The organism is Paenibacillus motobuensis, from assembly GCF_039521865.1.
Taxonomy (GTDB): domain Bacteria; phylum Bacillota; class Bacilli; order Paenibacillales; family Paenibacillaceae; genus Fontibacillus; species Fontibacillus motobuensis.
Map to the genome: position 1 here is coordinate 115,343 of NZ_BAAACX010000008.1, position 410,497 is coordinate 525,839.

362 protein-coding genes, 4 pseudogenes, 2 riboswitches and 1 other annotated feature (1 of these 369 only partly in view) are annotated in these 410,497 nt (G+C 47.2%); of the genes and pseudogenes, 277 read left to right on the forward strand and 89 right to left on the reverse strand.

The genetic code is table 11. The features are described from left to right. Positions 1-352: the end of a discoidin domain-containing protein gene (locus tag ABD014_RS08700; protein ID WP_343859975.1), read on the forward strand. It extends 3,629 nt beyond the left edge of the window; the window shows 352 of its 3,981 coding nt (coding positions 3,630-3,981); the start codon falls outside the window, past its left edge; the stop codon is at positions 350-352. Between the two features lie 162 nt (positions 353-514). On the opposite strand, the gene ABD014_RS08705 is transcribed toward ABD014_RS08700, so the two are convergent. Beyond that, a complete protein-coding gene (locus tag ABD014_RS08705) occupies positions 515-2,101 on the reverse strand; it encodes a sensor domain-containing diguanylate cyclase (RefSeq protein WP_343859977.1) in 1,587 nt (528 codons plus the stop codon). A gap of 150 nt (positions 2,102-2,251) precedes the next feature. On the opposite strand from ABD014_RS08705, the gene ABD014_RS08710 reads away from it, so the two are divergent. From ABD014_RS08710 to ABD014_RS08820, 23 genes are all read left to right on the forward strand, one after another. Beyond that, on the forward strand, positions 2,252-2,422 hold the full coding sequence (locus ABD014_RS08710; protein WP_343859979.1) for a hypothetical protein: 171 nt from the start codon (positions 2,252-2,254) through the stop codon (positions 2,420-2,422). Between the two features lie 113 nt (positions 2,423-2,535). After that, positions 2,536-2,979: a GNAT family N-acetyltransferase gene (locus tag ABD014_RS08715; protein WP_343859981.1), complete on the forward strand. Its 444-nt coding sequence runs from the start codon at positions 2,536-2,538 to the stop codon at positions 2,977-2,979. A 197-nt stretch (positions 2,980-3,176) separates the two neighbouring features. Beyond that, the gene (gene uxuA / locus ABD014_RS08720) at positions 3,177-4,247 is read left to right on the forward strand and encodes a mannonate dehydratase (RefSeq protein ID WP_343859983.1); all 1,071 of its coding nucleotides are present in this window, start codon (positions 3,177-3,179) and stop codon (positions 4,245-4,247) included. Positions 4,248-4,489: 242 nt separating this feature from the next. Beyond that, positions 4,490-5,806 carry an ABC transporter substrate-binding protein gene (locus ABD014_RS08725; protein WP_343859985.1) on the forward strand — a complete coding sequence of 439 codons (1,317 nt, stop codon included), beginning with the start codon at positions 4,490-4,492 and terminating at the stop codon, positions 5,804-5,806. A 59-nt stretch (positions 5,807-5,865) separates the two neighbouring features. Continuing rightward, positions 5,866-7,947: an alpha-glucuronidase family glycosyl hydrolase gene (locus tag ABD014_RS08730; protein ID WP_343859987.1), complete on the forward strand. Its 2,082-nt coding sequence runs from the start codon at positions 5,866-5,868 to the stop codon at positions 7,945-7,947. A 150-nt stretch (positions 7,948-8,097) separates the two neighbouring features. Then, on the forward strand, positions 8,098-9,057 hold the full coding sequence (locus ABD014_RS08735; RefSeq protein WP_343859989.1) for a carbohydrate ABC transporter permease: 960 nt from the start codon (positions 8,098-8,100) through the stop codon (positions 9,055-9,057). Next, a complete protein-coding gene (locus ABD014_RS08740; RefSeq protein WP_343859991.1) occupies positions 9,054-9,896 on the forward strand; it encodes a carbohydrate ABC transporter permease in 843 nt (280 codons plus the stop codon). The genes ABD014_RS08735 and ABD014_RS08740 overlap by 4 nt, the downstream gene beginning before the upstream one ends. 105 nt (positions 9,897-10,001) lie before the next feature. Further along, positions 10,002-11,729, forward strand: a complete 1,728-nt coding sequence (locus tag ABD014_RS08745) for a cache domain-containing sensor histidine kinase (protein WP_343859993.1) — start codon at positions 10,002-10,004, stop codon at positions 11,727-11,729. 256 nt (positions 11,730-11,985) lie between these two features. Continuing rightward, on the forward strand, positions 11,986-13,605 hold the full coding sequence (locus ABD014_RS08750; RefSeq protein WP_343859995.1) for a response regulator transcription factor: 1,620 nt from the start codon (positions 11,986-11,988) through the stop codon (positions 13,603-13,605). A gap of 78 nt (positions 13,606-13,683) precedes the next feature. Then, positions 13,684-14,097 carry a hypothetical protein gene (locus ABD014_RS08755; protein ID WP_343859997.1) on the forward strand — a complete coding sequence of 138 codons (414 nt, stop codon included), beginning with the start codon at positions 13,684-13,686 and terminating at the stop codon, positions 14,095-14,097. 105 nt (positions 14,098-14,202) lie between these two features. Continuing rightward, positions 14,203-14,325, forward strand: a complete 123-nt coding sequence (locus ABD014_RS08760) for a hypothetical protein (protein WP_343859999.1) — start codon at positions 14,203-14,205, stop codon at positions 14,323-14,325. 185 nt (positions 14,326-14,510) lie between these two features. Further along, positions 14,511-14,768: a hypothetical protein gene (locus ABD014_RS08765; protein ID WP_343860001.1), complete on the forward strand. Its 258-nt coding sequence runs from the start codon at positions 14,511-14,513 to the stop codon at positions 14,766-14,768. Positions 14,769-14,938: 170 nt separating this feature from the next. After that, on the forward strand, positions 14,939-16,768 hold the full coding sequence (locus ABD014_RS08770; protein WP_343860003.1) for an adenine deaminase: 1,830 nt from the start codon (positions 14,939-14,941) through the stop codon (positions 16,766-16,768). 71 nt (positions 16,769-16,839) lie between these two features. Continuing rightward, positions 16,840-16,944, forward strand: a riboswitch (TPP riboswitch). 232 nt (positions 16,945-17,176) lie between these two features. Beyond that, complete coding sequence (gene tenA / locus ABD014_RS08775) at positions 17,177-17,878, forward strand: thiaminase II (RefSeq protein ID WP_343860005.1); 702 nt, start codon at positions 17,177-17,179, stop codon at positions 17,876-17,878. A gap of 223 nt (positions 17,879-18,101) precedes the next feature. Beyond that, complete coding sequence (thiM, locus tag ABD014_RS08780; protein WP_343860007.1) at positions 18,102-18,947, forward strand: hydroxyethylthiazole kinase; 846 nt, start codon at positions 18,102-18,104, stop codon at positions 18,945-18,947. After that, positions 18,944-19,753, forward strand: coding sequence for a bifunctional hydroxymethylpyrimidine kinase/phosphomethylpyrimidine kinase (gene thiD / locus ABD014_RS08785; RefSeq protein WP_343860009.1), 810 nt, complete (start codon positions 18,944-18,946; stop codon positions 19,751-19,753). The genes thiM and thiD overlap by 4 nt, the downstream gene beginning before the upstream one ends. Before the next feature lie 176 nt (positions 19,754-19,929). Next, positions 19,930-20,634, forward strand: a complete 705-nt coding sequence (thiE, locus tag ABD014_RS08790) for a thiamine phosphate synthase (RefSeq protein ID WP_343860664.1) — start codon at positions 19,930-19,932, stop codon at positions 20,632-20,634. A gap of 728 nt (positions 20,635-21,362) precedes the next feature. Beyond that, a complete protein-coding gene (locus ABD014_RS08795) occupies positions 21,363-22,037 on the forward strand; it encodes a response regulator transcription factor (protein ID WP_343860011.1) in 675 nt (224 codons plus the stop codon). Beyond that, a complete protein-coding gene (locus ABD014_RS08800; RefSeq protein WP_343860013.1) occupies positions 22,034-23,410 on the forward strand; it encodes a sensor histidine kinase in 1,377 nt (458 codons plus the stop codon). Before ABD014_RS08795 ends, ABD014_RS08800 begins: the two co-directional genes overlap by 4 nt. Positions 23,411-23,492: 82 nt before the next feature. Further along, positions 23,493-24,608 (forward strand): ABC transporter permease, encoded by a 1,116-nt coding sequence (locus tag ABD014_RS08805; protein WP_343860015.1) that lies wholly within the window; start codon positions 23,493-23,495, stop codon positions 24,606-24,608. Further along, positions 24,609-25,385 carry an ABC transporter ATP-binding protein gene (locus ABD014_RS08810; RefSeq protein ID WP_343860017.1) on the forward strand — a complete coding sequence of 259 codons (777 nt, stop codon included), beginning with the start codon at positions 24,609-24,611 and terminating at the stop codon, positions 25,383-25,385. 596 nt (positions 25,386-25,981) lie between these two features. Then, positions 25,982-27,865 (forward strand): molecular chaperone HtpG, encoded by a 1,884-nt coding sequence (gene htpG, locus ABD014_RS08815; RefSeq protein ID WP_343860019.1) that lies wholly within the window; start codon positions 25,982-25,984, stop codon positions 27,863-27,865. Positions 27,866-28,062: 197 nt separating this feature from the next. After that, positions 28,063-28,563, forward strand: coding sequence for a CYTH domain-containing protein (locus ABD014_RS08820; RefSeq protein ID WP_343860021.1), 501 nt, complete (start codon positions 28,063-28,065; stop codon positions 28,561-28,563). Positions 28,564-28,661: 98 nt separating this feature from the next. On the opposite strand, the gene ABD014_RS08825 is transcribed toward ABD014_RS08820, so the two are convergent. Both ABD014_RS08825 and ABD014_RS08830 read right to left on the reverse strand, forming a co-directional pair. Next, positions 28,662-29,654: a chitosanase gene (locus ABD014_RS08825; protein ID WP_379337556.1), complete on the reverse strand. Its 993-nt coding sequence runs from the start codon at positions 29,652-29,654 to the stop codon at positions 28,662-28,664. A 434-nt stretch (positions 29,655-30,088) separates the two neighbouring features. Then, a complete protein-coding gene (locus ABD014_RS08830; protein ID WP_343860025.1) occupies positions 30,089-30,922 on the reverse strand; it encodes an SGNH/GDSL hydrolase family protein in 834 nt (277 codons plus the stop codon). 133 nt (positions 30,923-31,055) lie between these two features. Here ABD014_RS08830 and ABD014_RS08835 point away from each other — a divergent pair, with 133 nt between their 5' ends. Then, positions 31,056-32,042, forward strand: a complete 987-nt coding sequence (locus tag ABD014_RS08835) for a Gfo/Idh/MocA family protein (RefSeq protein WP_343860027.1) — start codon at positions 31,056-31,058, stop codon at positions 32,040-32,042. Between the two features lie 162 nt (positions 32,043-32,204). Further along, positions 32,205-32,666, forward strand: a complete 462-nt coding sequence (locus ABD014_RS08840; RefSeq protein ID WP_343860029.1) for an AraC family transcriptional regulator — start codon at positions 32,205-32,207, stop codon at positions 32,664-32,666. Here ABD014_RS08840 and ABD014_RS08845 read toward each other — a convergent pair. The 3 genes from ABD014_RS08845 to ABD014_RS08855 form a co-directional block, all read right to left on the reverse strand. Beyond that, entirely contained in the window at positions 32,653-33,813 is a 1,161-nt protein-coding gene (locus tag ABD014_RS08845; RefSeq protein WP_343860031.1) for a phosphodiester glycosidase family protein, read from the reverse strand. The genes ABD014_RS08840 and ABD014_RS08845 overlap by 14 nt on opposite strands. A gap of 271 nt (positions 33,814-34,084) precedes the next feature. Continuing rightward, complete coding sequence (gene glgP, locus ABD014_RS08850; protein ID WP_343860033.1) at positions 34,085-35,701, reverse strand: alpha-glucan family phosphorylase; 1,617 nt, start codon at positions 35,699-35,701, stop codon at positions 34,085-34,087. Positions 35,702-35,749: 48 nt separating this feature from the next. Continuing rightward, positions 35,750-36,337, reverse strand: a complete 588-nt coding sequence (locus ABD014_RS08855) for an SLOG family protein (protein WP_343860035.1) — start codon at positions 36,335-36,337, stop codon at positions 35,750-35,752. 249 nt (positions 36,338-36,586) lie between these two features. Between ABD014_RS08855 and ABD014_RS08860 the strand changes: the two genes are divergently transcribed. The 3 genes from ABD014_RS08860 (at position 36,587) to ABD014_RS08870 (ending at position 39,911) form a co-directional block, all read left to right on the forward strand. Next, entirely contained in the window at positions 36,587-37,462 is an 876-nt protein-coding gene (locus ABD014_RS08860; protein ID WP_343860037.1) for a DUF6612 family protein, read from the forward strand. A gap of 185 nt (positions 37,463-37,647) precedes the next feature. Then, positions 37,648-38,589, forward strand: a complete 942-nt coding sequence (locus tag ABD014_RS08865) for a DUF6612 family protein (RefSeq protein WP_343860039.1) — start codon at positions 37,648-37,650, stop codon at positions 38,587-38,589. 143 nt (positions 38,590-38,732) lie between these two features. Then, the gene (locus ABD014_RS08870; RefSeq protein ID WP_343860041.1) at positions 38,733-39,911 is read left to right on the forward strand and encodes a YecA family protein; all 1,179 of its coding nucleotides are present in this window, start codon (positions 38,733-38,735) and stop codon (positions 39,909-39,911) included. A 204-nt stretch (positions 39,912-40,115) separates the two neighbouring features. Here ABD014_RS08870 and ABD014_RS08875 read toward each other — a convergent pair whose 3' ends face one another. Beyond that, the gene (locus ABD014_RS08875; RefSeq protein WP_256872382.1) at positions 40,116-40,238 is read right to left on the reverse strand and encodes a hypothetical protein; all 123 of its coding nucleotides are present in this window, start codon (positions 40,236-40,238) and stop codon (positions 40,116-40,118) included. 375 nt (positions 40,239-40,613) lie between these two features. Between ABD014_RS08875 and ABD014_RS08880 the strand changes: the two genes are divergently transcribed. Beyond that, entirely contained in the window at positions 40,614-41,240 is a 627-nt protein-coding gene (locus tag ABD014_RS08880; protein ID WP_343860046.1) for an SGNH/GDSL hydrolase family protein, read from the forward strand. Positions 41,241-41,346: 106 nt separating this feature from the next. After that, positions 41,347-42,342: a Gfo/Idh/MocA family protein gene (locus tag ABD014_RS08885; protein ID WP_343860048.1), complete on the forward strand. Its 996-nt coding sequence runs from the start codon at positions 41,347-41,349 to the stop codon at positions 42,340-42,342. A gap of 110 nt (positions 42,343-42,452) precedes the next feature. Here ABD014_RS08885 and ABD014_RS08890 read toward each other — a convergent pair whose 3' ends face one another. Further along, positions 42,453-43,286, reverse strand: coding sequence for a methyl-accepting chemotaxis protein (locus tag ABD014_RS08890; protein WP_343860050.1), 834 nt, complete (start codon positions 43,284-43,286; stop codon positions 42,453-42,455). A 345-nt stretch (positions 43,287-43,631) separates the two neighbouring features. Beyond that, positions 43,632-43,844: a hypothetical protein gene (locus ABD014_RS08895; protein ID WP_343860052.1), complete on the reverse strand. Its 213-nt coding sequence runs from the start codon at positions 43,842-43,844 to the stop codon at positions 43,632-43,634. A gap of 228 nt (positions 43,845-44,072) precedes the next feature. Between ABD014_RS08895 and ABD014_RS08900 the strand changes: the two genes are divergently transcribed. The 6 genes from ABD014_RS08900 (at position 44,073) to ABD014_RS08925 (ending at position 49,285) form a co-directional block, all read left to right on the forward strand. Continuing rightward, complete coding sequence (locus ABD014_RS08900; protein ID WP_343860054.1) at positions 44,073-44,414, forward strand: sigma-70 family RNA polymerase sigma factor; 342 nt, start codon at positions 44,073-44,075, stop codon at positions 44,412-44,414. Beyond that, positions 44,366-44,587: a helix-turn-helix domain-containing protein gene (locus ABD014_RS08905; RefSeq protein ID WP_068782494.1), complete on the forward strand. Its 222-nt coding sequence runs from the start codon at positions 44,366-44,368 to the stop codon at positions 44,585-44,587. Before ABD014_RS08900 ends, ABD014_RS08905 begins: the two co-directional genes overlap by 49 nt. A 235-nt stretch (positions 44,588-44,822) precedes the next feature. Beyond that, positions 44,823-45,815, forward strand: a complete 993-nt coding sequence (locus ABD014_RS08910) for a hypothetical protein (RefSeq protein WP_343860058.1) — start codon at positions 44,823-44,825, stop codon at positions 45,813-45,815. Between the two features lie 15 nt (positions 45,816-45,830). Continuing rightward, positions 45,831-46,094 carry a helix-turn-helix domain-containing protein gene (locus ABD014_RS08915; RefSeq protein ID WP_343860060.1) on the forward strand — a complete coding sequence of 88 codons (264 nt, stop codon included), beginning with the start codon at positions 45,831-45,833 and terminating at the stop codon, positions 46,092-46,094. Positions 46,095-46,671: 577 nt separating this feature from the next. Then, positions 46,672-48,576, forward strand: coding sequence for an endonuclease MutS2 (locus tag ABD014_RS08920; protein WP_343860062.1), 1,905 nt, complete (start codon positions 46,672-46,674; stop codon positions 48,574-48,576). Positions 48,577-48,826: 250 nt separating this feature from the next. Then, positions 48,827-49,285: a hypothetical protein gene (locus ABD014_RS08925; RefSeq protein ID WP_343860064.1), complete on the forward strand. Its 459-nt coding sequence runs from the start codon at positions 48,827-48,829 to the stop codon at positions 49,283-49,285. An 82-nt stretch (positions 49,286-49,367) separates the two neighbouring features. Here ABD014_RS08925 and ABD014_RS08930 read toward each other — a convergent pair whose 3' ends face one another. Genes ABD014_RS08930 through ABD014_RS08945 form a run of 4 tightly spaced genes read right to left on the reverse strand, consistent with a single transcriptional unit; the run spans position 49,368 to position 53,999 of the window. Next, positions 49,368-50,948: an ROK family protein gene (locus ABD014_RS08930; protein WP_343860066.1), complete on the reverse strand. Its 1,581-nt coding sequence runs from the start codon at positions 50,946-50,948 to the stop codon at positions 49,368-49,370. Then, on the reverse strand, positions 50,948-52,060 hold the full coding sequence (locus ABD014_RS08935) for an S-methyl thiohydantoin desulfurase family protein (RefSeq protein ID WP_343860068.1): 1,113 nt from the start codon (positions 52,058-52,060) through the stop codon (positions 50,948-50,950). Before ABD014_RS08935 ends, ABD014_RS08930 begins: the two co-directional genes overlap by 1 nt. 7 nt (positions 52,061-52,067) lie before the next feature. Continuing rightward, the gene (locus tag ABD014_RS08940; RefSeq protein WP_343860070.1) at positions 52,068-53,384 is read right to left on the reverse strand and encodes a cytosine permease; all 1,317 of its coding nucleotides are present in this window, start codon (positions 53,382-53,384) and stop codon (positions 52,068-52,070) included. Between the two features lie 33 nt (positions 53,385-53,417). After that, positions 53,418-53,999 carry a TetR/AcrR family transcriptional regulator gene (locus tag ABD014_RS08945; RefSeq protein WP_343860072.1) on the reverse strand — a complete coding sequence of 194 codons (582 nt, stop codon included), beginning with the start codon at positions 53,997-53,999 and terminating at the stop codon, positions 53,418-53,420. 250 nt (positions 54,000-54,249) lie between these two features. Here ABD014_RS08945 and ABD014_RS08950 point away from each other — a divergent pair, with 250 nt between their 5' ends. Together ABD014_RS08950 and ABD014_RS08955 are read left to right on the forward strand one after the other, a co-directional pair. Beyond that, on the forward strand, positions 54,250-56,541 hold the full coding sequence (locus tag ABD014_RS08950) for an ATP-dependent DNA helicase (RefSeq protein ID WP_343860666.1): 2,292 nt from the start codon (positions 54,250-54,252) through the stop codon (positions 56,539-56,541). A 955-nt stretch (positions 56,542-57,496) separates the two neighbouring features. Further along, a complete protein-coding gene (locus ABD014_RS08955; protein WP_343860074.1) occupies positions 57,497-58,132 on the forward strand; it encodes a DUF1919 domain-containing protein in 636 nt (211 codons plus the stop codon). A 253-nt stretch (positions 58,133-58,385) separates the two neighbouring features. Here ABD014_RS08955 and ABD014_RS08960 read toward each other — a convergent pair whose 3' ends face one another. From ABD014_RS08960 to ABD014_RS08985, 6 genes are all read right to left on the reverse strand, one after another. Further along, positions 58,386-59,108 (reverse strand): glycerophosphodiester phosphodiesterase, encoded by a 723-nt coding sequence (locus tag ABD014_RS08960; RefSeq protein ID WP_343860076.1) that lies wholly within the window; start codon positions 59,106-59,108, stop codon positions 58,386-58,388. Next, positions 59,101-59,964 (reverse strand): HAD family hydrolase, encoded by an 864-nt coding sequence (locus ABD014_RS08965; protein WP_343860078.1) that lies wholly within the window; start codon positions 59,962-59,964, stop codon positions 59,101-59,103. The genes ABD014_RS08960 and ABD014_RS08965 overlap by 8 nt, the downstream gene beginning before the upstream one ends. 742 nt (positions 59,965-60,706) lie before the next feature. Further along, positions 60,707-61,564, reverse strand: a complete 858-nt coding sequence (locus ABD014_RS08970; protein ID WP_343860080.1) for a carbohydrate ABC transporter permease — start codon at positions 61,562-61,564, stop codon at positions 60,707-60,709. Next, positions 61,554-62,522, reverse strand: a complete 969-nt coding sequence (locus ABD014_RS08975) for a carbohydrate ABC transporter permease (protein WP_379337552.1) — start codon at positions 62,520-62,522, stop codon at positions 61,554-61,556. The genes ABD014_RS08970 and ABD014_RS08975 overlap by 11 nt, the downstream gene beginning before the upstream one ends. Before the next feature lie 2 nt (positions 62,523-62,524). Further along, positions 62,525-63,871, reverse strand: a complete 1,347-nt coding sequence (locus ABD014_RS08980; protein ID WP_343860084.1) for an ABC transporter substrate-binding protein — start codon at positions 63,869-63,871, stop codon at positions 62,525-62,527. A gap of 438 nt (positions 63,872-64,309) precedes the next feature. Then, complete coding sequence (locus ABD014_RS08985) at positions 64,310-64,861, reverse strand: glycerol-3-phosphate responsive antiterminator (protein WP_343860086.1); 552 nt, start codon at positions 64,859-64,861, stop codon at positions 64,310-64,312. A 153-nt stretch (positions 64,862-65,014) separates the two neighbouring features. Here ABD014_RS08985 and ABD014_RS08990 point away from each other — a divergent pair, with 153 nt between their 5' ends. The 3 genes from ABD014_RS08990 to ABD014_RS09000 all read left to right on the forward strand — a co-directional run bounded on the left by ABD014_RS08990 (position 65,015) and on the right by ABD014_RS09000 (position 66,914). Then, positions 65,015-65,653: a Vat family streptogramin A O-acetyltransferase gene (locus tag ABD014_RS08990; RefSeq protein WP_343860088.1), complete on the forward strand. Its 639-nt coding sequence runs from the start codon at positions 65,015-65,017 to the stop codon at positions 65,651-65,653. 164 nt (positions 65,654-65,817) lie between these two features. Next, positions 65,818-66,228, forward strand: a complete 411-nt coding sequence (locus ABD014_RS08995; protein WP_343860090.1) for a CidA/LrgA family holin-like protein — start codon at positions 65,818-65,820, stop codon at positions 66,226-66,228. Next, positions 66,228-66,914 carry an LrgB family protein gene (locus tag ABD014_RS09000; RefSeq protein WP_343860092.1) on the forward strand — a complete coding sequence of 229 codons (687 nt, stop codon included), beginning with the start codon at positions 66,228-66,230 and terminating at the stop codon, positions 66,912-66,914. The genes ABD014_RS08995 and ABD014_RS09000 overlap by 1 nt, the downstream gene beginning before the upstream one ends. A 53-nt stretch (positions 66,915-66,967) precedes the next feature. Here the strand turns inward: ABD014_RS09000 and ABD014_RS09005 are convergent, their stop codons facing one another. From ABD014_RS09005 to ABD014_RS09030, 6 genes are all read right to left on the reverse strand, one after another. Beyond that, positions 66,968-67,828 carry a MurR/RpiR family transcriptional regulator gene (locus ABD014_RS09005; protein ID WP_343860094.1) on the reverse strand — a complete coding sequence of 287 codons (861 nt, stop codon included), beginning with the start codon at positions 67,826-67,828 and terminating at the stop codon, positions 66,968-66,970. A 98-nt stretch (positions 67,829-67,926) separates the two neighbouring features. Next, the gene (locus ABD014_RS09010) at positions 67,927-68,604 is read right to left on the reverse strand and encodes a hypothetical protein (protein ID WP_343860096.1); all 678 of its coding nucleotides are present in this window, start codon (positions 68,602-68,604) and stop codon (positions 67,927-67,929) included. Between the two features lie 51 nt (positions 68,605-68,655). Next, a complete protein-coding gene (locus tag ABD014_RS09015; RefSeq protein ID WP_343860098.1) occupies positions 68,656-70,800 on the reverse strand; it encodes a hydantoinase/oxoprolinase family protein in 2,145 nt (714 codons plus the stop codon). A 125-nt stretch (positions 70,801-70,925) separates the two neighbouring features. Further along, entirely contained in the window at positions 70,926-72,221 is a 1,296-nt protein-coding gene (locus tag ABD014_RS09020) for a citrate transporter (RefSeq protein WP_343860100.1), read from the reverse strand. A 229-nt stretch (positions 72,222-72,450) separates the two neighbouring features. After that, entirely contained in the window at positions 72,451-73,800 is a 1,350-nt protein-coding gene (locus ABD014_RS09025) for an FAD-dependent oxidoreductase (protein ID WP_343860102.1), read from the reverse strand. A gap of 231 nt (positions 73,801-74,031) precedes the next feature. Then, complete coding sequence (locus tag ABD014_RS09030) at positions 74,032-74,952, reverse strand: copper amine oxidase N-terminal domain-containing protein (protein ID WP_343860104.1); 921 nt, start codon at positions 74,950-74,952, stop codon at positions 74,032-74,034. Between the two features lie 406 nt (positions 74,953-75,358). Here ABD014_RS09030 and ABD014_RS09035 point away from each other — a divergent pair, with 406 nt between their 5' ends. From ABD014_RS09035 to ABD014_RS09065, 7 genes are all read left to right on the forward strand, one after another. Then, the gene (locus ABD014_RS09035) at positions 75,359-75,568 is read left to right on the forward strand and encodes a helix-turn-helix transcriptional regulator (protein WP_343860106.1); all 210 of its coding nucleotides are present in this window, start codon (positions 75,359-75,361) and stop codon (positions 75,566-75,568) included. Then, the gene (locus ABD014_RS09040; RefSeq protein ID WP_343860108.1) at positions 75,565-75,996 is read left to right on the forward strand and encodes a hypothetical protein; all 432 of its coding nucleotides are present in this window, start codon (positions 75,565-75,567) and stop codon (positions 75,994-75,996) included. Before ABD014_RS09035 ends, ABD014_RS09040 begins: the two co-directional genes overlap by 4 nt. 249 nt (positions 75,997-76,245) lie before the next feature. Next, the gene (locus ABD014_RS09045) at positions 76,246-76,773 is read left to right on the forward strand and encodes a GNAT family N-acetyltransferase (RefSeq protein WP_343860110.1); all 528 of its coding nucleotides are present in this window, start codon (positions 76,246-76,248) and stop codon (positions 76,771-76,773) included. 290 nt (positions 76,774-77,063) lie between these two features. Next, positions 77,064-77,651, forward strand: coding sequence for a YkoP family protein (locus tag ABD014_RS09050; RefSeq protein WP_343860112.1), 588 nt, complete (start codon positions 77,064-77,066; stop codon positions 77,649-77,651). Positions 77,652-77,653: 2 nt separating this feature from the next. After that, positions 77,654-78,382: a polysaccharide deacetylase family protein gene (locus ABD014_RS09055; protein ID WP_343860114.1), complete on the forward strand. Its 729-nt coding sequence runs from the start codon at positions 77,654-77,656 to the stop codon at positions 78,380-78,382. A gap of 149 nt (positions 78,383-78,531) precedes the next feature. Next, a complete protein-coding gene (locus tag ABD014_RS09060) occupies positions 78,532-79,197 on the forward strand; it encodes an MBL fold metallo-hydrolase (RefSeq protein ID WP_343860116.1) in 666 nt (221 codons plus the stop codon). Between the two features lie 176 nt (positions 79,198-79,373). Then, the gene (locus ABD014_RS09065) at positions 79,374-82,271 is read left to right on the forward strand and encodes an S-layer homology domain-containing protein (RefSeq protein ID WP_343860118.1); all 2,898 of its coding nucleotides are present in this window, start codon (positions 79,374-79,376) and stop codon (positions 82,269-82,271) included. A 282-nt stretch (positions 82,272-82,553) separates the two neighbouring features. Here the strand turns inward: ABD014_RS09065 and ABD014_RS09070 are convergent, their stop codons facing one another. Further along, positions 82,554-82,766 (reverse strand): helix-turn-helix domain-containing protein, encoded by a 213-nt coding sequence (locus tag ABD014_RS09070; RefSeq protein ID WP_343860120.1) that lies wholly within the window; start codon positions 82,764-82,766, stop codon positions 82,554-82,556. A gap of 160 nt (positions 82,767-82,926) precedes the next feature. On the opposite strand from ABD014_RS09070, the gene ABD014_RS09075 reads away from it, so the two are divergent. The 7 genes from ABD014_RS09075 to ABD014_RS09105 all read left to right on the forward strand — a co-directional run bounded on the left by ABD014_RS09075 (position 82,927) and on the right by ABD014_RS09105 (position 89,699). Continuing rightward, complete coding sequence (locus ABD014_RS09075) at positions 82,927-83,196, forward strand: DUF6809 family protein (RefSeq protein WP_343860122.1); 270 nt, start codon at positions 82,927-82,929, stop codon at positions 83,194-83,196. 772 nt (positions 83,197-83,968) lie between these two features. Beyond that, the gene (locus ABD014_RS09080) at positions 83,969-84,223 is read left to right on the forward strand and encodes a hypothetical protein (protein ID WP_343860124.1); all 255 of its coding nucleotides are present in this window, start codon (positions 83,969-83,971) and stop codon (positions 84,221-84,223) included. A gap of 15 nt (positions 84,224-84,238) precedes the next feature. Further along, positions 84,239-84,469 (forward strand): hypothetical protein, encoded by a 231-nt coding sequence (locus ABD014_RS09085; RefSeq protein WP_343860126.1) that lies wholly within the window; start codon positions 84,239-84,241, stop codon positions 84,467-84,469. A 600-nt stretch (positions 84,470-85,069) separates the two neighbouring features. After that, positions 85,070-85,375 carry a YjcQ family protein gene (locus ABD014_RS09090; protein ID WP_343860128.1) on the forward strand — a complete coding sequence of 102 codons (306 nt, stop codon included), beginning with the start codon at positions 85,070-85,072 and terminating at the stop codon, positions 85,373-85,375. A 1,143-nt stretch (positions 85,376-86,518) separates the two neighbouring features. Continuing rightward, positions 86,519-87,148 carry a hypothetical protein gene (locus ABD014_RS09095; protein WP_343860130.1) on the forward strand — a complete coding sequence of 210 codons (630 nt, stop codon included), beginning with the start codon at positions 86,519-86,521 and terminating at the stop codon, positions 87,146-87,148. A gap of 41 nt (positions 87,149-87,189) precedes the next feature. After that, positions 87,190-88,209: an SIR2 family protein gene (locus ABD014_RS09100; protein WP_343860132.1), complete on the forward strand. Its 1,020-nt coding sequence runs from the start codon at positions 87,190-87,192 to the stop codon at positions 88,207-88,209. A 347-nt stretch (positions 88,210-88,556) separates the two neighbouring features. Continuing rightward, positions 88,557-89,699: a DUF6602 domain-containing protein gene (locus tag ABD014_RS09105; protein WP_343860134.1), complete on the forward strand. Its 1,143-nt coding sequence runs from the start codon at positions 88,557-88,559 to the stop codon at positions 89,697-89,699. Between the two features lie 605 nt (positions 89,700-90,304). Here ABD014_RS09105 and ABD014_RS09110 read toward each other — a convergent pair. The 5 genes from ABD014_RS09110 to ABD014_RS09130 all read right to left on the reverse strand — a co-directional run bounded on the left by ABD014_RS09110 (position 90,305) and on the right by ABD014_RS09130 (position 95,091). Further along, the gene (locus ABD014_RS09110) at positions 90,305-91,243 is read right to left on the reverse strand and encodes a hypothetical protein (protein WP_343860136.1); all 939 of its coding nucleotides are present in this window, start codon (positions 91,241-91,243) and stop codon (positions 90,305-90,307) included. 275 nt (positions 91,244-91,518) lie between these two features. Next, the gene (locus ABD014_RS09115) at positions 91,519-93,318 is read right to left on the reverse strand and encodes a hypothetical protein (RefSeq protein ID WP_343860138.1); all 1,800 of its coding nucleotides are present in this window, start codon (positions 93,316-93,318) and stop codon (positions 91,519-91,521) included. Between the two features lie 71 nt (positions 93,319-93,389). Continuing rightward, the gene (locus ABD014_RS09120) at positions 93,390-93,716 is read right to left on the reverse strand and encodes a hypothetical protein (protein ID WP_343860140.1); all 327 of its coding nucleotides are present in this window, start codon (positions 93,714-93,716) and stop codon (positions 93,390-93,392) included. Positions 93,717-94,457: 741 nt separating this feature from the next. Further along, the gene (locus ABD014_RS09125) at positions 94,458-94,847 is read right to left on the reverse strand and encodes a retropepsin-like aspartic protease (protein WP_343860142.1); all 390 of its coding nucleotides are present in this window, start codon (positions 94,845-94,847) and stop codon (positions 94,458-94,460) included. Between the two features lies 1 nt (position 94,848). After that, positions 94,849-95,091 carry a hypothetical protein gene (locus ABD014_RS09130; protein ID WP_343860144.1) on the reverse strand — a complete coding sequence of 81 codons (243 nt, stop codon included), beginning with the start codon at positions 95,089-95,091 and terminating at the stop codon, positions 94,849-94,851. A gap of 258 nt (positions 95,092-95,349) precedes the next feature. Here ABD014_RS09130 and ABD014_RS09135 point away from each other — a divergent pair, with 258 nt between their 5' ends. From ABD014_RS09135 to ABD014_RS09155, 6 genes are all read left to right on the forward strand, one after another. Next, the gene (locus ABD014_RS09135; protein WP_343860146.1) at positions 95,350-95,607 is read left to right on the forward strand and encodes a hypothetical protein; all 258 of its coding nucleotides are present in this window, start codon (positions 95,350-95,352) and stop codon (positions 95,605-95,607) included. Continuing rightward, a complete protein-coding gene (locus ABD014_RS09140) occupies positions 95,597-95,860 on the forward strand; it encodes a hypothetical protein (protein ID WP_343860148.1) in 264 nt (87 codons plus the stop codon). Before ABD014_RS09135 ends, ABD014_RS09140 begins: the two co-directional genes overlap by 11 nt. 222 nt (positions 95,861-96,082) lie before the next feature. Next, on the forward strand, positions 96,083-96,178 hold the full coding sequence (gene comI, locus ABD014_RS09145) for a competence inhibitor ComI (RefSeq protein ID WP_343860150.1): 96 nt from the start codon (positions 96,083-96,085) through the stop codon (positions 96,176-96,178). Between the two features lie 442 nt (positions 96,179-96,620). Further along, complete coding sequence (locus tag ABD014_RS09150) at positions 96,621-97,025, forward strand: hypothetical protein (RefSeq protein WP_343860152.1); 405 nt, start codon at positions 96,621-96,623, stop codon at positions 97,023-97,025. A gap of 254 nt (positions 97,026-97,279) precedes the next feature. Next, complete coding sequence (locus ABD014_RS24840) at positions 97,280-97,441, forward strand: phosphotransferase (protein WP_449290192.1); 162 nt, start codon at positions 97,280-97,282, stop codon at positions 97,439-97,441. A gap of 396 nt (positions 97,442-97,837) precedes the next feature. Then, positions 97,838-98,521, forward strand: a complete 684-nt coding sequence (locus ABD014_RS09155) for an MOSC domain-containing protein (protein ID WP_343860154.1) — start codon at positions 97,838-97,840, stop codon at positions 98,519-98,521. 186 nt (positions 98,522-98,707) lie between these two features. Here ABD014_RS09155 and ABD014_RS09160 read toward each other — a convergent pair whose 3' ends face one another. From ABD014_RS09160 to ABD014_RS09175, 4 genes are all read right to left on the reverse strand, one after another. Next, on the reverse strand, positions 98,708-98,791 hold the full coding sequence (locus tag ABD014_RS09160) for a putative holin-like toxin (protein ID WP_220687457.1): 84 nt from the start codon (positions 98,789-98,791) through the stop codon (positions 98,708-98,710). Positions 98,792-99,059: 268 nt separating this feature from the next. Next, positions 99,060-99,671 carry a stalk domain-containing protein gene (locus tag ABD014_RS09165; protein WP_343860156.1) on the reverse strand — a complete coding sequence of 204 codons (612 nt, stop codon included), beginning with the start codon at positions 99,669-99,671 and terminating at the stop codon, positions 99,060-99,062. 21 nt (positions 99,672-99,692) lie between these two features. Next, on the reverse strand, positions 99,693-101,141 hold the full coding sequence (locus ABD014_RS09170; RefSeq protein ID WP_343860158.1) for a M56 family metallopeptidase: 1,449 nt from the start codon (positions 101,139-101,141) through the stop codon (positions 99,693-99,695). Then, positions 101,138-101,518 (reverse strand): BlaI/MecI/CopY family transcriptional regulator, encoded by a 381-nt coding sequence (locus ABD014_RS09175; protein ID WP_343860160.1) that lies wholly within the window; start codon positions 101,516-101,518, stop codon positions 101,138-101,140. The genes ABD014_RS09170 and ABD014_RS09175 overlap by 4 nt, the downstream gene beginning before the upstream one ends. Before the next feature lie 214 nt (positions 101,519-101,732). On the opposite strand from ABD014_RS09175, the gene ABD014_RS09180 reads away from it, so the two are divergent. From ABD014_RS09180 to ABD014_RS09220, 9 genes and pseudogenes are all read left to right on the forward strand, one after another. After that, a complete protein-coding gene (locus ABD014_RS09180) occupies positions 101,733-101,906 on the forward strand; it encodes a tryptophan RNA-binding attenuation protein (protein ID WP_343860162.1) in 174 nt (57 codons plus the stop codon). A gap of 128 nt (positions 101,907-102,034) precedes the next feature. Beyond that, positions 102,035-102,718: a response regulator gene (locus ABD014_RS09185; RefSeq protein ID WP_343860164.1), complete on the forward strand. Its 684-nt coding sequence runs from the start codon at positions 102,035-102,037 to the stop codon at positions 102,716-102,718. 18 nt (positions 102,719-102,736) lie between these two features. Next, positions 102,737-103,771, forward strand: a complete 1,035-nt coding sequence (locus tag ABD014_RS09190; protein WP_343860166.1) for a sensor histidine kinase — start codon at positions 102,737-102,739, stop codon at positions 103,769-103,771. A 454-nt stretch (positions 103,772-104,225) separates the two neighbouring features. Continuing rightward, the gene (locus ABD014_RS09195) at positions 104,226-105,011 is read left to right on the forward strand and encodes an ABC transporter ATP-binding protein (protein ID WP_343860168.1); all 786 of its coding nucleotides are present in this window, start codon (positions 104,226-104,228) and stop codon (positions 105,009-105,011) included. Further along, positions 104,998-106,926: an FtsX-like permease family protein gene (locus ABD014_RS09200; protein WP_343860170.1), complete on the forward strand. Its 1,929-nt coding sequence runs from the start codon at positions 104,998-105,000 to the stop codon at positions 106,924-106,926. The genes ABD014_RS09195 and ABD014_RS09200 overlap by 14 nt, the downstream gene beginning before the upstream one ends. A gap of 54 nt (positions 106,927-106,980) precedes the next feature. Beyond that, the gene (locus ABD014_RS09205) at positions 106,981-107,310 is read left to right on the forward strand and encodes a YxeA family protein (RefSeq protein WP_343860172.1); all 330 of its coding nucleotides are present in this window, start codon (positions 106,981-106,983) and stop codon (positions 107,308-107,310) included. A 324-nt stretch (positions 107,311-107,634) separates the two neighbouring features. Further along, positions 107,635-108,324, forward strand: coding sequence for an MOSC domain-containing protein (locus ABD014_RS09210; protein ID WP_343860174.1), 690 nt, complete (start codon positions 107,635-107,637; stop codon positions 108,322-108,324). Between the two features lie 334 nt (positions 108,325-108,658). After that, positions 108,659-108,994, forward strand: a complete 336-nt coding sequence (locus ABD014_RS09215; RefSeq protein ID WP_343860177.1) for a DUF3024 domain-containing protein — start codon at positions 108,659-108,661, stop codon at positions 108,992-108,994. Between the two features lie 546 nt (positions 108,995-109,540). Beyond that, a pseudogene (locus ABD014_RS09220) lies at positions 109,541-109,687 on the forward strand (transposase); the annotation flags it as partial. A 67-nt stretch (positions 109,688-109,754) separates the two neighbouring features. On the opposite strand, the gene ABD014_RS09225 reads toward ABD014_RS09220, so the two are convergent. Beyond that, positions 109,755-110,684: an ArsR/SmtB family transcription factor gene (locus ABD014_RS09225; protein WP_343860179.1), complete on the reverse strand. Its 930-nt coding sequence runs from the start codon at positions 110,682-110,684 to the stop codon at positions 109,755-109,757. Positions 110,685-111,089: 405 nt separating this feature from the next. Here ABD014_RS09225 and arfA point away from each other — a divergent pair, with 405 nt between their 5' ends. The 22 genes and pseudogenes from arfA (at position 111,090) to ABD014_RS09330 (ending at position 135,481) form a co-directional block, all read left to right on the forward strand. Continuing rightward, positions 111,090-112,577 carry an arabinosylfuranosidase ArfA gene (arfA, locus tag ABD014_RS09230; RefSeq protein ID WP_343860669.1) on the forward strand — a complete coding sequence of 496 codons (1,488 nt, stop codon included), beginning with the start codon at positions 111,090-111,092 and terminating at the stop codon, positions 112,575-112,577. Between the two features lie 98 nt (positions 112,578-112,675). Further along, the gene (locus ABD014_RS09235; RefSeq protein WP_343860181.1) at positions 112,676-114,070 is read left to right on the forward strand and encodes an ABC transporter substrate-binding protein; all 1,395 of its coding nucleotides are present in this window, start codon (positions 112,676-112,678) and stop codon (positions 114,068-114,070) included. Between the two features lie 119 nt (positions 114,071-114,189). After that, positions 114,190-115,083, forward strand: a complete 894-nt coding sequence (locus tag ABD014_RS09240; protein WP_343860183.1) for a carbohydrate ABC transporter permease — start codon at positions 114,190-114,192, stop codon at positions 115,081-115,083. A gap of 25 nt (positions 115,084-115,108) precedes the next feature. Further along, a complete protein-coding gene (locus ABD014_RS09245; protein ID WP_343860185.1) occupies positions 115,109-115,951 on the forward strand; it encodes a carbohydrate ABC transporter permease in 843 nt (280 codons plus the stop codon). Between the two features lie 65 nt (positions 115,952-116,016). Next, positions 116,017-117,420, forward strand: coding sequence for an arabinan endo-1,5-alpha-L-arabinosidase (locus ABD014_RS09250; protein WP_343860671.1), 1,404 nt, complete (start codon positions 116,017-116,019; stop codon positions 117,418-117,420). Positions 117,421-117,451: 31 nt separating this feature from the next. Further along, entirely contained in the window at positions 117,452-118,936 is a 1,485-nt protein-coding gene (locus ABD014_RS09255) for an alpha-N-arabinofuranosidase (RefSeq protein WP_343860187.1), read from the forward strand. Between the two features lie 125 nt (positions 118,937-119,061). Then, positions 119,062-120,351 (forward strand): glycoside hydrolase family 27 protein, encoded by a 1,290-nt coding sequence (locus ABD014_RS09260; protein ID WP_343860189.1) that lies wholly within the window; start codon positions 119,062-119,064, stop codon positions 120,349-120,351. A gap of 67 nt (positions 120,352-120,418) precedes the next feature. Then, entirely contained in the window at positions 120,419-121,369 is a 951-nt protein-coding gene (locus ABD014_RS09265) for a glycoside hydrolase family 43 protein (RefSeq protein ID WP_343860191.1), read from the forward strand. A 398-nt stretch (positions 121,370-121,767) separates the two neighbouring features. Further along, positions 121,768-121,962, forward strand: a complete 195-nt coding sequence (locus ABD014_RS09270) for a DUF6366 family protein (RefSeq protein WP_343860194.1) — start codon at positions 121,768-121,770, stop codon at positions 121,960-121,962. A 111-nt stretch (positions 121,963-122,073) separates the two neighbouring features. Continuing rightward, positions 122,074-122,190 (forward strand): annotated as a pseudogene (locus ABD014_RS24845) (zinc-ribbon domain-containing protein); the annotation flags it as partial. A gap of 24 nt (positions 122,191-122,214) precedes the next feature. Then, positions 122,215-122,973: a DUF2628 domain-containing protein gene (locus ABD014_RS09275; protein WP_343860196.1), complete on the forward strand. Its 759-nt coding sequence runs from the start codon at positions 122,215-122,217 to the stop codon at positions 122,971-122,973. 437 nt (positions 122,974-123,410) lie between these two features. Further along, positions 123,411-124,307, forward strand: coding sequence for a copper amine oxidase N-terminal domain-containing protein (locus tag ABD014_RS09280; protein WP_343860198.1), 897 nt, complete (start codon positions 123,411-123,413; stop codon positions 124,305-124,307). A 12-nt stretch (positions 124,308-124,319) separates the two neighbouring features. After that, positions 124,320-124,889, forward strand: a complete 570-nt coding sequence (locus tag ABD014_RS09285) for a hypothetical protein (RefSeq protein ID WP_343860200.1) — start codon at positions 124,320-124,322, stop codon at positions 124,887-124,889. Positions 124,890-125,113: 224 nt separating this feature from the next. Continuing rightward, entirely contained in the window at positions 125,114-126,010 is an 897-nt protein-coding gene (locus ABD014_RS09290; RefSeq protein ID WP_343860202.1) for a copper amine oxidase N-terminal domain-containing protein, read from the forward strand. A gap of 11 nt (positions 126,011-126,021) precedes the next feature. Continuing rightward, complete coding sequence (locus ABD014_RS09295) at positions 126,022-128,808, forward strand: hypothetical protein (RefSeq protein WP_343860204.1); 2,787 nt, start codon at positions 126,022-126,024, stop codon at positions 128,806-128,808. A 187-nt stretch (positions 128,809-128,995) separates the two neighbouring features. Continuing rightward, positions 128,996-131,278, forward strand: coding sequence for a deaminase domain-containing protein (locus ABD014_RS09300; RefSeq protein ID WP_343860206.1), 2,283 nt, complete (start codon positions 128,996-128,998; stop codon positions 131,276-131,278). A gap of 15 nt (positions 131,279-131,293) precedes the next feature. After that, on the forward strand, positions 131,294-131,644 hold the full coding sequence (locus tag ABD014_RS09305; protein ID WP_343860208.1) for an Imm3 family immunity protein: 351 nt from the start codon (positions 131,294-131,296) through the stop codon (positions 131,642-131,644). Positions 131,645-132,002: 358 nt separating this feature from the next. Continuing rightward, a complete protein-coding gene (locus ABD014_RS09310; protein ID WP_343860210.1) occupies positions 132,003-132,200 on the forward strand; it encodes a preprotein translocase subunit TatA in 198 nt (65 codons plus the stop codon). Between the two features lie 60 nt (positions 132,201-132,260). Then, a complete protein-coding gene (locus tag ABD014_RS09315) occupies positions 132,261-132,491 on the forward strand; it encodes a hypothetical protein (protein WP_343860212.1) in 231 nt (76 codons plus the stop codon). 390 nt (positions 132,492-132,881) lie between these two features. Continuing rightward, on the forward strand, positions 132,882-133,454 hold the full coding sequence (locus ABD014_RS09320; protein ID WP_343860214.1) for an RNA polymerase sigma factor: 573 nt from the start codon (positions 132,882-132,884) through the stop codon (positions 133,452-133,454). After that, positions 133,423-134,427, forward strand: coding sequence for a DUF4367 domain-containing protein (locus ABD014_RS09325; protein WP_343860216.1), 1,005 nt, complete (start codon positions 133,423-133,425; stop codon positions 134,425-134,427). Before ABD014_RS09320 ends, ABD014_RS09325 begins: the two co-directional genes overlap by 32 nt. A 274-nt stretch (positions 134,428-134,701) precedes the next feature. Beyond that, positions 134,702-135,481, forward strand: a complete 780-nt coding sequence (locus ABD014_RS09330) for a DUF4367 domain-containing protein (RefSeq protein WP_343860218.1) — start codon at positions 134,702-134,704, stop codon at positions 135,479-135,481. 180 nt (positions 135,482-135,661) lie between these two features. Here ABD014_RS09330 and ABD014_RS09335 read toward each other — a convergent pair whose 3' ends face one another. Further along, on the reverse strand, positions 135,662-136,585 hold the full coding sequence (locus ABD014_RS09335) for a S66 peptidase family protein (protein ID WP_343860220.1): 924 nt from the start codon (positions 136,583-136,585) through the stop codon (positions 135,662-135,664). A gap of 235 nt (positions 136,586-136,820) precedes the next feature. Here ABD014_RS09335 and ABD014_RS09340 point away from each other — a divergent pair, with 235 nt between their 5' ends. Next, the gene (locus tag ABD014_RS09340; RefSeq protein ID WP_343860222.1) at positions 136,821-137,171 is read left to right on the forward strand and encodes a RidA family protein; all 351 of its coding nucleotides are present in this window, start codon (positions 136,821-136,823) and stop codon (positions 137,169-137,171) included. Between the two features lie 115 nt (positions 137,172-137,286). Here the strand turns inward: ABD014_RS09340 and ABD014_RS09345 are convergent, their stop codons facing one another. Next, complete coding sequence (locus ABD014_RS09345) at positions 137,287-137,745, reverse strand: hypothetical protein (protein WP_343860224.1); 459 nt, start codon at positions 137,743-137,745, stop codon at positions 137,287-137,289. A gap of 324 nt (positions 137,746-138,069) precedes the next feature. On the opposite strand from ABD014_RS09345, the gene ABD014_RS09350 reads away from it, so the two are divergent. From ABD014_RS09350 to ABD014_RS09360, 3 genes are all read left to right on the forward strand, one after another. Next, positions 138,070-139,356 carry an S-layer homology domain-containing protein gene (locus ABD014_RS09350; protein WP_343860225.1) on the forward strand — a complete coding sequence of 429 codons (1,287 nt, stop codon included), beginning with the start codon at positions 138,070-138,072 and terminating at the stop codon, positions 139,354-139,356. Between the two features lie 189 nt (positions 139,357-139,545). Further along, complete coding sequence (locus ABD014_RS09355) at positions 139,546-141,825, forward strand: outer membrane protein assembly factor BamB family protein (RefSeq protein WP_343860227.1); 2,280 nt, start codon at positions 139,546-139,548, stop codon at positions 141,823-141,825. Between the two features lie 21 nt (positions 141,826-141,846). After that, positions 141,847-142,359, forward strand: a complete 513-nt coding sequence (locus ABD014_RS09360) for a hypothetical protein (protein ID WP_343860229.1) — start codon at positions 141,847-141,849, stop codon at positions 142,357-142,359. Positions 142,360-142,380: 21 nt separating this feature from the next. Here the strand turns inward: ABD014_RS09360 and ABD014_RS09365 are convergent, their stop codons facing one another. Further along, entirely contained in the window at positions 142,381-143,250 is an 870-nt protein-coding gene (locus tag ABD014_RS09365; RefSeq protein WP_343860231.1) for a LysR family transcriptional regulator, read from the reverse strand. Positions 143,251-143,466: 216 nt separating this feature from the next. Between ABD014_RS09365 and ABD014_RS09370 the strand changes: the two genes are divergently transcribed. Together ABD014_RS09370 and ABD014_RS09375 are read left to right on the forward strand one after the other, a co-directional pair. After that, complete coding sequence (locus ABD014_RS09370; RefSeq protein ID WP_343860233.1) at positions 143,467-145,224, forward strand: ABC transporter ATP-binding protein; 1,758 nt, start codon at positions 143,467-143,469, stop codon at positions 145,222-145,224. Further along, complete coding sequence (locus ABD014_RS09375; RefSeq protein WP_343860235.1) at positions 145,221-146,966, forward strand: ABC transporter ATP-binding protein; 1,746 nt, start codon at positions 145,221-145,223, stop codon at positions 146,964-146,966. The genes ABD014_RS09370 and ABD014_RS09375 overlap by 4 nt, the downstream gene beginning before the upstream one ends. A gap of 97 nt (positions 146,967-147,063) precedes the next feature. On the opposite strand, the gene ABD014_RS09380 is transcribed toward ABD014_RS09375, so the two are convergent. Next, complete coding sequence (locus ABD014_RS09380) at positions 147,064-147,510, reverse strand: hypothetical protein (protein ID WP_343860237.1); 447 nt, start codon at positions 147,508-147,510, stop codon at positions 147,064-147,066. A 207-nt stretch (positions 147,511-147,717) separates the two neighbouring features. On the opposite strand from ABD014_RS09380, the gene ABD014_RS09385 reads away from it, so the two are divergent. From ABD014_RS09385 to ABD014_RS09420, 8 genes are all read left to right on the forward strand, one after another. Continuing rightward, entirely contained in the window at positions 147,718-148,722 is a 1,005-nt protein-coding gene (locus ABD014_RS09385; protein WP_343860239.1) for a LacI family DNA-binding transcriptional regulator, read from the forward strand. Between the two features lie 195 nt (positions 148,723-148,917). Beyond that, entirely contained in the window at positions 148,918-150,357 is a 1,440-nt protein-coding gene (locus ABD014_RS09390) for an ABC transporter substrate-binding protein (protein ID WP_343860241.1), read from the forward strand. 172 nt (positions 150,358-150,529) lie between these two features. After that, the gene (locus ABD014_RS09395; protein ID WP_343860243.1) at positions 150,530-151,612 is read left to right on the forward strand and encodes a carbohydrate ABC transporter permease; all 1,083 of its coding nucleotides are present in this window, start codon (positions 150,530-150,532) and stop codon (positions 151,610-151,612) included. Beyond that, positions 151,613-152,704 (forward strand): carbohydrate ABC transporter permease, encoded by a 1,092-nt coding sequence (locus tag ABD014_RS09400; RefSeq protein WP_343860245.1) that lies wholly within the window; start codon positions 151,613-151,615, stop codon positions 152,702-152,704. A gap of 21 nt (positions 152,705-152,725) precedes the next feature. Beyond that, positions 152,726-152,896 carry a hypothetical protein gene (locus tag ABD014_RS09405; protein WP_343860247.1) on the forward strand — a complete coding sequence of 57 codons (171 nt, stop codon included), beginning with the start codon at positions 152,726-152,728 and terminating at the stop codon, positions 152,894-152,896. A gap of 388 nt (positions 152,897-153,284) precedes the next feature. Further along, positions 153,285-154,094 carry a histidinol-phosphatase gene (locus ABD014_RS09410; RefSeq protein ID WP_343860249.1) on the forward strand — a complete coding sequence of 270 codons (810 nt, stop codon included), beginning with the start codon at positions 153,285-153,287 and terminating at the stop codon, positions 154,092-154,094. A 194-nt stretch (positions 154,095-154,288) separates the two neighbouring features. Continuing rightward, positions 154,289-154,903, forward strand: a complete 615-nt coding sequence (locus ABD014_RS09415) for a TetR/AcrR family transcriptional regulator (protein WP_343860251.1) — start codon at positions 154,289-154,291, stop codon at positions 154,901-154,903. Position 154,904: 1 nt separating this feature from the next. Then, positions 154,905-155,669: a prolipoprotein diacylglyceryl transferase gene (locus ABD014_RS09420; protein ID WP_343860253.1), complete on the forward strand. Its 765-nt coding sequence runs from the start codon at positions 154,905-154,907 to the stop codon at positions 155,667-155,669. A 42-nt stretch (positions 155,670-155,711) separates the two neighbouring features. Here ABD014_RS09420 and ABD014_RS09425 read toward each other — a convergent pair whose 3' ends face one another. Together ABD014_RS09425 and ABD014_RS09430 are read right to left on the reverse strand one after the other, a co-directional pair. After that, on the reverse strand, positions 155,712-156,122 hold the full coding sequence (locus tag ABD014_RS09425) for a DUF4064 domain-containing protein (protein ID WP_343860255.1): 411 nt from the start codon (positions 156,120-156,122) through the stop codon (positions 155,712-155,714). A gap of 227 nt (positions 156,123-156,349) precedes the next feature. Next, positions 156,350-156,922, reverse strand: coding sequence for a TetR/AcrR family transcriptional regulator (locus ABD014_RS09430; protein ID WP_343860257.1), 573 nt, complete (start codon positions 156,920-156,922; stop codon positions 156,350-156,352). A gap of 198 nt (positions 156,923-157,120) precedes the next feature. Between ABD014_RS09430 and ABD014_RS09435 the strand changes: the two genes are divergently transcribed. From ABD014_RS09435 to ABD014_RS09460, 6 genes are all read left to right on the forward strand, one after another. Next, positions 157,121-158,545 carry an RICIN domain-containing protein gene (locus ABD014_RS09435; RefSeq protein ID WP_343860259.1) on the forward strand — a complete coding sequence of 475 codons (1,425 nt, stop codon included), beginning with the start codon at positions 157,121-157,123 and terminating at the stop codon, positions 158,543-158,545. Positions 158,546-160,490: 1,945 nt separating this feature from the next. After that, positions 160,491-163,538, forward strand: coding sequence for an S-layer homology domain-containing protein (locus tag ABD014_RS09440; RefSeq protein ID WP_425542068.1), 3,048 nt, complete (start codon positions 160,491-160,493; stop codon positions 163,536-163,538). 669 nt (positions 163,539-164,207) lie between these two features. Continuing rightward, on the forward strand, positions 164,208-164,984 hold the full coding sequence (locus tag ABD014_RS09445; RefSeq protein WP_343860261.1) for an ABC transporter permease: 777 nt from the start codon (positions 164,208-164,210) through the stop codon (positions 164,982-164,984). A gap of 191 nt (positions 164,985-165,175) precedes the next feature. Further along, on the forward strand, positions 165,176-165,913 hold the full coding sequence (locus ABD014_RS09450) for an ABC transporter permease (protein ID WP_343860675.1): 738 nt from the start codon (positions 165,176-165,178) through the stop codon (positions 165,911-165,913). A 19-nt stretch (positions 165,914-165,932) separates the two neighbouring features. Further along, positions 165,933-166,901, forward strand: a complete 969-nt coding sequence (locus ABD014_RS09455; protein ID WP_343860263.1) for an ABC transporter ATP-binding protein — start codon at positions 165,933-165,935, stop codon at positions 166,899-166,901. 399 nt (positions 166,902-167,300) lie between these two features. Beyond that, positions 167,301-167,467: riboswitch (FMN riboswitch) on the forward strand. 140 nt (positions 167,468-167,607) lie between these two features. After that, entirely contained in the window at positions 167,608-168,570 is a 963-nt protein-coding gene (locus ABD014_RS09460; protein WP_343860265.1) for a DMT family transporter, read from the forward strand. Between the two features lie 439 nt (positions 168,571-169,009). Here ABD014_RS09460 and ABD014_RS09465 read toward each other — a convergent pair whose 3' ends face one another. Beyond that, complete coding sequence (locus ABD014_RS09465) at positions 169,010-171,121, reverse strand: glycoside hydrolase family 52 protein (RefSeq protein WP_379337541.1); 2,112 nt, start codon at positions 171,119-171,121, stop codon at positions 169,010-169,012. A 157-nt stretch (positions 171,122-171,278) separates the two neighbouring features. On the opposite strand from ABD014_RS09465, the gene ABD014_RS09470 reads away from it, so the two are divergent. From ABD014_RS09470 to ABD014_RS09595, 26 genes are all read left to right on the forward strand, one after another. After that, positions 171,279-172,199, forward strand: coding sequence for a helix-turn-helix domain-containing protein (locus ABD014_RS09470; RefSeq protein ID WP_343860269.1), 921 nt, complete (start codon positions 171,279-171,281; stop codon positions 172,197-172,199). Positions 172,200-172,374: 175 nt separating this feature from the next. Continuing rightward, complete coding sequence (locus ABD014_RS09475) at positions 172,375-173,133, forward strand: hypothetical protein (RefSeq protein ID WP_343860270.1); 759 nt, start codon at positions 172,375-172,377, stop codon at positions 173,131-173,133. Between the two features lie 17 nt (positions 173,134-173,150). Next, positions 173,151-175,337, forward strand: coding sequence for a peptidoglycan-binding protein (locus ABD014_RS09480; RefSeq protein ID WP_343860271.1), 2,187 nt, complete (start codon positions 173,151-173,153; stop codon positions 175,335-175,337). A gap of 12 nt (positions 175,338-175,349) precedes the next feature. After that, positions 175,350-175,718, forward strand: coding sequence for a ribonuclease toxin immunity protein CdiI (gene cdiI / locus ABD014_RS09485; protein WP_343860272.1), 369 nt, complete (start codon positions 175,350-175,352; stop codon positions 175,716-175,718). Between the two features lie 212 nt (positions 175,719-175,930). Then, positions 175,931-178,120 carry a tetratricopeptide repeat protein gene (locus tag ABD014_RS09490; protein ID WP_343860273.1) on the forward strand — a complete coding sequence of 730 codons (2,190 nt, stop codon included), beginning with the start codon at positions 175,931-175,933 and terminating at the stop codon, positions 178,118-178,120. A gap of 307 nt (positions 178,121-178,427) precedes the next feature. Then, a complete protein-coding gene (locus ABD014_RS09495) occupies positions 178,428-179,807 on the forward strand; it encodes a CpaE/TadZ family protein (RefSeq protein ID WP_343860274.1) in 1,380 nt (459 codons plus the stop codon). A gap of 4 nt (positions 179,808-179,811) precedes the next feature. Further along, on the forward strand, positions 179,812-180,687 hold the full coding sequence (locus ABD014_RS09500) for a hypothetical protein (protein WP_343860275.1): 876 nt from the start codon (positions 179,812-179,814) through the stop codon (positions 180,685-180,687). Continuing rightward, positions 180,666-181,493: a CpaE/TadZ family protein gene (locus ABD014_RS09505; RefSeq protein WP_343860276.1), complete on the forward strand. Its 828-nt coding sequence runs from the start codon at positions 180,666-180,668 to the stop codon at positions 181,491-181,493. Before ABD014_RS09500 ends, ABD014_RS09505 begins: the two co-directional genes overlap by 22 nt. Positions 181,494-181,507: 14 nt before the next feature. After that, entirely contained in the window at positions 181,508-182,977 is a 1,470-nt protein-coding gene (locus ABD014_RS09510) for a TadA family conjugal transfer-associated ATPase (RefSeq protein ID WP_343860277.1), read from the forward strand. Then, the gene (locus tag ABD014_RS09515) at positions 182,955-183,938 is read left to right on the forward strand and encodes a hypothetical protein (protein ID WP_343860278.1); all 984 of its coding nucleotides are present in this window, start codon (positions 182,955-182,957) and stop codon (positions 183,936-183,938) included. Before ABD014_RS09510 ends, ABD014_RS09515 begins: the two co-directional genes overlap by 23 nt. Further along, complete coding sequence (locus ABD014_RS09520; RefSeq protein WP_343860280.1) at positions 183,935-184,816, forward strand: hypothetical protein; 882 nt, start codon at positions 183,935-183,937, stop codon at positions 184,814-184,816. Before ABD014_RS09515 ends, ABD014_RS09520 begins: the two co-directional genes overlap by 4 nt. Before the next feature lie 30 nt (positions 184,817-184,846). Beyond that, positions 184,847-185,053: a hypothetical protein gene (locus tag ABD014_RS09525; RefSeq protein WP_343860282.1), complete on the forward strand. Its 207-nt coding sequence runs from the start codon at positions 184,847-184,849 to the stop codon at positions 185,051-185,053. A 12-nt stretch (positions 185,054-185,065) separates the two neighbouring features. Further along, complete coding sequence (locus ABD014_RS09530; RefSeq protein ID WP_343860284.1) at positions 185,066-185,575, forward strand: hypothetical protein; 510 nt, start codon at positions 185,066-185,068, stop codon at positions 185,573-185,575. Continuing rightward, entirely contained in the window at positions 185,572-186,072 is a 501-nt protein-coding gene (locus tag ABD014_RS09535) for a hypothetical protein (RefSeq protein WP_343860286.1), read from the forward strand. The genes ABD014_RS09530 and ABD014_RS09535 overlap by 4 nt, the downstream gene beginning before the upstream one ends. Positions 186,073-186,089: 17 nt before the next feature. Continuing rightward, positions 186,090-186,320, forward strand: a complete 231-nt coding sequence (locus ABD014_RS09540) for an EsaB/YukD family protein (protein WP_251417659.1) — start codon at positions 186,090-186,092, stop codon at positions 186,318-186,320. 14 nt (positions 186,321-186,334) lie between these two features. Continuing rightward, complete coding sequence (locus ABD014_RS09545) at positions 186,335-187,156, forward strand: DUF5050 domain-containing protein (RefSeq protein WP_343860290.1); 822 nt, start codon at positions 186,335-186,337, stop codon at positions 187,154-187,156. 2 nt (positions 187,157-187,158) lie between these two features. After that, the gene (essC, locus tag ABD014_RS09550; protein WP_343860292.1) at positions 187,159-191,040 is read left to right on the forward strand and encodes a type VII secretion protein EssC; all 3,882 of its coding nucleotides are present in this window, start codon (positions 187,159-187,161) and stop codon (positions 191,038-191,040) included. Between the two features lie 43 nt (positions 191,041-191,083). Then, positions 191,084-191,410 carry a WXG100 family type VII secretion target gene (locus tag ABD014_RS09555; protein WP_343860294.1) on the forward strand — a complete coding sequence of 109 codons (327 nt, stop codon included), beginning with the start codon at positions 191,084-191,086 and terminating at the stop codon, positions 191,408-191,410. Positions 191,411-191,442: 32 nt separating this feature from the next. Next, a complete protein-coding gene (locus tag ABD014_RS09560) occupies positions 191,443-191,742 on the forward strand; it encodes a hypothetical protein (protein ID WP_126996315.1) in 300 nt (99 codons plus the stop codon). A gap of 154 nt (positions 191,743-191,896) precedes the next feature. After that, positions 191,897-192,781 carry a copper amine oxidase N-terminal domain-containing protein gene (locus ABD014_RS09565; protein ID WP_343860298.1) on the forward strand — a complete coding sequence of 295 codons (885 nt, stop codon included), beginning with the start codon at positions 191,897-191,899 and terminating at the stop codon, positions 192,779-192,781. Positions 192,782-192,874: 93 nt separating this feature from the next. Then, positions 192,875-193,765 carry a copper amine oxidase N-terminal domain-containing protein gene (locus tag ABD014_RS09570; RefSeq protein WP_343860300.1) on the forward strand — a complete coding sequence of 297 codons (891 nt, stop codon included), beginning with the start codon at positions 192,875-192,877 and terminating at the stop codon, positions 193,763-193,765. Between the two features lie 9 nt (positions 193,766-193,774). After that, positions 193,775-196,579, forward strand: a complete 2,805-nt coding sequence (locus ABD014_RS09575; RefSeq protein WP_343860303.1) for a hypothetical protein — start codon at positions 193,775-193,777, stop codon at positions 196,577-196,579. Positions 196,580-196,656: 77 nt separating this feature from the next. Then, entirely contained in the window at positions 196,657-198,963 is a 2,307-nt protein-coding gene (locus ABD014_RS09580; protein WP_343860305.1) for a CHAP domain-containing protein, read from the forward strand. Between the two features lie 30 nt (positions 198,964-198,993). Next, positions 198,994-200,304 carry a hypothetical protein gene (locus ABD014_RS09585; RefSeq protein ID WP_343860307.1) on the forward strand — a complete coding sequence of 437 codons (1,311 nt, stop codon included), beginning with the start codon at positions 198,994-198,996 and terminating at the stop codon, positions 200,302-200,304. Positions 200,305-200,459: 155 nt separating this feature from the next. Then, entirely contained in the window at positions 200,460-200,699 is a 240-nt protein-coding gene (locus tag ABD014_RS09590) for a papain-like cysteine protease family protein (RefSeq protein WP_343860309.1), read from the forward strand. After that, on the forward strand, positions 200,700-201,263 hold the full coding sequence (locus ABD014_RS09595; protein ID WP_343860311.1) for a DL-endopeptidase inhibitor IseA family protein: 564 nt from the start codon (positions 200,700-200,702) through the stop codon (positions 201,261-201,263). A gap of 113 nt (positions 201,264-201,376) precedes the next feature. Here ABD014_RS09595 and ABD014_RS09600 read toward each other — a convergent pair whose 3' ends face one another. Continuing rightward, positions 201,377-201,730, reverse strand: coding sequence for a hypothetical protein (locus tag ABD014_RS09600; protein WP_343860313.1), 354 nt, complete (start codon positions 201,728-201,730; stop codon positions 201,377-201,379). 325 nt (positions 201,731-202,055) lie between these two features. Between ABD014_RS09600 and ABD014_RS09605 the strand changes: the two genes are divergently transcribed. Next, the gene (locus ABD014_RS09605; protein ID WP_343860314.1) at positions 202,056-202,982 is read left to right on the forward strand and encodes an EamA family transporter; all 927 of its coding nucleotides are present in this window, start codon (positions 202,056-202,058) and stop codon (positions 202,980-202,982) included. 241 nt (positions 202,983-203,223) lie between these two features. On the opposite strand, the gene ABD014_RS09610 is transcribed toward ABD014_RS09605, so the two are convergent. Beyond that, positions 203,224-204,846: a glycoside hydrolase family 9 protein gene (locus tag ABD014_RS09610; protein WP_343860316.1), complete on the reverse strand. Its 1,623-nt coding sequence runs from the start codon at positions 204,844-204,846 to the stop codon at positions 203,224-203,226. Between the two features lie 271 nt (positions 204,847-205,117). Between ABD014_RS09610 and ABD014_RS09615 the strand changes: the two genes are divergently transcribed. Both ABD014_RS09615 and ABD014_RS09620 read left to right on the forward strand, forming a co-directional pair. Continuing rightward, a complete protein-coding gene (locus tag ABD014_RS09615; protein ID WP_343860318.1) occupies positions 205,118-205,873 on the forward strand; it encodes a YwaF family protein in 756 nt (251 codons plus the stop codon). Continuing rightward, positions 205,870-206,394, forward strand: a complete 525-nt coding sequence (locus tag ABD014_RS09620; protein ID WP_343860320.1) for a mismatch-specific DNA-glycosylase — start codon at positions 205,870-205,872, stop codon at positions 206,392-206,394. The genes ABD014_RS09615 and ABD014_RS09620 overlap by 4 nt, the downstream gene beginning before the upstream one ends. Positions 206,395-206,519: 125 nt before the next feature. On the opposite strand, the gene ABD014_RS09625 is transcribed toward ABD014_RS09620, so the two are convergent. Further along, positions 206,520-207,527, reverse strand: coding sequence for a LacI family DNA-binding transcriptional regulator (locus ABD014_RS09625; RefSeq protein ID WP_343860322.1), 1,008 nt, complete (start codon positions 207,525-207,527; stop codon positions 206,520-206,522). A gap of 373 nt (positions 207,528-207,900) precedes the next feature. On the opposite strand from ABD014_RS09625, the gene ABD014_RS09630 reads away from it, so the two are divergent. The 5 genes from ABD014_RS09630 (at position 207,901) to ABD014_RS09650 (ending at position 216,457) form a co-directional block, all read left to right on the forward strand. Continuing rightward, complete coding sequence (locus ABD014_RS09630) at positions 207,901-211,659, forward strand: carbohydrate-binding domain-containing protein (protein ID WP_343860324.1); 3,759 nt, start codon at positions 207,901-207,903, stop codon at positions 211,657-211,659. 336 nt (positions 211,660-211,995) lie between these two features. After that, on the forward strand, positions 211,996-212,772 hold the full coding sequence (locus tag ABD014_RS09635; protein ID WP_343860678.1) for an amino acid ABC transporter substrate-binding protein: 777 nt from the start codon (positions 211,996-211,998) through the stop codon (positions 212,770-212,772). Between the two features lie 21 nt (positions 212,773-212,793). Continuing rightward, positions 212,794-213,453: an amino acid ABC transporter permease gene (locus ABD014_RS09640; RefSeq protein WP_343860326.1), complete on the forward strand. Its 660-nt coding sequence runs from the start codon at positions 212,794-212,796 to the stop codon at positions 213,451-213,453. Positions 213,454-213,470: 17 nt separating this feature from the next. Next, positions 213,471-214,214 (forward strand): amino acid ABC transporter ATP-binding protein, encoded by a 744-nt coding sequence (locus ABD014_RS09645; protein ID WP_343860328.1) that lies wholly within the window; start codon positions 213,471-213,473, stop codon positions 214,212-214,214. Between the two features lie 167 nt (positions 214,215-214,381). Next, positions 214,382-216,457: a GTP-binding protein gene (locus tag ABD014_RS09650; RefSeq protein WP_343860330.1), complete on the forward strand. Its 2,076-nt coding sequence runs from the start codon at positions 214,382-214,384 to the stop codon at positions 216,455-216,457. Between the two features lie 106 nt (positions 216,458-216,563). Here ABD014_RS09650 and ABD014_RS09655 read toward each other — a convergent pair whose 3' ends face one another. From ABD014_RS09655 to ABD014_RS09665, 3 genes are all read right to left on the reverse strand, one after another. Beyond that, positions 216,564-217,295: an HAD family hydrolase gene (locus ABD014_RS09655; RefSeq protein ID WP_343860332.1), complete on the reverse strand. Its 732-nt coding sequence runs from the start codon at positions 217,293-217,295 to the stop codon at positions 216,564-216,566. 321 nt (positions 217,296-217,616) lie between these two features. After that, complete coding sequence (locus ABD014_RS09660; RefSeq protein ID WP_343860334.1) at positions 217,617-218,432, reverse strand: TPM domain-containing protein; 816 nt, start codon at positions 218,430-218,432, stop codon at positions 217,617-217,619. Beyond that, entirely contained in the window at positions 218,429-219,100 is a 672-nt protein-coding gene (locus tag ABD014_RS09665) for a LemA family protein (protein ID WP_343860336.1), read from the reverse strand. The genes ABD014_RS09660 and ABD014_RS09665 overlap by 4 nt, the downstream gene beginning before the upstream one ends. Before the next feature lie 331 nt (positions 219,101-219,431). On the opposite strand from ABD014_RS09665, the gene ABD014_RS09670 reads away from it, so the two are divergent. Then, positions 219,432-219,608 (forward strand): hypothetical protein, encoded by a 177-nt coding sequence (locus tag ABD014_RS09670; protein ID WP_343860338.1) that lies wholly within the window; start codon positions 219,432-219,434, stop codon positions 219,606-219,608. A gap of 225 nt (positions 219,609-219,833) precedes the next feature. On the opposite strand, the gene ABD014_RS09675 is transcribed toward ABD014_RS09670, so the two are convergent. The 4 genes from ABD014_RS09675 to ABD014_RS09690 all read right to left on the reverse strand — a co-directional run bounded on the left by ABD014_RS09675 (position 219,834) and on the right by ABD014_RS09690 (position 222,081). Then, positions 219,834-220,289: a threonine/serine exporter family protein gene (locus ABD014_RS09675; RefSeq protein WP_343860340.1), complete on the reverse strand. Its 456-nt coding sequence runs from the start codon at positions 220,287-220,289 to the stop codon at positions 219,834-219,836. 30 nt (positions 220,290-220,319) lie between these two features. Beyond that, the gene (locus tag ABD014_RS09680) at positions 220,320-221,066 is read right to left on the reverse strand and encodes a threonine/serine exporter family protein (protein ID WP_343860680.1); all 747 of its coding nucleotides are present in this window, start codon (positions 221,064-221,066) and stop codon (positions 220,320-220,322) included. A gap of 88 nt (positions 221,067-221,154) precedes the next feature. Beyond that, complete coding sequence (locus ABD014_RS09685) at positions 221,155-221,493, reverse strand: L,D-transpeptidase (RefSeq protein ID WP_343860342.1); 339 nt, start codon at positions 221,491-221,493, stop codon at positions 221,155-221,157. Positions 221,494-221,760: 267 nt separating this feature from the next. Continuing rightward, positions 221,761-222,081, reverse strand: a complete 321-nt coding sequence (locus tag ABD014_RS09690; RefSeq protein WP_343860344.1) for a hypothetical protein — start codon at positions 222,079-222,081, stop codon at positions 221,761-221,763. Between the two features lie 194 nt (positions 222,082-222,275). Here ABD014_RS09690 and ABD014_RS09695 point away from each other — a divergent pair, with 194 nt between their 5' ends. The 4 genes from ABD014_RS09695 (at position 222,276) to ABD014_RS09710 (ending at position 230,223) form a co-directional block, all read left to right on the forward strand. After that, complete coding sequence (locus tag ABD014_RS09695; protein WP_343860682.1) at positions 222,276-223,280, forward strand: LacI family DNA-binding transcriptional regulator; 1,005 nt, start codon at positions 222,276-222,278, stop codon at positions 223,278-223,280. A 77-nt stretch (positions 223,281-223,357) separates the two neighbouring features. Further along, positions 223,358-224,692 (forward strand): glycoside hydrolase family 30 protein, encoded by a 1,335-nt coding sequence (locus ABD014_RS09700; protein WP_343860346.1) that lies wholly within the window; start codon positions 223,358-223,360, stop codon positions 224,690-224,692. A gap of 23 nt (positions 224,693-224,715) precedes the next feature. After that, positions 224,716-227,937 (forward strand): cellobiose phosphorylase, encoded by a 3,222-nt coding sequence (locus tag ABD014_RS09705; protein ID WP_343860348.1) that lies wholly within the window; start codon positions 224,716-224,718, stop codon positions 227,935-227,937. A gap of 390 nt (positions 227,938-228,327) precedes the next feature. Then, a complete protein-coding gene (locus ABD014_RS09710; protein WP_343860350.1) occupies positions 228,328-230,223 on the forward strand; it encodes an ATP-binding protein in 1,896 nt (631 codons plus the stop codon). A 45-nt stretch (positions 230,224-230,268) separates the two neighbouring features. Here the strand turns inward: ABD014_RS09710 and ABD014_RS09715 are convergent, their stop codons facing one another. The 3 genes from ABD014_RS09715 to ytaF all read right to left on the reverse strand — a co-directional run bounded on the left by ABD014_RS09715 (position 230,269) and on the right by ytaF (position 232,508). Next, on the reverse strand, positions 230,269-230,517 hold the full coding sequence (locus ABD014_RS09715) for an NHLP leader peptide family RiPP precursor (protein WP_343860352.1): 249 nt from the start codon (positions 230,515-230,517) through the stop codon (positions 230,269-230,271). Between the two features lie 81 nt (positions 230,518-230,598). Further along, on the reverse strand, positions 230,599-231,537 hold the full coding sequence (locus ABD014_RS09720) for a hypothetical protein (protein WP_343860684.1): 939 nt from the start codon (positions 231,535-231,537) through the stop codon (positions 230,599-230,601). 359 nt (positions 231,538-231,896) lie between these two features. Next, positions 231,897-232,508 carry a sporulation membrane protein YtaF gene (ytaF, locus tag ABD014_RS09725; protein ID WP_126996374.1) on the reverse strand — a complete coding sequence of 204 codons (612 nt, stop codon included), beginning with the start codon at positions 232,506-232,508 and terminating at the stop codon, positions 231,897-231,899. A gap of 181 nt (positions 232,509-232,689) precedes the next feature. Between ytaF and ABD014_RS09730 the strand changes: the two genes are divergently transcribed. From ABD014_RS09730 to ABD014_RS09740, 3 genes are all read left to right on the forward strand, one after another. Further along, complete coding sequence (locus ABD014_RS09730; RefSeq protein WP_343860355.1) at positions 232,690-232,890, forward strand: twin-arginine translocase TatA/TatE family subunit; 201 nt, start codon at positions 232,690-232,692, stop codon at positions 232,888-232,890. A 217-nt stretch (positions 232,891-233,107) separates the two neighbouring features. Further along, positions 233,108-233,500 carry a DivIVA domain-containing protein gene (locus ABD014_RS09735; protein ID WP_343860357.1) on the forward strand — a complete coding sequence of 131 codons (393 nt, stop codon included), beginning with the start codon at positions 233,108-233,110 and terminating at the stop codon, positions 233,498-233,500. 283 nt (positions 233,501-233,783) lie between these two features. Further along, entirely contained in the window at positions 233,784-234,227 is a 444-nt protein-coding gene (locus ABD014_RS09740) for a Dps family protein (protein WP_343860359.1), read from the forward strand. Between the two features lie 268 nt (positions 234,228-234,495). On the opposite strand, the gene ABD014_RS09745 is transcribed toward ABD014_RS09740, so the two are convergent. Further along, positions 234,496-236,190: a methyl-accepting chemotaxis protein gene (locus ABD014_RS09745; RefSeq protein WP_343860361.1), complete on the reverse strand. Its 1,695-nt coding sequence runs from the start codon at positions 236,188-236,190 to the stop codon at positions 234,496-234,498. A gap of 154 nt (positions 236,191-236,344) precedes the next feature. Between ABD014_RS09745 and thpR the strand changes: the two genes are divergently transcribed. The 6 genes from thpR to ABD014_RS09775 all read left to right on the forward strand — a co-directional run bounded on the left by thpR (position 236,345) and on the right by ABD014_RS09775 (position 247,193). Further along, positions 236,345-236,914 (forward strand): RNA 2',3'-cyclic phosphodiesterase, encoded by a 570-nt coding sequence (gene thpR, locus ABD014_RS09750; protein WP_343860363.1) that lies wholly within the window; start codon positions 236,345-236,347, stop codon positions 236,912-236,914. Positions 236,915-237,110: 196 nt separating this feature from the next. Continuing rightward, positions 237,111-237,689 (forward strand): TetR/AcrR family transcriptional regulator, encoded by a 579-nt coding sequence (locus ABD014_RS09755; protein WP_126996384.1) that lies wholly within the window; start codon positions 237,111-237,113, stop codon positions 237,687-237,689. An 81-nt stretch (positions 237,690-237,770) separates the two neighbouring features. Further along, positions 237,771-239,957, forward strand: coding sequence for a YhgE/Pip family protein (locus ABD014_RS09760; protein WP_343860366.1), 2,187 nt, complete (start codon positions 237,771-237,773; stop codon positions 239,955-239,957). Between the two features lie 295 nt (positions 239,958-240,252). After that, positions 240,253-244,893, forward strand: coding sequence for a glutamate synthase large subunit (gene gltB / locus ABD014_RS09765; RefSeq protein WP_343860368.1), 4,641 nt, complete (start codon positions 240,253-240,255; stop codon positions 244,891-244,893). Between the two features lie 619 nt (positions 244,894-245,512). After that, on the forward strand, positions 245,513-246,424 hold the full coding sequence (locus ABD014_RS09770) for an ABC transporter ATP-binding protein (RefSeq protein ID WP_127004409.1): 912 nt from the start codon (positions 245,513-245,515) through the stop codon (positions 246,422-246,424). Continuing rightward, positions 246,408-247,193 carry an ABC transporter permease gene (locus ABD014_RS09775; protein WP_343860370.1) on the forward strand — a complete coding sequence of 262 codons (786 nt, stop codon included), beginning with the start codon at positions 246,408-246,410 and terminating at the stop codon, positions 247,191-247,193. The genes ABD014_RS09770 and ABD014_RS09775 overlap by 17 nt, the downstream gene beginning before the upstream one ends. Positions 247,194-247,255: 62 nt before the next feature. Here the strand turns inward: ABD014_RS09775 and ABD014_RS09780 are convergent, their stop codons facing one another. The 3 genes from ABD014_RS09780 to ligD form a co-directional block, all read right to left on the reverse strand. Then, positions 247,256-247,660, reverse strand: a complete 405-nt coding sequence (locus ABD014_RS09780; RefSeq protein WP_343860372.1) for a bactofilin family protein — start codon at positions 247,658-247,660, stop codon at positions 247,256-247,258. A 77-nt stretch (positions 247,661-247,737) separates the two neighbouring features. Then, entirely contained in the window at positions 247,738-248,742 is a 1,005-nt protein-coding gene (locus ABD014_RS09785; protein WP_343860374.1) for a peptidoglycan DD-metalloendopeptidase family protein, read from the reverse strand. Positions 248,743-249,134: 392 nt separating this feature from the next. After that, the gene (gene ligD / locus ABD014_RS09790) at positions 249,135-250,028 is read right to left on the reverse strand and encodes a non-homologous end-joining DNA ligase (RefSeq protein ID WP_343860376.1); all 894 of its coding nucleotides are present in this window, start codon (positions 250,026-250,028) and stop codon (positions 249,135-249,137) included. 149 nt (positions 250,029-250,177) lie between these two features. Here ligD and ABD014_RS09795 point away from each other — a divergent pair, with 149 nt between their 5' ends. Beyond that, positions 250,178-251,140 (forward strand): ATP-dependent DNA ligase, encoded by a 963-nt coding sequence (locus ABD014_RS09795; protein WP_379337338.1) that lies wholly within the window; start codon positions 250,178-250,180, stop codon positions 251,138-251,140. 19 nt (positions 251,141-251,159) lie between these two features. Here ABD014_RS09795 and ku read toward each other — a convergent pair whose 3' ends face one another. Further along, positions 251,160-252,101 (reverse strand): non-homologous end joining protein Ku, encoded by a 942-nt coding sequence (ku, locus tag ABD014_RS09800; RefSeq protein ID WP_343860378.1) that lies wholly within the window; start codon positions 252,099-252,101, stop codon positions 251,160-251,162. A 286-nt stretch (positions 252,102-252,387) separates the two neighbouring features. Here ku and tsaE point away from each other — a divergent pair, with 286 nt between their 5' ends. The 4 genes from tsaE to tsaD are packed head-to-tail and all read left to right on the forward strand — an operon-like array spanning position 252,388 to position 255,313. Further along, on the forward strand, positions 252,388-252,882 hold the full coding sequence (gene tsaE, locus ABD014_RS09805; protein WP_343860380.1) for a tRNA (adenosine(37)-N6)-threonylcarbamoyltransferase complex ATPase subunit type 1 TsaE: 495 nt from the start codon (positions 252,388-252,390) through the stop codon (positions 252,880-252,882). Beyond that, a complete protein-coding gene (gene tsaB / locus ABD014_RS09810) occupies positions 252,879-253,745 on the forward strand; it encodes a tRNA (adenosine(37)-N6)-threonylcarbamoyltransferase complex dimerization subunit type 1 TsaB (RefSeq protein WP_343860382.1) in 867 nt (288 codons plus the stop codon). The genes tsaE and tsaB overlap by 4 nt, the downstream gene beginning before the upstream one ends. A gap of 15 nt (positions 253,746-253,760) precedes the next feature. Further along, positions 253,761-254,252, forward strand: coding sequence for a ribosomal protein S18-alanine N-acetyltransferase (gene rimI, locus ABD014_RS09815; RefSeq protein WP_227011718.1), 492 nt, complete (start codon positions 253,761-253,763; stop codon positions 254,250-254,252). Positions 254,253-254,281: 29 nt separating this feature from the next. Beyond that, the gene (tsaD, locus tag ABD014_RS09820; RefSeq protein ID WP_343860385.1) at positions 254,282-255,313 is read left to right on the forward strand and encodes a tRNA (adenosine(37)-N6)-threonylcarbamoyltransferase complex transferase subunit TsaD; all 1,032 of its coding nucleotides are present in this window, start codon (positions 254,282-254,284) and stop codon (positions 255,311-255,313) included. Between the two features lie 252 nt (positions 255,314-255,565). Here tsaD and ABD014_RS09825 read toward each other — a convergent pair whose 3' ends face one another. Both ABD014_RS09825 and ABD014_RS09830 read right to left on the reverse strand, forming a co-directional pair. Further along, a complete protein-coding gene (locus tag ABD014_RS09825; RefSeq protein ID WP_343860387.1) occupies positions 255,566-255,967 on the reverse strand; it encodes a bactofilin family protein in 402 nt (133 codons plus the stop codon). Beyond that, on the reverse strand, positions 255,967-256,962 hold the full coding sequence (locus ABD014_RS09830) for a peptidoglycan DD-metalloendopeptidase family protein (protein ID WP_343860389.1): 996 nt from the start codon (positions 256,960-256,962) through the stop codon (positions 255,967-255,969). The genes ABD014_RS09825 and ABD014_RS09830 overlap by 1 nt, the downstream gene beginning before the upstream one ends. 265 nt (positions 256,963-257,227) lie before the next feature. Here ABD014_RS09830 and ABD014_RS09835 point away from each other — a divergent pair, with 265 nt between their 5' ends. Next, the gene (locus tag ABD014_RS09835; RefSeq protein WP_343860391.1) at positions 257,228-258,037 is read left to right on the forward strand and encodes an AAC(3) family N-acetyltransferase; all 810 of its coding nucleotides are present in this window, start codon (positions 257,228-257,230) and stop codon (positions 258,035-258,037) included. A 64-nt stretch (positions 258,038-258,101) separates the two neighbouring features. Here the strand turns inward: ABD014_RS09835 and ABD014_RS09840 are convergent, their stop codons facing one another. Continuing rightward, on the reverse strand, positions 258,102-258,479 hold the full coding sequence (locus tag ABD014_RS09840) for a rhodanese-like domain-containing protein (RefSeq protein ID WP_343860393.1): 378 nt from the start codon (positions 258,477-258,479) through the stop codon (positions 258,102-258,104). Positions 258,480-258,732: 253 nt separating this feature from the next. Between ABD014_RS09840 and ABD014_RS09845 the strand changes: the two genes are divergently transcribed. Beyond that, positions 258,733-259,242: a hypothetical protein gene (locus ABD014_RS09845; RefSeq protein ID WP_379337331.1), complete on the forward strand. Its 510-nt coding sequence runs from the start codon at positions 258,733-258,735 to the stop codon at positions 259,240-259,242. A 430-nt stretch (positions 259,243-259,672) separates the two neighbouring features. Here ABD014_RS09845 and ABD014_RS09850 read toward each other — a convergent pair whose 3' ends face one another. Continuing rightward, positions 259,673-261,643, reverse strand: coding sequence for an ABC-F family ATP-binding cassette domain-containing protein (locus ABD014_RS09850; RefSeq protein ID WP_343860395.1), 1,971 nt, complete (start codon positions 261,641-261,643; stop codon positions 259,673-259,675). A 314-nt stretch (positions 261,644-261,957) separates the two neighbouring features. On the opposite strand from ABD014_RS09850, the gene ABD014_RS09855 reads away from it, so the two are divergent. From ABD014_RS09855 to tatC, 5 genes are all read left to right on the forward strand, one after another. Further along, positions 261,958-262,599: a 5-formyltetrahydrofolate cyclo-ligase gene (locus ABD014_RS09855; protein WP_343860397.1), complete on the forward strand. Its 642-nt coding sequence runs from the start codon at positions 261,958-261,960 to the stop codon at positions 262,597-262,599. A gap of 21 nt (positions 262,600-262,620) precedes the next feature. Beyond that, positions 262,621-263,109 carry a cyclic pyranopterin monophosphate synthase MoaC gene (gene moaC / locus ABD014_RS09860; protein ID WP_343860399.1) on the forward strand — a complete coding sequence of 163 codons (489 nt, stop codon included), beginning with the start codon at positions 262,621-262,623 and terminating at the stop codon, positions 263,107-263,109. 95 nt (positions 263,110-263,204) lie between these two features. Next, positions 263,205-263,690 carry a MogA/MoaB family molybdenum cofactor biosynthesis protein gene (locus ABD014_RS09865; protein ID WP_343860401.1) on the forward strand — a complete coding sequence of 162 codons (486 nt, stop codon included), beginning with the start codon at positions 263,205-263,207 and terminating at the stop codon, positions 263,688-263,690. Positions 263,691-263,866: 176 nt separating this feature from the next. Further along, complete coding sequence (locus ABD014_RS09870; RefSeq protein ID WP_343860403.1) at positions 263,867-264,082, forward strand: twin-arginine translocase TatA/TatE family subunit; 216 nt, start codon at positions 263,867-263,869, stop codon at positions 264,080-264,082. A gap of 109 nt (positions 264,083-264,191) precedes the next feature. Beyond that, positions 264,192-264,944, forward strand: a complete 753-nt coding sequence (gene tatC / locus ABD014_RS09875) for a twin-arginine translocase subunit TatC (protein ID WP_343860405.1) — start codon at positions 264,192-264,194, stop codon at positions 264,942-264,944. A gap of 64 nt (positions 264,945-265,008) precedes the next feature. Here the strand turns inward: tatC and ABD014_RS09880 are convergent, their stop codons facing one another. Continuing rightward, positions 265,009-265,755 carry a MerR family transcriptional regulator gene (locus ABD014_RS09880; protein WP_343860407.1) on the reverse strand — a complete coding sequence of 249 codons (747 nt, stop codon included), beginning with the start codon at positions 265,753-265,755 and terminating at the stop codon, positions 265,009-265,011. An 89-nt stretch (positions 265,756-265,844) separates the two neighbouring features. On the opposite strand from ABD014_RS09880, the gene ABD014_RS09885 reads away from it, so the two are divergent. From ABD014_RS09885 to groL, 3 genes are all read left to right on the forward strand, one after another. Continuing rightward, a complete protein-coding gene (locus tag ABD014_RS09885; protein ID WP_343860409.1) occupies positions 265,845-266,549 on the forward strand; it encodes a CPBP family intramembrane glutamic endopeptidase in 705 nt (234 codons plus the stop codon). A gap of 241 nt (positions 266,550-266,790) precedes the next feature. Next, positions 266,791-267,072, forward strand: a complete 282-nt coding sequence (gene groES, locus ABD014_RS09890; protein ID WP_126996428.1) for a co-chaperone GroES — start codon at positions 266,791-266,793, stop codon at positions 267,070-267,072. Positions 267,073-267,137: 65 nt separating this feature from the next. Then, positions 267,138-268,766, forward strand: a complete 1,629-nt coding sequence (groL, locus tag ABD014_RS09895) for a chaperonin GroEL (protein ID WP_343860413.1) — start codon at positions 267,138-267,140, stop codon at positions 268,764-268,766. Between the two features lie 276 nt (positions 268,767-269,042). On the opposite strand, the gene ABD014_RS09900 is transcribed toward groL, so the two are convergent. Further along, positions 269,043-269,270: a hypothetical protein gene (locus ABD014_RS09900; RefSeq protein WP_343860415.1), complete on the reverse strand. Its 228-nt coding sequence runs from the start codon at positions 269,268-269,270 to the stop codon at positions 269,043-269,045. A gap of 120 nt (positions 269,271-269,390) precedes the next feature. Here ABD014_RS09900 and ABD014_RS09905 point away from each other — a divergent pair, with 120 nt between their 5' ends. Continuing rightward, entirely contained in the window at positions 269,391-269,585 is a 195-nt protein-coding gene (locus tag ABD014_RS09905; protein ID WP_343860693.1) for a YwbE family protein, read from the forward strand. 133 nt (positions 269,586-269,718) lie between these two features. Here ABD014_RS09905 and ABD014_RS09910 read toward each other — a convergent pair whose 3' ends face one another. After that, positions 269,719-270,276 (reverse strand): SH3 domain-containing protein, encoded by a 558-nt coding sequence (locus ABD014_RS09910; protein ID WP_343860417.1) that lies wholly within the window; start codon positions 270,274-270,276, stop codon positions 269,719-269,721. Continuing rightward, on the reverse strand, positions 270,267-270,494 hold the full coding sequence (locus ABD014_RS09915) for a M14 family metallopeptidase (RefSeq protein WP_343860419.1): 228 nt from the start codon (positions 270,492-270,494) through the stop codon (positions 270,267-270,269). The genes ABD014_RS09910 and ABD014_RS09915 overlap by 10 nt, the downstream gene beginning before the upstream one ends. A gap of 204 nt (positions 270,495-270,698) precedes the next feature. Between ABD014_RS09915 and ABD014_RS09920 the strand changes: the two genes are divergently transcribed. The 8 genes from ABD014_RS09920 (at position 270,699) to ABD014_RS09955 (ending at position 280,947) form a co-directional block, all read left to right on the forward strand. Continuing rightward, positions 270,699-272,264, forward strand: a complete 1,566-nt coding sequence (locus ABD014_RS09920; protein ID WP_343860421.1) for a PucR family transcriptional regulator — start codon at positions 270,699-270,701, stop codon at positions 272,262-272,264. 124 nt (positions 272,265-272,388) lie between these two features. Then, on the forward strand, positions 272,389-273,654 hold the full coding sequence (locus ABD014_RS09925) for a cytosine permease (protein ID WP_343860423.1): 1,266 nt from the start codon (positions 272,389-272,391) through the stop codon (positions 273,652-273,654). After that, positions 273,655-274,758, forward strand: coding sequence for an S-methyl thiohydantoin desulfurase family protein (locus tag ABD014_RS09930; protein WP_343860425.1), 1,104 nt, complete (start codon positions 273,655-273,657; stop codon positions 274,756-274,758). Further along, entirely contained in the window at positions 274,751-276,301 is a 1,551-nt protein-coding gene (locus tag ABD014_RS09935; protein ID WP_343860427.1) for a hydantoinase/oxoprolinase N-terminal domain-containing protein, read from the forward strand. Before ABD014_RS09930 ends, ABD014_RS09935 begins: the two co-directional genes overlap by 8 nt. Before the next feature lie 143 nt (positions 276,302-276,444). Beyond that, positions 276,445-277,350, forward strand: coding sequence for an aldo/keto reductase (locus ABD014_RS09940; protein ID WP_343860429.1), 906 nt, complete (start codon positions 276,445-276,447; stop codon positions 277,348-277,350). An 86-nt stretch (positions 277,351-277,436) separates the two neighbouring features. Next, positions 277,437-277,520: a hypothetical protein gene (locus ABD014_RS09945; protein WP_343860694.1), complete on the forward strand. Its 84-nt coding sequence runs from the start codon at positions 277,437-277,439 to the stop codon at positions 277,518-277,520. 30 nt (positions 277,521-277,550) lie between these two features. Next, positions 277,551-277,770, forward strand: a binding site (T-box leader). Between the two features lie 98 nt (positions 277,771-277,868). After that, complete coding sequence (gene tyrS / locus ABD014_RS09950) at positions 277,869-279,149, forward strand: tyrosine--tRNA ligase (RefSeq protein WP_343860431.1); 1,281 nt, start codon at positions 277,869-277,871, stop codon at positions 279,147-279,149. A gap of 124 nt (positions 279,150-279,273) precedes the next feature. Continuing rightward, the gene (locus ABD014_RS09955) at positions 279,274-280,947 is read left to right on the forward strand and encodes an S-layer homology domain-containing protein (protein ID WP_343860433.1); all 1,674 of its coding nucleotides are present in this window, start codon (positions 279,274-279,276) and stop codon (positions 280,945-280,947) included. 69 nt (positions 280,948-281,016) lie between these two features. Here ABD014_RS09955 and ABD014_RS09960 read toward each other — a convergent pair whose 3' ends face one another. Then, positions 281,017-281,607, reverse strand: coding sequence for a hypothetical protein (locus ABD014_RS09960; RefSeq protein WP_343860435.1), 591 nt, complete (start codon positions 281,605-281,607; stop codon positions 281,017-281,019). Positions 281,608-281,931: 324 nt separating this feature from the next. On the opposite strand from ABD014_RS09960, the gene ABD014_RS09965 reads away from it, so the two are divergent. From ABD014_RS09965 to ABD014_RS09990, 6 genes are all read left to right on the forward strand, one after another. Then, positions 281,932-282,873, forward strand: coding sequence for an ABC transporter permease (locus ABD014_RS09965; RefSeq protein WP_343860438.1), 942 nt, complete (start codon positions 281,932-281,934; stop codon positions 282,871-282,873). Positions 282,874-282,886: 13 nt separating this feature from the next. Further along, positions 282,887-283,816, forward strand: coding sequence for a carbohydrate ABC transporter permease (locus ABD014_RS09970; protein WP_251413142.1), 930 nt, complete (start codon positions 282,887-282,889; stop codon positions 283,814-283,816). An 84-nt stretch (positions 283,817-283,900) separates the two neighbouring features. Beyond that, complete coding sequence (locus tag ABD014_RS09975; protein ID WP_343860442.1) at positions 283,901-285,412, forward strand: ABC transporter substrate-binding protein; 1,512 nt, start codon at positions 283,901-283,903, stop codon at positions 285,410-285,412. A gap of 173 nt (positions 285,413-285,585) precedes the next feature. Beyond that, positions 285,586-287,343 carry a sensor histidine kinase gene (locus tag ABD014_RS09980; protein ID WP_343860444.1) on the forward strand — a complete coding sequence of 586 codons (1,758 nt, stop codon included), beginning with the start codon at positions 285,586-285,588 and terminating at the stop codon, positions 287,341-287,343. Continuing rightward, positions 287,318-288,073, forward strand: coding sequence for a response regulator transcription factor (locus ABD014_RS09985; RefSeq protein ID WP_343860446.1), 756 nt, complete (start codon positions 287,318-287,320; stop codon positions 288,071-288,073). Before ABD014_RS09980 ends, ABD014_RS09985 begins: the two co-directional genes overlap by 26 nt. A gap of 36 nt (positions 288,074-288,109) precedes the next feature. After that, positions 288,110-289,645, forward strand: a complete 1,536-nt coding sequence (locus ABD014_RS09990) for an ABC transporter substrate-binding protein (protein ID WP_343860448.1) — start codon at positions 288,110-288,112, stop codon at positions 289,643-289,645. A 92-nt stretch (positions 289,646-289,737) separates the two neighbouring features. On the opposite strand, the gene ABD014_RS09995 is transcribed toward ABD014_RS09990, so the two are convergent. Next, positions 289,738-290,610, reverse strand: coding sequence for a YitT family protein (locus ABD014_RS09995; protein WP_343860450.1), 873 nt, complete (start codon positions 290,608-290,610; stop codon positions 289,738-289,740). Positions 290,611-290,954: 344 nt separating this feature from the next. Between ABD014_RS09995 and ABD014_RS10000 the strand changes: the two genes are divergently transcribed. From ABD014_RS10000 to sigK, 30 genes are all read left to right on the forward strand, one after another. Beyond that, positions 290,955-291,752: a carbohydrate-binding protein gene (locus ABD014_RS10000; protein WP_343860452.1), complete on the forward strand. Its 798-nt coding sequence runs from the start codon at positions 290,955-290,957 to the stop codon at positions 291,750-291,752. Positions 291,753-291,829: 77 nt separating this feature from the next. Then, positions 291,830-292,231: an NUDIX domain-containing protein gene (locus tag ABD014_RS10005; protein ID WP_343860454.1), complete on the forward strand. Its 402-nt coding sequence runs from the start codon at positions 291,830-291,832 to the stop codon at positions 292,229-292,231. Positions 292,232-292,382: 151 nt separating this feature from the next. Next, positions 292,383-292,976 (forward strand): glycerol-3-phosphate responsive antiterminator, encoded by a 594-nt coding sequence (locus ABD014_RS10010; protein ID WP_343860457.1) that lies wholly within the window; start codon positions 292,383-292,385, stop codon positions 292,974-292,976. Between the two features lie 137 nt (positions 292,977-293,113). Further along, on the forward strand, positions 293,114-293,926 hold the full coding sequence (locus tag ABD014_RS10015; RefSeq protein ID WP_343860459.1) for an MIP/aquaporin family protein: 813 nt from the start codon (positions 293,114-293,116) through the stop codon (positions 293,924-293,926). A gap of 78 nt (positions 293,927-294,004) precedes the next feature. Then, positions 294,005-295,495: a glycerol kinase GlpK gene (gene glpK / locus ABD014_RS10020; RefSeq protein WP_343860461.1), complete on the forward strand. Its 1,491-nt coding sequence runs from the start codon at positions 294,005-294,007 to the stop codon at positions 295,493-295,495. 164 nt (positions 295,496-295,659) lie between these two features. After that, positions 295,660-297,330, forward strand: coding sequence for a glycerol-3-phosphate dehydrogenase/oxidase (locus ABD014_RS10025; protein ID WP_379337312.1), 1,671 nt, complete (start codon positions 295,660-295,662; stop codon positions 297,328-297,330). A gap of 162 nt (positions 297,331-297,492) precedes the next feature. After that, on the forward strand, positions 297,493-298,725 hold the full coding sequence (locus tag ABD014_RS10030; RefSeq protein ID WP_343860463.1) for a hypothetical protein: 1,233 nt from the start codon (positions 297,493-297,495) through the stop codon (positions 298,723-298,725). A gap of 301 nt (positions 298,726-299,026) precedes the next feature. Beyond that, entirely contained in the window at positions 299,027-300,454 is a 1,428-nt protein-coding gene (locus tag ABD014_RS10035; protein WP_343860465.1) for an amino acid permease, read from the forward strand. Positions 300,455-300,670: 216 nt separating this feature from the next. Further along, positions 300,671-301,189, forward strand: a complete 519-nt coding sequence (locus ABD014_RS10040) for a VanZ family protein (protein ID WP_343860467.1) — start codon at positions 300,671-300,673, stop codon at positions 301,187-301,189. 391 nt (positions 301,190-301,580) lie between these two features. Next, the gene (locus tag ABD014_RS10045) at positions 301,581-301,823 is read left to right on the forward strand and encodes a hypothetical protein (protein WP_343860469.1); all 243 of its coding nucleotides are present in this window, start codon (positions 301,581-301,583) and stop codon (positions 301,821-301,823) included. A gap of 1,044 nt (positions 301,824-302,867) precedes the next feature. Continuing rightward, positions 302,868-308,342 (forward strand): type I polyketide synthase, encoded by a 5,475-nt coding sequence (locus ABD014_RS10050; protein ID WP_343860471.1) that lies wholly within the window; start codon positions 302,868-302,870, stop codon positions 308,340-308,342. Positions 308,343-308,362: 20 nt separating this feature from the next. Continuing rightward, positions 308,363-311,395, forward strand: a complete 3,033-nt coding sequence (locus tag ABD014_RS10055; protein WP_343860473.1) for a type I polyketide synthase — start codon at positions 308,363-308,365, stop codon at positions 311,393-311,395. Between the two features lie 48 nt (positions 311,396-311,443). Then, positions 311,444-316,084 carry an amino acid adenylation domain-containing protein gene (locus ABD014_RS10060; protein ID WP_343860475.1) on the forward strand — a complete coding sequence of 1,547 codons (4,641 nt, stop codon included), beginning with the start codon at positions 311,444-311,446 and terminating at the stop codon, positions 316,082-316,084. A 19-nt stretch (positions 316,085-316,103) separates the two neighbouring features. Next, positions 316,104-326,342: an amino acid adenylation domain-containing protein gene (locus ABD014_RS10065; protein WP_343860477.1), complete on the forward strand. Its 10,239-nt coding sequence runs from the start codon at positions 316,104-316,106 to the stop codon at positions 326,340-326,342. A gap of 18 nt (positions 326,343-326,360) precedes the next feature. Beyond that, positions 326,361-328,412 (forward strand): condensation domain-containing protein, encoded by a 2,052-nt coding sequence (locus tag ABD014_RS10070; protein ID WP_343860479.1) that lies wholly within the window; start codon positions 326,361-326,363, stop codon positions 328,410-328,412. Positions 328,413-328,431: 19 nt separating this feature from the next. Next, a complete protein-coding gene (locus ABD014_RS10075; protein WP_343860698.1) occupies positions 328,432-328,671 on the forward strand; it encodes an acyl carrier protein in 240 nt (79 codons plus the stop codon). Next, complete coding sequence (locus ABD014_RS10080; RefSeq protein WP_343860481.1) at positions 328,655-329,617, forward strand: thiamine pyrophosphate-dependent dehydrogenase E1 component subunit alpha; 963 nt, start codon at positions 328,655-328,657, stop codon at positions 329,615-329,617. The genes ABD014_RS10075 and ABD014_RS10080 overlap by 17 nt, the downstream gene beginning before the upstream one ends. Beyond that, positions 329,589-330,635, forward strand: coding sequence for an alpha-ketoacid dehydrogenase subunit beta (locus ABD014_RS10085; RefSeq protein WP_343860483.1), 1,047 nt, complete (start codon positions 329,589-329,591; stop codon positions 330,633-330,635). Before ABD014_RS10080 ends, ABD014_RS10085 begins: the two co-directional genes overlap by 29 nt. Beyond that, complete coding sequence (locus ABD014_RS10090; protein ID WP_343860485.1) at positions 330,632-331,738, forward strand: 2-oxo acid dehydrogenase subunit E2; 1,107 nt, start codon at positions 330,632-330,634, stop codon at positions 331,736-331,738. Before ABD014_RS10085 ends, ABD014_RS10090 begins: the two co-directional genes overlap by 4 nt. Positions 331,739-331,776: 38 nt before the next feature. Beyond that, positions 331,777-335,166, forward strand: a complete 3,390-nt coding sequence (locus tag ABD014_RS10095; RefSeq protein WP_343860487.1) for a thioester reductase domain-containing protein — start codon at positions 331,777-331,779, stop codon at positions 335,164-335,166. Between the two features lie 27 nt (positions 335,167-335,193). Further along, complete coding sequence (locus tag ABD014_RS10100; protein WP_343860489.1) at positions 335,194-335,964, forward strand: hypothetical protein; 771 nt, start codon at positions 335,194-335,196, stop codon at positions 335,962-335,964. A 34-nt stretch (positions 335,965-335,998) separates the two neighbouring features. Then, positions 335,999-336,484 carry a hypothetical protein gene (locus tag ABD014_RS10105; RefSeq protein WP_343860491.1) on the forward strand — a complete coding sequence of 162 codons (486 nt, stop codon included), beginning with the start codon at positions 335,999-336,001 and terminating at the stop codon, positions 336,482-336,484. Between the two features lie 19 nt (positions 336,485-336,503). Continuing rightward, entirely contained in the window at positions 336,504-337,307 is an 804-nt protein-coding gene (locus ABD014_RS10110) for a thioesterase II family protein (RefSeq protein ID WP_343860493.1), read from the forward strand. Between the two features lie 15 nt (positions 337,308-337,322). Then, the gene (locus ABD014_RS10115; protein WP_343860495.1) at positions 337,323-338,246 is read left to right on the forward strand and encodes an ABC transporter ATP-binding protein; all 924 of its coding nucleotides are present in this window, start codon (positions 337,323-337,325) and stop codon (positions 338,244-338,246) included. Between the two features lie 29 nt (positions 338,247-338,275). Beyond that, positions 338,276-339,409: an ABC transporter permease gene (locus ABD014_RS10120; RefSeq protein ID WP_343860497.1), complete on the forward strand. Its 1,134-nt coding sequence runs from the start codon at positions 338,276-338,278 to the stop codon at positions 339,407-339,409. Continuing rightward, complete coding sequence (locus tag ABD014_RS10125; protein ID WP_343860499.1) at positions 339,406-340,554, forward strand: ABC transporter permease; 1,149 nt, start codon at positions 339,406-339,408, stop codon at positions 340,552-340,554. Before ABD014_RS10120 ends, ABD014_RS10125 begins: the two co-directional genes overlap by 4 nt. Positions 340,555-340,633: 79 nt before the next feature. Then, positions 340,634-341,170, forward strand: coding sequence for a hypothetical protein (locus tag ABD014_RS10130; RefSeq protein WP_343860501.1), 537 nt, complete (start codon positions 340,634-340,636; stop codon positions 341,168-341,170). Between the two features lie 24 nt (positions 341,171-341,194). After that, positions 341,195-342,853, forward strand: coding sequence for an FAD-dependent oxidoreductase (locus ABD014_RS10135; RefSeq protein WP_343860503.1), 1,659 nt, complete (start codon positions 341,195-341,197; stop codon positions 342,851-342,853). A 15-nt stretch (positions 342,854-342,868) separates the two neighbouring features. Continuing rightward, positions 342,869-343,630 carry a 2Fe-2S iron-sulfur cluster-binding protein gene (locus tag ABD014_RS10140; protein ID WP_343860505.1) on the forward strand — a complete coding sequence of 254 codons (762 nt, stop codon included), beginning with the start codon at positions 342,869-342,871 and terminating at the stop codon, positions 343,628-343,630. Between the two features lie 797 nt (positions 343,631-344,427). Further along, positions 344,428-345,129, forward strand: coding sequence for an RNA polymerase sporulation sigma factor SigK (sigK, locus tag ABD014_RS10145; protein WP_343860507.1), 702 nt, complete (start codon positions 344,428-344,430; stop codon positions 345,127-345,129). A 150-nt stretch (positions 345,130-345,279) separates the two neighbouring features. On the opposite strand, the gene ABD014_RS10150 is transcribed toward sigK, so the two are convergent. Further along, the gene (locus ABD014_RS10150; protein WP_343860509.1) at positions 345,280-346,236 is read right to left on the reverse strand and encodes a helix-turn-helix domain-containing protein; all 957 of its coding nucleotides are present in this window, start codon (positions 346,234-346,236) and stop codon (positions 345,280-345,282) included. A gap of 214 nt (positions 346,237-346,450) precedes the next feature. Here ABD014_RS10150 and ABD014_RS10160 point away from each other — a divergent pair. Beyond that, positions 346,451-348,641 (forward strand): annotated as a pseudogene (locus ABD014_RS10160) (heavy metal translocating P-type ATPase); the annotation flags it as partial. 117 nt (positions 348,642-348,758) lie between these two features. Here ABD014_RS10160 and ABD014_RS10165 read toward each other — a convergent pair. Both ABD014_RS10165 and ABD014_RS10170 read right to left on the reverse strand, forming a co-directional pair. Next, a complete protein-coding gene (locus ABD014_RS10165) occupies positions 348,759-349,145 on the reverse strand; it encodes an ArsR/SmtB family transcription factor (RefSeq protein ID WP_343860515.1) in 387 nt (128 codons plus the stop codon). A 163-nt stretch (positions 349,146-349,308) separates the two neighbouring features. Further along, the gene (locus ABD014_RS10170; protein ID WP_343860517.1) at positions 349,309-350,112 is read right to left on the reverse strand and encodes a lipase family protein; all 804 of its coding nucleotides are present in this window, start codon (positions 350,110-350,112) and stop codon (positions 349,309-349,311) included. 314 nt (positions 350,113-350,426) lie between these two features. Between ABD014_RS10170 and ABD014_RS10175 the strand changes: the two genes are divergently transcribed. Together ABD014_RS10175 and ABD014_RS10180 are read left to right on the forward strand one after the other, a co-directional pair. Continuing rightward, positions 350,427-351,506 carry a Gfo/Idh/MocA family protein gene (locus ABD014_RS10175; RefSeq protein WP_343860519.1) on the forward strand — a complete coding sequence of 360 codons (1,080 nt, stop codon included), beginning with the start codon at positions 350,427-350,429 and terminating at the stop codon, positions 351,504-351,506. 99 nt (positions 351,507-351,605) lie between these two features. Further along, positions 351,606-352,292, forward strand: a complete 687-nt coding sequence (locus ABD014_RS10180) for a DNA alkylation repair protein (RefSeq protein ID WP_343860521.1) — start codon at positions 351,606-351,608, stop codon at positions 352,290-352,292. A 59-nt stretch (positions 352,293-352,351) separates the two neighbouring features. Here ABD014_RS10180 and ABD014_RS10185 read toward each other — a convergent pair whose 3' ends face one another. After that, positions 352,352-353,281, reverse strand: coding sequence for a YusW family protein (locus tag ABD014_RS10185; protein WP_343860523.1), 930 nt, complete (start codon positions 353,279-353,281; stop codon positions 352,352-352,354). Positions 353,282-353,461: 180 nt separating this feature from the next. On the opposite strand from ABD014_RS10185, the gene ABD014_RS10190 reads away from it, so the two are divergent. Beyond that, complete coding sequence (locus ABD014_RS10190) at positions 353,462-353,863, forward strand: DUF2871 domain-containing protein (protein WP_343860525.1); 402 nt, start codon at positions 353,462-353,464, stop codon at positions 353,861-353,863. A 79-nt stretch (positions 353,864-353,942) separates the two neighbouring features. Here the strand turns inward: ABD014_RS10190 and ABD014_RS10195 are convergent, their stop codons facing one another. The 3 genes from ABD014_RS10195 to ABD014_RS10205 all read right to left on the reverse strand — a co-directional run bounded on the left by ABD014_RS10195 (position 353,943) and on the right by ABD014_RS10205 (position 356,370). Then, on the reverse strand, positions 353,943-354,473 hold the full coding sequence (locus tag ABD014_RS10195) for a methylated-DNA--[protein]-cysteine S-methyltransferase (protein WP_343860527.1): 531 nt from the start codon (positions 354,471-354,473) through the stop codon (positions 353,943-353,945). Further along, positions 354,470-355,060, reverse strand: coding sequence for a bifunctional transcriptional activator/DNA repair enzyme AdaA (locus ABD014_RS10200; protein WP_379337535.1), 591 nt, complete (start codon positions 355,058-355,060; stop codon positions 354,470-354,472). Before ABD014_RS10200 ends, ABD014_RS10195 begins: the two co-directional genes overlap by 4 nt. A 128-nt stretch (positions 355,061-355,188) precedes the next feature. Next, the gene (locus ABD014_RS10205; protein WP_343860531.1) at positions 355,189-356,370 is read right to left on the reverse strand and encodes an oxalate decarboxylase family bicupin; all 1,182 of its coding nucleotides are present in this window, start codon (positions 356,368-356,370) and stop codon (positions 355,189-355,191) included. Positions 356,371-356,605: 235 nt separating this feature from the next. Here ABD014_RS10205 and ABD014_RS10210 point away from each other — a divergent pair. Continuing rightward, positions 356,606-356,821 (forward strand): annotated as a pseudogene (locus ABD014_RS10210) (extracellular solute-binding protein); the annotation flags it as partial. Positions 356,822-356,909: 88 nt separating this feature from the next. Here ABD014_RS10210 and ABD014_RS10215 read toward each other — a convergent pair. Beyond that, complete coding sequence (locus tag ABD014_RS10215; protein WP_343860533.1) at positions 356,910-357,836, reverse strand: aldo/keto reductase; 927 nt, start codon at positions 357,834-357,836, stop codon at positions 356,910-356,912. Between the two features lie 160 nt (positions 357,837-357,996). Between ABD014_RS10215 and ABD014_RS10220 the strand changes: the two genes are divergently transcribed. Then, complete coding sequence (locus tag ABD014_RS10220; protein WP_126996643.1) at positions 357,997-358,374, forward strand: MerR family transcriptional regulator; 378 nt, start codon at positions 357,997-357,999, stop codon at positions 358,372-358,374. Between the two features lie 69 nt (positions 358,375-358,443). Here the strand turns inward: ABD014_RS10220 and ABD014_RS10225 are convergent, their stop codons facing one another. The 6 genes from ABD014_RS10225 to ABD014_RS10250 form a co-directional block, all read right to left on the reverse strand. After that, positions 358,444-358,986, reverse strand: a complete 543-nt coding sequence (locus tag ABD014_RS10225) for an NADPH-dependent FMN reductase (protein ID WP_343860541.1) — start codon at positions 358,984-358,986, stop codon at positions 358,444-358,446. 351 nt (positions 358,987-359,337) lie between these two features. Further along, positions 359,338-360,726: a glucuronate isomerase gene (gene uxaC, locus ABD014_RS10230; RefSeq protein ID WP_343860543.1), complete on the reverse strand. Its 1,389-nt coding sequence runs from the start codon at positions 360,724-360,726 to the stop codon at positions 359,338-359,340. A 301-nt stretch (positions 360,727-361,027) separates the two neighbouring features. Beyond that, complete coding sequence (locus ABD014_RS10235; protein ID WP_343860545.1) at positions 361,028-362,026, reverse strand: LacI family DNA-binding transcriptional regulator; 999 nt, start codon at positions 362,024-362,026, stop codon at positions 361,028-361,030. Between the two features lie 113 nt (positions 362,027-362,139). Next, entirely contained in the window at positions 362,140-362,484 is a 345-nt protein-coding gene (locus ABD014_RS10240) for a hypothetical protein (protein ID WP_343860547.1), read from the reverse strand. A 3-nt stretch (positions 362,485-362,487) separates the two neighbouring features. Further along, positions 362,488-363,057, reverse strand: a complete 570-nt coding sequence (locus ABD014_RS10245) for an ImmA/IrrE family metallo-endopeptidase (protein ID WP_343860549.1) — start codon at positions 363,055-363,057, stop codon at positions 362,488-362,490. Positions 363,058-363,212: 155 nt separating this feature from the next. Further along, on the reverse strand, positions 363,213-363,590 hold the full coding sequence (locus tag ABD014_RS10250) for a helix-turn-helix domain-containing protein (RefSeq protein WP_343860551.1): 378 nt from the start codon (positions 363,588-363,590) through the stop codon (positions 363,213-363,215). Positions 363,591-363,888: 298 nt separating this feature from the next. On the opposite strand from ABD014_RS10250, the gene ABD014_RS10255 reads away from it, so the two are divergent. Continuing rightward, positions 363,889-364,392: an ArpU family phage packaging/lysis transcriptional regulator gene (locus ABD014_RS10255; RefSeq protein WP_343860554.1), complete on the forward strand. Its 504-nt coding sequence runs from the start codon at positions 363,889-363,891 to the stop codon at positions 364,390-364,392. 251 nt (positions 364,393-364,643) lie between these two features. Continuing rightward, positions 364,644-366,353 carry a DUF4127 family protein gene (locus ABD014_RS10260; protein WP_343860556.1) on the forward strand — a complete coding sequence of 570 codons (1,710 nt, stop codon included), beginning with the start codon at positions 364,644-364,646 and terminating at the stop codon, positions 366,351-366,353. A gap of 107 nt (positions 366,354-366,460) precedes the next feature. Here ABD014_RS10260 and ABD014_RS10265 read toward each other — a convergent pair whose 3' ends face one another. Beyond that, positions 366,461-367,273, reverse strand: coding sequence for a copper amine oxidase N-terminal domain-containing protein (locus tag ABD014_RS10265; RefSeq protein WP_343860558.1), 813 nt, complete (start codon positions 367,271-367,273; stop codon positions 366,461-366,463). Between the two features lie 366 nt (positions 367,274-367,639). Between ABD014_RS10265 and ABD014_RS10270 the strand changes: the two genes are divergently transcribed. The 40 genes from ABD014_RS10270 (at position 367,640) to ABD014_RS10465 (ending at position 398,212) form a co-directional block, all read left to right on the forward strand. Then, positions 367,640-367,816 (forward strand): hypothetical protein, encoded by a 177-nt coding sequence (locus ABD014_RS10270; RefSeq protein WP_343860560.1) that lies wholly within the window; start codon positions 367,640-367,642, stop codon positions 367,814-367,816. Next, positions 367,813-368,271 (forward strand): phage tail terminator family protein, encoded by a 459-nt coding sequence (locus tag ABD014_RS10275; protein WP_343860562.1) that lies wholly within the window; start codon positions 367,813-367,815, stop codon positions 368,269-368,271. The genes ABD014_RS10270 and ABD014_RS10275 overlap by 4 nt, the downstream gene beginning before the upstream one ends. After that, positions 368,249-368,479, forward strand: a complete 231-nt coding sequence (locus ABD014_RS10280) for a hypothetical protein (protein WP_343860564.1) — start codon at positions 368,249-368,251, stop codon at positions 368,477-368,479. Before ABD014_RS10275 ends, ABD014_RS10280 begins: the two co-directional genes overlap by 23 nt. A gap of 1 nt (position 368,480) precedes the next feature. Continuing rightward, positions 368,481-369,809, forward strand: a complete 1,329-nt coding sequence (locus ABD014_RS10285) for a phage tail sheath family protein (RefSeq protein WP_343860566.1) — start codon at positions 368,481-368,483, stop codon at positions 369,807-369,809. A gap of 13 nt (positions 369,810-369,822) precedes the next feature. Continuing rightward, positions 369,823-370,290: a phage tail tube protein gene (locus ABD014_RS10290; RefSeq protein WP_343860568.1), complete on the forward strand. Its 468-nt coding sequence runs from the start codon at positions 369,823-369,825 to the stop codon at positions 370,288-370,290. Between the two features lie 11 nt (positions 370,291-370,301). Beyond that, positions 370,302-370,721, forward strand: a complete 420-nt coding sequence (locus ABD014_RS10295; RefSeq protein ID WP_343860570.1) for a phage tail assembly chaperone — start codon at positions 370,302-370,304, stop codon at positions 370,719-370,721. Between the two features lie 259 nt (positions 370,722-370,980). Next, positions 370,981-373,044, forward strand: coding sequence for a tape measure protein (locus ABD014_RS10300; RefSeq protein ID WP_343860572.1), 2,064 nt, complete (start codon positions 370,981-370,983; stop codon positions 373,042-373,044). A 1-nt stretch (position 373,045) separates the two neighbouring features. Then, positions 373,046-373,729 carry a LysM peptidoglycan-binding domain-containing protein gene (locus tag ABD014_RS10305; protein ID WP_343860574.1) on the forward strand — a complete coding sequence of 228 codons (684 nt, stop codon included), beginning with the start codon at positions 373,046-373,048 and terminating at the stop codon, positions 373,727-373,729. A gap of 17 nt (positions 373,730-373,746) precedes the next feature. Beyond that, the gene (locus tag ABD014_RS10310) at positions 373,747-374,700 is read left to right on the forward strand and encodes an XkdQ/YqbQ family protein (RefSeq protein WP_343860576.1); all 954 of its coding nucleotides are present in this window, start codon (positions 373,747-373,749) and stop codon (positions 374,698-374,700) included. After that, complete coding sequence (locus ABD014_RS10315) at positions 374,700-375,041, forward strand: DUF2577 domain-containing protein (protein WP_126996692.1); 342 nt, start codon at positions 374,700-374,702, stop codon at positions 375,039-375,041. Before ABD014_RS10310 ends, ABD014_RS10315 begins: the two co-directional genes overlap by 1 nt. Further along, a complete protein-coding gene (locus ABD014_RS10320; protein ID WP_343860579.1) occupies positions 375,038-375,436 on the forward strand; it encodes a DUF2634 domain-containing protein in 399 nt (132 codons plus the stop codon). The genes ABD014_RS10315 and ABD014_RS10320 overlap by 4 nt, the downstream gene beginning before the upstream one ends. Then, entirely contained in the window at positions 375,429-376,508 is a 1,080-nt protein-coding gene (locus ABD014_RS10325; protein WP_343860581.1) for a baseplate J/gp47 family protein, read from the forward strand. The genes ABD014_RS10320 and ABD014_RS10325 overlap by 8 nt, the downstream gene beginning before the upstream one ends. Then, the gene (locus tag ABD014_RS10330) at positions 376,501-377,085 is read left to right on the forward strand and encodes a putative phage tail protein (RefSeq protein WP_343860583.1); all 585 of its coding nucleotides are present in this window, start codon (positions 376,501-376,503) and stop codon (positions 377,083-377,085) included. Before ABD014_RS10325 ends, ABD014_RS10330 begins: the two co-directional genes overlap by 8 nt. Further along, a complete protein-coding gene (locus tag ABD014_RS10335; RefSeq protein ID WP_343860585.1) occupies positions 377,082-377,375 on the forward strand; it encodes a ketopantoate hydroxymethyltransferase in 294 nt (97 codons plus the stop codon). Before ABD014_RS10330 ends, ABD014_RS10335 begins: the two co-directional genes overlap by 4 nt. Continuing rightward, complete coding sequence (locus ABD014_RS10340) at positions 377,368-378,432, forward strand: phage tail protein (RefSeq protein WP_343860587.1); 1,065 nt, start codon at positions 377,368-377,370, stop codon at positions 378,430-378,432. Before ABD014_RS10335 ends, ABD014_RS10340 begins: the two co-directional genes overlap by 8 nt. 233 nt (positions 378,433-378,665) lie before the next feature. Next, positions 378,666-379,490 carry a hypothetical protein gene (locus ABD014_RS10345; RefSeq protein WP_343860589.1) on the forward strand — a complete coding sequence of 275 codons (825 nt, stop codon included), beginning with the start codon at positions 378,666-378,668 and terminating at the stop codon, positions 379,488-379,490. Between the two features lie 5 nt (positions 379,491-379,495). Next, a complete protein-coding gene (locus tag ABD014_RS10350) occupies positions 379,496-379,702 on the forward strand; it encodes a YqzN/YkzM domain-containing protein (protein WP_343860591.1) in 207 nt (68 codons plus the stop codon). Between the two features lies 1 nt (position 379,703). Next, positions 379,704-381,167 (forward strand): phage tail sheath family protein, encoded by a 1,464-nt coding sequence (locus tag ABD014_RS10355; protein ID WP_343860593.1) that lies wholly within the window; start codon positions 379,704-379,706, stop codon positions 381,165-381,167. 24 nt (positions 381,168-381,191) lie between these two features. Further along, positions 381,192-381,608 (forward strand): phage tail tube protein, encoded by a 417-nt coding sequence (locus ABD014_RS10360; protein ID WP_068782244.1) that lies wholly within the window; start codon positions 381,192-381,194, stop codon positions 381,606-381,608. Between the two features lie 48 nt (positions 381,609-381,656). Then, a complete protein-coding gene (locus ABD014_RS10365; protein WP_126996714.1) occupies positions 381,657-382,118 on the forward strand; it encodes a phage tail assembly chaperone in 462 nt (153 codons plus the stop codon). Positions 382,119-382,318: 200 nt separating this feature from the next. After that, the gene (locus ABD014_RS10370; protein WP_343860597.1) at positions 382,319-383,995 is read left to right on the forward strand and encodes a hypothetical protein; all 1,677 of its coding nucleotides are present in this window, start codon (positions 382,319-382,321) and stop codon (positions 383,993-383,995) included. 14 nt (positions 383,996-384,009) lie between these two features. Next, complete coding sequence (locus ABD014_RS10375; RefSeq protein ID WP_343860599.1) at positions 384,010-384,642, forward strand: LysM peptidoglycan-binding domain-containing protein; 633 nt, start codon at positions 384,010-384,012, stop codon at positions 384,640-384,642. Next, a complete protein-coding gene (locus tag ABD014_RS10380; RefSeq protein WP_343860700.1) occupies positions 384,642-385,619 on the forward strand; it encodes an XkdQ/YqbQ family protein in 978 nt (325 codons plus the stop codon). Before ABD014_RS10375 ends, ABD014_RS10380 begins: the two co-directional genes overlap by 1 nt. Then, positions 385,609-385,986, forward strand: a complete 378-nt coding sequence (locus ABD014_RS10385) for a hypothetical protein (protein ID WP_343860601.1) — start codon at positions 385,609-385,611, stop codon at positions 385,984-385,986. The genes ABD014_RS10380 and ABD014_RS10385 overlap by 11 nt, the downstream gene beginning before the upstream one ends. Continuing rightward, positions 385,979-386,434, forward strand: coding sequence for a DUF2634 domain-containing protein (locus ABD014_RS10390; RefSeq protein WP_343860603.1), 456 nt, complete (start codon positions 385,979-385,981; stop codon positions 386,432-386,434). The genes ABD014_RS10385 and ABD014_RS10390 overlap by 8 nt, the downstream gene beginning before the upstream one ends. Continuing rightward, complete coding sequence (locus ABD014_RS10395) at positions 386,434-387,552, forward strand: baseplate J/gp47 family protein (RefSeq protein WP_343860605.1); 1,119 nt, start codon at positions 386,434-386,436, stop codon at positions 387,550-387,552. Before ABD014_RS10390 ends, ABD014_RS10395 begins: the two co-directional genes overlap by 1 nt. Further along, complete coding sequence (locus ABD014_RS10400) at positions 387,545-388,132, forward strand: YmfQ family protein (RefSeq protein WP_343860607.1); 588 nt, start codon at positions 387,545-387,547, stop codon at positions 388,130-388,132. Before ABD014_RS10395 ends, ABD014_RS10400 begins: the two co-directional genes overlap by 8 nt. Next, a complete protein-coding gene (locus tag ABD014_RS10405; RefSeq protein ID WP_343860609.1) occupies positions 388,122-389,615 on the forward strand; it encodes a phage tail protein in 1,494 nt (497 codons plus the stop codon). The genes ABD014_RS10400 and ABD014_RS10405 overlap by 11 nt, the downstream gene beginning before the upstream one ends. Before the next feature lie 174 nt (positions 389,616-389,789). Further along, a complete protein-coding gene (locus tag ABD014_RS10410; protein ID WP_343860611.1) occupies positions 389,790-390,476 on the forward strand; it encodes a hypothetical protein in 687 nt (228 codons plus the stop codon). After that, positions 390,476-390,883: a hypothetical protein gene (locus tag ABD014_RS10415; protein ID WP_343860613.1), complete on the forward strand. Its 408-nt coding sequence runs from the start codon at positions 390,476-390,478 to the stop codon at positions 390,881-390,883. Before ABD014_RS10410 ends, ABD014_RS10415 begins: the two co-directional genes overlap by 1 nt. After that, on the forward strand, positions 390,880-391,020 hold the full coding sequence (locus ABD014_RS10420; RefSeq protein WP_343860615.1) for a hypothetical protein: 141 nt from the start codon (positions 390,880-390,882) through the stop codon (positions 391,018-391,020). The genes ABD014_RS10415 and ABD014_RS10420 overlap by 4 nt, the downstream gene beginning before the upstream one ends. A 76-nt stretch (positions 391,021-391,096) precedes the next feature. Continuing rightward, positions 391,097-391,357, forward strand: a complete 261-nt coding sequence (locus ABD014_RS10425) for a hemolysin XhlA family protein (RefSeq protein ID WP_343860617.1) — start codon at positions 391,097-391,099, stop codon at positions 391,355-391,357. A gap of 55 nt (positions 391,358-391,412) precedes the next feature. Then, entirely contained in the window at positions 391,413-392,321 is a 909-nt protein-coding gene (locus ABD014_RS10430; RefSeq protein WP_343860619.1) for a glycoside hydrolase family 25 protein, read from the forward strand. A gap of 1 nt (position 392,322) precedes the next feature. Then, on the forward strand, positions 392,323-392,544 hold the full coding sequence (locus ABD014_RS10435; protein WP_343860622.1) for a phage holin: 222 nt from the start codon (positions 392,323-392,325) through the stop codon (positions 392,542-392,544). A gap of 434 nt (positions 392,545-392,978) precedes the next feature. Next, positions 392,979-393,062, forward strand: a complete 84-nt coding sequence (locus tag ABD014_RS10440; protein WP_220687457.1) for a putative holin-like toxin — start codon at positions 392,979-392,981, stop codon at positions 393,060-393,062. A 399-nt stretch (positions 393,063-393,461) separates the two neighbouring features. Beyond that, positions 393,462-394,652: an amidohydrolase/deacetylase family metallohydrolase gene (locus ABD014_RS10445; RefSeq protein WP_343860624.1), complete on the forward strand. Its 1,191-nt coding sequence runs from the start codon at positions 393,462-393,464 to the stop codon at positions 394,650-394,652. Further along, positions 394,618-395,736: a DgaE family pyridoxal phosphate-dependent ammonia lyase gene (locus ABD014_RS10450; protein ID WP_343860626.1), complete on the forward strand. Its 1,119-nt coding sequence runs from the start codon at positions 394,618-394,620 to the stop codon at positions 395,734-395,736. Before ABD014_RS10445 ends, ABD014_RS10450 begins: the two co-directional genes overlap by 35 nt. After that, complete coding sequence (dagF, locus tag ABD014_RS10455) at positions 395,723-396,478, forward strand: 2-dehydro-3-deoxy-phosphogluconate aldolase (RefSeq protein WP_343860628.1); 756 nt, start codon at positions 395,723-395,725, stop codon at positions 396,476-396,478. Before ABD014_RS10450 ends, dagF begins: the two co-directional genes overlap by 14 nt. Next, on the forward strand, positions 396,471-397,487 hold the full coding sequence (locus ABD014_RS10460) for a sugar kinase (protein ID WP_343860630.1): 1,017 nt from the start codon (positions 396,471-396,473) through the stop codon (positions 397,485-397,487). The genes dagF and ABD014_RS10460 overlap by 8 nt, the downstream gene beginning before the upstream one ends. A gap of 11 nt (positions 397,488-397,498) precedes the next feature. Further along, complete coding sequence (locus tag ABD014_RS10465) at positions 397,499-398,212, forward strand: GntR family transcriptional regulator (protein WP_343860632.1); 714 nt, start codon at positions 397,499-397,501, stop codon at positions 398,210-398,212. A 167-nt stretch (positions 398,213-398,379) separates the two neighbouring features. Here ABD014_RS10465 and ABD014_RS10470 read toward each other — a convergent pair whose 3' ends face one another. Then, positions 398,380-399,012, reverse strand: a complete 633-nt coding sequence (locus ABD014_RS10470; protein ID WP_343860635.1) for an NADPH-dependent F420 reductase — start codon at positions 399,010-399,012, stop codon at positions 398,380-398,382. 177 nt (positions 399,013-399,189) lie between these two features. Between ABD014_RS10470 and ABD014_RS10475 the strand changes: the two genes are divergently transcribed. The 3 genes from ABD014_RS10475 to ABD014_RS10485 all read left to right on the forward strand — a co-directional run bounded on the left by ABD014_RS10475 (position 399,190) and on the right by ABD014_RS10485 (position 401,207). Then, the gene (locus ABD014_RS10475) at positions 399,190-399,426 is read left to right on the forward strand and encodes a hypothetical protein (RefSeq protein ID WP_343860637.1); all 237 of its coding nucleotides are present in this window, start codon (positions 399,190-399,192) and stop codon (positions 399,424-399,426) included. Between the two features lie 379 nt (positions 399,427-399,805). Then, positions 399,806-399,946: a hypothetical protein gene (locus tag ABD014_RS10480; RefSeq protein WP_343860639.1), complete on the forward strand. Its 141-nt coding sequence runs from the start codon at positions 399,806-399,808 to the stop codon at positions 399,944-399,946. 4 nt (positions 399,947-399,950) lie between these two features. Further along, entirely contained in the window at positions 399,951-401,207 is a 1,257-nt protein-coding gene (locus tag ABD014_RS10485) for an acyltransferase family protein (RefSeq protein WP_343860641.1), read from the forward strand. A 319-nt stretch (positions 401,208-401,526) separates the two neighbouring features. Here ABD014_RS10485 and ABD014_RS10490 read toward each other — a convergent pair whose 3' ends face one another. Beyond that, a complete protein-coding gene (locus tag ABD014_RS10490; protein WP_343860644.1) occupies positions 401,527-402,378 on the reverse strand; it encodes an AraC family transcriptional regulator in 852 nt (283 codons plus the stop codon). Between the two features lie 121 nt (positions 402,379-402,499). Then, positions 402,500-403,282: a VanW family protein gene (locus ABD014_RS10495; RefSeq protein ID WP_343860702.1), complete on the reverse strand. Its 783-nt coding sequence runs from the start codon at positions 403,280-403,282 to the stop codon at positions 402,500-402,502. Between the two features lie 933 nt (positions 403,283-404,215). Here ABD014_RS10495 and ABD014_RS10500 point away from each other — a divergent pair. From ABD014_RS10500 to ABD014_RS10520, 5 genes are all read left to right on the forward strand, one after another. After that, positions 404,216-406,006, forward strand: a complete 1,791-nt coding sequence (locus ABD014_RS10500; protein WP_343860646.1) for an L-fucose isomerase — start codon at positions 404,216-404,218, stop codon at positions 406,004-406,006. A 57-nt stretch (positions 406,007-406,063) separates the two neighbouring features. After that, the gene (locus ABD014_RS10505) at positions 406,064-406,723 is read left to right on the forward strand and encodes a class II aldolase/adducin family protein (RefSeq protein WP_343860648.1); all 660 of its coding nucleotides are present in this window, start codon (positions 406,064-406,066) and stop codon (positions 406,721-406,723) included. A 15-nt stretch (positions 406,724-406,738) separates the two neighbouring features. Next, complete coding sequence (locus ABD014_RS10510) at positions 406,739-408,244, forward strand: rhamnulokinase (protein ID WP_343860650.1); 1,506 nt, start codon at positions 406,739-406,741, stop codon at positions 408,242-408,244. Continuing rightward, positions 408,238-408,675 (forward strand): L-fucose mutarotase, encoded by a 438-nt coding sequence (gene fucU / locus ABD014_RS10515; protein ID WP_343860652.1) that lies wholly within the window; start codon positions 408,238-408,240, stop codon positions 408,673-408,675. The genes ABD014_RS10510 and fucU overlap by 7 nt, the downstream gene beginning before the upstream one ends. A gap of 384 nt (positions 408,676-409,059) precedes the next feature. Further along, positions 409,060-410,037, forward strand: coding sequence for an aldo/keto reductase (locus ABD014_RS10520; RefSeq protein WP_343860654.1), 978 nt, complete (start codon positions 409,060-409,062; stop codon positions 410,035-410,037). The last annotated feature ends 460 nt before the right edge of the window (positions 410,038-410,497 follow it).

Here is a 410,497-nt window from a genome sequence, read left to right on the forward strand (position 1 = left end):
CGAATACCAGAACTTCGGGGCGATATGGTTGTTTGGAGCAGACAGAGCCTTCAAGAACATTCTGGTTAAGAACGTTGATATCAACAACCCAGTATACTTCGGTCTGATGTTCCAGACGAAATCGCCAGAGAATCTGGCGATGCAAAACGTCCGCATTGAGAATGTCAACATCAACAATCCAAGTCGTTACGGAATCAAGCTCGTAGTCAGTGCGGAGCAAGGGCAAGGCCCGGTCGTCGGCCAAGCAAGCTTCACGAATGTGAAAGTGAATAATCCGGGCGTTCGCGCGATTTATGGCGAGGATAAGAGCCCGAACTTCACGGTGAACAGAGTATCGGGCAATAACTGGTGATTGCTCTACCGCACGGCTAATATCCGGGGGGAGGAGCCGCGAGCGGTCCAGTTCAGGTGGAGGTAATTACAGCAGGGATGACATATAGAACAACAGGTGCAGCGCGAATTTTTGCGCTGCACCTGCATTTTTAGGCTCGAATATCTTGATATACACTAATGGTCAAACTTCCTGCAATTCCTTGATCGTAAATACAGTAGTCTGGTTTCTGCCGTTCTCTTTGGAATAATATAGCGCCTCATCCGCCCGCATCACCAACTGTTCGGCGGATTGGCCATGGGCCGGGAACGAAGAGATGCCTGCAGAGACCGTAATCGATTGGCCTGTCGGACTGATCGTTGAGACAAGCTGCTCGCGCAGCCGCTCTGCCAGAGCTTCGGCTCTGTCCAGTTCGCCATGCCTGATCAAAATAGCAAACTCCTCGCCACCGTAACGGCAAGCCACATCCCCGTTGGAGAAGATCTGTTGCATCTGCTGCGCCAAATAGCGCAGTACTGCATCACCGACGACATGTCCATATGTATCGTTCACCTGCTTGAAGTGGTCGATATCGAACAGAATTAGAGCAAAAGGGATCTTGCTCTCTATCCAGTCGGCGATCAGGCTGTCGAAGCCTCTTCGGTTGACAAGGCCGGTCAACTCGTCAATGTTCACTTTATGCCTCAAATATGTTAGATCCTGATTCATGCTCTGCAACGCTATTTTGACGCTTCGCGATAATAGACTGACCTCATAATAGGAGGAATGAATGTCCGGAATGTTCTCGGCAGGCACGGGATTCAGGATAGCTTGATCTGAGAATTGTGCCAGAGTATTCAATGGCTTGGCGATCCGGCTTGCGATCCACCAGCCAAGGACCAGAATCAACAACAGGAATGGCATTGCATAGAGCAGCATCCTATGGACCAACTGCCGCAACGGTTCATTGATTACCTCGTAAGGAGTCTGTGAGACGATTCCCCAGGAACTGTTTGGCTCGTATGCATAGCCTACTAAGAAGACATTACCTGGAGAATTTGCGACCTCCTGGGAACCGCTTTGGCCCGAGATAACCTTCTGTACGGCTTCATTCTTAATATGCTGTCCCACTCGCTCTTGCTCCGAATGAAAGATCAAATCTCCCTTTTTATCTACCACATACACATAAGAACCGTCCCCGAAAAAATGCTTCTTAAGCATCGTGCTCAGGACATTTTCTTCCTCCAGATAGATCGTTCCCCCTACGAATCCTTTATAAGTCCCATCATGATCTATGATAGGTGCTGACACCAGAATGATCAGTCGACCTGTTTTCGTCGTACGGTAAGGCTCGGAGATTAAGGGATTCTTCGTTATTACAGCTTCTTCGCTTTGCTTGGAGTTTAACTTGTCCCCAATGGATATTCCAATGTTATGCGGGCTATAAGCCTGCACTACCCGATTAGCATCTGCAATGACGATAGAGTTGAAATATTCGCTATTAGCTTGATAGAGATCATCAATCATTTGATGATTCAGCTCACTCGCACGCACGGATATGGAGGCAATCGCCGCAATGTTCTCCTGCATCGTCTTCAATAGCTCATCTGTGTTGGAAGCCAGCTTCTTGGAATAGGACTCATTCTTATTCAAATAATTGTCGATCAAGGAAGTACGGTTAACCTGTAAAGCAGATGTAATGCTGGTTAGCATCGTAAGCAAAATGGCTGAAATAACTAGTAGAGAAATGGTGAACCGGAGAGTAATACCTTTTTTGATAATTGGTTTCAAAGCCTCATCCCGCCTGATTAATTATGATGTAGAGGACAATCATGCCCTGAGTTATAACACATTATATAACAGAGCGCATGCTAGGAATATAGCCAAGGCAAATTCATGTTATTATGGAAGCAGATTCCCGAAATGGAGGAGGGCTCGTGAATGAGGAATTGGTTCGCCAAGAATAAGGAGGACAAGCTAGCCCAGAAATGCTCTCGATGCAAGCAGGCGAAGAAGCTGATATTCTATGCGAACAACTTTGGGGTGGTCAGAGGCCTGTGCAAACCGTGTAGAAAAGAAATCGGCGACAAGGAGGAGCTATTTCCGATATAGGGAGCGTTCGTTTCCTGCGGTAAAACGGAGAAGCATCCATTTGATTCCAACAAATCCGTCGAATATAATAGTTGAATAGACATGTCCATCAAATACTAACGAAGAGGTACAGAATGATGATTAGAAAAATGGAACAAAAAGACAGAGAAGCTTTCGTTGAAATGTCCAATGAGTTCTATCACTCAGATGCAGTGCTGCACAGCATTCCCGAGAGCTTCATTCGGAAGACCTTCGATGAGTTAATGGCTGGCAGTCCTTATATTGACGGCTATATCTTTGAATGCGACGGCGAGAAAGCGGGATATTCCCTGCTCTCGATTACTTATTCGAACGAGGCCGGAGGCCTGGTTGTCTGGGTGGAGGAAATTTACATTCTTCCGAAATTCCAAGGCAGAGGTATCGGCAAGGAATATATGGACTTTATCGAAGAAGCCTATAAGGGAAAAGCAGCCAGAATCCGTCTTGAGGTTGAGGAAGCGAACGAACGGGCTATCAATATCTATAAGAACAAGGGATATAAACAGCTCGACTACGTTCAAATGTACAAAGGGAAATAATACGGTTAAGACGTTGAAATTATTACGTCTCCTTAGAACAGGGATCATCTTGAAGAGCCTTCCATTTGGCTTCGGGATGGTCCCTGTCTTGTTGTAAATTCTGTTGACTTACACGCCTCAGGGAACAATAATAGGCTTAAGCAACAATATGTATTATCATTTTTGCACACGTGAACATTGTTGAGGAGGAAACAATCTTGAAGATGACATTCCGGTGGTATGGGCAAGGCAATGACTCGGTGACGCTGGATCAGGTACGGCAAATCCCGGGTGTAGAAGGTATCGTGTGGTCGCTGCATGATTTAGCTGCAGGCGAAGAATGGCCGATGGAGCGCATTATGGCTGAGAAAGCTTATATCGAGAAGCATGGCTTTCACATCGATGTTGTAGAGAGCGTGAATGTACATGAGGATATCAAGCTTGGACGGCCGTCACGCGAGAAATATATAGAAAATTATAAGCGCACGATTGAGAAGCTCGGACAGGCAGGCGTTAAAGTAATCTGCTACAATTTTATGCCGGTATTTGACTGGACGCGTACGGATATGTTCAAGGAATTGGAGGATGGTTCGACGGCGCTTTTCTTTGAGAAAGCGATTGTCGACAACATCGACCCGTTCGAACTGGTACGCAGGATGGAGAGCTATACTTCGGAAATAACTATGCCAGGCTGGGAGCCGGAGCGCCTGCAGCATTTGGGTGAGCTGTTTGAAGCCTACAAGCAAGTGTCGGAAGAGGATCTGTGGGCAAACCTACAGTATTTCCTGCAGGAGATTGTCCCGGTCGCTGAAGCTAGTGGCATTAAAATGGCGATTCATCCCGATGATCCTCCATACTCGATCTTTGGCTTGCCGCGCATTATTACGAATAAAGAGAATATCAACCGTATGCTGAATCTCGTCGACAGTCCGTCCAATGGATTGACGATGTGCACGGGCTCCTTGGGCTCAAGCCGTGATAATGATGTCGCTGATATGATCCGTACCTATGCGGACCGCATTCCTTTTGCTCATATTCGTAATGTTCGAGTATACGATAATGGAGACTTCATCGAGACCTCGCACCGGGCCAAGGACGGCTCTGTTGACATCACGGATGTTGTTAAGGCTTATCATGAGAACGGATTCACCGGTTATGCTCGTCCTGACCATGGCCGTCATCTGTGGGGAGAGAAGTGTCGTCCAGGTTATGGGCTATATGATCGTGCATTAGGCATTATGTACTTATGGGGTGTGTGGGATTCCCTAGAGCGAGAGAAGAATCGGTAATTTGAATCATCTGTCTCCCGACAGAAATCTGATCGAAACTTTCAATCAGGATAGATGTCGGGAGTTTTTTGGGATATATTGTATTTCAAATCCTATTAATTACAGGTATTCGTATCATTATGAGTTATTTTCGGGCTATTTTAAAATAAATCGTGGATCATTCTTATATGAACCTTCATCTTGAATTGATAATATAAAAACGCAGCAAGAAATTATTGATTCAAAACAGGAGGGGTTTAAAGATGTTTAAATGGAAGCGTTTCCTGACAGTTTTGGCAGCTACAACTCTGCTGGGATCGCTGGTTGCCTGTGGTGGCGGAGGAGAAGCAAAGAACAACAAGCCATCAGACAAAGCTGGCAATTCGACAGCGGCAGCAGGGGATCAGCAAGTAAAGCTACGCATTATGTGGTGGGGTTCACAACCACGTCATGAAGCGACATTGGCAGCTTTAGAACTATACACAAAGAATCATCCTAACGTTACATTTGAACCTGAATATTCCGGTATGGACGGTTACTTGGACAAGTTGTCTACACAGGCAGCAGCTAAGAACGCACCGGATGTCGTTCAATTGGATCCAGGCTGGACTCCAGACTGGGCGGCACGCGGTCAATTGATTGATTTGGCTCCTGAAGTTGATGTGAGCAAGGTTGATGAGAAGGTATTGGCTGGCGGCAAACTCGATGGCAAGCAATATGCGGTTCCGCTCGGATCCGTAGCTTATGGAATGATCTATGACAAAGCAGCGATGGATAAGCTGGGTCTCAATAATCCACAAAACGGATGGACTTGGGATGATTTCTTCGCTCTTGCTAAAGAGTCTAAGTCCAAGCTTCCAAGTGGACAATATTTCTCACAGGATCTTGCCGGCGACTACTTTGCTTATTCTGCATTCCAATACAGTAAAGGCAAAGGTCAAGTGATTACAGATGACGGCAAATTCAACATCGACCAGGATGCTTTCTTGGATTGGACGAGAAGATTTGAAGAACTGCGTAAGGATGGAATCGTACCTCCAGCAGATGTGAACTCTTCGGACGTACAATTTGACCCGCAAATGGATCTGATGGCTTCAGGTAAAATCTTGATGCGTCTGAGCTTCTCCAACAACTACGGTTCTTGGGATAGTCTGCATCCAGGAGCATACGCATTAGTTACGATGCCTCGTTCTGAAGAAGCAGGCGGCTGGTTGAAGCCTTCCATGTATTTGGCAGTAACCGAAGGTACGAAGCATGAGAAAGAAGCGAAGGAATTCGTTAACTGGTTCCTGAACGATCCTGAAGCAGCGAAGATTCTAGGAACGCAACGCGGATTGCCTGTTAACAAAGACAATGCTAAGGCGCTTGAGGAAGACATGAGCGATGTCGATAGAGTCGGTATGGAATTGCTGCGTGCAACCGAGCCTGATGGTCAAACTTGGTCTGCTGGCGCTGGCGGCTGGACGAACTACATCGATAAAGACTGGTTGCTCGTTCGCGATCAGCTCAGCTTCAATAAGATTACTCCAGAGCAAGCTTTCGACCAACTGAAGGATGCTGCTAAGGCATACGAAAAATAATATAGAGCTGGAGCCCGGGACGAATTCGTCCCGGGTCTTGGCATTAGGAGGACTACTCTATGAATACACCTGCATTTCCACATACAGGGGACGGCTATCAGGCCTGGCTCGGGTATCGTAGAATACCATCTAGTGATCTACGCGAGCAGTACTTGCCATATAATCGCATCATGATAGAGGAACATGCGGAGCGTGACGTGATCATCCAAGCTGCCATTGCTGAGCTGATCCGGGGTCTCGAAGGGATGCTAGGTCAAGCTCCTGCAGTATTAAGCAGCTGTGAACAATCTCCCTGTGTTGCGCTTGGGATCTTTGGCAGCAGCGCTGTGATTGATGGAGCAATTCAGGAAGGGACCTCCTCGAAGGTTTGCGAGGAAGGTTATGTCATTCGAACAGACAACTTGACTGGCTGCATCGTGATCGGCGCGGTATCCTCCGTCGGTATTCTATATGGAGTCTTCCATCTGCTGCGTCTGCTTAGCACGGGCGCTGATGTTGACGGTTTGGACATATTAGAGAATCCGGTTAATCAATTGCGGATGGTCAATCAATGGGACAATATCGACGGCAGCATCGAGCGTGGCTATGCCGGCAAGTCGATCTTCTATGCAGACAACAAGATTACGAGCGATTTGGAGCGCATCCGCGATTATGCGAGGCTGCTTGCATCTTCCGGAATTAATGCGATCTCCATGAATAACGTTAATGTTCATAAATATGAGACGATGCTTATTACACCGGAATATTTGCCTGATGTAGCCAGAGTGGCTGATATTTTCCGCGCCTACGGCATCAAGCTGTTCCTTAGTGTGAACTATGCCAGCCCGTTAGAGATTGGCGGACTTACTACCGCCGATCCGCTTGAACCGACTGTACGCGAATGGTGGCGCAATGTGGCATCTGATGTGTATGCAGCGATTCCTGATTTCGGTGGCTTCCTGGTGAAGGCTGACTCGGAGAATCGTCCGGGACCGTTCACATACGGGCGTAATCATGCTGAAGGAGCGAATATGCTCGCCGAAGCGCTTGAACCCTATAGCGGCATCGTGATCTGGCGCTGTTTCGTCTATAACTGCAAGCAGGACTGGCGCGACCGGAAGACAGATCGGGCTCGGGCCGCTTACGATCATTTCAAGCCGCTGGATGGACAATTCAAGGAGAATGTTATTCTGCAAGTGAAGAATGGTCCAATTGATTTCCAAGTTCGTGAGCCTGTATCTCCGCTGATTGGCGCGATGCCTGCGACGAACCAGGTGATTGAATTCCAGATCACACAGGAATACACAGGACAGCAGCGCCACGTATGCTATCTTGTTCCGCAGTGGAAAGAAGTGCTTGACTTCGACACCCATATCAAAGGCGAGGGCTCTACAGTGAAGCGTATTGTTGACGGCAGTCTACATGGAAGTCGTTACAGCGGCTTTGCTGCCGTATCGAATATCGGCGATGATGCCAACTGGACCGGTCATCTGCTGGCGCAGGCAAACCTGTACGGCTACGGCCGTCTGGCCTGGAATCCAGAGCTGTCCTCGGAGCAAATCGCGGAGGAATGGATTCGTATGAGCTTCGGCGGAGAGTCCGACCTGGTTGATGCGATCCTGCGGTTGTTGATGGATTCCTGGGGCATTTACGAGGCGTATACCGCCCCGCTTGGCGTAGGCTTTATGGTGAGTCCGAATCATCATTATGGCCCGGACGTCGAGGGATATGAGTATTCGATGTGGGGAACCTATCATTTTGCGGACTGGCAAGGGGTCGGTGTAGACCGGACTCAGGCAACGGGTACGGGGTATACCACGCAATATACCGGGGCGAACTTCGATGTCTATGAGTCGCTGGACACTTGTCCCGACAATCTGCTGCTCTTCTTCCATCACGTGCCATATACCCATGTGCTGCACTCTGGCAAGACTGTCATTCAACATATCTATGATACGCACTTTGAAGGTGCGGAGCGGGCTGCCGAACTTAGGGACAGATGGGCGAAGCTTGCGGATCGTATGGATGAAGGACTGCATCAGCAGGTGGCGGATCGTCTTGCCGAGCAAGCCGAGCACGCCAAGGAGTGGCGCGACCGGATCAATACGTATTTCTATCGCAGATGCGGCATTGCTGATGAGCAAGGTAGAGAGATTTATTAATTTTGCATAGTTTCCAATAAGAAGGAGAAGCGTGAATGCTTCTTCTTTTTTTCGTTATATTTTGAAAGATTTCGAGGATTCCTCTCCTTTAGTCCCCATTGGGGCGCCTATATACTTAATATATAAATTGACTACAAGAGGTGAGCACATATGAAAAGTTCTACGGCCGTCACCGCAACTGCGGTCAAGACTCCTAAGAAACGCCGTCCTTTTCTAAGTAGATGGAACGCCCCCATCGCAGGCTATTTATTCATTTCGCCTTGGCTGATCGGATTTTTCTGTCTTACGGCATATCCGTTATTTCTATCCTTGTATTATTCCTTTACAGACTATACCTTAATGGAACCTATCAACTGGATTGGACTTAAGAATTACGATCAAATTTTCACTTCCGATGCGAAATTCGTCCAATCCGTTAAAGTCACCTTCATGTATGTACTGGCTTCCGTTCCGCTTAAGCTGATCTTCGCCTTATTGGTGGCGATGATACTTAACCGGGCGATTAAGGGGATTACCTTCTACCGCACGGCGATCTATTTCCCTTCACTAATCGGCGGCAGTATTGCGGTTTCGCTCTTATGGCGGAATATTTTCGGCGTAGACGGTGTGTTCAACAAGATTATTGCCGTATTCGGCATTGCGGGGAAGGGCTGGATCACGAACCCGGATACGGCGCTCGGAACGCTGGTTCTGCTGAGCGTGTGGCAGTTCGGCTCAACGATGGTTATTTTCCTGGCGGGGTTGAAGCAGATTCCATCCGACCTGTATGAGGCGTCCGGGGTGGATGGCGCGAACAAGTTCGTACAATTCTTCAAGATTACCTTGCCGATGCTCTCGCCTATCATGTATTTCAACCTGATCATGGCGGTCATCAACTCGTTCCAAATGTTCACCTCCGCGTTCGTCATTACGAACGGAGGACCGATGAACTCGACGTATGTCTATGCTCTCTACTTATATGAACGTGCATTTAGCCGTTATCAATTAGGCTACTCTTCTGCTCTAGCGTGGATCATGCTTATTATGATCGTCGCGGCTACACTCATTATCGCAGGTACCTCGAAATACTGGGTATTCTACGAAGAAACAGGAGGGAAGAAGAGAAAATGACAAAACAGTGGAAAACAGCCTTCCGTCATATTTTTATGATCCTGTTCAGCCTTATAATGGTGTATCCGATTCTTTGGTGGATTGGAGCAGCCTTGAAGGACAACACCGAGATGAGCTCACCGAATATATTCCCTACCGTACCGATGTGGAGCAACTTCACAAAAGGCTGGAATTCGGTGCCGGGACATTCCTTTACCGATTTCTATCTCAACACCTTCGGGCTTGAAATTGCTGTGTTGATCGTTACGTTGCTATCTTGTACGCTTGTGGCATTCGGATTCGGCAGATTGGATTTTCCGCTCAAAAATTTCTGGTTCTCTCTGCTGATGCTGACGATTATGATGCCTGGACAAGTACTGATTATTCCGCAATACGCCTTGTTCCATAAACTGGGCTGGGTGAATACGTATCTGCCGTTCATCGTACCTCACCTGCTTGCAACGGGTGCTGGCGGAACCTTCTTCGTCTTCTTGCTGATTCAGTTCGTACGGGGGATTCCGAGAGAGCTGGATGAATCGGCCAAAATCGACGGCTGCAGCTGGTTTGGCATTTACTGGCGGATCGTTATGCCGCTGACGAAGCCGGCGATCGTAACCGTTATGATCTTCTGCTTCCTGTGGAACTGGGATGACTTCCTGGGGCACTTACTATATATCAACTCCGTTGATAAATATACAGTAGGTTTGGCCCTGCGGATGATCAACGATTCCCAATCTGCTCAGGAATGGGGACAATTGCTGGCCATGTCGCTCGTCTCTATTATGCCTGCTACACTCGTGTTTATGTTCCTGCAGAAGCACTTCGTAGAAGGTATTGCGACAACGGGAATTAAAGGATAAAATGAAGGGCATCATCCCTATGCTTACATGCGGTAAAGCGATGAACAATTCTGTTCGCTGCTTTACCGCTCTTTCTCATTTCGCGATTGGAGGAAGTAGACTAGCATGACTAACCCTTTCAAGAAATTCAGGATCGATCGGCTCTTTTTTTATCTATTCTCAGCTGTACTCGTGATTGTCATCGCTTTGATTGCTTGGGCAAGCTACAGCATCTCATCGAAAGCGCTGGTACGGACTACCTCTCACTACCAGCAGCAACTGCTGGATGAATTGAACAATGAGATTACGACGAGACTCCTCACGATCGAGCAGATCTCGTTATCGACCTCCCGTAACAATGAGCTGATTACTCTTCTTATGAACAGAGAGGATGAATATGATCGTTACCGGAGATATGTCGGTGTGCAGGAGGCACTGGCTAATTTAACTTACTCGATCCCCCTGATACAGGGGATTGATCTCTATATGAACCGTCCTTTCCAGGGAGAGTCCAAATACTATATTCAATTTCGGGATATTAACGATTTGAGTAAGCAGTACTGGTCCCATATGCTGGATAAGAATGATTTTGCCTGGAGCAGTGAGCATGAAGTGACTGGCTTCGAAGGCGATGTTCCAGTCCTTAGCTTCGCCCGTAAAATCATGTATAACGATAATTATCTTGGTGTTCTCATCATCCATATCAAAGCTGAACAGATTCGCTCCCTGCTGTCGGGGAAATCGACCGATTCGAACCGGATGATGACGAATTCGGCGGGCGAGCAGATTGTGAAGATCGGTCAAGTACTAGATCAGAACGAGTTGTCCAAGTGGATTGATCTGAAGGATCAGCAGTCCGGTTATGTCCATATTCGCGGCAACTCGAAGGTAGGCGATTCTCTGTTAGTGTATTCGAAGCTGGACAATTCCAACTGGACTCTAATCGAGATGACGTCCTGGAACCAGATCACACAGGACAGCTTCAGATTGGCCGAGGTGATCGCGCTGATTGGTATTGCTGCTGTCCTGATCGTCTTACTTCTAACGCTGTATATGAGTCGACAGTTTGCGAAGCCGATCAAAGAATTGGTGGCGGCGATGAGAATGTATTCGGTAGAGGGCAACAATGTGGAGCTATCTGCGGATTATGAGAATGAATTCGGTTATTTGTTCTCAGGTTATCGTAAGCAGAATGAACGGATTGAGGAGCTGTATCAGTCTGTGCAGCTTCGTTATGAGCAGCAGCGCAAGGCGGAGATTGAGGCTCTGCAAGCTAATATTAACCCTCATTTTCTCTATAATATGCTAGATCAGTTGAATTGGATGGCGATTGAAGCCGGGCAGGATGAGCTAAGTCGAATCCTGGAGCTGATGGGCCGCATGTTCCGAATCGGCTTGTCCAATGGAGACATCTTCATTACGATTGGCGACGAATTGGAACATATCAAGAGTTATCTGGAGATCCAGCAATTGCGCTGGGGTGGAGGGTTGCAATACGCGATAGATGCACCGGCAGAGCTTCGGCCATTCTTCATTCCGAAGTTAACACTTCAGCCTTTTGTAGAAAATTCGATCGTTCATGGCTTCAATAAAAGGCTGCACGGCTATGTCCATATCAAGCTGACAGCCTATGAAGATTCGCTATTCATTATCATCGATGATGATGGCAGCGGCTTAACGCGAGTGGTTGATGAACAGCAGAAGCGTCGTACCGGAGGCTACGGCATCCGCAATGTCAGAGAACGGATCGCTGGCTATTTTGGCGAGGAATACGGAATCACTCTCAGTGAACGGGAAGAGGGCGGGACCAGAGTCGAGATTATCCTCCCCCTATTAACGAAGCCGCCGGCATAGGGTATAGAGAAGGAATTTTTCACCCAACTGCCTTCATCGTATTAAATCATCAGAAGCTCATATACTTCGGTTTATTTTTAAATAAATCGTGCATCTCTCTTATACCCATGGAAGATGCCGATAGGTAATATAGTAATTGAAAGCGGTTTATTTACCGCTGGCCTTGTTATAAATCTTTCAGTCTAGAACTGAATTATATAGCGGACTTTGTACCCTGATACGATGAATCTTTGTATAGCTTAAGGAGGTAAGTATCGTGCGGAAGATCGCCATTATTGATGATGAACGCCAGGTGCTGCAAGGGATGAAGCGGGTCATCCCTTGGGGGGAGCTGAATGCGGAGTGGGCCGGAGAAGCGCTGAACGGACAGGACGGATTAGAGATGATCCGGGAGACACAGCCGGATATCGTCATAACGGATATCTATATGCCGGTGATGAGTGGACTGGATATGATCGAGCATTTAAGAAAGGACGGATTCGGCGGGAAAATTATCATCCTGAGCGGATATTCCGACTTTGAGCACGCGAGGCAGGCGCTGCGCTTCAATGTTAGCGATTATGTGTCGAAGCCGATCAGTGTCCCTACTTTAAAGAGCGTCTTATATAAAGTCATTCAAGAGCTAATTGAAGAGGAAGAGAAGCTCAATATCCAGGTGGAGCTTAAACATAAGCTGATGATCTATGAGCCTTTTATCGAGAAGGAGTGGGTAAGATCTGCCGCAGTAGGTACGCTTAACCGTTACTATCAAGATGGCGCCCATCTGCCGGAGGCTTATCAGTATTGGGCCGATTGCAGTCATGCGGCGATTGGTATTGATCTGGTTCGCGATGGCCGGGCAAATGAGTTATCCGTGTCCGATTGGAATTTGTTCCGCTTCGCCATCAGCAATATTGTCTGCGAGGTCGCGCGAAAGGTATTTCCCATTATCGAGTATACAGAGCTTCACAGTACGAGGGCTGTGTTGATTATCCATCCCAAGCGTGGCAGCTCCTGCGATCAGTTGGAGGATGCGTTGAGGGAGCTCGGCGTCAAGCTGATCGACAATGTCAAAAGCTACTTAAGGCTGGCTATTTGTGTGGGAATCGGAAGGATTCGCGGGGAGTGGACGAAGCTGCCGGAATCGACAGAGGAAGCATTTCGAGCGATCGATCGCCGAGAACAGAGAATAGTCCCTTCCTACGATTTGTACAAGTATAAAGGACAGATGAGAGAAGATTCGGAGCAGATTGCTCTGTTCCCGGTTAAGTTCTCCTTCAAGCTGGCTAGTGCTATGAAGACGGCCCAGGAGGCCGAGGCGCAGCAGATCGTTGCCGAGTATATTGAAGAGCTTGGGAAGCAAGATGGGATCTCCAAAGATTATGTACAGATGCTAGGCAGCGAATTGTGGGGCATCATGACCTATTGCTTGTATGAGGCAGGTATTTTCCTCGACGATCTATTCACGAATGACCAGATTGCCAAAGAACTGTTAACGTTATACCAGCCCGAGCAGCTGGCGGAATGGCTGTCAGCAAAAATCTCACTGATATGCAACAGCCGGCAGATGAAAGGAAGCAGCAAGCACAGACAGGTTGTCGACTTCATGACCCAGTATATTCATGAGCACTATGCTGAAGATTTGACGCTTGCCGATTTGTCAGACAAAGTGTACATTTCCCGGAATCATTTATCGATCATCTTCAAGAATATTACCGGCGAGACCTTCAACAACTATTTAACCCGGGTACGGATGGAGAAAGCGCGTGAGCTATTGCTGGAACGTAATCTGCTCGTCTATGAGGTAGCGGAGCAGGTAGGCTATAAGAATGTTCCTTACTTCAGCACGCTATTCAAGAAGGTTACGGGAATGAATCCAACAGAACTTATTAAATAAAGAGACAGCATTAGATATGCAGGAGGCTTATGTCAGGAGGGGAACTATGAAACCGGTGAAATTCAGTATTCGAACCATTTGTCTGTCAGAGGGGAACGAGGAGAAATCTTCGACAGTCGCATTCTGATCCAACAGGAATCGACGATACCGCTCCAATTGGAGCTGAAGCGGATTAACAAGGGGGAGCTGGAGAATCAGGAGGGCTACTTCCTGCAAGGGATTTTGTGCGGGGAGAATTGGCTGTACGAGAATCCGTATGCTCCGGCTAGGTTATATGATGACGAGATCGCTGTCGCCCATTGCTTACAGAAGATGGCTGATTATATAGCCGGTGGACCTGAGTTCTACAGCGTGGCGGAGGCATCGCGGGATCATTATCTCGGCATGATGATCGAGAAGGCGATATTATCAGGGCGAGGTTGTCGAGACCCAGCATCAGCGCTGGGCCAGATAGAGAATCGGATAAGTGGAGAAGCGGCGGACCCAACCTAGACAAGTATTCCGACAATTGGGCGAAGTATACAGAGATAGATGCCTAATCATTTGTGGCAATAGCGGAATATGATGCTGTGTACTCTTAATAAGGAGGGATACACGTTGGGCGAAGTAGTTGGCGGAATAGGTTGTGGATCTGGAGTTGGCGGATTATGGACTTCGACTGGAGCCATCTTAGTTCTGTTTATATTGCTGGTAATTATTACAGGAAGTTTTTGTTTCTAATTAAACATTGACATCTAATAAACAGGCTATATTGTAAGCAAATGTGGAAGCTACGAAATAAGAGAAGCCTGCTGACCTTAATTGGGTTAGCGGGCTTTTTTTACATATTAATGATCTCACATATTGATTATCTTGCTGGAAGAGGCATATAATACAAACATATGTTCCTATATGGGGTGAGAGTAATGTTAAATGATCTGGAACGCAAGGTACTTCGAATTCTGTACAACTTCTCAACGCAGCGGCACCGAATGCCGACGAAGCCTGAGTTAGAACGCACGACTGGCCGTCAATACCGGGATATTAAATCCGCTCTGGATGTGTTAGTACAGGAGAGGTATATTTTCTGGCCGGATAACCCTCGACTTGATACGATTGTGATCCTGGAAGGATGGGAACGGGATGCATTTATTCCTAAATCCAAGCCAACTATATTTGAGTAACATCGATTCTATGGACTATCGCTAACGGTAGCTAATGAAGGTAGAATCGGGATTAAGAATTGCAAAACTAAAATGTATTGTATATGCTTGTTTCATCTAGAAACTGTTGGCTCCAATGAGATTAAGGGCATTAGAGCAGCACAATTACTAAGTGGGAGGATTTCATAATCATGAGTACATCACAGTTTTTTGCCAGACCACAGCTTGCTGATTGTGTGCCTGACCTAGTTGCTACGGCGCGGGGAGATAAGAAGGCTACACTGGTTATTAAAAATGCGAAGCTGGTCAATGTATGTTCTGGAGAGATTCAGGATGGTATATCGATCGGTGTTCAAGGCAGCCGGATTGCCTTCGTAGGGGCGGATGCCAGCCATATGATCGGTGCAGATACGAAGATCATCGATGCTGCCGGACGTTATGTCGCTCCTGGTTTGCTGGATGGTCATTGTCATATTGAGAGCAGTCAGATCACACCAACCCAATTCGCCAGAGCCGTGCTTCCAAAGGGTACGACGGGCGGATTTTTTGATGCTCATGAGATTACAAATGTATTGGGACTACCTGGGCTAAGACTCATGTTGGACGAAGCCAGACAAACCCCGCTTGCTGCTTATATGCAGGTTGCTTCATGCGTTCCGTCTACAGGCCCGGATATGGAGACGGCAGGCGCTGAGATCGGCCCGGCAGAGGTTGCTGAAGCCTTCACTTGGGGTCCTGATATGATCGCTTTGGGCGAAGTCATGAACTTCCCGGGCGTGGTATTCGGAGACGAGAAGATGATTGGAGAGATTCAGGCTACGCTGCGTGCTGGCAGAGTAGCGGACGGACACTATACGTGGCCGGTGGATGACTGGAGAATATCTGCTTATGCGGCTAGCGGAATTACTGGCTGCCATGAGAGCGTGAACGCCGAGGATGTTATTGAGCGTGTCAGAAGAGGCATGTACGCCAAGATGAGACGCGGTTCGGCCTGGCATGATGTCGCCGAATCGATTAAGGCTCATACAGACTATGGCATTGATACGCGCCGCATGATGCTCGTCACAGACGATCGCAGCCCGGAATCTCTCGTCGATGAAGGACATATGGACTTTGTAGTCCGTCATGCGATCTCGCAAGGCGTGCGTCCAGTAACAGCTTTCCAGATGGCAACGATCAATACGGCAGAACGCTTTGGGGTTGCCCGGGATGTAGGCACTATTACGCCGGCTTCCATCGCTGACATCATCATCCTTGATGGTAATCTGGCCGACGTGAACGTTGTAATGACGATTGCGGCTGGACAAGTTGTGGCTGAGAACGGCAAGATGACCGTAGAATTGCCTGAGTTCGAATATCCGCAGGAGGCTATCAATTCGGTACACCTTACTCGTGCGGTGACTGAACAGGACTTTGTTATCGAAGCCCCAATCCAATCCGGCGAATTGACGGCGCGAGCTATCGGTGTACGCGAGAACCATGTGGATACGACGGAAGACCTCGTGTCTGTACGGATCGAGAATGGACAGGTTGCGCTTAAGGTAGAGGATGGCATCTCCAAACTGGCGGTCATCGAGCGTCACAAAGGAACAGGCAACAAGACGGTGGGGCTGGCATCGCGCGTTGGCTTCAATGTACCGGCTGCGATCGCAACGACTGTTGCTCATGACTGTCATAATGTGATGATCATCGGGAATTCCGATGCTCTGATGGCCCAGGCTGCGAACGCCGTAGCAGAAATGCAGGGCGGTATCGCTGTCGTCACCGAAGACAAGATCGTCAAGCTGCCGCTGCCAGTGGCTGGACTGATGTCGAATGCGCCGTTCGAGCAGGTTGCCGAGCAATCTCGTGCGGTAAGCCAGGCGTTGTATCAGGCAGGCTGCACGATGAACTATGCGTTCATGACCTTGTCACTGCTGGCGCTGGTTGTTATTCCTGAACTGCGTATCTCCGATCTCGGTCTGTTCAAGATGACAGAGCAGGGCTTTGTGAAGGTTCCTTTGTTCATCGAAGAGCAATAAGACAGCCATCAGGGATTGTCACTATTTGACATAAGTCTGCTGCCATAGTTAAATAATAAGTAATTGAATAGGAAATCCACTAGGGGAGTCGTGATAACGACTGAGACAAGATAAATCTTGGACCCTTTGAACCTGATCTAGTTAGCACTAGCGTAGGAAAGTGGAGCCGGACTGAATTGCTATAGCTATATTTGTTAAAGTGACAGGCCGCTCCATATCCGGAGCGGCCTTTTTGCTGTGTAAATCCGACCGAGATTTGCAGCTGTATTTGATATATTCGTGCAAATCAAGGGGTTCCATCAGCCCACACAGGGGATTTCTTCATTCAAGAGGTATGCAAGTTGAACAAATGAAAACTTAGAGAGTAGGGAAGAAGTTCAACTTTTAAAAAATTTGGAGGTGGAGATCATGAGTTTTACGAGACAGCTTCGTCAGCAGGCAGATCCTATTTTTCAAGCTATTTATGAACATCCATTTGTACGTGGGATCGCCGACGGGAATTTGAAGAAGGAGCAGCTGATCCATTATGTGAAGCAGGATTTTGAGTATTTGAACGCCTTTATGCGGATATATGGCATTGCCATATCCAAGAGCCGTACGCGTGAGGAGATCGAGATGTTCAACGAGCAGATCAACTTCGTGCTTCATAGCGAAGTGCACCCGCATAACAATTTTTGCCGCGTGGCTGGTGTTACTTATGAGGAACTCCAGGGCTTTCCGCTCGCGCCCTCGGCACATCACTATACCCGCCATATGCTAACCGTTGCGCATGAAGGAAGCCTGGGTGAGATTGTGTCCGCATTGCTGCCTTGTCCCTGGACGTATATCGAAATTGGTCAGCGTCTGCTGGAGGAAGTCAAACCGGATGAATCGCATCCGTTCTACGATTGGATCGATTTCTACGGTGGGGGAATGTCGGATCTGACCGAACGATTCTGCCGTTATGTAGATGACTGGGCTGAGCGTGTGACCGAAGCCGAGCGGCTGCGGATGAGAGAGCATTTTCTACTGAGCTGCCAACTGGAATATATGTTCTGGGATATGGCCTTCCGCCAGGAAGAATGGCCGGTTGCCATGGATTTGGGAATCGAGGCTATGGGCCGGAACTGAACGGGTACAAGAGCAGAATTGGGTATGTATGTGAGCTGGAAGCCGTGTGGGCATAGTAGGTTGAAACTGCTATTCAGCGAATCGGAGCTTTGGTATGCGAGCCGGGAATAATCTGGCCTGGCCTGATCCACCGAAAAGCGGAGTGAACTACGAAGTTGTTGTAGCATCAGATCTCAGATGGGAATGATGCAGAAATAAAATTTGGGAATGGGGTTGATCTAGAATGAGTACACTCGAACAGGATATTGCTGCACTCTTAACTAAGGTACAGAAGGCACGGCCGCTCGTACATAATATGACGAACGTGGTCGTTACCAATTTCACCGCGAATGGTCTGCTTGCGCTTGGCGCTTCGCCAGTGATGGCTTATGCCCGGGAGGAGGTAGCGGATATGGCCAAAGTGGCTGGTGCACTGGTACTGAATATTGGCACGCTGTCGACTGAGCAGGTGGATGCAATGATCATCGCCGGGAAGTCAGCCAACCTTCATGGAGTTCCCGTATTGCTGGACCCTGTAGGTGCGGGGGCGACCCGTCTTCGTACGGAGTCAGCTCAGCGAATTCTGCGTGAGGTGAAGATTGCCCTAATTCGCGGCAATGCTTCGGAGATCGCCAATCTAGTCGGTGAGGTCTCGGAGATTAAAGGAGTAGATGCGGCTGAAAGCAGTGCGGGAGCAAATGCGGAAATCGCGCTCCGGGCGGCCCGTCAATTCAATGCAGTAGTAGCCATTACTGGCAAAGAGGATGTCATAGCCGATGGGGCTAACTACCGGATCATCAGCGGCGGAGATGTGCTACTGACCCAGGTGACCGGAGCTGGCTGCTTGCTGACATCTGTGCTGGGGGCTTTCGCAGCGGTCGAGCGGGATATGATGCTTGCGGGCACGGCGGGATTGGCTTATTACGGTGCGGCCGCAGCTCGTGCTGCGGAACGGACCGCCCCGTTAGGTCCGGGCAGCTTCCAGGTTGCTTTCCTGGATGAACTGGCCAAGCTTCACCCTCATTCGGTGAAGGGGTATGCAGCTATAGCTGAGGCGAGTAGCATGGCTGCCGGAGGTGAATCAAGATGAGTATACCTAGAGCTCTGACGATCGCCGGTTCGGATAGCGGCGGTGGTGCCGGAATTCAGGCCGACCTCAAGACTTTTCAGGAGTTGGATGTGTTCGGGATGTCGGCGATCACCGCGATTACAGTTCAGAATACGATCGGTGTTGAGAAGGTGTATCCATTGCCGCCTGAGGCATCGGCCGAGCAGATCAGCGCGGTAGGTTCGGATATCGGCGTCGATGCGCTCAAGACAGGAATGCTCTTCAATGCGGAGATTATTGAACAGGTTGCGGGACAGATTGCCAGCTTCGGCTGGCGAAATGTTGTCGTTGATCCGGTGATGATCGCCAAAGGCGGGACATCGCTGCTGCTCACCGAAGCGATTCAGGCGATGAAGGAGCATTTGCTCCCGCTTGCCCTGATCATTACGCCGAATATTCCAGAGGCGGAAGTGCTGTCCGGCATTCAGATCCGTACGATGGAGGATCGTCGCGAAGCTGCGAAGCGTATCTCCGAACATGGAGCGCGAACCGTGGTCATCAAGGGCGGTCATGATCAAGGGGAGCGAGTAATAGATCTGTTGTACGATGGCTGCGTATTTACAGAACTCGCTGGTAGACGTATCGAGACCAAGCATACGCACGGAACCGGCTGCACATTCTCGGCCGCAATCGCGGCTGGCCTGGCAAAGGGGCTGACCGTAGAGCAGGCTGTTGAGGAGGCGCGCGCCTTCATCCAAGCGGCGATTGAGGACACGCTGGAGCTGGGGCAGGGTCATGGACCAACCAATCATTGGGCCTACTGTCGAAGGAGGGTACAAGTCTGGTGAATGAAGATGGGACGTCTGTCGAGGCAATCGCTGGCGAAATCGTTCGTGGATACATGCGGGAGGAACCGCGAGAGAAAGATGGAATGGGGAAAAGCAAGCAGGAGGTTAACAAGCTCAAGTCAGTGAATCAGGGCTTAATAGACAATGGTACGGAGGAAAATAGAGAATGTGTTGGAATACACGGAAGAATCTCCTCCGACCGAATGCGTGAGTATTTGCAGCTCTATTTGGTCGTAGGTTCTGTAGACTGCAAAGAAGATCCCGTCAAGGTCGTGAGTGAGGCGCTGGAGGGCGGAGCCACGCTCGTTCAGTTTCGGGAGAAAGGGCCCGGAAGTCTGACGGGGGAAGCCCGGCTGGAGCTGGCCGGGCGGCTGCGGGCCCTGTGCCACAGCGCGGGAGCTCTGTTCATCGTCAATGACGATGTGGAGCTGGCGCTGGCGGTGGATGCCGATGGGGTTCACATCGGCCAGGAGGATGAGGCGGCGGACTGCGTGCGCGCCCGTATCGGTGAGCGGATACTGGGGGTATCCGCGATTACGGCCTGCGAGGCAAGGTCCGCCATCCACCAGGGGGCCGATTACCTCGGTATCGGCCCGATCTATCCGACGAGCTCCAAGAAGGATGCTCGTGCTGTGCAGGGCCCGCAGGTGCTTAAGACGCTGCGGGCCCAGGGCATTGCCGCGCCGATCGTCGGCATCGGCGGGATTACCGCGGCGCGTGCGGCGGAGGTCGTGTCCGCCAGAGCGGATGGTGTCGCCGTGATCTCGGCGATCACCCAGGCGGACGACGCCCAGGGCGCCGCGGCCACGCTCAAGCGCGAAGTGCTTCGCGCTCTAGCAAGCTCGAGCTCAGCCTCAGCCTCGCAGGGTTCAGAGGCATAGCGGCTTTTTGCTAACGACAAACTACAGAACGCTATTTCCGCCAAAACAGCGGCAAAATATATTGTAAAAATCTAACGGACATAACTGTCCCTTAGAGGGGAATTTTCCGATATTCTGATGTCTAACAGACATAAGTGACCGTTACAATATGAAAATACCCTTTTGCCGCTGGTTGGCAGTGTTTAAGAGACATAAGTGTCCGTTAGAATTGGACGACGGAGGGTTTTCGCTTCTAACGGTCATCGTTGTCCGTTACAAATCGAATTATTGGGTGCGCACTTCTCCCTGTGTACACGGTGATTGTCAACCCGCAGGGGACGGATCTAACAGACATAACTGTCCCTTCGGGGGATTTTCGAAATTATATGTCTAGCGGACACCCCAGTTCCTTAGGAAGGAAGTTTCGGACGCTTTGATCCCTGACGAGCCCGGTTTTATTACAATTTGGGTCAGCCGCTTATGCAACCAAATAGCGATACCACGTTTCGTTAGAGGCGGCATACAGCACAATAGATCAGATCATCATCAGGATGTATCAGGACGTCACAATAGGGCCTTCTTCGGAAGTAGAACACTACCGGAGAGGCCCTATTTTTGTGCCGGGATTAGAATGGACAGGTGCATTGATCATCATACTTAGCCCCCGATTAGCCTATTTGAGATATCGCATAGAGTGCGATATATTGACTGTATTCACGGACGATCTGTACAGGGGGATGCTAGTAATCATGTTAGATATATTAATCGTTGATGATGATCGGCATATTCGCGAGCTGGTGGGCTATTATTTGCAGAAAGAGGGATATCGGGTGATCGAGGCTGCGGATGGCAATGAGGCCTCAGAGCTTCTCTTCTCCCGGAACATTGACCTTGCCATCGTAGATGTCATGATGCCCGGTAAGGACGGATTTCAACTATGCGAGGAAATCAGACGGTATTATGATTTTCCGGTTATTCTGTTGACGGCCAAGGATCAGCTGGCCGATAAGGAGCGTGGGTTCTCGGTAGGGACCGATGATTATTTGACGAAGCCTTTTGAACCGCAGGAGCTGTTATTTCGGATCAAAGCGCTGCTCAGACGCTATCAGATGGTGAGCGCGGAGTCAATCAAGCTCGGAGACACGATCATGAACCGTAAAGGATACGAAGTACATTGCAAGGGCAAGCAGCTTATGCTGCCTTTGAAAGAATTTGAACTGCTATTTCAGTTGGCCAGTTATCCGGGGCGAATCTTTACGCGCGAGGAGTTGATCGAGCTGATCTGGGGCATCGATTTCAACGGGGATGACCGTACAGTGGATGTTCATATCAAAAGATTGCGCGACCGCTTCAAGGACAATCAAGATATCATCATTACTACGATGCGGGGCGTTGGCTATAAGCTGGAGGCGGCCAGCTCATGAGATCGCTGTACATCCGTATTTTGTTCACGTCGATTCTTGTTATTCTTGTCAGCAGCATCACGGCCTTTATCGCTTCGAACATTTATTATCAGCACAAGCTGAAGCCGTATAACGACCAGAAGATCAGTAAGATGGCCGAACAGATTCAAGCTTTCTACGAGACGAACCGCGAGGTTAATCTGAGTGACTATCTGACGCATGTTGGCGATCTCGGCTATCAGCTATACATTGTGAACGAGCAGGGAAGCGGTTATTTCTACGGAGGGTCGTTCCGCGGAACAGAACTGGATCAGCAGGTGGTTAAGAGCGTCATTGACGGACAAGTCTATCACGGGATTGCGAATTTCCCTCCAGGATTGTTCATTACCGGGTTCTTCGACAATGATCTGAAAAATACAATTGGCGTTCCACTCAAGACGGCCGAGGATTCCTTCGCGCTATTTATCCGCCCTAATGTAGAGGTGCAGTTCGGGGAATTGCGGAATTTCTTCGCTATCATTCTGGTCCTCACCATCGCGATGAGCATCCTTCTGTTCGTATTTAATACGCGTTGGGTCGTTCACCCGATCATCAAGCTAACGGAAGCGACCAAAATGCTGGCCCAAGGGAAGTACAATTTCAAGCTGGATTTGAAAAGAAAGGATGAGATCGGCGAGCTGGCCAATCGCTTTACCCATATGACGCGAAGTCTAGAACAGTTGGAAGAGATGCGGCAGGAGTTCGTCTCCAACGTATCGCATGAGATGCAGTCGCCACTTGCCTCTATCCAGGGCTTCTCACATACGCTGCTTCATGCAGATTTACCGGAAGAGCAGCGGCGTCATTACTTGTCCATTATCGAGGACGAGAGCAAGCGGATGTCGCAGATAAGCAAGCAGCTGCTCATGCTGGCCTCACTGGAAAAGGAGGAAGCAATCCTGGAGAAGAGCAGCTTCGATGTTGGCGATCAGATCCGGCAGGTCCTGTTCATGACCGAATGGAGCTGGCGCGAGAAGGAATTGGCTATCGATATGGACCTCCCCTCTATCATGATCTATGCCGATAGCAGACTTATGCAGCAGGTGTGGATTAATTTACTTACGAACAGCATCAAATATACTGAAGAAGGTGGCACGATCTTCGTTCGTCTGAAGCCGCACGATGACTGTGTCGTTGAGGTAGAAGATACGGGGATCGGCATTGCCGCGGAGGATATCTCGAATATTTTTCAGAGATTCTATCGCGCGGACAAGACGAGAAGCCGCAAGGAAGGCAGCAGCGGTCTGGGGCTCGCGATCACGAACAGAATCATCACTATGCACGGTGGACGAATTGAGGTAGAGAGTGAGCTTGGCAAGGGATCAGTATTTCGTGTTATTTTGCCGATGAAGTAATTGTTGTTCATATTGTGTTCATATTCCAGCCCTATAGTTATTTGCATAAAGAGATCAACTTATAGGATAGGAGATGAACACAATGTTTCTAGCAATTCGAGAGATGAAGCATGCCAAGACGCGCTATTTGCTCATTTCACTCATTATGGTTCTCATTGCTTTTCTCGTTCTGTTTGTAACTGGGCTGGCGCAGGGGTTATCTTACGCTAATGCGTCATCCATTCAAAATATGAAGGCGGACTATATAATTCTTCAGCAGGATGCGGATCACCGCTTGAACCGTTCGATGATCACAGAAGATACCTGGAAGCAGATCCAGCAGGCATCCAGCGATCAACAGGACGTCGAATTAAATCCACTAAGCGTCAAAATGACCTCAATCGCCAAAGTGGACGACACCAAGAAAATTGACGCAACCTTCTTCGGTGTTGATCCGGAAGGCGCGCTGGCCCCGGCTATCACGGAAGGGCGGTTGATGGCTGCCGGAGCGGACAATGAAGCGGTCGCTGACAAGACTTTTGCTGATAAGGGACTTAAGCTTGGAGACATGATCGAGGATCAGGCATCGGGGCAGCAATATGAGCTCGTGGGCTTCACGGAGGGCCAATCCTACAGCCATACTCCTGTCATTCTGATGAGCTTCAAAGGACTGGAAGCAACCGAGGCCGGCAGGCCAGCCACTGTGGAGAGCGCAGCATATAATGCGGTTGCCCTGAGCGGCAGCAAGACGATTGCGGATCAGATCACCAGCGAGGTGCAAGGCATTGAAATCGTGAATAAAGATACGGCGCTGAAGGGAATCCCGGGTTACCAGGAGGAGCAGGGCTCTCTGCTTATGATGATTGCGTTCCTGTTCATAATCGCTGCCTTCGTGCTGGCTGTCTTCTTCTATGTTATTACGATCCAAAAAATGAATCAGTTTGGTGTTCTCAAGGCAATTGGCGCCAAGAATAGTTATCTCGCTCGCAGTCTGGTGCTGCAGGTGCTGACTTTATCGTTGGTCTGTCTCACTATCAGTATTTTGCTGACCTATGGCGTCGCTATGGTGCTTCCAGACAGCATGCCGTTCCAATTGAATTCGTCGGTGGTTGCCGGATGTGCGGTATTATTCATCGTGGTGTCCTTACTGGGCTCGCTGTTGTCCTTGTACCGCGTTGTTAAGGTAGATGCGATTGAAGCGATTGGGAGGGCGATGTAAATGAGTACAGTAATGAATAGTGCGACAGATTACTTGAATGAGCAAATCGACAATAGTGAAAATAGTGCTGCTAAGATTGCAGGTGCGCGAGGCGCTGCCACGAATACCAAGCTGCTGCTGCAAAATATCAGCAAGCTGTACGGTGACGGGGACACCTCTGTGAAGGTGCTGGATCAAATTTCGCTAGGGGTCAAGGCAGGCGAATTTGTCGCTCTCGTGGGACCTTCGGGCGCGGGAAAGAGTACCTTCCTCTCGATTGCCGGAGCGCTATTGTCGCCGACCAGCGGACAAATCTGGATCGGCGATCAGGAGATTAGCCAACTGCCTGAGAAGAAGTTGAACCAAATCCGGCTCGACAAGATTGGCTTTGTCTTTCAATCAGCCAACCTGATCCCTTATCTCACGGTCATCGATCAATTGATTCTGATTGGTGAATTAGCCGGCAAATCACGCAAGGAATCACACGCCAAGGCAGAGAAGCTGCTGCGTGAGCTTGGTCTGGGACATCGCTTGAAGCATTATCCAGACAGCTTGTCTGGCGGCGAACGTCAGCGTGTGTCCATCGCCCGGGCATGGATGAATGACCCGGAGATCATTCTCGCGGATGAGCCGACGGCCAGTCTGGACTCGGAGAGAGGCAGAGCCGTCGTAGAGATGCTGGCGGATGAAGTGAAGCAGCGCGGCAAGGCAGCGGTTATGGTCACTCACGACCAACGGATGCTCGATCTATGTGATCGCATCGTGTATATCGAAGACGGCAAGCTGTCGGAGAGATAGCTGTAACAGTTATTCACTCGGGGCTTTGGCTAGTCTGCATATGGCTTCTTCTAGGGGACGTCTCAAAGGTCGATCATCCGACCCGGAGACGCCCTTTTTGTGTGTCCAAACATGTGGATATATCCAGGTTTTCGAACCGGATTCAATGGACAATATTGACCGTTAGCGTGGATCCATGGATACGCCTCCCTTGTAATGGACACTTATGTCCGCTACAAGAGGATAATGGATCAGGACGCCGCGTTTTTCCCTCTAACGGTCATTTTTGACCACTAGGATAGCGAAGTGGCTTCTTAGTTGCTCTAACGGTCATTTTTGACCCCTGGATAGATGCGATCAGGCTGATTTTAGAATTTCTATGTGATTTCCACGTCTATCTAAACATGCTTTTGCTGTTGAAATGCTCATGCCAGGCTTGTGACCGGAAAATCCTGATAGAAATGCACGAATATCACAATGAGATATTGACATTGAAAATTAGGATATTTAATATAAAGTTATGTGTTAGCACTCTGGAGGTATGAGTGCTAAGAGGGGCAATATGGAATTTTAACAGTGTGATCCTAACGATAATATTGAAGGGAGATTATTCATTCATGGCTAAGAAAGAGTTCAGAGCAGAATCCAAAAGATTGCTGGAAATGATGATTAATTCCATCTACACGCAAAAGGAAATATTTCTGAGGGAATTGATCTCCAATTCGAGCGATGCGATTGACAAGATTTATTACAAAGCTTTGACCGATGATAACCTGGTCTTTAACAAAGACGATTACTATATTAAGCTCGCGGTGGATAAAGAGAACCGTACCCTGACCATCTCCGACACAGGTATCGGGATGACGAAGGAAGAACTGGAGAATAACCTGGGGATTATCGCCAATAGCGGTTCTTTTGCTTTCAAGAATGAGAATGAATCGAAAGATGGACATAACATTATCGGCCAGTTCGGCGTAGGCTTCTATTCTGCATTTATGGTAGCCGATGACGTTACTGTTATCAGCCGTGCTCTGGGCAGCAGCGAAGCCTATCAATGGCATTCTGCTGGTGCAGATGGTTACACGATCGAGGCTTGTGAGAAGGATAATGTCGGTACCGAAATTACACTTAAGATTAAGCAGAATACGGAAGATGAGAATTACGACGAGTATCTCGAAGAATATCGTTTGAGATCGATCATCAAGAAGTATTCCGACTTCATCAGATACCCGATCAAAATGGATATTCAATCGAGTCGTCCTAAGGAAGGCAGCGAGGATGAATTTGAGAATTTTGTCGAGGAACAGACAGTTAACAGCATGGTACCGATCTGGCGCAAGAACAAGAGTGAATTGACCGATGAGGATTACGAGAACTTCTATATGGAGAAGCGCTACGGGTTCGACAAACCGATCTCGCATATCCATATCAAGGCGGATGGCGCTATCGTCTACAATGCGATCCTGTTCATCCCGGAGAAGACGCCTTTCGATTATTACACTAAGGAATATGAGAAGGGTCTGGAGCTCTATTCCAACGGCGTGCTGATCATGGACAAATGCAGCGACCTGCTGCCGGATTATTTCAGCTTTGTCAAAGGGATGGTGGATTCTGAAGATCTGTCGCTGAACATTTCTCGGGAAATGCTGCAGCATGACCGTCAGCTGAAAATGATCGCCAAAAACATCCAAAGCAAAATCAAGAGCCAACTGCAAACCTTGCTTAAGGATGATCGCGACAAGTATGAGAAATTCTATGAGTCCTTTGGCCGTCAATTGAAATTCGGTGTTTACAATGATTTTGGCATGAATAAGGAAGTACTGCAGGATCTGCTTCTGTTCACGTCCTCCGGGGAGAAGAAGCTGGCTACTCTGGATGAATACGTATCGAGAATGCCAGAGGATCAGAAGTATATCTATTATGCTGCCGGCGAGTCGGTTGAGCGTCTTGAGAAGCTGCCACAGACGGAAATGGTAGCCGATAAGGGCTATGAAATTCTGTATCTCACCGATGATATCGATGAGTTTGCGATTAAAGTGATCATGAATTACAAGGATAAGGAATTCAAATCCGTATCCAGCGGCGATCTTGGTATCGAAACAGATGCCAATGATGAAGCGGCCAAGGCGGACGAGTCGGAAAATAAAGATCTGTTCGAATATATGAACAGCTTCCTTGGCGGTAAAGTGAAGAAAGTAAAAGCGTCCAAGCGCCTTAAATCCCATCCGGTCTGCCTCTCCTCCGAGGGTGAAGTGTCGATCGAAATGGAGAAAGTGCTGAATGCGATGCCAAGCGGTCAAGAAGTGAAGGCCGACAAAGTGCTGGAAATCAACGTGAATCATGAAGTGTTCCAGGCGATGAAGGATGCTTTTGCTGTGGAAAATAAAGATAAATTGAATCTCTACACGAACCTGCTCTACAATCAGGCCCTGTTGATCGAAGGCTTGCCGATAGAAGATCCGGTAGACTTCACCAACAATATTTGCAAAATCATGCTGTAAGCATGTAGTGAAGTGCGCAGTCAGATTTATAATGCTGGATATGTGTAGTTTGGCTAAGGCTGATTTGGCTGCGATATCCTGTCTCACTGATCGAAGTGGGACAGGATATTTTATTTTCAAGGGCGGTGTTATACTTAAGGACAATGAGATAATATGGAATGGTTTAGAGCTTAGATTGAGGACTAAGGAGAATTGTGATGTCACTTGAAATTGAATGTAAATTTCTATTGCCGGAGTATCCGGCGAATAGGATCAAAGAAGGCGAGATCCGGATTGAAAAAGAGCAGATCATCGAACAGACATACCTCGCCCTGCATGGGGACCAGGAGCTGAGAGTCCGTAAAATCCATGATCTGACAAGCGGGAAAGTCGAATATACGCATACCTTCAAAAAGGGTCACGGGATTGCCCGTGAGGAAGTGGAGTATTCCATCTCCGAAGGGTTATACGAACAAATAATTGATATCCATCAAGCTGTGCCGCTTATTAAAAAGCGGACTACGGCGTTATGGGGAGACTATGTGATCGAAATGGACGATTACGAGCAAATTCAGCTGCTGGTGTTGGAAGTGGAATTTGCTTCGCTGGAAGAGGCGGAGAGCTTTGCTGCTCCCGAATGGTTTGGCAAAGACATCAGTTCAGACAAGCAGTACAGCAATAAAAAAGTATGGCAGGAGCTTCAGGCCCGGAAAGGGTAAGGAGCAGAGGAAGCGTAAAAGAGAAAAAGCAGGAGCATCTTCGGTGATGCCCCTGCTTTTTGTTCTACTATAACGGCTTGTTTACCTGGACATCGGGTTTATTTCATTATCCAATTGGTTACTTGCTTAATAGCAGCATCGGCGTTTTTCAGATCGGTCTCACCCATGCTCAGAAGCGTGCTCCATTGTTTGACGCGATTTTTACCGTTTGGAGGTGTGTTGTATTGGTTAGTGTCAACCACTTTGGTGCGCTCTGCATAAAATTTCGTCATAAACGTCTTTTCGTCCTTGCTGCTGCCCGATTTGGACAGAAGGCCTTGCAGACTGTTGGAACCGCCCGTTGCGCCTTGGTTCAATGCGGTGTCGACAAAAGAACCGATGGTCAAGGCCGTATTAAAGCCGCGGTTTTTGGCCTGATCGACACTATATTTAATATAGACATTATAGAAGGTGCGCCACATAGCTTCTCTCCAGGCAGAATCATTTTGCAGACTGTTGATTTTTTTAACAAATGTGCTGTTGCTGTCCGATATGACCAGGATGCTACCTTTCATTTTACCGTTGATTCCGAGCCGTTTGAGCGCCCCTTCAACACTTGGGTTACTGGCTCCTTTGACCCGGTCATATTCTTTGAATAAAGCGGGAGCATCCGGCCCCTGGTCGTTTGGCCCGCCTGTGGTGGCTCCGAAAATACCGATTGTATAGCCGCGGTCATCGTCAATATTTTCGCAGTAACCGTAATATTTGGTCCAGTTAAGGTCGTCCTGCTCCGGCTTGTTGACGAGCTTCATGATGTTATCCCACTGTTCTGCGTTAAGGCCCGTATTGGTTTTTAAAAATTGAAGGGTTTGCGGTGAAAATTTTGATTCAGGGGTTTCAGCCGCCATGGGTGCAATCTCCTGACCGTTAGTCTGTCTTTCCGTAAGGGTCAAAGTTTGAGTAGCCTTCGTATCCGTATCGTTATCAAGAAGCTCGGCATATGCCTTGGTTTGCACAGGGCCGGAAAATGCTACAATCGAACTGAGCAGGGCAAAGCTGAGCATAATCGCTGTAAGTCTTCCTTTGGGATTGGTTCTTTTTTCGGTTGTCATTTTCATTCCTAATTCCCTCCATCATTTGTTTTTGGCGAATTTAATAATCGGATGTAGATGTTAATTCAATAATTAAAGCGCTTTAACTTTTGGGATGAAGAATAACTTCCGGTTGTTTGATTGAACCTCACAAAAATATAGAAATAAAATACTTAGGATGATCAGCCTCCTCACAATTTAAATTTAAGCGCTTAAACTTTGTTGGGATAAAAAACATCCGTCTCTAACGGATCTGCATGGAGCGGGAAGTATTTTTATCCCGATCTGCTTATCTATGGTGCAATATGATTATAATGGATAATTATGGATATGTATAGAACTATTTTTTTAGATTAGGATTGAGGCCGTAACCCCATATATCGATTATTTCAGACAGCAAAAAGACCCATTCTCGAATTTGCGTTTATCGGGGATCTGGGTCTTTGTCTTTAGTTCTATTCCAAGGCCAGGTTGTTGGTGGAGTCCAGCAGAAGGTATTGGTAATTGCTCTTCACGAATTCGAGCACCTTCTCGCTGATGATGCGATGGCCTTCCTGATTAGGATGAATTCCGTCCGAGCACAGGAACTTGGTGAAGTCAGGGTGTTGCAGAAATGCGCCGCGCACGTCGATATACTTGGTCTTAGTCATTTCAGAGACTTTCAGGATGGTAGAGTTGTATCTCTCCTGCCACCAGTATATTTTCGTTACACTGCCGAGCCATCTTAGAATGTTCTTCTCGGCATCCGGATTGCTCCTGCTAACCCATTTGAAATATTTATCTGCATTCAGAGGCGGCAGGTTCATCAGAATCGGAGTAATCTGCTGCTTCTTCAAATATTCAATGGCTTCCGTAAGCATCTTCTCAAATGTATTGAAATCCGTCTTGGGGCTATGCTCCGCGTCAGGATTATCGGCGATCTCATTCCAATTGAAGTCGCAGTCATTGCCGCCATATTCGATCAAGACGACATTTGGCTTATCTTTATCCACATCTCGCTTCAGATTACTGAAGCCCTTCATCAAGGTATTGCCGAATCGGGCCGTATTGCGGACCGCACCCTTCAATTTCTGCTGCAGGAGTGAGACATAGTTGTCCTCCAGAATGACATATTTGTTGCGTTCTTCATCATAGATGACCCCTTTGGAAATGGAATCACCGGAAATCATATATTTAGTATCTCCGCTCATCAAGTCAACGTCGCGCTCACCCATCGTACTCACCTCATTTTCATGCTTCATGATCTTGGTTCTATTGTAGATTAGTGCCCAAGCAAAACGCAAGTGCATTGGCGGCCGATTCATTCTATATTGATGAAGGGTTTGTGAAAGGTGGACATGTGATGTTTCTCATGAGAGAATGTTGATAGCGTGTTCAAAATCGGATATTTTATTAATACTAGAGAAAAAGGGGTTGAATAGTATGGTGCGATTCGGAATTATCGGAACGAACTGGATTACGGAGCGCTTTATTGATGCGGCGATGGAAACGGAACGCTTCGCCTTAACAGCGGTATGTTCTCGTACAGAAGAGAAAGGGAGAGCCTTTGGCGCCAAATACGGAAGTCCGACCGTATATACAGATGTGTCAGCCATGGCGTCAAGTCCGGAAATAGATGCCGTATATATTGCCAGCCCGAATTCTCTCCATATGGAACAGGCCATTATATGTATGGATCAGGGGAAGCATGTATTGTGTGAGAAGCCGATGGCATCGAATACGGCAGAGACTCGGAAAATGATCGAAGCTGCAAGACGTAACAATGTATTGTTAATGGAAGCGATGAAATCCACGCTGATGCCTAATTTCCGGGTAGTTCAGAACAATTTATATAAGCTGGGGCAAGTGCGCAGATATTTTGCGAGCTATTGTCAATACTCCTCACGTTATGATGCATTTAAGCAGGGGACGATATTGAACGCCTTTAATCCCGAATTTTCGAACGGAGCGCTAATGGATCTCGGAACCTATTGTATCTATCCGATGGTTACCTTGTTCGGGAAGCCCCAACAGATTAAGGCTAACGGGATTCTATTGCCGTCCGGTGCGGATGGCGAGGGCAACATTATCATGAATTATGATGAGATGGATGCGGCGGTGATGTATTCGAAGATCGCTGATTCCTATCTCCCGGCAGAGATTCAAGGTGAGAACGGAACTCTGGTGATAGAACGGATTAATCAGCCTTATGATGTGAAAATCATTTATCGCGACGGCACGATCGAGGATTTGCGGCAGCCGCAAATGCAAGAATCCATGTTCTACGAAGCTCGTGAGTTCATTGATCTGATCGAGACCGGACTTCGTGAGAGCAGTGTAAACTCGCTTACCCATTCTCTGCTTGTGGCAGAGATTATGGAGGAAGCAAGACAGCAAATTGGCATACGATTCCCTGCGGATCTGAATTAGTGAATACAAAATACGGATGACAAAAAGTACGAGACCATCATAAATGGCTCGTACTTTTTTGATATTCAGAATTGGATATTAGAAAAAAAGTTATGAATATTTTTTTATACCATGATAGGATTCGAAATGTATCAGAAATTCCCAATGAAAGGAAGAGAACACATGAGTATTAAGGTCGAAGTTATACCGCAATATCGTATTGCATACGTTCGCCAAAGGGGTCCATATGGCCCAGCCAACATTCAAGCGATGGAGACACTGAAAAAATGGGCTAAGGAGAACAACTTGCTCACGGCATCGACGATTCTACTCGGAATTCCCCAGGATAACCCTGAAACCACGCCCCCTGAAAAGTGTAGGTTTGACGCATGTATTGTCCTATCCGAGGACTATCCACTGGATGACGCTATTTGTGAAGGTATTTTACCTCGTGGCGAATATGTGATTTTCAAAGTCAAACATACGGCAGAGGATATTCAAAAGGCATGGTCCGATATATTCCCCGCTCTACAGAACGGAGGCTATCAAATGGATAGAAGGCCAATTATAGAAAGATACATTGGTGATATGACACGCAACGAGTTTTGCGAAATATGTGTACCTGTCCAACCTACTGAACCTTGACTACTAGAGCGTTGCTGATCTTGCGCCCTGGAGTGGTCAGATATTTGCCGTTATAGTACAATCCGCTGGACGCACCGCCGTCCAGATTCATCGCCTGGTAGGCACCAGCCTGCTTCATGATCTCTGCCAGCTGAGGGATCGTAGCTCCGCCAGTTGTCAGCAGGATTAGCTTATGGTCGCGGGTTACACCGAGCGCGCTGCGGGCGCCGCCGCCAGTCAGAATCTTCGGATCCTTGAAGCCTTCATCCACCACATTAAGGGCTACCTTGCCGTTAACGATCAGACGAGGTCCAGCCTGCAGCCCGCCTTGGATGCTTCCTTCAGCAAATCTGGCCGGGAAGTCCGAGCCGGGTATTAACTCAGCCAACAGATTGTTGTCGAAGGTAAATACCGTACGACGGTCACCAGAGCTCTTATGAGCTATGCTTCCTTCACGAATGATATAACCATAAGGACCTTTATAGCTTCCTGTCGTATAGGCGTCGAAGAAGGTTCCGTTGATGGCTACGGTCGCTTTACTGCGCTTCGCGATGCTGCTGAGATCCTCCACATTGCCTGGCTTATCTCCGGCAAGGACAACATCGAGTGAGACCTTCGGATGCAGGAGCGATATGGTGACCATTTGCGTGTTATAGGATTTGCCGCTAACCTTGAACGTTTTCCGTTCGCTGATGATTGGCTTGTCCATTTTGCCATAGGTAGATTTCGTTATGTAAGGAAGTGAGGCGGTAAGCAGGTTCTCTGTCGAAGCCTCGGGTGCCTTACTATGTATAGTGAGCGAAGAAGTATCCTTCGACCATTCCAGCGATACTGGAAATGAATCTTTAATAACCTGTAAAGGCACGAAGGTTATGCCGCCTTCAGTGAACGGAGCATCGGACAGTTTAATGGCCTCGTCATTACGGATAGCTTGTGTCTTTCCCAAGTGCATCGTAAGCTGAGTCTCGTCTCGGATGAGGTCGATCCGTTTCTCAGCCGGTGTCCATACGGTCTTGATGCCGTCCAAGCCGTTCAAGGAGCGTAGTGGGATGAAGGAATGATTGCTCTTGTCATCCATGATTACGAAGTTCTTGGCAGGGGGCGCGGCATAGCTGGCTGGAATTATACTGACGAACATTAGTGACGCAAGTAGGATTGCTTTTTTCATGAAGCTGAATCTCCTTTATAGGTATTGTGTATTAGTATATTATACCTGAAAAGGTGCGAGAAAAGGGAAATTTTGTCGAATGATTGGTTTTCTTGGGGGCGCGCTCATACTTGACTTCTAATAAAAAAGATCGCTATTTTAGGCTAAAGTCAGGAGCTTAACGCCCCTTATCTAACCCAATAGCGATCTTCAGTATCATAAGCGGTTTGGCATAGCGCTTTTAGTACGAGTGCTGATATCGCTTCGTAAGAACTTACGGGAGCTTAGCCTCCTACGCTTTGATATACATTTTATTGTAATATTCTTCAATCATGCGCTTGGTAGCGAACGGCTCGCGTGTCGTCTCGATGCTTCTGCGCATCATCTCGACCCACTTCGGTCTGTTCTCATAATAGGTAGGTAGCACTCGCTGCAGCAGCGTCTCGTATAACGCTTCACTGTCATGACGATCCAGCGCTTCGGTATTGTCTGTCTCCAGGCCGTCGCCGAACTGCCAGCCGTTCTCACCGTCGAGGCAGGCCTCAGGCCACCAGCCGTCAAGGATGGAGCAGTTGAGTACGCCGTTCATCGCTGCCTTCATCCCCGATGTACCGCTCGCTTCCAGCGGCCTTCGCGGATTGTTGAGCCAGATGTCCGAGCCGCGGGTCAGCCCTGCCCCGATCGTCATATCGTAATTTTCCAGGAAGACGACGCTTCCCGGGTATTTCTTCATCATGGCGACGAGGTTGCTGACGATCCTCTTGCCAGTATCATCGAGCGGATGGGCTTTGCCGGAGAAGACGATCTGGATCTTGCCGGATTCGAGATAAGGCGCGATCAGCTCTGGCTTGGAGAAGATGAGGTCGCTCCGTTTGTATGGGGCTGCTCGGCGCGAGAAGCCGATTAATAAGTGATCGGCATTCAGGCTTATGCCGGAACGCTCTTCGATGAAGCGGATCAGTTCACGCTTGATCTCCATATGCGCGGCCCACAGATCCCCATTGCTTTCGTAAGCTTCGGTTATTCTCGGATCAACCCAGGTTGGCGTATGAATGGCGTTCGTGATGCTGATGATAGCTGAGCGGCCGGACACATCCTGCCACATTTTATTAGCCGTGATGCCGTGCAGCTTGGCGACGCCGTTGGAAATGCGCGACAGCCGTAGCCCGGCGACCGTCATGTTGAAGGGATTGCCGCCGATGCGTTCCATTTGCTCGCGGGTCAGATTGTTGAAGGCAGACATATATTCAAGCCGCTCCAACGGATGGGATTCATTGCCTTCTCGGATCGGTGTATGAGTGGTGAATACGACCTCGTCCCGAGTGGCCTGCCAGGCTTCCTCGAAGGAACGGCCTGCACTCATTTTCTCACGGATCAACTCGGTTGCCGCTAACGCCGCATGTCCTTCATTGAAATGATATACATCGACCGGAATCTGAAGCGCCCGAAGTGCTCTGACGCCCCCGATGCCAAGCACAATCTCCTGGGCGATTCGCTCCTCACCGAACCATCCGTATAATTGTCCGGTAATCCAGCTATCGCTGTTCTGCGGAATATCGGTATCAAGCAAATATAGCGGGTTATTGCCGAATTTCTCGGTTCTCCACACTTTGCAGTGAACGTCAATGTTGCGAATTGTTACGCTGACTTGTACCCCTGTATCCTCAAGGAACTCATACATGTAGTTATGATAAGTATCGTAGGGCTTGCCATCGGGATCGATATGCTGATCGGTATATCCCTGCTTCCATTTGATACCGATGCCTATGATCGGGGCCCCCACATCTCTGGCGCCCTTGATATAATCGCCGGCGAGAATACCGAGACCTCCCGCATATATTTTGAAACTGGATTCAAGTCCGAACTCCATACTGAAATAAGCTACAGTCGGCAGGTGCTGTTGAGTCATTGCCAATCGCCTCCTTATATCCCATGATATGAGGCCGACATCCGGGCGTTACCAGAGGATATCATCCTGTGCTGTACTTTCTTCCTCCAAATTTTGACGATCTTCATCGGCAATGGCCTGAATTTCCTCCGCGCCGATCGTAATCACAGTGTAATCCTCCATAGCTTGCTTCTTCAGGGCCCGCTGCTTAATGTATTTTGGACTAGCTTCACCCATCTCTTCGTCATAGACCAGTAGAATACCATCGGTCTTGCGGAACAGCAGCTCATCCCTGGCTGCGAATTGCCATGGACCTTTATAGGGCTCTTTGCTGACAGGGGCATAGAAATCAACCTTGGAGATCAAATCTTGGTAATAAGCCTTCTTATCCTCTTTCCATTGCTCTTCAGGATTGCCGAAGGCAGTAAGTATTGAGCACTTGAGCGCCGGATATTGTCTTCTGAGCTCGATCGCCGCTTCGCAGGCCCATAGGTCTACGCCGTATTGTCCTGGCGTAATGACCCATTCCAGTCCTTCCTCCAGCAGCGGTATTAAGCGCGAGATAATCGCCTTGCGGATGTACGGAATTCCTTCATGTTTATTGTTATATATTCCGAGTTCATGTGCGCGGTAACCTGTGACTAGAAGATTTTTCAAGATATTACTTCCTTTCCGAGCTATACAGATTCGTGTCTATTATATATGTCTTGGCCCAGGAAGGCGATTCATGAAGGTCGAGGACCTATGCGCTTCATGAGAAAATCTGGCTATATTTAGGAAAAAGGTACCTTTTCTTTTCCATGCTGTTTTGGTTAATATAGGGTTTATGTTCTAATCGAGTCCAAAAAGGCCGGTTTTCAGCGGACTTTTGGGATTACCTTTTTTAGAAATAGGGGGAGAAACTGTATGAAGAAGATGGTTGTATTATTATTAGGGGCGGTTCTGGCCTTCGGATTAACAGGATGTGGCCAGGATAAGAAAGTGGACAACAATTCGAGTTCTGGTGCGGGATCAAATGCACCGGCAGTTGTGGAGACAAGTGAAGATGTGGCTGTACCAGCGGCGGATGAGCTTTTAACGAAGCTGACAGATGCAACCAAGGATCTTAAGAGCCTCTCGATGACTGCAAGCTCCAAGCAAAAGGTAGTTATTAAGGTGGGCGAGGAGACTCAGGAGCAAAACATCGAGATGGAAATCAAGTCTGATATTATCCAGGATCCGCTCGCAATGATGCAGGAATTGCATATGTCGATGGGAGAGCTAGGAAATCAGGATGTTACGCAGTATATTACTGCGGATGGCATTTACATGCAAACAGGCGGAGCCTGGGTGAAACTGACGGATGAGACCATGATGGCCACTCTTAAGGATGCTGCGAAGCAATCGGCTGATCCTAGCCAACAGATCGAGCAATTCAAATCGATCGCCAGCGAAATGCAAGTAACTGAAGAAGGCAGCGACTTCGTATTGAAGGCCAATCTGTCCGGCGACAATATGAAGGAGCTGGCTAAATCGCTAATGAGCCAAAGCGGTGGCGAGAACCAAGCAGATGCTATGGCTGCGATTGATCAAATGAATATCGATAATATTAATATCGTATATTCCATCAATAAGGAGACGTATCTGCCTTCCAAGATGTCTGTTGAAATGAAGATGGATATGGAAGCGGAAGGACAGCAGGTATCGATGGATATGAAAATGGATTCCAGCTTCTCCAAGTTTAATGAGATCGAAGCGATTGAGGTTCCACAAGAAGCGTTGGATAACGCAATTGTTCAATAAGATTCAATAGCCTGAAGACGCATCATTCATTTGGCAGCAGCTTGCCGTGAATGATGCGTCTTATTATTTGCCAAAACGTTACAAAAAGCGCACTTTGTCTACATACTTAGGTATAAAGTCCCTATCTCTAGTTTTGGAAATATGATTAATTATTAGGAAGTAAGCTTATCGTTAGGAGGATTTAGATGAATAGAGGGTTGCGGATACTTGGAACAGTCATACTCGCTATAAGCCTGTCAGGCTGCGGATGGCTGGGGGGAGACAAGGAACAGGCCGGGGACGTGAATCACGCGGTTAACCATCAGACTTCCGAGAACGAGCAGAACGAGGAGAACGGACCTGAGAACGAAGAGCGAAATGCTTCCGATGATCGGGAAGAAGAGAAGGAGACTACGGCAGCTGTCAGTGACATTCCTAGAGTGGATGAAATTTTTCAGCGGGCAAGTGAGGCGACAGGGGCCTTATCCAGCTATTCCTCTACATCGATCCTTCGCATGAATATGACAGGGACGTTTGATGGACAGAGTGAGGAGCAGGCTTATGAGGTCAGGACCACGATGGATTTGATTCGTGAGCCGCTGCAGTTATTCCAGTCGATGAGAATCTCTATGGATGGCGGTACCCAGGATTTGAAGCAGTATGTGACGGATGAGGGAGTATATTCCCATGTTGATGGAATGTGGATCAAGCATTCAGAGGATACGAGCTCGGAACTCATATCGGCGATGAAGGAAGCGTTGGTAGATAAGCAATTGGAGCAGTATAGACTGTTCGACAAGGATATGAAGGTTTCAGTACAGGATAAAGCTTATGAACTTCACGCAGATTTTAGTGGCGAGATACTCGATAATTTCCGCAGCGCCTTGATTCAGCAAATGGCCAACGGAAATCGTGATATATCCGATATGCTCAATAAGATGGAGATCCAGAACGTCAAATTGTCGTATGTCGTCGATAAAAATACATATTTACCTACAAAATTGTCCATGGTCCTCTCCGTGGGAATGGACGTTGATGGGCAGGGCTTCTCCATGCGTTTGATGCTGAATTCGACCTTCTCTCAATTTGGGGAGATTAAACCTATTCACGTACCACAGGAAGCTATTGATACGGCTTATCAAGAATAGAAGAGTAAATAATTGGAATTATCAGTGATTTACAGCCCGGACTTGCGCCTATCGTGTATAATAGATAAATAGAGTGCAGCCTGACTAATTTCTGTTGGGATGTTTGGGCTGCGCATAAGGATTGGATTGGATGAGGTGTATACATGTTAGACAACAAAGCCCAATTTGAAGCAACGAACATACAGCATGCTATCATTGGCGAAGTAATGACTAGCCTGAAGGAAATTCTCCATAGTCTTACCAAGACAAGGCTTGCTGCATTAGCGTCGGTGTACAAAGTCCCTGGGCGTTCTAAATTGAAAAAGGGCGAGCTTGCCGACAAATTGCTGGAATGCATTACAGATCGGGAGGTTCTGAAGACAACGCTGCTACTGGCCAGAGCTGAGGAATGGAAAGTGCTCAAAGCGATCGCGGAAGATTCCGTATTACAGGACAATTATGTCCCTTACGGATATTATGCGTATTGGCTGGAGCGTGGGTTGGTCTTTAGCTACTTCACGGACAACAAGCTGTATTTGCTTATACCAGATGAAGTCAAGGCTGCATATGCAGAGCTGGAAGCAAGCTCGTTCGGTAAGGTTCTGAACAGATATCAGCTCGTATTTCGCTATATCTCGGCAGCTACGAATTTATATGGTGCGATCAAGCCAGACAAGCTCGTAGAGATCTTCAATGAGCAGAATGATGACAAGCTCACTGCTGAGGAACTCAAAGCTTTGTACGAAGAGTTCAGCGGCAGAGACCAGCTATTCCGTTTGTACAAGGGGTACTTGATTGTTGAGGATCTGGTCTACTCCGATGATGCTTCTGAATTTAAGCAACTGCTGGAGAAGATGAAGGGCAAGAGCTACCATGTGCCTGAGAAGGACGAATTGTTGAAATATTCGAATGGTCTCTATTATGAGATGACTCCTCAGCTTACGGCATTAAGAAGCTATATTATTAAGGAATTGCGTCCTGATCCTGAATTTGTGGATGATTTGATCGACGACATTCAATTGGCTTGCTCTATGGAAGCGCCAATTCAGGAGATCATGCATGAATTTGAACGAAGAGATATTGAATTCGATAGTATGGAGCAGGTGCAAATGGTCGTCTATCTCGTGACCGAAGCATACAACCATACACGTCTGGCTTCGAATGGCGGTTATACACCGGTAGAGAGACGCGCGATATCGAAGGATCTGGAGTCAGGCTACAGAGCAGCGGTGCCTCCATTCCGGGCACAGGTCAAGAATCAGGTCATTTCCAAGAAGATTGGCCGTAATGATCCTTGTCCGTGCGGAAGTGGTCTGAAATACAAGAAATGCTGCGGTAAATAAAAAAGAATGATAAACCTGAGGCATGTTGCCTCAGGTTTATTCTAAATTATGAACTGTGCTGTTTTGGGTACGTGAGCACCGGAAGACCCGGCTGAATTCAAGATTCGATGCCGATTCCACTTCTTGATTCACTTCGTGATCAAAGGCGGACTTTTTGAACATCCTTATAACATATTTTGACAACGGTTACATATCCCGTTTACATTAGTGATGAACTGCCATAAGGGTAAACGCGATATAAAATGCAGCGTAGAAAATGCCTAGACCAATAATTAGTCCGAAGACATTGCTCTTTGCTTTGCTGCTTCCTGGTTCCCACATCATCATAATCAGCCCCTTTGTCGCTGTTGATGTAATTGTGAACAATCTGTGTCTAATCTAATTATTGAACATTTTGTGTCTAATTTCAAACATTTTTTTGAACTTTTTTAAAATATTTTTCTCTTGTGCCTAAATACATATACTTTTATCGAGTTCAAAAGAGCCGATTTTCAGCACCGAGAAGGTTGGATGAAGCTAGGGTCTGAGGAGCGGAGCGTACGTAATGAGTACGTGAGCACCGGAAGACCCGGCTGAATTCAAGATTCGACGCCGAATCACTTCCTGTCTGGCTCCGTGATCAAAAGTGGACTTTTTGAACAACCTCTTTTATTCTAAATTTGGTTGAATGTTTGTAATTGAAGATTAAAAGGAGACGAGAAAATGCTGCTGAATAACAATGAAATCGTACTCTTTCAGGGTGACAGCGTTACGGATTGCGGTAGAGATTACTCTGACCCGGCATCACTTGGAAACGGTTACGCCAATTTGGTCGCTTCCCGTCTGGGCTATCTATATCCGGAGAAGAAGCTAACTTTCTACAATCGGGGGATTAGCGGCAACCGGGTAGTGAATCTGCAGAATCGCTGGGAAGAGGATTGTCTCGCTCTAAAACCGACCTGGGTATCTATCCTGATCGGCATCAATGATACTTGGCGGCGATTTGACAATAACGATGAGACCTTGGTTGAGAACTATGAAGCAGGTTACCGTGAAATTCTGGAGCGTACGAAGGAGCGGCTGGGAGCGAAGCTGATCCTCATGGAACCATTCGTATTGCCAACACCGGAAGACCGTTTGGCCTGGCGCTCTGATCTGGACCCCAAGATCCAGGTAGTGCGCAAATTGGCGAAGGAATTTGATGCACTGCTTGTTCCGCTTGATGGATTGTTTGCAGGCGCTGTATCTCAGGCAGACGCTGCTTATTGGGCACCGGATGGCGTGCATCCGTCTGCAGCAGGTCATGCCTTGATGGCTGAGGCGTGGCTTCATGCGGTTAAGGCTCTGTGAGACCGCTAAGATTATACAAGCCCAACAGAATTCAGGATTCGATGACGAACAGACTTTTGAAACACCTCTAACAGGAAATTATTCTATGGAAGAAGGGTAAAAGGTTATGGGAGAGTTCGCAGGGAAGAAATTGAAGTGGGGAATTTTGGGTACAGGCTGGATTGCTGAGCAGTTCACGCAGGATTTGATTCATGTGACTAACGGAGAAGGATTTGCCGTAGGCTCTCGAACACAAGAGAAGGCGGATGACTTCGCCAAGAGACATGGGCTTCCTCGTGCTTATGGCGACTATGAACAGTTATTGCAGGACCCTGAGATTGATGTGGTCTATGTAGCAACGCCGCATCCGCAGCATCATGACAATGTGATAGCAGCCCTACGAGCGGGTAAAGCTGTGTTATGCGAGAAGCCTTTCACGGTGAACAGCTCTGAGTTGGAAGAGATAATCAAGCTGGCTGCTAAGAAGGGCTTGTTCCTTATGGAGGCGATGTGGACCCGCTTCCTGCCAGCGATTGTGAAGACAAGAGAATGGATCAAGGATGGACGGATTGGTGAGATCAAGCTGTTGAAGGCGGAGTTTGGATTCTGCGCAGACTGGAACCCGGAAGGCAGGCTATTTAATCCGCAGCTTGGTGGGGGAGCCCTGCTGGATGCTGGGATTTACCCGGTCTCCTTCGCTTCAATGATTTTCGGAACTCATCCTGTACGCATACATAGTGCAGTGCAGATGGGGAAGACGGGCGTGGATGAGCAATTCTCTGTTCTGCTGGATTACGGTGTTGGCCGAAGCGCGTCTTTGCACGGGGCAATCCGGCTCAATATGAACAATGATGCGCATATTTATGGAACAAAAGGCATGATTCATGTTCCATCCTTCCTGAATGCAAGAACAGCTTCGCTGCGGGTAGAAGGTGCGGAGGAGGAAGTGTTTACGGATGATCGGACTTCGATCGGCTATGCCTTTGAAGCCCAAGAGGTGGGCGAATGTCTGCTTCGAGGGGATAAGGAGAGCTCGCGTATTTCGTTAGAAGAGTCTCTGACTATAATGGGCATACTCGATCAGTTAAGGGATGATTGGAAGCTGAAGTATCCGTTTGAGTAAGCGATAGGATCATTTTATATAAAAAAGCCGTTGGTTCAGATCATCCGTTAAGATGAGAGTGAACCAGCGGCTTCTTTTTTTACATGGATAGATACTGGGTTATAGCTGTTCTACTCATGGGAGAAGCGGAGCAAACCTTCGATGAAGCTCTTCATATTGTTATTGGACTCATTCAACTGTTCGATGACATTCATGAAGTCAGTCACGAGCTCGGCCTGTTCCTGAGACGAGTGGGCGATCTGCTCGAATTCTCTCTCCAATTGCAGGATGGACTCCTGGACACTTCGTAGTGTTGCAGCGATATTTGCGCTAGCGTCCTTGGTGCTGACAGACAGCTTCCTCACCTCTTTGGCAACTACGCCAAATCCAGCTCCCGCTTCACCCACTCGCGCCGCTTCAATAGCGGCATTCAATCCGAGCAGGTTCGTCTGATTGGAGATCTCTTGAATGAAACCGACGGTCTCGTTAATCTCTGACGAATTCTCCACAGCGTGCCTAGTGTTCGTCATAATATGCTCGCTCGTAGCCGTGAGCTCTTCGGCATGTGCCGCGACGGTCTGTACCATATCAACCAACTGCCCGGTGATCCCGTTCATGACCTGCATGCCTTCCTCTAGCCTTTGTCTATTCTCATAAGACTCTGCTGTCGCGATGGCGCCGATTATGACTCCTTGTTCATCGTAGACCGGAGAGGCTGTAGCTATAATGGGGAATCCGTAAATATGCTCCGCAATATGGGTAATGGAGTTCTCCCCATTCAGTGCTTTGCGCAGGTTCTCATCTTCTTTGGGGATAGGAGTACCTGAAGTAATGCCAAAATCTATTTTTTGCGAAGGCATATAGAATAGAAATTTCTCCAAGTCTGTTATACCGATCATAATATCTTCTTTGACCAGCTTCTTGATATAAGGTACCGCAGCGATAAGGATGTCCAATTGATTCATATACCGACCCGCCCATCTCATAATTTTTAAGTAATTATATCTTTTCTCGACATTATTTGACAATGATAGTGTAGGCCTATTTGCAACAAAATTAATGCATAAAACGTCAAAGACGAATAAATAACCAGTATATGCGGTACTTCTAAAATTATTGATCGGGTCATACGCTAAATATATACGATATGATGAACATTCGTTATAGAACTGAATGCAGCAGGATGAGGAAGTAACCCATGGACAGTGAGTAAGTGGCTGCTGCGGATTACTTCCTCTTCGACACCTTATTATGGCTTCTAAGCGATAAGCGGAACGTTGCGGGATTTATGTGCAGATGGAGATCAGCGTTCATTCTTTTTTGGAGTCGGCTTGTTCCATGGCTCTCGCTTCATGAACCTTCTCATCCAGGCTTTTGATCTCCTGGGAGAGAACTTGCAGTACACTATCCATGCTGTTGAGTTTGTCGTTCACATTTTGCAGCACATATTTAATTAGGATGAAGCACAGAGTGACGGGGAATCCAACATTAGCGACCAGGGATACGATATCAGCAACTTGCATGTTCACGCCCTCCTCTCATGGAAGTTCCCTTTCATAGAGCTATTCAAAAACCATCTTCTGATCTTTGAAATTATCGCTCTCACTATATAGAGAAAATAATAGCCCCAAAACACAACCATAAATTAGAAAAAATGTTATAATGATAAGCATCCGACATATTAATGGTTGTAAGACTACCCTCAAAAATGCCCTATAGGTAGAAGATGAAAGTGGAAGGGGGAGGTAGTTTTGAAAGAACAAAAAACCGCTTATGAGCAATATCGCAAAGAAGTGTACAGAATCGCTTGGAGGGTGCAATATCGGGCAAAAGTTGTGAAAAGACGGGAATGTTCATTAGGCGTATACGAGCCAGCCATAACCAATTTTGCTACATCTTCTGATGATAAAATTGTAGTGCAGCAGTTGATCAACGATCTTCCCTCCAGTACTGGAAGGGCGATTATTTTCAAGCTCTTTATGCAGGACAAGACGGAAGGAGAAGTAGCCCGTGAGTTAAACATGACTCAGCAAGGGGTGAGCAAATGGAAGCGCAAAATGCTCCAAGAGATGTCCCGGATGATGAGTTCCTGAGTTTGCTGCAGCTAGCGAAGCAGAATGATGAAGAAGCCATTTTGAAATTGATCGATTTGTTCAAAGGGGATATTCTGCGAGTAAGCAAGTACATTTACACTTCGGAGGAAGACGCCGTTTCTGATATTATTTTAGAGTTTCTAGAAATGATCAAAGAAGAGAATAAGGAATGAGATCATGGCTCCCCTGACACCAGGGGAGCTTTTTTTGAATGATTGCTAACGTAGGGGAATGCCCCATTCATAAAGTTATTTGTCGTGGATCCCTTGACAAAGTAAGAAAATTACATATATTAAATAGTAAGTAGTAAGTGATAAGTAGTAAGTAATAAGTGGGACTCAACTGATTCCTCGCACTAAGCAGACATCAGAGTACTTTAAGAAAATGATGATCAGAGGAGGATTTTAAATGACAAATCTAAAATTGGGACAAAGTTTTTCAATGATAGCGTTAAACGCACAGAGAAGTCTTGAGATGACTACTGCGAAGAAGGCGGCTCTTCGTTGCATGGCAGCTGCGGTTATTCTAGAGATCTACTTAGACGGCGGATTCACACAGACTGGGAAGCAATTAGTTCTGAACAAAGATGTGATAGAGCAATCTCAGGCGATGCCCTATCGGGAAGTCATTTTAACATCCATCGTGCGCAAAAATGCTGAGACAACGGGTGAACTGAGTTGGTGGTTGAAGAAGGCTTCCAGGCTCCCGGAAAGAAGATTGAGAAAGTTAGAACGCGTAATAACGGATTCTCTAAAGGAAATGAACCTGCTTGAGGAAATCCCCCATATTTTGGGGTGTGATCTCTATTTTCATTCCGCAGGCGTTGATATTAAAGAATACCGCAGCGATATTCAAGCATTCTCAACAATTACAGAGAGTACACGGGCAGAATTGTTGGAAGATGGCCTAGTTACTGATGAGACCGTTTGTTTAGTATGGCTTCTTCGTGAAAGTGGATGTATGCATGATTTCTTCTCGCGGAGCGAATTGGCCAGCATAAGTGCCGGAATGTATAAGTTATATCAAAATGAACCATTGGCCAAAGTATTATTCCCTATCCGAATCCATAGTGGGATCGAATTAATCCTCAAGAAGCTTCTACGCATGAAGACAGGGGTAGTCAGAACACAGGTGGGCAGCGGTATGAATTTCCTTTTTCCAATGCTGGAGCGTTCACAGGCTATATTCATTGACACTGAGCAAATGCTGCCTAATGCAGTGAAAAGGTTGCATGATGTGAGGGTGCGGCTAGAGTCCAAGGGCCATACGGTTACGGTGCTGCATAAGGGGCAGATTCCGACGATTAAGGTGGATAATATTGTCTACGAAGCGATCCCGCATGCCATCTACGGAAGAGTGCCGATCCATGGGGTGCGTCTAATTCCGAAACCGTTATTTTAAAGGAGTTAAATAATCATGTCCAGACAACGTTCCATGGAGACGATACTAGCCTCTGAGTACGTATCTATAGGCGAATTAGTACGTCTTACGGATTCGCGCTATAGTACGTTGAAGTTTTACACGGAAGAGGGGATGCTTCCTTTCGAGCAGGCAGAGGAAAATCTGACTCGAAGGTATAAAAGGGAGGAGACGGTCGCTCGTATTCTGCGGATTAAAGAACTGAAGTCCAGCGGATTATCCATCCCTCAAATAAAAGAAGCGTTTAGCATGGGGGAATGAGGATACCCTCTCTTGGGGATTGATAAGAACATGACGCAGTCTAAGCGAGCGGCTGCAGCTTTACACGGATTCCAGATTGTTATATGATATTCTCATCATTAGATTTCGATAAATATCTGTTGAACAATATGAGGTGCTTTATGAGTGTGTTAGGTTCTAAATAGTCGTAATTGAATAAATAAACGGTACGATATAGGCACGGACAATGGACGTGTGAAATTCCCCTATATTGTAGGTTTATTTGTGTTACCTATGAAGAACCCTACGATACGTCATGAGGCTTGGGTGGATCTCTATTCATATGTTGGAGATTTCCAGATCAAATATGCCTAGAACATGAATGTAAAGCTGTGGGATTCCTGCAGCTTTTTTTGCTGTCTATATAGTGCGTGTTCAAAAAAGGTCGGTTTTCAGCACCGAAGGTTATGCTTCCGATGTACGTTTTTTCAAAACGCTTCAGTTGGATGAAGCTATGGACGAATGACTTTTTTGAACAACCTCTTAGACATATTTGTTGAAATCTATTGGGGTAGGGTTTCTTCTTGTCATGATTAATTTACGTGAGGAGAATAAACCAATGAATATTAGTACGTTTGACAAATTACAGTACGGCGAACTAAAAGAAATCGTAAAAAGCTTTTGCGTAAGCGGATTAGGAAAACAATTAATTGATAAATTACAACCAAGCGCAAGCCTGAGTGTTGTAAAAGCTCGTTTGAACGAGACGACAGAGGCTAGGGCGATTCTCGATACTGAAAGTCATGTCCCGTTAGTGGGCATATCAAATATCCAGAACTTTATGGATAAGCTTGATAAGGGCATGATTCTTGACCCTTCTGAGCTCGTAGCCATCGCAGATTTCTTGCGCGGCTGCCGCAAAATGAGGGGCTTTATGCGGGATAAGGAGCTTCTGGCCCCGAAAATTAGCGCATATGTCTATTCCATGACGGAGTTCGCACATATTGAGGACCGGATTCATGCAAGTATCAAGGGAAATCAGGTAGACTCCGCAGCAAGTAAAGAGCTGAAGCGAATTCGCAAACATATCGATATAGCGGAAGCGAAGATTGAAGAGCAGCTTCAACGTTTTTTGAAAAACAGTGCAAATAAAGAATATATTCAAGAGTTTTTTGTAAGCAAAAAGAATGACCGATTTACGATTCCCATCAAAGCAGCCTATAAAAATCATGTACCGGGTGCGATTGTGGAGGTATCTTCGAAGGGGGCTACGGTATTTATTGAACCGATCTCCGTATCGAAATATAATGCGGAATTAGCCAGTTTGAAAGCCGAAGAAGCAATGGAGGAATATCAGATCCTTGCAGACTTATCTAATTTAATATTTGAACATGCGCAGAGCATGAATATCAATATTGAGTTAATCAGTCAGTACGATATGATTTTTGCCAAGGGCAAATTCAGTCGCAGTATCGATGGTATAGAGCCTCTCATCAACGATCATGGCTATATGAAGCTGGTGTCGTGCCGACATCCTCTGCTTACTGGCAAGGTTGTACCGCTTGATTTTGAGATCGGCGATTCCTATCGAAGTCTCGTTATTACGGGACCGAATGCTGGCGGAAAGACTGTGGTACTGAAAACGATTGGACTCATTACCCTGGCCACGATGTCAGGCTTCCATATTGCGGCTGCTCCGGGTACTGAGGTCGCGCTGTTTCGCAATGTTTTTGTAGATATTGGGGACAATCAAAGCCTTGAGAACGCGCTCAGCACATTTTCATCCCATATGAAAAATATATCGGAGATTATGTACGCGGCAGATCGTCATACCTTACTGCTATTCGATGAAATCGGCAGCGGCACCGAGCCGAACGAAGGCGCAGCACTGGCGATTGCCATTCTCGAGGAGTTCTATCATATGGGCTGTATCACGGTAGCGACCACACATTATGGCGAGATCAAGCAGTACTCGGAAATGCACAGTGATTTCATGAATGCCGCGATGGAGTTTAATCAGGAGACATTGGAGCCTCAATATAGGCTCATGATTGGTCAATCGGGTGATAGCAATGCGCTGTGGATTTCACGGAAAATGAAGCTGAAGGAGCATGTGCTGGAGCGAGCAAAAAGCTATATGCAGCGAAAGGAATATCGCTTGGACCGACTTCAAAGCAGCAAGGTTGGCAAGCCGAAGAATATGGATATCGCAGCGGAAGCGGAGATTCCTACCTATACCATGGGTGATAAGGTTAAGCTGCTGGATCGGAATGAGAGTGCTATCGTGTATCGTGGACTTGATTCCTTTAACAATCTGATCGTATTTGTTCAGGGCACGATGCTGGAGGTTCATTATAAACGTGTAGCGCTGGAGCTGCAAGCAAGTGAACTGTATCCAGAGGGATATGATCTGAACATGCTCTTCACGAACTATCAGGAACGAAAATTTCAGCATGATATGCAGCGCGGCTCGAAGAAGGCGCTCCGGAAGGTACAGAAGGAAATACGGAATCAGCGCCGATAAGACACTGAAGAGCAGAATTGATGATTCCGGATAATAGATTTTAGCATACAACCCAGCCTAGATAGGAGAACTATCGATGGCTGGGTTGTTTATTAACAATGTAGAGATTTCGGTGCTAAAGATTATAGATAGAAAGATAAAATTTGTCGGGGAAAGGAAAATATTGATGTTTTGTAGAATATAATCTTTTATTGTGATTCTTTTGTAAATCAAGGGTTATCACATATCAGAATGAGGGAGGAAATAATGAATGGAGAAAGGCAAGGTGTTAATGCCAGCAGTTGCCGCGCTACTTGCGGCGATTGTTGGCGCAGTCGTATGGGCTCTTATCATCGTATTAGCGGAGTATGAGCTCGGAATTATTGCATGGGGGATTGGATTACTAACCGCTTTTGCTGTTAGTTTCTTCTCGCCAAGAATTACTCCGGTGCAGCAGATTATTGCGGTTATTGCCAGTCTGATCGGGATCGTGTTAGGGAAATTTTTTGCGCTATCCTACATAATGAATGACGGAATGGACGGAATGTTCAGCAGTTATTCGATTACGTTCTTTACGGATAATATTATTGAGGTGTCTCAACCGATTGATATTCTCTTTGTCGTATTGGCTGTTGTGACGGCATGGCAATTGCCGGCAAGATGGTCCAAGCGCAAAGTGGAGGCAAATGCTGTGCAGAACAACGAAGCTCCTACCGCACCGGTGGAATAATCTATACATCATCGTAAATACATAATAGTAAAGGCGTCCCTACATTTTCATAGATAAATGTAGGGACGCTGTTTTTTTACAATTACAAACGTCCTGCTGCCTTTACTTTTACGAGTAGGGCGTTACCTGGGAGATACGCGATCGGAATATCCTCAGACAATACGATCTGTACCGTATCGCGATTTGCGCCGGCAAGAACCGCTTGGTCTATAGCATGGCTGCGCGCATCCTCCATCGCTTGGTCGTAAGTCATCTCGTCCAGCGAATAGATCCGCTCGGTCTCGCCGCTGACTTCACCCAAGGCGGCGCCGATCGCATTAGCGGCATCATAATGCTCCGGTCTTACGATCTTAGCCACACCCTCGAGCTTGTCGGCAACGAGAATGCTTCCGCCACCAACGAGAACCACATCGACAGCTTCTGCGCTAGTCTTCATCCGATCGATCGCATCCTCAATATGCTGCGTAATAATCTCATCGGCTCTGCGACAGATCGCTTCATCCAGTTCATCCGCTTGGACACCTTCCCACTGATAGCGTCCCAGCTTGACCGCTACGTCCGTAGCTGTAAGAGTGTTCCCGCCAAAAATACGGCCGCGCTTCAGAAGCTCATACCCGACGCTGTCCGGGCCAACTGTGACTTGATCCTTCCCGGTATCCGCGCGGACAATCGTGCCGCCGCCGATGCCGATCGATAGAATGTCCGGCATACGGAAATTCGTGCGGACTCCGCCGATCTCAACAGCCGCCGACGACTGACGCGGGAAGCCCTGAGAGAGGACTCCGATATCCGTCGTGGTGCCGCCAATATCTACAACTAGGGCGTTGTTCAAGCCAGACAGATGCGCCGCGCCGCGAATTGAGTTCGTTGGTCCACAGGCGATCGTCAGAATCGGGTAGCGCAGCGCATATTCACTGCGCATCAGCGTCCCGTCATTTTGACAAATATATACGCCAGCATCGATGCCAAAGCCTTGCAATGCATCCTCAAATCCCTTGACCACCCCAGCGATTACGTTCAGTAAGGCGCCGTTGAGCAAAGAAGCATTCTCCCGCTCAAGCAGACCGATGCTTCCAATCTCGTGAGACAAGGTTACAGGCATGTCCGGCCCTAATACTTGCTTGGCCAGTTGTTCTACCCGTTTCTCCTGAGAGGTGTTCACCGGCGAGAATACGCCGCATACGGCGATGGCCTCAACCTCGCCTTTCATCTTCCTGAAGCAGTCCAGGATCTCTTGTTCATTCAAATCGACAATCGTTCGACCGTCATATTCATAGCCGCCATGGACGATATAAGCATGCTGTCCTACCGCTGCTCGTAAGGTGTCATCCCAATCGGCCAGCGGTGGAACCGCTGTTGTCGCCGGTGCTCCGAGGCGGATCAACCCGACTTTGCCAAGATGCTTGCGTTCCACAATGGCATTCGTACAATGTGTAGTCCCTAGCATTGCATAACGGACCTGTGCCGGATTAACATGGCTCTCAGAGAGCAGACGGCGAATAGACTCGATAATTCCTTCATTAACATCACGTGTCGTGTGGACTTTTACCGTATGAATCGTGTTCAACTTCGAATCGAGCAAGGCTGCATCCGTATTTGTTCCGCCGACATCCACCCCGATGCGGTAAATTTCTTCGTTGTTATTCAGGTTTGTATGAGACATTACCGTGCATCCCCTTTCTGTGTTGTCAGCTTCTCAATCGGAACATAAGGCACATCATAGCCAAAATATTGCGGGCCAACCGTTTCAAGCCCTTTAGCGGTACGCCATTTCGGATCACAAGGGAATCCAACCGCGGTCACCCGGGCCCCGTATTTCAAATTCTCTGTCGTAATCGGCATACCTGTATCCTGGTCCAGTAGCGAGATCAAATCCGGAGTCACGGCCAGAGAATGTCCATCCTCTGTGGCGAGGAGGAACTCATTCTGGAAGAACAATCGCATCGTGCGACCCTTCTGCGCATCCGTTCCTTCAAATACGGCTTCCCCTCGTGTAAATCCGCCTTCTGTACGACGGCGAATGTCCACCGCTTTTCCATGAAACAATGCATAACCATGCAAGTGCTTCAGCAGGGCGTCGATCGGATTTTGCCGCATATCCTTGGACTCGTACAGTATCTTGCCGATCTCATAAGCAAGCGTTAATGTGTGGTGAACGGCGCTCTGTTTCACTTGCGCTCCTGTTGCTGGATAATCACAGATCGAAGCGGATCCGCCCATCTGGATCGTAATGGCGCGCGCCATCCGCTCCTCCCAGACGCCGTCGATTGCATGCATCAACACGGCGTTGCCGCGTTCATCAGCCATCGTAATCGGACTGCAATCCATGCCGTCCAGATAGAAGGTGACCATTTGCGATTCAGGAAAAGCCCGTCCCATGGCATCCGCATCCAGCAGCGGAATACCGCGCTCCGCGGCTGCGATGACAGGAACTAGTGAATTTCCACCACCGACCTCAATCGGCATAATGGCGTTTACCTTGCGACCGAGTTCTTTTTCGATCAGATCCAGAGGCTTCGTCATCTGCTCCGTTGAAGGAATCTTCTCGTTCATTACGGTTGGCGCCCCGATCATGGACAGAGGGACGACGAGAGCGTCGTCCTCTAGATCCTCTGGGCTGACTACACGCACAGGACCATATTTACGAATGGCCTCCAGCGCCATCAATTTACCGATATGGGGGTCGCCGCCCCCGCCGGTACCAAGGACTGCCGCACCTACGGCAATATATTGAATCGCTTGTTCATTTAACTCTGTTAGCTTGAAGTTTGTCATGATGATGTTATCCTTTCTTCGTCATGATCTTGCCGACGATCCACTGCACAATAAAGGCGAAAATAAATGCGTCCAATGCCGGAACCCTCGTTAGCTCGAACCAGCCAAATCCGTCTGGAGCAGCTGTTGTCATATAAGCGAAGAACGTAGCTGCAACCCAGACCACCAGGGAACGAATAACCCAGTTCTTGTTGCGGTCGATCCCTTCAAAGGTGAATTTCTTGGAATTCACGAGTAAATACTCTGCCGTGTAGATCCCGCCGATTGGCGATACAAAGCTTGTAATTACATTCAGGAAGGACAAGAATTTATCATAGATACCGAACACGGCGAGCAGTGTAGCAATAAGACCGGCAATGACCGTAATCAGCTTCTTCGGAATCCGGTTGAACACGACGGAGAATCCGAGCGATGCCGAATATAGATTGTTCGTATTCGTGGTCCACTGCGCTAGCGTTAAGACGATAATGGCGGGAAGTCCCAATCCCAGCATAATGAAAATATTCGTCAGATCATCTGTATCCATTAACCGGGACAAGAAAATAGCGATGACGGTCATGAAGCTGTTGCCAACGAAAAAGCCGATAAAAGCAGCGGTAACCGCATGCTTCGGAGTACGTGCCCAGCGGGCAATGTCCGGTGAGAGCACCGTGCCGACAATAAAGATTCCGATAACTAAGGAGATCGCTGTCCCCATCGGAATTGGCGAACTGCTGATCGGCTCCCAAACAGCAGAAGTTCCTTTTTGATAGAAAGCTGTAAAAATGGCGATAGCAATAAAGATCACCAGCAGCGGCACTGACCAAGTACTTAATCGTTCAATCGAACGATATCCCCAAATGGCCGTCGACATCATCAGCATGCCGCCGATGAACGAGAGTACGCCTAAGGACAAATCGATTCCCCATAATTTATGAAAAGCCGTCTGCATATTCGAGGCGAAGAATCCGGCCTGCACACCGAACCACCCAAGCGAGAAAATACCTAGAACAACCGATACGATTCGTGCTCCCATGTTACCGAATAAGAAGCGGCTGATCATTGCCGTAGATAATCCCGTCTTGGCTCCAACATACGCACAAAGTGCGCCGATGAGCCCCAGAATCAATGAACCGACCATCGTGGCTGTAAGCGAGTCGGCGAGATTCATGCCATTGCCTAGTTCCGCCCCCAGGAACATGGCTGACAGGTCAATCCCAATCGCAATCCAGACTAGCGACATGGATAGCCATTTTTTCCGCAGATGCGCGGGAACGGGCTCTCTTTCAAAATCTTGCGCCTTCGAATCATTACTCTGTACTTGACTTACTTCTGACTCTGACATTGTCCCATCCCCTTGATGTTCTTCTAGTAGTCCCTATGAGCCGGCTCCGTTCCAATACATCTCAAATGCATGGTTCAGCTTGCGCTCATAAACTTCTCTGGAGGTGTAATAGAAATATTGCATACTTAATCCATCCATCAAGTTGAGGAAAGCATCAACCAGCAACTGCACAGGTTGTTCGCGAATAGCGCCTTCTTCGATTCCTTGCGTGATCAACTGTTCAATGATGTTCGTAAGCAGCTCGTCCGATTGCAGAAACGCTTCCTCGATCGTCTCCTTCAGAAATGTCGGCGGAAAAATTACATATCGCAGTACGATTAAGCTTGCTTCCGGATTCTGCTGATAGAATTCATACTGTCTAGTCAGAACTCGGTGGAGACTCTCCTTCGCACCAAATGATCTCTGGTCCTTGAGCAGCTCCTGAATGAACGTATTGTACAGCTGCATCGCTTCACGAAAGACAGTCATGAATAAATCCTCTTTGTTCTCGTAAAACGCATAAATCGCTGGCGTCTTCACGCCTACTTCCTTGGCAATTTCAGAGAGCGCTGTACCGTCGTACCCTTTCTCCCCAAAAAGCTTCATCGCTGCTTCTCTCAACTTATTTCTGGTCATGAATATTCTCACACTCCGTACTTAATTAACGTTAATTAAAAAGTAATATACATCCAACTGAATAAAAATACAATAGTTTTTTTGAAAATACACCAACTGGATAGTTAGGAGCGTGAGGAAAAAATCGCGGGGCAAGGGGAATCTACTATTTTATGTTATAATATAGAACAAATGTTCCATAATAGTGAGGGATCAAAAGCGAGCGGCCATTTTGAACAACCTTTAATAGAAGTCGGCGGGTGAAGCAATGATGAAGGATCAAGTGAAGATCGCTGTAAGGCCACTAGTTGAATATGTGTTCCGCAGCGGGGATCTTGACAGCGGGTTCAGAACAGGAACGGCCTTGACCGAAGGGACGAAGGCGCATCAGCAGGTACAGCGGAGCTACGGCGAGGCAGATCAGAAGGAAGTATATCTAGCAGCGGAGATTCCCTATGGAGATCTGCTGTTTATCATAGAGGGAAGATGTGATGGGCTTCTGGTTCTGGAGGATGGCTCGGTGATGATCGATGAGATCAAATCGAGCTCCAGCGACATTCCGGCGGCGATGGAGGAGAGCTATCCGGTTCATTGGGCACAGGCTAAATGCTACGCCTATATGTATGCGAGAGAGCACGGAGCCAAGCGAATGAAGGTCCAACTGACTTATGTACAGGTTATAACAGGAGAACAGCGACGGTTCCAGCAGGAGGTGGATTTTACCGAGCTAGAGGCTTTTGTAAATGAGATTGTTGAGCAGTACGCGCCTTATGCACAAATGCTTCGAGATCATCAGATTGCAAGGGACAAGAGCATTAGCGAGCTGGATTTCCCGTTTGCGTCATACCGGGACGGACAGCGAAAATTGGCGGGCGCGGTCTATAAAGTGATCGGCGAGAGAGTGCATTTATTTGCCAAGGCCCCGACGGGGATCGGCAAGACGATCTCGACGACTTTTCCAGCAGTAAAGGCGATGGGAGAGGGGCGGCTGGAGCGTATTTTCTATTTGACGGCCAAGACGATTACCCGTACAGCTGCGGAGGATACGTTCTCTTTGCTGCAATCCAAAGGTTTACATCTGCATGTAGTTACGATTACCGCTAAGGAGAAGATCTGCCCTCAGGACCGGGTGAGCTGTCGCAAGGAGGATTGCCCCTTCGCGGACGGGTATTATGATCGGATTAACGGGGCTGTTCTTGATATATTGGCGAATGAGACGCTGATTGGACGTAAGACGATTGAAGATTATGCGCGCAAGCATCGGGTATGTCCCTTTGAGTTCTCGCTTGATCTTGCCTATGCGGCGGATGTGGTGATTTGCGATTATAACTATATTTTCGATCCGAGAGTATCTTTGAAAAGAATGTTCGCGGAGTCCAAGAGCCGCACCGCGCTGTTGATCGATGAGGCTCATAATTTGGTGGACCGGGCACGCGAGATGTATTCGGCGTCTCTGAATAAAGGAGATTTCCTAAGTTTACAGCGGGAGTATAAAAGCCTTAATGCGGAGGTGCATCAGGCTGCCAAGGCCGTGAATGGCTTCTTCATTCAATTGCGTAAAGATGCCTTGGATTCGGGCAGGAAGGAGCAAGTATCGCAGCAGGTTCCGGCGCAGTTGATTGAACAGGTTGAGCATTTCATCCTTGCAGCGGAGCAGGAGCTGAGTTTACATCAAGATGGGGAACAGGGGCAACTTCTGCTGCAGACGTATTTCACAGCACAGAGCTTCGTCAGGATCAGCAAGCTGTATGACGATAGATTCGTGACCTATGCGGAGATCTCCTCAAGGGAAGTGTCTATAAAGCTGTTCTGTCTCGATCCTTCTCATCTACTGCGGGAGATGGGTAAGGGCTACTGCTCGCATATATACTTCTCGGCGACGTTAATACCGATGTCTTATTATCGGGATATGCTGGGGGCGAGGGAGCAGGACTATACATTATCGTTACCCTCACCCTTCCATCGTGAGCAGCTTGAAGTACAGATCGAGCCGTTGTCCACACGATATCATGACCGTGAGGGGACGAAGCTGCAAGTGGCAGAGCTGCTTAGACGGATGATGGCCGGGCGTTCGGGCAATTATCTGTTCTTTTTCCCTTCCTATGCTTATATGAATCTGGTCTATGAAGCGTTTATCGCTAATTTTGCTGATGAGACAGGATTGCGCTTAATGCTGCAACAGGGGGATATGACGGAAGAAGAACGGGAGGGCTTTCTAGCGGCGTTTGATGCTGACAATGAGGGGACTTTGGCTGGCTTTGCGGTCATGGGCGGCATTTTCTCCGAGGGAATTGATCTGGTCGGCGATCGTCTGACAGGCGTAGCGATTATTGGAGTAGGCTTGCCGCAGATCGGTTTGGAACGGAACATTATCCGCGATTACTTCAATAGCGGAGGCAAGAACGGGCTCGACTATGCCTATGTCTATCCCGGGATGAACAAGGTGCTTCAGGCCGGAGGCCGCCTCATCCGCACCGAGACGGATCAAGGAAGACTGCTGCTGATCGACGACCGTTACCTGCAGCCGCATTATGTGGCATTGCTACCCGATGAGTGGAAGTGAGCTGTAAAAAAATATATTTTACAGCTCTTTTTTGCCGATAAGCGCCAACTACTTCAAGATACCGTACTGTGAGCCATGTTCAGTTGCAGGCTCAGGTCCTTCAGCGATATTCCCGGTGAATCGTACAATTTATGCATAACGGTGACTTGAGACTGCGGCGACAAGTGGATTTCACGACACGTTATGGATACTGCTCATGCTATCTATAGTCGGGCTTCTGTTGGCATTTGAATTAAAGAAGGGAGATAGGGCGCCCAATTTCGGAAAGTAATTCGTTTTTTTCATATAGGATTCGGATACTATTGATCAACGATCGCTACCTGCAGCCGCATTACGCGGGGCTGTTGCCGGAGTAGTGGGAGTGTGAGTGAAAAGTGTCATAAATCGTAGGAGAATCCTATATGAAAAGAAATATGAATTGGTTAATATTGCTTTATATTGAGGAGTATAGCCCATTTTTGACAGAAAGACCTGTAACGGGGCCATTAAAAGATGAGCGGCCGCGACATGCGAGCTAAGTTAGGTTTACTTAATAGCCGTTGTCGTTGAAGTGTTTTATGCTCGCCTCGTATAGTGAAAGCCTGCAAACATGCAGTTATTTCGCGAGTATTACGACCAAGGAGGTGAAATTCCTGCAAACTTGCAGTTTTTTCTCTGGATCGACTTGAATTCAAGGGAAGCGATGCAAATAAGATGCATATTTGCAGGAATTTAGTAAATCTAGCTGATTGGGGGGATAAAGCCTGCATATTTGCAGTTTTTTAGTTTACATGGGCAAGGAGCGAGTATTATAGAAGCATCAGTGCTGATAGACTGGCTTTTTGAAAAAGTAATTATATACTGACTGACAGGGATGCTGCAGAAGGAGTAATCGGCACCACTTTTCGGCGTTTATTACGGTACATACGGTAGTATTGAAAGATACTCAGTCGATGGAGGTAAAGGAGACGGTATAATGGCGTTACGATTACATTGGAGTCGAAATATTGAGCGCAGGAAGAAACAAGAGAGGTTAATCAATAAAGATCCCACGATCATATCCAACAACTGTATTGCTGGTATCATGTACTACGATTTGAACATCAGGTATAAATCCCCGACTATTAATTTGTGTTTTTCTCCAGAAGACTTCATAAGATATATTCATCATTTAGCAGACTATTCGAACACAGAATTAATTAAAGAGGTGGATCCGGCGGTATCCTACCCGATTGGCGTTTTACATAACAGATTTGGAGAAGTCAGGATTCATTTCATGCACTATCGATCCTTTCAAGCGGCTAAAGTAAAGTGGGAGGAACGTACACGTCGCATAGACTATGACAATACATACATTATTATGGACGCTGGATTAGATTGCCCCAGCGAAATATTGGAGCAGTTCGATCAGTTAGAGTATTCCAACAAAGTTATTCTTACCAACGGCAAAGTGAATAACGTTCGATCATTCTTTCCGATGACTTTTTATGATGAGAGGTATTTTTTCGGCAAAATGCTGTCATATAAGAGTTGGTTCAGTGCCAAAAGATATTTGGATGAATTTGATTATGTTCATTTCTTGAATACGGGGGAGATACCGATGGGGAGGTAGTATATGAAAAATCTATTTCTCTACTTCATAGCTAGTATAATAATATCTATTTCTTTATGCTTTATTATATTTTTTTTTGCTGCTGACGTTATATTAGCAGTGGCGATTACTATTTCATTGCAATTGTCATTGATTACAGGAATATTGATTGCAAAACATAAGAGATAGACAGCAACTGGCATTTTTCGAGTTGGTCATACTACTAACCAACTCTGAAAGAATGCCAGTTGTTGTTTTAAATACAATATTGATCTTAAGAAAGCTGAGCTTGTCTTGCTTCTGTGACGGAAATCCAGCCCTCTAAATTGTTCGTGCAGACGAGCAGGTCGGGATATTCTGCCCATGCCCGGAGGGAGGCCTCATCATCGGGAGTCCAGACCATCAGCCGGACGTCTTCTTCACGGCAACGTTCGATGAAGGACGGAGTAACATATACATGCTTGACAGACAAATATTTGCCGCGAAGCTGCGCGAGATAAGGGAAGAGGGAAGCCGAAGCTCCATAAGAGATCAGGCCTATGGCGATCTCGGTGTCGAGCTCTCTTACCCGTTCGATGGAGTAATGATCGAAGGAGGAGAGAATCACCTGCTCTTTCATGTCCAGACGATGAATGACTTCTAGCGTTGCCGACTCCAGCCCCGGCATGGCATCCCCAGTTTGCTTCAGCTCGATATCGACGGTCAGTCGATCCTTCAAGAGCAGCAATACTTCTTCCAGAGTTGGAATCTGTTCTCCATCTCCGGCATCAAGCAGCTTCAATTCTTGCAATGTATAAGAACAGACCAAGCCTTGCCCGTTCGTCGTTCTGTCCAAGGTGGCGTCATGAATGACCACAGGTACGCCATCGCTCGATAACTGCACGTCCAATTCCAGATGATCGAAGCCCAATTCGAGAGCGGCGCGGAAACCGCGCAGCGTATTTTCCGGATGCTTAAGTGGGTAGCCACGGTGAGCGATTCCATGTATTTTAGACATTTCTCATACCTCCGACTTCTTTATATAAATTCGAAGATTGTGGATCAACAGCTTCTATATAACGTTCCATTGCTTCCAATACTCCCTCGCTATAGTTAGCCTCACATACATAGTCCGCGGCTTGCTTCAATTCATCAGGGCTGTTAGCGACAGCCACTCCTATACCTGCGGCCTGAAGCATGGGCAGGTCATTGAGCTGGTTCCCGATCGCCATTACCTGATCTAATGGAATCTCCAGGATCGCTGCCAGCTGCTGCAAGGCTGTACCCTTGCTGACTTGGCCTGGAACCAACTCAAGATAATTGTCCTCCGATTGAAAAGCAGCGATCGAGGACTGAAGTGCCGTAGAACGGTCTACGAACTCGGCGAACAAACGGCTGCTTTGTTCAACCGGTCCGAGTAAAATCGCTTTTTCAATCTCCGTGCCGCATTCCTGGATTTCATGCAGACTGATGAGCGAGCAGGTAATGCCTTCTTTTCGTTCATAAGCAGCAATATTTATATTCCTGGCCAAGGTCTGTACCTCATCCCCGCAAAAAAGCAACACATCCAGCCCGGACTGATCCGCTGCATTAAGCAGATTATATAGGCTCGCTAGGGAAATGCCGGAGCGTTCAAGCGTAGTTCCGTTAGCCTGAGCTAACACGGCGCCGTTGCAGAGAATCACTGGCAGAGCGAGTCCCAGCTGTTGGATAATCGGGCGCGCTGTAATAAAAGGCCGTCCAGTCGCCAGTGTGAAGCAGCCTCCCCGGCTGACGTACTCACGAATGGTAGTTGCTGTAGAGCTTGGCAAGGTATGATCGGCGGAGAGCAATGTACCGTCCAAATCGCTAACGATGAGTCGAATTGGATTCACGAACAACATCCCTTCTGTTATAGGTCTTCCGCGTCAGTTAGAAGGTTGTCTCTATTCTCCACCGTAACTTGTGCGGCTTAAGAGGCAGTAGCCAATTAAACTTCTGCTGTACATATCAGACTAATAACTTACTAACTTGCCTAATTGTAAAAAAGTGCAATTAAATGAGCGGCGATCAGCATCAACGACGTTTTAGTTGTAAAATGTACACTTAAAATTCCTGTTTTCACCCATTCTGCGAGTACGCGCGATTTTAAATGTACTAAATACACTTATTATCGCCATAGCCCTCTGGTTAGAGATTTTAGATGTAGGTTATACATTTATTTGGGCCGACCACGGGTGTTTCTCTTGTAGAGAACTACAGGATCGTAAATAAGTGCTGATTTACAACTATTCCAGCCACTTATGAGCTCAATCTAACATATAAGTGCTGCTATACACTTATTTAGGCTGCCTCCGCTCAAAACCGGGTCGAATTCGACGAATAGTTGTATAATCGCAGTTATTTGTTGATTTTCATGGCGTTCTGTCCAAATAGGTGTGCTACAGCAGCTATTTTTTCTGTATGAAGAGATACGCGCACATGTTCAGGCAATGTAATATCCCAATGGGGCTATCAATAGTCGGTTCTGCTGTCGTGTTGGCTTATTTGTAGGAACCAGCGCCCCGCCTGCCCCGTTAGCCCGGCGGCCAGCAGTGTTCCTCCAAATTGAACCGTTGATTGGTATATGCACTTTCGTTATTTAAAGGTCGAATTGGCCATGGCCGAGACGATATGCTTCTGCATGACAGTAAACACGAGCACGATCGGGATGATCGCCATCACGCTGGCGGCCATGATGATGTGGAAGTACATCGCTTCGTCCCCGGCGATCGAGTCGCGCAGCATGGCGATGCCGACCGACAGCACGCGCATATTGTTCGTGTTGGTCATAATCAGCGGCCAGAAGTAAGAGTTCCAGGATGAGATGAAAGTCAGCACCCCGAGCGTAACAACCGTCGGCTTAGCCATCGGCAACAGGATGCGATAGAGTATCGTGAATCTGCCGGCACCGTCGACTCGGGCGGCTTCCAGCACATCGTTGTTAAGCGACTTGAATGCCTGACGAAGCAGGAAGATCCCGTAGGCCGAGGCTCCGCTTGGGACGATGAGCGCCCAGAATGTATCGAGCCAGTGTACCTTCGACATCATGACATAGACCGGCACGAAGGTAACCTGATCCGGCACGATGAGCGCGGCCAGGACGAGGAAGAACAGTACTTCCTTGCCCCAGAATCTTCCCTTGGCAAAAGCGAAGGCCGCCATCAGTGCAACATTGAGCTGGAGAATGACGATACCGACCGACATGACCAGCGTGTTCATGAAGAAGCGGGCATAGGGAATGACCCGGAATGCTTCGGCATAATTGCTCCAATGGAATGACTTGGGCCATAGCGTTGGCACGGCCAGCCGCATCTCCGCTTGTGTCTTGAAGGAGCTGATCAGAAGCCAATAAATCGGGAAAAAGATCAGAACAGTCACCGCAACGCCAAGCACCGTACGTAGGGTGAAACGCAGACGGTGCTGCTTCTCCCCGGCCATTCTGCTATCCCTCATAGTGCACCTGCTTTCTGCTGACGAGCCATTGGATGATCGTTAGTACAAGGATGATGACAAATAGGATCATGACCAGGGCCGAGGCTCTGCCGGTCTTGAATTCCGTGAAGGCCATCGTATAGATCCAGTAGACAATCGCATTCGTCGCTTGCAGCGGTCCGCCGTTGGTCATAATGTCGATGGACTGGAACACCTGCATGGACGAGATAAAGGTCGTAATGACAAGGAATAGCGTCATGGGCGACAACAACGGCAGCGTAATGTAGCGGAAGCGGCTCAGCCCGGATGCGCCATCGATTGCGGCAGCCTCATAATATTCATTCGGGATGCCGCGCATACCGGAGATGAACAGCATCATGGCGAAGCCGACGCCTTTCCAGACCGAGACTGCGACCAGTGCAGGCAGTGCCGTGGATGGGTTGGTCAACCACTGGATCGGTTCAAATCCCATGAGATCGGTGACACGATTAAGCAAACCGTATTGTCCGTTGTAAATCCAGGTAAATACCATCGCTGCAATGACCATGGAGATATAATGCGGCATGAAGATAATCCCGCGCATGACCGCATACATTTTGGAGCGAAACACGTTAAAAAGAAGTGCCAGCATCAGGCCGATCGTCAAGGTCAATACGACATCGAGCAGCGTGTAATGCAGAGTGACCTTAAGCGACTGGTACAGATCCTCATTCTTGAACAACTTGACATAGTTTTCAGTACCGACGAATTTCTTCACCGGCTTGGTCATATTCCAGTTCGTGAAGCTGATATAGACCGAGTTCATCAGCGGGTAATACAAGAACACGCCAAGGAAAATCAGCGCCGGGACGGCAAACATGAAGTCTTTGGCTTTCTCTATCCATTGAAGATACTTCTTGCTGGTGTAAGGAGAGACGTCCGCCTTGGCGGTCGTCTCCCTGATCAATTGAGCAGATTGCGATTGCGAATTGCTGTTCATCATCATTCATAATCCTCAAGAATTTCGTTCATTTTCTTGGCTGCTTCCGGCATCAGCTGTGCAGGGTCAGCCTGGTTCAGAACCATTTCACCGATCACTTCCTTATACACGGAACTGAATTCTGGATAAGCCGGGTGTTGCAGACGAGGAGTAACGTTGTCGAAGTTGTCGAATACAGCCTTATATTGCGGCCAGCGCCCAAAATAGGCTTTGCCTTCTTCAGTTTCAAGCGCCGATTTGCGGGTTGGCAGGTAGCCTACCGATTCCGCCCAGCCGATATTGTTCTCCGCAGCGGTCATGAATTGCACGAACTTCCAAGCGGCTTCTTTTTCCAGATCGCTAGCTCCGTCCATGATCACGATTCCAGCACCGCCGATGTTGGAGGTTCGAGTCTTGTCGCCCGGCAGGAAGGATACGCCAACCTCGAAGCTGGCATTCTCACGGTAAGTCTTCAGCATAGCCGAAGTATGCTCAACCATTGCAATTTGGCCGCCAAGGAACATCTGGCGCATATTGTCCGAAGCGCCCTTGCCGTAGCCCATTTGCATCGAGCCGTCCTTGATCCACTTCTGGAAATTCTGTACGTAGCGCAGCGATTCCGGTGTATCAACAGCCGCTTGGCCTTCCTCATTCAGAATCTGGCCACCGCCGTTGATCAGCCAAGGATCATAGTACCAAGTGTCCCAGCCGGGAACTGCGAAGGCATAACGGGTCGTCTTGCCGTCCTTGCGCTCAGTTACTTTCTCGTTAAAAGCTTCAATCTCATCCCAGGTTTGCGGCGGTTGTACGCCAAGCTGGTCGAGCAAAGTCTTGTTGTACACAAACACGCTCGTGCTGACGATTAGCGGGAAGCCGAATTGCTTGCCATTGTAGGCATATGCCTGCAGCATTCCTTTGGCAAAATCGTTCGTGTCGACCTCATCTCGGTTAATCCATGGCGTCAAATCTGCAAACACGCCGCTGTCGGCAAAATTGGGCAGGGAAGCGACTTCGACATTCGTTACGGCAGGAACATCGCCTGCGGCAACGGCTGCCTGAAGTTTTTTGTGCAGATCGTCATAGCCGCCTTGGAATACCGGTTCTACCGTAATATGCGGATATTTAGCCTGGAAAGCCTCGATCATTTTGTTCAAGCCCTCGATCTGTGCATCGCCATGAGCGTGCCAGTATTGGATCTTGACGGGTGTTGTGTCGTCTTTGAGACCGGAATCAGCTACTGGTGCGGAAGAGTTATTTCCTTTGCCAGCCGCATCAGCGCTGCCAGCCGTATTCGTATTACCACCGCACGCCGCCAGCGTCAGAGTGAGGATAATGGCGAGTACCGGGTTTAACCATTTCAATGTTTTCATGGATATGAAAACTCCTTTCCTTGATCGAGATTAGGATTTTTAAAAATGAGAGTTTACAAAGAGAGTTTAAAATGAGAAAAAACACTAAAAAGAGACGATCGAGTAAACAGCCAAAAGCGCATACCACCTCCTGTAGTTAGGAATTGCATGTCATGTGCCCTTGGGTTATCTCATCGTCTCCACCCAAAAAGAAATATATGAAATTGAATTGCTGAACCTCTAACGAAACTCCATATCGTTATTTCCGCAAAAATGAGGGTAAATCGAGTCTAACGAAACGTCATATCGTTATTTCAATGAAATGTCGCCTTTTAGCCCCTCATGGGCACCAATAACGATACCCAGTTTCGTTAGAATTTTTGTTGGCCCATTTTGATGCAAATAACGATACCCAGTTTCGTTAAAAATCGGGGCAGTGAGTATTTCTAAGTCGACCGCTTACCAGAATCGCTGGTCGCCGATCGATACATAGTCTGCGCCGCTGTCCAGCGCGGTTCGGATCTCTTCCTCGTGACGGATTAGCCCGCCTACGATCAGGGGACGTTGAATCCGCGCTTTGAGCTCACCGATGATTCTTGGCATCAAGCCTGGCATCAGCTCAACTTCATTCGGCTGCGCGCTGGCAATCACCTTAATCGCTGTCTCTACCGCGGCGGTATCGATAGCAAAGATGCGTTGAATCGAAGAAATACCGGCATTTCGGGCCGCAGTGATCGCGTTGGTCTTCGTCGATACAATACCATCGATATGGAAGGTATCTGCTAAATATTGAATGGCGGAATGATCGCGGCCGATGCCGCCAACCATCTCGACATGTACGTATACCTGCTTGCCTGCATGATGCAGCTTGTCCATCATATCGCCCATCTGTAGAATATCGCCAGTCATTAAGATGACGCGCTCTACCTGGCTGGTCAGAGCGGCATTGATCTGTTCGGGCTTGGTGATGGAGGCGATGACAGGGAGGCGGGATTCGTCCAATTGCTTCATTATGATGATCCTCTCTCTTCGGTTGACATGCTTCTATTCTAGATGATGAATGTTAGCGTGAGATCAATGCGGTGTTAACGGTTTGTAATGCTCATTGAAAAGAAAGCTGATTCCTGCTATGTTTGATCAAAAAAAGAGAGTGAGGCGTACACTATGGAATTACATGGACCGAATCCGAATGCGCTTTATCCTAATGAACAAATCAAAAGTATCTGTTATATCAAAAATGCAATTACAAGAGACAATATTATAGTAGGTGATTATACGTATTATGATGATATCCATGGGGCGGAGAAGTTTGAGGAGCATGTGACACATCACTATGAATTTATTGGAGACAAGCTGATCATAGGAAAGTTTTGTGCGATTGCCAAAGGGATTGAATTTGTGATGAATGGTGCCAACCACCGGATGAATTCAGTGACGACCTATCCTTTTAATATTATGGCTCATGGCTGGGAGCGAGCAGTTCCGGATTTAAAAGATCTTCCTATAAAAGGGGATACCGTGATCGGTAACGATGTGTGGATTGGACAGAATGTTACGGTTATGCCTGGAGTGCATATTGGCAATGGTGCAATCATTGCTGCTAATTCAACGGTAGTGAAGGATATCCCGGCGTATAGTATAGCTGGGGGAAATCCTTGTAAAGTGATTAGACAACGTTTTGATGATGAGATGATCGAATATCTCGAAGCACTGAAGTGGTGGGATTGGGATGCGGAGAGAATTTTTAACAATCTTGAAGTATTATGCAGCAGTGACCTAACAAAGATTAGAGAGATTAAATAAAAGCAATATGATTTTTTCATATAAGATTCGGAATATCATTAACATTTTCAAGAAAACTCTGATAACCTTAATAAGGTAGCCCAATTAAAATGAGTTTTAGTCGGAGTTACAGCCACCTGTTCTAGCAGGTGGTCGTTTTTAATTTATGAAGGGATCTTTGCATCATGAAAATCATTCGTATTATTATCCAAGTGTTCCTGCTATATTTGTTCTACATCGTTGGGGAATATCTGCAACAGAAACTGCATCTCCCTGTGTCTGGAAGTATCGTAGGCTTACTGTTACTCTTTGTTCTATTGCTTTTCAAGGTCATCCCCTTGAAGTGGATAGAAGATGGTGCCACCACGATATTAGCTTATCTTCCGTTATTTTTTATTCCAGCGACGGCTGGGATTGTGAACCATATGGACATTTTTAATGGGAGAGGTTTACTGTTAATCCTGATCCTTATCGCTAGCAGTGTGCTCACGATAGCCGCAGCTGCACATTCCAGCCAATGGTTTTCTAGCCTTAACAGCAAGAGGAAAGCGGGATGGAGTGGCGAGAGACTAAGCGAAAAGGGGAAGGAAATATAATGTTTTTTATCGCGACAGGTATTGTCCTGCTGAATGTGGCTATTTATTTAATGATGTCGTGGGTGTATAGACGATTTCGCCATCCTGTACTTATTCCCGCGCTTACAGCGACAGTTATTGTTGTAGGGATACTCATCTATTTTCATATTCCGTATGACACCTATATGATAGGCGGTCAGTGGATCAATAAGCTGCTCGGCCCTGCTGTAGTGTCACTTGCCTACCCTCTGTATAAACAACGTAAGGTCCTCGTCGAGAATCTCCCGGCGATCTTGGGGGGAACGGTTGTAGGTCTGCTAGTAGGGATGTTTAGTGGACTCCTTCTAGCGGCAGGATTAGGATTCTCGAAACTATATATTCTGTCTATACTGCCTAAATCGATCACAACACCCGTGGCCATTCAGATTTCAAGCAGCTTAGGTGGGGACTCTTCCTTAACCTCTGTATTTGTCATGATTGCCGGATTTACGGGCGCGATTGGTGGACCTTTGATCATAAAGCTGTTCCGAATTCAAAGTGAAGTTGGAATCGGAATTGGTTTAGGGACTGCTTCTCATGCGCTAGGAACTGCAAAAGCATTGGAATATGGTGAACGATCCGTCTCCATGAGCTCGGTGGCGATGACGGTTTGTGCGATTGTAGGTTCATGCATCGGACCGTTAGTGGTTTGGATGTTGTACCCATAAAGAAGCGCCCTTTCCGCTATGGAAGGGGCGCTCTTCTTTGAACCCATTTATCTTCATAAATAATAGTTAGTCATCGCTTGATCGCTGGCCAGAACGGCCTCGCTGTCGAGCTTCTTCTTGAGGTAAGTCTTGTCCGATGAGATGAAAATGCTCATGATCAGATCGACGACGAACAGGAACGTGATGTGATTGGACATTAGCGCACTGTTATTAACCGATATTTTATCCGGTACGATGATGTTTACGTCCGAATTCTCTGTAATAGGTGATGAATCATAACAGGTGATCGCAATCGTCTTGACCTGATGGACCTGCGCAATCGCGACGGTCTCCACGATCTCCTTGGTTGAACCGGAGCGAGAGAAGGCGACAACAGCGTCTTCCTTGCCGCATTGGGCGGCGGCGATCTTCATGGCACGGCTGTCGTTGATCGCTTCAGCCATAATGCCGATAATGGACAAGCGATTCTTCAAGGCGATGGCGGCCAGATAAGAATCGAACATGCCGATAATGAATATGCGCCGGGCTCCCTTCAGTATATCCACCACCTGGCGGAGCTGTTCCTCCGTAACCAGCGCTGATGTGTTCACGATGAGTTCATTATAATCGAGCGCAAGCGCGTCGATGGGATTGATTTCCCGTCTCTCTTTTTTCTTGGCCTGCATATCCCGATAGAAGGCGTCCTGGGCGAAAGCGATTTTGAAATCGTTGAAGCCCTTGAACCCGACCTTTTTACAGAAGCGGTTGATACTTGTCTCCGATACGCCGATTTCATTTGCAATGGCCGTGATCGTGTTGCGCGTAATAAAGTCCGGATTGTGTATGACAAAATTGGCGATCTGATTTTCACCGTAGGTTAATTTTTGCGTCTGGGATACGATCTTGGCGATGACGGCCGGAACCTGTGAAGACATGATACCTCCTCCTGATCTAACGCTGGAAATGACTACTCCGGCGTGTCTGGCAATAGCTTTTCCCATTATATCATACTGAGTGAGGTATTGAGAGTGCGTTATATCCATAATTTACAAGTTGTAATCTGCTGCATAAAATCCTCAGCCTGAAGCTGCTTCTCTTCGATCAAATAGGCAAAGTCCAGCAAATTGGGCAGGTAGGGAAGACCCAGTAACTCTTTGCAGAAGGCATGCGCGGCGATCTCGCAGCACTGCATTACACTAGATCGTCTTGTCCATGGACCCAGCTTGAAGACCTCTATGGCTTCAAGCCGTTCATTTGTAAAAGTCTGCTCCCGGTACTCTAACCAATGGTAGAACTCATGGGCCAGATGAATATCGACCAGAAGGTCGAGATCTGTATCCGCGCCGCTGGACCGTTCGCCTAGTATTTCTTGGCATACTGTCTGCATTCCCTTGAGCGAGGAGGCATACAGGATGATTTCCGGTGGTGTCTTGGAGAAATCAATCTGTGCGCGGAAGGAGACGTTATGAAATTTACCGGAAGCCTCGGTGATCACGTAATGAAGTCCAGCTTCCCTGCACATGGCGCGAATGCCGTGGCCTTTGTAGGCTGTCGCCGCCAAGCGTCCGGCTTGAAGTGATTCATGGACGTAATAGGGAATTTTCTCCGGCGGTATTTTATGAAACAGCGGGTCCTGCCGCAGCTCCATACAGCCCAGGACTTCATCGGATAGATCGGACATCATATCAGGTATAAGAGCTTGCACCGGCATTCATCATCGTCCTCCTCGCAATTTCAGCTAACGGATTACATTTCTACACTTCTATTGATAGGCAATAACCAGCATTTCATCTTCGGGCTTAAGCATCTCGGTCTCAATCTCAAGAATCGACAGAAGCTGTTCTTTGGTCTGCATACCGGTTAGATCAAGCATTTTCTCCTTATAAAAGACGAACACCTTCGGGATCGTGGCATTGGCATCGGAATAGATAGTGTTATCATCCAGGAATGAACTCAGCGCTTCAGACGCGGCTTTGCTCAGCTTCGTATAATGCACATTGCTCTTCTTGAAGCGGACGACACCTTCGCGGTCGAGAACACTGACCGAGCTGGATTTCTTTTTTAACAGGCCAAAAAAGGATTTCTTCACATTCTCGCTGACGAACAGGTTCCAGCGTCCGGTCTGTGCAGCAAGCACCGTCGATTCCAGCGGCTGATCGATCGAGCTGGCGGCGATGGCCTTCATCTCTTCCACGGACATGGCTTCCTGACCCAGATCCTTGGAGCGCAGCTCGGTGGAGCCGGTCGCCATCGCGCGGAGAATGTTCTTCTGGCTGTCAATCTCGATGCTGACTTCGACGGTTTCCTCGGAAGCGCCGGATTGCACGATGCGCTCAATGATGTCGGCGCGGATCCGCTTAATATCCTCCTCGGTCGGATTAACGACAGTACGCTCTAGCTGTTCCTTCACCATGGCTAACGCTACCCCGATCGTGGAGACGTAAGGAGCGTTGTTGGCGATTTGCGATTTGAAGCCCTCGCGATCTGCCATTGCCGGGATGAGTACCGCGCCGCTACCGCCGCCGCCTACCAGCGTGACGAAGCTGCGGTCCAGCTCATAGTCCGCAATCATCTCGTTGACGGTCTTCATCGTCTTATCGATGGCGATATTCATGACTTGTCTGGCGGTTTCCTCTATGCTCAGTCCAACATGATCGGCCAGCGCCTTCCAGGCTTTTAATGCTGCTTCTGTATTGCCTCGGGCATAATCCCCTTCAGGGATGTAGTTCAGAATATTGGCTGCTCCGGCGAGCGTATAGGAATACTCCTTGCCTCCGGCGCATTCGCAAATGACGTATTCGGCAGGATCGCCCTCGCGCGGGCTGATGAATTTCACCTTTGGATCAACAATGTTCTCGGTCGGAGCGAAGGCTTCATATTCTTTACCGGCAATGTGAGCGCTTCGCGGTCCGACGTCCGTAATCTTGCCTCCAGCTACCTTGATCATACTGCCGCCAGCAATGCCAAGCGTACGCACATCCAGGGATTGCAGGTAGGTACGATGGCCACCGACTTCGGCATTCTTGATCATGACTTTTCCGTTCTTGATGACGGAGATGTCGACACTCGTTCCGCCGACCTCGAAGAAAATGCCGTCGGAGATCTTCTCGTACATTAGCGCCCCGGCGACTCCGGCGGCAAGGCCGGACAGCATCGTCAGGATCGGACGCTTGCGTACTTCATCGATGCTCATGACGCCGCCATCACAGCGCATGATCATGAGTTGGGACTGAATGTTGGCGTCTTTAACAGACTTCTCGGTCATATTGGCGGTTTCCATCATTTTCGGGATGAGAGAGGCGTTAACGACCGCCGTGCGTGTCCGTGTCTTCAGCCCGTAGAGCTGGCTGATCTCATGACCGCCTGTGGAGTACAGGCCCTTGCGGTTCGCCAGCTCCACCACGCGCAGCTCGTTGGTGGGATCATCTACGCTGTATGCTTCAGAAGCAACAATCACCTCAGCGCCCTGGGCCGCCAATTCGTCAATGGCCCCGTTGATCTGCTCATCTGTCATGTTCTTGGAGTCCAGATACGTATGGAAAGTATGCAGGAATTTACCCGGAGCCAGCTCGATATCGCCCGGATTGGATTCGGAGCGGGCGCTGAGCCCATCGATGCCGGAGCCCATGCCGATGATGCCGACGCGGGCTACGTCTCCTTCGAGCAGGGCATTGGTGGCTTGCGTTGTCCCGTGGGCGATGAAGGTTACGTCTTCGGGCTGGATGCCTCTGCTGCTTAGAATCCGCTCCAGTATTTGCACAATCCCTTTGGCCACACCGTCTTGGTCATGGTGGGTGGTCGGGATTTTCATTTTCTCGATGACTTCAAATGTCTCATTGTCGATCAGTGCCGCATCGGTAAACGTACCGCCGACGTCAATGCCGACCCTTACTTTCGTTCTCCCCATAATGTCCTCCTCCAGTTGACGGGTCAAGGACCATCTGCTCGAGCCTTTGTGAAGACTCTTCGCAGGGCCCTTGTCCCCGGTTTTATCTATAAAGGTAATTCAAAAAGTCCACTTGCGATCAAGCTTTAAAACACCATAAACGATCCGATGATGACGGCGATCAGGACGGACGCCATCGTCCATGGCAATGTCTTCTTCAGAATCTCGTTGATGTCGCTCTTCGTGAAGTCGGCTACCCATACGTTATGCGAGTTCGTAGGGTCGGAGACGGATTGCACGTTGCTGACTGCGCGCAGGGCGAGCATGGCAGCTACCGGAGTCATACCGGCGGATACGAACAGAGCGGCGATACCACTGCCAAGGCCCCATACGTTCAGCGGTCCGCGGTAGATGGCCAGCGGCGACAGAATCGTGAAGAACAGGATGAACATCAATGGTGTATTCGGCAGCACGGACTCGATCAGCGGCGAGATGACCGCCGATACTTGCGGCGACATTACTGAGCTGAGCAGGATGCCGATGCCGATCATAAGTCCCATCGCGCCAGCAACGTCCTGAATTCCTTCCACGAGTGCGCTGGAGAGGATATGAACCGGACGCTTCGGCCAGGTAAGAAGAATCGTTACAAGTGCGCCAGCAATAACAGCCGGAACGATATCGATCTTGAAGATAAATACGAGCAGTACCGGTACAAGCGGGCTAATCAGGGCAATCGCAGGTACCTTCTTGTCGCCACCGCCAGGTGTTGCTGCTGGCATCGCCCAGGCTTTGCGGCCTTTGCCGTCTTTTCGAATATAGAAGACGATCATGGCCAAGGCAATAATAATCAGCGGGGAAGCTACAACCAACGTGTAGTCGGCGATCTGCTCAACCGAAAGACCAAGCACATCGACATATACAGCCCAGTTGGACACGTTGAACAGGGAGCCAACGCCAACAGCCAGCAGAACTACGATGGAAGCGACGAATTGGGAGATACCCGCCGTCAGCATAATCGGGATAACGATGGTGCCGACGAGGATGACCATGCCCAGTCCTCCAGCCGCGGAAAAAATAATGGATGCAGTAATGAAAAATAGAATAGCTATAAGTATAGGCTTATCTCCGGCCAACTCGGCCGCCTTGCGAATAATGGATTTAGTAATACCAACTTTGTTCAGAATCTGACCGAACCAGGCACCGAAGATGAGTCCGGCGATCGCACCGGATAGCTTCATGGAGCCTCCAGCCAGGATGGTCTTGGCGATGCTCGTCGCCTCTGGATCATTCGATAGCAGCGGTACGCCCGCGATGATGGCGAACACAATCGCCATTAAGGGCAGTGCCAGAATAGTCGGCAGCTTGCGCGTCATCATCAGCCCGACAAACACCAGAAATACGAGCAAAATACCGATGGCTTGCAACCACATTGTCGTTGTCATCTGATTTTATTTCCCCTCTCCAAATGGGTGATTATACAAGTTGAACCAATGACTATCGGATAAAGGCAACCGGCTGAAATGTTCCTACGATCGCTGTTGCTCACGGATTTCTATGATTGAGTAGAATCCAACAAGGTAGAAATCCGTTCACAAAGGCGACCACTACGTTTCTTCAGAATCATTTCAGCCTTTTGCCGGGACCGTTCTAATTCCTGTTCAACTTGTTATTTTAAACTTCCAGATAAGCGCCTTGCTCTTTGAGAAGCGATTGGACTTGCTTGATGTCTATATCTTGAACGTTCTTGTGTTCAAGCGCCGCGAGGGCTGCTGCTACTCCGCCGCCATGACCGATGGCGCCTGTCGTCGGGGTGGTTCGCATCGCTGCCTGCGCTTCGAAGGTGGCCGAGATGCAGCGGCCGATCACGATCAGGTTGGGCATGGAAGCGGTAATCATGCAGGAATACGGAATGCTGTATACGCCGCCCCATTCCAGCTTCTCATGCTTGGTGCCTTCGCCGTCTGGACTGTGGATGTCGATTGGATAGCCCGAATGAGCGATCGTATCTTCGAACAGACGCTGCTGCAAAATATCCTCCGCCGTCAGCGTATAGATGCCTTTGATTTGGCGCGATCCGCGCACGCCGATGCTTGGTCCAGTGGACTCGACAACCGCATGCTCGAAGCCGGGAATGTATTTGCGAACAAACAGCTCCAGCTCACGGCACTGCTTGCGGCCTTCCATTTCCGCCTGGCTCAGGCTGTGTGCGTCGGTCACGTCATAGCCAATAATCCGTGTCGTATTGAGGATGACCTCGCCCGGGTTATTGGTCTCGAAGAACAGAATATTCTCACGCGGTATGGAGATTTCGCCCCGCTCTTTGGCAGTTCTGAACAGGCTGTCAAAGCCGCCAACTGAAAGGCGAGGGGACTTCTCAATAATGGAGGTATCCCCGTTGTACAGTGGGAAGTCCTCTGGATGGGCGTGAATATATTCCTTGACCCTTGGGATATCGACGTTGTACATTTTCATCTTAAGGGTCATTGGCTGTGTCGCTCCGTCAGATTCACGTCCTTTGGTGTACTCGACCCCAGCTAAGGCTGAGAGGTCGCCGTCACCTGTAGCATCGATGAAGACGGAGGCATGGATGTCGCTAAGCCCGGATTTGTTGCAGACTTGTATGCCTGTAATGCGGCCAGCTTCGGTATAAACGCCTGCCAGCATTGTGTGATACAAAATATCTCCGCCGGCTTCCGTTACCATCAGCTCCAGCTCGTGCTTCATTGCTTCGGCATCAAATGGGGTAACCGAGTATGTAAATCCGACGGTGTCGAAAATATGCCCCGGAGATTTGCCCAACTGCTTCAGCCGCTCGATCAATTCCCCGGTGAAGCCTTGAATGACCTGCTTCTCACCAGCATGGAAGGTCATCATCGGCCCGACACCGTTGGCGGTTAGAGTGCCGCCGAGGAATCCGTGGGACTCGACAATCAGCGTCTTGGCCCCGGTTCTGGATGCCGCAATGGCTGCCATAGCCCCGGAGATGCCTCCGCCCATTACAACTACGTCATATTGCTTCATAGGTTCTTCGCTCCTTTTCTCGCAAGTGAATAGCTTGTGTTGCTATTAGGCTAACAAAATAAATTTAATTTGTAAACGCTTTTAGAAAATAATTTTCTAAATATCCGGAAATGTTGAAAATTGTTTGCTGAATTTTGGAGATTTGATGTTGAAGAGGATTTTTGAGGAAAAATTGTGAAAAAAAGAAGACTTCCGAGAGGGAAGTCTTCTGATAGAGTGAGGATATTCTATTTATTGAATGGCATCCAAAGCGGCCTCGACTTGGTCTTCGATCGATGCTTTCACATACTGCATGCTCAACGAATACCCATTTTCGTCACCTTGCAATAAAAGAGTGATCAGCGTGTCGCCCTTCTTCCATTCGCTCATATAATAGCCCCCGTCAAGCAGAGGAATCTGTTCTAGTGTATCCTCATAAGCACCAACGACATCTGTTATCGGTTGCCCGTAGCTTTTAACTAACTGATCGAACGCTCCTTCATAGAAGCCAACTAACCCGTCTTCGTCTAGGCCGGAAATATCGGGGCTAAAGACTACTTTGGCTAATTTATTCTTATAGAATATATATAGCTCTTCAGGGTCTTCCATGGAATGCTGGTACAACAGCATATAAATATCGCCTTGGCCGCCTTCATCGATAAGCGTTGAATACCCGGCTGCTGATTTAACTTGTTCCGGAGTTAATCCCCAGATCGGAACATTATCGGTTCCCGGCTTCTCACCAATCCAGGCGATACCCTGAGAAGCATCCAATCCGATCTGCTTTCCAGTTAACTGCTTCACTGCTGACAAAGGAATATAGGTGGTTCCGTTCAATGTCTTGGCTGCTGCAGCAAGGTTGACATTGGATCCGTTGATTTTAGCCTTTTTACTGCCTAGATTTACAGTGATATAGGATCCCGCAGAATTTTTGGCTGTAATGGCCTTCGTCTTTTTATCGACGGTTGTGACATACTTCAGATCAGCCAGGACAGCTTTCATCGGAACGAGTGTAACATTCTTCTCTACCACTGCCGGTGTTTTCGCTGATGAAATTGAGCCATCCACAAAGATTGTATAAGACACAGCCGCAGAAGTTGGAGTAGTGAACGAGAAAAGACCGATCAGGACGGCCAGGCACCCCATAAGAGTGAAGTAAGTAAGCTTTTTCATAATGTCTCCTTTTAAAGGTTGTTCAAAAAGTCCGCTTTTGATCACGAAGTGAATCAAGAAGTAACTCGGCATCGAATCTTGAATTCACCCGGGTCTTCCGGTGCTCACGTACCAACTACGTACGCTCCGCTCCTCAGACCCTAGCTTCATCCAACCTTCTCGGTGCTGAAAACCGGCCTTTTTGAACACACACTTCTATGTATTTGATATGAAAATCCTGTGATTCTATTAATATAGCATATGGATTGAATAGTGAGGAATATATTTCCTGAGAGATGAAAAGATCTGACTGAATTTCGACAATGTCTCGTTCGTAGAAATTATCCAGTTGCGTTAGAAATGTAACATATATATTGCATGGATGTAATATATATGTTACATTTGTTTTTGAGGAGGGATACTATACTTGGAAAATAAAGTTAAGGTTGCACGTACTCAAGTAAACTTGACGCAACAACAACTGGCAGAAAAAATAGGTGTCACTCGCCAAACCATTAGTTTGATTGAGAAGGGCAAATATAATCCAACCCTAAAGTTATGTCTGGATATTTGTTACGCAGTTCATAAGACGTTAGATGAAGTATTTTGGATAGAAAAGGAGAACAATCAGAAATGAAAAAAATTACGGATGAACGTTTAATATTGCTGAACCTCAAAAACATTCGCATTGCATTTATCATTCAAACCCTAGGTGTTTTGGGGATTTTAGGATATGACGCAGTTAAAAAAGGGTTAGAGGGAATGACAGAAAATCCTCTATGGCTTGTATTTATCATCACTTCAGTTATTCTGGGATATTTATCGATGAGTAGTAGTGTAGACCATGAAAGTGAAAAGATTAACCCGAAAAAAAGTCTAATGATCTCGCTGGTCGTGATCATCTTAATTTCAACCGTTGTCGGATTTCTTGTCTCACGTACTGAAGGCTTTACTATGAACAATGGGGTAATCATAGGGGGAATATTATTTATTTGCGCACTCATTCCAGTGGTGTATACCTATAAATTGCGAGTAAACCGACTGGATGAAAATACAGAGGACTAAAACACTTCCACGTCGTGCGGTATTGATTTTCGTTGACATCCATACGCGCAATTTGCATTATTGCAATAGAAGGTAATTTAGCGAGGGAGGTGAAAGGGTAATTCAAATTCGTATTCATAGGACCATAATACTTACGGATTCCCATCCTGCATTCTGCTTGAATGCTGCATTATGAAGTCGTAGAGGGGTAGACCTGCTTTTTAATACCGATTGAAGTGACTCATTCACGCAGAACGGGAGGATTCACCAATGATAACCTATCAAGTGATGACGGAAGAGCAAGTAGGAAAACTAAGGGAAATAGATCGTTCCGAGCATATTGATCTGATCTATGAGATACAGCATGGTGAGATAATAGAATTACGGGCGGATCACGAATGTCCAAGTTGGGATGAAGATTTGCTGCATGAGATGGAGGGAAAATATCTGCTGGAATTGCGCAATGGGGGAATGGCGATCGGCGCGTTCGATGCAGATACCTTAGTTGGATTCGGTGTTTTAGCACATCAATGGCGAGGAGAACAGCAGGACCGTCTCCAGGTGGATCTCATGTATGTATCCCGGAACTATCGCAGACAGGGCATCGGGACGCAGATCATGCGGAAGCTGGCAGAAGAAGCAAAGCAAAGAGGCGCGAAGTACCTCTATATCTCGTCTACGGAGACGCGTTCAGCGGTGTCTTTTTACAAGAGCAATGGCAGCCAATTGACGAAGGATGTAGATCCTGAGCTGTTCAAAAAGGAACCGAAGGATATTCATATGTTGGTTGAGTTGTAGATGTACGGATAGATAAAATAAAGAGCTAATCTATTTACTAGGCAGTGCGGTACGGATGAAGTGCTGCACTGTTTTTGCTTCTCATGGAACGAGTCGGAATTCGACTTGGGCTGCGAAGGCTTAAGAAACTTGTAAGAGTTGAGAAAGAAAAAAGAGAATTCCGCCTTGTACTATGAAAGTGCCAGGGAGGTGTTCGACAGAATCGGCTTCTTCATGCACTTCGTGATTAACGGCAGACGAACAGAAATTCTACTATATATATTTTTAATTGGGAAGGAATTGATGTTTTCGTGAGTTACGCCTTATACAACAAAATGCTACAGTCGCTGTGGATGGCATGGGAGGCTGTATTTGAACGTATTACGCCGCTTCGGAGTGTGTACCAGTCGAAATTCGGTATTTGCAAAATTGTCGTTCGCGCCCACCGTGGTAGTTCTATCCGCTTCGAGGATGGGACATACGTACATGCGGGTGATCAAGTCTGTGAAATTCACCTTGATAATCGGGAAGTTCTGCAGTTATCACGGGCGGTTGGGGCAGATCGGGCTGCGATTGTGACGGCACGCAGGCTGCGCGAAGCGTTGAAGGATATTGGCCGAGCGGTCGACACAGATCCGAAATTGGCAAAGGCTAAGGCCTTGACCGGCATTACCTTGCTGCATCGCGGCATTATTCATGGATTGGGATTCGAGCTGCATCCGCTGGAGACGAAGTGGATGGAGCGGATATCGACTGTCTATCTTCGCTTGCTGCTTCGCATGCTCAATCCAGAAGGGGCCAAACGCTTGAAGCAGCAGAGATCGAAGCTTATACCGAAAATGCTCATGATGTCCCGAGCGTCTTTGGTAAATCGATATGCAAGCGGGGTAAAGGCGTAACTATGGACAATCTCATTCCACGTTTACTCATTTTCTTGATCGCGCTTTATATGGGGCTGCCTTTCCTCGTGACTCGAATATTCGGTTGGGGGGTCTTTCGGAAGGCCAGTCGCAAGCGGGCAGAGCGCCATGTTGCCTTTACATTCGATGATGGACCCGATCCGCGCTATACGCCCAAGCTGCTTGATCTTCTTCGGGACCGAGGCGTGAAGGCAACCTTCTTCGTTCTCGGCAGCAAGGCGGAGAAATATCCGGAATTAGTGAAGCGCATGCACGAGGAAGGACATCAGATCGGCATTCATAATTATACGCATATGCTGAATTGGATCATGTCTCCAAGAAACATACGCCGAAAACACGTTGAGCGCTCTGCAGATATTATCCAACGAATTACGGGAGAACGTCCGACCTACTATCGTCCTCCTTGGGGGATTTTGAATATCATGGACCTGTTCCTGCTGCGCAAGGCATATCGGCTCGTGTTATGGTCGGTTATCGCGCGCGACTGGAAACTGAATACGGGTGAACATCATTTGCGTAATCTGCTGTCCGATCACATCCGTCCCGGGGCTGTCATCGTATTGCATGATAGCGGCGATACTTTTGGGGCTGACAGAGAGGCTCCCGGACAAATGCTGACAGTGCTTCGGGACATCCTGTCCGAGACCGAACGAAGAGGCTTGAAGTGCGTGCGCACGGACGAATTGCTGATGCTGGAGCGTGCAACGTAAAATTGCAAAAAGAGGGATTATTCACTATCTAAAAGTTGTAAACCATAGAGAGGTAAGGAATCCTTGTTAGGCCACTTCCCGGCTAATCCCCGATTGCGATTAGGCTCTAAACGGAGTACCAACAAATTCATTTTAGGGAGGCTGAATTGATGGAAATTTCAAAGGGAGTAGAAATGCTTCATCTCGATTTTCATGGGCATGAGATTCACCCCATTCTTTTGTGGGATCAAGAAATGGCTGTTCTGATAGATACAGGGTTTCCAGGGCAACTGGAAGATTTACGCACAGCAATGGAAAAGGTAGGCGTGTCGTTCGACCAACTAAAAGTTGTGATTTTGACGCATCAGGATGTGGATCATATAGGCAGTCTTCCTGAGATTTTGCAGGAGTGTGGCAATCATGTACAAGTATACGCGCACGCATTGGATAAGCCGTATATTCAGGGGGAGATCCCTCTATTAAAAGATGGTCATCTTGAGAATCCCCCTAAGGGCAAAGTGGACGATACCTTAATAGATGGTCAGGAACTGCCGTTTTGCGGCGGAATTCGCATCATCCATACTCCTGGGCATAGTCCTGGTCATATCAGTCTCTATTTAAGGCAAAGTAAAACACTCATTGCTGGAGACTCGATGTACAGCGTAAACGGGATTCTCGAAGGTATTCACGAGCCGACTACACCGGATATGAATGCAGCTCGTCTCTCTTTGAAAAAGTACTTGGATCTCGACATTGCATCCGTGGTTTGTTATCACGGGGGATTAAGTCATGTAAATGTTAATGATCAGATATTGAGACTTACTCAGTTTTTGTAAACTGAATTTCTAGATAAATGATCGAATGTAATAAGTAGACACAAGTTTGAGCCTCTGCTCGAACTTGTTTTTGTATGTACGGCTAGTATGGGTGTTATCTATAATCTAAACTCCAATTTGCCGATGAAACATTATGAGGAATAGTAGAAAATAGTGATATCTATTGGAGGACGACAATGAAACGATGGATGGCAGCTCTGTTAAGCCTTATGTTAATTCTCACGGCTCTTTCAGGTTCGGTGCAAGCCAAGGGGAATGACATAAGTGCTGTTAACGAACAGGAATACATACGTATCGGCGAAGATTACGACATTCTTGATGACAACGTACTAATGGCGAAAAACGATGGATCCGTATGGACCTGGGTCATAAATAAAGATTCTTTAAAAACGTTAGATTGTTATATAGCTGAAATGTTCCAAATTCCGGGCTTGCAGAATGTGAAGCAATTTAGATACAAATCGCATGAGAAGAACAGTAGAGCTATTATTAACTACGTTGCGTTAAAAAAGGATGGAACCGTATGGTATTGGGATTCCAAAATCACCGAAACCGACGCTGCTATTATACATAGTCCTATGGGTACTCCATCGCCCATCACAGAGTTGAATCAAGTCACTTCACTCGTTGCTGATTTTTTTTACGATAATTCTAACTTCAAGACTTTGTTCGTATTAAAATCAGACGGTTCGGTTTGGAACTGGGGAAGCGAAATAGGCGGTACCTCGTCGATTCCGATTCAATCCAAGCTGCTTGATGATGTCCTATCCATAAGCTCGGCGAACGGTTTCGCATATGCAATTAAAAAGGATGGTTCGGTTTGGAAATGGAGCACAAGTGACTACCTTCCGCATAATATCTCTAAAAACAAGAGGCCAGAACAGGTCAAGGGTCTTAGCGATATCGTCAAGATCGAGACGGGCGCTTATCCAAACTATGCTTACAAGAAAGATGGTACGGTCTGGTCCTGGTCGGCGTATAACTCTGCGAGTGTTCCCAAACAATTACATGGAGCAACCGGCGCGCGAAGTATTGTTGAATTTAGCACGATGCTGCAAGATCGATTTATCGATTCCATTTATGCTTTGCGAACAGATGGTCAGCTTTGGTCCGTGTACAACGACGATAAAGTATTCCAAGGGCTTATGGACATCGTCTCCATACACAGTAAAGTCAAGGACAGGTATTCTAAATGGTATTATGCCTTGAAAAAGGATCAGACCTTGTGGGCATGGGAAGATGATTATTATTCCTTGCCCAAGCTTGTCGTGTTTACGAAAGGAACGGCAGCTGGTTATCGTTCTGGCGAAGCTGGACAACCTATTGGAGATCAAACTGGAGTAACAGGTACGCCAACTGGTGATCACTCGGGGACGGCAACCCAACCAACGGGGAATCAGAATGGAACAACAGGCACACCCATCAGCGGTCAAACTGAAAAAACAAATCAATCGACGGGTAGTCGTTCTGGTGCGGGAGAGCAAGCAACTGGAGATCGAGCAGGAACATTAAATAAACCAACTGGCGACCATCCTGAGACAAAAGCTCAACCTGTGGTACGGACCTCACCGGAAATTAGCCTTTTTCCGTTTATCACGATGCTGCAGCCTGGCGGACAACAGATCATTACCGCAAGCAATGTGCTTCCAGGGACAAAAATAACGTACACCATTGACGACCCGGGCGTAGGAACTATATCGAATGTGAATGGCATCCCCGTCATCACCGCGAAAAAATCCGGACAAACTGTTGTACGGGCAACCGCAACCCGAGCCGGCTTTCCAGACGAGACCGCCTACTTCTTGTTGTATGTCGTGGATGGCAGCATGCTGTCTAATACGTATCTTACGGCCATCGGGTCGATTCCTGACGCTGACAGACAGAACCCCGTTATCGTGGAGGGACTAACACAAGCGGGAGAGCTTGTGATCACCGCCGCAAGTAGTGAGGAGGCGGCTCCTGTTAACGGTCAGCTCGTTATAACGCCCGAGTTGATGGAGCGCTTAGCAGGCAATGCGTCAAAGGCGAACTTAGAGGTAAAGCAGGCGCTGTCGGAGAAACGGATTACGCTTGCGAGAGAGTTGATCGTGAATGCAGAAATTTTGCCTACGTCCGGACAAAACGAATATATTTTCAAGCTATATAAGGATAGCTTAGTGGGTCGAAAGGATATCAACTATATTACCATTTATGCGGGGGATGCGAAGCTGGTGCTGAATGTTGCGACCGCAGATCGCCTGTTCGATTCACGTACGGTGATTGTGATTCGTCTGGTCCAAGCAGATAAAGGCGAATATCGCGTACAATTCTCAGATGAACAAGGTCAGGAGCTGTCGAACGTATCAAGCAACATCCTGCTCATTTTGCCTGCAAAGCAGACGAATGCAACACATACCAGCGTGTTCTATTCAAATGGTAAAAAGGCGCAGCCGATCGGCGGAAAGTTCAATCCGTCCCAAAACGGCATAGAAGCGGAAATTAACCGTTCCGGAACGTATTTCGTGGACGAAAATCCCAAGTCATTCCCTGATGTTGACGATCGAGATCCAGAGCTGCAGCAAGCGGTTCAGTTTCTGGCTTCCAAAGGAATCGTGACCGGGAAAGAGAACGGTAATTTTGAACCCGATTCCCTGCTCACCCGTGCAGAGTTCACGGCCATGCTTGTAAGAGCCTTCTACGCATTGGATGAGACGGCGACGGAGAGCTTCTCCGACGTGCATCCGCCGCAATGGCATCATCCCTATATCGCTTCATCGGAGAAAAAACATATCGTCGAAGGTTACCCTGACGGTACGTTCAAGCCGGACAAAACGATATCCCGGGAAGAAATGACCGCCATCGGCGCAAGATACCTGCATGAGAAGAAACATTATTACTACCCTGCGAATCCGGAAGATTACCTGAATCAATTCGTAGACAAAGAGACCATCTCCAATTGGGCCAAGCCAACCATGTCCTTGGCTGTGAAGCAGCACTTGATCAACGTTCCTGCTAATAAACGGATTAACGCTCGCGAGGCTGTCACGCGCGGGGAGGCTGCGCGGATGTTGTATAGGCTTTATTTGTTGCTTTGAGTGGGAGGTTTTTAAAGGGGAAATGCAAAAAGGACTGGATGATGTTATCCAGCCCTTTTCATGTAGAGTATTGTCAGTTAAAATCCACTTCCACAGAGCCAAGGTCGTAACCCAACACGATCAAAGTCGATCCTTACTTTAATTTAACGCAGCGAATTAGCAGGGGACCTTAGGAAGGTAACAAAAGACAAGCTGTTGCATTAACAAAAGCATGTCTTTTTTGATGTAAGCCTTGACTTCTTGCATTTAGGAGCAGTTTACTTAAATTTTTCAAGACTGTTTTTAATTGAAACGCTTGGAGATATTCGTCTGACCAAGAATATAGTCAATACTTACGTTGTAAAACTCGGATAACTTAATTAACACTGAGCTTGGGACGTCCAAGTTCCCACTTTCATATCGGGAATAGGTTGCCTGAGAGATGTTTAGATAATCTGCCAATTGCTGTTGCGTCAAATCCTTATCCTCACGTAAATCACGTATTCTCTTATACATTCGTTCATCACCCAAGCTAAGTTTAAATTATGCGGAAATTGCATATTGTATTTTATGCACTTTTCGCATAAAATCTATTCATATGGAAACTGCTGGATGTTGAATATTTCAAGATCGTAAATGATACTGTTTACCTACTTCTATAAAAGGGGCGAGTAGAATGAAGAGTATTATAGAGGAACTTTACTATGGCAAGCTCCATCCCGAAGAGCGTATTGTCCCAACTGATCCTGAATATCGTCCTCTCAACAAAAAGATTTCTAAATTGATGGAGGAAGCAAGGGAAAGACTTTCGGAGAGTGATTTCGCTGCACTTGAGCAGATTTTGGATTTGACGAGTGACTCTAGTTCCATGGTTACAAGTGCTTCTTTTGTAGAGGGATTCAGGATGGGGGCTTTGGTGATGGTGGAGGTGTTTTGTGGGGAATAGAAAGGGGTTAGGGATGAACTGGGAGTTTGGGATATCCTAGGTTTGGATTAAGTAGTTATAGAGGCTTCTGCTGATAATATCACAGTAGGAGTTTTTTGTTGGAGGGAAAAGGGATTATTTTCCTCGTATTACTCTAACTTTATAGTAAGAAGGGCTTATAGTAGATTTTGACTATTTCGATGAAAGAGGGTTTGTAGATTCTGATTCTCTATTATTATCTTCCCCGGTTACCTGAAGATGGTTTAGCTAAAGAAAAAAGTGAGCTTTTAAAAACTAGAAGCTGCTAGAAAACTTAGACTAAATCAGAACTGATAAGTTGAATTTGAGAGAAAGAACAGACATCCTAGAACACTATTTTTAGCTTTGACCTGACAGCCCCTGGTCCACGAAAAGCAATTGACAAGAGCAATTTCAGCGAATACATTTGCACCGACTAATCGAATCGCTGCGGCTCCTAAAGCGTTTAGTCGTTAAGACCTCATAAACATTGTTATAGGAAATAACATGAAAATAATAGTGTAAAGGAATATCGCCAGTATCCCCGCAGAGATAGGAGATCCATGGGATAGTGAGTGTTGAGTATGTTACTTAAGAAAGCGGACATGATATTTTAGAATTAAGCATTGGCTTGTTAAAACTGATGAGTTTATACGTTGATAGAGGCAAAAAAACATAAAATTCATAGCTTTGATGAAATGGTTGTTTATGATTTGAGTTGTATTAAAAATGTTTATGGTTTAACTATTTCATAAAGAAAAGGAGCGTTGCATAGATGGATATTCAAAATGAACTAAAGACTACCAAAGGTGATTTATTACATACAGCAGTTAAAAATACAATTTCAATGATTCCAGGTGTTGGGGATTATTTGTCTGAAGCATTTTCATTATTAGTAACTCAACCTGCTGAAAAAAGAAAAGAGAATATTCTTGTGATGATTGATGAGCGGTTACAACAACTAGAAAATAAATCAGTTGACGTTGAGTCGTTAGTTACTAATGAACTTTTTCTTAGCAGTGTTCTATAGGTAACACAAATAGCAATGAGAACACATCAAATAGATAAGCTAATGGCTTTGTTAAATGCAATTACTTCCGTAGCGACTGAGCAAAGTCTAGATGATAGCCAAGTGCAAATGTTTTTCTCTTTTATAGATAGTTTTAATGAATGGCATCTTCGAATGCTAGTATTTTTTGATGAACCAAAAGAAAAATTAATTTCTAAAGGACTATCCTATGACTTCTTAATGGGAGGAGCTAATGACGCTCTTTAACGTTATTATCCTGAATTGGAGAAACGAAAGGAATTTACAAAGCAAATTATGAATGACTTATACCAAAGAGGGCTGCTCAACTCAGATGCTGGAATTCTGAATACGACAATGACTGGAAGCGGAGTAATAGCTTCTAGAACTTCACAGATGGGTAAAGGATTCTTGCAGTTTATCAGTGAATCAAACTAGTAAAATGACTGTTTCATAAAAAAGAAGAGGTGAGATTATGTTTAAATACAATTATGCAAATAGATTATCTGATAATGAACGAAAGAACATTTGGAACAAACTGAACCCTGAAGGAAAGGAGAGATAGAATACGTTTTTTCTAGCACAGAAAACCTTGCTAACTCTTTAAGTGATCCGTCTAAAACTTTCAGTGTAACTCGTGAAGATCGACTTGAACTAAATGTTATGCAAAAATGGAAATGTCAATACTTTAGATGGAAGACAATATTCGTTATTCTAAAGAAGCGAGAGATCAATACTTAGAGCGATATAATAAATGTATAGCTCTCTCAGGCCACACTACCCAGAGGTCCATTGCTGATTAATATACAAAATAAATTAAATGGTTATTCCATTTAGGAGGTAATAATTATGAATAAAGAAAAGATTAGATTTGTCATCCTAAAGGAAACGGAAAGTGGAGAGTTATTTAATAATATTGACGAAGAAAAACTTATGCAATTGGATCTAGGGTTCAACTGGAAAGAGTTTGAAGATCAAGTTGGTTATTTGGTACAGGCAGGCTATTTAACTAAGCCTTTTTATGCTGACGACACAATCTACTATTTTAATTCGGTATTGACTGAAAAAGGTGAGAAATATTTGAAAGATAATAAACTAAATAAAAAGGCATATAGAGTGGCGAAAGAAATAAAGGAATGGTTAAGTTTGCTATAGGAAATGATAAGATGGTTCTTTGAGAAAGAAATGAGGCGATACTAGTGATAGAATTGAGTTTTAATCAGATTTTTGAAGAGCTTAGTGGAAAGGGAATTTCTGTATATAGTGCATCTCTTAATGGTGAAAGTCCTGGTTAGTTCTGAAAATTATCATCAGTTTGTTCAATTAATCGATGAGCTTAAAGTATCAATAGTATTTATGGAAGTGTTCAAATTGGAGAAATATGATATTGAAGATTCAATTATTGAAAATTCCGATATACTTCGAAGTTATATTCTTAAAGTAATTCAAATCGAAATTACAGTTTTAAACGAAAAAATCAATGACTTAGCAAAATAAATTGGTAAAGTGCAATCAATTCAGCTTTTCTTTTTTTACCAAGGGAGTAAGTAATTCGTATCGTTGGTATAACTCATATTTAATCACTTGATGATAAACTAGATTTTCTTGAAAGAAATGATGGAAAAATATGAAGAAGAAATTGAAGAGTCGAAAACGAGAGCCTATGATAACGACACAATTTGGTAGAGCAGCAATTAGCAAAAATTAAAAAAGTTCTTATGAGTAGGGAAGACTTTAATAAATGTAAGAATAAAGATCTACGAACCGCATTCATATATAAGTCGTTAAGGGAACATGAAGATCTAAAAGAAATTTCAGGTTTACCAGCAACATTATAAAGAGCGTCACTGAAGATGCTGGAGAGGAGAGAGTTAAAGCTCCAGATAATTAATAAATGAAATAATTTTGTTAACGCAAAAGACAATAGAAAATCGTCTTGAACGAAAAGATCAATTTTTACTGAATTAGTACATAACTTTACTAAGATAAAACAAGAAGTAATAAAACATACAAATTAAATTATTCGGTTAATAATTTAGAAGATATTTTACTTAACAGTTGATGAGGTGATTAATAAATGAAAAGAACAGATAAGACTGTAATTATCATTAAAGAGTCTGAGTATACTGACTTGCCTTTAGGCCATCATTCCGCGATTTACATAATGGAAAACAATAAAGTAAAAATCAAGGTATTTTAAAGATGCAGGAGGTACACTTCGTAAAATTGATCATTATTTAGATAGTGGAATCATTGAGATAAGATAAAGAATATTTTATTAAGAATGGAGTTGATATTTTGATTAAGATTGATCTTTTAACAAATGGAATTGATTCTTTAAAATCGGCATATATGACAATGAATAAAATTCCTGAGTTAGAACAAGGTCTTGAACATAATCTAAAAGATGCAGTTCTTTCATTTAGTCATGGTATCGAAATTCTCTTTAAACATATTCTTAAGAAAAAAGAAGAGTATTTAATTTTCTCTGATATAGATAAATTCATTTCTGCAAAGAAAAAAGTTTTAAAAGAAAATAAAGATAATGTCTTCGAAGTCAATCCCAATTTGAAAACAGTTACTCTTATGGAGAGCATTGATAGGCTAAAATACCTTTGTAAATATATAATTTCTGAGGATCTTGAATTAATACTTTATTATCTAAATGGAATTAGGAATCAATTAATGCACTATGAAGTTAATTTTTCAGAAGAAGAGAGCCGTGAACTTCTCAAGAAATTACAATTAGGATATGAGTTAAGTGTTGAGTTTTTGATAAAGTCCATAGAGAATTTTTCTGATTATTTTGATAGTGCAAGATATGAGATAACTGTTGATGAATACCAGGATATGATGGCTGAAATCTATGCTGAAATGAGGTATGAAGAAGAAAGGGAACTGAGAGGATATTATGAGGGTTCTTTATAAAATGCTTCATTTGGCGGTTTAATTCATTGGGAGGTACTGTTATGGAAAAAGTCGTGTACATATTAGGTGCTGGATTTTCAGCCCCTCTAGGAATACCCGTAATGTCTAATTTCATAATGAAGGCGAAGGACATTTATTTTAAAAATCCAAGCAAATACTCTCATTTTCAAGAAATTTTTGATTTACTAAATAAGATGTCGATTTTAAAAAATTATTTTAAGACCGATCTTTACAACATTGAGGAGATTCTTTCAGTTTTAGAAATGAACGACTATTTGATCGGTGAAAATAATTCCGGAAAATTTGTAGCTTTTTTAAAAGATGTTATCGAGGAATATACCCCTATACCTACAGAGGAAAATAATTTGCCTGGAAATTGGATTGATTTTATTTTTGGAAGAGGTTCAACATATTGCTATGGTAATTTTGTGGCAGAGCTATTCAATTTGAGTATTCAAAGAAACACTAATGACAACAGTTTTTCTTTTAAGCCAATTGAAAAACCTGCTACTCAATATTCAGTCGTGTCTCTAAATTATGATTTGGTATTGGAAAATGCTTTGAATCATCTGAATGAGAACTACGATAATCTCAATGATATTAGGTTCAATAAAAATCTCAAGGATATTCCGAACTCAATCCGTTTATCAAAATTACATGGCTGTATTGAATTAGGGAACATTGTTCCTCCGACCTGGAATAAAAATGCTAGTAATCAGTTAATAACTACGTGGCAAGCGGCTCAAACACAATTAAAAGAAGCAAATCATATTAGAATTCTAGGCTATTCTTTACCATTGTCCGACTCATACATGAAATACATGTTTAAATCATCTCTATTAGAATCTCCACATCTTAAATCCATCGATGTAATAACTTTAGATCCAACCGGAGAAGTTAAGAAAAGGTATGATGATTTCATAGATTTCAACTATTATAATTTCAAAGATGGAGATATTAGACAATATCTTGATAATTTAAAACTAGATAGAAACACCATGAATGATTTTTATAAAATTGATAGATTGGAGCAAGTTCATTTCAATTTTATGAAATATTGATTTATAGTTGAAATGTAAATTAGTAAGAACTTCAACGTATCATACGAGGTTATGAATATGATGTTTTAGAAAGCATATTTCTTTTGGTTTCTTTCATATTATTGATAGACTGCTTCTCCTTAGAAAAGGATTAGCACTTGTTTTAGTGTGATTGGAATGTTTGAAGAAGATTCGGCAGAATTTGTAAATAGCTTTCCTCAAAGAGTTGAATTATAAAAATGCATTTTAAGTCGATTTATATACGAATTGAATGAACTATATAAAGCTTTATTTTTAATATTATAGTCTATAAGAATTAAAAGAACAGTTCTTATAAAATGATTTTATTCATGAAAGAGTGGGATTACATGATCACACGAGCAATACAAACTGCTGCCAAAAAAATGATGATCGATTTCGAAGAGCTTACTTCACAAATTAAGCATAAAGGTGAGCGAGGAACAAGCCGAGAAGAATTATTAATAAGATATTTAAAAGGTTATTTTCCTTTAAAGTTTTCTTTAGGAAGAGGAACAATTATTGATAGTAGAGGAACTCAAAGTAAACAACAAGATTGTATTATTTATGATTCATTTAATAGTCCTATATTGTTAGATATGGAAACTACCCAAATGATTCCTATTGAAAGTGTGTATGCTACAATAGAAGTCAAATCTTCATTAAACAAAACTGAATTGATAAAGTGCGTTAATAATATTAAAAGTGTGCGTGAACTTCCCAAGCATCCTATTTATCCCGTTAATTCTAATACAGCTGGATTTGTATTCGCTTTTACTTCTGATACAAGTATCGAAACTATACTAGGAAATCTAATTGATTGCAATAAGGAAATTGAACTAGAGAATCAAATAAGTATAATTTGTATCTTAGATAAAGGTTTGATTATTCATGTAAACAAAGCTGGTCTTAAAGATTTCGTTCTATTGCCTAGTCAAGATTCTACTCCTGTAATTATCGAAAACTCTGTTGAGATGAACTTAATGTTATTCTATTTGTTTCTTATGCAGTATTTAAATTCAGAACAGGTTTCTTCTCCCAATCTGTTTAAATATGCTGATCATGATGATGTTTTAAAAATTAACTGGAGTTTACCTGCAAAATTCGTACCTTCAGGCAGTAGCGTTAATATAGATGGAAGACTAGTTGATGCTAATAAGGCAATAGATCTTAGTAAAAGGTTAAAGGTAATGGAGAGCATTCAAGCTGGTATTGCAACAAAAGAGCAGCTTATGGATTTTTTTGCAAATGAGTTTATAGAAGCTTTAGATATTACTACAGACAATAAAAACTTAGATGATAATTTTATATTCTTTGATAAAAAATTCAGTTTGGCAAGTATATTGGCAGCTGGAGAAATTCATAAGAAAATTGTAAGTGGGATGAAGTTAGATGAAGAGGAGCTCAGCTCTTATAGATTACTTTTTGATAACTTATATATGCACTACAAGGATTGTTTTGAAACATACAATAAAAAGGGAACGAATAGTTAAGAAATTAAGGTGAAATGCTAATCATAAAATAGCTCAGAATGAAACTATGTAAATGCTGATAAAGATAAAAAATTTGAGTCTATCAGAAATTAAGGAATACAATGGAGAAATTTTTTTGGTAATGGGCCAATTGTTTTCAGTATGTACCTGCTCATGAAATTAGAAAAGTGTATATTATGAAGGGGGGTTCAGGACTTTAATACAACCATTCCCCCAAATATTACTTTCTTAATTATGGTATTAAGTAATATCTTAATATTCTGCTTTATGAGCAAAAAAAGACAGTCGGAAGAAAGGATTTGATTATACCAAAGCCCTTGTCGAGGTATGTGAACGATTATAGTTTCAATTTTCTGTTGAGATTTGTTTAGCCTGAGAGGCTCTTGCCATTGAAGTTATAAACCAGGGAATTTTAGAGTTACGAACATCCAAAGATTCTGACCATTAAGCAAGTGATTGCGGATGGATCAGTCGAAAAGGGAATTCATTCAAAATAACGTGAATAGAACAAGCCGGAGCGTGAAAGGGGGAACTAAGGTTCTTTCTTTAAAAAGAAAAATTACCTAAAACCAAAGAATATTAGAACGCTAAATGTAATTTGACTATCAATTATAAGTGTCTCTCATTATCTTCAATATATTAGCATGAGTCTTCCTCACACCAGACAGATTCCTAAGTTTTAATACTATATCGCTTTCATTATGTGCAGGACGAAGTAAATTAGTTCTTCGGGCAACATAACCATTGCTTATATAATAATTAATAGTGACCACAGGGGCATTAGATGACAAGACAAGATTAAGAATTTTAAATAGTTTATCGGGGTTTCTACTAATCATTTTGAAGCAATCACAAAAGAAAAATGGTTGCTTTCCTTCAATCACAAGATTTAGGATTTGTTGGAGTAGTGAGTCGATTGTAGGATCTATTCCACTTTGTACCTCTGTCTTAGTTCCAGAGATATTAGCAGGGTTTATTAATATTGATGGTTTTTGACTGGGGATTTCAAGAGAAGGAAACTGAATATAATTTATGCATTGACTGAGTTGTTTCATTGCTTCCCAAGCAACGGGATATTTATCTTTCAAATTAACATAGGGGTTGGAATCCTCATTGTTATTTGGGCGCTGAAATGAAAGACATTTGAAGTCGTGTTTATTAAAGTATTGGATGGCCTCATGAGTAATTATTTTTATTGTATTGTCATCAATAATTGGTTTAGATAACCCAAGTTTTTTTGCAGCTCGTATTGTGCTTTTCATATCTTCCAGTAAACTATTCCGTATTGCAACGACAACTAAGCATTTAATATCTAAAGACGCTTCAGAATCATAAAAGCATGCTTCCTCTAAACCAGTAAATAATATAGTATTCCGAAACTCTTCATCGTTCCATTGACTAATAATGGATAGTAATCTTGTATGTATATCATTCTTTACAATACTGGCAGATTCAGTTGTTGCCCCGAAACTAATGATCCTAGGTAACAATATATTCTCAAGATATTCTTCCACAATAGTAACTATTTTAATCATTCCTTTCATTTCTATTTTTATTGCTTTGATAGAATTTGTAGAAGTTGATCATTAGAGATTTCATTTTGAATAACCGCACCTCAAATTAGTAATACCTGTCCTAAATGGGTAACTGCCTTCTCAAATTATTTGATTCTCGAGAGAATAGATGCAACATACACTGATCTTAATTTTAAATTATTGTTTCATTTTATAAATGACATTTACACAAAGCGATCTCGATAAAAACAAGGCAAGCGAACCGAGAAAAGGGTATAGTCCGCTTGCTTTGCTCCGTCTGCCCTTCACCACCACTTATAGCCGCTACGCTCCAGCTTCTTCTGTTCCGCGTTCTTTTCATGATCGCGTTTTCCGAAAAATTCGTCTTCTCTCGCGATTGTTGGGTCATACCAGTCGGCCTTGGCTTTTGCCCATTCCACCCAGTTCATCGATTTAGGATCGAGGTTTCCGGATGCTTCTACTGCGGCAATATATCGCCTTATTTTGCAGGCGGTATCGTAGTCCTCCGAAAGATTTTCCAACGTGAGCGTCTGGTCCACTTCGGCATTAAAGCGATGTCTTCGCTCCTCTTTTCGCCGCTCTTCTTCCTGGCGTTTACGTTCAGCTTCCTCGCGTGCCTCGCGCTCTTGCCGGAGAATATCGGAAGCTTCGTAAAGCGCGATCATGATATCACCAAGGCGGTCTTCGATGACATATGATTTGCAATCGCGAAAGTTTTTCGCGGCATACACCGAAAAGCTGATTCGACCATTGTAAACATGGTCATACTTTCTGATTTTTGGCTTTGATGCCCATGAACTGCGTCGTTTGTCTTCCTCATATTTCAGAAGCTGTATATTTTCTTCTTTTGTGGGAATATGCTTGATCTCGTCTTGCGCTTCTGAAACCGAAATAGAGACAGTTTCCCCGTTGACTATAAATTTAAGATCACTGGTAAGTGAACATTCTAACGGCTCCATAGCTTTGATTAGCGCATCAATTATATGTAACACCCGAGGTAATGCTTCTTCAGACACCCTGTCGGCAAGAAAGAAAGGAGTATCCATGGCACGCCGATTGAAGCCCCTTGCTTCTTGTTCTTTACGTTTTTTCTTCCATTCCATGACTGCTTTGCGATGAGCAACGATTGTCGGGTGCATCTTCGCATTCTCGTTAGGTATCCTGATTTGTGCTGCAATGGAAAGCACGACTGTTCTCTCTTCCTCATTTAGAAATGCGAGCGTTTCTTTTTCAATCTGAGGTGTATACTCTGTTCCGGTTCTTAAGCCTGATTTCTTAGCGGGCTTGCTGCTCATCGGGAGTGGTATTGGGGTAACCGTTTTACCCGCACGAAGCTTGGCCCAGTATCCAACCGGAGGCGTCGGAATATCAAGGGACTGACAGACCTTACGGATCGTAACATCTGAGACACCATATCTTTTCGCTACTTCGGTTACTGGCACCATCCATACTTCTTTATACAAGGTTTCTCTATCATAAATATTGTAGGTTTGTCCATATTGCTCGTACGTTTCAGGTTGTCCGACCGTTTGAGTAGCTTCGCTGGCATCTTCTTTCTTTGGTACTAAAACGGACGGCGTTTGTTCCTTAGGTGGTAACACAGAAGATTCAAGCGTGGGTGAAGATTCGTCAACGACTGTTTTCCTATCAGTTCTACCGGAATCCTTTTCAGAAATCGCTTGATGTTTCTTTTTACGAGCGACCGGTACGGTTCTATAAATGAAAATCCTCTCATCCGCCGGTTCTGGCAGTTCAAGTTTGGTTACAGGCTTATTGAAATTGAGCTTGGTCCAGTATCCAGACGGAGGAATCGGAATGCCTGCTTCCTTAATCTGTTTCATTAGATGAGTATAAGGAAGATTATATTTTTTGGATACTCCAGCGACAGATATTTCCCAGATTTCATCGTATAATTGCTTGCGTGTCATTGTGATCTCTGAAGGCTCTTCCACAGCGTTCACCTCCTTCCCTTCGTCGGATAAGCTCTCTGCAACAGTTGAAATACGAGCCTTTGGCTCAGACACGATATCCTGTTCTATTTGCATGGCTTTTTGATTTTCCTCTTCCGTATCAGCAGTATCCACCGCAGTGCTTTCTTCCAGCGGATCATTCACTGTCTGTGGTGCGATAATAGCGTAAAATTGTTTGATTCCTCCTATCCCTCGTTTTCGCTTAATAGAAAAACCAGGTCCCGTTTCATTTCTTCGAATTGATTAATAATCGTATTCAAATTTTTCTCGATATTCTCGACCTGAACAGCGTTGATTTTTCCGTGTTTATAAGCAATGAGACGTTCCGGTACAATAGTATAGGACCAACTTTCTCTGTAACGGTCTTCGTTACGAACCGCAAAACCAATGGGCAACAAGTCGTTGCGCATACCGAGTGTCAGCATGTTAGGAGATATACCCAGATAATCCGCAGCTATTTTAATTGTGATTTTAGGCATATCTCTGATCTCTTCATCCGAATACTTCGTCATACGTTTCACCTCCTTGATCTGGTTCCATCGTCACAATCACTTTTGAAGCAGGTTTTGTATACTCTAAGAGCATAGAAGTTATCCCTGTAGGAATTGGAATTGTCATAACTTTATTAAAAGCGCTTTGAGTTTACTTCAAGGATTTCAAATTACTTTTGGTTTAAATAAATCTATTTCTGTGATAATTAGAGCTCGACTGATGTTAGATCACCGAATAAAAATAACATAATAGATTTGGGACCTATTAGATTTAGTGGTGAATCAACATTAACAGCGAATATTAATGTAATAGAGGTAATTTTCCGAAAGTTCCTACAGATTTTTTGGGAAAAACAAATGTCGAGATATTATCGGCAAGATACAAAATGTATCTTGATGGAAAAGATCAATTGCTTAGTATGGCTTAGTTTTGTCTGAGCTATATTGAAGGGCTTGCAGGTACAAAAGGGAAGGCCTCAAGTAAATATAAGATTGATTTGGATGTATTTAACAGACTAGGAAGCCTTTCTTCTGAAAAAGGAGATGTGTTATCTGCAAGAAAAGGAAAAACGAATTCATTTTACCAATAACAGATGATGAGAAACATTGGATTGAAAATGCTGTAAAAGGGATCATTCGCGCATAGGAAAATATGAGGTGGAGCCAGAGAATTTATTTGAGATCAAACTTCAAGAAATTGTAAGGTAAGAAAGATCCTAAGCAAATTAAAATGGGGACGTGGGCTGAATCCTCATTTTAATTTTAACTATTTGCCGGATACATTTCCATCTGATGCAGATCAATAATCATCTTGCCGCTTTTCAGGATATCCAGCCCAATTAAACCGTTGATTTGATCGATATCCTCGTGAAAAACACCAAAATCAATATAAACATCGTCCATAATGAAGTCACCAAGTTGAACTTGATCGACCAGCTTGCGGAAAGAGTATTCGTCTCCTCCGATTCCAAAGCTGCGTATAAGTTTGTCACCATTTTCAAAGTGAATTCCAATTTGCGCAGCGATATCTGAAGAAATTAAGGAATGGGCAGCTCCAGTGTCGATAACTAAATGATCAATGGTCAGAGATTCTCCTTTATAACGAATCATAATAGATGTTTGTAGAAGATCATCGATATATTCAATATGCATGTTATCGGCTCCTGTAGAATGGAGGCTTTCTAAGCTCGATGGTGATTTGTTCTTGACCTGTGTGGTAAACAACGCTGTTGTCCTTGCATTTTAGCAATTCTTTTGTTGCTTCAGTTGGGTTTTGAATGGCTTTAACAATAGCAACCTCGTCAACGTATTGTATGTTTTCCTCAGTATGAGAATCGAGAATTTCTAGCAGAACATATTGATCAGGAAAGATCGTACGTACTTCTTGCCACTGCATAAAATTCACCCCGTTCTTAATATTCATCTAAAGGAATTATATCATGTTTTGAGAAATAAGAGAGTTAGAGCAACTTTCAATTAATAAGGTCCGTAGATTCAATCGTATTTTGTGAATTTACGAAGTTCGTGAATGTTATGTTATATGAAATCGGCGGAAATAAGGTGAAGTAGTAAAAGTATTTTGAGAACGCTCGACTATAAGTAATAAAATTAAGATTGAAAGAAGAATTAGGGCGAATTTGTAGGAGGTAGAACGATGAAATGGCAAGAAGTGAGAGAACTGTTCCCTGACCAATTTGTTCTGGTTTCCATACTTAATTATCATGAAGAAGGCAATAAAAAAATAGTAGATGAAGTTGCTCCGATTCGCTCAATACCCGAAGGAAATGCTACTAAAGAGTTTTTCCAAGCAAAGCCAGGGAATTTAGTATACCATACTTCAAATCAAGACTTCGTGATTCATCTTCGCCGGGATCCATTAATGAGAGTGAGACGTAATAGTAATGAAAATTAACTATGACGGACGGTTAATTACGACATCACTTACCGTGACATTCAGAGGACGAGTGAAGCATAACCGAATTGACGGAAGCATTCCTTTCTATACCAAAATTATGGACAGGATTGAAATAGGTGCAAGAAGCATTGAAAATATAGAAATAGATGTAGGCATACTGCCTAAGGATCATAGAGGGCCACTTAGATTAGATATTCTGAAACAACAAAATTTTATTATTGACTTGAAAACATTAAAATTACGAAATTGAAGAGTATTCAGACAACACACGACCCGACCTTAAGATAAGAGCTATCCAAGGTCGGGTCGCGTCTAGATACAGGGACGTTATATGACAGGGATGCAGGATAAAGACTGTAAAACAAATAAAAAGAAATGTGAGAACGCTTGTACGCATATATGAATAAAGGTAAAATATAACTACAATTGAATCTTGGGTGGGCATGGTTTCCCTTCGAAAGGAGGTGAAGCCATGGAAGTTAAGGATGCAATAACGATTATGTTCCTATTTGGATCATTCATTCTTGCTCTTTTAACTTACATTAATAATAGCAACAAGAGAAAGTAAAAACCCACCCCAAGGTTACGAGCCGAAGGTGGGTTTTCGTTCTTAACTGACTAAGAAGGGAATACCTATCCAAGCCAATTGTACTGGCCAAGTGTTCGCCGCACTTGGTCTTTATTAACTATATAATAACACATGTAAAAACATGTATCAAAACAATATTGAAAAACGATAATAAATGACTTATTTAAGTAAATCAACGAAGGCATCCCCATCATATAACACAGTATCTACGCCGTCTCGCTTTCACTCCTTGATCTGCTGAGAATTCGGGAAGCGGACTCAGCAGACAACCCTGCAAGACTAAGTGGCGAAGCCACCCAGTCGCATACACTCCTTTAAGCATAATTTAACGATGATTTCAAAAGCAATTACGCATTTTTCTTTTAGAAATGACGATCAGAATATTGTCTGAAGAATTATAGTGGGAGGGGTGATTCTCAAAATGATAATAAACAATAACACAAGTTTACCTATAGAGAAAAAAGTAGACCAACTCTATGCTTGTATTCATAAGATGATCGGTGAGAATGGATTTGAGATAGATGCCTTCACGTGTGATGCTTTAGAAAGTGAAACTCTAAATTCTACTACAAAAGGTATTTATCATTTATACGGTTTCCTTGAAACTAATAATGAACAACTACCATGGTCTATTATTCTAAAAGTAATCAAGCCAGATAGTGAAGAAAAGGATGATATCAAACATCACAATTACTGGCGCCGGGAAGCGCTTTTGTTTGAATCCAACCTCCTTGATCATCTTTCTGAATATATCAAAGCTCCGAATACTTATCTTGTTGAAGAACAGAATGATGGAACTATCTGGTTAAATGGATGGAGCGGGTAAATGGACATTTTGCTCATTCTAAGGAGCAATTCAATTTTATTGCTCATCGACTTGGCATGTTTAACGCAGAGTATCTTACTGCAAAAGCATTACCAGAAGAAATATGGGTCTGTAAAAATTGGCTTAAATCGTGGACAACCTCAAGTCGAATGTATGCGCCTAACCCAGAGTCATACATATTCAAGTTATAAGATGAAGAGATAAAGTATATTTGGGTATGGTTCAAGAATCTGAGTGAAAAAATAAATGAAAAGTTGGATTCTCTTAGCCAATTGCCACGTGTGTTAGCACATCAAGACTTAGGACAAAAAAATATGATTTTAACTTCAAACTTTCAACTGGTGCTCATTGATTGGCAGTTTTTGAGTATCTCAGGTATTGGAGAAGATCTCGGTAAATGTTTGGCGCAAATATGAGCCTTGGGATCATTCCTACAGATCAATATGAAACTTATCGAGATTCTTTGTTCTACTCCTATATTAAAGGAATGAGGGAATTGGGGTAGGAAGGGGATGAGAGGTTAGCTAGATACGGTTATTGTATAAGTACCGCTTTACGAAGCGTCTGGGAAGTACCTCAGCTCTGCTCTTTAGTTGCCCAGCTTGAAAGTGACCCAACTAATCCTAAACTCCAAGAGAGGGTATATCAGCTAAAACAAATAATCAATATTCATAAAGTAATGGACCATGAAGTGGAATCATTAAGAGGACTTAACTTCTTTTAGCTTCGGCAAGCGACCGTACTCAGTAACCTGGTATATAATAGAGACAATTGCTATATCATTCCAAAGCTAGAAACCGAGGTGATCACTAATGGAAAATGGCAAGATCATATCCATCAATATAGGTAAACCCATACGGGTGCAGTATAACAACAGAGAAGTCTCTACAGGCATATTCAAAACCCCCAGCGATGAACCACTGTTCTTGACCTCAGTGAACTTCGAGGGAGATGGTCAGGCAGATCTTGTTCACCACGGGGGCAGGGAAAAGGCCGTCTGCGTGTATCCCTATGAGCATTATCCATATTGGGAGAAGGCATTGGATCGGGAGCTGGAATATAGCGCCTTCGGAGAGAATTTAACGACGCAAGGGTTGTTGGAGACGGAGGTTTGTATCGGCGATATTTTTCAGCTTGGGGAAGCGGTTGTGCAGGTGAGTCAGCCCAGGCAGCCATGCTTTAAATTGTCTGTAAGATATGGGGCGCCCGACATGCCGCTGAAGGTGCAGGAAACCGGATATACTGGCTTTTATTTTCGCGTGCTTCAGGAAGGGCTTGTATCGAAGTCGGATAGTCTAATTAGAACGAGCTGCCATCCGAAAGGAATTACTGTTTCCTATGCTAACCACATCATGCACAGGGACAAGAATGATACTGAAGGGATTAAGAAGATCCTTGAAGTGGAGGAGCTCTCGGAAAACTGGATAAAAACTTTTGTGAAGCGCCTGGAAGGAACTGCAACGGATACTAAGGAAAGACTGACAGGTGACAGGTGATAAGGGGAGAAAGCATAGATCCACTCAAAAAATCCCCCTGTAAAAGCGTTATAAAATGAGCTATAATAAGGTAAGAATAAGTAAGGAGCCGTGCTGGAACACGACTCCGGTGTACAATAACTGCATAAAGAGCAGTCGGCCACATAAGATGGGTCGGAAATAGACCGTTATCCTAGGTAGGGCGGTCTATTTCTTTTTCATGTAGGTGAGCAATGCCAGAATGAACATGCCGAACATGAACATTAAGGAAAGCGCATCTTTAACCTCCATGGGCATCACCTCCCTTCTGGGAGATTAGCCGACCACCCTTACAGCCGTATATTGTACTCTCAAATTATACCATAATGAATGGAATAAAACCGATATAAGAACTGTAAGTCATAATAGATGTTTGTATAAGATCATCGATATATTCAATATGTATGTTTGAAAAGAGTAAGAACCCACCCTGCAGGTGGGTTCTCAGGCTGTCGAGACTTTCTCGACAATCTGAAGCCCTTTTTGGGGCTTTTTGCTTTTTTAAAATACTAATTTCAAACTATTCTTTGTCTGAAAAAGTTGCTGTTCTTGTTGCTGAATCCCATTCGACTTTTGCGCCGAGTATTTCGGCAAGTTGGCTAACGGGTAAGAATGTCACACTGTTCTTAATCATGGGTACTGCCTTTTCAAAATTTACCGTTTTGCCGTCAACCGACATCTCCGATTTTCCGATATACATAATGATGTTCATGTTTTCTTTTGTTAACGTAATTTTTTCTTCATTTTGATCCCATTTGACTTCAAACCCGAAGGCATCTGCAAGTGCCCTTAAAGGAATCATAGTTCGGCCATTCTCGATAAACGGATCCGCTCCGCTTCCGAATATAGTATTCAGATATTGCCCATTTACCAGAACTAAAACACGGTCTTTCTTTGCTTTTTCACAAGTGGGAAGTTCTACTTTTACTTTCTTTCCATCGATGACCACTCCCCCTTCATTAATCCCGCCGTCTCGGCAGGAAAGCGTAGGTGCAGTATCCGACCAAAAGAAATTGTCAGCTGAATTATTTGCATACACCATATTTCCGATCAATAAGACAACAAGTAAGCAGAACATCGTCGAAAGTTTCAATTTCGAAAGTTTCAATTTTGTTTGTAAGATCATCATCATCTCCTAGATACCCCTAATTCTTTATTCTGACTTTTCCAGTTCCCAGCCATAAGTCTTGTTGATCGCATCCAATTCTTTTTGCGGGAGTGCATCGACATAGACTTGCGGTACGCCTGTGCCTTCCTCAATTCCTTTTTTCGTCAGCGCTACAAGCTCCTCTGTGGTATAATTTTTTGTCTTTTTAAGTTCCAAGCTGTAAGTCTCATTGATCTCATCCAAATATTGTTGCTGGAGCTGATCGATATATACTTGAGATACAGGAGAATTATATTTGATCGCTTGTTTTATATACTCGATAAGCTCCTCTGTTGTATATTCCCGGGGCGATAAACTTTTTCTCATTTCAGGCACCTCTGTTACATTCCCATCCTTACCGTAGAATAAGACCGTTCCGTCCTCATATTGAACATAAACACCGCGGCCTTGAGGTTCTTTACCGGTTGGAATATCGGGTGATACTGCCCTTGGCGGCACAACCGATCCGGCAGCATATGCGGTAGCCCCGCCACCACCAACCAAAACAATAGCAGCAACAAGGGACAGCGCGGCAATCGGCTTTCTCATTTTCTTTCCATTCATGAGATGGATGAGTCTCCTTTTCATATATTTTTTTGAACTGCAAAGACTGCTGGTGAAGACCACATTTCTCTGCGCAACACCGTATTCTAGCATGGATAACAACGTTTCACCGTAACTCTTCCGGCTTTCCATATCCATGTTCTGAACGACCTTTTCATCGCAGGATAGCTCACAATACATAGAAATCTGCTTGTTGAACGTATAGATTGCCGGATTAAACCAGTGAATCGCATTTGCCGCAAACACCAGCAGCTTCACAAACAGATCTTGGCGCTTAACATGAATAAGTTCGTGGGATAATATCATGGCAAGCTGTTTTTCCTCAAATTGAGTTTCGGGCAGTACGATAAATGGCTTCCATAAACCTATAACCATTGGCGTTGTTGCATTAACGCTTGTTATTATCTTTACAGGGCATTGTACCGTGTCAATTACCCTGCTTTCTTGTAAGATCAACCGTTTAAACGCAAGATAACTTCTCATGCTGGCAGCAATGAATATAGCGGCTCCAACGGACCAAATTATAGTTGCTAATAGAACAAATTCCTTTGTGTTAACAAACTGGAGCAGATCATCGTACAGCTGATTTAGATGTAATAATGAGCCGCTTGCTACCGTTTGCTCTATTTGAGCAATCTGTACAACATGTTCTGCCATCGGTGTTGACTCCGGAAATTCCCTTGATTCTGGCAAGACTGAACGGGTTAAGAGGATCAGTCTGTTGATGATCTCTGACCCGCCAAGCAGAAAGAATACAGGGATTAAGCCGGTATAGTAATGCCATGTCTGAGAAAATACTTTTTGTGTAACAGGCTTTATCGTGTTTTGTACAATCCATACGATTGTTCCAACGAATGAGGCAACCAGAAGGGATAGGAAAAAACTGATCATTCTTTACCATCCTTGTGGGCGAACCACTCTTTTAACTCCGCTATGTCGTCAGAACTGAGCTCATCATCATCAACCAGAGCGGCTATAAAATTTTTAACTTTCCCATTGTATAAGCGGCTAAGAAAAGATTGAGTTTCGTACTTCTTATACTCGCTCAACGTTAAAGTGGGGTCGTAATAGTTCACCTTGCCTCTCATGGTTTTCTTCAAGTACCCTTTTTCAATCAACCGTTTCAGGATAGTCGATAGCGTTGAGGTCTTCCAATCCTTGCTTTTGAAAATATCTAAAAGCTGGTTGACTGTTGCAGATGTTGATAACCCCCATATCACCTCCATGACCTCCATTTCTGTTTCAGACAATCTTCCCAGGTTTTTCATCAGGCGCGCACCTCTGACCATTATTGCGACAACTTGTCGTAGACAGAATATACGACAAGTTGTCGTAGTTGTCAATACGTTATAAGTAAGAGGGAATTCATTAAAAGCAATATTCCTGTTAGTTGATGAAGTTATATACTTTTGGTAACGTCTAAATAAAGATGAATGTTGAAACCGCTCATCCTGCTAGATTCTAAGTGAAAAGGTGGATATTATGTCAAATGTTATTTCTACAGATGATTTGGAACTTTCTTGCCCAAACTGCGACGGTAAGAAAATTATTATTGTAAATGGTTCAGAGGAAAAATGCCAAAAATGTGAGGGGAAGGGTGTTATTTTAACTGCATTAGGACAGACATTGCTTCACTTTATAAAAAAGCATATGTAAATCTCTGTTCGCTATAAAAAGGGAGCAGCCTTTCTGTAGTCATAATTACCGTCTAAAACGGTGGTTATGAAGTGAATGCAACCCTATTAAACAGCACGTACAGTTCAGGAAAGGAAGAAGGTATTGAAATGGATATGACCATTTTCGTTGTTGAAGACGATATCCGCATATTTGATTTGCTCAAAGAAAGGCTGGAGAAATGGTCTCTTCGTGTCACTAGGCCGGATCAATTTCACGATGTGTTAGGACCCTTTTTGTATGAACAGCCTCACCTTGTCATCCTGGATATTCAGCTTCCGCAGTATGACGGCTACCATTGGTGCCGGGAGATTCGCGCCATCTCGAAGGTTCCGATTCTCTTCCTGTCATCAAGGGATCATCCGATGGATATGGTTATGGCCATGAATATGGGGGCGGATGACTACATTCAAAAACCATTCAACATGGACGTACTGTTGGCTAAAATTCAGGCCATTCTTCGTCGTACATACGCTTACGGGGAAGAGGCGGCTGATATCATGGAATGGAACGGTGCGCTGATCGATCTGAAACGCGGCGCAATCCGCAAAGATGGACAAGAGGTCGAATTGACGAAGAACGAATTTTACATCCTTGCCGTCCTCGTCAAGGCGAAGAATGAGATTATCCCCAGGCACGAGCTCATACGGAAGCTATGGGAAGATGAGCAATTCGTCAATGACAACACGTTGACGGCAAATATAACGAGGCTGCGCCAGAAGTTGGCCTTTCTGCAATTGGAAGAAGCAATTGTCACGAAAAAAGGGATGGGCTATATGGCAATCACTTTATAGAGGAGGCGCATACAGGGAGTGTTTGTACGCTATGTCAACAGTATGAAAAGCTGGATTCTATTGTTCTTGATGCTGCTCGCCTTCACTGACTTGCTCATTTTACTCGATAAAGGAATATCTATTCAAATCAGTTCCCTTGTTTACTTGAATGCCTTGTTCCTCATTTCCTTTGCAGCCTTCTTTATTTGGCGGTACAGGAAGGAGACGAAATACACTGCAGCGCTTGCGGCAGCCGTTAAAGATATGAATGACGATTGGCTTGAAGCCTTGCCGGTGCCCGAGTATTTGAGGGATGAGCTGACGAGCGAAGTGTTGCAGGCGGCGGAACATTTCTTTAGACACAAGCTGTCGGAATGCAACAAGGCGCATTTTATTGAAAATGAATATACGGCCTCCTTGGTGCACGAGCTTAAAGCGCCTCTTACAGCGATGAAGCTGACCATCGATGCCCATTGCAGTGAACCGGTGATGAGGAAACTCGAAGCGGAATGGCTGCGCATTTACTTGCTTATTGACCGGCAGCTGTATATGACGCGCCTGCCTTCCCTGGAGTCGGATTATGTGCTGGAAAAAACAGCTGTTCAGCGGCTCACTGCAAAAGAAGTCCGTGAATTGGCCTCATGGTGCGTGGAGAAGAACATAGCGGTTGAATTTGAGGGGGAAGATGCTGAGGTAGTTACCGACCGCAAATGGTGCCGGTTCATTCTGCGGCAGTTGTTGACCAACGCAGTGAAATATAGTCCCGAGGGCGGGACCATTGTTATTACGTCGGAAAGGCTGCCGAGCGGAAACGTCAGTCTGATGATTAAGGACGAAGGGCCTGGCATTCCGGCGCATGACCTGCCGCGCATCTTCGACAAAGGGTTCACAGGTGGAAACGGAAGAATCCAGAATGCAGCGACCGGACTCGGCTTGTATCTTGCCCAGACGGTTGCCGCCAAAATCGGGATTAAGCTGGAGGTACAGTCCGAGCCAGCCAAAGGAACAGCCATCCGAATGATCTTTACCACTCCCAACAAATTCGAATCTATTCGCACGGGGACGCTGGCGTAGACATTCCCGGTATTGGCAGAATGCAAAGCAATATCCGGGAGTGGAGGCACTCTTAGAGCAAAATGCTGCACTGCATGATGGCGGCCGTAAGTCTGGATGGAAAAAATCAGAGCAAGCCTATCAAGCGGTCAGGACTTTCCTGGCCGCTTATTTGTATGATTTTATCGTGCCAAAGCTCGCTGCTCCCTCTTTAACACCCCATCCCCATCTGCCTCAATAATTATTCAGGCAGCTTCTTCCCGGCTCAAGTACAACCTACCCTCTGCAACGTGACAATAATGTAACGTTACTCCTCCCGATTATCATCTAAATCAAGCGACAATACTTGATATAACTCTTAGAATAACAGTTGTACAGTTCAGCTGTGCCAATGATCTGAACCACTCACTGTACGGATCCAAATAAGGAGAACTTCAGCGCACATTAGCGCTATGGCTAACGATGGAGGTAATTTATGAGTCAAATAAATTCGCAGAAAACGATGCTGCGTGCTCAGAATGTCCGTAAAACCTATGGTACGAGAGGCAGTTCGCAGCAAGTTCTGAAAGGGATCGATCTCCGCGTTGTCGAGAGCGAATTTGTCGGAATTATGGGTCCATCCGGATCGGGAAAGACAACTCTGCTCAATGTCCTGGCTACGATCGACCGTCCGACGGAAGGGACAATTCTCATTGAGGACACAGACATCTCCAGCATGAAGAATGCTGAACTGTCCGCTTTCCGCCGTGACAAGCTCGGATTCATCTTCCAGGATTATAATCTGCTTGACACATTGACCGTCAAGGAAAATATCCTTCTCCCCGTGTCCCTCGGGAAAATGAATAAAAAGGCGGCGGAAGACGAGTTCAACGCCATTGCGGATATTCTTGGCATCAAAGATCTGGCGCACAAATACCCGCATGAAATATCAGGCGGCCAGAAACAGCGGACCGCTGCCGCGCGTGCCCTTATTCATCGCCCGTCCATGGTATTTGCAGATGAACCAACCGGTGCACTCGATTCCAAATCGGCGTCCTCCTTGTTAGGAACCATGGAGGATCTCAATCGGCAACGCGGTGTGACTATTGTGATGGTAACGCATGATCCTGTAGCATCCAGCTATTGCAGCCGTGTGATTTTCTTGAAGGACGGGGTGATCTACTCCGAATTGTACCGCGGCGACAAGACAAGGCAGGCCTTTTTCAAAGAAATAATGGATGTGCAGGCCGTTCTAGGAGGTGACCACGTTGACGTTATTTGAGCTTGTCCTCCGCAGTATGCGAAAGAATATTAAACACTATTACCTTTATTTTTTCGCACTCATATTCAGTACGGGTCTATATTTCGTCTTTACAGCATTGCAGCATGATTCATTCATTGTTCAAACAGCGAGCAATAATGTTAATTTCGCTGCATCATTTCAAGTGGCGGGAGTTCTGCTGCTCATCATCGTTGCTGTGTTCACGATATATGCGAACAGCATCTTTCTGAAACGTCGCAGCAAGGAAATCGGGCTATATCAATTGATCGGCTTGACCAGGAGAGGAGTGGCGCGTTTTCTGATCATCGAAAACGTGCTTCTGGGCATAGGAGCGCTTCTGATCGGCATATTCAGCGGCGCGCTAGTATCACGCCTTTTCCTCCTTATTCTTATTAAGCTACTAGGGTTCGACGGTTTTATCGAGCTGACGTTCTCCATTCCGGCTGCAATTCAAACGGCTATCGTGTTTGCTGCGCTGATTGTGTTGACTTCCATCCAGATGCTGCAGACGGTCTATAAGAACACCTTGCTCGAACTGTTTAATGCCGACAAGCAAGCGCAGCATCCCCAGAAGCCGGGAACGATCGCTTCGGCGTTCCTCGCTTTACTCGGTGGAGCGCTCATTGCATACGGATACTATCTTTCAGGACATATGGCCAACAAACAGCTGATCCTTAACATGCTGCTGGTATTATTCTCGACCATCCTCGGTACGTATCTTCTGTTCCGGGTCACGCTCAGCTGGCTATTCTATCAGTTCCGGAAGAACAAGAACGGGCATCTTGGGCTGCTAAACAGTTTGTCGCTCGCACCGCTTATGCACAGAATGAGAGCAAATGCCAACTCCCTTACATTAATTACAGTGTTGTCAGCGATGACGCTTACGATGGTGGCGATGGCTTATTCGCTTTATTTTTCTGCTGCGAACGATACCCGTCTCTTGCTGCCCTATGATTTTATCTTTGAAAATAAAGAGCTGGATTCAAGCTCTTTCAGCGAGGACTTGAAGAAGCAGGGGATCACGTTCGCTCAAAAACCGGTTGAAGCTGTTCGGGTGATGGGAACGATCCGCGATCCGGACAATATATCAGCAGGAGGTTTCCGAAGCATGCTCCTTATTCCTGCGGAACAGCTGGCTGTAGCCGGAGCAGATATTCAAGCGCCTGGAGAGGGGGAAGCCGTTCTTTTCGATGGCCGGGCTAAGCTTGATGTAAATAACAACGAAAATGATCTGAAATTCCCGAAGGTAGCTGAATTCGCTCATAACGGGAGTTCAGAGACGCTTCAGGTTACGGGCCTTAACGTTAAGTTCGCCATGAATTTTAATGTGTATGGCATTCAGCTAGTAATATCGGAGTCAACCTTCAAGTTGATCAGGGAGAAGCTTGAGGACTCGCCTGATTATGAAGCGGTTCATTACGACACGTTCCAAATTCCGGACAAGCAGGAGCGTGCCGCGGCATCGGATCTCTATGCGAAATATATTCCATCAGGAGAGTATATGCCCGATTATCATACTGAATACGAGGCTGCTCTCCAGTCGTTCGGACTATTAATTTTTATTTCGGGATTTCTGGGACTTGTCTTTCTTATCTCCACCGGCAGCATCCTGTACTTCAAACAGATGACGGAAGCGGAGCAGGAGAAGAGAAGCTATGTGACGCTGCGCCAGCTCGGATTTGACGTGAAGGACATCATGAAAGGCATTGTGCGTAAACAGCTGTTCGTCTTTGCGATCCCCCTCCTGATAGGTCTTCTGCATTCTGTATTTGCGGTAAAGGCGGCATCTATACTAGTGGTTTCCAGCATTGCCGTACCCTCAGCGATTGCAATGGGGGTGTATGCTTCGATTTATTTCATTTTTGCTCTGTTAACTATTGGTTATTACAGGAAGATCGTCAAGAATGCAATATAAAAGTGACATAGATTTACCGAACAATGCAACTATCATTTAAGGAGATGAAGAGCTATGAAAAAAGGGGCAATTGTCGCACTCATTATCGTTATTCTTGGAGGACTATTTATTTTTATGGCCAGGGATGTCGTAGATCGGTTTAACCCGCTCATCAGCAAAGAATATGTATACGTCCAAATTAATAAACCGGGGGAGCCTGCTGACGGAAGATATAAATATAAGCTGACGGGATATAACGCCGAGGGCAAAAAGAAAGACGTGACTTTTACTACGAGTACCGAACTGAAGGGAGGAGCCTATCTGAAAGTGCTGGCTAAAGGCTCCTATACTGAACAATGGGAAGAAATCAAAGCGGAAGAAATACCGGAAGGAATTGTATGGTAACGCCTTATCATAGACATGCGAAAATAAACATAATGGAACGCTCACTCTATGGTGAGCGTTTCGGTTTAGAGGATACAGCTTGCGCTTTCGAGCGGAGCCTCAAACAGCTGAGGTATCTTTACAAAATAAATAGTTTATTGAACGAGGTTGTACTAAAATTGAATTGGGAGGATTCCCTATAAATTAAGAATGATTCACTACAAAGCAAATCCCGCTGCTTACGAGGCTATGAGGGGACTTGAAGCGTTTGAGGTGCTGTGCAGCCTGGTACATAATAGTGATACTTGCTTTTTGCCTTAATCCACAAATCGAGGTGACCTCTAAATGAAAAATGCCAAAATCATATCCATCAACATAGGCAAGCCCATACAAATCCAATTCAACAATAAAGAACTCTCAACAGGGATCTTCAAAACACCCAACAATGACCCGCTGTTCTTGACATGGATTGGATTCGAAGGAGACGGACAGGCAGACCTTGTCCACCACGGAGGCCGGGATAAGGCTGTTTGTGTTTACCCCTATGAACATTACCCTTATTGGGAGAATGAATTAAATCAAGCGTTGGAATATAGCGCCTTTGGAGAGAATTTGACGACTCAAGGGTTGCTGGAGACGGAGGTTTGTATTGGCGATGTTTTTCAGCTAGGAGAAGCGGTGGTACAGGTGAGTCAGCCGAGGCAGCCCTGCTTTAAATTGTCTGTTAGATACGGTGTCCCCGACATGCCGCTCAAGGTGCAGGAGACCGGTTATACCGGCTTTTATTTTAGCGTGCTTCAGGAAGGGCTCGTATCGAATTCGGATAGTCTGATTAGAACGAGCCGCCATCCAAAAGGAATTACTGTTTCCTATGCTAACCACATCATGCACAGGGACAAGAATGATACTGAAGGGATTAAGAAGATCCTTGAAGTGAAAGAACTCTCGGAAAACTGGAGAAAAACTTTTGTGAAGCGTCTGGAAGGAAGCGCGACGGATACCAAGGAAAGACTGACAGGTGATAAGGGAGATTAGTACCCACTAGGTAGGCGGTCTTTTTTTAATTGCTATAATCGCCTTGGGTGAACTTGTTTAAGGGGGGCTTTGGTGATGGTGGAGGTGTTTAGTGGTGGTAAGATTGTTAGGGAATAAGGTTGGGGGAGTTTTTTGTTTGAGGTAAAAGGAATTATTTTCCGCTGATTACTCTAACTTTGTAGTAAAATGAGTTTATAGTACATTCTAACTCATTCATTTCAAGCAGGTTCATAGATTCAATTGTATTTTTTTGAGATTACGAGTTCAAGGGTATTATGTTAACTGAAATCATCGCGAGTGGAAGTATAGAAAAAGATACGATGGAGTGATTATCATGGCGTTTGATGCTTTTACTAAGAAGCGACTTGAAAAGATACTTGATAACTATATAGATAAGAAGATACCTGAGCATCTTAAGGCAGAATTTAAGATCATATATAAATTTCGAGGAAACACAGTTACTTTGTCACAAGACAGACCTGCATATATGTCGGGGCATCGAGTCGAGTTACCGATTGCTCAATTTAGATACGATGAAGGCCTATGGAAAGTATATTGGAAGGACAGTAAAGATAAGTGGCATTTTGTAGAAGATATAAAACCGATAGGAGACTTTGAAAAACAATTAAAGATGATTGAAAAAGATGAGTACGGGTATATGTGGATGTAGTTCGAAGAGGGCGATGACTTCAGTTAACACCGTATCTACTCTGCAGGCCGTTCGGCCCTTGGTTCGTAAGGGAGAGTAGGCAGAGAAGTGAACTTAGCTCACAACCCTTTTTAAGCCATTTAACAATTCCTCAGAAGAGACATCTCTAGCTCCAACAAACGTTCAAATTCATCAGTATTCCAGCTTTATGGGAAAGTTAGATCATTTTTCAAATAATTCATATAAAATAATAACAGAAAAGAGTAAAAAACCCACCTAACAGGTGGGTTCCAGCCTGTAGACAAAGTTCCGAAAGGAGCAGATTCTACAGGCTTTTTTATCGAATAGTAAGAAAACAGTGAGTTGAGGTGTGGAGGATGCTGAGTAAGAGCAGTAACGAAGGTCGCTTTCAGATTTCGGTTTATTCCTTGGACGAGCTCGTGCCAAAGAAGAGAGAAAGAGCCTACACCTTTCATACCGCATGCGACCGAAATGGATTTATCGATGATGGGATTCGGCCTGTGATGCCGTATACTCGGCCCCACACTGATAGCTTTTTTTAAAAATCGGTTTACGATTAAACGGGTATTTGTAGATATGAAAGAGAAGCATGGCATGCGGTGGACCACCTTACGAGGGCTTGAAAAGGTGTCCATGCAGGCGATGCTAGTTTTCTCGTGCATGAACCTCAGTGAGGTTCATGCTATTTATTGAATGGCATCCAAAGCAATCGGCATACGCTGCTGCAGGCACTGAACGAAGCCTGAATTCTTAATATGCTTCAGGAGTCGGACAGTTCATCATCCACGTTGTACAGAACACGGGCCAGCAAGTCCTGGCTGTAGTTTCCGAAGTTTTTGCCGAAGATCGTCAAGCCACGTTTATTGACTGGCTTGTCGGTCACGGCAATGCGGAAGGTGAGCTCGCTTTTGTAATCGAGCTGAATCTGATCGAGCGTCACATCGGAAATCCGGCACCCGTCTATGAAGCTCCCTTCGTGATTGATGCGGATCAGCTTGAGCATGCCGTACTGGTTCAAATGTGGCGGCCACCATTCTGGATTGAACGTTCCACGAGCATCACCGAAGTCTCCCGGGCTGGTCCAATAGCCGATCTCGATCCCGTTGATATAGAAGTAAATATCGGAAGGGTAATTATCGCAAAAACCCGGCGCTTCCGAGCCGAGCTCCATCGAGAATTGAATTTCGCGGAAGGATTGGTTCGGCTTCAAATAGTTCGGGATCCGGTATTCCAGAAAACCTTCGGCCAGCCAGATGATTTCTGAGTCGATCCGCTGCGGATCGGCGAAATATCGAGGATCGTCGAAATCGCCGATAATGCTGTCCTTCGTCGCAAGACCGCAGGTAGGGGCGGCTTGGTAATTACTGTAATGCCCAACTTGGATCTCTACCTCGTACAGATTTTCGACCTTCTTGCTTCGAAGATCCACCATCAATTTATCTTTATTAAGGTAAGCAATTTTCTGGATGCCATGCTTTCCTACAGTGGAATTGATTTCAATCAAGCCGCTTTCTTCCAGTTTTTTGATATGCATGGTGACGGCACCGTTGCTTAGCTTCAGCCTGGTGGCCAGCTCATTCAAATTCAAGGCTTGGTTTTTGGCAAGCAGCTCGAGAATCTGGATCCGAATTTCGGAACTTAAAGCCTTGAAAATATCGATCCCGCTCATCAAATCCTTGATATAAATCATCCCAATGACCCTCTTCCAATAAGAAATAATAAAATTTGATTTATTTTAGATTATTATAAACTAATTTCGTCGATTAATAAAGCAACAACTTGAAAAATGTAAAAATCTATAAAATATTAGTTGAAAATCAGATTATAGATACGTTTCGTTTGTGTTTACTTGAATATAATCTAAAATATTTATCTATAACAACTCGAAAAACGAGAAAAAGACCCGTATTTATCCCTGAATTTCATTTACCTTTATAAAAATATAAAAAGATTTAGGTTTATATATTTACATCTTGTTTTCTGTATGTTATTTTATACCTGTAAGCGGATTCATTCAGTGAAATAGAAATTGATTTAGGATTTATTAAAATGGAAGGTGATAGACTTGTTATCCTCGACAGCGGCTAAAGCAAAAATGGTTGTGGACAAATCTTTTAGAATCGCCGAGATTGATCCCCGGATATATGGTTCCTTTATCGAACACTTGGGAAGGGCCGTTTACGGAGGCATCTATGAATCCTCTCATCCGACTTCGGACAGCCAAGGATTTCGAAACGACGTAAAACGACTCATTCAAGAGCTGAATGTACCCATTATAAGATATCCGGGAGGCAATTTTGTATCCGGATATAACTGGGAAGACGGGGTTGGGCCCGTCAAGGAGCGCCCGAAACGGCTAGACTTGGCCTGGCGAACGGTCGAACCGAACGAGGTGGGTACGAACGAGTTTGCGCGGTGGGCACGGGAGATCGGCTCCGAAGTGATGATGGCGGTCAATCTTGGCACCCGGGGCGTGGATGCGGCAAGAAACCTGCTTGAATACTGCAACCACCCGGGAGGCAGCTATTGGAGCGATCTGCGCCGAAGCCACGGATTTGAACAGCCGCATCGCATCAAAACCTGGTGCTTGGGAAACGAGATGGACGGTCCATGGCAGATTGGCCAGAAGACTCCGCAGGAATACGGCAGACTGGCCTATGAAACCGGAAAAGCGATGAAGCTGGTAGACCCGAACATCGAACTCGTGTCGTGCGGAAGCTCCAGCACCGGAATGCCGACCTTTCCGGAATGGGAAGCGGTGACACTCGATCACACTTACGAAGTTGCTGACTATGTTTCCCTGCATCAATACTACGGCAACCGGGACAACGATACGGCCAACTTCCTGGCAAGGTCGATGGACATGGAGCATTTCATCAAGACGGTAAGCGCCACCTGCGATTACGTCAAAGCGAAAAAGCGCAGTAAAAAAACGATGTATCTCAGCTTTGATGAATGGAATGTCTGGTATCACTCCAATGATGCGGATTCCAGAATCGAGCCTTGGAGCATCGGTCCGCCGCAGTTGGAAGATATCTATAACTTTGAAGACGCGCTGCTGGTCGGCAGTATGCTGATCACGATGCTCCGCCATTCCGACCGAGTCAAAATGGCCTGCATGGCCCAATTGGTCAACGTCATAGCACCGATCATGACCGAGAACGGAGGCCGGGCCTGGAAGCAAACGATCTTCTACCCGTACATGCACGCTTCGCGGTATGGCCGCGGGGTTTCGCTAAGGCCGATCATCGATTCGCCGAAATACGACGCCCAGGATTATACGGACGTGCCTTATCTGGACAGTGCCGTAGTTTACCGGGAAGAAGACGAGGAACTCACGATCTTCGCCGTCAACCGCCATCTGGAGGAACCGATGGATCTGTTATGCGACGTTCGGGGATTTCAGAATTACCGCGTAATCGAGCATATCGTTCTGGAGCATGAAGATTTGAAAGCGGTCAACACGGCGGAGGAGGAGAAGGTGAAGCCTCATACGGGCGGGAATGCGGTTTGCAAGGACGGGTTCGTACAAGCACGCCTGTCCAGGGCGTCCTGGAACGTGATTACGCTGAGCAAGGAATGACTCAAGGTTTTGCCATGAAGTTGATATAGGTCGGACTAAAACATACAACTTTAGTTCTTTCTATATAGTTTCATCCGATATCCATAGGAGGGGTTAAGGTGTTAAAGAAAAAAGGATGGTTCACTCTTTTATCGCTGGTTCTCGTATTGTCTGCCGTGCTGACTGGTTGCGGTGGAAGTAAAGGTGAAGGAGAAGCTGGGACGGACAACGGCGAGGCAGTGAACTCGGGAAAATCCGGGGGCACGAAAGAACTGACATTCATGTACCGCGGCGGTACGGACGAACAAAAGGCCTATAGTGCCGTGGTCAAAAAGTTTGAAGAGGATCATCCCGGCGTGAAGGTCAAAATCGTCGTTACGGCGGCAGACCAATACGCTACGAAGTTGAAAGCGGCAATTACTGGCAATAAAGTGCCGGACGTATTTTACTTTGAATCCGGTGATTTGAAAGCCTACATGCACAGCAATATTTTGATGGATCTTACACCTTACGTTGAAAACAATCCGGACATCAATCTGGACAACATTTGGAAATACGGCATCGACCTGTACCGTTATGACGGTAATATGGCAGGACAGGGTAATATTTACGGGATGCCGAAAGACGTTGGCCCGTTCGCGCTCGGATACAACAAAACGATGTTCGAGAAAGAGGGTATTCCTCTCCCGGATCCCGATAAGCCTTACACCTGGCAGGAATTTATCGATATAGCGAAACAACTGACCAAGGATACGAACGGCGACGGCAAAATCGATCAATACGGCACAGGCTTCAACGTCAACTGGGTGCTGCAATCGCTGGTTTGGAGCAACGGCGCCGACTGGATTGATGAAAGCAAAAAGAAAGTGATGATTGACGATCCGAAGTTTGCAGAAGCGCTCCAATTTTTCGCTGATATGCAAAACGTATATAAAGTCACTCCTTCCGCCGAGGATGCGCAAACGCTGGACACATACCAGCGCTGGATGAAAGGCGAACTGGCTTTCTTCCCGGTCGGTCCTTGGGATATGAGCACGTATGAAAAACTTCCTTTCGAATATGACTTGATGCCTTACCCGGCAGGTTCTACCGGCAAATCAGCCACATGGATCGGCTCTCTCGGAATCGGCGTGTCGGCCAAAACGAAATATCCAGAGGAAGCGGTCGCTCTCGTCAACTATTTGACTGCATCTAAGGAAGGCATGCAAATGCTGGTCGATGCCAAAGTTCAAATTCCTAACCTCATCGACATGGCCGAAGAATGGGCGGCGGACACGTCGACCAAACCGGCCAACAAGAAAGAATTCCTCGATGTCGTGGACGAATATGGTAGAGTGCTGCCGGGCCACTACACTTGGACTTCGGAATGGTACGATCTGTTCTTCACAGATATTCAACCGGTGCTCGACGGTAAAATTACGGCTGCCGACTACGTGAAACAGGAACAGCCGAAAATGCAAAAGCTGCTGGACAAGGCGATCGAGCAGGAAGAAAAAGCGAAAGCCAAGAAATAGGGACGGGATTCCTGACATTGCATCTTAACCAGTAGAAATGATGTTTGTCGCCGATGTTGGAACGACAAGGGGACAAACATCATTTTCATTCTGGTATACGACATTTGAGGTGATTCTTAATGCAAACCCAAACCAAATCAAACCTGTACCGAAAAGAGAAGATATTTGGCTGGTTATTTATCCTTCCCCCTATCCTAGGCTTTGTGTTTTTTACCCTGTTTCCGTTGGCCTATTCATTTTACGGCTCTTTCACGGACTGGGACGGATTGGGTCAAATGGACTTTATCGGGCTGAGCAACTTCAAGGATCTGTTTACGGATGAACTGTTTCACAAGGCGGCGTTCAATACGATCTTCATGATGATCGGAATCCCGATCGGTATCATTCTCGCTTTGCTGATCGCGCTTGGCCTGAACAGGGGCATTCCGGGGACGACGACGTTCCGGGTCATCTATTATGTTCCGGTCATCTCCTCTTTGGCGGCCATCTCCATCATGTGGAGCTGGGCGTTCAACGGGGATTATGGTTTGGTCAACCAGTTTTTGGACCTCATTGGTATCAAGGGGCCGAACTGGCTGATGAACAAGCATTCGGTCAAGCCGGCGCTGATCATGATGACGGTATGGAAGGGATTAGGTTATACGATGCTTCTCTATTTGGCCGCCCTGCAAAGCGTGCCGAGATCATATTATGAAGCTGCAGAACTGGACGGAGCGAGCGGTTTCAAGGCTTTCTGGCATATTACCTGGCCAATGGTGAAGCCGGTTACCTTTTTTATTGTGGTCACCAACATTATCGGGGGATCGCAAATTTTTACGGAGATCAATATTATGACAAGTACCGGCGGTCCCGAGTATTCGTCCGCTTCTGTCGTGTTCTATATCTGGCAGAAGGCCTTCGACAACTTCCAGATGGGATACGCGTCCGCGATGGCCGTCGTGCTGGGCCTATTCATATTTATCGTGACTCTGATTCAATTCAAAATGAACGAAAAATCATCCTTCGAGGCATGATTGGAACGGAAAGGAGAATATGAATATGTCTCATTCGACTCGAACGAAGCTGACCAACACGATTATCTTTATCATCCTATCTATCGGGGCGATCGCGATGATTGCGCCCCTGATGTGGATGCTATCAACTTCGATCAAACAGAAAATCGATGTCTTCGCGCTGCCGCCGGTGTGGATTCCGAAGGATCCGCAGTGGGGGAAATACCTGGAAATCTGGACGGCGGGACCGCTGGTAAGCGGGATCAAGAACAGCGTCATTATCGCTATTTCGGTGACCATTGTCGGCACGTTTACGTCCAGTCTAGCCGCCTTTTCGTTCGCTAAACTGAAGTTTCCGGGCAAAAACGCGATTTTTCTTATCCTTCTGTCCGCGCTGATGATTCCTTATCCTGCCGTCATGATCCCACAATTCATGATGTTTTCCAAGGTGGGCTGGGTGGATACGTTGCTGCCTTTGATCGTTCCCGGTTTGTTTGGCAACATCGTGATGATCTTTTTCCTGCGTCAGTATTTGATCAGCGTGCCGAACGAGGTCATCGAAGCGGCGAAAATTGACGGCAGTTCCTACTTCCGGTTGTTCTCTACGATTACGTTCCCTTTGATCAAACCAGCTGTGGCTGCCCAACTGATCTTATGGTTCATGGGCATTTGGAACGATTATTTGGCACCGATCATTTATTTGACCTCGCCGGAGAAGCAAACCTTGCAGCTCGTCATCGCGAATTTTAATGCGACTTATGCGATCCAGACGGACTATCCGCTGATTATGGCCGCTTCCGTCATCGCCTTGCTGCCGGTATTGATCATTTTCCTGGTATTCCAGAAACAAATTATCGAGTCCGTGGCCATTTCCGGAGTGAAGGGATAAGATTGGCGGGAACGAAAGTGAGCGTTGTGATGAACATTTTAAAAAAACGGGTGGTGCTGCCGGGTATGTTAATGTTGATGATGATGGGTTTGGGCGGGTGTTCGGGGGATCGCGCCGCGAAAGTCGACTTCCCCAAGGATCCCGATGCGACGGTGATGTATGACACGACAGTACTACATAACGAAACGAAATGGACCGTCAACAATGCGCATGACCCCGGCATTATAAAGACGGACGAGGGATACTATGTATTCTCTACCGACGTAAAGGTCGGGGGCGATCCGAGGCCGGGCGTAATGGTGCGAAAATCAGAGGATCTAATCCATTGGAAATGGGTCGGCTACGCGTTGCCGGGGATCCCAGAAACGGCGATGAATTGGACGGGAGCGAGCAGTCTTTGGGCACCGGATGTTATAAAGCATGGTAACGAATATCGGCTGTACTACTCTGCGTCCACTTTTGGCAGCCGGCAGTCGATGATTGGCATGGCGAGCGCTTCATCGATCGAGGGACCTTGGACTGATCGAGGGGACGTGATCCGCACGGAAAGCGGCGATGCCTTGAACGCGATTGATCCGAACATCGTGACTGATGCCGAAGGCCGCATGTGGATGGTGTACGGTTCCTTTTTCGGGGGAATCCATATCATCGAGCTGGACCCGGATACGGGTAAACCCAAAGAAGCGGGTTTTGGTCAGTTAATTGCAGCTCGAGATCGGCTGACCGAGGACGGTGCAGTGGAAGGGCCTTATATCGTTTATAACGAAAAATTCAAAAAATACTATCTTTTCGTCTCTTATGACTCGCTTTTTGAAGACTATAACGTTCGTGTAGCACGGTCCGACTCCATTACTGGGCCTTATGTCGATTTTAACGGCAGGGACATGACCGATACGGAGTTCGAACCGCAATTCGAGGTAGGCAATAAAATTCTGGGCGGCTATAAGTTCGGTGAAGAAGACGGCTGGATTGCACCCGGACACAACTCCGTACTGAATGACGGAGGTAACTATTATATCGTGCACCATGCACGGGGAGAAGCCGACAAGAACTGGTCTTATCTGCACGTCCGCAAAATTCTATGGACGGAAGATGGCTGGCCGGTCGTCTCGCCGGAACGTTATGATGGAGAAATGGAGCAGGATATTCCTCAAAGCCTGCTGACTGGCGAATGGGAGCGCATCGAGCATGATCCGTTTGTCAACGGCCAAGTGGAATCAACCCCACTTTCTCTGTTCGAGCAGGGAAAGCTGCAAGGCAGCTTGGGAACCGGAACTTGGAATTTCGACGGAAAAAGAACGCTGACCTTGACTTGGGACGACGTGGCCGAAGGTGACGGGCGCGTGGAACAAGTCCAACTGCTGCCGGCCTGGGATTGGGAGCGAGGTGTCAAAGCGCTTGTATTTACCGGACTGAATGAAAAAGGTATTGCGGTATGGGGAAAGCAGATTTCGCGCAGTAGCAAGTAAATAGAGAAGTGGAGAGGAAGGTTTGCTAGTTATGGTCAAAATGACAATCCATGCAAATGAGAAGAAAGGTACGATTAGCCGATACTTGTACGGGCAATTTGCCGAGCATCTCGGCAGATGCATTTATGAGGGAATCTGGGTCGGACCGGATTCGCCGATTCCGAATACCGAAGGCTACCGCAACGATGTGCTTGAGGCGCTCAAAAATTTAAGGATCCCGGTTTTGCGCTGGCCGGGCGGTTGTTTTGCAGATGAATACCATTGGATGGACGGGATCGGCCCTAAATCGGAAAGAGCCCGGATGATCAACAATCATTGGGGCGGAGTGGAGGAAAACAATCATTTCGGCACGCATGAATTCCTGCGCTTATGCGAACTGCTGGAGACAGAACCCTATATCAGCGGCAACGTCGGCAGCGGTACGGTCCGGGAAATGCAGCAATGGGTCGAATATATGACGTTTGACGGGGAGTCGCCGATGGCAGGCTTGCGCAAGCGAAATGGGCAGGAACAGCCCTGGAAGCTGCCGTTCTTTGGTGTCGGCAACGAGAACTGGGGCTGCGGCGGCAATATGCGGCCGGAGTATTATGCCGATTTGTATCGTCAATTTTCGTCCTATGTCCGGAATTACGGAGAGAACCGCGTGTATAAAATCGCCTGCGGTCCGAACACGGACGATTACCGCTGGACCGAGGTGCTGATGCGGGAAGCCCACTGGCTTATGAATGGACTGAGCCTGCATTATTACACCATTCCGACTGGAAACTGGTTTGCCAGCAAAGGTTCAGCCACCGAGTTTGGTGTAGACGAATGGTTTTCGACGATGAAAAACACCCTGTTTATGGAAGAACTGATCGTCAAGCATTCGCAAATCATGGATAAATACGATCCGGAGGGCAAGGTGGATCTCATCGTTGATGAATGGGGTGGCTGGTATGATGTCGAGCCTGGAACCAATCCGGGATTCCTGTACCAGCAAAATACGTTGCGTGACGCCCTGATCGCAGGCGTTAACCTTAACATTTTCCATAAGTACAGTAAACGGGTCAAAATGGCCAACATCGCGCAGATCGTGAACGTGCTGCAGGCGATGGTACTCACGGAAGGCGACAAAATGCTGCTGACACCGACGTATCATGTATTCGACATGTACAAGGTCCATCAGGATGCGGAGTTGCTTGATGTGGAGTTCGAAAGTCCGGTGTACAAACACGGCTCGCAAACCATCCCGCAGCTTAGCGTTTCCGCTTCCACGAATCAAGACGGGCACATTCATCTGTCGGTCTGCAATTTGCACCACGCGGTCAGCTCTTCGGTGAGTTGCCGTCTGGAAGGAGCGGATCGCAAGAAAGTTAGCGGAACGATCCTTACGCATTCGTCGCTGAATGCCCATAATACGTTCCACCGCCCAGAAGAAGTGGCGCCGATTGCTTTTACGGGAGCGAAGCTGGACGGAGACGAACTGCAATTTGAACTGCCTCCGGCTTCGGTGGTCGTCCTGACCTTGAAACCGTAAAGTGAGATGCAGCATATGAATGTCTGGTTGCCGTACGGACCCGGCTTTACGATTCGTCCTGTCCTTTTCCGAATGCTCCAAAGTGGGCATAACTTGTCGCTTGAACCCAGAAAGGAATGAGAATAATGTCAGAATTGAATCGTCCTATTTGTGCCTCTACTCCGCCGATGGGCTGGAATAGCTGGGACTGTTATGGAGCCAGCGTCAGGGAAGAGGAAGTAAGGGGCAATGCGGAATATATGGCCCGCTATCTGAAGTCCTATGGCTGGGAGTACGTGGTTGTCGATATCCAGTGGTACGAACCTGGAGCTTATTCCTCACAGTATCGGCCTTTTGTTCCGCTGGAGATGGATGCGTATTCGCGGCTCATTCCGGCGAAGAACCGATTTCCTTCATCGGCCGGAGGAAAAGGATTCAAGCCGTTGGCGGATTATGTGCACGGGCTCGGTCTGAAATTCGGCATTCATATCATGCGAGGCATTCCAAGGCAGGCGGTTCATGCGGCTGCGCCGATTCTCGGTACTTCGGCGACCGCCCGCGATATCGCCCATCCCAATTCCATTTGTCCGTGGAATACAGATATGTACGGCGTGGATCCGGAGAAGGAAGGCTCGCAGGCATACTATGACTCACTGTTCCGCCTATATTCGGAGTGGGGCGTCGACTTTGTCAAAGTGGACGATATTGCCGCTTCCCGGCTTTACGGCTATCACGCTGCAGAGGTGGAACTGATCCGCCGGGCCATCGATGGCTGCGACAGAGAGATAGTGTTGAGCTTGTCTCCGGGACCGGCAGATTTGGAGGTAGCACAGCATTTGTCACGTCACGCCAATATGTGGCGGATGACGGATGATTACTGGGACCATTGGCATTTACTTTACGGCATGTTTGAGCGGTGCGAAAAATGGGCCGCCTTCGCGGAACCCGGCCATTGGCCTGATTGCGATATGCTGCCTCTCGGACATTTGGGGATCCGCTCTGTGGACGGCGGCGGGGATCGCTATACCCGCTTTACCAGGGACGAGCAGATCACAATGATGACCCTCTGGGTGATTTGCCGTTCACCGCTGATGTTTGGCGGGGAGCTGCGAGACAATGATGAATGGACGCTGTCCCTGCTGACGAATGAAGAAGTCCTTCATTTGCACCGTTACGGAACGGGCGGGAGAATAGTTTTCCGTGAGGGAGATGTGACTGTCTGGACAGCCCGGGATGAAGAAGGGCAGGCTTATCTAGCAATGTTCAACCTGGGGGAGGGGCCGCTTGTGTCCCGTTTGGAGCTGGCTTTGGCTGAGGCGGGGGAATCTTTCCCCACGGCTATGGATTTGTGGTCCCGCTGTGAAATGGAAGTTCATGAAGGCGCAGTCGTTGTGTCATTGCCTCCGCATGGTTCGATTTTGCTGAAGCTGGCCTAGCTGCAGAGCCGAAATAACGAAGTGGTACAGTAAAACCAGTACAACAAGAAGTGAAGGAGAAACCGACATGGACCAAAAAAGAGAATACATCAACCCGGTAGTAGAGCAGAGAGCCGATCCCTGGGTCTATAAACACAGCGACGGTTATTATTATTTTACCGCCTCGGTTCCGGAATACGACCGGATCGAAGTGCGGAGGTCGTCCACGATTCAGGGGCTGAAGGAAGCTATTCCGGTGGTGGTGTGGTACAAATATGAAACCGGCCCACTTAGCGCGAACATCTGGGCACCGGAAATCCATTTTATTCAGGGAAAATGGTACATCTATTTTGCGGCCGCCAGAACGACCGAAACGCAGGACGGCTTGTTTGACCATCGGATGTTCGCGTTGGAGAACGAATCCGCGAATCCGCTCGAGGGAACCTGGAGCGAAAAAGGCCAAGTCCGTACCCGTTGGGAATCGTTCGCACTGGACGCCACGACATTCGAACACCGCGAAGAGTTATATTATGTGTGGGCTCAGAAGGATCCGGAGATCGAGGGCAACTCCAACCTATATATTTCCAAAATGAGTGACCCTTGGACCTTAACCGGGGAGCAGGTCATGATCTCGACTCCGGAATATGACTGGGAGATCATCGGGTTTCGAGTGAACGAAGGCCCGGCCGTCTTGAAGCGGAATGGCCGAATCTTTATCAGCTTTTCGGCAAGCGCCACCGATTACAACTATTGCATGGGACTTTTGGAAGCGGATGAATCTGCAGATTTGCTGGATCCATCTGTCTGGAAGAAAACTCCGCAGCCCGTTTTTCAAACCAGCGAAGAAAACGGACAGTATGGCCCAGGACATAATAGCTTCACCGTCTCTGAGGACGGGCAGGATGTCATTGTCTATCACGCGCGGAATTACAAAGAAATTTCGGGAGACCCCCTGTACGACCCGAACCGTCATACTCGGGCTCAAGTGTTTCACTGGAAAGAGGATGGAACCCCCGACTTCGGCTTGCCGGTACGCTAGCACACAGTAGGTTCTTTTCCACCTAGACTTAAGAAGGAATAGACTCACCCAAATCCCCCTGTAAAAGCATTATAAAATGAGCTATAATAAGGTAAGAATAAGTAAGGAACCGTGCTGGAACACGATTTCAGTGTACAATAACTGCATAAAGAGCAGTCGGCCTCTAAGTGCTGATCGAAATAGACCGTCCTTAGGCAGGGCGGTCTATTTTTTTCCATGATCCCTTTTACCCCCTCATTTATTCGTTATCTTCAAACTACTTTCCCTCACATCGTCCGAACCTAATTGGGCAAGTAGTAGCTATGCAGATCGAATGAACTTGCTTCTTAATGGCTTGCTTATTTCTCCACACCACTTTTTTCTGTAGATCATAATCTATCCAGATCGGAGGCCAAACCATGGAGCACAGGGATAAACAAGAAAAGCAACAAATCGAAGAGTATAAGAAGAATCCAACCATCAATATGGCTGATTCGATGAACCGCTCGGTGAGCGGTGATTTGGGAACTCTGACAAGAGGGAGTATCCTGACTAGAATCATAACGACTTTGGTAATCATTGGGGGCTTAATTGTTTTCCTATTGCTCAAATAGTGTTTCTGCTTGAGTTCGAATTATTTGTTCGTCAAATTATTCCAGGATTGTAGTAGAATATAGCTATAGTTCATAGAGACTATTCACTAATGAGAATTGTCTGTTAAGAACGTGAACAGGCGAACGGTAATATGGGTAGAGGATGGTGATGATTGTTTGGAAGTAAGATATTGTTCTTCATGCGGACATAGTATAAGTACGACCGCCCGCTTTTGCACAAACTGTGGGAGACCTCAAGAGCAACAGGCATATTTGGAGCAGGCTTCTCAAGAGCAAGTGCATCAGCAGCCGGAACAGCAGCAACTGACACCACAGCAGGAGACATACCAGCAGCAAGACAATCAGCAGCAAGTATTCCAAGAGCAGTCATATCGACAACAAGGTTATCAACAGCAAGCGTATCGGCAACAGGATTATCATCAACAGAGGTATCAACAACAACCGGGATATCAACAGCCGCAAGCCTACCAGCAGCAAGAATATACGCAACAGGCCTATCCACAACAAGTCTCCCAACAACAAGCATATCAAGCCCCAACATGGCAAAATCAACAATCCAACCCTTATAATACACCCGAAGCAGAATGGTTATGGTTATATTCCCATAGTGATAAATATGTTGAAAAATGGATTAAAAATTCAAAATGGAACTGGGCGTCTTTTCTTTTCTTTCCGTTTTGGGCGGGGTATCGGAAAATGTATGCCGAGTGCGCGATATATGCAGCAATCTTAGTTGGGCTGACCTTCATTGAACTATTATTAGGCTTTCCGCTTAAGGGTGCCTATATCGGAATCTATATTTTGTGCGGAACATTAGGTAATAAACTATATTATCAGAAAGCTCAAAAAGAGATTGATCATATACTAGCTTTACATGGGGATCATGAGCTCCGTCGCAGCTTTATTTACCAAAAAGGTGGAACCTCTGGCTGGGGCATTGTCTATGGAATTGGTATGATTCTAATTGGAGTCATTATAGAGCTCCTAATGGAAGAGGGATTTTATTATTGAACATGGTTAATACATAACTGGAATAAGTGTTAGAAAAGGACAGTTCTCAGAATGAGGATTGTCCTTTTTTTGCGGCTCACTAAGCTATGCTAATCATCAGTAAGCCCTACAGGGAACTAAAGCGAGAAGTATAGCAGATAGTCCCAGCCTTCCTCGTCTTTGTTCGAACATAAATCTCCGCTTCTAGCCGGCCCTAAATGCAACCTCATTGTAAAACATTCAAAATAGAAGATACGAGAGTAAAAATAGGATTACAGCAGAAACACTAGGAACACTAAACCTATAGCCATATGAAAAAGGGATTAATTATCGGTATTTCCATTGTTTGTGATGTGTTGCAATAGTATAATTATGAAGGATTGCATAAGGGAAATATTCCCATACACCTATGAAGTATACATATAGTTTATAAAAAACAAAAAAGGAGCTATTAATCTATGAAACTAAAGAAAATAGGATTTGCACTTATGTCATTGGTTCTGATACTAACAATGATTCCTGCCATGACATCCGCTGCATCCAAGCTATCGATCGTAGTTGAGGTGAACGGGGACCGAGTATCATTTCCTGATGCGAAGCCATTTATGGACAAGAGCAACCGGGTGCAGGTGCCTGTCCGATTTGTAAGTGAAGCACTCGGGGCGGAAGTAGGCTGGAACAGCAAGAGCAAGCAAGTAACTGTGCAATTGGGGGAAGACACCACTGTTTTGACCATGGGGAAAAAAGCGTATACCGTTAATGGCCAAACGAAACAAATGGACACGGTAGCTCAGCAGAAACAGAATCGGACTTTCGTTCCGTTACGATTTGTCAGCGAGGCGCTCGGCGCTAAAGTAATCTGGCATAAGGATCTTTATAGTGTAGAGATTCTAACGGGTCTTGCGGCGGTGCATGAAGACAATAAGGAGGAGATAAAAAAGGAAACATCGACCACTGAAACCCCAAAATATATTGTGGATTCATGGGGACGTAAGAGAAGAATAGAAGGGGAGACTCAGAAACTGACTGCTGAAGGATTCAGCTTCTTCAATTCCTATAAATCGGGATTAGGTGTAAGTTACGAATCAGTAAATGGAAAAGATCTAATGTTCTTACAATCAACTATTCATTTTGACAGAGATGGTGTGGATTATAACCAGCAGGTTAAAGACTTGGATGAATTATTGCGTCAAAAGATTGATACTGAAACAGTGGACAAGATCATGAAATACGTAAAACAAAAGACCAAAAGGGAAGATGAGTTGGAAGCGAAGGAATTCAGTGACAAGACATACGGAATTCAAGTGGAATCAAGTTACTGGGATAATATATATATATCGATCTGGTATAAGTAGGGTGGTACTTTGATGAAGAGACGATTCGTTATATTTCTTTTGGCTGTACTTATCTGTGGTCTTGTACCGCAATACCAAATATTCGCTGATAATAAAGAAGATAGTGACCAAAAGATAACTCTCGAGGAATTAAAGACCCTCACACCTAAAGCAGTGTTAGAAAGAGCTAATAAGGATATGGAAGAATTGTATGGACTAAAGAACTTCTTTCCACAAAAGGCATATGGGAGAGAGCTTAATACTGCCTTGTTACAGCAACAGATAAATGAAGCGATTAAAGCCCCTGAGAATTTTACAGGTTTTGATATTGTATATGGCACTAGTCACGGTACGGAGATTACCCATAAGGGAAAGGTGATGACGAGATACTCCGGATATAATGTATTTGGCGATGATGTGTCCACGGATGGATTTCCTTGGGATGCGGGCTGGAGCGGCACTAAGATTCAGAACTTCAATCACATAGAAAGACTCGAATCCAACCCCCTAGAGTATCTCCCCGATAAAACCTTCGAAGGCGAAATAATCAAGGCCATAAATGGAAAATACAGCGATGAACAATATAGCACAAACCTCATGTAAAACATTCAAAATAGAAGATACGAGAGTAAAAATAGGATTACAGCAGAAACACTAGGAACACTAAACCTATAGCCATATGAAAAAGGGATTAATTATCGGTATTTCCATTGTTTGTGATGTGTTGCAATAGTATAATTATGAAGGATTGCATAAGGGAAATATTCCCATACACCTATGAAGTATACATATAGTTTATAAAAAAACAAAAAAGGAGCTATTAATCTATGAAACTAAAGAAAATAGGATTTGCACTTATGTCATTGGTTCTGATACTAACAATGATTCCTGCCATGACGTCTGCTGCATCGAAGCTATCGATCGTGGTTGAGGTTAACGGGGAACTAATATTATTTCCGGATGCGAAGCCATTTATGGACAAGAGCAACCGGGTGCAGGTGCCTGTCCGATTTGTCAGTGAGGCGTTAGGGGCGGAAGTAGGCTGGAACAGCAAGAGCAAGCAAGTAACTGTGCAATTGGGGGAAGACACCACTGTTTTGACCATGGGGAAAAAAGCGTATACCGTTAATGGCCAAACGAAACAAATGGACACGGTAGCTCAGCAGAAACAGAACCGGACTTTCGTTCCGTTACGATTTGTCAGCGAGGCGCTCGGCGCTAAAGTAATCTGGCATAAGGATCTTTATAGTGTAGAGATTCTAACGGGTCTTGCGGCGGTGCAGAAGGATAAGGAAAAAGAATCGGAGTCTAATTCTGTTAAAGATTCTTTGAAAGGTTCAAGCACTTCTAGAAGTATAGAAGGGGAAACTGAAAAGAAAGTTACTGAGGGATTTAGCTACTATCAATCCTATAAATCGGGATTATTTGTTAATAGCGAGTATGAGGAATATAAAAAAGAATATGGAAAACAGGCAATAGTTATTCAGCCATATATTAGTTTCAGTAGAGAAGGTGTGAATTATACCCAACAGGTTAAAGATTTGGAGGAACTCTTAAGTCAAAAGATTGACGCAAAAACAGTGCAAGCCATTATGAAATATGTGAAAGAAAAGACAAAGCGTGATGATGTATTAGAGTCGAAGGAATTTTCTGACGGTAAATATAGAATCGAAGTGGCTTCCCCATTTTGGGATGATGTGTATGTTGCAGTTTGGTATAAGTAGGTGAATTCTTTATGAGAAGACGAATTGTCGGATTTCTTCTGGCTGTACTAATCTGCGGTGTTGTACCACAAATAAATATTTATGCTGAACCCAAAGATGAAACCGAGGCAAAAATGACTCCAGAAGAGTATTTTAAGACCCTTACTCCTAAAGCGGTGTTAGAAAGAGCTAATAAGGATATAGAAGAGTTATATGGGTTAAAGAACTTCTATCCTACACAATCAAATGGAAGAATGCTAAATACTGAACTGTTAGAGCAACAAATTAGTGAGGCGATTAAAGATCCTGGGCATTTTACAGGCTTTGATATTGTGTATGGAACTAGTCACGGTAAGGAAATTACTCATAAGGGAAAAGTAATGACCAGATACTCTGGATATAATGTATTTGGTGATGATGTATCAACGGTCGGCTTTCCATGGGATGCAGGTTGGAGCGGGACCCAAATTCAAAATTTTAATTTGAAACCAACTCCTTGGATAGGTAAAAATATATCGAAGAAATTCGATGACTTTCCAACGAACTTTGGTTCAAGGCTACCAGAAAAACTCACCGAGTACCTGGGCGGCGAAACCTTCGAAGGCAAAATCATCGAAGCTCTGAATGCAGAATACGGTGACGAACTTTATGGCACAAACCTCATGTATAACAATCAAAACAAACAATACGAGAATAGAATTGTTTACAACAAAAACACCGCCCCCAAAGGCGGCTGGATTAAATACGTTCACGTCATCCAACCGCCAACGTATCTGTCCCAGGGATTTGGGAGGGTGTATCTAAAGGTCGGTACTTATATGGATGTGCCAATCGCTGCGTTTATAAATACGAAACCGAATGATATTTCCGCGGAGTTTGTTGATTTGCCGTCCGGAGCGATGGCCGGGGAGGAAGTTCAAGTATCCGTATGGTTGAGGTCGACGTTTCCCAAAAGGGAAACTACCAAGTTTTCGTGGAGTGTTACCCGCAAGAGCGATGGATTGCCTCTGACAGTAGCGGAGAATCAGTTGAAGTTCAGCGGCGGCGTAGCGGCCGAATCCGGTGAAATCGCCATTTCCAAAACTGAGAAGAGGCGTCTCACTGTCTCATTTGTAATGCCGGAAAGTGACGTACGGATTCAGTTCAAGGTCAACGAGAACGGTAAGGAGCCTGAAGAGGAGCTGCTTGATAATAACGTTCTGGACTCTGATGTTCTGGGCGCGGTGAAATTGATCGTTCCCCGGGAGCTCAAGCTTCCTTATGATATGCTGACCAAGAAAGAGAAAATAAATTTACCAAGCAGTACGGCTACATTACAGCTGCCCGATTTGCCCGAGGCCAAGTGGACGGGAAACGCCAAAGGGGAACTAACGGTAACCAACGGAACTCCGGAATTGCAAAAAGATTTTTTTGTTGATAATAATCCTAAAATTGACGAGGACAGCAGCGTGATTACGCGAACCCCGATAGTAACTTATACGATAAGGAGAGTGGATTATGGGGACAATCCAATGGGAAAAAAGTGGCTCAATCTGGATGAACCCGGAACTCCGTTGTCTAAGACAGGGGAAGTTCACACTGAAGGGTCGGTAAGCAGACCCTATGAATATAAGTCTACTTGGAGAGAGTGTACTGGCGAGGGCGAAGAAAGAAAGTGCGAGGATAAATCAAAAATCGAAAAGGGAACGGTAACCGCACAATTCTTGCCGAACACAGTTTCCAATACCTATGATATGTATGTCTACAATGGGATGAAGGATGTTCCAAAGCGCGAGTACCGTAACGAAATCGAAGATAATCAAACGGATTCCGTTGTGAAGAATCTATTTTGGACCAATGAGCCCTATCCCTACGATGTGATCCGCTGGATGCATCATCAGGATGAGAATGGAACAAAGGACCCCTGGATAGAAGCCCCTGGACAATATAAGCGTGAATTTATCCAGCAAGCAAGCGGAAGAGTAGAGTGGGACGTCAAAAGCTCCATGAGCGATGAATACGCTCAGGCTAGAGATGCCGCAGCCAAGCGAAAGAACAACAAAAATCTTTACGATAAAGCTGTATTTGCAACAGACAAGGTGCTTCAGAAGCACGATTATCCAATTAAATCGGGATACTATTTTAATCCTGCGGGGAGTTACACTTTCACCGTCACAACCGAGGTATTTAAGAAAGAGAAACCTGAAGACATGACGGGAGACCATAAAGATCTGCTGAACAGTCTGATTAAATCCTTCCGCTATGAAACCGATCTAATGTTTATCAACAATGAGAAGGTTGCTGTTAATATCAACAACGTCGAACTTAAGAGAAAAGGCGGAGGCTTTGAGCGGAAACCAGGCATTTTATCTGTTGAGGACAGCAAGTCGGTGAACGAAGCGTCGTTGATCACCGTGTTGGATCGAAGCAAAGATTCAACACGGTATACGAAAAAGGTCAAGGAAATCAAATACTCGGACAAGCGCGGCGGCGATTCTGATAAGTTCTGGAAGATGGTGCTGGAAGGGTATAGCGAGTCGTACACCTTAGGCAAATATACGAACTATAACTATCGGGAGTATGTTGAAGCCGGACAGCATATGTATAAAATCACGGAAACGTCAACGATTACGATCGTCGTCAATTCGGGCAATGTACCGCTGTATACCCACGCCAATATGCCGAACGGAAACTACTATATCAAAGTATGGTTCGACGAAGTGAATATGACTAAGGGGAACCATGCTTACAAAGGCCTCAAGACTCTGCAAGGCATCGAAGATTTGGATTCCATCAAGGTAACTGTGGTGGGCTCCATGTTTGATGATTTGAATAACTAGACGAACAACAAGACCTGGGACCCAACATCCCGGGTCTATTTTCTAAAAGTAGATTAATCCTCATATAACGATCAGCCTTTAAACTGCTTTCCTTACATCATGCCAATCCAGAAGAATATAGAGCAATTAGTGAGTGTATAGGAGGTGTCCTTCCATTCAAAAGATAGATCTGGATCGACTCGACCATTTGTCTAGAGTAGTGGAGCATTTGCGACAGACGATGGAGCAGGAAATCACCGGCGTATCCAAGGATGTGAATCGTCTGCTCCAAAATACAGAAGCAAATTACTCGGAGTATTATGTGCGTACGGCTACTCAAGAAGCAGCAAGCTTGCTCCGGGAGATTGAAATGCTGGCCCGGCGATTGGATGATCAAATGCGTGAAAAAGTAAGCGGTCTGAAATATGCTGTGAGTCAATACGCGCAGACAGACAAGCAAGTGGAGAAATTGGCTCAAACCCAGCCTTCTTCATCGTTGTTAAAGCATAAATCTCCGTTTCTTGCCGCAAAGTGGTCGGATGTTACAGGAAATAGTCTGTATGGACCTACGAAATCCACAACTTCAGAGCCGTTCGCATTCCCCAATATTTTCGAACAACTTCAAGCATTTCAGCGCCAAGGAATTATCGATCGTTTAGCTCCCTTCCAAGAAGATCCACGAATTGCTGCTCTTTTGCAAACGATGCAGAACCAAGATGCCTTCGCCCAGAGACTCGCCCAAGCAGAACTGACAAAAATCGCGGAGGCATTTACGGAAATCGCCCGTAGCCAGAAGGCTTATGTGGTCTATCAGGTTTATGGCCAGCGTGAATATATGGAGTCGGCTCATCAATATGCTGAAGCCCAGCGAAAGAAGCTCGAAGAAATGGGCGTGTCGGACGAGTGGTACAAAGAAGGCATCGATCTAAGTGATTTTTATCAAGGTGGGTTTCTGAAGGCCTGTAGATACAATCCATTAAAAAATGATCGATCGCTCTTACTGGATGATGAAGAGATTAGAGTTTTGTTGGAGCAGGGGATGTTGGGAGAAGTTGAATTGGATGTGCTTCGTCAGAGATATGACGAACTAGAGGTGAAGGTGCTTCATCGGTTGCAGCTAAAGCAGCAGTTGGAGGAATATAATCGCTTGGTCGCCGAGGAAGACATCCGAAAGATGCAGGAGTACCTCAAGAAAATGAATTTTTATCACGGGGAAATTACCGGGAAGTACGATCAAGACCTGCTTATTGCTGTAGCAGGATATCAGTATATCGCGAATAACTACAGTACGATGTTCGCCGTCTGGCGAGAATTTAGTGGTTATCATGACGGTAAGGAATTTGAAGTCGATGGATTGATCACGAAGGAGCTTCTGGAGCTGGCGAATTCGGAAAGAGGGTTGGGATATTGGAATAATCCAAATGTGAAAGCAAGCGGATTAGGTATAGCGATGACATCGGTAGGAGTCGGGGATGGAATCGTAAGTCAGATTTGGGATGAAGGAAGCGGGCTTTTGAAGCAGGCCTGGTCCGCCAATCCTACCAATCCGAAGTTCTGGACAGAGACGCTGCCAGGATATTATGATTTAGCCAAGGCGATCACTAACGGGGATATTACCCTAGAAGATATCAAGGAAGTGCTGAAGGAAGGAGCCGCAGAAGAGTTCGTCGTTCCATTCCAGGATATCTGGGATCTACAGGGGAAAATACTTAGTGGAAAAGCCAGCTATGAAGAGAGCCAGCGGTATGGACGAGCCTTGGTGAAAGCTTTTCTGGCGCTGACACTAGTAGAAGGAGCAGTTAAGTCAGGTGTTAAGATATCTGGCAAACTGAGCAGGCAGCTCTCCGAGCTTCTGCCTAAGCTAAATGGCGGAGCCGTGGCGGTTACTGAGAGTGGAATGAAAATTCAGGTTCCGAACAATTATCGTATCGAGACTCCGGAGAATCCAAATATTCAGAGAAGGCAAAATGAGTTTCAAGATAGAGGAAAGCATGGAGAAGGTATAGATGGGACGGGTCAACTTAGAGGTTTGTCTGGCATTCTAGACCGCGTTAAAGAGCTACGGTCTCAGTTGCCTAGTAAGTTGAAAAAATCAGGAAACTTTGGCTACGCAGAAGTTGATGTTCAAGGTATTAATAAGAAGGAGTTTTTCGCTCATAGTTCTGTAAATGAAGCTACGGATAAGGGGGTACTGCCGGGTATTTCTTTGAAGCCTAAGGGCGAGCCAATATTTAATGCTAAAAAGGTTGACCCTGATAACGCAAGAATTGATACACCTGCAGCATATTTAAGAGACTATGACACGGAGTACAAAATTCTAAATGATATTGCATCTCAACTTACAGGCAACAAAAATGCAAAAGGTACAATTAATCTGTTTACTGAACGTCTTACTTGTCAGAGTTGCTCTGATGTAATAATGGCTTTTAGAAGAGAATTCCCAAACATTACAGTAAATGTACTTACAAACGATGGGAAGGTAGTAAAATAGGCAGGGGGGAACAATATGCAAGAATGGGAATATATCGAGCTAATTGAATATGTCGATGAGGTATTCAGTAATTCAATTAATGATGGATTAGATGCACTGCAAGCTGGAGGAAGATGTATGTATGAGTTTGCGAATGTAATAGAAGAGGGAGCGACTGAAAAGACTATATTTTATATTAGTTTAGCTCGTCTTCAAATAAACAATGGGGTACTATCTGCCCGAATATACGAAGAAATAGGAAATATTATCAAAACTTTTGATGTTAATAACTTTGTTGATGAGCTAGGGTTAGATGATGCTAAGGATTTGGGTTTGCGTATCGATTCACTGAAAACAGAGATGCAGAATGTTAAGGTTATTGGTTGAATATCGTTCACAATAGGCATACCTTTCATTCATTTCTATCAAGCGTAATTTGCCACCGCCACGCATCACGCACCGTCCATTATGCGGGCGGGAGATGCAAGTTCAAACTATTATTGCCCTTGTATAGATAGTGTCCTGAATCGAGAATGGCATCCAAATAGTGCGGCGGAATGCGGGGATATAGTCAAATCCATTCGGGAGTTACCGTTAAATCTAGGCTGTCTTGTTATTCATGAATTATTCCGATGTGACAAATTCAAGATTCAAGAATCGCCCTCTGCTTTGTATGCCTGGTGTGATTTCTGCCTGTAGAGTGTCTAACCGATAAGGGAAGACAACTTGAAGGGAGAAATCAATCATGAATCATCCAGTTAAAGAATGCATTCAGAAGCTAGGACTGACACATCGGACGTTCGTTGTCCTGTATGACATCTCATGGGAAAGGTTTCGTAGTTGCTTGTATGGCTACACTGATTCCATCCCCAGCGCCATCCTGAATGTCATGATACAGAATGGATATGATGAACAGGAAGCACAGCGGCAATATCTCTTATAGAGGAAATGGAGCGTTCAGCAAAAGCTAGCCGCCCCCGTCGACAGAAGGGAGGGCGAGTCCATGAAACGACTACCTTTAGATATCGCCCTAACCCTGATGCGGCGGGAGAATGTGTTAGGACATGGATCCGATCTTAATGAACTGATTGGAATCTTCATCAAGTATGTCAATGTCCCGATGTCACAGGAACAAGTCGAGCTAAGCCTCACGCATTACCTTGCTAAATCGAAGCACAATGATGTCGTTCATCGGAATCAAGTCTTAACCAAAGTCACTCGATTCCTAAAGTAGTATGATTGGCGGCTATCCGACGATTATATAGATTACTCATTGATATTATAGTTCCTTATACTAACTGGGCTTATGAGTTAATGGCCTTCATTGGAAAATTGCTGCACAATATGGATGGAGACTGCACTCTCGAGTTAAATGATAAGTCAATATTATTAAGAAAGAACAATGTGATAACTGTTGACGATAAGAAGTTGAGTGGAACAGCGGAGTTTCCCTTTTATGGACTGGGACTAGATATAAGGTTGGAGATATAGTTTAAGGACTTTGAAGGCTATGATCGATTGTGATCATGGCTTTTTTTCTGCGTGTACCTAATTCATTTTTTTGAAAACTGTCCCTTCTACCGTTCTTTAAGTGTTATACATAGTTAGAGGGGAGGATGGCTTGATGGAGTTTGTTGAGGAATGCGTGATGCAAGTCAAAGCGGGCGAAGTGAACAAGTATGTACATATCGTTGAGACGTTCCAGGTTCCGATTTATCGATATTGCAGTCGTATGTTAGGTAACCGGCAGGAAGCGGAGGATGCCGTACAGGACATTCTAGTTAAAGCCTACGAAAAAATAGACAAGTATAATCCGACGGGCAGCTTCTCATCCTGGCTGTACAAGATCGCGCACTACCATTGTTTGAATCTGCTTCGTAAACGCAGCATCCAGCGTAAATTCCAGAGCTGGTTCCACCAAGAGACGATTACGGAAAGTGCGGAGCAGACGATGACGAACCGATTATTCGGGGAGCCGTTGGCATCTGCTATAACAGCTTTAAGCGCGGACGAACGGAGTTTATTGATATTACGGGTGCTTGAGGAGAAGTCTTTTGCCGAGATTGGAGAAATATCCGGAAAAAGCACGGAAGCGGTGAAGAAGAAGTACGGGCGGCTTAAGCTGAAGCTGCAGAAACTAATGGAGCAGAAGGAGGGAGCAGGTTATGCGAAAAGCCAAAGTTACACTTCAAGATGATCAGATCAAGGAGCTTCTCATGAATAAGGAGCCGGATGACATTGATGTGCGAATGAGCGTGATGAATCGGGTGCAGGAAATTCACGGGCGGCGCAAAGGTACAAAAAAGTTTCGACACCGGACTGGAGCCATTGTCACGATTGCCTGCATCATTTTGGTGCTGTCCTCCTTAACAGGCTATGCGGCTTCCCGGTACGTGCAAATTATGAATTCAAAAGGTGAAGTCATTGTTGAAACGAAGGAAATTATAGAAGATCAGTATACTCCCCATGCCAAAACATATGATAAGCTGCTGTCTGAGTATAAAGAGCGTGTCCAGGCCCAACTTAAACCGGGTGAGCTTGTGGCTTACTACATTCATGACGATACACTGAATGCCTATAACCGAGCTAATATGGTTAAAACCGAGTTTAAACCGGTGGTGTACAGCAGTTTCGCGGAATTGAAGAAGCAGCTTGAAATCACATCTGGGCCAATGTTGGCTGAGCCCAAGTATTTGCCTAAAGGGTACTCTTTTACAGAAGGAAATGTATTTGTCAGTGTGACGGAAGGCGAGGCCAGTTTGGCAAATCTGCATAAGTTAGAACCAGAGTTTATTCAAATGGCTGAATCCTCAACTAGTGGTGCTAAATTATTCATCAAGCCGTTGACTTGGAATAAAGCGGGGAGTGCCAAGGTGATCTATAGCAATGGGAAGGATACGATCGATATTAATGCTTTTATACGGAAAAAACACCCATCCTCGGTAATAACGAAGTATCCCAAGGGCGTATCGGTCGAGAAGCTGACGGCAGGCGGTCAGGAAATGGTTTATATGGAGGCAGAAACAACCGAAGCGGATACTGTCTACTACAAGCACAAATTGGAGTGGCTTGATGAAGAAGCAGAGATTTATTATTCCGTATTCGATAATCCGGATAGTGCCTTGTCCAAGTCCGAATTTATCCGCTTTGCAGGCAATATGGTGAAATAACTTCACTTTATAGTGTGTGTTTAAAAAGTCAGACTTTCAGCACCGAGAAGGTTGGATGAGGCTAGGGACTGAGGAGTGGAGCTTACGTAGTGGGTACGTGAGCACCGGAAGGCCCGGCTGAATTCAAGATTCGATGCCGATTAAGCTAGCAGTATTGCTCCGTGATCAAAGGGGGACTTTTTAAACAACCTCTCATAGTGTCCCTTTTCCAGAGGCTCAGGGTTTATATAAGTAAACCAAACCACATGCCTACATGGCGAAAGGAGATTCATCCATGAACCTTACGAAGAAAATGATCATTGCCACTACAAGCATTCTGCTAGTGTTGGGATCAGCAGGCGGATTTGCTACAGAGGCAGGCGCTGCGCCGCAGAAACAGACGAAGACACAGGCGACATCAAGTAAGAACAATCTTGAACGTCAGAAAAAAGAGGCTATGGATATATTTCATCCGAAAGAAGTAAAACCAGGTCATTTAACCGTGCTGTATGACGGGACTGACAATTCGCTGTCTTTTAACTATCTCGGTATAACCAGTTCAGATTACGATGAATATACAAAGCTGTTGTCCCAATACAAAGCCCCGAAATTGCAGCAGATCGGTGGGCTCCCGGAAGGTTATGTGTTTAAGTCTGGGGAGATCGTACCGCCATATCCTCAGTTTCTTACCAAGTCGTATGAAAGTATGCTGAAAGATCTCAAAGCAGAGGCGAAAGGGAAGAAATATTACGCGAAAAAGCTGAAATGGAGCGAAGCCGGTGGGGCGGAGATGATCTTCTCCAAAGATTCGGATATAATCCGTATCACTTCCAAGAAAATTGAGCCGTTCACTACGGAAGTCACCCGGGTACCAGGTAAAGGGGAAAAGTTTGAAAACTTAAGCATTAACGGGATCGATGCACTATACTCCACGAATTCCAATGATTTGTACTCCACAAAGTTAAGCTGGGAAGATGCCGAAAACCAATTGAAATACGAGATTTCCACCTTCAAGAAGAGTCCTCTGACGAAAGAAGATCTTGTAGCTGTTGCGGAGAGTATGATCCAAGAGTAGATTGTAAAGGAATAGTTGTATCTTAGGAGTCTGCATGTGCAGACTCTTTATTTAATTCCTGCGGTAGTCATCATACATTTCAGGACAATGTAGCTATTAAGGTTGCTTCAGAATGAAAATAGTATAAAGTCGGACAAATCTATTCCAAACCACGGATTTGCCGAAGAGAGCCTATAAACGTTATAAGCTGACGGTAGGCTCAACCACAGTTATTGAACTATTGATTGAATCGAGATTAACCGTTGCGCCAATCGGCAAAGCCGCTTTATAAACACCATGGCCTGTAGCTAGGTTGGTTATTAGCGGCTTACCGAGAGGTACTATGAATTCTTCGATTATATCCTCATAGGACTTGCCGTACGCCGCCTGGCAGCCCGTGCATTCCCCCATAATAATGCCGATGCAGTCATTAAATTTTCCGGCCAGCTTCAAATGATTTAAGTATCTGTAGACGGTATTAGTAGGTTCATGAGTTTCTTCAAGAACGAGAATTTTGCCCCGTGTATCGATTTCGAATGGCGTGCCCAATGTATCGACAAAAGATGTCAGATTACCGCCCACTAAAGGCCCCGTAACGTTTCCAGGTACCCGGCTATTTAGCGGCATTCCCGGCGGATTCAGGATCGGTCTGGTTAATAAGTAAAGAGATGTCGCCGAGAAAAATTGGTCAAAATTATAATTAGGTGTGTCGGATTTGAAGTCAATAAGCAGCAGACTATGGAATGTTATTAAATCCACAAATTCATACAGTACGTTCAATAATACCGTTATGTCACTGTAGCCTGTAACGATTTTTGGATTATTCCGGATCACATTATAATCCAGGTACGGAAGAATTCCGGCCACTCCTGTACCGCCTCTGGTGGGCAGTATCATTTTAACTTGCTCATCTTGAAACATCCTCATCAAATCGGATGCTCGCTGCTCGTCTGTTCCAGCTAGAAACCCATCTTGCGCATATACAAATTGACCCAATCGGACATTAAGCCCCATTGCTTTCAAAAATTCGATCCGTTCATCAATGATATTTGCTGCTAACGGGCTGCCTAAGGTAACGATTCCAACGGTATCTCCCTTCTGTAATATCGGTGGACGTATCGGCATATGCTCATCTTTCCTTCCTGAAAATAGAAGAAGCCAATGTGATACCCTATTTTTAGATTATATTGGCGAAGTCGGCTGCACAGTACTAATAAAGGAGTTAACAGCAAGTGACAATATTACGATCACTGAGTCTTAATTGAGTTGAGTTTATAGAGTGTAAATATTGCCAACGGGGAACGCATGTTCTATAATTTATAAGTGATTTTGAAATTATGGAATAAGGGGGATGTTAGCTATGATAAATCGAATTCCTACACCTTTCAGTTATTCGTCCGCAGTTATGGCCGGGGATTACATATTTTTAGGGTTACATAGAGGGTTCGGTGAGACGTTCACTCAGCAGATTCATGACACCTTTGAACATCTGAAAAAGACACTTCTACAATGCAATGCATCATTAGACAGTGTCGTGAAGGTTCATGTTTATCTAAAGAACATAAAGGATTTACCCGAAATGGAAAAGGTATTTTGTGACTACTTTGAAACAGATCGATTTCCAGCTAGAATGACCTCAACGACGGAGTTTATTGATTCGGATTGTCTTATGATGATTGATGGAGTAGCCTATCATCCAATCCTACAATAATAAAATGCCGAAAGGATCGTCTAACTTACTGTCTTTTCGGCACTTTTTATAACTAATACCAACGCCTAACATATTGATGTTCTTGCAGCTCATAACGGAACCCGTTAGGTTGATCTTAAATATTAACCTCTGGCGCACGCAGCTTCAGCGTCAATTCCTTGCCGTCAGGAACTTCGTTGGCTTCAGCCACAGTCCAGTTCACGGCCAAGCGCTGATGAACCAGTTCGGCTTGCTGCTCGGTGAGGTGCAATTTCTCGATGATCCCCTCGCCTACTTCGAAATCTTGGCCGCCTTGCAGGCCAAAGGCTTGCTCCAGCCAGCTTTTTAGCCCATTACGGGTATTAAAAGTCAGGCGATATCCTTCCTTAATAGCTTCGGCCAGTCTCTCTCCATGTTCTTCGGCATAGCTGATGAAGTTCTCATAATTGAAGCGTTCATCTTCAATTTGCTGAAAGGCGGCAGAATCTTTCGCTTCGACCGCAGCAAGAATCGCTTGGTCAGACATTCCTGCTCTGCGGGCATGCTCCAGCAAAATAGCGGTGCTCTGCGATAATTTAATAGATATATGAGTCATGTCTCTCTTCCTCTCCATCGGATACTAGTAAATCAATAGGATTACCTTACATTATAGCGCCTGAACTTTAAAATTAAAACGATTCTATCACCACTTCTCTCGTCTAGGTACTAAGTTATAATCCCAAATACCTTGAGGTATCGGTATAAAGTTGCAAACTCGACCGCTAGCGCGGTCCATCCAGCGCCATTTTTCGAACAATTGTAACGGTTTTCGGCGGCCCGTACGGCCTATTCACAATTGTCTAGAATTGTGGTTTTCTGAATAATGGTGCAAGATTTTGCTGTCATGCAGCTTGTATTATATTATTCAGGGGGCATATCTATGAGAATTCATTTAATCAAGCCAAGAGGTGTGCGTATCCTCCTATCTCTTAGCTTGATCGTCGGGCTATTCGCCGGGGTATCTCAAGCCGAGGTGGGGGCGGTACCCGTAGAAGCGAAGGATCCGGCATTCAATGACATTAGAGGGCATTGGGCAAGGCAAGAGATCGAGGCCATGGTGCAACAAGGCATTCTGGACGGTTATCCGGACGGAAGCTTCCGCCCGAACGAGCCAGTGAAGGTCGATCAGTTCATCAAGATGTTGATTATGTCTTACAGTGAGCAGCATCCGAATCTGGAGCGAAGCTGGAAGAGCTCCTTCCTTGACTCCCTCTCTGAGGAGAACCGGACAATCCTGAAGCAGGATTACCGATATTTCAATTTCAAGCCAGCAATGACTGGGTACTGGGCCAAACCTTACATAGATGTTGCCAGTGATCTGAATTTTCTGAATAAAGGCCGGTATAGTGATTTTCAGGCGAATATGACCCGTGAGAATGTAGCGGAAGTATTGTTCTACACCCTGCAGGAAACCGAATATCTAGAAGATGAACAGTTCAGCCGCTCAGTTGCACAAGGCTATGGAGATTTAACGAGCGCTAATGATCGAGAGCAGAAATTCATTGCTGAGTCCTTAATCAAAGGAATCATGGAAGGATATCCGGATGGCAAATTTGGCGTAGGCCGTTATGTCACCCGTGCTGAGTCACTCGTTATCTTGAATCGTCTGACTGATAAAACAAAGCGTATTCCAGTTCTTCCACGGGCAGATATGCTGCAACGGCTAGTACCGACGAACGGTGGCGGACAGAAGATTGTCGCCTTCCCGGATAAGAAAATGTGGGACGCCTACGATACTTTGAAGCAGGCGGGACAGCTGCGCGGAACCAATTATGATCTGTTCGATACGACGCTTCGTCTGTTTAAGGATGAGAAAGAGAAGAAGGCGGTGCAGGAGAGCACGGTGCTGGGCAACACAAACGCGAAGGCTTCGACCGAAGAAGCGGCAATTTGGCTCGATCCGGCCTACAATACGTATGGAATTACGGTGCGACTGCGTGAAGGCACCCTGGCACGGAACAAGGAGCCAATCCAACTCTTCGCCAATCAGTTATTCACTTATGACGCGATTGCCTTCAATCGTTGGTTCGATGCGATTTGTGCTGAAGTTGAAGCAGGCAGACCGTTAGCTTCCAAGCAGGCCGATCTCGGAGATTATACCGTCAATGTACTGGTCGATAACCCAGCCAAGACAGTGATATTCTCAATCGCCATCAAGAAGGGATAATTGCAGAATAGATCGCAAATCACAGTAAGCCTTCGGTTTCCTGAACACAGGGAGCTGAAGGCTTTTTGTATCCTATTTACATATCACTCCAGAACTTTTCCGAATGTCTCTCGTCTAATGAAATAAATCATTCTAATCGGTAATAAATAAGCACATATTCTGATAATGGTTCATGAAGGAGATAAGGCGATGATACCGTTAAGCAAGGTGGCTGCAGGGATAGGGTTATGTACTCTTTTAATACTTTCTCCGCTAGATGTAGCTCTGGGGGCTGAGACTAGTAATACAACGATTGCCGCGACCGATTTCTCTAGTAGTGTCCTTCCGAGAAAAGGGGACTCCCTGGAGGCACAACAGCGGGTTCCTCTATTTCCAGAGCAGATGACCACCAGGAGTGACATCCATAAATTGAACGTCTCATATTACGGGCAGAGGGGAGACAGATTCAAAGTCCGTGATATGAAGGGCGAGCTGCTTAAGATTTATTCCGATGATCTAGGTGAGGTCTGGACCCCGCTATGGTATTGGACGAAGGATGCGGGTCAGTTAGTACAGCTTGGAGATATGAGGTGGATTACTCTAAGCAGCAAGGCTAAGCTGGCGTTAGCTCCGAACAGTTCGATCACATGGGATAACAAAGTGACAGGTGACTCTGAATGGGTTGCTGTAGCCCAATGGAAGAGCTGGGTAGGTGTGCTCGCGAATCCCGAGCCTTGGCAGCAGGACGGAGAAATCTATCGGCCGGTTCTATTGTGGATTCAGAAGCAGGATATAGCGAGTGAAGTTCCGCTTCCTCCGGGAATCTTCGCCCCTAGCTCCAAAATATCCACGGATATGATCAGAAATATGGCCAGCTGGCTGCTGGTTCCCGGCACAGATAGTTCATATGTGAAGAAACTGCTAGGCGCACCGCAATTTATCGAAACTTCAGGGAACTTGCAGATGGAGAACGGAAAGCCGATGCAGTTGGGAAAGACCTGGCGTTACGAACGGCCTGACGGGCAGTTCTTAGTGATCTTCTCCCAGGAAGGCAAGCTGGAGGGGACCAGTTGGATCATTCCTGGTGCAGATGGGAGCAGGAGCATCTACACTGGGCTGGACTATCGTTATTCTTATCATTTTATGAATACTCCTGTGTCAGAGACATTGCAGATGGATCCGTTATGGAGACAGCAGGGGGATTTGGATTTTGCTTACTTGCTGGCGGCTACTCCGGATGTATTGTTAATCAAGGGAGATGATGGCGGCTTCAGCGGAATGCATCAGAGCTCTAATATATATGCGGTCACCCGGACGGATGGCAACAAGCTGTGGCAGGTGGAGGCCGGTTTTGGAATTTTGCAGGCGGAAGCAGCAGGTTCCGGTGATATGGTGACGATCTTGACGGATTATAATCCGGAGGCGAAGCAATACGAGAACAGATTGCGACAGATCCGTATATCCGATGGCAAGGTTCTATGGGAGAGAAAGTCTGAGGACCAGGGGTATAGAGTTGGAATGGGGCTGGCGCAAAACAGCGTAATTATGCTGGAGACTCCAGACACGGAAGAGAAGGATCATCCCGCGCAATTATCTGTCTTCGACAATACTACGGGGAAGCTGAAATGGAAGCGGGAAGTTCCCGCGAAGGCTCAAATATTCAATGCAGGTGGTCGAGATCCTTATGTGCTGGTTCGAGATCAGAAAGCCTTGAACGCTTATGATCCAAGTTCCGGGCAGGTGAAGTGGACGGTTGAGCTGCAAGGGCAGCAGTCTGACTACGCTAGTTACGATGCCTACTATCCGGGAGGACCAAGGATCAATCCCTTCGAGCCGCCTTCGTTCAGGCGCTGGGTGCAGCTTGGCGATCGATGGATGCTGTTGGATTTGCGGACGGGGAACAGCTTGGCCGAGTATTCCTTGACTGCTAATGCACGAATCGAGATGCTCGATGAGCGTTATTTGCTTGTGCAGCGCATGATGAAGACCGCCAATCATACTGGTGTTAACCGGAGCGAGGAGCAATATGAATCGACACTGTATGATGCGGAGCGGGGGCAGGAACTGTGGACGATGAAGGGGCGAGCCTCCAAGGGAACCATCGCCGGGGACATATTATATTTCTTGGCCGATGGGATTCCTACAGCGGCAAGGCTAGGAGATGGCAAACCGGTATGGCAAATGAATCACACTACTGCCGAGGCAGAGAATATGTCCTACTTTGCCGGAGGCGGATATATTGTGATGAGCGATTACTTGCTTCTCCCCTATGGCCCGAACCTGATCGTTATCGATCGACAGAGCGGGGATCTGCTGGGACGGATGCAAAATATGCTGATGGGCTACGCAGAGCTGCGTGAGCTGGAGTCGCGTAACGGAACAATCAACAGATCGGGAGATGAATTGTATGTTGGCACGGCCAACGGGGCGATCGTACGGTTAAGCATTCGTGAAATAGAGCAGGGATTAGTTAAACATTTTGAAACTTAATTCTGTGGAGGAAACATCGTATTGAGTAAGAAAAAAAGCATAATATTGATATGTTTACTCATTTTCGGACTGCTGAGTTATGTTTTATATACTGGGTATATGTATACAAATAGTTTCTATAAACATGAGCATGTTAAGGGAGTAGTTATAGGACTATTTGATAATAAGCCTGGTATAGGGGCAACTATTCAACAAATCAGAACAACGGACGAGGAAGAGATCGCTGAAGTAATCCGACTCCTAGAAGGTAGAACAGTCATTAAATTATTTCCTCACATAGGTCCCATAAAAAATTATACGAGTGATTCTTTTGAATTACGGATTGAGTTAATATCTGATACTAATCTAACACTAGAGTACAAAATTGATCCATTTGGGGATGTGGAAGTAAAAAAGGGAATTAAGAACAAAAGATCAAATACATTGATTTTTGGCGGTAGCAGCAAGAAATGGTTCAATGATATTAGAGCCTTGTTTGAGGAAAAAAAACAAAATCCCCTATGGTCAAAATTCAAAGGAGTGAACGGTGAATAGCCGGCTCACTCCTTTTCTTTATTATTCCTTACTGAAGCTCTCCAGGAACTTTCTAGCCAACGAGGACATGTAACGGTCCTTGATCCAGATTGCAGCGACCCGGGTCTGGAGGTAGGGACTGTCGATTACCTTATAGATCAGATTGCTGTGGTTCGCCAGCTCGAACGCGGATTTCGGGATAATTCCGATACCGAGGCCGGCATTGGCCCATAGTAGGGTGGTCCGGGCATCATCATTTTTGCAAAAAAGGTTTGGATCGAAGCCGGATTTCTGGCATGTCTCGCGGATCAGTTGCTCAAATCGGCGGTAAATGACCAGAGGGCGCTCGCGCAGCTCTTCGATTCCAAGGGTATCCCGCCCGCCGCTCCAATCCAGCTCCGGGGTCATCACGGCGATCATCGGCTCGCTTTCGGCATATTTGTAACCTATCCCCGCATTATGAAAAGGAGTTCTAACGATCCCTACTTCGATGAGGCCACTCTGCAGCAATTCAATGACCCTGAACGTGTTGCCCTCATGGATTTCAAATTTGATTCCGGTGTAAGTTTTGTGAAATTCGGATAATCTATCCTTTAATAATGTCGCTCCTGAGGAGGACACCGTACCGATCGCTAATGTTCCCTTTAATCCTTTGGCAAAATCGCTGACTTCTCTGGACGTCGAGTCTGTTAAATCTACAATTTGCTGCGCTCTGCGGCGCAGAATCTCCCCTGCGTCGGTAAGCCGAATACTGCGAGGACCGCGCTCTACCAGCTTCACGCCAAGCTCCTCCTCCAACAGCTTAAGCTGTTGGCTGAGCGGGGGTTGAGCCATTTGCAGCTTTTTGGCAGCAGAGGTAATCTGGCCTTCCTCCGCAATTGTCAGGAAATATTTCAACTGCCTGATGTCCATAAGGTTCTCCTTTTATGCTGACATATTAATTTCATATACATTAGATATAAATCAAATATTATTAATATGGAAGATGTTATGTCATAATCATATCCGGTAAATAAATTTCGTCAAACCCTTTGTAATGCATGAAATTAACTTTTTAATCCAAGTTCAGAATGGCCGGTTTATCAGTTCAAAAGCGGCCTTTATAACAGTCATAATGGGGATGATACTTTGTTTAGACTCGCTGCATTTTTAAAACCTTACAAGAAGGAAAGTATTCTAGGCCCTTTCTTTAAGCTGGTGGAGGCAATTCTGGAGCTGCTTCTACCGACGATAGTGGCCCTGATTGTGAACCATGGGATTGGCAGGAATGATATCGGTTATGTATGGAAGATGGGCGGCTTAATGGTCGTCATGTCGATACTCGGCTTTGGCAGTTCGCTGATCTGTCAATATTATGCGGCACGGGCATCACAGGGCTTCGGGACAACGCTGCGTAATACGCTGTTCCGGCATGTCTCGACGCTGTCTTATGCTGAGATTGACCGCTTTGGGACACCATCATTGATCAACCGTATCACAAATGATGTCAATCAGCTGCAGATCGCGGTAGCGATGCTGATTCGGCTCGTGATTCGCGCCCCGTTCATATGCATTGGGGCAATCATCATGTCGATGCTGCTTGATTTTAGACTGTCGCTTGTTCTGCTAGCCGCAACACCAGTGTTTGCTATTATTCTATATTTGATTATTACCAAGACAGCACCTATGTATCGGTTATACCAGAAGAAACTGGACAGAATCGCACTAGTATTGAGCGAGAATCTAACGGGGGTTCGCGTCATCCGTGCGTTCGCGAAGAGACAGGCCGAGAAGGCAAGATTCCGCGAGGCTTCCGACGACATTACGGCTACTGCGATTCGAGTAGGACGGGTGTCTGCGCTGCTTAGTCCGGTAACGACGGTTGTTGTCAACGGGGCGATTATCGCTATTCTATGGGTTGGCGGTATCCACATTAATGCGGGGACATTATCTTCTGGCGAGATCATCGCCTTTATTAACTATGTCACGCAAATTTTGCTCGCTTTGATCGTCGTGTCGAACCTGATTATTATATTTACCAAGGCAGCATCCTCGGCAGCTCGGATCAATGAGGTGCTCGACACCGTTCCTTCCATTGCTGACCCTGCGCCAGAAGAGCGAAACCAGTCTACAGCGAAAATAGAAGATAAGAAGGATAGTCCCGCTGTTGTATTTGATCATGTCACCTTCGGATATAGCGCAACGGGTGATCCGGCTCTGACAGATATATCGGTAGAGATAAGACGTGGCGAGACCGTGGGCATTATCGGTGGTACCGGTTCAGGCAAATCTACATTTGTGAACCTGATTCCGAGATTTTATGACGCTACCTCCGGGCGTATCCTCATCAATGGGATCGACGTAAGGGATTATAGCCTGCATGAGCTGCGCGGCAAGATCGGGATCGTTCCGCAGAAGGCACTGCTCTTCACAGGGACGGTTGCCGATAACATCCGCTGGGGCAATGAATTAGCTGCGGATGAAGAGGTCAAGCAGGCGGCTGTCATTGCACAGGCTGATGAATTCATATCGAAAATGCCGGAAGGCTATAACACTCCGGTGTCCAGGGGCGGACTTAATCTGTCGGGTGGGCAGAAGCAGCGCTTAACGATCGCCCGGGCAATTGTCGCCAGTCCCGATATACTTATCCTTGATGATTCTTCGAGTGCGCTCGATTTTGCCACAGATGCGGCGTTAAGAAGGTCGATCCGGGAGAACAGCCAGGGAATGACGGTATTCCTCGTCTCGCAGCGGGTTAGCACCGTGCAGCAGGCGGATAAGATCATCGTCATCGAAGATGGACGGATTGTCGGCATCGGCACTGATGCTGAACTCAAGCGCGATTGCAGTGTCTATCAAGAGATTTGCCGCTCACAGTTCTCTAATGAGGAGGCAGGACAACGATGAACATGAAGCAAACATGGGGAAGACTGCTGACTTATACCGGAAAATATAAAAGCTATACAGTCTGGGCCTTCATTAGTGCGATTATTAGCGTAGCTTCCAGCTTGATCGGCCCATTTATGATCGGGATTACAATCGACCATATGGTCGGCAAGGGTGCCGTAGAGTTCACGGACATATTCAGACTGCTTACGCAGCTTGGTCTGGTGTATCTCATCGGAAGCTTGTTCGGCTGGCTGTTGACATATCTTACGAATCGGCTTGCTTATCAAACGGTTAATGATCTGCGCAGCGAAATGTTCGACAGGCTGAATGTTCTGCCGCTGAAGTATCATGATAATCATCCGCACGGGGACAGCATCAGCCGATTCGTCAACGATATGGATGCCATATCGGACGGGTTGCTGCAAGGCTTCTCCACACTATTAACCGGCGTTGTTACAATCATCGGGGCGATCGCACTCATGCTGTATACGAATCCGCTCATGACCATCGTCGTGCTGTTATCTGCACCAGCGGCCTTCTTCGTAGCGCGGTTCATCACGATGCGCTCCCAGCAGCTATTTCGTGATCAGGCCCGTATATTGGGTGGGCTGAATGGTTATGTCGAGGAGATGATCGGCGGGCAGAAGGTGGTCCAGGCCTTCCGTTATGAAGACCACTCTTTTGCGGAGTTCACAGCGCGAAATGATGAATTGTATCACACCGGAGTAAAATCGCAATTCGTCAGCTCTCTGTCAAATCCATCCACCCGTTTGGTGAACAATGTTACCTTCTCAATCATCGCCTTAATTGGGAGTATTATGGTCATCATGTCCAGAATATCGGTCGGGGGACTGTCCAGCTTCCTGATCTATGCCAATCTATTCGCTAAGCCGTTCAACGAGATTACCGGCGTAATTACGCAGCTGCAATCAGCTACCGCCTCGGCGCAGCGTATCTTCCAGGTGCTTGATGAAGCCGCAGAGTCACCGGATGCTGACGATGCAGTTCATATCCCGGCGAAGCAGGGGACGATTACGTTCCGTCATGTGAAGTTCGCTTATCAGCCTGACCGGCCCCTTATTACCGATTTGAACCTCGTTGTCGAACCAGGCACGCGGATCGCGATCGTGGGACAGACCGGTGCTGGCAAGACAACGCTGGTGAATCTGTTAATGCGATTCTATGACGTTGACGCTGGCGAGATTGCGATAGACGGCATTAACATTAACGATATGACCCGTGACAGCTTACGCCATACCTTCGGGATGGTGCTGCAGGATACCTGGTTGTTCGGCGGGACGATCCGTGACAATATCGCCTATGGGAAGCCGAATGCAAGCCAGGAGGAGGTTATTGCTGCCGCGAAGGCGGCTAACGCCCACAGCTTCATCAAGCGGCTGCCACAGGGCTATGATACGGTAATCAGCGGCTCCGGTGACAGCCTGTCCCAGGGACAGAAGCAGCTCCTGACGATCGCTCGGGTTATGCTGGTTGATCCGCCGATGCTGATTCTCGATGAAGCGACGAGCAGCATTGATACGCTGACGGAGATCCGTATCCAGGCGGCGTTCCTGAAGATGATGGAAGGCAGAACGAGCTTCGTCATCGCCCACCGACTGTCGACGATCCGTGAGGCCGATATGATCCTATACATGAAGGACGGGGATGTCGTCGAGAGCGGCAGTCATGAACAGCTGCTGGAGAGCGGCGGGTACTACGCCAATCTGTACAACAGTCAGTTCGCGGCTGTAAATGGCTAGTAGGTTAGATATTCAAAGCCGTTGTTCCACTGCGATAATGCAGTGAGAGCAGCGGCTTTGCTGTGTTTACACTCGATTTTCAGGAATCTATCCTACCTTACCCTTCAATAAGCGCCAAATAGCGGTGCTGCTTACCGTCCAACTCAATGATGAGAATTTCTCCTCCTTGCCGGGGCGAAGGAGCGTAAATTTCAGTTCCGACAGGCAGCTTCGTAGACATGCCATTAATGAAGCTGTCTTGCTTATCATATACAGCTGTAATCTCTCCGACCTTGCTCTGATCTTCGAACTTTAATTCTTGAACCCAACTCGACGGATCGGCTTTGGTGAAGATAAGATCCCCGAACATGAAGATGTCGGCGTCAGGATTGAGCTTGAGCACCTCCTCACCAGTAGGATTGTGAGTTGTACTCACCTGCACTTGGTCCCGATCAGTCTCACCTCCAAGCACGGAACATGCCGTTAACACGTACCCCGCAAGCACAATAGTAAGCATGCAGATAGCTAGTAACCAGTATCTTCGTATCATAACTAATCCTCTCATAGTTCTCCTCCCCCCGTGTAAAGCGACTTAGGCTTGAACATATAAGCTGCACGAGAATGATTGTATGGCTGACTTATCTCAGTGAAATGTTCTATCAATTCCCCGCTTCTGTCTGCTATTTATTCTTATTCCAGATGACGAATGAAACGGCCTTGATGTTGCATACATATGGAACTGAAAAGCTTTTCGGAAAAGAGGTCGTGACCATTGAAGCCTACAATTCATGATGTTGCCAGGCGGGCGGGGGTTTCGATCAGCACCGTATCCCGGGTGATGAATACGCCGCAGATGGTAGGCAAGAGTAAGCGGCTGCGGGTGTTGGAAGCGATCGAGGCGTTAAAGTACCAGCCGAACGCTTTTGCCAGAGGACTCATTTACAAGAAGTCGTTCACCCTCGGCCTGCTCATTCCCGACATTGAGAGCATGTATTATGCAGGGATGATTCGCGGCATGCAGGATGCCTGCATTAAACTTGGCTACAGCCTGATGATCTGCAACACGGACAGGAATAAGGAACGTCTGCTGGCCTACATTGACAACTTCCATGAGAAGCAGGTTGACGGGATCGTCTTCGCTAGCGATGCCATGCTGCCGGAATATTATCGCAAATTAACGGACTGCAAAATCCCAACAGTGCTTGTCTCCACCCATTCGGAGGAATATAGCCTCCCCTGCATCGAGATCGATGATGAGGCGGCGTCTTATGACGCCGTTAAATTCCTGATCGGATTAGGCCACCGGGATATCGGGATGATCGGTTTCCGCCATGACAACTCCATATCCGGACCGCCGAGGTACGCAGGGTTCATCCGGGCAATTACTGAATTCGGTCTTCCGGACAATACAAGCAAAGTAAGCTACGCTAATTACCGCTTCAATCATGCCTATGCTGCGACACATGATCTGCTAACAAGTTACCCTGAGTTAACAGCACTGTTCTGCGTGTCGGATGAGTTCGCCATGGGGGCGATCTCCTATCTGAAGGATCGGAATATACTCGTTCCCGGGCAGATCTCCATCATTGGATTCGATAATGTACGCATGGCTGGCATGTTCATTCCCAAGCTGACGACCGTCGCCCAACCGATCTATCAGCTCGGTTATCGTGCGGCTGAGAAGCTGCATGAGCTGATTACCACCGGAAGAGTAGAGATCCGCAGAGAGATTCTAGAGCATCAGCTGATGATTCGCGAATCTACACGAGAGAGATAATGAGGCGTGAGCAGTATATTACAGGTTCAGGCATATTACCGACTAACAGCGCATACAAAGATGAATAAACCAATCGATATGATTTTATCCGGTAAATTTCTGAAAAGCTTTGCAAAGGGGTGATGTGTACTACCACAGGCTGGCAAACAGACGCATGACAGAACTTAATAACGGTTAGAGGGGATGTATGAAAATATGAGAAAATTTCTCACACACAAAGTCTCGCTGCTGCTCATCTTATGCCTATCCTTCGCAATGCTGTTAAGTGCCTGCGGGGGAGGCGGTAATGAGGGGAAGACGGCGAATCAGCCTGGTGATAATCAGAAGAATGAGGGGAATCAGGGGAAATCTCCCGACAACTCGAATACGAATGGCAATCAAGGCTCAGATACACAAGGCTCGCCGCTTGAATTAGCGCTGAAGGGCGAATATAAGGGAACGAAAGTAACGATGTTCGGTCCCTTCGTAGATGCTGACCAAGTCAAGTTCGAGAATAGCATTAAGGACTTTGAGGAGAAGACGGGCATCGATATTCAATACGAAGGCTCCAAGGAGTTCGAGGCAACGATCAATATCCGTGTAGATGGCGGGAATGCGCCGGATATTGCTGATTTCCCGCAGCCGGGCTTGCTCGCTTCAATTGCCAAGACGGGCAAGGTCATAGATCTGAACAATATTCTCGATATCAATAAATTGAAGTCCAATTACAATCAGAGCTGGCTTGATATGGCGACCATGCCGGGTAAGGACGGCGATATTATGACCGGGATATGGAACCGCAGTAATGTGAAGAGCCTGGTCTGGTATCCGAAGAAGCAATTTGAAGATGCCGGATATCAAATTCCGGAGACCTGGGATGAGCTGATGGCGTTAACGGAACAGATCGCCAAGGACGGCGATGCGCCTTGGACGATCGGGATCGAGAGCGGCGCGGCGACAGGCTGGACAGCGACGGACTGGGTCGAGGATATCATGCTCCGTACGACTACTCCAGAGAATTACGATAAATGGGTCAAGGGCGAGCTTCCGTTCACTTCACCGGAAGTGAAGCATGCCGTAGAACTGATGTCGCAGATCTGGATGAACAAAGATTATGTATACGGCGGCACCAAGTCGATCGTTACGACAGCCTTTGGTGATGCCACAGCCCCGATGTTCGACAATCCGCCGAAGGCATGGCTGCACCGTCAGGCCAACTTTATCACCAGCTTCTTTCCGGAGACAGCCAAGATCGACGAGGATGTAACCTGGTTCTATTTCCCGCCGATTGATGAGCAGTACGGGAAGCCGGTGCTGGTAGCGGGGGATATTTATTCGATGTTCAACGACCGTCCAGAGGTTCGCGCGGTCATGGAGTTCTTCACGACAGGCGAATCAATTAAGACCTGGGTACAGTCCGGCGGGGTCATCGCTCCGATGAATGATGCATCGCTGGATTGGTATACAACAGATTCTGACCGCAGGATGGCGAAGCTCGTTCAAGAAGCTTCGACGCTGCGCTTCGATGGCTCCGATCTGATGCCGGGAAGCGTTGGGGCGGGTACGTTCTGGAAAGGCATGACCGACTATGTCAGCGGTGCGGCGAATCTGGATGATGCGTTGAAGCAGATCCAAGCAGGCTGGGACAACAAATAATCCGCTTTTGATTACGAAGTAAATCAGGAAGTAACTCGGCATCGAATCTTGAATTCAGCCGGGACCTCCGGTGCTCACGTACAAACTACGTACGCTCCGCTCCTCAGTCCCTAACTTCATCCAACCTTCTCGGTACTGAAAAGCGGATCTTATTAAAAAAGGAGGCGGCCGTATGCGGGAAGTGATCAAATCCAAAATCAGCATAGGGGCGATTCTGCTATCGCTTGTTGTGCTTGTAGTGAACACGGCAGTTCATGGGGCAATCTTCTTCTTTTTTCGCAACACCGCTCTAAATCCGCTTATTACGGCCGTTCTTGCTGTTCTATGGGGAGTGCTGGGCGTCTATTTCCTCTACTATACGTTGAACTGGGCAGTGGAGAAGTATCCGGATCATCTTCGCAGTAAAATATTACCCTACATCTTCATCGGCCCCGCAGCTATACTCCTTGGCTGGCTGTTGATCATTCCAGCGCTGCGTACCTTCTACTTAAGCTTCTTCAACGCCTCCTCCGATCGATTCATCGGCTTCGGCAATTATGCGGCCATCTTCAGTGATCGGCTGCTGGGCGTTGCGCTGCGCAACAATCTGCTCTGGGTATTCATCGGCACACTTGCCTGTGTATCGCTGGGGCTGTTAATCGCCATATTGGCGGATCGGAGCAGCTATGAGCGTATTGCCAAAGCGATCATCTTCATGCCGATGGCCATCTCGTTTGTCGCTGCCGGGGTCATCTGGAAGTTCATCTACTACTATCAGCCGGGTGATGAACAGATCGGCCTGCTCAACGCGATAGTCATGTTCTTCGGCGGCGAGCCGCAGGCATGGACGAGTATGCTTCAGCCCTGGAACAATCTGTTCCTGATCGTCATTCTGATCTGGATGCAGACCGGGTTCGCAATGGTAATTTTCTCGGCAGCGATCAAGGGGGTTCCCGATGATATTCTGGAGGCAGCCCGCGTCGATGGCGCCGGTGAGATCCGCATATTCGGCCGCATCATTATTCCGTATATTTCGGCGACAATATTGACCGTAACGACGACGATTATTGTATTTACGCTTAAAATATTCGATGTCGTCATGGTCATGACCGGAGGTCAGTATGATACCGAGGTGGTAGCTACACAATTTTACCGCCAATTCTTCATGTACCGTAATTTCGGGTATGGATCGACGCTGGCCATTGTCCTGCTGATTGCGATCATTCCTGTCATTATTATTAATTTGCGGCAGTTCCGCAGACAGGGGGGATGGTAAATGGCCGCAAAGTCCAGACGAAGAGGCAGCAAGACTGTCGTCAACATTGTGCTCGGTATCATCTGTCTGATCTGGCTGATTCCTACGCTCGGACTGTTCATCTCTTCCTTCCGTCCGGCGGCTGATATACTTCAGAGCGGATGGTGGAAGGTATTTCCCCATCAAGGCTGGCAGACGAAGGATACGCTGACCTTACCGAAGGAGACGGATCTGCGCGAGCCGATTCAGGTCGATGGCGAAACCTTCAGTGATGAGCAGTTGAAGGCGGGCGTTGTTGTTGACGGTCAGCGATTGCAATGGGAGAACCGCAGAGCGAGAACGCTGAATGTGCAGGAACGCGGCTGGGAGGCGCTGCTGAACTTCACACTGGACAATTACAGGAATGTGCTGTCCGGTAAGGAATATAAGCTCAAGCAGGCTGACGGTAGCGAGACGATTCAGAAGGGAACCGGCCTGTCTCAAGCCTTCTTGAATACGTTGACGATTGCCGTTCCGGCGACAGTGATCCCTGTGCTGATTGCCTCCTTTGCCGCCTATGCCTTCGCCTGGCTGCGTTTCCCAGGCAGGAAGACATTATTCGTCGCCATCATTGCACTGCTCGTTATTCCACTGCAGGTAGCGCTGATTCCGGTGCTGAAGGATTACACGGCACTAGGCCTGAACGGGAGCTATCTAGGGATCTGGCTTGCCCACACGGCCTTTGGACTGCCGCTCGTGACTTACTTTATGTACAATTTCATTAGTCAGCTCCCGCAGGATTTGTTCGAATCGGCCTTCATAGATGGGGCCAGTCATTTTACGATCTTCAGTCGATTGATCCTTCCGTTATCAGTGCCAGCCCTGGCTTCGATCGGGATCTTCCAATTCCTGTGGGTGTGGAACGACTATCTTGTCTCGCTCATCTTCATCGGCAACCAGCCAAGCGTGCAGGTGATGTCCATGAAGATCGCCGATCTGGTCGGCTCCCGCGGCAGCGATTGGCATCTCCTAACCTCGGCTGCTTTCATCTCGATGCTGATGCCGCTCACTATCTTCTTCCTACTGCAGAAGTATTTCGTCAGAGGGCTGATGGGCGGTTCGGTCAAAGGCTAAGTGTGGATAGGAGCGAGAACGATGCTAATTGCTCCATACATCATAAAAGCCTGCAATTATGCAGGAATTTCGCAAACAGATGGACCTGAAATAGTGAATTCCTGCGAAGATGCAGTTTTTTCTCCACATCAGCTTGATTTCAAGAAAAAAGGAGAGAAGCCTGCATATTTGCAGGTTTTTCCTAATAACTAGTGATTTGATGCGATAAAGCCTGCATATTTGCAGTTTTGAGTTTGTAGTGGGACTGGCAGGTATGCGTATCGTTATGTACAGCTAAGGAGCTGCGTCCGTATCAATGCGGGGTGGCTTCTTTGCTGTTGTTACGTTGGCACTGCCTTAATTCTCAGTATCGGATGCTGTTAAGCGACTGAAGCGAAGAAGGGATGTTTGACGATAATCGCAATAAAGTGCATTTCAATACGAGAGAAAGTTTTATATAATAATAATGCAATCGGTTGCACAAAGAGAGGGTGTATAGTAACTTGTTGATTCATTCTGGAGTTCGGGCTCCTACAACTTGTGCGTTGGGCGGTTGCTTTTGATTTTGAGTGAATGAACCATGAAGAATGGAGGAGGAGCTATGTTTGACTTACATACGCATCACGAACGATGTGGACATGCTACGAGGACCATCGAGCAGTATATTGAAAGCGCAATCTCTAAGGGTATACAGGTGCTTGGTATTACCGATCATTCTCCGTATTTTTTTGCAGATGAGGATCATCCCTTTCCAGGCTTGGCTATGGCCAAGAGCGAATTTGCTCGCTATGTAGAAGAGGCTATACAGTTAAAAGAGAAATATAGAGATCGGCTCGAGCTGTTAATCGGGGTCGAATCGGATATTTTTAAGGAGCATATGGTATTGTACAACCAGGTATATAGCGGCTTTCCGCTGGATTATGTGATTGGCTCGATCCATTTCACCTCTCCGTCCCTTATTCTTCAAGGACTGGATTGGAGCCAGGCTTCTGAGGAAGAGCGGATGGCGGAATTTAGAAGATTCATCGAGCTGATGCAGCATGCTGTACAGAGCGATGGGGTGAACATCATCGGGCATATGGACCGGGTTCATCGAGGGAATCCGTCGTTCGAAGACTTATATGCGCCCTATATCGCACCTTTACTCAAGACGATGGCTGAGAGAGGGGCTGTACTGGAAGTGAATACGGGTGGATTCCGGAAGAGCGCGAAGGACTGGTATCCTTCTATAAATATCATCGAGCAGGCCTGCCATTATGGCGTAGATGTTACCTTTGGCTCGGATGCGCATGATCCGCTGCGGGTCGGAGATGAATGGGAAGAGGTTCGCCAGACACTAGAGCATATTGGTTATAAGCGATGGGTTATTTTCAGACAACGTAGGCCTTATTACTTGGACATTCATTCCTAAGAAATCACTTTCGACACCACATCAATGAAGCGTCGCCCGGCTTGTTAAGAGGCGGCGTTTCTCATTTATAAGACCAGTGGGGGAACATGCTAATGGGGAACAATCGCCGTAGAAGTCATGGCCCTACACTTGACAGAGTTTCGCTCTGTAATGCACAATATTAACAGAGTCGGACTCTGTTAGGAGAGTGCTATATGGCCAGGGTTGTTAAGAAGCCGGAAGAGAGAAAAGAAGAATTACTGGATATTGCAATCAAGCTGTTTATGGAGAAGGGCTACATCAATACTTCAGTCAAAGATATTTACACACAGGCCAACGGTTCGTTTGGCATGTTCTATCATCACTTTGCTTCGAAGGAAGAAATATTTGAAGCCGCCATGGCCAAGTATACCGACTTGTTCGTGTCCGGTATTTCTGAGATTTTACAAGATAAGAGGATTCCCTACCCGGAGCGCTACAAGCGCGTGCTCATTCATTGGATGGGATTAATGAACGGTCGCGACAAAGTACGGGGGACCCGGCATGATGTTGAGGTGTTCCGCGTATTGTCAGGCAAAATGCTGAGGGGTGCTATCGATCCGGTAAGGCGTTATTTGGACGAGGGAATTGAGCAGGGATTTATAAAGACAGATGACAGCCATAGCTCTGCTATATTTATAGTCTATGGAACTTTCGGATTGCTGAATGAAGAGAGAAGCCGCATCGGCAGTAATGACAATGCCCTACATATTTTTGCTGAGGTATCCAAACGAATAGCGGCGATGCTGGATGCTGGTGAGGACATTTTTAATTTTGCAGAGGAGGGATAGCGTGTACAATGATCTATTTTCAATAGGGCCCTTTACGGTTCATGGATACGGGGTGATGATCGCCATTGGTGTCCTGGCTGCTTACATGGTTATGATGAAGCGGGCCAAGCGGCTCAACATCGATAGCAGTCATATTGATTCGCTAACAGTTTGGGTTCTAGTAGGCGGAGCAATAGGCGCCAAGGTTTTGTTTTGGCTCACTCAGATGGAGAATATCTTGCAAAATCCTAGCCTCTTGCTGCTGACGATCACAGACGGTTTTGTAGTATACGGAGGGATTATAGGCGGCGTATTAGCCGGATATATCTATTGCCGAAAGAAGCAGATAGGGTTCTTGAAGTATTTTGACTTGATTATCCCTTCTGTCGCGCTAGCACAAGGCTTCGGGCGCATTGGCTGCTTTATGGCAGGCTGCTGTTACGGCAGGGAGACAGATAGTGCGTTTGGAGTGGTGTTTCCATCCTCCTCGCTTGCCCCAGGCGGCGTACCGCTGATCCCCACCCAGTTAATTTCAAGCGGCTTGGATTTCCTTTTGTTTGCGGCACTGATTCTCTATGCGAAGAGAAAAAAAGCCGACGGTCAGGTAGCAGCACTCTATTTGATCTTATATAGCGGCGGCAGATTTATACTTGAATTTTTCAGAGGGGATATCATACGTGGAAGTGTCGGTATTCTATCGACCTCGCAATTTATAGCCATTTTCCTGTTCGTAATCGGATGCGGGATGTTCATAGGAAGGCAATATAAAGCCGCTATACTGCGATAAGCAGTAATATAGCGGCTTTGCTGCGTAGTATACTTCTTTCGCTTACCTGATCGATTGTCTTCTGGCTGCCCCTGGATTTCTAACCAATGCCATAATGCCAGCTATTATAAAGAATATGGCGGGAATCATTCCAAACACGGAAATGAAGCAAGTTATGATGGTTACAATAATAAGCATCCATCCAGTGAACTTCTGCTTGTCTCCTGCTTTCATCAAAATGATGCTAATGATGCCTAATACCGCAGCAATCCCCCCGGGAAGAACCCATAAGGTTCCCGCCTGGTTCATCTGCTCAAGGGAAGCTGCGACTTGGCTGTCTGTCCAATTAGCATGCAGATAATTCAAATAATCTGCATTGTCTTTGTGGTATAAGAATACGATACCGACGACAATCATAATGAGGCCCGATATGGACCCAATGATACTTAACGCGATTTCTCCTGTTCGTTTCATGATCAACCTCCATTGTAATTTATGACTAGCATCCCCATGGCATCATTTCAAGATTTGGGAAGTCTTATAGGCCCATGCGAGAACCACCCCCTTTCATAATGAGTACCAGGAGATCAGTGCCCGATAATGATGCGAAGCTGGATAACAATGTGGAAACTCATTAAAATGAATGAATATTTTTATATTCATTCACTTCGAGGTGAAAAAAAGATCACCTGGCAGCAATCCTACTTTTGGCGATCTGTTAAGCCTTTCATGATAAACTCTGCTAAATACTGAATCAACTGCGGAAAATGGTGAAGCCCGATGTCTTCTTTATGTGTATCGATATAAGCTAGCGACTCAAAAAAAGCGGGTAATAGCTCATCATTAACATCGTCTCTTATTTTTCCTTCGGATCTCCACTTTTTGAATAATTCAGTATACAAGCTGTGGATCGGATCATCACCGCTCTTAATTTCTTTATAGTGCTGCTCCAGTTCCCGGAAGAGATCGCGGTTATACCATTCCTTCAAAATGGTATTTGAATTCATGGCGCTGATGTTCTGCTCCACTAACTGTCTTACCAGAACGACGGGATCTTGATTCATATCCAGGGATTCGATAATATGTTTTTTCAATTTCTCGTTTTCCTTCATGTAAATCTCAAAGAACAGTTTTTCTTTCGAGGAGTAGTAGTTATAGAAAGTACCGACAGCTATCCCGGCCATTTTGGCAATATCTGAAATATTCGTATCCTTGAATCCTTTGGAGTTGAACAATTCCCAGCCACAGTTAAAGATGATCGTTTTTTTGTCCATGGGTTCATTGACCTCTTATGAATGAATATTTTTGAATTCATTCATATTGAATCATAGTTGTATTTTTCTGTCAAGCAAATGATGCCAGGGCAGTTGCGTAATAATACACCTTTTTCCAATACAAACGCACATCAGAATGTAAGCGCTGTTATTCTATGATGAGAGGGAAGTCCCAATTTGAATAAGGGGGTTGCTACAATGAGACGACTGAAGCCGATCTTGGCCGCGTTGATGTCTTTGCTGCTGATTGTCTCGGCTTTTCCGACGTTTGCCGGCCAGGCAAAGGCCGCGGCGGAAGGAAGCGGGGCCGCGGAGATTCCCTCCGGCAAAGTCCTGATCAAGAACAAATGGAAGAGCAATTATTTGTACGAAGCGTCAGACGGTACGGTCAGATACGGTATGACGAATCCAGCTGATGAATCGGCGCAGTGGGTCGTAGCTACGGATCAGGGACAGTCCCGGATTAAGAATGTCAAGACAGGTCATTACATCACCGTGGCCAGGACGACACAGCGCTATCAAGCGCTGACGACGAACGAGACAGCGGGTTCGAACGCGGAGAAGTGGATCATCGACAGGTCGAACCGGGCTGGGTATATGGTTATCCGCAGTGCAACGGCGCCGGAAGGCAATCTCGTGATCCACGAGGAGGACCAGATGGGCTTTGCGGAAGCGAGCTCAGATATCAACATTACATTTGAGAGTCCACAGTGGGCTTTCATTGCGGTGGAGGGCAGTCCTGTCCGCATCGAGAGCTATATGCATCCCGGTAGTGTTATCTATGAGGAAGATGGATTAGTTAAGCATGGTGCAAGGCCGGCTGATGATCTGATGTCCCATTGGTATATTGAGATCAGCAGCGGGGATCAGATCACGATTCGCAATCGGGCTACCGGGCATCTCATTACTCAGAATGAGACAACCTGGGCAGGGATATTCGCTATAGACGAGGATCCAGCGCAGCCTGAACTCAGCCGGTGGAAGCAAGAAAATGCGGTCAATCAGCCCGGTTATATTGTATTCGAGAATGCAGGGCTGCCGGGGAAATGGATGAATCCACAATTTCCGGACGATAACAACGTGCGCTCGAACGATTGGGCCGGAGGACCTGACGGGATCAATGCTTTGTGGAGAGTCGTTCCGGCATCTGACCTGCCCGCCGTCAGAATAGCGGCATATACCGATGCAATAGTTCCAGCAGATTTCCTGTATGAGGACGGAGGAGAAGTGCACTATGGTGAGATAGATCCGGCCTCAAGTTCGGACCCGCGCTATTTATGGATTGTAGAGGATTATGATCTGAGCAAGCGGATCCGCAATGCGGCCAGCAACCATTATTTGAATATCGACGGGGACCGGCTGTCAGGTGGAGAGGCCAGCGTGACCAGCGCAACCTATGAGTGGTCGCTCACAGCCTCTGATAGCTATGACGATTACAACACGATTCGTAATGTCGGGCGGCCTGAGCTGTATTTCCACCGGATCAGGCGGCAGCGCGACGGTGACGACAGACGCCGACGGTCTTGGGTCGCAATGGGAGCTTGTGGATCCTGCGCTGGTCCTGGACGGATCGGATCCATATATTCGCATTCAGAATGTCTGGCAGCCATTTTACATATATGAGAATGCGGATGGAACGATTAAATATGGCAATATACGTGCGGACGATCAGCGCGACCAATGGCTCGTAGTCAAGCATCATGGCCGCAAGCTGCTGAAGAACCGGGAGACGGGACATTACATGAATATTGCCGACATGCCTGACGGGCATATCCAGGCGACGCCGCTAAGCGATTTGTCCAACATCGATGAGACCTATATTTGGAGCGGCAAAAATATCGGCGGAGGCACGTATCTACTCAGCAATATTACGGATAAGGTGTCTGGGCAGCCTTTTACCAAGTTCATATCTATCCAGAATTTGAGCAAATACGCCGAGTACAGCGTCATTAATCCGAATTGGGGCAGTCCGCAGTGGAAGTTCCTCCCTGTCGGGGAGAAGAATAACCAACTGTATCGCTTCCGAATTCCGGGAACTGAGGGCCAATATTTGCAGGATGAGCGGACGGCGGATTCGGTGACCGAGGTGACTTACGGGCCAGCGGATGATGAATATTCTATCTGGTTCCTGGATGAGAGGAATGGTGCGAATGGTCCGGTGATGATGAAGAATATGGGCAGCGGCCGATACCTGTCTATTCAGAATTTAGCGGATGCGCAAGTTGAGAGCGAGGATGAACCGGAACTGACCGTAGAAGCCAGATCAGAAGTTTACGATACATGGGGCAGCATCAAATGGAGAATAGAGCAGCGAGATCAGGATGGGGTAAATATTGGGAGTGCTTGGACAGGACATTATCTATACGCCACGCTGAATGAGCAAGGGAAGCCGGTCTTTAAAGTAAGCAGAGCTGAAGGAGCTGCGGATCGTGCGGAATCCATATTTATTGCCGAACCCGTACAAATCGCTGAGAAGCCTCTGCCGGATGGACCTGTACGGATTAAGAGTGCAGCGAACCATGCCTATTTATACGAGAATCATTCCGGTGTTGTATTATATGGCGATCTAGCCGCGGATAATGGTTATTCGCATTGGGTGATTGAGCAATCGGCCGATGGACGGCAGCGTGTTCAGAACCGGGCTACAGGACATTATCTGACGCTGAACGAGGACTATACTTTTGTAGAGAGCAAGGAACTGTCTGCCGGGGACAGCAGCGCTGCATCCTGGGCGGTAAATCGCGTCGCAGGCGGGGATCAGGTTCTGATTCGCAGCCAATATGGTAATTACGACGATGAATTCATTCATGTCCAGAACAATACGGGGTATGCGGAACGAGGCCTGTACCCTGACTCCTGGGGATCGGTGCAATGGGAGCTGGAGTTAGCGCCGTCGCAGTTCAATACACCTAATATGGACGAAGAACGCAACCTGAGTACGGCAACACCTGTACAGAATGATACGAATGTAATGGTGATAGCACCGCAAGGGGCTGGCGGCAAGGTGCTTGCAGAACAGAGCGGGACGATTAAGCTAGTTAGCGGAGATGATGCGAATGCGGCCTCCAGATGGATTCTGCAGGACTTTAATGGACGGCATCTGATCAAGAACACAGCTACGGGCCATTATCTGTCACTGGACAACAGCTTGACACCAACCGTGTCGACGTCCACGAAGCCGCTGGGCTCGCAGTGGATATTGAATGAACCATTAGGATATCGTACTTTGTCCAATGCGGTGGATGCAGGCGGTCTGCTGCAATACAACATGGCGGGTATCTTTTATGGAACAGCGGCTTCTTCGGAATCGGTTCTTTGGAGCTTTACTCCTATAGCTGCGGATATCGCATATATGGTGGAGGATGCTTTCAAGACAGACAAGTTGATCCGGTTTGCGGTTCATGCGCAGGAGCAAGGGGAATACAAGGGTCTAATTCGCTATAAAAATGACTCTGGCTCCGAGCAGCTATTGAGCGTAAAAGTGAACGGACTAGAGGAGCAGTCAGTAGCATTTAAACCTTCGGGCGGCTTGAGCACCGCGGAAGTAAAGCTGAATTTGCGCGCCGGCATGAATACGGTATCGCTGAGCGGTGTAAATGGGGAACTATCGGCCGTGCAAATTGACAGTTTAACCGTCAAAAATAGCGTAAATAAAGCGTATCGCGGAGCAACGGTACCTTATGTGAGCTATGAAGCGGAGGATATGAAGACGAACGGAGTTCTGCTTGGAGCGTCGCGGAAGTACCGCAATCTAGCTTCGGAAGCATCGGGGCGCCAGGCAGTCCAGTTGAAGCAGACAGGAGATTATGTGGAATTTGCCTTAGCTGAAGCGGCCAATTCGCTCGTTGTTCGCTACTCGATTCCGGACAGTACAGATGGAGCGGGCGATGAGCAGACCTTGTCGCTGTATGTAAACGGGCAATTCAAGCAGTCGCTTAAGCTGACCTCAAAATATGCCTGGGAGTATGGAAGCTATCCTTGGTCGAATGACCCTCGTCAAGGCAGCGGGCATCGCTTCTTCGATGAGATCCATGCGCTGATCGGCGATATGCCGCAAGGGGCAGTGATCCGACTGCAAAAGGATGCAGGGGATCAAGCCGACTTCTATGCCATTGATCTGGTTGACATGGAGCAGGTGGCACCCGCCTATGAGATGCCGGAAGGCTTCGTATCGGTTATCGATTTTGGAGCGGTTCCGAATGACGGTCAGGACGATACGATGGCCTTGAGAGATGCTCTGTCTGTGGCCAGAGACCGGGGAACCGGGGTGTGGTTCCCGGCAGGCAGCTTTGACTTCGGTGATCAACTGCTGGATTTGGATTCAGCGGTGATCCGCGGTGCAGGAATGTGGTACACAACGTTGAACGGGGCCAAGTTCTATGGGCATGGAGGAACGGTAGAAGTCTATGATCTGCTTATCGATGGCGGCATTAATGAGCGGGATGATGAAGCGTTCACGAATGCTTTTCATGGAGCGTTTGGTCCAGGTTCGATCATTCAGCAGGTGTGGATTGAGCATACCAAGGCCGGCCTGTGGCTAACGCAGCCGATCGGGGAGAAGGCACGGACCAATGAGCTATACATGATGGGGCTCAGAATTCGCAATCTGATGGCCGATGGCATTAACTTTGCCGTAGGAACGACGAACAGTATGATGGAGCAGAGCGATATCCGCTATCCGGGGGATGACGGCATCGCGATGTGGTCATTTACTGACAGCAAGCTGGTTGATATGAACGGCTCGGAGAGAACGCCTAGTGTGAACAATACGGCACGGTTCAATACGGTGACCTTGCCTTGGCTTGCTGACAACATCGTCGTATTTGGCGGCAAGGATAATAAGATCCAGGATAATATTGTCAAGGATACGGTAGCAAATGGTGCGGGGATTGCCGTATCTACCCGCTTTAACGCAGAGCCTTTTGCCGGAACGACGGTCGTGGAGCGGAATACGCTCGTTCGTACCGGCAGCTATGATACCGGATATGGCGTGAGTCTGGGAGCGCTCTGGCTATTTGCCGGGGAGAGTGATATGAAGGGCAAGATTGTGGTTCAGGATAATGTGGTAAAAGACAGCACGTATGCCGGGCTGATTGCCCATGGTGATTTTACAGTAGAAGATGTCCTACTGAGAAATATCGTTATCGATGGAACGGGGACGAATGGAGTCGATGTTACGTCGGGCCTTAAAGGCTCTGCAACCGTCGACAATGTAATTATTCGCGGAGATCGGATGAAGATGGTGTCCAATCCATCGGCCGCCTTCAGCTTCAAGGAGATTAACGAGGGCTTTGCTTCTGGGAAGAAGCCTCCGGTCAATCCAGGCGAACCAGGTAATCCAGGTTCAGGTGGAGTAGAGAATCCAGGTACGAGCAGCTCTGGAGGGACTGGCGGGTCAAGTGGAGGAGCAGGTACTGGCCAGTCTGCGGGTTCCTTGTCTGACTCCGTCTTGCAGGAGGCTCTGCGTCAAGGTAAGACGACGATTGAGCTGAAGACCGATAGTGAAGGTAGAGTGAATCTGACAGCAGCAGTATTAGCAGCAGCAGCGGCTGAGCATCCGGAGGCGGTGATCGAGGTAACGGGAGCAGGCGGATCGGTATACCGATTCCCGCTCAGTCTGACCGATCAGGTAATCGTGCAGGCAGGTGTTGTTGATCAGAAGCAAGCCGTCGTGTCGATTCAAATTTCTCCTCAGGAGCAGGCAGGGTTCAAGGATAAGGCAAAGCAGCAAGGTATGGAACTGATGGGAAATGCCATGAAATTTATGGTTCAAGTCTCGGAAGGAGGCAAGACGGTCCAGGTAGACCGTTATGAAGGAGCCATCTATGTTTTGCGCCAATGGACTGTAGACAGCAAGCTTGATCCATCAACCACGGTTGTTCTGCTGTATGATCCGGCAACAGGCAAGCTAAGCTATGTTCCGGCGTGGCTAGAGAATAATGCTGATGGAACGACTACTGTCATTGTGAAGAGTGCAGCAAATGGAATCTTTGTCGCTGCTCATCATCCAGTAACTTTTGCGGATATCGAAGGCCACTGGGCTCAGGCGGTCATTGAGAAGCTGGCGGCAAGACAAATCCTGAATGGTGTCGGTGGGGATCTCTTTGCACCGGGGCAGCCTGTCAGCCGGGCTGAATTTGCTGTGATGCTCGTCAGAGCGCTTGATCTTCAAAGGGGAACCAGCAGTAGTGGAGGTGCTTTGTATAACGATGTGAAGTCTGATGCATGGTATGGAGATGCCGTTGCTACGGCTATCCATTATGGACTGGTGCAAGGCTATGCAGATCACAGCTTCCGTCCGAACGCGCAAATTACCCGGGAGGAAATGTCCGTAATGGGAGCGCGGGCGCTGCGTTTACTGCAGAACGGGGTGAAGCAGGGAACGGGCACGGAAGTGATCCTTATTGCCGGGGAGAGCAAGGATCTAGTGTCGGGCTATGCCGATCGTTCACAGCTTCATTCATGGTCCCAGGAAGAGGTGGAGCTGATGCTCCAGGCAGGCATTATGCAAGGACAGAGCAAAGATAAATTTGCTCCAGCCAGCCGCACGACAAGAGCGGAAGCGGCGGCCATCCTGTCTCGACTGCTTGCAGCAGTAAAACTGCTCAATCCATAACCGAGAAGTTAAACGGGCAAATGAGCAGGGAATAGGATAAAGGGTTCAACTTAAAAATAGAGGGCGCTCATTGGCATTGGCGTCCTCTATTTTTTGATAAATATGCGGGCTTATAATTGCTACGTATACCTCAAGAAAGGCGTCTGACTTATATTTATTTAATTGCATATTGTGCAATTAAATGAGTGACGATCTGGAAAAGAGTTGTTTTAGCTGTAAAATGTACACTTAAAATTTCTATTTTCTCTTATTCTACGAATCTAAGGGAATTTAAGTGTACGAATTACACTTATTGTTGTTATGTCCTTTGATTTGAGATTTTAAGTGTAGGTTATACATTTAAGTGAAGATTTACAACTATTTCAGCTATAACAGCAGTTTTGAGTTCAGATAAGTGCGATTCTGCAACTATTTGAAAATGGAGAAGTACTAGACTTAGTCTGAGTTACTATACAGATCCGGAAAGACTTGTGATCGTACTATGATAGGGTCCAGGAAGATATTCGCTAGTAGATAAGACAGGCCATTATTGATGTTAGTCTACGCTAGTACAAAAAACAGTTGCCACCTCTGGAATAATAAGGTATGATATCTGTCCCTACTGCTGCAAAATGCCCTTGTCTGAAGTGGACGGAACAAGCCGTCAAAAATGCTTATCGGAGGTGCTTCATGCTTTATTTTACGTTGGCTGCCAAGGCCTATTCACGCAATTTGCAGTACCGCGGTGCACATATGGTGCACAATCTTGCCAGCGCGATGTTCGGATTCATCTACGCCAGTATTTGGATCGGGCTCGGCAGGGATAATTCCCTCGGCACTTATGGAACCCACGGCATGATCAGTTACATCTGCTTCACGCAGAGCCTGCTGTGGATCACCAGCTTTATCTCGAACGGACTTGGCATTCCGCAAGCCGTGCGGACCGGTCAAATCTCACTGGATCTGATGCGTCCCGTTCATTTGTTCAGCCATATGGCGGCGCGCGAATGGGGGCAAATCGCCTACCAGTTCATTTACAAATCAATCCCTATCTACATGCTGTATCTCATCATTTTCCCGCTTCATGTTCCCAAGAGCAGCTTCACCGTTATGCTTGTTGCAATCAGTATAGTTGGCGCAGCCTACATATCGATTTGCATGAATTATCTGATCGGGGTAACTGCACTGTGGACGACAGAATCTTCCTGGTTCTACTGGGCGAATCATGCGCTCGTGAATTTATTAGCAGGCTTCTTCATTCCGCTGGAATGGCTGCCCTCCTGGTTATCACAGTTAGCCTGGTTATCACCATACCCGTATCTTCTCTACGTGCCTACGCGCATCTATCTCGGTTATGAACACGGCTCTCATTTATGGGGGACGCTGCTTTGGTGTGCCTTCTTGACGTTGATCTGCCTGCTGGCGACTAAGGTGCTGCGGCATAAAGTGGAGGTGCAGGGCGGATGAGTGACAAGTTGAATTCGAGCAGCCAGCAGACTTTGGGCGACCAACCGATAGTAATCGATGAGCCCAATTTGCATAAAAGGCCGAATCAAAATAAGAATCCTGACTTGGAGCCAAAGCTGAAGCTAAGCAGCAAGCTGAAGTCATGGCTGGAGCTATATGTGCTACTGATCAAGACCAGTGTTCGCAGTCGGATGCAATACCGATTTAATTTTATTCTAGGATCGGTACTCGCAGCGTTGATTCAAATTTCGGAGTTCCTGATGATCGCGATTGTTCTATACAAGTTTGGGGCAATCCAAGGATGGTCCATGCATGAGATTGGTTATCTGTTCTCGGTGATTACACTATCCAAGACGCTGTACCGTACGTTCGCCGATGAGGTTCATCATTTGGAAAAATATCTGGTAGACGGTGAACTAGATCAAATCCTGACCAGACCCGTCCCCGTGCTTCTTGCCATCATGCCGCGGAATTTCCGCATTATGCTTGGAGAGGTGCTGCAGGGCGGTTTTATCCTCTGCTGGTCAATGAACGGATTATGGCGCAGCGGGCAGATCGATTGGACCTCCATCGTATTTACTCTATTCATCATTGTAACTGGAGCGGTCATTCTTTTCTCGATCGGGTTGGCTACAGCAACGATTGGCTTCTGGACGACAAGGATTGAAGAACTACAGACCTTCACCGAGGATGCAGCTAGGACAGCTGGGCAATATCCGCTGACCTTATATCCCAAATGGATGTCATCCATGCTGCTGATCATCATCCCCGTCGGCTTCGTCAATTATGTTCCAGCTCTATACATTATTCGCGGTGAGCTTGGACCCTGGGTGCTTGCTGCTGTGGCCGCGATGGCGACGATTTGTCTTGGGGCAAGTATGCGGTTCTGGCGGTTCGGAATTACGAAATATCAGAGCACAGGAAGCTAAGCTAAGGGAGGGCACAGAAATGATCGAAGCCAAAAATTTATATAAAGAATTCAAGACCCCGATCGTTCGTGAGGGACGATTCTCCGGCATTCGGACACTATTCGCCCGGGAATATACTAGGAAAGAAGCGGTCCGTGGCATCAACTTCCAGATTGCGCAGGGCGAATTCGTCGGATACATTGGACCGAACGGGGCCGGCAAATCGACGACGATCAAGATGCTGACTGGCATCCTTCATCCGAGCTCAGGCGAGGTAGTTGTTGGCGGTTATAATCCTCACCAGGAGCGGCGGAAGGCGGTGCGGAACCTCGGTGTTGTATTTGGCCAGCGAAGTCAACTGTGGTGGGATCTTCCGGTCAAGGCCTCCTATGATATCTTGGCCAAAATGTACAATGTGACGGATAGCGATAAGCGAAGGCGCTTGGACCAATTGGCGGAGCTTCTGGATTTGTATGAATTCTGGGCTACACCGGTTCGCAAGCTGTCGCTCGGACAACGAATGCGGGCCGATCTGGCCGCATCGATGCTGCATGATCCCGATGTTCTGTTCCTGGACGAACCCACGATTGGACTTGATGTGAATGCGAAGCGGAATATTCGGAAATTTCTCAAGCAGCTGAATGAGGATTTCGGGAAGACGATATTGCTTACTACCCATGATATGGATGATATTGAGCAGCTCTGCGGACGCGTCATGGTTATCAATCACGGTGAATTGACCTTTGATGGTACTGCTCGCTCACTTCGTGAGACGATCGGCCTGCCAACCGAGATTCGCGTCACATTCCGCGGTCAATTTCAACTGCCGGATACCCTTAATCCTGCGATTCGAGTAACCGACCGGGAGGAGGATGTCGTAACGATTGAGGCCAATCGCCAGGAATGGAGTACGGTTGATATCTTGCGTGAGCTGGAGACCTGGGGGGACATTGACGATTTCGAGATGAAGGAGCCGGATTTCGAGGAGATCATCCACAAGGTCTATTAGAGGTTGTTCAAACCGTCCGCTTTTGATCACGAAGTAAATAAGGAAGCTGCTCTGCATCGAATCTTGAATTCAGCTGGGCCTTCCGGTGCTCACGTACCAAAAACGTACGTTCCGCTCCTCAGTCCCTAGCTTCATCCAACCTTCTCGGTGCTGAAAACCGGCCTCTTTGAACACGTACTATTAGAGCTAGATGAATGAGACGAATTTTGTGTTGCGTAGACCTGTTGCGCTGCATACAAATATTAAATAGCATGAAACAATGAAATTATTCTCATTGAAAATACATGAAACAAGTCATATACTAAGTATAATGTGATATTCATTATAGTTATATCCGCGGCAAAGATTGTAATATGAATTCAGCGGATATTGTAAAATCAAACAATTAAAAATTTGAATATGGATCTTCGGGGTAAGGTGAAATTCCTGACCGGCGGTGAATGGTTCGATCAGCACATAGCGATTGAATCACAGCCCGCGACTCGCTGTCTGTCCTGTAGGACGATAGCGACTGATCTGGTGCAAATCCAGAGCCGACGGTAAAGTCCGGATGGGAGAAGATCAATCTTAAGTTTGTGCGACAAGGCGATAAGCCTGTCTTTGCACATGCTTATTTGATCAGCCCCCGTAGATGTCGACTGTTGTCGATTCACGGGGGCTTTCTGCTGGCAAGACTCCGTATTCAAGGAGAGGGAGAGACAGCAAGATGGAAAATGTAAGTACTGGCTATAAGGTGCAGGAGCCCACTTCAGCGCGTCCTGCTAAGACAAAAAGCGGTTTTTGGCTAGTGGTATTGGGAGCGGCCCTATGGGGTGTCGATCCATTATTCCGGATCATTCTGCTCCGTGCGCTGACTTCAGCGCAAATCGTTCTGCTGGAGCATGTGATTATCGCACTCATCGCAATTCCAGTGTTATGGAAGAATCGCGGGGAACTGAAAGGCATGAGCATGAAGCATCTCGGCGCATTGCTCTTCATTTCTTGGGGCGGTTCAGCCATAGCAACTATCCTGTTCACGATGGGGCTTGCTAACGGCAACGCCAACGCAGTATTGCTGCTGCAGAAGCTGCAGCCGTTGTTCGCCATCATTTTAGCGAGCTTGTTGCTCAAAGAGAAGCTACCGCGTCATTTCTCGATTCTGTTCCTGATCGCGCTGGCTGGAACTTATTTTCTAACCTTTGGGTTTGCTATTCCGATCGGGCACTGGAATGAATTTGTGCAAGTGGGGAGTCTGTTATCTTTGGGGGCTGCAGCTCTATGGGGCGGTTCGACCGTGATGGGCAGGTTGATGGTCGGACAGATGAAATACGAGACAGTGACCTCGCTGCGATTCGTTCTCGCTCTTCCGCTGTTGCTCGCGGTAACCTGGAATGAAGGTGCTGCGTGGAATCTTCCATCAGGCACATACGATCTATCTTTGGTAGGACTTAACCTGCTTGGTCAGGCGCTGCTGCCAGGACTGCTCAGCATCCTAGTCTACTATAAAGGTCTAACCACTACAAAGGCGTCTGTGGCTACACTGGCGGAGCTCAGCTTCCCGATGGTAGGCGTTCTGATCAACTGGATCGCTTTCCAGCAGATCGTAACCATCGCTCAAGCGCTCGGCTTCCTGCTAATCTGGTTCGTATTGTTTGCCATCTCCAGACAGAATAATGCTTCTGCGGATTAAGTTTTTCATATGATATTACGGAATAACCTGGGACGAACCGTCTCGGGTTATTCTTTTTATTTTCTAACGAAACTACAGATCGTTATTTCCTCGTCAAAAGCCGCGAATAAAATCTAACGAAACTACAGATCGTTATTCGGGTGAAATTCGGACTATAAGCCTCTTTTTTGCTTCAATAGCGATACCCAGTTTCGTTAGAATTTTTTAATGCCTAATTTAGCCTAAATAGCGATACCTAGTTTCGTTAGAATATTCAGGTGCCGGATTTGTTCTAAATCGCGATACCAGTTTCGTTAGAGGGCGGACTATAGGTTTAGAAAGTGGGTGCGAGCACCTACTACGAATTTATAGGAAGAAAAAAGCCCGACACGCTTTCCCCTCCCCATTTGGTGGGGGAAAGAAAGTCGTGTGAGGCTTTTGTGATAGCTTGGTTAGCGTATTACGCAGACGGCTGCTCATCCAGCCACAGAATGGATGTCACTCCGCGCGGATAGTAGCGGCTGCCACAGATCACTCCGGCGAGCATCTGGTCGCTCCAGCTCCAGTAAGCATTCGCGGTAGAAGTCAGCCAACCGACATGGGCTGCGTCCGCAGCTCTACCTTGCTCGTTCCACTCCAGGCCGAGAATTTGCCGAGCGATGAATTGGCACAGATAGATCTTACTGAGCCAGGAGTTATCGCTGGTGGAGGAGAGCTTCCAGCCTCCGTCTGCGAACAGGCATACACCTGGTTGAAGCACGGTATTCAGATGCTTGTTCAGCGTCTGGATGTATGCACCGAAGCGTCCGTTCGGATCCAGCGCTTCTTTGCAGCCGGTGAAGAGCGGGAAGATCAGCCCTTCGATGGCCGGAATAATTCGAGAATCATTATTCTCTGAAATGACGGCAGGGACGTATCCTTCCGGCAGCATTTGCGACACAATAGTCGCTGCGCAGCGATCGGCTTGTTCAGCAGCCAGGCTTGCTTGCTCCCCACGGCCAAGCTTCGTGAACAATTTCTCCATCGCTACATAAGCAGCCCAGCTTTTACCGGCCAAATAGATATTGTTGCGTGCCTGTCCGAGCGATACGTCAAGGCTGTCATAGGTTGTAATTTCAGCTCCACCCATTGTGCGGGAGCTATCGAGACCCATAATACCTGTGCGTTTGGCTGGATCTGGATGATCGCGGTTCACCATGCTCTCCAGACATTGCTCCATAATGCTCAGATTAGCATTGATCCACTTGTTATCGTCTGTTTGCTGTACGTATACAGTAGCGCACAGTACCCAGTTCACAAGCTGCTCATGCGTCATGTGCGAGAAGCAGTCATCGATCGCATGAAGCTCATAGGAGGAATATTCAGGCTTGGAGAAGGCATTGGCAACGCCCATATCATGAGTGAAGCTGATACCGCCTGGATATGGAGTTGGATCTCCCGGGAAATGAACCTGATCGGTGTAGCTGTAGCGCTTCACGAACAGATCGAGCTCATTCTTCACGGTCCATGGGTTCATTTTCATCTCATAGAACAGTTGGTCTACGGTCAGGTCGAACGTATTCATCATCCGGTACTCGCCTTCATTCACAACCCAGAGCGCTTCTCCCTTGTGGTCGAGCAATTGTGTAGAGCCATAGTAGCTGCGAATCGAATGTCTCAACATGAAGCGCTGATCGTCATTCAGGTGAGGTGCATCTGTGATGCGGTCAGCCTGCTGTGCAATCTCTACCTTCTTATCGAAGTTATCCATCGCATAAGCGGCAACCTCTTCAATATTTGCAAAATAGCGTGTGTAGTAGTAGGTAGTATCGAGACCGGTTGTAACATATCCCTCACGGTAGAAGCAGATCGCAAAGCGGTAAGTCGCTTTCTCCCCTGCAGGTGTATCCATAAGCAGAGCGCCGACGGCTCCGAGACCAAAACGCAGATTCTCTTCAACCTTAGGCTCAAGAATTGCTTCCATTGTGAAGAAGCCTGCACTTTTTACTCGGCTGTCACTCGTCGCAATCGCGGTATGTCTGCCTTGTCCAATCCCGATAATCTCACCGTTCGTTACTTCTTCAAGACGGCGGATAGATCTGTACGGGTCGCTGTTCTGCAAGCCGAAGAAGGCCCGGCGGCTGCTTGTTCCGCGTGTGTTGTCGACGACGATCTCAGCCAGTACCGCTGGCATAATGGCAAATTTGAGTTCCTCATCCTTGGCGGTAGCTGGATCAGGTACACTGTCAAATGGCGAATAGATCCGGAAGGTCAGATCTCCAGCCTGCCATTCATCCGTTGCCGCATTGAAGCTGCGAGTAATGCTCTCTTGGTCAAAAGAAGTGATAAGCTTATCTTCAACGACTTCTTTCTCTCCATCTTGTTCAGATGTATAGCGATCGCGCTCATCCTGGCCTTCTCCGAAGAAAGGCAGCGCCTGGTAACGGTTCTTGCCATCCTCTTGCAGTCCAATGTATATATTCTGATTGGGCGGGCTAGCCAATTCAAGATCTAAGCCGCCTTTCTTGCCGGGATAACCTAGTGTGAAACTTGCAAACGCTCCCATTGGAGAGTGGTGTGCGTTGAATAACATCTTCTTATCCAATTTAACTACCTCCTGTATATAGAGATGATTATGTGATATGTTAATTATAACAAGGTAGAAAATGATATATTATATCCAAACCATGAATCAATTTACCCAAATTGACTACAAAATTCTTGAGCTTGTGTACAAGGAGGCTGCTGCCATGGAACTGGAACTGGCTAATAATCGTTATATTGCGGAGTTTATGCTGCCGGATATGGATTCGACATTTCGGATATTTGCATCCCATGTCCGTACGGTGACCAAGGATTGGTCATACCCCAGGCATACTCATCCTTTGTTTGAAGTCAATTTGCTGCTCGCCGGGGGACAGGAGATGATTGTGAACAGTCAGCGTTATATCCAGAAGCCCGGTGATTTACTGCTGCTTAGGCCGGAGGATGTTCATGAGAGCCTTGCGATTGGTGAAGAGCCGATGACTTATTACTGTTTGCATTTTAATGCGGATGATCCTATTCTCCATGCCTTGCTGAGCCGTAGGAACTTCGACCTGTACGAGTCGACAAGCGCCCTGACTCGGACGATTCGCCCAAGCTTGGACAAGCTGATCTCGCTAACTTCAGCTAATGAGGTGCCACTTAAGATAGCTAACAAGATGAGGGCCATGTCCGCCGTATTCGATCTGCTTGCTGGCCTGAGCGAGGTGCTGTCTGAGCAGGGCGAGGAGGAACTGGCCAGCAGCAAGATGGGCAGGGTTGCCTTTGAGATTGCGGCGAGGTTGGAGAAGTGCGTTGAGGATAGCGATATCCAGGGAGAGGCTTTGTCCGGGGGTGAAAAGGAGGAGCAGCATTCCAGAGATGCTGTAGCAGCCGCCACCGCGGATCTCGGATACAGCGCTTCGTCTTGCAACCGCATCTTCCAGCGGGTATATGGCATATCTCCGCGCCAGTATTTATCAGGCCTGAAGCTGAAGAAGGCCAAGCTTCTGCTTATGGAGCCCGAGCTTACGGTAGAGGCCGTCTCCACCCGTCTCGGCTACAAGGACATTGCCCACTTCAGCCGCCAATTCAAGCGCTGGACCGGAGAGTCCCCAGGGAAATTCCGGGCCCGGTTTCATGTATAAGGGAACAGGAGCACATCGTGCAATAGCTGGTTTATAGCTATGCAGGTGTGCTTTTTTTATTCTAATAGAATGAGTGTTTATATCTGGATGAGTGAGGGGTTGTTCCTATATATACCAATTGTTATAATATGGTTGGAAAATCCTAATAGAAGGAAAAAGAGGGGGATCTTGCTAAATGGTGAAATGTACCCTGCCTAATGAGGAGCTATTTTACTTATGTATGCTGGCTGGTGCGGAGTCTCTGCTTGGAATTGAGGATTTGCGAGGTAATCTGGACACAGAAGAAATTCGCAACAAGTGGATTGCGGTTTCAGATCGATTGATACATAAGGGGATTTTGTCATTTGAGGAGAACTCTGAGCTATACATAGATTCTGATTATGCTGAGTTGATCTCGGTGCTGGCTTTTCCGGAGCAAGCATTCGCATGTTTGCTAGAGGAAAATGATGAAGTAAGCCTGGAGTTTATTCACTCTCGCCATGGGAAATATACCTCTCTAAAAGGGGAAGAGAATTGCGAAGTGGAGCTTTTTCTAGAGAGGGATGATAGTTTTAAACTGCTAGTGGAACATTTTCTATTAAGTGATTGCCTTGAGGAACTGCAGTTTGATCTACCTGCTGAAATTATTAACTATGCGTTTGCCTTGGCTGGAACGGGAGCTGTGAAGAGCTCGGCAATGATGCTGGAGCCATATGGATTGAAGTATGAAGTAGCAGAGGAACTGACAAGGGCAGTGTATGATGAATCCTTATGTCGGATCGTTGCAGGATATCGGTTTGATCGTGAGCATCCTGCGGAAGCTCTCTTCCATTGTCTGAAGACTCAGCAAGGGACGTGGATCACTTGTATGAGGCAAGGTCGGGAGCAGGTTAGGTTGTTTCGCCAACGACCGGAGGCTGCTTTACGACAAATTATTCAATTTCACGGGATATAGAGAGGAGCTCGGGGCTTATGGAGCAGAAGGTGAATCCCTATCAGGTAGAAGGATTGGCAGACAGCCTTGGACCTCTAAACCGAATGATTGAAGATCAGGTTACGGGCATGTGCAAGGATGTATCTCGAGTCGTGGGTGACACTCGTATCAAGTATTCGGAGGATTACGTTGGCAGAGCCGCAGATGAGGTCGAGCGCTTAGTTCAGGAGATTCAGCAGCTGGCCCTAGCGATTGATGATAAGCTGCGAATTAAGGAGAAGACGTTGAGGTGGGCGGCAGGAGAATATGTTGAACGTGAGAAGGAAGCGATCCGGAAAATCGAAGAAATGCAGCAGAAGAAAATACCTCTCGTCCTGAGTCGAGAAGCTCTATTCCAAGAGAAGAATCAAACCCTATCCCCATTTGGCGCCCTCCCTGTGTATCCATTTGTTTTATCCGCCTCAGTTTCACTGCCGGTATATATTCCACCCTTGTCTGAAGAATTAAGCTTAAATCCCGAGAAGTATAGCGAAGAAGTACTTCGGCTGCAGCAGAGACTGAAGGAGCTAGGCTATGAAGTAGAGGCCAATGGCTGCTTCGACGAGGAGACTCTAAAAGCGGTGAATCAGTTCAAAGATAATTATGGACTAGAGAACCGAAGAAGCGCAGCAGGCGTTGTAGACGATCAGATGTGGCGCTATTTGTTCGGAGGTTTAAATGGAATCCTGACCAAAGACTCAGGGGTCTATTCAGATCCAGTCAAGATGGTGCAGAGCCGTCTGAAGGAATTGGGATTTGATATTGAGGCAACGGGCTACTATGATGAACAGACCCAGCGGGCGATTGGTGGATTCCGGGAAATCTACGGGAAGGATCTGTCCGGGGCAGACGGAGTCATTGGAGAGCAGACGTGGAATGCATTATTCAATATTGAAGTCCCCAAGCCTCAGTATACGATAGGAGCCTATGATCCGTATAATTCGGTAGATGTGAACGACATATTGAACCGTGACGATCCTGAAGTACAGAAAAGGTTGGAACAGACGTATTGGGCCACGTTATCGAAGGAAGGGCAGGATCGGCGGTATCGGGAAATCAAGGAGGAAATGGATGCGATCGATAAGAAATGGGCAGACAAAATGCGTCGGGCCCAGAGCGGAATCGGAAATCAATTCTTCGCAAATTTGATTACAGGAACTTCGAATGCCGTAGTCAATACTATTAATACCGCTTCAGCAGGATTACCGGAGCTAATTACCGAATGGATAATGGGACCGATGCCAGAAGGATACGTAGACCCGTTAGACGATCCGTACGGAAAAAAGGCTGGAGTAATCGCAGGCAATGTGGTCGGCTTCTTTCTGCCATTCAAGTATTTAAAGGGGATCAAGACGCCAGCTCTATTAACAAAGCTGTCCCCAACTGTGTTGCGATCGGTGACGGCAGAAGCCATATTCAGTGGAGTAACTGAAGTGTCTGATTCAGTAACGGATTTCCGAAAAGATGGAGATCAGAGCCTGGAAGAGCGATTATTCAATATAGCATTCAACTCTTCAGCAGCGGGTGTTGGTGATGTGGCGTTCACCTATGCGTTCAAGACCATTTCCAACATGCTGAAGAGCACAGGTGCGCAAAAAATACTTGAGTATGTTAGGCCGAAGAAGATAGAGAAGATCCCGGAGCCAAAGGAAGTCGTCACTGATCCACCTAAATTTGAGGGGGTATCTAAGCCTGAGGAAGCGGGTAATCTTACTAAAGTTATTAAGAACAATTTCAAATTTATAGAGGGTTTTGAAGACCATATGATTAATGCACAAGGAATAGTGCGGAAAGGAAATAAGGGAGTTGTTGGAGGTCATAATCTAGAAAGGTTTGAAAAAGTCCTAACAGATCAAGGTTTGAATTTTAATGATGTTATTGTTTCTAAAACTCCTCACCCGACCGTGCCTGGGGTGTATGAGATAGAATATAGACTTCCGGCATTAGATAGGGAATTAAAGGTCGTGCCTGGCCAGTATAAAAATATTCCTCAACCTAAGACCGTCTATGACCCTGATATAATCTCAAATGAGCAAATGATAATATGGGGACAAGAGGCTATAAAAAGTGGAATAGTTAACGGAAGAGTAGTGACCGGATATGCATCGAACGGACTGAGATTCACGGGGTATCTTGATGAGAGTGGGCAAATAACCAATTTCCACCCGTCATTTGGGGGAGAATAGGGAGGATACTGTATGTCAATTAAAAAAAACATTTCTGAAAAAAAACTGATAGATCTTTATTATTTTGCTATCGGAGATGAGAACTTTATAAAAGCCTTGGAAAAGTATTGTAAAGGGCAAGGGTTTGGTATTGAGCATATCTGGTGTTTATTTGCAGGTGAACTAGAAGATTGGGAGGAAGGTTACTTCGGAGATGAAGGAGTTTGTTACTTTTTTGATCATCCTGCAGTTGATAAAGATGAAACTACTGTACTGGATTATCCTAGTTTTTATGCTTATCTCAAAGAAGCAAGTGAGGCATATCTGTCACGACATTCTGATAATAGGGATATAGTGGAATCTAAATTACATGAAATTAAACATAGGTATAAAATTGTATAAGTAGGTTAGGGTAAACAGGGGCCCTCACTTGATTAGATACGTTTACTGATTATCCATGGATGTACGTACGTTGTAAGCTCCCACACTCATCTACAACCGGGAGCTTTTCCCTTGTTCACAAAAACCAATAAATGTAAACGTTCTAATCTATAACGTAAAAAGAGCCGAAAAAGATAAAGAGAAAAGAGTACTATTTTAAATGAGGGGATCCATTGAGAAGAAGATTTGTATTATACATTATTATAATATGCTGCATAGTTTCGCTTAGCGCATGCACCGTACCTAGAGTAGATGGAACCAGAAGCAAGCTGGAAGACAAAATTTATTCGTCTAATGAAGAAGGCTATCGCCTCATTACGGAAGGTAAGCTTGAAGAGGCAATTATTATCTTAGATACAGCAATTAAAAATGTATATGAATTGGAGCCTGAACTAAAAAATCTTGATCACGTGGTAAAAAGGTCAGAATTGATAGATGCTCCTTTCAATAACATGAGTTGGGCATATCATGAGCTAGGGGAATATGAGACTAGTCTACAATATATTGAAAAATCTCTGCTTATTCTACCGAATTCTAGTCAGGAATATAGCAATGAGGGGAATGCTCTATATGGCCTCAATCGATACAAAGAGGCGATGGATGCCTATAATCAAGCATTGAGCTTGGATAAAGAGAATATCTATGCCTATTACGGTAAAGGTATGCTTTATTATGACGAGCAGAACTACCAGGAAGCTTTGAAGCAGTTTGACGCATATTTAAAAAGAGAGCCTTCTGACGCTGAAACGGCAGAAATGAAAGTCTACACGCTCTTGAATCTGAATAAGGATCAGGATGCGCTGAAATATACTGAGGATTATTTCAGGCATTTCTCGAATACATATGATGGATTCCGGGTCAGGGGAGCTGCGTTAGAAGGTACTGCTCAATTTGATGAGATTGAACAATTTTATAAAAAGGCCAGCGAAAAGTTCCCTGATCAATGGGAAGCACAAATAAAGCTTGGTGAAATCTACTATAACTATGAAGAATATGATGAGGCTATCGCCTTTTTTCAGCAGTTAAAGGATCGATTCCCAGATCAACCCGACATTAATAACTGGCTCATTAGAATATATAGCAATTTAGGTGAAATGGGCAAGGCTGAGCAGATTTATGAACTGGCTGAGGGTACGCTGGACATAGAATTAGCGATGGGTAACGCTTATATGAATCAGGGTTTATATATAGCAGCTATTCCTTATTTTGAGCATGCTATTGAATTAGCTCCAAAGGATCAAGAGGGTTACGTTAGTAAGATCAAGGCTCTGTATTGGGGCAAAAGATATTATCGTTGTGTCCAGTTTGGACAAAGGGCGGATAAGCTTACTTTTGAGAGAAATTCGGATATTCCATGGTTTATTGGCGATTGTCAGTATCAGCTTGGTAATTACAAAGAGGCTGTTGCCTATCTACAGCAAGCAACTAAGCGTAATCCTGATGATCCTGAGTCATGGTCTTATTTAGCGGGAGCTTATTTAGCTTTAGAAGATGATACGAAAGCTGAGGAAGCTAATAAAAGAGCCCTGGAACTGAATCGAGAGGATTGGACGGCTCTTGATGTACAGGCTTCATTAGCAGAGAGAAAGAAGCCGATAGGTGAGCGAATTGAAAGCTTTTTTCATGATAATTATTTATATCAGAAGGCTGCAGACGGATTGGAGCATAAGCTATCTAGGTTAGGAGAGCCCGGTTTGACAAATGAAGAAATCGCTAAAGTGATCGACAGCGCCAAAACTTCCGGGGATCCATTTACGTTTACAGTGTATGGGGACGAGTATGATCAGTTAAAAGCTGCTATGGATAGAGAAATCTTATATGAAGTAAGAGGTAATGTTCATTATTTCAGGATTGAGGATTTTAGCACAACTACAGATGATCAATTTATTCAATACATAGATCGTATCTCGAACCCGGAGAGTAAGACGATCGTGCTTGATTTGCGTGGAAATGGCGGAGGATTGACGGAGAGTGCTAATAACATGTTGGATGCCCTTCTTCCTGAATTAGTAACATGTACCCTTATTGATAAAGATGGTTATACCTATAATTATTATTCTGATGCTGAGCAAATAGCGTTCAAGAAAATATATATTTTTGTGGATGAGAATACAGCCAGCGCAGCAGAAATGTTAACATTAGGCTTGAAGACATATTTGGATAATGTAGTTATTGTAGGACGTGATACTTTTGGCAAAGGGGTAGGTCAGAGAGTATTTGAAGACGCCAAACAGCGGATCATGGTGTATGTAGTCAGTCACTATTGGAATGTAATGCAGAACAATGTATCCAACTTGCGTATCACCCCGGATATCAAGATTAAGGGAAATTCCTTGGAAAGTTATATGAAGCAGGTTCGATGACCTGCCCGGTATTAGCTGGTGCCCGTTCGTTAAGACGATATAGTTGGTTTGAAGAACATAGAAAAATCCAGCCTATCTTAGGTTGGATTTTTTTCTTGAATTCAACTAATCAAAAAATACCATTGTCCGTACAAAAATGAGCTTTTTTGCATAGGATAATCGACAAACCAATAGGTATATAGTCCTTAAAAAGGGGGATTTACCCATATAAGGTATTGTCTGAATATGTAGTTACTTGTATAATAACTCTAAGTTAAGAGGTAGATTTTACTAGTTAATAGGAAATAATTCATTAGCAGGTGAATATATGAAATTGCTTGTGATCGCCGGTGGATTTCATAGTTTGGTGTTGGATAGTATCTCTAGAAAGACCATCGTTATTAATTCCAAAGGATTAGAACTTCAGGATCTGAAGGAGTTTGTTGCTGAAGAATCTCCAGTTGCAGACTCTGTCTTGATTACTGATGAGGCATTCTCGGAGAAGCTGGGCCAGGATCGCGAGCATCTGACTCATTTCCTGGAATGGGTGAAAGATAGCGGTCGTCCAGGGATTCCAGTACTCATCATCACCAGGGATAGTATGAGAGTGGAAGACCTCGCCGCATTGTCCTCACGATACAGCAATCTTAGAATAGTGACCATTGACAAGATTCGAACCCCAATGGACGTTTTTCAATTAGAACTGGATATAGCAATTAGACAAGAATCCCCTCCGATACATACGAACTCAAGAGCCGTACATAAGATTCAGTATGAACCACAGGCAGATAAGGAACCCGCTGAACGAAAGAGATCATTCTTCGACCGCTTTCGCTCGAAGCCGAACAGTGCAACTGAACAATTGGAAGCTACAGATCGATTAAGCCGGGAATTGGACAACATAAGCCGGGGAATTAGCCGGATTATAGCGATCACAGGGCATCGGGGAAGCGGAGTAACAAGTACGATTGTGAACTTGGCTCATGAAGCCTCGAAGCGGGGGCTAAGCACGATCATAATCGATATGGATACCGAGTATAGAAGTATGAATATGTACTTTGACCGTTTCCACGAAAGAACCAATAAAGAAGAACAAATGAGCGCTTCGCTCATCCGCACACTTGCCAGACCTCAAGATTACATGACAACCGCTTTTAATATCAAAGACAACTTATGGCTTACCTCCCTAGGATATTCCTTTCACGACCACAGACTAATGGAGCAATTCTACAACAGTGAGAAATTAATAGGCTTGATCTCAGTACTAAGAAGCAGATTCAATCTCGTCTTACTGGATATGCCGCTGGATTTGTTCAGGAAGTTCAAAGAGACAATGATTCATATCGACATATTCGGGTTATGCGTTCCTAACAATTTGCATGCCGTATTAAGTACGGTTCGGAACGTAGAAGTCGTGCTTGATCAAGAGAAGGCTACCTATCTAAATGCCAAGGCGAAGGTGATTGTTACTCAGTATAATGATCGTTCCAGATTTCAGGATCAATTATTTACACCGGATAAAGTGAGTGAGGTGTTAACTTCCGGATTGAGCGAGTACTTTCGCTATGACATGAGGACGGCAGGCGCTGTCCCTTACAATTCCGGATTCGATTCTCAGATTGAGACGGATGTCCCATTGACCAATACAGGCGCTGAATTCGAGAGAGCATTCGGTCAGATGCTTCTTAGATTAATGGAGGGTGCATAACACTATGGATTTAAAGACGGTAAAGAGCGTATCCCCGAACAGAAAATTGTTCAAGAAAATTTTAGCATTACTGCTCAGTATTCTTATTATTATTGTTTCTTATGTTGTTCTCAATAATGCCAATGAGGCAGCCAAGGATACGGTGGAGGTCCTTCGCATAAGTCAGTCGGGGGGAGTTCCGGCTTACGTTCCAATCACCGAGAAGCAGATCAAGAAGTACTCGATCATTCGCCGGGAATATTCCGATGATATGGTGCTTGCGAAGGATATGGATTCTGTGGTGGACAAGTTCACCAAATACTATTTGCGGGACGACAGCATCCTCTACAAAGATCAATTCATGGATGAGAAGCCGCAGCAGAATGAATGGCTCTACGAAATGGAGGATCAGCATGAGGTTCTTACCTTGCCTTATAACTTCCTGGAGGCAGGTGGAGATATTCTGATGCCTGGGGATCGGGTTAGAATCCGTGTCTCCTATGAACAGGAAGAGACTTCATCAGGGGGCAATCCCAATACGGGGTATTCATCCAGAGGATCAAAGATGAAGACAGAAATACTGTTCGATAGCATCGAAGTTCGCGACATGCTCAATTCAAGCAGCCATTCGATCTATGAAGTTTACAAAGAGGTGCTTAAGCTTAGTGAAGACAAGCGGCAGGAAGTAATGAAGAGCGATGACTTTCTGAAGAGTATTCAGCCGAGATCGCTGCTGCTGGAAGGAACGAAGGAACAGATCGATAATTTTGCCAAATATAACGGATACGACGGCAAGAAGTATCTAATAACGATGCTTAGTCGCAAGAACAGTCAGGTGATACTGGATCAGTTGCCTACCTTGCAAAGGGAGGTGGAGTCATGGATCAAACCGAAAGACTAAGCCTTGATCAAGTACTGGATAAAATATCTCCGAAAGAATATATGGGCTCCGAATTCCAGGAGAGCAAGCTCATCTATAGCGTCATCGGATTTATACCCGCCTGCGATATGGTAGATAATGCGCTTGTGATTAGTAATTTAGGCTACTTGCTCTCCCAGAAGGGCTTAAATACTTGCATTCTGGATTTGAAGGTCTTCAACCCCAATCTGTATCACTATCTGGATGCTAAGCCGAATAAGAAAGGAAGCGGCCTGATTCGTGTACTGAAGAGCGATAAGGTAGATTTCCGGGAAGAGATCCAAGCTACGAAATACGAGAGACTATACCTGCTCTCCCCGAGTCCGCATGATCTGATTGAGGAATATCTGGACTTTGAATTTGACCATCTGGAACATGTGATTAATACGTTGAAGGGCATGTTCGATATCGTGCTGGTGGATATACCGAATAACCCTCCACTGGAATTCTGTCTGGGAGCGATGAAATTTTCCCATATCGGCTTCTTTACTTCTACCGAACGGATTGAAGCAACCAGCAACATGATCCGGCTGCTCGATTTTGCTTCATCGGTCGGCATTAGTACAGCCAAGTTCACGAGCGTTATTCTGATGAACATCCAGGATATTAACTATGATCACAAGGCGATCAGTGAGTTCGGTCTGAATATTGTCGCTGCATTACCGTATGTAAAGGCGGCTTACGCTTATTCCTTGGAAGGCAAGTTGTATGTAAGGGACAATCCTCTGATTAACAGATATTTTCTGAAGCAAATGAGGCGCCTAACGGATATCCTCTGCAACCAGTAAGGAGGGAGAGACGAATGCTTACTCGCGCCAAGATTAGTGATATGCAGCAGAAGGTGAGCTATCAGGTCAGCAAAAAAGAAGATATGGACGACCTGAAGAACAAGTATACGACGATTCAATTTGAAGAGGCACTAGAGCATTGCCAGAAATACATCACCAAGGTGGCGACGCATGCTTTCAGACGGGAACACGACCCTGCGCGAAAGAGAGAGATGACCAAGGCCTACATCAATGAGTTCGTAGATTCACAGAAGCCGGTTGTCGAAGGCTACTACGAATTGGTTGATCTAAAAAGGGCGCTGATTGACGAGATCACTCACTATGGTCCGATTACGAAGGCAATGGAGGATCCGGCAATTGATGAGATCCGCATTAACGGTACTGAGCAGATCTTTGTTGAGACAGGCGGCAAGACACTGCCTTGGGAACATCACTTTCTGGATCGGGAGCATTTGGAGAGGATCATCTCCAAGCTGCTCGGCGTCTCCAAAGTACGCTTAACTCCGAAAATTCCGATGGTCAATGCCAGGACGATTGAAGGATACCGGGTCAATGCGACACATGCGGATATATCCCCTTACGATATGCCCGCGGTCGTCATCCGGAAGTTCAGCAAGAAGAGCATCACACCGGAAATGATGATCAAGAACGAATCATTCTCTGTGAACATGTTCAAGCTGCTGTCTCTGCTTCCCAAATCTGACCTGTCCTGGATTACGGTAGGGCCGACCGGCAGCGGCAAGACAACGCTTAACGAAATGATGGTTAAGGAGATTAATCCGCTGTCCCGGATCATCACGATAGAGAATCCGTCGGAAATGCGCTTGCTTCGTAGGGAAGGGAATCAGGAGCACGGCAGGATTATCAATGATGTGCTGCAGTATGAGTCGGTTCCGGATGACGATGATGCCAGTCCAGCCACGATGGAGAATTTGCTCATTAACGCGATGCGACAATCCCCTCACTGGATTGGTCCAGGGGAGCTGAGGACTCCTGGGGAGTTCGCGACTGCGCTTCGCGCCGCCCAGACTGGGCACTTCTTCTTCACAACCTTGCATGCCGAAGGAGACAGAGAGGCGATCTTCCGCTTCTTGACAGCCTACCTGATGGCCTCGAATGAGCCGGCTGAACTGGCCCTTCGTAATATCTGCAGCGCAGTCAAGTTTGTTGTGTTCCAAGAGAAGCTCGCAGATGGTACACGTAAGGTTACTTCAATCTCCGAGGTGATCGGCTCCGAGGGGCTGGAACCGATTATCAATCCGATCTATAAATTTATCTCTGAGGATGTGGTGGAGGACGAGGAGACGCATCGAGTACTTAAGATCATTGGTAAGCATAAGCGGGTGGGGACATTGTCAGAGAAGGTGCAGCAGACGATGATCAAGGCAGGGATTAAGCGAAGCAGATTTGAGTTTCTGACAGCAGAGCCTGCAGAAGATGAGATAGAGGAGTATGGGTTCGATGGATACAACTTCAATCATTAGTCTGTTCTTCGGTATAGCTGCATTTATTGTTCTGAACTCCATGTTCGAGATTCGTTTCTTCGAAGGGACAGGCCGCTTCTTCCTGAACCTATTGGACACTTTCGCAGAATACTTAGGGAAATATAACACGAAACGCTATGTGGAGCGGATGAAGAAGGAACGGATTGTTAAGCAGAAAGAGAACGTGTATGCGAAGTACAACCGGCTCGTTGAGGGACTAATCATTGACTTCAATTTACCGCTAACGTTAGAGAGTTTTACATCTTTGCTCTGCATTTGCTTCGCGATTGTCGTCCTGGTGGTCGTTATCTTTATGCAGAACGTGACCCTGGCGGTGGTCGTTACGGTTGCCATTTTCATTGGGCTCTTGACCTACTTTGTCATGCAGTCCAAGGCGATCAAGGCGGAGAAGCTGGAGAGCATCATGGACGCCGAAGATATCATTTGTCCTCTTGCCAGAGAGGGAGTGCTTGTGGCGATTAAGAAGGTGATGGAGAGCGACGAGTACATTAAGCCCGGGATCAGGCCGTACTTCCAGCAGTTCATCGATAACTGCGAGAATAACGGTTATTCATTCAAGCAGGCGATTACACTACTTAATCGGCAGCTTGGTCCCAAGTTCGATAACTTCACCAAGAAAGCCATCGTATTCGAATACAATGAGCGCAAAGGAATGGCTGATATCTTCCTCGACATTGTAGATGAGAATGCGGTGCTACGGGAGATCAATGCGAGGAAAGACCGGATATTCCGTAAGATGAACCGTGATTTTTTACTGAAAACAGTCATTATTATTCTTTTCTTCTTATATGCTTTATCGGTCAAGGATTTCCGCGAGTTCATGCTCTATACGACCTTTGGCAAAGTAATCAATACAACGATGATTAGCATCATTTGTCTGAGCTTCGCCCGAACGCAGGCGCTGCAGGGAAATCTGGGACCTGGAAGTGATAGCAAATGAGTCTGTTGGTGAAGCTTATCGCTCTGGCCTGTGTAATATATCTGGTAAAGGTATTTATCTATCCCTATTTCAAGCCAGTCAATCGAAGGCAGAAGAAGCGCAATCGCAAGTATTTACAGGAGCGCAAGAACGAGCAGTTCAATCAGAAATTCAGAATCTTCAAGCGCAACTTCTCAGAGAAGTATGTGAACAAGCTGCTCAGCAATGCCGAACGAATAAGATTCCAGAAAATGATCGATCGTCTCGATCTTCCGATCAAGCCGGAAGAGCTGCGGGCAGAGCAATTGTTCTATATGACCTGCGGAATTGTTGCAACAGTCGTGATGATGACGGCGAATCAGCTTCTTGGTTATGTAACAGCGATTTTCATCGTTCTGGGCTGGATGTATCCGGTATCGGAGATGGAGAAGAAGATTGAGAAGAAGAACAAGAATATTGCTTTCGATTTTCCGGCCTTCTATAGCATGGTCTACTACCAGTACTCAAAATCGGTCAATATTTATCTGGCGGATGTCATCCGCGATTATCTGCCTAATGCCCAGGCGGATATGGCCGAGGAACTGGGTGTTATGCTCGACAATATTGAGTATGGCGAGGAATATGCCCTGAAGCAGTTGAAGAAGCGTGTTCCGATTCATTACATTATCAAGTTTTGCGATTTAATGGAAACACGGCTCAAAGGCTATGACAACATCTCACAAATGGTCTACCTTAAGAACGAGGTTGATAGCTATCGGATTCTTGCATTAGAGGAGGAACTGGAGCGCCGGCAGCGGACGAATTCAAGGATTCAGCTGGTTCTGATTGGGGTGTTGGGGTTGTATATAGTGGTGTATTTTGCTTTTTCGGTTATGAGTTCTATCAAAATGTTTCTATAAAATGTATTTAATAAATGGAGGTATTTATTTATGGGACAAAAAAGTCAAAGAAATAACGAAAGAACCTCTTTCTGGAGAGATGAACAGGGGGATATTGGAATTAAGCAGATAGCGATTACTGTTGGGGTGATTGTCGTTATAGGTATTATTATTGGCGCTATGCAAGGTCAGATGGGGTCTTGGTTAACTACAATATTCGATACGCTTATGGGATATATCGACGATCTCGTCCAATAGGATAGAACATAAATGCGAGCCTTTGCTAAATCAATACTAATTTCAATTATTGCTGTCATCGTTATTATGTTATTTACTAATTTGGTTTTTTTCTTTCCGTGGTACATGACTTTAGTGGTTGAAACTTTTAATGTTACTCAGTACGTTGCAAGTGATAATTACTTAAAAGACACCTACTATGATGATACCAAGGACCGATTAGAGAAACGTCCTATTTTTTCTCGAAAAGCCAATGATATTGAGATCTTCGCTGAACATGAAGACCATCATTCCGCGAGAGGTCACGACGACGCTTCAGATTATGATAATGAGGATATACCGGATGCAGATAAACCCTATAGGCAGCGGGGAGAATCTGTAATAGTAACGATAAGTGCTATATACCCTCTAAGTGTTAAATTATGGGGGGAGACGTATGAAAGAGAGATACCAGTATCTTTTACGTTAAAAACGACAGGTCTCAAGCATTATAAAGATCTGGAATATAAAGAATATTTAAAAAATTGGAATGAGCAACCATGAGAAATTTCGCTATTGGTTTATTATTGTTAACTTTAGGATCTGTTATAGTTCAACCGTTAATAGAAATTGTTAATCTAGGTCGTGAGAAGATAATCCTCAGCACTGCTGTTATTACATCTGCCCGTTCAGCTAAAGATCGAAGTTTGGAGTATAAATCCCAAAGGGATTTAAATGCGGTAGTTAATGAAAAACTGTTTGCTGAGTATTTTTCGGATGCTTTTATGAAATCAATGAATCTATCTTTGGTGAACGCAGATGGTATCAATAAATATAGATTCAAACCACAGGATGATAAATACAATGATATTATTGTAACTTTGGATTTTGTAGAAGTAGGAGATGGAGTATCAGATCAATTTGTAACAACGGTAAAGATGAGAACTGAGACTGAATATAAGTATAAAACAAAAGCGATGAAGATTGTGGAGACGATGGGGAATAATGCAAGTAATAACCTGGTTGAGGAACAAACTCTCATCCTCTCCATTAAGAACTAACATAGGGATGTGACGGCATGGACTATATCATAGTCACTTTTCAGGCGGGGCCGCAGATGACGAAGGAACTGAAGATTCCAGTATTTGTGACCCCGGAGGAGCTCCTCGCTATGCTGTCTGAAGCGCTGGGGCTGCCGATTAGAGCTGAGCATCGGATTCAAGCGGAGCCTCTGGGGCGAATTCTAGAACACACCCGGACACTTGAAGAGGAGGGCGTAGCAGATGGAGCGCTGCTTACTCTCATATAGAAGGGGCCGATTAAATGATAGGAAACTGTAGTAATGGCGGTCTTGCTCTAAAAATAGGCAGGAATCTGCTTCTGACGGATATTAAGCATTACTCCGGTACATGGATTCAGAATGACACTACTGAAGAAACAAAGCTGCTGGATGGCGTGTTCTGGTTCATGAACCAGGCGGAGAATATGATCGTGTACAGTGATCAGACGCGTGGAAATAAATTATGCAGCATCGATCTGGGAACACACATCTCACAAGTGCTCGTTGATCAGCCAGCGTATGGAATCATTGTTCATGGCGACTGGATTTACTATCTTAATGAATCCGACAATGCGATCTATCGTTGTACCTTGAATGGCAAGGACAAGTCTCGGATTGCCGATGATAGAGTTGAATCTTTTCTAATCGATCAGGAGCGTATTTATTACACGACACAACAAGGGATCAGAAGCTGTAGTCTGACTGGCAGGGATAGAGAACTCGTCTCGGAAGATACGGCGGTTCATATGCTCTTAATCGGCAACAAGCTAGCCTACGCCAATCGTAAGAATCGTTATTTACTAACCCTACTAAATTTACATACTGGAACTACTGAGCAGGATCAGGATATTTCACCGAATAGTCTGAATAGTGACGGGCGTTATTTATACTGCGCCAACCGCAGTAATGAGATGACCATCTATCGAATTGATCCGGAGACGGGGCATAAAATACGGATTTGCGGTGAAAGTGCAGATTACCTTCATATCGTAGAGGACAGGATTTACTTCTGCAGCCGTAGAGAATGGTACAGGATGTCGCTGTCAGGTGGCCAAGCGGTCAAAATTGATTTCCCTGAGAGGTAATTATGATTAACGAAAAATATGAATTTAGCCGTCAGCCCCGGTTTCTGCCGGAAATGCCAAGAGGCGAGCTAGAGATTCCTAATCCCCCGAGTGCCTATGACAAGCCGGAAATAGCGTGGTTTGCCTTACTGGCTCCACCAGCGGTCATGCTCGTTATATCAATGCTGCTGGCGATGACCTCCAATTCAAGGTACATGCTATTGTCTATTTCGATGACGATCATGACGCTGATTGTCTCTCTAACTGGGGCTGCGTCTCAGATCAAGAAGTATAAAAAGAAGAAGAAGGAACGGGAGAAGAAGTATCTGCAATTTATTGCCGACAGCCGAAGTGAACTACAGCTTGCCAGAGAACAGCAGATCAAAGCGATGAATGAGATGAATCCCGACCCTAATGCCTGCCTGCAGCGAATACAGGAATTGGACAATCGTCTCTGGGAAAGAACACCGTCATCTCCGGATTTTCTATCGCTTCGTCTCGGGGTGGGGAGTGTACCGGCTGCCTTGCGGATTAATTATACTAAGCAGGCGATCATTATGGAGACGGACCCGCTGCTGATGGAACCACAGCGGTTGGCGCTTGAATTTGACCGCGTACCGGGCGTGCCTGTCTCTATTGACCTCATTGCATCGGAAATATGCGGCATTGCCGGTGAGGAAGACAAGACCTTCGACATGGTTACGCAAATGCTGCTTCAGCTTATTACGCATCATGGCTACGATGATGTGCGGGTCGTTATACTGGCCTCCGAAGAAGGCTTGGAGAAATGGGGTTGGCTTAAGCATTTACCACATCTATGGAGCGAGGGATATGGTATTCGGTTTCTACTGTGCGGCAAGGCCATCGCGCATGCTGTATTTGGAGAATTAAATACTGTCTTCAAGGAACGGGAGATGAAGAAGCTTGGAGGGATTCCCCTTCCTCATTATGTGTTCATTATCGAGGAGCCGTCTCTGCTTGAAGAGGAACCGATTAATAAATACCTTTACAACAAAAGCGCTTCGCTTGGAATCTCTTCCGTATATATTGCCAGAAATCAGGCCTATCTTCCGATGAACTGTAAGCAAGTCATATTGGTTCAGGGGAAAACCGGGGAGTTGGCCGACCGGGAGACCGGAGAGAAGACGACCTTCAATCCGGATACGGTCAACCTGCAGTCGCTGAGCGAGGCGGTTCGGAAAATGGCTCCGCTGCGAATCAAAAATTCAGGCGGCAACTTCACTTTACCTACCTCATTAACGCTATTGGATATGCTGCAAGCAAAGAAGACCGGGGAAATTGATTTATTAACACGCTGGAATATGAATAAGCCTTATCAGGGGATGAGTGTTCCGATTGGGGCTAAAGCGGGTGGAACGTTATTCCACCTGGATATGCATGAGACCGGACATGGTCCGCATGGACTGGTGGCAGGGACGACCGGATCAGGGAAGAGTGAGTTGCTTCAGAGCATCATTATTTCTCTGGCGATCAACTATCACCCACATGATGTCGTGTTTGTACTTATCGATTATAAGGGCGGCGGCATGGCTGATGTCTTTCAAGGAATGCCGCATCTTGTTGGGACGATTACGAACTTGGGCGGGAATCAGACTACAAGGGCGCTTCTCTCCATTAAGAGTGAGTTGATGAGAAGACAGCGTCTGTTCTCCGAGTTTGGCGTGAACAATATCGATAAGTATCAGAAGCTGTACTATAGCCGCAATGCAGGCGGTCATATGCCGGCCATACCGCATTTAATCATGATCGCGGATGAATTCGCTGAATTGAAGCAGGACCAGCCTGATTTTATGAAAGAATTAGTTAGTGCAGCCCGCGTAGGCCGTAGCTTGGGAGTGCATCTCATCCTAGCCACTCAGAAACCGGCTGGGGTAGTAGATGACCAGATCTGGAGTAACTCTAAATTCAAGATTTGTCTCAAGGTGCAGGATGAGCGGGATAGCCGGGATGTCATCAAGCGTCCGGATGCCGCGATGATCAAGGAACCAGGCAGGGCATTTATCCAGGTTGGAAATGATGAGATATTCGAATTATTCCAATCGACTTATTCAGGCGCTGATTATGATCCTGATGGTGAGCTGCAAAAAAATGAAAACAAAACAAAAAGAATCTACGAAGTTTCATTAAACGGTAGGATCGAACAAATTTATCCTCGATATGAAGAAAAGATTGTGAAGCATGAACTGCCTTCGCAGCTTGGCGCAACGGTAGAGCATATCGTTAGAACCGCTGATCGGTCTAATATCGAGCCGTTGAAGGGGCCGTGGCTGCCCCCGCTTCCAGAATTAGTATACATTGATGGTATTTTAGAAAATAAACAAGAGCTAGGTCATTGGGCTAAACAGGAGAACCTGCTAAGAGTACCTGCCGGCATAATGGATGATCCAAGAAGTCAAAGCCAGGATCTGCTGGAGATTGATTTTGCGAATGAAGGGAATTTATTTGTATACGGTGCTTCGGGTACCGGCAAGACAGAATTTCTAAAGACGCTCTGTATGTCTATGGCACATAACTACTCTGCTGAAGATGTGAATATCTACATCATGGATTTCGGGGGCAACTCGCTTCGCATTTTCGAGAAGCTTCCTCATGTAGGCGGGGTCATGACCATTGAGGAGAAGACCAAGATCGATCAGTTTATCATGTTCCTGTTCAGAGAGATCGAAGAGAGGAAAGTACTGTTCGAGCAGAGCGGGAGTAACGGTTTTAATGCTTATCGACATAGTGGAAGGAAGCTAGCCTCGATCGTATTGATGATTGATAATTATTTCGCTCTATCGGAGTCTTATGAGGATCTGGATGCACATATGATGCTACTGGCCCGGGAAGGGACGAAATATGGTATTTACCTGGTGGCAACAGCTTCTAACGCTACTTTCGTAAGATATAAGTTCAGCGTTAATTTCAAGCTGGCCGTTACTTTCCAGATGACGGACAAAGGGGATTACGCGGGAGTTGTCGGCAGGACGGAAGGGTTAGAGCCTATGAAGGTTCCCGGCAGGGGCTTGGTACGAGCCAAACCGCCGTTGGAGTTTCAGGCTTCGCTGCCAGAATATGAAGGGCTGACTTGCGAGCAGCTTCTGGACCGCTTTGCAGGTCTTGAGACGTTCCAGGCCAAACCTATACCGATTATGCCATCTAGCATTGATATCGAGCAAATCAATGAAGAAGCAGGTAAACTTGCCATTGGCTTGGCTAATAATGATCTTCAACCCGTCTATGTTGATCTCTATGCTACGCCGATTATTATGGTTGCCGGTGAAGCGATGTCCGGAAAGAGCACACTGCTTCGTTCCTGGATCAACGTGCTGGATGAAGTGCAAGTTTACGTGCTTGATTCTAATGGCATGGGATTATTCGAGATCATGAGTCTTCCTTATGTCACGGATTTGGCGGAGGCCGAAGAATCTTTTATCGATGAGATGAAGGAACTGCTGGATGAACGCCGGAGCCAAATGGCAGAGTGTAGGCGAGGAGGCGGAGACATCAAGCAATTGATGAGATCCTGGAAGCAAATTGTCTTCGTATTCGATAAGCTGAGCGAGTTTACGGATGGAGATAATTACACGCTCAAAGAACTGGTTGAACGGATTGTGAAGCAGGAGCGCGGGATGAAGGTAGCTGTTATCGCTGCGGATGCGATCTCTGATTTTAACGGCAATTGGGATAGCCTTGGCAAAGCGATTAAGGAAGAGCAGACGGGGATTCTGCTTGGCAGTATTAAGGAGCAGGGGCTCTTCTCGGCAAGATTGCCTTATGGCATGACGGAGAAGGAAATGGACAATTATGATGGCTATTTCATTCATAAGAGCAAATTTGTAGGCATGAGATGTGCAACCATTCCGGCCAATGATGCTACGCAATCTTTAGTGCTTACTAATTAACATTACTGGTGCCGAGATCCTAAATATCTGAGGGGAAATGGATATGTCAACTGTATCAGAAATCAAGAATAAGGCCAGCCGGGTATCAGAAGTAAAAAGCGATATCAATAGCGAGGCTTCAAGCTGCTATGGGCAGGTTAATGATTCGAGTTCCTGGTGGCAGGGGGACGCAGCCAAGGCTTTTCGAACCGGGTATAAGGAATTGCAAACAGATATTAAATCTTTAATCAGTAAAATGACTAGTCTGTCCTCCAATTTGAGTAGATTAAGTAGTCAAGTCCAACGGGCGGACGATGAGAGAAGGGTTGCTGAGGCTGCTGCGGCCAGGGCAGAGGCTCAGAAGAAGGCATCCAAGATCATGCAGTATTAGTTATGAATAGCCATGAAAGGAGGTGAATTTAAATGGCAGCGAACCAACAAAAGTTTGATTTTGACCAAGCTAAAAACTTGGAGTCCAAACTGCAAAGTGAAATCAGTAAAATCGAAGCTGATCTGAAAAAGATGGCGACTATGGTTGAAGGCGTCAGATCTTGGTGGTCTGGTGGCTCGGAAGAAGCATTTATCGGTAATTTCCAAACGACTAAAGCTGAAGTAGTTAAAAGCCTGAATGTTTGGGTAGACGATTACAAGAAGCTGATCCAGAATATTGCTGAAATCAAGAGACAAAGTGATGCAGATCTTGCGAGTCAACTCAAAATCTAATCAGGTAAGTGTGGACATGGTGGCGGCTATAATCGCCACCATGTCTAGCGTTTTATAGGTAAGCCGGGATGGAAAATAACTATTTAACATATATCGATAGAGCAAGAAGAGGATTAGAAGGAAGATAAGTCTATGAAAGTAAGGAGGGAAGTGAATGGGAATAAAGAAAGTCGGAGTAGTGCTAATGTCTATGGTTCTAGTTCTTGTTATGTTGTCGGGCATAACATCCGCAGCATCATCGTCTTTAAGGGTAAAGCTGAACGGAGAAGCAATTGCTTTTCCAGATGCACAGCCTTATGTAGATAAGAATAATCGGGTACAGGTTCCTGTTCGATTTGTAAGTGAAGCACTTGGTGCCAAGGTGGGCTGGGTCAGCAAGGCGCAGGAAGTCACGATCGAACTCGATGGAACGAAACTCGTCCTAACGATCGGTAAGAAAGCCTATAAAATCAACGAGTCTACTAAATTCATGGACACGGCTGCCTTAAGAAAATCGAACAGAACCTTCGTTCCACTGCGATTTGTAAGCGAAGGCTTGGGAGCCAAGGTGAAGTGGGATTCAGCCAATTATACCGTTGAGATTACAACGGGAGATGGAACGACGGCGGCTTCTGTGAGCGATGAGGAAGAAAATCCAGCATTAAAGCCAGGTGATTGGGATGCTTGGGAAGCCTCCAGATCTGTGGAAGGGAAGACAGAAAAGAAAACTAGTGAAGGATTTAGCTATTATGAAAAATATAAATCACACTTAGTTGTAGGAGATGGAAAATATGAGGAGTACAAGGGTCCCATAATTAATATTATTATCACATATGGTAATGTTGGAGGAGATAATATCGAAGAAAAGCTTAAAGATTTAGAGAGTATACTTCTACAAAAAATTGATAAATCCACAGTTGAATCAGTTATAAAGTATGCAAAGCAGAAAAAAGTTCGTGAAGATGAACTATTAGAAAAAATATTTAAAGATGATACCTACAAGGTGATTGTTGAATCGAAAAGTTATGGGGATTTAAATGTGGACATTTGGTATAAGTAGGGCTTTCTATGAAAGGTACACATTCAATAGACATCAGGGATTACATAAAAGAAGGGCCAAATCATAGATTATTTAAAAGGAGAGGGAAAAGTAATGAAATTGAAGAAAATCGGTCTAGTTCTGATGTCTATGATCCTAGTCTTTGTTATGCTGCCGGGGATGTTGTCTGCGGCCAAGCTGTCGTTAAGGGTAGAACTGAATGGAGAGAGAATTATATTCCCAGATGCACAGCCTTATGTAGATAAGAATAATCGGGTACAGGTTCCTGTTCGATTTGTAAGTGAAGCACTTGGTGCCAAGGTTGGCTGGAAGAACAAGACGCAGGAAGTCACGATCGAACTCGATGGAACGAAACTCGTTCTAACGATCGGCAAGAAAGCCTATAAGATCAATGAGTCTACCAAACTCATGGACACGGCTGCCTTAAGAAAATCGAACAGAACTTTCGTTCCATTGCGCTTTGTAAGTGAAGGCTTGGGAGCCAAGGTGAAGTGGGATTCAGCCAATTATACCGTTGAGATTACAACAGGAGATGGAACGACGGCTTCTAGTGGGGAGACTAAAAATGACCCAACAAAGCCAGGCTCGAAGAACTTTGATTGGGATGCTTGGGAAGCCTCCAGATCTGTGGAAGGGAAGACAGAAAAGAAAACAAGTGAAGGATTCAGTTTTTATACTAATTATAAATCCGACTTAGTTGTAATGGATGGAAAATATCAGGAGAACCATGGTCTAATAATTAATATCATTATCACATATGGAAATGTTGGGGGAGACAACATTGAAGCTAAGGTTAAAGACTTAGAAAGTATACTTCTTCAAAAAATTGATGAAACCACAGTCGAAGCAGTTTTGAAGTATGTAAAGCAGAAGAAAGCTCGTGAAGATGAACTTCCCGAGAAAATATTTAAAGATGATACTTATGAAGTGATTGTTCAATCCAAAAGTTATGGTGATTTAAATGTAGTTATCGGGTATAAGTAGGTGCAATATATGAAAAGGCTTGGCATAATTTTCGTTGTAGTTGTTTTATTATTAACGATTGTTCCTGAATCCAATATTTATTCTAATAATGAAGACAAGACTTTAAATGAATTAATCGAAAGTTTAAAGACGCTCACACCGGAAAAAGTACGACTTAAAGCTAATGAAGAAATGAAAGAATTGTACGGAAAGGATAATTATTATCCTAATTCAACGAAAAATGGCTCATTTAATGCTTCACTTGTACAGGAGCAAATTGATGAGGGAATTAAGAATCCTAAATCTTTTAAAGGTTTTGATATGGTATACGGAACTAGTCACGGAACGTTGATTACTCATAAAGGTAAGAAAATGTATAGATATTCTGGTTATAACGTTGAAGGGGACGAAGTTTCAACTAGAGGCTTTCCGTGGGACGCAGGTTGGAGTGGGCGTCAACTTCACAATCTACCAATGATTAAAAATCCGTGGTTAAATAAAAAAGTTATAGGAGGAATCTTTGATCACTTTCCAGATAATTTTAAAGGCGGAATCCCAAATAAATTAAAAGAATACCTCCCCACTGGGGATTTTGAAGAACAAATTATCATAGCCCTTAATGCAGAGTATGCTGGTGTTCCTTATTCCGAATTTATGTATCAAAATAAGAACAAGGAATATGCAAGTTTGCCAGTCTATAAGAAGGACGGAGCTCCCAATGGTGGATGGATAAATTATGTTCATGTTATTCAGCCTCCAACATATTTATCTCAAGGGTTTGGCAGAGTATACATGAGCTCGACTTATAAAGATATTCCAATTGCCCCCTTTATACTTTCTCCGGGGAGTGACATTTCAGCAGAGTTCGAGGATCTTCCCTCAGGAGCAGTTGCTGGAGATGAAGTCACGGTTTCGATTATTGTCAGATCTACGTTTCCCTCGAAGGTAACTCCTAATTATTCTTTGGAAGTTATCAACAAGAATGAGGGAAGAACCCTGACGATGGAGAAGGATAACCTGCAATTTGGTGGTGCCATTACTTCGGCAACGGGTTCACTAGAGATAGAGAAGAAAAACAAGCGACGATTAGCAGTTTCCTTCACGATGCCTGAAAGTGATGTCCGAATCAAGTTCAAGATTAACGCGGATGGAAAAGCACCGGAGGAAAAACAACTCTATAATAATGTACTCGATTCGGATCCGTTAGCTGTGAAATTGGTAACCCCTCAACCTTTGCCTTATGATATGTTATCGAAGAAGGTTAGACTTGAACTGCCAAGTAACACGGCAACTTTAAGCCTCCCTGATTTGCCGGATGCTACATGGACTGGACCTGCAACGGGTGTTTTAAACATTTCCAGTAGAACCCCAGATTTATTAAGGGATTTTAAATTTTATAATAACGAAGTTAGTGCATATAGCGAAACAGTAACCGTCTCCCCTTATGTCACCTACACAATTAAGAGAGAAGACTTTAAGGTGAAAGACAAAGACAATAAAGACATTTGGGATGATCCGGTTCACAGGAAATGGCTCAATCTACCCAATCCTGATGAACCTCTAACGAGAACAGGGGAGATCTATTATAGTGGCTCAGTAAGTCGCCCTTATAAGTATACGTATTACTATGAAGTATGTAAGGAGGAGGGAGAAGAACAAAAGTGTACGACTGAATCTAAAACTGAGAAGGGAGTGGCCACAGCCCAATTCGACTCCGACTCTGTGTTTAAGCCCTATGACATGTACGTTTATAACGGGATGAAGGTTCTCCCTGAGCAAAAATTTGATAAGCTAATCAAAAATAATACGGATAATTCCCGTTCTAAGACGATGCTTTGGGAGAATGATCCTATTCCTTTTGATGTCATCCGCTGGATGCATCATCAGGATGAAAAGGGGAAAAAAGACCCTTGGGAACAGGTTCCGGGTCAGTACCCAAGAAAGTTTGTCCAGCAGGAAAGTGCTGTGATTAATTACAGCATTACAAGTGAGATGGATAGTGAATACGCCCAGGCAAGAGAAGCGGCTGCCAAGAGGAGGAACGTTAAATCTCAATATGACAAAGCGGTATTTGCCACAGATAGTGACCTCCAGAAGTATGATTATCCTATTAAATCAGGTTACTATTTCAATCCGGCTGGAAGCTATACATTTACGGTGAAGACAGTAGTGTTTAAAGATAAGGACCCTGGAGGAAAGGTAACAGACGATCATCGGGATTTAGTAAATGCCCTGATTGATTCCTTCCGTTATGAAACTGACTTGATGTTTATCAACAATAAGAAAAAGCCTGTGAATATTAGAGAAGAAGATCTCACTCCTAAAGGCGGCGGCTTTAACAAGAAAACGGGCGTGTTATCACTAAAAAATAATAAGAGTGTCAATGGGATAGAACTCCTTAAAGTCATTGATAGGTCTGTAAAAGGTGAAGAATCCAGATTCGAACAAAATGTTGATCAAATTAAGTCTACAGAAAAAAGAGGCGGGGACTCTCACAAGTTCTGGAAAATGATGATGGAGGGATACAGTGATTCACGTACAGAAGGCAGCAATGCCAAATATAATTACCGTGAATATGTAAAGGAAGGACAGTATATTTACAAAATTACGGAAACGTCAAAGATAACCATTCAAGTAAATCCTGAAAATATCCCTTTATACACCCATGCCAATATGCCAAATGGAAATTATAGCATCAAGGTTTGGTTTGATGATACGAAGTTAACTGGAATGAAGCATATGTACAGCAAGCTAAACCTCCTAAAAGGCATTGCAGACATGGATTCAATCAATGTAACTGTAGTAGGTTCAATGTTTGATGATTTGAATAATTAGACTAGACATGGCGGCGAAAGATGAACTTTTGTCGTCATGTTTGTTATTAGAACTTGATATGGGAAAGGAAATTATTAATGAGTAGTATCAAAGTGGACTCTACTAAACTGGAGGAGCTATCTGCTAGTCTGAAGCGCTTAGGTGGAACGGTTGAGGATCGGGAGAAGTACATCAATTCAATCATTACTGAATTAATTCGCGATGTTCGAAGACAGTATTCTGAACAACGGGATGTACAACTGGCTTTGAATCAAGTCGAGGAGGATCTACGGGAAGTAAGGCTGCTAGCCGACAAGGTAACGCAAGGTCTAGTAAAAAAGTCAACCGCATTATTACAGGCTTCCGGACAGTATCTGGCAGAAGAAAAAGCGACACAGAGGATGATCGGTCAAAACCAACCACCTTCTACTTATTATTCCAGTGGTGGGGACCTCGCCGGTGAAGGGCTGAACAACTATTTAATGGATAAATTGTTCGAAGATCCTGTAGTGCAGGAATTGCACATAAAAGCAATGAACGGAACAGAAGAAGAACGGCAAGAAGCGAAAGAGAAGCTGGATGCCATATTCAAAGCGCGGGATACGATTGCGAGGGCGCAAGTGGCTTATGCAACCTATAAATCGTTTGGTAACAGTTATTTAATGGAGAGGGCCCATAAAGAAGCAATGAGACAGCGAGTAATATTAAAGGGATATGGCATAAACGAAGAGCTTTACAAAGAAGGTGTCAATTTAAGTCACCTATATAAAGCAATGGTACTGCAAGCATGCTCATATGATCCATCCATACAAATCATAAAAGACGGGAAGCAAGTTCCGGTTCTCATGCCCCAAGATAATCAGTATACATATTTACTGGGCTTAGTGATGAAAGGCGGTGCGGAAGGGGCTTGGGCCAGGAAGCAGTTGGATGAAATACATAAATTGCTCAGCGAGATTGGCCGCGCTCAGGTAGCTTGGCATGAATACAAGTTAAAAGATATGAAGAAAGAAATGGAAGGAGCCCATAAATACGCCGAGAAACTCCGAACTGAGTTGAAGAATAAATACTCCCTGTCCTCAGAAATGGTAGACGATGTCGACTTTAAATTTATGTGGACAGGTATGGGAGCTGCGGGGAAGTATTTGAATGTTCCGGAAAATAATCCATCATCAAACACTACAAGTTCTGAAAAAGGACAACTAGGATTTGATTTAATATCTATTGCACAGCAAATCGTATTCGGGAATGAAGGAGGATATGGTACAGTTTCCAAAGATGATGGAAAGAATTTGAAGGTTGGGTATCCCGGAGGTATTAGCATTGGAAAATTACAGTGGCATGAAAGTAGGGCGTATGATCTACTTCTTAAAATAATTAAGCAAGATTTAGAGATGGCTAAAAAAATTCTAGGTGAAAACTCCAAAGTTTATAAAGAATTAACGGATCCAGCCTTAGCTAAAAAAACAGACCGTTGGAAAGCCAGGGTACTAACAGATGAAGAGGCAAAGGCAATATCAAAGCTTATATCAACGGATACTGGAAAAAGGTCGCAGGATGAGCAAGCTAGACTTGATATGCAGGGCTATTTAAGTATAGGTAAAGAACAGGGGATTACTGACGAAAAGGCACTCATTTATTTCGCTGATTTATATAATCAATCTCCTAAAGGAGCTTTAAGAATTCTTAATAAAATTAAGGCCTCTGGTAAAGAGATAACATTGACGAATATTCATGAAGTCTCGCTTTCAGATGATGTAATGGGGAAATATGTTAAGAGACGGGAACTAACATATACAGAATGTTCCCAATTATCTAAACCGGGGGTAAAAGAAGTTAATTCGAAAGGGGAAATTCCTAATACCAATACTACTGTAGCGAATGAGGGAATAATGAGATTTCTTGCTAGCGCAGAAAAGGAACTTGAGAAAGGATTTAAAGAAAATGTACCAAAGGGTAAAAAAGAAGGTGATAATAATACACCTTATGGTAAATGGTACGGTCTAAACTATCAGCCGTGGTGCGCAATGTTTGTTTCTTATTGTGCAGATCAAGCAGGAATTTTAGGTACGATTGTTCCAAAGTTTGCGAGTGTTGAGGAAGGGAAAAAATGGTATAAAAAAGAAGGGAGATATAAAGATAGTTCTTTAGGTTATATTCCTAAAGCGGGAGACACTATTTTTTTTCGGAAAAACAACCAAAACCATACAGGTATTATAACAGGGTACGATCCTAAAACGAAAACAATTTACACGATTGAAGGAAATACTTCAGATAAAGTTGCACGACGTTCCTACAATTTAAATCAGAAAAATAATATTGTCGGTTACGGGGTGAATGGTGGAACAGAATTGGGGACAATACCCAATAACGCTTCTTCTGGAAATAATCAAAGTACTAGGTAGAGGTAAAGACTAAAATAAGGAGTGGAATTTGTGAGATATCTATTAATTACATTTCTACTTGTATGTACATCTTTTTTATTTATTGGATGTGATGACGGTAAAGTTTCAAACATAAATGGTTCAATAAATAACAGCTTATCTTCCAATACAGAGAAGAATAAGAATGAGAATGAAAACAACTTAGGAGGGCTTTACTTGTTTCATCTTGGAATGACTATTGAAGAGGTAAGAGAAGTACTTGAGGCGCATAATGTTGAAATATTAAATGAAATTGAAAATACTAGGGATTCAGAGGCATGGGACTGGGGAAATAAATCTATATGGACAGAAGGTGCCAGCTTCTCTTTTGATCAAAATGATGTTTTGTATGAAATTATATATGAGAATAATGAAGCATCTAAGTTAGGGGTTAAAGTTGGAGACAAAATAGAACTTATGAAAGAGAAGTATGGAAATCAGTATAAATTATACTCTTTTGAAGAATTGGTAGATTTGGGAATGGTTGAGGATTCCCAGAATGCGACATTGGAGGTATATGAATATAGGGAGGAAGATCATTATTTCCTGGTATTTGCTAGCGATTCTAAGATAACTAGCTGGGGAATCTCGAAATATAAGCTTGGAACGAATAGCCCTATTACCGAAGATTATTCTCAAGTTGCACTGCATAGGCAGGATAACCCTGTTAAGAAGAAGTTATGGGAAGAATTTCAACATTATAGAGAACTAATTCATGCAGGCGATAATTCCAAGTATAATCAAATATTGGCTTCGGATCGAGCCCGGGGGCTGCTCACGTTAGATGAGTTGGGATTTTTCAAATTGAGTGAAGACGAGTTCTATCAAGTAAATAAAGGTAGAGAGGAATTAAGGAGTGTCTTGGAACATTCCGTTGTATATTCTGGATATTCATCAAACAATGAGCATATTATAGCGATAATCTCGCCACAATCTTATGAGAGTGAAAGCTATCAAGAGGCCATAAATTTGATAGCCGATCAAGATGATGAATATGAGTTCTTGTCGTATATTACAGAGCAGTCTGATGAACGCTCCTTGTTAGTAGGCTTGGATTTAAAAATTGAGAGCACATCTGTTCAAATGGATGAGATGAATATAGAAAAAGTAATAGTATCAAATCCTGATGATTCAAACTCCGATACTGCTTATTTTGCAGAAGAATTAAACGATGTTATAACAAAATATAAACGCACAAAGATGGTAAATAATAGCCTTAAAAGTGGAGAATGGTACGCTTTAGCATATGACGGGACTTTAATTTATGATCCTGTTATTACAGTGTTTTTAAATGGCGAACAAGTTGTTTTGAGTAGACAATAGTGACAGCAAGGCGGAACCAATTCTCTACGAAACGAAGTGCGATGGTGAATAGGGTGATTATTGGAAGTCGTAAGGAAGGTTTTTTTAAAAACTTGAGTGATCAAGGGTGGTTTTGAAGGGGCTTGGGCCAAAAAACAGTTGGATGAAATACATAAATGGCTCAGCGAGATTGGCCGCTCACTATAGATAAGGGAGAACCGGTTCTGATACAAATTTACGGAAATGGAGTAACCCATTTTGTGGTGGCGATAGGGTATAAGGGAGATGGTAAAGCTGCTAAAGATTTTACTATTGTCGATCCTTGGGGTGGGGTAGAAAAAACCTTGGATAAGGCATCCAGATATAATGAAGCTCCTGTTACATCTATTAGGTTTATAACTAAGGAGGGAAAGTGAGTGAGAGGGAATTTATATAAACTACTAACTGTTGTAATAATGGTCTCTTTTATAGTAGGATGCGGTCTTAAAGATATGACAAATACGAAGGAGAATGTACCTGTGATACCAACACTAAATGAAGAGGCGGCTCTAAAGCTAAGGACAGAAGCAATTGCGAAGTTCTATAGCGTCTTTCATGATGGAGGGGGAAGTGCAGAGTTAAATGATGAAAGAATCGCGAACGATGAATATTATTATTATTTTTGTGATGATCTAGATTCACTGAAAAAAATAAAAGCGGCACTTCTACCGTTTTTTAGTAAAGATATTGTTTCAGAACTGATTGATTCGTACCCTATATTGGAAATTAACGGTAAGTTATCATATCAACCCTATGATGTGGGATCTATGCTTAAATGGGATGAAGCTAAAGGAACATTAAAGAAGGATCAGGCGGATGCTAAAGTATATGAATTTATTGTTCCCGACATCGACGGAGTTACAGATACGATAGAAATTGAATTTGTCAATATTAACAATAGTGGATGGAGGATCAATACAGACCCAGTAAAAATCCTGTAGTTAATTAACATAAGTAATCAAAAAGAAAATAGTATCTCCGTTCCACTGTCTTCAATAATATGAAAAACAAACAGCCAAACGATTGAAATAATACGTCTGGCCGTTTTCGAATATTAATAAGCTTGATTCAAACTTACAGGTCCTAGACTGCCATATGATCCTTGGAATTCTCCTTTAAGGATATAAGTGCCTGCACTAAGATAACCTACTGAATACTCGACTGGACTTGGAGAGGTTGGCCCAATATTTGCAGTAGTCGAGAAGACTTTATTGAGTTGACCGGAAGGCCCTTTGGAATAAAGCGATAACTCAACAGTTTCATTCGTAGTGCTCCATAGTCCGACACTTAATTTATATTGAGCTGATTGACTGACTGTCAAATCATGGGATGTTGCAGTATAGGCAGCAAATGCGCTAGTAGAGAAAGAGAATAAGGCCAGTAATAAGATCAATGCAACTTTTTTCATTAATTTCACCTCCCTTCATGGCATGAAAAGTAATATTTTAACTATTGTACCAAAATAAAGATTGTACGCATATATATTAAATTTCTTGATTTTTCATTGTGATTAGATGAGCCAATGCTATTAATTTCCCTGTCCCTTCCTCCAAATCTAGTGTATAATCAAAGTTTAAGAGTTTCATATTAAGCATCTGAAGATGGCTTCTCATACATAATCATGTCAAGGAATAGAGTTGACACGGAGGTGTCAGCTTTTTTTCTATGAGCTTCTTACGGTTTCAAGGAAAAATACATAAATAGAGAGATCATAGAGTAGGAGGACGAGAGAAATGTGGTTTGTCTTTGCTGCGGCTGCGGCAACATGCTTTGGGATGCGGGGAATCTTGTATCAGTGGACGTCCCAGCGTCCGCTTGATCGGAATTTACTGTTGTTTGGCGTTTATTTGTCGGGAACAATCATTGCGCTGGCCAGCAATGTGTTTGCAGGTCAAGCGTGGAATAATGGGGCTATGATCGGTCTGTTGATGGGGGGATTCTCCTTCATCGCCAACGCCTCGATGTATAAAGGCTACGCGGTCGGCAAGGCATCGTTGATCGCTTTATTCACCGGTCTACCGCCCGTGGTCGTGGTTATTGTGGCTTATCTGTTGTGGGGAGAGACGTTGAATCCGTGGCAGATTGTTTCCTTTGCCGTGGTTATTCTCGGACTATTGCTGATTAAGTACTCCCAGGATTTAAAGCTCGGACAATTAAAAGGTATTCAATGGGGGGTTCTGACCATGCTGTTTTTCGGTATGACGGATTTAACCTCCAAGCAAGCCACACTTTCGGGAGCCTCCACGCTTCCGTTGTTATCCGTGATGTACGGAACGGGAGCGGTGCTGTTTGGCACGCAGTGGGCCATAAGCCAGTACAGGACCTCCAAGAAGGTGGCCGGTAGTGCAGTCGCAGAGACTGAAGGTTCTGTATCGAGTGCAGCTTCTACTGCAACAGCTCCCGCTCCTGTGCAATGGAGCCGCGGCAAGACGCTTGGCTGGGGCCTGTTTGTCGGGATTTCCAATATCGCCGGCATGATCTTCCTGATCCCGGCCTTTCGTGGGGGAGTGACCGGGATCGTCTCAGCGATCAGCGCCATGAACGTTGTGTTCGTGCTGCTGTATGCCCGCTTCTATCTGAAGGAGTCGATGTCGCGGCGAGAGGTCTTGGGATTGTCGACCGCGCTGATAGGCATTTTGCTGCTTCGTTTACTAGCCTAGAATAAAATAAACCCGAAAGTTAAGCCTCCTTCTTACAGGCGCTTCTCTTTCGGGTTTTTCATCATTTAACGGCTACTCAGGCCCAATCTCCAAAAACCCAAGCGCCAATACCGTGCAAGGGCCAACGTTATCCTCATCATCTTCTTATGCAATGCAAGATTCCTCTTTAGATGCGATGCTTCTTGGTTATCATAACGCAGGCTCACGGTCAAAGGTTGCAGCTATTTCCAAGTGCATGATTTCATTTAATAAAATGAGATACGACGAATACAGCAGGAGAGTTCCAATAGATCGTGACCTCATTGCCGGCAAAGCTGTCCTGATGGTCGATAAAGCATTGTGCCGGAGCTTTGCCCTGTAGATGCTCCATCATATAATCGTCATTAAGTCCATGATTCGGACCGCCAGCCACCAGGCCAGGCACGGGATCATCAATCTTGTCTCCGACAGAAGGACGATGATGTGGATGCATGACGGGACGATCTCCATATCCGGTAACATAGCTTATATCCAACACATTGCGCCCTAGCAAATAATGCACATGATCCAACGCACAAGCTTCGTATTCTTTTTGTCCACTGAAATGATAGGCAAGTAATAGCAGCATAGCCCGATTCATTACAACCATATTGCTGCCCCAGATATAGTCCGTCTCTGCAAGGGAGATCAAATAGCCGTCCGTGGCACTGTGGCGGATCGATTGGTCTGCTTCGTTGATCAGTCCGTTTAATAGAGAAGAGCGCAGCTCCTGCTCAACCTCGAAGCTATCATTCAGCAGATAGGCGATCGTTCCATACCCACCCATATCTGCCCAACCGAGCTCATACTTGGGAAAAGCTTTTCTTGCCAGCTCCAGAAAGGTGGTATGGTAAACGGCTTCTCCAGTGGTTCGGTACAGTTCGGCTGCGGCCCAGTAGCGCTCGTCCAGGTCCATGTCGTCTCCGTATTCGCCGGTGTACACATCCATTGGATTTCTGAAGCCACGGACGTCGGGATGTTCTTCAAGCCAGGACCAGGCCCGTCTTGCTGCCTGAAGGCAATGCTGAGAAAATTCAGGATCAAAGGATTTGTAAATCCGGCATGCCATAGCCATGACTCCGGCGAAGCATCCCGTGGCAGTGGCTGAGACAGCAAGGAAGTACAGCTCATCACGGTCCTTTTCTGGCATAATATTAAGCGCAGGAAAATACTTGGTCGTTAGCTTATGGAACACGCCACCGCTCTGCTTATCCTGCATTTTGAACAGCCATTCCAGCTCATAACGGCATTCATGTAGAATATCGGGGATCTTCCCGTCCGTCTCCGGAATAGGCGTAGCTTGGTAAAAAGCTTGTGGGTGGAGTTCATAGGCGAGAAGCAGATCAGCGACGGCCTTGGCTCCGGGGCCGGAGTATTTGCCATAATCTCCGGCATCATGCCAGCCTCCGCAGCTATCCAGCCTGCGCGAAGGATCATCGTATACGATCCCTTCCTGGGTATGGCAGGCTTGATGCGTCCACTTCCCGGCATATTCCTCCTCTAGTTCCATACCGCAGCGGAACAGATAGAACGCTCGTAATAGCCCGCGGTGAACCTGTTCGTAGGGTTGCTCTGAAATGGCAAAAGAAGCTGACTTGCGGCCGTTCAGCTCAATATGATATATCCCGGGTGTAGTCCAACTGGAGAAGTCGGCATGAGAGATGGATACTCCAGCCACATGATCCATAACGGGATTAGTGGTATTCCCTTCATGCACAATCTCTCCGAGTCGATCGTCAACTAGATGGAAAATACCGCTATCGTTAGCGATAACAGCGATCTTGCCAAAGTTCTTAGGATAGCCGATTTGATTTACGGCAATATTGCGTGGCCCCTGTCCGTTCATCGTTTCTCACCCTCCAATTATGTAATCGTTTTCAAGTAACAAATCCAATTTCTGTTAGCATCATTCTTATCCTTACATGTTCCGGGCGGCTTGGCAAGACTCCTTATTAAATCACTTACCTTCATTATTATGAATCACGCCTTGCCAAGAGTACTGTTCATCCTCAGTCAGCTCATGGTACTATTGCATATAATTAGGGGAAGCTTTACTAGGAAACCGTATCTTATGAACATATTACAGGAACCATTTTTATTGAAGGAGTGAAGGATTCATGGATGCTTTCTTTTCCTCCGGGGCGATGTCCGGCTTTGTCCTTCTATCTCTCCCTCACCTGCTGGCGCTTGCCGTCGTGCTGCTTCTGATTCTAGGCTTATATTATACGAGAATTACAATACGCAATCGCCCGTGGTTAAGGAGAACCGTCCGCTACGGCCTGGCCTTGTTATTGCTTCTGTCTGAAGTCAGCCTGAATATCTGGTATTTGGAGCAGAACGTCTGGGATGCTCGTTACACGCTGCCGCTTGAGCTATGCAGCCTTACGCTGCTGTTATCCATCATTATGCTGCTGACGGGCAGCCGCTGGCTTTATCCCTTTCTGTTCTTCGCCGGGATCGGGGGTGCTCTCCAAGCACTGGTTACGCCTAATTTGTTGTATGAATTTCCGCATTTCCGCTATTTTCAATTTTTCATCTCTCATGCGGCGATTATATTAGCTTCGTTATACATGACCTGGATTGAAAGTTACAGGCCTGGCTGGAAGTCCATTGCTTGGGCGATGCTCTTGCTGAATATTTCAGCGGCTGCAGTGTGGGGAGTGGACTATGCCATTGGGGCGAACTACATGTTCCTGGCTCATAAACCGGATACTGCGTCTCTGCTCGATCTATTAGGCCCTTATCCATATTATTTGTTTGTGGAGGAAGGAATCGCTCTGATGATGTTTATAATATTGTATGTCATCTTCTTCTTACTTCCCGATAAAATAACGCAGTATAACCGCAGCAGGAAAGGAGCTCGATCATCATGAAGGAGATACCCGATCATTTGCGAACCGGACTATCGGTCGTGTTCATAGGATTCAATCCCAGCCCGAAATCGGGGGAGGTGGGTCATCATTATGCCAATCCGCGCAATAACTTCTGGCGTATTCTGCACCGTTCAGGACTGACACCTCGCTTGTATACGGCTGCAGAGGATCATGAACTGCTGGAGCTAGGATACGGCTTCACCAATATTGTATCCAGGCCGACGCGCACGGCGGAGGAGATCACCCGCGAGGAATATGCGCAAGGCAGGCAAATTCTACGCGATAAGCTTGAGCTTTACCGTCCACAAGTGGCTTGCTTTGTCGGAAAAGGAGTATATACGGAATTTAGCCGCCGTTCTCATGTGAAGTGGGGATTCCAAGAGGAGCCGATCATCGAGGATGTACGGGAATTTGTAGCCCCCTCCTCCAGTGGGTTAGTGCGGATGCCAATGGAGGAGATCATATCCATTTATAAGGGGTTGTTCAAAAAGTCCCCTTTTGATCCTGATGCAGAACTGTAAGTTTATTCGACATCGAATCTTGAATTCAGCCGGGCCTAAGCAAAAGCATAAGCTTCGGGGCTGAAAACTGACTTTTTGAACATATACTAGAAGTACAGCTACAGAACTATACTTCGTCCAGGGAATCACAGCGGACAGACGGCGCATGAATCACGAATGACCAGATTGGTGGGGACGATGATAGACGGAGGAGGCAAGTTAGGCGAATGAATCATCTCATTAAGGGAACGGATCGCCTGTTCTCCGAGAGTGAGAAAATCCTGCTGAATCGTCGTCAACGCAGGCTGAGTATGCTTGGACATCTCGATGCCATCGAAGCCAATGACGGATAGATCGTCCGGAACGGATAGCCCAGCCTCAGCGGCGGCCTCTAACACGCCAAGCGCAATCATATCAGAGCAGCATATGACGGATGTCGGCCCATTGCTTAGCTTCAAGAATTCCTTCATCGCGGCATAACCCGATTCTTTACTAAAATCCCCAATGGATATGTACCCCGGATCATAAGGCAGTTCAAGCTCCTGCATAGCCAATCGATAGCCTTCAAAACGCTGCTTTCCGACGTAGGAATCGAGATGGCCGTTGATGAAGGCAATCCTTTGATGCTGTAGTTGATGCAGGTAGCGTACAGCCGTCTTGATGCTGTCAATGTTCTCGGAAGTAATATATCCGGCACGTGGTCCGGTGAAGTCCATATCTATGAATATAGTTGGGATGCCGGACTGCAGCATCTCTTCGAAATTCAGATCATGGCTCTGGAATCCGAAGATCAAGACCCCGTCTACATTGCGGCTTAGGCAATGCTGCACAATACTATAGTCCGAGCCCATGTCGAACTGGACAAGGTAGAGCAAATCGTATCCGGTTTCTTTCAGTGCTTTTTCGAGTCCGACGACCACTCTGGAGAAGAATGGGTGGGTCAACCCGGTGGTTAAGAACATCCCGATCGTTTTCGATTTTCCCTGTACAAGCCCGCGGGCCGTATGATTGGGAATGAATTGTTCATCACGAATCACTTGCTGTACGCGTGCTCTCGTCTTCGGACTGACATGGGGGCGATTATTGATAACTTTGGACACGGTCGTTATTGATACGCCTGCAGCTTTTGCAATATCATGAATATTTTTCGCCATAGATGCCACCTACCTAGCTTCTTCCTGTCATCTTTCCTGGAATAATAACTCAAGGATAGCTGTTCCGTGTGCAATTTGCAATGAATATCGGAAAACGTTTTCTATACAAATTATTACATGTGTGCTATAATCATGAACCAAATCCACATACATTTCGATAAACGCGCGTTTATATATTTGAAACCGCTTTTATCAGGGGAAGTGAATGATTTAGTCTGGTAGAAGGGAGGAGAGATTGGCGCAACAGAGAATAGAAAAGTAGGGTGGAAGAAGGTCCATAGCTTGTTTTGATTTTTTCGGAAAACGTTTTCCGAATCGTCTCATCATTGTGAAGACATCATCAAAACTTTATATAGTTATGGGAGGGCTGAGGGTGAGAAAGAAGCTCAGGAAGCGAATGATAGCTATGATGATGACGTTAGTGCTGTTAAGCTCGCTTGTGCCAATGATGGCTGCTGCGGAGCCGGAGGGCAGTAATACAGGTAATGACTCCAGCTTGATTGTGGCTCCGGCGGTGAAGCCGTCAGTAGGGGGCGCATTGCAGATTGTCGAGGTTGACGGGGAGAAGACACTTGCCGATCAGAGTGGGAATCCAATTCAATTGCGGGGAATGAGTACACATGGATTGCAGTGGTTCCCGGAGATTATTAACGAAAATGCCTATGCCGCTTTGGCTAATGATTGGGGGGCCAATGTGATCAGGCTGGCGATGTATGTTGGTGAGAACGGATATGGTACGCCGGCTAATAAAGAAAAGATCAGGCAGAAGGTGATCGATGGAATTGACTTCGCCATCGCTAACGATCTGTATGTGATCGTGGATTGGCATGTGCATGCACCGGGGGACCCTAGGGCGGATATATATAGTGGTGCCATGGATTTCTTCAAAGATATTTCTTCACTTTACCCGAATAATGAGCATATCATCTATGAATTAGCGAATGAGCCAAGCCCGAATAATACAGATGGTCCAGGAATTCCGAATGATGAATCCGGGTGGCAGGCCATTAAGGAGTATGCCGAACCGATTGTAGAGATGCTGCGTCAAGGTGATGCAGAGAACAACATTATCATTGTGGGTACTCCGAATTGGAGCCAGCGTCCAGATCTGGCTGCGGATGATCCAATTCAAGCGGATAACATCATGTACACGGTGCATTTCTATACAGGGACACATATGCCTGCTGCGGATAGCTCCGATAGATCGAATGTCATGAGCAATGCCAGATATGCGCTGGAGCATGGTGTCTCAATTTTTGTTACGGAATGGGGGACGAGCCAGGCCAGCGGGGACGGAGGACCTTATCTACAGGAAGCCGATCAATGGCTAAGCTTCTTGAATGAGAATAACATCAGTTGGATCAACTGGTCGTTAACGAACAAGAACGAGACCTCCGCCGCCTTCATGCCACTGGAACTCGGCAAGCAGCCGGCAACCGACCTTGATCCGGGCAGTGATCAAGTCTGGTCCATTCCCGAGTTAACCGTGTCCGGTGAATATGTACGGGCAAGAATCAAGGGGATCGCGTATGAGCCGATCGACCGGAACAAATATTCTCAAGTTCTATGGGATTTCGAAGACGGAACGACCCAAGGCTTTGGGGTCAATGGAGATAGTCCGAATCCAGAGAGCATTGCATTAAGCAATGTGGACGATGCCCTGCAAATTACTGGGCTGAACGTGAGCACGGATACAAGCGAAGGGAATTATTGGGCGAATATCCGCTTATCTGCGGATGGCTGGGGGAAGTCTGCTAATATCCTGGGCGCAGAACAATTGTCTATGGATGTTATCGTAGACGAGAAGACGACGGTATCCATCGCGGCGATTCCGCAAGGACCTTCATCAGGATGGGCAAATCCGGAGCGGGCTGTACAAGTGAATGAAGATGATTTTGAGCCTTATGGTAGTAATAAATACAAGGCAGTCCTTTCCATCACGACAGAGGATTCCCCTTCATTTAAGACGATCGCTGAGAGCGCAGAAAATAATGTGATGAACAATTTGATTCTGTTCATCGGGGCGAAGGATACGAACGTGATCTCGCTCGATAATATCACAGTGACAGGCACCAAGGTGGAGATTCCGGTTATTCATGCTCCGAAAGGAACGGCCACGCTTCCTTCTGATTTCGAAGACGGTACACGACAAGGCTGGGACTGGAATCCGGAATCAGCCGTAAAAGGTCCTCTTACAATAGAGGAGATCCAAGGTTCGAAGGCTCTCTCCTGGGAGCTTGCTTATCCGGACGTTAAGCCATCCGATGGCTGGGCATCCGCAGCAAGGCTTGACCTTTATAAGGATGGTCTCATTCGTGGGGATCATGATTATGTCATGTTCGATCTGTATCTTGAGCCTGAACGGGCAAGCATAGGAGCGATGGCAATTAATCTCGTATTCCAGCCGCCTAGCGCGGGATATTGGAAGCAGGCTCCAACGAGCTATAATATTGAGTTCGATCAGATGGGAGGAGCCACGGTAACGGACTCTGTATACCACTATCCAGTGAGCCTTAATATGAGGGGAATAGATGGGATTACGGACGATACCGAGCTGCGGAATATGATTCTTATTTTTTCAGATGTGGATAGCGACTTTGCGGGAAGAATGTACATCGATAATGTCAGATTTACGGACGGATCGAATGTAGCAATACCGGCGGTTCCCGGCGGCCTGGAGGCCAAAGCAGCCGACGGATCTATAACACTGAGCTGGGAAGCAGCTGCAGGCGCCCAATATTATAACGTGAAGCGTGGTGTTCAATCGGGCGGGCCTTATACGACAGTGGCGGCTCACCTTCAAGCAACCAGTTATAAGGATACCGGATTAAGCAATGGAACCACTTATTATTATGTAGTGTCCGCTGGCAACGAATCGGGAGAAAGTGCGAACTCGATAGAGAAGCAGGCCACTCCTTATAATTCGAATAGCGGTGGAGGCGGTAATAACGGCAATTCTGGAAGCACCTCCGGGAATAGTAGCGGTGGCGGAAGCAATAGTGGCAATAATTCTTCGGACGGTTCAAGAAGCGAGATCATCGTACTTCCAGAGCCGGATCAAGACGGCAAGATCGCTGTGGAAATCGCTAAAGGTGCAGAACAAGCGATAATTGCAGCGAATGCGACAGGAATTACAGATAAGACGGTCATCGAGCTAAAAGGTGAGGATTTCATACTGCAGTTACCGGGGAAAGTCTACAAACAATTGCAGGCCCTGTTAACAGAGGAGCAATTGAAAAATGGGACTATCACGATTCAATTCAGCCAGATGACAGATGGCGACCGTTCTCTCCTATTGGATCGGATTAATAGTCGTGAAGAAGTAGATGTGCGTACTGCAGGAGCAATTTTGAATTTCTCGCTATCCATCTCTGCTGGGAAGGACAATCCTGTTCTGAAGCTGGATCGATTTGTGCAGCCGCTCACCATGATTTTAAATGTAGATGCTGGTGTGAATAAGGATCTGATCGGTATGTACCTTATCTCTTCCGACGGACTTATTAAATATATCGGCGGGACGACCCAAGACGGCAAGCTGGCAGCAGATCTGACTACGAACGGCGTATATGGCCCATTAAGCTATGATATGTCCTTCAGCGACGTTGCCGGAACGCATTGGGCGATGCCGGTATTGAAGCTGTTGGCTGCGAAGCACATTATTGAAGGAACGGGCGCAGCTCAATTTGCACCTGAGAAGTCAATCACCCGGGCGGAATTTGCGGCAATGATCGCTAGGTCGCTACAGCTCGAAGCTATAAGTCAAGTGGAGACAACGTTTACCGATGTAGCGGCTTCAGACTGGTATGCGGAAGCCATCGCAGCGGTTAGTGAATTGGGGATTGTAAATGGGCGCAGCACTTCGAGCTTCGACCCAAGGGCAACGATCACCCGTGAGGAGATGGCTGTTATTCTGGTTCGTGCCTACGAATACAGCAGGGGCCAGGTGACTTCTACGGTAGCTGTGGAGGCGTTCGCAGATCAAGCGAGCGTTAGCTCCTGGGCCCAGGAGGCTGTAGCAGAAGCGCATGCGCTTGGCTTCATTACGGGGCGGGCCAATGGCCAATTTGTACCACAGAGCCAGGCCACCCGGGCTGAGGCTGCTCAGATGATTGCAAGACTAATTAACGGATAATTGGGGTCAGGATATTGCAGGGGGTTGCTTCATGGTCATGATTTATGGCCAAGAGGCAGCCCTTGTTCTATGTGGGTGTAAAAAACCTGCATTATTACATCTTTTTCATTTAGTAGATTAGGTCAGCTGGAAATGACTTCTTTCTATCGACTATTTTACAGTAGTGTGCTATTATAGAGTCCTGATAACGTGGTAACGAACTAAAGTGTTTGGGCTGAATCTTGAGGCTGGAGTAATCATTCAAGAGCAAGCGCAAACGAACTAAAGAGCAAAATTATTTCAACATAATTACCATGATTGTTCGGATTATCGAGTATTACGGGGGAGAGAGAAATGATGAAGAAGACGGGATTAATTAGCCTAATCGTAATGGCAATGTTTGTGGCCTTGGCCGGATGCGGCACATCGGGAGCAGGCAAGAATGAGAACAAGCTGGTGATCGGGATCGATGATCAATTTGCACCGCTTGGATTCCGGGACAAAGATAATAATATCGTAGGCTTCGATATAGACTATGCTAGAGCTGCCGCGGAGAAGATGGGTAAGGAAGCGGTGTTCCAGCCAATTGATTGGAAGGCGAAGGAATCTGAGCTAAAGAGCGGCCGGATCGACTTGATCTGGAACGGATATACGATTACTGATGAACGCAAAGAGATGGTGCTGTTTACGAAGCCTTATCTGGAGAATAGCCAGGTTATCGTGACGCTGGCAGACTCGGAGATTGCTGGAGTGAATGATCTGGCAGGCAAGGTTGTCGGTCTGCAGGCACAGTCGTCGGCTGCTGATGCGCTGGATGCCAATCCGATCAAAGACAAGATCAAGACCGTATCTGAATTTTCCGATAACGTGCTTGCATTAAGCGACCTCAAGACGAAGCGTCTTGATGCGGTTATTATCGATGAAGTGGTAGCTCGCTACTATCTATCGCAAGAGGAAGGGACCTTTAAGATTCTGGAAGAGTCGTTGGCTCCTGAACTCTATGGTATCGGCGTTAAGCAAGGCAATGAAGAACTGCTGAACAAGCTGCAGCAGGCACTCGATGAACTGAACAGCAATGGGACTGCAGCGGAGATTTCTAAGAAATGGTTTGGCGAGGATAAAGTGCTGAAATAGATTCGTGAGGAGACGTTGGATATGAGCTTGGACTACATCTTAGAGATCATTGGACCTATGCTGGAAGGCGTGAAAATGACGGTGTTGCTGTTCTTTCTGGCCATCATCACGTCCGTTCCGCTCGGATTCCTCGTCACCTTAATGGTGAAGAGCCGAATTAAGCCGCTGGCAGGGCTGGCGCATACTTATATTTACGTCATGCGGGGAACGCCTCTATTGCTGCAAATGCTCGTCATTTGCTTCGGATTGCCTGTCATTCCGGGGATTGGACAGTATTTGGTCATGGATCGCTTCGTCGCTGCTTGCCTGGCCTTCACCTTGAACTATGGCGCATATTTTGCTGAGATCTTCCGCGGCGGCTTGCTGGCAATCGATCGGGGACAGTATGAGGCGGCTCAAGTGTTAGGCTTGGGCAAATGGCATACGACAACGCGAGTCGTGCTGCCGCAGATGTTCCGAATCGCGCTTCCGGCGGTAGCCAATGAATCGATTACCCTTGTGAAGGATACTGCTCTGCTCTATGCCGTTGCGGTGCCAGAGCTCCTTCATTTTGCCCAGACAGCGGTGAACCGCGACTTTACGATTGTGCCTTTCTTTGTAGCGGGGGTTATATATCTATTGATGACGCTAGTGTTGACCTTGCTGTTCAAAGCACTTGAGCGGAAGCTCAAATTCGAATAAAAGGACGTAGAATCGTTATGGCAATCATAGAGGTTATGAATCTTAGAAAATCGTTCGGTGCCGTGGATGTGCTGAAGAATGTATCCTTATCGGTCAATGCGCAGGAAGTGGTCGCCGTTATTGGTCCGTCTGGTTCTGGGAAGAGCACGATGCTGCGCAGCCTGGCGTATCTAGAGAAGATCGATGGCGGCAGCATTCAAATTGGCGGAGAATGTCTGGCCAAGGATGGAAATTATTCTGCCGCTCCTAAGGTGAAAGAGATTACATCACGGATGGGGATGGTATTCCAGCACTTCAATCTGTTCCCTCACTTAACAGTTCGCGACAATCTGGAGCTTGCGCCCCGGTTAGTGAAGAAGCTTCCCGGTGTAGAACTGCGTAATAGAGCTTCTGAGTTGTTGGAGAAGGTCGGTCTGCTTGATAAGGCTGATGTCTATCCGGCCAATCTATCCGGCGGGCAGAAGCAGAGAGTGGCGATTGCAAGGGCACTAATGATGAGTCCAGAGATTCTGCTCTTTGACGAGCCGACATCAGCGCTTGATCCAGAGTTAACGGGCGAGGTGTTGGAAGTCATGAAGCAGCTTGCTGAGGAGCATATGACAATGATCGTTGTTACTCATGAGATGGGTTTTGCGCGCGAAGTCGCCGATCGGGTCATGTTCATGGCCGACGGTGAGTTCATTGAAGCAGGAACACCGGAGCAAATATTTGATCATCCACAGCATGAGCGGACAAAAGCTTTTTTAACTAGAGTGTTATAGGAATGAGAAGTGTAAATCGGCTGTTTGAGCAAAATCATACAACGGGGCGCCACAGGGTGCTTCGTTTTTTGCTATGGGAAGAATCTGAATCGGCATTTCTTATATCATGGGATGGCCATGTCGGTTATAATAATTGAACAATTAACACCCCTAGTAAGGAGAATAATATGGCACAATCCGGAATAAAGCGGCTAAACGTCGGGATATTTGCGCATGTGGATGCGGGAAAGACGACGACGACAGAGCATATTTTATTTGAGAGCGGTCGAACCCGGGAATTGGGAAGCGTGGACGAGGGGACGGCTTTGACTGATTCAATGGACGTAGAGCGGCAGCGTGGCATCTCCGTGCGATCAGCGCTTACTGCATTCCATTGGAACGGGGCTCAGATTAATTTGGTAGATACACCGGGGCATGTCGATTTTCTGTCTGAGGTGGAGCGCTCTTTGCGCGTGATGGACTGTGCTGTCCTCATCGTGTCGGCTGTAGAAGGAGTACAGGCACAGACAGAGCTGATCTGGAACGGATTGCTTAGACTGGGTATTCCGACCTTGTTATTTGTGAATAAGATGGACCGGGTCGGAGCTGATTCGGAGGTGGTATTAGAGCAAATTCGTAAGCATCTCTCGCCTGATGCCATACCGCTGCAAATCCCACTGGGAAGGGAACAGGGATTCCGTGGTACGGTACATCTGTTAGACGAATATTCGGCAAACGGTGAGGAGTCGCCTGCAAATGATCGCCCTGAATATGAGTTCGTTGGAGTAAATCGAACGATTGAAAATAGGACTGACGAGGAAGAACGGGATCTTGAACAAGCGCGCGACCGACTCTACGATTTTCTCGCGGAGCGGGATGAGGCCTTATTTGAAGCCTACTTGGAGAATGATCCAGTCCCAGTAGAACGATGGATGAGCACGATGAGTGAGATGATCAGGAAGGCGCTTATTTTTCCGATCATGTATGGAGCGGCATCGCGGGGAATAGGCATCCCAGCTCTGCTTGATGCTATCGTACAATATTTGCCTGATGCGGGGGGCGATCCGCAAGGTGCTCTATCTGGCATTGTCTTCAAGATAGAACGGGACAAGATGATGGGGCGGATGGCTTATGTTCGTGTATATGAAGGGAGTATGCGTAACCGGGATATCGTATACAACCATACACAGGGCATTCAGGAGAAAGTGACGCAAATCCGCAAGGTCGAAGGAGGCCGTACCGAAGATCTCGGGCTGCTGGAAGCGGGGGATATTGCCGCTGTCTGTGGTCTGACACAGGTCAGAATCGGGGATGTGCTGGGGGGACCAGAGGCGATTCCGCCGGAGGCCCATCTCGCAGTACCATTGCTGACGGTACGCGTTCATTGGGCGAATGAGGAACAATATCCGCAAGTCGTTCAGGCACTGCAGGAGCTGTCCGATGAAGACCCCCTGCTCGATGTGCAGTGGCTGCAGGATGAGCGCGAGCTGCATGCCAAGGTGATGGGACCGATTCAGCTCGAAATATTGAGCAGTATTCTAGAGACGCGATATGGATTAGCCGTAACCTTCGGGCAGCCTTCGGTCATCTACAAGGAGACGCCGCTGCAGAGCGGTGAGGGCTTCATCGCATATACAATGCCTAAGCCGTGCTGGGCGATACTGCGCTTCAAGATTGAGCCGGGGCCTCGGGGCAGCGGACTAGTCTATGAATCACAGGTCAAGAGCGAGGATTTGCTGGCACAATACCAGAACGAAGTACAGCGGCGGGTACCGGAGGCACTTATGCAGGGACTCTATGGCTGGGAAGTGACCGATCTGAAGGTCACCCTGGTATATGGTCAGCATCATGTATGGCATACACATCCGCTTGATTTCGCTGTGGCGACGCCCATGGGGATGATGGATGGCTTGGCGAATACAGGAACAGCATTGCTGGAGCCGATGCTACGTGTGCGGATCATCGTCCCGGAAGAGAATGGGGGCCGGGTCATGAATGATCTGGTACAGATGCGCGGTACCTTCGATCCGCCTGTGCTTCAAGGAGAGCGGATGCTGATAGAAGGCAGGGTTCCGCTTGCGACATCGATGAATTACCCGGTAGAGCTCAACTCCTATACGAAGGGACGCAGTACATTCGCTTCCTTCTTCGACGGCTATGAGCTATGTCCGCCTGAGGTGAAGGCGGTAAGACAACGCCGAGGTGTTAATCCGCTGGATCAGGCAAAATATATACTCAGCGTAAGAAAAGCGCTGCAAGGATAATCATCCATCCTGCAGCGCTTTTTTGTTGATGGGACAAACCCCATTCTACATATAAGCCATCTTACAATATATGTTCAAAAGGCAAAAGCGGACTTTTGAACAACCCTTATAGCAGAAGAGATGCCAATTCATCATAGCTTGCAGCCTCATAATGAGGACGATGCTCGGATTCGGGTCCAACCTTACGATGATTGAACCAGATCACATTCCAGCCGCCGTTCAATGCGCCGATGACATCATTGCGCCAGGAATCGCCAATGTAGCAGCAAGCTTCGGCAGGAAGCCCGAGCTTCTCGGCGACGTGATCGAATAAACCACGGTCCGGCTTCGTGATTCCGACTGCACCGGAGATGAAGATGAGCTCGGCGGGGATTATTTCCCGGAGTCCCAGAGCAGTGATCTTCTGCATTTGATGCTGTGGCGGTCCGTTCGTAATCAATCCGACGGTAACACCATTATCCTTCAATTGACTGATTAGCTCCTTGGCTCCAGCGAATAATTGGATCGTGAATTGATGCTGCAAATACTCCTCCTGCACCTTGTCCGCTTGCATATCTGTGACATGCAGCCCGAATTCCTCTAAGGTAAATTTGAATCGGTTACGCCGCATTTCCAGAAGTACAGTACCATGAGTTGGCGTCCCCCCGGCTTGGGCAGATAAGTAATCGCTATAATATCTCATCCGATGATAAGCTGCCTCATAGGGGAACTGTTCATGGGTATGAAGTACATTTTGCAGTGCTTGGCGAAACGGGATGAGATGATCATATAAGGTGTCATCTACATCAAAGAATACGGCCTGCGGGGTTAGAGCAGCTTGTGATGATGGGATATTCATGTTCTAGAGACTCTCTCCTTCAAGAGGTAGTTCAAAAAGTCCGATTTTGATCACGAAGTGAATCAGAAAGCTAATTCGGCATCGAATCTTGAATTCAGCTGGGGCTAAGCGGATGCTTACGAAGTCATGTTTCCTACGGAAACATCTCAGGTGCTCACGTACCTACTACGTACGCTCCGCTCCTCAGCCCCTAGTTTCATCCAACCTTCTTGGTGCCGAAAACCGTACTTTTTGAACACACATCAAATATGGGTCTACTAGACATTATACCGGATGTATGGGTAAGCTGCTCAGATATAGCTCAGTCAGATGAGTGTAAGGCTAGAATCTTCGGCTTGCGCCTCCACCGCCTGAGGATCCACCACCACCACCGCTGAATCCGCCGCCGCCGAATCCGCCGCCTCCCCCTCGGCCACCGCCACGGCTGAGCATTGCCAGCAGGAAGAAGGTCATTCGGCCTCCGAAGAAGATGAAATCGATCGCCAAGAAGACGACTACCAAGATGATCCAGCCGAGAGGAAGATCGCCGCCCTCATCACCAGGAGATTCCGGGACGACTACATTTTGCGGCGTTAATTGATCCTCTACCCCGTATTCCTTGGCTACTTCATTGTAGAGTACCTTATAAGTCTCCACGATGGCATCGCCAGGCTTATTCTGAACAAGATAGGGAATCGTGACCTGATCGAGGATTCGTCCAACTTTCCCGTCGGGCAGGGCCCCTTCCAAGCCGTATCCCACCTCAATCCGCAGCGGGCGATTACCAGGTTCTCCATCCTCCATCGAGAGGAGCAGCAGCACCCCGTTGTTCAATTTCTGATCGCCCAGACGATACTGTCGAAAGGCTTGCAACGCATATTCCTCTACGGAATAACCATCCAGTGAAGTCACCGTTAAAACGGCGATTTGCGCTTTTGTCTTATCCTCCAACGCCCGTCCAAGCCTGTTCAGCTCATACATCTGGTCGCTGGATAGCAACTTCTCGAAATCCTGAACATAAATATCTCCGCGAGGAGCAGGTATCTTCGGGGCTGCATCAGCGACTAGACTGTAAGGAAAGAGCAGGGAGATGATTGCCAGCAGAAGCAGACCAGGCCGGAACAGATTCCGCAGAAGCCGCTTCGAGTGGCTGATCATGCGCTTGCACCGGCCATCGGTACGACTGCTGCTGCAAATACTCCGCTCATTGGAGCAGCCTTGTCATCAAAGCGAAGCGACGTATTTCCTGTGCCAAAATCGACCTGCGGATTCGTTCTCGATTCTGTGGTTGTCTCGAAATAGGCTCTCTTATCGAAGCCCATCATACCGGCGAGCAGATTGCCTGGGAAACGCTTGATCAGTTTATTATAATCGGCAACTGCATTGTTATAGTCGTTCCGGGCAACAGCGATGCGATTCTCGGTACCTGATAATTCGTCCATCAGCTGAGTAAATTGCGTGTCTGCCTTAAGCGTAGGGTAGTTCTCGACTACGACCAGCAAGCGGCTAAGCGCGCTCGAGAGCTGTGCGTCGGCATCTGCCATCTCGGCTGGAGTCCTTGCTCCTCCCAAGGCCGCGCGGGCATCGGAGACAGACTTAATGACTTCCTTCTCATGTTCTGCATAGCCTTTTACCGTATTGACCAGATTTGGAATCAGATCATATCTGCGTTGCAGCTGTACGTCAATCTTGCTCCATTGCTGATCCACCGTCTCTTCCGCAGTAACATACGAATTATATTTACCTGCGAACATGGCGATGAAGATGACAATTACAGCAACAATAATGACTACTGGTATTAACCAGCCTCTTCTTCTTGAATTCATAAATTCTCCTCCTCATTTACTGCTAACAGTACTTTATGGGACTTGCACGTGAACTATTCATTTTTACGAATTAGATAGCACATAGTTTCATGATTGCTGAAAAAAACTCAATTTTCAGAAATTGAGAAAAATTTGCAAGAGAGATTAAGACCATGCGGGAGGATGTTGGAGGATGTTTAAGAATGTGATTTATGAGATGAATCAGGCCGCGCTGGATTGTAGTATTTTTGGCTTGAAGGGAGTGTATTGGATTTCCCCTGAGAGGGTGAAAGCTCTATACTAGAAACTGTATTTATTAATCGTGACTATAACTTAGAGGAGATGACTTTGCTTGCGTAATCATGAGATGTTGGAGCGCCGCAGTGAAATGCTAAAACGACGGATTGGCGAATTGATCGCCAAGGAGAACCAATACGGATTAGGAAGGCAAGAAAGTCACTTTCTGCAGATGTCGATCAGAGAACTGCATCAGACTGCGTTTGAGCTGAACGGAAAAACTCAAGCCTAAGCCAAATTTGCAAAATGAAAAATCAGGGATATCCGCTGGCACGAAAATTCTGCGGATTATCCCTGATTTTTTACTTTGTTATTGTATCCAAGGTGAGCCTGTAGAGACATCGCCAGACATCCAGCAATATCTCGATAATCATCCTGGTGGTTCATCCTCATTACAAACTATGTCCTTAAACACAGCAGTTCAAAGACCCCGGTTCCCGATGATGGAAGCTGGGGTCTATTTGTTGCGGAGCCTATTCGGTACCCGGATTGGGATTTTGCGGATCAGCTGATTCAGAACCTCGGATATGACAAGTCCGATGGCAATGGAGCCGGAGATCAGAAATGCCTGGGCTGCAAGCTGAACAGCTGCATAATAATTATTTTCCACGAATCTTCGCATCGCGTCATAAGCTAGTCCTCCAGGAACAAGGGGAATAATTCCGGCAACGCTGAAAATAATAACAGGTTTCTTGTAAATTCGGGCGAAGAACTGGCTAATCACCCCGATGATGAAGGTCGCCGTGACGGTGGCAAATATTGTATCGATGCGGGGGGCTAGCAAGTAGTAAGCTGCCCAGCCTAACATCCCGGACAGACCGCACTGCAGTAAGGTACGCCGTGGTGCATTGAAGATGACGACGAATGCGGCGCTGGCGAAGAAGCTGGTAATTAGCTGCAGAATAAGCGTCATATGTCAATCAAGCCTTCCCTTTCTGGCAAATTAGAATATCGTGAATATCACAGCAACACCCGAGCCAATTGCAAAGGCGGTCAGAAAAGCTTCCGCACCGCGAGACAGGCCTGAGACCAAATGGCCAGCCATCAAATCCCTGACAGCATTTGTAATCAGCAGACCAGGTACAAGCGGCATCACTGAGCCAATAATAATCTTGTCCAGCTGTGAACCGACTCCAATAGAGACAAGTAGGAACGCAAGTAGTCCGATCAGCAAAGAGGCGACAAATTCGGCGAAAAATCTTACTTTTACCCAACGATGCAGCAAAATGAATGCCAGGAATCCTAGTCCGCCGCATAGTACTCCGGGGATGAAATCGGATAAACCCGCTTTGAACATATAAGTGAAGCAACCGCTCGATAGAGCTGCGGCTGCAATTTGTACCCATACGGGATAAGCCTGATTCACAGTATCGACCTCAGTCAATAGCTTGTAGGCATCATCTACTGATAGTGCATGACTGCACAATTTCCTGGAGATGTCGTTCACCCTGGACACCTTCTGCAGGTCCGTTGTCCTGTCCTGTACCCGGATCAGCTTCGCTTGCTGCTTCTCTCCGCACTGAAAGATGATACCAGTAGGGGTAACGTAGCTCTGCGAAGGGGTCAGATTTAATGCGTCGGCGATCCGAATCATCGTATCCTCCACCCGGTATGTCTCTGCTCCGCTTTGCAGCATGATTCGTCCTGCCAGAAGACATATATCGATAGGATCATGTGTAGCTGCAGACATGCTGTCCAAACTGGTTCCCCGTCCTTTCTAAATAACTGCAGTCATTATATCACGAGTGTTCCCCAATGCGAATACTTTTGTCCCCCAACTAGCCTCGTATTGTCACTCGGGTTCCAATCGCTACAAGGGAAGCGAGCTCCAGTACGTCACTGTTGAACATACGGATACAGCCATGGGAGACAATATGGCCGATCGAGGAGGGATCATTCGTCCCATGAATGCCATAATGCGGCTTGGACAACCCCATCCAGAAAGCTCCGAAAGGACCTCCGGGATTGGGCTGCTTGTTAATAATGGTATAGTCGCCAATGGGAGTTGGAGTGAGCATCTTGCCGACGCCGATCGGGTACCCTTTGACTACTGTATCACCGTCCAATAAGTAGAGTTGACGATCCGATAAATCCACAATGATGCGATAATCAGGCATGAAATGTCCTCCCTTGAATTGAAAATGTGAAGCTCAGGAAAGCGGGGGATTTTTATGATATGCTTACTGTTATTCTGCAATCCGGGCTGTGTTGCAGTGCTTGGATTTGGTTTCCTTGGAGTGATCTATCCAACGATGTCCTCCGTTATTTATAATCTTATGTTTGAGAATCAGAGTTTGATCACATTGATTATAAGGAGAAAAGTTCACAAGAAATGAAATCCGGGCTAGGGGAATGTAACGTACATTCCTCTAGCCCGGTTCTTGTTAGTCTTGTTCTTCTTCGACTTCATCTCCATTGTAGCCGTTCAAGAGATCTATACCATGCATCGTCGTATCGATATCGGGTATAGCTGGATCTACAGGGGTATCCGACTGTATCGCGTCTGCATCGGGAACATCTGGGAATGTTTCTTCGCGATCATCGCTGCTGCTGTTCTCAGGACCGGGTTCGCTTATACCTTGGGTAATTCGGGTATCGAAGGGGAGTGCATCGTCGCGCGGGATATCGTTCTCGAAGCGGTATTCTGCAAGCAGCTTATGTTGCTCGTAGACAAGATCACCAGTCGTCTTCGGGTAATCGTCCATGATGAAGTTCCTCCTGTATATAGTCTATAGGGTGATTGGTTGGTCATATGGGAAGTTTACCCCGGATCACCCAGGTTCAACCATGAATTTGAAGTTATGCCGTAACACTGACATTCTGGTCTGGCTATTGACTTCAATCTGGAGGACGACTACAATTTCCATGAATCGTGCGGACGATACAGGAGGCGAGAAGTATAGTTACCATTTATGATATAGCCAAAAAAACCGGGTTCTCCCCGACGACGGTCTCCAAGGTATTCAACGGTTATTCCGATGTCAGCCAGAAGACGAGACGAATCATTATGGATACTGCCAAGGAGCTGGGCTATTTGCCAAATGCTCATGCCCGGTCATTGACGACGAAGCGCTCATGGACGATCGGCATCTTGTTCATTGAAACCTCTGGGGTTGGACTTCTCCATCCTTATTTCGGTGGAGTAATCGAGGGGTTCAAGAAGGTAGCTACTTCTAAAGGATATGACTTGATGTTTGTCTCCAAGGATATCGGCGGCAAGAAGAGCGGTTATCTGGAGCATTGTAAAATTCGTGGCGTCGACGGTGTTGTGATTGTGTTACCGGATTATACGGACCCCTACTTCATCGAGCTATTGGAATCCGATATCCCTTGTGTGCTGCTGGATCAAGAGTCGGACAGCAAGAGTACGGTCTATTCGGATAATGTGGCGGGAAGTATTGAGGCGATTGAGTACTTATATTCGCTGGGTCATCGTGATATCGCTTATATTAACGGCGGTCAGACCTTTGCGGGAGAGAAGCGGCTGCAGGGCTATATGCAGGGGATGCAGAAATTGGGTCTGCCAGTTCAACCGCAGCGTATTGTACAGGGAAGCTATGATTATACGGTGGAATCCGGGCGGATTGCGATGGAGGAACTGTTGAAGTCGGATACGTTGCCAACAGCTGTCTTCGTGGCTGGGGACAATTTCGCAATTGGCGCCATTAGTGCCATTAAGGCACATGGCCTCTCGGTGCCGGAGGATATTTCAGTAGTTGGTTTCGACGATATAGAAATGGCGAAATATTTAACACCGGCCTTAACGACGGTCCGGCAGGATACATATGTACTTGGCAAGCGCGCCGCTGACATGTTAATCTATTGCATAGAAGGCGGATCAGAATTACAACAGGCTGTTATTCCAGTTGAATTGGTAATCCGGGATTCATGCCGTCCGCTATGATGTTCCGGTTTCCTTTTTTTTAACGAAATTCGAAACCGGTTTCGTTTCAATGATTACAAGAATAAGGAGAGATGAAGATGGCAAAATGGTCTAAAATTCTTACCGCACGTGATTCAGGAGAGAGGCTTGCATCTCAGGGACAGATTGTAAGCGTTAGCAGCGAATTGGAGCAATCGGCAATCAAACTTGATCCGGAGCAGCAGTTCCAGACGATCCTTGGATTCGGAGGGGCGTTTACCGAGGCGGCTGCTTATACGTTGTCGCGTATGAGCCCGGAGAAGAGGGATGAAGCCGTCCGCAGTTATTTTGATCCAGAACATGGTCTGGGCTATACGATCGGCAGAGTGCATATCCATAGCTGTGACTTCGCACTGGAGAATTACACTTATGTAGAGGATAACGATATAGATCTGAACAGCTTCGATATTTCCAGAGACCGGAAATGGGTTCTTCCGCTGATCCATGATGCCGTGAAGACAGCAGGGAAGGATATTACGATGCTTGCATCGCCTTGGAGTCCGCCAGCATGGATGAAGACGAACGGGGAGATGAACAACGGCGGTCAATTGAAGCCTGAATTCCGTGATGCGTGGGCGCTGTACTATACCAAGTTCATCAAGGCCTATCGCCAGGAAGGTGTTCCAATCTGGGGGATTACTGTCCAAAATGAACCGGCTGCAGTGCAGACTTGGGATTCCTGTATCTACAGCGGCGAGGAGGAGCGCGATTTCGTGCGCGATTACCTTGGCCCTACGATGCATCGCGAAGGATTGGCGGATGTGAATATCCTGATTTGGGACCATAACCGCGATCTGATGGTGGAACGGGCCTCGGCGGTGCTCTCGGACCCGGAGGCTGCCAAGTATGTATGGGGAACCGGGTTCCACTGGTATGTCAGTGAGGAGTTTGAGAATGTCGGCAAGGTGCATGATCTATTCCCGGATAAGCATCTGCTCTTCACAGAAGGCTGCAAGGAAGGCGGAGCCAAGTTCGGCAGCTGGACGAATGGCGAGCACTATGGCCGTAATATGATCGGTGACCTGAACCAATGGACAGAGGGCTATCTGGACTGGAACCTGGTTCTGGATGAGACCGGCGGACCGAACCATGTCAACAATCTGTGCGATGCACCGATCATTGCTGATACGAAGACGAATAAGCTTCATTACAATATTTCCTACTACTATATCGGCCATTTCAGCAAATACATCGCACCGGGTGCGGTACGAATCGGCGTGAGCTCCGGGAATGCGGCCCTCGGTACGACGGCATTCCGCAATCCGGATGGCAGTATAGCCGCTGTGGTTATGAATGAAACGGATGAGCAGCAAGCTTTCTCGCTTGTTCTGGGAACAGAAGGGATCTCCGAAGTGCTCCCAGCACATTCGATCGCGACTTATATCATCAAGTAAATACGATTGGGGGGCAATCATCTATGCCTAATTATATGTTCAAGGACAATGCATTTGTTATCGAGCAGTTCGATCAAGCGAAGCCATTCTCCAGCTTCCTGCCAGGGATTGCCGGACTCAAAGGGATTCCGATGTGGACCTTCTATGTGAACCGCGGCCAGGCAGTATGCAGCTTCGGGATTCGCGACAAGAACAGTCCGATTATGGAATTCTCTCCTGCCAGCATATCCTATCAGTCGGTATCGATGAAGGGGTTCCGCACTTTCATCAAGATGGATGGACAGGACTCTATATATGAACCATTCCAGAGCACTGCCCCAGACCAGGATGCTCTGCGCAGGATGGAAATCCGCTCTAACGATATCAGCATCACAGAAGTTCACGCGTCCAAAGGATTGCAGACCAAGGTGACTTATTTTCATATTCCCAATGATGACTTCGCAGCGCTTGTGCGCAAGGTTGAGTTGACGAATATTTCCGGGCAGCCGATTCATCTGGAAGCTCTTGACGGGATGCCGGAAATACTGCCGTACGGAGTAGAGAATTCAGGCTATAAGGAGATCGGCAACCTGCTGCGCAGCTGGATGGAGGTCGAGAATCTGGATCAGGGCGTTCCATATTACCGCGTTCGTTCCAGTACAGGCGACGAAGCTGAGGTCAGTGAGGTGAAGAACGGCCACTTCTATCTCTCCTTCAACGATGAAGGTCAGTTGATTCGGCCAATTGCTGATTTTGAGATTGTTTTCGGCGATAATACATCGCTCGGCTATCCCGACCGCTTCGCAGACCATTCTGTTGCTGATCTCAAGCGGGAGACCCAATACTGTACGAATAAAGTACCATGCGGCTTCAGCGGAACGGAAGTGTCGCTGCAAGCTGGACAGAGTACGGTCATTTATAGCTTAATCGGAAATATTGACAGTCTGGAGCGATTAAATCAGAAGGTGTCCTCGATTGCTTCCCCAGCTTATGTAGAGTTAAAGTATGCGGAAGCGAGCAGGCTGACCGAGGAGTTAACCGAGGATATTGCTACAAAAACAGCTGAACCCCTGTTCGACGCCTATAGCAGGCAGAGCTATCTTGATAATTTCCTGCGCGGAGGGTATCCATTTATTTTCGATAACGGAAAAGATGGCAACGTCATTCATTTATATTCACGCAAGCATGGGGATCTTGAGCGGGACTACAACTTCTTCTCGATCGCACCTGAATTTTATTCCCAAGGCAACGGGAACTTCCGGGATGCGAATCAGAACCGGCGCAGTGATGTTTACTTCAACCCGCAGGTCGGCACGTTCAATATCAGAACCTTCTTCAGTCTGATTCAGGCTGACGGCTACAATCCATTGAGCGTGGAGGGCACAAGCTTCCAGGTGCCTTCTGACAAGGCAGCGCAGCTACAGGAATGGCTGGAGAATGCGCTTCATTCACATCGGCAGGAGCTGGAGAAGATCTGCCTCGGCAAGTTCACTCCCGGCCAGATTATTACCTATATCGCCAGCCGCAGTGTGAAGCTGAAGATCAGTGAGGAAGAATTGCTTAGCGGAATTTTGAAGCTGGCGGTTCAGAATATAGAGGCATCCTTCGGCGAAGGCTACTGGTCGGATCACTGGACTTATAATATGGACCTGATCGACAGTTATCTGGATATTTTCCCGGATCACAAAGCGGAGATGCTGTTCGGAGAGAAGGAATACACCTACTTCGACAGCCCGGTTCGCGTTCTGCCGCGTAGTGAGAAGTATGTGCTCAATGGCGATCAAGTTCGCCAGTACGGAGCGACGGTCCATGATGATGAGAAAATGCAGAAGCTCGGGGTGTCGTTGAAGCATACCAACTGGCTTAGAACCGGATACGGCAGCGGAGAGGTGTATCATACAAATCTGTTCGTTAAGCTGTTGTCACTCTCCCTGGTGAAGTTCGCCACGCTGGATCCTTATGGAATGGGGATCGAGATGGAAGGCAATAAGCCTGGCTGGAATGATGCGATGAATGGCTTGCCAGGTTTATTTGGATCAGGTATGAGCGAGACTGTCGAATTAACCCGGATTGTGAAATTTGTATTGCAGTCGGCTGCGGAATTGCCTGACCAAATGGTTGCAGTGCCTAAGGAAATGTCCACACTTCTCCAGAAGGTAGCAGGATATTTAACGCAGAATTTGTCGGGTGAGTTGACAGAATTCGATTATTGGGATCAAGTAGCCTCGGCCCGTGAGCATTACCGTGACGAGATCCGATTCGGCATCAGCGGAGAGGAAGTCATGCTGAAGGCAGGAGAATTACTGCCAATCTACCGCCAGATGGAACAGAAGCTTGATCAAGGCATTAAGCTGGCAATCCAGTTCGGGAACGGACTTGTACCAACCTATTTTGTATACGAGGCGGTAGAATATGAAGCGGTCGTTGATGAGCTGGGTCAGCCTGTCATTAGCGGCTACGGCTTGCCGAAAGCCCGGGTCAAGCGGCTTGATCCAAGACCGCTGCCGCATTTCCTCGAGGGTCCGGCCCGCTGGATGAAGACGCTGAATGATCCAGAAGAAGCGAGAAGGGCTTATGAGCAAATCCGTCGCAGCGATCTGTTCGATGATAAGATCCAAATGTATAAGACCTCGGTAAGTCTTGACGGGGAGAGCCATGAGATCGGACGGATCCGTGCTTTCACCGCAGGATGGCTGGAGCGGGAATCCGTCTTTCTTCATATGAGCTATAAATATCTGCTTGCACTATTAAAGAGCGGGCTGCAGGAGCAGTTCTTCCATGAGATGAGAACCTCATTGATTCCGTTCCTTGATCCGGCAGTGTATGGACGCAGTACGCTGGAGAATTCGTCCTTCATCGCGACCAGTGTAAATCCGGACCCTAAGGTGCATGGCCGGGGATTTGTGGCCAGACTTAGCGGCTCTACGGCTGAATTTATCAGTATATGGATGATGATGATGGCGGGTCCACATGTGTTCCGAATGCAAGGAGAAGAGCTTCAGCTCGCCTTCGCTCCATCGTTACCAAGCTGGCTGTTCGATGAACAGGGGGAAGTTGCGTTCAAATTCCTGGGAACGACAGAAGTAACTTATCATAATCCGGGGAGAGGCAATACGTATGGTCCGGACGGGGCCACGGTTCAATCTATCGTCTTACAGCATGAGAACGGCGATACTGTTCAAGTAGACGGTCCTGTAATCAGCGGCAGGCTGGCGGAGCAAGTCCGGGCCGGCCAATTCGCAGCGATTCGTATTGAACTTGGCTAGTGGAATTATACTAATAATTATGGCAATTGAGCGTATCTGATAGCTTCTGGCACGTCTAACGTTTCAGGGGCTATCTTTTTTAAATATCAGAATCAAGATCATGAAAGAGATCTGGACCAATATCAATATCTTGTTGCTGTCTCACTATGAAAGGGATACGATGGGGATATTGGGAGAAAATGCAGGAAGCTTATAGTTAGTACATAGTGCCTAAAAGTATTCATGGATTAAATTCATTAATCACGTTAAAATAGTTTTGTTTGTTACATATTGGATAGGAGCTTATTTTATTTTGTATTTCTTCCATATTATTGAAGGTTTTACGGTGGAAAGTATCGAATTATATATTGTAACTTCTTAGCTTGTGAATTTACAGTTAGAGGTGCTGGGATGAAAGGTCTAGTAAAAGTATTAGCTACTGTATTTGTTGTGGTAGTAGCCGTTTTCAGTGTCTTCTTTATTGAAAGTACGAACAATAAGAAGAGTACGGAGCAGACAATTGATGAGTGGCAGATTCTATGGATGGATCATTTCGATCCAGAAACGACTGTAGAGCAATTGGAGAGGGAGAGGGGCTGGATCAGTGTAACGGCGGATGACAAAGCAGTGGAAAGGCCTGCTGGTGCAGTAGCCCAATGGGTCAAGATTAAGACTCCTGCTAATTCTGAAGGAAAAGCAATGCTGTTTAAAAAGATTTATGGATACGACATTATCGTAAAACAGGGAAACCAAAAAATATATGAGTCCCACAGAGAATATAAATATGCGATTAATGTTGTCCTACTGCCTTCTGAAAATCTTGATAAAGAAGAAACAATATATCTTGGTATTAGAACACCAAATAGAATCGGTATTCAGAGTGGGGTATATATTGGCGATTTTTATAATTTACATAACATGTATGTCAAAAGCAGTTTGAGCGATTTTATTATAGGTAGCAGCCTTATGTTTATCGCATTTATCATGCTCGTTTGTGCTATTTTCTTGAATGCGGAATATGCTTCAACTTGGGTAGCACTTTGCCTACTGATTTTATCCTGTGGATTCATTATGATTACGTATTCTTCATTTTTATATTCTACATATGGGGAGTATGGGAAGATATATGTGGCCTTATTCGATTTATCTTTGTATATACTACTGCCTTCATTTACATATTTCTTTGAGAAAGTGATTGGTAAGGGCTATAAAGCAGTTATTACGAAGTTCCGGGTGTTTCAATTTTGTTATTCATCAATCGGTATCGCTATGGTAGCAATTAATTATCTTAGTCACAATAAGATTTATGGTTTTTATAGGCTTTTATCATCCACACAGTTGCTTGGAATGATAATGATCATTCAATTTGTGCTATTGATTGCCACAGCAATAACCTATGCGGTTAAGGGGAACAAAGAAGCACAGATATTATCATTTGGATTTGCCATTTTTACGGGATTGAGTCTAATTGAGTTGTTTTGGTTTTATTTTAAGGAAGGCTACTATGATCTATTCCTATGGAAGTGGGGAGTAGTCAGTTTTCTCATATCCCTTATCGTAATTATGGGGAAACGATTTGCCCGCAATCATGAACAAATCGTAGAGTACTCGAAGCAGTTAGAAATGTTCAATAACGAGCTTCAACGCTCAGAGAAGATGGAGATTATTAGCGAACTGGCAGCTTCAGTTGCACATGAGGTTCGCAATCCACTCCAAGTAACGCGTGGATTCTTGCAGCTCTTATCTGAGAAGAATTCTTCGTCGAATCAGTTATATTTGAATATGGCTCTTGATGAATTGGATCGAGCCGCTACGATAATTACTGATTTTCTGACCTTTGCCAAGCCGGAGGCCGGGAAGGTCACGACACTTAATGTATTGGAGGAATTCATTCATATTGAAGGAATTCTCATCCCGCTGGTGAATTTGCAGGGAGGAAAGATATCGGTTCATATTCCAAGTGATTTGTACATCAAGGGGAATTCCTCTAAATTTAAGCAGGCCTTCATTAATATTATCAAGAACAGTATCGAGGCGCTTCACGGTGAAGGAGAAATCGAGATTTGGGCGCATGGAGATACGGAACAGGTGAATATCTACATCAAAGATAATGGGGAGGGCATGGATCCTGAGGTCCTGGACCGCTTAGGCGAGCCATATTTCTCAAACAAGACAAAGGGCACTGGACTTGGGTTGATGGTAACTTTCCGGATTATTGAAGTTATGAAGGGGGGAATTTCATTTACAAGCACAAAAGGAGTTGGGACTGAGGTATGTGTTCGCTTTCCATCAACTATCAAAAGCTGATTGACAAGAGATCACCTCAATGCCCAACTCCTTGAAAGACTAGGTTTATTCACCCCACATAACTTGCGGTTGCACGTTATCTGATTTCATGACATCCGATGGCTTAGGGGGCAATACAAGATAGAGCTCATTCGAATTTTCTTCGACGGTAGTTACTTTAATATGATCCGGGAGAATTACACCAAGCACTTCTTGAATAGCTGCTTTAGGATTTTTGAGAAGTTGTGCCTTGAAGTCGGGATCTTGCCACGCTCTTTGGATAACTTGACTTTGAAGAACGGACTCTGATGTCATAGATATCACCCTTTCAAAGATAGTTAAATTTTCCTATTCAGTATATCATGGAATATTCGACAAATCTATTAACTTGCGTTATTACTTGCTTTTAGTCAATTGTTGAGAGAGTAGATACTCCAGACCGCCACGCTGTAATAGACTCCGGTCCCTCTCAATTTGCTGTGCAATCTCTTCCAATTGATCGCAGAGGTAAGCGTGAAATTCATAGAGTAGTGGGAAGCTAGAACTGGTATGAGATAGAGCGTCATGATGTACATCAGCCCTTTTAGAATAGCGGATTAGACATCCCTCAACATATACCGCCTGTTTGATCTCCTCCACGGTAGGTCTCCGATCTGACAAATGTAGATCTGATTGAACCATGGACAGCAGACAGTTATAACTTCCCTCGATCAGATCCTTCTCCCAATCCTGCCAATCATCGATCATTTGCAATGTAATTAGCACGAGATCGACAGCTTCCTCCAACTGGGGGATCCGCGTTTCTTGCCCCGATAGAAGCATCATCGCCGCAACGGATAATTTTACGGGTGCCGCTCTATGAGCAATGCAAACCGGATTCACCTGAAAAAAGTCCTGCTCATTCTCATAAGTTACCGCGACGGCCCATTCTCCTATGTACTTATCGTAATATGTCCAGAATGGCGAGGAACTGGGGAAGAGTGCGCTGTAAATTTTGATGAATTCCGAATGAATTAACTGAGCTAGAGGGAGCTGCGATCGCGATATCAGAGAAGGGTTGTCCATCGTCTCGTCGATCAGATGGTAGTACAGCATTCCCATAATGTTAGCTGTAGAAATTTGGTGCACACGGTCTGGGGCGATTGGAACTTCCTCATTGAGCCAATAGGGAAGGAGATAGCAAATATAGTTCTTGGAACGGTGTTCCTTTAGCGGATGGAACTTGTCCAGATAACTAAGGGCAGGGCTTCTGAATTCCTCGGGGATCGCGGCAAGAATCGATTCTGCTTGCGAGAAAATGAGACCTAGATCTTCTTCAAAACGAGTTAGCCACATCAAAATATCAACGCTCCTTTACATGTGTGTTCAAAAAGGCCGATTTTCAGCACCGAGAAGGTTGGATGAAGCTAGGGCCTGAGGAGCGGAGCGTACGTAGTTTGTACGTGAGCACCGGAAGGCCCGGGTGAATTCAAGATTCGATGCCTTGATAGCTTCATGATTTACTTCGTGATCAAAAGTGGACTTTTTGAACAACCCTTATATGAATTTTGCATCACGACCATTTTACTAAATCATTGTAACTTATACAGCCAAGTTCCGCGAGGAACTAATGCTGCTGCGCCCATTTATGCAAATACCTTAAGACTGTAAAGGGGCAGCAGCAGACATTGTGTATATAGCTTGTTCATGCATATTTAGAAAAGTTGGTGTAGGCCGATGAGGATCAGCAATACTCCTGAGATTACGGTAGCTCGGTTGCCGAATTTCTCAGCGGCGAATTTCTGACCGAAGCCTGCACAAAGCGCCAACAGGATGAAGCTGAATATGCCTACGGATAGAGAGGTTCCCCATATGCTGAGGCGGGTAATCCCGGCATTGAATCCCCCGGCTAGTGCATTCATCGCTAGAGCAATCCCAAGCAGTATCGATTCGCCTAGACTGATTGACTGGGAGCTATCCTTGTCGGCTTCCTCCGGGTTGCGCAGCAGCCGGGTTAGTGCATTCGCATCATCGTCTTGCTGCGCTGGCTTCTTCTCCAGATAAGGCTGCAGCAGCACCCAGATACCAACCCCAACGATTACGACTGTTCCGATCATTTGCCCAATCCAAGGCTGAACCCACACCGACAGCCAGCTTCCGAACAGACCCGATAGCAAGGTAGCCAGGAATGAGATGAAGGCAATCGTCAGATTGGAATACCAGGGGATGCGGATCTTCCTGACACCGTAGGCTATCCCCACGCCGGCATTATCCAGGTTGGAGGCCAGACCGATGATCACGATAGCAGCCAGACTGTATGAATCCATGATATTCGCTCCTTTACATTTGCTTGATGCCACAGCATATGCCCAGGAGTCCGTATTGGTTTCTTGTACCCCTATAGGAGGGGAGTGAGAATAAATCTTTGCATTATTTGCAATATTAGTTCCCATTTAGGAGAAAATAGTAGTATAATCTTCAATAAGATATACCGGAGGAGTGATAAATGTGATAGAGAATTTATTGCGTCCGTCTCATCTGCTCTTGTTAGTCATTGCTGCATTGCTGCTGTTTGGTCCTAGCAAGCTTCCGGAACTCGGGCGCAGCTTCGGTACAATGCTGAAGGAGTTCAGAAAAGGGGCACGTGGTGATTTTATAGAGGAGACTCCGCAAGAAGTCAAGCCTGCCCAAGAATCGAATAAATCTTAGATTTCACAAGGGCACCTGCATGAAGGTGTTCTTTTTTTTGAAGAAAATAGTTGCAAATGAATACATCTTCGAAGTCCTGAATACTCATTAATAATTCTGGGTTTACGCGCAGTATAAGGAGAGTAAGAGTAGAGAAGTCGATAAATGATCGTAATTATGTTATCTTAAGAGAAGAAATTGTCAGCTATAAGCAAGCCTTTGGCATGGAGGGATACTGATGCAGGATGATTACGCGCGCAAGCTGGACGATCAGAAGAGTCTGTTCAAGCAGCTTGGCATCAAATTGGATGCGCTAACCATTCATGAGAAAGATTTTGATGTAAAAATGAGGGGTTATGAAAAAGAAGAGGTAGACCGGTTTCTAGATGATATCATTATTGATTACGAACGGTTCTACGATATTATTACGGATCTGCTGGACAAATACAAAGAGATTCAGCGCAGACAGGCTTATTGGGAAGAAGAGAAGAAGATGATGTCTATGGCCGCCCGCAAGCCGCAAGTAGATACGGAGAATGCAGTTGACCGCCGTCTTGTAGATGACGGAATCCGTCAATTGGAACGTAGTCTTGAGCATTTTAAGCAATTTATTAATGGTGGATTGAAGTGAGGCGAAGGAGCTGGCAATGAAGATGCCGGCTTCTTTTTTTGTGAATAAGAGCAGCCATTCCAACGCAAACTTGAACTAGGTTGATTGTTGTTAAAAATCGGGTGTTTATTGCAGTTTTCTGCAAATTCATTTGATATTCATCTTTTAATCATTGCATCTGTGTGAAGGAAGTGGTAATATATAAACAGGATTTAGATTTAGTCTAAATTTAAAGAAATGTTTCACAACACAAACATTTCGCCGTTTATCTGAACAGTTAAAATTATGAATGGAGGAACGAGAAATGGCAAATCAAGCATTGGAAAAACAAATGAATCTCCTGATCGCAAACTGGACAACCATGTATACGAAGTTGCATAACTTCCACTGGTATGTTAAAGGACATAACTTCTTCACATTGCATGTTAAATTTGAAGAATTGTACGACGAAGCTGCTGGATATATTGATGATATTGCAGAACGACTGCTCTCTATTGGCGGCAAACCGGTCGCAACACTACGTGAATCTCTAGAGCTGGCAACCATTAAGGAAGCTGCAGGTAATGAGACTCCTGACCAAATGGTAGCTGCTATCGTAGCTGACTTTGAAGTACTGGATAAGGAACTTCGCGAAGGTATGTCCATCGCTGAAGAAGCTGGAGATGAAGCAACAAGTGACTTGCTGCTTGGCGTTGTTTCTACTCTTGAGAAGCATCGTTGGATGCTGGGTGCATTCTTGAATAACTAATCTCCGTGTCACTGATGAATGATGAAAGAGGGACCTGCCGCTTACAGCCTGAAGGCTGAGCGGCAGGTCCCTCTTTGTTCTTCTTATAGAGGTTGTTCAAAAAGTCCGCCTTTGATCACGAAGCGGATCAGGAAGCAAATTCGACATCGAATCTTGAATTCAGCCGGGCCTTCCGGTGCTCATGTACCCAAAACGTACACTCCGCTCCTCATGCCCTAGCTTCATTCAACCTTCTCGGTGCTGAAAACCGGACTTCTTGAACACACACTTATACTTTGAATTTCTCGATTAATGTGTGCAGCTTATCCGATAAATTGGCCAGGAAGCCGGCGGAGGCATCTACTTCCTCCATCGTTGCAAGCTGCTCCTGGGACGCAGCAGACATGGACTGGGCGCCATCGACGTTGTTGTTAGCGATTTCCACGATGTTCTCGAGCGATTTCACCAATAACTCGGTTTGGCTCGAGAGCTCTTGAACAGCGCCGCTGATGTTGCCGATTGCCTTGGCAGTTGCTGTGGACTGGTTCTCGATCTCGTCGAAGGATTCACCGGCACTATACACTAGAGAAGTACTTAGCTCAACCTCTCGGGCGGTCTCGATCATTGTTGTACCGGTCGCTTCCATTTGTGTAACGATATAGCCTACGAGGGTGGCTATCTGCTTCACTGATTCAGCTGAACGTTCGGCCAGTTTGCCGACGGATGAAGCGACCACGGCGAAGCCGCTGCCGTATTCCCCCGCCCGGGCTGCTTCGATCGCAGCATTGATAGCCAGCAGATTAGTCTCCTCAGCGATTGCAGTGATCATCTCAAGAATGTTATGAATTTCTTTGGACTGACTCGAGAGCTCAGTGATGTTCGTGGACAATTCGTTGATCTTACCCTGCATTTTGTTCATTTGCTGGATGCTCTGCTGAATGGACGCTACGCCCTGTCCTGCAGCTGCTGAGGAACTCTGGGCAGCTTCGGACACATCGCTCATAATATGGACAATTTGCTTCGTGGAGGTCGACATGCTGCGTAGAGTATTCGAGCTCTGCTCCAGATCATGCAGTTGCGTCTCTGCTCCTTCCGCTAGTTCCTGTGTGATGAAGACGGTCTGCTCACAGGCTTTCCCCGTTTGCTCCGCGCTTGCAGACAACTGTTGGGAAGATGAAGCTACTTGGATGGAAGTCGAGCTCACCTCGGTGATCAGGCTCCGCAGATTGATGATCATATTGCTGAAGTCCCGTGACAGCTTGCCAACTTCATCATTACTCTTCAGCACCATAGGCGTAATCGTAAGATCACCTTGTGCAATTTGGTTCACCTGGCTGGATAAATGTTCAAGCGGGCGAATCATACGATGAATGATGAAATAGACAACCAGAGCAGCAAGCAGGAAGACCACAGCGCCAATTATAAAGGGTAAAGTGATGATCTCCCATGTTCTGTCATGAATAATGGATGCATCGAAATTGATGGCCATTAATCCGACGATGGACTTATTCGGATCATTGTCCTGGAAGATAGGACCATATCCTGTCAGCAGCTCCGTGTCATCATATGTATAGACCTTCGTATATACGGAATGCTTCATGTCCATGATCATATCCCGGTCGGCTGGGTCGAAATAGAAGGCATCGCCGGCGTTATAGCCGCGCTCCTTAAGGTGTTGGTCAGCAGCTAGAATGGTGCCATCGAGCGAGAGAATGAAAACTTCCTTGAACAATGGTTTATGGTCTACCGTCCAGTTCAGCTGCTGCTCTACTTCGGCCAATTTGGACTTGTCTCCATTGGCGAGAAGTTCGATGACGGCAGGATTGATCAAGCCGGTCGTAATATTAGCGCAACCTACTGTTTCGACACCGACGGATTTCTCTACCTGACGGTAGGTTGTCTGATAGCCGAATACACCGATAATGGCGCCGATAAGCCCAAGAAGGGTAACAATGGCTATAGTTATTTTTTTTGCAAATCCCATATAAATCTCCTATCTATTGTAAGATGATGTTGGAACTTTGGGGCACATCTATTCAACATTATAATGAGGAATTGTTTGCGGAATAATAAGGAATATCGTCGCTTTGTGTCGGAAAAGCGAACTTTGAACAAAAAATCACAAGGAGTGAGACTTCATGTCTAATAATTCAGAAGCTTGGCGCCTATTTATCGCGATTCTTATCCCGTCCCCTGTTAAGCAGGCGATTGGCGACTGGTGTAAGGAGCAGAGGGATAAGTTATCTTTTCAAAAATGGGTGCATCAGGAGGATTATCATATAACAGTGCAGTTTCTGGGCGATACATCCCCGGGGCGGTTGGATGAGCTTCGATTAGCTTCCATGAGGGCTGTTTCAAATATTCGGCCTATACATATGGAAGCCCATGGCTGCGGCACATTCGGACGTGCTAATCAGCCAAGGGTACTCTGGGCAGGGCTAAGTGGAGAGATGGAGCTGTTGAAGCAGCTGCAGAATAACGTTGCGGAAGAGAACAAGGGGCTGGGTTATATTCCGGAGGATCGTCCTTACCGGCCGCATATTACATTGGCCCGGAAGTACCGAGAGGGACATAAGCTGGAAACGGACATCACGATTGCCAATCCTCAGTTTGGTTCATGGACTGCGGATGCATTAGTTATCTATCGTACGAAGATGCATCAACAGCCGATGTATGAGAAGGTTGCCGAGATTCCTTTTGGAAAATAGTTTTATTTTTATGCAGGTAATGTGATATTTCATACAGACCAAGGAAAATAGAAGTGAAAAAAAGTGAAAAAACCTGAAAAATATAGCTTGCAATGCATTTCAGAACGTGCTAAAGTGTTAATTGACCAAATGACCGAAATGGACTTTTAGTCATTTTCGTGGAAAAAGTAAGTCTAAGATAAAGGAGGTGCTTTTTTTGGCTGTAGTGGATCGCAGAAGACAAATCGTTGAAGCGGCAGAAAAATCATTTGCATTGTTTGGTTACAAAGCTACAACGATGGATCATGTAGCTAAAATTGCAAATGTCGCCAAGGGCACGATTTACACGTTTTTTGCGAATAAGGAGGAACTGTTTGATGAAATTCTTCGTTCCGTCATTATAGAGATGAAGAAAATTACGGAACAAGAGGTTCAGGACGACAGGCCTTTCTTCGAGAATCTGTACCAGAGCATGGATAAACTTCTGGAATTCAGAAGAGAACATGAGCTGCTTGTGAAGCTGTTCCAGGAGGTAAGAGATTTTGGAACGCCGCAAGCGCGTGAGGGCCTGGAGAAGATCGAGTTGGCCATCCTTGATTACTTGGAGCGTCAAATCGATCGTGCGGCCAAACATGGGGAAATTCGCGAGTTTGATCCTAAAGTAATTGCATTTGTGCTTGTGAAGCTGTACATTGCGCTAACTTCGGATTGGAATAAAATTCACGAGCCACTAAGCAAAGAGCAGATCAGAGAATTTTCTCAAATATTTTTATCAGGCGGGTTATCCAAGACATAGTCAAAGATAGGAAAGGACCCGTACGGTAATGAGAGAAAGAGATAAGAGATAAGATTCAGGGATATAAGGAGAGAAATGATTATGAAATCAATGTCGGTATTTTTTAAGGATCTTGCATCTTCCTTTAAAAAGCCCAAAGTGATTATCCCAATTCTTGTCGTCATGTTCATTCCCGTATTATACAGCGGAATGTTTCTGAAGGCATTTTGGGACCCGTACGGGAAAATGGATGAGATTCCTGTCGCGGTTGTCAATGAGGATCGCGGTGCTGAATACGAAGGAACGAAGCTACAAGCAGGTAATGATTTGGTCGAAGAGCTGAAGAAGAACGCAGCTTTTGGTTGGGAATTCGTCTCCCGCGAACAAGCGGACGAAGGGATGAAGAACAACGAGTATTACATGACGCTTGTCATTCCGAGTAACTTCTCGGAACAAGCTACAACTTTGATGGATGATCATCCGCAACCTGCTGAGATCATCTATGAACCGAACGAAGCTTACAACTTCCTGGCCGCGCAAATTGGCGGAACAGCAGTGAAGGAAATCAAGAGTAAAGTTTCTGCGAAAGTAACGGAATCTTACACAGATGTTCTGTTTGATCAGGTAGAGAAAATATCTAGTGGTCTTGGCGATGCCGGTGAAGGCGCGACCGAGATCAACGACGGGGCAATCAAGCTGGATGAAGGTGCTCAGAAGCTGAAAGAGAATCTGGCCAAAATGGTAGATGGTTCTGTGAAGCTGCAAGATGGCATCTCTCCATTAACGGAAGGCGCAGGATCCCTTAATAAAGGGGCCAGCGATTTGAAGACAGGTGCTACCACACTTGCCTCCGGTTTAAAGCAATTGGCAGATGCCAATAAGCAGCTGCTTAACGGGGCTACCGCTGCGAATGAAGGCGGCAATCAATTGAGCGAAGGACTTGGTGCTTCGCTGAATGGAGCTAACGCTCTGGCTCAAGGATTGAAACAGTCCGAGCAAGGCAGTGCCTCGCTGGTATCCGGACTGGAATCCTCGGCACAAGGCAGCACAAAGGTCGCAGAGGGTGCGAAAGCAGTTGCCCAAGGTCTTGAACAATTAACACAAGCTAGCCCAGAGCTGGCAGCGAATCCTGCAGTGAAGCAGCTTCTGGCAGCCAGCCAAGCAGTTGCTACGGGCAGTGAGCAAGTAGCGCAAGGTCAACAGCAATTGCTGAAGGGCAGCAAAGATTTGCACGGTGCACAACAACAGCTTGTACAAGGCAGTGAACAGCTTGTTCAGGGTCAACAGCAATTGGCACAAGGCGCTGCGAAGTTGACGGAAGGTCAAGGTCAACTTGTAGGCGGTCTGAAGCAGTTCGGCACGAAGCTGAACGAAGCAGCAGCCGGCGGCAGCCAGCTTGCAACAGGTGCTGGCGAACTTAGCGAAGGAGCTAAGAAAATCGAAGGCGGTATGGGTCAATTATCTAGTGGTGTCGCTACACTTGCTGATGGTTCGAAGCAATTGGATGAAGGTGCCGGTGAACTTAAGGATGGCACAAGCAAGCTGAGCGAAGGCTCGGGGGAATTGGCTAGCAAGCTGAACGAGGCAGCGGAAGAAACTTCTTCCGTCAAGAAGTCGGATGCCCTTATTGATATGTTTGCTCAACCGGTAGACATTGATGAGCAGAAGATGAATGAAGTACCGAACTATGGTACAGGATTCTCACCATACTTCCTGTCCCTCGGTCTGTTCGTCGGAGCTCTGATCTCGACGCTGGTCGTTCCACTCCGCAGCTCTTCCGTATCGGAAGCAAGCGGATGGAATCGCTTCGTAAGCCGTTCGCTCTCCTTCACAGGAATGAGCCTTTTCCAATCACTATTCGCAGTAGTATTGGTACTCTACGGCTTGAAGCTTGAGGTACAGAATGTACCGATGTTCTACCTGTTCACATTTGTTACCAGCCTGTGCTTCATGTTCATCATTCAGGCCCTTGTCACTTGGCTCGACAATCCAGGCCGCTTCCTGGCGATCCTGCTCTTGATCTTCCAATTGACAACATCTGCAGGAACATTCCCTGTGGAATTGCTTCCTACCTGGATGAAGGCATTCAATCCGTTCATGCCAATGACATTTAGCGTCAAAGGCTATAAAGCGGTAATCTCTTCGGGAGAAATGAGTGTCGCTTGGAGTCAAATGGGTATTCTGTTTGGTGTTGCTGTTGTATTCTTGGCACTCACGCTTGTATACTTCCTGGCTCATAAAGAGCATGTATCTGAAGAAGTAAGCGCAGAAGCTAGTCTGCAAGCCTAAGACAGTTAACTGAATGTATCAAGAAGCTCGTCCTCCGGTATTTTGCCGGGGAGCGAGCTTCTTTTTTTATATATATAATGCAAGCCGATTTGAGTATGTTTCGCAGGTTCATCTCATTTGTGCGCAGCTTTTATGACCGCTATGCATAAGGAGAGTCCCTGATCTCGGTTCGTTTACAATCTTTTTCAAATTTATAAGTAATAGTACAAAAGAAAGGGAAGATAGTGCAAAAACAGTGCAGCTGATTTCCGTTAGAATAAACCTACGGAGAAGATATAGAAAGGTTGCGCTGAAGATGACAAATAGACATACTGTTATACCACCTCGGCAGGGACTTTATGATCCTGCATTTGAGAAAGATGCCTGCGGCATGGGATTTGTCGCACATATCAAAGGAAAAGCCTCGCACTCGATCATTGTTCAGGCGCTCACCATGCTGACGAATATGGAGCATCGCGGCGGTCAGGGCAGCGAGCCGAATTCGGGAGACGGCGCGGGTATATTAGTGCAGATTCCGCATCGTTTTCTGGCTTCAGAAGCCCTAAAGTTGGGATTCGAGCTTCCAGAGCCTGGGGAATATGGGGTTGGGATGCTGTTCCTGTCACAGATCGCTGAAGAGCGAGCTTCTCAAGAGGCTGTACTAACTCGTATTGCCAAAGAGGAAGGCATGCGGGTTCTCGGTTTTCGCGATGTACCGACGAATGATGAAATGCTGGGGAAATCAGCGAAGGCTGCCAAGCCTTATGTACGGCAAGTGTTTATTGGCCACAGCGCAGATCTGGAGGATGAACTGGCTTTTGAACGCAAATTGTATGTTATCCGTCGCCGTGCTGAGCTGTCAATTCGTCATGCGGATGACACGGAGGAGAATTCATTCTATGTATCCAGCTTGTCATGCCGCAAACTTGTCTATAAAGGGATGCTGACAACAGAGCAGGTAGGACAATTCTATCTTGACCTGCAGGATGAAGCAGTAGAATCAGCGATCGCATTGGTGCATTCCCGCTTCAGCACCAATACGTTCCCGAGCTGGGAACGGGCGCATCCGTATCGCTTTATGATCCATAATGGTGAGATTAATACACTACAGGGAAATGTGAACTGGATGCATGCGCGTCAGTCGCTGTTCAAGAGCGATGTGTTCGGCAACGATCTGGAGAAGATCAAACCGGTCATAAATCCGGATGGGTCGGATACGGCGATGTTCGATAACACCTTTGAATTTCTATACTTGAGTGGTCGTTCTTTGCCGCATGTAGCCATGATGATGGTTCCGGAGCCATGGAACAATCATGCGGAGATGGAACCAGCGCGCCGGGCCTTCTATGATTATCACAGCTCCTTGATGGAGCCTTGGGATGGGCCAGCGGCTATGGGCTTCACGGACGGAATTCAGATCGGGGCGATCCTAGATCGAAATGGACTGAGACCTTCCCGCTATTATGTAACAAAGGATGACTTAATCATATTATCTTCCGAGGTGGGAGTACTCGATATTCCGGCGGAGGACATCCTCTATAAAGATCGCCTGCGTCCGGGACGGATGCTGCTTGTTGATACAAGGGAAGGAAGAATTATCTCGGACGAGGAAGTGAAGGCACAAGTCGTCCAGGAGCAGCCTTATGATAGGTGGCTTGCTGAGCATCGAATCACTCTTCGAGAATTGCCTGAGGTTTCTATTACGTCGGGGCTGTCTCATGAAGAGATTACGATTAGACAGATGGCATTCGGGTATTCCTACGAGGATCTGCGTAAAGTACTGGAGCCTATGGCGCTGACAGGGAGCGAAGGCTTGGTGTCTATGGGCTATGATGCGCCGCTTGCTGTGCTATCGGAGCGTCCACAGCGCTTGTACAATTACTTCAAGCAAATGTTCGCGCAGGTAACGAATCCGCCGATGGATGCAATACGGGAAGAGCTGGTTACCTCAGCACTGACACTGATCGGTCCTGAACGGGATTTGCTACATCCCGGGCCAGAGAGCTGCCGGCAGATTGTTCTTCCATCGCCGTTTCTGTCCGACGAAGACCTAGCCAAGCTACGCCATGTGAAGCGGGAGGGGTTAAAGACAGCTGTGCTGCCGATCTTATTCGCCGCGACCAAGGGGGCTGCTGGAATAGCGCAAGCGCTGGATGATCTCTGTGCAGGGGCTGATCAAGCGATTGCTCAAGGCAAGTCGATACTGATCTTGTCGGATCGTACGGTGGACGCTGAAAATGTAGCAATCCCGGCCTTGCTTGCAGTATCCTGCCTTCATCATCATCTTATTTCGCAAGGAACTCGCACACAGGTCAGCATTGTGCTGGAGTCCGGCGAGCCTAGAGAGGTGCATCATTTTGCGTTATTGATAGGCTATGGCGTTAATGCCGTGAATCCGTATCTCGCGTTGGCTAGCTTGAGGGATATGATCAACGGGGGCATGCTGCGCGGCGTATCTATTAGTCGGGCTGAAGTGAACTATATCAAGGCCGTGAACAAAGGCGTCATTAAAATAATGTCCAAAATGGGTATCTCTACGATTCAGTCTTATCGAGGAGCGCAAATCTTCGAGGCAGTAGGATTGAATCAACAATTCGTCGATCGTTACTTCACCCGGACGCCAACGCGGATTGAGGGGATTGGTCTTAAGGAGGTTGTTATTGAGACATTGGCTTCACATCAACAAGCCTTCTCCATAGTACAAGGCGACCAGGAGAAAGTTCTGGATTCCGGTGGGCAATATCAGTGGCGCAACGAGGGAGAGGAGCATCTGTTCAATCCACAGACCATTCATCTGCTGCAGCAGGCTGTGCGCAGCGGGGATTATAGTCTGTATAAGAAATTTGCTGGGCTCGTGCAAGGAGAGAACGAGCAGCGCTATACGCTGCGTTCCTTGCTCCACTTGCTGCCAGCCGGACCGACGGTACCTCTGGAGGAGGTTGAGTCCGCTGCATCGATCATGCGCAGGTTCAAGACCGGAGCGATGTCATTTGGCTCGATCAGCAAGGAGGCGCATGAGACGATCGCTATCGCAATGAATCGGATCGGAGGCAAGAGTAATTCTGGCGAAGGTGGAGAGGACCCTACTCGCTATGTGAAGGATGCGAACGGGGACTCACGCCGCAGCGCGATCAAGCAGGTGGCTTCAGGCCGCTTCGGCGTTACTTCGCAATATCTGGTCAATGCGGATGAGATCCAGATCAAGATGGCTCAAGGAGCCAAGCCGGGGGAAGGTGGTCAACTGCCGGGCAACAAGGTCTATCCGTGGGTAGCTGAGGTTCGCGGCTCAACACCAGGCGTTGGTCTCATCTCGCCGCCACCGCATCATGATATTTACTCAATCGAAGATCTGGCTGAACTGATCTATGATCTGAAGAATGCGAACCCGTGCGCTCGCATTAATGTCAAGCTTGTCTCAGAGGTCGGTGTAGGTACGATCGCTGCTGGGGTCGCCAAGGGCCGCGCCGATGTTATTCTAGTCAGTGGTTATGACGGGGGAACTGGCGCATCACCACAGAGCTCGATCCGTCATGCAGGCTTGCCATGGGAGCTTGGTCTGGCCGAGACGCATCAGACACTGATGCTGAATCACTTGCGCGATCGGGTCGTGCTCGAGACGGACGGTAAAATGCTGACCGGCCGTGATTTGGCCGTCGCTGCGCTGCTTGGTGCGGAGGAGTATGGCTTCTCCACAGCTCCGCTTGTCTCCGTCGGTTGTATCATGATGCGGGTCTGCCAGCTCGATACATGTCCGGTTGGGGTTGCGACGCAGAATCCGGAGCTGCGCAAGAATTTCACCGGCGATCCGCAGCATGTCGTAAACTTCATGACCTTCATCGCCGAGGATCTGCGCGAGTGGATGGCCGAGCTGGGCTTCCGCAGTCTGGATGAGATGATCGGCCGTACAGATTGTCTGGATGCGGGTAAGGCAGATCAGCATTGGAAGAGAAGCGGGCTTAATTTAAGCGCACTACTGCACACGCCTGTGATGGAGGAGGAAGAGAGCAGACGTCGCCATTCGCGTGAGCAGAATCACGGTTTGGAGGAGACGCTGGATGCCGTAGAGCTGCTGAAGCAAGCTGCGCCGGCGCTAGATCACGGCGAGGCTGTAAGCATCTCGCTGCCGATCTGCAATGTGAATCGGGCAACCGGTACGTTATTGGGTAGTGAGGTAACGCGCCGCTATGGTGCGGAGGGCTTGCCGGACGATACGATTCTACTGAACTTCGAAGGCTCGGCCGGACAGAGTCTAGGGGCATTTGTGCCGCGCGGTATTACGATTACGGTCGAAGGCGATGCGAATGATTACGCTGGGAAGGGACTCTCGGGCGGGAAGATTATCGTCAGACCGTCCCGATCCGCGACCTTTGCTGCAGAAGAGAATGTCATTATCGGCAACACCTCCTTCTATGGTGCAACGAGCGGAGAAGCGTATATCCGTGGTATCGCTGGAGAACGATTTGCAGTACGCAATTCCGGTGCAAACATTGTTGTTGAAGGTGTCGGCGATCATGGCTGTGAATATATGACCGGGGGACGGGTCGTTATTCTCGGCGATACAGGCCGTAACTTTGCAGCCGGCATGTCTGGAGGCATCGCTTATGTGCTAGATTTACATGGCAAGTTCAAGAAGCGGTGCAACCAAGAGATGGTGCTGCTGGAACAGGTAGAGTCCGAGGTAGAAGCCGAGCAGCTGCGAACCTGGATCCGTCGTCATTCGCTATACACGGATAGCGCTGTAGGACGGCGAATACTGGATTGCTGGCACGAGATGCTTCCAAGATTTGTCCGTGTCATTCCACAGGATTATAAACGGATGCTGGAACAGATCCGCAAGGTCGAGGAGAAGGGCTTGCAGGGCGAAGCAGCACTGCTAGCCGCTTTCGAAGCGAATTCGCGGGAAATGGCCCGGACTGGTATTGGTGTAAAAGTTGCTAACGGGTTGCTAAATTCCTAGGTAAGGCTAGGGTAAAACCAGGTAAGGCTAGGTAAGGCGTAAATAACAATGGCATGCGTACAGGTTCTTGTATGTTAAAGCAATTCAGTGATCACGCAAGAACCCACCCATTCTAGTCCAAAGCGAAAATACCTGCAGAAATGCAGCTTTTTAACCGGGTTAACAAGCTTGGAATAGGAATACCTGCAAAAATGCAGTTTTTAATAAGTATCGACCGGATTCCCACAATAAAGAGCGAGAATTCCTGCATATTTGCAGGAATTCCTCAAAAATAGCTGATTTTAGGTTTAAAAACCTGCGCTTTTGCATTTTTTAATCCGAGGCTGTCCATGCCAAGAACCGTATCCAGTTAGCAGACAACTAGAGCAGAAGTTCTTGACATCTATGGAGTATCCTAGCCAAAAAACTGCATCCAATTAACAGATAGCCTAGACAACCAGTAGCAAAATTGAATAAGCCGGGGAAGACAACAAGAGCAAAAGAACCTGAACGGTGTAACAAGTTCAGGTCTTTTGACGTTTATTTTAATGAAAATTGCATTCTGTGGTAAAATGAGGGAAATCTTTAACTTCGCGAAGGTGGATATTGCTGAGTGGAGTGTTGGGAGGTTAGAGCTTTGTTGGATTTAGAGCCGGTTGTTCGGCTGAAGCAGGTCAGCAAACGAATTGGTGGCAAGACGATTATCGATAAATTAACACTTGATATTCCTCCGGGCCAGGTGTACGGATTTCTCGGACCGAACGGCGCGGGCAAGACGACGACAATTCGGATGATGGTTGGATTGATGTCAATCTCTGAAGGAGATATTGAAATCCAGGGCGCCAGCGTATCAGAACAATTCGAGCTAGCGATCTCTCATGTGGGAGCCATTGTAGAGAATCCGGAAATGTATAAGTTTCTGAGCGGCTATCACAACCTGCTGCATTATGCGCGGATGTCACCTGGTGTGACGAAACAGCGAATTGCTGAGGTTGTCGAGCTGGTGGGATTGGAGCAGCGGATTCATGACAAGGTGAAGACTTATTCGCTCGGGATGCGCCAGCGTCTCGGCGTTGCTCAGGCGATATTACACCGGCCAAGGCTGCTTGTCCTGGACGAGCCAACGAATGGGCTTGATCCGCAAGGAATTCGCGAACTGCGCAGTTATTTGCGCCAGTTGGCCGAGAAGGAAGGGACGACCGTATTCGTCTCAAGTCATTTGCTATCCGAGATGGAGCTGATGTGTGATACCGTTGCTGTTATTCAGCAGGGGCGGTTGATCGATGTGAGGCAGCTGCATGATCAGGACAAGCTGGAGAATGAACGGAAGCAGACGGTGTTCGAGGTTAGCGATCCGCAGCGGGCCTGGGAATTGATCGGCCAGGGTCAGGTCGTGGATGGTGGTCTGCTGCTTGAGTTGGATCGGAATGCGGCGGCTGTCATTAATGAGCAATTAGTACGTGGGGGAATATCGGTATACCGAATCCGCGTCGTGACGAGAACGCTGGAAGATCAATTTATCGAGCTGACAGGGGGTGTGGGCATTGAATAATTTCATAAACCTGGTTCAGAACGAGAATATGAAAATATACCGGCGCATCCGTACCTGGATTATGTTCGGGATTATTGTGCTAATGGTGCTGTTCTTCGCGATTCTGTTCCGTCTGGGCGGAGGCGGCTCAACGATAAGCGCTTGGGATGCAACAGGCCAACTTTCTTTTCTATATTATCTAGTAACGATCTTCGCCTCTGTCGTTGCAGCTGATATTGTAGCTGGAGAATTTACCTGGGGAACAATCAAGCTTCTATTGATTCGTCCATGGACCCGCACTAAGGTCCTCGCTTCGAAGCTGTTGGCATTGATCCTGTTCACCCTGCTCATTACAGTTCTGTTCTTCTTAAGTTCGATGCTGATCTCTTATGCGATGTATCCGGTTAAGACATCGATGATGTTCTCGGATAACGCCAGTCCGTTCGCGTACTTACTTGAGGATATGCTGTACAGATATATAGATCTACTGGTTATTACCTTATTCTCGTTCATGATATCTACGGTATTTCGCTCCAGTGGAATCGCCATTGGCTTGTCCATGTTCATTCTGTTCACCGGAGGCATCTTCACGATGCTCTTCAATCCCGTCCGCTATCCATGGGCAAAATATACACTGTTCGTTAACATGGATCTAAGCCAGTATCGAGGTGGACAAGAAGGGGTAGCTGGAATGACGCTTGGTTTCTCGATTACCATGCTGACCTCCTACGTCCTGTTATTTCTGGTGATATCCTGGTTGGTGTTCAACAAGCGGGATGTAGCCGCCTAAGCAAAAAAATAAGTTCCCGTTTGCTATGCAGACGGGAACTATTTTTGATTCTTCACAATGAATTACCCCACTTCGGGCTGTGGTGTTTTTTGCGCCTTTTCCTTGATCGGGGCCACAGCTATGATTTTCTCCATCGTGCTAACGCCATTAAGCAGGCCGCCTTCGAGAATAATCAGCTTAGAGACGCTGACATTTCCGTCCACCTGCCCGCTGCTCGTAATCGTCAATTTGCCCTTGGTAGATATATCGCCGACGACGTGGCCGGCTACGATGATGTTCGCCCCTATGATGTTTGATCTGGCTTCGCCCGATTCTCCGACGATGACCTGACCTTTACAATCGATCTCACCGTGAAAGGCTCCATCGATGCGAACATTAGATTCGCACTGTATCTTCCCCTCGACAATGCTGCCTTGGCCAATCAGTGTGTCGGTCAAGCCGTGTGCCCTTGCATTTTTCCTCCGCATAGTTATTCCTCCGTTCACTATTGTGAGTGTTCAAAAAGGCTGGTTGGACGATTTGAACAACCTCTTAATAAAACGAATTATTGCAGATAAGGCAATGGGTCGATCGTCTTCCCATTCTTAACAATCTCGAAATGCAAATGAGGCCCGGTACTGCGTCCGGTGTTGCCGACTTTACCAATCGTCTGCCCTTTCTTGATGAAGTCCCCCTCGGAGACGCTGATCTTGCTTAGATGAAGGTACCAGCTCTGCAGTCCTCCAGGATGCTGGATAATGATGTATTTGCCGTGAGAATTGTCCTGCGCCGTTGTAATGACTTCGCCTGCCGCTGCAGCATATACCGGATCGCCTTGCTTGGCGCCGATATCAATGCCGGCATGGAAGGAGGCGCGGCCTGTGAACGGATCGGTACGGTAGCCGAAATTAGAGGTAAGCCGTTTCGATAAAGTCGGCCATTCTGATGGAGTCCCCGATAGGGAGTACTGGGTTTGCTTCGCCCTTTTCAGCGTCAGGGGCACATTCTTCTCCATCTCGTCCAGCATGGCATTCATTTCAAGAAATTGATCCTTCGTATACTCAGCCAATTGTTCAATCTCATTCTCATGGACAGCGATAAATTCTCCCCCTACACCTAGCTGTTCATTGGGGTCGTCAACATCAAGTCCTTTCAGCGACAGGGCGGATAGATTGCTCATTGCACCCGAGTCCGATTCTCCATACTTCTCAATAAATTTCTGCAGTTGATCCTCCAGCTCAGCTACTCGCTCCATCCGATTCATCATGTTCTGTGATTGGCTAGAGAGCGAGATGACTTCATTCTGAAGTCTCTCGATGGCCGCATTTTTGTCAGAGACAACGGCCTCGAACTTGAGATTCTGAGACTGCAATTGATCTTCAAGCCTCGCGATCGTCTGGTTGGATTGCAGTTGCAGGCTTATAATCAGGCCCGATATCGATAGAATAGCGACTAGTGGAACGGCAATGATGAGCGGCTTTGACATGTGCATTTGCTTGGCGGGCTGTCCTGCTTCTCGCAGAACGAGCAATGTCATCCGGTTTGGATTCGGTAAGGTGGCACTTCTCATGGCAACTCCTTTCCTCTCACACTAGAAGTAGTACTTCGTACTTCTGTTCTGATCACAGTTAATAGAGCTCATATAGAAAAAACGCACTATATATTTTATCTATTCCTTTATCTCTTAAATCATGTCAAAAAACTGCCTTGTCTGATATATCGCAAAGCTTAAATTTGCTGAATTAGCCTTGATTAAATAGATCTAGACTCCGTTAGTTTAGATGAATTTTGATGGCGTATTAGACTAGCAATTCCTGCAGAAACGCAGTTTTGTTGTAGTCATTTACCTCTCACTCACTCTTCCTCAATGCCTCGTGTTACGAATAAACGTTGTACAAAGTGGAAAAGGCTGAGTGGAAGATAGGCATTGTTATGTAAAGATACGGTTAGAGCCGAGTCCTTCTAAGCCTTGGATTGTAGATGTCGTAAGATCAGCTCTAGCGATTGCGGCTTCACCTCTTGCAGCAAATCTCCTCTCTGCTGCAGTCTTTCACCGATGTTCAGCAGATTGAATTCAGATGGATGGGGATTCTTGCGTACCTCATCCCAGGTTAATGGCGTTGATACACTGGCCGCTTGCCGTGCGCGTGGGGTGTAGGGAGCTGCCAAGGTTTTTCCGCTGTAATGCTGGAGATAATCAAAATAAATTTTGCCCTCGCGATCCTTCTTCAGGCGTTCGATGGTGAAGAAGGAAGGATACTTCTCTGTAGCGTAGCGGGCTACGAATTGACCGATAGAGCGCAGTTGATCAAAAGTAACGCCGTATTCAATCGGAATAATAATCTGAACGCCAGTAGCACCCGACGTCTTGGGGACGGAAGAAATGCCGAGAGAAGCAAGAATGTCGCCAACATAAGTGGCAGCCTCCATAATCCGCGGCTCATCATCCTGGCTTGGATCGAGATCGATCATCCATTCGCAAGGCAGGATGTCCCCAACATAATGCAATGAAGGATGGAATTCGATCGCCGCCAAATTGCCAAGCCAGAGTAGAGTTGGCAGATTGTCGAGCACAATATAGTTGATATCCTCATGCTGAGCGGTTTTGACGAAATCCGGCAGTGGTTCGGGAGCATTTTTCTGATAGAAAAATTTGCTATGGATGCCGCCTGGATATCTGATGGTAGTTAAGAAGCGGTTGCGGCAATAGCGGAGCAAATAAGGGGACAACTCGGCCAGCCGCTGTAAATATTGCTGCTTGGTAATGCCGGCTTCCGGCCAGAGCAGCTTGTCTGGATTCGTAATGGTCACTTCCTCGCCTTCAATTCGGATCGTGCCTTTGATTGATCTTGCCATTGGAATCCTCCTTTCAAAGATTGAGAATAGAGAAGAGCTGATTACAGATTAGGCTAACCTTGTTATGCGAAAACTATAAGAAGGTGAGTACGTAATATAAGTCTTGCCAGAGCTTCGTCAGTGGCAGGCTGTGAATAGGAGAATGATGGATGATGGAATTTACGCCAGTCGTACCGTTTGAACCGATCCGCGTCTTTGAATTTCCACAAGGGAAGCAATGGATTGCCCAGGTCAAATGGGATGGAGTGCGGATGCTGGCCTATATTGATAAAGGGCGGGTTCGCCTCATTAATCGCCGCGGAAATGAACGTTCTTTGCAATATCCGGAGTTCATGAGTCCATCCGAATATTGCCGAGCAGAATCCGCTATTTTGGATGGAGAGATGATCGCAATTGCGGATGGCAAACCTTCTTTTCATGAAATTATGAAGCGGGACAGCCTTCGTCGGCAGCAGGAAATTGCTTTTGCAGTACCAAGGATTTCAGTCGTCTATATGATATTTGATATTCTGTATTGCAACGGCAGTTGGGTTACGGACCAGCCGCTAGTGCAGCGTCAGCAGTTGCTCCAGGAATATATACTCCCAAGTACGCGCGTACAACTTGTCCCGAATGTTGATCATGCCGAAGGCCTCTATACCGTGATGAAAGAGCGTCAATGGGAAGGTATTGTCTGTAAGCAGCTCGACAGCAGTTATGCGATTGGCGGTAAGGATGACCGTTGGCGCAAGATGAAGCTGACCTATGACTTGTACGCTGTGATTGGCGGGGTAACCTATCGCGACGGGATCGTCAATTCTTTACTGCTTGGTCTATATGACGAGCAAGGAAATCTTATCTATATCGGAAATGCCGGCCCCGGAAAATGGAAGGGAGATGATCTCTCCCGCATTACAGAGGACTCGCGCAGATTGGCGATAGCGAATCGTCCATTTGCAGAACCCTTTGCCGCACCTCCGGGGAGGGTAAAGGGAGTCGTATGGATGCAACCGGAGCTGACGGTTAAGGTGCAGTTCGCTGAGTGGACCCCCGGTGGAACGCTGCGTCATCCTGTTCTTCAAGGCTGGGCTGACGTTCCGCCGGAGACCTGTGTCTTCACTCAGCAGGTATGACAAGCACAGGTGAATTGCTTCATGAAATCGTCTTCTTGGCTGTTTTGCTGGAAGGCTTACGCTTCGGCTTGGTTACTGCGGCAGGCGTGGCCTCGTTCGTCTCTGCTTGTGTTTCAGACTCCGCTGCGGCCTCCTTCTTCTTTCTGGTCGTGGTCCGCTTCGGCTTGGTCTCGCCAGGATCAGTGACGATCGGCCCCTTAACTGCTTCGATACTTGCTTGAAGCGCGGCCATCAGATCGATTACATTGGCCTCCGGCTTAGCTGGAGCAAGACTAATCTCTTCCCCGGCAATCTTCTGCTGAATCAGGGTCAAGAGATTCTCTCTGTAATCATCGGTATACTTCTCCGGCTCGAATGGGGTGGACAACTGCTCGATCAACAGCTTGGCCATGGTTAGCTCCTTGTCGTTCACATTGGCGCCCTGCGGTAGATTCGGAACTTGCGATACAGGACGGATTTCATCCGGATAGAAAATCGTCTCGATGACAAGGCAATCCTCCATCACCCGGATAGCAGCCAGGCTTCCCTTGGAGCGAATGGCGATCTTGGCGATCCCGATCTTGCCGGAATCCCGCATCGCTTCGAGCAGCAGCCGATAGGCGTTGCCTCCTGCTTGGTCGGGCGATAAATAATAGGTCTTCTGAAAATAGATCGGATCGATCTCTGTTAAATCAACGAAGTCGAGAATGGTGATCGTCTTCTCCGTCTGTGCGGACAATTGATCGAGCTCTTCCTTGGAGAATAGCACGTACTTGCCTTTCTCGTATTCATAGCCTCTGGAAATATCATCCCAAGTCACATCTACATCACAGGCAGGACAACGGCGCACATAGGAAATCGGGCTGCCGCACACTTTATGGATGTATTTCATGGATATATCCTTGTCTTCTGTAGCCGAGAACATCTTCACCGGTACATGGACCAGGCCGAAACTGATGGCACCTTTCCAAACGGTATGCATCTAGGCACTCCCTTTCTTATTAGAGGTTGTTCAAAAAGTACTTTAAGAGGTTATACAAAAATTAAGCTTTCTACGTTTATGCGACTTGGACAATTATGTTACTCCCATCGCTTCCGTGTTGCGGCTGTCTTGACAGACCTATATAATGATTTAGAACGCAATTAATATGACAGGAACTGACGGTTTTCTTTTAGGATGGCCAAGAAAGTCCAATTATATAGTTTTCTGTAGATTTTTGATTTGAAGAATCTTGCTGGCGAATGCTGTAGATGAGGGTGGTCAACATATGGAATTCGATAAATTGTCGGCAAAGCTCGTATTTGAGATAAAAGACCTTGCCGGTACAGAGAAGCTGGCTGCTTTTCTGGCGGGACAAGCCTTGGCGGGAACGGTTATTGCCCTCGACGGGGATCTTGGAGCCGGGAAGACGGCTTTTTCGCAATTGTTCGCGAAGCATCTGGGTGTCAAGGGAACGGTGAACAGTCCGACCTTCACCTTGATCAAGGAATACAAGGGGCGACTGCCTTTTTATCATATGGACGTATATCGGTTGTCACTGGACGAAGCCGAGGAGCTTGGCCTGGACGAATATTTCTATGGGCAGGGCGTCACATTGGTGGAATGGGCTAGTCTTATTACGGATATTTTGCCGCAAAATCTGTTGCACATTTATCTGGAGACCCTATCTGGGACAGAGCGGAGAATATATCTGAAAGCCCAGGGTCAGCCCTATGACGATTGGATTAACATTTTGACAGAGAATGGAGTCCTTGAACAATGAATATAGACGGTAATCGGCCGCAGCAGCGGCTATTGGCGTTTGACACTTCCACTTCTTCGTTGGCTGTAGCGGTTATGGAGAATGGCAAGCTGCTGGCGGAGCAAAATATACATGCGGAACGCAATCATTCAGCTTATTTGGTGACTGCGATTGAGAAGGTCCTTGAAGGGGCAGGCATAACGAAGCAGGAGCTTGACGGCATCGCCGTTGGTGTGGGGCCTGGCTCTTATACAGGAATTCGGATTGCGGTGACGACAGCCAAGACGCTGGCTTGGGCCTTGAAGATCCCGGTGTTCGGCATTTCCAGTCTAGAGGCGACGGCGCTGGGAGCTTGGGCCAAAGAGACGGGACAAGATACAGCGGCGCTGGGAGCGTACGCGATGGGGGATCGTTCTATGGTGGCGGACGCTACCGCAGAATCGAGTACGACTGCAGAAACAACTGTCGGTTCGAGAGAGCATTGGATTATTCCGCTCGTAGATGCACGGCGTGGACAAGTCTATACAGCGTTATTCTCAGCTCAAGATAACACGCTGACTCACCGACTAGAGCAGGATGGCATCCGGCTTATGGACCGTTGGGTAGAACAACTTGCCGAGTTGCTGCAAACCTACGTGCCGGAGGACAGACCGGAAGGGATCTGGATCGTTGGCGATGTTGCTCTGCATGAAGCGGCCGCCGAAGCTTTACGCCCTCTGATGGGGGATCGTCTTCATATTGTTTCCTATGAGTTAGAAGGGATCTGGATGGGAATCGCCGGAACGGCTCGGAGCCGGAGCGGCGAAGGTGATGATGTTCACGCAATTGAACCGAACTATACCCAGCTTGCAGAAGCAGAAGCGAAGCGGCTTCGCAATGCATAGAGGAGGAGACCATTCATGCGGTCTATAAAAGACGCCGAACTTGGCAATATCGTATTTCGGCCTATGACATTGGATGATATACCGGACATTATGGTCATTGAACATGAGTCCTTTTCCCTGCCTTGGAGTGAGGGAGCATTCCGCAATGAGATGACGATGAATCATTTTGCCAAGTATCTCGTTATGGAGGTTGAAGGCAAGACGGTTGGATATTGCGGCATGTGGACGATCGTAGATGAAGCGCATATTACCAATATAGCTGTAAGAACGGCTCTGCGCGGCCATCATCTCGGTGAGCGTCTGCTGCGAGAGGTGATGGATTGGGCTGTCGAACTGGGGATGGTTCGCATGACACTGGAAGTCAGAGTCTCGAATTATGTAGCACAGTCGCTCTACAGTAAAATGGGATTTGTCCCTACGGGGAAGCGTAAGGATTATTACTCGGACAACCATGAGGATGCACTGATTATGTGGTGTGACTTGCCGGTACGGGTACAGCAGGGCTGAACCGAGGAACAGAGAGGAAGAGAGGAACTTTGGTAAATCAAGATTGCTATATATTAGCGGTAGAGACGAGCTGTGATGAGACTTCTGCCGCGGTTGTCAAGAATGGTACAGAGGTGCTGTCGAATCTGATCGCCAGCCAGATTGAGACCCATAAGGCGTTCGGAGGGGTCGTACCTGAAGTTGCTTCACGCAAGCATGTGGAGAATATTACGCTGATGCTGGAAGAGGCGATTCATCAGGCCAATATAGAGCCGGATGAACTGAGTGCGATTGCGGTGACGGAAGGACCTGGATTAGTAGGTGCTCTGCTTGTAGGGATCATGGCTGCAAAAAGCCTGGCCTTCGCTCTCGACAAACCGCTGATCGGCACACATCATATTGCCGGACATATTTATGCCAACCGCTTGGTTCAGCCGATTGAATATCCTTGTGTCGCACTCGTCGTCTCGGGCGGTCATACGGAGCTGGTGCTGATGGAGCAAGAGGGCAGCTTCCAGCTGATTGGCCAGACCCGAGACGATGCCGTTGGCGAAGCATATGACAAAGTAGCACGGGCACTGGGCTTTCCTTATCCAGGCGGCCCGCATGTTGATAAGCTGGCACTCGAGGCAGAGCAGAGCGAGGAGCTTCCTAGAGCCTGGTTGGAACCGGATTCCTATGATTTCAGCTTCAGCGGGCTGAAGTCCGCCGTGCTAAATGCGGTGAATCAACATAAGATGCGGGGCGAAGAGGGCTATCAGCCGGCGATTGCCCGCGGTTTTCAGGAGTCAGTCATTGAGGTGCTGGTGGAAAAAGCGATCCGCGCGATTCGTTCTACGGGCGCGAAGCAGCTTCTGCTCTGCGGTGGGGTTGCAGCTAACCGTGGTCTACGGGCAAGCCTCTCTGAGCGTTGTGAGAGCGAGCAGATTTCACTAATCATTCCGCCGTTCAAATATTGTACGGATAATGCGGCTATGATTGGTGCCGCAGCTTATCTGAAGTGGAAGGAGAGCAAGTTCTCCGATCTTGAATTAAAAGCCGACCCATCCTTGTCTTTAGAGGAATGGCTGCTGGAAGTGTAATAGATAAAGGCTGCATGCCCGGTGTAACTGGGTTGCAGCCTTTTTTTGCAATTAGAGGTTGTTCAAAAAGCCCACTTTTGATCACGAAGTAATCTTGAAGCTATTCGACATCGAATCTTGAATTCAGCCGGGCCTTCCGGTGCTCACGTACAAACTACGTACGCTGCGCTCCTCACGCCCTAGCTTCATCCAACCTTCTCGGTGCTGAAAACCGGCCTTTTTGAACACGAACAATCACAATAAGTTCAAGCTCTATTCAGCAGAAGCTGCTGCTTCATTCATGGCCAATGCGATATCCGGCGAGTTCCCCATCCGGCTGGTACCTTCGAATAGGCTTCCTTCTTCGATGGCTAGTGAAGCCGCGGCTATGTTGCCGTACAGCTTGCCCTTGGACGTGATTGTTAGCTTGTTGCTAGCCTGGACGTTGCCGTTGACTTGGCCGGCGATCGTCACATTCCTGGCGCTGATCAGGCTGGACTCGACAACGCCCTTCTCCCCGATGGTGACATCCCCGCCGCATTCTACATCACCGATCATCTGCCCTTCAATGCGCACGCTGGCGCTGGATTTGAGCTTTCCTTCAAATACACTGCCTTCCCCGATTAGTGTATCCGTTGAGTTAGGGTCAATTTTTGTGGCTTTATTCCGCAGCATTAATTTCTATCATCCTCTCCAGGGATTTTTAAGTAGAGCAATGGGTCGACAGCAGTTCCATTCTTCATGACTTGAAAATGAAGATGTGGTCCGGTGCTTCGGCCTGTGTTGCCTAGTTCTCCAATCTGATCGCCTTGCTTCACAGCGTCTCCCTTGTTAGCTAGTGATCTCTTCAGATGCATATAGATAGATTCTGTACCTGACGGATGCGATAGGGTTACGTAATTCCCACGAGCCTGGCTATAACCAGTATCAGTCACCTTGCCGTCTGCAGCCGCGTAAATCGGATCTCCTACATCTCCTCCGATATCCAGCCCATTATGTAAAGTCATCTTGCCGTTAAAAGGGTCTATTCTCTTGCCAAAATCCGAGGTGGTTCGCACAGATGTCGTTGGCCAATAAGTCGGTAAGATCTTCAGCAATTGTTTGTACTTCTGCAGGTTGATCTTGGTCTGATCAAGTTTGGCTTGCAGATTAGGCATTTTATCAAGGGTAGCTGACAGGTTATCCTTCGCTTCTGCGGCTAAAGACACGATCTCATCCTCAGTCAGTGGAATGTCTTCACCACCAATACCACCATCGGAGAGCGGCAGCAATGCTGTCAAATCGGAAGATAGACCAGACATCCCACCTAAAGATTTCAACTCGGATTCTATCTTCTCCAGCTCTTTGATCTTACTCTCGATATCTTTGGATTTCTCCGATAATTCAAGCAATTCCGATAGCAGCTTATCGACATTCTGTTCTTTATTATCTATCGTGCTTTGAAGCTGATCGTTGGATAGGGAGAGCTCTGCTTGCAGAGAGGTGATCCGATCGGAGTGATTGCGGTTCACTATGAACAGAACGAGGAGCAGTACAGCCATGCTTCCAACTGCTACGACTGAGGTCAGCAGAAGAGATAATTTTAATTTGAAGCGAAATACCGGACTGGTGCCTTCCGGCACGATCAGAATGGTAAACCGCTTGTTGGTCGGTTTGAATCTGAATTTCATGAAATCCTCCTGAACGAATAGATGATCATTCTATGGGACCTAAGTTTCTGACGACAAGCTAATAGTTATCATTCGTCAAAACCTTCCAAATCCCTGCCCTGTGCGAAAATTGTCAGATGTTTGCCTTTATCTTTTGTTGATGTTCGCCACATTATTCATCCTAATGAATAAGACGGGGCTTAATTTGTCGGCAATTTTGTGTTGTAATAGGGGAGTAGAAACCCTAGTTCTACCTTTATATAGTATAGAAAAGAGGTTGGAAGGTATGGAAGAAGTGAAGGGGAGCTTAATTACAGTTGAGACGCTGAAATCGGATTTTGTCCGTCTGGGAGTATGTCCGGGAATGACGGTTATTATGCATTCTTCTTTTAAAGCGATAGGTTCATTTGTAGTCGGAGGGCCGCCTGCGGTCATTCTGGCCCTGGAAGCGGCGGTTGGCGAGGAAGGGAACGTGGTCATGCCAACTCATTCCGGGGATCTGAGCGATCCTGCCGGATGGGAGAATCCACCGGTTCCGAAGGAATGGTGGGAGACAATTCGTGAGCAGATGCCGGCCTATGATACGAATCTAACGCCGTTATGGGGGATGGGAGTTATACCGGAGATGTTCCGCAAGCAGGATTCTGTTATCCGCAGCAGCCACCCACAGCTATCCTTTGCTGCATGGGGGAACAAGGCAGAGTATATTGTCGGGAACCATTCTTTGGAATACAGCCTAGGAGAACAATCTCCCCTGGCACGGGTTTACGAGCTGGAAGGGTATGTTCTGTTGCTTGGTGTAGGGAATGACAGCAATACTTCGCTGCATTTATCGGAGATTCGGGCAGATTATGAGACCAAACAGGAGATCATGAATCAGGCACCGATCAAGATGGATGGGACCAGGCACTGGGCACAGTTTAAGGACATTGAATATGATTCATCTGATTTTGCAGCTATTGGCGACGATTTTGAACGGGCGACCGGCTTGGTCAAGCGTGGCAAGATCGGTGGTGCGGAGGCGATGCTGATTCCACAGAAGCAGCTTGTTGATTATGGGACAGCGTGGCTGCCGGTACATCGCAAGAAGTCATGATGCTAATATGTTCAAGACCTCGCAAATGGGCGAGGTCTTGAGACGGTAGGATTCATGCTGGAATTTATTTTCGCTCAAGTCGAGCTGGATCGAATTCCTGAATAATATTCTCCGGACCTTCCACAATATCATAGCACCATTCCAGCATACCGCCGCTATAGTTATGGACTTTGTCAAATCCGTTATGTTTGAAGTATCTGGCGACTTGATAGCTTCTTCCGCCGCTGCGGCACACGAATACATATTCTCGGTCCATATCGAAATCCCCGATATAATCAGGAATATCATTCATCGGAATCAGTGGGATGCCCGGAATATGTCCAGCTATGTACTCCTCCGGTTCACGCACATCAATAACTAAAGTTTTATTATTTGAATTTTGAAGTATATGCTGCAATTCATCGCAATCGATATGCGAAATACCACCGATGATTTCACTCACTCGATTTTCCCCATTTCTTATTCATATTTTTGTAAGCTCATAATTCGTTAGTACTGCGTTCAATTTTCTATCATATCCATATACTGCTTTGATTTCAATTCCCATCATCTGCAACATATGATAAATTGAAAGAAACATCATCGTGATCATGTTACGACATACCGCATGCTTCATACATGACCGTCTAATTAGTGAAAATTATCACATTTTGTTCGGAAATCTGGTAAAAACTTTATTCGAAGGGATGATGGATGTGAAAACTAGACCAAGGCGTTCTTTTTCAGTCTGGCTGTTGATTGGGCTTCATTTATTTTTGGGGATAGGCGCAGTGTTTGGCGGCGCGGTCTTAGTGATCGAACCGAGCGGAAGTTTGCTGGGAATGCCCACCGACATCATGCAAATTGAGCTATTTCCCGACTATCTTATTCCTGGGATCATTCTTTTGGTGTTCATAGGGATCTTTCCGTTAATCGTCGCCTGGGGATTAATGACGAGGCGGGAGTGTAAATGGGCAGAACGCTTAAATGTATTCAAGAAATCGCACTGGTCCTGGGCTTACTCGCTGTATATTTCCATCATCCTAATTATTTGGATCTCGGTAGAGACTTATATCTTGAATGCCGTTGCTCTTGTCCATCTTTTCTATATCGCGCTTGGATTGGCAATTCAGATTGTGACGGTGTTGCCACAAGTCAATGAATCGTATCTGAAGGAGCGGGTGGAGGATGAAATCGAGATCGAGAATGATTCTGTTCAAGGATAGTATGTGAGAAATAGAGAGGTGAAGCGAAGTCCACGTCCATTGGCAGGTACTGCCAATTCAAGAGAAAGCATGTTTTCGAGGTTGCTGTCAAGATGTGGACAAGGAAAGGGCTAAATGGAGCATTTTTGTAATGAAAATCAAAAAAAGTCTTATGTGCCAACGGATTAGATTTAATAAATGGAAGTCGGATAATTTTTTCAGAAAAACTGTGGATAATGTGCATAACTTAGTGGATAATTTGGGAAATTGCATAAAAAGCCTAGTTTAAAGCGTAAAAAAACGACCTGATTGGTCGTTTTTTTACATTTATTATCAATTGATATGTGGATAAGGCTGTGATCAAGGAATTTTTTACGATTTTATGAAAAACTTAAAGCTCGTCTCCCAAAAGGCCAATTTTCAGTACCGAAGCTTTAATTCGACATTCCTCTTAATTCTCCATCAGTTGCTCCCATTCCTCATAGCAAGCTGATAATTGCACCTTATGTTCATCGATTGCTGTTTGCCGCTCTTGGACGGCCGTATAATCCTGATATACTTCCGGAAGGGTAAGCTCGTGCTCAATCAAGGCGATGTCCCCCTCCAGCTTGGAAATGAGCTCCTCCAACTGCTCAAGTCGGCGCTGACGGTTACGTTCTTCACGCTTCGCTTGTTTGTCTGCTTCATAAGATGCAGCCCCTGATTTCCCTTTTACGGCGTCGTCATCCTCCTGTAAGCTCGTACGCTCCGCCGGCTTTTGCTTGGCGGCCTCTTGAGCAGCCTTCTCTGCGGCTATTTCCTCCAGCTCCAGCTTCTTCTCTAGATAGTCATCGTAATTACCCAGGAAATGCTGCGCTCCATTCGGGTGGAGTTCGACGATTCTCTCAGCCATCTTATTTAGGAAGTAACGGTCATGGGAAATGAACAGCAGTGTACCGTCGTAATCGAGCAGAGCGGATTCCAGAACTTCTTTGCTAAATAGGTCCAGGTGGTTCGTCGGTTCGTCAAGGATTAGGACATTAGCTTTCTCCAGCATTAATTTGGCCAGAGCAACGCGGGCTTTCTCTCCGCCGCTCAAAGCGGCGATCTTCTTCAGAACGTCCTCTCCGCTGAACAGGAAGTTCCCAAGTACACTACGGATACGAGCCTCTTCAATATGAGGAAATGCGCTCCAGACCTCTTCTAACACGGTATTCTCGCGATTAAGATGCGTTTGTTCCTGGTCGTAGTAGCCGACCTTTACTTTGGAGCCCCAGTTTAGCGATCCTGAACGAGGCCGTAGATCGCCGGTTAGTATTTTCAGCAAGGTGGATTTGCCGATCCCATTCGGTCCGATTAGAGCTACGGTCTCACCGCGATTCAGATAGAAGGATACATTTTGGAATAACGGTGTTTTGGAGTCATCATAGCCATAGGACAGTTGATCCACATACAGGACATCCTTGCCTGTCTGAATCTCCGCCTCGAAGGAGAAGCTAGCCCGCTTCAAATCGCCGAGTGGGCGCTCAATTCGATCCATCTTCTCCAGCGCCTTGCGCCGACTCTGTGCCCGCTTAGTCGTTGAAGCGCGGACGAGATTTTTCTGGATGAAGTCCTCCATCCGGGCTATTTCGTCCTGCTGCTTCTCATACTGCTTCATGCGACTCTCATATTCAGCGGCCTTAAGCTCAATATAACGGCTGTAGTTGCCCGTATATCGGGTTGACTGATGCCGTTCAATCTCGACGATGGTTGTAACTAGACGGTCCAGGAAATAACGGTCATGAGAGACAACCAGCAATGCCCCTGAATAATTACGGAGGTAATCCTCCAGCCAGGTCAAGGTCTGAATGTCCAAGTGGTTCGTCGGTTCGTCCAGCATTAGCAGTTCTGGAGCCTGAAGCAGAATCCTTGCCAACGCTAGCCGGGTCTTCTGTCCTCCACTCAAGGTGGAGATAACCGTATCGGACGGGAAATTACCGAAGCCCATTCCATATAGTACGCTGCGGATCCGCGTTTCAATCTCATAGCCGCCGTTATCCTTGAACCAGTCCGATTTGAGCGCATAGCGGTTAAGCAGTTCCTGATAAGCTTTCTCATCAGCAGCCGCCGCAGGATCGGCAATTTGCGTCTCCATGTCTCTTAGCTCACGCTCAGTCTCTAATAAAGGGGCAAATACGTTCAGCATTTCTTCCCAGATCGTTCGTTCGGACTGTAGTCCGCTGTTCTGAGCTAGATAGCCGATCCGCGTCTCCTTGGCTTTGAAGATTTGCCCGCCATCATAAGATATTTCCTCTGCAAGGATTTGCAGCAATGTAGATTTTCCTGCGCCGTTAACACCGACCAGCCCGATCCGTTCTCTTTCCAGAATCTGCAGGTTAATGCCCTCCAATACCGGAGTGACGCCAAATAATTTCGTAATATTTGCAGCTTGAAGCAACATAATGAATTTGATCCTCCAACGATTTACTAAGTATGTTCTGAAAATTACTGAATGAGGTTTGTTGAAATGACTCGACCAGTGTTTTCTGATCAAATTGGAATTTAGAACTTCCTCTAATAAGCCTACTACTATATATTGTAGTGTACATGAAAACACCTGCAAATGCACCGCACTTTAATGATCGCTGTCATGCCATTTGCGAAAAGAAGCTTGGTTTTCATTTTACGCTAACAATGATACACTAGAAGGAAGAATATATACTTTTGACAAAACATAAAATATATCCTTCTTGACGAGAAAGGGGAAGAGACGTCGTGAGGGATACTTCGGCACAAGATATATCCGCACAAAAGAAAGAGCTACGTCACAAAATGACAGTGATCCGCTCACATGTCTCTGCAGCTTCCCGCAGGGACCAGTCGATTGCTGCCAGCCTGCTGGCAGAGAACGAGGTGCTATCCCCCCTAAGAAAAAGCCGCGGCGGAAGACTGAATGTATTCTGCTACGTATCATTTCGAGACGAGCCTGAGACACTGCATTTGATTCGAACTTGCCTTGAGCGGGGCGACCGGGTACTGGTCCCCAAAGTGATTAGCGAGGAACGGAAGCTGGAGCTTCATGAAATGAATGATGTAAATGATCTGATCCCGGGAGTATGGGGCATCCCGGAGCCGGGAGATAATATGCCACATTGGCCGACTGCGCGTTATGCAGAGATTGACATCATTATAGTTCCGGGTCTTGCCTATGACCGCTATGGCGGGAGAATTGGCTTCGGAGGCGGGTATTATGATCGCTTCATTGAACAAATATCATCGGTCAAGAGCACTGGCTTGATCCCAATTAAGGCCTCACTGACGCTTGAGGAGCAGATCATCCCGGGGCGAATTCCGATGGAAGAGCATGATTTTAGACTGGATATGCTGTTTACAGCATCCGGTATGATATATATATGAAAGAGAGTAGTGAGCGCATTTATGGAAACGGAATCAGGACAAGCCCTGACGCACTTCAATGAACAGGGCCGGGCGAGGATGGTCGATATCTCGGCAAAGGAATCCACAATGAGGGTGGCCATTGCACAGACGACGGTGCTTATGCAACCTACGACCCTGGCTGCAATTAAGGAAGGCAAGATCAGCAAGGGAGATGTGCTTGCCGTCGCGCAGGTGGCCGGTATTCAAGGGGCTAAGCGCACGTCTGATTGGATCCCGATGTGTCACCCGTTGATGCTTACTGGAGTGAACATCGTCTTTACGGATAACAACCATGATGAGTTATATATAGAAGCTACAGTCAGAACGGAAGGAAGAACAGGGGTAGAAATGGAAGCACTTACGGCAGTATCGGCTGCAGCGCTAACGGTGTACGATATGTGCAAAGCCTTACAGAAGGATATCGTTATCGGTCCTACGATGCTGCAGGCCAAGAGCGGTGGTGTCCACGGAGATTATTCGCGGATCTGATCGGATCTGATGAACAATGACATACAGTAGTGCGCAGAATAAAACGATGAATTCAACTTAAATAGAAGTTCCATAAGGGTGAGGAGGATGGCTTCATGGTTTGGAAAACAGCGATTCTTACGGCAAGCGACAAAGGAGCCAGGGGCGAACGTGAAGATACGAGCGCACAGGTGATTAGGGAACTGGTCGAGGAAGAATTGGGAGGCGAAATCATCGAATATCGCATCGTTCCTGATGAACCTGATGAGATTATCGCTGCACTGATTGAAATGACCGATTATTTTCAAGCCGATCTTGTCTTGACTACTGGCGGTACAGAACTCGCCATTCGGGATGTGACTCCCGAGGCGACCCGGCGTGTCATTGAACGTGAGGTGCCAGGAATGGCCGAAGCGATGCGCTACAGGGTGATGCAGAAAAATCCGGCCGGCATGCTGTTCCGTGGTATTGTCGGAATCCGCGGACGGACTTTGATCGTCAATCTGCCGGGAACTCCAAAAGGGGTGCACGAGAACCTGGCAGCGATCATGGATCAGCTTCCGGAAGCGCTGCTTATGGTTACGGGTCAATTCCGTCTTTAATTTTCCTGTTGCGAGTTGGTCAAATCCGCATAGAGATGTTGGCATAATTTCATGTTTCTGCAAATAAATTTGCTGAACGGGCTGTAACTGTGATCTTTGTTATGGTATGATGTGGGCGTATCATGATGGCGCCCCATCATGAGTCTATTAATTTATGCTAACGGGGGAGAATGAGCATGAGTGCAGGTGCCTTTCTGTTAATTGTTATAGCGGCTCTCGTGTTGTTTGGTCCGAAGAAGCTGCCGGAGCTCGGCCGCGCCGTCGGGCGCACGATTAATGAGTTCAAGAATGCCACTCGCGATATTGTAGAGGATCGTCCCGAAGCTCAGAAAGCGGAAGCAACTCCTGTAAATGAAGCTCCAAAGCAGGAGGATCGGCGTCTGCCAGAATAGAAGATACATATTGAATCCCTTCCTTGTTGTTATTAGGGAGGGATTTTGTTTGAATTTTGCCGCCCTACTGGCGCGTTAAGCCGGACAAATCGGCCTAAGGAGGACAAGTATGGCTGATGAACTGAAGTCAGAGACGATTGTGGAGCATTTATCAGAACTAAGGCGGAGATTAATTTACGTGGCTCTCGTGTTCACGTTTGTTCTCGTCGCTGCTTTTTTTGTCGTACATCCGATCTATCAATATTTGACGATTAATTCGATAACAGGCGTGGAGATCAAGCTGAATGCCTTTTCCTTCTGGGATGGCGTCAGCGTATATATGAAAATAGCGATGGTCGTTGCCTTAGGCATTACCCTGCCTTTTACGCTCTATCAAGTATGGGCATTCGTCAGTCCCGGGCTGAGACCCAGAGAGCGCAAGGCGACGCTAAGGTATATTCCCTATGTATTTCTCTGCTTTTTAATCGGAATCGCATTCGGTTATTTCGTGGTATTCCCGCTAGCGATGCGGTTTACCGCCGGGCTGAACAAGGAACTTGGTTTGATCGAGACCTATGGAATGGCAGACTATTTCAAATTTTTGATGAATATTGTGTTTCCGATCTCGCTGTTATTTGAGCTGCCAATCGTGATCTTGTTCCTGACGCAGCTGCGGCTTCTGACCCCGGGCTTGCTGCGTAAAATGCGCCGTGTCGCCTATTTTATACTGGTTGTTATCTCGGTGATGATCACCCCTGCGGACCTGTTCTCGGCCTTCTTGGTGCTGATCCCGCTTATTATCCTGTATGAGATTAGCGTGCTGCTGTCCAGCCGGGTACACAAGAAGCAGTTGGCTGCAGACGCCAAGCGTGCGGAGGCATAACAGAGTATAACAGATCAGGATCGACGCTTCATTGAGCAATGCGAAGCTGCCGATCCTTTTTGGCCTATTTCGCTTCCTGGTTCTGTAACCGTTCGGTGAATGCGATACAACGTTCCGTGAACTCCAGCACCTCATCAGACAAAGGATAAAGCCCTGTAATATCCGCGGGCTTCCTTCTTACTTCCCAGAACTTATTCATCAGCTCGTCGTCCCCGCCAAAGGTATCATTGGAAATAGTGTTCAGCTCGCAAGCGATTCGATAGCCTTCATCAGATTCCGGCAGGATATCGTTCTGAATGCACCATTCAATCCGCTTAAGCAGCGAGAAATAATGCTGAGTCGCCCGGTCGTTGTTTTCAAGGCGGGGCAGGTTTTGCCTTAGAAACTTCTGTTCTTCTTCGCGAAAATACTCAATCCATTTTCTGGGACTGCGTTTGGACATTTTGACAAGATGGGATACACGCTCCCAAGATAATGAGTCTTCCAGATCGATCATATTAATGAGCGCGGCCGTATTCGAGATGCCGGTCTGTAGCTCTGCAAGCTGCTGCTGCAGCTGATTATAGTGGGCTTGCAAAATATCCCGATAAGACAGTTTACCTAACAAGTTGCGAATCTCCTCTAATGGAAGCATAAGAGATTTTAGCAGCGTAATCTTCTCCAACGTAAATAAATCGGCCTCGGAATAGTATCGCCGTCCGTTTTCATCTTTGAAGCTAGGCGCAAGAAGTTCAATTTGATCATAATAGCGTAATGTGCGTACAGAGATGTTGAATTGTTTCGACACTTGTCCAGTAGTCCAGCGATTCATGTCATTCCCCCGATAAAATGTACTTGAAGGTGACGTTGCGTCACCAATTATATTGGATTATATCACAGTATTCAAAGGGGTAATGATGAATGAATAACAGTATGACAGTCTGGAAAAAAAGAGATCATTGGACATGGAGAGAGTTTGTCGCTTTGCTGCTGCTTGAGTTTGTGTTTGTAATAGGGGTTCTAAAATTTGCAGTTAAGCCTGTCTACGCAAAATGGCTCGGCAACGAGCTGTATGCTGGGACATTGCTGGGGCTTACGATTGCAATTGTTCTAACTTTAGGGGTGTATCTTGTAGCGCTTCGCCCCAAGAGATTGTCATGGAGTGAGGTAGGATTAAGATCATTCTCCGTGAAGGACTGGGGGCACATTGTATTATTCACTCTGCTATTAATTGTTGGCAGTACCGTTATCATGGTGCTTACTAGTTACATCGGGAACACTTACGAGAACAGCAAGACGGAGGCAATCCAGCAGAACTTAACGATGTTCCATTTTAGCATTGCCTTTGTGTCGGCTGCGGTTATCTCGCCGATATACGAGGAAATATTTTATCGCGGCTTTATATATCGTTGGCTACGAACACGAATAGGCTTAGGCTCGGCGATTCTACTGAGCTCGCTGATCTTTACGATTGTCCACATTCCAACTTACAATGCGATGCCTGCAAATTTTTTAGGCGGTGTTATTTTTGCATGGGCTTATGAGCGTACCAATTCGATCTGGCCTGGAGCAATCATTCATGGACTCGTTAACGGAGTGTTCCTCCTCTTAACAGTAATAGGATAGGGGACGAAGGTAAGGGGCTGCTGAGAGCGGCCCTTTTCTTAATCTCTATGGCTGCATAAGCGAGCTGTACGGGTTTCAACCCTAATTCTAAATTTGCGCAAAAAAGATGATGGTAAAACTTGAAATTTACGTTCGGTTTTATTATCATTATAGATGTTGTTAGCACTGTAATGCATCGAGTGCTAATTATTGAAGCGGAAGCTTACAAATGAACCAATATTACTAAAGGAGGCTCTTTTTCATGATCAAACCATTAGGTGAACGCGTACTGGTAGAACCAATCAAACAAGAGGAGACTACAGCTTTAGGCATCGTACTTCCAGATGCGTCCAAGGAGAAGCCACAGGAAGGCAAAATCATTGCAGTCGGAAGCGGTGTATTGAATGATGGTGTTCGTGTTCCTTTGGAAGTGAAGGAAGGCGACCGTGTATTGTTCTCTAAATATGCTGGTACTGAAGTGAAGTATGATGGCAAGGAATATTTGATTATGAAGGAAAGCGACATCCACGCGATTATTGAATAACACGCAACTTGGCTTGAATATAACGACTGAACAGTAAGATTCAAAACTTAGGGAGGTAATTATTCATGGCAAAAGTAATTAAATTTAGTGAAGAAGCACGTCGCGCAATGCTTCGTGGTGTAGATACTTTGGCTGATGCAGTAAAAGTAACGCTTGGTCCTAAAGGCCGTAACGTTGTATTGGAGAAGAAATTCGGCAGCCCATTGATTACCAATGACGGTGTAACGATCGCTAAGGAGATCGAGCTGGAAGATGCCTTCGAGAACATGGGTGCTCAGCTCGTAAAAGAAGTAGCGACGAAGACAAATGATGTCGCTGGTGACGGTACGACAACAGCAACTGTACTTGCACAAGCGTTGATTCGTGAAGGCTTGAAGAACGTAACGGCAGGCGCTAGCCCAATCGGTCTTCGCAAAGGGATCGACAAAGCCGTGAAAGTAGCGGTTGAAGAGCTGCAAAAGATCTCCAAGTCGATCGAAGGCAAGCAATCGATCGCTCAAGTAGCTGCGATCTCTGCAGCTGACGAAGAAATCGGCGAGCAAATCGCAGAAGCGATGGAAAAAGTAGGTAAAGACGGTGTTATCACGGTTGAAGAATCCCGCGGTTTCTTGACAGAGCTTGAAGTGGTAGAAGGTATGCAATTCGACCGTGGCTATGTATCTCCATACATGATCACAGATACCGATAAGATGGAAGCGGTCCTTGATAATCCATATATCTTGATCACCGACAAGAAGATCAGCAGCACGCAGGAAATCTTGCCATTGCTTGAGAAGATCGTGCAACAATCCAGACCATTGCTTGTGATCGCCGAAGACCTCGAAGGCGAAGCACAAACGGTGCTGATCTTGAACAAACTGCGTGGAACGTTCAACGCGGTAGCTGTTAAGGCTCCTGGCTTCGGCGACCGTCGTGAAGCAATGCTGCAGGATATCGCCGCTCTGACTGGCGGCCAAGTGATCACGGAGAAGCTCGGCCTGGATCTGAAGAGCACAACTATCGATCAGCTTGGTAATGCACGCCAAGTTATCGTTACGAAAGAGAACACAACGATCGTGGACGGCAGTGGCAACAAAGCCGATATCGATGCTCGCGTGAACCAAATCCGTGCGCAACTGGAAGAGACGACTTCCGAGTTCGACAAGGAGAAACTGCAAGAGCGTCTGGCTAAACTGGCTGGCGGCGTAGCGGTGATCAAAGTTGGCGCAGCAACAGAAACCGAATTGAAAGAACGCAAGCTTCGCATCGAAGATGCCCTGAACGCAACACGCGCAGCGGTTGAAGAAGGGATCGTATCGGGCGGTGGCGTAGCGCTCGTGAACGTATATAATGCAGTCGCAGCACTTGACCTGAGCGGCGACGAGAAGACAGGCGCAAGCATCGTGCTTCGCGCACTGGAAGAGCCAGTTCGCACGATCGCGGCGAATGCGGGTGAAGAAGGCTCCGTTATCGTAGAACGCCTGAAGAAGGAAGAAGTCGGCGTAGGCTACAACGCAGCTACTGGCGAATGGGTGAACATGTTCGATGCAGGTATCGTAGACCCTGCGAAGGTAACACGTTCCGCTCTGCAATATGCGGCATCCGTAGCAGGCCTGTTCCTGACTACTGAAGCAGTAGTCGCTGATAAGCCAGAACCAGAAAAGCCAGCTATGCCTGACATGGGTGGCATGGGTGGAATGGGCGGCATGATGTAATAAGGCTCACAAAGCCTTATGCATTAAGGGTTTCTCGGAAGGAAAACGCCGTTTGAGCACATTATTTAATAAAAGCCTCTCAGGAGCAATATCTGAGAGGCTTTAGAGGTCCGCCATTCCTAGTGAATGGCGGATTTTTTCCGAATTAGCAGCTTGACGAGTGCTATGATGAAACTGCTCTAATTTATTCTTCATCATCTAGATATCATGCTCTGCAGGACAACGACAAGGCTAGACAGATGTCCCGCAATGCGCAATGGGTGTAACTTTTTACAATTAGCTTTCTCCTTTTTGAATCCATTCACCAAACTGCTTCATTGCTTTTTCACTGTGAACGTATTTATACGTTTTACCATCTTTGTAATGAAAAATTGCGGCGCTGTCTTCATCACCTTCGATTTCTGACGTGATCGAAAGGATAGACTCTACGTCGAGCAATTTGAAATTGCCTTGTTCATCTTCGGCCGGGATAGCCTGTTGTTTTTGTTCTTCTTCCATGTCCATGAAGCCCTCCACAAGTTGTTTTTATTTAATTATACCTGAACGGAAAACCATTTTCATTTGTGCTATGATGAAAGGACATACTACGCAGAGTGATAAGAGACAGAGAGGATCGTGAAAGATATGGAATCGCATATGATCCGGGCGAATATCAAGCCGGGAATAACCGTAGAAATCGTGAAAAAGGAAGATCAGCGTACAGGTAAACGCACGCAGGGCGTGGTCGAGAAGCTGCTGACGAACTCGCCCAATCATTCGAGAGGCATTAAAGTAAGGCTTACAGACGGGACCGTAGGGCGTGTACAGGCTATTTTGTAATATGCAATGTGTATTATGAGTGTTTATCTGACTAAACAATGCAACATACTCTCTATAAAAGAAGCCTCTCACCAGTTCATTTGGACTGATGAGAGGCTTCATTAAATGTTGAGTAACTATTTGGACCTCAGTGTCAGGCAGCTCCCGCTGCTGTTTCAGGTACTACTGCTTCAGGCGCTACTTCAGGAGCGGCTTCCTCAGAAGTCGAATTTAGCTCGATATGGCGACTGTCAATCCACCAGTTGCCATTGTTAGTATTGATAAGAAGCCAGTTGGACCAACGCCCAATGACCTGAACGGTTTGTGGACCGAGAGAGGATACCTTAGGGGAGAAAGCATCCGGATATTTATAGGTATTAGCGTTATCCTTAAGATCGGCAGCTGCATTCAGATCCTCAACAACGACCAGCTTTCCTGGTGACGGCCTAATCCAACCCGTCACTTGGTCGCTAACCACCTTATACCAGTCGCCCTTCTGAGCTGTAACTTCAACCTGCTGTGGCTTCAGATTGGAAATGCTGTCTGCAGCTCCAATCTTGCTATACAATTTGGTATCTGCTAATAGACTCATAGATTGCTGGAGATATTGAACCTTTTGTTTCTCTAGCCAAAGAGTATAAGATTTTTGCGCTGTAAATAACGGAACCTCTTTATTTTCGGACCAGATTCCATTAAAAGCACTTAATGGCACGCTTCCTTCTCCGGCGTAATCTGCCACCTCGATGGTAAAGCCAGGGAGGCCAAATTCTTGGATGAACCTTGGCGATTCAGATCGATTCCCTGCATATTGGCTTTCCAGCGATTAAAGTTAGTGCTATTCCCATTATATTGTTTTAAGGTTTTTGCCAGATCTGCTGATAGACCTGCAGTTCCTTGCTGTGATAGGGTTACACCATCCGGATTAACCATAGGAACGAACCGATCACCATCCTAATGGTTTATGTGTTGTTGAATAATGGTTTTTATGGTGTTGAATCGAAGTCATCTAGCTGGTAGTAACAATCATTTTACATATTACTTTTAATTTGATATATTGGTCGGTAATTCATTTCGTGAAGTAACCTTAGATAACACAGAAGAAGTGGTGAGTAACATGGGATAACTGTAAAAGATATGCTGCAATTGCCTTCTTTTCGAGGAGCAAAGGTACTGACTGGAAAGAGTAATCTTCACCGTACCGTCTCCTCTTTATCCGTACTAGAGGTTTCAAACGCGGATTATTCCTCTCGAATCGTTAATTCGGTTCAAGAAGAGTGGTATGCGGAAGAGATGGTGATCAGTTCTTTTTACTCCATTAAAGATAGTATAGAGAAGCAGTGTGAAGCGGTTGAGTATTTGTATGGGCTCGGTGAAGTTGGACTGATTCTATATTATGTGGGAATCATTATTCCGGAAGTAGCCGAAGAGGTACTGCAATTAGCAGAGTCCAAAAATTTCATCATCATTTGCATGCCTGAAAATGATTTTTCACTCCGATATAATGAAGTGATCTATGAAGTGATGGAAGCGATTGTTCTGAACAATCAGACGTTCAATGATAATTTTGTGAATGAAGCATTAGAGAAAGTATCTTTGCTGCCAGAACACTCACGAAGCGTAGAAATTACACTTAAATTTCTGTCTGATCGGCTGAAAGCGAACATCATCCTGACGAACACGCATATGGAGATTGTGAATCAAGTGATGTGGCCTCGTAATTCATCGTTAGATGTAGCTCATCTTATAGATGACTATGCTCCCTATTTATTGAATGGGGCGAAGGGACAACCAGAGTCTAATAGCGATTGCTATGTGGAATACAAGAGTGTTCATCAAAAAAACGGAGAAGTACTGTATCTATTTCTAATTAAAGAGAATTCAAAATTACCTTCGAAGACTATCGATAAAATCAGCGAGGTTGTACAGGTGGCCATCAATTTGTGGGGGGATAAGCATAACGAGGTCAGCGAATATGCCCTGGTAAAAGCGATTATTAATGATGAGAGCGATAAAATGCGAAGACTGGCTCATCTTCTCCATATTGATGTTGCTTCCATTCAGATGATGTGGTTAGTATTTATTGATGATTTGTCGAAAGAAAAGCAGATTCGCGAAGAGTTGGAAGAGTATTTGTTCAAATATTACAAAACAGCTGTCATTCAAACCATCGATCATTGTATCATTGCCCTCATGGGAAATTGCTCTTACAAGTACAATGAGTATGAAATTGCAGCCGAGTATATCGACACAACGAATTCTGCCTCGCTTATATCCGAAATGGTCTATGCCCCTAGAATGAGAAATACGCAAGATGTAAGGCGCATGTACCGGCTGGTGAACAGTGTGGGACGGAAGGTCCATCTGATTTATGAGCACCGTAAATTGTATACGGCAGCTGAGATGCGTTCGATGAAACAAGCGATCGATATGAGTGCACAAGGAGAGGAAGTCCTTGAGGAATGGTTGGCTGTTATTGATCCCATTCTGGGTGATCCAGATTCACTTAAGACACTCATGACCTTTTTGTTAGATGCCAAAGGGAATTATGATGACTGTGGAAAAATGCTGTTCGTGCATAAAAACACAGTGAAATATCGGATTAAGAAGATCAGCGAATTAATTGGTTATGATGTAACGGTGAACTCCGAATTTTATGATGTTTGCATTGCTTGTATGATTTATCGACTGATACACAGCTAGTTAAATCCGTAGCTTTTGTCAAAAGGACAAAAATTACGGATTTTTTTTGGGTTTTAGCAAAAGACGTAATGCCATGAATCCCTCTATAATAAGAAAAATTCACTTAACGAGGGGGAGAAATGATATGAGAAAGGACGGGGAGCATCAGTCTTGGTTCACCTTGGGGATGGTTTGGGCCGGAGCGGTGATCAGTATACCAGGTCTCCTGGTTGGGAATACGCTGATCGCAGGGATGAGCTTATCTAAAACACTATTGATCGCCTTTTTGGGTTATTCCATCATCGTTGTCCTGATGATCCTTCAGGGCATTCAGAGCACGGATCTCGGCAAATCAACCGTTCAAGTCGCAGCTCAGGTATTTGGCAAACAGGGCTCGCGCACCATTTTATCCATGATTCTCGCCATTGCTTGCCTCGGGTGGTTCGGGATTCAGGCTAATGTATGCGGAGCAGCACTGGCTAATCTGCTGGCGGAGTATGGAATGACAATCCCAGTTCCCCTGGCTTCATTGATTAGTGGTCTGGTTATGGTCGTCTCAGCGATGTACGGTATTAAAGTGCTGCGAGTACTTAGTTATATAGCAGTGCCTCTACTCATTGTGATATGCATATATGGCTTAATCCAAGCGTTCACGATGGATTCCATTCATCATATTTGGAGCTACCGGCCTGAGAAGCAAATGAACTTCATGGATGGACTAGCTGTAACCATAGGCTCATTTGCTTTAGGGGCCGTTATTGCAGGCGATTATTCGCAGTTTTCGAGAAAGCGTTCCGATGTATTGAAAGCAGCGTTAATCGGTATTGTACCTTCTGGCGTATTGATGATTAGTGTAGGTGCAATTCTATCTTTTGCTTATCAGACTAGTGATATTGCAGCCGTCTTTATAAATATTACAACGCCTTTTATTGGGGGCACAGTGCTAATCCTGGCTACATGGAAAACAAATATGGTTAATGCAATCTCAGGTGGATTTGCCCTCACCAACGTATTGCATATTTCCAAGGATAAAGAGAAATGGACAGTAGGGGTGGCGGGACTCATCGGGACCGTGCTTGCAGTGATCGGAATTTTGAATTATTTTACGCCAGTCATGTCGGTCTTGTCAGCAATGGTTCCGCCAGTAGCAGGGGTTATGATCGCTTCTTATTGGATAATGAACAAGGGGGATAAGAACCGTTGGAAGGAAACAGAGGGGGTTAATCGTCTGGGCGTAATTTCCTGGCTGATCGGTTCAATTATAGCCTGTATGCCAGTTGTTCTGTCCTTCTTCCCAAGCTTACCCCAAGTATCGAATCAGCCATTGATCGGCATCATTATTTCTTTTGCCATGTATGTGGTTTGCTACCGGATCATGGCCAGAAAGTCAGTCCTATTGGAGGGGAATTAAATGAGATATTTAGATAAACAAGCGATTGAGTATATTGCTGTAGGCGCCGCATTCTTAGGAACAGGTGGAGGAGGAGATCCTTACATCGGTAAACTCATGGCTTTATCAGCCATTGAAAAAAACGGACCAGTAAAGCTTTACTCTGTGGATGAAATTGAAGATGAGGATTTCTTCATTCCTTCTGCCATGATGGGCGCGCCTTCCGTATTGATAGAGAAATTTCCGAAAGGAGACGAATTTGTCAAGGTGTTTCAGAAGCTGGCCAAGTATTTGGGCAGAGAGAAAATTTCAGGCACCTTTCCGATGGAAGCGGGCGGAGTCAATTCCATGATTCCGATCGTCGTTGCAGCACAGTTGAATTTACCGCTTATTGATTGCGATGGCATGGGCAGAGCATTTCCTGAGTTGCAAATGGTGACGTTTAACCTCGATGGCATTTCGGCTGCACCGATCGCCATTGCAGATGAGAAAGGGAACATCGGTATCTTCGAGACGATCGACAATAAATGGACGGAACGGTTGGCACGTACAGCAACGGTGGAGATGGGGGCAAGTGCTTTAGTTAGCCTGTATCCGACGACGGGAGCTCAAATCAAGAAAAGCGGTGTCCATCACATCGTGACTCTATCGGAGCAGATCGGAGAGATCATTTCCTCCAAAAATAGAGATGCAAAAGACAAGCTTGAGCAGCTTTTAAGTCTGACCTCCGGATATGAGTTGTTCCAGGGGAAAATAACAGATGTCATCCGGGAAACGAAGGGCGGCTTTAATTTTGGAAAAATGAACCTGGAAGGCATTGAGATGAACAAAGACGAGCAGATGAAGGTTTATTTTCAGAATGAGAACCTGCTTGCCGAGAAGAACGGTCAGGTTGTAGCGATGACGCCGGATTTAATATGTTTGGTCGACTATGAAACCTTGCTTCCCGTGACGACGGAGAGTTTGAAATATGGAAAACGCGTTCGCGTCATCGGGTTGCCAGCGCATCCCAAGTGGAGAACCGAAATGGGAATCAAGACGGTAGGACCGAGATACTTTGGGTATGATTACGATTATGCTCCGATTGAAGAATTGATAAGTAAGGCGGTGGCTAGCCATGTATAGAATTGGAATAGATGTAGGCGGCACGAATACAGATGCTATTATTTTGGACGAGCATAACCGGTTAATCCATAGCGTGAAATCCCCAACGACACTAGATATAAAGACAGGGATTGTGACGTCGCTGCGAAAAGTACTGATGGAAGCGAATGTTGATAAGACGAAAATTACGCATGCGATGCTTGGGACAACGCAGTGCACCAATGCGATCGTTGAACGGAAGAAATTGGCCAAAGTCGGTGTAATCCGCTTGGGATTCCCCGCTACCGCTTCTGTTCCTCCATATACGGCTTGGCCTCAAGACATGGTAGAGAAACTAACAGGAAACTATGCTCTAGTTCAAGGTGGCTACGAATATGATGGTCAATTGCTTAGTGAGGTCGACGAGCAGGAGATTAACGAGCTGCTAACGAAGTGGCGTGATAAAGTAGAAGCTATTGCGATCATTGGTGTATTCTCCTCCATCAAAAATGATCAGGAGCTCAAGGTGCGAGACTTAATCTGGGAAGCATACGGGGAAGACTATCCGGTGTCCTGTTCGTCCTTGATCGGATCTGTTGGTCTGATTGAAAGAGAGAATGCAACGATTCTGAATGCGGCTTTATGCCATGTGATCGAAACGACCACCACAGGTTTTGCTAATGCGTTAGAAGCGGAAGGGATTAAAGATGTTGAAGTGTACCTATGCCAGAATGACGGTACGCTCATGTCGATTGAATATGCCAAGCAATTCCCGATTCTTACGATTGCTTGCGGACCAACGAATAGTATTCGGGGAGCCTCCTATTTGGCAAACATTAAAGATACAATGGTCATCGACGTAGGCGGTACAACATCGGATATCGGTGTTTTGCAGGATGGATTCCCAAGAGAATCCTCTGTAGCGGTAGAAATAGGCGATATTCGCACCAATTTCAGAATGCCAGATATTATCTCAGTAGGGCTCGGCGGCGGAAGCATTGTGCGTGTAGAGGGTGGCAAGATAACAGTTGGTCCAGATAGTGTAGGCTATAGGATCGGAGAAGAAGCGCTTATATTTGGTGGAAGCACCATGACTGCGACGGACATCGCGGTTCGTCTCGGACTAGCTGACATGGGAGATAAGAGTTTGGTCAGTCATATCGATGAAGAGTTTGCAAGACAAGTCCAAACCGTAATTTCTTCGATCATTGCCAAAGCGATTGATAAGATGAAAACTTCTTCCGTAGATGTGCAGATCGTACTCGTAGGCGGCGGTAGCGTGATTATTCCAGATGAGATTCCTGGGGTAGCGGATATCGTGAAAGTGGAGAACGGCGGAGTTGCGAATGCCATCGGAGCATCGATCTCTCAAATTAGCGGACAGTACGAACAAATCTACATTTATTCCCGTGAACCGCGAGAGCAGTCGCTTAAGGATGCTGAGGAAAAAGCAGTGAAACAAGCAGTCATCGCAGGAGCCGATCCGGCTACGATAAATTTGGTTGAAGTTGAAGAGACCCCGCTTGCCTATCACCCGGAGAATGCAACTCGGTTAAGAGTCAAAGTTGTAGGTAAAATGAGTTAGAGGCATGTTTTGCGGATTAGGATTGTAACTGAGGCTTCTCGTTAATTGTACAAATTAATGAGAAGCTTCTTTTTGTCAACGAGGTTAGGCTAATTAAGCTATAATTAGTTATCACAATATGTATGGAAAGGATTCGATAATTGATGAGACGTAAGTCACTTGGCTCCTCTGATCTAATCATTAGCGAGATCGGTCTTGGCTGCATGTCTTTGGGAACAGAAGAGCGAAAAGCAATTGGAATTATCCATGAAGCCTTAGATCAAGGTGTTAATTTTCTAGATACGGCGGATATATACGATCATGGACGTAATGAAGAGCTGGTAGGCAAGGCAATTAAGGGAAGGCGCGATCGCGTAGTACTTGCCAGCAAGGCTGGGAATCGGCGGATTGAGGGTAGGGAGGGCTTGGTCTGGGACCCTAGCAAAGCTTACATCAAATCAGCTATTAAGGAAAGTCTGCGTAGATTGCAGACCGATTATTTGGATCTGTATCAACTGCATGGGGGAACGATCGAGGATCCTATCGATGAGACGATCGAGGCATTTGAGGAGCTGAAGCAAGAAGGCTTAATTCGCTACTATGGGATATCTTCCATTAGGCCGAATGTTATACGGGAGTTTGCAACTCGATCATCAATGGTTAGCGTGATGAATCAATATAGTATTCTTGATCGACGTTCTGAGGAAGAGGTATTGCCGCTGCTGCATGAGAAAGGGATTAGCGTGATTGCCAGAGGACCGCTAGCTAGCGGGGCGCTTGCTGCTGAACGTGAGGTTACTAAAGGATATTTGAACTACACCCCAGAAGAAATTGTTGAACTTCGTACAAAGTTAAGTGCTGTAGCTGGGGAATGTAATAGAACGATGACAGAGCTTGCAATTCGTTATTCGCTCAGCCATCCTGCAGTTGCGACAGTTATTCCGGGTGCAAGCTCACGAGAGCAATTGCTGGCGAATATTGCTGCAGCCAATACTCCTTCTCTAACCCAAGAAGAGATAGAGGCAATTAAGCAGATTAGCGAAGCGAATCGCTATGAGCAGCATCGATAGAGTGATCGCACTTATATGTGGTCAAAAATGTCCGAGTGAGCAGGCCACCTGGCTTAATTTTCACGACCAGAGCTATTTTCATTAAAGTGTTCAAAAAATTTACCGGCATGACCCCCAAACAGTACAGAAATGCGGAATTTCGGCCGGATGGATTTGACAACTTTCGCTAAATTCAATATAATCTTTCATAATTCTATATTTGATATACGTTGAAAGAGCGAAGTAGCGGCAGTCACTGTTCTCAGAAAGCCAGGGGTTGATGGAACCTGGCAGCATACTGTTCAACCGGCGAATTACACTCTGGAGTATCTTGGGTAATGCCAAGCGGATAGCTAACGATACATAGCTCTGAGTGGTATGATGAGGTTAATGCTCTCATACAAAATTGGGTGGTAACACGGTTATTCAATCGTCCCTGGATCTGCTATGCAGAACTGGGGGCGATTTTTTAGTTGGTGATGAAGTCACGTATATCTAGCTTGATAGGATAAGAGATGATATGGGAGGCGGAAGTAAAAATGAATATTATTGATGAACTACAATGGCGCGATGCGATTAATCAGCAGACGGATGCGGAAGGGCTTCGCAAGCTGACGGAAGAGAAGGCAATCTCCTTGTACTGCGGGGTGGACCCGACTGGAGACAGTATGCATATCGGACATTTGATTCCTTTTATGATGCTGAAGAGATTTCAATTAGCAGGCCATAAGCCCGTAATTTTGATTGGCGGAGCGACAGGAACGATCGGCGATCCAAGCGGACGTCAGACGGAGCGGACTCTACAGACGATGGAGCAGGTGCAGGCGAATGTGGAATCATTAACCGCGCAAATGAAGAAGCTGTTCTTGACGGACGGGGATAACCAACTGCGCATGGTGAACAACTACGATTGGACGCATGAATTGAACGTCATTGATTTCCTGCGCGACTTCGGAAAGAACTTCAGCATCAATACGATGCTTGCCAAGGATATTGTAGCTAGCCGCCTGGAGAGCGGAATCTCCTTCACTGAGTTCTCCTATCAAATTCTGCAGTCTATGGACTTCCTGCACCTCTACCAGAATGAAGACGTGCAGCTGCAAATCGGCGGCTCCGATCAATGGGGGAACATCACAAGCGGTTTGGATCTGATCCGTAAAAAAGAAGGCTCTGAAGCAAAAGCATTCGGCCTGACGATTCCGCTGATGCTGAAGGCAGACGGCACGAAGTTCGGCAAGACGGTCGGCGGCGCAATCTGGCTCGATCCGAAGAAGACGACGCCGTATGAATTTTACCAGTTCTGGGCGAATACCGATGACCGCGATGTGGTGAAATACCTGAAGTACTTCACCTTCCTGGACAAAGAGACGATTGAAAATCTGTCCGAAAAAGTAAAAACCGAGCCGCATAAGCGCGAGGCGCAAATTACGCTTGCTGAAGAGATGACCAAATTCGTGCATGGCGAGGAAATGCTAGCCCAAGCTCAGCGGATCACGGCAGCGCTCTTCAGCGGAGATATCAAATCGCTGACGGCTGATGAGATCGAACAAGGCTTCAAGGAAATGCCAACCTTCGAAGCGACCAAGGAATCCAAGAATATCGTTGACTGGCTTGTCGATGTTGGCATAGAACCGTCCAAGCGTCAAGCGCGTGAGGATATTTCTAGCGGGGCTATCACTTTGAACGGAGACCGTATCAGCGAGCTTGAGTTCGAAGTTAGCGCAGATCATGCTATTGAAGGCCGCTTCATCATTATCCGCAAAGGGAAGAAGAAGTATCATCTTGTGAAGCTGGCGAAGGACTATAAACAGTCGTTTTAAAAGAGGCATAGCCCTGTTTCTTGTAATTGGAGAAAGGGGCTATGTTTTTTTACTTCAAATTTTGTTCATTCCAACCGACATATAGAGGAAGAAATATGATTTATCAAGGAGAGGGGTTAGAGAAATGGACAAGAAGATCGCATTTCGGAAATTGGCGAAGCCAATCAGAAGTAAAGGAGGGATATTAACGATCGCTGCAGCTGCGGCTGTATTGATGACAACGATTCTATCCGCTAACGCTGCTTATGCCAAGCATAATGTGAATGAGCATGTGCAGCAGCATACGCGTGCGGAAATCGTGCAGAAGATGAAGGAGTACGTATCGGAGCGTTCCGATGAAGAGTACCTATGGGAAGAGGCTTATGAAGAGAAGCCCGACATAAATTCTTCTTATTCTCCGGGAAAATTAAAGGAAGCATACATACGGGAAGGTCTTAAAGCAGTGAATTGGGTCCGATATCTAGCTGGTCTGCCGGACGATATCGAAGCGGATCTTACACTGGGCAATCAACAGCAGGCAGCAGCGCTTCTCAATGCTGTACATGGGGAATTGAATCATTATCCCACACAGCCTCAGGGGATGAGCGCGAGTCTATACAGCCTCGGGGCTAATGGAGCCAAGAGCAGCAATATCGCTTATGGGGCAGATAATTTCATGGAAGCCGTGGTGGATCTATATATGGCCGATTCGAGCACGGGCAATATCGATAGGGTTGGGCATCGACGCTGGATACTCAATCCGAGTATGAAGAAGACGATGTTCGGCGCTGCGTTAGGGCAGTCGGGAACACACGAAGTTGCATATTCCAATATGTATTCATTCGATAAGTCTCGGCCTGCAGGAGAAGTCACTTATGAATATATTGCCTGGCCAGCGGCGGGGCAGTTCCCGCTTGAAGTATGGCATGACAAGGACCCATGGTCGATCTCGCTGAATCCGGATATTTATGATAATACAAAGACAAGCAGTGTCACGGTCAAAATGACCCGCCAATCCGATGGCAAGGTATGGAGCTTCAGTGCGGAGGATCGGGATAAAGCCGGCAAGTATTTTACCGTGGATAAGGGCGGCTACGGGATTCCTTACTGCATCATTTTCCGTCCGGATCTACCGATGGAATATAAGGCAGAGGATCAGTTCCATATCGAAGTGACAGGGCTCTATAACAAGGGAAGCGGGCAGCCGCTCTCGCTCTCGTATGATACTCAGTTCTTCAAGGCCAAACAGGAGACAGAACAACCGATAGAACAACCAATGAGTCCAACAGTGAATACGGTTCAGATCAGCCCTTGGGCTAAGGAGGATTATCAGAAGCTTAGCGAACATTCACTGCTGGAAGGTCTAGAAGGCAACAATCATGCAAGCCAAATCAGCCGCAAGGAGTTTACCTATATCGCTTTTAATCTATATAAATATAAATCAGGTTATGAAATGCAGGGGATAGAAAGTCCGTTCAGTGATATTGATCAAGACAGAGTCTCCCATGCGGCGAGGCTTGGACTGATTCAGGGGACTTCGGAGGGGAAATTCTCTCCCGAGCAGAAGCTTACCCGCCAGGAAGCGGTCATCATGCTGATGAATCTCTACAAGAAGCTTGGCGGTGATGTCTCCGCTTTGAAGGGTACAAGCTCTGCTTTTGCAGATGATGCCGCGATTGCTGCCTGGGCCAAGCAAGATGCCTATGCCGCGTATCAGTTGGGACTGATTCAAGGAATGGGGAAGAATCAATTTCGCCCGAAGGATAATTTAACCAAGGAACAGGCTTATGTCATGCTGGCCAAATTGTTGGACAAATAAGAGGTAAAGTCAATGCATGGAAAAACCACCGGATGAAAAATTCCGGTGGTTTTCTGCTATACAGAATCATTATTCGACTCTCTGACAATCGTAAACATAACATTTAACGGCATCAAAACCATATGCTCGGTCGCCTTGGATGAGCCATTGCTCATTGACCCTTTTGACGGTGATTTGTCCTTCAATCGGAATACGATCTTGCTCCTTGTTATCTGCATTGAACATAATAATATCTACTTTATAGTTCAGAGAGACGATATCTTCCTGCTGATTTCTAAAATCAAACTGAAGATTGTCGGGCCGCAAAGACACCTTCTGCTTGTTGCTAATAATAACGAGCAGACTCCGATCTCTGACTTTCCTCTCAAAATATTGATCCGTCAAATAAGGCTTGATCTTCTCAAGGATATTTTGGTAGGCTTCTCCAGATTCTAAGTCTTCAACATAATCGACTTCATACTCCGCCAGCTTATAGGCTTTGGCGAGCTCGGTAGCTTCTTCCACAGCGGCGGCAGGTAATTGCTGGTCATTGACGATTACTGTCTGATCCAGGTTGGCTTCAGGATCTTGAGAATATTGCCCAGCTCCCGATGGGGTACATCCCGCCATGAGTAAAATGAAGCTTATAAGGGCAGTAGATACGATCGCTGAGTTTCGCATGTACTGCAGCACCTCTCTTCACCTGATAACAACAATAATACTATATTTTGTATTTTTCAGCCAGTTAATCCAGGAGTTCTTCAAATTCGAGGATCGTATTAGCTGCATCTAAAGTGTACTCAATTATTCATAAACGTAGCGGAAATGAGATTGGTGAGGGCTCGGGGTGCCTTTATTTGTGTTGGAATGATTTTGAGTCACTTTATTAGGAATATATAACGTTTTTGGACTGTGGTCTAACGTTTATTGTCTAGAAAAATGTAAGCGGTTTCTTTTACAATTAAATTATCAGTACAATACATCAACGGGGGGGACGGAGTGAACATGAAAAAGGTGAGACAAAGACGCCTGCGGACGCGCTGGCGCAAACAGGATACAGAACTAACGCTCTTGGCGTTGCCAACTACCGTTTGGTATATATTGTTTTGCTTCTTGCCCATGTTCGGCATCATCATCGCCTTCAAGAATTTCAAAATAACGGGAGGATTCCTGAGCAATGTCTTCAATAGCTCATGGTCCGGATTCAAAAATTTTGAATTTCTGTTCAAATCCAATGATGCCTGGATCATTATCCGCAACACGCTGGGCTATAACTTCTTGTTCATTATTCTGGGCATTGTAATTCCCGTGACCTTAGCACTGATGATTGGCCATCTGCATAACCGTAGAGCGGGTAAAGTCTATCAAACAATGATGTTCTTGCCTTACTTCCTATCCTGGGTAGTTGTCTCTGCAGTCATTTGGGCTTTCTTGAGCTTCGACAAGGGGATTGCGAACCAGATGCTGATCCAGATGGGCAGCGAACCCGTGAACTGGTATATGGAGCCCAAATATTGGCCGTTCTTCTTGGTATTCATGAATATATGGAAGGGTCTTGGCTACGGTATGGTTGTCTATCTGGCCACCATTACCGGCATTGATAGTACTTACTATGAGGCGGCCGTCATTGACGGGGCGTCCATTTGGCAGCAGACCAAGTATATCACTCTGCCGATGATGAAGCTGGTTATCGTGATGATGTTCATTTTGGCTGTCGGCCGGATCTTCTATACAGATTTTGGTTTGTTCTTCCAGGTCCCAAGGGATTCCAACTCTCTATTTAACGTAACCACCACCATAGACGTGTTGGTGTATAAACAGCTCAAGACTGCTACCGTCGGCATGGCATCCGCTGCTGCATTTGTGCAATCCGTTATGGGCTGTCTGACCATTCTACTCGCCAACTGGATCGTTCGCAGAATAGATCCGGACAGCGCGATGATGTAAAGGGGGCGAGTCTATGGCATCAAGAGCTGAAGGAATGACCGGTCTTGAGAAGTTTAACCGAATTGGTAAAGGAATGAACGTTCTTTTTCACCTGATTTTTATTCTAATCGCTCTGGTCTGTGTGGTCCCTTTGTTAGTGGTCCTCTCCATCTCGCTTTCGAGTGAAGAATCCATCAGGCAGACGGGATATCATATGATTCCAACAATGCTATCAACCGAGTCTTATAGCTTTGTCATCCAGCAAGGTACGATGATTCTTCGGGCATTAGGGGTATCGGTATTGGTTACCGTGGTTGGAACCGTTCTGGGCGTACTCTTGACAACATCGATGGGCTATGTACTTTCACAATCGAATTACAAATTAAAAGGACTGCTGACCTGGGTCGTCTTTATCCCGATGGTATTTAACGGCGGCTTGGTATCCAGCTACTATATTAACTCGAACCTGCTTGGACTCAAGGATACGGTTTGGGCGCTTATATTACCGTTAGCGGTGTCATCCTTTAACGTAATTATTTGCAAAACCTTCTTCAAAAGCACGATTCCGGATGGTCTCATCGAATCGGCGGAAATAGACGGCGCCAGCCAGTTTCGTATCTTTTTCTCGATCATTTTACCTATATCACTGCCGGTCTTGGCCACCATCGGGCTGTTTCTATGCTTTGCTTATTGGAATGACTGGTTCCAATCCATGCTCTATATCAATAATCAGGATCTCTATTCGCTGCAAGCTTTGCTTAATAACTTGATGAGCAACGTAGATGCGCTTGCTAGAAATGCATCCAGTATGGGCGTCAGCTACTCTATGTTAGTAGCTACTATGCCGAAAGAGACTGCACGCATGGCCGTGGCAATTTTAATTGTACTGCCTGTGGCCTTTGCGTATCCCTTCTTCCAGAAATACTTTATTTCCGGTTTGACGGTGGGAGCTATCAAAGGTTGACCTGAAATAAACCAGACTTTCTGGTTTATCATATCATCTCAGAACATGCACACGGTGAACATTCATAGAAGGGGGTAAATATTTGTGAAAAGATCATGGAAGCTTCTATCTACACTCTGTATTGTCATGCTGTTAATGTCGTCTCTTGCCGCATGCGGCGGCTCGAATTCCAAGTCCGAAGGCTCTGGCGGAGATGCGAATTCCACAGCTCAGACAAACTCGGGCGATACGGACAAGGCTAAGGATTCGGCGGATATTCCTACTTTGGTATGGTGGACGATCGGGGGGACAGTTCCTGATAACTTTGATAAGGCTATCGCAGCAATGAACGAGTATACGGCTGAGAAGATCGGTGTCAAAATCGATATCAAGGTGGCGAGCTGGGGCGATTGGGATACCAAGATCAACACGATTGTGAATACCGGTGAGCCTTTTGACATTATGTTCACGAACAATACGAAATACAATCAGCAGGTGTCGATGGGCGCTTTTGCCGACATTACGGACTTGGTTCAAAGCGAGTCGCCTGAATTATACAAACTTATTCCTGAGAAAGTCTGGGATGGAACCAAGATCGAAGGTAAAATTTACTCTGTTCCAACCTATAAAGACTCGTCCGTGACTCAATATTGGGTATTTGATAACAAATTCGTACAGAAGTACGGGATCGATCTAAACAACATCAAAACATTGCAGGATCTTGATAAGCCATTGCACGACATGAAAGCTGGGGAAGGTAAAAACTTCTATCCGTTGCCTTTAACCCAAAGCGATGGATTCAACGGCTTTATGAATAGTTATGATGATCTTACTCTCGGCCTTGCTCCAATCGGTGTGAAGTTCGATGATCCATCCCGTAAAGTGGTATCGACGTTGGAGCAATCGGATGTGATGGAAAACCTCAAACTGCTGCATCAATGGTATAAGGATGGTATCATTAACCCGGATGCTCCTACTAAGGGAGAGCCGGATAAAGGCCGCGCGTTCTTTAGCGCTCAAGCGTTCCCTGGCGCAGAAGCGAACTGGCAGATTACTGAGGGCGTAGAAAAATACGACATGGTGCAGACCTTTGGTCCTCTGTTCACAACGAGTACGATTCAAGGTTCCTTAAATGCCATTTCTGCAAACTCTAAATATAAGAATGAAGCTTTGAAATATCTTGAGCTGGTGAATACAGATCCGAAACTGCGTAATATGCTGGCCTTTGGTGAACTCGGCGTGGACTATGATAATGTGAATGGTGAGAAGGTGATCGAGCGGAAGACAGATACTTGGCCGCTAGCTGCTTATACACAAGGTACATTCTTTGATTTGGCGGTGACGAAGGGGGCTCCTGAAGATCAGTGGGAGCAAGTTCGCAAGCTGAATGAAGAAGCATCTTCCTCATCCATCTTGGGCTTTGCCTTGGATATTAGCAATCTATCTACCGAAGTAGCCAATACCAAGGCTGTATGGGATAAATATCGCTATGAACTGATGACAGGTGCTTCCGATCCAGAAGTTATGGTTCCAAAGATTGTTGCTGAAATGAAAGCAGCAGGTATGGAGGCCATCATGAAGGCTGCCCAGGAACAGATCGAGGCATATTTCAAATAATTATGAAATGACGGTGTTGTTTCGAAAGCTCGAACAGGGGGTAGCCTCTGTTCGAGTTTTCCTATTCAGGTTGTATGCTATCTTATAGATAGAATTGATTTTTTTAAGGCAACAACTTATTTTGGTATCAGATACATAACTACATAAGCCTATGGCAAAGGAGGCGTCGCATCGTGTCCTTTTTACAGATTAAAATATATCGCGGCAAATTCATTGCTTATACGGTATTTGTGGTGTCTGTCGGTCTGGGCATCGGTTTACTTACCTGCGCCATACTTCTGTATCAGTGGGTAGATAACGCTCGGAACGAGGCTTCCAGTGCCTTTATTCGTGTGGAGAATACCTTCCAGTATAATGCTGATCGTATTGAGGCCTATATGCAGCGAGTCTACTCCAACAGCGGATTAATGGCTGATGTCCGCTGTTTTCTAGGTAATAGCGCTGAAGGATATCTTACCAGCAGACTTCAGGAAAGCCGCTATAACCAGCCGCTCGTTTCCTTTCCGGATGATATGAAGTCTTTTTTGTATAGCGGGGGCCAAGGAGACATCATTCAAGTAAGCTTGCATACCGAGCAGCTAGGGAATATGATCCGCTTTGACAATAACGGCAATGCAAGCTTCAAGTTTCAGCTTCCTAACACGGACGAAGCCTTCCAGGAGTCTATTCATAAGGGATTCGTCTACCGCAAAAAATTGTCCGACCCGAACCAGATTTCGCGCCAACTGGGCGAATTTCGCTTTTTGGTCAGCAGTGACCGAATATTCAGGAATGTTAATAATTACCGCGTTGATCAAGCGGCTATTGTCAGTGTTTCTGGCGATATATACCCGATCGTTGGGGCTAATCGTCATACTGAAGAGCTAGCCCGTCAGGCCGTGGCGGATGGGCGCAGCCAAGGCTATCTGTCCATGGGTGGTCTAAACGGTGTTTTTTTCGTCACGCATCCCTCTACCAAGTTCGATTATCAGTTCGTTGGCTTAGTGGATCTGGGTGCGATGATCCGTAATCAAGCGGGCGTGCTCTTAACCGTCTTTCTTATTGTTCTGTCAGCGATGATCAGCGTTCTGATGCTCATTGTTCATAATCTAAGAGATGACGCCAGATTTCTTCATCATATTATTCATTCCATGGGACGAGTAAAAACCGCAGACTTCACGCCAGAGACGCCTGCACGTTATCGGCGCAACGAATATGATATGATCTCGCGAGAATTAGAAGATATGGCCAGACAGTTGGATAAGTATATCCGTACAGAATATTTGCTGAAGCTGAAGCAACAAGAAACTGAGATGAAGGCGCTTCAGAATCAGATCAATCCCCACTTCTTATACAACACCTTAGAGGCTATACGTTCTAGAGCATTAGTGAATAGCGATGTTGACACTGCCGATGCCATCGCCACTCTAGGCGCTCTATATCGTGGTATAGTGAAACATGAGAACATTATTACGATCGGCAAGGAGCTATCTTTGCTGCAAGAATACCTCAAAATCATGGAATTTAAATATCCGGACCGGTTTTATTATCAATTTAATGTAGATGAGACATTGTTATCTTTACCTACCGTCAAATTCTGGATGCAGCCCCTCGCGGAGAACTTTTTCGTGCACGGGTTTAACCCAAGCAATGAGTTCAATTTATTGGTCATTAAAGGATGGGAAGCCGAGAAGCATTTCATGCTTGAAATTGTGGATAATGGCAAGTGGATTACCGAGGAGCGTTTGAAAGAAATCCGCGACACTTTATTTCGCAAGGATGATGCTCCAGTGAAGAATATCGGGCTGCATAATGTGTATACTCGGCTGCATTTTTTCTATGGCGAAGGCTTTGCCATGAAGATTGAAAATAATGAAGAAGCGGGTGTCAAGATTTCTGTAATCATTCCAAAGGAGGTCGCTTTGCATGTACAAACTTCTGATTGTGGATGACGAGCCTCAGATTTTAGAAGGAATGAAACGAACCCTGAATTGGGAGAAGTATGGCTTTGGCTGTATTGAGACGAGCGAGACGGTAGAGGATGCTATCTCAAAGGCCGTGGCAATCTATCCAGATCTAGCCATCTTTGATGTATGTATCGGCAAGGACCGGGGCTATGACGCCATACACAGGCTTAATCAGTTGGGCCTACCGGCGAAGTATATTATCATGAGTGGTTACAGTGAATTTGAATACGCTCAAGAAGCCATTAGGTGCGGGGTCAAGGATTACCTGCTCAAGCCTGTAAATCGATCGATACTGCAGCATGTTGTTGAGAAGATCATTGTAGAAGATCTGCATGGCACTATTGAAGGGACAGATCATGATGATATCAACATAGATCCCGTTCTAGGAGTACGTTATGATAGTCTGTCCAAACTTATCAACCGGATCCTGTTGATGGTCAAGTCGGAATATACTCAGAACATATCATTGAAGGTGGTAGCGGAACAGTTCCGCATGAATGGAACTTACTTGGGGCAGCTGTTTCTAAAGGAAACACAAATGAAATTTTCCGAATACGTTATGGCTTACCGGATGCTCCGGGCACGTGAACGAATTTTATCCACCGACGAGAAGATAGCTAGTATTGCGATATCCGTAGGATATCCAAGCTTGAGTTATTTTTACACGCATTTTCACAGCTTCTTCGGTAAGTCGCCGTCAGATTTAAGGAAGTAGATACTGTGCTCTAGGAGGGCGGGAAGGAGACAAGTTATGCCGCGGCAGCAACTTACCTTTGGTATAAGTCGACTCGTTACGATACTAATGCTCACCATGGGTGTTGTCATGGCTTCGGCAGGTTGTTCTTTGTTCGCTAGCAATGGGGAGGAGAGCACCTCTGACGAAGACACGGTGAATCTCATCTATTATACAATTGGGGAACCGGACAAAGATCTTAAGATGGTGAATGATAAGATCAATGAGATCCTGGCTCGAAAAATTGGTATTACCATTACTTACGTTAAAATAGGGTGGCAAGAGTATGAAGACCGTCTGAACACGATGGTATCTGCAGGCACTCCCTTTGATATCGCTTTTGCTCCGGAATACGCAACCTACATCCAACGAGGGGCCTGGCTGCGATTGGATGATTATCTCTCCAGCGTAGGCAAAGAAATGTATGACGTTATCGATCCTATTTTTTGGGAAGGTATGCGAATGCACGATGGCAGCATTTACGGCGTACCGACCAACAAAGAGCTGGCCACGCGAGAGCAATGGATGTACCCAGATGAACTTGTGAAAAAGTACAATATTGATATTTCTGGATACAATACTTTGGAATCACTTGAACCGCTGTTTAAAATGATCAAAGAAAAGGAACCTGCTTACCAGCCGGTGGAGTTGGATAAGGACTCTCAGAATTTTTTTGCACTGGATGGTTATGAGTATATTATCGACAAAAAACTTCCCCTGATGGTCCTGTCACAAGATCCCGATGCTCCGGTTGTGAATATCTTCGAGACGAAGGAAGCAAGGAAGGTGCTGTATACTCTCAGACGTTATTATATAGCAGGTTATATCAACGAAGATGCAGCTTTGCGGGAGAACCAGGGGCTGGGCAGAAATGAACGAGTCTTCTGGAAAGCCGCGGGAGGTGGCCCACTCTCGGAGAATAGCTGGAGTAAGGATCGTGGATATAAGGTGGTGGCCCATCCTGTAACCCCTTTGCTGGTCACGACAGAATCTGTTCGAGGAGGAATCATAGCGGTTAGTGCAGATACTAAACATCCCGTAGAGTGTATGAAATTCTTAAATGTCTTGAATACCGATCCTGAGGTTCGTAATCTATTCAATTATGGTATCGAAGGCGTACATTATAATCTGGATTCCAATGGTCAAGTCGTACTTATAAGGCCGAAGGATAGCCACGGGGATCCTATACCTGACGCACCGCCAAATTATACGGGAGTGCAGTATACCCAGGGCAACTGGTTTATCCTGAAGACGATGGGGGGAGACGTACCGGATCCTTTGAATAAATGGGAACAGTATCGTGATTCGAACAGCCATGCCCTCAAGTCAAGCATATTTGGATTTACGCCGAATCTATCCTCTATGCCGATTCAGCGGAAGAATATTGAAATGGTCTGGGAGAAATATTATCCCAGCCTGATGACAGGAAGCCTGGATGTGGACGCTGAGCTGCCAAAGTTCAATGATGAGCTCAAACAGGCGGGTATCGATGAAGTACGGGCGGAGGTTCAGAAGCAGCTTGACGACTGGCGTGCTGAGCACAATAGAAAGTGAATTTAAGATTCGACATACAAAAGCCAGTTCAGCTCCATCCTCAGATGGCTGCCGAACTGGCTTGATTATAATCGGAAGAACTGAGATGCCTGCTATCTTCTCGGCCTTCTGAAGCGGCCAAGAATTTCTGTCGATTGCACGACATTCATAAACGCTTTCGGATCTGTTGTCATGACTGTCTTGCGAACGGACGGCACCTCATACCGTGTCGTCACGGTCATAAGCATATAGTTGTCTTCCTCACTGTAGCCGCCTTCGGAATGGAGACAGGTGATCCCATGATGCAGCTTGCGCAGCTGGGAGAGCATCTCGTCCTTCTTCTTCGTTACGATGAAGCAGGTCACCTTAACATGATCTACGTGGATCATATCAACGACTTTTCCCTTAATGTAGGTTGACAGCATGGAATAGAGCGCCAAATCCCAGCTCTTATAGAAGCCTAGGACCAGAATGACGATCCCGTTCAATACTAACAGAATATTTCCCATAGCGAAGTCATGCTTGTATGTAACGATGGAGCCGACGATATCAAAGCCGCCGGTAGACCCGCCAACACGTAATGATAAGCCGATGCCGATTGCGGAAATAATCCCGCCGAAGATGGCACCTAGAATCGGATCCTTTGTAACCTGGTACTGTGGAATGATGGCCATGAACCAGGTTGTGCTGACAACGGACAGGCAGCTTAGAAGAATATAACGTCTGCCAACCGCTCTCCAGCCCCATACGATTAACGGTAAATTGAGAACGAAATATAGCAGTGAGATGTTCCAGCCCGTCATATAGCCGATAATGGAAGCGACGCCGGTAATCCCACCGGACAGAAGATGATGCGGGACCAGGAACAGGTTCGTTCCGACGGCGACCAGAAATGCGGACAATAAAGTGATAAGTACTTCATGCATCGGTTTCAGTGTAGCTTTGATTGGTTTTTCAATAAATGTAGGGTATTTGCCCAGGTTCATTTTCGAGCCTTCTTTTCTCGGTGTAATAGTCAATAGATTATTATTATCACACTAAATTATGTTTTTTATCAAGGTACAAAACTATGAAATGAATCACAAAAGCTGGAATATGCGTTTAAACTCTTCTTCAGCGCACTTTCCCTGAAGGGAGTGGAATCCGACCTGCCATCCTAATCAGAATCTGCTTCCATTAAGAATTGGAACGGATTAGTGCCAATGTTTGACCTTTTTTGCATGAGATGTGCACTTTCTATACCTTTTGGCTTCGAGACTGGTCTCTCCTGAGTCAATAAGATAAGATGTAGATATCATCCAAATTTAATACTAGAATAGGAGAATGCGACATGACACAACTGAAGCTTGAGATACAAAGCGCGAATGGCGCTATTTTGGCGTCCGCTTCGGACCATGGCCAGGCTCATCTGGTTTATGATAAAAACTATGAACCTGGGGATCAGATTGTTCTGACGAGTGAAAATGAAAACGTTTATCTGGTGATTCAGCTAGAGGATGCGATGGATCCGGCATTTGTATATTTAACGGGGCAAGAGATTCGCTTTATTATTCCTTTTGATGAGAAGAAGATCTCATATTCTCCGAAGACATTTGTAGGTGATTTGCATACGCTAACCGCGCGCCTGGCTACAGAGGAGGAGATCCTTTCCTATAAAAATCTGGCGCTTAATGTATATGACCAACATGAGAATAGCACCAGCTACCCCCATGCATTCGCTAATGTAGAGACTCGCGGAGAATCCGTATTTGCTGCCCGAAATGCGATCAATGGCAACAGTGTGAACTACTCACATGGCAAATGGCCGTTTGAATCCTGGGGAATTAATCAAAATCCTGATGCTGAGATGACCGTTGATTTTGGTCGAATTGTGGAGATTGATAAGGTTGTCTTGACGATTCGTGCGGACTTCCCACATGATAGTCACTGGGAGCGTGTTACATTAGCGTTCTCGGACGGCAGCCAAGAAACTTTGGATCTGGTGAAGACTCATCTGAAGCAAACGTTCGAGCTTACGCCGCGCCAAGTGAAGTGGGTTACGCTCAAAGAGTTGATCAAGTCAGATGATCCGTCTCCGTTCCCGGCGCTAAGCCAAATCGAAGTTTATGGCCGTGAAGCGGCTAAGTAGTTTGATATAATGTTAAGGGCCGTCTTCTGAACAAGGGATGGGCCCTGTTTTTTTGCAATAGAAGAGGGGGAAAAGTAATGAATGCCGAAAAAAAGCCAAGGGTAGGCGTTGGAGCTGTAATTAAAGATGATCAGGACCGCATATTGCTCGTGCTTCGCAAGAGAGCGCCTGAAGCGGGATATTGGAGTCTGCCAGGGGGCAAGGTCGATTACATGGAGACGATTGAAGATGCAGTTAGACGCGAGATCCGAGAAGAGTTAGGCATTGAAATTGCGATTGATGGGCTGCTCTGTGTCACTAATCACATCCTACCAGAGGAGAACACACACTACGTGGCGCCAACCTTTCTGGCCCATATTGCTGCTGGAATTGTAGAGAATCGCGAGCCTCATGCTCTGGGAGATGTGCAATGGTTCCCAATCAACAGCATGCCCGACAAAATTACAATGACTACGGCGTATGCGCTGGAACACTTGTAGTTAATATGCTTGTCATTTGCCGATTTACGTTGAATAGAATTATAAAAGGCTTGCGTATGATCTGACCCACAATGAACATGGGATTTGTACAATGAAAGGAAATAGGAATTTCACACAAACTGGAAATATCTGAGCAAAGGAGCCCGAGACTATGAAGTTCTATGAACAGCGGATTCTACCCGCATCAAGACAGATGAAGGATTTGGAGAAGGCCGTTGCATCATCCTATGAATATCTTGTACTGCTCGACGTTCATATTTCCCAGTTGAAGCATGCCTGCAACATGGTACAACAAGCGAACAAGAAGCTGTTCTTGCACCTCGACCTGATTCAGGGGCTGCAGAGCGATGCGCATGCGACCGAATATCTCTGCCAGGAGTATCGGCCATATGGAATATTGTCCACGAAGTCGAGTGTCATTCAAAAGGCGAAGCAAAAAGGAGTTCTTGCTGTACAGCGAATTTTCCTGATTGATAACAGTGCCTTGGAGAAGAGCTGCAAGCTGATTGAGAACACGCAGCCAGACGTTATTGAAGTATTGCCAGGGGGGATGCCAAGCATTATTCGCAAGGTGAAGGAGAGAACGAATCTGCCAATTCTGGCGGGAGGATTCATCTCTACGAGTGAAGATGTGAAGCTTGCGCTGCAGGCAGGCGCGGAGGCGGTGACCACTTCCAACAAGCAATTATGGACAGACTTTGAAAAAAAGGATTTGACAACGTTTGCAATTTTAAATAAAATTTGAATCAAGTTAATAATGTTATGGAGACTTGGAGATCTACATTCAAATGCATCGCCCTCCCTGTATAGTGGGAACGGGGTGCTAACTTGATGTAGGTCTCTTTGTGTTCTAACAGTCATAACTCATGGGAGGGGTAAATTATGTCGGCATTTTGGGGAGAGTTTATCGGCACCATGATACTGGTTGCACTAGGCGGTGGCGTATGTGCAGGGGTATCACTGAAGAGATCGTATGCGGCAAATTCAGGCTGGATTGTTATCACGATGGGTTGGGGATTAGCTGTTGCCATCGCAGCTTATTCCGTAGGAACGATAAGCGGAGCTCATCTGAACCCCGCCCTTACTTTAGGGCTTGCGCTCATCGGGAATTTTCCTTGGTCTGACGTCCCCTTATATATGGCTGCTCAGATGTTGGGCGCCATCGTCGGTGCAGTCATCGTGTATTTGCATTATTTGCCACATTGGAAGGTAACGGATGATCCTGGAGCGAAATTAAGTGTGTTCGCGACAAGTCCAGCCGTGTATCACCCATTCTCCAATCTGATGAGTGAGATCATCGGAACCTTCGTCCTCGTCCTTGGCATTCTTGCAATTGGGGCCAATAAGTTCACGGATGGACTCAATCCGCTTATTGTTGGCTTCCTGATTGTTAGTATCGGACTCTCGTTAGGTGGGGCTACCGGGTATGCCATTAATCCGGCGCGTGACCTGGGACCGAGAATTGCCCATATGCTTCTCCCGATTGCCGGGAAGGGAAGCTCAAACTGGAGGTACGCCTGGATTCCTGTTGTAGGTCCACTGCTTGGGGGATCGTTCGGAGCGTTATTTTACAAAAATGTGTTCCTGGGCCGCGTGGATGGTACCATATGGATTGTGATTGGAATAGCGGTCGTTATTCTCCTTCTCTCCCTGCTCCTCTCCGGTAGAACCTCAAAACGAAGTGTGTCGATGTAAGGTGTAAGAATTGCCTTATAACTCTTGTCACAGTATGTCCGATTCATTGAATAATACTTATTAATGGGGGAAATTCGCATGGAAAAATACATTCTGTCTCTTGATCAAGGGACAACGAGTTCCAGAGCTATTTTATTTGATAAAGCTGGTCAGATCGTGCACGTCTCTCAGAAGGAATTCACTCAGATTTTCCCGGAGCCGGGTTGGGTGGAGCATAATGCTCAGGAGATCTGGGGAACTATTCTCGCTGTTATCGCTACCTGTCTGATCGAATCTGGGGTGAAGCCAGCGCAGATCGCCGGGATTGGCATAACGAACCAGCGTGAGACAGCCGTCGTATGGGATAAGGAATCGGGCCGACCAATTTACAATGCGATCGTATGGCAATCGAGACAGACGAAATCTATCTGTGATGAGCTGCAGGCTGCAGGCTACGAGGAATTATTCCGCTCCAAGACCGGACTGTTGATCGATTCCTATTTCTCCGGTACGAAGGTGAAGTGGATTCTGGATCATGTCCCCGGGGCTCGGGAAAGGGCGGAACGTGGTGAACTGCTGTTTGGCACGATCGACACATGGCTGATCTGGAAGCTTACCGGCGGCAAGGTGCATGTGACTGACTACAGCAACGCTTCGCGCACGCTCATGTACAATATTTATGAATTGAAATGGGACGATGAGCTGCTGGAGCTGTTGACGATTCCGAAGCAGATGTTGCCGGAAGTGCGTTCGTCCTCTGAAGTTTATGGCAACACGGTGAATTATCATTTCTTCGGTGAAGAAGTTCCGATTGCCGGCGTCGCTGGCGACCAGCAGGCTGCCCTGTTCGGGCAAGCATGCTTCCAGCAAGGCATGGCCAAGAACACTTATGGCACTGGATGCTTCATGCTGATGAATACCGGCGAGCAGGCGGTTCAATCCTCACATGGCCTACTCACCACAATCGCTTGGGGAATCGATGGTAAGGTGGAATATGCATTGGAAGGCAGTGTCTTCGTGGCGGGCTCCGCGGTTCAATGGCTCCGTGACGGCTTGCGTATGCTTAAGGAATCAAAGGATAGCGAGCAATACGCGAGCAGGGTAGATTCCACGGACGGCGTATATGTGGTTCCAGCCTTTGTTGGATTGGGAACGCCATACTGGGACAGCGAGGTGAAGGGAGCCATCTTCGGTCTGACGCGGGGTACCAGTAAAGAGCATTTCATCCGCGCGACCCTGGAGTCACTAGCCTACCAGAGCAAGGATGTATTGAACGCTATGGAGGCGGATTCCTCGATTGGCCTTACAACGCTGCGCGTCGACGGCGGGGCGATTCAGAACAACTTCCTGATGCAATTCCAGAGCGATATGCTAGGCGTGCCGGTAGAATGTCCACAGGTATTCGAGACGACAGCTCTCGGTGCGGCGTACCTTGCTGGCCTGGCTGTCGGATATTGGGAAAGCCGGGATGAGATCGCGGCGCAGTGGAGTATCGATCGCACCTTCACACCGTCGATGTCGGAAGAGCGCCGCGATGAACTTTACACAGGTTGGGGCAAAGCAATTGAGGCGACAAAAGTATTTAAATAACTACACGAATATGCTACAATTTTTAATAAGTTAATATTTAAATTCGGTTGGAGAATAGAGAAGCCGCAATTGCACTTGAGTCCGTGACTTTAGTGTTATTGCGGCTTTTTTGTTACAATGACCCACTTCAATATACCGTCTTTATGACGAGGGAGGTTAATGGGATGACAGTTGCATTTTCCGCAACAGGACGTAAATCGATGGCAGAAGTGATGGGACAGGGGCCGCTTGATCTGATAGTAGTAGGCGGAGGAATTACCGGGGCGGGGATTGCCCTGGATGCGGTGACGCGAGGACTTCGTACAGCGGTGTTCGAAATGCAGGATTTTGCTACAGGTACGTCCAGCCGTTCAACCAAGCTGGTGCATGGGGGGCTTCGTTATTTGAAGCAATTCGACATTAAGACGGTGTCTGAGGTCGGCAAGGAGCGCGCCATCGTCTATGAGAACGGTCCGCATGTGACGACGCCTGAATGGATGCTGCTGCCGCTTCATCGTGGCGGATCATTCGGCAGATTCAGTACAGGTATCGGACTTCGTATCTATGATTTCCTGGCTGGGGTTAAGCATCATGAACGGCGGCGGATGCTGTCGGAGCAAGAGACGAAGGCCCGTGAACCGCTGCTTAAGCGGGAGGGGCTCCTTGGCGGGGGTTATTATGTAGAATACCGCACCGATGACGCTCGTCTGACGATTGAGGTGATGAAGGAGGCTGTTCGCAAAGGGGCGATGGCCATCAATTATATGAAGGTGGATTCCTTCATCTATGAGAATGATAAGATCGTTGGTGTGCGAGTGATTGACCAACTGGATGGGGAGAGATTCGAGTACCGGGCGCGGAAGATCATTAACGCGGCAGGACCATGGGTTGATGAGCTTCGCGATAAGGACCATTCCAAGACGGGTAAGCATCTGCAGCTGTCAAAAGGAGTCCATCTAGTTATCGATCAATCTAGATTTCCGCTAAAGCAAGCGATCTACTTCGACACGCCAGACGGCCGGATGGTGTTTGCGATTCCACGTGATGGCAAGACCTATGTAGGCACGACGGATACATTCTACCGGGGGGACCCGCTCCGGCCTGTCATGACGAAGGAGGATCGCGACTACATTATGGCGGCGATTCATTATATGTTCCCGACGGTCCAGCTTCGTGTGGAGGATATCGAATCCAGCTGGGCGGGCGTTCGTCCGCTCATCTATGAGGAAGGCAAGAGCGCGTCGGAAATCTCCCGCCATGATGAGATTTGGCAATCTCCTTCCGGACTGATTACGATTGCCGGCGGCAAGCTTACCGGTTATCGCAAGATGGCCGAGACGATCGTTGATCTGGTGATGCAGTTGCTAAGCCGTGAAGAGGGGCAGGCGTTCGTCCCAGCGATGACGAAGAAGCTGCCGATCTCGGGCGGGCACGTGGGTGGTTCCGATGCATTTCCAGACTTTGTTCAGAAGAAAACAGAAGAAGGTGCGCAGCGAGGTCTGGAAACTGAAATCGCTAAATTCTGGGCGCATCATTACGGCTCCAATGCAGACCGGCTCTTCCAGCTTGCGGATCGCTGCCGTGGGCAAGTGGAAGCAAGCGGACTACCGCTCGAAGTGCTTGTCCCACTTGTCTATGCTATCGAGGAGGAAATGACGGTGAAGCCAGTTGACTTCTTCATCCGACGCACCGGAGCGCTCTTCTTCAATATTCAGTGGGTGCGAGATTGGAAAGAGCGGGTGATTGAATTTATGACTTCTATCTTTGGCTGGACACCTGAACAGCGAACTGAGTATACGGAAGAGCTGGACATCGCCCTGCATCAGGCCGTTGTGCCGCAGGTGGAGGTGGTGTAGGGGCGATGTTGGGAAGATGAGAATGGAATAAATAAATAAAAGCCAATCTATGAAACTTCAATAGATTGGCTTTTATTTGTATATTTTAGAGGAAAAACCAGGGAAATTGTCGAATTTATACTTATGATTAGATTTAACATTTTAAAGAATGGGGGCAAATAGGTGAGCCAAATGGATAGTGATACAAAAATAGGAGTTAGGTTGGTAAGAAAGTATATAGCAATTTTTGTGCTCGTTTGCATTCTGTCGAATATGTTGCCAAGCGGAATCAACGCAGCTGAAGAACTGAAAGAAATTCATATTACAGGTGACCCGGTGCAATTTCAGGTTGCCTTCAATCGCGCAACAGGGGATGACTACGTGTCGATTGCGGCGGATGAAAAGGGAACGATCATCGTTGTGACATACAAATATTTGAACGTCACCAATGATTATGGGAAAAGCTGGGTGTCTTACCGCCTTCCCACCGATGCAATGTATCGGATTCTTTATGACAAAGGCAGATTTTATATGGCTAATATGCATGTAGACCAACGTTATTCCAACATACATGCTTATACGTCTACAGACGGAAAAGAGTGGTTTTCCTTTGACTTAGATAACGATAATTCAAACCATAATTCAAACCATAATTCAAACCCATACACGATTGTTAACGTACAGTACATAAACGGGCAATATATTTTACTCGCTCACACTTATAATAACGAGACCAAATTGTTCACCTCTTCTAACGGGATGGATTGGTATGAAAAGGTGGAAATTCCTTCGGAAATCTACTTTATAACTTGGAATGGAACGATTTATTCCGCATTTGGTGGAGGATATACCTTCTACTCTATGTCAAAACCGAATTCCAGAAATCAACTTGTCGTCGATGCAGCTCAGAATAGATATGCGGAAATGCTTATCTATAGTTCAAACGACCTTAAAAATTGGACCATGCAGTCCGGTAGTATTAAATCCAACTTGAAATATTCTTTCGTATTTAATGGTGTCCCAAGAAATAATTATTACTATGATCTCGAGAAGCCGGTCTCTGACGGCATCATTACCTTGTATGATAGTTCTGGTAATCGATTGATCTCAAAGAACGGAACCACCTTTACAGTGCAGAGTTTTAAAAAAACACTGGATGCTAATTATTCACGTTCCCCAATGTTCAAAGTCGGGAAGAATTACATGATCTTTGCACAGTATTGGTTCAGCCCAGGGGTTATTCGTTCCAAAGTATTGACTTCGACTGATCAGGTCCATTGGAAAACAACTAACTTGACTAAGTCCATACCGAACACTATGACAGTAATTCAGGCAGGCTCCAAACTAATTGGTTATGGGGATAAAGGTGAGATGAGTATTTCGAACGATGGCTTCCAATGGACGAAAATTCGCTAAAGGGTCCAAATAGGTAAACCTTATCTAGGTAATAGGGCCGGATAATCTGCGACGGTCGATCTCATTTATGGTTAAGAATATAGAGTGACCAAGAACTCAAGAGGCTTGCTTGACCTACGACCGGCTGTAGGGAAGCAAGCCTCTTGCTCAATCCCCTACCTGATGCATGAAGTGGCGTATTACAGGCAAAGTTAAAGTTAGTATGTAGGCCTAGAATATGCCAGCACTAGGAATTAGGCCGTATCAGAAGCACTTCCAATCCATGCACCCATGCGCAAGACAGAAGGGGAGATTGAGTAATATGGAAGACAACGATATAAAGAAGCTGCGATGGTATAATGTCGCGCTGATGGCTTTTGTTTCCGTCTGGGGCTTCGGAAATGTAGTTAACAATTACGCCAACCAAGGGCTTACCGTAATCACCTCATGGATTCTCATCATTGCTTTGTACTTTGTACCGTACTCCTTGATGGTTGGACAGTTAGGTTCGACATTCCGGCATGGCAAGGGCGGGGTAAGCAGCTGGATTAAAGAAACAATGGGCGGCAGGATCGCTTATTTAGCAGCGTGGACCTATTGGGTCGTTCATGTTCCCTATTTGGCGCAGAAGCCGCAGGCGATATTGATCGCATTGGGATGGGCAATGAAACAAAATGGCATGTTTATCAAAGAATTGTCCACTCTTCTAGTTCAATCGTTATGCTTGGTCATATTTTTGATCTTTCTATGGATGGCTTCACGCGGGGTTACTTCCCTCCGGAGAATTGGTACGATCGCGGGCATGTCCGTCTTTGTGATGTCGATTCTCTACATTGTGCTCGCGATTGCCGCGCCTTCGTTGCGGGGAATTGAAGTGGCAACCCCGAATATTACGTTTAAGACGTTCATCCCTGACTTTAACTTCGCCTATTTTACAACGATATCCATGCTCGTATTTGCTGTGGGCGGCGCGGAGAAAATATCGCCTTACGTAAACAACACGTACAATCCGTCGAAGGAGTTCCCACGAGGAATGCTTACGTTAGCGATTATGGTTGCGATCTGCGCGTTGCTTGGCTCTTACGCGATGGGACTCATGTTCAATTCCAATGAAATTCCTGCAGACTTGAAGATGAACGGGCAATATTATGCCTTTCAGATTCTGGGTGAATATTATGGACTTGGCAACTGGATCATGATCATCTACGCGCTCGCCAACGTGTTGGCACAAATATCAGCCCTAGCTTTCTCCATTGATGCACCGCTGCGTGTACTGCTGTCGGATTCCGATGAAGCCTACGTACCGAAGTCGCTGCTTAGGATTAATGAGCGCGGTACACCGGTCAATGGCTATATTATGACAGCCATCCTGGTGGGTATATTGATCATTGTCCCAGCGTTAGGTATTGGCAATATGAACAGCTTGTTCAATTGGCTGCTTGATCTGAACTCGATCGTAATGCCGCTTCGCTATCTGTGGGTGTTTGCTGCCTTTATGGCGCTGATGCTTATGTCGAACAAGTTCAAATCGACTTACCAATTTGTGAAGAATAAAACGTTCGGCTTTGCCATAGGCCTATGGTGCTTCCTATTTACCGCCTTCGCCTGCTTGATGGGGATGTTCCCCAAGGTTGAATCCTTCACGAGCGAATGGTACTTCCAGATAAGCTTAAACATCGCGACTCCGTTCATCCTGTTAGGGCTTGGCCTAATCCTGCCCATACTCGCCAGAATGAATCGCAAGGTTTAAATGTAGTACAGCAAGGCGCTGAATGCTTGGTTGGCATGCTCAGCGTCTTTTATCGCTGGGATGCGGGCATAATTAGCAGGCGTGTATGGCAGATGTTTACATAAGCCTGCTGCAGCAGAACAACAGCTAGAGACCGAGCATGCAAGACTCTGGTCTCTTTCTTTTTGGACAAACAATAGATAGAATAAGGAAAAACAACAGGAGGATCTCGCAAACATGACTTATCAGCGTAAAAAATTTCTGATCTGGCTTCTACTGACGATTATCTGTATGACGTTTATCTTCTATAAATCCTCGCAGCCCTACTATGAGCAGGATCTCCGCCCCTCGTTGGCGGCTCATCTTCCCGATAAGCTGGTGCAAAGCCTGCCTGATGTGGAGTTTCATTATAACGGTCAGCTTGTAACTTCGCAGCAGCCATACGACTTTATCGAATTCTTTATTCGCAAGGGCGCACATGTCAGCATCTTCGCCGTACTGACGTTTCTGTCCGTTCAAACCCTGCGTGCCCTGAAATGGAAGCGTGCGTCCTCCGTTACAGGAGGAGCTGCCATCGCATTGATGTATGCGATATCCGATGAGTGGCATCAGACCTTTGTTGTGAATCGTACAGGCCAGGCCATCGATGTGGGGATCGATAGCATCGGAATTGCCATAGTTGTGCTCTGCTACGCCATCGCAGGAGCTGTCATTCATTACCGTGGGCGAAGATCCGGCCCCTACATACACTTCTAGCGGGGAATATAGTGTAAATAAACCTATGTCAGGTACGGTACTTACTCGGACTGTCTAATTCCCAAATCACTAAATAAGCGGCCGGAAAGTAAAAAGTCTGTTAAGCTAACGAAGTCCGTTCTAAATAAACATCTGAAGCGGCTAAACAATGATCAGTTGATCGATCTTGTCCAGGCTTGTTATGGTGCTAGCAAAGATATGAAGAAGTTTCTTGTGGTAAGAATACTGGTGATGAAGCGGTAGAGTCCCTATTTCAAGAGTATCGCAAGAAGGTTGAGCAAGTTTTTTTCCTGAGCGGGGATTTGGCAAGCTGAGGCTTCAGGAAGCGAAAAAAGCAATTTCGGAATTCGAGAAATTGACCGGAAGCGCCAGGTACGCCCTAGAGTTGAAGTTGATTTACGTTGAAAATGGTGTTGACTTTACTTTAAGCTTCGGGGATATTGATGAACGCTTCTACAACAGCATGGTGTCCGTATATGCCGCTATCATTGACCAAGTGAATGAAGATGAAACGGCAGAATTGTTCGATCAATACGGGGAACGCATTGAAGCGACCGTCTCAAAGACAGAAGGAATTGGCTGGGGTTTTCATGATAATATGGCTGAAATACATGCTGAAATACGATGGATTTAGAGACGGTTACAGAAAGAAGAATTGAGATCAAGCCTGAATCATATAATGAGCGGCAGAAGAAGAATATTTCGAAGGTTCAAGGATCAGATAGCCGCGAGCTATCTCACGTTCAAAGTGGGGGCGTTTTTTATGCCGTTGCTATCGTAACGGAGAAATCTGCCCAAATGACGAAATTCGAACCATATCTGTTTCGTAAGTTAGAGAATGCTTTTCGCTCAATTAACGTTTAAACAAGACACACTAACGAAAAATGGGTTGGGAAACCTGCTGCGTTTATTAGTTCGTACAATAAGGGAACATAGTCAAAGCGGGAAAATAAAAGAAACAAACATTGATGATATTGTAAATATGGAATGGAAAAAAGTGAATGTATCAAAATAAGTCGGTTCCGGGCTGCAAATAGGCCTGCCCGGCTTATTTTTATTCATAGCTGATACTTTTATTTTATAGCTTTTATTTTTATTGAAAGGCAAGATTGGCCACTGGCTCGCACGTTTATACTTGATTTACTAGAAGAATGGATCTGGTTCAACAAGCAATTGCAATTAGACATTTGAGATGTGACATATTTAATATGAAATTGGTGTTAAGTATGATAATTTACTGCAAAAGAGAGTTTGGGTATATTTTACAAGTTAAAATTTCACAATCAATAAAAATGTTACATAAAACGACAGGTTTTTCTCCTCTTTCTATCCGTTCCTCCTGGTTCAGTCCGAATGATTATCTGAATAAGACCCATTTGCTCGGGCGAACTCTTTCATTTAGTTATTCATTCTCATCTTAGTCAATCACTCTGATTTAATTCATTTCGCAAAAAATATTAATAAAATCCATAATAGGGATAATATTGTATTTATTTAGTGGCCTCTAATGGAATTAGAGGAATTTCATTATACAACTGTGAATCGGTTATGAAATGGATTTGTATAGTCCATTTTTTATTTAAAAAACCAAAATCTATCATTTATGTAAATACATAATGATTGGTTTTGATCAGCTTAGCTATTCTATTCTAGCTATTAATAAAGGAGAGTTGAATGTATGGAAAGTAAACAGGATAAGCTGGTGGCCATTATTGGCATGGGATGCAGGTTTCCGGGGAGTTCCAACAATATTGAACAATTCTGGAATCTGTTAAAAACCGGCACCGATGCCGTGACGGAAGTTCCGGAGGACCGGTGGAGTGTGGAGGAGTTTTACCATAGCAATAAGCAGGTTAAAGGAAAAAGCCATTCCAAATGGGGCGGGTTTATTGACGGTTTCGATGAATTCGATGCCAAATTTTTTGGCATTAATGCAAGGGAAGCAGATCAGATTGACCCCCAGCAGCGGCAAATGCTCGAAATTGTCTGGGAAGCGCTGGAGGATGCAGGCATCCGGCCTGCCGATCTCAGCGGCTCCAAGACCGGTGTGTTTATTGGCGGCTTCACCCTGGATTATAAAATATTGCAGTTTGCGGATGTCTCCGGGATCGGAACTCACGCTGCTGTAGGCAGCATGATGACAATGCTGTCCAATCGGATCTCATACATATACAATTTCACCGGCCCGTCTTTGTCCATTGACACGGCCTGCTCCTCTTCTCTTGTATCCATTCATGAGGCATGCAAAAGTCTGCATAACCGGGAATGCGATTTGGCGCTGGCCGGGGGAATCGAATTGATCTATGCCCCGGAATATTACGTAGCCGAATCCAAGGGCGGCTTCCTGTCCGAAGACGGAAAATGCAAAACATTTGACGCATCCGCCGACGGCTATGTAAGAGGAGAAGGCGGCGGTATTCTGGTTCTGAAGACTCTGAACCGGGCGTTAGAAGATGGTGATTACATCTATGCCGTGATCCGGGAGAGTCTGGTGAACCAGGACGGGCGCACCAACGGCATTACTGTGCCAAGTGGCGAATCCCAGAAGGCGCTGCTGGAAGAGGTGTACGCCAGAGCAGATTTGTCCCCCGGGGATGTCCAGTATGTGGAGCTGCATGGAACGGGAACGGCTCTTGGCGATCCGATTGAGGTGAAAGCGGTGGGCGAGTTTTTCGGATCCGGCCGATTCGATGGAAATCACTGCATGATCTCTTCCGTCAAGCCCAATATCGGGCATCTGGAAGCGGCTTCCGGAGTAGCCTCTGTCATTAAAGCGGCCGCTACTCTGGATCGCAAAACGATTGTCCCACATATTGGGATGAAAGAACCGAATCCGGCGCTGGAACTGGACAAGTTTCATTTGCGCGTTCCGCTTGAAACCAAACACTGGCCGGAGGATGGCAAGCCGGCGATTATCGGTGTCAACTCCTTCGGATTTGGGGGCACCAATGCTCATTTGATTTTGCAAGAAGCGCCGGAACGGACGAGCCGCACCGGATTGGTCAACGAAGAGCTGCCGCTGCTGCTGCCCCTTTCGGCCAAATCGGACGCCTCGCTACACTCTCTTGCCCGGAAATACGGTGAATTTCTGAGCAGCACCGGGGAGAACCTGGCTGACATTTGTCATACGGCTGTTTATAAACGCCAGAAGTTTTCGAAATCTCTGGCGGTGTTCGGAACGAACAAGGAAGAAATGGTTCAGGCGCTTGCCGAGTTGGAGCGGGATGGACGCTCGGAGAATGTGGTGGCCGGCACGGAAAGCACGGACAAGCGGCTGGCATTCATTTTTACCGGCATGGGGCCGCAGTGGTATGCCATGGGGCGGGAGCTGTATGCTGCCAACACAGTGTTCCGGAAGACGGTGGAACGCTGCCATGCCGAGTTCTCCAATTACTTGAGCTGGTCGCTGATTGATGAATTTCTGGTTGATGAAGCCCAGTCCAGAATGCAGTTCACGGAAGTTGCCCAGCCGATGAACTTTACGGTTCAGGTAGCGTTGTTTGAAATGTGGAAAAGCATGGGAGTCAAGCCGGATCTTATTATCGGGCATAGCGTGGGTGAAGTGGCGGGATTGTATGCGGCCGGTGTTTACAGCTTTGAGGATGCCGTCAAGATTTCGTATAACCGCAGCATGCTTCAACAGAGACTGACCGGCAAAGGCGGGATGCTTGCGGTTGGTCTGAACGAGACGGAGGCAAGCGCCCTAGTGGAAGGCTGTTCGGACAAGGTGTCGATTGCCGCCATTAACAGTAGCACGAGCATTACGCTGTCGGGAGATATGGAATACCTTGCCGATATTCAGCGCAAGTTGGACGCGGAAGGCATATTCAACAAGTTCCTGCGGGTCACGGTGCCTTATCATAGCGTATTTATGAACGAAATCAAGGAGGAATTGCTGGAAGCGCTGAAGGATATTCAGCCCCGCCAGAGCGAGGTTGCTTTGTACACTACCGCCGACGGTGAAGCATCCGACGGAACGGGACTGAATAATGAATATTGGTGGTCGAACGTATCTTGCCCCGTCTATTTCGCCAAAGCGATGAAGGCGATTTTGCAGGAGGGCTATACCAAATTCATCGAAGTTGGCCCGCATCCGGTGCTGGCCAACTCCGTCAATGAGCTTGCTTATGAATTGGATATGGAAATTGTCATTTCGCCTTCGCTCAGAAGAAATGAACCAGAGCTGCCGCGTATGCTTCACTCCTTTGGGGATCTGTACTGCACGGGATATGAGATCGACTGGACTGCGTATTACTCGGGCGCATTCCGTTACGTGAAGCTGCCTCATTATGCCTGGGAGCATGAGAAATTCTGGAAGGAATCAAGAGAGCATATGGATCGGCGGCTGGGGCGGAAAGCGCATGTCTTCATCGGCTATCGCACCGACAGTTTTGTTCCCCAATGGGAGACGGAGGTCAATGACCATATCCTTCCTTTTGTTAAAGATCATTGTGTTAACGGGCAGGTGCTGCTCGCCGGAGCGCATTACATCGAATCGGCATTTCAGATGCTGAGGAGTTATTCCGGGGCAAGCGCAGAGAATGCTTACGCATTGCATAACATCCGGTTCAAAAAAGCGTTCTTTCTGGACGAAAACAACTGCGGACGCATGTCCATCACCTATGATCCCGGCAGCGGCATTGTTAAAATCGGCAGCGTCGCCAACGGAGAAGGGGGAAGCGGCGCCGAGAATTTCCAGGCTGCCTTCAGGCGGAAGCAGAGCCGCAGAGACCGGCAGGCAAGCGACTTCGCGGCTTTTAAGCAAGTGGCCGATTCACATCTGCTGAAAGAAGAGTGCTATGGGCTGCTGGAGACGATTCATTTCAATTACGGGCCGTCGTTCCAGGGCTTGAAGGAAATATGGATCAAAGAAAATGAGGTTTTGGCCGCATTAAGCTTGCCTGAAGAAGTAGGAGTTGCAGACACGGACAGTATTTTGCATCCGGTCATACTGGATGCCGCTTTCCAATCTTTGCTGGCCATCCAGTTTGAAGAAGTAAGGCTGCACGGGAAAGCCGATATCAAGCTGCCGGACACTATTGATTCGGTTACCGTATATGGTAAAGCTGCCGGACAACTGCTGGCCCATTCCACCTTGCGCGCTTTTGGACAGGAAAGCATCGCCGGCGATATCCGCATCTATAATGAGCTCGGCCAGCTGGTAGTATATGTTGATAACTTTATAGCGAGATCGGTGGAAAAAAGCGAAGAGAAAGCAGCGATCAGTGAGAAAGCTCTAAACGAATGGTTCTACAGCATTCATTGGAGGGAGCAGACGCGGGAAGAGGACGAGCCGTTGCTGACAACGGATGCCGTCCGCCGCAACTGGATCATCTTGTGCGACGCTTCGGGCGCAGGGGAGCGGCTTGCCGATAAGCTGCGCGACCGCGGAAATACCTGCACCTTGCTGTTCGCCGATTATCATAACAAGGCAAATGTGGCACAGGGCGGCAGTATCAGCAGCAACGACAGAGCCGACTATGACAACTGGGTGTGCACTTTGGACAAGGAGAAGGATTACGGTGTTGTCCATATGTGGAGCCTGGATATTTGCAGCACAGATGAAATGGGTGTCGCAGAGATTGAGACTTCCAAAGCGAAGGCCGTCAACAGCATCCGTCATTTAATCAATGCGCTGAACGAGAATGGGATAAAGTTTTGCGCCTGGGCGGTGACGCGCGGTGCGGTGGAGGTGACTCCCGGCGAAACCGTCGATATATTGCAAGGCGCCGCTATCGGGATGTGCAGGGTTATCGGCCATTCGGAATGTATCGGAAGCTGGGGAGCCACCATAGATTTGGATCACAGTTCCGAAAGCGTGGATATGCTTGCAGCCGATCTGGACAACCGCTCTCGGGAAGATCAGATCGCTTACCGGAACGGAGCCCGCTATGTTCCAAGATTGGAACATATTTACGATCTGGACGGCAGCGTTCCGGTCCAACTCTCCGACAGCAGCCTTTATGTGATCACGGGAGCCATGGGCTCGCTTGGACAAATAACGGTAAATTGGCTGTATGAGAAGGGCGCCAGACATTTTGTGCTAATCGGGCGTACACCGTTCCCAGTCAAAGCGGGGAGAAAGCAAATCAAACCGGATCACAGGCTGTACAAGCAGATTCAATTTGTTCATGAGCTTGAAAGAAAAGGCTGTACCGTCCGGATAGAATCATTAAATATCACCGATGAGGAAGCGGTCCAGGCACTTGCGGAACGGCTAAAAGACGAAGAAGCGATGCCCGTAGCCGGAGTAATTCATATCGCCGGCGTTGTCCGCGACAAATTGATGATGCGGATGGAGCAGCGGGAATTCGATGAAGTCTATGACACCAAGGTGAAGGGAGCCTGGCTGCTGCATAAATATTTTGGAACCCGGGAGTTGGATTTCTTCATTATGTATGCCTCCACGGGCTCGGTGGTGACGGCGGTGGGCCAGGTCAACTATGCAGCCGCCAATTCCTTCCTGGATGCGCTGGCTCATTACCGACGCGCCAAGGGACAACCGGCATTGAGCCTCGGCTGGGGACCGTGGGGAGTCGGAATGGTCAAGGAACAGAATTTGATTGACCACTATAAATATCAAAGAGGAATGAATCCGATTTATGCCGTCAACGGCATGCAGGCGTTGGAGCGGATATTCGGCCAGAATCTGTGCCATGCCGTCATCGGGGAGGCGGATTGGCCGCTGGCGCTAACCAACTATCCGGGCAAGCCGGTATTGTTCAACCACCTGGCCCTGCAAAGCAAAGCCGGAGCGGAAGAAAAGAAAGAGGACGATTTGTTCGTAATATTGGCTGGGACCGATGGGGATGACCAGAAATTGGCGATAGTAATGAACTATTTTGCCGAGATGATTGCCGAGACGGTTCATGCCAAGCCGGAGGAAATACCGCTACACGAATCTATCAATCTGATAGGTGTGGACTCCATCATAGCGGCTGAAATACGGAATAAAATCAACAAGAAATGCGGCGTCAATGTATCTATTGTCGATATTCTCGGCGGAATCAGCATTGCGGGCCTGGCTCATAAATATTTCGATGACATTATGGCACTAGTCGTTCCGCAGCAATCGGAGGAGGAACTGGAAGATATTTTGAGCCGATTGGAGAATATGTCCGAGGAAGAGGCTGCCCGTCTGTTGGCCAAATAGGGAGAGGAGACACGCATGCAATGAAGATTTCCATGGAACACGAGCCCAGAGAATTGGATATTGCGATAGTCGGTATGGATTGCACGTTTCCCGGAGCCGAGACGGTCGACGAATTTTGGGAGAATTTATGCAGCGGAACTGAATCCCTCACTTACTTCACGGACGAAGAGCTGCGGTCGGCGGGAGTAGCGGAAGAGCTTCTCCGTCATCCCGACTACATTAAACAGGCATTCACTATTAACGGAATTGAACAATTTGACGCCGGGTTCTTCGGATTTACCCCACGGGAGGCCGCGCTCATGGATCCGCAGCAGCGGCTGCTGCTGGAAAGTTCATGGCGGCTGCTGGAGAACGCGGGATATAATGCGGACGAATATGACGGCTCAATCGGCGTGTTCGTCGGCACAGGAACAAGCAAATATTTGCTGAAAAATATTATGAGCAGCATCGACCTTGATTCCAGTCCCGAAATCCGGCAAATCTGGATCGGCAACGATGTTCATTTCGCTTCCACCATGATTTCCTACAAGCTCAATTTAAAGGGGCCGAGCGTTAATGTGCAGACCGCCTGCTCCACTTCGTTGACGGCGGTGGCTTTGGCATATCAGGCGCTGCTGAATTATCAATGCGACATGGCGATTGCAGGAGGATGTACGATTGCGATTCCCCAGACTGCCGGATACCTGTACATTCCGGGCGATGTGCTCTCCAAGGATGGACACTGCTGCCCTTTTGACAAGGATTGCAGCGGAACTCTGGCCGGAAGCGGAGTTGGCACAGTTCTGTTGAAACGGCTGGGGGACGCTGTCAACGATCGAGATCATATCTTCGCGGTCATCAAGGGTGCTTCCTTCAATAACGACGGATCATCTAAAATTGGCTATTCAGCTCCCAGCGTTGAAGGCGAGCGGAACGCGATCATGAGCGCCCACATTCTTAGCGAGGTGGAAACCAGAAGCATCACTTATATTGAAACGCATGGAACGGCAACCCCGATGGGAGATCCGATTGAAGTGCGGGCGCTTACGGAAGCTTTTGCGGAAGAAAGCGGCGTAACCGGATACTGCGCGCTGGGCGCGGTAAAGGGCAATATTGGCCATTTGGATGCCGCGGCGGGTGTGGCCGGGTTAATCAAGACTTCGCTTATGCTGTCGAATAGGAAGCTGGTTCCGTCGATCAATTTTAAAGAGTTGAACCCGAATTTGGAAATGCAACGTTCTCCGTTCTATGTCAACACTGCATTGGCGGACTGGAATCCGGAAGGGCAGGTTCGGAGAGCGGGAGTCAGTTCGTTTGGCATCGGCGGCACAAATGTCCATGTTGTGCTGGAAGAGGCCGTTGAGACACGGGAAATCCGCAGCGGGGAGACCGGGCATCTGCTGCTGCTCTCCGCCAAGACCAAGACCGCTTATCACCAACTGGCGGCTCAACTGCTGGATTATGTGAAGCGGCATGAAGATACCGACTACCGGAACATTTTGTATACGATGAATGTAGGCCGCAAAAGGCTTCCTTATCGCGGCGGGCTTGTATGCGGCAGCCGGGAAGAATTGATGGCAAAGCTTGCCGGCGGTGTGTCCGGTGCGTGGGGGAAGGAAGACCATACGCATGAGATCGCCTTTTTGTTTCCGGGGCAAGGCGTTCAGTATGTCAATATGACCAAGCAGCTCTATGAAACCAAGCCGGTCTTCCGTCAAGAAATGGATGCCTGCTTTACTCTGCTTGCCAATCACTTCAGCTATGATCTTAAAGCTGTCTTGTTTGCGGACAGGGCAGAAGCCGGACATGAGGAACGGCTGACGGAAACCCGGCATACCCAGATCGCCATATTTGTTGTCGAATATTGCCTTGCCAAGCAACTGATGCATTGGGGCATCCGGCCGAAGGCGCTGCTTGGCCACAGTATCGGTGAATATGTCGCCGCTTGTCTCGCCGAGGTGTTTTCACTGGAAGACGCTTTGAAACTGGTGCTGATGCGGGGACGGATCATCCAGTCAACACCGACGGGCGATATGTTTTATGTCAATATGAGCGAACCGGAAGTCCGGCCTTATTTGAACGAGCGTGTATCGCTTGCGGTCGTCAATGCGGAGAAGCGGGTGGTGCTGGCCGGAGAGCATGAAGCATTGCAGGAGGTCATGATGCAAATAAAGGACCGGGCTGACTGCCGGATTTTGCATACCTCGCATGCTTTTCATTCCCATATGATGCGGGAGGCGGCGCCGGGAATGCGGGAGGTGCTGGCTACCATCCGCTTCGGAACACCGCAAATTCCGCTGATGTCCAATGTCACGGGCGACTGGCTGAAGCCGGAGGAGGCGGCCGACGCGGATTATTGGATTCAGCATATGCTGGGCACGGTACGGTTTAAAGATGCTGCGGTCCGCTTGGCGCAAAACGGTCTGAAGCACTTTGTCGAGGTTGGACCGGGCCGGACCTTATCTATTTTTATGCAGGAAAATGCTCAGGGGCATGAGGATTGCGTATTCTATCAAACCGTCCGGGAAGCCAAGCAAGCGGGCGACGACGGCAACTGGCTGGCCGAATTTGTGAAGAAGGCTTGGACGCACGGGCTGGCGATTGATTTTGCCCAATATTACGGGAACGAAGAGCTGTTCCGGGTGCCGCTCCCGACATACCCTTTTGAGAAAAAGCGGCATTGGATTCCACCCGGGCGTAAAATTGCCGTTTCGGAGCAAGCGGAGGAAGCTGCGCTTCAGGAGCAGGAAGTGAGCGAAGCTGCTGAAGCGGAAGAATACAACCGGCCGGAGCTTCCGGCGGCTTACGAGGCGCCCACTAATGCAATTGAAGAGAGTATTGTTGATATTTTGCAAGACATTATGGGCATCCGGCCGATCGGCATTGACGATAATTTTTTCGAGCTTGGCGGACACTCTCTCATGATTACCCAAGTGATGCTGCGCATCAAAGAACTGTTTGGCATTGAACCTCAGCTTGCGCAATTTGTAGAAGAGCCGACGGTCAGGGCATTGGCCGAATTTGTGCTGGATGAGCTGTCGTCCCGGCTTAATCTTGGCGTCATGGCAGAATAAAGGTGGCCAACGGGCAACGTTAAAATTTTTTGTAAAAGGTGTGGAGGCATGGAGAGCAATAATAAAGGAAGCCTGGAGGACCGCGTTGGCGCTCTGTCTGAAATGAAACGAAAGCTGCTGGAAAGCTTGCTGGAGGAACAGCGCGCACAGAAAAGAACAGCCCTGCTGCATGAAAAAGGAAAGACCGGCATGCAGAAAAGAGAACCCGGTTTGACGGTTCTGCCCAGCACTTATATGCAGAGAAAGTTTTGGTATGTGGAGCAGCTACATGATCAGTCTATCGCCTATAACCTCTCCGGCTATGTCCAGTTTCACGGCAAGCTGCGGCCGGAGCTGCTGCACCGGGCTTTTGCCGATGTATGCATGCATCAGGAAGCGCTCCGCTCCGTCTTTAAAGAGGCACAGGGAAGCCTCCAAGTGGAGCTGCGCGGGGATATCGGGGATGAGGCTTTTAAGCTGTGCGATCTTTCCGGCAAGGAGCATGGAGCGGGCATGCCGGAATTGGAGCTGCTGATGTACGAAGAGGGGATTCGGCCGTTCCCGCTTTCCCAAGGCCCCCTGATCCGGCTTATTGTGTACAAGCTTGGCGATTCGGACTGGATTGGGCAGATCGTATGGCATCATATTGTTTCCGACGGCTATTCCATCGGAATTTTTATTAAAGAACTACTGCAGCGGTATGAAGGTTATGCAGGCGGAAGCGGGCTGTCCGCAAACGAAACCGATCTTCAATATTATGATTATGTCATTCATTTCAATCAGCGAGCAGAACAAGGCGAATTCGACGATCAACTGCAATTTTGGCGGGAGCATTTGGCGGGAAGCAGTTTGTCTTGTACCATTCCCGCCGATTACAGGCCGACGCATGAGCAGGACTATCAGGGCGACCGGGTGCTGTTCGAAATCGGACAGCCGCTTCGGGCGGAGCTTGAAACGGCGGCCAAGCGGCATGGCGTGACGTTATTCGTACTGCTGCTCAGCGCCCTGAAGGTAATGCTGCACAAATACATAAATCAAAACGACATCATCATAGGCGTTCCCGTAGCGGGCCGGAATGATGAGCGGCTTCAGGCGGTTGTCGGCTGTTTCTTGAATATGCTGCCGATCCGCAGCCGGCTTCATCCCGAACAACCGCTGTTTGATTACATCCGCAGCGAGAATGAACAAGTGCTGCAGGCTTTGCGGAATCAGGATATTCCATTCGACCGGATCGTGGAAGAACTGGGCGTGGAGCGGGATCTGCTGTCCACCCCTGTGTATCAGGTAATCTTCAGCTATGAGACGGATGTGCTTCACGACATTCAAACCAAAGATTTCAGCATTGCGTTCGGGGAACTGGATTTAAAGACTGCCAAAGTAGAACTGGCGCTTGAAATCAATGAAGCGGGAAGCGGTCTGAAAGGCTGGTTTGAATATAAATCGGGCAAATTTTCGCGGGAGAGAATTCAGCGGATTACGGACTATTATCTCCAAATTGTGGAGCAGTTCGCGGCCCGGCATAATTGCGCCATTGGAGAGATCGAGATGATTACGGCGGAAGAGGAGCGGCGCATTCTCTATGAGTTTAACCGGCCTTCCGCAGGCTATCGGGCGCAGACGATTAAACAGCTGTTCGAAGCACAGGCGGAAGCAAGGAAAGAGGCGGTTGCTGCCGTCTGCGGAGACGAACGCATCACCTATGGCGAGTTGAACCGGCGCAGCAATCAGCTTGCCCATTATTTGCGGAAGCAGGGAGTAGGGGCGGAGCGCGTCGTTGGCATTTTGCTGGATAAGTCCATTGAAGCGCTCGTTGCCATTCTGGGTGTTTCCAAAGCTGGCGGCGCATTTATGGCATTGGATTCCTCTTACCCGGAGGAAAGGATTTCCTATATGCTGGAGGACAGCGCGGCTCATTGTGTCATTACGTCGGGAGCCGGAGATTATCCGCGTTTGCCCGGCGTGCCGGAAATCTCTATTTTCGACCAGGCGATTGCGGCCGAGCCAAGCGCTGACCCGTCCGATGCCGCCGGACCGGAAAGTCTGGCTTATCTGATCTATACGTCGGGAACGACAGGCAAACCGAAAGGTGTAATGGTGGAGCATGCGGGGATTGTCAACTTGCGGGATTATTTTATCGGCAGCTATGCCATTTCCGCAGAGGATACGGTGCTGCAATTCGCCAACCTTGTCTTTGACGCCTCGGTTTGGGAACTGGTGATGGGTCTGTTGACCGGAGCGAAGCTGTGCATTGTAAGCAAGGAAACGGTGCTCGACCCCGGCCGGTTCGAAAGCGAAATGCTGAGGCATCATGTCACAGTCGCTACGCTGCCGCCGCAATACTGGAAAGAAATTGCCCATCGCAAGCTTGGACTGCGGCTGCTGATTACGGCAGGCTCGGCATCGAATCGGAAGCTGGTGGAGCAACTGCCGTCCGGTCTCGTCTACTACAATGCTTACGGGCCATCGGAAACGACGGTATGCGCATCGGACTGGCGTTACGAACGGGATAAACTGGTTCCGGATAAAATCCCGATTGGCCGCCCCATTCCAAACATGCAGATTTATATGATGAACGGAGACCGCCTGTGCGGTATCGGCGTCATCGGAGAACTGTGCGCAGCAGGTGTCGGAGTGGCGCGCGGCTATCTGAACATGCCCGAACTGACGGCGGAGAAATTTATCGATAATCCCTGGGGGCCGGGCAAGTTGTACCGTACCGGCGATTATGCCTGCTGGCTCGAAGACGGCAGCATTGCCTTTTTCGGCAGAATGGACCATCAGGTGAAGATTCGCGGCCACCGCATTGAGAGCGGCGAAATCGAAGCTGTTCTTCATTCTCATAAAAACGTTATTCATGCAGTTGTAACTGTAGAGGAAGAGACATCCGGCGAACCTTCTCTGGCCGCTTATCTCGTTGCGGACGAACGGCCCGGCTTGGCGGAAATCCGCGATTTTCTGAAAGAGCGGCTGCCTGCTTATATGTTGCCGTCCGCTTACTTCACGGTCGACACCATTCCGCTTAATGTCAACGGCAAGGTTGACACCCGGCAATTGGCCGTCATGAGGCGCAAGCTGGAGGCAGAGAGCCATTATGTGGCGCCGGCGACGGAGACGGAAAAAAAGCTGGAACGCATCTGGAGCCGTCTGCTTGGTGTTGAACGGGTCAGCGTGAAGGATTCCTTCTTTGAAATCGGCGGGGACTCGATCATCAGCATGCAGGTCATTGCGCGGGCGGCGGAAGAGGGAATCAAGCTCGAACTTAAGTCATTCTACGAGGATAAATGCATTGAGCAAATGGCTTTGCGTGCCGTACCGCTTGAAAATGTGCAGGACAATCAGGGCGAGGTGACGGGAGTTTATCCGCTCACGCCGATTCAGCGCTGGTTCTTCAACAACGAGTTTCAGGAAGCCGATCATTGGAACCAGTCCGTATGTCTTGAATTGGCGTTGCCGCCGGAGCCGGGCATTCTCAATGATGCGTTGAATGAACTGTGCCGGCAGCATGATGCTTTGAGAACACGGGTTGCAAGCCGGGCAGGGGGAAGAACTGCAGAAATTATGCCTTATGTCCACTGTCCGCGTTTAGAAACGGCAGACCTATCGGGAAACGGTGAGGCTGAACCTTTAATGCAAGCGGCCATCGCCGGGCTGCAGCGTTCTTTGCGGCCGGAGGCGGGGGAGATGTTCAAGGGCCTGTTGATCCGGAGGGGACAAGAAAGGCGCGACAGACTTGTGCTGACCGCTCACCATCTCGTGTGCGATGCGTATTCCCTGCGCCTTATTGTCGAAGATTTGTTCCATTTCTATGAGGCGTTGGCCGCAGGGCAAGAGGCGGCGCCGCGGTCAAAAACAGTATCCTATCCGCAATGGAGCCGGGAGGCGGAAGCATATGCGGGCAGCTTCGAAGCAGCGGCCAAAATCGGCGAATGGAACAAGGAACTGGAAAAGCGGCGCCTCACCGCCGGGAGCAGAACGAGGGCGGACGCCGGTTACGAAGGAGAAGCCGGGCTATGGAGGTCCGCTCTGAGCGAAGAAGCGACGTTCCGGCTGTTTACCGAAGTGCCCAAGCATTACAGCATTCGGCCGATGGAAGCGATGCTTGCCGCAATGGGAATAATGCTCCGTGCCGAAGATGGAACCTGCCCGGCGATCTATATTGAAAGCCACGGCAGGGACCGTTTTGCCGAGCAGTCGGATGTTTCAAGGACGGTAGGCTGGTTCACCCAATTGTACCCTTTATATTTGGATGATGCGGCATGGCCGGACCTTGGAAGCGCCTTGAAGAAAGTGAAAGACGGATTGGCGGTTGCCCAGAAGCGCTCATTTGAGTTTCTGCTCGCCAATTATACGCGGGGGCCGGTGGAGATGGTGTTCAACTACATGGGACAGCTTGACAGCGGCAGTTCAGGGAATTCCCCTTTTCGAATCATCGGCGGAGAATCTTTGGGGGCGAGAGGACCGGGAAATGCCCGGGTCGGACGTTTGGAAGTGAATGCTTATGTGCTGAACGGCCGCTTGACCCTGGAGTGGGTCTATAGCGCAAGACGGGAATCGGAAAAATCCCTGTGCCGCCAGGCCCGCGCTTTTGAGCAGGCGCTGCTTGAAATCATTGAGTACTGCATCGAGTCGGAGGACAGCGGAACTTCCGTCTCGGATTTTTATGAGGTGGACACGGAAGATTTGGATCTTATTTTGTCAAAATTCAATTAATGCGTCCGGGAGGAAACCCATGAACAAAGGAAATGTCGCGGATATATACGGTTTATCCGCCATGCAGGAAGGGATGCTGTTTCACAGTCTGAAAAGTGAAGGCGCCGGGATGTATATGGAGCAATTCTCTTGCACCTTGAGCGGACAGCTTGAGGTTGAACGCTTCTGGCAAGCCTGGCAGAAGGTGATTGATTGCCATCCAGCGCTGCGCACCGCTTTTATGTGGGAAGGGTTAAAGAAGCCGGTTCAAGTTGTGCTGAAAGCATGCGAATGCCGTTATGTCCAATATGACTGGAGAGGCATGGGCGCGGCGGAGCGGGATGAAGCTTATCTGAAGTGGCTGGAACGGGACCGGATGCTCGGATTTGCGCTTGAGGAAGCTCCTTTAATGCGGTTTGCGCTTATTCAAATTTCCGAGGACCGCTATTATTTCGTTTGGAGCTTTCACCATATCGTTATGGACGGCTGGTCGCTGCCGCTGGTGCTCGGGCAAATGCTGGAGCATTACCGCGCTCTGATGACGGGAGAGCCGATTGGGGAGAAGCCGGGAAGGTCGTTCAAGGATTATATCGCCTGGGTGAACAGGCAGGATGCGGCGGCTACCGCCCGCTATTGGAAGAAGGCGCTTGACGGATTCGAAGAGCCGCTGGCCTGGACTAACGAACCGGCGGAAGAGACGGCTGGAGAAACAGCGAAATATTCAGTGCGTCTTTCCGGGGAATTGCTGGATAACATCGAGGCGACGGCCAAGGCAAACGGAATCACCCCGTTTCAGATCTATAATTTGGCTTTTGCGCTATTGCTTGGAAAATATTGTGGCAAAAGTGATGTGGTGTACGGCACGACCGTTTCGGGAAGACCGATGGAAATCCGCGGAATTGCCGAGGCGGTCGGACTGTTCATTAATACCGTTCCGGTGCGGGTTCGGCTCCAGGACCAACTGCCGCTGCTTGCCTGTCTGGAGGAATTGAGAGAGGCGCAGGCGAGCCGCGCCGGGCACGAGTATATGTCATTGGCCGAGATCAGCGCCGCTGCAGGGATGCCGCAGTTGTTTCAAAGCATTTTCGTCTACGAAAATTATGCCAATGCCGAAGCCTACAAAAATGTGGCCGAGTTTTCCATTACCGACCTGCATTTAAGGGAAGAGATCAATTATCCGCTGGCCTGGGTGGTCAGACCGGATGACGGAATTGTCATTGAGACCGTGTATAACACCGCTTATTTCAGCGAAACGCTCATTCGGCAATTTCAAAAAAGTTATCTCACTCTGCTGCATAAGATTGTCCATGACATAACTCAACCGGTCTGTGAGGTGGGCCTGCTTTCGGCGGAGGCTGACGCTGCTTCAGACAACGGAAAGCCGGTTGCCTCTGTGCTGAATTTTCATCCGGACGGGAAAAGAGAAGTTCCCCGCGGCTGGGAGCGTGTCCTTGTCGTCGATTGTTACGGTCATCCGCTTCCGGACGGGTTTGAGGGGGCGGTTACACTTCCCGCCGAAGGCGGAAAAGATACGGGATATGTCGGCCGTATGGAACCGGATGGGACACTTGTCCTTAACGAAACGCGATGCACAGCCATGCCGATTGAGGGAATCAGCCGCAATTTGACCGGGCTGGAGCAAGCGCTGCGGGCGCGGGAACTCGTAGGGGATGTAAAAATGGTCCGCAGAACCAATATGGAAGGCGAGCCGAAACTGGTCGTTTATTATACCGAGCGGGCAGGCGGCGGAACTACTCAAGCCGCTTCTTACGAAGAGCGCGCGGCGGCCGCAGAAGCGGCGCTGGCTGCGGAGCTAAGCGTGCTGCTCGGCATCAGCAGCCAAGCTTGCGCGGCGGTTGCCGAATTCGTGCATGTATCGGCCATCCCCTATGATGCAGACGGCACGGTCAATATGAGGCAACTGCTGAAGCTGGCGGTTGTAAACGACCATCTCGTTGACAGATGGAACGGTCTGGTCCGCGAAAGCGGGGGCCAGGCGTCGCGAACGGCGTTTCCGCCCGTTATCGTCCGGCAGGAAGCGAAACCAAGCCGTGATAAGGTCCATATTGCTGATCTTTCGGACCGTCATTGTTTTATTCAAGGGACACAGTCCGGCGCGGCGGCCAGAACCGAAGTTCCGGAGCGCCGCCGGGAGAGCGAAAGCGGGACGGAATGGTCGCTGATTGCCGGAGAGGACGTACTTCTTCCCGAAGATACCGTATTCGATCTCGGTTACTATTTGAAACGGGCGGCCATCGCGTCTGAGGATCGGGGCATCCGCTTTATTCACTATGACGGCAGTGATACATTCTCTTCCTACCGGCAGCTGTACCGGGAAGCGACAGCGGTGTGCTCCGGTCTGATCGAACGCGGATTAAAGCCCGGTGACAAAGTGATTTATCAGATGGACGACAATCGCAACTATGTAAATACATTCTGGGCGTGCATGCTCGGCGGATTTATCGGAATTCCGGTTACGGTTGCCGCTGTCTATCATGAGGATAACGCGGCAGTCCGCAAGCTGTATAACGCCTGGAGCATGCTGGAACGGCCGGTCATTGTCGCCGATGCCGCGCTGGCTGCCGCCATCCGCGGCATTCCCGGCATGCTTCAGCAGCAGGGAGAATTCACCGTGTATACGGCCGAAGAACTCGCGGACAGCCGGGAACGGGAAATTTCCTATGTGGTCCAGCCGGATGATCTGGCGCTGCTGCTGCTTACTTCCGGCAGCACTGGTATGCCGAAAGCGGTGATGCAGACGCACCGCAACATTTTATACCGTACGATCGCCGCTTGCCAAAGCAACGGTTTTGGTCCCGAAGAGGTCACTTTCAACTGGATGCCGATGGACCATGTCGGTGGAACCGTGATGTGCAACGTGCGGGATGTTTATCTTGGCAGCCAGGAAATTTTGGCTCCGGTCAATTATATTCTGGAAGCGCCGCTTCGTTGGCTCAGACTGATGAGTCGGTACAAGGTCACGAATACGTGGGCGCCCAATTTCGCCTACAATCTGATCAACAGCCTGGAGCGTGAGGTCCAGCAGCTTGATATTGATCTGTCCGCGCTGAAGGTTATCACGAACGGGGGCGAAGTCGTTGTCGCCAAGGTGGCTTTGAAGTTCAATGAAATCCTGGCGCCGTTCCATTTGCGCAAGTCTGCCATGCGTCCTTGCTTCGGAATGTCGGAGACCTGTTCGGGCATCATCTATTCGCTCGATATCGGTAAAGGATTGCTGAAGCCGGAAGATACGCAGGTATCGGTAGGTTATCCGCTTGGCGGCCATCAGGTGCGGATTGTAAATGCGCAGAATGAACTGCTGCCGCTGAACACGGAAGGGCGGTTTCAGATTAAGGGGCTGGCCGTTACGCCGGGCTATTACAACAATCCGCAAGCGAACGCCGAGGCTTTCACCAGCGACGGATGGTTTGATACTGGCGATTTAGGGCTGATTTCGGAACGCGGGCTGACTATTACCGGCAGGGCCAAGGACATTCTCATTATTAACGGTGTCAATTACAACAACTCGGAAATTGAAGCCGTGCTTGAGGAGATTGACGGCGTGGAGGTGTCGTATACGGCTGCGGTAACCGTGAAACCGGGCGGAGCTCGGGAGGAGCAATTGGCTGTGTTCTTCCATCCGTCTTCGATGGAGACTGTGCGGCTGCGCAAAATTGTCAAAGAAATGCAGCGGATAATCGTCTCCAAAATCGGCATTGTGATCGAGTACATTGTTCCGCTGGCCAAGAAGGATATTCCGAAAACGGGCATTGGCAAAATCCAGCGCATCCTGCTGAGAGATGCGCTGCTTCGCGGCCAATATGATCCGGTGCTGAAGCAGATGGACCTCATCCGCGATAAAAACGCCTTGAACCCGTGGGTGTTCAAGAAAGTGTGGAAGCCGCTTCATTTCAAATCCGGCAAGGCGGCGGGCGCGGAGCTTGCGGGCAACTGTCTCGTCTTTGCCGATAACGCCGGTTTGGCGGAAGCATTGCTGAAGCGCATGGGACTGAATGCAGGCCGCGTCATTGCCGTCAGGCATAGCCCGCAATTTGCAGCGGAGAGCCGCTATCATGTCGGCTGTGATTATACCAGCGCTGAGGGCTGCGCCGAACTGTTCCGTTATTTGCATGAACTGGATTGGAAGGCCGGACATATCGTTTACTTGCCCACTTACGGCCTGAACGGAGACGGAACGGAGGGCGTAGCGGAGGCGGATCGGCTGGGCGTGTACTCGCTGCTTCAGCTTGTGCGGACGATGGCCGAACAAGAATGGAGCGGGGATACGGCGCTGTATGTTGCCAGCTCGAATGTGTTCCAGGGCGCAAGCGGTTTGGAGCCGCATTATGTGAACGCCTCTTTGGGCGGGTTCATGGCGGCTCTCCGCTCCGAGGATACCGGCTTGCGCTGCTTGCTTATAGATCTGGAGGGAGAGCAGGCGGACCGGGACGCGGCTCTGCTGTATGAAGAAATCAGACACAGCGAGACGGATGCAGGCGAAGTCGGATACCGCAGCGGCCGGCGTCTGGCATGGAAGCTTAAGCCTGTGCCGCTGAAGAAGCATGACACAAAGGCGCAAATAAAACAGGGCGGACGTTATATCGTGACCGGCGGTCTAGGGGGGATCGGGGCCGGAGTCTGCCGTACTCTGATCGAGCGCTATGAAGCAAAGCTGTTTATTCTCGGAAGAAGCGCGACTCCTCATCCGGCGGAGGACGGGGAGCGGGCGGAGAACTTCCGCAGACTGCGGGAACTGGACGCTTCCGTCCGTTACGGGCAGGTTGACATTTGCGATTCGCAGGCGCTGGCCGCAGCGGTTCGGGAGTACGAGCAGGCAGAGGGTTATGAAATTGATGGCATTCTTCATTTGGCCGGCAATTCAAGCTATGAGGAGCATCTGGACCGCCGTGATGTTTACCTGATCGCAGCCGGGAACAGGCAAGCCTTTGAAGATGAATATAAAGCCAAGGTATACGGGACGCTGAATTTGTTCCGGCTGCTGACCGAGAGACGGCATGCCGCCTTGATTGCCTTCTCCTCGGTGACATCGTTTCTGGGGGGTGCGACGTTCAGCGCTTATGCGGCGGGCAACAGCTTCCTGGAGATGTTCTGCCAATATGCGGCTGAACGGCTCGGTTATGCGGTCCAATGCATATCCTGGACGATGTGGAACAACGTCGGAATGACGGCGGGCAATTTGCATTCCCTCCATATTCTCAGCGAATCCATCGGTCAGCATGTCCTTTCTCCAAAGGACGGAATTTTGTTTTTTGAAGCTCTGCTGCATTTGAACGACAGCGCCGTTTATGTCGGCATTGATGAATATAATGCCCATATGGCTGATCGAATTGACGAGAAAGCTTATGCCAAAGCCTGCCTCACCGCTTATCTGGAGGAGGGGGCGAGCGAACGGCCGTATTTGGAACAGGCGAGGTTGCTGGATGATTTCGGAACGGGTCTCACGCTGAAGCTAGTCACGGTAAATGCGGAAGGCGAAGCGGTTGAGAGCGAAGAAAAGCATTTGTTCATAGAAGCATCGTCCGAGAACGAAAGAAAGATTCGCGCTATTTGGTCCGAAGTGCTGGAGAACGATGTTATTGGGATGAACGACAACTTTTTCGAGCTTGGCGGACATTCCCTGAAAGCGACGCAAGTGGTCTCCCGGATCAAGAAAACCTATGCGATCGAGTTTGCAATCAATGATTTGTTTTATCATCCTACAATCCGCGAATTGGCCAAGGTGGTAGAGGAACGGCTTCATGCCGATCTGCGGCGCGGAGAGGAACAGGCCGTAATCAAGCCGACGCGGGAAGAGAAGCGGCGTGGCGTACCGGTCTCTTATGCTCAGCAGCGGCTGTGGTTCCTGAGACAATACGACGAGGACAGCGCCTTTTACAACATTCTGGAGGCCGTTGAGCTGGAAGGCCGGCTGGACACGGCTTGTCTCGGCCGTGCTGTTGCCGAGCTGGTAAAGCGTCATGAAGGATTGCGGACCGCTTTTGCCTATGTAAACGGACAGGTGGTCCAGGTGCTGCGCGAGGCGGAACCCGTGCCCGTGCCGGTGGTAGACCGAATGGACACCTTGCCGGAAGACAGGGAAACCGTCATTGCCGAGTTGGCGGAGGTTGAGGTGAATCAGGCGTTTGATTTTGCGAACGGACCGCTGCTTCGCTGCAAATTGATTCAATTCGCCGAAGATGAGCATACCATTCTGCTGACTATGCATCATATTATTTCGGACGGCTGGTCGATGGGTGTATTTGTGCGGGAGTTTGTTCAGCTTTACGAGGCGTTTGTTCATAAACGGCCGGTCCGGTTGCCCGAAATAGACTGGCAGTATGCCGATTATACGAAATGGCAGCGGAGCTGGTTCACTGGTGAGGTCAAGGAGAAGCAGCTGGCCTACTGGAAAGACAAGCTGCAAAATTTGACCACGCTCGATATTCCTTCGGACTACAGCCGTCCGGCCGTGCAGACATTTAACGGCGAGAAACAATTTTTGGTCTTTAAGCGGCCCATTATGGACCGGGTGAAGGCCTTGGCGGAAACGACGGGCGTCACGCCGTTCATGATTTATTTGGCTGCCGTCAATGTGCTGTTCGCCAGATATACCGGGCAGGATGATATTGCCATCGGAACGCCGATTGCCAACCGGACGCGCAAGGAAACGGAGCATACGGTCGGATTCTTCGTCAACACTTTGGTGCTGCGGAATGATTTGTCGGGCGATCTTACTTTCCTGGAGCTTTTAAAGCGGGTAAAGGCGGGAGCGCTGGAAGCTTACGATGCGCAGGATATGCCGTTTGAAATGCTGGTGGACGAGCTTGAGGTGGAACGTGATCTGAGCCGGAATCCGCTGTTCCAGGTGATGTTTGCGCTCCAGAATGAGGAGCTGCCCGAGTTCAAGCTGCCCAATCTGCGCATTGCCCGGATGGAAATGGACAATAAAGCGGCGATGTTCGATTTCTGGATTTCCATGCGCGAGCTTGAAGACGGCATTCATGTATTATGCGAATACAATACGGACATTTACAAGCGGGAGACCGCCCTGAGAATGATGCGTCATCTGGAGAATGTGATCGAGCGCTTGACCGCCGATCCTTACCAGAAGATCAAACAATTCCCGTTCATGGACAAGGATGAAATCAACGAGATCCTGTACGGGAAAAATGCGACGGGACGCTCGTTTGAAGCCGCGTTGTTCGTGCACGAACTGTTTGAACGGCAGGCCCGGCTTACTCCGGACGCGCCGGCGCTGAAATACGGGCGGACAGAGCTGACTTACCGCGAGCTGAACGAGCGGGTCAACCGGGTTGCCCATTATTTGATCGCGCAGGGAATCGGACAAGAAAGCTTTGTCGGAGTTTATGCGGAACGGTCGATTGAGATGATTGTGGCCGTGTACGGCATTCTGAAGGCCGGGGCCGCTTATGTGCCCATTGACCCGGCTTATCCGGACGACCGGGTGAATTATATGCTTGAGGATTCCGGCGTGCGGTTGGTGCTGCATTGCGCCGATGAAACGGAGGCGTTGCGGAATGTGCAGGCGATAGATATGAGAAGCCAGGCTTTTGCAGCATTCAGCGCGTCTGATCCCGGAGTGAAGGTCAGGGAGGACAACGCGGTCTACATGATCTATACATCCGGCTCCACGGGCAAGCCCAAGGGAACCATTAACGTGCATGCCGGGTTGCGGAACCGCATTTTGTGGGGGCAGGCGCAGTATCGCATGCAGCCGGAAGACCGGCAATTGCAGAAAACGCCGTTCTGCTTCGACGTTTCCTGCAGCGAAATCTTTTGGGCACTTACCGTGGGCGCTTGTCTGGTACTGGCGAAACCGGAAGGACATAAGGATGTTGATTACTTAATTGATGTCATCAAGGACGAGGGGATTACGTTCTGCCACTTTGTTCCTTCTATTTTAAAGCTGTTTCTGGACAATCCGCGAGTGCGTGAAGTGCAAAGCCTGAAAAAGGTATTCTGCAGCGGCGAGGCTCTGCCTTACCTGCTGCAAGAGCAATTTTTCCGGACGTTGAACGCGGAAATGCACAATCTGTACGGGCCGACTGAAGCTGCGGTCGAAGTTTCGCATTATCCTTGCGGCGGGAAACTGGACAAGGATATCGTCCCGATCGGCAAGCCGATCGCCAACGTGCAGTTGTATGTGCTGGACGAATTTATGAATCCCGTGCCTTATCATGTGAGCGGAGAACTGTATATCGCTGGCGTCAACCTGGCCCGGGGTTACCACAACCGGGATGATTTGACCCGCGACAAATTTATTGGGAACCCGTTCAGCAAATTTGCGAAGGACCGGATGTACAAGACGGGCGATGTGGTCAAGCTGCTGCCGGACGGCAATATTCAGTTTATCGGGCGGGCCGACAATCAGGTCAAAATCCGGGGGCTTCGCATTGAGCTGGGAGAGATCGAAAAGGTTATCCAGTCCCATCCTTCGGTCAAGGACAATGCGGTTATTGCCAGGGACAGCGGCGGCGATGTCCGCCTGGTATCCTATCTCGTCCGCGACGAGACGTACCGGAAGGAGGAAACCGAGGAAGACAGCAAGGAACAGGTTACGCAGTGGGAATCGGTTTTTGACCACGCCTACACGAAGGAAGAGGAAATCCAGGACTATCGTCTTAACACGGTCAGTTGGAACAGCAGCTACACGGGCGAGAAGATTCCCGAACGGGAAATGGAGGAGTGGCTGGCGGATTCGGTGGATATCATCCGCAATCTGAAGCCGAAGAAGGTGCTGGAGGTTGGCTGCGGAACCGGAATGGTCTTGTTCCAGATCGCGCCTTTATGCGAGGAATATGTCGGTGTGGATTTATCGCGCACCGCCCTGGAGTACGTGCGCGCCAATCTCGATGAGACGATGAACGTCCGGTTGTACCAGAGGGCTGCAGATGCATTGGGAGAATTGCAGGACGAGAGCTTTGACACGATTATTCTGAATTCGGTCATTCAATATTTTCCGAGCGGGGAGTATCTGGACCGCGTGCTGGACCGGCTTCTCGGCATGCTGGCCGAAGGCGGAAATCTCTATCTCGGCGATGTGCGTTCCCTGCCGCTGCTGAAAAGCTACCACACGTCGGTTGAGTTGCACAAGGCCGATGATGCACTGACGGTGGCGGAGCTGCGGGACCGCATCAAGGGAGCCGTCGCGTCGGAGAATGAACTGCTGGTCGATTCCAAATATTTCTTGAGCCTGAAGGAATCCCAGGAGCGGGTGCGCCATGTGGCCATCCTGCCCAAACGCGCCCGTTTCGGCAACGAGATGAGCAAGTTCAGGTATCAGGTTGTCATTGGCACGAAGGAAGCTGCGTTCCTCCGGCCAGACGCGACGCTTGATTGGTCCGGTCCGGGGTCTGCCGAAGCACTGGAGCGATTGCTGGAGGAGGGAGCGGAAGATGTCGTGTGGATTCGCGACCTTCCGCTGGACAAGCTGGAACGCGAGAACCGGGCGGAGGCTCTGCTCGGCGGTGATGCTGCGCCGGTTGCTACCGTGGGTGAGCTGAGGGCGGAGCTTGAAGCAGGGGGAGCGCATGCGCCGGATTTGTATGAGCTGTTGAACAGAGGCGCGGACAGCCGTTATCTTGTGCGCGCTTTGTGGAATGGCCATGCGGAGAACGGAGCCTGCCAACTGCTGCTGCTGCGCAAAGAGAAGTTTGGCGCGCATGCGGAAGCCTATGCCTATGAACTTCCAAGCCGGCTCCGCTTCAGCGGGGACAAAAGCATTTACTTCACCCGTCCGCTGGAGTGGAAATACAACCAGGAGTACATTCCTTCGATCCGGGAGTATACCAAGCGCTTTTTGCAGGATTATATGATCCCTTCCTTCTTCGTGGTGCTGGAGGAAATGCCGCTGCTGCCCAACGGCAAGCTGAACCTGAAGGCTCTGCCGGAACCGGAGCATGCCAGAAGAACCGTTCTGACCGAATATGCGGAAGCCACGAACGACAGGGAGAAGAAGGTCAAAAAAATTTGGGAGTTCATTCTGAACAGTGAAAATATCGGCGTAAACGACAACTTTTTCGATATCGGCGGCCACTCGCTGCTTGTGCTTCAGGTGTATTACAAGATCAAGGAGCAGTTCGATACGGAGCTGACGGTTGTGGATATGTTTAAATACCCGACCATCCGCAGCTTATGCGAGTTTCTGGAGAATACGGCTGCACGGGCGGATGAAGCGGCCGTCGGCGAGCAGATGAAGACGAATAAGGAAGCGATGAAAGCGAACCGGAAACGTCTCAAGGAAATAATTAAAAAGTAATCGGCAAGGAGCGGCTGAATGAAGAACAAAAAGGATATGATCAAAGCTTTATCAAGGGAACAGCTTGCAGCGCTGTTGACCAAGACCAGGGAGAACAAGAAAAACGAAATCGTTCGGGCGGACCGTTCCTCTTCCTCGTTCAGCCAGTCGTACGCCCAGCAAAGACAATGGTTTATGGAACAGCTTATGAGCGGCGGGGCAGCTAACGTGCCGCAATCCTATCTGTTGAAAGGCGAGGTCAGGCCGGAGCTGCTGGAGGCGGCGCTGAATGCGATTGTCGAGCGGCATGAAAGTTTGCGTACGGTATTCAATACCATCGACTATGTACCGTCTCAGATCATCAAGCCCTATGAGCCCTTCAAGGTGGAAGTGATTTGCTTGGAAGAGGGGGACAGGGAAGAGCGGATGGTCAAGGTGCGGGAAATCAACCGCGAGTTCGCGAACCGCCCGTTTGATTTGACGGTGGGACCGTTATGGCGTTTCTGCATGATGAGGCTGTCCGCGGAGGAGACGGTTCTTACGTTGTCCCTCCACCATATGGTTTGCGACGGCTGGTCCTTCGGCGTCATCATGCGGGAGCTCGCGCAGACTTACGCGGCCTTGCTCAACGGGGAGGCGGCTCTTCCGCCTCTCCCGGTGCAGTATGCCGATTATTCCGAATGGCAGCGGCGTAAAATCGAAAGCGGCGAGCTGGACAATCAACTGGCGTATTGGAGCGGGAAGCTTAGGAATGCACCGCCGTCCATCCGGCTGCCTTTCGATTATAAGCGGAGCGGGGCGCAGACCTACCGGGGACGCACAGAGTATTTTACGCTTGACGGCGATACCGCGAAAGCCGTTCATGAGGTTGGCCTGCGTCTTAAAGGGTCCGCTTATCATCTGATGCTGTCCGTTCTGAGCCTCCTGCTGCATCATTGCAGCCTGGACGAGACGATCTGCATCGGTACCCCTGTCGCTAACCGGAACAGGATGGAACTGGAGTCCTTGATCGGGCTTTTCATCAATACCGTTGTCATACAAAGCCGTTTCGAGGCGGGGATGACCTTCGCTGAACTGTTCGCTCAAGTCCGGGATGACTGCAGGGAGGCGTTCAACCATGCCGAGATCCCCTTTGAGAAAGTGGTTGCAGAGCTTGGTGTGGAGCGGCAGGCGCGCCAGTCCCCGGTATTTCAGGTGCTGTATGTGCAGACGGAAGAATCCATGCTCAATATCCGCATGCCGGGCATTGAAGCGGAGGCCATTCCGGTATCGACCGACACCGCCCAATTTGACCTGTCCCTGTATGCAACCATGATGAAAAACGGAATTACCGCGGGTTTCGAATACAACACCGACCTGTTCAGCCGGAATACGATAACGGGCTGGATTGAAGATTTTAAAATATTGCTTCGATTGGCGGTGAATGATCCGCAGCAGCCGATTGAACGCCTGCTTGCCGCCGTATCGCGCAAAAAGTTTCCGCTTACCGTAGTCTCTTCCTTTGAGTCGGGACCGATAGCGGAATCCATCGAGTTTTGGCTGGACCGGCTTTCTATTCGCGCGAAGCTGCAATTTGCGCCTTACAGCCAGGTGTTCCAGCAGTTGATTGACGAGGACGGCCTGCTTGGGAGAAGCCGCGAAGGCATCGGACTTATTATGCTTCGTCTGGAGGACTGGATGCAGGGAACGGGTGCTGGAGAAGAGGGCGTGGAGGTGGCGTTGACGGAGAATACGCGCAGCTTCATTCAATACGTCAAGAGCTTTGCTGGCAGGCCTTCCTCCCGTTTGCTGCTGCTGTTGTGTCCCTCTTCGGATAAGGTGGACGGGAACCGAGCGCTGAAGCATCTTATCGGCCGGCTGGAGGAGCGGATAGCCGCTGCTTTGGCCGGAAGCCGCAATGTTGAGCTTCTGCGCGGCGAGGACATTATCCGAAAATACGGGCTTGAACATTACAATGACGGGCTGGGAGACGAGGAAAGCCATGTGCCTTATCTGCGGGAATTTTTCGCAGCGATGGGAACGGAAACGGTGCTGCATCTGTTTCACCGGGGAACGGGAGCGCCGGTGCGGCCAAGCGTAACAAACGGATGAAAGGGGACAAGGATTGAATATGCAATTAAAAGACCTCGTAGCCGGAATTCTGAACATCGAGCATCAGGATATACATGAAGGCTTGTCGCCGCAAGTGTATCCGGGATGGACCAGTATGAAACATATCCAATTGATTGCCGCCATCGAGGAAACGTACAAGGTGAAGTTTACCGTGAGGGAAATGAAAGGTTTAAAGAATTATGCCGCTTTCATTTCCGCATTAAAAAGCAGAGGAATAGGGGATGAAGTGCTTGCATGAGACGGTTGCGGAAGAGAAGCGGTTAACCGCAGGCGTAAGCGACGGGGACCTGGAAACGCTGCTGCTGATCCGCCATTACGAGCTGACGGTACTGGAGCTGTTTGCGTGTGGCGAGATCAAGGGAACGACGCATACATGTATCGGGCAAGAGTACATTCCGGTTGCGCTGAATCCGTTCATTCGGGCGGATGATTTCGTCGTCAGCAATCATCGCGGGCATGGGCATTATCTGGCCAGATACAGGGATGAGGGCGATGTGGAAGGCCTGCTTGCAGAGGTGATGGGCAAGTCGGAAGCGGTGTGTCAAGGAGTAGGCGGCAGCCAGCATATTTACCGGGACCAGTTCCTGTCAACGGGAATTCAAGGGGAAGGAATCGCGGTGGGCGCAGGCATCGCCTGGAGTCACAAATTTAGAAACCGCAGCGATATTGTGTTCGTGTATATCGGCGAAGGCACGTTCGGCAGAGGCTGTGTATACGAAAGTCTGAATTTCGCCGGTATTTGGCACTTGCCTATGGTGATTGTGGTGGAGAATAACGGCATCGCCTTGTCGACATCCCCGCACGACAGCATGTCCGGTACGATTGAAGGCCGGGTGCGGGGATTCGGGCTTGACTATCTCCGCGTGGAAAGCCGGCATATTCCTGCCATCCGCGAGCTTGTCGGCGAACCGGTGAAGCGGGTGCGCACGGAATCCAGACCGCTTGTTATTGAATTTATAACCGATAGGGTCGCCTCTCACAGCAAGGGGGATGATACCCGCGATTCCGCCGAGCTGGAGCGGGTAAAGCGGCAGGACTGGCACAGCCGGATGACGGCCGAGGATTGCGAGCGGTTCGAGAGGCTGGAGCAGCGCGCCGTCCAGCGGATGCGTGCCATAAGGGAGCTTGTTGCAAGCCGGAAGGAGGCCGTATGGGATGAACACGAAGAGCGAGCGGTTGAATGAGAATCTCCGAAATGCCCTCCATCGGCTGATGACTGAGGACGATGCGGTAATCGTAATGGGAGAAGACGTGCCGGAGCCGTATGGAGGGGCGTTCAAAATTACAAAAGGGTTATCGGATTCATTCCCGGGGAGGGTGATCGGAACGCCGATCAGCGAGGAAGGATTTGTCAATATGGCGGCCGGGATGGCCATCATGGGACTGAGGCCGATTGTCGATATGATGTTCTCGGACTTTGCCGCGCTTGCCTTCGACCCCTTGTTGAACTTCGCTTCGAAATCGGTCGCCATGTACGGTAAAAGACTTGATATTCCTATGATTGTCCGCTGCGCGAACGGCGGGTATCGCGGATATGGGGCTACGCACAGCCAGAGCATGCAGAAATACTTTATCGGCATTCCTCATTTGAGCGTGTATGAGATGTCGCCTTTTCACGATAACTACTCGGTGTTCAAACGGATGCTTGAGGAAAAGAACCCGTGTGTCTTCTTTGAAGAGAAGACGGCTTATGCCCAATGGAGGTACATAAACGGGGAAATTGATGATTTGTTCGGTTATTCCTACAGGGGAGCGGACGGGAACTGGGCGGTCGCAGCCATTGAACAGGAGGCGGTTGCCGATGTGGTCATCATTTGTCCGGGCGGTATGGCTTCAATATGTCTGGCGGCAGCCGAAAAGCTGATTATGGAAGAGGAAATCGAGGTAAAGCTGTGCGTGCCGTCCAAGCTGTATCCGTGCCGCACCGAGGATATCGCGGGCGAAGCCGCAGCCGCAGGCAAAGTGCTAATTGTGGAAGAGGGGACAAGCGGGGGCAGCTGGGGAGAAGGAATCGCGGTTCAATTGTATTCCCGGCTAAACCGTGATTGGGGAGGTGCCGTTGAGCTTCTCTGTTCCCGCGACACTGTTATTCCGGCCGCTGTCCATCATGAACGGCGGATGCTCGTAAGCGAAAGGGATATTTATGAACGCGCGCTGAGACTGGCGCGCCAAGATACAGCCGTTACGGGAGGGAGAATATGATTACGGTAGTTGTTCCCCGAATGAATGCAAATGACGAAAGCTGTACGATCCAGCAGTTCCACTGTCTGAACGGGCAGGCGGTCCGCTCCGGCGATCTGCTTGCAACCGTGGAGACTTCCAAAGCGACCATCGATATCGAAAGCGAGGCCGACGGTTATTTCCTTGCGCTCGTCCGGGAGTCGGCGGATGTGCGGATCGGCGACAATATCGCCTGTCTGTTTGAAACGTTGGAGGAATTGCATGCCTTTCGCGAAACGGCGGCAGGGGCTCCCGCCCGGCATGATTCGGCAGGGTACAAGCTGTCCCATCAGGCCCGGGATTTCGCGGAGCTGCACCGCTTCTCGCCGGAAGAGCTGCGCTCTTTAAACAAAAAGCTGATCAAGCTGGACGATCTGGAAGAACTGCTCAGGCGGAAAGGGGAGAAACAGGCAGAGCGCATTGCTTTAAGCAAAAATCAAAAGCAGGTGTCCCGCACAGTTACGGCCTCCTATGCTACCATCCCGCGGGCATTTCTGTTGATGAAGGTGTATTGCGATGACATGCTGCGGGAATTGCAGCTCCTTGGCGAGAAGCTGGAGGAATTTGTCGGGTTCGGGGAAGTACTGCCGGTTATGCTTGTCCCGCTGCTGGAAGAATTTCCGTTTATGTTCGGAAGCTTTCAGAAAGATGAGAGCTTCCTTCCCGCTGTCAAAGTCAATGTCGGAGTGACGGTTGATGCAGGCGCCGGGCTGTATATTCCGGTTCTTAAGCATGCCGATCTGCTCCGGGTGGAGCGCGCGGTTGAAGCTATGACGGAATACAAGTTCAAGGCGCTGCGCAACAGCTTTGAAGAAGCGGATTTGCTGGATGGCGTTATTACGGTAAGTCTTAATACAAATCCCGATGTGGTTGGCGTGCTGCCGATCATCGTTCCGGGGCAGACGGCAATGATCTCCGTCGGCGCGGTCATGAAAGAATTGGTTCTCGCAGACGGCGCCGTTGCCGAGCGGCGTTATATCCATCTTGGTCTTGCCTACGATCATCGTGTCGTCAACGGGCATTACGCGGTTCGCTTTTTAACCCGGATCAAAGAGAAGATGGAGCAATTTCGCGCCGCACTGTGAGAGGGTATGGCAGGAGCAGAGCGAAAGGGGGGAAACGGTTGAGACGCAGCAAGCAAAGTATTTATATTTTGGCCAGCTTTACCGCGAATATGCTGGAAACGTATTTGACGGAGGAACTTGGAAAAAGTTGCCCCGATATCGCCGTTACGACAGGGCCGTACAATCAGATTGTCCCGCAGTGCATAAACGGGGACAGCCTGCTGTACCAAGCGCGGCCGGATTATATCGTCGTCTGGCCGCGCTTGGAAGAAATTCTCGGCAGCCGCAATTTTTACCGGAAACAAAGCTTTGACGAGTGCAGGCATGATTTGTCGCTCTTGGTGGAAGCGGTGCTCCGGGCGAAGGAGCATTTGGGCTCCAAGCTGATTTTCGTACTCCCGGCCGTATATGAGAACAGGCCGCTTGGAGCGGGCGACCTGCAAGCGGAGCGGGGCGCCATGGAAACCTCCATGCAGTTGAGATTGCTGCTGCTCGACAAGCTGCGTCGGGCGGAAGATGTGTTGCTTGCCGACGCGGAGGAACTGGTCCGCAGCTTCGGGGCGGCAAGCAGCTACAGCATGGCGATGTATGCCTTTGCCAAAGTGCCTTATGTTAATCAAATTTACAGAGAAGCCGCTTCCGTGATAGGCCGGCTCATTCGGTTAAGTACACAGCCCGCGCGCAATATTTTAACTTTTGATGCGGAATTTTTACTGTGCGGGCGGGAGGAGCAGATAAATACGGGAATGTTGCGGGAACTGAATGAAGCGAGTCTTGCCGACGATGATTCTCTCAGGTTGTTTCAAGCCTATTTGAGCGAACTGGCAGAGTGGGGTCATGAAATGCTGCTCTGCTCCGGATCGGATCAGGCCGCGGTCGAGCGGATATTTGCCTCCGCCGGTCCGGGCATCAGTCTGGACCGGTTCAGCTACACCTGCTTTAATTGCGCTTCAATTGCGGAGGCGGTTGCCCGCATACATGAGAGTCATGGCGTTGTGCAGGAGGCGTTTCTTGTGCTGGATACGGGAGAAGGGGCGCAGGATGGCCTTCGCCGCCTGCTGCTGCCGGATGATCCCGCTTTATGGATGGAGAGTGTGGCGGCGTCCGGCGCGCTTGATCTTCTTCCTGCAGAATCCGGTTTTTTCGAGAGGGAGGACATCCATGCCGATGATGCCGAAGCGGACAAGGCTTATAAGCTGGAGGATTTTTTGCGCTCCATTCGGCTTGAGCTTTCTTTGACGAAAATGGCTCCGGCGCAGACGGAAGCAGTCGAGCATCTGCTGCATGCAACCAAGGATTTCAATCTCACCGGACAAATATGGACTAGTGATCAACTGCTGTCCATGCTCAGCCAGGAAGATAAAGCGGTTTATACCGTCCGCGTGCAGGACCGATTCGGTGATTACGGCATTGCCGGCGTGGTGATCGGAACCGTTGGCTTCCATGACTTTACCTTTACGGTGGATAATTTACTGCTGAATTGCCGGGTGCTGGGCAAAAACGCCGAGTTTCACCTGGTCCAGCAATTGATTTCGAATATCCGGGAATATGGCTGCGATTGCCTGACGCTGCAGTACCGTCCAAACGGCAGAAACGAGCTGGCCGCCCGCTTCCTGGCCGATATTGCGAAAATTGCTCCGGAACGTGTGCGGGCGGGCGAGAAAATAACAATTCCCGCCGAATTGCTTGAGGAATATGCCGACATTTCACTGCAGAGCGGCCAGGGCGGGGACCCGGAAGCGGCGGAGCGGAAGCCTGCCGCGGAAGCCGCGCGGCACGGGCAAACCGAAGCTTCTTTTGATCCGTACCGGTTCATGGCCGATACGTGGAAGGGAATGAAGCCGTCCGAGCGGGAGGAAATTGTCCGTTTTATAGACGATACCCGTTCGGTGGAGGAAATTATGCGGGCCATCGGCGATTCCAAAGCCAGAACAAGGGCCGGCATTCAGGCGGAATATAAGGAGCCGCGAACTGAAACCGAACGCCTTATCGCCGGGCTGTGGGCTGAGGTGCTGAGTATAGACCGGGTAGGAGTGTTGGACAATTTCTTCGGCTTGGGCGGCACCTCGGTTATGGCGGCGCAGCTTATTGTCAAATACAAGCAGGCGTTCGGTGTCAAGCTTCCCGTGAGAATTTTCTTCGACAGCTCTTCTGTGGAGCAGATGGCCATGTACATCGATGCGCTCCGCATTGAAGAGGACAAGCGGGAGCTGGATGAATCGGCGGTCAGCAATTTCCGTTATAGAACCCGCGAGTTTCTAAAGGGCGAGGTATGGCTGGACGACGCCGTTTCCGCACAAGGAAAGGGAAAGCCGCCGGAAACGGCTCCAGTCCGGACCGTGCTGCTTACCGGAGCGACCGGATTTCTTGGCGCTTTTCTGCTGGAGGAACTGATGGCGATGACGGATTACCGGGTTGTGCTACTAGTCCGTGCGGAGAACCCGCAGTCCGGCTATGAGCGGGTGGTGGACAATATGAAGCGGTATTGCCTGTGGAAAGCGGAATACGGCGGCAGAATTGTTGTGCGCGTCGGAGACTTGGCCAAGCCGCTGCTTGGTCTTGGCCCGCGGAACTTCCAAGAGCTTGCGGATGAAATCCATATGATTTATCACGCGGGAGCCATCACTAACTTTCTCGAGCCTTACCCGATGATTAAAGACGTCAACGTTCAAGGAGCGCAAGAAATATTGCGGCTGGCCGCGGCCGGTGCGGTTAAGCCGGTACATTATATATCCACGCATTATGTGTTCTCCAATCTGGCGCATGAGCATGGGTTTGTCGCTTATGAGGATACGGTGCCGTCAAGCGACGAGGTGCTGGTGCTCGGCTACCAGCAGAGCAAGTGGGTAGCCGAGAACATGATGGCGCTGGCCAAAGAAAGAGGCATTCCGGTCAGCATTTACCGCGTAGGCCGCATTTCAGGCTCCAGTGTCACGGGAGCCTGCCAGACGAAGGACATCATGTGGCTGATGATCAAATGCTGTGTGGAAGCCGGGGTGTTGTTCGATGAAGATGTAAAGATCGAATTTATTCCCGTCGATTATGTCAGCCGATCCATCATCGCCTTGTCCGTGCAACCGGAATCGCGCAACCGCAACTTCCATATTGCCGGCAAAACAATGAACCGGCTGCACCAGGTATATGAATGGATGAAGCGTTATGGCTTTCAGGTCGACACCATGCCATATGAGCGCTGGAAAGACGAATTGGTGGAACGGGCCGCGCGAAATCCGGAGCTGAACACTGTCAAAGCGATGCTGCCCTTCATTCCGGAGGATATGGCCGAGTGGGATGTCGAGATTGTTTATGACGAGACCAATGTCAAGCGGGGATTGCGGCATACCGGAATTGCCTGTCCCGAAGTGGATGAGGCGATGTTTGCCCGTTATTTGGATTATTTCATAGAAACCGGCTTCTTTACGGTCGACCCCCAGCGGCAAAGCGTATGAGGATAAAAAATTTGGGAGGTATAAACGATGAACGAGCGTTTGGATGTAGTGAAGGCCAAAAAGATGAGTATTTACAACAGCGGAATGTGGGTGTCCCTGTTTATTGGCCTGCTATATACGGGAATCGGCATTTTAATGCCGCTTGATCCGGCGGAGCGGTACAGAGGTACGGAATTTTACGAGCAGATTGCCGCGCATCCGCTGATTCCGCATATGTGGAGATATATTTTTGTCATTGTCGGTTTCCTTTCCATCTATTGGGTTTCGGCTGCCGTTACGGTAGTCAGAACGAAAAGCTATGAATGGGAAGGGTTCTACAAATGGGTAACGATTCTTGGCTACGGCGGGGCGGCCATGCTGTGTGTTCAGTGGATGAGAGAAATCTTCATCATGAAAGTGATGACCTTGTACTCGACAGGAAGCGAAATGTACCGTGTGGCGCTGGAAGTGGCGGCTTTTCCCATTGATCCTGATTTCATCTGGATGTTCGGCGGCTTCGGCCTGTGGTATCTGGTTACTTCGCTTCTGGCCAAAAGAAATGGAGTATTCTCACCCAAAATCAACATTTTGGGCATTGCTGTAGGGGCGGATCTTATTCTGACCATGGTGTTCGCGATGACCGATACAATTATTTATTTCAAGAACGGACAAATGACAGTGATGCAAATTACCGCTTTACTGGGCGGTTTGATGGGCGCCGTCTATCATGTCTGGATGTTTTTTGAAATGAAAAAGGGAAAATCGGTGTTTGAAAAAGGGGTTTCCACCCTGTGGGAACAGCATAAGAGTACGGCTTAAGCCGCGCTCTCCAGGAGGAAAGGAAGGAAGCTTCATGGATTTTTACAGCTTGCGAAAAAAAAGATTCGGCTTCTCGTTCAGAGGTTTGGTTATTCTTCTGCTGGTGCTGCTTCCCAATGTGTTGTTCTATCTTTATGTGAGCAAAGATTTGAGCCGGTCAGGGCAAATGATGGATCGTTATCCCGTAATCAGCGCGATTGAGCGCGGAAGCCAACTGCTGCTGATGCTGGCGCTGGTATTTCGGGTTCATGCCGGGGAGCCTTCCCTGAAGAGTAAATATGTGCTCGGTATGGGTGTCTTTTTGCTGCTTTATTATGCGTTATGGACCCGTTATTTTGCCGGAGGCGGGGATTATGGGCTGATCAGCGGAAGTTTTCCCGTTTATATGGGCATGGCTGTCTTCCCGTCCACCTATTTTGCGCTTGCCGGAAAGTGGCGCAAGGACCGGCTCGGCTTTGCTCTGGCCATTCTTTTCGGATTGTCCCATACCCTCAACACGTATCTCAATTTCGGCTTTTAAGGATGGGAGGATAATATTGATGCAGGAAGTAAAGCCCTGGTTTTTTTTCAAAAGAAAAGGAGAAAAATCCGACGTGCACTTAAGGTTGTTTTTGTTTCCTCCAGCAGGTGGGGATGTGTCCACTTATCTACAGTGGGAAGAGAAAATGCCTTCGTTTGTGGAAACAGCCTTTGTTCGCCTTCCCGGCAGAGGCGCGCGAATGATGGAGCCCGCGATAGATGAGATCGGGGCGTTGACCGAACGGCTGGCGGAGGAAATAAAGCCGTATACGGACATTCCTTATGTTCTGTTCGGCCACAGCATGGGCGGCCTGGTGGCGTATGAACTGACGCAGCGGTTATACAGCCGAAATATCGCGCTGCCGGATTGTATTATGATCTCCAGCATTAAAGCTCCCCATCATATGAACTCGTTCACCGAGTGCCTGACCGCGGACGGCAATGACAAGCTCTATTTGAAAAGCGATGCCGAATTTATAGAGCGCATTATCGGTCTTGGCGGCATTCCGGAAGCCTTCAGCGAGAACAGGGAGTTTCTGCAGCTCATTTTGCCTACCTTCAGAAAAGACATGAAGCTGTGCGAGACCTATTGCTCTGAAGGTGCGCGGGCCTTGCCGGTTCCCTTTGAGATATACGGCGGCAGCCGGGATGCCGTTGCCACCAGGACTGAACTGGAAGGCTGGAAGGATTACACTACGCGGAAATTTGCCTTCACACTTTTTCAAGGTAATCATTTTTATTTTGTGGACAACCCGAATACGCTGCTGTTTCATATGCGCGCCAGGCTGGTGGATATTTGCCACGAACGGGCCTATTACAATTGACTGGGGGATTTAGGGATGAACGTAATTGAAATCGAGAATCTGGTGAAACGATTCGGCGACCATACTGCCGTGAACGGTCTCACCCTGTCCATTGCGGAAGGGGAAGTATTCGGTCTGCTTGGTCCGAACGGCGCAGGCAAGAGCACAACCATTAATCTAGTATGCGGGCTGCTTCACGCGACTTCCGGCAAGGTGAGCCTGTTCGGGGGAAAGGTAGAAGAAGGGAGAAAACAACTGGGGTTTGTTCCGCAAAATATCGCGTTGTACGACAATTTTACCGCTTATGAAAATGTGAAGTTTTTCGGAGAACTGTACGGTTTGAGCGGAAAGACGCTGGAAGAGGGCATTGATGAAGCGTTGGAGTTTACGGGTCTTACCGAAGTCAGGCGCAAAAAGGCGAAGACGTTCTCGGGCGGTATGCTGAGACGCCTTAATATTGCCGCCGCCCTGGTGCATCGCCCCAAGCTTATCATTATGGACGAGCCGACAGTGGGCATTGATCCGCAGTCGAGAAACCATATTCTCAAATCTGTGCAGCGTCTGAACGAAAGAGGTGTAACCGTAGTTTACACTACCCACTACATGGAAGAAGTCGAGGCGATCTGCAATCGCATCGCCATCGTTGATCAGGGACAGATTATCGCTTTGGGCACGAAGAAAGAGTTGACCGAGCGAATCGACGACAAGAAATCACTGCAGTTGACCGTCGATTATGCGGAAGAACTGGACAGGGAAGAGATGCTGGCCATTGACGGTGTCATCAATGTGGAGATTCATGACAATCAGGTTCAGGTGGAGTCGAATAAGGATGTGGATAATTTGAACGCAATTATTGATTATGTCACCGCCCGAAATGTGAAGGTAAGGGACATCGGCTTCAAGGACGTTACGCTGGAAACCGTATTTTTAACTTTGACGGGAAGAAAATTGCGTGATTGATCAAGAAGGAAACAGGAAAGGACGATGGTATGTTTCAGATCATAAAGAAAGTTGTCCGCAATCAGATTCGCAATCCGAAATGGTTTTTGTTTTTGCTGATCTTTCCGATCTTTCTAATGATATTGATTGGATCCATTTTGGATGGCGCTTTTTCCGACAAATCCAACCTGAGCAAGGTGGAGGTCGCTTTGCTGGATGAATCCGAGGGCATTTCCCAAGAGGTGCTTGACGCGCTCAGCACCGCATCCGTTTCTATTGAAGAGGATTACGGAATTGTTATTAACAATACCGGGTCCGAGGAGGAAGGCAAGCGGGAGGCGCGCGTGAACAAGAAGGTGTTCGTTCATTTGAACGGGGAGCACATGCAGGTGTACGGCAATGAGTCGGAGCCGCTGAATACCGCGCGGGTGGTGGCTTTGTTCCGCAGCGTGGCTTCCAGCATTCAGACGGTGAAAGAGGCTTACCGGATTGATGCCGAAAACGCCATTGAACTGATCGGAAACGACAATGCGGCTTATGAAGTTCCCGTTGAGTTCATTCCATCCCAAAACGCTATGAGCTCTTACGATTATTACGGCGTTGCCGAGCTTACGCTGATGGTGCTGTACGTGATGCTTATCCCGATCGGAGATCTGTTCCATGACCGCAAAACAAATGTAAAGGAACGGATTGCGCTGACCGGCCTGACCCGTGCCCGTTATTATGGCGCTTCTTTAATTGCCTACTCCATTGTGGCACTTGTCGCTTTTATTCCGGCCTTTCTGTTCTCCATTACATATCTCGATGTGAAATGGGGGGATATCCCTGTACTGATGTACTTGTATATTGTACTGTTTGCGGTGTTCAACGCCGCTCTGGGCATGCTGATCGCGCAATTGCTCAAAACCCGGGGCAAAGTGGATGTGCTGCTTTCGGTGCTGATTATTCCGATCTTCTCATTCCTTGGCGGCTCCTATACTCCGTTTCCTTATGATATGGGAGGCGTGTTCGGCAAAATATTGTTCGTGTCTCCGCTGCGGTGGGCGAATGTCGGAATCTTTAGAAGCATCTATGCGGATGACAGCCAACTGTTGCTTGTGAGCGCCGCCGCGTTCCTTGTGCTGATTGGGGCCTGTCTGTTCATTATACTGGCGAAGGAAAAGAAGGAGGCGCAAAAAGCATGAGGTCGTTTGCCGCTCTGGTCAAAAACAATTTAAGAATTTCCATTTTGCATAAGCCGGTTTCTTTTCTGCTGATGACGATTGCTCCGATTATTGTGCTTCTGATTGCCAGCAAGGTAGTCAGCTATTCGAGCAGCATGGTCAACATCGGCCTTGCGGATGGCGATCACAGCCTCGTATCGGAAGCCGTCACCCGCATTGTCGGCGGGCTGGACGGAATCACTGTGTTCGATATGAACGAAAATGAAGTTGAGGCCGGCTTCCAGAGCAATAAGATCAACGTTGCTCTCGTTATTGGAGACGGATTTCAGGACGGGCTGCTGAATAACACCATAGAAAATATTCGGGTCATCGGCAATGAGGAGCAGAATGTCTACACATTGCTGCAGGCCATCCTTAAGAACCATCTGCTCAATCTGCGCAACCTGGGCAAAATATCGGGCGGCGATGCCGCCGTGTTTGAACAATCGGTGGATAATTATATCGCTACATCCGAATATGTGGAGAAATCCTCGCTCAATGATTTGTATACCGAATACAATAACTCGAATATTTTTCTGGGCTTTCTTATTTTATTTGTTTTCTTCAATTCTTCGGCAATTGCCAACGTCGTCAACGTTGACAGAGAACGCAACATTTATGCCAGAATCTTTCTTTCTCCGGCCAAGGTATGGATGTATTACTTGTCCAATGTGGTATGCAACCTGACGATTGCCGCATTTCAAATCGGCTTTGCCGTGCTCGGCATGGAATATTTGACGGACACCTCCATCGGGGTTGAACCCGGCATGCTGTTTCTCATTTTGTTCCTGACCGCATTGGTTGCCGTAGCTCTGGGCACCTTTTATGTCTCTGTTACCGAGGAGTCGGATGCGGCTTCGATGATTTCCAATTTCGCCAATCTGCTGTTTGTCATTTTGGGCGGCTGCTTTATCCAGGTGGAGTTGTTTCCCGATGTGATCAATACCATTTCGTATATTTCTCCGGCCAGATGGGCGATGGCGGCCATTCTCAATTTGCAGCAGGGTCTTGGGCCGGCGGATGTATCGGGAATGCTGGCGCTGCTCGGCGGGATGGCGGTCGTCATATTAACGGTTTCCATTTTCATTACCAGCAAACGGGAGAAGCGGTTCAGAAGTCTGGCTTAGCCGGCGCAGACCTGGGAGCGTTATGTTGTGTCGGATATTTTATCAGATGGAAAACCAATGGATTGCGGGGAATCGGGGAATGAAGAAAATAGTGGCTGTCTTTGGAGCGTTAAGCACGGTGCTGTTTATGGTTCATCTGGGTTTTGCCTGCGTTTATTATGCGGGACTGATGCCGTACAGCTATATTCATATGAGCATCGGCGGCGTGCTTTCGATTGTGATGTCGGTTCACATGCTGTTCGCCATTATTCTGATGGTGCGGAACCGGCAGCGCGACAAAAAAGCAAAAACCTATCCGGGATTGAACGGGAGCATGATGCTGCAATTTGCGACAGGCATTTTAACCGGCGTCTTTTTACTGCTGCATGTGCTGGTGATTGAATTGAACAAGTCTCTTGACGGCGTATGGCTGAATCTGATATACGGTGCGGTGGAATTGCTCTTTATTCTGATTGTGTCTGTGCATATTGCCGTCAGCGTGCCCAAACATTTCATTTCAATGGGATGGATCAGGCAACGGGCGGCCTATCCGTTGATACAAAGAAGGACCAACATCTTTCTGGCTTTAATGTTTGTGCTGTATGCCGGCTCCCAGATCAGATTCTGGACCGTGTGACGTGTAAGAGAAGGAGCGGAGACAATGGGAAAGGAAATATTGGTCGTAGGTGCCGGTCTTGCCGGGATGACGGCGGCGTTAAAGCTGGTTGAATATGGAGCCGCGGTTACGCTGGTGTCCCCGGCTTATTCGGAGAGAGCGCAATCCGTTATGGCCATGGGCGGGATCAATGCCGCGCTGAACACGAAGCAGGAAGACGATTCTCCGGAGCAGCATTTTGAGGATACGATGCGAGGGGGAAGCTTCATCAATGATCCGGAAGCGGTGGAGAACCTGGTGCGTACCGCGCCGGAAATCATCCGCTGGCTTGAGGAACTTGGAGTGAACTTTACGCGCGACGAACAGGGCCGGGTCGATCTGCGCAACTTCGGCGGACAGAAGAAGAAACGGACGGCATATGCGGGCGCCCGTACCGGAAAGCAAATAAGCACGGCCTTGATTGCGGCTTGCCGCAAACATGAGGCGGCGGGTGCAATCAGGCGGCTGACCGGTTGGAGATTTTATTATTTGCTGCTGGAGGACAAGGAGTGCGCGGGCGCCGTTATTTTGCGAGAGGATACAAATGAATGGCAAAGCATAACGGCGGATGCGGTCATTATGGCTGTAGGCGGACCCAATGGCGTGTTCGGGCAGACAACCGGGTCCCGGTTAAATGACGGCTATGCGGCGGGCAGATTGCTGCTCCAAGGCATAGAATTGGCCAATCTGGAAATGATCCAGTATCACCCGACTACGGTGTATACCGCTTCCAAACAGATGCTTATTACGGAAGCGGCGCGCGGCGTGGGCGGCCGGCTGTTTGTGCCGAAGGAGGGAAAACCGTGGTATTTCATGGAGGAATGGTATCCCGAGCAGGGAGCGCTTATGCCCCGCGATGTGGTCAGTCAGAGCATCCACAAGGTGTGCAATGAGCTGGGCCTCGGCATCGACGGCAAGTCGTATGTCTATTTGGATGTGTCTCATCTGCCCCGGCAGGTAATTGACGCTCAACTGGATGAAGTGGTTAGCGTCTGCCGCAAATATTTGAAGCTTGATCCATACAAAGAACCTATTCCCGTGGCGCCCGGCATTCATTACTTTATGGGCGGCATTAAGACGGACAAGGAGCATCGAACCAATATAAAACGGCTGTTTGCGGCGGGAGAATGCTCCGCCCAATACCACGGGGCCAACCGGCTGGGCGGAAATTCGCTGCTTGGCGCGCTCTGCGGCGGATTCTTTGCCGCAAAAAGCGCCGGTTCAGCGGACCCGATTGATCATGCGGTCGCGAACCGGCTGGGTGAGCAGGGCGTGGAGGCCGCATTGCTGGATCTGCGGCAGTGGGATCAGCTTCCGCGCGGCTCGCAGGGGAAATTCCTGGAACTGAGAAAGGAACTGTCGGAGATCATGTACGGCTCAATGGGGATTTACCGTAAGGAAAGAGAGCTGCTCAAGGCCAAGAAACGGCTGGAGGCCATGCGCGAGGAAGCCGGAAGGGTGCGTCATCCTTGCCGATTTTATGAAACCCGGACGCTAGACGCCAATCTGCTGTTGGCTCTGGCTATGGTGGAATCGGCGCTGGAGCGGAAAGAAAGCCGAGGGGCTCATCAACGGACGGATTTTGCCGAGAAGAACGATGGACGGTTCAAAAAGTCATCGTCCGCGCTGTACGACAACAAAACGGTCAATATAGCTTTTATGTAGAAAGGAGCAGGTGCGGTGAGTGTCAGAGTAAACGTCCTGCGGCAGGAGCATGCCGATGCGGAAGCGTATTGGCAGAGATTCAAATACAGCGGGGATTTGAATATATCGGTGGCGACTTTAATCAATGAGCTGAACGATGGAATTATGCAAGGGGAGGGAGAAGAACGGCCGATCCATTGGGAATGCAGCTGCGAGCAAGGGCTGTGCGGAGCTTGCGCAATGGTCGTCAATGACCGTCCGGGCTTGTCCTGCCAAATGTTCTGCGATGAAATTCTTGAAACGAGCGAGGAAATCAATATCCAGTCTTTAAGCAAGTTTCCTGTTGTAGCGGATCTTGCAGTTGACCGCAGCCGCATGTTTGCGGCCATGCAGGAAATGAAATTGTGGCTTGAAGAGCCGGCCAAAGTCCGGCCCGCCCGGGTGCCTATGCAATATGATGTATCCCAATGTCTAATGTGCGGCAGTTGCCTGGAGGCTTGTCCGAATTATAGTCTGGACGGCATTTTCGCCGGTATGGCCCCGGCCATGTCTATGGTCAATCTGACATTGATGAGTGAAGACAAGGCGTTCAAGAAGGAATACACAAAGCGGATTTATGACGGGTGCTCGAAGTCGCTGGCTTGCCAGGAGGTCTGCCCGATGGAAATCCCGATTATGGAAGCGATGTCCACGATGAACCGCTTATCGGTCTGGAGCCTGTGGAAATTGTTCGGCGATCACCGGGAAAATAAGCGGCAGGCGGTATTTACCAATCCGGAAGCCCCGGGCAGCTATTGAGTCTGAAGTGCCAAAGCTGCGGCGATTGCAGGATGCGCAAGTTTCGGGGCTGGAGCAGCCCGAAACTTGCGCATTTGCATTGGCCGGATATAGACTATCAGCTTCCGCTCGCCTTTAAGTAAGCGTTGTTCCATTTGGAATGTGCTAAATTTCTTAGCAAGAAGACAAACTGAATACAGGGCTGTTACTGGTGAAACAGGCAAGACCTAAATTACGGAAGCAGGGAGCATTTCCCTGCCTTCCGATAATTTAGGTCTTTTTTGGTTATCTTTTTAGACAATCTCGTACAGTTCTAGGAGGATGGACTTAAGTGAATATGCGTATTTCCTATCTCGTTCTGAGATTTTTAGGACACATGCCATTTCTAATATGACTGGTTCATCTGGCCGTCAGAGAGTTCCGGATTCGAGTCTTATAAATTTTAGACTTGCATTCCCGTCTAATATTGAAAGGGTTATTGATTTCGGGAGTGTCGCTAAAAGTGCTCTGAAATCTTATGAAAAAGAATGATGATGAGTCAAATAGAGTTACAAAATGAATGAACTTGTTCTTTCATTTTATGGTACCTGTCAAGGCCGATGCGAGTGAGAAATGAAGCGGATGCTTGCTTATCTCATTAAGCAGGATGTGTTTGAGATGGTTCATTAACGTATGAAGTACTGATGGAATAGGTTCTGGGAAGATAATTATAGAAGGGTTATTTCTTTTTCCGCTGTACAGGCACGACTGGGCTCGAGCCTACATACAATGAACAGACCACAGAGAAAGCACTTATTCCTCAGGAGGTGTTGTCATCTATGCCAGGAATATTCAGTATGATTGCTTTATTTATTCAGCAGCTTAGTCTGCTCGTTTCCTATGTCAAAAATAACGCTTTTCCCCAACCTCTGACAGAAGCAGAGGAAACACTACATCTTCAGCGCATGGCCGAAGGTGATCCCGTGAGCCGTAACCTGTTGATTGAACATAACCTTAGGTTGGTCGCGCATATAGTAAAGAAATTCGATAACACCGGCGAGGATCTAGAGGATCTGATCTCAATTGGCACCATTGGCCTGATCAAGGCGATTGAGAGTTTTCGTCCGAACAAAGGAACGAAGCTGGCGACCTTTGCGGCTAGATGTATAGAAAATGAGATACTGATGCATCTCCGGTCGCTGAAGAAAATCCGTAAGGACGTCTCACTGCACGATCCAATAGGAACTGACAAAGAAGGGAATGAAATTACATTAATTGACATTCTTGGAACGGAAGAGGACGATGTCGTCGACCGGGTTCAGCTTAAGATGGAGAAGAGCAAAATATATCAGAACCTTGATATTCTGGATTCCAGGGAACAGGAAGTCATCAAAGGAAGGTTTGGCCTCGAGCATGGAGGCGAGGAGCGAACCCAGCGCGAAATTGCCAGAGAGCTTGGGATCAGCCGCAGCTATGTGTCGCGGATCGAGAAGCGGGCTCTGATGAAGCTGTATCATGAGTTCTACAAATCGAAACGCTAATTCATAAATGAATAGTTCAAAGACTGTCATGTTCAAGAAGCAGGGCAGTCTTTTTAATTATAGACATAGCTTCGCACCGTCTTTGGACTCAGCTTATTTTGCACGTTGTATCCCCCTGTCGGAATTCGTGCTTGATTTGGCGCAACCCTGTTAAAAGAACTTCTTGCGGTATTCAAGCGGGGTGATTTTCATTATCTCCTTAAAAGAGGCCCCAAATTTACTTTGGCTTTCATAACCGACGGACATGGCAATATCGGCTACGCTTTGATTGGTTTCACGCAATAGTGAAGCTGCTTGACGGATTCGGTACTCCTTCATATATGCTGCAATGGATTTTCCATAGACACCTTTGAAATATGCTTTTAGCGCAGTAGGGCTGATGCAGTGCTGCTGTGCCAGTTCTTCGATCGTGAAGCGGTGACCGGGTTCGCCGATCATTTGCTTCTCGATTTGTTTAACAATATCTACCTGCTGCCGTGCGTAAAACCTTTTCTGCTTTTCCTTTACCGGATCGAAATAATATAGGTAGATCAACAACTCAACAATTTTAATCCTGAAGTATAGGCTCCGAGCCTGGCTGGGTACGGTGTACATTCCGGAAAAGATATGTTGGATGTCGTCTTTGGATTGTATTAGAAAGCAGTCATCTTCTATAAAAAAACTGTTAACAAGTTCGCCAATCTGAATGGGGATACCGGGAAGCAGATCAGATATTTCTGCAGCCACCTTATCCAAATCGATCATGACCACAATACCGCGGTAATATCCCAGGGGCAGTTCGATACTGTCACTGGGATTGTGCATTGTATTCAGGAACAAATCGCCTTCGCCGATATATTGCAGACAGCCGTCACTCATGCGGCATTCAGCCCGACCCTCCAAGCAATGATTGATTGTCAAAACATTCTTCTCTCTATGAATAGCGGGGATATAGCGTGAAGCCTTGAAGTCTAGCCGGATGATTTCTATACCGGAGAGCAGCGGATAGATCGACGCAGTTCCCTCTCCTTCCACAAGGTTCTGTTTATAGGTTGTGTGATGCTCATCTTGTTCAATGATAACGCCGTTGTTGAAATAAGAGTAAACAGAGGTAATCACCCAAAACATCTCCTTTTATAGAGGTACTTCAAAAAGTCCGCTTTTGATAAGAAATTTTATACCAAATAGACATCGTTTTCGCCCGTTCGGACTTACTTGGTCTAAAGCGTTGACTTGTTTTTTCTAAGTGAATATACTGTAGTCATAAACAATCAAACAATCATTTGATTGTTGTATTGATTAAATTCAATCATAACATTTTTTATACGAGAGGGGAATTACCATGAAAAAAAATATTAAGCTAAGTGATTTGGATTGTGCTAACTGCGCCGCCAAAATTGAGAATGCAATAGGGAAGTTAGACAACGTTACCGATGTAAAAGTGAATTTTATGAGCCAAAAGATGATACTGGAAGCGCCGGATGATAAGTTCGATGAAGTTCTGGCAGAAGTCAAGAAGACCGTGAAGAAAATTGAGCCGGATGTTGTTATCTTATCGTAAGTGGTGTCTTATTAATACAGGATAGGGTTCCAAATCACATCAAGGCAGTGGTTGTGTTACCGCAACCGCTGCTTTTCTCATAAGGAGGAAGATAACGATGTCCAGAAAGGAAAAGAAACTTTTATGGCGCATTCTGATTTCGGGGGTCATTTTTGGATTAGGATTGCCACTTCACTACACTGATATTTTAGGAATTGATATTCTAGGAGTATCGCTGGAATTAATTGTTTTTCTCAGTGCTTATACTATTATCGGCTGGGATATTGTTTCGAAAGCCGTTCGTAATATCTTTCGAGGTCAGGTCTTTGATGAGAACTTTTTGATGACTGTCGCAACCGTCGGCGCTTTTTTCCTTGGGGAAAATCCTGAAGGTGTAGCCGTGATGTTATTTTACCAAGTGGGAGAATTGTTCCAGTCTTATGCAGTATCCCGATCTCGTCGGTCTATCGCCGATTTGATGGATATCCGTCCCGACTATGCGAACGTGCTGCGCAATGGTTTACTTGTTCAGGTAGATCCGGAGGAAGTTCAGGTTGGTGAAGTTATTGTGGTAAAACCCGGCGAGCGCGTTCCACTGGATGGTATTGTAGAAGAAGGCTACTCAACGCTTGATACGTCAGCCTTGACCGGTGAGTCTGTACCTCGTGATGTGTCCACTGGAGAAAATGTGATCAGTGGCTGTATCAATCAATCCGGCAAACTTACGATCCGTGTGAATAAGGAATTTGGTCAGTCCACAGTGGCGAAAATTTTGGAACTGGTGGAGAATGCATCCGACAAAAAAAGCAAAAGCGAGAATTTTATCACCCGTTTCGCACGGTATTATACACCAATCGTTGTTTTTGCTGCTGTTGCTTTGGCTATCCTGCCGCCGCTTATCATCGGCCAGCCGTTCAGCATATGGATCGAGCGGGCTCTAACCTTCCTTGTTGTCTCCTGTCCTTGTGCTCTCGTCATTTCCGTCCCTCTAAGCTTTTTTGGCGGCATTGGCGGAGCGTCTAAATCGGGTGTTCTGGTTAAGGGCAGCAACTATTTGGAAGCACTTGCGAATACAGAATTGGTTGTCTTTGATAAGACCGGTACTTTGACAAAAGGGAGTTTCGCTGTTAGTGAAGTATATTCCGATCAGTTTAGTCAAGAGGAACTGCTTAGATGGGCTGCATATGCGGAAGACTACTCGAGTCATCCGATCGCTACAAGCATTAAAAAGGCTTATGGCAAGACGATTCATACTGCTAAAATCAAGGACATAGAGGAAATTGCCGGTCATGGTGTGAAGGCCGTTGTTGAAGGGAAAGAAGTTCTTGCAGGCAATGCCAAACTGATGAACTTGAAGCATATTGTATACAAGGATACTGCATCGGTCGGTACGGTGGTTCATTTAGCTGTGGATGGCAAATATGCTGGATATATCCGTATTGAGGATGAAATCAAGCAGGACTCGCGACAAGCGATTGTGGATCTCAAAGAAGCTGGCATCAAACAAACAGTTATGCTGACTGGCGACAGCGACGCGGTTGGCAGGAAGGTTGCCTCAGCGCTCAATCTGGACAAAGCTTATACGGAACTGCTGCCTGCTGATAAAGTGGAACGCGTGGAAGAACTCATGCAGAAGAAGAGCGAAAAAGGAATGTTAGCCTTCGTTGGTGACGGCATCAACGACGCACCTGTACTGGCTCGCGCAGATATTGGCATCGCCATGGGAGGTCTTGGCTCAGACGCTGCAATCGAAGCAGCCGATGTTGTCATCATGACCGATGAGCCTTCCAAAATCGCTACTGTAATGAAAATAAGTAAAAAAACGCTGCGTATTGCACGTCAGAACATCGTGTTCGCGTTGGCAGTCAAAGGGATCGTACTCGTTCTCTCGGCTTTCGGATATGCTTCCATGTGGGCGGCGGTATTTGCTGACGTAGGTGTTTCGGTTATCGCCATTCTCAACGCTGTACGTGCACTGAATGTTAAAGAGTTCAACAGACCTGCTTCAAAAGATGCAGGAAATAGAAGCGAAGTTTCTTCAAAGAAAGTGGCAGTATAAGATAGAAACGAAAACGTGCTATTCCAAGTTTTTTGGATAGCACGTTATTTTTTATTCATGCGTATGGTTAGTAATTCCTTTACTTGGACAACTCAACTGGAAGAAGTCATCAACCATTTGGTGGACGAGCTGTGCTGTTTCCGTATCAGCCAGCGTGTAGTATACCTCTTTGCCTGCCCGCCTGCTTGTAATCAGGCCGTGCAGCTTCAGTGATTTAAGATGGTGGGATACTGCAGCGGTACTCATGTCCACAGCCGAAGCAATGTTGATGCCGCATTCCTCACAGTGGCAGAGCAACCATAGAATGCGCAGACGCGAGCCATCACAGAGCTGTTGAAAGATAGCGGCAGCCTCTTGGAAGTGCTTGATATCAGGCATTCGCTCCAGTACAGGGCCAATATTCTGTCCGTGGTTATGGGGTAACTCCCGATTGCTCATAACGTCACTTCCTTACAATATATTCAATGATTAATCAATGAATTAATCATTGAATATATTGTAAGTCGCGGTCCACTACCTGTAAACCCTTAGTCTCTTCCTTTAATTAGGGACTAAGGGCTGTTTTTAAAAATGTCTATCCAAAACCCGTTTGGAGCGTCTATTACGCTTCTTCTTTCGTCTCAGTGACCGGACAGAATCCCGGATTCGTTGAAGAGAGCAACTCGGCATATTGCGGCTGGAGCTTGGTTAGTTCTGCGAAATAGCTGCTTATGATATGATTACCGCCGAATGAACCATTCTGGAAGATCAGGGGAGAGGCAGTCTGAACATGACTATAATAGAACTTCTTCTGACGTTTAGGCAGCTTGTAGATGGATGGCGGTGCATGGGTGACAACGTCAAATTGATTAGCGATGCGGTAACTGCTCTGTACATACTGCGTAAAGATTTTTGAAAAAGAGGGATCGCCGACACGAGGAGCCCCATACGTGAATAAATTCGGTGAGTCGTAAGCGGTATTGGCGGCAATATCAATTGCGCATAATGTCGCCAGTGCCCCACCAAGGCTATGTCCTGTAACATACATTGTCTTATCAGTGGGCAGGTTGGCTAGAGCGGACATGATTCGAGTGCGGGCAGATGAATAGATGTCTGTAAAGCCGCGGTGCGTCAGACAGTCCTCCTTCACATATTTGAATTTCTTCTGGGAGGCGATGATGTCGGATACCCAATCGGTCGTCGAACTGGTACCACGAAAGGCTATAATAATTTCCTGCGGGGACTCCAGAATAAAGCCGAAGGGCTCCCATACGTTGATAATAGATTTTGCTTCGATCGTGTCCCTGACCGAATAATTTAAGGGGACGATGAATGAGCCATCCGTATTAGTGAACTGTTCATAAGTCTGTCCGCAGACTGCGGCCAAAAAGATGGCACGCTGTTCCTGTTCAACGATTGTCCTCAAGTATATCTCCGCCTTTCTCCTACAATATATTAGGGAGATCGTGGAGAGATGCCTATATTCATAACCTGTCGCAATTTTGCAATAGCTAGATGAAGATTTTACTGATAGAATGAAGCATATTATAAGGATAAAATAGAGAGGAAAACGGGAAAATTAAGAATTATGTCGAAATCTCTGAATCCGCTTGCATTTACATCAGGGTTATTAGAGAATAAACTAGAACAGTGAAGTAAAATGAGTAAATCCCCTTATAGCTTCGCACTGAGGGATAAATAAATCATACTGTTTTGCACAAGGGAAGGGAGATTACATTCATGAGCAATGCTAAGCATTCCGTGGTCATCGTTGGCTACGGTGGAATGGGAAGCTATCACGGTCACTTGATTACAGAGAATGGAAGAGTAGAGGTCAAAGGTACTTATGATGTGCTTGAGGAGCGTCGTCAAGCTTCGAAGCAAGCGGGCTACCATGCTTATGACAGCTTTGAAGCGGTGTTGAACGATTCTTCAGTTGAGGTTGTATTAATTGCAACGCCAAATGATGTGCATAAGGATCTGGCGATTCAAGCTTTGCAAGCTGGCAAGCATGTCATTTGCGAGAAGCCGGTTACGATGTCTGTGAGCGATTTCCAAGACATGGTTGCGGCAGCTGATGAGGCGGGCAAGGTCCTAATGGTCCACCAGAATCGCCGTTGGGATGAGGACTTCTTGATTGTTAAGCAAATGTATAACGAAAGAACGATTGGCGACTTGTTCCAAATCGAGTCCAGAGTACATGGGGCGAATGGCATTCCAGGCGACTGGCGTCATATCAAGCAATATGGCGGCGGCATGCTGCTGGATTGGGGCGTTCATTTGCTGGATCAGATGATAGAGATGATTGATAGCAAAATTGTTAGCGTTAGAAGCCAGCTTAGCTTCATTCTTGGTGATGAAGTTGACGATGGATTCGAGGCGGTTTTGCAATTTGAGAATGGGGTTACTGCTCTAGTTGAGGTAGGAACGACCAACTATATTACTTTGCCAAGATGGTATGTGAAGGGTACCGAGGGGGCTGCGGTGATTGAAGACTGGTCCTTGACCGGAAGAACCGTAACAAGGAATAATGAAGTGGACAAAATTGAGCCTAAGCCGATCCGGGCTGGCGTTGGATTAACGAAGACGATGGCGCCGCCATCTGAAGAAGCGACGATTACCGGAGTTCTTCCAGAACCGTTCCAGCGTTCGAGCAGCTTCTACGATAATTTTGCAGATGTGCTAGAAGGCAAAGCTGATCCGATCGTGAAGAATGCCGAAGTATTGCGCGTATTGAATCTGATTGAAGCTATATTCAAGGCTGGCGAGACCAATGAAGTCGTGAAGGATTTTGATATTTACGAGCCTGCGGGCAAGTAATAGTGGATTAGGATGGAGCCTGACGGGAGGTGGAAGCACTGAAACCGTTGGGCTTTTTTTGTTTGAAGGGTCACCTGAGTTAGGATTGGAGGTTATATTATGGAAAAGACGATCAAGGAACAGATTCTGGAATTAGCTGAGGAGGAATATCGTCTATTTAGTTCGAAGCTGATTCCAAATATCGATAATATCTCCGGGGTACGCTTGCCTGCTCTGCGGAAGATCGCCCAGAGAATCGCCCGTTCCGATTGGCGTTCCTATTTGGCTGAGGCCGAGGACGACTATTTCGAGGAGACGATGCTGCAGGGCATGGTTATCGGCTATGCGGTGAAGGATATCGATGAGATGCTGGAATATACAGCGCGGTTTGTTCCGAAAATAAATAATTGGTCGGTATGCGACAGCTTCTGCGGCGGATTAAAGCTTACGAGATCGCATCTGGACAAGGTATGGGATTTCCTGCAGCCTTATCTGCAATCCGATCAGGAGTACGACATTCGCTTCGGGGCAGTCATGCTGTTGGAATATTATGTGCTGGAGGATTATATCGATCGAGTGCTGCAAATTTTGGACGGGATCAGACATGAGGGCTATTATGTCAAAATGGCCGTAGCTTGGGCGGTCTCGATCTGCTATATTAAGCTGCCTGCACCGACATTGGCCTATTTACAGCATAGTACGCTCGATCTTTTTACTTACAACAAGGCCTTGCAGAAGATTACGGAATCCTACCGTGTAGATCAAGCGACTAAGCAGATGATTCGCAGCATGAAGCGCAAAGCCTAATATCAGAAACCCACCGCTAAAGGTTGAGAGCCTAACGGTGGGTTTTGCATAATTCTGTATTACTTATTAGATTTGAAAGTGAGCTGGTCCCCATCTGGGAAATGGATTTTAAGCTCGAATTCTTTATAGTTGTCAGCTAATTGAAATGCCGTCAAAGTACGTGAGATAGCGTCCTGCTTCGGCGTATCCTTTTCAATTTCCAGCTTGGGTAGAACCTTCTCAAGCTGCTTCAGCGCTGTGGCTCCTTGTATATTCGTATTAGTCTTACTTCTCTCATCTTCAATTTCAGCTTGAATCATGCCGTGATAATTCTTGTAATCCACTTCATATTGTCCTTGCGCATAATCAACTTCCAGCTCGAATTCGAGGAAATTGGTAATGCTCGTGGTCAGTTCCTCTGTATTCGTCCCTAGGTCTGTACCGTTCTGGTTAGCCTGCTCTCGATGATCGGCGCCAAAATTAGCACTGCTATGATGCTCATTATGCACGATGACGAGCTTCAAATCGGCCACTTTATTTTGCGTGATTTTCGTGAGGATCGATTGCAATTTATTCGATTCCTGGCTGGCTGCATTGGCGATCAAATTGGCCTCAGACGTCGAGAAGTTCTGCGCGGTCCAGGTGTCTTCTTGTTGGAGCATGTCTTGTACAACTTTAATAGAAGCAGCGTCAAGTACCTGTCCGGTTAATGCTTCGATCTGATCTTGATTGAATAGGACAACAGTCTTGTAACTGTCCTTATATATTATGGTCATCGTAGAATCGATATTGTTCTCCCCTGAAGCAGAAGGGTGATTGGTGCCCTTGGCTGGCGTGGTCACTTTTTCATTAGCAATTCCTATCGTGTTGGAATTTGTCTCGGAAGGTGCGGCATCCGCTGATTCTAGCGGACGGGGCTTGGATTTGTTCAGGCTTGGAATCAGAATCAGGGCTCCCGCCATAGCTACCACAGCAATACCAGCAACTACTTTTGTTGTTGTCTTGTTCATGTTGTCATTCCTTTCTCTGTGCATTGTGACAATTATCTCAAAGACACTTTAACATAGAACCCCGTCCCCCTAGATTTGTAAATGTGAACAATCTTTTAACAACTTATGATATGGATTACAATCCCGGCTTAAGTTATTTACAATAGGGGCTGAAGTGAGTAAATAATGGAGGGTTATTGAGTGAGAAAATCATACATAGCCGCATTTATCTATCTATTAATCGGGTTAGGATTTGGTGTGTTTTCGAGAGAATTTACGAAAATACAAGGCTTTGACGGGTATACGGTATTGAATGTTCTGCATACCCACGTTCTTATTCTCGGCTTTATGTTCTTCCTGATCAGTCTGATTCTTTCGAAGCTGTTCTCGGTTCATCAGATCAAATCTTTCAATGTCTGGTTCATCGTCTATAATATCGGTCTGGTCCTGACGATCGGCTCTATGACGGTGCGCGGAATATTGCAGGTGAATGGTAGCGATATGGCAGGCCTGAGTCATATGGCAGGTCTATCGCATTCGATTATCGGCATCGCCTTGATCTGGTATATGCTGTTGCTGAATAAAGCGTACAAACAGCAGTAATATAATAGCACTATCGAGCAAAAAGGCATGGTCCCCAAGGTTAAACCTCGGGACCATGCCTTTAATAATTAAATCCCGCCTATAGCAGGCTCGATCCGCTTCGCTCCAGCTCCAGCAATTTCGTCTTCATCTCAAGTCCACCGCGATAGCCGGTTAATGTCCCATCCTTGCCAATCACCCGATGACAGGGAATGGTAATCAGAAGAGGGTTAGCTCCGATTGCGGTACCTACTGCGCGAACCGCCGCTGGCCTTTGGATATGATTGGCAATGTCCGAATAAGAGCATGTTTGCCCATAAGGGATCGCACGAAGAGCGTCCCATACTTCTTTTTGAAATGAGGTTCCCTCCAGCGCGACAGGAAGCGAGAAATGTTGCCGTTGCCCCTGCAGATATTCGCTCAGTTCAACGACATAGGGACGGAGGATTTCATCGTTTTCTATCAGCTGGTATTCCTTATAATGCTTCGCCACCCACTTGCTTAGCTCTTCGAAATCCTTATTCTGAGATCCAACGTAGCAGAGCCCTTGCTCGGTAGCAGCTAGGTAAATGCTCCAGTCTTCCTGCGACAATTTAGACCAGTACACCGTCATGTGCGAATTTTGCTTCATAATAAATCGTCTCCTTCATGCGGAATGCTTGCGTGTTCTTTGCGATATTGTGCCGGGGTGACTCCGGTCCGTTTCTTGAATAGGGTTATAAAATAAGCTGTATTTACCATGCCTACACTGGCGCCAACTTTGGCGACCTCAAGCCTAGAATGGAGCAGCAGCAGCTTGGCTTTAGCAATCCGTATCTGCTGGATGTATTCGACCGGCGTTACACCCTTGATTTTTTTAAAAGTCCGATGAAGGTGGTAGGGGCTTCCATGACTAACCTCAGCGAGGGTCTGGAGGGCAAGGGAAGCAGAGTAATTGTTATCAATGTATTCTGTGACAAGCTGAATCCATTCATCATCAGGCAATCGCTGACCGGTTGGCCTGCAGCGTTTGCAGGGTCGGAAATTCTCGGATAAGGCCTGCTCAGCGTTTTCGAACAGGCGGATATTCTCCATTTTCGGCGGCCTCGATTTACAGGACGGTCTGCAGAAGATACCCGTTGTCTTGACGGCATAGAAGAACTCTCCGTCATAGGCGGGATCATTGCCTACAATGGCGTTCCACCGCTCACGGGTTAGCTCTATGGGATGAAGATGCATGGATGTGTGCTTCAAGTGTAATCCCCCTGGTTTCATATCGGCTTCGTATATTAATATACTCCTTAATTGGGATCATCGTACGCTTTTTAAGCTGTAATAGCAAGATAACGAAATTTTGGGGAAGGGGTTTATTTTAGATTATCGTATTTGACAACGGGCCATTTCTCTTTGCGAAGAGCGTCCAGTAATTCAGGGGGCGCATTTAGGTTGGCTTGTACAAGCTCACACGGCGTAAGGGCCATCCATTGGTTCAAGGAGATGTCTGCAAAGCGGTCGCTCTTGAATATTTCAAGGAACCAGAGGGTGTCGTCCCCGGTGTTCTGGATATAGTGTCCGAAGGCGAAGGGGACATAACCGACATCTCCCGCCCGGACGTTAAAAGTGCGCGCGACTCCATTACCGCCGAATACAGTCATTCGACCTTGACCCGTCAAGTAATATTGCCACTCATCATTATTGGGATGCCAGTGCAGCTCGCGCATCGCGCCCGGCTTAATCTCGACCAGTGCAGCCGCAACTGTCTTGGAGATGGGGAAGTTGGTGGTATCAGCGATGCGGACACTCCCGCCCGATGTCTTCAGTGGGGTCTGTGCCAGAAGCTTATGCTTGAAGCTAATGGGAACCGTACCGTAGGGAGATTGAACCTCCTGACTAGCTAATGATCTTGGGACCTTGTCTGGGAAAATATATAGCTGCTTATCGGGAATTCCATCGAAAGCAGCTTCATCTACTCCAAAGTTGGCGGATAGGACTTCTTTGGGCGTATGGGCGAACCAGTCTGAAATGGATAGTGTATTCAGATCTGAGAAATTGCCGTCATCAAAGACAAGCAAAAATTCACATCCATTCTCAAGCGCTTGAATAGAGTGGGGGATGCCCGCCGGAAAATACCACAGATCTCCCGCCTCAATATCAGCGATAAAATTCCTTCCATTCTGATCCACCGCGGTGACTCTGGCACTGCCAAGCAGCATATAGGCCCACTCAGCTTGCTGATGCCAATGTAACTCGCGTACCCCGCCCGGCACTAGACTCATGTTAACGCCTGCCAGGGTCTTCGCGATCGGCAGATCCCGTACGGTAATTTCTCTTGACCATCCGCCCTCATTAAGCTGCATATGGGTATCAGAGTAAGACATAACCAGATTCGGCATTAGCCCGGAATCGGTGACCGGAGGCACCAGCATATCAGGGTTCTCCCGGTCTCTCATCACATCCCGTGGTCCATAATCGGGCCCGCCTGCACCATCGCTGCGTATCGGTTGGGGGATGCGAGGAGGTTCACAGTTGCTTGGTTCTGAATTTGCCATTAAATGATATCCCTCCTTGAACACGGGCATCATTCCCGCCCATTCAGAATATGTTTATGAGTTAGGGCTTGGATAATAGTATTATTCATCGAAGTCAGTTATGCGATAAAAGAAACACGCTCCTCACAAACGGCCGGTGTAAGCTCGTTTGGAGAAGCGTAGTTATGAAAGCTGTATGATCTATTGAAGCTGTTTAAGGAGAAGGATCCTAGAACATTCCTCTGTCTTCTTCCTATTCCCAGCCCTGTTCTTGACAGAAGCGGAGTCTGCTGAAGTTACAGCGCTTCGTTCCGATCTAAGCACATATGTAGCGCAGATGGAAGCTAAATTCATTACGGGCCAAGAATCTATCGACGGTTGGGATAAATATGTCCAAACCCTTAAGAAAATGGGATCTGACCGCTTCCAGGAAATTTACCAAGGTGCTTATGATCGCTGGAAGAACAACTAATACATTTTATAAGGTTTAATAAAAAAGCGTCTCTGATGTCATTACTGACACAGGGACGCCTTTTATATACATATTGGAAACTACTACGTTAAGGCAAAATCTTACCGCCTGCCTTGTAAATGCTGTACCATTCTTCTCTGGTGAGTGGAATCTCCGAACCTTTGCAGGAATCGATAAGTCTTTGCTCATTTGTCGTTCCAAGTACGACCTGCATGTTAGCTGGATGACGAGTAATCCAGGCTACGGCGATCGTTGTATTGGTTACTCCGTATTTCTCGGCAAGCTGATCAATAATCTTGTTGAGTTCTGGATAATTCTCCAGGTCGCCAAGGAAAGGTCCGTTGAAGAAGCCTTTCTGGAATGGGGACCAAGCTTGAATCGTAATATCCTTCAAACGGCAATATTCAAGAATACCGCTGTCACGGTTCACGGATTGATCGACATCCATATTGAAGGCGATGGCCGAATCGATCATTGGCGTGTGTGTAATGCTAAGCTGCAATTGGTTAGCAATGATTTTATGTGGAATGTACTTCTGTAGCAACTCGATTTGGTTCGGAGTCTGATTGGATACCCCGAAATAGCGAACCTTACCGCTGCTATGCAACTGATCGAATGCTTCAGCAACTTCCTCTGGTTCCATTAATGTATCAGGACGATGGAGTAATAGAACGTCCAGATAGTCTGTCTTCAGACGCTTCAGAATGCCGTCCGTTGCTTCGATAATATGCTCCTTGGAGAAGTCGAAGTAACCTGGACGAATGCCGCATTTGCTCTGCAGAATCATTTGCTCCCGAATTTCAGGATTCATTTGGATCGCATCGGCGAAATGGGATTCGCATTCCCCATAGGATGGTCCGTAAATATCGGCGTGGTCGAAGAAGTTAATCTCGTGATCCAGTGCAGTACGAATTAACTTCTCTGCCTCGGTCACAGAGAGCTGCTTCAGGCGCATATTGCCCATAACTATATTTGACGCTTTCAAATCTGTACCAGCGATGTTAATATACTTCATGCTTTACATTCTCCCTTCATATTCTCTACAATAATAGGATAAGTGCTAGAGTTCACTCTATGTCAAATAACAAATTGGATCGGAAATTTATCTGAATATAGGATGTTCATTGTTATGGCATTTGATCCAAATATGGGCCTTAATGGAGGAGAGATTTTCAATGACTTATACTATTTCGCAGGTTGCCGAGAAGACGAACCTGTCCGTGTACACGATCAGATACTATGATAAAGAGGGACTGCTCCCTTTTGTAGATCGTGAGAACGGTGTACGTGTATTTCATGATCAGGATATCGAATGGATAGACTTGATTTGCTGTTTGAAGCATACGGGAATGCCAATCAAGGATATTCGTACCTTCATCCAGTACTGTATGGATAATGATGCTGTCGTGGATAAGGGCCTGGAGATTCTGATTCAGCACAAGCACAATGTAGAGCAACAGATCAGAGATACTCAGCGGAATCTGGAGACGATTGAATACAAAATTAATCATTTGCCGCAAATGTACAAGGAGAAGTTCTCGATCCATCATTAGTAGGCTTAATAAAAAAATCCCTCACCCTCTAATGAAGAGAGTGGGGGATTTTGGCTTTGGGGGAGAAGATTATTGACGCAAGGTTTTCAAAGCGCCGCTCCAGGCAAGAACTTGGTCAAGCATACCGTTAAGGTTAGTCAGGTGAAGATCAGCTGGCTTGAATACGGAGAAGTTCTCGAAATCTGTGAACAGGGACAGAGCTGGGTGAACACGTACGTCAGCAACGGACAATTCGCCCAGGATACCGCGCAGATGTTCAGCTGCACGAGCGCCGCCAACAGAGCCGTAGCTCACAATACCAGCAGCTTTGTCGTTCCATGCTTCACGGGCATAGTCGAGTGCGTTCTTCAGAGCTGCAGAGATACTGTGATTATATTCTTGAACGATGAAGACGAATCCGTCCAAGCTGTTCAGTTTATTATTCCAAGCTGTTGCTTGTTCTGTAGCGTCAGCTTCACCGAGCAATGGAAGTTTGAAGTCAGCGATATCAACGATTTCATAGTTTGCGTCTCCACGCTCGTCAGCGATTTTCTTCACCCATTCGCCAACCTGTGGGCTTAAGCGACCTTCACGTGTGCTTCCTAAAATAATACCGATGTTTAACTTGGACATTGAGAAATCCTCCTCTGAAATTAAATAGATGAATAATAACTTGCTTCAGGAATCATAACCGTTCTGTGAATGAGCCATTCTTGCATATTCTTCACAGATCAACATCGTTTAATTCCTAATGAACAATCTTATTTTTAAGTGTCTTAATATCACGATATGAATATAGCATACCACATTTACTAAATCAAGTACCTAACAAAATGTTAGTAAAGAATTTTTTGAAATAGTTCGAAGTCACGGATATTCTCTTTACTTCAGCAATTAAATAAGCCCATGAATTCAATAAGAATGAACTCATGGGCTGGGCTTGTTCTCGCATAATATTAAAAAGTGAACCTTTTTGACTTCCACTCAGAAGCCAAAATATCTGGCTGCATTGTTGTATGAAATATCTTCGACCATCTGTCCTAGTAATACAGAATCTTCAGGCGCTTCGCCGCGCTCTACCCACTCACCGATCAGTTCGCACAATACACGGCGGAAATATTCATGGCGTGTATAAGACAGGAAGCTGCGCGAGTCGGTCAGCATGCCGACAAAGTTCGCGAGCAAGCTGTGCTCTGCAAACAAGGACAATTGCTGGCGCATCCCGCCGCGAGTATCGTTGAACCACCAGCCGGAACCGAGCTGCAGCTTTCCTGGAGTATCCCGCTGGAAGCAGCCCATCAGTGTCAGCAGTACAGGGTAATCCTTCGGATTAAGGGAGTACAAAATCGTCTTCGGCAAGCCAGCTTCGCTCTCAGCGCGATCCAGCAACTTCGCCAGGGCTTCGGTGATCGGCAGGTCATTTAGGGCATCATGTCCCGTATCTGGTCCCAACGACTTCAACATCGAAGTATTATTGTTGCGGTACGCATGCATATGAAGCTGCATTGTCCAGTTCTTCTCACGATAGAAGGCAATTAACTGAGCCATCAGCTCTGTACGGTAAATCGTGATTTCATCCGCTGAGAGCGTCCCATCGGCTAGTCTCTTACGGAAAATAATATCCAATGTTTCGGCATCACCGGCCTTATAGCGCAGTACGTCTAGCGCATGGTCGGACAGGCGGCAGCCGTTGTCATGGAAGAAATCAACCCGATTCTTGAGTACATGGACTAATTCAGCATAGGAGGAAATCGACTGCCCAATGGCGTTCTCCAGGCGACCGATCCATTCCTTGAAGCCTGGGGCATCGATGTTCAGCGCTTTATCGGGACGGAAAGTAGGCAATACTTTGAAGTCCTGTTCCTCTTCAGCCAAACGTTGGTGATAGCTCAGAGAATCCACCGGGTCATCGGTAGTGCATATCATTTTCACATTAGCGTTCTTAATGATATTGCGACGCTTGAATGACTCTGTCGCCAGCTTGCGGTTCACTTCCTTCCAGATCCGTGGTGCTGACTCTTCATTCAGCAACTCATCGATGCCGAAGAAGCGGCGAAGCTCAAGGTGTGTCCAGCTGTACAGCGGATTACCGATCGTCTTTGGTACCGTTCTGGCCCAGGCCAGGAATTTGTCATAATCGGAAGCATCGCCCGTAATATGAGTCTCCGGCACTCCGTTAGCACGCATTAATCTCCATTTATAGTGATCTCCAGATAACCAGGCTTCGGTCAGGTTCACAAATGGCTTGTTCTCGTAAATTTCCTGCGGGTCGAGATGGCAGTGATAATCAATAATTGGCATCTTGCTGGCATGGTTGTGGAACAGCGTCTTAGCCATAGGGGTAGTTAATAGAAAATCGTCATTTAAGAACATAATACCGGCTCCTTTATATCATATAAGTTCGGGTTACAAGGTTATACCTGTCTTGAAAATAGCCAGTTCACGCACTTCATTTTGACTATAATAATGCACACGTTAACAATTATGGACGTAAAAAAGGTATCAATTATGGACTAGTACGTCAGATGGGTAATATTCACGTGTTCAGTTTATGTTTACTTCGTATTTTAGTCAATAACATAAATTAGACTGCACGAGCATTGCACTTTAGAAAGAAGCCTGCGGTGAGCGGATTTAGCTGTCATCTCAGGCTTTTCTAATGAGATTATATTTCTTAGATGCTTGAGACCGTCTGACGGATGATCAATTGTGTCTTGACGAATAGCTGTTCAGCAGCTGTATCCTCAGGTTTGTTCATCAGTTCGATTAATTTCTGCGTTCCTAATTTACTTATATCAGCGATAGGTCTGTGAATTGTAGTCAGGGCGGGATTGGTGTACTTGGCGAAGACGATATCGTCAAAGCCGATTAACGACATTTGCTCTGGAATCGAAACACCTCTGGCATAGCAGGCATTCATTGCGCCGATCGCCATATTATCGTTGGAACAGAGCACCATGGACGGCGGCTCAGGTAAAGACAAGAGTGCGTTCATCGCGCTGAAGCCGCTCTCTACCGTGTAATCACCGGATACAAAGTATTCGTTTCTGATGGGGATTTGCTTCGCGAGCATGCTGTCGATGAAGCCTTGCTTGCGCTCGGAGGCCGACTTGAAGTCCGGTCTACCTTCAATCATGGCGAGCCTGCGGTGACCTTGCGAGATCGCATATTCAATAGCTTCCTTGACACCTATCCGGTCGCTGGCCACTACATTCATGATGCTTGAATCCTCGAGTTGGCGGTTGAGGACAACAAGCGGGATATTAGCCTTTTTGACATGATTAATAAAGGCATTATCCGCATCGCTCTGGCTAATGACGAGAATACCGTCGAAGCGATGGCTGGAGATGCTGTCCAGATGCTGGATACTGTCAATACCGCTGACCGACAGGTTATAGTTCTCATCAAGCACATGCTTGATGCCTTTGATTACGTCAACGAGGAAGCTCTCCGATGTGCCTTGGTCGATCGAGGAGAAGAACAGGCCGATCGTAAAGGATTTTCTCGTGACAAGGCTCTTGGCGCTGAAATTCGGAACATAGTTTAGTTCTGCAGCGATTTTTTCAATTTTGTCCCGGGTTTCCTTCTTTATTATCGGATTGCCATTAAGCGCTCTGGATACAGTTGTATGGGAGACGCCGGCGGCCCGGGCAATATCTTTTATCGTAATCATGCATACCTCTTAATTCTTCATATAGTAGTGTGTGCTCCGGGATAAAAAGCAGACTTTTGATATTCCTCTAATAGATGTTAACGTGTTCATTTTATGTCTAACGGGGCAGCAAGTCAAATAGATATGTTGACCTGCTCCCAGCGATAGCCTAACACTTCTTCAACATCGGCAATCTGCAGAATGAACAGAGAAATGTCGGCTTCGGAGTGACGTGCGGATAGTTGGTGAAGCCGTATGCCAATTTTCTCTGGGTCTTCGCTACTGATAACAAGATCTTCAAGCAGGACGGAAGCACCGATCAGGTCGCCGAACTGTTCAGCTTCGAACGGTTCAAATGGGCCGGATAAGGGTAAATAGAGAACCTCGCTCCAGTTCAATTCGCCCGGATCAGGCTGAACAATGAGCTGAAGTGGATGTATCCCTTCCGAGATGAAGTCACAATATACGGCTAGTCGCATCGATCAGTTGCCTCCTTTGCCTCCGGTAATCTGTCGTTCCAATTGGTCAAGAATCCGCATGGTCTCAGGAGACCATGACTCAGCGGCTTGCTGCTTCCGATCCGCTTCGCGAGCTGCTGCGATCAATGTGCCCTGAAGTACTCTGCGCTGGACTTGATCGAGTCTACGTTCCGCTAATTCCAGGGTAACCTGGAACTGCTCAGCGATGAACGGAATCGCCTCACAATGCTGATCCGGAATATTTAATCTGGTCATCATGTAGAACGGCATCGCAGCGTAGAGAACGAACTGCTCGGCCTCCGTCTCCTGGGCACTCTTGAAGAGCAGGGGCATTCGGCGCTGATCACCAGCATGACGCATAACATGGCAGAGTTCATGGAAGAAGATCAGTCGGGCACTCAGTTCCTGCGTCTGTTTATTAAGAAATATAACTTTATCTTCATTATCGGAGAAGGACGGACAGGCCTCATAGATCAGTTCAACGCCAAAGGCTTCGGCAATATTATCGATATCTAGCTGGTCAGGAACCATAATTCCGTGGCTCATATATTCTGTGCTGATCCATTGTTCCAAAGGAGTTTCCTGGTAATAGGAGAATAACATAAATCCACCTCGAATAAGAATGTATGTTCGCAATATATTGGAAAATAATAGCCCTTCACAGAAAGGGCCTGATCAAAAGTCAAACTTGATTATTAATAGATTCGTCGTCATATACGGTGAATCCTCTATTGATTAGGATTGTTTTTATCTGTGTCTCCGCCGTCCTTATGCAGCAATTTCTTCTTCTGCTCGCGATAAGCCTTAAGCGCGGCCTCCATCATCGCGATTTCGTCAGCGGTATAGGCTTCAGGACCACCGTAAAAAGACATGTTCGTCACCGCTTCTTTCATTGGAGCAGGGTCCTTGGTTCTGCCCAGCAAATAATCCCCGCTTGTATCCAGCGCATCGACGATGCGGCGCAAGGATTCTGGATCGGGCTTGCGGTCATTCGTCTCATATCTCGACAATTGGACGATCGTAAGCTCCGCTTGAGCGGCTAAATCTTTTTGTGTAAGTTGCTTCAATTCTCTGAGGTACTTGATACGATCACCAAGGGTTTGCATAATGACTCCTCTTTCATCGTTTAGACTATTATAGCATATAGTTACCGTAATGGTAAGATAAAATTTTGTATTTATTTAGGAGATACAGAGATTGACATTACCATAATGGTAATTTATAATCGATATATAGTTACCGTTTCGGTAAAAAAGAGTTTAGGGGGTAGGGAGACAAAATCAGACAGAGCGATTCGAATAAAGATTTAAAAGATTCTATCCATTATAAGTTACCAAAATGGTATTGATAATTCAACTGTCTTATGATCATATATTTTATTGGTGAATCTGAGGAGGGATTGTTATGGCAAGACGCAACACTAACATTTACTTGACCGTCTTTGAGAATCTGCCGATCAATCAGACTGCAACAAGAGTGGCTGTGGAGCAGCGCCTTGAAGAGATCCGTCATTACAGGCAGATTGGCTTTATCCGACGCGAGGCCGGGATCACGGCCAGTTATGAGCCAAGATATCACGGAAATACGAATCTTGTCAGCAAGCCTTCTGAACATCTGGCTATATCGAATGTGGATCGCGAGGCAGAATTGATCCGCAAATCAGAATTGTTGGACAAGGCGATGTGTAGTCTATCTGCGGTACAGCGTGAGGTTATTGAACGGAGCTATCTGAGCCGGGAGGACGAGTATGATTTCATCAGCTGCGGCGAGATGGGCATTAGCGACAGAACATATAGGCGCATCAAGGCAAGTGCGCTGCGGATTCTTGCCGTCGCTATGAAGCTGGAAGTATTCGAAAATGAGGAGTCTGAGAGAGTAAGGGAATATGCGAAATGCAGTAATACTTAGAACGTGGTATTTAGTCGGCAGAGAGTGCCGGCTTTTTTCTTTTCCAAAGAACCGAACATATGTCCGCTTTGTGTCCTTTGGATGTCCGATCATTACCTTTTTGCCGTGTTAAATTGGTATTGTGGCATAAGGTGAGAATGACAAGAAACCCTGCATCGCCGATTACATCGCAAAAGTCGCTGAATAACATTTCGGCGGCTTTTCTTATTTTATGCCACATATATTTAAACCAATATAGAGGTGATTATTTTATGAAAAAAGTATTGTACGTACCACTCGATGATCGTCCTGTAAATCTGGATGACGTGATCACATTGGGGCACTCTGCCGGATTGCAGCTTATTACGCCTGACCCCATGGACATTAGGAACCGTATTGATTCTGATGCAGAAGCTTCGGGAGATCAATTGATTAGAACCTGCTCGCCAACGTTCGGCAATACGGCGAACATTCGCCAATTCATCCTTGATCATGCGGCAAAGGTAGAGGGATTTATTATTTCGATTGATATGCTTGCTTACGGCGGACTGATCGGCAGCAGACGATTGCGGGAGAACGGAGGCGGGGACTATCCAAACTATGATTCCTCTACAGCCCACTTGCTCGATGTGATCTGTCAGATTAAAAAGCGTTATCCTCATAAACCGGTGTATGTGCTTGACACGATTATGCGGCTGGCGACAACGTCATTTACAGAAGGGCTTACCTACGATGCCTACGTAGAATCTCGTAATTTCATGGGCCAGCCTCGCCAGGCATACACGGCCTTCAACGATATTCTGAACGGATACAACACTTCAGATACGGATACACAATACGGCGATACCACGGAGTTTAATAAAGAGCATTATTATAACACCCGTCAGCATAAGTTCAAGACGAACTACTATGTATTGGATCGCTTGGCACGCCGCGGTTATATCGATTTTCTAGCAGTTGGGGTCGATGATGCGAAGACAGAAGGGGTACAGATCAACGAGATCCGCTTCGTGGAGAATTTTATTGATCTCTCACTTGGAGGCTGCGGTGGACAAAATCCGAATCTGGCGATTATTCTGCCCGATGCTGACGGTCTCGGTCATTCCTTGGTAGCACGTATGGCTAACCAATTAAATAGAGGGAGAAAAGGCAGAACAAAATTTTCGCTTCAATATTATGGGCCGCATGGCTCCACGATTATTAACCCGTATGAATATATGAGCCTACATGATAATATTCTTCGTCATATCGATATTGTTGGAGGGCAATATGTCATCAACTCGCCGGATATCGAGATTATCGCCATTACGGACGCTGCCCAAGTATCCAGTGCTATGGCGCGGATTGATGCTAATGGAACGGAGAACAGGGCGACCGTTGTGATTGACTTTGTCGGTCAGGGGGCAGCCAATGCCACAGTAACAGATGCATTGCTGGGAAGCCAATATACCGGTCGACTCCTCGGATACAGTGCTTGGAATACGGCCGGAAATAAAATCGGGCTCTCCTTAGGGATGGGCCAGGCCCGCTACTCCTTCCTGGTCTCGGAGAAGAAGGAGGCGGCGCTCGAATTAGCCGTCAACGCGCATGGGTCTCTGTTGTTCAAGCGCTTCCTGAAGGATTACTACTACAAAGCCGTAGCTATCGGAGAAATCCGGACGTACTCAAGAAGCCATGGCAAGTACAGCAATTTTCCGCAAACGATGGCAGATCAGAATATGCTTGTCTTCAATTCGCCGGAAGATTATGAATATATGCTTACTTTGCTTCGAGATCGAATGCAAACCCTGGTATCGATCTTGGGAGATAAGCCGGCTTTCCAAATTGGCAACTCCGATGGTGCGGTTAATGTGAAGCAAATTTGCGGATCTTCCTGGAAGCTTGCAGGGTATTGCAGTGTTAATTTGCCTTATGATAATCCTGATTTTCTATGGGGCCGTGCCTTTGAGATCACGCTGGCTCCTGCTGTTAAGTTGAAGTAACCCGTCTTATTCCCTAGTCTTTTTTAGTTCGATTAAAGTACCAAGCAAAAGGACCTCATCTACCACGAATAGCGGAGGTGAGGTCCTTATATAAAATTCGATGGGCGTTAGGCCCCTGTAATAGGAATTTCGTTTTTCTTGAAACTAATGCTATCCACTCTCCAGATCCCTTCACTATAGACGAATTGAGCCTGCCTGGTCATCGTCACCAAATCCCCGTTTGCATTTTTTCCAATATCAATAGATTGAGAGAATTTCCCCGTCGTAGGGCTTGTGTAATAAGCCGGAGAGGTGAGATCTTTGAACTCGTATTTACTGTTAAGCCCCTTATCTCGAATGATTGAATTAATGAACCGATCCGTAAAATATGGTGCGAAGTAAGAACGGACCTGCTGGATGGCAGAGATATCGTTGGCTTCATTCAACATATCGGATAATTGCCGCAAACGTTCCATAGTAATTTTCTGTGAGGCCGGGGGCTGTCCAGGATTCATGTTCACTGCGATTTGCAGATCATTCAATGTAATCGTAGCTTGTCTGACTCGTTGATCCCACTTTACGTCCGCTCCCAATGTTTGACTTACAAAACGGAGGGGAACATAAGTAGTTCCTCCATTCATAATCTGTGCAGGAACGTCCAGCGTAACCTCGGATTGATTGACCTGGACCTTTTTAGAGCCTAGAACTAGCTGTATGGTAGTGTCATCTTTGACAATAGTAATAAGCTGACTACGCTTCTCCCATTCAACCTGGGCACCTAAGTGCTGAGATACATCCCGAAGAGGAATAAGTACACGATTGTTCTGCAGCTTCCCATTATCCAGTTCTACAGCGGCAGGACTCGCAAAGCTGGAGGCGGATAATACGGGAATAGCCAGTATGACAGAGGCCAGTAAGGATAATGTCCATTTATTAAGCATGCGAACCTCCGAATCTTTAAAATTAAAATAGCCGTTAATATATTAAACGTAAAATAAGTGGAAATGGTTGCAATAAATTTGGATTTAGCAGGAAAGTAAGCTGCTGGTCCTAGGACTTAAAAACGTGATCTCAAAGAGACCACGTGGCGTAACCAAGGACATCCAGTGTTTTTACATGAGAGATCAGTTAAATACGAACATATGTCCGCTTGTTGTCCTCTGCATGTCCGTCCATTTCCTAAATGGCGTGTTAAATTTGTATTGTGAGAATCAGGCGAATGGGCTAGAGAGGTCCTTCATCGCCGGATAGAACTAGGAAAGTCGCTGAAGCTAATTCAGCGGCTTTTCTTTTCGGGAGGGAAGCCAATGCCAACGTGCAACAACAACAAGAATCCGCCTGCCGCGCCATTTACTGAAATCGAGTGGAAGCAGCCCAAGCTGTGCATCAGCTGTATATGGGGACGGCTCGAAGGAACAAAACAATTTTGCAGCCTGCCGCGGTGCGTGGTGGAGAATCAAGGGAAGAAGGGAGCAGAGGCATGATTGAGGTGAGCTTCAGTGCATTGCTAGATGGGGTCATGCGATCACTTGCCGAGCGTTTTCCGGAAATCCCGGTACATCGTGAGAAGTCTGAGCAGAAGGCCGAGGGGCCTTATTTTTATGTGGAAATGCTGAAGGCTTCACAGGAGCAGGAGCTGAATCGGCGTTATCACCGGGCGTGTTCATTTCAAGTGCAGTTTGTAAGTGGGACGACGACTCAGAGTCCAAATATGCGGGTGGATGATATAGCCGAGCATCTATATGAATTATTTCGCGAGCTCGATATTGACGGTGCCAGATACATGGGGACGCAAATGAAGCATGAGGTTCGAGATGGGGTGCTATTTTTCGACTTTAGCTTTCATTTTCTGGTTTGGCTCCCGGCAGGGGCAGAGCCCAAAATGCAAACGCTCAAAGAGGAGGAATCTCTGAAAAATGACAGCAAAAAAGGCAGTTAAGCAAGCGGAGGATCTGGAGACGATTGTGTACCAGCCGGAAGAGACGCATAAGGGAACATCGTTCTCCAAAGCGCAATTTCTAGCTTCGCAGGCCTATTCCGGAATGCAGAAGGATATTTTGTCGGTCGTGCTGAAAGATGGGCAGCGGTATACAAAAGCAGAAGCAGAAGTGAAAATAAATCAATTTAAACATAAAGGAGTGAAATAAAATGGCGGGTGGAACATTTACAGTTCAGAACAAGGTAAGACCTGGCGTTTATATCAATTTCAAATCGGAGGCAAAATCGCTTGGCACGCTTGGAGAGCGTGGGATCGCAGCATTCCCGGCACCGCTTCCTTGGGGCAAGAGTGGTATTACGGTCCTGAATAGTGAGACCTTCCTGGAGCAATGCTTGCCATCGCTTGGCTTCCAGCCAACGGATGCGCGAATTCGCCACGTTACGGCGGCAATGGCTCATGCTAGTAAAGTCCTGATTTATCGGCTAGGAGCTGAGGGCGCTGTGAAGGCAACAGCCAAGCTTGGAGCTCTGACAGCGACAGCAAAATACGGTGGTACACGAGGCAATGATCTGCAGGTCGTTATTCAGTCCAGTCTGGACTATGAAGGCTTCTTCGAGGTGAAGACGCTGTTGGATGGTGAGAAAGTAGATGTGCAAACCGTCGAGACGGCGGAGAAGCTGCTGGCGAATGAGTTCGTCGAATTCTCGGGAAGCGGCGCATTGACAGAGACTGCGGGAACCGCCCTGGAAGGCGGAGCGAATGGCAGTGGAGGCGCGGGAGAATATTCCGACGCATTGTCGGCTTTTGAAGCAGAGGACTTCAATGTCCTTGGCATTCCTGTAGACGATAGTGCTGTGAAGCAGCTGGCAGTTGCTTATACCAAACGCCTGCGCGAACAGGAAGGCAAGAAGTTCCAGACCGTGGTATATGACTATCCTGCGGCCAACTACGAAGGCGTCATTAGTCTGAAGAATGGTATCGTTACAGGAGATGGCCTGACAGTAGAGCCTATCTATTTGCTATGGGAGATCGCGGCAATGGAAGCGGCGGCGAATGTGAATGAGTCGCTCACTTATACAGAAATTCCGAATGCGGTTGATGTAGCGCCAAAATATACGAATTCGGAGATTGTACAAGCCCTGAATCAAGGCGAAATGGTGCTTAGCGTCGTTAACGGGCGTGTAGTCATCGAGCAGGATATTAATACGTTGACTTCTTTTACAGCCGATAAAGATAAGAAATTCAGCAAAAACCGGGTGCTGCGTGTACTCGATTCTATGGCGAAGGACATCCAGTCTATTTTCAGCCAAAATTATGTCGGCAAGACCGATAACAATGCGGATGGGCGCAATTTGCTGAAGGGTGAAGTGATCAGCTATCTGGATAATTTGCAAGGAATCGGGGCAATTCAGAATTTCGATTCGCAGAGCGATATCGAGGTCATGCCGGGGCAGGATGTCGACGTGGTCTGGATTCAGCTCGCGGTTCAGCCGGTAGATAGTGCAGAAAAAATTTATATGAGCATTTCAGTTCAATAAGGAGGGACAGACCATGGCATTTTTTAATAAACAGGATGCAGTAAGCGGGAAGCACGGAAAGGCGTTCGTCATTATCGACGGACGGAATGAGGAACTGTTCTATGCGAAGACGATTGAAGCTACGATCGAGAAGAATAAGGTCGACGTACCTGTTCTCGGCAAGACGAATACCCCTCAGCGTTCTGCGGGGTGGAAGGGCAGCGGAACATTAACAATTTATTATGTGTCTTCAGTATTCCGCCAATTGATGCGCGACTATATCCGCACGGGCAAGGACTTCTGGTTTGATCTGCAGATTGTAAATGAGCAACCAGGCAGCTCGGCAGGCAAGCAGACCGTTATTTTGAAAAATTGTAATCTCGACAGCGTCATTGCGGCCAAGCTTGATGCGACCAGCGACGATATGCTGGACGAGGAACTGCCGTTCACATTCGAGGACTACGATATTCTTGATTCGTTTAATACGATCCAAGGAATTTAAGGAGGAGCAGCATGAGTAATTTAAGTTTATTTTTTGCGCAAAATGTAGTGTCGGAAATTTCTGAAGAAGTCATCATTTCGCCCCGTTTCAAGAATGAAGCGGGCAAGCCAGTTCCGTGGAAGCTGCGCAGTATGACCGAGGACGAGAATGAAGCGATCCGCAAATCGTCACAGCGCAAGATCAAGGAGAGAGGTATCGTTACACTGGATACGAACTCCGATGAATATTTGGCCAAGCTCGTTGTGGCCAGCGTCGTGTTCCCGGACTTGAAGGATGCCGAGCTGCAGAAATCCTATGGCGTACTCGGCGCTGATCAACTGCTGCGCAAGATGCTGCTGCCTGGTGAGTATGCGACGCTCCTGCAGAAGGTGCAAGAGATTAACGGCTTCGACAGAGATGTCAACGATCTGGCTGAAGAAGTAAAAAACTAATTAAAGAGGGCGACGGTGAGGCGAACTATGCCTACTACGCCCTCCACAAGCTTCGCATTATGCCCTGGGACTTCGTCGAGCTTGAGCCGCGGAAGAAGGCCGCGCTGATCGCGATGATTCAGGTGCGGATTCAGGCGGAGTCCAAATTAAATAAAAAGTAACCGTAGGAATTACCTCGCCTACGGTTTAGTTTTTTAGAGCACTTTCGGAGAAATGGTATTGGGAGTGCTCTTTACTATTTTTGAAAGGAGGCGTGGAAATGGCGACATTGATGGGTGCACTGAACTTATTCGGTAAAGGCTCTAAGCCGGTACAGAATTTTAATAATACATTAAATGTAGGTCTTGCAGATATTTCAAATACACTCAATCTCGGAATAACCGATATTACGAATACATTGAATCTTGAGCTCACCAAAGTAACGAATACTCTCAATCAGACCGTTAACAATTTTAATCAGACCTTAAATCAGACTCACAATACTTTTCAAACGATTGTATATGTTCAGAATGAAGTTGCTAAAGCGGAAGAAAAAATAACGGATGGTATCGAGAAAACCACTGAAGCACAGGAAAATCTCAATAAAAGTGTGGAGAAGTCCGGAAGTAAAATTTCTGATTTCCTTAAGAAATTTAATACCGAGTCTGTGATCGAGAAGCTTAAATCGGCAAAGTCCTTTACCGAGGATTATATGGATACTTTCTCTAGACTGGATTCGATTAACGATAATTTACAAACTACGAAACAACTCCAGGATAAAGTATTTGCTTCTGCTCAACGATCCGGGGGCAGTTACATGGAGATTGCTAATAGCATCGGAAAAATGGGGCAAGCAGCCCTATCTGCATTTAAAAGCAATGACGAGCTGATTGCATTTCATGAGTTAATGCAGAAGTCATTCCGGGTTGGCGGTGTACAGCCTGAAAATCAACAAGCCGTAACTGATCAGATTACTTCCATTATGGCATCGGGAACGATGGGAAAGAGCGATTTCAGTACACTATTAGATACTGCTCCCCAAATTATCGATTCATTATCAAATTATACGGGGAAGAGTAAATCTGAGCTCATGGACCTAGCGGCAAGTGGCGCGATTACAGCCGATGTGTTAAAGAACTCGATGTTTGCTGCATCCGGTGACATTGAAGATAAATTTTCGCAGATGCCGATGACGGTTGGGGATAGCTTCAATATTCTCAAAAACAGTGCTCTGAGTTATCTTGATCCGGTTATAGCTAAGATGAACGAATTCTTTAACAGTGATGCCGGTCAGCTTATTGCACAACTATGGGCGATGGTAGCGCCAATTGCTGCACAGGCCATAGCCTGGATGGTAGCCAATTGGCCGATTACCCTAATCATTCTTGCGGTGGGAGCACTAGTTGGTGCACTGTTGTATTTTGGAGTTTCAGCTGAACAAATCGTCGGCTTTGTAACAGGAGTGTTTTTTGCACTCTATGCTTACATCTACAATACAGTAGCTTTACTGTACAATCTCTTTGCATCATTTGTTGAATTTTTAGCTAACCTGTTCATTGATCCGATCTTTGCTGTCAAAAAATTAATTTATGACTTAGCGATGACCTTTGGCGGATACATGTACAATATGCTTCGGTCAGCTGAGGATTTTGCTGGTGGCTTCATGAAGGTAATTATTGAGGGCATTAACGGTGCGTTGAAGGGTTTCAACAAGCTGGTTGAGGGTGTCAATAAAATCTTCGGTACGAAATTTAGCACTGCTAATTTATTCGATGCGGATAATATCCATGCGATAAGTGACTCGTTTAAGGGTCTGATGGATGGGATGGAGGAGCCAGTAAGCAATAAGGATTTATTTAAAGTTAACCGCATGGAGTATAAACAGACATCTGAATATTTTGCGAAGGGCAATACTCTAGGAGCCGGTCTTACAGGTGATTTAATCAGCTCGGTCAAAGGCCAATTTGACAATTTCGGCAAGAAAGGGATGCAATTCACACCTGATCCTTACGGGTCAAATGGGTTAACGAACCCAATGGGAGGAGCTAATCCATCTGGCGGCTTCGCTTCGGGTGCGGCTAATGCCAACTCCATCCCCAATGTCGGAAGAGTCGATAAGGTAGGGCAAGTCGAGAATTCGGTAGATATCAGCAGTGAGGATCTGAAAATGATGCGGGAGCTGGCTGAGATGAAATCGATTCAGAATTTTGTCTCCCTCACTCCAACTGTCCAGGTAACGACAGGCCCAGTGAACAACGGTGCGGATATCGATACGATCGTAGCCCGGATAGAACAAACTCTGGAAGAGGAAATCGCCGCTTCCGCTGCGGGGGTGTATGGATGAGATGAATAAATATTCTATGACGCTCTCTTACAATAACGAGAAAGAAGCGATTGAATTTCCGGTGCTGCCAGCCAAGATTGAGGTTTCCGAATCCGGTAATCATAAAACCTATGACATATCGAAGCTCGGTGAGATCAACGTGCTCAGGAATGTAAAGCTTGCCGAGTTGTCTTTTGAGGGCATATTTCCGGCGAGTTGGTTCCCGGGGGCGAGTGTTGCGGAACAAAGGTTATTCGAGCCGAAGCACTATGTGGAGAAGATTCAGGAATGGTCGCGTTCCAAGCAGCCGATGCGTCTGGTCTTTACTGGCGGAGCCATCGATATAGCGATGTATGTCAGCGTCGAGAAGTTTTCTTGGTCCGAAAGCAGCGGGGCGGTTGGCGATATCAAGTATCAAATTTCGTTTAAGGAATACCGTTTCTATGCGGCAACGAAGACGGAGATTGTGAAAGATACCAAAGAGGGAGCCAAGACCACTAATAAGAGCAGCACCGAATCGAAGCCCCGTCCAGATACGAGAGTTCAGCCCAAGACTTATACATTGGTAGCCGGGGACTCGCTTTGGAAGGTGGCCAAGAAGTTTCTTGGCGACGGAGCCAAGTATAAGCAGATTCAGAAGCTGAATGGCATTAAGGATAGCGAACTGAGGAAATTACCGATTGGTAAGGTCATTAAGCTGCCGTAAGAGGGAGGGGCATCCATATGCTGGAATTGCTGCTGGATAACAAGGAAGGCTCTATATGGGATATATCCGAGCTGGTCACGGATGCAACCTGGAAAACCTCCCGGGTCGGCAAGCCGGGCAGCTTTGATTTTTCCTTTATTGCTGCCGATAATATCAAGATCAACAATGGGGATATCGTAAGGGCGAAGTGGGATGGTACGCCTATTTTTTACGGATATGTATTTACGATCGGAAGCGATCAAGAGGAACAGATCAAGGTCAAATGCTATGACCAGATCCGCTATTTGTCCACGAATGAAACCTATGTGTTCAAGAATATGACTGCCGCAGCCATCGTTAAGCGCATTGCGGATGATACGGGCCTGAAGTGGGGGCATGTCGTCGATACGAAGTACCGCATCCCTTCGATGGTTGAGGATAATCAGAAGCTGATCGATATTATTTGCAAAGCATTCGATCATACCGTTATTAATACGGGGAATATTTATAACTTTTTTGATGAATTCGGGGCGCTGGCGGTACGTGATGCCAAGGATATGAGGCTCAATCTGGTGATTGGCGATGAAGCTTCTATGTACAGTTATTCTTTTGAGAAGAGTATCGATAATGAGACATATAACCGCTTCAAGCTGGTGCAAGACAATAAGCAGACGGGTCATCGCGACGTATACGCCGCTGAGGACAGTGCGAATATTGCCAAGTGGGGGCGGCTGCAGTATTTTCAGAAGGTCGATGACAATATGAATGAAGCCCAGATCAAAAAGCTGATTGAGCAGCTGCAGCAGCTAAAGAACCGTGAGACGAAAAAGCTCAAGCTTGAGGCTCTCGGCAATCCATCCGTCAGGGCCGGCTCCTATATTAACGTGAGAATTGCTGATTTGGGCATCGATCAATTCTATTTGGTCGAAGAGTGCTCGCATCGCTTCAGCGGGGTAGATTATACGATTAGCTTGGATTTGAAGGTGATTTAATGGCACTTGGAGATAAAATAAGAAGGCTCGGCAGTGAAGCCGTGGGCGCCGGAAATCCGGTGGCGGTCATGTTCGGGACTGTGGTAAAAGTTAATCCTCTTGAGGTGAATGTCGATCAACGATTCACGCTCGAAGAGGATTTTTTGGTTGTGACGGAAAGGCTGCAAAGATATGAAATTGACCTGAAGCATAAACACGACACAAGTGAGGCCCCTACGAAGGAGGCGTTACTAGAGAAAGTGGTTATCCGAAAAGGTCTGCAAGTGGGAGATTCAGTTCTCCTGTTGCGCGTTCAAGGCGGGCAGAAATATGTCGTATGGGATCGGGTGGTGAAGTCATGATACCGATTGGAGGCAGCTTGACCCCTGAGCTGGAGGAGACTCAGGAGACGAGTCGAACCTATAGGCTGGATTTCCAGAATAACCGTATGGCCGGAATGACAGATGGGCTTGATGCAGTAAAACAAGCCGCCTATAAGATTCTGCAGACGGAGAGATTTGCTCATTTGATCTATGGCAATGATTATGGCTTTGAGGGACATAGCTTGATTGGCAGGAGTAGTGGTTATGTCAGATCCGACCTGAACAGACGTGTAACCGAAGCCCTTCTGCAAGACGACCGAATATCCGGGATTACGGATTTTCAGGTAGATATTAAGGACGATCAAGCGGTGGCATCCTTCTTGCTCCACTCGATTTACGGCGATTTTCGGATGGAGGTGAATGCAAATGTATGAGAATCAGACGTATGAAGCGATTTTGCGGCGGATGCTGGAACGGGTGCCGGAGCAGATCGATAAGCGGGAGGGAAGCATCATTTATGATGCGCTGGCTCCTGCGGCGGCTGAGATGGCCCAGATGTATATGGAACTGGATGTGAACAATAATCTGTCTTTTGCAGATACAGCTACAGGAGAGTATTTGGAGAGGCGGACGCTGGAGTTCGGGATTGAACGTGAGCCGGCGACCAAGGCAAGGCGGAAGGGGCTGTTTATTGCATCCGGGCAGGTCCCGATGGATGTTCCGATCGGCAGCCGGTTCTCGATTCGTGACCTTGATTATATAGCGATCAGTAAAATTAAGACTGGGGAGTGGGTACTCGAGTGCGAGACGGCGGGAACCGCTGGAAATCAGGAATTCGGAACGCTGCTGCCGATCGAGTACGTTGACGGTCTTGCCCGTGCTGAGTTGGGAGAGGTACTTGTTCCTGGGGAAGATGCGGAGAGCGATGAAGCATTGCGCCAGAGGTATCTTGAGGTAGTTAATGAGCAGCCTTTTGGCGGAAATGTCGCCGATTACAAGCAGAAGATCAGTGCGATGGACGGAGTCGGCGGGGTGAAAATATTCCCGGTCTGGAATGGTGGTGGGACTGTGAAGGTGACGATGATCTCGTCGCAGTATACTTCTCCATCTCAGGAACTGATTGAGGAAGTGCAGACCATCCTTGACCCGGAGATGAATCATGGAGAGGGGATCGGCCTTGCTCCCATCGGTCATACGGTGACGGTTGCTGGGGCGGAAGGCGTCGTAATTGATGTAATAGCTACGCTTACGCTGGCGAATGATACTACGATTGGACAGGTCCAGAGTGATGTGGAGGAGGCTCTGCAGTCTTATTTTGGACAGCTTAGGCAAAATTGGGCCCATGAATCGGCTCTGGCCGTGCGTGTCGCGCAAATCGATGCTCGTATTTTGACGGTAGCCGGAGTCGTTGATGTTAGTCACACACTGCTTAATGGCCAGGCCGGAAATATTCAGCTCACCGAGGAGCAGATTCCTCTGTTGGGGAAGGTGACACTGGATGAATAGGCTGCTGGAATACTTGCCGGAATATTACCATGATATTCTCGATTTTCGTGAGCTTACGAAGACGGAGACCCAGGAACTGCTGAGCGTTGAACAGGCAATGGAGCGGCTGCTGCAGGATCAGTTCGTACTGACTGCCTCGGAGCAGGCGATCAAGCGGCGCGAGAAAATGCTCGGCATCCAGGCGGATCCCAAAGCCGAGACCCTGGACTTCCGCCGCAAACGCCTGATCAACCGCTACTCGACCAAACCACCGTTTACCGTGAGGTATTTGCAGCAGAGGCTGGATTTTTTGGTGGGGGCGGGGCTAGTCATTGTTAGCGTAGACCCACAAAATTTCGTTCTTACGGTTACTACTAGTATGGAGAATGCCGCTGTATTTAAAGAGGTTGAGCATACAGTAAGAGTTGTGAAACCTGTAAATCTGATATATCAACAGCAGACAGGTTTGGAAGATGAACTTATATTAAGTGAACATATCACTAAAAGAAATCTCGCTTGGAATTATAGATTGGACGGGGGCTGGCATTTGGGAAGCAAAGTTTTCGCTGAGCTAGGTGCGGAGGTGGTAGTTAAATGATTGCTAGTACTTTTTTGTCCGATATAGCCAATTACACAAATGGAAAGATTGCAAAAGTAGTATTGAACGATACGGTAGAGATACTAAATTTCACGATTAAAGAAGTAAAGGGATCAATGATAGCAATGCAGTACATTGTCCCTGCTGCTCTAGTAAATACCGTAAATAAAATTGAGCTGAAGGATAGAGATAATAATGTGATAAGCAGCAACAATGTATACGTTCCAATAGCCACAGATACGTTGCTTCTACAAAACATCCAAGTGAAGGAGGTAAGCTCTAATGGCTAAAACGGATTGGAGATTAACGGATGTTGTAAAGCCTGAAGATATGAATAACCTTGGGCAAGAGATTAATGATTTACGTAGTGATTTGAGTAATGTTGAAATACCTCCGGCTTCTTTAACCCAACCTGGGATAGTGCAGTTATCTAATTCGACAACCGGGACACGAGAAGATGTCGCGGCGACGGAGAAGGCGGTAAAGGACGCATTTGATAGAGCCGAGGCAGCTTTTCAAGCTGGCAATGAGCGTAAGAAAGAAGTTGTGGACGCCCTCATTGCCATTGGAGTATCGGCGTCCTTAGAGGAAAGTTGGTCTGCACTTATTAGCAAGATGGCCACAGTAATTAAAGCAACTGGAAATTCTACAATTAGGGATGTGCTGGCAGGAAAGACATTTAGCAATGCTACTGGAAACGGATTAACCGGCACGATGCCGAATCAAGGTTCTAAGGTGATAACCCCAAGTACATCAAACCAAGCCATTTTAGCTGGATATCATGATGGTACTGGTTATGTAAAAGGTGATGCTAATCTAGTAGCGGGTAATCTTCCTAAAGATATAAGCATCTTTGGTGTCACTGGACTATTGGAACGATTAACGACAGCAGATCGCAATGCAATAATATCGGCAATTGTGGCAAAAGGTGTGGCAGCTAGTGCGGCAGATACAAACTTGGTATTAGCTCAAAAAATTGGACAGATTAATATCAAACAGGCTTCTGGAAATACAGGAGGAAATTCTGTAGAAATAAACAACTTAGCTTTTAGTCCCTTGGTAGTAATGATTAAATACAACGGCAATTTTAGAAGCTATTATGATTCTGATCCTTGGAACGCTAGATCTGTCAGCGTTTCTGGCGATGCATATTTTATTAAAGGAGTTAATACCTCTTCCAGACTTAGTTCATCTACCACCACAGGCAGGGATGGTGATTCCAACTTAGAGGTATCCGCTTCTATTACGTGGTCGCCTAATGGATTCACTATTAGTGTCAGTCCATATACCTATTCCTATACTACTATTAGTGCAAATATAAGTAGTTGGTATGCATTAGGATTATAGCTTATTTAACTTTTGTTTTAAAACTTTGAAACCCTCGGCCTCCGGGGGTTATTCTTATGGAATCTTGTATAAATAGGGTGGTTAGGTGATTAAATGGATTACAAAAGTTTGGATAGGTGTTTTTGCCTAACTCCAATTTCTGGGCTCAATTGATTACCCCCCACCCCTGAAAGGAGGTGAGTCAAATTGTCATCTATCCATTAAACGCGATCCGAAGCAGGTTGCTGGAATCTGTGCCGGAATTGAAGGCCGTTTACCATGTCTCGGAACAAGTCGAGGTCAGCAATGCAAAACCATACGTTATTTTAGCTTCTTCTACAGATAGCGGTGGTAGCCCGTGGAAAGGGTTGCGGTATCCGATCGAAGTCATCTTATACGTAGACAAGGCCAGTCCTGAACAGCTTAACACCACAGCTGAGTCCATCAAAAAGACGCTAAACAATCAACTATTAGAAGACGAGGCTACCAACAAGTGGCTAACTTTTTATCCGCAACAATCCACATACGACGTTGTCGACGATGAGAAGCAAGCAATCAAGCGTACTTTGAACTTCTCTGCCGTCATCCCTCGCCCTTTAACGGTAGAGAGTCCAGTGACAAGCGACGGCTGGCTGTCCGCTATAGTAGCTTGGACACAAGATCTCCTGGGAAAAGAGTGGTCCATATACAGCGGCGTCTGGCCACTTCAGCCATCTGTACCTGCTGTAATGTGGAGAGTTAGCGAGATGGATATCACGCCCAAAGGAACATCATCCTTTGAAATTCAAAAGCGCTTGACCGCTTTTATTCAAGGCGTTGATTCCAACCAGGAGCATGCCGCTCTTCTGCAGCTTCTTGAGGCCCTAGGGACATCAACCAGGCTGCCGATGGACGAAGCCGATCGACGTTATCTAAACGTTTCCGAGCCGAAGGTGAATACCAAAGTAACGGCTGATGGTTACACGAATCAAGGTGAAGGGCCGCTCACGGTTACTTTGAGTGGAAGAACTAACCGTCAGCCTGCTGGTACGGAGGGGCCATTGATGCAATTTGTACATTATGAATCCAATTTGAGGTGAGACACTTGCTATTCAAGAAAAGAATCGCACAACCCAAAGAGGCATCCTCGCCGCTGTATTCACTGCAAGAAATGATGGAGAATTCGGAGCCCATTCTCGGCGTGAAGCCTGAAGTATTGGCTGGGGCTGTAGCAGGCATGAAGCAGGATGCATTTCGTATTGAGGAAGCCGAAGAGCTTGTCCAACAATTTTTAAGGAAGAAGGTGCTGTAATATGGCAGGAGGAACTTGGAGTATAACGAATCAACCGGTGCTACCCGGTTTGTATATGAATTTTGTGAGCGCGGCCGGAACGGCAATTCAATCTGGAGCACGTGGTGTTGTCGTTGCCCCCGTCAAATCGCATTGGGGTCCCGTCGGTCAGTTTGTTGAGGTAAATAGCGAAACAGCGATCCGAGAGATGTTTACTGACAATGAGACAGATGGAGCAACAGCATTCTCCACTTTATATCTTGCATTGCTCGGCGGACCGAACAAGCTGCTGGCTTATCGTCTGGCGGACAGTTCTGCGGCAGAGGCCACTATTCATTTGAAAAATACTGAGTCCAGTCCAGCAGATGCAATTACTCTGAAAGCGAAGTATCCTGGTAAACGCGGCAATGACTTTAAGGTTACGATTCAGCCAAGCCCGGTCATCGCTGATACCAAGGAATTGAAGCTGTATGAAGGCGGCAAGTTGTTGCGGACGATTACAATCGGAAGCGGAGAGACGGCACAGGCCGTAGCTGCTATTAATGAAGACACGGGCAATCAATGGGTTGTAGCTGAGAAAATAGGGGAGGGCACACTCGCGGATGTATCGGGTGAAGCCTTTGCAGGCGGAGAGAGTGGAATCTCAGGCATTACTAATGCCGATTATATCAAGGCTACGGAAGCTTTTGAGACTCAGGATTTCCATGTGCTTACGCTCGATGGTGTTACAGATGCAGCACTGCGGACCAGCATTGTTGCTTGGGTGAAGCGTGTACGCGGCGAGGGCAAAGGAATTATTGCCACACTGGGCGGCACAGCAGCCGAGGATACGGCCAGTGATGCGGTAAATAAAGCGACTGCCCGCAGTATGGCCAGCGATTATGAAGGGATCGTTAACGTAGGTACCGGGGCAAAAATGAACGGCAAAGAATATTCTTCCTCCCAGGTGGCCGCTTGGGTAGCCGGTTTGATTGCCGGTCAGTCCTTGAAGGAGTCGACTACTTATGCTGTAGCGCCGTTTGAGGATGTGACTCGCCGCTGGACTCGTTCCGAGCAGGAGCAGGGCGTGCAGAACGGGGTATTTTTGCTGGTGCATGATGGTCGTAAGGTCAAGGTACTTCGCGGCGTAAACAGTCTGAATACGCTGGGTGAAGGCAAGAACAGAGGCTGGAAGAAGATCCGCAAGATTCGCGTCATTGACCAGATCAACTCGGATCTGCAAAAGACCGCCGAGGATCACTATATCGGTAAAGTGAATAACACGGAAGAAGGTCGTCTCGCCTTGATCAGTGCTGGTAAGCAGTATTTGCAGACCTTAGCTCTGGAAAATGTGATCGAATCCACCGGGTTTGATGTAACGCTTGATCCTCGTTTTTATGGCAACGGAGCGCAGTTCGTTCCTGAGGACGATCAGGTCTTCCTGGCATGGACGGCGGATGATACCGATGTAATGGAACAAATTTTCGGAACATTTTACGTACAATAAATCGATTATTAGGGGGATAACAATATGGCACAATATCTTGATCCAGGCCGCATTATTATGGGGACGTTCGGTCAGATTTTTATCGATGGAGTCTGGCAGTCGAACTTGAATCATCTGGAGGCGAATGTCGAAGCGGACAAGCGGGAACTGAATCTCGTTGGTACAGAATATACCGTATTTAAATTAGGACGCAAAAAAGGAACCGGCACGATGAGCGGCTACAAAGTAACCTCGGATATGATTACGCGGGGATTCCAGAAGTTCTCGATCATCAATAAGCTGGATGACCCTGAGGCATATGGCTTTGAACGCATTCAACTGAACGGATGCATGGTCGATAAAATCCAGCTCGCCAACTGGACCGCGGGTGAAGAGGTTGTTGAGGAAACGGCGTTTACGTTTGAATCCTACGAGTTGCTTGACCCGATCGTTGCATCTTAACCGACGGGATTGTTATTGAACGAAGATTAATAAGGAGGAAGCTCAGCTATGAGTTTGAATGAACAACTGAATGAGCAGGAAATTTTGGATGGTCTCTTCGAGACGGCAGCGAATTTGCCGGAAGAGACTATTTTTATTGGGCGCCTAAGTCTGAGGATTACGCTACGTGGATTAACTTCTAGCAAGGTGGATGCTATCCGCGAACGTTGTACGATCCGCAAGACAACCAAGGGACAGGTTACAGAAAAGATCGATAGCGAGCTGTTCAACGCGGCGTTGATCAAAGAAGCTACCTCGGCACTTGAAGTTGTGAAGAAGCTGGATGGCGGTCAGGAGCAGGCCCTGAAGCTGAGCGGATGGGGCGATGACCGTTTGATTAGCCGTTTGAAACTGTCCGGTGGTGAAGAGGCGGTCCGGCGAATGCTTTTGGCTGGGGAATTGGATGCCGTGGGTGATAAAGTACTCGAAATTTCCGGCTTTGGGGTTGACATTGAAGACATAAAAAACTAATAGACTCCGGCGGCACGACAACGCTGCTCTTCCATTTATGGACACGGCATAGTCTTCGCCCCGGGGTGTATTGGTCTCTTCCCAAAGGAGAGCGCCTGTTATTAAGAGCCTTTTCGGAGAGGGAGCTGGAGTTGTTGAACTCTTCTCCCTCAACCTGAGGTTAAATATCAGGCGTGAATGAGGAAGGAAGGAGGTGGCTTATGCCTCAGAAGGAAATCGACATTGTCATCAATGACCGTGATATTGAACAGTCAGAGAAAAAGCTGCGAAGCATGGACAAATTGCTGCAGCAGACCCAGCGACGGGCCGCCGTTCTGGGCCGAACGAGAATGACACCCGTAATTTCATTGGATGATCGTTTCTCTGCAAAAGCCAGGTTAATCACACACAGGATAACTCTGCTTGACCGGATGAGCGCTAATCCTATTGTTTGGCTGATTGATAATTCATCAGCTCGTATTTCAAAAATTCGTGACTCCTTGGTTCAGTTAACGAGAACACCTTGGCGCGTGTCTGTTGTAGGGACGCCTTTGGGTAATGTACTGGGGGATGTTTCACTTTATACGGAGTTGGGTAAGAAGGCTGGAGATGCTTATAATAAATCTTTCTCGGCCTCTATTAGCTCTCAGAAAATGACGCTAAACCTAAACCAAATATTCATTGGAACTCTAGGTAAAGACAAAGATAAGCCCGATGGTGATAAAGAACCGGGCTGGATAAAACGATTAGTCGATGGCTTAATAGGTTTTGTCAAAGATATTACCAAAGATCTAGCCAAAGATTATATAAAAGATCTCATTAAAAAATTGCTAGGAAAAAAAGACTCTGGAGTTAGCAAATGCATCTGTATCTGTAAATGTGGTGGAGGCAGAGGCGGATACGGTGGCGGTATGTACGGAGGGGACTATGGATCCCCCGAAGGTGGAAAGAAGGGCAACAAGAATAAAAACGGAAGAAGAAATGGAAGATTTCGCAACAGAGCTTCTGGACAAGCGGATGTAGATCCTGGAAGATCCTCAAGACGCATGGGAGCTGGCCCTCGTTCTGGAACTCGAGGGATGCGCCGATTTGGAGGAGGCATACTAGGAGCTTCTCTACCCGGAGCCATGGAAGGAATTGGTTCTATATTAGATAAAGGTAAAGATTGGATCGCCAAGAAAGCTCCAGGGTGGATCGATGGAGGGAAGAACTTAGTAAGTAAAGGAACCACATGGGCTAAAGATATGGGTTCCAAGACGCTCGAGCAAGGCGGTAAATGGCTTGGCAAAAGCAAACAGTGGCTTGGTAAGGGGACAAAATGGTTAGGAAAAGCAGGTAAGCTGGCTCGGTTACCTGGTCTCGGAGTAGCACTTGATGTAGCATCAATAGCTACAGCCGATTCGAATCGCGATAAGACGAAAGCGGCTACCTCAGCGATTTTATCTGGAGTTGGCGGAACGCTTGGGGGAGCGGCTGGCACATTCCTAGGTCCAGGAGTGGGGAACTTTGTAGGTGCTGCAGTTGGGTCAGTGGCAGGCGGATATCTTGGAGACAAACTTGGGGGATTCTTATACGATTCATATTCAAGTCTATCAGGTTTATTCAAAAAGAAAAAAGCGCCTAAAATCGACGATATTGCCACAAAGACACAAGCGGTTAACAAAGTCTCGAATAACCCCCACCCCATTTTACCAGAAGGACTCAGATCTAGTTATACGCCTCAAAATACCGTGCAAGCCCAAACACCAGCGTCTCCACCAGAGATCAACGTCTCACTTACACCTGGTGCCATCAACCTCACAGTCCAGAAAGATGAGATCAACTACGACGATATTGCCCAAAAGACAGGCAGCATGATCGCCAATCAGGTTCGATTTGCGATGATGAATATGAGTTAAAGGAGGGATGAGCGGTGGAAATCCACTTAATCGATTCGGCGGGTAAGGATTTTTATTTTCCGGTGAATCCCGAAGAGATTACGATTACCCGGGGGAAAGCTCTGGAGACAATTAATATCGTAGCGCTTGGGGAATATGATTTCCCGATCGGAGAGAGGGTGAAGGAAATCGCCTTCTCTTCTTTTTTTCCGGCAGCTTATGATCCGGGGTACTGCAATTATGAAAACTTGCCCGATCCGCAGGTTGCTATGAATCAAATCACTTCGATGATGAACAGTAAACGGCCAGTCCGGTTGATCATTTCCGATACAGCGGTCAATGTGCTAGTTATGCTATCGGCTCACAACAGCACGTTCAAGGGCGGTGAGCCCGGGGATGTGTACTTTGAGATAACGGCTCGCACTTGGCAGGAGATGAAGGTACACAATTCTGCAGCAGCTCAAGCTAAGAACAGCGCATCCAATCGAAGCGATACGAAGCAGGCGGCCAAGACCTACACGGTCAAGTCCGGAGATACTCTCTCCAAAATCGCCAAGCTAGAGCTAGGCAGCAGTTCGAAATGGCAGGCGATCTATAAAGCTAACGCTAAAACGATCGGTAAAGATCCGAACAAGATCAAGCCGGGACAAAAGCTGGTGCTGCCATGATGAGCTATGAGGTTGTGCTGCAGAACAAATATTATTTGGGTGGGCTGATTGAGAGTATATCTTTGACTGATTCGCTGGATATGATCTCGTACCAAGGAACGTTTAATATGAAAATTCCTGCCGACTTCCCCGGGATTGAGCCTGGGCAGGAGATCAGGGTGAGCGGAACCCCGTTTGGGGGTTCAAGCAAGGTTTATTTACTTCATCCTGGTGTGGTCTGGGAATGCTCAAGCAGTGTTGATCAGAGCAAACATATGAGGGTGAGTTTTTATGACAGGACGATTTATTTGGCACGATCTGAGGACGAATGTCTTTTCTCGGCAGGAGGAACGGCAACCCAGCGTCTCAAGAAATATGCGGCCGATTGGAATATCAAGCTGGCTTCCTCAATCCCTGATACGAAGCAGAGATTAAAGAAAGCCGTTTACCGTGCGCAGACGATCTATAACATGATCATGTCTGATTTGAAGGAAACCGTAAAAGCTGGGGGTGACATGTACATCCCACGGATGACACCTTCAGGTCTCGGGCTGTTCAAGATCGGCAGCAATGAAACGGTGTGGGTGCTGGGAGGAATCGAGTCATCCACTCAAAACCGGACCTTGGAAGAGACGGTCACAAAGGTGAAAGTGCTTGGGGCAGCAGATGGCAAGGAAGACGCACCTTCCAGGGTACTAGCTATCGCTACGGGAGAGACAGCGAAGTATGGCGTTCTCCAGCGGATCGTTCAAGATGATGACGTCAAATCGGCAGAGGCCGCCAAGAAATTGGCCCAATCCAAGCTGACAGGAATCGGGGAAACTTACACCGTCCAGTGTATAGATTTGAACACCATACGTGCTGGAGACAGGGTAAGCTGGGGCGGTCAGCAGTTGATCGTAACGGGTGTAACCCATGAACTAGGGAATCCGGGCCATATGACACTAGATTTAACGACCTTGGCGGATGTGAAAAGGAGGTATTTTCTTGACAGTTGATCCTTATACAGCACTTGCTGTTGCTTTTCGCGATAATGCGATGAAGAAGGCCAGCGAGGTTCTTTCCGGCCTTGCAACGGATCTTGGAACGTTAACGGCAACTGGACTTAAGCTGGATCAGTTCAAGCATGAAATCAAGGATTATTATGTTGCTGAATTTCCTGGAACATTGAAATTGCCTGATCTGGAGCTGATCGGGACGACAACCTTGGGAGAAGGAGAAGAAAAGTTTTCTTTTCAAGCCTCTGAGACGAAGGAAGTATCGCTGACCTTGAAATATGCCCCGGGGGACCGGGTGCTGGCTCTGCCTATTAACGGGGGGAATGATGCGATTGTGCTCTGTAAGGTGGTGAGCGGCGGTGGCTAATCTTTTTCCGGAAAGTATGGAGCAATCCTGGGAAGATTCCGGGAGTCCAGAATTGTTGGAGGACGAGGTGATTCTAGGCCGGAGCTGGCGCTTCGACTTTGATGCTGGAGAATTCGTCATGACACCTACGCGAAAAATAGCCCAGGTGGACGGGATGGACGCTTGGGTAATGTGGTGTCAGAAAGCGATTCGTACATCACGGTATAGGCATCTAATCTATTCACGCCAATATGGGCAGGAATTGGATGAATTGATCGGCAGAGGCTATAGCCGTGCTGTACAGGAGAGCGAAATTCAGCGAATGGTGACGGAGACACTAATGGTTGATCCCCGCACGCTGAGTGTGGATGGTTTTACTTTTAGCTGGCGGGAAGACGGATGTCATTTCTCTTGTCAGATTAGAAATGTGCATGATGAGCAGTTCACTTTAGAAGGGAGCGTGAGCTGATGGCTGAGCTGCCGCTTTTTTTACAGGAGCAGACAGAAGATGAAATTATGCAGCGCATGCTGGAACGAGTGCCCGCGGATATTGATAAATCCGAGGGCTCTTTTATTTGGGACTCACAGGCACCGGTGGCATTTATGTTGGCCGATGCAGCTGTCTGGGGGCAACAGGTGCTGCAGCGCGGCTTCGCGAGTACGACTTACGGCGAGTACCTGGATCTGAGGGTCGCAGAGCATGGACTTACCCGGCGTGCCGCGGTTGCGGCAACGGGCAAGGTCATGTTCTCGGGGATACCGGGAACGAATGTCCCGACAGGGACAGCTGTGGCAACTCCGGCAGATGAGATTACAGATGAGGCATCCATTGAGTACAAAACGTTGGAAGCTGTTACTCTGGGGGCCGATGGAACTGGTGTTGTTCCTATCAAGGCATTAGTTGCTGGCCGAAGCGGTAATGTGCCTGCGGGTGTTATTAACGTGATGTCAACGTCGATCAGCGGGATCACGGCAGTGATCAATCCGAATGCAACTTCGGGCGGTACGGACGTTGAGTCAGATGAATTGCTGCTGGAGCGGTTTTATGCCCAGGTCCGCAACCAAGGAACAAGCGGCAATAAAGCCCAATATATGAAATGGGCCGGAGAAGTCGCCGGAGTTGGTGGCGTTCAGGTGATTCCGCTTTGGAAAGGACCAGGTACGGTTGGAATTTATCTGCTCGATGCTGATAAACGTACGGCAAATGCAGAAATTGTTGCAGCTGCACAGAAGCATATTGATCCGACCATGGACGGCCAGGGAGAAGGTGTTGCTCCTGCGGGGCCTGTGGTTACAGTCATGGGTGCGCAAGAGGTCCCCATTGAAATTTCGGTGCAATTGACACTCGCAGCAGGGTCAACGATGGAAGAAGTCAGGGGTTATATCGAGGATGGAGTTTGCGCTTATTTGAAGCAATTGGCTTTTACGGATACGTTGGTCCGTTACACGCGGATTGCTGCCGTATTACTGGATCTCCCGTCCATCGTAGATTATACGAACCTGACCGTTAATGGCAAGGATAACGCAAATATCGAAATTTCACCAGGACAGGTCGCTGTTCTGGGGACGGTGAATGTTTATGAGTAGCTTTCGGTATTTTCAAATCACAAGCCCTAAGGGACGAGAAATGTTCTCTTATTTGCCGGGGTACTATGAAAGCTCTCGGGTTATGCAGTCTGATATGGACGCTAAAGGCACAGAACTGGATGAGTTCTATAAAGCGTTGGATGAGACGCTGGATCAGTTATTTGTGCGGACGGCTACTTGGGGGTTGGATCGTTGGGAGCAAGAGCTCGGATTGACCACGGAGTTGGCTAAGCCGATTGAGCAGCGCCGTGCGTTGGTGGAATCCAAGCTGCGCGGGGCCGGGCAATTCTCCGGACGGCTCGTGAAGAACGTGGCCGAAGCTTACGATGGCGGAACCGTAGATGTATCATTTCAGCCTGCCGAGTGGAGCTTCACTATTAAGTTCGTGGATACGATCGGCGTGCCACCTAACCTGGATGATCTGAAGATGGTCATCGAGGAGATCAAGCCGGCGCATTTGAAGGTGGAGTATGAATTCAGCTACTTATTGCTTAGAGACATTCATGGGGTGATAACGCTCAACCAAATGGAGCAGATACCATTAAGTAAATTTGCAGGAGGTGGTCCGGTTGGCCAGTAATACACCTAATCTTAATTTATTGAAAAAAGACCCTGTGACCGATGGGGACGATACATTTAATATAAAGACCATGCTTAATGACAACTGGGATAAGATCGATGCGGCCATGGGCCAGGTTGACATCCCCGATGCTTCGCTAACCGTCAAAGGTAAAGTGCTGCTCTCCAGTGCAACGGACAGTGGAGTCGAAGATCGGGCAGCAACACCGAAGGCCGTCAAAGACGCAGCCCTTCAGGCGAAGTCCTATACCGATCAACAGATCAGCCTGGTCACTGAGACAGGAATCCCTAAGCTAGTCAGCTACCCGCTGCTGGTGACGGCCACAGCCGATAATCAGAAGGTGTTCGAGATTCCGCTTGATCTATTCGATGCGAATACTGACACCTTGCTAGTAGCTATTAACCGGGCAGTCTTGGACGCTACTCAGTACACCGTGACCAATACCGTCCGCGATGGAGCTGGACAGGTCACGCAGCGGGCAAAGATCAACCTTCTATCCGGCGTGGCTGCTTCGTCTGAGGTGACAATGGTCGTCCTGAAGAACGTTCCTATCGGCCCGGACGGCGCGATCAATGGCGCGGTGTTGGCCGTGGATAGTGTTCCGATTAATCGGGTCAATGGATTGCAAGATCAGCTAGACGAGGTTTTTCAAGCTGGCAATGAGCGTAAAAAAGAAGTCGTGGACGCCCTCGTTGCCCTAGGAGTATCGGCGTCCACAGCGGATAGTTGGGACACGCTTATTAGCAAGATGACTACAGTAATTAAGGCGACTGGTAACGCAGCGGTTGGGGATGTATTGGCAGGGAAGACGTTTAGTAATATTGGCGCGAATGGTCTGACAGGCACAATGCCAAATCAAGGGGCTGAGACAATAACACCTAGCGCGTCAGATCAAACAATTCCAGCAGGATATCATAATGGGTCTGGTTTGGTTAAAGGGGATGCCAATCTAATTGCAAGCAACTTGCCAAAGGATAAGACAATTTTTGGAGTTACTGGGAACCTTGAGCGCTTAACTACAGCGGATAAGACCGCTATAGCAACGCAGATAACAAACAAGGGCGTGGTTGCATCGGTCAATGATACACCAGCGCTATTGGCAACTAAGATTGGGCAGATTGTGACCGGAAAAAGATACGAACATGGTATTACCGAATATCCCAACAACATCTCCGCCTCCACCGTTCACAAGGTCACTGGAATGAGTTTTACCCCCTCGATGGTTGTAGCTAAGATTTATCGAAAGGGTAGCACTTATGATGAATATGTTCTGTATATATCTACAATCCCAAGACATACACCTGAAAGAAGTGAGAGAACAGGACTAGTGTATGGGGTAACTAGCGACAACGCTAATTTTTTAACAAATGTGATGTCGTGGTATAGATATGGTGCCATAACAAACGGAGGCTTCGAGTTCGTATTCCCTTTCTCAGGAGGTGGTAGTACTGGTTATGTCGTTGAAACATATGCGTATGAATAAGTAGGATATTAATCGAGAGGTAAGCAAGTTGAACACTGGTAACCTAAAACAATTCGAAGGGTGTTGAAGATGATTAGAACATTTAAATCAAAGGATCTTGTTCAAGCAATAGAGTAAGCAGACATTATATGGTCTGCGTTTGAATTATAAGTGTAAGGAGAGTTGATCACACATATGACAAAAGGAATCACTTTACAAGAGATTGATGCATCAGCCACAAGCCGTCTTGTTATCAAGGACAGTGCAGGCCGGGCAAAGATTGCAGCGCCATCGGCTGCTGATGACATTGCTCGTAAGGATACCGTAGATAATGCTGTTGGCACGCTTTCAAGCCTGCTCACAACAGCCAAGACAAACACAGTTGCCGCGATAAACGAGCTTTTTACAAATGTCAGTGATGGAAAAAATGCGGTCGCTGCCGCTATTACTGGCAAAGGGGTACAAGCATCAGGCAGCGATACATTTGCGCAGTTGGCGGCTAAGATTGGGCAAATAATCACAGGTAAGAGATTCGCAAGAGGATTAGTCACTCCTGGTGCAACGAAAGTGGGTTATCTCAACTGGGTGACTCTTATACAAACTGATGTTTACGAAGTGTTTATTAATAATCTAGGATTTAAGCCCGGGCTAATTATTTTGAGAAAATATAGCGGATACGCTACCCATCTTACATTTGTCACGGAGTATGACATGTCACCGTCAGCGGCCCTATCACGAGCAATGTTTATTACTGCTTATGAGAATGCTAGTCCATCGATAGAGGGATATCGTTTAAGGTATGCCCCTAATGTTATATCATGTGTAGTTCCCGTTGATTATATGGATCAGTATGAATATATTGCATTGGAGGCTGATTCGTGATGAAGAGAGTAGAAAGAAAAATATACTATGATAGGGTAACCGGTAATGTTTTGGTAAATACAGGCGAGCATTTTGGATATGTGCGAGAAACTACGCAAGAGGAAGACTTTGCGACATATCGAGCGCTTGCCGGACGAGTGCCGGAGACAATAGGCTGCTTGCAGCTAGACTACGGACAGTACGCACAGGACTTTGCAGAATGCAACGGGTATCGGGTTAACCCTGAAACGCTAAAACTGGAGTTTAGTTATTCAGATCCAGGCAAGACGGAGCCAACGGAACCTGTTTACAGGAAGCCTCTGTCCGTCAAGGTAGACGAGCTGAAGGCATCAGACATCGAGAATAAGCAAGCGATCGCAGAGCTAACGATGATGATCGCAGCCCCGATGGGAGGTGATGGACGATGACATTCGATAAGAACAGTGGATTAGTTAAGGTTTGGGTCAGCCTGGTTATGACTGGAACATATTCACTAGACCAAGTTCCGGCACTGTATAATCTTAAAACAGTAGTTGCGGAAGTTGTCAACGGAACAGCAGTTTAAAGCACGCCCTACATGGAGCGTGCTATTTTTATGCCCTCGGGATACCGGGGGCTATTTGATTTAAGGGGGAAGGCGGATGGACGGGGGACAAACTGAAGTGATTCAACGATTAGCAATAGTAGAGACGAAGGTGGACAATATGGACGATAAGCTGGATCGGGCGATTGCTGCCAATGAGACGGCGGTAGAGGCGCTATCCTCGGCACGGTCAGCACACCATCGATTGGACAAGATTGAAGATGCTCAGAAGTGGCTCTGGCGCACCATCGCGGCGTCGATCATTACGATTGTTGTCGGGGCTATTTTAACGGTGATTAAGTTGCAGGGCGGGGCTTGAGTACAAGCCAATTGGCTATAACCTAGCATATTTTACAGTAAAGGAAGTGATAGCGATGCAGGCGAGAAAACAAGGCAATGCCCAAGGTATTGACGTCTCCCATTGGCAGGGCAAGATCGATTGGCCGAAGGTGGCGGCGAGCGGAATATCATTCGCTTTTATCAAAGCCACACAGAACAGCGTGGATGCGAAGTTTATCGAAAATGCCCGAGGAGCAAAGGCTGCGGGATTGATGATCGGTGCCTATCATTATTTGGATAATTCCGTGATGACAGAAGCCGCGGCGAAATCAGCAGCGCAATTGTTCTACAACGCGATCCAGTCGGCAGAAGTAAAATTCGATCTTCCCCCGGTACTAGATTATGAATCGAAATCCGGAGGTTTAAGCACGGCGGGAGCTACTGCGGTTGCGAAGGCTTTTCTGAATGAAATCGGACGATTGACTGGCGTTACACCAATGCTCTATACCTATCCGGCGTTCATTGGCAACTTTAGTGGACTGAACCAATACCCGCTCTGGATTGCACGATATAGCACTCAAACCCCTGTTGACGCATCCGGTTGGACTCGCTGGACGTTCTGGCAATATAGCGACGGTCAAAGCGGAGGCACGCTGCCTAATGGTTCGAGAATCGTGGGCGGGATTAATGGACAGGTGGATCTGAATGAATTTGATGGTACCGAGGCTGAGCTAAGGAATAAATACGGTCCTAAGAAGGAGGAGCCGAAAGTGGGCGAGCGCGATGTGAATCAAGTCAGTGATTGGGCTGCAAAAGACTGGGCGGAAGCCAAGGCGAATGGTTATTTCGATGGAAAGAGACCCGGAGCGGCAATAACAAGAGAAGAGACAGCAATCGTGGTCAATAGACTTAGAGCGAATTTCCTCAAGCTGATTGCAGGTAGTTCGGCAAGAATTAGTGATCTGGATGACAGACTGAAACGGATCGAGCAAGGAGGTCAATAATATGATCAAGAAAAGATGGCGCAACTACGCGTTATGGGTGAGTATTGTATCCCAAGTCCTGCTCCTCGTTCAACTTCTTGGACATTTGACAGGACTGTTTGACTTAACCGATGTGATGAAACAGGATATTCTGGCCATTACGGATGTAATCCTTGGCCTCCTGGCTACTCTAGGCATTATCTCTAACCCGACCAAGCCTAATAGTGGTGGATACAATCTATAATCCCTCTATCAGTTTATAGTTACCGGAGAGGACTGAATCAATTGAATACTAGATTTGGAAATCGCCCGTTCGGTCCTGTGATCGGAGGGGCGATTTCTTTGTTATTTTATCAACATGAACATTACATAGCAGCAAGCCAGCAGAATGCCGAACAGACAAATCCATAATACCGCTCTTCCCCAACCCCGGAATCCATTCTTCGATTTGGGCATGACATGATGTCCCCTTTCTCGCGTACTTGACCAAACTTTCTCTCTAACTATTATGTCTGGTTTATAGGAGGCACAGTCATAATCATATAATTTTCAAATCATTTGGCTAACTTAGTATTCAATATTTTGTCTTTATTGGATTCTATTATGAAATAATTTTGAGAGTACAATATACGGCTATATGGGTGGTCGGCTAATCTCCCGTGGAGGGAGGTGATGCCCTTGGAGGTCAAAGACGCTCTTTCCTTAATGTTCATGTTCGGCATGTTCATTCTGGCGCTTCTTACCTACATGAAAAAGAAATAGACCGCCCTCGCCAAAGGAAACGGTCTATCTCGACCTCAACTTTAGCGGCCGACTGCTCTTTATGCAGTTATTGTACGAGGAGTCGTGTTCGCGCACGGCTCCTTACTTATTTTACCTTAGTATAGCTCATTTCATAACATATTTATAGAGGTAGTTCAAAAAGTCCGCTTTTGAACACGTACTTATAGAGGGATATTACTCAAAAAAGTTTCTCCATAAACATTATAACGTTATATTTACTAATTGCCCATTCCGTGCTATGTTAAACATTATAATGTTACGTTGTGGGTTCAAAAAGTCCGGTTTTCAGCACCGAGAAGGTTGGATGAAGTTAGGGACTGAGGAGCGGACAAAAGTGGACTTTTTGAACTACCTTATATACGAAATGTGGTGAGAGGGATGGATGATAGATTAATTCTCCACAACGTGAGGCGCGTAGATGGAGAGGAAATCGATATCATGATTGAGGATGGCAGAATTGTCGGGATCACTCCGGTCGGCCAGGGTATCCCCGCACAGAGTCAATCGGATGACGGTACTACCGTTTACGGTAGACTGGGAACGCCTAATCTGAGTCAAACAGTAGACGGCATCACCGTGTACAACGGCCAGGGAGACTATGTCTCCAGCGGCTGGATTGACATGCATGTGCATGCTTTTCCGGAGTTCGATCCTTATGGCGACGAGATCGACGAAATTGGCGTGAAGCAGGGTGTCACGACGATCGTCGATGCTGGTAGCTGTGGGGCGGACCGGATCGTTGATCTGGCCCGAAGCAGTCAGGAAGCGATGACCAATCTGTTCGCATTCCTGAACATTTCTCGGATCGGCTTAAAAAGAGTCGACGAGCTCTCCAATCTTGAATGGATTGACCGCGGCAAGGTACTCGCTTCAGTGGATACGTTCTGCGATGTGATCGTCGGCCTGAAGGCGCGGATCAGCAACAGCGTGGTCGGTGGGAACGGGATCAAGCCGCTGCAGACGGCGCGGAGGTTATCCAATGAGACTGAGTTGCCGTTAATGGTACATATCGGTTCGGCTCCTCCGGACATTACGGAGGTAATTCCATTATTAGAGCGAAAAGATATTATTACGCACTATTTAAATGGCAAGAAGAACAATCTGTTCGATGAGCAGGGACAGCCGCTCCAGGTACTGCAGGATGCGATAGCACGGGGTGTACATCTGGATGTTGGCCATGGAACAGCCAGCTTCTCATTCAAGGTGGCGGAAGCGGCCAAGCAATTTGGCATTGCGCCCAATACGATCAGCACGGATATATACCGTGGCAATCGCTTAAACGGTCCGGTGTACAGCATGGCCCATGTGTTGTCCAAATTCCTGCTGCTGGGCTATCCGCTTGAACAGATCATCGCGGCCGTAACAACGAATGCCGCCGAATGGCTAGGACGGCCGGATCTTGGACGCATCCGTATCGGAGATACCGCCAACTTAACGCTATTCAGTCTGGAGCAGGAGTCCGCAGTACTGACCGATTCGGAAGGAGAACAGCGGATGACGAACCAGCTCATCAAAGCCAAAGGAGTGTATACGAATGGGACATTCATTAAATGCGAAGTACGGGCTTAAGCGCGTCATCAATGCCAGCGGACGCATGAGCATTCTTGGCGTATCTGCGCCAAGCGATACTGTGATGGAGGCGATGCGGCAGGGCGGGCAGAGCTATGTGGAAATCGCCGACCTGGTCGATAAAGCCGGGGACCGGATCGCCGGGATTCTGGGCTCGGAAGCGGCGGTAGTCGTCAATTCAGCGTCCAGCGGGATCGCACTATCAGTCGCTGGTATCGTCACCAGAGGAGAACGCCGCCAGAGCGAGCGGCTCCATCAGGAACCGATCCACCAGAATGAGATCATTATTCTCAAAGGCCATAACGTACAGTACGGCGCTCCGGTGGAGACGATGGTCTATCTGGGCGGCGGCAAGCTGGTTGAGGTCGGTTATGCCAATGAAGGCTGTGCCGAGCATATCGAGGACGCCATCTCCGAGAAGACCGCAGCTATTTTATATGTAAAATCGCACCATGCTGTACAGAAGAACATGATCTCGGTGGAAGAGGCGTGGGCGGTGGCCCAACGTAACGGAATCCCGCTTATTGTGGATGCGGCCGCTGAGGAGGACCTGCAGAAATACGTGAAATGCTCCGATTTGGCCATTTACAGCGGATCCAAAGCGATCGAGGGTCCAACCTCAGGCATCGTTGCCGGCAGACGTACCTATATCGAATGGGTGAAGGTGCAATTGTCAGGCATCGGCCGCAGTATGAAGGTGGGGAAGGAGACCTCCTTCGGTCTGCTGCAGGCGCTGGATGAATATATGGTAAAGGAAGATCACAGCGAGCAGGAAAAAGAAACCTTGCAAGTTTTAATGCCTTTGAACGAACTGGCCGGTGTGCAAGTGATGATCGTGCAGGATGAGGCGGGACGGGCTATTTTCCGGGCTAGAGTTCAAATTGATCCGCAGCAAGCTGGCGTAACAGCCAAGGATGTAGTAACAGGTCTGAAGGATGGAGACATTGCCGTATATACGCGGGATTACGGGGTAAGACAGGGTTATTTTGATATCGATCCGCGCCCGCTGTTAGGGGACGACATCCACGTTATTGAATCCAGAATCCGTGAATTAGCAGGAGGTAAACAAGATGGCTCTAATTGATAAACGTTTCTATAGAGGGCGTGTGGCCCTGAATGTGCTGGCGAAGGATATTGAGAATGCGAAGGGGATTTTTGCAGCTGCGGAAGGCTACGTGCTCGTCGGCGTTCTCTCGAAGAACTATTCTTCTGTCGAAGACGCTGTTGAGGCGATGAAACAATACGGCAGTGAGATTGAAGAAGCTGTATCGATCGGTCTGGGAGCCGGGGATAACCGTCAGGCGTCTGTCGTGGCGAAAATAGCGAAGCATTACCCAGGCAGCCATATCAACCAAGTGTTCCCGGCAGTAGGTGCAACACGCGCCAACCTTGGCGATAAGGACAGCTGGATTAATAGCCTTGTCTCGCCTTGCGGCCGTCCGGGCTTCGTGAATATTTCGACGGGACCTATCAGTGCGGCTGGAGCCGACCAGGCGATTGTGCCTGTGAAAGCGGCAATTACCCTAGTCAGGGACATGGGCGGTAACGCTTTGAAATACTTCCCGATGCAAGGCCTGAGCCGTGAAGATGAATATCGCGCGGTAGCAGCGGCCTGTGCCGAAGAGGGCTTTGCATTAGAGCCGACAGGTGGCATTGATATGGACAACTTTGAACCGATTCTGTCGATCGCCCTGGAAGCCGGGGTTAAGCAGGTCATTCCGCATGTGTACTCTTCGATTATCGATAAAGGCACGGGCAACACCAATATCGAGCAGGTTCGCGAGCTGACCGCGATTATGAAGAGGCTGGCAGATCAATATGCCTAAGCGGATCGCAGCCTTTGGCGAAGTGATGATGCGACTTCAAGTGCCGGGATATGATTTGCTGTCGCAGGGAAATACGCTTAAGTATTCTTTTTCCGGGACTGGCGTCAATGTAGTGTCAGCGCTGGCCCGCTACGGGCATATGGGGAAGCTGATTACAAGATTGCCGGAGAACGCACTTGGAGATGCTGCTGAAGCATATTTACGCAAGCTGTGGATTGATACTTCCCTCGTACAACGTCATGGAAAATACATGGGCCTCTACTTCCTTGAAAATGGATTCGGCTCCAGACCGAGCCGGGTGACGTATACGAATCGGCTAGAGAGCAGCTTCAATACAGCGCCGCAGGATGCTTATGATTATGAAGCGATTGCCGCGGAGATCGATGCGCTGCATTTTTGCGGCATAGCACTAGCGATGAACGACGGCGTGCGGCAGCATATGAAGGGTCTGGCCAAGGCGGTCAAGCAGCGCGGCGGGACAGTGATTTTTGACTGCAACTACAGGCCCTCCTTGTGGGGAGATAACGGCTATATCAAGGCCAATCCGCATTATAAGGAAATGCTTGAGCTGTCGGATATTGTGATGATGAATGAGCAGGATGCGCTATATACGCTTGGGATAAACACAACTAAGGAACGACGTGAAGATCAGCTTGAGGAGCTGCTGCCGCAGGTGATGGAGCGTTACCAAATCTCTGTAATTGCCGGAACTCATCGATCCATTCATAGCAGTAATGAGCATTCTTTGCGCGGATTTCTTTTACGCGGGGGTCAATTTACTTATTCTGATATGCTGACCTTTTCCGTCTATGATAGAATAGGGGCGGGAGATGCCTATGCCAGTGGAATCATTCACGGTGCGCTGGAGGGCTTCGCGGCAGAGAAGATCGTCAGGTTTGCCGCAGCCGCAGCCATGCTGGCTCATACGGTCTCCGGGGATACGCCGATGGCTTCCGAGTCGGAGGTGCTCCGGGCAATGACGGCATCTGCAGGTGACGTAGAAAGGTAGTTGAACGACAAGTGAGCTTGTCCCGTAAAGATAAACCACTCTATTTACAAATTAAAAATATAATCAAGGAACGGATTCTGCACGGCGTGTATCCTTTGGGAGAGAATATCCCTTCTGAGCCGCAGCTGGAGCAGGAGTTTGCCGTCAGCAAAATTACGGTCCGAAATGCGATCCAGGAGCTGGCCCAAGAAGGTTATGTCGAGAAGGGCAGCGGACGGGGAACGAAGGTAATCCGCAACAGGGCCGCGTCCAAGCTGTCCAAGTGGAAGCATTTTACGGAGATTCTGGTAGAGCAGGGGCATCGTATCGAGAAAAAATGGCTCCGTACCGAAATTGTCCAAAATGCTGCAGACAGCGAATCCTTTCGTCTGTTCGGAGAGCAGTGCCTATGTCTTGAACGGATCTATTATCTGGACGGCAGTCCTTATATCTTCTATACGCATTACTTGACTTTGGAGGCCGGGCCGATCAGTCTGGAGGATCTCAATACTCAGTCTTTATATGAGCTGTTGGAGGAACGGGAGTTGTCTCTCGACAAGCTTCACGATGAGTTCGGAGTCGCTGTGCCGCCAGAGCCAGTGCTGCAAGCCTTGGGGCTAACAGCTGGGTCATCGGCCTTGAAGCGGTTGCGCTACTCGTGCGATTTATCAAGGAGAATCGTCGAATATAGCGTAGGTTACTACAATACAGCGCTGCAGAATTATGTAGTGAATTATGAGATGTAGCTTGATTGAACGAAAATAGCGATTTAACAGGTTTTATTAATACACATTATCAAATATGATGTAACACAATTATCAGCCCCTCAGAACGATGTATAAGTTCTAAGGGGCTGTTATCCTTTATCCATTAATCTAACGAGCAGATTAGATGGGGAGCTTCAGGAACAGATTCAAGCCCGAATGTTCCGTCGCGCCATAGCAAGATTGGTGATCAGCTCCGCACGGGTCTGATGCATATGCGCAACCCAGGCTGGCTGGCCGGGACCGCTGCGCCATGACTCACTTAGCGGACTGTTGTCGACAGTATCGAACCCGAACTGGTCATACAGCCGCGTCACGAGTTCCACAGCCTCTGGAAAGTTGCTCGAAACTGACAACGCATGGCGGTCGGGATCACCGGCCGGTCTGGCCGAAATGAAGAGGCGGGGGGCTTGAATGTGGGTGAAAGCCTTCGCTACCTTCGAGGCAGGAAGCTGCATTTGGCGGAGCTCATGAACCGTCATCTCCCCGGAATCGATCATAGGAAAATGCCCATCGCGCCAAGGCATGTAGTTGTTCGTGTCGAGCACGATCTTGCCAGCCAGCTGTTCCACAGGCATATCGTTGACCAGCTTGAGAGGGACGGCCACGACGACGAAGTCGCCAGCCTCGGCAGCGCCGGCCGCAGTCGCGGCGCGCGCCGAGGTGCCGAGCTCGTTAATGAGATTCTTCAACGTCTCCGGCCCTCGTGAATTGGCAATAACGACCTCATACCCGTTCCCGATTGCCGCCCGCAACGGAGCACTATCCGGTCTTGGGAACAACTAGCTTCGCCACAATGACAACGCCAGCCCTCGTCATCGTGGGTGAGAAGGACTGGAACTCCGCGTTCTCCGATCGCAAGGATTGGCGCGCTGATGCGTACTTCCAGAGCCCCGGCCCCAAATGCCTGCTGACGCTGTTCGGAGCGGAGCACGGACTTGGTTGGGTGGCCGCGTACGATGCAAAGGAAACGACCGACGAAAACCCCGAGCGCGTGGCTGCGCTTCGAGCACTTGTCTGGTCCTATCTCCGCACCGCACTATACCCTGAAGACCCCGCCTGGTCTGTGGCGTGTGCTGCGTAGATGGACACGCCTAATCCGCTGGGTATTATCGAATGTAAATGAAGCTCTAAGAAGCACACTGTGCGCCATGTCTTGTTTGATTCCCAGCACGGATAGAACTCATGTCGTGTGATTTTCCGAAGAACTGCAATAAACAACCGCGTAAAAGGAGCAAACACTCATGAAGTGTTCGCTCTTTTACGCGGTTGTTTTCTGCTCAAAACTTACCGTTACAGGCAGCGCGGGGAACCGTACCCTAAATAAGGGCAAGTTTTTCGTGTCACCGATGGGATTTCGATGGCAACCGCTCTGATTGGTAAGAGTAACAGGAATGAGGATAAGATAGACAACGCGATTATCGGCGTTATTATATTAGCGGATTTATCCACACCAACTCCTAAGGTGCTCAGCATCTTGGCGAATTTCGGATCGTGGTATTTTTTTTTGCCGAATAATCAAATCATTGGAGGATTTTCCCATAATTTATTGAAAGATAGGAGTACCTGAAATCGATGTACAGCCATTGGGAATGGGAGTGGGCATACGAATGCGGTGTTCTAGGCTACGGTTATCCTGTTCAGTTCGACGGTCATTTCTTTGTCTCTGCAGGCGATCATCCGTTCGGGAAGTCAATTCGGAAAAGAGGAAATTGAGCTGATGTCAAAGATTCGGTTAGGCAATACCCAATTAACAGGAGCGAATGGCATTCGTGCGATCGCTTGCCTGTCCGTCATCCTACATCATTTGGCGCAACGTCTAGCGATGCCCGCACAAAAGCAATGGCTTCAAGAAGTGCAGTCGGTTTTCTTACTTGGGAACAGCGGGGTCAGCTTATTTTTCGTGTTAAGCGGATTTTTGTTGTCGATCCCCTTTTGGAGCGCTTATTTGGAAAATGAGGCGTATCCGAGTATCCGAACGTATGCAGTGCGTCGTGCTGCAAGAATTATGCCCGGCTTCTATGTTTCGTTCTTGGTTTGTCTGTTGCTTGTATGGAGGCTGGACATTCATACGGAGTTCTTGTGGCGGCGCATCATAACGGGTTTCACGTTTACGTCAGGCTTCCACTATACAACGTTCTTTCCGTCCGACTTGAATGGGCCATTTTGGTCGATCAGCTTCGAGGTGTTTTGCTACTTGCTTATGCCTTTGTTTATGGCTTTATTGTTTATGCTCAGCAAGCGGCGTTCGTTCGGAAAGGCGATCTTGTTCTGGATCGTCGCGTTTGGATTGGTGCTTGTCGCCAACTCGCTCATACATCAGTGGTTTACGCCAAGCGAAGATGGCCGAGGTTGGGAATTTGGTCAGCTCGGCGGTGCAAAATACTGGATGCCGAATTACAATCCAATCGGATTCTTCGGCCACTTCACCATCGGCATACTGGCGGCGGGTATAACAATAGCGATCATGCAGCGCGGCACCGCAATCGAGCAGTTGCGCAAGTTTGGGCTGTTCGACGCTGTCGGGGGGGCCGCTTTGGTGCTTGCTGGCTTGCTGCTCTGGCGTATGCGCCACCTAGGCGAATTTGACTTCAGCTTCCAGCACCAGCCGTACTACTTCCCGGTTTATGCCGTTTTGTTCGGAATCGTGCTGTTATCGGCACCGTTCAGCCTGATGTTAGGGCGGTTGCTTGAAAATCGCTTTTTTCGATTTACCGCGAAAATTTCGTTCGGCTTATATATTTGGCACTATTTGTTCATAACGTTAATCGAAATGTACGGCATAAAGGATTATCGCTATTTCGGGATCGTGGACGTGTGGCGATGGTTAGGCATCAGTGTATCCGTCGTCGCAATCTCGTATGCGGCGGCGACGATCTCTTATTATGTCATAGAGCAGCCGTTCATCAATTGGTCGAAGGGCAAGCCGTTCTTTCGGCGCAAGCAGACGGCTACACACTCGGGTAAAGCCGCATAAGTAAGCGACAAATTATTAAGTATATTGAACGTGAAGATTGCCAACAGTTAAGTTTACAAATAGAACAGGCTGTTTTTCCTGCAGGTAGATCCTGCAAGAAAGCAGCCTGTTGTTTGTCTAAGGTGGCGGAGGGGAATCGTCGGTTACCTAACTCGGTCGCTTAGCTGGGTTGCCTAGCTCGGTCATCCACCAGCTCGGTCACCCAGCTCTAACGGAAATATAAGCCCTTTTTCGTAGGAATATCGAGCTTTTGAATTTTTAACGGAAATGAGTGCCTCTATGGGTATCTGAGTTCCGTTACAGATGCTACCGAGTTTCCTTAACGTCCCCGCTCTCCTTCCCGAAACGCCGATGGCGTCTGGCCGGTAACCTTCTTAAACAGCATGGAGAAATACTTGTCATTGCTGTAGCCGACTCTAGCGGCGATTTCGTGAACCGGAATGTCGCTGTCCGCCAGCAGATGCTTGGCCCCCTCGATCCTCCGGTTAATTAGATAATTAACCGGAGAGTCGCCGAGGTCTTTTTTGAAGCGGTGGGACAGGTAGTGCTGGCTGACATAGAGCGTGTCGGCGATATCCTTGAGCGTAATGCTCTGGGTGTAGTTCTTATCGATAAATTCCTTTGTCCGCAGGGATATTTCGTTCTTGCCCTTCAGCTCCTGGAATTGATGCTTCACATCGACAATGCGATAGATCAACGTAATTAGCGACATTAACAAGTTATTGCTGAGTGTCTCATAGCCTAGAACCTGTGAGTCGCATTCCTGCAGCATCTCGGACAGATAGCTCTCTACCCGATAGGCGTACCTCTCACAGGAAATGACCGGGTCTACGTAAGGAGGGAGCAGCATCCCGTAAGGAACCCCTTCAATATGCAGGTTATCCAGACCACAATAGAATACCTTGAAAGGCACCTCGCTCGAAGAACGCTCCTCATGAGGAACGCCAGGGTTATAGATGGCTACATCTCCTTGCTGAAGAACGTAGTCTTTTCCACCAATCGAGAACTCTCCGGTCCCTTCCACGATATATATGATCTCGCAAAAATCATGAATCTGCGGTGGCGCATAGAAGAAGCTCTCATCCTCAACCTTGCCGGCGAAGAGCAGCTCCGGGACTCTTTTGAAGCGGAAGGTATCGCTTTTTTGATGGGTTATTTCAATTTTAGGCACAACGGTTCCCTCCCGATAACAATCTATCTTCATTATGCCATAATCCTGTACGATCTGAAAAAGGGTTAGCTCAACCAGCTTAGGGCCTCAAATGTAAATGCAACAGCCTGCCATCTATAATCTAAGCATTCTTCTGCTTCAAAAAAGGCGGATACATCATCAATGCATGATTCTCTGTCACATATTGATCGTCCACCAGCTCGCCCTCCACATTGAACACTCGTCTGAAAATTAAGTTATGTCTGACATACCCGCCCCATGATTGTTGCGTCATGCTATGTTCTTTTTCATAAATCTCGTATCTAAGTTTGCTTGCCGAGGTGGTATTCCAGCTTCCGACCAAATGGTCGTCGGTCAAATAGACATTCAGCTGATACGGCTGATCTGTCGGATTGTAAATTTGCAGGTCAAGGTAATTGTAAGCACAAGTGGCCCCGCTGCCAAAAGGCTGACTCCGGTTCGAATCGGGGAAGACGTCGTAGCTATGACGGTGTCTCTCCGTAACCTCCAGCGGAGTATGCAGCGTAATCCAGTAGATCAGATTAGAGAGTTGACAGAGTCCACCGCCAACGCCTGCTTTAAAACCACCATAAAAAAGCACCATTCCCTCAACATACCCCTTCCTGCGCGAAGGACGGCCAATTAATTTCCAATAGGAGAATGTCTCGCCAGGCTGGATTACAATGCCGTTTACTCGTTGCAAGGCTAGCTTCAGGTTTGTAATTTTATTCGTCTGCATCCACATGTCAACGTTTTTTAGCTGCCGGATTAGCGGTGTTTGATGACTGATAATCTTCGCGGGGAGTATGGAGGGGTCTGTCTTTGCGGCATATTTGGTCCGTCCTAAATACCATTTCAAATATCTTCTCCAGCGAAAATAAAAAGCTCCCAAGATTAAGCGCATCTTTGATCTGGGAATTGGTTTCTTCAATGTAAATCCCCCTTTAAAGAGGTAGTTCAAAAAGTCCGCTTTTGATCACGAAGTGAATCAGGTGGCTATTCGGCATCGAATCTTGAATTCAGCCGGGCCTAAGCGGATGCTTACGAAGTCATGTTTCCTACGGAAACATCTCAGGTGCTCACGTACCAACACGTACGCTTCGCTCCTCAGTCCCTAGCTTCATCCAACTTTCTCGGTGCTGAAAACCGTACTTTTTGAACACGCACTTATAGAAATGAATTCGATAATGTGAACATCTTATTAAAGAAGCTAAGTACTGAGAACGCCCGGGCTGCTTAGTTTCGTTGTTTGCGTAGTGTTCTGGATAGCCTTTTGATAGCTAACTGGCATAAATAGAAGACTACACTGGCGAGTCCGAAGACAAGAATGAGTTGTGCCGCTGAAGCAGGGTGATTTGAGGGATTAATGATTAAGAAGGCCATGCCAATGATAGATCCCATTACGAAGTATAGTAGCAGCGAGAGAAGTGGTCTTCTGTCTCGATAGATCGCCCAGTCAACGATATATGAAGCCGGGATACCAATACAGATATATATGAGTAATAGAATAACAAAGCCCGCCATAAATGTATGTGTCGCTGTGTAATATAGAACGCTAGCAGAATCTTTACCCTGTTCGCTGATAAATGTGAGTATTAATGAAAAGAGCAGGGCCGATATGAATGATGACATGAATTTATTTAGCATCTCAATCTCCTTCCATAAAAGCCTGTTTATCCAAATCATCTTCCTATAACTGGTGTTATACATTAGACTCCCTCCCCCAGGTACACTATATTGACCACCCCCTCCAGCCAAAAGACAGCATAGTGGGTTATCGCCCTTCCAGCCTCCTACTAGAATGAAGACATAACACAGTTAGAGGAGGATTTATTTCATGACTGCAAATGATTATAGATGGAAAGACGGTTTTCCCAAGATCGGGATTCGTCCTACGATAGACGGAAGAAGAAGAGGGGTTCGGGAATCGCTTGAAGAGCAGACGATGAATCTGGCGAAGGCGGTTGCCAAGCTGTTAGTGACAGAGCTGAGATACCCGAATGGTGATCCGGTAGAGTGCGTAATTGCCGATACTTGTATCGGCGGTGTAGCTGAGGCGGCAGCAGCTGCGAAAAAATTCAAGCAAGCCGAGGTCGGCTTGACGATTACTGTAACGCCTTGCTGGTGTTATGGTACGGAGACGATGGATACCGATGCCAGCATACCGAAGGCAGTATGGGGCTTCAATGGCACGGGACGTCCTGGAGCGGTATATTTGGCGGCTGTGCTGTCAGCACATGCGCAAAAAGGAATCCCGGCGTTCGGTATTTACGGGGAAGATGTTCAGGACGAAGGCGATGACAAGATTCCTGCTGACGTGCAGGAGAAGTTGCTTCGTTTTGCCCGCAGTGGTCTTGCTGTAGCATTGATGCGCGACAAAGCGTATTTATCGATGGGCTCCGTCTCGATGGGGATCGCAGGTTCGATCGTGAACGACAGCTTCTTCCAAGAGTATCTTGGTATGCGTAACGAATATATCGATATGAGTGAATTTACGAGAAGGATCGATGAGGAAATTTATGATCCTGAGGAATATCAATTAGCGCTGGCTTGGGTGAAGGAGAACTGTACAGAGGGTCCTGATAATAACCCGGAACAATTGCAGACTTCCCGCGAGCGAAAGGACCAGGAATGGGAGACCGTTGTGAAAATGACGCTGATCGCCCGCGACCTAATGATCGGCAATCCACGGTTGGCTGAGCTAGGATTTGGTGAGGAAGCGAATGGACACCATGCAATCGCGTCTGGATTCCAGGGTCAACGTCAGTGGACAGATCACTTCCCGAACGGCGACTTTATGGAGACAATGCTGAACTCCTCTTTTGACTGGAATGGACGAAGAGCGCCATTTACCGTGGCTACGGAAAATGACAGCTTGAACGGAGTAGGCATGCTGTTCGGTAGTCTGCTTACAAATACGGCGCAGATCTTCGCTGATGTCAGAACATACTGGAGCCCTGCTTCTGTGGAGCGCGTTACTGGTTATAAGCTGGAAGGCCGCGCTGCTAATGGCATTCTTCATTTGATCAATTCGGGATCCGCAGCTTTGGACGGTACCGGTGAGCAGCAAATTGACGGTAAGCCAGCGATGAAGCCATTCTGGGAAATTACCGATGATGAGGTTCAAGCTACATTAGACGCAACGCAGTGGCGCCCGGCTTCGGTTGAATACTTCCGTGGTGGCGGCTTCTCGACAGACTATCTGACCCGTGGCGGGATGCCAATGACAATGAGTCGTCTGAATCTTGTTAAAGGTCTTGGCCCGGTATTGCAAATTGCCGAAGGCTATTCGGTAGATTTGCCGCAGGATGTACATGACACGCTCGACAAACGTACGGATCCAACTTGGCCAACCACATGGTTCGTACCGAATCTGACGGGAACTGGCGCTTTTACCAGCGTCTATGACGTAATGGATCATTGGGGCGCTAACCATGGTGTCATCAGCTATGGGCATATTGGTGCAGATCTGATCACGCTCGCCTCTATGCTACGGATTCCAGTAAGTATGCACAACGTGTCTAAGGAGAAATTATTCCGTCCGCGGGCATGGGGCATGTTTGGTACAGAGCAGAGCGAAGGCGCGGATTTCCGGGCTTGCGAGAACTTCGGACCGCTGTATAAATAACTCTGACAGAATGTAGATGGCTTTATGGTTTTACCTATGAAAGGGGAAATAAATACGATGCAAAACATGGATACACGCAACGAACTATGCAAATACGCGAAGAAAATTGTCGATCAGGGCCTTGTTGTAGGCCCCGGCGGTAACATCAGTGCTCGTGCTGGAGACAAAATGTACTTGTCACCAAGCGGCTTTGCTCTGGAGGAGATCAAGGCTGAAGAGTGGGTTGAAGTGGATATTCCGAGTGGAGAAATAACCGACAACGGTTATCGTCCGTCCTCCGAGGTGCTGATGCATCTGTACGGATATCGCGAAAATCCAAATATGCAGGCGATGGTGCATACGCATCCGTCACATTGCATTGCTTTTACATTGATTGCCGAGGAATTACCGATTATGTTCCCGGATCAGGCGGCACTGGTTGGGCGTACTGCCTACATTCCGTACGTCATTCCAACGACCGACTTGCTTGCGGATGCGGTGGCCGCCAAGGTGAACGAGGCTAGCTCGATTCTATTGGGCAACCATGGTCTGGTGACGACAGGCAAAAATCTGCGTGAAGCTTTCTATCGCACTCAGGTTGTTGAAGAGAGCGCCAAAATTTATTTGGCCGCCAAGGCTGCAGGTACGCCGTCCGTGCTTACGGAGGAAGAGGTAGATGCCATCGCAGCGCTCGAGAGCGAGGACTACCGGATTCAGCTGTTGCAAAAAATGAAATGAACAGGCGGTGCCACAATGACTAACATACCAACCGTTCTGGCGTTTGATCTCGGAGCTGGCAGCGGGAGAGCCTTGATTGGTGAGATGGAGGAAATTGCACCGGGCGGGTCCAGGCAATTAAAGATTACCGAAATTCACAGATTCCCCAACGTACCAGTCCGCATTGGCGAACATCTGCATTGGAACACGCTTGGATTGCTTCAGGAGATCAAGACGGGCATCAGCAAAGCGTTTCAGCTTGGTTATAAGCCGGAGAGCTGTGCGATTGACACTTGGGGTGTAGATTTCGGACTAATCGATGCAAATGGAGAACTGCTCGGCATTCCGTATCATTATCGCGATCGCCAGACTGAAGGATTGGTCGAAGAGCTGTCGGCGAAGCTTGGCGCAGAGCGATTGTTCGCCGAGAGTGGTCTGCAATTTATGCCATTTAATACAATGTATCAGCTCTATGCGATGAAGAAGGCGAACTCTCCGAAGCTGGATGCGGCTGAGACGCTGTTGCTGACGCCGGATCTGCTGAACTATTTTCTAACGGGGCGCAAAGCATGTGAATTCACAATGGCGACGACAACTCAGCTCTATGATCCGGCGAAGCGGGCCTGGAATAAGCCGTTGATGCAGGGGCTTGGCTTGTCCGATTCTCTCTTCCTGGAGCCGGTTCAGCCGGGAACGGAAATCGGTCAGCTTACTGAGGAGATCCGTGCTGAGCTGGGCGTACCACGACTTAAGGTCATTGCTGCAGTCTCGCATGATACCGAATCAGCAGCTGCTGCAGTGCCTGCATCTTCGCCAAGTTTTGCTTATTTAGTGAGCGGGACATGGTCACTGCTTGGAACGCAGATGCAGGAACCACTATTAAATCCAGATGTTTTGAAGTTGGATTTTTCCAATGAGGGTGGGGCAGGCGGAAGCTATCATCTGCTGAAAAATATTATGGGCCTGTGGATTCTACAGGAGTGTAAGCGAATCTGGGAACAGCGGGGCGAGACGTTTAGTTATCCGCAGCTTGTCGCTCAGGCCGAGGCGACGGAAGCATTCCGCAGCTTGATTGATCCTGACGATCTGCGATTTATGAATCCGGATTCTATGCCGGAGGAAATAGCGGCTTATTGCCGCGAGAATGGGCAGCCGCAGCCACGTACGATAGGCGAGACCGTGCGATGTATCCTTGAAAGTCTAGCGCTCAAGTATCGTATGGTGTTGGAACAGGCTGAGCAGCTGACCGGAACGGTGTTTGCAGGTCTGCATATGGTTGGCGGTGGCATCCAAAATGAGCTGCTGTGCCATTTCACGGCGGGAGCGATAGGCCGTCCGGTCTGGACTGGTCCGGTCGAGGCTAGCGCAATCGGCAATATGCTAGTGCAACTGCAGGCTGGAGGCTATCTTGCTGATATGCAGGAGGGCGTAGAACTGGTGAAGGCTTCTTTTCCAATAAGCACATATGAACCGGAACAGCAGAGCGAATGGCAGAATGCTTATGCTCGATATCAGCAGCTGATGGAGGTCATGCCATGTTAAAAGGAATTTCAAGCTTGATTTCGCCCGACCTAATCAAAATATTGATGGAAATGGGTCACTCTGATGAGATCGTATTCGCTGACGCGAACTTCCCGGCGGCGAGTCACGCCCAGCGGCTCGTCCGCTGCGACGGGCACAGCATACCAGAGCTGCTGGAGGCGATCCTGCCGCTTTTCCCGCTAGATACCTATGTGGATCATCCTGCAATCCTCATGGCTGTAACTCCTGGAGATCCTGTAGAGACTCCGGTTTGGGCACGTTACAAGAGTATCGTTGCGAAGCATGATCCGAGACCAGAGACTTTTGAAGAGATAGAGCGATTTGCTTTCTATGAGCGGGCCAAACGGGCTTATGCAATCGTATCAACTGGTGAAGCTGCGCTTTATGCCAATATTATTCTAAAAAAAGGCGTAGTGTCCGAACCGCGTTAACCCAGCGTGATTGCTGGCAGATATAACAAGCGGGAGAAGTCGCTTTCCGAGCTGAGCTACAGCTTATGGAGAGCGGCTTATTCTCGTTGATCTGGATGTAGGCAGTGATAAGAGCCGTGAAGGCTGCGGTGCACTTTATGCGGCAGCGGATCTGACGCCGGCTCAGTCGGCGAGGCGGAATTCTAAAGCTGATCCGAGCGGTTCATGGATCCATCATCAGTAGAGGCTGAGCAAAGGCTGGAGTTTATCGATGCAGAAGGGAATAGCTGGCCTTGGTAGAGAATAAAAATAGGAAGTAGTAATATTAAGTAATGATAGTAAGTATTGATAGGATACTAGAGTGCCAGGTCAGATTTTACTATTTTGATTAAGGAGATGTGTTCAATGAAGTATACTACGCTAGGACGTTCCGGCTTGAAGGTAAGCAAGTTATGTCTGGGTACGATGAATTTTGGCGTATCGACGGATGAGAAGGAATCTTTCCGTATCATGGATGCAGCTCTGGATGCGGGGATCAACTTTTTTGATACCGCTAATATTTATGGCTGGGGCGAGAACTCTGGACGAACTGAAGAGATTATTGGGAAATGGTTCGCACAGGGCGGCAACCGCCGCGAGAAGGTCGTACTGGCGACGAAGGTGTACGGGAATATGAGCGATCCGCTCGACGGCCCTAACGGGGAAGTCGGCTTGTCCGCTTACAAAATTCGCCGCCATTTGGAAGGCTCGCTGCGTCGTCTGCAGACGGATCATATTGAGCTTTATCAAATGCACCACGTAGACCGGGGCGTATCCTGGGATGAGCTGTGGGAAGCATTCCATATTCATCAACTGCAGGGTAAGATCGGCTATATCGGTTCTAGCAATTTTGCAGGCCGCGACTTGGTTAAGGCGCAATATGAAGCGAAGAATCATCACATGCTCGGCCTTGTGTCGGAGCAGCATAAATACAATCTTCTTTGCCGCTTGCCGGAGCTGGAGGTGCTTCCAGCGGCGGAAGAGCTAGGCATCGGCGTTGTTGCCTGGAGCCCGCTAGAGGGCGGACTGCTTGGCGGGAATGCCTCGAAGAAGGTCCCTGGTTCTAGAACGGAGAAGAACACACGCTATGAGCAATATGCGAAGCAACTCGACGAATTTGCAACGTTATGCCGTGAGCTTGGCGAGACCGAAGCCAATGTGGCGCTGGCCTGGACGCTGGCCCATCCTGCCATGACCGCCCCGATTATCGGCCCGCGGACACTGGAGCAATTGGAAGGCGCACTTCGCGTCTGCGAGATCGAGCTTGATGAAGCTGTGTTGAAGCGTCTCGATGAGATCTTCCCAGGACCTGGCGGCGCTGCGCCGCAGGCTTATGCTTGGTAAAAACACAGCGTAAAAACGCTATGCTGCCAAACGGGCAAACGACCAAACGACCAAACGACCAAACTGCCATAATAACTGTTGGCGAAGCTGCCGTGAGGCCGATAAAGAGCAAATACTGTTTGACGTAAAACGGCGAACCGGGGAATCGAACAGAATTCTGGTTTGGTTGCTGGAGCAATGCACGGTAGCAGCAGAAGCAAAAGCAGTAGCTAAACTGATTAAACCATATGCATTGTCCGTCTTGCCGACCGAAAAAAGAAAAAACTGCAAATATGCATTTTTTTGATCCGATATGGCGCTAAATATCGAAATGCCTGCAAAAATGCAGTTTTTTCTAAGTTAATCACGAGAATCCTCAGGATTCGCTTGAAATTCCTGCGTATTTGCAGCAATTTCCTCACGGCCCCCTAATAAAAGTGGAGTCTTTCCCTCCAATAAATTAGACTATTTATAAAGGGGA

What these genes read in the sequence shown, in the direction of transcription:
- ABD014_RS08710 (WP_343859979.1), top strand. Translation starts at nt 2,252, where the DNA reads ATGAGGAATTGGTTCGCCAAGAATAAGGAGGACAAGCTAGCCCAGAAA.
- ABD014_RS08715 (WP_343859981.1), top strand. Translation starts at nt 2,536, where the DNA reads ATGATGATTAGAAAAATGGAACAAAAAGACAGAGAAGCTTTCGTTGAA.
- ABD014_RS08725 (WP_343859985.1), top strand. Translation starts at nt 4,490, where the DNA reads ATGTTTAAATGGAAGCGTTTCCTGACAGTTTTGGCAGCTACAACTCTG.
- ABD014_RS08730 (WP_343859987.1), top strand. Translation starts at nt 5,866, where the DNA reads ATGAATACACCTGCATTTCCACATACAGGGGACGGCTATCAGGCCTGG.
- ABD014_RS08735 (WP_343859989.1), top strand. Translation starts at nt 8,098, where the DNA reads ATGAAAAGTTCTACGGCCGTCACCGCAACTGCGGTCAAGACTCCTAAG.
- ABD014_RS08740 (WP_343859991.1), top strand. Translation starts at nt 9,054, where the DNA reads ATGACAAAACAGTGGAAAACAGCCTTCCGTCATATTTTTATGATCCTG.
- ABD014_RS08745 (WP_343859993.1), top strand. Translation starts at nt 10,002, where the DNA reads ATGACTAACCCTTTCAAGAAATTCAGGATCGATCGGCTCTTTTTTTAT.
- ABD014_RS08765 (WP_343860001.1), top strand. Translation starts at nt 14,511, where the DNA reads ATGTTAAATGATCTGGAACGCAAGGTACTTCGAATTCTGTACAACTTC.
- ABD014_RS08770 (WP_343860003.1), top strand. Translation starts at nt 14,939, where the DNA reads ATGAGTACATCACAGTTTTTTGCCAGACCACAGCTTGCTGATTGTGTG.
- tenA (WP_343860005.1), top strand. Translation starts at nt 17,177, where the DNA reads ATGAGTTTTACGAGACAGCTTCGTCAGCAGGCAGATCCTATTTTTCAA.
- thiM (WP_343860007.1), top strand. Translation starts at nt 18,102, where the DNA reads ATGAGTACACTCGAACAGGATATTGCTGCACTCTTAACTAAGGTACAG.
- thiD (WP_343860009.1), top strand. Translation starts at nt 18,944, where the DNA reads ATGAGTATACCTAGAGCTCTGACGATCGCCGGTTCGGATAGCGGCGGT.
- ABD014_RS08795 (WP_343860011.1), top strand. Translation starts at nt 21,363, where the DNA reads ATGTTAGATATATTAATCGTTGATGATGATCGGCATATTCGCGAGCTG.
- ABD014_RS08800 (WP_343860013.1), top strand. Translation starts at nt 22,034, where the DNA reads ATGAGATCGCTGTACATCCGTATTTTGTTCACGTCGATTCTTGTTATT.
- ABD014_RS08805 (WP_343860015.1), top strand. Translation starts at nt 23,493, where the DNA reads ATGTTTCTAGCAATTCGAGAGATGAAGCATGCCAAGACGCGCTATTTG.
- ABD014_RS08810 (WP_343860017.1), top strand. Translation starts at nt 24,609, where the DNA reads ATGAGTACAGTAATGAATAGTGCGACAGATTACTTGAATGAGCAAATC.
- htpG (WP_343860019.1), top strand. Translation starts at nt 25,982, where the DNA reads ATGGCTAAGAAAGAGTTCAGAGCAGAATCCAAAAGATTGCTGGAAATG.
- ABD014_RS08820 (WP_343860021.1), top strand. Translation starts at nt 28,063, where the DNA reads ATGTCACTTGAAATTGAATGTAAATTTCTATTGCCGGAGTATCCGGCG.
- ABD014_RS08825 (WP_379337556.1), bottom strand. Translation starts at nt 29,654, where the DNA reads ATGACAACCGAAAAAAGAACCAATCCCAAAGGAAGACTTACAGCGATT.
- ABD014_RS08830 (WP_343860025.1), bottom strand. Translation starts at nt 30,922, where the DNA reads ATGCACTTGCGTTTTGCTTGGGCACTAATCTACAATAGAACCAAGATC.
- ABD014_RS08835 (WP_343860027.1), top strand. Translation starts at nt 31,056, where the DNA reads ATGGTGCGATTCGGAATTATCGGAACGAACTGGATTACGGAGCGCTTT.
- ABD014_RS08840 (WP_343860029.1), top strand. Translation starts at nt 32,205, where the DNA reads ATGAGTATTAAGGTCGAAGTTATACCGCAATATCGTATTGCATACGTT.
- ABD014_RS08845 (WP_343860031.1), bottom strand. Translation starts at nt 33,813, where the DNA reads ATGAAAAAAGCAATCCTACTTGCGTCACTAATGTTCGTCAGTATAATT.
- glgP (WP_343860033.1), bottom strand. Translation starts at nt 35,701, where the DNA reads ATGACTCAACAGCACCTGCCGACTGTAGCTTATTTCAGTATGGAGTTC.
- ABD014_RS08860 (WP_343860037.1), top strand. Translation starts at nt 36,587, where the DNA reads ATGAAGAAGATGGTTGTATTATTATTAGGGGCGGTTCTGGCCTTCGGA.
- ABD014_RS08865 (WP_343860039.1), top strand. Translation starts at nt 37,648, where the DNA reads ATGAATAGAGGGTTGCGGATACTTGGAACAGTCATACTCGCTATAAGC.
- ABD014_RS08870 (WP_343860041.1), top strand. Translation starts at nt 38,733, where the DNA reads ATGTTAGACAACAAAGCCCAATTTGAAGCAACGAACATACAGCATGCT.
- ABD014_RS08875 (WP_256872382.1), bottom strand. Translation starts at nt 40,238, where the DNA reads ATGATGATGTGGGAACCAGGAAGCAGCAAAGCAAAGAGCAATGTCTTC.
- ABD014_RS08880 (WP_343860046.1), top strand. Translation starts at nt 40,614, where the DNA reads ATGCTGCTGAATAACAATGAAATCGTACTCTTTCAGGGTGACAGCGTT.
- ABD014_RS08885 (WP_343860048.1), top strand. Translation starts at nt 41,347, where the DNA reads ATGGGAGAGTTCGCAGGGAAGAAATTGAAGTGGGGAATTTTGGGTACA.
- ABD014_RS08890 (WP_343860050.1), bottom strand. Translation starts at nt 43,286, where the DNA reads ATGAATCAATTGGACATCCTTATCGCTGCGGTACCTTATATCAAGAAG.
- ABD014_RS08895 (WP_343860052.1), bottom strand. Translation starts at nt 43,844, where the DNA reads ATGCAAGTTGCTGATATCGTATCCCTGGTCGCTAATGTTGGATTCCCC.
- ABD014_RS08905 (WP_068782494.1), top strand. Translation starts at nt 44,366, where the DNA reads ATGGAAGCGCAAAATGCTCCAAGAGATGTCCCGGATGATGAGTTCCTG.
- ABD014_RS08910 (WP_343860058.1), top strand. Translation starts at nt 44,823, where the DNA reads ATGACAAATCTAAAATTGGGACAAAGTTTTTCAATGATAGCGTTAAAC.
- ABD014_RS08915 (WP_343860060.1), top strand. Translation starts at nt 45,831, where the DNA reads ATGTCCAGACAACGTTCCATGGAGACGATACTAGCCTCTGAGTACGTA.
- ABD014_RS08920 (WP_343860062.1), top strand. Translation starts at nt 46,672, where the DNA reads ATGAATATTAGTACGTTTGACAAATTACAGTACGGCGAACTAAAAGAA.
- ABD014_RS08925 (WP_343860064.1), top strand. Translation starts at nt 48,827, where the DNA reads ATGGAGAAAGGCAAGGTGTTAATGCCAGCAGTTGCCGCGCTACTTGCG.
- ABD014_RS08930 (WP_343860066.1), bottom strand. Translation starts at nt 50,948, where the DNA reads ATGTCTCATACAAACCTGAATAACAACGAAGAAATTTACCGCATCGGG.
- ABD014_RS08935 (WP_343860068.1), bottom strand. Translation starts at nt 52,060, where the DNA reads ATGACAAACTTCAAGCTAACAGAGTTAAATGAACAAGCGATTCAATAT.
- ABD014_RS08940 (WP_343860070.1), bottom strand. Translation starts at nt 53,384, where the DNA reads ATGTCAGAGTCAGAAGTAAGTCAAGTACAGAGTAATGATTCGAAGGCG.
- ABD014_RS08945 (WP_343860072.1), bottom strand. Translation starts at nt 53,999, where the DNA reads ATGACCAGAAATAAGTTGAGAGAAGCAGCGATGAAGCTTTTTGGGGAG.
- ABD014_RS08950 (WP_343860666.1), top strand. Translation starts at nt 54,250, where the DNA reads ATGAAGGATCAAGTGAAGATCGCTGTAAGGCCACTAGTTGAATATGTG.
- ABD014_RS08955 (WP_343860074.1), top strand. Translation starts at nt 57,497, where the DNA reads ATGGCGTTACGATTACATTGGAGTCGAAATATTGAGCGCAGGAAGAAA.
- ABD014_RS08960 (WP_343860076.1), bottom strand. Translation starts at nt 59,108, where the DNA reads ATGTCTAAAATACATGGAATCGCTCACCGTGGCTACCCACTTAAGCAT.
- ABD014_RS08970 (WP_343860080.1), bottom strand. Translation starts at nt 61,564, where the DNA reads ATGAGGGATAGCAGAATGGCCGGGGAGAAGCAGCACCGTCTGCGTTTC.
- ABD014_RS08975 (WP_379337552.1), bottom strand. Translation starts at nt 62,522, where the DNA reads ATGAACAGCAATTCGCAATCGCAATCTGCTCAATTGATCAGGGAGACG.
- ABD014_RS08980 (WP_343860084.1), bottom strand. Translation starts at nt 63,871, where the DNA reads ATGAAAACATTGAAATGGTTAAACCCGGTACTCGCCATTATCCTCACT.
- ABD014_RS08985 (WP_343860086.1), bottom strand. Translation starts at nt 64,861, where the DNA reads ATGAAGCAATTGGACGAATCCCGCCTCCCTGTCATCGCCTCCATCACC.
- ABD014_RS08990 (WP_343860088.1), top strand. Translation starts at nt 65,015, where the DNA reads ATGGAATTACATGGACCGAATCCGAATGCGCTTTATCCTAATGAACAA.
- ABD014_RS08995 (WP_343860090.1), top strand. Translation starts at nt 65,818, where the DNA reads ATGAAAATCATTCGTATTATTATCCAAGTGTTCCTGCTATATTTGTTC.
- ABD014_RS09000 (WP_343860092.1), top strand. Translation starts at nt 66,228, where the DNA reads ATGTTTTTTATCGCGACAGGTATTGTCCTGCTGAATGTGGCTATTTAT.
- ABD014_RS09005 (WP_343860094.1), bottom strand. Translation starts at nt 67,828, where the DNA reads ATGTCTTCACAGGTTCCGGCCGTCATCGCCAAGATCGTATCCCAGACG.
- ABD014_RS09010 (WP_343860096.1), bottom strand. Translation starts at nt 68,604, where the DNA reads ATGCCGGTGCAAGCTCTTATACCTGATATGATGTCCGATCTATCCGAT.
- ABD014_RS09015 (WP_343860098.1), bottom strand. Translation starts at nt 70,800, where the DNA reads ATGGGGAGAACGAAAGTAAGGGTCGGCATTGACGTCGGCGGTACGTTT.
- ABD014_RS09020 (WP_343860100.1), bottom strand. Translation starts at nt 72,221, where the DNA reads ATGACAACGACAATGTGGTTGCAAGCCATCGGTATTTTGCTCGTATTT.
- ABD014_RS09025 (WP_343860102.1), bottom strand. Translation starts at nt 73,800, where the DNA reads ATGAAGCAATATGACGTAGTTGTAATGGGCGGAGGCATCTCCGGGGCT.
- ABD014_RS09030 (WP_343860104.1), bottom strand. Translation starts at nt 74,952, where the DNA reads ATGAAAAAGCTTACTTACTTCACTCTTATGGGGTGCCTGGCCGTCCTG.
- ABD014_RS09040 (WP_343860108.1), top strand. Translation starts at nt 75,565, where the DNA reads ATGAAAAAAATTACGGATGAACGTTTAATATTGCTGAACCTCAAAAAC.
- ABD014_RS09045 (WP_343860110.1), top strand. Translation starts at nt 76,246, where the DNA reads ATGATAACCTATCAAGTGATGACGGAAGAGCAAGTAGGAAAACTAAGG.
- ABD014_RS09055 (WP_343860114.1), top strand. Translation starts at nt 77,654, where the DNA reads ATGGACAATCTCATTCCACGTTTACTCATTTTCTTGATCGCGCTTTAT.
- ABD014_RS09060 (WP_343860116.1), top strand. Translation starts at nt 78,532, where the DNA reads ATGGAAATTTCAAAGGGAGTAGAAATGCTTCATCTCGATTTTCATGGG.
- ABD014_RS09065 (WP_343860118.1), top strand. Translation starts at nt 79,374, where the DNA reads ATGAAACGATGGATGGCAGCTCTGTTAAGCCTTATGTTAATTCTCACG.
- ABD014_RS09070 (WP_343860120.1), bottom strand. Translation starts at nt 82,766, where the DNA reads ATGTATAAGAGAATACGTGATTTACGTGAGGATAAGGATTTGACGCAA.
- ABD014_RS09075 (WP_343860122.1), top strand. Translation starts at nt 82,927, where the DNA reads ATGAAGAGTATTATAGAGGAACTTTACTATGGCAAGCTCCATCCCGAA.
- ABD014_RS09080 (WP_343860124.1), top strand. Translation starts at nt 83,969, where the DNA reads ATGGATATTCAAAATGAACTAAAGACTACCAAAGGTGATTTATTACAT.
- ABD014_RS09085 (WP_343860126.1), top strand. Translation starts at nt 84,239, where the DNA reads ATGAGAACACATCAAATAGATAAGCTAATGGCTTTGTTAAATGCAATT.
- ABD014_RS09090 (WP_343860128.1), top strand. Translation starts at nt 85,070, where the DNA reads ATGAATAAAGAAAAGATTAGATTTGTCATCCTAAAGGAAACGGAAAGT.
- ABD014_RS09100 (WP_343860132.1), top strand. Translation starts at nt 87,190, where the DNA reads ATGGAAAAAGTCGTGTACATATTAGGTGCTGGATTTTCAGCCCCTCTA.
- ABD014_RS09105 (WP_343860134.1), top strand. Translation starts at nt 88,557, where the DNA reads ATGATCACACGAGCAATACAAACTGCTGCCAAAAAAATGATGATCGAT.
- ABD014_RS09110 (WP_343860136.1), bottom strand. Translation starts at nt 91,243, where the DNA reads ATGAAAGGAATGATTAAAATAGTTACTATTGTGGAAGAATATCTTGAG.
- ABD014_RS09120 (WP_343860140.1), bottom strand. Translation starts at nt 93,716, where the DNA reads ATGACGAAGTATTCGGATGAAGAGATCAGAGATATGCCTAAAATCACA.
- ABD014_RS09125 (WP_343860142.1), bottom strand. Translation starts at nt 94,847, where the DNA reads ATGCATATTGAATATATCGATGATCTTCTACAAACATCTATTATGATT.
- ABD014_RS09130 (WP_343860144.1), bottom strand. Translation starts at nt 95,091, where the DNA reads ATGCAGTGGCAAGAAGTACGTACGATCTTTCCTGATCAATATGTTCTG.
- ABD014_RS09135 (WP_343860146.1), top strand. Translation starts at nt 95,350, where the DNA reads ATGAAATGGCAAGAAGTGAGAGAACTGTTCCCTGACCAATTTGTTCTG.
- ABD014_RS09140 (WP_343860148.1), top strand. Translation starts at nt 95,597, where the DNA reads ATGAAAATTAACTATGACGGACGGTTAATTACGACATCACTTACCGTG.
- comI (WP_343860150.1), top strand. Translation starts at nt 96,083, where the DNA reads ATGGAAGTTAAGGATGCAATAACGATTATGTTCCTATTTGGATCATTC.
- ABD014_RS09150 (WP_343860152.1), top strand. Translation starts at nt 96,621, where the DNA reads ATGATAATAAACAATAACACAAGTTTACCTATAGAGAAAAAAGTAGAC.
- ABD014_RS09155 (WP_343860154.1), top strand. Translation starts at nt 97,838, where the DNA reads ATGGAAAATGGCAAGATCATATCCATCAATATAGGTAAACCCATACGG.
- ABD014_RS09160 (WP_220687457.1), bottom strand. Translation starts at nt 98,791, where the DNA reads ATGGAGGTTAAAGATGCGCTTTCCTTAATGTTCATGTTCGGCATGTTC.
- ABD014_RS09165 (WP_343860156.1), bottom strand. Translation starts at nt 99,671, where the DNA reads ATGATGATGATCTTACAAACAAAATTGAAACTTTCGAAATTGAAACTT.
- ABD014_RS09170 (WP_343860158.1), bottom strand. Translation starts at nt 101,141, where the DNA reads ATGATCAGTTTTTTCCTATCCCTTCTGGTTGCCTCATTCGTTGGAACA.
- ABD014_RS09175 (WP_343860160.1), bottom strand. Translation starts at nt 101,518, where the DNA reads ATGAAAAACCTGGGAAGATTGTCTGAAACAGAAATGGAGGTCATGGAG.
- ABD014_RS09180 (WP_343860162.1), top strand. Translation starts at nt 101,733, where the DNA reads ATGTCAAATGTTATTTCTACAGATGATTTGGAACTTTCTTGCCCAAAC.
- ABD014_RS09185 (WP_343860164.1), top strand. Translation starts at nt 102,035, where the DNA reads ATGGATATGACCATTTTCGTTGTTGAAGACGATATCCGCATATTTGAT.
- ABD014_RS09195 (WP_343860168.1), top strand. Translation starts at nt 104,226, where the DNA reads ATGAGTCAAATAAATTCGCAGAAAACGATGCTGCGTGCTCAGAATGTC.
- ABD014_RS09205 (WP_343860172.1), top strand. Translation starts at nt 106,981, where the DNA reads ATGAAAAAAGGGGCAATTGTCGCACTCATTATCGTTATTCTTGGAGGA.
- ABD014_RS09210 (WP_343860174.1), top strand. Translation starts at nt 107,635, where the DNA reads ATGAAAAATGCCAAAATCATATCCATCAACATAGGCAAGCCCATACAA.
- ABD014_RS09215 (WP_343860177.1), top strand. Translation starts at nt 108,659, where the DNA reads ATGGCGTTTGATGCTTTTACTAAGAAGCGACTTGAAAAGATACTTGAT.
- ABD014_RS09225 (WP_343860179.1), bottom strand. Translation starts at nt 110,684, where the DNA reads ATGATTTATATCAAGGATTTGATGAGCGGGATCGATATTTTCAAGGCT.
- arfA (WP_343860669.1), top strand. Translation starts at nt 111,090, where the DNA reads ATGGTTGTGGACAAATCTTTTAGAATCGCCGAGATTGATCCCCGGATA.
- ABD014_RS09240 (WP_343860183.1), top strand. Translation starts at nt 114,190, where the DNA reads ATGCAAACCCAAACCAAATCAAACCTGTACCGAAAAGAGAAGATATTT.
- ABD014_RS09245 (WP_343860185.1), top strand. Translation starts at nt 115,109, where the DNA reads ATGTCTCATTCGACTCGAACGAAGCTGACCAACACGATTATCTTTATC.
- ABD014_RS09250 (WP_343860671.1), top strand. Translation starts at nt 116,017, where the DNA reads ATGTTAATGTTGATGATGATGGGTTTGGGCGGGTGTTCGGGGGATCGC.
- ABD014_RS09255 (WP_343860187.1), top strand. Translation starts at nt 117,452, where the DNA reads ATGGTCAAAATGACAATCCATGCAAATGAGAAGAAAGGTACGATTAGC.
- ABD014_RS09260 (WP_343860189.1), top strand. Translation starts at nt 119,062, where the DNA reads ATGTCAGAATTGAATCGTCCTATTTGTGCCTCTACTCCGCCGATGGGC.
- ABD014_RS09265 (WP_343860191.1), top strand. Translation starts at nt 120,419, where the DNA reads ATGGACCAAAAAAGAGAATACATCAACCCGGTAGTAGAGCAGAGAGCC.
- ABD014_RS09270 (WP_343860194.1), top strand. Translation starts at nt 121,768, where the DNA reads ATGGAGCACAGGGATAAACAAGAAAAGCAACAAATCGAAGAGTATAAG.
- ABD014_RS09280 (WP_343860198.1), top strand. Translation starts at nt 123,411, where the DNA reads ATGAAACTAAAGAAAATAGGATTTGCACTTATGTCATTGGTTCTGATA.
- ABD014_RS09285 (WP_343860200.1), top strand. Translation starts at nt 124,320, where the DNA reads ATGAAGAGACGATTCGTTATATTTCTTTTGGCTGTACTTATCTGTGGT.
- ABD014_RS09290 (WP_343860202.1), top strand. Translation starts at nt 125,114, where the DNA reads ATGAAACTAAAGAAAATAGGATTTGCACTTATGTCATTGGTTCTGATA.
- ABD014_RS09295 (WP_343860204.1), top strand. Translation starts at nt 126,022, where the DNA reads ATGAGAAGACGAATTGTCGGATTTCTTCTGGCTGTACTAATCTGCGGT.
- ABD014_RS09305 (WP_343860208.1), top strand. Translation starts at nt 131,294, where the DNA reads ATGCAAGAATGGGAATATATCGAGCTAATTGAATATGTCGATGAGGTA.
- ABD014_RS09310 (WP_343860210.1), top strand. Translation starts at nt 132,003, where the DNA reads ATGAATCATCCAGTTAAAGAATGCATTCAGAAGCTAGGACTGACACAT.
- ABD014_RS09315 (WP_343860212.1), top strand. Translation starts at nt 132,261, where the DNA reads ATGAAACGACTACCTTTAGATATCGCCCTAACCCTGATGCGGCGGGAG.
- ABD014_RS09320 (WP_343860214.1), top strand. Translation starts at nt 132,882, where the DNA reads ATGGAGTTTGTTGAGGAATGCGTGATGCAAGTCAAAGCGGGCGAAGTG.
- ABD014_RS09325 (WP_343860216.1), top strand. Translation starts at nt 133,423, where the DNA reads ATGCGAAAAGCCAAAGTTACACTTCAAGATGATCAGATCAAGGAGCTT.
- ABD014_RS09330 (WP_343860218.1), top strand. Translation starts at nt 134,702, where the DNA reads ATGAACCTTACGAAGAAAATGATCATTGCCACTACAAGCATTCTGCTA.
- ABD014_RS09335 (WP_343860220.1), bottom strand. Translation starts at nt 136,585, where the DNA reads ATGCCGATACGTCCACCGATATTACAGAAGGGAGATACCGTTGGAATC.
- ABD014_RS09340 (WP_343860222.1), top strand. Translation starts at nt 136,821, where the DNA reads ATGATAAATCGAATTCCTACACCTTTCAGTTATTCGTCCGCAGTTATG.
- ABD014_RS09345 (WP_343860224.1), bottom strand. Translation starts at nt 137,745, where the DNA reads ATGACTCATATATCTATTAAATTATCGCAGAGCACCGCTATTTTGCTG.
- ABD014_RS09350 (WP_343860225.1), top strand. Translation starts at nt 138,070, where the DNA reads ATGAGAATTCATTTAATCAAGCCAAGAGGTGTGCGTATCCTCCTATCT.
- ABD014_RS09355 (WP_343860227.1), top strand. Translation starts at nt 139,546, where the DNA reads ATGATACCGTTAAGCAAGGTGGCTGCAGGGATAGGGTTATGTACTCTT.
- ABD014_RS09365 (WP_343860231.1), bottom strand. Translation starts at nt 143,250, where the DNA reads ATGGACATCAGGCAGTTGAAATATTTCCTGACAATTGCGGAGGAAGGC.
- ABD014_RS09375 (WP_343860235.1), top strand. Translation starts at nt 145,221, where the DNA reads ATGAACATGAAGCAAACATGGGGAAGACTGCTGACTTATACCGGAAAA.
- ABD014_RS09380 (WP_343860237.1), bottom strand. Translation starts at nt 147,510, where the DNA reads ATGAGAGGATTAGTTATGATACGAAGATACTGGTTACTAGCTATCTGC.
- ABD014_RS09390 (WP_343860241.1), top strand. Translation starts at nt 148,918, where the DNA reads ATGAGAAAATTTCTCACACACAAAGTCTCGCTGCTGCTCATCTTATGC.
- ABD014_RS09395 (WP_343860243.1), top strand. Translation starts at nt 150,530, where the DNA reads ATGCGGGAAGTGATCAAATCCAAAATCAGCATAGGGGCGATTCTGCTA.
- ABD014_RS09400 (WP_343860245.1), top strand. Translation starts at nt 151,613, where the DNA reads ATGGCCGCAAAGTCCAGACGAAGAGGCAGCAAGACTGTCGTCAACATT.
- ABD014_RS09405 (WP_343860247.1), top strand. Translation starts at nt 152,726, where the DNA reads ATGCTAATTGCTCCATACATCATAAAAGCCTGCAATTATGCAGGAATT.
- ABD014_RS09410 (WP_343860249.1), top strand. Translation starts at nt 153,285, where the DNA reads ATGTTTGACTTACATACGCATCACGAACGATGTGGACATGCTACGAGG.
- ABD014_RS09415 (WP_343860251.1), top strand. Translation starts at nt 154,289, where the DNA reads ATGGCCAGGGTTGTTAAGAAGCCGGAAGAGAGAAAAGAAGAATTACTG.
- ABD014_RS09425 (WP_343860255.1), bottom strand. Translation starts at nt 156,122, where the DNA reads ATGAAACGAACAGGAGAAATCGCGTTAAGTATCATTGGGTCCATATCG.
- ABD014_RS09430 (WP_343860257.1), bottom strand. Translation starts at nt 156,922, where the DNA reads ATGGACAAAAAAACGATCATCTTTAACTGTGGCTGGGAATTGTTCAAC.
- ABD014_RS09435 (WP_343860259.1), top strand. Translation starts at nt 157,121, where the DNA reads ATGAGACGACTGAAGCCGATCTTGGCCGCGTTGATGTCTTTGCTGCTG.
- ABD014_RS09440 (WP_425542068.1), top strand. Translation starts at nt 160,491, where the DNA reads ATGAATACGGTATCGCTGAGCGGTGTAAATGGGGAACTATCGGCCGTG.
- ABD014_RS09445 (WP_343860261.1), top strand. Translation starts at nt 164,208, where the DNA reads ATGCTTTATTTTACGTTGGCTGCCAAGGCCTATTCACGCAATTTGCAG.
- ABD014_RS09450 (WP_343860675.1), top strand. Translation starts at nt 165,176, where the DNA reads ATGCAATACCGATTTAATTTTATTCTAGGATCGGTACTCGCAGCGTTG.
- ABD014_RS09455 (WP_343860263.1), top strand. Translation starts at nt 165,933, where the DNA reads ATGATCGAAGCCAAAAATTTATATAAAGAATTCAAGACCCCGATCGTT.
- ABD014_RS09460 (WP_343860265.1), top strand. Translation starts at nt 167,608, where the DNA reads ATGGAAAATGTAAGTACTGGCTATAAGGTGCAGGAGCCCACTTCAGCG.
- ABD014_RS09465 (WP_379337541.1), bottom strand. Translation starts at nt 171,121, where the DNA reads ATGTTATTCAACGCACACCACTCTCCAATGGGAGCGTTTGCAAGTTTC.
- ABD014_RS09470 (WP_343860269.1), top strand. Translation starts at nt 171,279, where the DNA reads ATGGAACTGGAACTGGCTAATAATCGTTATATTGCGGAGTTTATGCTG.
- ABD014_RS09475 (WP_343860270.1), top strand. Translation starts at nt 172,375, where the DNA reads ATGGTGAAATGTACCCTGCCTAATGAGGAGCTATTTTACTTATGTATG.
- ABD014_RS09480 (WP_343860271.1), top strand. Translation starts at nt 173,151, where the DNA reads ATGGAGCAGAAGGTGAATCCCTATCAGGTAGAAGGATTGGCAGACAGC.
- cdiI (WP_343860272.1), top strand. Translation starts at nt 175,350, where the DNA reads ATGTCAATTAAAAAAAACATTTCTGAAAAAAAACTGATAGATCTTTAT.
- ABD014_RS09495 (WP_343860274.1), top strand. Translation starts at nt 178,428, where the DNA reads ATGAAATTGCTTGTGATCGCCGGTGGATTTCATAGTTTGGTGTTGGAT.
- ABD014_RS09500 (WP_343860275.1), top strand. Translation starts at nt 179,812, where the DNA reads ATGGATTTAAAGACGGTAAAGAGCGTATCCCCGAACAGAAAATTGTTC.
- ABD014_RS09505 (WP_343860276.1), top strand. Translation starts at nt 180,666, where the DNA reads ATGGATCAAACCGAAAGACTAAGCCTTGATCAAGTACTGGATAAAATA.
- ABD014_RS09510 (WP_343860277.1), top strand. Translation starts at nt 181,508, where the DNA reads ATGCTTACTCGCGCCAAGATTAGTGATATGCAGCAGAAGGTGAGCTAT.
- ABD014_RS09515 (WP_343860278.1), top strand. Translation starts at nt 182,955, where the DNA reads ATGGATACAACTTCAATCATTAGTCTGTTCTTCGGTATAGCTGCATTT.
- ABD014_RS09520 (WP_343860280.1), top strand. Translation starts at nt 183,935, where the DNA reads ATGAGTCTGTTGGTGAAGCTTATCGCTCTGGCCTGTGTAATATATCTG.
- ABD014_RS09525 (WP_343860282.1), top strand. Translation starts at nt 184,847, where the DNA reads ATGGGACAAAAAAGTCAAAGAAATAACGAAAGAACCTCTTTCTGGAGA.
- ABD014_RS09530 (WP_343860284.1), top strand. Translation starts at nt 185,066, where the DNA reads ATGCGAGCCTTTGCTAAATCAATACTAATTTCAATTATTGCTGTCATC.
- ABD014_RS09535 (WP_343860286.1), top strand. Translation starts at nt 185,572, where the DNA reads ATGAGAAATTTCGCTATTGGTTTATTATTGTTAACTTTAGGATCTGTT.
- ABD014_RS09540 (WP_251417659.1), top strand. Translation starts at nt 186,090, where the DNA reads ATGGACTATATCATAGTCACTTTTCAGGCGGGGCCGCAGATGACGAAG.
- ABD014_RS09545 (WP_343860290.1), top strand. Translation starts at nt 186,335, where the DNA reads ATGATAGGAAACTGTAGTAATGGCGGTCTTGCTCTAAAAATAGGCAGG.
- essC (WP_343860292.1), top strand. Translation starts at nt 187,159, where the DNA reads ATGATTAACGAAAAATATGAATTTAGCCGTCAGCCCCGGTTTCTGCCG.
- ABD014_RS09555 (WP_343860294.1), top strand. Translation starts at nt 191,084, where the DNA reads ATGTCAACTGTATCAGAAATCAAGAATAAGGCCAGCCGGGTATCAGAA.
- ABD014_RS09560 (WP_126996315.1), top strand. Translation starts at nt 191,443, where the DNA reads ATGGCAGCGAACCAACAAAAGTTTGATTTTGACCAAGCTAAAAACTTG.
- ABD014_RS09565 (WP_343860298.1), top strand. Translation starts at nt 191,897, where the DNA reads ATGGGAATAAAGAAAGTCGGAGTAGTGCTAATGTCTATGGTTCTAGTT.
- ABD014_RS09570 (WP_343860300.1), top strand. Translation starts at nt 192,875, where the DNA reads ATGAAATTGAAGAAAATCGGTCTAGTTCTGATGTCTATGATCCTAGTC.
- ABD014_RS09575 (WP_343860303.1), top strand. Translation starts at nt 193,775, where the DNA reads ATGAAAAGGCTTGGCATAATTTTCGTTGTAGTTGTTTTATTATTAACG.
- ABD014_RS09580 (WP_343860305.1), top strand. Translation starts at nt 196,657, where the DNA reads ATGAGTAGTATCAAAGTGGACTCTACTAAACTGGAGGAGCTATCTGCT.
- ABD014_RS09590 (WP_343860309.1), top strand. Translation starts at nt 200,460, where the DNA reads ATGGCTCAGCGAGATTGGCCGCTCACTATAGATAAGGGAGAACCGGTT.
- ABD014_RS09600 (WP_343860313.1), bottom strand. Translation starts at nt 201,730, where the DNA reads ATGAAAAAAGTTGCATTGATCTTATTACTGGCCTTATTCTCTTTCTCT.
- ABD014_RS09605 (WP_343860314.1), top strand. Translation starts at nt 202,056, where the DNA reads ATGTGGTTTGTCTTTGCTGCGGCTGCGGCAACATGCTTTGGGATGCGG.
- ABD014_RS09610 (WP_343860316.1), bottom strand. Translation starts at nt 204,846, where the DNA reads ATGAACGGACAGGGGCCACGCAATATTGCCGTAAATCAAATCGGCTAT.
- ABD014_RS09615 (WP_343860318.1), top strand. Translation starts at nt 205,118, where the DNA reads ATGGATGCTTTCTTTTCCTCCGGGGCGATGTCCGGCTTTGTCCTTCTA.
- ABD014_RS09620 (WP_343860320.1), top strand. Translation starts at nt 205,870, where the DNA reads ATGAAGGAGATACCCGATCATTTGCGAACCGGACTATCGGTCGTGTTC.
- ABD014_RS09625 (WP_343860322.1), bottom strand. Translation starts at nt 207,527, where the DNA reads ATGGCGAAAAATATTCATGATATTGCAAAAGCTGCAGGCGTATCAATA.
- ABD014_RS09635 (WP_343860678.1), top strand. Translation starts at nt 211,996, where the DNA reads ATGAAGAAGACGGGATTAATTAGCCTAATCGTAATGGCAATGTTTGTG.
- ABD014_RS09640 (WP_343860326.1), top strand. Translation starts at nt 212,794, where the DNA reads ATGAGCTTGGACTACATCTTAGAGATCATTGGACCTATGCTGGAAGGC.
- ABD014_RS09645 (WP_343860328.1), top strand. Translation starts at nt 213,471, where the DNA reads ATGGCAATCATAGAGGTTATGAATCTTAGAAAATCGTTCGGTGCCGTG.
- ABD014_RS09650 (WP_343860330.1), top strand. Translation starts at nt 214,382, where the DNA reads ATGGCACAATCCGGAATAAAGCGGCTAAACGTCGGGATATTTGCGCAT.
- ABD014_RS09655 (WP_343860332.1), bottom strand. Translation starts at nt 217,295, where the DNA reads ATGAATATCCCATCATCACAAGCTGCTCTAACCCCGCAGGCCGTATTC.
- ABD014_RS09660 (WP_343860334.1), bottom strand. Translation starts at nt 218,432, where the DNA reads ATGATCAGCCACTCGAAGCGGCTTCTGCGGAATCTGTTCCGGCCTGGT.
- ABD014_RS09665 (WP_343860336.1), bottom strand. Translation starts at nt 219,100, where the DNA reads ATGAATTCAAGAAGAAGAGGCTGGTTAATACCAGTAGTCATTATTGTT.
- ABD014_RS09675 (WP_343860340.1), bottom strand. Translation starts at nt 220,289, where the DNA reads ATGACGCTTATTCTGCAGCTAATTACCAGCTTCTTCGCCAGCGCCGCA.
- ABD014_RS09680 (WP_343860680.1), bottom strand. Translation starts at nt 221,066, where the DNA reads ATGTCTGCAGCTACACATGATCCTATCGATATATGTCTTCTGGCAGGA.
- ABD014_RS09685 (WP_343860342.1), bottom strand. Translation starts at nt 221,493, where the DNA reads ATGCCTGATTATCGCATCATTGTGGATTTATCGGATCGTCAACTCTAC.
- ABD014_RS09690 (WP_343860344.1), bottom strand. Translation starts at nt 222,081, where the DNA reads ATGGACGATTACCCGAAGACGACTGGTGATCTTGTCTACGAGCAACAT.
- ABD014_RS09700 (WP_343860346.1), top strand. Translation starts at nt 223,358, where the DNA reads ATGGCAAAATGGTCTAAAATTCTTACCGCACGTGATTCAGGAGAGAGG.
- ABD014_RS09705 (WP_343860348.1), top strand. Translation starts at nt 224,716, where the DNA reads ATGCCTAATTATATGTTCAAGGACAATGCATTTGTTATCGAGCAGTTC.
- ABD014_RS09710 (WP_343860350.1), top strand. Translation starts at nt 228,328, where the DNA reads ATGAAAGGTCTAGTAAAAGTATTAGCTACTGTATTTGTTGTGGTAGTA.
- ABD014_RS09715 (WP_343860352.1), bottom strand. Translation starts at nt 230,517, where the DNA reads ATGACATCAGAGTCCGTTCTTCAAAGTCAAGTTATCCAAAGAGCGTGG.
- ABD014_RS09720 (WP_343860684.1), bottom strand. Translation starts at nt 231,537, where the DNA reads ATGTGGCTAACTCGTTTTGAAGAAGATCTAGGTCTCATTTTCTCGCAA.
- ytaF (WP_126996374.1), bottom strand. Translation starts at nt 232,508, where the DNA reads ATGGATTCATACAGTCTGGCTGCTATCGTGATCATCGGTCTGGCCTCC.
- ABD014_RS09735 (WP_343860357.1), top strand. Translation starts at nt 233,108, where the DNA reads ATGCAGGATGATTACGCGCGCAAGCTGGACGATCAGAAGAGTCTGTTC.
- ABD014_RS09740 (WP_343860359.1), top strand. Translation starts at nt 233,784, where the DNA reads ATGGCAAATCAAGCATTGGAAAAACAAATGAATCTCCTGATCGCAAAC.
- ABD014_RS09745 (WP_343860361.1), bottom strand. Translation starts at nt 236,190, where the DNA reads ATGGGATTTGCAAAAAAAATAACTATAGCCATTGTTACCCTTCTTGGG.
- thpR (WP_343860363.1), top strand. Translation starts at nt 236,345, where the DNA reads ATGTCTAATAATTCAGAAGCTTGGCGCCTATTTATCGCGATTCTTATC.
- ABD014_RS09760 (WP_343860366.1), top strand. Translation starts at nt 237,771, where the DNA reads ATGAAATCAATGTCGGTATTTTTTAAGGATCTTGCATCTTCCTTTAAA.
- gltB (WP_343860368.1), top strand. Translation starts at nt 240,253, where the DNA reads ATGACAAATAGACATACTGTTATACCACCTCGGCAGGGACTTTATGAT.
- ABD014_RS09780 (WP_343860372.1), bottom strand. Translation starts at nt 247,660, where the DNA reads ATGCGGAGGAAAAATGCAAGGGCACACGGCTTGACCGACACACTGATT.
- ABD014_RS09785 (WP_343860374.1), bottom strand. Translation starts at nt 248,742, where the DNA reads ATGAGAAGTGCCACCTTACCGAATCCAAACCGGATGACATTGCTCGTT.
- ligD (WP_343860376.1), bottom strand. Translation starts at nt 250,028, where the DNA reads ATGGCAAGATCAATCAAAGGCACGATCCGAATTGAAGGCGAGGAAGTG.
- ABD014_RS09795 (WP_379337338.1), top strand. Translation starts at nt 250,178, where the DNA reads ATGATGGAATTTACGCCAGTCGTACCGTTTGAACCGATCCGCGTCTTT.
- ku (WP_343860378.1), bottom strand. Translation starts at nt 252,101, where the DNA reads ATGCATACCGTTTGGAAAGGTGCCATCAGTTTCGGCCTGGTCCATGTA.
- tsaE (WP_343860380.1), top strand. Translation starts at nt 252,388, where the DNA reads ATGGAATTCGATAAATTGTCGGCAAAGCTCGTATTTGAGATAAAAGAC.
- tsaB (WP_343860382.1), top strand. Translation starts at nt 252,879, where the DNA reads ATGAATATAGACGGTAATCGGCCGCAGCAGCGGCTATTGGCGTTTGAC.
- rimI (WP_227011718.1), top strand. Translation starts at nt 253,761, where the DNA reads ATGCGGTCTATAAAAGACGCCGAACTTGGCAATATCGTATTTCGGCCT.
- ABD014_RS09825 (WP_343860387.1), bottom strand. Translation starts at nt 255,967, where the DNA reads ATGCTGCGGAATAAAGCCACAAAAATTGACCCTAACTCAACGGATACA.
- ABD014_RS09830 (WP_343860389.1), bottom strand. Translation starts at nt 256,962, where the DNA reads ATGAAATTCAGATTCAAACCGACCAACAAGCGGTTTACCATTCTGATC.
- ABD014_RS09835 (WP_343860391.1), top strand. Translation starts at nt 257,228, where the DNA reads ATGGAAGAAGTGAAGGGGAGCTTAATTACAGTTGAGACGCTGAAATCG.
- ABD014_RS09850 (WP_343860395.1), bottom strand. Translation starts at nt 261,643, where the DNA reads ATGTTGCTTCAAGCTGCAAATATTACGAAATTATTTGGCGTCACTCCG.
- moaC (WP_343860399.1), top strand. Translation starts at nt 262,621, where the DNA reads ATGGAAACGGAATCAGGACAAGCCCTGACGCACTTCAATGAACAGGGC.
- ABD014_RS09865 (WP_343860401.1), top strand. Translation starts at nt 263,205, where the DNA reads ATGGTTTGGAAAACAGCGATTCTTACGGCAAGCGACAAAGGAGCCAGG.
- ABD014_RS09870 (WP_343860403.1), top strand. Translation starts at nt 263,867, where the DNA reads ATGAGTGCAGGTGCCTTTCTGTTAATTGTTATAGCGGCTCTCGTGTTG.
- tatC (WP_343860405.1), top strand. Translation starts at nt 264,192, where the DNA reads ATGGCTGATGAACTGAAGTCAGAGACGATTGTGGAGCATTTATCAGAA.
- ABD014_RS09880 (WP_343860407.1), bottom strand. Translation starts at nt 265,755, where the DNA reads ATGAATCGCTGGACTACTGGACAAGTGTCGAAACAATTCAACATCTCT.
- ABD014_RS09885 (WP_343860409.1), top strand. Translation starts at nt 265,845, where the DNA reads ATGAATAACAGTATGACAGTCTGGAAAAAAAGAGATCATTGGACATGG.
- groES (WP_126996428.1), top strand. Translation starts at nt 266,791, where the DNA reads ATGATCAAACCATTAGGTGAACGCGTACTGGTAGAACCAATCAAACAA.
- groL (WP_343860413.1), top strand. Translation starts at nt 267,138, where the DNA reads ATGGCAAAAGTAATTAAATTTAGTGAAGAAGCACGTCGCGCAATGCTT.
- ABD014_RS09900 (WP_343860415.1), bottom strand. Translation starts at nt 269,270, where the DNA reads ATGGACATGGAAGAAGAACAAAAACAACAGGCTATCCCGGCCGAAGAT.
- ABD014_RS09905 (WP_343860693.1), top strand. Translation starts at nt 269,391, where the DNA reads ATGGAATCGCATATGATCCGGGCGAATATCAAGCCGGGAATAACCGTA.
- ABD014_RS09915 (WP_343860419.1), bottom strand. Translation starts at nt 270,494, where the DNA reads ATGGTTAATCCGGATGGTGTAACCCTATCACAGCAAGGAACTGCAGGT.
- ABD014_RS09920 (WP_343860421.1), top strand. Translation starts at nt 270,699, where the DNA reads ATGCTGCAATTGCCTTCTTTTCGAGGAGCAAAGGTACTGACTGGAAAG.
- ABD014_RS09925 (WP_343860423.1), top strand. Translation starts at nt 272,389, where the DNA reads ATGAGAAAGGACGGGGAGCATCAGTCTTGGTTCACCTTGGGGATGGTT.
- ABD014_RS09930 (WP_343860425.1), top strand. Translation starts at nt 273,655, where the DNA reads ATGAGATATTTAGATAAACAAGCGATTGAGTATATTGCTGTAGGCGCC.
- ABD014_RS09935 (WP_343860427.1), top strand. Translation starts at nt 274,751, where the DNA reads ATGTATAGAATTGGAATAGATGTAGGCGGCACGAATACAGATGCTATT.
- ABD014_RS09940 (WP_343860429.1), top strand. Translation starts at nt 276,445, where the DNA reads ATGAGACGTAAGTCACTTGGCTCCTCTGATCTAATCATTAGCGAGATC.
- tyrS (WP_343860431.1), top strand. Translation starts at nt 277,869, where the DNA reads ATGAATATTATTGATGAACTACAATGGCGCGATGCGATTAATCAGCAG.
- ABD014_RS09955 (WP_343860433.1), top strand. Translation starts at nt 279,274, where the DNA reads ATGGACAAGAAGATCGCATTTCGGAAATTGGCGAAGCCAATCAGAAGT.
- ABD014_RS09960 (WP_343860435.1), bottom strand. Translation starts at nt 281,607, where the DNA reads ATGCGAAACTCAGCGATCGTATCTACTGCCCTTATAAGCTTCATTTTA.
- ABD014_RS09965 (WP_343860438.1), top strand. Translation starts at nt 281,932, where the DNA reads ATGAAAAAGGTGAGACAAAGACGCCTGCGGACGCGCTGGCGCAAACAG.
- ABD014_RS09970 (WP_251413142.1), top strand. Translation starts at nt 282,887, where the DNA reads ATGGCATCAAGAGCTGAAGGAATGACCGGTCTTGAGAAGTTTAACCGA.
- ABD014_RS09985 (WP_343860446.1), top strand. Translation starts at nt 287,318, where the DNA reads ATGTACAAACTTCTGATTGTGGATGACGAGCCTCAGATTTTAGAAGGA.
- ABD014_RS09990 (WP_343860448.1), top strand. Translation starts at nt 288,110, where the DNA reads ATGCCGCGGCAGCAACTTACCTTTGGTATAAGTCGACTCGTTACGATA.
- ABD014_RS09995 (WP_343860450.1), bottom strand. Translation starts at nt 290,610, where the DNA reads ATGAACCTGGGCAAATACCCTACATTTATTGAAAAACCAATCAAAGCT.
- ABD014_RS10000 (WP_343860452.1), top strand. Translation starts at nt 290,955, where the DNA reads ATGACACAACTGAAGCTTGAGATACAAAGCGCGAATGGCGCTATTTTG.
- ABD014_RS10005 (WP_343860454.1), top strand. Translation starts at nt 291,830, where the DNA reads ATGAATGCCGAAAAAAAGCCAAGGGTAGGCGTTGGAGCTGTAATTAAA.
- ABD014_RS10010 (WP_343860457.1), top strand. Translation starts at nt 292,383, where the DNA reads ATGAAGTTCTATGAACAGCGGATTCTACCCGCATCAAGACAGATGAAG.
- ABD014_RS10015 (WP_343860459.1), top strand. Translation starts at nt 293,114, where the DNA reads ATGTCGGCATTTTGGGGAGAGTTTATCGGCACCATGATACTGGTTGCA.
- glpK (WP_343860461.1), top strand. Translation starts at nt 294,005, where the DNA reads ATGGAAAAATACATTCTGTCTCTTGATCAAGGGACAACGAGTTCCAGA.
- ABD014_RS10025 (WP_379337312.1), top strand. Translation starts at nt 295,660, where the DNA reads ATGACAGTTGCATTTTCCGCAACAGGACGTAAATCGATGGCAGAAGTG.
- ABD014_RS10035 (WP_343860465.1), top strand. Translation starts at nt 299,027, where the DNA reads ATGGAAGACAACGATATAAAGAAGCTGCGATGGTATAATGTCGCGCTG.
- ABD014_RS10040 (WP_343860467.1), top strand. Translation starts at nt 300,671, where the DNA reads ATGACTTATCAGCGTAAAAAATTTCTGATCTGGCTTCTACTGACGATT.
- ABD014_RS10050 (WP_343860471.1), top strand. Translation starts at nt 302,868, where the DNA reads ATGGAAAGTAAACAGGATAAGCTGGTGGCCATTATTGGCATGGGATGC.
- ABD014_RS10055 (WP_343860473.1), top strand. Translation starts at nt 308,363, where the DNA reads ATGAAGATTTCCATGGAACACGAGCCCAGAGAATTGGATATTGCGATA.
- ABD014_RS10060 (WP_343860475.1), top strand. Translation starts at nt 311,444, where the DNA reads ATGGAGAGCAATAATAAAGGAAGCCTGGAGGACCGCGTTGGCGCTCTG.
- ABD014_RS10065 (WP_343860477.1), top strand. Translation starts at nt 316,104, where the DNA reads ATGAACAAAGGAAATGTCGCGGATATATACGGTTTATCCGCCATGCAG.
- ABD014_RS10070 (WP_343860479.1), top strand. Translation starts at nt 326,361, where the DNA reads ATGAAGAACAAAAAGGATATGATCAAAGCTTTATCAAGGGAACAGCTT.
- ABD014_RS10075 (WP_343860698.1), top strand. Translation starts at nt 328,432, where the DNA reads ATGCAATTAAAAGACCTCGTAGCCGGAATTCTGAACATCGAGCATCAG.
- ABD014_RS10080 (WP_343860481.1), top strand. Translation starts at nt 328,655, where the DNA reads ATGAAGTGCTTGCATGAGACGGTTGCGGAAGAGAAGCGGTTAACCGCA.
- ABD014_RS10085 (WP_343860483.1), top strand. Translation starts at nt 329,589, where the DNA reads ATGAACACGAAGAGCGAGCGGTTGAATGAGAATCTCCGAAATGCCCTC.
- ABD014_RS10090 (WP_343860485.1), top strand. Translation starts at nt 330,632, where the DNA reads ATGATTACGGTAGTTGTTCCCCGAATGAATGCAAATGACGAAAGCTGT.
- ABD014_RS10100 (WP_343860489.1), top strand. Translation starts at nt 335,194, where the DNA reads ATGAACGAGCGTTTGGATGTAGTGAAGGCCAAAAAGATGAGTATTTAC.
- ABD014_RS10105 (WP_343860491.1), top strand. Translation starts at nt 335,999, where the DNA reads ATGGATTTTTACAGCTTGCGAAAAAAAAGATTCGGCTTCTCGTTCAGA.
- ABD014_RS10110 (WP_343860493.1), top strand. Translation starts at nt 336,504, where the DNA reads ATGCAGGAAGTAAAGCCCTGGTTTTTTTTCAAAAGAAAAGGAGAAAAA.
- ABD014_RS10115 (WP_343860495.1), top strand. Translation starts at nt 337,323, where the DNA reads ATGAACGTAATTGAAATCGAGAATCTGGTGAAACGATTCGGCGACCAT.
- ABD014_RS10120 (WP_343860497.1), top strand. Translation starts at nt 338,276, where the DNA reads ATGTTTCAGATCATAAAGAAAGTTGTCCGCAATCAGATTCGCAATCCG.
- ABD014_RS10125 (WP_343860499.1), top strand. Translation starts at nt 339,406, where the DNA reads ATGAGGTCGTTTGCCGCTCTGGTCAAAAACAATTTAAGAATTTCCATT.
- ABD014_RS10130 (WP_343860501.1), top strand. Translation starts at nt 340,634, where the DNA reads ATGAAGAAAATAGTGGCTGTCTTTGGAGCGTTAAGCACGGTGCTGTTT.
- ABD014_RS10135 (WP_343860503.1), top strand. Translation starts at nt 341,195, where the DNA reads ATGGGAAAGGAAATATTGGTCGTAGGTGCCGGTCTTGCCGGGATGACG.
- sigK (WP_343860507.1), top strand. Translation starts at nt 344,428, where the DNA reads ATGCCAGGAATATTCAGTATGATTGCTTTATTTATTCAGCAGCTTAGT.
- ABD014_RS10150 (WP_343860509.1), bottom strand. Translation starts at nt 346,236, where the DNA reads ATGTTTTGGGTGATTACCTCTGTTTACTCTTATTTCAACAACGGCGTT.
- ABD014_RS10165 (WP_343860515.1), bottom strand. Translation starts at nt 349,145, where the DNA reads ATGAGCAATCGGGAGTTACCCCATAACCACGGACAGAATATTGGCCCT.
- ABD014_RS10175 (WP_343860519.1), top strand. Translation starts at nt 350,427, where the DNA reads ATGAGCAATGCTAAGCATTCCGTGGTCATCGTTGGCTACGGTGGAATG.
- ABD014_RS10180 (WP_343860521.1), top strand. Translation starts at nt 351,606, where the DNA reads ATGGAAAAGACGATCAAGGAACAGATTCTGGAATTAGCTGAGGAGGAA.
- ABD014_RS10185 (WP_343860523.1), bottom strand. Translation starts at nt 353,281, where the DNA reads ATGAACAAGACAACAACAAAAGTAGTTGCTGGTATTGCTGTGGTAGCT.
- ABD014_RS10195 (WP_343860527.1), bottom strand. Translation starts at nt 354,473, where the DNA reads ATGAAGCAAAATTCGCACATGACGGTGTACTGGTCTAAATTGTCGCAG.
- ABD014_RS10200 (WP_379337535.1), bottom strand. Translation starts at nt 355,060, where the DNA reads ATGCATCTTCATCCCATAGAGCTAACCCGTGAGCGGTGGAACGCCATT.
- ABD014_RS10205 (WP_343860531.1), bottom strand. Translation starts at nt 356,370, where the DNA reads ATGGCAAATTCAGAACCAAGCAACTGTGAACCTCCTCGCATCCCCCAA.
- ABD014_RS10215 (WP_343860533.1), bottom strand. Translation starts at nt 357,836, where the DNA reads ATGAAGTATATTAACATCGCTGGTACAGATTTGAAAGCGTCAAATATA.
- ABD014_RS10220 (WP_126996643.1), top strand. Translation starts at nt 357,997, where the DNA reads ATGACTTATACTATTTCGCAGGTTGCCGAGAAGACGAACCTGTCCGTG.
- ABD014_RS10225 (WP_343860541.1), bottom strand. Translation starts at nt 358,986, where the DNA reads ATGTCCAAGTTAAACATCGGTATTATTTTAGGAAGCACACGTGAAGGT.
- uxaC (WP_343860543.1), bottom strand. Translation starts at nt 360,726, where the DNA reads ATGTTCTTAAATGACGATTTTCTATTAACTACCCCTATGGCTAAGACG.
- ABD014_RS10235 (WP_343860545.1), bottom strand. Translation starts at nt 362,026, where the DNA reads ATGATTACGATAAAAGATATTGCCCGGGCCGCCGGCGTCTCCCATACA.
- ABD014_RS10240 (WP_343860547.1), bottom strand. Translation starts at nt 362,484, where the DNA reads ATGCGACTAGCCGTATATTGTGACTTCATCTCGGAAGGGATACATCCA.
- ABD014_RS10250 (WP_343860551.1), bottom strand. Translation starts at nt 363,590, where the DNA reads ATGCAAACCCTTGGTGATCGTATCAAGTACCTCAGAGAATTGAAGCAA.
- ABD014_RS10255 (WP_343860554.1), top strand. Translation starts at nt 363,889, where the DNA reads ATGGCAAGACGCAACACTAACATTTACTTGACCGTCTTTGAGAATCTG.
- ABD014_RS10260 (WP_343860556.1), top strand. Translation starts at nt 364,644, where the DNA reads ATGAAAAAAGTATTGTACGTACCACTCGATGATCGTCCTGTAAATCTG.
- ABD014_RS10265 (WP_343860558.1), bottom strand. Translation starts at nt 367,273, where the DNA reads ATGCTTAATAAATGGACATTATCCTTACTGGCCTCTGTCATACTGGCT.
- ABD014_RS10270 (WP_343860560.1), top strand. Translation starts at nt 367,640, where the DNA reads ATGCCAACGTGCAACAACAACAAGAATCCGCCTGCCGCGCCATTTACT.
- ABD014_RS10275 (WP_343860562.1), top strand. Translation starts at nt 367,813, where the DNA reads ATGATTGAGGTGAGCTTCAGTGCATTGCTAGATGGGGTCATGCGATCA.
- ABD014_RS10280 (WP_343860564.1), top strand. Translation starts at nt 368,249, where the DNA reads ATGACAGCAAAAAAGGCAGTTAAGCAAGCGGAGGATCTGGAGACGATT.
- ABD014_RS10285 (WP_343860566.1), top strand. Translation starts at nt 368,481, where the DNA reads ATGGCGGGTGGAACATTTACAGTTCAGAACAAGGTAAGACCTGGCGTT.
- ABD014_RS10290 (WP_343860568.1), top strand. Translation starts at nt 369,823, where the DNA reads ATGGCATTTTTTAATAAACAGGATGCAGTAAGCGGGAAGCACGGAAAG.
- ABD014_RS10295 (WP_343860570.1), top strand. Translation starts at nt 370,302, where the DNA reads ATGAGTAATTTAAGTTTATTTTTTGCGCAAAATGTAGTGTCGGAAATT.
- ABD014_RS10300 (WP_343860572.1), top strand. Translation starts at nt 370,981, where the DNA reads ATGGCGACATTGATGGGTGCACTGAACTTATTCGGTAAAGGCTCTAAG.
- ABD014_RS10305 (WP_343860574.1), top strand. Translation starts at nt 373,046, where the DNA reads ATGAATAAATATTCTATGACGCTCTCTTACAATAACGAGAAAGAAGCG.
- ABD014_RS10310 (WP_343860576.1), top strand. Translation starts at nt 373,747, where the DNA reads ATGCTGGAATTGCTGCTGGATAACAAGGAAGGCTCTATATGGGATATA.
- ABD014_RS10315 (WP_126996692.1), top strand. Translation starts at nt 374,700, where the DNA reads ATGGCACTTGGAGATAAAATAAGAAGGCTCGGCAGTGAAGCCGTGGGC.
- ABD014_RS10320 (WP_343860579.1), top strand. Translation starts at nt 375,038, where the DNA reads ATGATACCGATTGGAGGCAGCTTGACCCCTGAGCTGGAGGAGACTCAG.
- ABD014_RS10325 (WP_343860581.1), top strand. Translation starts at nt 375,429, where the DNA reads ATGTATGAGAATCAGACGTATGAAGCGATTTTGCGGCGGATGCTGGAA.
- ABD014_RS10330 (WP_343860583.1), top strand. Translation starts at nt 376,501, where the DNA reads ATGAATAGGCTGCTGGAATACTTGCCGGAATATTACCATGATATTCTC.
- ABD014_RS10335 (WP_343860585.1), top strand. Translation starts at nt 377,082, where the DNA reads ATGATTGCTAGTACTTTTTTGTCCGATATAGCCAATTACACAAATGGA.
- ABD014_RS10340 (WP_343860587.1), top strand. Translation starts at nt 377,368, where the DNA reads ATGGCTAAAACGGATTGGAGATTAACGGATGTTGTAAAGCCTGAAGAT.
- ABD014_RS10355 (WP_343860593.1), top strand. Translation starts at nt 379,704, where the DNA reads ATGGCAGGAGGAACTTGGAGTATAACGAATCAACCGGTGCTACCCGGT.
- ABD014_RS10360 (WP_068782244.1), top strand. Translation starts at nt 381,192, where the DNA reads ATGGCACAATATCTTGATCCAGGCCGCATTATTATGGGGACGTTCGGT.
- ABD014_RS10365 (WP_126996714.1), top strand. Translation starts at nt 381,657, where the DNA reads ATGAGTTTGAATGAACAACTGAATGAGCAGGAAATTTTGGATGGTCTC.
- ABD014_RS10370 (WP_343860597.1), top strand. Translation starts at nt 382,319, where the DNA reads ATGCCTCAGAAGGAAATCGACATTGTCATCAATGACCGTGATATTGAA.
- ABD014_RS10380 (WP_343860700.1), top strand. Translation starts at nt 384,642, where the DNA reads ATGAGCTATGAGGTTGTGCTGCAGAACAAATATTATTTGGGTGGGCTG.
- ABD014_RS10395 (WP_343860605.1), top strand. Translation starts at nt 386,434, where the DNA reads ATGGCTGAGCTGCCGCTTTTTTTACAGGAGCAGACAGAAGATGAAATT.
- ABD014_RS10400 (WP_343860607.1), top strand. Translation starts at nt 387,545, where the DNA reads ATGAGTAGCTTTCGGTATTTTCAAATCACAAGCCCTAAGGGACGAGAA.
- ABD014_RS10410 (WP_343860611.1), top strand. Translation starts at nt 389,790, where the DNA reads ATGACAAAAGGAATCACTTTACAAGAGATTGATGCATCAGCCACAAGC.
- ABD014_RS10415 (WP_343860613.1), top strand. Translation starts at nt 390,476, where the DNA reads ATGAAGAGAGTAGAAAGAAAAATATACTATGATAGGGTAACCGGTAAT.
- ABD014_RS10420 (WP_343860615.1), top strand. Translation starts at nt 390,880, where the DNA reads ATGACATTCGATAAGAACAGTGGATTAGTTAAGGTTTGGGTCAGCCTG.
- ABD014_RS10425 (WP_343860617.1), top strand. Translation starts at nt 391,097, where the DNA reads ATGGACGGGGGACAAACTGAAGTGATTCAACGATTAGCAATAGTAGAG.
- ABD014_RS10430 (WP_343860619.1), top strand. Translation starts at nt 391,413, where the DNA reads ATGCAGGCGAGAAAACAAGGCAATGCCCAAGGTATTGACGTCTCCCAT.
- ABD014_RS10435 (WP_343860622.1), top strand. Translation starts at nt 392,323, where the DNA reads ATGATCAAGAAAAGATGGCGCAACTACGCGTTATGGGTGAGTATTGTA.
- ABD014_RS10445 (WP_343860624.1), top strand. Translation starts at nt 393,462, where the DNA reads ATGGATGATAGATTAATTCTCCACAACGTGAGGCGCGTAGATGGAGAG.
- ABD014_RS10450 (WP_343860626.1), top strand. Translation starts at nt 394,618, where the DNA reads ATGGGACATTCATTAAATGCGAAGTACGGGCTTAAGCGCGTCATCAAT.
- dagF (WP_343860628.1), top strand. Translation starts at nt 395,723, where the DNA reads ATGGCTCTAATTGATAAACGTTTCTATAGAGGGCGTGTGGCCCTGAAT.
- ABD014_RS10460 (WP_343860630.1), top strand. Translation starts at nt 396,471, where the DNA reads ATGCCTAAGCGGATCGCAGCCTTTGGCGAAGTGATGATGCGACTTCAA.
- ABD014_RS10475 (WP_343860637.1), top strand. Translation starts at nt 399,190, where the DNA reads ATGCAAAGGAAACGACCGACGAAAACCCCGAGCGCGTGGCTGCGCTTC.
- ABD014_RS10480 (WP_343860639.1), top strand. Translation starts at nt 399,806, where the DNA reads ATGTACAGCCATTGGGAATGGGAGTGGGCATACGAATGCGGTGTTCTA.
- ABD014_RS10485 (WP_343860641.1), top strand. Translation starts at nt 399,951, where the DNA reads ATGTCAAAGATTCGGTTAGGCAATACCCAATTAACAGGAGCGAATGGC.
- ABD014_RS10495 (WP_343860702.1), bottom strand. Translation starts at nt 403,282, where the DNA reads ATGCGCTTAATCTTGGGAGCTTTTTATTTTCGCTGGAGAAGATATTTG.
- ABD014_RS10500 (WP_343860646.1), top strand. Translation starts at nt 404,216, where the DNA reads ATGACTGCAAATGATTATAGATGGAAAGACGGTTTTCCCAAGATCGGG.
- ABD014_RS10505 (WP_343860648.1), top strand. Translation starts at nt 406,064, where the DNA reads ATGCAAAACATGGATACACGCAACGAACTATGCAAATACGCGAAGAAA.
- ABD014_RS10510 (WP_343860650.1), top strand. Translation starts at nt 406,739, where the DNA reads ATGACTAACATACCAACCGTTCTGGCGTTTGATCTCGGAGCTGGCAGC.
- fucU (WP_343860652.1), top strand. Translation starts at nt 408,238, where the DNA reads ATGTTAAAAGGAATTTCAAGCTTGATTTCGCCCGACCTAATCAAAATA.
- ABD014_RS10520 (WP_343860654.1), top strand. Translation starts at nt 409,060, where the DNA reads ATGAAGTATACTACGCTAGGACGTTCCGGCTTGAAGGTAAGCAAGTTA.